The sequence below is a fragment of the Pseudoalteromonas sp. AWM4_233 genome (assembly GCF_056158285.1).
The window spans coordinates 2,131,565-2,592,937 of record NZ_JBSWSZ010000001.1; the positions used below are offsets into that span (position 1 = coordinate 2,131,565).

Sequence of the window (461,373 nt, forward strand, 5' to 3'; positions counted from 1 at the left end):
TTCAGCTTCAATAACTTTCAATGCATTAGATTCTGACTCAGTCACTATGCCATCAGCCTGTGCTAGTTGAGTGGTTAATCTTAAAGCCAGCTCCTTTATGGGTGCATCAACGATGTGTTTCATTCTATGGTGAATAAAATGCTCTGCATCACCTTTTGCAATCACGTCTTTACAATGGGTTATCATATTAGAGATATAAAGATCTGATTCTATCTCACTATTCCAACATAGCTTCTCTATCCACTGATTTAAAACTGATAACTCTTTTTCACATACCTCGCCATCAATTGAAATAAGCAATACGGCTAAATCTACCACAGACTCAGTTTGTAATTGATCAACACAAACGCCTGAATCAAGATGATTAAGTAACTGTTCGAATTTCATAAAGTCCCCTTTTATAGCGCTCGATAAACACGATTTTCAATGTTTTAAATAACATCAACTTAACAAGATAGTGAACTAGTTTGCTCTTGTCACTTTAATTTATCTCAACTTATACGATACTTAACTCAAATACAGACCAATGAATCATGTTTATGAAATGGGTATGTCTATTTTTATGCTTTTTTACAGCTTTAAGTAGCAAGGCAAAAATTCCGATTTCGATTGAAACCGACATTTATAATTACGCACAACAAGTGCTCGGCGAAGAAAGCATAGAGTCTATCGAGCATTTCAAGCACCCAAGTTGCCTTAGGGATGTTGTCGAATTTATCCTAGTACAAAAAGCAATAAAACTCGGAGGCCTTAACCTGGAGTATGATTTTGTACTAGGTGATTATGATGCGAGAAATATTCGTCTTATCCAACACGGGCTACTCTTGATCAGTTTTGACTCAATTTGGCTTAATGAAGCATCCCAATACGAAAACGATGTATTCATATCTGATCCTGTGATCCGTGATGGAGAGTTTTACGCAGGTATATATGTCGCACCTAATAAAATAACTGAGCTAACGCCAAAGCTTAAGAATGGCATTTCAGACCTTAGCTTTGTGACCAGCGAAGCCTGGCACACTGATGTAAAAACACTCACTGCGCTGAAACCCAAAAATTTAGTCATTGAAGCTGACTGGTTAGTTATGGCTAAAATGGTAAGCAGTGGCTGGGTCGATGCCATGCTGGCCCCTTTTAAACCAGCTCTGCCTTTTGAGTACACAGGAAAAAACTACAAAATTCGAGCAATAGATGGCGTTAAAGTCGCGCTTCAAGACAGCAGACACTTTGTAGTATCAAAAAAGCATCCTCTCGGAAACAAAACATTTAAAGCACTACAAAAAGGTTTAAAACTACTCAGACAATCAGGATACATTGAGCGTGCTTATAAGGAATGCGGTTTTCTCAACCCACTCGTTGAAGACTGGCAAGAAATAAATGCAGAGGTGGATTAATTTAAGCTTTAAGTATTAACTCCATATTTTATTCATTTTCTTACATTAACTTGCACGCCTACAAAAAAGGTACGTAGGAGTTAAGAAATGTACGAAATTAAATCTTCAATCAATTTTGGTTTTTATATTCTTGCCGCGAGCGTTATTGCGCTTCTTGTGTCAATTGGCACGATTTTTAACTTTACTGCTTGGTTAGAAACATTAGAAATCATGCTTATATTCACCCTAAGCTTATTTGTGATTGTCACACTAATTCAAACCTTGATGGGACGAAGAAGGTCATCTTGGTGTGTGAATGGGTTGAGCTACTATAACTTTTTAGGCGCTCAAAAGTATGTCCCTGTTGAACAAATTCAACAAATTAAAGTTCATACCATTATTTGTTGTAAAGTCACACATGTACAACTTGAGCAGAGAAGTATTTTTTTATTTAGCTGCAAATTAACGTCGCAGCAAAAAAGTCGACTTGCTCAACTTGGTTACTTTGCAAAATAAACAGCTGCAATAGTGTTCATATGGTGTGCAATTAGATTTAATTACTTTACTGACCCCGGCTTTATCACTAGGATGGCAAAAAACTTTCACCGAGGACGATTATGACAACCGCATACCCAATTGGCACGCCGGGTACCCCATGGCAAGAAGCAGAAAAAAAACAGTGGCTTGCAGCACAAGTAATTAAGCGTAGTTACCAACAAGAAGTAGAAACTAAAATACTTGCGCTCGCTGACGAGTATGACGTTGAGCAATATGGTGAACTTAATTACGGTGAGCATAAGTATAAATTGCATGCAATAAAGTCTCGTGACTTTTCTGACAGTAAGCCTACTGTTTTAGTGACAGGTGGTGTGCATGGTTATGAAACCAGTGGTGTACATGGTGCGATTGAGTTCATAAAATCACAGGGCAAACATTACCAAGCTGATTTCAATCTAGTGGTACTTCCATGTGTTAGTCCTTGGGGTTATGAAACAATCAATCGTTGGAACCCAGAGGCGATTGATCCAAACCGCTCATTTTATGCTGACAGTCCAGCAGCTGAGTCAAAACAAGCTATGGCTTATGTCGCTCAGTTCGATGATTTACTTTGTCATGTCGATTTACATGAAACCACAGACACCGATAATTCAGAGTTTCGACCAGCGCTCGCAGCGCGTGATGGTGTAAGTCATGATAATTGGAATATTCCTGATGGTTTTTACTTAGTTGGTCATACTCAAAAGCCGCAATACTCGTTCCAAACTGCGATTATCAAAGAAGTAGAAAAAGTCACCCACATCGCCCCAGCTGATGAAGATGGTAAGTTAATTGGTGTGCCAATTGAGCAATTCGGTGTGATCAACTATGACGGTACTAAACTCGGTCTTTGTATGGGTATGACAGATGCAGAGTACGTAACGACAACCGAAGTTTACCCTGATAGCCCAACTGCAAATGATGAAATTTGTGTACAAGGCCAAGTAGCTTCTGTCGTTGGTGCTTTAAACTACATAAAATCAATCGAAGATTAATAGACAAAAAAGTAGCGCGATTTAACATTGCGCTACTTGCCCCTTTGTATTGTGATATCTAAATAACCAATTGAATAGCTGACTGTTTAGAAAAAACCGAGTGGACTTTCACTATAGCTAACTAATAGGTTTTTAGTTTGCTGATAATGGTCTAACGCTTTTTTATGCGTCTCTCTACCCACACCTGACTTTTTATAACCACCAAATGCCGCATGCGCTGGATACATGTGGTAGCAGTTTGTCCATACACGTCCGGCTTCAATCTTGCGACCAAAATGATAGGCGCGATTCATGTTCCGAGTCCAAACACCCGCACCTAAGCCAAATTCAGAGCTATTCGCCAGCTCTAATGCTTCAGCTTCATCTTTAAACGTACACAGTGAAATAACTGGACCAAAAATCTCTTCTTGGAATACTCGCATTGAATTATTGCCCTTAAGCAAGGTTGGTTGAATGTAATAACCCGAATCAAACTCTTCAGATAATTGCTCAACTTCACCACCAAACAGTACTTCCGCACCTTCTTGTTTACCTATTTCGATATAACTTAAGATTTTATCGAACTGTTGCTGAGAGGCTTGCGCGCCCACCATGGTTTCTGTATCGAGCGGATTACCACGCTTAATTTGCGCAGTACGCGCTTTCACACGCTCAATAAACTCATCATATATATCTTCTTGAACAAATAATCGCGATGGACAAGTACATACTTCACCTTGGTTGAAATAAGCCAATACCGCGCCTTCAATACACTTACTTAGATAATCATCGTCTTTTTCTAATACATCACTGAAAAAGATATTTGGTGATTTACCGCCCAGTTCAACGGTTGATGGAATGATATTATCGGCAGCGCATTTCAAAATGTGCGAACCAACCGGAGTAGAACCCGTAAAAGCAATCTTAGCAATTCGTGTGCTGGTTGCTAAAGCTTCACCTGCTTCTTTACCAAAACCATTCACCACGTTTAAAGCACCCGCAGGTAATAAATCACCGATCAGTTCAACTAATAACATTATCGAGGTGGGAGTTTGCTCCGCAGGTTTTAGTACAACACAGTTGCCCGCCGCAAGGGCTGGGGCTAATTTCCAAGCGGCCATTAAGAGCGGGAAGTTCCAAGGTATAATTTGCCCAACTACACCTAGCGGCTCATGAAAATGGTAGGCCACGGTGTGCTCATCAATTTCGCCAATACTGCCCTCTTGTGCACGAATACAACCAGCAAAATATCTAAAATGATCTGCTGCTAACGGAATATCAGCGGCAAGGGTTTCACGTACGGCTTTACCGTTGTCCCAAGTTTCAGCAACGGCCAAATACTCTTTGTTATCTTCAATAACTTGAGCAATTTTCAGTAAAATATTACTGCGCTCAGTGACACTGGTTGTGCCCCACGCCTCTTTTGCTTCATGTGCTTTGTCGAGTGCCAACTCGATATCTGCTGCTTTAGAGCGTGCCACTTGGCAAAACACCTTTCCATTCACAGGGCTTTTGTTTTCAAAATATTCACCATCTAAGGGAGCAACCCACTCACCACCGATGTAATTGTCATACTTGTCTTTAAAATGAACGACGGCGCCTTGGGTATTCGGGTTTGAATAAATCATAGTGTCCTCTTCTATCAACTTGTTGCCCGGCTCATACTTCAGTTATGTGTTTATTTTTGAGCCGATTGAATTGACATTAAGCGAAAGGAGGCTTAAAAAATTAACTCTAGGTATTTTTTGCTTAACTCTCAGTCTTGATATTCATAAGGAACAGATATGCGCTTTGATTTGCAAGCTAGGCACCAACACATTGATAAATTGGTAGAGAATAAGCTCAGCTTTGATTCAGGTGACGCGCAATTGAGTATTTATGACACTTATGAAAGGGCATTTAATGTGCCCTTATCATCAAGCAATGTATTGTTTTGCGGTATGCTACAAGGCAAAAAAGTGATGCATGTAGAAACATGTGATTACCACCATGATTTTTTGCCTAATGAAAGCTTTGTACTCGCACCAAACCAAACCGTCCAGATAGATTTTCCCGATGCATCACAATCTTCGCCTACAACTTGTTTAGCCATCGAAATTAGTACCGAAAAATTGGCTGATATTGCACAGAGGTTGAACATAGAAAACCAAAGTAACCATGAACATGAAGTAAGTTATCAAAATGAACTCGTCCATGTTGAGCACAATTGGCAAACCCAGGCGTTACTCGATCGTATGGTGCATTTATTTACTGAAAATGGAGAACAACGCGGATTTTTAATTGATTTAGCACTGAATGAATTGGTGACACGATTGCTCACTCAGCAAACTCGCGAACTTATTTTAAAGTGCGCAGGCTCGCATAATCATCAAGACCCAATTACAGAAGTCGTTCAATACATAGAGCATAATTTGAGCGAGCCTCTAGATATCGATACTTTGTGTAAAATTGCTTGTATGAGTCGCAGTAAATTTTTTAATTACTTTAAGTCATGCTTAAACATGACCCCACAACAGTGGCTGCAAACACGGCGACTGTCGAAGGCCAAAGAGCTGCTTAAAAAAGGTAAAAGTATTACCCAAATAGGATTTGATTTAGGCTTTAATCATACCAGTCAGTTTAGCCGTACATTCAAAAATGCCTTTGGTATTTCTCCAAAGGCATTTCAAAAGAACTAAATTATTTTTCACTATTCAATAGGCCGTTTTCGCCTACCACTTTGCGTCTTGTAATTTAGTCCAAAGCATATTTGTCGCACTTGCCACTGCTTGACTCACGCCAAGTCCTAGCTTTTCTGGTAAAGATTTTTTGCTGGTATATTTAACCGTGTAGATTTGATGGCTTTCTAATAACGATAAAATATGATCATCACTGGTGTTTAGCTCATCGACTAAACCCAATTTTAGTGCATCAGTTGCAAACCAATACTCACCTGTTGCCACTTGTTCAAGTTCTATATCTTGTCTATGAGTTTGCACAAACTCTTTAAACAAGCCATGTGTTGATTCAACTTCTTGTTGAAATTTATCACGCCCCTTATCGGTATTCTCACCAAATAGTGTCAACGTGCGTTTAAATTCGCCAGAAGTGATCATTTCAAAATCAATGTCATTCTTTTTCAAAAGCTTATTGAAATTGGGGATTTGTGCAATGACGCCAATGGAGCCAATAATTGAAAACGGAGCCGCGACAATTTTATTTGCCACACAAGCCATCATATAGCCGCCGCTTGCAGCAATTTTATCAACACATACGGTTAAAGGGAGTTCTGCGCTAGTAAGACGCTTTAACTGTGAAGCACCTAATCCGTAGCCATGAACCACACCGCCGCCACTATTGATATTTACAATCACTGAATCCTTTTCTTTATCAGCAATTTGTAACACAGCTGTTATTTCTTCACGTAAATTATTCACTTCATGGGCATCTGAACTACCATCGAAATTAATCACAAATGCCTTTGCAGCAAGCTTATCTTCTTGCTCTTTCTTTTGCGCTTTTTTGTAAGTCTTAAGCTCTTTTTTATCTAGAGTCTGCTCGATAAAGTCTTGCTTATTTCGCTTAAGCTTTTTAGATAAGTCTTTAAGCTCGACTTCACCTGCGCTTGCCTTAGGCTTTTGACTCGCGCCTACAGCCAAAATGATGATGATCCCAATCGATAACACAACAGTGACTGCTTTAGCTAAAAATAAACCGTATTCAAATAAGAACGTCAAACTAGTCTCCTCGTTGTTCTTATAATTCAAAAGTAATGTTCTAAAAATAAAAAAGCCGCTTAATGCGGCTTTTTCATCATCTCGTACTAGAGATTAATTAGCAATAACTGCCGGGTTAGAAATTGGCAGCATCATGCCTTTGCTCTTCAAGAAAGCCGCCAGTTGAGTTTGCATTTCAACTGTAGTCATAGCATGACCTTGCGCTGTACCACCTACGGCTTCATTAAATGAAGTCGTTGCAATTGATGAGTGATGACCTTGAGAGAACTTAACAACATAGTTCTTTGGCTCACCCATTTGTGTTTCAGTCACTGGTGTCATACCGAATAACTGCGCCATAGGCATAGTACCAGACAGTGGTAATGCCGTTGTTGGCGGAATAACTGCATCTGGTTGGTTACCATCAACCCCACCTGTCACTACACTTAAGTAGGTTGGTGTACCAAGTGCTTGCACTGCTGCTGCGTAGTTAACTGGATCTGCACTGTCTAACGCTGTTTGAGCAACAGTCACGAACTGGCTAATCACAGATTGAATACCAGCAAGTGCCGCTGTATTGCCAGCTTCAACAAGTTGCTTTTCGTATAGTGCATAAGAACAAGGGATCTTAGTCTCAGCAGGACAAGCTGCTGTTGCTTCACTTGCGACGAATTCTAAGAATGCTTTAGACGACAAATTACCCGCTGCAGATAATACAGAACCTTTAACAAACGAACCAAATGAACCAGACTCAGTTAAGAAGTTAGCAATACCTGCACCACCACTAGCTAGACCAACTGTATTCACCTTAAATAAGTTATCAACCGTTTCGTTACCGATAGGCTTATTTGTATGCGCGATAAAGTTAGGTGCAACAATTGAACCTAGAGAGTGACCAAAGAAGCTCACATCTGTAGGGTTAATACCAAGTGTTGGGTCAATGAAATTCAAGCCAAGTCTAAGTGCAAGTAGGTCAGCTGAAGACTGTCTTAGGTTATCACGTGCGACGAGTAGTGACGTCAAGTTCATGTATGAAAGTACTGAACCCTGACCACTTGTTGCATTGAAGTCATCTTTGCCGTCTAAATCGATATCAAGACCACGAGCACCGTGCATTGGGTGATCAATTGCTACAGTTGCAAAACCAGCGTTACTTAATGCAAGTGTTAACCCTAATAGGCTTTCTTTGTTAGCAGTAATGCCGTGTTGTAAAATCACTACTGGCCAACCTGTTGCTGGCATTTCAATACCAAGCAATTCTGCACGTGGCTTAGTAATTTGTACAGGTACGTTTGCAATCCATTCAATAGAAGGGATGCTGTTAAATTTAGTTAAGAAGCGGCTTTGATCTAAGCCAAAGTCTCTAAGTACACCACCAGACGCTGCGTTACAATACGCGTCATTTTCACCTGGTGTTAAACCAGATAAATCAACACCAGCAGCAACTGCACCGGCAAGTGTTGCGGCACTATCACAGCGAGCTTTCCAGTATGTACCCGCTAAGTCTTCAATCTCTGTACCTTCAGGTTTCTTTGAGTACATAGGCAACATAATGCTACCTTGCATGTATTGAACAGCCTGAAAAGGTGCACGAGTTTCAGCATCTGGGATAACTGCTGCTAGCGCATCTGATACAGTGATCATCGGTTGCTCAGGAACTGAGATTCTAGGGTTAGTTTGTGTTTGTAGGCTTTGCGCTAAACCTAGCTTAATGTTATTCATTACCGCACCCACTGACTGAATCGTCATTGCTGCGGTATAAATCACATCTTCTTTTGCCACCTGGCCAGAGATAACATTTTCATATTGTTGTACAACAGCCTGAAGGCTTCTTTGTGAGTCGGTCACTAAAGGCGCTTCCGCTTTCACTAAACTATATGAAGATGATGGCTCAAGTGGACGGCCATCAGCCATTACAATACTTTTTGTTAGTGCAGTAATATACGATGCACCAGACTTAAGTGGTTTAAGCGGCACTACCATGATGCCTTTACCTGAATCAGTCAGCTTAGCGATGTAATCAACACCAAACGTCAACTCACCCACATATTTACAAGCAATACCCGCAGGCACTTTATCACTCGCGCAGTCAGGATCTGTAATACTCGCGCCCATGACAACTTCAAAAATGCGAACAGCATCAGGTGTGGCAACAGACTCAGCATTAATGCTAACTTCGCTTGGCACATCTAAATCGATGACGTAAGGCATATTAGTAGACCAACCGTCCAAACCGCCCATTGCTAGACTTGGATTAGCGTAAGCTGCTGCTGGTAAAGGTTGGCCTTGATCGTCAAATTCACCTGGTAAGTTTAAAGTACCATCTTTAGTACCGCTTAAAAGTAAATCATTCGGAATTGATATCACACCATTTGATGGATCGAATTTCACTGAAGCTGAAGGCAGTACAGGGGTCGTTTCTTGTTTTACATCTTGTAGTGTTTCACCGCCGCCACAGCCGACCAAAGCCGTAGAAATTGCGAGTGAGAGAAGCATTTTTTTCATTGAATGGGCTCCGACAAATTTTATTATTCTTATGCAATTAACGCGTTAATATAATGTAATTCTGTTTTTATTGAGACATTAGACCAGTTAAACTTAACCCAATATGTAAAGTTTCGCCACCCAAATTTACAATAATTTAGATAACTTACCCTAATGCTGTGATAAAATGCGCAAAACGTTCAAATAGAGATCTACAATGCATAATTATCAAGCAGCAGACAACGCACTAGAAAATAAAACCATTTTAATCACAGGTGCTGGCGATGGAATTGGCCGTGTTGCGGCATTAACATATGCGAAACACGGTGCAACTGTAATCCTACTTGGTAAAACAACTAAAAAGCTTGAATGCGTATACGATGAAATCGTGAATGCAGGCTATCCACAACCGGCTATCGTTCCTATGGATATGCGCGGTGCAACAAAACAAAACTACCGTGACCTTGCAGCAACCATAGAGCAGCAGTTTGGTAAATTAGACGGCCTACTTAACAATGCGTCAATTTTAGGCTCGCTTGGTCCACTAGAACACTTCTGTGTATCTACGTTTGAAAATATCATGAAAGTAAACGTCACTGCACAAGCAATGATCACAAAATATATGTTCCCACTACTTCGTAAATCACCGTGTGCATCTGTGATTTTCACTTCATCAGGTGTAGGCCGTGAAGGTCGTGAATTTTGGGGCCCTTATGCAATCTCAAAATTTGCAACTGAAGGTATGATGCAAACTTGGTCTAAAGAAGTGGGTAAGACAAACATTCGTATCAACTGTATTAACCCTGGTGCCACACGAACTAGCATGCGTGCCTCTGCTTTCCCAGGTGAAGATAAAGAAAAGCTTAAAACTGCTGAAGAACTCATGCCGACGTATTTATACCTAATGGCAGATGATTCTAAAGACGTTAACGGTGAATCAATTAACGCACAGTAACTTATCGTTCTGACACCATTAAAAAAAGGCACTCAATCGAGTGCCTTTTTTGGTATTTATTCAATTAGAAAGTTAATTTGACAAAGTTACTTTCTCTTTGGTTTTGGCTTTTGTGCACGTTGGTTGTGCTTTTTCACAGCCTTTCTAATCTGATTGATCTTAGCACGCTTGTCTTTGCGCTTTTCTGGCATCACAGACAGCTTAGTTTGCGTTTCAGGGCGCATTTTCACAGATTTACGTAAATAATTTACGTCTTCTAATTTAAGCTCTTCCCAGCCACCTTGAGGTAGACGTTTGTTAAGCTCTAATTTACCGTAACGGATACGAATTAGACGAGATACTTCTACATCTTGCGATTGCCATAAACGACGTACTTCGCGATTACGACCTTCAGTTAGGGTAACGTTGAACCACTTGTTAATGCCCTCACCGCCCATAGGCTTAATTTTTAAGAATTTAGCTGGGCCATCCTCTAACTCAACCCCTTTGGTTAAAGTACTCAATGTTTGATTTGTTACTTCACCGAATACACGTGCAGAATACTCACGCTCTACTTCATATTTAGGGTGCATTAAACGATTCGCTAACTCACCGTCATTGGTAAATAACAATAAACCTGAAGTATTGATATCTAAACGACCAATTGCAATCCAACGGTCGCCCTCTAAACGAGGTAGTCTATCGAAAACCGTTCGGCGACCTTCCGGATCTTTACGCGTACATAGTTCGCCTTCAGGCTTGTGATACATTAAAACACGACAAACACGTTCTTCTTGTTGCTCAATTTTAACAACATGACCGTCAACACGAATAACCGCATTTTCTTCAACACGATCACCTAAACGTGCCACTTTACCGTTAACGCTGACACGATTAGAGTCAATGTATTTTTCCATTTCGCGGCGTGAACCCACACCAGCACGGGCCAATACTTTTTGTAACTTTTCACTCATTAGGATGGTTCTCTCACAGAAGGATCACTCAATATCTGCTCTAGTTTTACATCTTGTTGCTCAGGTAAATTAGGCAGCTGTTCTAAACCAGATAAAGAAAAATAATCTAAAAATTGTTTGGTAGTTGCATACAGCGCAGGTTTACCAGGCACGTCTTTTTGTCCAACAACCGTTATCCATTCACGCTCTAATAAACTTTTCATTATATTGCTACTTACAGCAACCCCTCTCACCTGCTCTATCTCACCCCGGGTAATAGGTTGACGATAGGCTATCAAGGCAAGGGTTTCTATGGTCGCTCGAGAGTATTTCACCACTTTTTCAGGCCATAATTTACTTAATGGCTCAGCCAAAGAAGGTCCTGCTTGGAAGCGATAACCAGACGCCACTTCAACCAACTGAACACCTCTTGTTGAATAGTGCTCAACAAGTAAGTCTATGGCTTGGTTTAATCTTTTAGCAGAAATATTGAAATCTTGCAGAACGGTTTCTTGCAGACGACGCTTGCTTAATGGCTTCTCAGAAACAAAAATCGCTGCTTCGACTAGCTCAACGAGTTGTTCATCACTAAGACGCTTAAAAGCCATATTAATCTACAATTGCAAACACAAGGCAATATTATGACAGAGGTTCGGTTACTCTTGTAGTTTTAAAGATAAATAAATCTCTGATTGCGGGGTAATTTGGGTAAAAGTGACTAATTGCTCTTTGATCAGTTCAAGCATTGCGATAAATGTCACCACCACGCCTTGGCGCCCTTCAGTAAAATCAAACAAAGTGACGAAAGCACACGGACCGTTATTTTCTGAAAGGTGCCTTAGAATTCTCGACATACGCTCACGAGTAGACAAAACTTCACTTGATATTTGATGGTGAGCAAGCGTTTTTACCCGAGCCATCACATTACCAAATGCAAGCACTAAGTCTTTTAAACTTAAATCGGGTAACTTCTCTTCATCAAGTGCAGTATCGATATACTCTGCATTTGCTATGAAGAAGTCTTTTCCGACATGAGGCTGCTCTTTTAATGTTTCTGCCGCAGTTTTAAACTGTTCATATTCTTGCAAACGCTTGACTAATTCAGCACGCGGATCAGCTTCTTCTTCAAGCTCTTCATGGGTCGGTAACAACATGCGCGACTTAATTTGCGCCAATAACGCTGCCATCACTAAGTATTCCCCTGCCAATTCAAGCTGTAAGTCTTTCATCAGCTCGACATAGCTTACATATTGTTTAGTAATGCTATGGATCGGCAGTTGCAGGATATCGAGTTTATGGCGCTTAATGAGATATAAAAGCAGATCGAGCGGACCCTCAAAGCTTTCTAATATCACTTTAAGGGCATCGGGCGGTATGTATAAGTCTTCTGGCTTTTCTAAAACGGCTTCACCGTGAAGAAAGGCCAATGGCGCAGAGTTACTCATTTAATGACTATTTTGCTAGCTATTGAAACGGCGTAACATCACCGCATCCTTCGCGAAGAATGACAATATCATCGTCAGAGAAGTCAATCACTGTAGTGGCTTGTTCAATTAAATAGCCACCATGAATAATAAGATCGACCTGTTTTTCTAGGCTCATACGAATATCATCAGGGTCTGATTCGGTAAATTGCTCACCAGGTAAAATCAAGGAACATGACATCAGTGGCTCATTGAGCTCTTCGAGTAACGCTGCGGCAATTGGGTTATCCGTTACACGCATACCAATGGTTTTTTTCTTCTCGTTTAATAGACGCTTAGGTACTTCTTTGGTGCCTTTAAAAATAAAAGTGTAAGGCCCTGGTGTATTGTTTTTTATTAAACGAAAAATTTGATTATCGACACGGGCATACGTTGCTAGCTCTGATAAGTCTCGGCAGACAAGTGTAAAGTTATGGTGTTTTTCAATACCGCGAATACGTTCAATTCGCTCTTTCGCCTGCTTGTTACCAATACTGCAGCCAAGTGCATAGCCTGAGTCGGTCGGGTAGACTATCACCCCACCCTTATGAATAATTTCGACCGCTTGTTTAATTAAGCGTGCCTGCGGGTTTTCTGGGTGAATATGAAAAAATTGGCTCATTAGTTACACTCCTGTGCGTCTTGCCAAAACTGCCAAACAGCTTGGCAATCTTTTGGTAAGTATAGGTTTTTTCCGAGATCTGACCAAGGCATAGGATAATGGAAATCTGAACCTTGACTCGCGAGTAGATCAAACTCTTGGCTTAATTGCCCTAAAAATTGTCTTTCGCTCGGTGCTTGTTGTGGTAAAGCGACTTCCATTGCCTGCCCACCAGCGAGTTTAAATTCATTAAGTAATTTACGTAGCCACTTATTAGACATTTGATATCGACCAGGATGCGCTAGCACGGAAACGCCACCAGCAGCCTGAATCGCAGCAATGGCAGTTGCCATATCACACCAGTTGCTTGGTACATAGCCCGTTTTGCCTCTGGCTAAGAACTTTTTAAACACACCTTGGATATTCTTAGCCACACCACGATCGACCAAAGCTTGCGCAAAATGCGCTCGGGTGATTTCAGCATCTTTTGCCAATGCTTTGGCCTGTTCATAAATATCTTCATAGCCTTTTTTCGCTAAGCGTCGACCAATCTCTTGAGCACGAGCTTCACGTTTGTTTTGCTGCTCAGTCAATAAATTAAGAAGATGAGTATTTTCAGTATCTATAGAAAGACCGACAATATGAATTTCAAAGCTCTCCCATTTTGTCGAAATTTCAACCCCTGCCACTAGCTCTAAATTTAAATCTCGGTCAGCTATAAATTGCTTTGCAGTTTCAACACCCGCAACGGTATCGTGATCGGTGAGGGCTAAAACATCAACGCCCTTTTCTGTTGCTCGCTCAAGTAATGCGCCCACGCTTAAACGACCATCAGAAAAGGTGCTATGACTGTGTAAATCATATTTTATCAATTTTATTTCTCTTCATTATTATTCATGCTCGTGTCAACGGGTCGGATTATATCACTAATACGCCTTATTAAATTTTGTATACTTTATATTTTTAATGTTTTTGCAACTTTTTAGCTTGACTCGCTCGTTCCGATAAGGTTTACTGTGTACATAAATTGATTCGACATATACCTGATATGAAAACATTAACTAAAAACAAAATCTGGTGGTGGCACTCGTAACATTGCGGGCGCTTTGTCGTATCTATACGATTTCAAAACCCGCACACAAATGCGGGTTTTTTTATATCTAAATTTTTTGGAATACAAACATGATTAACAACAATATCAACACACATTCTTGGTGGTGGCGCCTGAACTAGCGGGACGGCATTGTTGTATCTGTTACACAACCCCCGCAAGTTAACACTGGCGGGGGTTTTTTATTATGGGGAATGAGGTTTTGATTTTTAGTCATATTACGACAACACCAGGGGAAGTGACGAGTATAAGACAACGGCGCGATTACATCAGCAGCCCACTGTCTTTATATGCGGCACTTGATAAAACAAATTCACTATTACTAGAGTCAGCAGAAATTGACTCTAAAGATAATGTTAAAAGCATTATTTTAGTCGATGCAGCACTTCGTATTGAGTGCAGAGGCAAAACCGTGATTGCCAAAGCACTGTCTAACAATGGACAGCAAGTGCTAAGTTACTTGGCCGAACAAGTTGAAAACTGTACTGCGGTTGTAGAAGGCGATGTATTAACACTTGAATACGCACCGTTTGAAGCTGAGCTCGATGAATACAGTAAGCTTAAAGCAGATAATGCATTCAGTGCCTTACGTACTTGTATAAATAAAATCAAACGTAACTCAGATACCCCTTTTGCACTATTTTTGGGCGGTGTATTTGCTTACGACATGGTGGCGAACTTTGAAACACTGCCTGACGTCCCAGATGGTGATAATGACTGTCCGGACTATGTGTTTTATTTAGCAGAAACCCTCGTATTAATCGATCATCAAGCCCAAACAACTGAGTTAATTGGTAATGTTTTCAATGGACCAGAAGTTCATGCAAACTGTTTTGAAGTTGGTAAACAGCTAGAAGAGCTGAATACGCGTTGTGATAATTTGACGCCGTATTTAGCAGCGCCAAATGAAGGCCAGTCTGAAGTAACAGTAAACATTGACGATGAAACTTACTGTCAGCAAGTCAAAACTTTAAGGCAAAACATTATCGATGGTGATATTTTCCAAGTTGTGCCTTCTCGTACATTCTCTTTACCTTGTTCTCAGCCGCTAGCTGCTTATCAACAACTTAAAAAGCAAAATCCAAGTCCGTATATGTTTTATATGCGAGATGAGTCTTTTGTTTTGTTTGGTGCCTCACCTGAATCGGCATTGAAATATTGCGTCAACAGCAATCAAGTTGAAGTTTACCCTATTGCAGGCACACGCCCTCGCGGTAAGTTTGCAGATGGCAGTATTAATCCAGATCTAGACAGCCGCATTGAACTTGAGCTTCGCAACGATCAAAAAGAGCGTGCAGAGCACCTAATGCTGGTAGATTTAGCACGAAATGACGTAGCGCGAATTAGCGTTGCGGGCACACGCCACGCAAAAGAGCTGCTAAAAGTTGACCGCTATTCACAGGTCATGCACTTAGTATCACGGGTTGTAGGTCAATTAAAACCAGATCTAGACGCACTGCATGCCTATCAAGCTTGTATGAACATGGGCACACTAGTAGGTGCACCTAAAGTAAAAGCTGCGGAGTTAGTCAGACATACTGAAAAGCAGCGTCGTGGTAGCTATGGTGGTGCAGTTGGATACTTAACGGGCGATGGTGCAATGGACTCTTGTATCGTTATCCGCTCTGCATTTGTAAAAAATGGTACCGCATATGTGCAAGCAGGTGCCGGCGTTGTATATGACTCAGATCCACAATCAGAAGCAGATGAAACACGTGCTAAAGCACAAGCCGTCATAAAAGCCGTGCAATCTACGTATCAAGGAGCCTGCTAATGTCTAATAGTACAAAAGTATATTTTTTAGATAACTTTGATTCATTCAGCTACAACCTTGTTGATGAACTGACGCTACTAGGCCTAGATTTAGTGGTTTACCGTAACAATATCTCCGCTGAAAAGATCTTCGCCAAGATGCAGCAAGAAACTGTACCGGTAATTTTAGTGTTATCGCCAGGCCCAGGTAACCCAGCTCAAGCAGGCTGCTTATTAGAGCTAATTGAACTCGCTAAAGGCCAATTCCCTATGCTGGGAATTTGTTTAGGCCAACAAGCTTTAACACAAAGCTATGGCGGAACTGTTGGTCATGCAGGTGAAACAGTTCATGGTAAGTCTTCAATTATTGAAGCCGACGACCACCCTGTATTTGCAGGTATTGGTAAACGCTTCCCGGTTGCGCGTTACCACTCTTTAATGGCAACTCATGTTCCTGAGTGCTTAAAAGTGATTGCCAAATACGACACTATTCCGATGGCCATTTACCATCCTGAAGATAAGGTGATCGGCTATCAATTTCATCCTGAGTCTATTCTTACCCCAGACGGTGCTCAGTTATTAAAACAAAGTATCGACTACTTAACACAATAGGAGCCAACATGGACAGTTTAAATCTATTACTTGAACAACAAGACTTAACATTCGAGCAAGCAAATAGCTTCTTCGATCTAGTCATGCAGGGGGAAGTGTCTGAAATTGAACTCACCGCCGCACTGATTGCATTAAAAATTAAAAAAGAAACGGCACAAGAGATTGCTGGTGCAGCTAAAGCCATGCGCGATCATGCCACAAAGTTCAACGCACATAACCTTGTTTGTGCTGATAGCTGTGGCACTGGTGGCGATGGTTCAAATACTATTAATGTTAGTACCACAGCAGCAATTGTGGCTGCGGCATGTGGTATCAATTTAGTGAAACACGGCAATCGCAGTGTATCGAGTAAATCAGGCTCTGCGGATTTACTTAGAACACTGGGCATTAATATCGAAATGACGCCTGAGCAAGCCAGTGTATGTTTAAAAGAAACCGGCTTCACCTTCTTATTCGCCCCGCTTTACCACTTAGGTGTTAAACACGCGATGCCAGTGCGTACCACGTTAAAAACCCGCACGATTTTTAATATTTTAGGTCCACTGACTAACCCAGCAGCCCCACAAGTACAGTTACTGGGTGTATATGATAAAAATTTATGCCGTCCGATGGCTGAGACTTTAAAGACACTCGGTACTGAGCGAGCAATGATAGTGCACGGTGAAGGCACAGATGAAATTGCCCTACATGGCACAACCCATGTGGCTGAGTTGGTTGATGGTGAAATTAAAGAATACACCTTAACCGTTGACGACTTTGGCGTTGAACATTATTCATTAGACCAAATCGCTGGGGATACGCCAGAATACAATGCCAAAGCCAGTATTGAGATTTTAAATGGCACAGCACCTGATGCACACAATGCCGCCATTGCGGTAAACGTCGCTGCATTATTAGTAATGCATAATTTGGCCGCTGATTTTAAAGCCGCCACACAGCAAGTATTAGCAGTTTTAAAGTCTGGACAAGCCGCAGACAAACTGAAAGAAATCGTTGAGGTAAGCAATGGCTAACGTATTAGAAAAAATCGTTGCAGATAAGCAGCAAGAAGTCGCTCTAAGAAAACAACAAAAGCCACTAGACTCTTTTATTAACGAACTTGTGCCAAGTGACAGAAATTTTCAAGCGGCACTGACAGCATCAGGCACACAGTTTATTTTAGAGTGTAAGAAGGCATCTCCTTCTAAGGGCCTGATTAGAGATAATTTTAATCTTGATGAAATTACTGGCGTATATGGCAAATATGCCACGTGCATCAGTGTGTTAACCGACGAAAAATACTTTCAGGGTAGTTTTGATTACCTGACGTATGTCAGCAAAAAAGTTGACCAACCGCTTATTTGTAAAGACTTCTTCATTGACGAGTATCAGGTTTATCTAGCGCGCTTACATGGTGGTAACGCTATTTTGCTTATGCTGTCAGTACTTGATGATGCGCAATATGTACACCTTGCCAATGTGGCAAAGTCACTGAATATGTCTATCTTAACCGAGGTCAGTAACGAAGAAGAAGTACACCGCGCACTTGATCTGAATGCTGAGATTATCGGTATTAATAATCGCAACTTACGAGACTTAAGCACGGATTTAGCAACAACCGAGAAGCTCAGAAAGCTAATTCCTGATGGCAAAGTTGTGATCTCTGAATCAGGTATTTACACCCATCAAGATGTAAAGCGTCTAGCACCACTTTGTAATGGTTTCTTAGTGGGCAGCTCTATTATGGCTGAGCAAGACTTAGAAGTTGCTTGCCGTCGTCTTATTCTGGGTGAAAATAAAGTTTGTGGTTTAACACGCTCTCAGGATGCCCAAGCGGCTTTTAACGCAGGGGCTATTTACGGCGGCTTGATCTTCGCCCCTAAATCGCCCCGCTACGTCGACATTGACTGCGCAAAAGCCGTCATCGATAGCGCACCCTTAAAATATGTTGGTGTATTCGTAAACGAAGACCTAGAACAAGTCAGTGAAATTGCGCAAACATTAAAACTTGCAGCCGTGCAGTTACACGGCAATGAAGATAAAACGTATATTGAAGCGCTGCGCGCAAAGTTACCTTTAACTTGCCAAATATGGAAAGCACAAGGTGTGACTGATGTGCTGCCTGAGCCAATCTCAGGAGTAGATAAACATTTATACGATACTAAAACCTCTGCAGGATTTGGCGGCACAGGTGAAGTATTTGATTGGTCATTACTGGCTGAAAAGACCGCAAACAGCTTTATGTTAGCTGGCGGTTTAAACGCAGAAAATGTACTTGATGCAGCTTATACAGGCGCACAAGGACTAGATTTGAATTCAGGGGTTGAACTTAGCCCTGGTAAAAAGTGTTCGCAAAAAATTGCAGATGCTTTTAAAAACATAAGAGGTTATTGAGGTGGAAATGAATAACGCAGCATATTTTGGCGATTTCGGTGGCATGTTTGTACCCGAACTACTCGTCCCTGCACTAAAGCAGCTTGAAGGTGAATTTAATAAATCACAAAAAGATCCTGAATTTCAGGCTGAGTTTACAAAATTATTAAACGAGTACGCGGGCCGTCCAACGCCACTAACGCTTACACGTAATTTAGTTACAAACCCAAAAGTAAAACTGTATTTAAAGCGTGAAGATTTACTCCACGGTGGTGCACATAAAACCAACCAAGTACTTGGCCAAGCATTGCTGACTAAGCGCATGGGTAAAAAAGAAGTAATCGCCGAAACAGGTGCAGGTCAACATGGTGTGGCAACAGCCCTTGCCTGTGCCCTACTTGGCTTGAAATGCCGTGTTTACATGGGTGCAAAAGACGTTGAGCGTCAACAGCCAAATGTATTCAGAATGCGTTTAATGGGTGCCGAAGTGATCCCTGTGACTGCAGGCTCTGGCACGTTAAAAGATGCTGTAAACGAAGCCATGCGTGACTGGTCTGCAAACTATAAAACAGCCCACTACCTTTTAGGTACGGCTGCTGGTCCACACCCATTCCCGACCATCGTACGTGAATTCCAAAAAATGATCGGTGAAGAAGCAAAACAACAAGTGTTAGACACTGAAGGTCGTTTACCTGACGCTGTGATTGCCTGTGTTGGTGGTGGTTCAAACGCCATTGGTATGTTCAGTGACTTTATCGGTGATGAAAGTGTGAAACTCATTGGTGTAGAACCTGCGGGTAAAGGACTTGATACTGAAGAGCACGGCGCTGCGCTGTGTAAAGGAACTAAAGGTATTTTACACGGTGCTTATACTTATATTATGCAAAACAATGATGGTCAAATTGAAGAATCTTATTCTGTATCTGCAGGCCTTGATTACCCTGCTGTTGGCCCTCAGCATGCATTTTTGCATGAAACAGGTCGCGCTCAGTATGTAGGTATTTCTGATAAAGAAGCACTTGATGCTTTCCAAGCCCTTGCTAAACATGAAGGTATTATTCCTGCGCTTGAATCAAGTCATGCCCTTGCGTACGCATTAAAATATGCCGAAGAGCAAACTGAAGAGACAATTTTAGTGGTGAACTTAAGTGGTCGAGGTGATAAAGACTTAGCACACGTTCACCAAGTACTAGCAGAACAAGGAGCGCTATAATGAGCCGTTATGCACAATCTTTTGCTGCGCTTGCAGAAAAAAATCAGGGTGCGTTTGTTCCCTTCGTGACAATTGGCGATCCAAACAAAGAACTGAGTTTTGAGATCATTAAAAGCTTGATTGACGGTGGTGCCGATGCGTTAGAGCTAGGTATTCCATTTTCAGATCCGATTGCGGATGGCCCAGTGATTCAAGCTGCCAACATTCGCGCCCTAAATCAAAATATTAATACCCAAGACTGCTTTGATATCATTAAGCAAGTTCGTGAATACAATCAAGATATTCCGATTGGCCTATTGCTATATTCAAACCTTATTTTTGCACGTGGTATTGATAATTTTTATCGTGAAGCAAAGGAAGTCGGCGTAGATTCAATTTTAGTGGCTGATGTGCCGCTTCATGAATCTAAAATGTTTAGAAACGCTGCAAAAGCTGCAGACATTGAGCCTATCTTCATTTCAACACCAAACGCAGATGATGATACTGTTCGTACTTGTGCAAGCTACGGCCGTGGTTACACCTACCTGCTTTCGCGCGCTGGGGTAACTGGCACAGAAACAAAAGCGCAAATGCCAGCTGACTCTATGATTTCTAAATTAAAAGAATATCATGCAGCGCCTGCACTGTTAGGCTTTGGTATTTCAACGCCTGACGATGTAAAAGCGGCACTGAACTCTGGTGCTGCAGGTGCAATCTCGGGCTCTGCTGTAGTTAAAATTATCGAGCAAAACGTGAACGAGACAAGCGCAATGCTAGACTCGTTACAAAGCTTTGTTGCGACGATGAAAGCCGCAACCCAAAAATAGTTTCTTCGTTTACTTGAAGCTGCAGCGGTGTTGGCTAAGCTCGTTAACCCAACTTACATAGAAAACCTATGTTCATTGGGATTAACTCACTTGCCGCCTAGCTGCAATTCCAAGTAGTTTGACGAAACTTTGATGCTTAGTTCGCTAAGGCGTCTTTCAGCGCCTTAGCAACTTTAAATTGCACCTTGTTTGCTCCTTCAATCATGATCTCTTCACCCGTTTGTGGATTTCTGCCCATCTTAGCCGGATGATAACTCAGCGCAAACGTACCAAAACCAGAGATAGGCACCTGATCGCCCTCAGATAAGCGCTTTTTTATGATCGCCAAAATACTATTCAAAGCTGCCTGAGAATCCTTCTTCGTTAATTCACTGTGTGCCGCCATGGCCGATACTAATTCTGACTTGTTCATATATATACTGGTTTATTACTGCTAGAGGGTGGCAGAGCCTAAAAATATTTTTTGTGAATGTCAACTTGCAGTCTTACTCAAATATTGTTAATACTTTGTTGTAGGACGTTATTTAAGAGAGGTATCTATGGCTGCATTATTTGAATACTTACCCCTTATCCTATTTTTCTTAGTCTACAAATTGGTCGATATATTCTGGGCGACTGCGGTATTGGTCGGTATATCGTTACTGCAAATTGCATATCAATATTTCACTAAGGGTAAAATCTCTACCAAAACTTGGGTTTTCTGTGTAATTGCTTTATTCCTAGGCGGTATGACAATCATATTCCAAGATGAACAGTACATTATGTGGAAAACGACGGCTATTTATGGCTTGCTTGCGGCTGCCTTAGTCATTTCTCGATTTATATTTAACAAAAACCTCGTGAAAACGGCACTACTCAGTATGTTAAAGACTGCTGCCGAGAAACAGGGTGAAAAAGAACTTAAAATTGATGTTCCAAAACCTGTGTATGAAAAACTCAATACGATTTGGTTTATATTCTTAATCAGTATTGCTGTCTTAAACCTCTACGTTGCCTATAACTTCTCACTCGACTTTTGGGTTAATTTCAAAGTCTTCGGTCTCGCAATCGCCACATTTATAGCTGTATTGCTCACTGTTTTTCGGATTTTTGAATACTTACCTGATGGGTTTCAAGAACAAGAAAACAAAAAATAATCCCGCAAATTTAATAAAACTGTCGCTTTTTTAGTCTAGGGGCAACCTATACTTTTTTTAGTTCTGTTTAAGTATGGAGTTGCCTTTGACTGCTTCGCAATATCGTTGGTTTGAGCTCTGTGGCGTTTTTTTCTGCTTGCCGTTATTTACTTATTTATTTAAAGATTACCTGTCTAGTTGGTTGTTCCCTGCTTTACTCATCCTTATGATTGTTTGTACCTTTCTATTACTCACTGACCCGCACTTTAAGCGCTTTCGTTTAACTTCTTTAGGACAATTTTCACAAGTCAAACATCGACTTTTTACTGGCTTCTTCATTGGCGCATTGTTTAGTGCCATGTTATTTGGCTTGGCCAATCAAACGCTTTGGTTTGCTATGCCAAAGAATGAAACCACTCAATGGTTAATATTATTGATTGCATATCCACTGCTTTCTGTTTTGCCTCAGGAGCTCATTTTTAGGAGCTATTTCTTCCATCGTTATAAACATATTCTGCCAAGTAAAAACGTGCGTATCTTTTTAAGTGCACTCAGCTTTGCCCTCGCCCATTGCGTCTACGATAATTGGATTGCAATTGCGCTTTCATTCGCAGGCGGGCTGTTATTTTCTTACACCTATGCGCACAGTCGCTCCTTAATGGTGTGTGTACTAGAACATAGTTTGTGGGGTTTATGGATGTTTACTATTGGGGTTGGTAACTATTTAGATTCTGGTATGCGAATAACCACGGGGTAAAAATTAATACCAACACTCAATAATACTTAATCATTTTAAGGGATTAAAACTGACGCTAGCTTCGTTAAAAATTTCTCATTTAGAGCAACTAAATAGCAAAATTTTCGCCTCGCTATCGACAAGTTTTTCTTGCCTCAAAATAGATCACTTAATTAAAAGGGTTGGTATAAAAAAGGCCGAATAATCGGCCTTTTTTAGTTTTAATTTTGTGAGAGTTAAAAGCCAAATAGGCTTACTGCAAAAAACTTAGTGGCGACAGTATTTACAAAGATAAGTAGCAAGATCACAGGTATGAAAGTAGACAGTGAGAAATTCACATATTTTTCCATAAAACTACCTGAATAACTGTCACAACCTTGAGACAGTTCTTCAGAAAGTTTGGCTTTCTTCCAGCGATAAGTAACAAATAAACAAACCATTAAACCATTCAGCGGTAAAATTGTGTCGTAAAAAACATCGTAAACGATATCAAACATACTTTTATCAGCACCGCCATAACTAACAAACTGAGTTAGCCAATCAACCATACCAAATGACATAGTACACAGCACTGTCAGTAGACCTGTGGCACCCGCTAAAATTAATAGTGCAACTTGACGACTTACGCCTTTTTCTTCAATCAATGCTGCTGTTGGAACTTCAACAATAGATACAAGAGAGGTAATTGCCGCAAAAAATACCAGTAAGAAGAAGACAAACGCCACGATTGACGCACCGGTATAACCAATGTCAGTTTGCAGTGCTAAAAGAATTTTAGGTAGATAAACGAAAATCATTGAAACCGATGAATCTGATAGCTCTTCTGGATTCGTCGCTGGATTGAAGCTGAAGATAGCAGGCAGAACCATAAGGCCAGCAATAAATGCCACTAACGAGTCAGTGATGGCGACCATTTTTGCGCCACCTACAATGTCATCTTTTTTAGAGATATAAGACGCATAAGTCATTAAGATACCCATACCTAAAGATAATGAGAAAAATGCTTGAGACAAAGCGCCATTTAGAACACTGGCATCCATCTTAGAAAAGTCTGGGACAATGTAATACTCAACACCAGCCATGGCGTTATCTAGCGTGAGTACATACGCTACTAAACCAATTAGTAGTACAAATAGTGCGGGCATTAGAAACTTAGCTGCTTTTTCAATGCCTTCTTTAACACCACCCACTAGAATTAAGTTCACAATGATTGCAACTACAACCATGTAACCAAAAACCGTGTTTTGATTAATGAACTGACCAAAATGATCTGGATTAGCCAGCATATCCAAGTTACCTAATGCAGTTTGCGCTAGATAACCAAATATCCAAACTGTAATTACCATATAAAATACAGCAATCATAAAAGGAGTTAGTACAGCGAGGCCGCCCGCAAAAGACCACTTTTTGTCATTACCAGATAAAGATTTATATGCACCGTATGGGTCTTTCTGCGCTTTTCGACCCATTGCCATTTCAGCCATCATCACAGGCAAACAGATAAAAGCCACAAATAATGCATAAACTAATAGAAAGGCTCCACCACCATTTTTTGTTGCAGAGACGGGAAAACCAACTAAGTTACCTATACCGACTGCAGAGCCTGCAGCAGCTAAAATAAAGCCTAGTTTTGAACTAAAATGCTCTCTGTTCGCACTCATTAAAACGTCATCCTGTTGTTATTGTTTTTTTACTTCCGCCCGACTCTACCGTCATAGGATACTGTTATCAAGTTTTTAACGTGAAACACTGCGTCTCATAGTATTGCCATTTACAAAGGGCGTATAGAAAGCTTACCATTGCATACAATTTCATACAGACCCGAATAAAGTGAATTTTATGTTGTATATGATCTACTCTACTGATGTAGAGAATTCTTTAGAAAAACGTTTAGCGACTCGCCCTGCTCATTTAGAAAGACTCATGGCTTTAAAAGAACAAAATCGTCTATTCGCAGCGGGTCCTCTTCCTGCAATTGATACTGAAGAACCAGGTTCAGCTGGTTTTACAGGCTCACTAGTTGTCGCAGAGTTTGAGTCTCTTGAAGCTGCCCAGCAGTGGGCTGATGCAGATCCATATATTGCTGCTGGCGTATATGCTCACAGTGTTGTTAAACCATATAAAAAGGTTTTGCCTTAACAACAAGTTCAGCTTTGGTTAATTCGTTAACTTATATTCTGAACACAATTGTTAAGCAGCCCTGTAACTGGAGCTCAAAATGCGTCTAACACTAGTTGGTTTTGTTGTTAGTTTAAGCTTGTCACTGATGTCAGCGACAGTCATTGCCAATAACAAAGCCAATATCGACAAAAAACAAGCTATTACGCTGGCCCTAGCAGAATATGCAGGAAAAACGTTAAAAGTATCAGAAGAAAACACCTATTTTGTCGTGAGGATCTTGCAAAAGGACGGACGCATTGTTGACCTCAAAGTAGATAAAACAACAGGCAAAGTGAAAAAGGATTAGTATGCGAATTTTAGTGATCGAAGATGATATTCAACTGGCTGAGAATTTACGCTCAGCACTAGAAAAAGAAAAATACAGTATCGATTTATGCCATGATGGTGAATCTGGTTTATTTCACTTACAAGAATACCCGCTTGATTTAGCGGTAGTTGATTTGGGTCTACCTAAATTAGACGGTATCGAACTGATTAAACGCGCCAGGAAGGCGGGGGTGACTATCCCCATTTTAATTCTAACTGCCCGTGAACGTTGGCAGGATAAAGTAGAAGGCCTAGATGCTGGTGCTGATGACTACTTAACAAAGCCATTCCATGTTGAGGAGCTTGTTGCTCGTTGTAACGCGTTAATTCGTCGTAGTGCAGGCCAAGCAAATCCAGAAATTAATATTGGTCCTGTTAAAATTCACACTCGTTCACAACAAGTGTGGGTCAATGAAAAAGAATTAACGCTCACTGCATACGAATACAAAGTGCTTGAATACTTAATGGTCAACCCGCAAAAGGTGATTTCGAAATCTGAACTTACTGAGCATATTTATGATCAAGACTTCGATTTAGATTCTAATGTAATTGAAGTGTTTGTGCTTAGGCTACGTAAAAAACTCGACCCTGAAGGCGTACTTAACCCAGTCGAGACTTTAAGAGGCAGAGGCTACAGGTTTAAGAGTCAGTGGTAAATTCTACACAGGTTCCATTAAAAATAAGACAAGGCTTCGTCCTTGTCTTTGTGCTTATAATCGCCCTTCCCGTATTGTTTTACTCTGTAAGCAGCGCCTATTATGCGTCCCTTGTTGATGCCACCGAAAAAAACTTAGAAGCGCACTTATATTCACTCATTTCAGAAGTCGAGTTTATTGATGAATCGGTAAAAATGCCCAATACCATATTGGCACCCGAATTAAATCGCATTGACTCCGATACTTTCGCTCTTATCTACCAGAACAATGATTTGGTTTGGTATTCGGAGTCTGCTGTCTCACTAGAGTTTAACCCTGATTCAATAGACTCTGAGACTGGCGCATCTGAATTCAAACAAGTTCATTATCAAGGCAATGCATACTGGCAACTCAGCCTCACTGTTATCTTGGGTAATGCCGAACAATCTCAACAAGCTGTGTTTATCCTGCTGCGAGATGATAATGCTTTAGAAGATATATTGTCCGAGTTTACAGACACATTAATGACTTGGATGTTAATTCTCGGTGCCATCATGACACTTTTAATGAGTTTAGGTTTTATCTGGAATATGCGACCTCTACAACGTTTAGACAAAGAGATAAAAGCGATTGAATCTGGCAAAAAGGAACGCTTATCACATACTTATCCTGTTGAGCTCCAAGCTATTACAGAAGATCTAAATTTACTCCTAGAGTCTCAACGCCGGCAAAAAGAACGATATAGAGCGTCATTAAGCGACTTAGCACATGCACTGAAAACGCCTTTAGCTATCTTAAAATCTAGTCCTATGGCAAATGATAATGATGCACAAGAGCAACTCGATAGGATCAACAGTATGATAGAACATCAGTTAAAGCGTGCTGCGACTGGTGGTACCGATACTTGGAAGAAAACCACCTCTGTTGCACCTGTACTTGAATCGATTTTAAATGCGATGAAAAAAGTATATCATGAGAAAGCAATTGATTTTCAATCGAATTGTGCTGATAAAACTAAGTTTTTAGGCGATAAAACAGATTTGATGGAAATACTGGGCAACCTAATCGACAATGCCTGTAAAGCCTGTGTAAGCACTGTCCATGTTAATGTCACAAATGATGAAAAGACCCTGAGAATTGAAATTTGTGATGATGGCCCAGGCATTGAAGTCAGTGCTCGTAAAAAACTGTTACAACGCGGCACCCGCTTAGATACTTATGAATCGGGTCATGGCGTTGGACTCGCAATTGTGGCAGATTTGGTGAATGATTATCAAGGAAACATAGAGATAGGCTCTGCTTCATTAGGCGGTGCGTTGTTTATTGTTGAGTTTAAATATGACTAAATTTTTTAGATTACTTTTTTGCGCAGGATTACCACTAATAACACTTTCAGCACACGCCTATGAGCTCAGAGAGTGTAAGCCAATACAAAGTAACTCCCCTGCTGAGGCTAGACAGTTTATAAAATGCCTTGATAGCAATATTGAGACATTAGACAGGGAAAGAACTATCTGGATTAAAAAGTTGGTGATGGATATGGAAGAGCTTGAGCAAGACAGCGGCAATACTCAACTGTTACCGATTATAAGACGAAGTTTAAAACATCAAGACAACTACATTGAAGATAGCTGTAGATGGCGCTACCTTCATAAAATGCCAAATTCAACCAAAGCTGCTGTTGCATATAAAGAATGCAAGATACGTTTATATACACGCCATATTGAAGATTTGAAACTTAGTTATTAATCAACAATAAAAACGGCGCTTTTTCAGCGCCGTTTTCAATAATTAACTTAGCTTTGATTCTGTTTCTTCACCACTACCTAGCATAGTCGCTAGCCACTGCCCTTGTTCGCTATTTTCTAAGGCAATTTTCACCACCATGGTTAATGGTACTGATAACAGCATTCCCACAGTCCCAAACAGCCAGCCCCAGAAGATTAAAGAAAGGAACACAACTAAAGTAGATAAGCCAAGCCCTTTACCCATATATCTAGGCTCTATAACGTTCCCCATAACCGTATTTATCGCCACATAACCAAGTGCAACAAAGCCACTGACAAGAGGACCTTGGGTGATAAGTGCAATTAAAACCGCAGGCACTGCGGCAATAATAGAGCCGATATTAGGAATATAATTTAATAAGAACGCGACAACGCCCCATAAAACAAAGTAGTCAACATCTAATATCCAAAGTAACAACGCAGCACAAAAACCAGTTGCTAAAGACACCAAAGTTTTAATGGCCAAATAAGAGTTAATAGATTCTAGAAATTTATCGATTTGTTTTTGCCGCATTTCAGGGTCATCTAGGGCCAAATGTACTTTTTTATTGATCATCGGTGCTTCGAATAACATAAACACCACTGTTAAGATGATTAAAAAAATATTGGCCATGGCAGCACCAAACCCAGTCAGCATATTGGTAGCCATATCAATCATTTTACCCGGATCAAACAAGGCAATGAGCTGTTGTTTGTCGATCAAAATATTGTATTGTGCAGCAGTATCTACTAACCAGACAAAACGGGTCTGTAAATCTTCTCTGTATTGTGGCAATTGCTTAGAGAAATCATTCAGAGATTGACCTACTAGGCCTGCTAAACTAGAGCCAACAGCCACTATCATTAACATGATGAGTAAAATAGCAATGCCTTTAGGTACTTTATAGCGGGCAAAGAATCTCAGTAATGGATTACAGATGATGGCAATAAATGCAGCCAGTATAAAAGGCACAATGATATCTGTGGCCAGTTTTAGGCCTGCCAGCACGATAAACAGTGATGCGATAATCACCAAGCTTTTACTTAAACCTTGAAGAGACGACACATAAATTCCTTCGAAAACAAGTTTACATTTATTCTACTTCAACAATACTTAATTGATCCATCAATGATTTTTAACGTATCAAAACTAAATATAAGCGCTAAGGTTGTAGGATGAAAATACTGATAACAGGTGCAACGGGATTAATTGGCTCCGCACTTTGTAAAATGCTCGCTGACAAGCACGAACTGATAGCTTTAACGAGAAACATAAACAAAGCTAAAAACACATTACCAAAGTCAATCGACGTACTAGATAATCTTGAAGATTTAAATTTTGATGATTTAGATGCGGTGATTAATCTTGCTGGAGAGCCCATCGCAGACAAACGATGGAGCGCTCAACAAAAGCAAAGAATTTTTCAAAGCCGTTTAGGTATTACCGAGCAGATCGTCACTAAAATAAATGCCAGTGACGCTCCGCCTAAAGTGTTTATTTCTGGAAGTGCTATTGGGTTTTATGGTCGTCAACCTGCAGAGAATGTCATCACTGAGTCATACTCGTCAACCTACCCTGAATTTAGCCATCAGCTATGTAAACAATGGGAGGAACTCGCATTACAGGCACAGTCACCTGATGTGAGAGTTTGCCTGCTACGAACAGGTATTGTGCTGAGTAAACAAGGTGGTGCTTTGGACAAAATGCTGCCCCCTTTTAAGTTAGGATTGGGTGGCAAAATGGCATCAGGAAAACAAATGATGTCCTGGATCCATATCGATGACATGATAAACGCCATCGTATTCTTACTTGACGAGTCAAATGCCCATGGTGCGTTTAACCTGACAGCCCCAGAGCCTGTTAGTAATACTAATTTTACTCAAATACTCGCAAAAACCTTAAACCGCCCTGCTTTGTTTCCTATGCCAGAATTTGTTTTGAAACTGCTCTTTGGCGAAATGTCTGACTTATTAATATATGGCCAAAATGTCATCCCTGAAAAGCTCGAACAGCAGGGTTTTAAATTCAAGTTTAAAACACTTGATACTGCCCTGAATAAGGTTTTGAATTGACCTCAATCTGTGACCTAGTTTTTTCTAGACATGATTGTGAAAGTATATAAAACAAAAAAACCACGCAATTGCGTGGTTTTTTATTATAAGAATTACTTGGTTCTAAAGAAGTTTAAGCAATCTTTCTGACTGTAATTCAGCTGTAGGCGTATTTGATAAATATGCAGATAAATAATGGTCAAAATCTACTTTTTGACCTTGCAATTTATCATCTAACATAGCTACTTGTTCTGCCATACGCTCTGGGCTTGAGCTCTCATCGTTCATTTTCTCAGATAAGATTTCAAGGCGTAAAATTAGCTGCTCACTAGACAAATTCACATCCATTTTGCTAATAAACTCAGCTGGGATCGAACCACTATTTTCAAGCGCCACCTTTAACGCATCAAATCGAGCTGTATTGGCACGCTGCTCAAGCTCAACTAACTGCTGCTGCAATTCAGAAATAAACTTTTGAGCTTGCTTTTTGACTGCTGGCAGAAAGTCAATTTCAGATAATTGAGAAATCAACTTTTTGATTTCAGCTTCGCTAGCGTTTTCAGAGAGCTGTGACTTAATTTCATCAAATTGTTGCTGCTGCTCTGAGTTCAATGCATCTTTCTCTGCTTTTTTAGATTCAAATTCCGCACTGCGTTTCGCAAACACGGCATCGTTATGCTCTCTGAAAGCTTGCCATAACTGATTTTCTTTCTTGTTACCTGCAAAACCGATTGTTTGCCACTGCTTTTGTAACGATTTCAATACGTCGCACGCTTGTGCTAAATCCTCAGCAGCAATTTGCTCAGCTGCTGTATCAACTAGACCTTGCTTTAACTGAGCATTATGCTCATGTTGTGAACGGATCGCATCACCAATGAGTTTGGCTTGCGTTTTGAATGAGTTATTTAGTGATTTGTATACGTCACTGTCAACACTGCCTGCTGCACGCCACTGTTTATTTAGCTTATTAAACTGGCTTTCATATTCACGCCAGTTAAACCCTTCTACTGATGTGTCTGTTGCGGCGAGTTCTGACATTTGTTTAATCAAAGCTTCACGCGCTTGCTTTGCTTTTTCACGTTGTTGCTCTTGTTCAGCAAAGAAGGCACGACAAGGTGCAAATAGCAGCTCTAGTTTTTCATCGAACTGCTTCGCTTGTAGCTTCTCTTCGTCAGTATCAACTCGGCCTAATTCATGCCATTGTGCACGTAGCTTCTTAACTAACTCAGCGCGTTGTTTAGGCGCTAAATCACAGCTTTCAATATGCTCATCTAACACAGTTAAAAGCGCTACACGCTTTGGTGCTGACGCGTACTTTTGCCAATCACGAATATCATCTAACTGCGTAGCAATTTGCTCTCGAAGCGGTTCAAGCTGTGCTTGGTTTGCTGCAGTTAAACGCTCGAAGTGCTCGTTGAATCCTTTAAACACGCCAAATGCCACTTTACTTCGGCCTTGCTCAAGCAGTCGTTGAACATCTTTGGCTTTACGCCTAGCTTGTTTAAGCTCATTTTGTTGCGCATCAAGTTGTTCAGCCATGGCTGATTTAAATTGCTTGCTTAACACACTGAGCTTTACTTTTGCTGGTTTTTTTAATGTGTTAGGTAACTGTTCAATAATACTTTTCGCATTATTGTAAGCCGACTTTTGTGAATTTAAAGTGTCATCAAGCTCACTCAACTCTGTTGATGGCGTGATATTAGCAAGTGCGTCAAGTGCAGTTTGGGCGGCTTGGTTTGCCACAACTAGCTCAGGTAATTGCTTTAATTGACTTTCAAAGTCTGCAAGTAAGTCTAAATATTTACCAAGTTCACTGCTGTATGCACTAGATGTTATTTTACTACGTACCTGACTAAGCTGAGTCTCTAACTCCGTCTGTTTTGAGACATCTAGTTGTTCTAGTGCATTTAATAACGCTTGTTCAGCTAGATTCAATTGTGACTCAACTTCTGTCAGAAACGCCTCTTTTTCTCGTTTCGCTTGCTCAGCTTTTTCAGCCGCTTCAAACTCAGTTTGTAAAGCTGTCAAATGTGAAGAAATACGCGTTTCTATTGCACTGTATTTTTGTTGATTTTCTTTAACCGCTTCCTCATCTAACCAAGACAGCTCTAAACCTTCCCATTGCTCAGTTAAAATTCCGAATTGGTTGTTTACTTCTTTGTAATCGTGCTTGTCTCTAAGCGCATTAAGCTTAGCTAAAATCATTTTGACTTGTGCAAGTACTTCAGCCGGTTTTTCTTTTGCCAGTTTTTGTTGCTCAAGAGCTTGCTTAAGTGCCGCTTTTGCTTGGCCCTTCGCTGATTTCAATAACTGCTTTTGTAAGCCGTATTGCTCGACCAAAGGTAAAAGCAGCGACTGTAGTTGTTCATCGTCTTGCTTAAAGCTTTGCTCTATCAGTTTAGGCTGAGCAAGGCGTTTTAGTAATTTTACGCGAACTTCTAGGCTTGATTCAGAGAAAGCTAACTTTTCTAGCACTCGTTTCGATGCATATCGATCTACATATTCTTGGCGAATAGTACCGTCAAGTTCGCTTTTGCCGTTTAATACTGCGCTGCTAATATGTTGTTCTGCAAGGTCTTTAAGGGCTTGGTCTTGTTTATAAGCTTGCCACCAAAGACTCAAACTATTTAATTTATTTAAGGCTTTTTGTCTGATTTCAGTCGAATTATCTTCTAGTGCCATCGTCTTTAAAACATCGGCATCCTTGTCTTGCTCTAGCTTATTAAGCGCCTGAAGTCTTACTTCAGTTTTTGGGTGTTTCCATTTTGGTGTAAATAGGTGTTTAAAGATCATTTTCACTGAACCTAGCTATCTCATTTTCTTTTTTAAATTCTTGTTGTAGTTCTCTTTTGGACTTCTGAACCATTTCACCTTCTTCGTTGATGGTGAATTGCTCATTGGTCTTGGCTACTTTCGCCTGATAAAGCATAACGAGTTGTACTGTTTGCTCTTTTTGAGCTTCTGTCAGAGGAGTGCCATCAGGCCACTTACCTGTTGAGGCCCCATACTGCAAACGCTCAAATAATTCGGGTGTTAAATTATTTACTAAGCTGTCTATGTTCATGTCACTTTTTCTTTTTTAAATACACTAAAATAATTCTGTTTACTAAATACCAAAAACAACCAATAGCAATAGCGCCTCTGGTTAACCACATTTCAATTGAATCAGGTACTGGTTGGCGTGAATAAAGATATAAGAAACCACCGAGGAAAAGGATCAATGCAAGGAAAGAGTGATTCATAAACATCTGTTGTTTTTTAACTCTTTTACGTGCAGCGATACGCGCTAATTGCTCTTCGCTGACTTCTCCGAGCTGAAGGTCACAGTGTGGACAAACCTTGTTTTTACTTGAAATAGACTCGTTACAACTTGGACAAGAAACTATTGCCATATTTATGACTCCTGCTGATACAAAAAAGGCGTCTCGAGGACGCCATTTTACTCGTTTTTGTACCAAAAGTCTTTTACTAAGGTACGTTCAAAAACGATTTATTTTTCGTTTGGATGCTCTTTATTGAACTTATCCCAGTATTCAGTAACTGACTCTTTCATTTCTTTACGAAGTAAGAAAATACCGAATAAGTTTGGTAAGGTCATCACAACAATTGCAACTGCTGCTAGTTTCCAAACTAAAGTCGTGTCTGCAAATGATGCCCAGAAGAAGCCTGCAACATAAAATACTCTGTAAGGCATCACTGATTTACTACCAAGTAGATAAATCATTGCACGGTCGCCATAATAAGACCACGCAATTGCTGTCGAGAATGCAAATAATAATAAGCCGATTGATACGATATATTTACCATTTTCACCAAAGAAACCTCGGCTAAATGCTTTAGTTGTTAGCTCAGCAGAATGTACTAAAGATTTACCTGTGATCATAATGTCTTTGTCTACAGGCATACCATCTTTAATCTCAATCGTGCCGGTATAAACATGCTTTTCAGTTAAACCAAAGCGCACATCTTCAGCAATTGAACGAGAGTGAATAATGGTAAAGTCTTTTTCTACAGCCTTACCCTGAATTGAATGAAGTTCACCATTATAAAGCTTAACACCATGGTCTTTTTCATCATTTAGGTAATTGTAGAGCGCTAGACGATCTTGTTCGTTATCTTCAGAATACTGACCTTGTAAAATGACCATTGACGAACGTTCAAATTGTGTTTCAAATTTTTCCGTCCACACACCTGAAGAAAGGATTACTAAGCCGGTTAAAGTACAGATGATGATGGTATCGATGAAAGGTTCAAGAATTGACACCATGCCCTCAGATACTGGCTCATCTGCTTTTGCAGATGCGTGTGCAATTGGTGCAGAACCTTGACCTGCTTCGTTCGAGAATAAACCACGGTTTACACCACGGTTGAAGGCGTAAGCAAATGATGCCCCTAAGAAACCACCCGCTGCGGCAGAGCCTGAAAATGCGTCTGTGAACACAGCTGCAAATGAAGGTGCAATGTTTTCAATGTTGTAGAAGATTACAGCCAATGCACCAATGATATAAACCGCTGCCATTAATGGTACGACACGAGAAGTGATTGCGGCAATACGCTTGATGCCACCTAAAATCACAAGTGCAAGTAAGATAGATAGCACACCACCGGTATGCCAAGGCTCAAAACCAAAGGTAGACTCCATACCCTGAGCAATATTATTAATTTGCGGCAGGCTACCTGTACCAAAAGAACTAATTACAGTGGCAACAGCAAATAATACAGCTAACCACTTCATATTCAAACGACGATCCATGTAATACATTGGACCACCAGCCATCGTGCCATCATCGGTTTTAACACGATACTTGTGAGATAGGGTCACCTCAACAAATTTAGTCGTCATACCGAAGAATGCAGTCATCCACATCCAAAATAGCGCTGCAGGACCACCAATTGAAATTGCCAGTGCCACACCACCTATATTACCAGTACCTACGGTGCCTGAAAGCGCAGTCGCAAGCGCTTGGAAGTGCGTTGTGTCACCTTCATGGCTTTTTTTATCAAACTTGCCGGTTACCACCTTACAAGCATGTTTGAAATATCTGATCTGTGGGAATTTAAGATAAATGGTGAAGAATAAACCCACACCTAGTAATACGTATGGGAACCAAGCTGCTCCCCCCAACATGCCATCTAGAGAATCTAGAAACTGCCCAAATGCATCCATGGAACATCCTCATTATTGTTATACATAAAAGGTAGCACCGTGGTGCTACCTTTTGATTTTACTGTTGATTATTATCTTAGTTTGTCTACAACCGATACAATTGCAGCAAGCGTATCTTGACCGAATTGATATGAACGTCTGTCAGACCAACCATAATATGGGTCTGGTAGATTTGCATTATCTTTAAACGGCATTTCAATCGTGTAAGCCAACGCTTTAAACGCCTCACCCACAGCACAAGATGCAACCGTTAAGTTAGCTTCACCTGGCGCATCTTTTGGATAGCCAAACTCATCTTGGAACTCAGGTGTAATAGTAAGCAGTGCTGCTTTAAAATCGTTTTCTAATGATTCTAAACGCGCGTCATAACTTGGAATGCCTTCACTACCAGCAACAAAGTTATAAGGCAATGCTTCATCACCATGAATATCTAAATACATATCAAGGCCTGCGTCATGCATCTTATTTAACACATGGAAAACCTCTGGTGATTTTTCAAGACTCGGTTCAGCCCACTCGCGGTTAAGGTTAACACCCACTGCGTTTGTACGAAGGTGACCACGAACACTGCCATCAGGGTTCATATTTGGGACTACATAGAAAACAGCTTTTGAAAGTAATGCTGCTGCATGTGGGTCTTCGTCATCTAGAAGCTTGTGAAGTAAGCCCTCTACAAACCACTCTGCCATTGTCTCACCCGGGTGCTGACGGGCAGTGATCCAAATTTTCTTTTTACCTTCTTCAGGTTCGCCAATCGTAAGCAAACTGATATCACGACCGTCTAGCGTTTCGCCAAGAGTTTCAATTTCACATGCATCATGGCTTTGCGCCCAATAGAGTAAGTCTAAATGACGCTCATAACTATAAGGAGCGAAATAAGCAAAATAGGTATGGCTCTGCTCAGGTTCGAAATCAATAGTAAGAGTACCGTTTTCGTATGCTGTAGGAACACGGAACCAAGTTTGGCGATCATATGATGCCACCGCTTGATAGTCATCCCACCCTTCTGGATAAGCTGATTTTTCGAGACCACCAATTTGCATTTTATGTTGTAAAAATGGTGTGCTTTCTAAACGAAAATGAAACCACTGAAAAAATTCAGATTCATTATCGTTGTTGATAGCTAGTTGAATATCGAGTGGCTCGTTGCTCGCAAGCACCTTGATATTACCACTGTCAAAATTACTGGTGATTTTCATCCGTAACCTTCTTTTTATAAATTAACGACGCAATAGTCGCAGACAAACATTAACTTTTTGTCTTTATCGTTTAGGAAGTGTAATTCACTTGTAAAAATAATTTTTAAAGAGTATCACACCGATTTAAGTTCAAAAACTAAAAAAGCCAGCAAAAGCTGGCTTTTTATTACTTTTCGCTATTAGCGAGGTAAGCTTGGGTATTCAACCTCAGCCATATCGTGCATAACACGAATAACCTGGCAGCTGTAACCAAACTCGTTATCGTACCATACGTATAGTACAACACGGTTACCATCAACAATTGTTGCTTGAGAATCAACAACACCTGCGTAACGGCTACCTACTAGGTCAGTAGAAACGATTTCAGTTGACGCTGTGTAATCAATTTGATCACGAAGGTCAGAGTACAGTGATGTTTCACGTAAGTACTCATTTAGCTCTTCAACCGTTGTCTCTTTTTCAAGGTTTAGGTTAAGAATTGCCATTGAAACATTTGGCGTAGGAACACGGATAGCATTACCAGTTAACTTACCTTCAAGTTCAGGTAGTGCTTTAGAAACAGCTTTAGCCGCGCCCGTTGACGTGATAACCATGTTCAGTGCTGCTGCACGACCACGACGCTCTGCTTTGTGGTAGTTATCAATCAGGTTCTGGTCGTTAGTGTAAGAGTGAACTGTTTCAACGTGACCATTCTGGATACCAAACTTATCATTAAGTGCTTTAAGTGTTGGTGTGATTGCATTCGTTGTACAGCTCGCCGCTGAAACGATTGAATCTTCAGAAAGGATGTCTTTATTGTTAACACCATAAACCACGTTTTTGATGTCACCTTTTGCAGGCGCTGTTAGAAGCACTTTAGCAGCACCATTTGACTTAAGGTGAAGGCCTAAGCCATCTCTGTCTTTCCAAATACCTGTATTATCAACGATAAGTGCATTGTTGATACCGTATTCATTGTAATCAATTTCATCTGGAGAGTTAGCATAGATAACCTGGATATAGTTACCGTTAGCTTTGATTGCGTTACGCTCGTTATCAACTGTGATTGAACCATTGAAAGGACCATGGATTGAATCACGACGTAACAGACTTGCACGCTTTTCAAGGTCACCGTCACGGCCACCACGAACAACGATTGCACGTAAGCGTAGATCAGTGTGAGAGCCACCACGCTCGATAAGTAGACGTGCTAATAAACGACCGATACGGCCAAAACCGTAAAGAACAACATCGCGAGGCTCTTGATTGTCGCCTTTGTTTACGATGTCTGATAATTCAGCGTTTAGGTATTCTTCAATTGAACGACCTTCGCCTGCATTTTTATGAACATAACCATAAGCTAATTTGCCTAGGTCAATACGTGCAGGTGCTAAATCCATTTTGCTAATAGCTTCTAGGAATGGGAAGCTTTCACGTAAGCGTAATTTGCTTTCTTCGAAACGTGCCACAGTCTTGTGAGCTTTGATCACGTCGATTGTGCTTGTATTTACAAGTGGACGACCGTAAACAGCGATTTCAACACCCTTGTTACGGTACAAACGACCAATGATTGGTTGCATGTTTTCAGCATAATCTTGGCGTTCTTGCCAGCTATTTTGATATTCTTGCTCGTGAGATAAGGTCATTTTTTCTGCCTAATTAAACAATTTTTTTGAACGGATAGCCCCTTAGGGCAACGCTATTCTAATTTAAACTGCTACGATTCTCCACTGTTACTGTCTAATTCATTAGGCTAAACTAGGCAGAGTTATTTTTTTATGCGGTTTTTTAGTGTAAAAACAAGTAAAACTCATAAAAACATGTATATCAGGCTTATCAAATAACAAAGCAAACATAGCCTGGCACTATTAAAGCAATGAAGAGGAAGCAAGATGGCACTGCGGACGCTGCTCGCATTAAGTATTTTTACCCTTGTAGGTTGTGAGCAATCCCTGACCTTAAGTAAAGTGTGCGAAGAAACACCGGGGTTTTGTGAAGATTTAAATAAAGATAGTCACTGTAAAGATCTGCGCTCTGATCTTATATTTGCCAGATATCACGAATACAAATCACCTACTGATGACAACAAATATGACTTACTAAAAAAGTTAGAGTCATATGACTCTTGTGTATCTCTGGCTGCAAAAATTGAGCATATAAAGTTAAAAGAAAAAACCACATCACGTGTTGAAGGTCACTTGACTAGCCTTAAAGAGATGAACCGTATTTTTCAAGATACAAAACAAACTGATCATCCAGGTTTGCTCTACTACCATTGGTCCAGAAATAACAGTCGTTTTGCAATGAACAAGCTGTTGAATATGCAAGACCAAGACAATGTTAAAAATGATGCTGAAATACAATTATTTTTAGCAACCTATTACGCTAAATTTGATGATGAGAAAACTGTAGATTTACTTTATCGAGTACTGGAATTAAACGAAGCGGGTCAACAGCCAAAATTAGAGGTATACAGCAGCCTCGTCAGTATTTTTTTCAAACAAAAGAAATACAAACATGCTTATACGTTTGCAAAAATAGCGCAAATGTCTGGATTTGAAGACATTGATATTTTACCTGTAACACATGAAATCACCAGTCGAGGTCGCTCACTTGACCCATTAGATGAACTTGCTATGCAAACCTATGAAGAAATTCAAGCAGGCACATTTGTTTCACCTCGTGACTTTTAACTTAAAAAACTCAGCGAATAAAAAACCCTAACAAATGTTAGGGTTTTTTGTGTCTTGACTATTCCTGTAAAAGTTTACTTAACACCGAGTTCTTCAAGGCGCTCTTGTAAGTAACTATCAGCAGTGTAACGCTCAGATAATACAACTTCAGGTTTTGGATGTAAGAATAGTGGTAGAGAAATACGTGAATTCTTAGACGCTTTACCTGATGGATTGATAACACGGTGAATCGTTGATGGGAAGTAGCCACCTGATGCTTCTTGAAGCATGTCACCGATATTAATTATTAAGTTACCAAAATCACATGGTACGTCTAACCAGCCACCATCTTGTGTTTGAACCTGCAAACCTGGCTCATTTGAAGCTGGAAGTACAGTAAGTAAATTGATATCACCATGTGCCGCTGCACGAATAGCACCTGGTTCTTCATCACCTGTCATTGGCGGATAGTGAAGCACGCGAAGTAAAGTTTGCTCAGAATCTTTGATCATATCTTTTAAATCAATTGAAAACTTCGCTTTAACTTCTTCTGGTGCTTGTGCTTGAACCCAGCTTAATAGCTCAGCGGCAAACTCATTCGCAATACGGTAGTACTCACGGATCTCTGCGTCTAATTGTGCAGGAACACGGCCTTTTGGATATACATGGAAGTATTCTTTGATGTCTTTAACAGTAAAGCCTTTTGCAACTTCTGAAACTTCTGGTGGGAAGTAACCATCTTGATTTTCTTTATCGAATAAGAAGTTGTGTTTCTCTTCTGTATAGAAGAACTCTTGCCAATTTTTATAAATTGATTCAACTAATTCTTGTGGGATTGGGTGGTTCTTTAAAACGCCGAATCCTGTATTACGAAGAGATTCAACGAATTGCGCAGCTGCGTCATCTGCGCGGTAATCTACCGTAGGTAATTGTTGCATAATGGTCCACTCAGTTGTGTTTAGTTAAAACAGCTTTTTGATAAGTGTAGCCAATTATTTACTAGCCTTATCAAATAGTGTTGACCCTTGACATAAGAGTGCGGCGAGCATAAGAAAATAGACCGAGCTACATAAGGACTTATGTCCGCATTTTGCGTAAGTGTTAAACTAATTTGAGATAGATCAATTAATCTAAATACATAAAAAAGGCTGCATAAATGCAACCTTTTCTCTTTATTTGCACTCAGGTTTTAGCCCTTTTTGCCATGCTGAACGCTTTAATGTCTCAGCTTCAGACATTTTACTATTCAAAGTTTGCATACGTGTGTCTGGCGCTGGGTGAGTTGATAAAAACTCTGCTGGGCGCTCACCACTGAGTTTATTCATATTTTCCCAAAGTTTCACTGAACCAGTTGGTTCGAATCCCGCTTTTGCCATTAGATCTAAACCAATTACATCGGCTTCACTTTCATGAGAGCGACTGAAAGGTAAAGCAACTCCCACTTGAGCACCGACACCTAAACCTTGCATAATCGCTTGGCGGTATTCCACATTACCCATTTGCAATGCCACATCACTTGCCTGCAAGCCAAACTGCAACAAGCTATTTTGAGAAACTCGCTCATTGGCGTGCTCGGCGATAACGTGACCCACTTCATGGCCCATAACCGCAGCAAGTTGGTGTTGATCCTTAGCGACCTTTAATAGCCCTGTGTGCACACCAATCTTTCCACCTGGCAAGGCAAAGGCGTTGGCGCTGTCTTCTTTAAAAACGACAACCTCCCAGGCTTGATTTGCATATTGCGTGGGTAACTGTGCTATTAGCTTATCTGCAATACAGCGCACATAAGCATTGGTGTTTTTATCTGTTTCTATGGCTTGCTGCTCTTTCATTTGAGCAAAACTTGCAACCCCCATCTCATTCATCTTTTGTGGTGAGTAAAGCGCAATTTGTGTTCGCCCTGTTGGAGAGGTTTTACAACCTGCAGCCAATAAAGATAAGGCAAATATGCCGATCAGTTTTTTCATAGCGATTCCTTTAAAGGAAGTTTTAAGTGTATATGATTATTTTAAAATAAAAATTTACGTAAACAATATAATTCAGGCAACAAAAAACGGGCTAAATGAGCCCGTTTCAATTCAAAAAGCAGAAGCTGATTATTCAACTGCTTTAGATACCATTACCATCGCAGGGCGAAGTAAGCGGCCGTTTAAAGTATAACCTTTTTGCATCACAGCTAGCACTGTGTTTGGTGCTACATCATTGCTAGGTTGAATTGACATTGCCTGATGGAAATCTGGATTGAACACTTCACCTTGTGGATTTACCGTTTCAACACCAAATTTAGCGACAGCATCTTCAAAGCTCTTAAGCGTCATTTCAACACCTTCAAGTACTGGCTTAAGTGTTTCATTCTCTTTGTCAGAAAACTCAATGGCACGGTGAAGGTTATCGATCACAGGTAAAAGCTCATTAGCGAACTTTTCAAGTGCAAATTTATGTGCTTTTTCTACATCTTGTGCAGCACGGCGACGAATGTTCTCTACATCAGCTGCGGCACGAACAACACTGTCCTTTTGATCTGCAATAGTCTGTTTGGCTGCTTCAAGCTCTGCGTATAAACCAGCAATTTCTTCTTCTGGGCTTAGTTCAGTTTGTACTTCTTCTTGAGCTTGCTCTTGTTCTACTTCTACTTGCTCAACAGGCTCTACCGCTTCTTGCTCAGGGGCATTATTTTGCTCAGACATATTTTTCTCCAAAATCTTACAACTGCGGACATTATGGGGATGGAAAAATCAGTTTCAAGTACTCGCCAACGAAAATTCTTCAATAATTGCTTCGATTGGTGCACAAGTTGAGCAAATCACACAAAATCGGCTCTGATATTCACCATTTTCAAAATACGGTAGGCTTAAAATCACTGTTTCGCCCAATTGATAACTCGATAACTCATTTCCCATGATGAGTGATAAACCATTTTTAAAAGCCAATTTATCTTCAATATCGTGAAGAAACCCAACTCCAAGGTTGAGCTCTTTATCTGACTCTATGGCGTTATATAAATGCCTTTCTCCAAGTAAAATACAGTTATCAGAACCTAGTTGCTGATGAAGCTGAGCAGTCCATTGTGTTAATTGAGCTGTACAAGTTTTAGGAGCGCTATTTGCCATCGCAAACATGCGTTGTAGGCCTTCTTTCAAAGGCTGCTGACTAAAAACTGTATTCATCCAAGAGGCAAATTGATAACGCTGTGCGTCGGTTTCAAAGTCAGGTTTATCAATCAAAATATTCTGTGATTGCCCTGCTCTGTCAATTAACAGTACTAACCATGAACTACTATCAAAATCAAGCACTTCTACCCTAAAAATGATTTGTGAACTTGCCTGTGGTAAACCAACACAACAACACACTTGATATTTTTGACTCAGAGAATGCGCCAATTCGACGAGTTTAGACTGCTCAGGTTGCCAGTAGTGGCCAATGTCAGATAAATTTAAATATTCACTTAGCCAGAACTTAAAACCGGCATCGGTGGGCATTCTTCCTGCTGAAGTGTAAGGAGAGCAGAGCAAGCCAATCTTCTCTAGCCGAGCCATTGCGTTTCTGACTGTAGCAGAGCACACAGCCATACCTTTTTGCTTGGCTATTTTACTCGACGGCACAGGCTGACCTTCGCCATTGCAATACATACTCATCACAGCAGTAAAAATTTGCTGATCTCTGGGACTTAATTTCATACTTTATCCACAGGCCATCAAAAAAGTTTTCTCTTAAATGTTTTTCGGTTAGTCTTGCGCTAACTTAATCAAGGAAAATAATCATGACAAGCCCTTTTAAAACCATAGGCTTAATCGGTAAACCTAATCACAAAGGTGCGGCATTGACATTACACCGCCTTTATACCTTTTTGCAAGCATTAGGATACGAGGTACTTGTAGAAGAACGTGTTGGCGCACAAGTTCAAGAAATAGCCCCTGAAGGACTCATTGAATTAGTTGAACTGGGAAAACGCTGTGATCTGGCCATTGTTATTGGCGGTGATGGCAATATGCTCGGTGCCGCTAGGGTACTAGCGCGATTTGATGTCGCCGTTATTGGTGTTAACCGGGGTAATCTAGGCTTTTTAACCGACCTTAACCCTGATGGCTTTGAGCCTGCGCTTGAAGAAGTGCTAAGAGGTGAATTCATTGCTGAATCACGCTTCTTATTAGAAGTCGAAGTCTATCGTCATGATGAATTAAAAAGTGCCAATTCCGCCATGAACGAAGCAGTATTACATGCCGATAAAGTCGCACATATGATTGAGTTTGAAGCATTTATTGATAATCAGTTTGTGTTCTCGCAGCGTTCAGATGGTTTAATCGTCTCAACACCGACAGGCTCAACAGCCTATTCTCTTTCTGGTGGAGGCCCTATTCTTACACCAGAATTAAATGCCATGGCGCTTGTCCCTATGTTTCCCCACACTTTATCAAGTAGGCCGTTAGTTGTAGATGGCGATAAAGAAGTCAGGTTAAAACTCAGCTTGGAAAATACAGATAGCTTACAAGTGAGTTGTGACAGCCATGTGGTCCTAGCTGTTTTACCAGGTGATGAAGTGGTTATAAAAAAAGCAGAAAAATCTTTACGCTTGATTCATCCGAAAAGCTATTCATACTATGATGTCCTAAGACAAAAATTGAATTGGGGCAGTAGACTTTACTAAACCCATTAAAACATTCAAAATCGGTACATAGCTATTAGGAAGTACACACGTTATGAATTACATTATTATCGCCACAATCGTGCTACTAATCACACTTTTAGGCGTTTATCTTGTTATCGAAAATAATAGAAAAAAAGCAAAAAATGCTGAGAAGCAGGTTTTTAACCAAAGACACAATGAAGTAACACTGCATTTTAAAACTAAAACCTCTGAATTTGTTGCAGCCGGCGCTATACCCTCAAAATACAGTGGCACGATTAACACCATCGTTAATAACTTTTTTGTTGTGCAAGCACATACAGAAGACAATTTAAATCAACTCGAGCGCATAGTTGAGTTGTTTATTTTAACTGTGGGTGAAGAAGTGCATAAGCATCGTGAAAAGGACACCATGGATACTTTAAAAGATACCATGTCTGCTTTTGCAAAAGAACTTCCGACAAATGGTGTCGCGTATAACAAAGATTTCTACTATGAATCACTGCCTGCCATGATCACTTTATTAAAAACCGCTGACGTAGCAGATGTTGAAAGCCAAGATAAAGATGAAACAGATACAGACACTGACTCAGATCAGCACAATCAAACTGAAGTGAATAAACTCGCTACAGCACAAATTTAATTTCACGCTTGATTTATTGTTAACTACTGTATAAATTGACAGTGTAAATACTGTTTGGATATACAGATATGTTGATAAGCCTTGAAATTAGTAACTTCGCAATTGTAAATGATTTAAATATTGAATGGCGTGATGGCATGACAGCCATCACGGGCGAAACTGGTGCAGGTAAATCTATTGCCATAGATGCCCTATCACTTTGCTTAGGTGAAAGAGCGGACGCAGGTGCGATAAGACCGAGTGCTGATCGCGCTCAGATCGTGGCACAATTCAATATTCAGCAACTCCCTAAGGCTCAGCAATTTCTTAAGGAACATATGCTAAATAACGATGAGCATGATTGTATTTTACGTCGTGTCATTAGCCGAAGTGGTCGCAGTAAAAGTTACATAAATGGCGTTTCAGTGACTGCCAGTCAACTTAAAGAGTTAGGCGAATATTTAATTGCTATTCACGGCCAACATGCTCACCAATTACTACTAAAAACTGAACATCAACTACATCTAATTGATGCTTATGCAGGCCACACTCACCTACAAACTGCTGTAAAAAATCAATTTCAACATTACCAGCAATTACAGCGAGAGTATTCAACACTTTTGAAAGAGCAGCAGGCTAAAGCCGCACAACAGCAGCTACTAGAATATCAAGTTGCTGAATTAGATGAGTTTTCGCTTGAAGCTGATGAGTTCAAGCAAATTGAAGAAGAGCAGTATCGGCTGAGCCACAGCCAAACCATTATTAACACCTGTCAACAGGAGTTAATGGCTTTGTATGAGCAAGATGGGACCACAGTGTTAAGCCAACTACAGCATAGTGCACAACAGTTCAATAGTTTAACCAGTGTTGATAGTAGTCTCGCTAACATCGCTCAGTTGCTAGAAGAAGCCGTTGTACAAGTCGAAGAAGCAAGCCGAGAAATTCGAGACTATGCTGACCAAATTGATCAAGACCCACTCAGATTGCAAGAAGTCGAAGAGCGATTATCTAGAATCATGGATCTATCTCGTAAACATCATGTGAGACCTGAAGAACTTTATGAGCATCATCAATCGTTAAAAGCGCAGCTTGATAATATAAGCTCTGATAACGCCCGTATAGATATTCTAGAGCAAGAAATCGCTCAAACACTGTCAGCTTACCAACAAGCTGCGATGGCGCTAAGTGATAGCCGAAGCCAGTCGGCGAAAAAACTACAAAAGCTTATTAGTGCGAGCATGGATGATTTAGCCATGAAACACTGTAAGTTTGCAATTGAATTGCAGCCAAAACCAGAACTTAGACCTAATAGTGAGGGTTTTGATGCCATAGAGTTTTTAGTTTCAACGAACCCAGGTCAACCTTTGCAAGCTTTAGCAAAAGTCGCTTCGGGTGGTGAACTCTCTCGTATCAGTTTGGCTATTCAAGTGATTATCGCTGAAAAAGTGACGACGCCAACACTTATTTTCGATGAAGTCGACGTGGGTATTTCTGGCCCAACCGCCTCTCAGGTTGGTAAATTACTTCGTAAGCTTGGAAAGTCGACGCAAGTCATATGTGTCACCCATTTACCTCAAGTCGCGTGTAGTGGGCATCAACAGTTTTTTGTTAGTAAGAAAGTCATCAAAGGAGAAACTTTTACTTCGATGAAGCCATTAGAAGATGCGCATCGTGTTGACGAAATTGCCCGTCTTATTGGTGGTGAATCGATTAGTGAAACCACCCGAGCCAGCGCAAAAGAGCTATTGGCTATTCAAGCAGCATAAGCGAGAAGCGAGAAGCGAGAAGCGAGAAGCGAGAAGCGAGAAGCGAGAAGCGAGAAGCGAGAAGAAGATAACAAAAAACCCAGTTTGAAAACTGGGTTTTTTGTGGGTAAAGATATTTAATATTGGACTTTAAACTTCTAGATAATCCAAAATACCTTCGGCAGCATTACGACCCTCAAAAATAGCTGTTACAACCAAGTCTGAACCTCGAACTGCATCGCCGCCGGCAAAGATCTTAGGGTTACTTGTTTGGTGCGTGTAGGCGCCCTGCTCAGGCGCAACAATGCCACCCCAACGATTAATTTCAACATCGTATTGTGCTAGCCAATCAAGATTGTGTGGTTTAAAACCAAACGCCATGATCACCGCATCAGCGTCAAGCACATGCTCTGTGCCTGGTACTTCTTCTGCACGTTGACGACCTGCCGCATCGGGGTCGCCTAAGCGGGTTTCGACCATCTTCACACCAACAACTTTGCCTTCGGCATTTAATTCAATGCCTTTTGGTTGAACATTAAACTTAAAGTTTACGCCTTCTTCTCTGGCATTTTTTACTTCACGAACTGAGCCTGGCATATTTGATTCGTCACGGCGATACGCACAGGTAACATGCGCTGCGTTTTGACGGATAGATGTTCGTACACAGTCCATCGCTGTATCACCACCACCTAACACCACAACCTTTTGATTCGCCATGCTGATATAAGGTTGTTGAGCTTCATCGTACCCCATCACTCGGTTTGTATTACCAATCAAGAATGGTAACGCGTCATATACGCCCTCAGCATCTTCGTTCTCAAGGTTACCGCGCATACTTTGATATGTGCCCACGCCGATGAATACTGCATCATATTCAGCAATGATTTCATCAAGACTGATATCTTTGCCAACTTCTGTATTTAACTTAAACTCAACGCCCATCTCAGTGAAAATTTCACGTCGATTTTCCATCACTGATTTTTCAAGCTTGAAAGATGGAATACCAAACGTCAGTAGACCACCAATTTCTGGGTTTCGGTCGAAAACAACCGGTTTAACACCATTGCGGACTAGAATATCTGCACAGCCTAAACCGGCAGGACCCGCACCTATGATGGCGACTTTCTTGTCAGTCCATACAACATACGACATGTCCGGCTTCCAGCCTTGGGCAAAGGCTGTATCTGTGATGTATTTTTCGATATTACCGATTGTTACCGCACCAAACTCTTCATTGAGCGTGCATGCCCCCTCACACAAACGGTCTTGAGGACACACTCGTCCGCATACCTCAGGCAAGCTGTTGGTGCGATGTGACAGCTCTGCAGCCTCTAAAATACGACCATTTCGGATCAACTTTAGCCACTGTGGAATATAGTTATGAACCGGGCACTTCCATTCACAATATGGGTTACCACAATCTAAACAACGGTCTGACTGAGAATTCACTTGGTTTTGTGAAAATGGCTCATAAATCTCTACAAATGATTGCTTACGTGATGAAATTGGTTTTTTTCTTGGATCAACACGTTGCACATCGATAAATTGGTAAACATTTTCGCTCATACTCTTCCCCTTACTGCGCCTGTACTCTTAATTCAGCGCTACTGCGAGCACGATGACCTAATAGGCTCTTTACATCACTTGAAATTGGTTTAACTAGTTTGAATTTAGGTAAATACAACTCAAATTCAGCTAGGATCTGTTCTGCTCTAGCAGAGCCCGTAAGCTCTAAATGCTCAGCAATCAAACCACGTAAGTGCTCTTGATGTGCATTAAGCTCTGACAGCTCAACAATTTCAACCAACTCTGGATTTATGCGCTTTTCGAAGTCTGCTTTTTCATCTAACACATAAGCAAATCCACCTGTCATGCCTGCACCGAAGTTGATGCCTACATTACCAAGAACGCAGACAACGCCGCCGGTCATATATTCACAGCCATTGTCACCTAAGCCTTCAACTACTGCCGTCACACCTGAGTTTCGAACAGCAAATCGCTCACCTGCCTTACCTGCTGCGAACAACTTACCGCCTGTCGCACCGTATAAGCAGGTATTACCGACAATACTTGCTTGATATGACTCAAAGCTTGAACCAACTGGCGGACGAATTACTAGTTTACCGCCAGCCATGCCCTTACCGACATAATCGTTAGCATCACCGACTAAAGTCATTTCAAGGCCACCTGCATTCCAAACACCGAATGATTGACCTGCAGTGCCGTGAAGTTCAATCGCAACAGGGTCAGCCGCCATGCCTTGGTTGCCATGTAAATTGGCTATGTAACCAGACAGCATCGCGCCTACCGAACGGTCGGTGTTGCTAATACGATTCACCAATGAAATACCTGATTTGCTCTCAATTGCTGCTTGTGCTTTTGATAGCAGTAGTTCATTTAGCTCCCCCTTATAATGAGAGGTATTCGCTGCTGAGCAGTATAAAGTCTCATTAGTTGGGTTATTCGGCTTGGCTAACAGGTCTGATAAATCTAGCTTGCTTTGCTTGCTCGTCTTGCCTTCGATCATTTCTAGTAAATCAGTGCGACCAATTAAATCGACTAAACGAGTTACGCCTAGTAACGCCATGATTTCACGGGCTTCTTGGGCAATAAACTTGAAGTAGTTCATCGCCATCTCAGGTAAACCATGATAGTGCTTCTGACGAAGTGTATCGTCTTGAGTAGCAACACCTGTTGCACAGTTATTTAAGTGACAAATACGTAGATATTTACAGCCAAGCGCGACCATAGGGCCAGTGCCAAAACCAAAGCTTTCTGCACCTAATATAGCTGCTTTGATGATGTCTAAACCTGTTTTTAGGCCGCCATCTGTTTGTAGACGAATGCGATGACGAAGACCATTTTCGACCAAGGCTTGTTGAGTTTCAGCAAGTCCCAGCTCCCAAGGGCTTCCAGCATATTTAACCGATGTCAGTGGGCTTGCTCCTGTACCACCGTCATAACCTGCAATCGTAATTAAATCAGCATACGCTTTGGCAACACCCGTTGCGATTGTGCCGACACCTGGCTCTGATACCAACTTAACTGAGATCATCGCCTCTGGATTAACCTGCTTTAAGTCGAAAATAAGCTGGGCTAAATCTTCAATTGAATAAATATCATGATGTGGTGGTGGCGAAATGAGCGTCACACCCGGTACCGAGTAACGTAATTTAGCAATGTAAGGCGTTACCTTTTCACCTGGCAGTTGACCACCTTCACCAGGTTTTGCACCCTGTGCAACTTTGATCTGAATAACATCGGCATTTCTTAAATAATGCGGTGTGACACCGAAACGGCCTGATGCAACTTGTTTAATGCGAGAGTTTTTCTCAGTGCCAAAGCGTAACTTATCTTCACCGCCCTCACCAGAGTTCGAACACCCACCTAAGCGGTTCATAGCAATAGCCAGCGCTTCATGGGCTTCTGGTGATAATGCACCAATACTCATGGCCGCTGAGTCAAAGCGCTTGTATAGCTCTGTAGCTGGCTCTACATCATCAAGGCTGACAGGAGATGTATCTGGTTTAAGTGCTAATAAGTCTCGTAAGTTTGTCACTGGACGGTTATTAACAAGATCCGCGTATTTTAGGTAATCTTGATATTCACCAGATTTAACCGCAACTTGCAGTGTTTGTACCACATCAGGGTTATAAGCGTGGTACTCGCCTCCGTGAACAAATTTTAATAAACCACCATGAGACAACAGCTTACGCTTACTAAAGGCAAGCTTATGTAGTTGCGCTTGTTCGTAAGCAAAATCTTCAAAATCTGCGCCCTTGATACGGTTCGCAACGCCTTTAAAACACATTTTAACAATGTCATCTGATAGGCCAACAGCTTCAAATAGCATAGAGCAACGATATGACGCGACCGTACTGATCCCCATCTTAGACATGATCTTGAATAGACCCTTATTGATGGCATTACGATAAGCCAGCGTCACCTCGCGGTAGGTTTTATCAATCACTTTACTGTCACACATGGCGACCAGTGTTTCGTATGTCAAATATGGGTAGATCGCCGTCGCACCAAAACCTAATAACACGGCAAACTGATGCGGATCTCTGGCACTACCAGTTTCAACTATGATGTTGGCATCACAGCGTAAATTAGTATTTACCAAACGCTGTTGTACTGCGCCCACAGCCATAGCTGCAGGAATTGGTAACATATCTTTACTGATATTTCTGTCACTCAAAACCAGCATGACACAGCCAGAACGCGCTTTTTGTTCAGCCTCGTCACACACTCGCTCTAGCGCTGACTTTAAAGACTCAGTTTTGTCATAGTTCAACTGAATTTTACAAGCACAGTAGTGTTCATCATCCGCATTTACTAACTGCTGCATATCAGAGAATGTGAGCACTGGGGAAGCAAACTGAAGACGTTTAGCATGACCTGTGGTTTCATTGAATACGTTTTGCTCACGACCGATACAAGTCGCTAATGACATTACGTGATTTTCACGAAGTGGGTCGATCGGTGGATTTGTTACCTGCGCGAATTTTTGACGGAAGTAATCGTACAAAGAGCGGTGCCCTTCAGACAAAACAGCAAATGGGGTGTCGTCACCCATTGAGCCCGTTGCCTCTTGGCCATTTTGTCCCATTACTCGAATAACGTTGTCTAATTCTTCATTACTATATCCGAATAGCTTTTGATAAGTCAGCAATAATTCGTCGTCAAAATCGCGTACACCCGCATCCTCTTCTGACAAATCTTCAAAAGGCGTAAGACGTTTTACGTTTTGCTCAAGCCAAGTTTTGTAAGGATGACGTGATTTTAAATCTTGATCGATTTCATCAGACTGCCAAATTTTGCCATGAAGGGTATCGATAACCAGCAATTCACCTGGACCAACACGACCTTTTTCAACCACTTCATCGGCTGTGTAATCCCAGATACCGACTTCAGATGCAAGCGTGATAAACCCATCTTGGGTTATCACGTAACGCGCTGGACGTAGACCATTTCTATCTAGGTTACATGCAGCAAATCGACCATCTGACATAACGATACCTGCTGGGCCATCCCAGGGTTCCATATGCATAGAGTTAAAATCGTAAAAGGCGCGTAAATCATCGTCCATAGCTCTGTTTTTTTGCCATGCAGGCGGCACAAGCATGCGCATAGCACGGAAAATATCCATACCACCGGCAAGGAATAATTCAAGAATGTTATCTAGGCTTGATGAATCTGAACCTTCTTCATTTACAAATGGCGCGGCCGTTTGTAAATCTGGCAACAATGGTGAAGAAAACTTATAAGCTCGTGCTCTTGCCCACTGACGGTTACCAGCAATGGTATTAATTTCACCATTGTGCGCCAAATATCTAAATGGCTGGGCTAACGGCCAACGCGGCTGCGTGTTCGTAGAAAAGCGTTGGTGAAAAACACAGATAGCACTTTTCATACGCATATCTGCTAAATCTAAATAAAAGTTTGGTAGGTCCACAGGCATCATTAAGCCTTTGTAAACTGTTACCAGACCTGAAAGACTCGAAATATAGAACTGGTCATCTTCAACTAAGCGCTTCTCTATTCGACGTCTTGCGATATACAAGCGACGCTCTAGATCTTTCGGGCGCCAGCCTTCAGGTGCTGATACAAACACCTGTTCAAATTTAGGTAGTTGCTTTAAGGCAATAGGCCCCAGCATGCCTGGTTCAGTTGGCACGACTCGCCAGCCAACGAGCGTTAACGTTTCTTTTTCTAATTCTTCGTTAATCACTTTTCGGGCTTGAGATGCAAGCGTTTCGTCAGCATTCAAAAACAACATACCGACAGCGTAATTTTTACCTAAGTGCCAACCGTTTTCAGTGGCAATGGCTCTAAAGAAGCTGTCTGGTTTTTGCAGTAATAAACCACAGCCATCACCTGTTTTGCCATCTGATGCAATACCACCACGGTGTTGCATTCGGTCTAACCCTGTAATTGCATTGCGGATTAGTTTATGACTTGCTTGCCCGTTTATCTGAGCAATTAAACCAAAACCACAATTATCTTTTTCTAACTTAGAGTCATATAGCATGCACCCCTCCCCCTGCTACATCTATGGTCGGAAATGAACAAGACGATTGTTCCGACAGATATTCAAAACTAGCTTTGTTTTAAAATGGAGTCAACAAAATTATGAATAGATATTCATTAACTTGAATATTTCTCATTGGTCTGACAAATTCACCAAGTGAACTTAAAAACAACAGAAATGTTAAAATATGACAAGCAAAAAACAAATGACACCGGTGACAATTTAAAAAAAAATTAATAACAGCTGTATTTGCTCACTATAATCGCCAGCTTTACGTTTACGTAAACTGAAAATTTATAGAATAAATATTCACAATAAGCAGCATTAATAGATGTTTATGAAAAGGTAAAGATTTGCTGGTAAAACTAAATCAAATCTAGATTTATATCGCTTTCGATTAAAGCATCAGGCTTATGGGAAATTATTAATACTGGTTAGATTAATACAGACAATAAAAAAGCCTTACATTTGTAAGGCTTTTTTTATTTGTTTAACACTAAGTTGCTAGAAGCGATACGATAATCCGAGCTGAAGATCTGAGACAGACTCAGGCTCTAAATTAAAGTGACTATAATCAAGTTGAACGCTGAGAGAGTCAGTCAATGCATAACTCATCCCAATACCATAATATAAGTCTGTGCCATTCATCTCACTTTTAATAAGTTGGTTGTTTCTTACGCTTTCTACTTTGTATTGCCATTTATAAGCACCTAAGAAAGCGCCTACTCGAGCATGACCAAACGTTAAGAAATTATATTTGGCTTGAAGTGCAAACCCTTCAGAAAAACTCGGCACTTGTTCAGCGACGCTCTGGTGGACTGAATCCGGCGTTAGAGACACCCCTTTAAAAGAGACTCTTCCTTGCCCTAAATCGATATAGCGTAATGAAGTAGACCAATCGGAAGTAAGTTGATAATAGACGCCAGCTGACCAACTATTACTGCTGTCATCAACCATGACTTCTGTGACGCCATCTACGTTTGTCATTGAGTAATCAGCTTTCGCTTGCCCGACCCCAGCTTCTACCCCCCAATCAGATGCCATCGTTTCAGAACTAATTAAACAACTAGATGTAATTAACGCAAAGCTTGGAAGCAATGCCTTCCTTCTTCTCATTAATAAAATTGAAATCATTATGATAACTACCCCTCCTAGGCTACCTGATGATTTATTTTCAATGGCGACACTTTGGTGGGCTGCGACAGTAACGCGCGCCTCACCTTGAGAAACTGCGCCTTTACTGTCTTTTAAGGTGTACTTGATAACATCAATACCATTAAAACCAATTTTTGGTACATACGTAAGTGTACCGTTGAGGTTGATCTGTGCTTCACCATGCTGAGCATTTGCACTGACAAGCGTTAACTCATCTCCATCTTTATCTGTGTCATTTGCTAAAACATCTATAGTGATGCTTGCTTTATCATTTGTACTTGCAATATCAAGCACTGCGGTGGGTGCATTATTGACAATCAAGTTCACTGTCGCTGTGCTATTAGAAGTACCACCTTTACCATCTGAAATACTGTATTGGATAATTGCTTGACCAATCAAATCAGTTGGTGGCGTGTAAACCAGCTTATTATCTTCAATAATCACAGAGCCGAAATCGACGCTCGCTCCAGTAATTGTTAGCGCATCATTATCAGCATCACTGTCATTATTCAATACATCAATGATAATTGCTTCACCTGAACGAATTGTTACTTCATCAGACTGAGCTTGTGGTAAGTTATTGCTGGTTTTAGGTACTGCAATACCACCAGGATCAACCACAGCTCTGTTAGCAATACCGTCATCATCGTTTGGTCCACCGTCAACAATCTGCAATTGCACACACCAGTCACCTTCAGTTAACCCCTCAGTCCATTCATTACTACCTGGAGGAGGACAGTAACCCGGTTCCCCTGTTGCTGAGAGAATTTGGTTGCCATTGCCACTGACAAAATCAATCCATCCATCTGCTTTTAATTTACGGTAAACAGCATTGAGTGGTATTGGTCTTCTTTGCGGAATTACAATGCTGTACGTATCACCTGCTTGCGGTAAGCCAGTTGCAATAAAGTCAAATAAGCCACCTATATTGATTGCACTTTCATCACTTGGTAGTTCATTTTCTAGCAGTTGTACACCGCCTGTACTGTTTTGAGCAACGGTTGCACCTTTACGTAAACAAACTCCCGGTTCACCTTCTACTAAGAATTGGTTTGACTCTGTCGCCTGCTCTTGCATCACATTACAGTCAGCAATAGCATCTTGGAAATCAGGAATACCATCACCATCCGAGTCAACATAACCTTCTTGATCGTCTGGTATAAGGTCTCCATCAGTATCTTCCTGAGTCAGTGACTGAAGTTCAGCCACAACCTCGAGATAAACCTCACTCACTGAAGAAAGGCTTGGATCAGCATCATCTGTTGCTGTCACTGTTAATTGATAGATACCTTCAGCCAATTCAGACGTGCTGAAAACAAAGGTATTTTGCTCTGTGCTCAGGTTAGTAAGCTCACTGCCTTCTACATTCCACGCAAGAGAAACATTATCTTGTGGATTTGCATCTTTAGCAGTCGCTGTCACGGTCACCAAATCATCATTAATTGTTAACAATGAACGGACTTCACCGGCTTGAACAACTTCAGTTATGACGGTCGGTGCAACATTCTCCTCGACTATGGTCACTGTAGTAGATGATTTAGCCCCTTTATTTAACGCATCGCCAAGCGTAATAATAATACTTTCATTACCTTCAACCTCACTGTCAGCGAACACGTTAAAACTAATTTGCGCTGAAGTACCTGACTCTATCGATATTTGACCATCAACCAAGTCATGATCTGAACTATTTGCGGTACCAGAAACAGTATATGGCACTGTCACAGGGTAACTCGGTGCGGGACCATTGAGGAAGACACTCACAGTGTGATTCTGATCTTCAGCCACATCACTGTTTTTCTCTAATGAAACAAGCGGATTCACAAACACATTTTGAGTCGCGATTGATTGTAGCCCTTGACTGTCTGTTGCCTGCCAGTAAACAAAGTGAGCTCCAGGCGCGAATAGTGTTGTCCCATCAACCAAAGATACTGCGATACTGTTCCCATTGCTGTCTGAGGCTGTGGCTGTTCCTAATGCAACTTTTGTGAATAAACCAGTCGCATTGGCTGTTACATCAGCCGGTACTGAAACCACAGGTAGTGTATTGACCGGTGCTGAATTTATTTGCAATTGAGCAGTAGCTTTACTGCGTGCTTTTTGGCTGTCCTCAATTAAGTAATCAATCACGATTAAGCCTTGCGTCTCAGCTTCAGCTTGATATGACAGCTCGCTATCAACAATAGAAACCGCCCCCACCGAAGCTTTAGCACCAATTATCGTTAGCAAATCACCTTCATCAGCATCCGTGTCATTGGCCAATACATCAAGCGTATACGTGTTATTAGCCTGCGACTCGAAGATAAAGCTATCATTCACTGCAAGTGGCAAATCATTCACTGCATTAACTGTGATATTCACTACGCCTGCCGAAGAGTCTAAGCTACCGTCATTCGCGATATAGCTGAAGCTATCTAAGCCGTTGAAGTTACTAAATGGTGTATACGTAAATATGCTGCCTTGAAGCACCAATGTACCGCTTACAGGCTGACGTGATATCGATATAGTCACCGTATCACCATCCTCATCGGATGTATCAGCCGTGAAACTAGTTGTACCATCTTCATTCACCGATATCGCCATGTCATTGGCTACTGGCTGATTATTCACAAACTGAACTTCAATATCGAAGGAATTTAATGCAGCTTGAGCGTCACCATCACTGACACTTATTACAATGTTGCTGTAAACTCCTTCATCTTCTCTGCTTGGTGTACCTGACAATGTACCTGTTGCGGTATCAAATTCAGCCCAAGTAGGTTGATTGCTGATTGAAAATGTAAGTGTGTCATTTTCTACATCTGTTGCTTGTGGCGTAAAGCTGTATAAATTATTGTGAACGACTGTGGTTTCTGGTGAGCCAGAGATGACAGGCGTATCATTCACAGCATTTATCGTTAGCGTGACCGTTGCAATATTTGAGTCTAAAGTTCCATCATTTGCCATAAAGCTGAAACTATCTGAGCCGTTGAAGTTTGCATTTGGTGTGTAAAGCCAAGTGGTCTCTGTTTGTTGCTCTAACGTTCCCGAACTCACATCCGATACAATACTGTAGGTTAGCGTATCAGCATCAATGTCTGTTCCGCTGAGTGTAACTAACAGAGTTTCATCTTCATTGAGTGTTAATGCTTGCGCCGCAACTTCAGGGGCATCATTAATAGGTGTGACGCTCAATAAAACTGTCGCTTCGTTTGATACTGCACCAGCTTGGTCTTTTACCGTATAATTGAAGCTATCATCGCCGAAATAATTGGTATTCGCAGTATAAATGATAGTTCCTTCAGCTGTGACTTCTGCCTGACCGTTTTGGGGAGCACTGACAACTGTCACGCTACTTACATCAAAACTGTCTCCTTCATCCACATCCGTGTCATTACCCAGAACATTGATTTCGAAAGTACCTTCTTCTTGCAATTCAACGCTGTTATCCACGGCAATAGGTGCATCATTGACTGGAGTTAGTGTTACAGAGACTGTTGCAGGCAACGAAGTTAGACCTTCGCTATCTGTCAGTGTGTAAGTGAAACTAAAGGTCCCCGTTTGATCTTGGTTTGGTACTATTTCTAATGTGCCATCAGCCAAAGCTGAAACACTGGCTTTAGAATATATACCTGAACCATTACCCTGATCTTCCAAGGTAATATTTGCACCATTGAAGCCCTGATCTTCCACGTCAGAGTCATTCGAAAGAATATTTAAAGTAACAGTCACATCTTCATCAGTCGTGACTGAATCATCACCTACCACTGGACGGTCATTGATTGCGCCAATGTTTACGCTTACCGTTGCAGGAGAAGAAACTAACCCTTCATTATCCGCAATCGTATAAGTGAAGCTATCTTCACCGACCTCGTTAGAGTTTGGCGTATAAACCACTGTGCCAGCATCTTGGTCAAACACAACTGAGCCAATATTTGGCTCACTCACTAACGTTATAGTCCCTGTCGGTATGCCCTCTTCAACATCTGTGGCTGCTGCTCGAATATCAAGTGCAGTAGAAGTTGTATCTTCATCAGTGCTTATGGTCAGATTTGCAGCCACTGGTGCATCATTGACAGGTGTTATCATCACAACAACTGTTGCCTGTTCAGATACATTTAATCCTGTGTCAGCGACCGTATATGTAAAGCTATCCTGTCCATTTTCATTGCTAGAAGGCGTATAAGTCGCAATACCATTAACAATACTCACTGTGCCTTTAGTTGGTTTAGTGACAACGACCGTCGATGCCGCGTTCATATCACCTTCGGCATCGCTATCATTTTCCAGTAAATCTATCTGAACAGCAGTATCTTCATTGGTCGTGGCACTGTCATCCTGAGTAATTGGGGCATCTGCAACCGGATTAATAGACAATGAAACCGTATGGGCACCTGAACTCGCATTTTGTGCGTCAGTCACTTCGAAGGTAAAGCTATCACTGGTGCTTTCACCGCCATCATGTTGATAGCTAAAGCTTCCGTCAGTATTCAGTGTTAATTGACCATGCTTTGGTTGAGTAATCGCTGTTACTGAAAGACTATCGTTACTGTCTAAGTCATCATCATTTGCGGTACTTAATAAGCCCAAAATTTCGGTAACGGTTAACAACTGGCCTTCATCAAGGCTAAACGTGTAGTCTTGAGCTGTTGGCGCATCATTGGTATTTATCACCTCAAGGTTAAAGGTATTCAATGATTGGGAAACCGTGCCATCACTTACGGTGATCACTATCTGCTCTTGCGACCCCACATTGGCATCTGTAGGAGTACCAGATAAAACGCCCGTTGTAGGATCAAAGTTAGCCCAACTCGGTTTATTGTTGATAGAGAAAGTTAGCACATCACCTACATCTACGTCTGATGCAGAAGGTGTAAAGCTGTAAAGCGAATCCTCATTCACACTTGTTGCAGGTGTTCCGCTTATAACAGGCGCGTCATTGGTGTTGATTACGCTTAAAGAGAAAGCATCTAACGAAACCGATATTGCACCATCGCTTACTGAAATGACGATATCATTACTACTACCCACATCTGCGTTGACAGGTGTACCTGATAGTGTGCCTGTTTGTTCATCAAAACTTGCCCAATTAGGCTTATTCGAAATGCTGAATGTTAGGCTATCGCCATCAATATCTGATGCCGAAGGTGTGAAACTGTATGCACTGTCTTCATTTACAGAAGTGCTTGGCGTCCCAGCAATTACCGGTGCGTCATTGACATTAACCACGGTAACGTTAAATGCATCGAGACTAACTTCTTCTGTCCCATCGCTAACGCTTATCACAATACCTTGATAAACACCCACATCACTATTACCCGGCGTCCCACTGATAGCTCCCGTTGAGGTTGAGAAACTAGCCCATGAAGGTAAGTTTGTTACACTGAAAGTGAGGGTGTCTCCCACATCCACATCAGATGCAGTTGGCACAAAACTATAAGCTGTATCTTCATCGATACTGCTCGATGGTATGCCTGATATCACTGGCGTATCATTAGTATTAACCACCGTGATAGAGAATGGTGTAAGTTCAGTGGTTTCTGTACCATCGTTAACACTAATAGTAATGTCTGAAGCCGTGCCTACATGATCGTTTTCAGGCGTACCAGAAAGCGTACCTGTTTGAGAATCGAAGTTTGCCCAACTAGGTTGATTCGTAATACTGAATGTCAGTGTATCCTCAGAATCAACATCGTTTGCTACAGGCGTGAAACTGTACGTGGTGTCTTCATCAACACTGCTTGCAGGTGTGCCCGATATCGTTGGTGCATCATTGGTGTTAACCACTGTGATATCAAACGACGTCAAGCTGGCAGTTTCAGTGCCATCAGTAACACTGATCTCAACGCCTTGATAAGTTCCGACATCATCATTAGATGGCGTGCCTGATAAAGTACCAGTACTGGTATCAAAACTTGCCCATTGAGGCATATTTTGAATACTAAATGTGAGGGTGTCGCCGTCTACATCACTAGCTGTTGGCGTAAAGCTATAAGTGCTATCTTCATCTACTGTCGTAGCCGGTGAACCAGAAATAACCGGTGTGTCATTCACCGGAGTGACTGTCATAGTAACAGTGGCTTCATTAGACACCGCCCCCGCCGCATCCGACACTGTATAAGTAAATGTGTCTTCACCTGCGAAGTTTTCATTTGGTGTATAAACAATCGCACCTGCTGAAGTGATCTGAGTTTGACCACTGCTTGGAGCTTGAACAACCGTTACACTTGAGACATCAAAACTATCGTTTTCATCAACATCAGTATCATTACCTAATACGTTGACTTCAAACGAGCCTTCTTCAGCCACTTCTGCAGTGTTTGCGACTGCCACTGGCGCATCATTGACTGGTGTCAAACTAACTGTAACTGTTGCAGGATCAGACGTTAAACCTTCACTGTCAGTTAAGGTATAAGTGAAGCTAAACGATCCATTTTCATCTTGCTTAGGTGAAATCTGCAGACGACCGTCTGTTAGAATACTGACATCCGCTTTGGTATAAGTTCCAGCACCGTTACCTTGATCTTCAAGAGTGATATTTGCACCATTAAAGCCCTGATCCTCAACATCAGAATCATTATCAAGAACAGATAAAGTTACATTCACATCTTCATCTGTGGTAACACTGTCATTGGCAACAATCGGTTTGTCATTCACTGCGCCTATTGTTACTGACACAGTGGCTGGCTCTGAAGTGCTGCCCTCACTGTCTGTAATTGTATAAGTAAAAGTATCTGAGCCAGTTTCATTTGCATTAGGTGTATAAACCAAAGTGCCTGCATTTTGATCAATCGCCACACTGCCTTTCGATGGTTGAGAAGCGAGGGCAATATCGCCTGAAGGTGTGCCGTCTTCAACATCACTTGAGCCAGCGCGAACCGCAATTGCATCACTAACGTTGTCTTCATCAATTGAAGTCGTAAAGTTTTGCACTGTGGGTTGGTCGTTGACCGCCGTAATTGTAATGTTCACGGTAGCTTCGGCCGATGTATTCAACGCTGCATCTTTCACCGTATAAGTGAAAGAGTCTTGCCCATTTTCATTTGCATTAGGTGTATAAGTTACTACACCATTTACAATACTGACCGAGCCTTTACTTGGTTGAGTTGCAATTGCCGCAGATGAGGCCACCATATCATTTTCAGGATCGCTGTCGTTACTTAACACATTAAAAGTAACAGCCTCATCTTCATTGGTTGTTTGCGTATCGTTCACCGTTGTAGGTGCATCAGCTACCGGGGTGATCGTTAACGTTACAGTTTGAGTGGATGATGTAGCATTACTGCTATCAACAACTTGATAAGTAAAGCTATCGCTGTGATTTTCACTGCCATCATGAATATAAGTGAAGCTACCATCTGTGTTCAATGTTAGTTGGCCATACTGGGGCTGGTTTACAGCATTCGCTGTTAAGGTGTCTCCGCTATCTTTATCGTCATCAGAAGCCGTACTTAAAACACCACTAGCCGCTGTCACGGTCAATGTCGCCTCTTCATTCAACGTAAAAGTATAGTCCTGCCCAACCGGAGCATCATTAGTGTTTATAACTTCAATACTAAATGCCGTAAGATCTGCCGAGTCTGTGCCATCGTTTACCGTTATAGTGATGTCAGATGAGGTACCAACATCAGAATCCGAAGGTGTACCAGATAGTTTACCCGTTTGACTGTCAAATAACGCCCAACTCGGTTTGTTTGTAATACTAAATGTATGAGTATCGTTAGAATCAGAATCAGTGAGTGTTGGAGTAAAATTGTATTCAGAGTCTTCGTTTACCGATGTAGCAGGAGAACCCGATAACACTGGGGCAACGTTATACTTTTTAGTTACCGTATCTGTTATTGCTTGCGCACTATTGCCCGCAGAGTCAGTGACAGTAACAGAAAGGGTTAATGTACCTTCATTTAAATTAGTGACATCTAAGTTGTCTAAAGATGCTGTTGAAGCTGTTATATTAGTTGAGCTTTGACTCGATACAGTGCTTACATCATCGGTAATTGAGTAAGTGAATGAACCAGAACCTTCTAAGCCGCTTAGGCTAAAACTCAATGCAGATTCATTGCTCTTATTAATAACACTTTGGTCAATTGAGACAGATTGCCCGGAAGGAGCTTTTGTATCAATTGTAATTGAAAGCTGATTAGAAGCTGAGTTTGAGTTTCCTGCTGCATCTGTAAATGCTCCAGCATTAACATTAAGCAAAGCAGAGCCTTCTATATCGCTTGAGGGAGTGAAAGTTGCCGAGTAAGAAGATCCACTGCCTGAAAAATCAGATAAATTACCATTTGTTGCTGCTATATCTTGAATCGTAAAATCAGAGCTAGACTCACTCAAAACAATTGTGACTTGAGAAGTTTCACCTGATTTTAAAGACAGTGATGATGCATTAAATGTTGTTACAGATGGGACTACACTATCTACGAGTACACTTGATGTTGCGCCTACGCTATTCAGCGTCAGTGTTAAATCATTACCGGCTGCATCTTTAAGCGTGCCGCTATTTGTGCTCAGCGCACCAACTGAAATACCATCGCTATCGACTAGACCGCTTTCAACTGTGTATCTGAATGTCAGTGCACTACTGCCACTACCGCTGACATAGGTCGCATTTTTTGTACTACTGCCCACGGTAATCGCAATGCTTGGTGTGCCATTAGTGGTATCGACCGTCACATTCTCACTGGTATTGACGGTAAATTCTAGGTTTTCTCCTGCAATATACGTGTCATTACTAGGCACACTCACGCTTGAAACGGTGGGTGCAATACTATCTACCAGTACGCTTGATGTGGCGCCTACGCTATTCAGCGTCAGTGTTAAATCATTACCTGCTGCATCTTTAAGCGTGCCGCTATTTGTGCTCAACGCACCAACTGAAATACCGTCACTATCAACTAGACCACTTTCAACTGTATATCTGAACGTGAGTGCACTACTGCCACTACCGCTGACATAGGTCGCATTTTTTGTAGTACTACCCACGGTAATAGCAATGCTTGGTGTACCTCCAGTGGTATTGACCGTCACATTCTCACTGGTGTTGACCGTGAACTCTAGGTTTTCTCCTGCAATATACGTGTCATTACTAGGCACACTCACGCTTGAAACGGTGGGTGCAATACTATCTACCAGTACGCTTGATGTTGCGCCTACGCTATTCAGCGTCAGTGTTAAATCATTACCTGCTGCATCTTTAAGCGTGCCGCTATTTGTGCTCAGCGCACCAACTGAAATACCATCGCTATCAACTAGACCACTTTCAACTGTATATCTGAACGTGAGTGCACTACTGCCACTACCACCGACATACGTCGCATTTTTTGTAGTACTGCCCACGGTAATGGCAATACTCGGGGTGCCACTGGTAGTGTCGACCGTCACATTCTCACTGGTGTTGACCGTGAACTCTAGGTTTTCTCCTGCAATATACGTGTCATTACTAGGCACACTCACGCTTGAAACGGTGGGTGCAATACTATCTACCAGTACGCTTGATGTTGCGCCTACGCTATTCAGCGTCAGTGTTAAATCATTACCTGCTGTATCTTTAAGCGTGCCGCTATTTGTGCTCAGCGCACCAACTGAAATACCATCACTATCGACTAGACCACTTTCAACTGTATATCTGAATGTCAGTGCACTGCTGCCACTGCCGCTGACATAGGTGGCATTTTTTGTACTACCGCCCACGGTAATGGCAATACTCGGTGTGCCACTGGTGGTGTCGACCGTCACATTTTCGCTGGTATTGACCGTGAACTCTAGGTTTTCTCCTGCAATATACGTGTCATTACTAGGCACACTCACGCTTGAAACGGTGGGTGCAATACTATCTACCAGTACGCTTGATGTTGCGCCTACGCTATTCAGCGTCAGTGTTAAATCATTACCGGCTGCATCTTTAAGCGTGCCGCTATTTGTGCTCAGCGCACCAACTGAAATACCATCGCTATCAACTAGACCACTTTCAACTGTATATCTGAATGTGAGTGCACTGCTGCCACTGCCGCTGACATAGGTCGCATTTTTTGTAGTACTGCCCACGGTAATGGCAATACTCGGTGTGCCACTGGTGGTGTCGACCGTCACATTTTCGCTGGTATTGACCGTGAACTCTAGGTTTTCTCCTGCAATATACGTGTCATTACTAGGCACACTCACGCTTGAAACGGTGGGTGCAATACTATCTACCAGTACGTTTGATGTTGCGCCTACGCTATTCAGCGTCAGTGTTAAATCATTACCTGCTGCATCTTTAAGCGTGCCGCTATTTGTGCTCAACGCACCAACTGAAATACCGTCACTATCAACTAGACCACTTTCAACTGTATATCTGAACGTGAGTGCACTACTGCCACTACCGCTGACATAGGTCGCATTTTTTGTGGTACTGCCCACGGTAATGGCAATGCTTGGTGTGCCTCCAGTGGTATTGACCGTCACATTTTCACTGGTATTAACGGTGAATTCTAGGTTTTCTCCGGCAACATATGTGTCATTACTTGGCACACTCACGCTTGACACTGTCGGAACTACAGCATCAATAATTAAGGCTTTATTCGCACCCAATGAGTTAGCTGCACCAGGCGTTGCTAAGGTTAAGGTTGCGGCATTACCTGCTGTATCATTGATTGTGCCACTATTTAAGGATAAGGAACTCGTGGCGGTATAATCTAAATCCGCACTTTCATCTCCTGATTGTACGGTGTAAGTAAAGCTGAGCGTATCAGTACCAGAGCCTGATGCATAACTTGCGGCCCTATCTGTGACACCTGTTTCTAATAACAAAGATGGCGTGCCTGTAACATTGACTGATTCAGACAAGGTGACTGATAATGTGATTGTGTCTCCTGCTTTATATGACCCATCTGCGTTGCTTGAGGTCACATTGGTGATCGTTGGCACTGCGCTATCAACCAAAATGTTGCTCGTTGCGCCGACACTATTTAGCGTTAATGTTAAGTTATTTCCTACAGAATCCTTGAGCGTGCCACTATTTGTGCTCAGCGCACCAACTGAAATACCATCACTATCGACTAGACCACTTTCAACTGTATATCTGAATGTCAGTGCACTGCTGCCACTGCCGCTGACATAGGTGGCATTTTTTGTACTACCGCCCACGGTAATGGCAATACTCGGTGTGCCACTGGTGGTGTCGACCGTCACATTTTCGCTGGTATTGACCGTGAACTCTAGGTTTTCTCCTGCAATATACGTGTCATTACTAGGCACACTCACGCTTGAAACGGTGGGTGCAATACTATCTACCAGTACGCTTGATGTTGCGCCTACGCTATTCAGCGTCAGTGTTAAATCATTACCGGCTGCATCTTTAAGCGTGCCGCTATTTGTGCTCAGCGCACCAACTGAAATACCATCGCTATCAACTAGACCACTTTCAACTGTATATCTGAATGTGAGTGCACTGCTGCCACTGCCGCTGACATAGGTCGCATTTTTTGTAGTACTGCCCACGGTAATGGCAATACTCGGTGTGCCACTGGTGGTGTCGACCGTCACATTCTCACTGGTATTGACGGTAAATTCGAGATTTTCTCCTGCAATATACGTGTCATTACTAGGCACACTCACGCTTGAAACGGTGGGTGCAATACTATCTACCAGTACGTTTGATGTTGCGCCTACGCTATTCAGCGTCAGTGTTAAATCATTACCTGCTGCATCTTTAAGCGTGCCGCTATTTGTGCTCAGCGCACCAACTGAAATACCGTCACTATCAACTAGACCACTTTCAACTGTATATCTGAACGTGAGTGCACTACTGCCACTACCGCTGACATAGGTCGCATTTTTTGTGGTACTGCCCACGGTAATGGCAATGCTTGGTGTGCCTCCAGTGGTATTGACCGTCACATTTTCACTGGTATTAACGGTGAATTCTAGGTTTTCTCCGGCAACATATGTGTCATTACTTGGCACACTCACGCTTGACACTGTCGGAACTACAGCATCAATAATTAAGGCTTTATTCGCACCCAATGAGTTAGCTGCACCAGGCGTTGCTAAGGTTAAGGTTGCGGCATTACCTGCTGTATCATTGATTGTGCCACTATTTAAGGATAAGGAACTCGTGGCGGTATAATCTAAATCCGCACTTTCATCTCCTGATTGTACGGTGTAAGTAAAGCTGAGCGTATCAGTACCAGAGCCTGATGCATAACTTGCGGCCCTATCTGTGACACCTGTTTCTAATAACAAAGATGGCGTGCCTGTAACATTGACTGATTCAGACAAGGTGACTGATAATGTGATTGTGTCTCCTGCTTTATATGACCCATCTGCGTTGCTTGAGGTCACATTGGTGATCGTTGGCACTGCGCTATCAACCAAAATGTTGCTCGTTGCGCCGACACTATTTAGCGTTAATGTTAAGTTATTTCCTACAGAATCCTTGAGCGTGCCACTATTTGTGCTCAGCGCACCAACTGAAATACCATCACTATCGACTAGACCACTTTCAACTGTATATCTGAATGTGAGTGCACTGCTGCCACTGCCGCTAACATAAGTCGCATTTTTTGTACTACCGCCCACGGTAATGGCAATACTCGGTGTGCCACTGGTGGTGTCGACCGTCACATTTTCGCTGGTGTTGACCGTGAACTCTAGGTTTTCTCCTGCAATATACGTGTCATTACTAGGCACACTCACGCTTGAAACGGTGGGTGCAATACTATCTATCAGTACGCTTGATGTTGCGCCTACGCTATTCAGCGTCAGTGTTAAATCATTACCTGCTGCATCTTTAAGCGTGCCGCTATTTGTGCTCAGCGCACCAACTGAAATACCATCGCTATCGACTAGACCGCTTTCAACTGTGTATCTGAATGTCAGTGCACTACTGCCACTACCGCTGACATAGGTCGCATTTTTTGTAGTACTGCCCACGGTAATCGCAATGCTTGGTGTGCCATTAGTGGTATCGACCGTCACATTCTCACTGGTATTGACGGTAAATTCGAGATTTTCTCCTGCAATATACGTGTCATTACTAGGCACACTCACGCTTGAAACGGTGGGTGCAATACTATCTACCAGTACGTTTGATGTTGCGCCTACGCTATTCAGCGTCAGTGTTAAATCATTACCTGCTGCATCTTTAAGCGTGCCGCTATTTGTGCTCAACGCACCAACTGAAATACCATCGCTATCAGCTAGACCACTTTCAACTGTATATCTGAACGTGAGTGCATTACTGCCACTACCGCTGACGTAGGTCGCATTTTTTGTGGTACTACCCACGGTAATAGCAATGCTTGGTGTGCCTCCAGTGGTATTGACCGTCACATTTTCGCTAGTGTTGACCGTGAACTCAAGGTTTTCACCTGCAATATACGTGTCGTTACTTGGCACACTCACGCTTGACACTGTTGGTGCTACAGCATCAATGATGATGGCTTTATTTGCCCCCAATGAGTTAGTTGCTCCTGGCATTGCTAGAGTTAATGTTGCGGCATTACCTGCAGCATCATTGATTGTGCCGCTATTTAAAGATAAGGAGGTCGAGGATTTATAATCTAAATCAGCACTTTCATCACCTGACTGCACGGTATAAGTAAAGCTGAGCGTATCAGTACCAGAACCAGATACATAACTTGCTTCTCTATCGGTTACCCCAGTTTCTAATGATAAAGACGGCGTGCCAGTAACATTGACTGACTCAGAAAAAGCAACTGACAATGTTATGGTGTCACCTGCATTATATGAGCCATCTGCATTGCTTGAGCTAACATTGCTGATCGTTGGCAATGCGCTATCAACCAAAATGTTGCTCGTTGCGCCGACACTATTTAGCGTTAATGTTAAGCTATTTCCTACAGAATCCTTGAGCGTGCCGCTATTTGTACTCAGCGCACCAACTGAAATACCATCACTATCGACTAGACCACTTTCAACTGTATATCTGAACGTGAGTGCACTGCTGCCACTGCCGCTGACATAGGTGGCATTTTTTGTACTACCGCCCACGGTAATGGCAATACTCGGTGTGCCACTGGTAGTGTCGACCGTCACATTTTCGCTGGTGTTGACCGTGAACTCTAGGTTTTCTCCTGCAATATACGTGTCATTACTAGGCACACTCACGCTTGAAACGGTGGGTGCAATACTATCGACCAGTACGCTTGATGTTGCGCCTACGCTATTCAGCGTCAGTGTTAAATCATTACCGGCTGCATCTTTAAGCGTACCGCTATTTGTGCTCAGCGCACCAACTGAAATACCATCGCTATCGACTAGACCGCTTTCAACTGTGTATCTGAATGTCAGTGCACTACTGCCACTACCGCTGACATAGGTCGCATTTTTTGTAGTACTGCCCACGGTAATCGCAATGCTTGGTGTGCCATTAGTGGTATCGACCGTCACATTCTCACTGGTATTGACCGTGAACTCTAGGTTTTCTCCTGCGATATACGTGTCATTACTAGGCACACTCACGCTTGAAACGGTGGGTGCAATACTATCTACCAGTACGTTTGATGTTGCGCCTACGCTATTCAGCGTCAGTGTTAAATCATTACCTGCTGCATCTTTAAGCGTGCCGCTATTTGTGCTCAACGCACCAACTGAAATACCATCGCTATCAGCTAGACCACTTTCAACTGTATATCTGAACGTGAGTGCATTACTGCCACTACCGCTGACGTAGGTCGCATTTTTTGTAGTACTGCCCACGGTAATGGCAATACTCGGTGTGCCACTGGTAGTGTCGACCGTCACATTTTCACTGGTATTAACGGTGAATTCTAGGTTTTCTCCGGCAACATACGTGTCATTACTTGGCACTCCTACGCTAGAGACGGTTGGTGCAGTCGTATCAACGCCTGTACCATTAAGGTTTATTGTGTAAGTGCCTTCGTCACTATCTGTATTGTTAATTGTAGCAGTGCCTGATTTACTTCCAGTGCTCACTGGGGAAAAAGCAACTACAAATGTACAACTGCTCGTATTGTTTTTGTTTAAGGTTTGACTAGGTGATGAACATCCTCTTGAAGATAAAGTGAAACCATCACTAGATGTCACTGCAATAGAATTAACCGTTAAATCTGCCCCGCCCGTCTCTTCTATGGTAAAGGTTTTAGTTGAAGAAGCGCCAACTTCAATATTACCAAAATTAATAGTCCCACTATTACTAACATCGCTACCGCCCTCTTTTATATTAATCTCAGGACTGCTTAGACTAGGACATGTTGCAGCATTGTAATACTGACCGTTGAACGTCGAAGTACACTCAGTACGAGATATAGATGTAGTACACTGATTATTATCTCCACGGCGACATGATCCGAGAGCAAACCGCTTATTGGTGCCCTTGGCTAGAATCGTCTCAGTTTTTTGAACCGACTTATTGGTTAGCAACCCCTGTTGTTGTAAAAACTTTAGCGTGTCTTGTTTTGTTTTTTGTCTGACGAGGTGGTTAAAGTCAACGTCAACCTTTTGATCTGGTTTTTTAGGTATTTTTACTGTCACCAGTGAAGCTGCAATACTATTTGTTTTTTCTGCGGCTGTGGTTTTTTTTATACTCTCAGAGGAGCTTTGTTGAATCGCACTTTCAACATTTGCATACGTAGGTGCGCCCACAATAACCGCAGGGATAACCGTTGCGAGTAGCGTTTTATTAACGGGTATATCAAAGAGCATGAGCTAATTCCTCAGAGAAATAAAATAAATGGCTAGCGATAGCTTGAGCGCTTTCAACTAAATACGGTGAGCCATAGGGGATCACCGCAATGTCATAAATTTGTGTCACTTCACCATCAAAATGTAGGTGGGCTATCTGTTCACCGGTGGCCTTGTTTAAAATCCAGATCCCACAAATAGAATTTTCAGCGCCAATACTTTTATCGATGGGCAACTGATAGTCTGTTGCTGGTAACTGACGTTTTACCTCGGATTTTCTGATTGCACTGGTTCCGACTATGAGTAAATCATCTAGCACTTTTATGGCTCGTGTAAAACCAGGTAGCGTGGCTATCACTTCATTATTTCTTGTTTGCAAATTAAAACGATTAATGCTGCCGTGACCCGAATCGCAGAAGTAAACATAACCGTCGTCATATTTTGGCGAATGGGGTAAGGTAAGCTTATCGAGTAGAATTTCATTACTCCTAGTATCTATCAAAGTACCAGTTGCACCATCACGCCATGACTCTTTCGAATCATCTTTACCAAAGGTTGTGACAAACCGAGGGACACCATCTTTCATTGCCATACCATTTAAATGGCAACGATTTTCTGGGGCTATTTTACTGATGAACTCAGGTTTCCAACGAGCGACAAAGCCAAATGTCGCATCAATCGTTGATAAGCAAGAAAAAGAAGAGTTAACAGCCCAAAGGCCCTGATTACCCCAAGCAATATCATGAACATTTATGACCCCAGTTACCAAACTGAATCGCTCACAATATAAGGCGTCGCTTCGTTTAATTGCCTGTACTTGAGCAATGACATCTTGCTGTAATGCCTCATCTATTTGCAATTTTTTAGGCAAGCGCTCTGTTGAGTCTAAATAACCGTTGTCAATGCTATTTTTTGCAGGCTCATTGAGAATAAAATCATGTACACCATTGTAGCTAGAAAGTGTGATCCTTTGAGCATCGGCATAGAGCCCCATCGGTTTATTAACTGACTTCACCTCGCAGTGTAACTGCCCATTACTACCGGAGAGAAGAAAGACTGCATTACTCTGATAGCTACTCACTAAAAGAGAAATATTGAGTGCAGACAAAATGCCCGCAAAATTGTCTGATGCTTTACTAGAGTAGTCTAGGTACAAATCATTTTCAGATAATTTATTCTCATTTACTGCCATTGAAAATACATCCTTATTTTGAGCGCTCTATTTAGTTTATGTGATTATTAAAAAGTTGCTGTCGTAACTCTGACTTTTGTAAACCGCATTGCAGGCTTTTTGCTAAAAAGCCTGTAAAAAATGCTGCCGAGGCTGAAGTGCTAGATGCTGTAATGTATCCAGTTTCATGAATCGACATATGACTAGAAGGAACAAATAAATCTACACAGGGGCCGTAGTTACTGAAAGTACTTAGTTTTTTTTCGCTATTAATGGACCCTATTGTCAGTACTTCGGGTATGAGACTTAACTTATTAGCTAAACAAGCATCTTTAGACCCGTTACCAGCAGCTGTTACAATAAAAACAGTGTTTTTTTGAGCGTGCCAATCTTTTATAAAAGATACGAGTAAGTCACTTTTAAACTCCATTAACCAACTACAATTTACAATGTCTGCATGCATCATTCTGGCGACTGAAAAGCCTAAAATCACAGAAGAAAGTTTACTGCTTGCTTGTTCTATGGCGATAATTTCACTATCAGGCGCGATACCTTCTTCGCCAGTTGAAAAATTTTTAGCAAGGATCACTCCGGCCATTGCCGTACCATGCCCTATGCGTTTATTTGGAATATCACCAATTTCAATCAAGTTATCAGCATCATAATGCAGTAAAACATGTGTATCTCTAAAAGCTTCATGTCTAAAGTCAAAACCATTATCTATCAGAGCGACTCTTACGGAATGAAGTGGCTCTTGGCACTGATTTGGAGAAGGTAAATCGAGCATTGGTAAAGCATTATTTTGTGTGCTTGAGGCTGGCTTGTTAACTTGGCCGAATTCCTTTTTTATGTAATGGTCAGGCTGGACTTGGTCGACGCCTTCAATCGCTTCAAGTTGATTGATCATTTCCTGTAAATTATTAGAAGATGTCTTGATTAAAACTATCTCGTTATTGCTCATTGTGGCAATTGTATTGAATGAATCAACACCTATAACTTGGCTCAGCTGTGTCTTGGCAAAAGGCTTAACAAGAGCAAGCAAGTCACCAGTTAAAATGAAGTTGAGTCCTATATTACTTGCATAAAGGCCTGGTTGGCTTCTAATTGCATATAGTCGGACTTCACTATTAGAATTAGCAAAGGTTATAGTTTGAGCCTTTGGAATTTCGACTAATTGACATGCTGTCAAAAAGAAGACTAAAAAACAGCAAATTAATAAACGCATAAACTGGCTAAACATAATCCTTTATAAATAATTTAACTTACTTAAATAATATGACATTAAAAATAATGTTCTAGAACGACTCATATCAATTAAATATAACAAGCTCCTATAAACATAGGAGCCTGTAAATTAATTTCGAGATGGGTAGATACCAGACAACGCAATGCAAAAGTTAAGTGTCAAGTATGGTTGTGTATTATTATGAGGCATACTTGAACCTGTACTCGAAATAGCATGTTCACTCATTGAAAAATTTGCTGGTGTCGAAGGAGTTGAGCTAAACGTATTTTGCCTACTTATTGTCCCATCACCATCTGAGTCACTCCTGTAAAGGCCGCCAAGCGTTTGCGAAGACCCCTCAGCAGAGTCACCTGGTGCAGAAACGTATACTTGACCATGACTGTGACTAGGCAGTTGGTCAACTGTTAATGACACTTCACTCGAGCCATCTCTCTCTCCAATGTAGTGATAACTTAACCCTGGGCCACTCTCTTGACCTCCCCCTACATGAAGTGGTGCTCGGCCTGATAGGTTTGGAACCGCAAAAGTATTTCTTCCGTCTCCACCATGATAATTTGAAAGAATACTATAGAGCGCCTGATATTGGTAAATCTGTAATAATGCTCCGGTACAACGCGCCCATTCTCTCGGTGCAAAATAAAACCCAAAGCCTTGAATTTGTCCTATGAAAGGATTCGCCATAATCTTTTCCTTAATAAGGGTTGAATATTAATTAATTGATTAATTTCTAGATGGATAAATACCAGTCAAGCAAATTTGAAAGTTCACAGCTGAATAAGGCATCATATTTGGGTGAGATTCATTTTTCCCAGTTGACCCCACCTGACCACTCGCCATAGCAAACACATTATTAAATGGCTGTGTCTCATAAAAAGTGCCGTTCTCATTAGACACATTCGCAAGTATAGAGTTAACAGGAGAGGTACTATTAGCTTGACCACTTGAAGCCTGTAGACAATGAGTATGCACGGGCATATCTACTTCTCTCAATGGGACAGACTCGGAGCCTATTTGCATTCCTATTTGTCGATTTGATAAACCGGGCCCTTGACCTCTTCCCATAGGAATACGTCCCCTCATTTCTGGCAACGCAAAAGTATTAATACCATTCCCTCCATAAGTAGTCCCAAGGAGAGAAAAGAGAGCTTGCTGGTCCGCAATTCCTATAATTTGCCCGTTACATAACGCCCAATTATGAATTGAGAAAGTCCCACCAAACATAATAATTTCACCAGTAAAGTTTTCAGACATAGTGATTCTCCTTAATTTCTAGCTGGATACTCGCCAATTAATGCTATGGCAAAATTAATAACCATACTTGGCTGAATATTAGGATGAGCTTGATTACCACCTGATGATGTTGGTAACCCATTTTCGTTAAGCATTCTCAATTCATTAGTCGATAGATTAGATCTATATAGTGGTGAAGCAGCTTCTGATAAATTTCTAGATTTAATCTGAGCGAAAGTATTGTTATCTCCACGAGGTTTGTCTGCGTCCAAATTGTCACAACCTAACGTATGACTATGAGACGGCATTTGCTGAATAGTAAGAACAACACTTTCGTGCCCTCCAAACTGACCCATTTGAAAATTTGTTTGACCGTAAGGGTCGTGAAGTTCGCCTTGTGAAACCGGCGCTCTTCCCCTAAGATCAGGTACATTAAACTGTTCGTTACCGTCACCGCCAAATTGAACGCCTAACAATGAAAATAATGCATTGTTGCTATTAATTGGAAGAACCTGTCCATCACATAATGCATAGTTAACGGGTGCCCAGCCAAAGCCAAATTGAACTATTTGACCTAAAAATGGGTTTGCCATATGTATTTTCCTTATAAAAATTGCATCTTAAATTAAGAAGTTTTCAATGCTTTCTCTTCAGCTCTTAACTTTTTATCAAAGTTAAAGCAAAATTCGAGCTCTGTTTCACTATTAGGACTGCTAAATAGATCATAAATACCCAGCTCGTTGAAATTAACTCTGTAATAACCTTGAGTTAAAACAACATCTTGTTTGGGACAAACATCTAAGTAAATTACAAATGACTCCCAGCGCTTGCCCTCTGTTTTACCAATAACAACCTCATCAATTTGTGCTTTAAATGACTGATTGTTTGTCAACGACGTGATTTCAATCGTCTTCCCTTCCATTGGCTTAAGTGACTCTAAACTTAACTTAATTAAGCTTTGTGCGAAGTTTATATCACCAATTTCTTGCTGTTCGTTTTCAGACATGATTTATCCTTAATTTTTAAGCGCTTTAATAATCATTCTTAAGTGTTTCGATAACATAATTTAAGCTTGCACAGCAATTTAACAATTACAAATATATAATTGCAGATTAGTTAGAAAACTTGAATATTTAATACATTACACCGCATTACACGACATTCCATACAACCACCATTTTCAGAGTCTGCATTTAACAAAAACACAAATGAGGGAGTGAAGAAGAAAACAAAGCTAAAGCACTGATTTTAAATAACTAAACAAAAATAAAACTAGTAAAAACCCGTTGTTTTTTAGACTCTATTTATAAGCTTAAAAAGTAATTTAAGGGCTTTTTTTTAGCAAAATCCTATGTATTGCTATTACCTGAAAAGCAGACTAGCATATAAAAACTTCAATAATTAATCGGTCTTAAAGTGAATAGTTAAGGAAAATATTTATGCTCAATAACTCCATGCAAGGTGGGTTAGTTATCCGCCCATCTAATGATAGAGACAAGCCTTTTCTAATGAATTTGTACAATAGTACCCGTGACGACCTTAAACACGTGGACGCGAGTCATGATTTCATTGAAGAATTGATTGAGATGCAATTTAAAGCACAATTCGAAGGCTACGGGGAGCAATTTCCTAATGCATTTTATTTTGTCATTGAGAGACAACAAGAAAAGATTGGCAGAATAGCGGTTGATTTTGGCCATAATGAAGTTCGGATCATAGATATTTCGTTTATTAAAGCAGCCCAAAATAAAGGCTACGGCAGCGTCGTCATTAATGCATTAAAATCAGCTGCAGAACAAAACAAAGTCCCCCTCACTCTAACCGTGCTTCATTCGAATGTTCCAGCAATAAACCTATACCAGAAACTTGGCTTTAAGATTGTTGATAATAAATTACCACACGCGTTAATGATGTGGTTACCAGAGTCAAAAACTGCCAGATTTACAGTAAATTCATCACACTTCGAATTATCAAATTGATGTAAAAATACTAAAAAGGAATATATTCATGACAGCATCAAGTAGACGACAATTCCTAAAAGCAGCTGCAGCAGCAAGCGCTTTAACAACACTTTCACATGCAAGCGCAAATACAATTATTTCGCCAACGACCCGCTTTGTAAGCCAAGAGAACGATTACCATACTCCCCCGAAAGACAAGCGCGTGACCCCTGTGATTATTTTTGCTCGTTTCACGCCTGAAACTACAAATCCAACCTTTGGACATGAGCGTAAAAGTGAAATCACCTGGCAATTTTCTACTGAAAATGACTTTAGCGAAGTTGTATCTGAAGGTTCTATGATCCATTTAGGAGAAAAATCATTTTCACTAGATGTTAGTTTAGAGCAGGTCCCTTCTGGAACGACAATTTATGCAAGATTTTTATATAAAGGGTGTTTTTTAGAGTCTCAAACTGAACTACCGAGTACCGATTACAGCTACTCTCTAAAGCCTAATAAAACCATCAAGACCTCACTGATAAACCTCAGAAAAAAGAAAACTGACGTCATCTTAGAAACTAATTTAAAAGCACAATCAATGGCTTAAATCTATTGTATGTTTTAAAAAGAAAGCCCTAATTTATAGGTGCTTTCTTTGAGTTTAACGATTTTCACCTCGATATCTTACTTATGAGTTTATTAATCAAAGGTTTGCTATGCCTGCTATTTCTTATGCCTTCTTAGGAATAAAATTTAATCCTACAAAATTAAAACAAGATCTTTCAAAAATGTTGGATGAACAGTTTTGGGTCGAACATGTCAATTCAAACGCCCATAAAGGCGGTTGGCAAGTCAGGCCATTAAGGTGCAAATCTCAATTAATTAACACATCACCAATACTTCAAGCCTTTAGCCTTGAGGGCACTGAGGCATATCAAAACTTACCAGCTTTGGATTCAGCAGTTGAATTTAAAAATGCATTATCTCAACTCAAATGCAAAATTAAGTCAGTTAGGCTTATGCGTTTAGACCCTGGCTGCCACATAACACCACATAGAGATAAAGGCTTGAGCTTGGAGCAAGGAGAGGCCCGTATTCATATTCCAATTCAAACTTCTGAAAATCTCAAGTTCCTTGTAGACGGACAAATTGTTCCAATGTCTGCTGGTGAGTATTGGTATATTAATGCTGATCAGATCCACGAAGTACAAAATTTAGGGTCCGAGAGTCGAATTAACATTGTTATTGACTGCGAGGTATCTGACTGGTTAAGAGATAAAGTTTATAAACACAGCTTCGAAAATATTAACGAAAAATTAGATTTTAAAACCCAAACAGAACAGCTCATTAAAAAAGTACTGAAAGTTGAAAGAAACAGAATGTATCAATATGCTTCTGAGATTCAGTCTTGGGTTAAGCAAATAAGCAATTTAACAGGATTGGGAGAGCCTGTTGAATCTGGTTGTGATAAAGGGACTCTCACCAAATACGGTAAAGCTTGTTCGACCATTACTGCTATGCGATGTGCACAAGAGTTTATGCGCACAATGCAATTTTGGCGCGGAACATATGAAGCTATTAGCTATCAACTTCAAAACCATAAGATAATAAACATACTATATGCAGGTACAGGCCCATTTGGCACGATTTTATTGCCTATCTTACATTTATTTCCAGACAGTCGGGTAAGGGTGCACTTACTGGATATTCACCAAGAATCTATTTCATATCTCAAAAAAGTAATTGAATACCTAAATCTAGGCAAATTCATTGAGACTATAGAGTGCGTAGATGCAACGAAATGGTCATCAACATTAAAATTTGATGTATTAATATCCGAGACAATGAAAGCAATGCTAGAACAAGAGCCACAGGTAGAAATATTTACGCACCTGGAGCCATTATTAAATCATGAAGGTAGTTTAATCCCTCAAGAAATCGTACTTAGTGCCTCATTGACCCAAAGTAAAAATTTTAGTGAAAATTATTATTTAGGTGAAATCGCCACCTTGAATAGAGAGTCAGTAAAAAGAATCCAGTCAGAAGGTGTGGATGCTTTATCTCGCAGAATAAGAATGCCCGAGACAAGTGAACGCTTTAAAGCCCTTGAGCTAAATACAGTTGTAAAGATATTCGGCAAACATAGCTTGGATAAAAATGAATGCAGTCTAAATTTACCTAAACTTCATTATCTAAAAGCCAGGGCAAACACGTTTATGACTTTTAAATATCATAAAATAGCCTATCCAAAATTCGATTTTGAATATGTAGCAGTGCAAAGTGACTCTGAACTACCTCTTATTAGTAGAGAAGATTCTAAGGTAATGAATACGCCTGGCTTGGCAAGATATTGGCACAAACAGTTTAAGGCTTGTTCTGGAAAGACGGTCAAAGAACTTGAAACTGAATTTGATGAAGATAGACAATTATTCGAACAGCTAGGTATAAATATTTTCTCTGCGCTCGCTTTTATTCAGGGTAACAAAGCGAGCTTAGAAGAATTTGAAAACTGGTTAGATGAACAACTTGCTGTGAATAATTAAAAACACCTAGCTATCAAACTCGGTTGTTTTATCTATTCTTTAGGCACCAAATCAAAATGCAGATAAGCCGCATTTGACGCAATACGCCCTCTTGGCGTGCGCTGAATAAAGCCTTGTTGAATTAAGAAAGGTTCGATGACATCTTCAATGGTTTCACGCTCTTCACCGATGGCCGCCGCGATATTATCTAGGCCGACAGGGCCACCAGCAAATTTTTCAATAAGTGCAAGTAGATACTTTCTGTCCATGTAGTCGAAGCCACATTTATCGACATCGACCATATCTAGGGCTTGCTTGGCAATATCTTGGCTGACTTTACCGTCGCCTTTCACTTGGGCAAAATCTCTTACTCGGCGCAGTAAGCGGTTGGCGATACGTGGTGTGCCGCGTGAACGACGTGCCACCTCATCGGCACCTTCTGGGCTAATAGCTAGGTCTAGATAGTATGCCGAACGAGAAATAATAGTTGCTAAATCTGCAGCTGAGTAAAACTCTAAGCGCTGCACAATACCAAAACGGTCACGCAGCGGTGAAGTTAAAGAACCTGCGCGCGTGGTGGCACCGATCAGTGTGAATGGTGGCAGATCGAGTTTAATCGAACGGGCAGCAGGCCCCTCGCCTATCATGATATCAAGCTGATAGTCTTCCATTGCAGGGTAAAGAATTTCTTCCACCTGTGGACTCAAACGGTGAATTTCGTCAATAAACAGCACGTCACCTTCTTCTAAATTGGTAAGCAATGCTGCTAAGTCGCCGGCTTTTTCAAGTACAGGACCCGACGTAGTCTTAATATTCACTTCAAGCTCGTTAGCAACAATATTGGCAAGAGTTGTTTTACCAAGACCAGGTGGGCCAAAAATCAGAAGATGATCAAGTGCTTCTTGACGTGTTCGAGCAGCCTCAATGAAAATTTCCATCTGTTTTTTTACATGGGGCTGGCCTGTGTAATCATCTAATAACTTTGGACGAATGGCTCTGTCTATTACTTCTTCGTTGCCTTGAACACTTGGCTCAATCAGTCTATCAGCTTCAATCATAAGGTTAATTACATCATTGATTTAAGCGCTTCTTTAATCAGCGCTTCGGTATTCATATCTGGCTGGCTTACTGCCTTCACCGCTTTTTGTGCTTGCGCTAGTTTATAGCCTAATGCGAGTAATGCAGCAACTGCATCATCGGCTGGATTATTAGCAACCGTCGGATCTTCTTGTGGCGCAATAACTGCGTTATCGCTAAATGGCGTAAGTAAATCATTGCCGAAGTCTTTTAAACGATCTTTCATTTCTAGCACTAAACGTTCAGCCGTTTTCTTACCTACACCCGGAATTTTCACCAAAGTGGTGGCATCTTCGTTATTCACACAGTGGATGAATTGCTCAGCTGACATACCCGATAAAATCGCTAAACCGAGTTTTGGACCTACACCATTGGCTTTTATGAGCTCTCGAAATAAAGCGCGTTCTTTTTTATGATTAAAACCAAATAACAACTGGGCGTCTTCTCGTACCACAAAATGCGTGTAAATCGCTGCTTGCTCGCCAACATTAGGTAACTCATAGAAACAGGTCATTGGCATTTGAACTTCGTAACCTACCCCATTTACATCAAGTAAAATCTCCGGTGGTTGTTTTTCTAATAGTGTGCCGCTTAGTCTTCCAATCATGTTTATTACCTTAATCTTCGACGAACCGTTTTACTGGCGTTACCAGCTAAACGAATTAAATTTTGCTCAGAATGTGCATGACAAATGGCAATGGCTAATGCATCTGCGGCATCGGCTTGCGGTGTGCCAGGTAACTTCAAGATACGTTTCACCATTTCTTGAACTTGCTCTTTTTTAGCGCCACCTGTGCCTACAACCGCTTGTTTAACTTGCCTAGCGGAGTATTCATAGACAGGAATATCTTGCATAGTCGCGGCAACAATTGCAGCGCCTCGGGCTTGCCCTAGTTTTAATGCAGAGTCTGGATTATGTGCCATAAACACTTGCTCTATGCCAAAGCTTTGCGGGTTAAATTGCTCCACCAGCTGGGTGACACCTTGGAAGATCATTTTTAATCGGGTCGGAAAATCATGCTCACCCACTTTAATACAACCACTGCCTAGGTAGGTAAACTTACTTCCTTGATGATCAATCACGCCGTACCCAGTAAACCTTGAACCGGGATCTATGCCTAAAATTACTGCCAAAGCACATTCTCATTTATTTTTTTGGCATAATGCCAAAATACTGTATGAATTACCAGTTATTCATTATCTCTTTGCAACGCTGGCAAAGTTACGGTTGCGATTGCACCTTGATCAAGGTGATTCTCTAATTGTAATTGTCCGTCATGGTTAAGCATTATTTGCCGACTTAATGCTAAGCCTAAGCCAGTGCCTTGCTGTTTAGTGGTATAAAAAGGCACAAATAAATTATCAAAATTGGCGATCCCCTGCCCAAAATCTCGGATGCTAATTTTCAACATGTCATCACTTGCTTCAAGGTTTAACTCAATGCCTTGCTGGTTATTTGCTGCATTGGTTTCAATGGCATTTTTTATCAGGTTGATAAGCACTTGCTGAAGTTGTTTTTTATCAACATTCAGCACTAACTGTGAGGCAGCTTTTGGCCAATTTTCGCTATAAGTAAATTCACAATCGAATAAAGGTAGAATAGGATCAAATAAACTTTGTACGGTGACAGCTGATTTACTCGGCTTTGGCAATTGAGCCAATTCTCGGTAACTGGTAATAAAAGCCTGCAAAGAACTTGCCCGCTCGGAAATTATCTCAAGTCCTTGCTGAAACTGAGGTTGTTTAGGAAATTCACATTGTTGAATTTTCTTATTAAGGCTACGACTGATTGTCGCTATTGGCGTGAGTGAATTATTGAGTTCGTGACTTAACACGCGTAATAGGTCTTGCCATGCTTGTTGCTTGCGCTCATCTAGTATTTGTTCGGCTTTTATTAGTAGTAGCAGCGTATGTGGGGTGCCTGCGCTTAAATACTTATCTTTAAATACAAAATACTCGCCTTGAAGCTGTGAAGTTTTTAACGTCACAACAGCTGAATTTTTCTCAGTGAGTGATTTCATCCAATGGAAATCATGAAGTGAACAAACTTCTAACGCTTGACCTAAAAATAACTGGGTATGTGCGGCATGATTTGCCATCACGATATTTTGCTCATTGTCGTAAGCAAAACACATAGCTTGAACCTGATCTAAAATTTTATCGATCAGGATCTGCTTTTCAGATACTTGGCGACTCTTTTTTTGTAAGTTATCTGCGAGCGTGTTGATTAGTTTCAACAGTGGCGCGACGGCGGCATCTTGCTGTAAGTTTCCACGTATTGTGTAATCTTCTTCAATCAAAGCCGCCAATAAGTTACTAATAAGCTGTTGTTGTTTGTCTATGTTATTTCGTGTGGCGTAGACCACATAAAATAACCCTAACAAGGCGATGATGCTGAAGAATGCCAACAAATAGGTGTTGAGCCCTATGTAAAGTAAACTAAAAAACGCCACTAAAATGGCAGGCATCGACAAACCCAATATTAACCGAGTCTGTTGCTGTTTATGATCAACCGCCTTCGTTTTTGAGCGCTTAAATAATTTCATGCTATTGCGCTTCGTATTTTGCTAAACGACGGTAATAACCACTGCGACTGAGACCCAAAGATTTAGCTGTTTCGGTGACATTCCCTGCAAAGTGTTTAAGTCTTTGCTCCATTGCCTGAAACTCTATTTCATCTAGCGTTAAATTGGCTTGGCTGGTAATACTGTCTTCTGGCATCGATGTCAGTGCATTTTGCTGAGTGAGATTACTGGTTACATTGAGATTCAGGCTCTCAGCTGTGATATTTGTGTCACTTAAAAACAGTGCACGCTCTATACAATGACTTAACTCTCTTAAATTGCCCGGCCAGTGATATGCGAGCAATGCAGCTTTAGCACACTCAGACAAACAAACATCGTTTTTGCCATAATGCTTACTGTGCTTTGCAACAAAGTAATTTGCCAATGGTACTATGTCGTCTTTGCGCGCTTTTAACGCAGGCATGTGCAAGGTAACCGTGTTTAAGCGATAAAATAAATCTTGTCGAAATGACCCTGCTTGAATCGCAGATTCAAGATCGGTATTGGTCGCCGACACTAATCTTACATCTGCACATTGGGTTTTGCTTGAACCCACAGGCTCAAATTGCTTTTCTTCTAATACGCGCAGCAATTTTGCCTGCTGAGCAAGTGGGATATTACCTATTTCATCTAAAAATAATGTGCCCTGCTGCGCCATTTGAAAGCGCCCAGCGCGGTTTTGTTTGGCATCTGTAAACGCGCCCTTTACGTGACCAAATAGCTCACTTTCAAATAAACTTTCTACAATCGCGCCCATATTCGCACTACAAAAGGGCCCTGAAGCTCGCTTTGAAAACTGATGAATTTTACTTGCAAGTAAACTTTTACCTGTGCCGTTTTCACCTGTGATCAAAATGTTCATATCACTTTTTGCTAAACTTTGTGCCTGTTTGAGCAGTTGCTGCATGACTGCTGACTCTGCAATGAGATCGTCATGTTGAAGATATAGGTCTTGTTTCAGTTGACTATTTTCGTCTTGCGCAAGTTCCAGCTGTTGCTCTCGCTCGGCCAGTTTAATTTGGGTTTGAATGGTATTAATGAGCGCGTCGTCTTGCCACGGCTTTTGCACAAAGTCTTTTGCACCGGCCTTCAATGCTGCAACCGCGATATCTATGGTCGCCCAGCCTGTCATGGCAATAATCGGCGGCAATTTATCGGCCAATAACTCATTCATTTGCTGAATAAATTCAATACCTTCACTGCCTGATGTGGTATCACGATGGAAATTCATATCCAACATGACGAGATCAAAGTTATGTTGCGTTAATTGGGTTTTAGCTGCTTCCAGAGACGTTACCCCTTGCACATCAAAACCATGATCATCGAGTAAAAACTGTAGGCTGGCGATGATATTAATATCATCGTCAGCCACTAAAATGTTTGCCATTATTATTGTTATTCCTTACTCAAAGCGAAGTACCTGGCTTGGCTCCAATACTACCGCATTTCTGGTTGGAAAATAAATGGCAAGTAACACCGCGCTGGCAACTAGCACTGTTACGACGCACGCAAGTATCGGATAAATGTAAGCCGGTACTAGCTGCTCTGTAAAATTATGAAACAAATAAGCAATCAAGACAAAAAGTAGTAAGGCTAAGCCACTCCCCAGTACCAACAATTTACTACCTTGTTTTACGAATAAACTGACTATCGCTCTATCTGTCGCACCGACAGCGCGGCGAACGCCAATTTCGTTGTAGCGCTGGAAAACTGTACCCGCACTCAAGCCATAAATACCTGTTAATGCTAAAAACAACGCGAAGAAAGCACATCCAAAAGTAATATAGAACGCTGTTTTGGCCATTTTGTACAGCATGCCAAAGTCATCTTCTTTCGATCTGAAATAGCCAGGATCAGACGCTGGATCTAAACGATAAAATACATGATAAAAATCGGTCTGTGCTTGTTGGCTATCTCCAAAGTGCTTTAATGTCACTCTTAAAGGCACGACTTCACCTTGTAACGCCGATGTATAAATTTCGTCTTCTTTATCAAGTGCAGCAAATAAAGACGATGCATTCATTCTATTCGTCACAACTCCCACAATGGTGTGCGTCTCTTTTCCTGATTTAAGCTCAACGTCTATTTGCTCCCCAAGCGGGCTGGTATTCGGCCAGTATCGTTTTGCCATTGAATCTGAGATCACGGCTGTTCGCATGGCATTACGATGATCTTGTTCTTCAAGGTGACGACCCTCTAGCAAATACGGACCGTAGCTTTGTGTGTTTCCAATCAGCTCAATCACATCTACATGTGGTTTGTCCTGATCTCTTTCAATGATTTGACCCGCAGGATAGACAGGCTTTTTACCCAAGTAGGCACTGAGAGAGACATCGCTGATACTATCTTGCTGTTCAAGTTCAGCTTTTAGTAATTGATAATAAGTAAGTTTTTGTTCTGCAGAGGTATAGCGCTTTTCATCTAACGTTAAATTCACATCTAGACTATTCTTGAAGTCGACGCCCATATCCATATTAATAATAGTTTGGGATAAAAACGCAGATAACCCGCCAATCAGCATTAGGGTAGAAATTAAAAATATTTGTGCGGTCAATAATACTTTAGAAAGTCGACCCGCTTTTTTACCTTGAGCTCCTCGTGTACCATCTCGTAGAGTGGCATTCACATCTTGTGTTGCTGCTTTATACGCAGGTAAGAAACAAGCAAAGAAAAGCGTCACTATTGAAAACACTAAGGCTGCAAATAAGGTGTCAGTATCCATTCCCCAATGCCACCAGAATGCAAGGTTATCAGCCATATGACTTTGTAAAACGATTTCTGTATAACTCAGGGCAGCTCCTGCTAATAAGACCGCTAACACAGAACCAAGAATAGTTAAAATACTCCCCTCCCACATTAACTGAGAAATTAACCGTTTTGTGGGGGCACCTAACGCAGCACGGATCGCCGTCTCTTTATTTTTCTCTAACGCTCTAGCAAGCAATAAGTTACCAACATTGATACAAGCGAGTAATAATATGCATAGTGCAACACCATTGATAAAGGTAAAAACAATACCACCCGCCCCATTTACTTGCGCACTCGGAAACGATGTAATCGCAACTGTTCTTGGCTCATAGTCACGGCCCAGAGCTTGCTGCTTCTGAGCATAAAACCCTTTTAACAAGCTAGATAATTCCGTTTCGGCTTGCTCTACAGACGTACCTTTATTTAAACGACCGTAGGCACTAAGCCACTCATCGTTGCTCATTTGTGGCTGCCTATATTGCAAAGATAAAGGCTGCCAAGCTCTACCTGCGACTGGAAACGCAAAACCTTCAGGCATAACGCCTATAACCGTCGTTAATTGATTGTTGAGATTAATAATTTGACCAACTATGTCTTGCTGACCATTAAAGGTGCTCTGCCAAATAACATAACTTAACACCACCACAGGCTCTGCACCGGCTTGGTAGTCTTCAGCTTGTAGTGTACGCCCCATTAATGGTTGAACTTTTGCAAACTCAAAGAAGTTACTATCCACTTTTTCTAAACTAAGTCGTTTAGATGTTTGTTCAAATAATATATGCCCAAATGTTGATACATAACGACCTATCTGCGCGAAACTGGTTTGTGATTCGATTAGATTCGCGGTTTCCCAAGCCGGCATAGGATCTAGGTCTGCATCTTCTTGTGATTGAGAAGATATATGTAAAATGGTATCGCCTTCGGGTAAAGGTAAATCTTTGTATAGCACTGAATTCAAGAATGAAAAACTATACAAGCTGACAAATAGCCCGCCAATAAGCACCAGCAGCGTCAAGGCTGAGAATTTAGGCGACTGAAGTAATTGTCTGAGTGCATACTTAATATCAAGCCACATACTGTGCTCCTTACGCTGGTACTTTTTCGACGGAATGAAGCATGACATCATTGACTAATGTGCCATCAAGAATACTAACTTGTCGCTGCGCCATCTGAGCACTGCGAGGGTCATGCGTCACCATGCAAATCGTGCTGCCATCTCGATGCAACTGGTCAAATAACGCCATCACTTTTTCTGCATTTTGACTGTCTAAGTTACCTGTTGGCTCATCGGCAAAGATAATTTTAGGATCGTTCACCAAAGCTCTTGCAACGGCCACTCTTTGCTGTTGACCACCAGACAGCTGAGAAGGAAAGTGATTCGCACGATGTTGCATACCAACACGTTCCAATACTTCATCCACCTTACTTTGCATCAAGCTCTTAGAGACATCATTTTGGTAAGTCAGCGGCAACATGATGTTTTCACTGATTGTGAGACTAGAAATTAAATTAAAAGACTGAAAAACAAAGCCGATGTCATAACAACGGATCTTAGCCCGTTTATCTCGACTAAAACCCGTGACATCCTGACCATTAAATAAATATTGTCCGCTAGTTGCGGTGTCTAGTAAGCCTAAAATAGACAACAAAGTAGATTTACCGCAGCCAGAAGGGCCAGATAGGGAAACATACTCACCTTGTGCTATTTCAAGATTAATATTACTTAACGCATGGGTTTCAATGTCTTCAGTTAAAAATGATTTATTGATGTTACTTAAACTTAATAATGACATGAGAGATCCTTTTTAAACCTATTGATATTATTGTATTTTGACACTGCTATGAGATGCCCATGCGCTGGTGTCAGAGATAATAATTTGATCGCCTGGGTTAAGACCAGAGAGAATTTGAATATATTTGGCAGTACTGGTGCCAAGTTTGACTTCATGTTTTTGTGCAAACGCACCGTTACTGGTCGTTTTGAACAGATCTACCGTACGATTTTTTGGTGCAAATGCAGGGCGTTTTACATAAAGCGTGTTTTTGATGTTTGTCACTTCAATGTAACCATCAATATTGAGATCTGAGCGCGCTTCCTTAGGCAGTTCAGAGGTAATTCCCACCTCCACTGCCACTAGACCATTTTCAGATAGCGGTGAAATACGCTGCACTTCACCAGAGAGTTTATTAAAGCGGGTATCAATGGTAACGGGTTGACCCATCACAACGTCTTTGACTTGTATTTCTTGAATGTTTATCTCAGCAAATAGTGAAGCTGGATCTATTACTAAGGCTGCATTTTCACCGCTATTAAGTTGCTGACCAAGTTCAATCGGCAGCTTTTGAACTATGCCAGAGATACCCGCTGTGATCGTTAAGCCACTTACCTGCTGCTGTGCTTTTCTGAGGTTATTTTCAACCTGCTCAAGACGTGCTTGTCTTGCTAATTCGCTGGCTTGATAGTTTTGTAGCATTTTATCAGCACGTTTTATTTGTGCCTGCCAGCGGGCATACTGTTGCGTGACCGCAAGTTGAGTGCGTTTAAAATCTAATGCAGACAATGAGCCTTTACCTTGATCTAGTAACGATTGCTCTGCATCAAGTTTTAGTTTTGAGCTTTTGTAATTAAACTCAGCTTCCATAACGGCATTTTCAAGATCAAGTTGTTGAGCTTGTTGTGCAACAGCAGCGGCATTATTTTCAGCCTTAATGGCTTTAAGTTCCCATTGAATTTTCTCTAGTTCACTCAGCAGTTCGACATTTTCTAACTCCGCAATTTTCTGACCTTGCACTACACTGTCTCCAGGCTTTGCAAGTAACTGTTGAACTCTGCCTCTAGATTGCGCTGCACTCCATTGCAGTGATTTTGGCTTTAAAACCCCAGAGCCCCTTACTTCAATTTTGAAGTCTCCGTGCTGTACGTTAGCCATTTGTAATTTATCTCGTGCGACAAAATAAGAAGCATCACCTAAAAACTGCTTTGATATGTAAATGGCTAGGGCGATCAAACATATAACTGGTAAGTACCAATATCGCTTAATTGCAGGTTTTGGTTGTGAGGTTCTCTTCGTATCCATAGCTGACTCCAATAGTTGAACTGGGTAACTTAAATCAACTATCGAGCCAAGATTTAATCTATTGTTATTTAAAGATTTTTATATTTTCAGGTTGGAAATAATATATATTGTGTCGAAACTGAAACAGCTTACAAAATAAAAGTGTCTCAATTTTGAGACACTTTTATATCATTTAAGCTGTGACTTCTTGGTGATCATGAATAATTTCGAAGATTTCTTTAAATGAATGCGCTGTCTGAAGAATATTAACTGGAATATGTAACGCCCTAGCAATGTCACTGGCTGAGATCATGCCTCTTAAGCTACCTTTTTCATCAACCAATAAAATGTGTTGATGACCTAACCCTCTAAGCGTTTCGAGTACATCGCCTATTTTAGAGTTTTCTACCATTGAGTAAGGCATCGCACGTAGATCTGATTTTTTTGTCATTAAATCTTCAACAGTCAGATCATTGCGAGACTGGTTGCGTTTTTGCGCCACAGTCAGCACTTTTCTACCCGTTAAATCACGAGAATCAATAACTCCTAAAAAAGTATCGTCATGGTCTATTACTAACTTAGACCTAACATGACCATTCACCATCATGAATAAGGCATGATCAACATCTACATCTTTTAAAATCACTTGCGGCGTTCGTCGGGTAAAATCGGTCACTATCTTAAGGGCACTACTCTTAAGATCTAGTTTTTCAGAGTCGAAATGATCGCAGAATTGATACACTCCTTTTAACTCAACTGTGTCTATTTTTTTAAATTCACCCATCTTATTACCTCTCAGAACCACTTTTTACTTCATTGCAATAATAAAAATATGGTTCAGTAAGCTCGAATGTGCAAGGTGGTGTAAGTGACTGTAATCGCATATTACAAAAAAAAGGCTTAGACTTGATTTGGGTTAATACAATTTGAACTTTTCAAAATTCATTATTCGTTCAATGTGTGCATTAACAAGTTAAATCATATTGTGCTGATCAACTGGACAGTTTAGTATCAGCCGATTGTTTCAACGGAAAATTTTTGGTTTTAATTAAGAAAAGGAAGCATATATGGCTTATCTCATTGATGAACAAAAGCTTGAAAAGGTCTACCTAAAAAGCTATCACACCATTGGGCGATTTAAGTATAACGTTGATACGCTTATCAATTCGCCTGAAATCTCACGTCATCACGCAATTATCGAACATACCCAAGGTAACTGGTTAATTCGAGATGTGAGCACCAATGGTATTTGGATCAATGATAAGAAAATAAGCAAAAACCTTCCTTATCAATTATGTCTAAACGATAAAATTGATTTTGCGTCACCTGGTCGCAGTTCTTTTGTTGTCGGCGACCTAAGCACTGATTGTCAATTCTTAGTGTCTCAATCTGACAGCAATAAAGTGATCGAAATAAAAGATCAGTTATTATTGCCAAACGAGCAAGAGGCTACGCATATTGCATACTTTGATAGCATGCTTAATTACTGGTTTTTAGAAGATTTATTCACAAATGACAGGCAAGTTTTGATTGATGGAGGACTGATCAGTATTTTTAATGATCAGTGGCAATTTTACTGCTCAAGCCCGTCGACCATTACCAAGCAACTTAAGAGCGAAATAGCACAAAATATTGAATATGCCTTATCTTTTAACGTGAGCTTAGATGAAGAAAACACGCAGCTTACATTAAATGTTGCGAGCAAAACATTCGATTTAGGCACACGTTCACATCATTACCTGTTATTACTACTAGCACGCACCCGTATTCTTGATAAACAAGCAGGTTTAGAGCCTGAATTACAAGGTTGGATGTATAGAGAAGAGCTTGCTAAAGCGCTAGGCATCCAAATGAATCATATGAACATCATGGTTCACCGAGCCAAAAAACAGTTAGCAGATGCTTGTATGGAAGTCTGTCCTGAATTTGCTTATATGCTTGAGTCAGAAAATGGTAAGGTCAGACTGAATTGTAATGACATTACCATTGTTAAAGGCAGTAAACTTGAGACCCGCATTTCTATCTAGAGCAAGTCTCACAGTTTCATCAAATTGCTAATTTCTGTAGGGGCCTGCATATTCAATTATGCGGGCTTCTAAGCTTTTAAGTAGGCCAAGTTTAAATAGTAACTCAACAACGACGAATAATGGCCCTACTAGTAAGCCAATTAAATCATCAACAAATGCCGGTTTTTTGCCTTCATAATAGTGCCCGATGAATTGAATTATCCAACCTACAACAAACAGCCCCGCAAATAAGCCATAGAAACTCGCTGTTTGCGCGCTCATGCTTTCAAAAATACTGTCTACCCCCCAAAGCCCTAATAAATATAAGCCACTCATGAGTAGGCCAAGTTTAATATCTAAAGCTAAGTAAAACAGCATGGCGAGTATCGCAATAATCAATGCTGGGGTGATCAGAAGACTGTTGACTGACGTTAAAGGAAAATACAATAGGCCTATTACCGCAAATACAATCAGCGGCACGCCCACAAAATGGGTTAAAATATTGCGCTCATCGCGATGGTAGAGCGCATATTTGATTAAGTGTTGGTCTAATTTTTTCATTTTAGTTCTACTTATAAATAGAGTTATAACACTAAATTAAAACCACACTTTTCGCCTCATTGTCAATTTATACCAATCCTTTTAATTAAGCTACCTATTTTGAGGCAAGGAAAACTTGTCGGTAACGTGGCGGAAATTTTGCTATTTAGTTGTTCTCGGCAATTGCTCCTGCATTGCTCTACCTTCTGCATCCATGCAGTCGTAAATAAGAAATTTCTAACAAAGTTAGCGTCAGTTTTAGTCCCTCAAAATGATTGAGTATTATTGAGGGTTGGTATTAAAAGGCTAACTTGTCTGCAATCTCTGCCTTAAGCCTGAACAACGTTGTAACTGTCTAGACATTGAAAGAGTTAAAACCGACATTTGTGCCACCAGCTCAAATTTTTGTTTTGCTCGGGTGATCCCGGTGTAAACCAACTGTCTGTTAATACCTGAATGTGCCCTTTGCATTGGCGGCAACAACATGGCGGTATGCGCAAACTCAGAGCCCTGAGATTTGTGTATGGTCATAGCATAGACTTTCTCGTGCCTAGGTAACCTATTCGGATAGAAATCTCGAACATGACCTTGCTCATCAACAAACACGGCTTTTAAACTCGCCGATGCAGAACTATTTGATTGATAATTCACTAAAACCCCAATATCACCATTAAATAAATTAAGCTGATAGTCGTTTTGGGTGATCATAATTGGCAAGCCCGCATATTGGCGCTGGGTTAAATCAATTAAACCACTTTGATGCAGCCTCTGCTCAATACGTTGGTTCAGTGCATTTACTCCGTAAGGGCCTTCTTTCACCGCTGCAAGTAACTGGTACTGGCTAAAAGCATGATGCACTGCTTGCACATCTTCGGCATTCAAAATTGTTTTACTTTGAATGAGGCGTAAGAAGTTTTGGTAATGCCCTGCCGCTCTTTCGATTAACGCATGATAGGCATCATTACTGAAGTCATACAATTCTAAATCTTCAAAGCCATACTGAATTGTCTGCTGTAAATGCCTCTGATCGTTATTGTTCACCGCTTGTGCCAATTGACCAATACCACTTTGGGCATTAAATCTATGGCTCTGCTGTAAAAATGCGATGTTGTCGCAAAGCAAAAAATGACTCGGTTTTTCGTGTAATTTTGTCGCATTATTAAAACAAATTTGATTGAGTGCATTTACACAGTTTTGTGAGTAATGGGGCTGCTCGCCCAACTTTAGATGCTCACATAAATCCCCGAGCACATTACCGGTATCGACTGAGGCCAATTGGTCTTTGTCACCAAGTAAAACTAAGCGTGCATGAGATGGTAACGCTTTGACTAATTTGCTTAACAAGGGTAAATCTATCATCGACGCTTCATCGACAATAAGTAGGTCTAAGTGCAGCGGATTGTGCTCGTTATGCCTAAAGTGATGAGTATGTGGCACAACCCCAAGTAAGCGATGAATGGTTTGCGCTTGCTCTGGCAACAAATCAAACAGCTCGTCATCAATCATGCCGCTTTCGATTAACTTTTTCTTCGCGCCTATCATAGATTCAGTTAGGCGAGCAGCAGCTTTACCGGTTGGCGCAACCAGCTTAATACTCAGTGGTGCACTGCGATACAATGACTGTAAAATTGCCAACAACTTAGTGACTGTAGTGGTTTTACCTGTGCCTGGGCCGCCAGTGATCACACAAAAACGATTTAATGCGGCCATCGCACACGCCACTTTTTGCCAATCAATGTCATCTTGAGCGTCAAAGAAGTGATTGAGTAACTCCGTGAGTGTATTTAAGTTCAAGGTCACTTTGTTGTTGTTTAACGCTTGGAATGCTTCAGCAAGGCTTGCTTCGTATTCAAAGTAACGGGCCAAATATAAGTTATTGTTCAATAACCTCATTGGTTTATCGTCACCCACAGCTGCGTGTGACGCTAACGCTTTTATCGCAGCTTGTTTGTCATCAGACCAAGGCGCGGTTAACACATTTTCGCCTTGTAATTTTACTGGTAGCGAAAATGGGTTTTGCCAGTCAATCTGCTTTAACTCCAAGCAGCTGTGTTGCTGTCTTTGCGCTCTCAGTAATAACAAGATTAGATAAAATGCGTCATCAATTTTGGACGCATTGAGTAATGTCGCCAGCGCGATATCGCTGTGCAGCAGTTTTTCTTGCTCGATTAAAAGCCCGATAAAGCTTTGATGTTCAAAAGGAGCAGTGAATGCAGGTTGAGCAAATAAGTCGGTTTGTTCCATTATGCTACTCCTTGTAAAAATAAGGCATCTAACTGTTCAAGTTGACTGAGTGATAGTTGTTTAAAGAACACCCCTTCTCCGTCACCCATGGCGCGTAAGAAAACATAATAGACGCCACCTAAATGGTGCTCTGGCTGATAGTTAGGTAAGCGTGCTTTAAGTAAGCGATGTAATGCCACGGTATAAATCATATATTGCAGATGATATTGGTGTGCATTCATGGCTTGCACTAGGTTATCGCTGGCATAGTCGCTCGGTGCATCCCCTAAGTAGTTCGATTTGTAATCAAGAATATAATACTTGCCCTGATGCTCGAAGATTAAATCTATAAAGCCTTTAAGTAGCCCTTTGACATTATCAAATTTAAGGTTACTCGGATGCTGGGTGATATTTGAGACAATATTATTCAGCGTCACTTGATCTAATGGCGCAAGAGGTAAATTAAACTCCATCTCCACTAAACGCTGCGCAGGCGTTATGTCTTTAAGCGCTAAATGACTATCAAGTTTGCATGCCAGACACGCTGATACCCATTGCTTGACCGGTGCTTGCCATTTCTCTTCAAAACCAAATTTATCCAGCGTCTGCTTTACTGCTTCTTCTAGTGTCAGGTTAGGTGCCTGCGGCGTTTCTGGCTCACTAAAGTCAATTAGCTCAAAAATTTCGTGTAAACAGCTACCCGCTTTGGCTCCTTTTGGAAAGGTGTAAGCATTTAAAGTTTCTTGGCTTTCTGCCAATGGCAGGTCAAGCAAGTGGTTTTCATCTATTGCCCCTAATGGTCTGTCATCATGATCTTGATGATAGGTTAACTGGCTAAAGCTGGTTGCTCGCCAATCTCGTTCTATATTCGCTGACACCGCTTTTACAGCGCAATCAATCGTCTGCGCTTGTTGAGCTGGTGTGTAACTTTCGCTTGGCAAACCATTAATATCAAAATAAGCGACCTGTAAATTCGCATCACTTGTACAAAGTGCGTCAAGTCGCGCGTGCCACTGTTCTGCAGAGGTCATAATATCTGGAGCAAAAAGCACGTAGCCTAGGGCTGTGCGAGTAATACCCGGCTTTTTACTTCGCCCTTCGGCTAGGTTATACATGCCTACATCACAGTGGTGTACAGCGCGTGTCAATGCCACATACAACAGACGAATATCTTCAGCTAAACGCTCTTTTTCAGCTAGTTGCATAGCGCCATCAGATTTAGATAAGTCATACACCAGTGTGTCGTCTTTATGATAAATCGCTTCGCTCGCTTCACGATAGCCGCTGGCAAACGGTAGATACACTATTGGATATTCCAATCCTTTTGAAGCGTGCATGGTGATGATTTTAACTAGGTTCTCATCACTTTCTAAACGTACCTGTGCAGTATCGCTTAACGACTCGGTATATTGTTTTTCATACCAACGCAAAACCCGCTGCGTGCCTTCTAGTTCAATTTGCTTATGTTGTAAGAGCTCTGCAAGGTGGCGATAATCCGTTAACCAACGTTCTACATGATGGCCTTTTTGTTGCCAAAGCAAAGGGAGGTCATTCTCAACCAACAATTGCTCAAGCATGGCCATCACGCCCTTTTTGTACCACAAAGCTTTTAGCTTAGAAAACTGTAATAAATACTCCTGCCAGGTTTTATGTGTTACATGATTTTGAGCTGCTTTAAGGTTGTCTGATTCGTTCTGCAATGCAAAAATTTGCTGGTAATTCAAACCAAATAAATCACTGGCCAAAACTCCTCTTAATAGAGCTTCGTCGTATGGACCATGAAGCACCATCAAAAATTGCATCAAGGCTTGGCTAACTGGCTGCTGGAAGACACTTTCTCTGGCAAGATACACACTGTCGATGCCTTTATTGGTAAGAGCACGTTTTATCAAAGCCGCTTCATTTCTATCTCGTACTAAGAAGCAAATATCTCCTGCCGCCACAGGTGTGCCTGCGATTGTAGCAGCCCCCTGCTGCGCTTGATTCAAAAGCGTTGCAGTTTTACTCGCATAAAGCTCTGCCAACGCTGGATGCGCCACCCCCTTACTGGTGACCTCAGAGGCATCTTTTAAAACGCTAAAACACAATGGTGCTGCAGGCTCATTGCTTAGCTCAAAGCCTTCGCCGGGCTTTTTGCCATTTGCAGCCACGGCTTCAAACGGAATGTCTTTGTTATAGATAAAGCTATTTTCATTTTGTTTGAAAATACTGTTAACTGCATCCACCACGCCTTTTGCAGAGCGGAAGTTAGTTGCAAGGGTATATTGATGTGAGTCTTGCACCTGCTTTTTGGCATGGATATAGGTGAAAATATCTGCGCCCCTAAACCCATAAATCGCCTGCTTTGGATCGCCGATCATGGTCAAAGTAGTCGTTTCGCGCGTGCCGTAAATCGATTGAAAAATACCGTATTGAATGGGATCCGTATCTTGGAATTCATCGATCATCGCCATTGGGAAAAGCGTGGCAATTTTCTCAGCTAATAGCTCGCCTTGTTCAGCAGTGAGTGCAGCATGCAACTGAGTAAGCAAATCATCAGGCGTTAAAACACCCTGCTTTCGTTTTTGTTTTTCTAATAAGGATGCAACTTGCTTTGACGCTTGTTGCACTATGGCCAGCGGTAACCCTTCTTGTAACTTTTGGTGCAGTGCAAACATTTCAGTAAACGATTTAAGCAAGGGATGCGACATCGGCGCTTGCCCTTTCTTGTAATACTGGCTGTCTGACAGCGATTCTTCACTCCACAAGTTGAATGAATGCTTTGCAGAACCAAATTCAAAATACCAATTATCCGATTGGCAGTAGTCAATTAAAGCCGCAATATTCGCTACTCGCCCAGGCGCTTTGTTTTTCGCAAGGCCCGAATTATCCAATGCAGTAAAGAAGTCGCTTGCTAACAGCGCATTTTTAAATGTTTGTGCTTGTTGCTGGTATTGCGCTTTAGTGGCCAGCACATCATCTAAGTCATAACTTGGTGTTATGGTGATATTACCCTTACTCAGCAGTTTACTTACTTTACTATTCAGAGATTGCGGGTTTGGCACATGCTCTAAAATAGTCTGAGTGGTATCGGTATCGAGCAGGTAAATAAAACTGCGCCAATAGTCTTTTACTGCTTGGTCGATTAAATCTGCACTGTCGAGTACAAACGTTTGGTTAAAACCCATGTTCGATTCAAAAGCATGCTGTTTCAGCATTTTTTGGCAGAAACCATGAATGGTGTAAATCGCGGCTTCATCCATTGATTTGGCCGCAGCATCGAGTAACGTAAAAGCCTGTTTTTTGTCTTTGACGTCTTTTAACACTCGAAGAATGAGGTCGTCTTTTGATTCTTTGCCGAGTAACACATCGCGCGCTTCGACAATGCGTTTTCTTACTCGGTCTCTGATCTCAGCCGTTGCCGCATCAGTAAATGTTACCACTAAGATTTGCTCAACGTTTAAAGGCGTACTCTCTTGCTCAGGTAAAGTTAAACCCAGTAAACAACGTAAATACAAGCCCGTAATGGTATAGGTTTTACCCGTCCCTGCACTGGCTTCAATTAGGTTTTGCCCAACCAAAGGCATGACTGTTGGATCAAGCATTTGCATATTTTTCTTCCTTCGCAAGGTCAATCAGTTTGCCAAATAACGATTTACTTAAGCTGACAAATTCAGCTTCAAAATCAAATAGATTTTTAAAATCGAGCGCCACGTAAGGGTTTTCGCTGTCGCCCATGCCGATATATTGGCCACCGTTAAATTTATTGGCCGCTTTATTGATGTCTTCAGTGAGCGCATATTCATAACTAGATGCAACGAAGAAAGGTTGCGGACTGCTCATAAGCGAAATGTAAAAATTGACCCATTTCTGTAGCTCGGTTTTTGCCTCTTCTGCCTCTAACGGCGCAAAGCTAACTTGCTCGTCTAAACCATAAACAGAAGTCGTGACCGATTGCCCCATACAATTCGCTGCACAGTGGTAAATAAACGCTCTAACTTTGTCTTTGGCCTTAATACTGGCTGGGCGATAAAAGATTTGTTGCGACGTAAAGAGTTTATCGAGCCACCCTTGTAGTTTTATTACACCGCAGTCGATATCAATTTCAACCGGCTCTGTAGGTGATGTGAGTGTTGTTTTTAAACGCTCAGCCAGGGGTGTGATCCTTTGCTGTAATTGACCAAGTTGCACTTTACCCACTTCGGCTTGTGGCAAGTCGCCTCGTTGTAAAAGTTGCTCAGGCGCTTTTTCTGAATCATTCAGAGAGTCTGTTAGTAATTCATCTAGATATTGATAGCGAGACAAAGCATCGAGTGCAAATGGCTCATCGTCGTCAATCACTTCTTCTGCATTATATAAACGCACACCCACACGTTGTTGATAAAACGCTGCTTGTGGATTTAAAACGGCTCGGATTAACTGATTGATATCTACTTCATGATCTGTTGTATCAAACAGGCTTGGCAGGCCTTCGTTAAAACTCGTGTTGTTTCCATTGCTCGAAGGCTCTTTAGTAGCCTTTGTAATCAACCAAGTGGGATTAAAGCTTTGTTGATCGCTCTCAATATAATTTAACGTAGAGAATGGCTGCAGTGTGGCTTGGTTTAATAGGTGCGTAGAAGGTTTACACGCTTTGCCTTCGATATAAAAACAACGGTCAATGTAGTCAATAAGTTCACTGACCAAAATTGACGGAACTTGCGGCTCGTTGTTGTAGCATGAGCGCCCAACGTAACTGAGTAAGAGTTGTTTTCGCGCACTCAATAATGCTTCTAAAAATAGATACCTGTCATCGAGTTTACGTGAACGGTCACCTTTTTTACGCTGACTTTGCGATACAAGGTCAAAGCCTATCGGCTGAACACTTCGCGGATAGTCACCGTCGTTCAAGCCAAGTAGACAAACGACTTTGAACGGCACAGCACGCATTGGCATTAGTGTACAGAAGTTAACAGCGCCCACAAGAAAACGTTGCCCGACCCCTTTCTGTGCGACCCCTTGTTTGACCCAATAACTGATGATTTCGGGGCTTACCGCTTCAAGCATATCTTTATTGTCAAAGTGGGTCTGTAAAGTTTCAATCACTTTATTGAGCACTTGCAGGTCCCAGCTTTGATCTGAATCTGGATGATAAAAAGTCTTTATCAGTGATTTGAGCTGTTCAGCTTTAACATCAAGGGAGCTTTGTTCACTCAAAATATTTTTGTGACTGATCAAATCATCAATAAAGTGGATCAGTTTATTGAGCGACTCAGTGGCCATGCCCTCAACTTGATCGCTTGGGAAAATGCCTTCGAATGCCAACGACTCATCGCTCATAGCAATGCCAAGCAACAAACGATTTAAGCCCTGTTGCCAAGTATTAAGCTGCATTTTAGGTAATTCATGCTCAGCTTTATGATCTGCGTTAATGCCCCAGCGTACTCCAACTTCTTCAAGCCAAAATCTGAACTGCTCAAATTCATCTTCACTACACTGATATTGTTTCGCAATTGGCTCAACAGCAAATAAATCTAAGATATCTGATACGCCAAAGCGGCTAAAAGGTAAATCCACCAAAGACAAAAATGAATTGATCACCGGCTTTTCTTGATCAATGGCTAAATCTGCCAACGAGTAAGGTATATAGCGCTCTGCAGTTGCCCCGCCAAATACTGCCTCAATATAAGGACTGTATTTCGCCACGTCCGGCATCATAACAATAAAGTCTTTCGGCGTAAGGCTTGGGTCTTCATGCATCAGTGCCAAGATATGGTCGTGTAAGCGCTCGATTTCACGAAGTGGCGTATGGCAGTCTTGAAACACAATGGAGTTATCATATTCTTTGATGGACAATTGACCCTCTTGGTTTATAAACCATTGCGTGTCTTCAACTAGGGTTTCGCCTTTAAAAGATAAATCAAAAATTTCTTTTTGTACTTTGCCCAGTAAGTTATCGCTAAAATCTTCGACAAATCCATCTATCCATGAGGCATCCAATTGCAGCAGCTGTTCAAAGTAATCTCGACCTAACTTACCCCATGCCGATAGAAGAGGATTACCGATTTGGAAATACTCCCCTGATTGCGCTTCTAATTCTGGATATTTAACAAATTTAGCAGCTATTTTAGCCTGTGTTTTTTCGTCAACCACATCGCCCCAATAGTGTTCACTGGGATTAAACAAGAACAGCAACACATTGGTTTTCTGCGCTAGCGCTTGGAAAATCTCAAGCTGACTACTTGGAATGGCAGACAGACCAAATAAACTTATTCTCTGGGGTAACTGCTCTGCAGAGGCTTCAGCTAAGGCTTCGAGTAACATGCTATGCATGTTGGCACGGTGGTAAGGACTTTGCCCTAAATCTTCAGTTAATGAAACAAGCTTTCGCCATAAGTCAGGTTGCCAAGGCGCAATAGAAACGTCTACATCCGGCAATTCATTCATGCCTGACTCCCATGTGTCTAACCACTCAGGACGATACATTAAATATTGGTCGAATACATCCGCAACTTTTTCACATAAAGCAAAACGCTTTTTACCAGCTTCATCATCTTCTAAATAGCGCTTTAAGGGCTCATATACAGGTAATACGAGTTGCTCTGGCAACAACGTCATCAGCTTCCAGGTTAAGTTCGCTTTGTTAAAAGGCGACTCTTTTGGTACTTGCGGTAGAAAGGTTTGAAACAGCTGCCAAATAAAGCTGGAAGGCAATGGAAAATCAAGTTGCGCAGCCAAGCCTGAATGTTGGCTCACCCCCAGCTTTAACCATTGCGACATACCAGGTGACTGAACAAGAATAATTTCTTTACTAAAAATACTGTCTAAAGGCGCGGTGTCTAATACTTTATGAAGTTGCGCTTGCAACGCCTCCATGCGATTTGACTGAATGATATGTAACATGATGACAAGCCTCTGCGTTCCAGTGCATGTTAATTACAGGACGTAAAAAATAACTTTTTGTAGTGTAATTTATTTAATAAAAACAATATATAGCCAATAAACTGCAAAGCTATATTGGTAGTAACTTTAAAAAAATAGTATTAGAGAATTGAGGCTGGTAGGAAATAACAAGCGCAGCGTAAGTTCGCTGCGCGTTGATTGATTATGCAGAATTAGAAAAGATCTATGTCGTTACTTTCATCGCTCTGTTGAGAAATAAGCTCCTGTTCTATAAGCTCCTCGTAGAAACATAACTTGTCTCGACCATTCTCTTTCGCAAAATAAAGCGCTTTATCTGCTTGCTCGAGCACAGTAATTGGAAAATCATACGGACTAATACGCGACATACCTATACTAACAGACATAGTCTTTACAAATGGGAAATGCGTACTTCTGACTAAATCCATAAACTTTTCAATTTTCGCTTTAATAGATTCATAGTCGCAAGGCTCAAATACTAAAACAAACTCTTCTCCACCGAAACGGAAAATCAAATCACTAGAGCGGAAGTATTGTCGCATCTTTTGCGCCAATAACAGCAAGACTTCATCACCACAAACATGCCCATAACTGTCATTGATTTTTTTAAAGTGATCAATATCGACCATAGCTAGCCAGGAGGTCGCGCCCATTCCTCTTTTGCGATTATCATTTGGAAATGAAGATTTATGATGATCAATTAATTGCTTTTCAAGGAGCTGTTTGAGCTTTTTCTCAAATGTTTGTCGGTTTAAAAGACCGGTTAATTTATCGCGCTCATTTTCATGCAGAATACTCAAATAATTCTCAAAGATCCGACAAAATGCATTGAGTAAAACTTGATCTGGGCTGCTAAGCCCTTTGCTCACTATTGCTATAGCGCCAATTGGTTTCTCTTGTAATGTAATAGGTAACCAACGTCGCTCAGTGCCATCCGCAGATTGAACGGTTATTATGCAAGCCGATTGCAAACAAGATACAAGCTCTGGGGGTGGCTCTTTGACAACATCTCTGTCTTCCCAAAGAAAATCATCATGGGGTAAAACCTTCAAGCACAAACTTCTTTCAATAACTAATTGGCCTTGTACTTGTAAATCCTTATAAATACCAATTTCTTGGCAGCCAATAAACTCCTGTATTGTCGATATCAAACTGTATTCTAAAGAGTCAACATCACGAGTTTTTGTAATTTTGATGACCGAGTTAAGTAGCTCTTCTTGCATAATACTTCCAATCAATAAATGATAGTTCGAACTAAATCACCATTCATTCGCTTACCTTGAGCAGCAAAAACACAGTTAAAGTCCAATTTCTTTGACGGAAGACAATTCTAATCGAATAGGATTAAGATAGGAATAAAGAATTTCTCATATGTCCCTGTTAAAGGGAGAAATATGGAGATAATATGAAAAAAAATGGAAATGGCGGAGAGGGAGGGATTCGAACCCTCGATAGGGGTTAGCCTATACACGAGTTCCAGTCGTGCGCCTTCAGCCACTCAGCCACCTCTCCACTGCGCCTAAGCGCGAAGCTATACTAAGTAAAGCACCACACTTAAGCAAGCTTTTTTGCCAATATGCTGAGCTAACTGCTTAACATATCGGCAAATTTGATTACTTCTTCAAGTTCGAAGAGAAATCTAACATACGATTTAGAGAGCGTAACGCCCCTTCCCGTAAGTCCATATCAACAAACACTTCTTTACCTTCAGGGCTCACAAGTGCCTCTTCGATTGCTTTAAGGCCGTTCATCGCCATCCAAGGACAGTGAGCACAGCTTTTACACGTTGCACCTTCACCGGCTGTTGGCGCCTCAAAGAACTCTTTCTCAGGACATAGCTGCTGCATTTTGTAGAAAATACCGCGATCAGTTGCAACGATGAACTTTTGATTATCCATTTCTTGTGCTGCTTTAATTAGCTGGCTTGTTGAGCCTACAGCATCAGCAAGGTCTACGATTTCTGCTGGTGATTCAGGATGAACTAACACAGCCGCATCTGGATGAAGCGCTTTCATATCTTTTAGTGCTTTCGTTTTAAACTCATCGTGAACGATACATGCGCCATTCCACATGATCATATCAGCACCCGTTTTCTTCTGAATGTAAGAACCTAGATGCTTATCAGGACCCCAAATGATTTTTTCACCTTCAGAGTCTAGGTGTTCAACTATTTCTAAAGCACAAGATGACGTTACAATCCAATCTGCACGAGCTTTTACGGCTGTTGATGTATTCGCGTAAACCACAACTTTTCGATCAGGGTGTTGATCACAAAACTTTGAGAACTCATCAATTGGACAACCCACATCTAGAGAGCAAGTTGCGGCAAGTGTTGGCATAACCACGGTTTTGTTTGGCGTTAAGATCTTAGCTGTTTCGCCCATGAAGCGAACACCCGCTACGATGATAATATCTTTATCTTCTTGATTTGCTCCAAAACGTGCCATCTCTAAAGAATCAGCAACACAGCCGCCCGTTTCTTCAGCTAATGCTTGGATCTCAGGATCAGTATAATAATGCGCAACTAATACGGCATTTTTATCAATTAGAAGTTGTTTAATACGTGCTTTATATTCAGCTTTTTCGGCGTCGTTAAGTGGCGCCGGCTTTGGAGGAAAGATGTAATCCTCTGGCATGATTTGTTCTGCTAAACTCATTTCTCGACCATCAGTGCACATTGCAAAATTGAGGCGAATTATACGTAATTGCGGAGCAGAATCCTAGTCTGTGACGCGAATAGTAAGGGAATATTAAAGTTTAATGAATTAAGGAGATTAAGTGTATGGTGGGTCATGATGGACTTGAACCATCGACCAATGGATTAAAAGTCCACTGCTCTACCAACTGAGCTAATGACCCATACAGGGATGAAGAATTTTGAGATGGTGGGTCATGATGGACTTGAACCATCGACCAATGGATTAAAAGTCCACTGCTCTACCAACTGAGCTAATGACCCGCTCAAAGGATATCGATATTTAAAGTAAGTGGTGGGTCATGATGGACTTGAACCATCGACCAATGGATTAAAAGTCCACTGCTCTACCAACTGAGCTAATGACCCGCTTAAGGTTTCTCGACACTTAAAAGAAAGTGGTGGGTCATGATGGACTTGAACCATCGACCAATGGATTAAAAGTCCACTGCTCTACCAACTGAGCTAATGACCCGCTCGAGGATATCAGATACTTTAAATAGTGGTGGGTCATGATGGACTTGAACCATCGACCAATGGATTAAAAGTCCACTGCTCTACCACTGAGCTAATGACCCGCTCTGGATATCATACTTATTAAGAAGTGGTGGGTCATGATGGACTTGAACCATCGACCAATGGATTAAAAGTCCACTGCTCTACCAACTGAGCTAATGACCCGCTCATACGATATCAGTCTAATTAAGAAGTGGTGGGTCATGATGGACTTGAACCATCGACCAATGGATTAAAAGTCCACTGCTCTACCAACTGAGCTAATGACCCGCTCGAGGATATCTTACACTTATTTGAAAAGTGGTGGGTCATGATGGACTTGAACCATCGACCAATGGATTAAAAGTCCACTGCTCTACCAACTGAGCTAATGACCCGCTCGGATATCTGTTCTTAATTAAGTATTGGTGGGTCATGATGGACTTGAACCATCGACCAATGGATTAAAAGTCCACTGCTCTACCAACTGAGCTAATGACCCGCTCGGATATCAAAACTTAATAAGTGGTGGGTCATGATGGACTTGAACCATCGACCAATGGATTAAAAGTCCACTGCTCTACCAACTGAGCTAATGACCCACTTAGTGCAACAAGTGATTTGAATCAATCGCCTGCTGCGGGCGCTTATAATACTTATTTAAAAAATGAGTGCAACTGAAATGCGTAGTTTTTTTCAGTTTTTACGTCTAAGCGCCTAATTTTAAACCATACTGGCAAAATATTATGCCATTACATCTTACCAAGACGTTCTGTGGCCAATTTTGCAGCAGTCGTACTTGGGTATTCTTTAATTAGAGTATTTAACAACTCTTTGGCTTTTTCAAAGTTGTTTTCTTTTTGGAAGATAATACCTAGCTTTAATAAAGCATCAGGACGTTTATTTGAATTCGGATAATTACTCACAACATCTTGGAAGTGAATCCGCGCTTGTGCGTCGTTATTCTTGATAGAAAATAACTGTCCTAACCAATAATGCGCATTTGGCATATATACAGAATTAGGGAAAGCGGTTAAAAAGTTTTGTAATTCTGGAATAGCAGCATCATAACGCTTGTCCTTCATGATCAAAGCAACTGCTCGGTCATAGGCTTCGTTTTCTGATAAATCGCTGCTGATCGCTTGTGAGTTATCAACCACAACATCGGAAGATGTCGTTGCACTAGATTGCTCATAAACTTTAGACACGCGATTTTCAATTTCTTGATACAGCTCTCGTTGTCTTTGTAATACTTTTTCAAGTTTATAACTTTGCTCCTCTGTCACCCCCCTTACTTGAGATACTTCATCTTGCAGCAAATTAAGTTGCTGCTGGAGTTCGACTTGCAACAAGTTACGCGTTTTCATCATGCTTTCTAGCTGAGCTAAACGCTGTTCAATTGTTTGGGTTGAATTTGCAGCCTCAGATACAGGAGCGGGAGCAGCCCATACATGGGTGCTCCCGCTCATCATTATGGCTGCCAAAATATATTTCGGCTTCATAATCACTCTTTCAAATTAGTAAACTAAAACCGCACGACGGTTTTTAGCAAAAGCTTCTTCAGTGCGAGACTTAACCATTGGCTTCTCTTCACCGTAGCTCACTACAGAGATTTGGCTGTCAGAAACACCTAGGCTTTGTAGGTATTTAGCAACTGACTTACCACGGCTCTCACCTAGTGCAATGTTGTACTCAGGTGTACCACGCTCATCAGCATGACCTTCGATTAGTACTTTAACGCTTGGGTTTTTTACTAAGAAATCAGCGTGTGCTTGAAGTAACTCAGCATACTGACCGCGGATACTTGATTTATCGAAGTCGAAGTATACGATTTGCTCTTGACGAAGCGCTTCATATTTCTGTTGTAGTTTCTCAGCTGCAGCTTGCTCTGGTGTTAAAGTGTTAACTTCTACATTGCTACCAGATTGTGATGCGTTAGCACCATTATTTTGATTTGCAGCACTTTCGTCAACGCTTGAAGATGAGCTACATGCTGCAAGTGTCATTACTGGTAAAGCGACCAATAAAGCTTTTAAGGTTTTGTTAAGTTGCATCGAGTATATTCCTATATCAAAAATTTATACCAGTAAAACTACTGTAAAAAAGGTGACCATGCTGGTGCCTTAACCTGTCCATCAGTAACAGGTAGACGTGCTTTGAATCTGCCGTCCATCGAAACCAGAGCTAATACCTGCTTGTTATTGTACAAGGTACTATACATAATCATAGAGCCATTCGGCGCAATACTTGGTGACTCGTCTAAACGAGTACGCGTTAGCACCTGGAATAACCCTGAATTTAATTCTTTTTTCGCAATATGGTACTTTCCTAATGTTCTATTCACCATAACAAGTTGCTTGCCATCTGGTGTAATTGAACCCGCTAAGTTCATATCGCCATCAAAGGTAGCACGCTTAGATCTACCAGTTTGTAAATTTAACTTATATATCTGAGCATTACCACCCCTTTCCGATGTATAGACAATTTCTTTGCCATTCGGGTGCCAAGACGGTTCAGTATCTATACTTCTGTGCTTTGTTAAGCGCGTTTCTTTTCGCGTTTTTAAGTCTAATAGGTAAACCTCAGTTGCACCACCTGCGTCTTTAGAAAGAACAATAAGTAACTTTGTACCATCAGGAGAAAACTGTGGCGCACCATTTATACCCGGATAGCTAGTTATGATATCTCGCTTACCCGTATATAGGTCTTGCATAACGATTTGAGATTGACGGTTTTCAAAAGTGACATAAGCCAGTTTGGTACCATCTGGTGACCAAGCTGGTGACATTAATGGCTCATTTGAACGAAGCAATACTTGCTCGTTATAGCCGTCATAATCCGCTACAACCAGTTGGTAAGGCTTATCTGTATTTTCTCGTACAATGACATAAGCAATTTTAGTTCTAAACGCCCCTTTTTCACCTGTTAGTGATTCATAAACTACATCACTGATTTGGTGCGCATAACTTCTAAAACCCGCTTCATTAATGATCGACTGGCGAGACTCTTGAATATGATCCTGACTTTTCATTAACTGACCATTGGTCATCATACGCGTTTCGCCACCGGTGATTTGCGCTCTGATCACATCAATTAACTCATACTTAACCAAGTAACGACCACCCGGTTGTTGAGTGATAGAACCGACTAAGACTGCTTCAACGCCTTTAGATACCCATGCATCGTAGTCAATGTCTTCATCTGTAGAAGGCAATTGAGGCAAATCTGCAAATGAAAGAGGTTTAAATTTACCACTTCTTGTTAAGTCAGCTGCAATAACATCGCTTAATTGCATAGGTAACTCACCTACACCTTCGAATTTAAACGGAACGATGGCAATAGGTCTTGCACTGTCTACCCCTTCGGTAATGACAATTTCAAGAGCCGCAAAAGCATAATTTTGAATAGATAAAACTAAGCAAACTAATAATACTTTGAATCGCTTGAGCATAGTTTTCCTTATAGTTCTGGTTTAATTGTTAAGTTGATATTCTTGAGTTGTTCAAACACATCTTTATCTTTGGAAACAGGTAAAGTATCCGCTAAACGAATAGCCCTAAGTGCAGCATCACAAACAAGTTTGTCCCCCCCTAGAGGTTTTACACTTGTTACTAAGCCATTAAAAGCAAGTCGAATATTTACACGACACTCTTTACCTCTCATCGCTTCATCGGTCAATAAATTTGACTGAATGCGTTGAGAGATTAGTGCCTGAAATTTTTCAACTTCGCCCATCACTTGCTGCTTTCTTAGTTTATTTCGAGCAGCTTGTTCTTGTGCTAGTTGCTCTTGAAGTAGTTGCTCTTCAAGAGCCTTCAAACGTGCTTTTTCAGCTTCTTCTGCTCTGCGCTTTTCATCTTCTTCACGTTTTTTACGTGCAATTTCAGCTTTGCGCAATGCATCTTCTTCGGCTTTTCGCTTATCTGAAGCAGCCTTCGCGGCTTTTTCTGCAGCGAGCTTTTCAGCGCGAGCTTTTTCAGCATCCGCTCTTTGCTTCTCTTCAATCTTTTTGGCTTTCTTTGCTTGAGCTTCAGCTTTACGCTTTTCTTCTAGCTTAGCTAACCTTTGCTGCTCCAATTTTTTGATTCGACGCGCTTCAGCTTCTCGCTCTTTTCTGGCTTGTTGCGCACGTTTTTCGAGATCTCTGATACGTTTTTCTTCAGCACGTTTTTTATTGTCTTCTTGCTGCTTTAGTTCAGCAATCTTTTGCTCTACTAGTTTCTGGTCAACTGATACAGCAGAGACCACTTTTTCTTCTTGTTCCTCAACAACTGGATTTAGCTGAACCTGCATGACTGTAGGTGTCGGCATTTCAAAATTTGCCGTAGCAAACAAAAAACCACCTAAGGCAATATGAAGTAGAAACGACTTAACAAATCCGCTGGTTAATGATTCCATCACTACTCCTCAAACGACTTGGTCATTAACCCTACTGACGGCACGCCTGCATTTTTCAAGAAATCCATTAATAGAAGCACTTCTTGATAAGACACACGACCCGAGCCTTTTATTAAAACAGGGGTTTCAGGATTTTGCTGAAGCTTAAGTTTGATCACAGCAGCAACCTCAACTGCATCCATAGGTGCCTCAGGATCAGTGCCTACACTCACGTAATAGCGACCCTCTGCATCAATACTGGCTATAATAGGTGGTGCTTCTTTTGTTTCCACCAAATCAGACTCTGACATCTTAGGCAAGTCGACTTTTACACCATGAGTAATCAGTGGCGCTGTCGCCATAAAAATAATGAGAAGTACCAACATAACATCGATGTACGGTACCACGTTTATTTCTGCAACCGGACGTCGTTTTTTACGTAAGTACATATTACTTGGCCTCTACCGAATTTGCAGCTTGGCGATGAAGAATATTCGCAAACTCTTCCATAAAGTTAATGTAATGACTTTCAAGCTTTTCTACATTCTTTGCAAAACGGTTATACGCCATAACAGCAGGAATCGCAGCGAATAAGCCAATAGCTGTTGCAATAAGTGCTTCAGCAATACCTGGCGCAACCATTTGTAGTGTTGCTTGCTGCACTTCACCCAATGCAATAAAGGCATTCATAATACCCCACACTGTACCGAATAAGCCGATGTAAGGGCTAATTGAACCTACTGTTGCCAAAAATGAAAGACTTGATTCTAGTTTCTCTACTTCTCTTGAAAGTGCCACGCGCATTGAGCGGTGAGTACCCTCAATGACAAGGCCCGTGCTTTGATTCGAACTTTTCTTTTGTCTTGCAAACTCTTTAAAGCCTGACACAAATAATGCTTCTAAACCTGCTGGACTACCTGTGCGTGCACTAATTTCGTTATACAACTTACTAAGTTCCATGCCTGACCAAAATTTTTGTTCGAACTTTTTAGTATCATGCATGGCTTTTGAAATAATTGACTTGCGCTGAAAAATAATTGCCCAAGAAGCTATCGACATACCCACTAACGTCAACATAACCAGTTGAACCAATAAACTTGCTTTTAATATAAGATCAATGAAATTTAGACCCGATTCCACGTTGTAATACTCCTAAAATAGTTGTGTTTGGGCATTCAGCGCCATTAGCTTATTCATCGACAATGCCACAAGCCAATAGTTCATTTAGTTTACCCAGACATTGCAGCGCTGACAATCTGATTACTACGAATTGAAGTGATTTAACGACAAACTGTTTAAATAGCATTCTTATCTTACTAACCTACTGGTTTCCTTTCTCAAATTTGATGCTTACTGTTCAAAAACCACTTTAGAATTTACCTTTATGTTGTCGTCAAAGTTTTATTTCAGTGTAAGTAATAGTTATCCAACCGAAATAAAAGTTCCATAATAAAATAGCAAAATGAATAGGCGCTTATTTATGAGAAGATAATGCATAAATCAAAGCTCTTATTCAAAATAAATGAATAAACCCTCAAAAACCCATTGGTAATACCAATTTCCAACAATAAAACTAATTACAAAAAACTTGTTCAAAATATATCATTTACTTTTAAATCATACACATAACAAACAACAGGTAGGTTTAAGATAGTGTGAAAAACAAATAAAAACCCTGTCACATTAGATTTTTTTATCTGAAATCTATAAATTTTCTAGTTTGATAACAAATCATAGAACTCGTATTATATATCCCGTTCCAGTAAGACAACTTACCGAAACAGTTTTTAGCAATATGATTCCTGATTTGTCGTATTGCTTAGTTAGATACAACTTTATGTATTTAATGTTCCCTTATTACTTCCTTCAACTTGTTGTTTTGCCCGCTTTTTTAGCGGGCTTTTTTTTTGCCCATTTTTTATTTAAGTAAAATTCAGACAAAAAAAAGCCCGAACATCAGTTCGAGCTCTTGGTATTGAATAAATTAGATTAAGCCTCTTCGCTTTCATCTCTATATTTGTCAGCAGTTTCTTTAATTAACGGCTGTAACTCACCCTTTTGGAACATTTCTAAAATAATGTCACAACCACCGATTAACTCACCTTCAACCCAAAGTTGAGGGAAAGTCGGCCAGTTCGCATAGTGAGGTAACTCAGCACGAATATCTGGGTTTAAAAGAATATCAACATAAGCAAACTGTTCACCACAAGCCATTAATGCCTGAGATGCTTGTGAAGAAAAACCACAGTTAGGCAATTTAGGTGAGCCTTTCATATATAGAATGATTGGGTTTTCAGAAATTTGTTGCTTAATTTTATCAATGGTTTCCATTTATTAACCTCTATGTGACGATGCGTAGCCATGAAAAATCGAATTCGTTGCGTGGTAAAACACGCATTTTTGGCAAATAAAACAAATAGTCTCTAACTACGCCATTGCTGTTTGCCTAAACTTGAGTAAAATACTCAGGAATTATAGTATCACTATAAAGTTAATTCGTATAGAAATCTGGACCTCAGTAGTCTATGTTTCAGTCGTAATTAGCAAAATACATAACAAATGGAGATAACCATGGCTTTTGAACTACCGTCATTACCTTATGCAATCGATGCGCTAGAACCACATATTTCTAAAGAGACTTTAGAATTTCACCACGGTAAGCACCACAACACTTATGTAGTGAAATTAAATGGTTTAGTTGAAGGTACTGACTTTGCAGAGAAAACTCTTGAAGAAGTAGTATGCAGCTCTGAAGGCGGCGTTTTCAATAACGCAGCACAAATCTGGAACCACACTTTCTACTGGCACAGCCTTGCACCAAATGCAGGTGGCGAGCCAACTGGTAAAGTTGCTGAACTAATTAATGCGAAATGGGGCTCATTCGCAGCATTCCAAGAAGCTTTCAACGATAAAGCAGTAAACAACTTCGGTTCAAGCTGGACTTGGTTAGTACAACTAGCTGACGGTTCACTAGATATCGTAAATACTTCAAATGCAGCGACTCCTTTAACAGAAGAAGGTGTAACGCCTATCCTAACTGTTGACCTTTGGGAACACGCTTATTATATCGATTACCGCAATGTTCGTCCTGAATACCTAAAAGGTTTCTGGGCACTAGTTAACTGGGAATTTGCTAACAGCAACCTGGCTTAACATCTCTTTCATTGCAGATAACTGAATAAAGGCGTCTATGGACGCCTTTTTTTATACTTCCCTCTTTGCCATTCATCAATTAAATATCTGGATTTTTTAGGCAATTTCCTAATTTCATGTCTAAGCTTTAGTTATACCTTTTACTATTAAATAGTTTCTCATTCTAAAGCTCACACAGGTTATTTGGAGGTCGTTATGACAATATTCGAACATTATCAAGCCAGATATGAAGCTTCCCAAGAAGAAGAATATTCAATCGCTGAATTTCTAGAAATCTGTAAGAACGATAAATCAGCGTATGCAAGTGCAGCAGAACGATTACTCATGGCTATTGGTGAGCCTGAGATGGTTGATACTTCAACAGATGCAAGGTTGAGCCGGTTATTTTCAAACCGTGTAATTGCTCGCTATCCAGCTTTTAGCGAATTTTATGGTATGGAAGAGGCCATTGAACAAATCGTTTCATATTTAAAACATGCTGCGCAAGGTTTAGAAGAATGTAAACAAGTACTTTATCTTCTCGGCCCGGTTGGCGGTGGTAAATCGTCGATTGCAGAAAAATTGAAATATCTAATGCAGCAAGTTCCTATTTATGCCATCAAAGGGTCTCCAGTTAACGACCACCCCCTTTCTTTGTTTAATCCTGTAGAGGATGCAAACTTACTAGAGAAAGAATATGGTATTAAGCCTCGTTATTTAAAAACAATCATGTCTCCTTGGGCGACTAAGCGCTTACATGAGTTTGGTGGAGACATCACTCAATTCAAAGTCGTTAAACGCTATCCGTCTATTTTAGATCAGGTTGGGATTGCGAAAACTGAACCTGGTGATGAAAACAATCAAGATATTTCTGCTCTGGTTGGTAAGGTAGATATTCGAAAACTTGAACATTACGCACAAAATGATCCAGATGCTTATGCATATTCAGGCTCACTGTGTTTGGCAAACCAAGGCCTTATGGAGTTTGTTGAAATGTTCAAAGCACCGATTAAAGTGCTTCACCCTTTGTTAACTGCAACTCAAGAAGGCAACTACAACGGTACAGAAGGCATTTCAGCGCTTCCATACAACGGCATGATATTGGCGCACTCCAATGAGTCTGAATGGCAAAGTTTTAAAAACAATAAAAATAATGAGGCATTCTTAGATCGTGTATACATCGTAAAAGTGCCGTATTGCTTGAGAGTGTCTGAAGAAGTCAAAATTTATCAAAAGCTTTTAGATAATAGCGAACTCTCTTCCGCGCCCTGTGCACCAGGCACCCTAGAAACCCTTGCAAAATTCGTGTCGCTCTCAAGATTGCAAGAGCCTGAAAACTCCAGCATTTATTCTAAAATGCGAGTGTATGATGGTGAGAGCTTAAAAGATACAGATCCAAAAGCTAAGTCCTACCAGGAATATCGCGATTATGCGGGCGTCGATGAAGGTATGACGGGGTTATCTACTCGCTTTGCATTCAAAATTCTATCTCGTGTGTTTAATTTCGATCATGCTGAGGTTGCGGCCAACCCTGTTCATTTATTCTATGTACTAGAACAACAAATTGAGCGTGAGCAATTTAATGCAGAAGTACAAGAGCGTTACTTAAGCCACCTAAAAGGCTACTTAATTCCTCAGTATGTTGAGTTTATTGGCAAAGAGTTGCAAACCGCTTATTTAGAGTCGTACTCAGAGTACGGTCAAAATATATTCGACCGCTATGTGACTTATGCTGACTTCTGGATCCAAGATCAAGAATACCGCGACCCTGATACAGGTCAGCTATTCGATAGAGCGGCTTTAAATGCAGAACTTGAGAAAATAGAAAAACCTGCCGGCATTTCGAATCCGAAAGATTTCAGAAATGAAATAGTTAACTTCGTATTAAGAGCTAGAGCGCACCATAACGGTGAAAATCCTGTTTGGACAAGTTATGAAAAATTACGCACTGTCATAGAGAAGAAAATGTTCTCTAACACAGAAGATCTTCTGCCTGTGATTTCATTTAATGCCAAAACGTCTGCCGAGGATCAGAAGAAACACGAAGACTTCGTAAATCGTATGGTTGAAAAAGGTTACACAGAGAAACAAGTTCGCTTGTTATCTGAATGGTATTTAAGAGTTAGAAAGTCTCAGTAAAGCGTGAGTTCTTGGAGGGTGATTTATGGCACATTTTATAGACCGTCGCCTGAATGGGAAGAATAAAAGTACGTTGAATCGTCAGCGCTTCATTAGACGGTATAAGAAGCAAATAAAAGAAGCAGTATCAGATGCAATTAATAAGAGAAGCGTCACAGATATAAGCAGTGGTGAAAGTATTTCAATACCACAGCGTGATATCAGTGAACCTGTTTTTCATCAAGGAAAAGGGGGGGATCGTGATATGATCCACCCTGGTAATGATCAATTCAGTACTGGCGATAAAATACAACGCCCCCCTTCTGGTCAAGGAGGAGGTGGCGGCGAAGGTGAAGCTAGTGATCAAGGTGAAGGTCAAGATGACTTTGTTTTTTCAATCTCGAAAGATGAGTATCTTGACCTGTTGTTTGAAGACTTAGAACTGCCTAACCTTCAACAAAGTCAACTTGATAAATTAGTGCAAATGAAAACCCACAGAGCAGGCTTTTGTAATGATGGCATGCCAAGCAATCTAGATATTGTTCGTTCCCTGCAAGGTTCATTATCTAGAAGAGTGGCTATGTCTGCTGGGAAAAAACGTCGATTAAAAGAGGCTGAAGAAGAGCTTGAGGCATTATTAAATGAGAGCGTGCCTCCAGAACATCAAATTAATAATCTTAAGTTAGAAATAGACGAGCTTAAACGTAAGATCGCAGCCGTACCTTTTATAGATAATTACGATTTGCGTTTTCGTAATTACGAAAAGCGCCCTCACCCAACAAGCAAAGCTGTTATGTTTTGTTTAATGGATGTCTCTGGTTCAATGGATCAGGCTACGAAGGATATGGCAAAGCGTTTTTATATTTTACTTTACCAGTTTCTAACTCGTACCTATAAAGATATTGAAGTCGTTTATATTAGGCATCATACCCAAGCAAAAGAAGTCGATGAACAAGAGTTTTTTTATTCTCAAGAAACGGGTGGCACCATTGTCTCTAGCGCACTTAAACTCATGGATGAAATAGTTAAAGAGCGTTATTCGCAAGGTGATTGGAATATCTATGCAGCGCAGGCTTCTGACGGAGACAACTGGGCTGATGATTCACCACATTGTACAGATATTCTTACCAATAAACTGCTTAAAACGGTTCGTTATTACGCTTATATAGAAATAACAACTCGCGCTCACCAAAGCCTTTGGCGTGAATATCAGGGCATTGCGCAAACGCATAGCAACTTTGCCATGCAGCATATTCGAAGTGTTGAAGATATTTATCCAATCTTCAGAGAGTTATTTAAAAAGAACCAAAAACAACACCAAGGCGCTGCTTAGTCTTAAGGAGGGGTTATGACATATAATCCGATCAACGATGGTCCTGACTGGACATTTGAACTACTTGAAGAGTACCAAGCTGAAATTGCTCGTGTAGCAGAGTTTTACCGTTTAGACACCTATCCTAATCAAATTGAAGTGATCACTGCTGAGCAGATGATGGACGCATACTCAAGTGTTGGTATGCCCATTGGTTATAGTCATTGGTCTTACGGTAAAAAGTTTATTCAAACTGAGCAAAATTATCGCCGAGGTCAAATGGGCCTAGCGTATGAGATTGTTATTAACTCTAACCCTTGCATTGCCTATTTAATGGAAGAGAATACTTTGCCCATGCAAGCGCTGGTAATGGCGCATGCATGTTACGGACATAACTCTTTTTTCAAAGGCAACTACTTATTTAAGACCTGGACTGATGCATCTTCTATCATAGATTATCTACTATTCGCCAAGAATTACATTTCTGAGTGCGAACAAAAATATGGTATTGATGAAGTAGAAAACCTAATTGATTCTTGCCATGCGTTGATGAACTACGGTGTTGATAGATATAAACGACCCCAGCAGATTTCAATGTATGAAGAACAAAAGCGTCAAAAGGAGCGGGAAGACTACTTACAATCTCAGGTAAATGAGCTTTGGCGTACCATTCCTAAAAACCAACAAGAAGAAACGATAGATCAGCCAAGATTCCCTTCTGAGCCACAAGAGAATATTCTATATTTTATTGAGAAAAATGCACCATTACTGGAGTCATGGCAACGGGAAGTTATCAGAATAGTTCGAAAAATATCGCAATATTTTTATCCGCAAAAACAAACTCAGGTGATGAATGAGGGATGGGCGACATTCTGGCATTACACCATCCTAAATCATTTATATGATGAAGGAAAATTATCTGACGCGTTTATGCTAGAGTTTTTGCAAAGCCACACTAATGTTGTTTTTCAACCGCCTTACAATAGCAAATTCTACTCCGGTATAAACCCCTATGCGCTTGGTTTTAATATGATGACAGATATTAGGCGTATTTGCGAAAACCCAACTGAAGAAGATAAACGTTGGTTTCCGGAGTTTGCCGGTGCAGATTGGCTTGATACACTGCATTTTGCTATGCAGAACTTTAAAGATGAAAGCTTTATTAGCCAGTTTTTATCCCCGAAACTAATTAGAGACTTCAAACTCTTTACCATTATCGACAAACAAAAAGCGCCACATTTAGAGGTCGGTGCTATTCATAATGAAGAAGGTTATCAAAAGGTTCGCTCTGCTCTTTCCGCACAGTACAATTTGAGTAACCATGAGCCCAATATACAAGTCTATAACGTTGATGTGAGAGGTGATAGATCTCTCACACTTCGCTACGTGCCACAAAATGGTATTCCACTTCATGACTCAAAAGCAGAAGTGATTAAACACCTTTATAGACTTTGGGGTTTTACTGTTCGACTTGAACAAGTGAATGAATCGGATATGGTTGAAACAATTGCACAATGCCCTAAAGAAGAAGATGTAAAAAAAGTAAGCTGAACTTAATCAGCTTACTCTTTCATTTTTTTACTAAAACAAGCAACGCGGTTACGCCCTGTTTCTTTAGCGTGGTATAAAGCAATATCAGCCGCTTCAATCCATTCCTCATGTTTTTGGAAATCGCTTGAAAAAGTAGCGACTCCAATACTGACAGTGACTTTAATAACTTTATCATCATAAAAAATGGATGATTTTTCGATTAAAGAACGCAGTCTATCAGCGAAAACCACTGCCCCCTCTTGAGGGTTATCGACTAAAGTAACTGCAAACTCTTCGCCACCATAACGACCAGCAGTATCCGATTCTCTTAACGTTTTCTTGAGCAGGTCAGAAATATGCCTAATTGCTTCATCACCGCCACCATGACCATACTCATCATTGATTTTCTTAAAGAAATCAATATCAAACATTAACAAGCTACTGGCGCCTTGGCTTCTTTGTAATCTTAGAAACTCTTTTTTAAGTTGATCTTCCCAGTAACCTCGGTTTGATAGCTTAGTTAAGCTATCTGTTCGGCTCATTTTTTCAAGCTGACGGTTAGCAAGTTCAAGGTCTTGCTTGTTCACCGCCTCATCCGTCACATCGTATATTATTAGGCAAATATGGCTCACTTCACCTGTAAGCGTGGTCAGTGGTATTATGGTTGAGTTCTGATACATGTGATCAGCTTTACCTGTGATCGGGCGGTAATTTTTAAACCTAAAAATATAAGGTTGCTGCTCCCAAATAGTGAAAGAGCGATTTTTTAAAACAAAAACAGGCTCTGTTTTACTTCTAAACCACTTCTCATCAAGGCTTGGAAATAAATCAAATATATCTTTGTCTTTTACCGCGCTCGGTAATAGCCCTGAATGGTTTTCCATAAAACCATTCCATACACAGACCTGATAATTTCTGTCTAACACAACTAGACCGACGTCAACTGTGTTGAACATATCCATCAGCCAGTGAACTTCATTCATGTCAAAATCTGCAGCAGGCATATGATTATTCTTCTAGTAAATAAGCAACTTTATATTTGAGGGTCTTAATTGAATCCTCAGTAAATAACAGCATCAGGTCACACTTAATATCGTGATCTTCAATACCGTAGCTAATCTCAATCGCTAATGTTCTTTGCCAACGACCTTTATTAGCTTTAACCAGATCTGACACTTCACAATGTTGACCCAATACAACCGGGTGTCCTTGACTAAATGGCATATCTAGCTGGCGAGACAGTCCTGACAAAATAGCACCAATTAGTATGTTACTAATATCCATCAAAAGCTCTAACTCAACCTTATTATTTAATTCCCCTGAGTAATTCATTAAAGAGGCGATTTCTTTAAAGCTGGAGTCATTTAATAATAGCAAGGCTTCACCAGACACGCCGCCGCCGATAAACCCCTGACATACGCCAGATGTCGATGCATTTGCATCAATGGCTTGAAGCGCCATGTGAAGTTCGCTCACTTCCAAGACATTAACATTTGGTATTGGTAATTCAACAAACACATTTAGTAATCGTGCAAGTAAATCACCTGCTTGACCCATTGCTACGTTGGTTAATTCTTGATAAATGTCTCGTAATTCAGAGTCTACTTGTTCACCTAATTTATGAACTAAGCTTTCACGAATTGCTCTATCCCGAATACCATGCTGCTCTATGATTTCTATCAGCTTTTCTTTATCACAGGGTTTTCGAATAAAATCAATTGCACCTAAAGACATCACACGTTCATGGGCATTTGGCTGAATATCACCAGAAACAACCACTGTAAGCACATTTAATTGCTGCTCATTGATAGCTTGAAGTACTTCATAGCCGTCCATATGTGGCATGTTTAAATCTAGGAAAAGTATTTCTGGAGAGAACTGTTTGATTTTTTCAAGGCAGTCTAAACCGTGCTCTGCAAATTCAACTTTGATATCCCAGTCTTCTGGTAACGAACGGGCCAATTGCCGACGCGCAAGTTTGGAATCATCACAAATTAATACCAATGTTGACATAAAAGCTCTCTTCACTGTTGAACTACAAGTTACCGTAATTCACTTTTGATTATAATTATTTGAAGTGCAGAACGATTGCAAATGTTAATAAATTTGGCTTAGATTTACAACGCAATTATTCTTAGTAACATATCGTTTGATTATAAGTATAATACAGTTGAAACAATTAAGTTAACCCAATAAGGAATACTTTATGCTGAAAAAAATCATACTGGCATTGAGTTTAGCTTCATCAGCCACTCTTGCTCTAGAAATTGAAGAGAATCAAATCGATAAAGGTAAAGTATTTGCACAAGGTAAAGAGGTTACTTTGTTGGGTAAAGGCGTAACAATTGGACAGCAAGCGCCAAATTTCAAAGTAGTTGATGCTCAGTTCAAAGCGGTTACATTAAATGATTTTTCAGGCAAAGCGGTATTAATAAGCATAGTGCCTAGCCTTGATACCGGTGTATGTAGTTTACAAACTAAATTCTTTAATCAAGAAGTCGCAGACAAATACAACAACATAGAAATGCTCACCATCAGTGCTGACCTACCATTCGCACAAAAACGCTTCTGTGCAGTTGAAGGCATAGATAAAATCCAAACGCTATCCGACTCAGTTTGGCGAGATTTCGGTAAGCAATATGGGCTTTATATTAAGGACATGGGCCTTTTGAGCAGGGCTATTCTGGTTTTAGACAAAGAGCACAAAGTGACATATAAACAACTAGTGTCAAACCTTGCCACAGAGCCAAATTACGAAGAGGTTATCACACACCTCAATCAGCTATCTGGGAAAACGACAGAGCTCAAAACTGACACAGAATAAAACTTAAAAAGCCGCGAATGCGGCTTTTTTAATTACTGGCTAATAATCTAGGAAATTAACCTAGTAATTCACCTAGCTGAGCGCTTACCGCTTCTACAGCCTGAGTACCATCTAAACGGTGGTACTGAGTATTGCCCTGCTCCGCTTCTGCTTGGTAGTAATCAACTAGTGGTTTTGTTTGGTCGTGGTAGATGCCTAAACGCTTACGCACTGTTTCTTCAACGTCATCATCACGAATGATAAGGTCTTCACCCGTTACATCATCTTTACCTTCCACTTTAGGTGGATTGTAAACTACATGGTAAACACGACCTGAACCAGGGTGAACTCGACGACCGCCCATACGCTCAACAATGATCTCATCTGCAACGTCAAATTCAATAACGTGGTCAATAGCAATGCCATTGTCTTTCATTGCATCCGCTTGAGGGATAGTGCGTGGGAACCCATCTAGTAAGAAACCATTTTCGCAATCAGCTTTAGCAATACGCTCTTTCACTAGACCAATGATGATTTCATCAGAAACTAGCTGACCTGCGTCCATTACTTTCTTAGCTTCAAGACCCAGAGGCGTGCCCTCTTTGATTGCAGCACGAAGCATATCACCTGTTGAGATCTGTGGAATGCCGTATTTGTCCATTAAAAATTGAGCTTGAGTGCCTTTACCTGCACCCGGCGCGCCTAGAAGGATGATGCGCATAGTGTGTTCCTCTTATTCGGGAGTTTATTTGAAGTTGTTGGGATTTTTTCACAAGCTGCATGTTATCTCAAGCAACTTATACCAATTGCTGATTAACTGCACAAAAAAAGGGGCCAAAGTGATACTTTGGCCCCTTTAATATTCAATTAAACGGCTACTTGCTTAAATCAAGCATTAGCTTGTTAAGTTTCGCTACGAATGCAGCAGGATCTTTTAAGCTACCGCGCTCTGCTAACAAGGCTTGGTCTAGTAATACATCAGACCATTGTGCAAATTTATCTTCATCTTGCTCAACGTTTAAGTGTTTCACAAGTTGATGTTCAGGGTTTAGTTCAAAGATTGGCTTTGCTTCTGGTACTGCTTGACCCACTGATTCCATCAGCTTTTGCATTTGCGAACTCATGTCGTTGTCATCGACAACCACACAGGCCGGAGAATCAGTCAAACGGTGTGTGAAGCGCACTTCTTTTACTTTGTCGCCTAATACTGTTTTAATGCGCTCAACTAAGCCTTCAATTTCTTTTTCACTTTCTTCTTGCGCTTTCTTTGTTTCTTCGTCGTCTAAATCACCTAGGTCTAAGTCACCGCGAGTAATTGATGCAAACTGCTTTTCGTTGAATTCCGTTAAGTGACTCATCATCCACTCGTCAACGCGATCAGCCATCAATAGTACTTCGATGCCTTTTTTGCGGAAGATTTCTAAATGAGGAGAGCTCTTTGCTGCTTCGAAGCTATCTGCAACAACATAGTAAATCTTATCTTGGCCTTCTTTCATACGCTCAATATATTGCTCTAAAGACACATTTTCAGTGCTTTCGTCAGTATGTGTTGAGCTGAAACGAAGTAGTTTCGCAATGGCTTCTTTATTTGAAATATCTTCAGCAGGACCTTCTTTTAATACCTTACCGAATTCATTCCAGAATGTTTGGTACTCTTCTGGTTTATTCTTGCCCATGCGGTCAAGCATCTTAAGTACTCGAGATGTACAACCTTTGCGGATCGCTTGAGTGATCTTGTTATCTTGAAGAATTTCACGCGATACGTTTAGTGGTAAATCGTTTGAATCTAGTAGACCTTTCACAAAACGAAGATAGCTTGGCATAAACTGCTCAGCATCATCCATAATGAATACGCGTTGCACGTAAAGTTTCAAACCACTTTGATGGTCACGGTTCCATAAATCGAATGGTGCTTTTTTAGGAATATAAAGCAAGCTCGTATACTCAGTCTTGCCTTCTACTTTGTTGTGAGCCCACGTTAGAGGCTCTTCCCAGTCATGACCTACGTGCTTATAGAACTCTTTGTATTCTTCGTCAGACACTTCTGATTTGTCACGCGTCCAAAGCGCTGTCGCACGGTTGATTGCTTCCCACTCGCCTGGTTGCGCCGGGATTTTCTCACCGTCAGGACCTTCAGACTCTTCAACTGGTTGCTTATACATTTCAACAGGAATTGAAATATGATCTGAATACTTAGTTACAATGCTACGTAAACGGTACTCTTCTAAAAACTCTGTTTCGTCTTCACGTAAATGAAGGATAATCTCTGTACCGCGCGATGCTTTCTCAACTTCAGCCAGTGTGAATTCACCTTCGCCTTTTGAGTGCCACTCTACAGCTTTTTCTTCACCTGCTTTACGTGTTACAACCGTTACTGCATCAGCAACAATAAATGCTGAATAGAAACCAACACCAAACTGACCTATTAATTGTGAGTCTTTTGCTTGGTCACCAGATAAGTTTTGGAAAAATTCGGCAGTACCCGACTTTGCAATCGTACCCAATGAGTTGATCACTTCTTCGCGGGTCATGCCAATACCGTTATCTGAGATAGTCACGGTTTTTGCGTCTTTATCGGCACTAATACGAACGCGTAAGTTTGCATCACCCTCGTAAAGGTCACCGTTTTGCAGCGCTAAAAAGCGAAGCTTGTCAGCAGCATCCGATGCGTTTGAAACCAATTCACGTAAAAAGATCTCTTTGTTTGAATATAAAGAGTGGATCATTAGGTTTAGTAATTGTTTGACTTCTGTTTGAAAGCCTAATGTTTCTTTTTGAGCTGTGGTCATCTTTATCTCCGATTAAACCAGTATTTGCACAGTGTTATGAGATATATGGGGCGAGGAAAAATAACTTCAAGAGGAAATTTGAAATTTTTTGCGCTGCAAAGACTACAGCGCAAAAAAAGCATGTTTAGTTTTGAACTTGGGGCTTCCAACTATCTGACCAAGCATTGAACAATGCTTTCACAAGCGATGCCATTGGGATTGCAAAAAATACCCCCCAAAAGCCCCACAAACCGCCAAAGAATAGCACTGCAACAATAATAAATACTGGGTTAAGGTCTACCGCTTCAGAGAATAAAAGTGGAACTAAAACATTACCGTCTAAGGCTTGAATGATCCCATACACAATCAAGATGGTCCAAAATTGCGTATCTAATCCGAATTGGAACATAGCCACCGCCGCTACCGGAATAGTCACTAACGCTGCTCCTACAAATGGAATAAGCACTGAGAAACCAACTAATGCTCCTAGTAGCGCCGCATAGCGTAAATCTAGAATCCAGAACGCGACAAATGTGGCAGTACCAATAATGAGAATTTCTAGCACCTTACCACGAATGTAGTTCATGATCTGATGATCCATTTCATTCCAAACTTGCTGAATAAGACGTCTGTCTTTAGGCACCAATACAGACATACTTTTAGTAAGTACATCTTTGTCTTTTAACATAAAGAAAACTAATAACGGCACTAAGATTAAATATATCATCCAAGCGACAATATCTTTAATGGAGGTTAATGAGAACGATAAGATTACTTGGCCTGCTTCAAGAATTTTATTCTCTGTACTGGCAACTAATGCTTTTACTTGTTCACTTGAGATAAGCGTGGGATATTGATCTGGAAGATGTAAAAGTAAGTCTTTGCCCTCTTCTAACATCACTGGCGCTTCTTGTAATAAATTACTTAGCTGTTGCCATAATACTGGTATAAGCCCCAATGCCATGGTCAGCAACACGCTAGAAAAAAGTAAAATAATAAAACTTGTTGCTAACACACGGCTTTTTATAACATTTTCAATTTTAGCAACTGGCCACTCTAATAAATATGCAATAACCAAAGCCACCAATACAGGAAGAATAAATGGGCCAAATAAATAGAGCGAAACAGCCAGCCCTAACACAATAAACAGAAGCGTGACGGAATTTGGATCAGAAAATTTATTCTTATACCACTTTGAAACAAGTTCAAACATATTAAAAATTCACCTCTATATATGGATAGGGTTTAGCATCATGATACTGAGTGAAGCTAAACTTTTTTGTTTCTAAAAAAACTAAAATGTCATTTATCAGTTGCGCTTGTTCATAAATAAAACACACAGATTGTTTCTTTACTTGTGCTTGCTTTAACTGAAGTTTAAATTGAACAAATAATTGTGGGCACTGATAAGTACTTAAATCAATTCTTAAACACATAACTGCTTTACCAAGTTTCACCCGCGATAGTGTAACACTAAAAAATTAAACATAACCATCTACAAAGTAGATAGCTCTGTAACAATCGTTTATTCTATAAGTAGTTTTATTTTTCTATACGCGTATTTATGGCAAGAGTTAACAACAAAGCAAAGCTACCTGATAACCCGACATTAAAAGACATCAACTGGTACAAAAAGCAGCTTAATTGGGGTGAGCTACCACCTTTCTATCATTTAGTTGCTTCATCTGTAAGTGAGAGTGACGGGCTTTTCCAACATGGGTTTGATAATGCAGTGACTCGCCTAGTTGATAAACGTAACTGGAATTTAACGATACTCGATGGTGAAGAAGATGATAATGGCAACATCTTTTGTGAAAATAAACCTAGAATAGCCATAGACCAAGTGTTTACTGACCGTGGGTTTGAGTTATGGGCACTTCCATACGCAAAAGATAAACCCTTAGAAACTGATATGTTAATTAAAGACAATAAGTTTCTAGAATTTAATACTTGGGACCCTCACTCGATGAAGACGTTACTGCGCTTCAATCAACTTCATAAATTTATTGCATTCTATTTCGAGCGTGGCGATGTTGCAGACAAAGCCCTTATCCTTCATTCTCACAAAGTAGTACATAAAATTATTACGTATCTAAAAAAAGAAATGAACGTTGTTACAGTTAAAGGGGTCTCAATAAAAGAATTCTATCAACTGTGCGAAAAAGACAGCCGCATGTGTAGTGATGAAATTGACTTAGCTCAGATCATGCTCGGACTTAGCGGCAATAAGGAATAACATGCTCAAAAGCTTATTGCTGAGTGGTTTGCTCAGCACTATGCTACTGTTTTCAAGTAGTTCAAACGCCCAAACAGACTTTAAATTGCCCGACTTAGGGTCATCAGCTTTAGAAGTGCTCCCCATAGATAAAGAAAAAGCCTTGGGTAAAGTCATGATGATGCAGATAAGAGGCGGGTCACCACTCGTCCAAGACCCTGTTTTGGATGAATACATATCTTCTCTTGGCAATAAGCTGGTTGCAAATGCCAACAATGTGCGTTTTCCTTTCACATTCTTTATGATCAACAATCAAGCTATTAATGCATTTGCTTTTTATGGTGGTCATGTTGGTATTCATACCGGCTTAATTGCGCAATCAGATAACGAAAGTCAACTTGCCTCGGTGCTAGGTCACGAAATTGCTCATGTTACTCAAAGACACCTAGCGAGACGTTTACAACATCAAAAAGATAATTCAGCAATGACTGTCGCAGGTATTGTCACTGGCATACTTGCAACGATAATTGCGCCTGATGCTGGCATGGCAATCCTGTCGGCAAGTACTACTCAGGCGGGTTTAAGTCAATTGTCTCACAGTCGAAAAGCTGAGCAAGAAGCAGATCGCTTTGGAATGCAAACCTTATATAACGCAGGATTCGATCCCTCTCAAGCTGGTGCCTTTTTAACAAAATTGTCAAACCAAGTACGTTTTCAAACCAAACCGCCTGCATTTTTACTGACTCACCCACTGCCTGATTCTCGGGTTTCAGATGTGAGATTAAGAGCGCAACAATATCAACCAAGGCAAATACAGCCAAGTCAAGACTTTAACTTAGCTAAAAGCCGTGTCATTGCAAGATATCAATTAGACAGCAAAGATGCTCAAGCTTTTTTTGAGAATGAAATTCGGAAATCAACTTCACTAGATAAAAAGCATCTAGAATACGGTCTTGCCATCAGCTTACTAGACCAAAAACAAGCTAAAGAAGCTGAAAAAATATTGCTGCCCCTACTTGATGACGAGCCTAACAACTTATTTTATTTAGATGTTTATACCGATATTTTAATTAGCCTTGGGCAATCGGAACAGGCGGTAGAAGTATTAACCAAACATAATAATTTACGACCAAATAATCAGGTATTGGCTTTAAATTACGCCAACTCAGCAATTAAAGCAAAGCAGTATGATATTGCTGAGCAAACCCTAAAATTGTTTTTACTCGATGAGCCAGAACACATACTTGCAAAAGAGTTGCTCGCTGAGCTCTATAAGAATAATGGCGATCAGGCTGCCTATTACGAAGCCAAAGCAAGTGTGCTCGCTTCTTACGGTGCTTTCCTCAAAGCCGCTGATGAGGTACAACGTGCACTAAATCATGTTGATACTTTAGAAACCGTCAAGAAAACCAGACTCAAAGCGCTTTTAAAACAATATAGACAGATGCAGAAAGAGCTTGCCAAACTTTAAGTCTTTGCCTCGTTCACTTAAAATACGCAAAATTTAATTTAGGAAATGAATATGTCTGTAACCATTTATCATAACCCGCGTTGTTCAAAATCACGAGAAACGCTCGCTTTACTAGAAACGAATGGTGTGACACCAGAAATCGTTGAATATTTAAAAACGCCCGTTGATTTAACCACTTTAAATACTTTACTTGCTCAGTTAGGTTTTGAATCAGCGCATCAACTTGTCCGCAGTAAAGAAACACTTTACAAAGAATTGGGTCTGAATAAAGACACAGATGAGGCCGCCCTTAAACAAGCAATGTTAGAGCACCCTAAACTGATTGAGCGCCCTATCGTAGTGAAAGGCGATAAAGCAGCAATTGGTCGTCCACCTGAGTCTGTGCTGGCTATTCTTTAATGTCCACATTATTGGTTTTGTTTCATTCTAGCCACGGCTCTGTAAGAGCCATGGCCAATGAAATTGCAGAAGCTGCAGAGGCACAAGGCGCAACCGTGTTGCTTCGCACTTTCGAACAACGAGAAGCTCATGACATCGTCGTCTCAAAAGACGACCTGTTGCGTTGTGATGCACTTGCATTTGGCACACCAACTCGGTTTGGCATGATGGCAGCACAAGCTAAACTATTCTGGGAAACAACCAGTGATATATGGTTAAAAGGTCAGCTAATTGACAAGCCGGCTTGCGTATTTACTTCTTCAAGTAGTATGCATGGTGGTAATGAAGTAACATTACTTAACTTGTCGCTACCATTGCTACATCATGGCATGATGTTATTAGGTGTACCCTATGATGTGCCTGAATTATCTCAAACTACCACTGGTGGCACACCTTACGGTGCCAGTCATGTTGCAGGCACTGCAAATACATCAATGCTCAGTGAGACAGAAACGAGAATCTGTCGCTCTGTTGGAAAACGTCTCATTACAATTGCTGAAAAATTAAAATGACATCTGTAGAAAAAAAGCCGCTAACTAAGCGCTTTCAAAATATGGCTTTAACAGGCTACGTAGGCTTGCTGATTTTAATGCCACTGTGGTTATTTGTACTTTCTCCTAGAGAAGCTCACAGTCTTGGGTTTATGTTTACGGTATATATTCTTCCGCTACTGTTACCCTTAAGAGGATTCATAAAAGATAACCCTTACACATACGCATGGGCAAACTTTATCGTATTGATTTACTTCTTGCATGGATTCACCTTATTGTGGATTGCAACTGATGAACTACTTTGGGTGCTGTTAGAACTACTCTTTGCAAGTTTGATGTTTGTTGGCTGTACTTATTACGCGAAACATAGAGGCCAAGAACTGGGGTTAAGAATTCGTAAGCTTAAACAAGATCTCGCTGATGAAAAAGCAGCACACGAGCATACTGAAGATCGTGATTGATACCAATCCTTTATATTCAGTTTAAATATAGAAAAAGAGCACCAACTGGTGCTCTTCTTATTTGTAGTCTGCATTGTAAAACAGAAGATAAATTAACTTGTTAAGACGGTAAATAGCACAAGCAGTGATAACATGATTTGTAAACTCGTACTCAAATAGGCTTTTCCGTAAAGAAGCTTTAAAGACCATGGGTGACGTTTAACCGGATACAAGGCCCCTTTTTTGATTTTCCGAGATAGAGAAATAAGCGCAATACTTAAGATAGAAAAAAGCCACACACTTTCACTTTTATAATCAAAAGTATCACTAAAGAATAACGATAGCTGAAGTGGAAATGCAAAACATACTATTGCCAAAAAAATGTGCACTAGTCTGATTTTATTATATTGCTCCCCTTCTGACAGCTCTTTAATACCATGCTGTTCAAGCGTCTTCTTCGCGATAAATGCACCATGCTTCAATGCTAAACGGTAAGGTGTTTGCCCTAACTCATTAACAACTTTTGCCTTACAACCATGCTTGAAGAGTAAAGAAATCATGGCTGAAGAATTAGACAGAACCGCGAAGTGCATTAACCCATTCCCCTGCTCGTCTTTTTGGCTAAGATTTTGTGAATCAATAAGTTGTTCGACAATACTCACAAAGCCCTGCTCGATAGCATACATAAATGCGTTTTTGCCATGCTCGTCAACTAATGTCGCTCTTGCACCTTGCTTTATATATTCAATCAGTTCTGCTTGTTTTACATGCTCTGAGGTGATCAAATTGAGCAGAGCTTGTTCTAAAAGGTTTTTAACTTCATCTTCATCAATTAAGTGGCTCAGTAAATCAAAAACAGGTTCATCTGAATTAGCTTGAGTAAGTAAATATTGTGTCGTTTCATCCAAGCTTTGCAAACAATCAGGAAGAAGTGCTATCAGAGGCTCTTTTAAAACATCTTGTCGCCAACAGGTGAGTAGTTGTTTTGGTGGCAAGTTTATACCATTTTGTATCGTCCAAAGTATGACATCAGCCATAGCTTTATCAGACAACAACTCAAAAAAATCAGGGTATGAAACACAGTTAAGCTGGGCGTTAATTTGACTGTATTGCGCTAGACGCTGAATAAGCATTAAAACGATTGCTTGATGATCGAGCCCTGCCTGATTGAAATGAGAAACCAGCATTTCCGTATACGTGCGGTGTTCTTCTTCATATTCATCGATATGTTGAAAATGACACGCTTCAAATGGATCTAGCGGCTTAAGCCAAATCAAATAGAAAACTGGCGGTAAAATGGTACTTTCAACGCCTTGCTCATCGGTTAAGGTCTGACATTCAGGCCAAGCTTCTAGTGCATCGAGAATGAATGCGCCATTTTGCTCCGCAAGCCCTTTAAGAAGTAATGGATATTGTGCAGGCCAAATTAAAACTTTTTCCATCAATTACTCACAAAGTTTGAAGCTATCTGTATTAATCTTAAATGCGCAGATCATAGCAGCTCATATATATAAAATCTTATTTTTTCAGCTGAATTCAAGGTATCTTAATGAAACTTTCGAAATTATAATGACAATATAATTTTAAACCGATTTAAGGGCCCTATCATGGCATCAACTAAATTCGAGACTTGGCAAGTCATCCTTATCATTATTGGTGTTCTAGGTATTATTTGGAGTAATATCGCGCTGCTTAAGTACTCAGCTAAATATGATATAAAGAAGAAAATTGATAAGCAGATAAAACCAGATAATGAAAAAGAAGAGTAAAGCTTACATCCTTTACTCTTCCTGAATACCTTACACTAACCAATGCGCCATTAAAGCAATCACAGGTAATGTTACTAACGTTCTTAGAATAAAAATTGTGAATAATTCTAGGATGTTAACCGGGATTTTACTACCCAGAAGTAAAGCGCCAACCTCAGACATATAGATAAGCTGTGTCACACTCATCGCTGCAACAATAAAGCGCGTTACATCACTTTCAATGCTGCTTGCAGCAAGAATTGAAGGAATAAACATATCAGCAAAGCCAACAACGATAGTTTGTGCTGCTTGGGCCGCTTCTGGCACTTGTAACAATTCAAGGTATGGAACGAATGGCATCCCTAAATATTGAAAAACAGGCGTATATTCAGCAATGATCAGTGCAAACGTACCTACAGCCATCACCACTGGAAGCACAGCAAACACCATATCTAGTGCGTTGGTCATCCCTTCTTTCAATGTCCCTTTAACACCCGGTGCTTTTTCAGCTTTCTCTAGTGCTACAGATAACGCATGTTGAAACAAGGTTTTACCTTCGGGTACTGCTTCTGCATCGTGCGCAGGTTCAGTGCCATCAATATAGGTTGACTTTTTAAAGCTTAAAGGCGGTAATCGAGGTACGACAATCGCAGCAACAAAACCTGCTAAACATACGGTTAAATAGAAAGGGGCAAATAAATGTTCAAGCTTTACTTGGCCAATTACTACTAAGCAAAAAGTAATCGAAACAGCAGAGAAGGTCGTTCCAATAATGGCAGCTTCTTTTTGTGTATAGTATTTTTCTTCATATTGACGGGCTGTCATTAAAATACCCACACTACCGTCACCTAACCAAGAAGCCACACAGTTAACCGCACTTCTACCAGGCACTCCGAACAGTGGACGCATTACTTTTGTAAGCAAAGTACCCACCAGTTCTAATAAACCGAAATTAAGTAATAAAGGTAACAATAATCCCGCAAGTACAAACACAGAAAAGAGCACAGGTAACAGGTCGTTCAGTACCAAGGCACCGGTATGCTCAGCATGGATAAAAGCAGGACCTACTTTTAAAAAAGTCATTAATATAAATGCTGCACCCAATAAACGGGTCACTAACCAAACCCAACTCACATCAAACAAATGTTTAAACAGCGCGAACTGCATCAAGGCTTTTGGCTTCAACAGTTTGGCGACTAAACTTAAAACAGCCGTAACACAGACAACCCCTACAATCATAGCGTGAATAAAAGGAGCAACAAATGCTTGCAGTTTTTTAGCTAGTACAGCAATGGGAATAGTCATTGCTTCTCCAACTGAGACCGGTGTCATAAACAAAAATACACCGATTAAAGACGGTACAATAAACGCAAACAAAGTACGCCAGTGCACTTTATCTTGCTGATAAGGTTGAGTTGTCATTGTTATTTACCTATAAAACGCAGAAAAGAGCCGCAGCTCTTTTCTGTTCTTTAAATATTACTTGTTTAGATTGATAAGCCTTTGCTACCAATTGCTTTATTTAGCTTCTGTTGTAATTCACTTAACAACTCAGCGGTTAAAGCTTCACCATCATTGTTGCGCCATGTCACTGATGACTCTTTATCTGATAACGAAGATATTTTGATACGATAATCACCTTCTTCAATTGGTAGAATAGTCACTTCATCACCCCAAATAGAGTCCCATACGCTATCTTCAGGCTTTTCATATCTAACATGTAATTCGTCTTTTTCACCATCAACACTGATAATAGTAAAATTAAGACGCTCTAAAACATTGGCTAGATTTGCAATGACAACAATAAGTGGTTGTGCTGCAACCATAGCAGCATTGCCTTTCGGGTCAAAACCCATATCTAATGCCAGTTGCCCTTGCTGTTTACGAAGTTCAACAAGTAATACACGGTATTGATAATCGAACTCAGCAACAACTTGATTAAGCGCACGCACTTCTAATTGCTGTTTAAGTAAATCAGTTAATTCAACTTTATCACTTTGGTAGTCGACAAGTTCAGCACTTAACGACGCGGTTCTTTGATGTTCACTTTGAGAAACCGTGAATTTATATTTTTGTTTAGACGGCGTAGTCTCTTCTTGCCAAAACCATTTTGAAGAAGGCGTGATCACTGAATACCAATCGCTAAGTGCTTCACCTTGATTTTTGTTCATGCTTTCAAAACCAGTTTGGTTTTCAGCAATGACAGAATCAACGGCTTGCCAGATAAATGAAGTTAAATCTTCAATGCCATCGTTTTTATCAAAAAATACTCTAGCGAGTTTGTCATTTTGTTCAACCCAAGAGCCAGCAGCAAGTGTGAGTACTTGTTGAGGCGGGCGCACTGCAAGTGCCTCAGTATCATTATTGTACTGTGCTTCTTGCATAACATACGTTGGATCTTTGTAAGGCTGTTTTAGATCACCCGGAACTTGAACTGCTTTATTAATACGGTAATTTCTTTTGTGGTGGGTGTCATTTGTGAAAACACTACATCCAGATAAACCAAGGATCACGCCTAACGCGACCGTTTTTGGGATCCAATACTGCACTGATTATTCTCCTTAGCAGACCCTGTTATTTAGTTATATGAGTCGGGTATGCTTAGTTTGGTTCACTGTAAAAGCGAAAATTATTATTGTGACTAAACTTTCTTATAAATTTTAATCACTTAGAATCTTTTACTTAAAAAATTCTCAATATGTTACTTGTCTATCCACACAAACACAAGAAACGCCAGCCTATTAAAAGTTGATAAGCACAGTTACTGTGCGTTATTAAGCGTATTGTGATACACTCTCGCGCGGCTTTTTCATTGGAAAAGGTTTGTTCATGTTCAATACATTAACAAACACATTGTCTGAATGCTCAGATGGCTTTTGCTCAGCGCAATGCAAAAAGTAAATTATCGAATATTTTAAAATTCGACAAGCATGATGAACTTGCGCTAGCTCAAAGCATGTAATGTTCTGTTGTGTCGAAATAAAGCATTAAGAAAACGCATTTACTTAGAGAAGCAGCGTTGCTGTTTTCGTTTAGATGCATACGAAACAAATAAATTAATTTGGCGACTTAATGACCGCATTTACAAACCAACAATTAGTACTAACTGCAATCGGCGAAGATCGTTCTGGTATTGTTAGTGAACTCACTCAACTCGTCAGTGACTGCCATTGCAATATCATTGATAGTCGTATCGCCATTCTAGGGCGAGAGTTTACCTTCATAATGCTTCTTAGTGGCGATATGGCCGCCATCAGCCGTGTTGAACACACCTTACCTGTTAAAGGCATGGAGCTCGGTTTGCTTACAATGATGAAGCGTACCAGTTCTCATACTGAAGACGATTATATTGGTGCTTATAATTTAGAATACACGGGCATAGACGCGCCAGGCACACTCAGCAAAGTGACACGTTTTATCGCAGAGCATAATGTCAGTATCGCATCATTAAAATCTGACACGTATGAACAAGACAATGAATTACATATGCGCTGTGAGTTAGAATTAAATTTACCTGCACAGATCGATCTTGACGATTTCAAAGTACAATTCGAAGCACTTTCAAGTACACTCAATGTAGATTACATTTTAAGACGTATTCGCTAAGGATATATATGAACACATTAAAAGCAGGTGACAACGCACCTTTATTCTCGTTACAAAACCAAAATGACGAAACAGTCGAGCTAAAAGCCTTATTAGAATCAAACCAAGTTTTAGTTTACTTCTACCCTAAAGCGTCAACGCCGGGTTGTACGGTACAGGCAGAAAACCTGCGTAACGAAAAGGCACAACTTGCCGAACTTAATACTATTGCGGTTGGTATTAGCCCAGATCCAATCAAGCGTTTAAAGAACTTCGAAACTAAGAAAGTGTTAAACTTTGACCTATTATCTGACGAAGATCATGCCATTGCAGATGCTTTTGGTGTGTGGGGGTTAAAGAAGTTTATGGGTAAAGAGTACGACGGTATTCACAGAATTAGTTTCTTAGTGTCTCAAGATGGTAAAATCAAACATGTGTTTAATAAATTTAAGACTAAAGACCATCACGAAGTCGTTATTAACTTCCTGAAAGAAAACGCATAATCTTATTCTTCTAAAAGTAAAAAGGTATGCTAAACGCATACCTTTTTTGTTTTACGCCCAACCTAAATTACTTCTTGTTGTGAATCGCATCTAAGCGTGCTAATAGGCTCGATGTATCAAAACGACCACCACCAAGAGCTTGAACGTCAGCATAATATTGATCAACCATTGCGGTCAGTGGAATACTTGCGCCGTTGTTTCGCGCTTCATCAAGGGCAATGCCCAAATCTTTACGCATCCAATCCACCGCAAAGCCAAACTCATATTCACCCGCTAACATGGTTTTATAACGGTTTTCCATTTGCCATGAACCAGCAGCGCCCTTTGAAATTGTCTCAATGACTTTTTCACCATCAAGGCCCGCTTGCTTAGCAAAATGAAGTCCCTCTGCTAATCCTTGTACTACACCTGCAATACAAATTTGATTAACCATTTTACAGGTTTGACCTGCACCAATAGGCCCTAATAACTGGCTAAAACGACTAAAAGAAGCCATAACAGGTTGCACTTTATCAAATACTGACTTTTCACCACCGACCATAACAGTCAACACGCCATTTTCTGCTCCTGCCTGACCACCTGATACGGGCGCATCAAGAAATGCAACTGATTGCTCTATCGCCTTTTGAGCCACTTCTTTCGCCACTTTTGCTGATGTGGTTGTATGGTCGACTAAGATAGAACCTGACTTCATACCCGCAAGCACGCCATCTTCACCATACACAACCGAGCGTAAGTCATCGTCATTACCAACGCACATAAATACAATTTCAGCCTGCTCAGCTGCCAATTTTGGCGTAATTGCAAAATCACCGCCATGCTCTCTAGCCCAAGCTTCAGCTTTAGCTGTAGTGCGATTAAACACGGTTACCTGATAACCCGCTTTCTGTAAATGTCCAGCCATTGGAAAGCCCATGACACCTAAACCGATAAACGCCACTTTCATTGACATAAAATTGTCCTATTTCTTTGTTAGGGTATGAAGATTGGAGCTTTTATACCCAAGACGCTTGGGTATGGCAAATGAAATAGACACATGCGGATTAAAAATAAAAAGCAATCTACTCGCTTTGGATGTATTAATTATGGATAACATTTATAGATACAGTATTGATTTACTTAATGGCAAAAAACTTCCAATGAGTACCTTTGAAGGTAAAACCTTGCTCATCGTAAACATTGCCAGTAAATGCAGCTTTGCAAACCAAGTTGCCGGATTAGAATCTCTCTATAGAGAATACAAGAAAGATGGTTTTGAAATATTAGCAGTACCCTGCGATCAATTTGGTCATAGCGAGCCTTTATCAGGTGAGCCTTTACTCGACTCTTATAATAAGTACTTCACTGCCAGTTTTTATATTTCTCAAAAGCATCATGTGCTTGGCCCTGATGCTCACCCTATTTTCAACTATTTGAAAACGCATACCCGTGGCATAGTGCAAAATCGGGCAATTAAATGGAATTTCACTAAGTTTTTAGTAAACTCAAAAGGTGAACTCGTCGCACGTTATGCGCCTAGAACCAAACCAGAATCACTAAAAACCGCTATTGAGAGTCAGCTTTATGATGAAAGTCGCCTTGTTCAGCTCGCAAAGGTATGAACAACCCTATTTCGAACACGCATTATCAACTACCAGCAATATTAGCGTCTCGCATTTTAGCGAAGCATTAAATGTTCAAACTGCGCCGCTATGTTCGGGCTTTCAAGCTGTCTGCGTCTTTGTAAACGATGACTTATCAAGCCCTGTATTAGAATTGTTAGCTGAGCAGGGCATACGCTGTATCGCACTAAGATGCGCAGGCTTTAATAATGTCGATATGGCATGCGCTAAAAAACTCGGGATCACCGTGGTTCGTGTACCGGCCTACAGCCCTGAAGCCGTAGCAGAGCATTGTATTGCCTTAATGCTAACGCTCAGTCGTAAAACCCATAAAGCTTATAACCGAGTGAGAGAAGATAATTTCGACCTAAATGGCTTGCTCGGTTTTAATCTACATAAAAAAACGGTCGGTATTGTTGGTGCGGGGAAGATTGGCCAAGCCTTGATCCGAATTCTCAATGGCTTTGGTGCGGAAGTTTTAGTCTTTGACCCTAATGTTGGTGAAGGTTCTTATACTCAAGTTAGCCTTGATATGTTACTTGCCCAAAGTGATATCATTTCGTTGCACTGCCCTTTAAATGAAGCCACTCATCATATCATTGATGAAGCCGCATTTAATAAAATGCAAGAAGGAGTCATGCTCATTAATACTAGCCGCGGTGCGCTAATAGATACTAAAGCCTGTATTCAAGCACTTAAATCAAGAAAATTAGGTTACTTGGGATTAGATGTCTATGAACAAGAGTCTGAACTGTTCTTCAAAAATCGCAGTGAAGAAATTTTGCAAGATGACTTATTCGCTCGCTTAGTGAGTTTCCCTAATGTACTTATTACAGGTCACCAGGGGTTCTTCACAGAAGAAGCACTGGAGCAAATTGCTGATGTGACAATTGGTAACTTGAGCGACTTTAGTCAAAACAAACCACTATTGAATGAAGTGAGCTAACTTAAACTAAGTTCGTGTAGCCACGCAAAATTGTCGGTTTTCATCAAGCTTGATATGCAAGTCGCTACGCACACTCAAGCTTTCAATACCCCAACGCGTTAATCGCTCGAAATATTGAATAAAGGCAGTGACTTCTTTGTCACTCATGCCAGTTCCGGCTCGATTTATCAGCTGGTGTTCTTGCTGCAAACGCCAACTGTACACACGCTCGAAGCTTTGCGCATTCAAAAAGACCAATTTATCGAAAAGTGCAAACAAGGTTTGATACTCATCCGATAAGAATTGGTTTACTCGATCACGATACATCCCATTTGAGTCTTTCGTTGCTTCAAGATTATTCACCGGGCTATTTAACTGTGCTGCACTTTGAGGCATTAGCCCAAGGCACCAACCTTCAAAAATAAGCACCTTGGGCTTATTTGTGCATTTTAACCAGTTAGCACTGCTATATGGCTCATCGGTCGCCTTATTAAAATGAGGCAGGATAAAATCCTCAGTATTTTTAAATCGTTTTACTTGCTCAATGGCAAAAGCAGTATCGTGCGTACCTGGCACGCCTCGTACTTTGAAAAGTGGATGGTATTGAATAGCTCGCTCTGCTCTTTGCGATTTTGATAAATAAAAGTCGTCTAAAGAAACAATTTCAGTGGTAATACCTTGGCTCTCTAAGTAACTCTTTATATAAGCTGATAATGTTGATTTACCACTGCCCTGAGCACCATTAATGGCTAAACAAAATGGGCTCTTTTGATGTGATAATACTGGCTCTAACCAGTCGATCACACACTGCACATTTTCTGGGTAACTTTTTAAAAGAGTATGCTTCTCTAAAAACTCTGTTTGCCAACGCATATTGACCTCTTATAAATGAAACACATATAGAAAAGGCCGCAAGGGCGGCCTTTTTGAGTACGTGTAAGCTTATTAAGCTTGTCTTGCTTCTAACATGATACGTTTCATATCACGCACGGCTTTTTCAAGGCCGTCAATCGCTGCGCGAGCAATGATAGCGTGACCAATGTTTAGCTCATAGATTTCAGGCATTTCAGCAATCGGCTTTACATTGTGGTAATGCAGACCATGACCCGCATTCACTATGATCCCTAGCCCGTGCGCATATTTCACACCTTCGCGAATACGTTCAAGCTCTTGGGTCATTTGTTTGTCTGTTTCGGCATCGGCATAAGCACCTGTGTGGATCTCGATATAAGGTGCTCCCGTTGCTTTTGCAGCATCAATTTGTGCTTTATCTGCATCAATGAATAACGATACTTTAATACCCGCAGCTTCTAGTTTGCTTACTGCGTCGCTGATTGCTGCTTGATGTGAAATAACATCAAGGCCACCTTCAGTGGTTAATTCTTCACGCTTTTCAGGTACTAGGCACACATATGCAGGCTTCACTTCAAGCGCAATATTGATCATTTCTTCAGTCAGCGCGATTTCAAGATTCATACGAGTTTGAATGGTTTTTGCCATTACATAGACATCTCGGTCTTGAATATGACGTCTGTCTTCACGTAAATGTATGGTAATACCATCAGCACCTGCATGCTCAGCAACCGCTGCCGCATGCGCAGGGTCTGGATAACTTGTACCACGAGCTTGTCTTAGCGTTGCAATATGGTCGACGTTAACGCCTAATAAAATATCTTTCATTGCCTTACCTTGATAAAAATAATTCTCGACTCTTTAAAGCCTTGTTTCCTAAAAGTGGTTTTAATAAATACCGACTTAAATACTTTGCTGGTTTGCGCACCTCAGGTTCTGCAAACTCCCCACTTGCCATAAGGTTAAGTACTTTACCATTAAACCCCATTTGCGGATTGTCGGTAACAACAAAACCTAATTCTGGAATATACTGGTAATAGTATTTATCTTTTATCTCATCACCATCGGCATCCATGTCAAACTCAACCCCAAACCCTAAAGCTTCAAGTAACTGATACTCATACGAACGTAATACGGGTTCGAAGTCATTACAGTCTACTAATTGTTTTAGGTGTTTTTGATATAGCTCGTAAATATATTCTTGTGGCTCACTGGCTGGGATCACTCTATAGCTGAGCTCATTCAAATAAAACGCACAATATAGCGGCTTGCCTTTTAAAGGAAGTGGGTTTTGTACTAACTCGAATTGGTTTAAGTATTTTAGGTCGTAGTTGCCAGCATAACGGCACAAAATTGGGGTGAATGGTTGAAGTTGAGCACTGTGTTTAACCGACTGTTTACCTTTTAGCCTGGCCAACATGGTTAGATGGCCGACACCTTCAACAAGCATACTTAGCATTGCCTGAGAGTCACTGTACGGACGTCTATGCAGTAAGTAAGCTTGTCGAAAGTCGTTATGCAATCAGTCTTCTCCGTAGCCTAGAGAGCGAAGTGCACGCTCATCGTCAGCCCAGCCAGACTTCACTTTTACCCAAAGTTCAAGAAATACTTTGTTATCAAGCATATCTTCAAGGTCTTTGCGCGCTTCGCGACCGATAACTTTAAGCTTTTCGCCTTTATTACCAATAACCATACGCTTTTGTGATTGACGCTCGACTAAGATCAAGCCATTGATCTGCCAAACACCGTTGTCTTGCCATTTAAACTGTTCGATTTCTACAGTAACAGAGTAAGGGAGTTCGTCACCCATGAAACGCATGAGCTTTTCACGAATGATTTCGGCCGCTAAGAATCGCATTGAGCGATCGGTCACGTAATCTTCTGGGAAGTAAAACTCACATGCAGGAAGGCGTTTGCGAACCTCATCTTTTACCATATCGATATTCTTACCATTCTTGGCAGAAATTGGTACGATGCCAACAAAGTCACCCTGCTCACTCAACCACTGCATGTGTGGAAGCACGGCTTCTTTGTCTTTTACATTATCCGTTTTGTTCATAACGATAAGCACCGGACGACCACTATCTTGGACTTTTTTTAGTACCATTTCATCGTCTTTCGTCCACAGCGTACCTTCAACCACAAAAATGATCAATTCAACATCACCAATTGAGCTTGATGCTGCACGATTCATTAAACGGTTAATCGCACGCTTTTCTTCAATATGAAGACCTGGCGTGTCGACATAAACGGCTTGATAGTTGTCTTCAGTATGGATACCCATGATACGGTGACGGGTAGTTTGCGGTTTACGCGAGGTGATACTGACTTTTTGTTCAACAATTTTATTTAGTAACGTCGATTTACCCACATTAGGGCGTCCAACGATTGCGATCATGCCGCAGTGCGTATTAGGCGTCATTCTTTAAAATCTTCAATGCTTGCTCTGCTGCTTTTTGTTCCGCCTTTCGACGTGAACTGCCCACAGAAATAATGCTTTCCATCCCTTCCACTTCACATTCAACCGTGAATGTCTGGTTATGTGCCTGACCTTTCGTGTCGATCACTGTGTAATTTGGTAAAGGCAGTTTTCGAGCCTGAAGAAACTCTTGCAGTAATGTTTTAGGATCTTTTTGATTGTGACCCGGAGAAATTGCCGCTAAACGAGATTCATACCATGTCAAAATAAGCTTAGTACAAGAATCGATATCTGAATCTAAGAAAACTGCACCAATGATCGCCTCAACAGCGTCAGCAAGTGTCGATTCGCGTCTAAAACCACCGCTTTTTAGTTCGCCAGGCCCTAAACGAAGGTAATCACCTAAATTAAACTCAACACCAAATTCAGCTAAAGTTTGACCGCGTACAAGCGTCGAACGCATGCGACTTAGATCGCCTTCACGTGCTTTAGGAAACTTTTTGTATAACGCATCGGCGATCACGTAGCTCAAGATAGAATCGCCCAGAAACTCCAAACGTTCATTATGTTGGCCTTTGTGACTACGGTGAGTCATGGCTTGTTCAAGCAATGACTCGTCACTAAATTCATAGCCTATTTTTTTATATAATTCTGCTACACTTCTTTTCATTTTATTGAATATTACCTAGGCGTTCAAAACGAACACCGGTTGGAACCCACCCTGGTAACAGGCTATCTGGGCCATTATCAAAATCAAAACTCATCCAAATAAATACAGCTTTGCCCACTAAGTTTTCTTTAGGAACAAACCCCCACATACGACCATCTTGACTGTTATTACGGTTATCACCCATTACAAAATAACTGTCTTTTGGTACAACCCACTCATCTTTACGAGTACCAGTTTGCTGGTAATAGCGATCAGTAGATTCTAAAGCCTGTGGATTTATTAGAATGTCATGTTGTGCACCTGGTAAGTCTTCAGTCAGTCTTACCAAAGGCATTGGTCCTTGCATAAATTCATCACGGTTTACAATATCAAGGCCTATTTTATTGTATTCACCACACACTAAGTTGTCAGCGCGCTCTTTACCTGCTTGACAATTAGGCTTGATAAAAAGTTGGCGATTACGATACACAATACTGTCTCCCGGTAGGCCAATGACGCGTTTGATAAAGTCAATTCGCTCATCCAGTGGGAATTTAAATACCGTAATATCACCGCGCTCAGGTTCACCGACTTCAATCATCTGTGAACGCCAAACCGGATCTTTAATGCCATACGCATATTTTTGAACCAAAATAAAATCACCATCTAATAGCGTTGGCATCATGGAGCCTGATGGTATTTGAAATGGTTCAAAAATAAACGAACGGAAGATGGTGATTGCAGCAATCATCGGAAAAATCGACTTCGCCCCCTCTACAATGGCAGGCTCAGGGGCAATCTGCGCAATCACATCATCATCAAGAGGAGTTTGCGTGGCGCCTTGTGCCAACGCAATTCGTTCTTTTCGCTTTGGTGCGAACATGTAATGGTCAATCAACCAAATCAAGCCTGACCCAAGAGTCAAAAGCACCAAGAATACAGAAAAATAGCCTGCCATTAATAAATCCTGTTATTTACCTACTTTAAGGATTGCTAAGAATGCATCTTGAGGAACTTCAACGTTACCCAGTTGCTTCATTCGCTTTTTACCTTCTTTTTGTTTTTGAAGTAGCTTTTTCTTACGACTCACGTCGCCACCGTAACATTTCGCGATTACGTTCTTACGTAACTGCTTAACTGTTGTACGCGCAATAACATGCGTACCGATAGCTGCTTGGATCGCAATATCGAACATTTGACGAGGAATAAGCTCTTTCAACGCATCTGCCAATTGACGGCCACGCTGCTGCGAGCCTTCACGGTGCGCGATAATCGCCAATGCATCGACACGGTCGCCGTTAATTAGAATATCAACCCTAACCATATCAGAAGCTTGGAAGCGCTTAAAGTTATAATCTAGTGACGCAAAACCACGGCTCGTTGACTTAAGCTTATCAAAGAAATCCATCACAACTTCCGCCATTGGTAGCTCATACGTCACAGCAACTTGGTTGCCGTGGTAAGCCATCTTGGTTTGAACACCACGCTTCTCGATACATAGTGTAATTACATTACCAAGGTATTCTTGCGGAACAAGGATATTCGCTTCCACTATCGGCTCACGAATTTCGATGATGTCATTAACTGGAGGTAACTCTGACGGGTTATCGATTTGAATAACGCCATCTTTTGTTTCTACCTCATACACTACCGTTGGCGCAGTAGTGATAAGGTCCATATTATATTCACGCTCAAGACGTTCTTGAATAATTTCCATGTGTAGCATACCTAAGAAGCCAACACGGAAACCAAAGCCAAGTGCCGTTGAGTTTTCAGGCTCGAAGAATAATGACGCATCATTTAGGCTTAGTTTATTAAGCGCATCACGGAAAGCGTCATATTCGTCTGAAGCAATCGGGAACATACCCGCGTAAACCTGTGGCTTAACGCGTTGGAAACCAGGTAGACGTTCAGGCGCTGCATTTTGTGTCAAAGTAATTGTGTCACCTACAGGTGCACCATGGATATCTTTAATACCCGCAATCACAAAGCCTACTTCACCGGTTTTCAACACTCCTGTGTTTGTCTGCTTAGGTGTAAAAATACCAACATGATCAGCAATATGTGTTTGATCTGTTGACATAATCTTGATTTTATCGCCTTTACGTAATTCACCATGCTTAATACGTACCAGTGATACAACACCTTGGTATGGGTCAAACCATGAATCGATAATGAGTGCTTGAAGAGGTGCTTCAGAATCGCCTACTGGCGGTGGTACATCGCGTACAATGTTTTCTAATACGTCTTTAATACCAATACCTGTTTTTGCTGAACATTGAACGGCTTCTAACGCGTCAATACCGACGATTTCTTCAATTTCTTCAGCAACGCGAAGTGGATCGGCCTGAGGCAAGTCAATTTTGTTTAAAATTGGAATGACTTCTAAGTCCATTTCGATGGCTGTGTAGCAGTTTGCAAGGGTTTGTGCTTCTACACCTTGACCCGCATCTACAACTAATAGTGCACCTTCACACGCAGCAAGTGAACGTGATACTTCATAGGTGAAGTCAACGTGTCCTGGCGTATCAATGAAGTTAAGCTGGTAAGTTTCACCGTCATCAGCCGTGTAGTTTAACGTTACACTCTGTGCTTTGATTGTGATACCACGCTCACGTTCGATGTCCATCGAATCCAGAACTTGCTGCTGCATTTCACGATCTGTTAAACCACCACAGACTTGGATTAAGCGGTCAGACAAAGTTGATTTGCCATGGTCGATATGGGCGATAATAGAAAAGTTACGGATATGCTTCATATTTCTGGATTCTAAACTTCTTAAGTCATTAAATTAGATATTAGGGTGGGATTTTACATTTTATTTGCGCTAATCACCATCTATTTGCTTCACAGAGAAACTAATTGGGTAAATTTTTACCACTTTTACTTGGTGTTTAATGCGACTAACTCGATAACGTGCTAATAAAAACCCCAACACACCACCCATTAACGCAAACAAAATCTGTAATGGTTCAGATAAATTTAACAACAGCGCGCCAATGAACATCATCATAAATGCGCCCATTAACGGTGCCATATAAACCCACGCGCCATGATTTACTAGCTGACTGTCATCAAGAGAGAGTTTTATTTTTTGACCAACTTCAACTGATTCATTTAGGTCAATGGGAAAGAGTTTCTTATGTGTACCAAAAAGGCGGCTAAATATTTGTGAACCACATTTGCCATTACATCCTTCACAGGCTGGTTTTGGTTCAGCTTGAAGATAAGCAGTTGTGCCGCGAATTTTCGCGACACTCAAGGTTTGTTCTATCATAGAGCTCGTTTTACAGACTCAGCAATGCTCTTCGCTGTTTGCGGTGGAATTTTACCTACCACAGATACATCAAAAGCACCTGAGTTGTGAACATAAACAGTTGTTGCACCTGATGATAACGCGCCACTCGGTCTTTTACCAGCCAGCGGTCTTTGCACAAACACTGAAAACTCAACTAATCCGTCTGAAAATAAATAATAATCTGCAAGCTCATTATTTAAATCTAATTTATGTCTATCGGCTTTTAACAAGGTAAATCCTTGCGGTAACCAATCGATCTGCCAATTAGACTGAGATTGTGGGCTTATCACATTTTCGCTAACAAGAGTTGGTTCAGGGAACTCTCTGTTTAAGAGCTCGACAAGCTGTTGTGCAGGCTCAGGTGTAACACTAATATGAGTAAGCTGAAGTTGTTCAAGCAGTTCACCCGCCTGATTCACATAAGCCGCTTTTAATAACAGGGATGATTCGGTATCAATCCACAGCCAATAATTGTATTTTCCACTGTCTTTTGATTCTAAACGTACAAGCTGAGCAGGACGTCCTGCGATCCGCCCTTTTCCGCCAAGAACAAAATCATAATCTTGTTCTAACACTGCTATGTCTTTAAAAAGCACTTCAGGGATTGGCCCAGCAATTGTGTCTGTTTTAATTGAGTAAGGTGTCGATTGTGGCTCAAAGTAAGTGACCTTGTCATCAACACGGACAATTTCAAGGCCAGCACCATTAAGCAAGCTTAACAGCTCTAATTCTTGATTTTGATGTTGTGCATGTAACCAACGATATGGCTCCATGCCCTTTTCTTTCATCACTACAAAAGAAGCATCAAAATTTCTTTGATGCACAGCAGTTGCCATATTTTGTAGTAACTGTTTTGCGGAAAGTAGCTCAGATGCCTGAACTACTATAGAAAAACATAAACTAATAAGAAAAATAAACGGCTTCATTAATTAGATTCTTTACTCTCTTCTACTTTTTCAGTTTTTGCCTGATGTAAAGCATGGGCCATTCTAGATTGACGTTGATGTTCAAGAACAAGTGCGCCAATGCGTTGCTGCTGAAGCTCTCTTACTCCTTGCTGGGCACTTTGTAATGCGGAACCCTCAGATGAGAAACTCACCGGAGCAACACCACCCGCCACAGGAATGGACTGTAGTACAGGTAAATCATCACCAACAACAGGTGTCTGCTGCATGGTGTTTACACCTAATACCGCAACTAATGCAACGCTCGCCGCTATCGCGATTTGAGAAAACGGCTTTTTCCAACTACTGATACTGACAACATTAGATTGCGCAGGTTGATGAGCGACTTCTTCAATGCCTTTTACATTGTGGCAAGGTTCATCTGCCAATGCTGCTGCAACGCTTGCAGTAATGTCAATCGTTATTGCATTGTCGCTTTTAGCTCTCAATGCATCACCAATCATGGCATAACGCGAAAACTTTTCAGAGTCTAATTGACTTAAACTTGCATCATCTAGGATGCGCTCACCGTCAAAGATCTCTGAAGTGCTTACTTGTTCATTCTCAGCTTTATTAGCTTGGGCCATATTTAAGACTCACTAATCATTGGGTTTAAATTATTATCAATTGCTTCTCGCGCTCTGAAAATTCGCGATCTGACTGTTCCAACCGGACAGTCCATAATCACTGCAATTTCCTCATAGCTCATCCCCTCTATTTCTCGAAGGGTAATAGCTGTTTTTAAGTCATCAGGCAAGCCATCTATGGTTTTATAAATAACTGCTTTAACTTCATCACTCAGCAATAAATTCTCGGGTGATGCATTTGAACGAAGAGAATCTGCGTTGTCGTAGAGTTCAGCTTCTTCAGCATCAATATCGTTGGCTGGCGGTTTACGACCTTGAGCCACCAAATAATTTTTAGAACAGTTAACCGCAATACGGTACAGCCAAGTATAAAATGCACTCTCACCTCTAAAATTAGGCAGAGCACGATACGCTTTTATAAACGCTTCTTGTGCTACGTCAGCTATATCGCTTTGATTTGATACATATCGAGAGATAAGACCTGCGATTCTGTTTTGATATTTGGCAACTAAGAGGTTGAAGGCGTTTTTATCTCCTTGCTGTACCCGCTTGACCAATGCTAAATCCAATTCCTGCTCGCTCATTCGAGCCGGTACTCCTCTTTTTTATAATTGTAACTAAATGTGAGTTGCCATCTTTCACAGCAATTGAGACACACTAATAAATAAAAAGTTCTGTTTTTTTGAAATTTTTTTTAAAATATCGTTCAAACGCCTAAAATAACCTCTTTTTGAAAGTCTATTTTGGCCAAACGTTCGTACTTTTACGATCATAGTACACTTGTTAATGTACATCACATAGAAAAACGAAGATTCGAATATGAAACAAATCAATAACCATGAAACTGACGTGGTTGTCATTGGTAGTGGTGCTGCCGGATTGAGCCTTGCACTTTCACTTGCTGAGCACTGTAGCGTTACGGTGATCAGTAAAGGGTCTTTAAAAGAAGGGTCTACACTTTATGCTCAAGGTGGCATAGCAGCTGTTTTTGATAAAAAAAATGACAGTATTGAATCGCACGTTGAAGACACGTTAGCAGCCGGCGGCGGTTTATGTGACAGGGATGCTGTGCACTACACGGCAAGTAATGCAAAAGCTTGTTTAAAATGGTTAATTGAACAAGGTGTTCCTTTCGACATGGAGTTTGATAGCAAAGGTAAAGAGCGCTATCACTTAACACGTGAAGGTGGACATAGCCACAGACGTATTCTGCATGCCGCGGATGCAACAGGTAAGGCCGTTCAAACTACCTTAGTTAGCCAAGTACAATCTCATAACAATATTAAGCTGCTTGAAAACTACAATGCCATTGATTTGGTAAAAGATACTGAGTGTGACATTCAACCTGTAAAAGGTGTCTATGTTTATAATCGCCTTGCCGACAAAGTAGAAACGATTTCTGCTAAGTTTGTTGCCCTTGCCACCGGTGGCGCGAGTAAAGTCTATCTTTATACTTCTAACCCTGATGTGTCTAGCGGTGACGGTATCGCAATGGCGTGGCGCGCTGGTTGTCGTGTTGCGAATATGGAATTTAATCAATTCCACCCTACTAGCCTTTATCACCCCGAGTTGCAAAACTTTTTGATAACAGAAGCAATGCGCGGTGAAGGTGCCCACTTAAAGCGCCCAGATGGCACGCGATTTATGCCTGATTTTGACGAGCGCGAAGAACTCGCACCGCGTGATATTGTTGCCAGAGCGATCGATTTCGAGATGAAGCGTTTAGGCGCCAATTGTGTTTATTTAGACATCTCACACAAAGACAAAGACTTTATCATTGAGCACTTTCCTACCATTTACGCAAAATGTTTGAGTGTAGGGCTAGATATTACAAAAGAACCAATTCCTGTTGTACCAGCTGCACATTATACCTGTGGCGGTGTAATGACAGATTTTAATGGTCAGACTGACTTGCAAAATCTATATGCGATTGGAGAAGTCGCTTATACAGGTCTACACGGCGCGAACCGTATGGCGAGTAACTCATTACTCGAGTGCATTGTGTTCGCGCATGCTGCAGCCAAAGATATTTTATCTAAACTCGAAAAATCACAAGCCCCTGATGGAATCAATCAATGGGATGAAAGCCAAGTAGGCAATTCAGACGAAGAAGTCGTGATCACTCATAATTGGCATGAGCTAAGATTGTTTATGTGGGATTATGTCGGCATAGTTCGATCGACAAAACGCTTGGAGCGTGCCTTAAGGCGTGTCGAACTCTTACAACAAGAGATCCAAGAATATTATGCCAACTTCAGAGTTAGTAATAACTTGTTAGAACTTAGAAACCTAGTACAAGTTGCTGAATTAATTATTCGTAGTGCGTTGGAGCGTAAAGAGAGTCGTGGCTTACACTACACACTCGACTACCCTGAGCAGAGTGATAACCCCACACCCACAGTTTTAAAACCATAGACAAAAAGCGGGTCTCGCTCTTCAAAACCGATCCTCTTAAATGTTCAAATCATTTTTGAGGATTGGATCTTTTTCATTCAAAGCGAATCGGCATATTCTTCGCCAATCTTTTTCACTCATCGAAGAAGCCAGAAATTGTATGGTTTCTGATTTTTCTTGGGGGGTTCTGATTTTTAAAGATAAGACGGAAAACTTTAGTTGTGCTGAAATAATATGCCCAGATACCGCCCTTTCACTATGCACTTCGATATAATTATCTTCACAGTCAAGTAACAGTGTTCCACTAAGTGGCGTCGTATCTTGGGTAATTTTATAAAAAAGTAAAAACGCTAAAACTGCCGCGATGCAAATAAACAAGAAAGAAATCAGATGTGCAGAAACGAGAAAGGTGGCAAAGCTTAAAACCGACAAGAACAGCACTATGACCCTGAAGTCTTGCCGGTTATCTGCAAATATGATTTTATACTTTGACGCGGCCAAGTATAAACTGAACCATTTTGTTTAGCTCTGGATCTGGACACTTTTCATGGCCCATAAACCAAGCAAATAAATCAGGATCTTCCACTTCGAGTAAACGTTGAAAAATTAGTTTTTCAGGGTCAGGCAACTCGTCAAAAGCTTCATCAACAAACGGTCCAAGCAGTACATCTAGTTCTAGCATTCCCCTTCTACAGGCCCATTTTAGTCGTGATTTTGGAAAAAGCTGAGTCATCTATAACCTCAAAGTAATTAGAATAATCTAGAGTGGTGAGTATATAAAATCAGGTAACACATTAAAATGCTACACAGCCGAAAAGTTGATATTAAGCAATGTATATCAGTAATCTTTGAGTAACTCGATAGGTAATTTGAGTTTTACAGTAATACCTGCACCTAATGTAGAGTTACACTTGATTTCCCCTTTTAAAAGCTGCGTAATCAGGTTATAGACTATATGCATACCCAAACCACATCCGCCTTGATTCCGCTTAGTGGTTACAAAAGGGTCAAACACTGTTTTAAGCATTTCAGCACTCATTCCCTTACCATTTTCGTCATAGCTCAGATGCCAAAACTCTCCGTCTTGGTGGATAGAAACTTTGATATTGCCAAAATCAACGCCTTCAAAGCCATGGATCATCGAATTGTTCAATAAATTAGTCATTACTTGATATATTGCGCCAGGGTAAGTGTGCAATTCAAAATCTTCTCCTTCTATGTCTATCTCTATTTGCTTTCCCTTTGTTAAGGGGACCAATGAATCAAATACTTCTTTTAGATAAGATTTTATAAAGATGTTTCTTGCTTGTTCGCTTGATTGGTCAACAGCAACTTGCTTGAAATTACTAATTAAGCTTTGCGCCCTATCTAAGTTTCTTAAAATCAGTCCATAACCTTGGTTTTGTTCATTGATTGCATTATCTAAATCTTGCTGCCTCAGTGACTTGTTCTCAAGCTTATACTCTATCGCAGCCAAACTTTCTTGGTTGTAAGTAAGTGCCGTCAATGCAACACCTAAAGGCGTGTTTATTTCGTGAGCAACCCCTGCAACTAAACTACCTAATGAAGCCATTTTTTCACTTTCGATCAATTCTTGTTGTGTATGTTGCAACTCCATCATCGCCTGCTCAAGTTTCTGATTCTTTTTATAAAGCTCATCGGTTCGCATAGCGACGTTGATCTCTAATTGTTCATTTAGCTTCTGGAGTGCTTCTTGATTTTTCTTTAGTTCTGCAATGTCCTTTAGTGCCCCTGCTATACGTGTTGCTTTGCCACTCTGGTCACGCTTAACAACTTTTCCTCTATCAAGTACCCAAGTCCATTGCTCAAACAAATCTTTAACCCGTATTGCTATTTCGTAGCTGTCTGTTTTACCTTCTATACATTCACGAACTTTCTCTTCAATCAATATACAATCTTTTGGATGGACGAATTGATCAAAATCGTCAATGGTCATCACTGTGCCTGCATCACCATAATCAACTTTCGAAGACACTGTGTGACGATATATTTGGTTGCTATTCACATGCCAGTCCCAAAGCTCGTCACCACTGGCCCACAGTGACCACTCTAAGCGCTGCCTCAACTCTGACATTTTAATATTGTCACGAACAACTTTTTTGTATCTCTGTTGACGGGCATAAACAACAGAGGCTATGAGGGTTAATACTAAAAAGATATAAAAGCTTTTAGAGCCATTATTCCACCACCAAGGCGCTGCAATACTGAGTGAAAACTGATGAACTGGTGAAGCGACATTAAATCGATTAATGGTATAAGCTTCAACTATGTAGCTTCCTGGTTTGAGTTTTAATAAACTAACTTGTCTTACCCCATTTGCAAGTTTTAACCATTGCTCGCTCAACCCTATAACACGGTAATAAAACTGGTTTTGCTCTGCGCCATAGTCCAAGCTGGAATAGTTCAAAGAAATAATGTCTTGGTTATGTTTTAGACTTAGTCCCTCAGCCAGTTCAGGGGCAACCGACAATACAGAGCCCTCTGCAGGCTTAAGTGACTCGCCCAATAGCTCAATTTCGCTTACTAATAATGGCCTTGCAGAGTTATCTACATCGAGTTTTTGCGGGTAAAATTGATTGAACCCTTTCGCGCCACCAACAAACAACCGCCCGTCAGGTGCCAACCAGGCTGCATTATAATTAAATTCATTATCTTGAATACCATCTGTAGGCGAAAAGTTGTGCACATTAAAGTTACTAATATCAATACGGCTGAGCCCACCACTTGTTCCAGCCCAAACGTGCCCAACACCGTCATAAATCAGACCCCAAATTGCTGTATTACTTAGCCCTTCATTTTGTGTGAAAGTACGGTCGATACTAAAGTCGCTATGGATCAGCGTGATCCCTTGCTCACTGGCGACCCATACTCTGCCATAGGCATCTTGAACAAGCATGAAAACCAAATTAGACAGTAGTCCATCTGACGTATTAATTTGTTGAAGTTCATCCCCTTTATAGCGGAATAACCCATTGCCAATACTGCCAAACCAGAGCTCTTCTTTTACAACAAGCAATGAAGAAACATGAGAAGGTGCATCGAGTGAAATTGCAAAATACGGCATTAACTTACTCGTATTTTCATTAAAAAACATCAAACCCATTGTTCTTGAAGAGAGTAATAACACACCGTCATAAAGAGTAATATCGTTAAAACTTAACTCCGGCCCATTACCAAAATCGGGCTTAAAATGGTCAAGGTTCTCTGTGTCAAATGAGAACCGAAAGACACCATTACCTCGTGTTGTTATCCATAAATCGCTGCCATGCATAAATAACTTAGTTATAAAACTGCCTTGTACAGCAACTAACGCCTTATAAATAAATTGAGACTCGATGAACCCTTGCCCATTAAAAACATAAACACCAGCAGAGGTGCCTACCCAAACTCTATCTAGTTTATCGATGGCAAAACTGCGAGTGTCTGGCGTGGCCAAAGGTGAATCTGGATAATTATCAGTACTGACATGTCCAAACGATTCGCTCAGTTGGCTAAAAAAATGTAAACCTCGGGTTTCTGTACCAATCCAGATGCCTTTATTGTCGTCTCTCATAACGGACAAAATATTATTATCTTGAAGGCCATTTGCTTGCTGACGCTTGTACCAATGATTTAACAAGGTGCCATCGAAATGGAATAGATAAACACCGTTATTTGTCGCGAGCAATATTTCATTGGTCGAAAGATACAAGTTATTCAGGGTGATGTTCGAGACTTCAGCAAACGTTTTCGACCACAAAACTCTGCTGTATAACAGATCATAAACTATCAGCTCTTCACTTTTCGTCAGCAGGAATACTCTTTGCCCCCTAACCTTGAGCATTTTGAACTCACCTTCGAATAGCAATAGCGACTGTTGCTGCTCGTTAATTCTCATTAAACCTTTGTCGGTAAGATAATAAATATTATTATTTTGTGTCTCTGGTGAGCGAATGAAATTGCCAACAACGGGAGAGCGGCTTACTTCTAATGTACTTTTGTTAATTTGATAACTTTCACCGTTGGCGGTCGACACCAATACATGCGCGCTTTGACAAGTTAAATCATTCACTCTGTCAGAGGTTATCGCGTCATAGTCACTTGCCAAAAAAGAATGAAACCGGCCATTTTGCGTATTGTATCGACTTAACCCTGTGTGTGTACCTATCCAGACATCTTGATCACTGATACAAATGTCGGTGATGAAACCACCAGAGAGGCTATTTTTATCTTGCTGCTTTGGTTGAAACTGTTTGAATTCATGGCCATCGAATCTATTCAAGCCCGCTTGGGTGCCCACCCAAATATAACCAAACTGATCTTGAGCTAGCGCTGTAATAGAGCTTTGCGTAAGGCCTGCACTATAATCGTAAGAACGCATGATCTGAGCCGTATCAGTAAACTGCGGCACAGCCAGTACCAATTGACTAGAAAAAAGCAGAAATAGAAAAGATAGAATTGTCGCTCTCATACCCTGCCATCAAACACACCAAAGTGTTTTAAATATAGCAAAGCTATTAAAACTCACTAAAAAATAAACAAGTTTTTAGAGTTCGAAATCGCTTTTTGACCCGTCAGCATGCAACAGGTAGTAGCCTGCGAGTTTGTTATTTTCAAGCTCAATAAGACTGATTGCAGCGTGAGATAAAAGATAAGGTGAGCGCAAATGCTCAGAGCGACAAAGATGTTTGGTCACTTTCATTTGCCAACGTTTAGTAAAAAAGTTGAGCGGGCTCCATCTCGCGTATAAAAATGAGTCTAAATGATCAAAACACTTCAACAGGGTTTTAGGGAATTCATTTTTAATCCCTGATGCAGTTAATTGCCAAATACGGTTATCGTGTTGACCAAAGCGTGCTTGCACAGAAAAACAAAACGAATAATGTACGTCGCCCGATAAAATAATAGTTTCTATCGGCGTATCACTTCGCCTAAAAATATCCATTAGCTTTCTTGCCGCGCCTTCATGGGCCATCCAGTTCTCAACATCGACAACCAAAGGGTGACCACAGGCGTTAAAAATGGCTTGCACCGCTTCAATGGCTTTTACCCCAAATACTGGTGCAGGAGACACTATAATTGTTTCTTTTTGATGCTGAAGCTGAGTTTGCAGAAACATCAGCATTTCCCAGTCCATTAAGCCACTGGGCTCATTAAAGTTTTGCTCATTACGCCAACGGTGAGTTCTTGTATCTAATACAACTAGCTTCGGCGTTGTTTCAAGACAGTAATGCCAGTTATCGAACTGATGAATGTGCGTATCAAATTCTGTCAGATGCCACTCACTTGACTTTAGACTAGAGCTGAAGTGAGTTAAAAGTGATTTAGACATTGAACCTGCGTCATTACCAAGCCCTTGGAAGAGCCAATAAGACAACAAACCATTGCTGATAATTCGTTGACTGGCAGGGTTAGACGAAATGTTTTGTTCCCATTGAGCGGTTAAATTCCAATCGTCGGTAACATCATGATCGTCAAACATCATTAAAGTTGAGATGTTAGCAAATAACCTTGCAACCTTTGGTAAACTCTTTACAAACCCCTTTAGGCTGTTTTTTTGTAATTCATATAACTCTGTTTGTTTGGCGTTGGTAGTTTTAAAATGTGCTTTTTCAAAATCAAATAACCGCCAGCACGCTTCACTATGCGCCAATAAATAATAAGCAACAAACTCTTCTAAATAAACAAGGTGATTGGCTGCATGCGCGCTGGTGAAGTGTGGGTCATCTTTGCGAAGCCAATATCCTAAACTGCGTTTTGAACGCTCTTGCCATGGTGTTTTTGGTAAGTACGGCGTTCTTGCAAATAATTGCTCTGATAAATTATCAGGTAAATTTATATATTCAGTTCGGGCTTCTTTGAACAAACCGAGTTGCTCAATAACAGCATAGATGGCTTGAAGCATTGACCCAGCCACATCATCGGCATAGATTTGATCGCCAGAAAGCAATAATAATGTTGGTGCTGTTGTTTCATTGAGTCTCGCCTGAGAAAGCGTTTCATCTGCACTCGCCAGCGAATCTTCAACAGGATAATGCGGGTTACGACAAGAGCCGTGTAATACCTGCTTTAAAACATTTGGGATCACAAACTCAGGTATATTGGCATGAGGGTAACAATAAGCTGACAAATCCGTTTTAATCTCATCGAGATACAACGTATAGCCTATTGCTGTATCGGCAATAAGCTCACCACTATTTGGTTTCACATTCACTATGTAGAAAAAACAATGCTTACCAAGTGGTATTTCGAGTACTTCGTTTTCAACCTCAGTGCCTTTAAACTCAAAGCGCACGGCCCGAGGCATTGAAGTGACAAGTTGCAAACACACATTATTAATTTCGGCCCGACGAACCATCGGGCCAAGTAAAAGTTCTGGAAGATGTGTATTTACAACTGACATGACGATTATTTGCGCTTTGCTAAGCTAAAAAGATCATAAAAGTTGTTAGTTGTTGCCGTTGCGAGCTCTTTGTATGTGATGCCCTTTAAGTCAGCAATATAATAGGCAACATCTTGCACATAAGCTGGCTGATTGGTTTTGCCACGATAAGGCACTGGCGCTAGGTAAGGTGAGTCAGTTTCGATGAGTAATCTATCTAGTGGTATTTGTTTCACCACCTCTTTTAATTCAACCGCATTTTTAAAGGTCACAATACCTGAGATCGAAATATAAAAACCTAAATCTAGTGCTTGCTTTGCCATGCTCCAATCTTCAGTAAAACAATGCAAAACACCACCGCATTTATCGGCACTATGGGCTTTCATTAGATCTATGGTATCAGTTCGGGCATCTCGGGTATGAATGATCAGCGGCTTTTGTAGTTCATTGGCCACCTCAATATGTCCAACAAAACTCTCTTGTTGTACAGAATGCGTGTCTTTTGAGTAGTAATAATCTAGGCCCGTTTCGCCAATCGCAACCACTTTATCATGTTGCGCCAATGACAATAACTGCCTTTTATCCAAGGCTTGATCTTGGTTTAAGGGGTGCACACCACATGAGACTGAAATATCATCAAATGCTCGTACCTTGTCTAGCATACTCGGGAATTGTTCAAGTGTGACGCTCACACATAAAAAGTGCTCGACTTGCTTTTGTCTTGCTGCATCTAAAGCTTCTGGGAGTGATAAACCAAGTTTATCAAAATCTAATCTATCTAAATGGCAGTGCGAATCTACAATCATAACTACTCTTACATGGTGTAGGTGGGTTTTTCTGAATTAAGTGCTGTCCCCAGCAACTTTATGATTTTATCGTTGACTGTTTCATTCCCCTCAGAAAAGCCAACGCCCACGCCTGGTGGATTTGAATTTTGCGCGCCTTGCGGTGTTATCCATACTACTTTGCCTTCAATGACATCTTCTTCTAATGCATCTGGCAAAGTCACGCGCAGCGATAAAGGCTGCCCCATATCAAAACGAGAGTTAGTTTTAACAAACAAGCCGCCGTGCTTTAATGCGGGCATATAACAACGATATAACTCGTCAAAATCTTCAAAATCTAGAAGTAAAACTTGCATAGTGCTCCCCTACTGCAAAGCCTGTTTTAGCGCTGTAAATAACTTAAGCAAGGCTAATTGTAAATTCAAGCCTGGGATCTGTTGATGATCCTTTATGAAGTCAGCCAAAGCCTGTTGTGCGACTGTTATTTTCGAGAAGTCAGCACCATTGTATAAACCTTGCTTTATTCGCCCTTGAACAAAGCGCCCCATTTCATTTACCAATTCTGGCGATTTTACCAATAATTCAACACATTGCGAAACATCCGTCGTATGATTGAGTGTTTCAATACTATGGAATAATTGACTAATTTGTTCAACTTGACCCGTTTCAAACCAATGCTTAATTTTCAAAGGTTGTGATATAAACAAGTTAATACATGGCTGTTCACCGTAATCACCTAATTGCTGCGTCAACCAAGCCCTAACTTGCTGCTCGGATTGAAACGCTATATTGCTCTTTGCACAACGACTTACAATCGTCGCTGGCAATTGCGCAACATCATCACAAGTTAAAATCAAAAAGCGTTTTGCATTTGGCTCTTCAAGGGTTTTTAGTAGTGCATTGGCCGCTGAATGCGTCATTTTATGCGCTTGGTGAACAATAACTACTTTGTTGCCACCTTGCTGCGCCGAATGATAGATGAAATCGGCGATTGCTCTTATTTCATCGACACCTATGGTCGCCCCCTCTGAGCTAACAAGCAGTTTATCAGGGTGAGTTTGTGCTGCAATTAAGCCACAACTTTTACACTGACCACATGCCAAAAGCTCTGAAGTATTTTCACACAAGATGGCATCAGCTAGCCCCTGTGCTAATGCTAACTTGCCTACTCCTTGCAACCCAGCAAGCAGTTGAGCATGATGAAAGCGACCCGCTTTAAAACTCGTATTGAGCTGTTGCCAAGGACGCTCTAACCAAGGCATCATCAGAGATTAACCTGCTGATAAAAATTTTCTAAGGCAGCCAGAATGTCAGCGTGCACTTTATCCATCGCTTGCTCTGCGTTTATGACCACGCAGTTTTCATCCGATTCTGCTAATGCTAAATAACGAGCGCGAGTTTTTTCGAAAAACTCAATCGCCTCTAACTCAATTCTATCGAGCTCTCCACGCCCACGTGCGCGTGATAAACCCACCTCTGGTGAAATATCTAGATATAAGGTGAGATCGGGTTTTAAACCTTGTAACACAATATCAGAAAGACTATTCAATGTTGCTTGAGATAAACCTCTGCCACCACCCTGGTAAGCTTGTGAAGACATGTCATGTCTGTCACCCAGTACCCACTTGTTGGCAGCAAGACTAGGTCTGATCACATTATGCAGTAACTGCGCACGTGCAGCGTACATAATCAGTAGCTCAGTTTCACCTGCCACTTCTTCTTCATACTGGTTTTTAACAAGCGTTCGAAGTGCTTCAGCCATTGGCGTGCCACCCGGCTCTCGGGTGTTAATAAAATCAATTTGCTTGTCTGCAAGAAACTGTTGGCAAATTTGCATTGCTGTTGATTTACCAGCCCCTTCAAGGCCTTCAATCACAATAAATTTAGCTGTCATTACTTCTCTTTAAAATATACTGTCTTACGGCCTTATTATGATCCGTTAAGTTTTTAGAAAACTGATGCTGGCCATTGCCCTTGGCAACAAAATAATAGTAATCAGTTGTATCGGGTTGAGTCGCCGCTATGATTGCCTCTTTTGATGGCATGGCAATGGGTGTTGGCGGCAAACCATTTATTCTGTATGTATTATAAGGCGTATGCTCTTTTAAATCTTTGCGTTTAATATCGCCATCAAATCGTTCTCCCAATCCATAAATTACCGTAGGATCAGTTTGCAAACGCATTTTCTTATTGAGTCGATTAATAAACACTGAAGCGATTTTTTTGCGCTCCCCAGCATAACCCGTTTCTTTCTCTATGATCGATGCCAATATAAGCGCTTCATAGGCATTTTGCAGCGGCAAATTGGCCATTCTATTTTCCCACACTTGCGCGAGTTCTGCTTTCATAGCCTCATGTGCGCGTGTCACAATCGACAATGCGCTATCGTTTGCATGATAAAAATAAGTTTCGGGTAGTAACCAGCCTTCCGCATAGTTAGTCACTTCTAATTGCTCTGAAAGCTTTGCCTCGTCAATATTGTATTGTATGAAAGCGGCTGATTTGAGCTTGTTGAGGACCATTTTTAAAGTGTCACCTTCGATCACAGTAAAACTAAACTGTTTTTGCTGACCTTTGTGAATTTTGTCAATGGCCTCTAACACGGTTAAATTTTGTAACTCATATAAGCCTGGTTTTAGCGAAGTATTTGCAGGATATAACTTGGCATATACTTGCAGTGCAAAACACGAATCAATATTACCTTCCGCTAACCATTCATTACAAAGTCGATGAACACCTGTACCACGTTTCACTTCGAACAACTCAGGGGGGGTTGTCAGTTGTAACTGCTTAAAGTGTGTTATTTGCTGTTGAATAAATACTGCAGCGATTAACATCAAGAGCACAAAGGCTGCGGTTATCTTCTTAAGCATGTAAGGAACTCATTAAACTCTGTTTGACGATTAAAGCTGATTCAAGCTCAAACTGTTTTGTATCTAATTGAATAATTGGCACTATCTCCATCAAACTATTACAAGTAAACAACACATCCATATCAGTCCAAAAACCGATACTTTCTTCAACTTCAGCAATGGTATTTACTTGCTGTAATGCACTTAGGTAAATACCTTTTATTCCTGCTTTTGACAGTTTTGGCGTAAAAAACTCACCATTTTTAAAACCAATCAAGTTTCCTGCTGATGTTTCAATCACTTGATTATGAATGTCTAACACTATCACATCATGGCTATCAGTAAACTGCTTGGCATCTTGTTTGATCAACACTTGTTCAAGTCTATTTAACGTTTTTAAGCCCGCCAGCAATGGCTGATGACCAAGCTTTACGTTTGAAGTACTTACTTTGATCCCCTGAGCCTGCCAATCAGCATAATGTGTGGGAAAAGGAAGTACGGAGACAATCGCATTGAGGCTTGGCTCGTCAGGCGCTTGGTAACCACGCCCTCCCTCACCTCTGGTGATAACCACTTTTAATACGGCTAATTGATGATCTGCCGCATGCTTTTCACACTCGAGTTGCAACTGTTGCCAATCAATTTTTGGAAAATATAGTGCTTTGGCACATGATTGTAGGCGTTTGAGATGTAAATCCCAGTGTTGGACTTTGCCTGATTTAATGGCTGCAGTGGTAAAAAAGCCATCGCCATATTGAAAGCCGCGGTCTTGAGGTGTGATTGTGGTTGTTATTTTTAAGCTCATTTTAATCACAAAAAAGCCCGGCATCGCCAGGCTTTCTTTAATAGTTTGTCGCCATATTTAAGGATTATACCTTTTTAAATAGCAACGAGCCATTGGTTCCACCAAAACCAAATGAGTTACATAATGCATACTCAAGTTTTGCGTCACGACCTGTGTGAGCAATATAATCTAGATCACACCCTTCATCTGGGTTATCTAGGTTAATAGTCGGTGATACTTTTTGATCATGTAACGATAGCGCTGTGATAATTGACTCAACAGACCCTGCAGCACCTAGTAGGTGACCCATCATTGATTTAGATGAACCAACCATCACTTTATCAGCAGCGGCACCGAAAATAGACTTAACCGCTTGCGTTTCAGCTTTGTCACCTGCATGCGTTGAAGTACCGTGTGCGTTGATATAACCCACTTCTTCAGCGTTTACACACGCATCTTTAAGGGCATTTTCCATTGCAAGTGCCGCGCCTGAACCATCTTCAGGTGGTGACGTCATGTGGAATGCATCGCCACTCATACCGAAGCCAACTAGCTCAGCATAAATTTTTGCACCACGTGCTTTTGCATGTTCGTACTCTTCAAGTACCATCACGCCCGCACCATCAGCAAGTACAAAACCATCACGGTCTTTGTCCCAAGGACGAGAAGCAGCTTGTGGATCATCATTGCGTGTTGAAAGTGCACGTGCCGCACTGAAACCACCCATACCAATTGGCGTAGATGCTTTTTCCGCACCGCCTGCAACCATCGCATCTGCATCACCATAGGCAATCATGCGCGCAGCATGGCCGATGTTATGCAAACCAGTTGTACAAGCAGTAACGATTGAAATATTTGGACCTCTCAAGCCATGCATGATAGACAAGTGACCAGAGATCATATTGATAATTGTCGAAGGCACATAAAACGGTGACAGCTTACGTGGGCCACTATTAAGTAGTTTTACATGGTTTTCTTCGATTAATGTTAAACCACCGATACCTGAACCTACAGCTACACCTACACGTGCTGCATTTTCGTCAGTGATTTCAAGACCTGAGTCTTTTAAAGCTTGAACCCCTGCTGCAACACCATATTGGATAAACAAGTCCATTTTTTTGGCTTCTTTCTTCGGCATGTACTCAGTGACATCAAAGTCATTGATCAGACCTGCGAATTTAGTTCCAAAATTTGTGGTATCAAAGTGCGTGATGTTAGAAATGCCACTTTGGCCTTCTAGTAAGCCTTGCCAGGTTGATGCAACATCATTACCTAGCGGCGTCAACATACCTAAGCCAGTTACTACGACTCGACGTTTAGCCACGGTTTCCTCCAAAAGGGATTGATTATTTTTATGAGGGGGTAGAAAAGACTAAGGGCAGCGAATGCTGCCCCAAGTGATACGTTTGATTACTCAGCGTGAGCAGTAACGTAGTCGATCGCTGCTTGAACAGTAGTAATTTTCTCTGCTTCTTCGTCAGGGATCTCAGTGTCGAACTCTTCTTCTAAAGCCATTACTAGCTCAACAGTGTCTAGAGAGTCAGCACCTAAGTCGTCAACGAAAGACGCTTCGTTTTTAACTTCTTCTTCTTTAACACCTAGTTGCTCAACAATGATTTTCGTTACGCGTTCTTGGATATCGCTCATTCTTCTTTCCTTTATTAAAACGCATTTGCGTTATTTTCAGATTGCGGCGTAGTGTACGGCGCATAATTCTGGGTTTCAAGGATTTGCTCAGATATTTTGATCTGGTCAAACCTGTTATAAATTAATTTATACTTTTATCGCTTATTTTAATAGCAATTTCAAGTAAGATTGCAGCAAGATCACAAAAAATTAATTGAATCTTTTTTATGATCTATAGCAATTAAACCATGTACATCGCACCATTTACATGCAAAGTCTCACCTGATACGTACGCAGCCGCATCAGACGCTAAATAACATACAGCAGCTGCAATTTCTTCAGGCTGACCTAAACGACCTGCAGGCACGTTAGCAAGCGTTGCTGCTTTTTGCTCATCAGTTAGCTCGTCAGTCATGTCTGTTTGAATGAAACCTGGCGCGATAACGTTCACTGTAATACCACGAGAAGCGACTTCACGTGCTAGAGATTTAGAAAAACCAATTACACCCGCTTTTGCAGCTGCATAGTTTGCTTGACCTGCATTACCCATTGTGCCCACAACAGAACCAATGTTAATGATACGACCAGCTTTTTTCTTCATCATAGGACGAAGAACCGCTTTAGAAAGACGGTAGATAGAGCTTAAGTTGGTATCGATAATATCGTTCCACTCATCGTCTTTCATACGCATAAGTAGGTTATCACGTGTGATACCTGCGTTATTAACTAGCACGTCAATATCGCCAAAATCAGCTTTAATTGCCGCTAACGTTGCTGTGATTGAATCAGCATCCGTCACGTTTAGCGCGTAACCTTTACCGTTTTCGCCTAAATATTCGCTAATTTTTTCAGCGCCAGATTCGCTCGTCGCAGTACCTGCAACAATCGCACCTTGTGCAACTAATGCATTAGCAACAGATTTACCGATACCACGGCTTGCACCTGTTACTAAAACAATTTTACCTTCTAATGAAAATAGATTGCTCATTTTTTATCTCTTCTTATTTAGCAGATTCAATTGCTGCTGCATCACTTACTGATGCACAAGAAATTGATCTATCAATACGCTTAACTAGGCCACTCAGTACTTTACCTGGACCGAATTCATAACTTTGTGTAATACCAATCTTTGCAAGTTCTTGAACTGTTTCAGTCCAACGCACAGGGCTGTAGAGCTGACGTACTAGCGCATTTTTAATCGCAGCAGCTTCTGTTTCAATAGCAACATCAACGTTGTTGATCACGCTCGATTTCGGTGCATTGAATGCTAAAGCTTCTAAATCAGCTGCCAGTTTTTCTGCTGCAGGCTTCATTAGTTCACAGTGAGAAGGCACGCTTACAGCTAGTGGTAGTGCGCGTTTTGCGCCAGCTTCTTTACAAGCCTCAGACGCTTTTTCTACCGCTTCCTTGTGACCCGCAATAACAACTTGACCAGGAGAATTGTAGTTAACAGGCGCAACCACTTGCTCACCCGAAAGCTCAGCACAAATTGCTTGGATTTTGTCATCATCAAGACCGATAATCGCAGCCATTGAACCTACACCAGCTGGTACGGCTTGCTGCATATAAAGACCACGGTTCTCAACCAATTTTACGGCTTCAGCAAGGCTTAATACACCAGCACATACCAATGCTGAGTACTCACCTAAGCTATGACCAGCTAGAACGGTCTCAACTTCTGAATTGTTTGCTACCCATTCACGGTAAACAGCAACGCTGGCAGTTAGTAATGCAGGTTGTGTACGATGAGTTTGATTTAGTTCTTCAGCAGGACCATTTACAACTAAATTCGCTAAGTCATAACCAAGCGCTTCTGAAGCTTCTGCAAATGTTGCTTTTACAATTTCTGATGATTCAAGTAACTCAGCAAGCATACCAACTGCTTGTGAGCCTTGACCTGGGAATAAAAGTGCAATTTTCTGTGACATATAATGCTCTTTATAATAATAGTTATGCCACCCTCACCCCAAGTTAATTATTTTCGAGGGACGATGGCGAGTGTTCTTTATCTAATGCAATTTGTTCGAAGGTCGCTTCTATTTTTTCAGGAACCTGTTTTTCAACTTCTCTGATAGCTTCTTCGATTGCAGCAAGAAACGCCTTGTTCGAAGCATTTCCGTGACTTTTCACAACAATACCACGCAATCCTACCAGACTTGCACCGTTATACTGGTCGGGGTTCACCCTTCTGTAGAGTTTTTTTATGATTGGGCTGAGTAATACGGCTAATAATCGGTAGAAAAAACGTTTTTTCAACGCTTTTGTAAACTTATGCATAATAAGTTTAGCAATACCTTCACATGTTTTTAGAGCGACATTACCCACAAACCCTTCACAAACAACAACATCAGCTTTACCTGAAAACATATCACTGCCTTCACAAAACCCTGTGTAGTTAAGATAAGGCGTTGCCTTCATCAAACTTGCGGCTTCTTTAATTGTGTCATTGCCTTTAATGTCTTCTGAGCCAATATTAAGTAAACAGACTTTTGGCTTGTCACCTTTGCAGGTTTCACCAGCAACAATACTGCCCATAATGCCAAACTGAAACAATGTCTGTGCATCACAATGCACGTTTGCACCAAGGTCAAGTAAATAAACAGGTTGTTTTTTTTCTGTAGGTACAGCAGAAATGAGTGCAGGTCGTTTGATGCCAGGAAGCATTTTTAACACAAAGTGTGCAATCAGTAACAGTGCACCTGTATTACCTGAACTAACGCAAGCTTGTGCTTGTTTGTTTTTAACTAAATCTAAAGCAACACGCATTGAAGAGTCTTTCTTGTTACGAAGTGCCTGAGCAGGTTCGCAATTATTAGAAACAACTTCACTACAGTGCTTAATGATCAATCTAGGGTGTGTGTCTGCTTTATGTTTTATTAAAGCATCAGAAATGCATTTTTCATCGCCACAAAGGAGCAATGTAAGATTGGGGTATTTATTTACCGCAGAAATGGCGGCTGGAATAGATGAACGGGGGCCGTAATCGCCCCCCATCATATCTAACGCAATGGTTAGATGAGTCAGCATAAAAGCAATCTCTTATTTAGAAATTACTTTTTCGCCTTTGTAGTAACCATCAGCAGTCACGTGGTGACGAAGATGAGTCTCACCAGAAACCTGATCTACAGTTAGAGCTGGTCCACTGATTGCGTCGTGTGAACGGCGCATGCCACGTCTTGCGCGAGACTTTTTGCTTTTTTGTACAGCCATTAGCCTTCTCCTAAGAATCTTTCTTAAGTTGTTTTAAAATTTCAAATGGATTTGGTTTGCTCTCTGTTGCGACTACTTCACCAAAGCTCGCAGGCTCTTCGGAATAAGCGCAAGATGCTTCGTCGTGAGTTGGTACTATAGGAATCGCTAAAATAAGCTCGTCTTCTATAAGTTGACGAAGATTTATTTCACCTTCTTCATCCAGTTCAACCACATCGTAGCAATCAGGAAGATGGTCCGACTCATCACCCGCTTTAACCGGTGAATAAGCAAAGTCATGTTCCAAATCCAACCCTAAATCTCCATTACAACGTTGACAAATAACGGTCAGATGTGCACGGAAAGAACCGCGAATTACAACCAACCCTTGTTCATCATTACTGCAATGAATGTCTACCGCTATTTCACCAGTTTGATCTTGCACAACTTGCTCTAAGCGAGAAAGTTCTTCAAGCTGAACAACGCCGTCATAACTGAGTCTGCGTTGAGCTGCTCTGCAAGGATCAAGAGTGATGGGAATTTTCACCTTTTGCATAGGGGCTGCATCATATAGATAGTTAATGTTTTAGTCAAAATAAAAATCAAAGTTTCCTTTGTTTTTCGCTCTATTGCGCTCTATTCTAGCGCCATTGGTATTTTGACAACTAAGTGTTTATGAAAACTCCTCTTATTTTAGCGTCAAGCTCGCCATTTAGGCAGCAAATTTTAAAAAAATTGAACCTACCTTTTTCATCGTTTTCACCTGATGTAGATGAAAGTCATTTAAGTAATGAAACACCAGAAGATCTAGTAGCCAGATTAAGTGTGTTAAAAGCAAAAGCAGCCAATAACAAATTCAAAGATGGTTTGGTGATTGGCTCTGATCAAGTGGCTGTTTACGACGGTAAAATACTCGGCAAACCTCATACAAAAGTAAATGCCATCAAACAGCTGCAAAGCTTCAGTGGCAATAAAGTGAGATTTTTAACTGGATTGTGCTTGTACGATATAGCAACTGACCGACAAGAAGTCATTGTTGAACCGTTCAACGTTCATTTTAAGAAATTAACCCTCGAACAAATCGAGGCATATTGTGAGGCTGAAACACCTTATCAATGTGCTGGCAGCTTTAAAAGTGAAGGTTTGGGGATTTGTTTGTTTGAGAAATTGGAAGGCAGCGATCCAAATTCATTGATTGGGCTGCCTCTAATTAGATTAACCGAGCTATTAGCTGGCTTTAACGTTGATGTGCTGCTCAGCCAACAGAAAAATATGTAAGTCAGTTAGGCTGTCTAGTACTGTCAGCGCTTGCGTTTTTTCAAGCGCTGCTCGAGTTGCGGCGCCATGGGTCAATCCAACCGCTGCAATACCCGCTTGCTTGGCCATTTCGATATCTAATAATGAATCACCTATCATAATGGCATCTTCAGCAGCCACACCTGTCATTGCTAGAATTTGATTTAACATATCAGGATTTGGCTTAGACTGCGCTTCATCAGCTGTTTTAGTGGTAACAAAGTATTCTTCTGTCGATGTTTCAGCCATTAAACGGTTTAACCCTGTACGAGATTTACCGGTCGCAACGGCCAGTTGCACCTGACTCGCAGCTAAAGCATCTAATAAGTCATTTGCTCCTGTAAATAACGGAGTAGGCGTATCATCCCCTTCTTTATAAACCGTTTTATAAGCTTGAGCTAACGCTTCCCACTTATCTTCATCGTTTGGAAACAGCTTTGCAACCGCGGTCGGTAAAGATAAACCGATAATAGCTTTAGCAGCATCATCGGTCGGAATTAACGCATCACATTGCTTGGCTGCAAGTTTTAAAACATTCACAATTTTTGGCACTGAATCCATTAAAGTGCCATCCCAATCAAAAATAACAAGTTTGTACTGCATTACTTGGCTCTTAATGTTTTTAAAGCATTATTTAGTGCCTTATCTAGCGGCGCCTCAACATGCATGGTTGTTTCATGTTTTGGGTGTAAAAAGCGAAGATCATGGGCGTGTAAGAATAAACGGCTTAACCCCATTTCTCTCATACGGCTATCAAAAACTTGGTCGCCGTACTTATCATCACACGCAATAGGATGACCTTTACATTGAGTGTGAACACGAATTTGGTGAGTACGACCTGTCACTGGCGATGCTTGTACCAACGTGCAACCATCAAAACGCTCAAGCACTCTAAAGCGAGTATGTGATGCCTTACCTTGTTCTTCATCTACTCGCACAACGCGCTCACCTGACTGTAAGGTGTTTTTTCGAAGTGGTTCGGTGACATTTTTGATTTTTGCCGCCCACTCTCCGACCACTAATGCCCAGTAGTTTTTCTCCATGGTTTTTTCACGGAGCTGCTCGTGGAGTCCTTTTAAAATAGAACGTTTCTTTGAAATCAGAAGACAACCTGATGTGTCTCTATCTAAACGGTGCACAAGCTCTAGGTTTTTTTCTTGCGGTCTTAAAACACGCAACGCTTCAATTAAGCCATAACTCAAACCACTGCCGCCATGTACAGCCATACCTGAAGGTTTATTGATCACAATGAGATATTGATCTTCAAATAAAATTGCATCTTCTAAGGCAGATATTTTATCTAGATTTTTTGGAACAAACTCTTCTCGCTCAGCCACTTTAATGGGCGGAATACGAATTAGGTCGTCCATTTGCAATTTATAAACTGGCTTAACGCGTTTTTTATTAACTCTTACCTCTCCCTTACGAAGAATTTTATAAATTGCACTCTTAGGCACCCCCTTCAAATGGGTCACTAAGAAGTTATCAATTCTCTGACCTTGCTGATCTTCAGTTACGGTTACAAAGCTGACTTTTAAAGGAGATTTTTCTGACATTGCCTAATCACTGATTTGAGTAATAATTTAGTTGCTATCACGACGTTATTAATGGGATAATCGACGCGCAATTTTTTTGCGAAACTGCTTTTTATCGCAAAGACAATAATCGTGATGCACATCATGGGTGACGATCATACAGATAGCGGCTTGGATTTCCAAAGCTTTTGTCACCCGAATAACACGTGCCTTTAGCTCACTTCGATGCGCGTAACAGATCGCAGTGAAGGCTAAGCATGATTAAAAAAGAAAGCAAAAATAGAAATAAATGTCTGATTGCGTAAGTAAAAGCCAAAAACGAGATAAAACTTATTCACTAAGAAGCGCCCTTACCGTGCGAATAAACTGGTAGTGATAACCGTCACCGTGTGCTTAAAAAATAAGTTGTAAGAACATTCCATTGACCCCAGTCGTGAGACTGCATCATTAAATATGGGGCACTCGTCAGGTCCAAGCTTTGCACATCAGACTCGACTTAATTTGAAAGTAGAGTTAACAATATGAAACGTATGCTGATCAATGCTACGCAGCAAGAAGAAATGCGCGTCGCACTGGTTGACGGTCAGAAATTATATGACTTAGATATCGAAAGTCCTGGCCACGAACAGAAAAAAGCCAATATTTACAAAGGTAAAATCACTCGAATCGAACCATCTCTAGAAGCTGCATTTGTTGATTACGGTGCTGAGAGACACGGTTTCCTTCCTCTTAAAGAAATCGCTAAAACTTACTTCCCAGAAGGTTACACATTCAATGGCCGCCCTAACATCAAAGATGTGATCAAAGAAGGCCAAGAAGTTATCGTTCAAGTTGATAAAGAAGAGCGAGGCCAAAAAGGGGCTGCTTTAACAACATTCATCAGTGTTGCAGGTAGTTACTTAGTCCTAATGCCGAACAACCCTCGTGCCGGTGGCATTTCTCGCCGTATTGAAGGTGACGAGCGAATTCAACTCAAAGAAGCGCTAAGCCGATTAGATCTACCAAAAGGCATGGGACTGATTGTTCGTACTGCGGGTGTTGGTAAATCATTTGAAGAACTAGAGTACGATTTAAAAGCTCTTCTTGTTCATTGGGATGCAATCCAACAAGCTGCTGACAGTGGTAAAGCACCATTCTTGATCCACCAAGAAAGTAATGTAATTTTCCGCGCGATCCGTGATTATTTACGTCGTGATATCGGCGAAATTTTAATTGATAAAGCCCGTGTTTTTGAAGAAGCTAAAGCACATATCGAGCGCTTCCGTCCTGACTTCATCAACCGCGTTAAACTATATCAAAACGACGTACCACTATTCACGCATTACCAAATCGAAAGCCAAATCGAATCTGCTTTCCAACGTGAAGTGCGCTTACCTTCTGGTGGTTCAATTGTCATTGACCCAACAGAAGCACTAACATCAATTGACATCAACTCTTCAAAGGCGACTAAAGGTGGCGACATTGAAGAAACCGCGTTAAATACTAACCTCGAAGCGGCTGATGAGATTGCACGTCAATTACGTTTGCGTGATTTAGGTGGTCTAATTGTTATCGATTTCATCGATATGACTCCACCACGTCATCAACGTGAAGTTGAAAACCGTCTAAAAGATGCTGTACGTCCGGACCGAGCGCGTGTACAAATTGGTAAGATTTCACGCTTTGGTTTACTTGAGATGTCACGTCAACGTCTTCGTCCTTCATTAGGTGAAGCAAGCCAGCATTCATGCCCGCGTTGTAGCGGCCAAGGTACAATTCGCTCAAACGAATCTATCGCCCTTTCTATCTTACGTTTAATCGAAGAAGAAGCGATTAAAGAGAATACTGCACAAGTCAATGCGCAAGTACCTGTAGCTGTTGCAGCTTATCTTCTAAATGAAAAGCGCAAGTCTGTTCATCGTATCGAGAAACGTCATAACTGTAATGTATTCGTCATTCCAAACCAGCATTTAGAAACACCTCACTATGAAGTGGTTCGTTTGCGCAAGGATGAAACACCAGAGACGGCAAGTTACGAACAAATTGTTACACCGGAGCCGGAAGTAATCGAAGTTGCTGTAAACACAACTCCTAAAGAAGAGCCGGTACTTAAAGGTGTTGTTATGCCTTCTGCACCAGCGCCCGCCCCTCAACCTGCAGCAGTTGCTCCTAAAACAGAAGAGGTTAAGTCTGAAGGGTTATTAACGCGCATAGGTAATTGGTTAAAAGGTCTGTTTTCATCAGAGGAAGAACCTGAAAAGAAAGAAACAGAGAACAAAAACCAAGAACGTAAACCACGTCGCAATAATGATAATCGCCGTCGTAATCAGCAGAAGCGTCGCAATCACAAAAAACGTGATGATGCCCAAGCTAAAGATAATTCTGAAAGCAAAGATCAGAATGAGAAGAAAGAAGGTCAGGAAAATCGCAATAAGCGCCGTCGTCAAAATACGCGTCGTCGTCCTGATAATCGCTCTAATAAAGAAGCTGATGAAAAGCAACAAACTAATACCGAAGAAACTGCAAATGCTGAAGTTCGCGTAAAACCAAGACGCCAACGTCGCAACCTTCGCAAAAAAGTACGTATTGCTGATCAAGAAGCTGCTATTGAAAATCTAGATAGTAACAATACAGCTGAAGGTTCTGAGTCTGAAAATGCGACTATTTCTCAAGAGCAAAGCCAAGTTAAAGCTCAGGGTGAGGAAAAAGCCGCACGTTCTGAAACAAAGCGCGCTGAGAAGCCTAAAAAAGCAGTTCAAGCTGAAGATAAACCTGTAGAGGCTGTTTCTGAAGAAGCAACTCCGGTAACGGAAGTGACTACTGAATCTGTCGAGCAAGGTGAAGAAGCACCGAGAACACGTTCTCGTCGCTCTCCTCGTCACCTTCGTGCAGCCGGTCAGCGTAGAAGAAAACCTGAATCTGCAGAAAAAGAGCAAGAACCTGCATTCATTCCTGTTGCAGACCAAGCTGCTGCTGAATACGAAGCAGAGCTTAAAGCTAAGCAAGTAACAGAAGAGATTGTTGAAGTAGCTGAAACGCCTAAAGCAGAAGAAGCTATTGCAGTAGCCGAAGCGCCTCAAGCAGAAGAAGTTGTTACAGTAGCTGAAACACCTCAAGCAGAAGAAGCTGTTGCAGTAGCTGAAGCACCTAAAGCAGAAGAAACTGTTGAAGTAGCTGAAGCACCTAAAGCAGAAGAAACTGTTGAAGTAGCTGAAGCGCCTAAAGCAGAAGAAGCTGTTGAAGTAGCTGAAGCACCTCAAGCAGAAGAAGCTGTTGCAGTAGTAGAAGCACCTCTAGCAGAAGAAACTGTTGAAGTGGTTGAAACGCCTAAAGCAGAAGAAGCTGTTGAAGTGGTTGAAACGCCTAAAGCAGAAGAAACTGTTGAAGTGGTTGAAACGCCTAAGGCTGAGGAAACTGTGAAAGTAGTTGAAGCCCCTAAAGCTGTTAACGCTTTGTCAGCACTACCTCGTGTTCGTTTCCATGCCAATGCATCAGCGCCAATGACGAAAGCACAAAGCAGTGATGAGATTGATGCATTTGAAATGCCATCTGCGATGCCTTTAGAACAACGTACACCTACGCATAACTCAGGTATGTCTGCGGGTTCTAAAGCACCAACGGCGAGAGCAAGTGCCGACATGGCCTCTCCTGCTCAAGTTGACTAAATATCACTACTGACTAAAAAAGGCTGCAAATGCAGCCTTTTTTGTTTTTTGTTTTGTAAAAAACTAGAGTTTATACCAATCCTCTTAATTAAGTGATCTATTTTGAGGCAAGTAAAACTTGTCGGTAGCGAGGCGTAAATTTTGCCATTTAGTTGTTCTAAATAAGAAATTTTCAACGAAGCTAACGTCAGTTTTAGTCCCTCAAAATGATTAAGTATTATTGAGGATTGGTATTATCAACTACGTATAGCTTCTCTTTCTCAAGCACTTTATGAATGTACTTTCTAGTTTCGTCATAAGGTAAATTTACGCTCAATACTTCTAAAACACGCTCAGGAGACATAGAGTTAATGACTTTGCTGGCATTACGAATACTTCTAGAGCCATCGCTGTTAAAAGCCCTCGCTACATTCCCAGCTCCTGTATTGTAAGCCGCTATCATGCAGTACTTTCTGCTTAAAGGATCTGAAATATGTTTTAAGTAGCGTTTATCTAGTAAATGCAAGTAAGCCGAACCCGCTTCTATATTATTATCAGAAACGTATAAATATGGCGCTGACATTGGCGCGTCAATATCATACAAGAAACGATTCACATCAATACCCGCACTTGTTGGCACAACTTGCATTAAACCAAAAGCAGGAATATGCGACTTCGCCATTGGATTAAAATGACTTTCGGTATGCATCACAGCCAGTATCGTTGCAGGAGGTAACTCAAATCGTGCACTTTGCTTTTTTATCGGCGCAAGGTATTTCTCTGCACGCTGTGATACCTGATTGCTTTTAGGTAAGGTAATTACAAATTCAGTAATCAGCGTGTTCTTTGGTGCCTCAGAGATAATTTCAGGCACACTCTTTTTAAGAGTAAGCATACGCTTTTGTTCTAACTGCTTTAAAGCTGCTTTATCTTTTTCTAAAGATTTGAGCGATTGCTTATCGACGCTTTCCTTTACAAGCTGTTCGTCATATTTTTTATCAAGCGCTTGTTGTTGAAGACGCGTTTGTTTCTTTATCTCATTTAAAGCCTTCTTCAATGCCTTCGCTTGAGATTTTTTATCGATCTTTGTGGTGTCTGCTTGTTTAAAATCTCGCTCATCTAAAGATGGCGGTTCATGGTTATAAAACTCTTTCAGTAGTGCTTGTTCAGAACGAAGGAATTGCTGAAATAACGCCTCTACTTCGTGTTTTTTTGGTGCGCTCCCAGCTTTATGCTTAACACTCAAAGTGAGCATATTATTCTCAAAATCAACATTCAGCCTGGCTGAATCATCCTCAGAATAACTCACAAACTGATTTTGGTTTGTTACTTGCGCATCACCCCAAGATTTTAACAGCTGATCCCTGAATTTATCATACTCCGCCATTTGCGTTTCAACATAGCGGTTAAAATCTTTTAAGTGCTGCTGTTTAAACGCCTCAAATTCAGATAAGTTGTTTTCTTGAAAGGGCTTTTGCTCTGCCTGCCATGACTGCATGGCTTTATCGAGTTCAGAATAAAGCGTAGAAGGCGTAGCTTGCACCTGCAGTGCTAAAATGGGGGATGCAGCTAATAGCATTAATTGACGTTTCATTTGCTTGTCCTCAATGACAAAAAAAGCGCATCGAATGATGCGCTTAGAATTGCTTTAGTTTGTTAATCTAGCAATTTCCTTTTCTAAATCTTGTTCTGCTTTGAACGCTTTAAATTCCTGATATAAAAACTGCTCATCTTGAGGATCGATTTTAAGCTTTGTTTCTTTTACTAGGTCTTGAAACAGTGTTTTGGTCAGCTCTGGAGATAAAGTTGTTAATGCACAAAAGTAATCTTTGCCAGCAATATCGACAATGTCTGCTTTAACTACTCGAGAGCCTCGTAAAGTTTGTTTAGTTAACTGCTTTGAGACAGAACTAAAAGTTGAGCCCACAGTCGTTTTATCATTTGCATCAACACGGTTAGCAAAAGTTTTGTCTAAACCTTCAATACGTGTCTCAATTTGTTGCGCCAATGCCAAACGTGCATTTGCAACGGCCATTTTTTGATCTATCGAGATATTACCTGAGTACTTAATACAATCAGCAGCAGCAATACCATTTTCAACAACAGGGTTTAAAACCCAATCAGGTACATTTACACGAGAGCTTGATGCCGTGCTGTCTGAGGTTGAACTACACGCTGATAGCATACCTGCCATGAACACTGATGCAATTAGTGGTTTAACTTTCATCTTGGTTTCCTTTATAGCCTTAAGCAATGTTAGATTTACTGTAGCAAAGTTAATCAAGCTAAACAGTAATAAAGTGTAAAAACACCTTTTAACAATTTTACACTTTCAAATGTTACTATTTTTATTTAACTTACTTGGTTATAAGTTACTATATTCTTTATTTATTTTCAGTGCAAAGGATGTGTCTTTGAAGGTATTTCATTTTTTCCCATTAAAACAACTTTTTGTTTGCTGCCTAACGCTTATATTTCTATCGGGTTGTAATACCCTTCATGCTAACAAAAGCGCCATCTTGCAAATAGAACAAGGGCAATTTACTCAAGCAAAGCAGACTATAAAGCAAAACTATTCGTCTGTGGGTCGAGACAGGCTGCTGTTTGAACTAGAGTTAGCAACCATTCTTCATCTAGAAAAAGACTACTTACAAAGTAATCAGCATTTAGAGAGAGCTAAATCACACATCGAATCGTTTTACACGATTAGTGTATCTGAACAAGCCTTAGCAATGTTGAGCGGGCCTAGTTTTGCCAACTATGAAGGCAAAAACTATTATTTACCCCTAATACATTATCTGAAAGCGTTGAACTTTAACTCACTCGCTCAACTTAACCCGACTATGCGCGAAACCTACCTAGATTCGAGCCAAGTTGAAATGCGACAGCTTGATGTTTACATGGAAAATTTAAAGTCTGAAACGGGTGGCTACAAAAAATCTGAACAAGAAGATGAAGGCTCTCTTACCGATATTGTATATGACATTTTAAAACCAATCGCTGCGCCTGAAGCACTTTTAGAAAACGTTGAATATAAAGATGATGCTTTCATTCATTTATTCAGTGGTCTACTAAGTGAGCAAAATAAAGATTTAGATGCTGCTCGATTGCAGTATCAGAGGGCCGCTCACGCATATGCAAATGGCTTTACTAAGCAATATGGTTTAACTGATACCACCGAAAAACTTGCACTGAAAAACTTGGCGCGGACGATGAAATTAGCAGGTGGATATAGCTCAGAGCTGCAAACCCTGCTAAGTAAACATAGTTCTATTGAAGTTCCCAAGGGTAAACAAGTTACGATTATCCAAAACCTAGGGATTGCACCAGAAAAAAAACAGTTAAACTTTATGCTAAGAGCCGAAGCGCGCTCTAAAGCCTTGGTGATGTACCCTATTTTTATTGGCTCAGAGCAAGAAAAGCGTGAGCAGCGACTTTGGTTTCAAATGCTTTATGCTGATACTAGCTTATTTGACCTGATGCAAAATTACATACTCGGTGATGTAAGCGATGTACTGTTAGGGACCATGACTAAGCGGATCCCATTAGGCTCTTTATGGGGTGAAGCTGAAGATATCGGGCTAATTGATGCCCTCGAATATGGGGGTAGGATCTCAGTAAGTTATTTAGCTCCACCCAAATTACCGGTCCGTAAGACTGAAATTTGGCAAGGCAATAAAAAATTAGCTGATCTTGAGCAATTTCATTCAATAAGCCAATTAGCCTTACAAAAGGCCTTGATTGATGCACAATCTGAAATCCGTATCGCATTTACGCGAGAAATCGTCAAAGCCTTAACCGCTCGCAAAGCGATGCAGGTAGCCGGCGCAGATCAAAACAACCTATTAGGAAGCTTTGTGAAAATTGCTTCAACCGCCGTAAATGCAATTACCGCATCGGCTGACACCAGGCAATGGCAATCACTCCCAGCACAAATCAGGCTAGCTCAACTTTCCCTCGAGCCTGGGCTACAAAATTTAACAATAAAAACCACCCTAAACTCGGGACGAGTGATACAACAATCGGCTAACATAGACGTACAAGGTTCAATGACGGTTTGGCATACGCGTACCTTTTTAAATGCTGTGCCAACAGTTAATGCTCTATAAATGGAAAACACAATGCAGAGAACAAAAAACTTTTTAACCTACTCTGGTCTTTTACTTTCAGGCACTTTATTCCTATCAGGCTGCCAAAGTACAAAGATTGAACGCGTAGACAGCAATCAAGAGATTGCTCTTTCTGACAATTGGAATGCTAAGGATTCGCAACTTGTCGCCGAAGCTATGGTCAATGATATGCTTACCTTTCCATGGGTTAGCGACCACTTAAAGTATCACAGCAGCAAACCTGCGATAATCATTCAGAGTGTTCGTAACAAATCTCATCAACATATTGCGGTTGATACTTTTTTAAATGATTTAAAACGTGCCATTCTAAGAACGGGTCAGGCTGATTTCGTGGCGAACAGCAGTATTCGTAATGAGATCCGTGAAGAACGGAAAGACCAAGAACTTAATGCCTCTATCGAAACGCAAAATGAGATGGGACAAGAGCTAGGTGCTGATTATGCCCTCTCTGGAAGTATCAACTCATTTGTAGATGAACAAGGTGGACAAAGAGTGACGTTTTACCAAGTAGACTTAAGATTAATCGACATGACAAGCAACCGTGAGGTATGGAATGGCCAGAAGAAAATTCAAAAACATCAAAAACGTTCGCGCTTTGGTTTCTAAAGCCCCTATAGCTGCGTGCTTATCTTTGCTGATGTTATCGGGTTGTCAGTCTACCTCTTCAAGAAGTGAGCCTGTCATCCCTGCTTGGATCACACAAACTCCAAGTGCACCGAATGTGGTATACGGCGTTGGTCAGGCGCAGAATTATGGCGATTTACAGCAAGCTAAAAATACAGCGATTGAATCCGCCCGTGTTGCTTTAGCAAAACAACTTAATGTCGTGATCACTGCCGATACCCGTATTGTGCAACAAGCCAGTAATGGCAGTAGTAAGTTTAAACTTAACGAATTAATTCGTTCACAAGTGCCTGACTTAAAGTTACAAGGGTTACGCATTAGTGAAGAGTTTCAACAAGGCAATACCATTTATGCGCTGGCTGAGTTCAATAAAACTAATGCAATTATGCAAACTGAACTCGAGATTTCAGGTATTGATAGTCAAATTACCGGTGTTAGCTTAACCCAGCCGACTAAAACACAACGTTTGAAATCGGCATTGAGAGTTAAGAAGCTCTTAGCTGAACGTATTCAAAAGAATGAGTTTTTGTCTATGCTACAAAGCCAGCAAGTGATCTTAAGTGAGTCAGTATTTTATAAAGCCAAACAAGCTGAAGAAGTGATTGCTGATTTAAGCTTTAATCTTGAGGTAACTTCTGAGAAAGAATCAAATTTAAGAGATCACCTAGCTAAAGCGCTCACAGATCAAGGCTTAAAAGTTTCGACATTTAAACCGGACTTTACCATCAAGATCAGAACTGATTGGCAAAACATCAACCAAGACAGCACTCATTATAGCGTTGCGCAGACCTTTGTTTCTATCGTTGAGAATGGGGAAGAAAGAGCACACTTCAACAGTAAAGTAAAAGCGGCTTCTTCTTATCAAAGTATGGCAAAAAATAAAGCCATGGATAAGATTGCAGATAACCTAGCTGCACAAATCGCTGAGTTTATTTCTTCATCTTATATGTAAGTACACACTTACAGTTAAGCCAATCTTAACTTTATCGCTTGGTTACGGCCAAGCGTTTTTGTTTCATTTAAGGCTGTATCAGCCAAAGCTAGTAGATCTGTGTAATTATGTGCTTTATTTGCTAAGGTCGTCGCAATACCAATAGAGACAGTCACAAAGTCATTGCCATCATCTTTGTTATAACAGATTTTGCGAGATAAAATATTATTCTGAATGCGGTTTGCTATTTTTAGTAATTCTTTTTCTGGGGTATTGTGTAAAATCATCACAAATTCTTCACCAGAAAAGCGCCCTACTATATCTTCGCTTCTGCCTGCAGATAATACATTCGCAATGCCCATAAGTGCTTCGTCGCCTGCCGCATAACCATATTTAAGGTTATATTTTTTTAAGTCATCTACATCAATCAAAAATACGGTTAATTCTGTACTATAACGGCAAGCTGTTTGCCAACTGCGTTGTAAAACACGTTCAATTTCACGACGATTATAAAACCCGGTTAATGCATCATGAGTTGCATAACCACTAATAATATCTAATTGATGTTTAGTACGAATATGCATGGCTAATCTACCAAGTAAGCTCTCTTTTTGTCTGCTTACATCAAGCATGTCAGATACGCCAACGGCAAAACCTTGTGTCTCGACTCCATCGGTTAACTTATCGCTATAATAAATAACAGGGGTTGTACTTTGCGACATTGCAAGAAACTGTTTACAGAACTTAAAGTCAGGATCCGCTTGGTGTTCAACGAGTATCAAAGCACAGTTCTGTTTCAGCGCTTTACTTAATAAAGCATCTTGCGACTCAAGTTTATAAAAATCATATTCTGCATGAGACAAATAACTTGAAACTACTTGAGATGATAATGAGTCTCCAAGCATAAACACTTTTTCATTAAATTTAAGATTGCAGGCACTGTACTGATCAACTTGTTGCACGGCTTCATTTTTAAAAAAAGACCGTAAAGTACTTTCGTTTTGTAAACCTGTAATAGAATCTCCGGCTCCGTTTGCCAAAACAGGTACTTTATGCCCAAAATCACCTTTTTCCCAGTCCGATTGCCATTGCAACAGCTGTACTTGCTGCTGTTCACTAAACTCAAATTCATCTACACCATATTTAACAAGTAAAGAATCTAAAATTGTAGGATCTGATATATCTAAATTCTCTATCCATAGTGCTCGGTATAAAGCATCTCTAAACTCAAGGGCTTTATCTGGATAACAGCCTGACACCGCATTGAGCGTTTCATTCAGCATTGAAGTATTAACCATAAATTTTGGATTATGGATCTCAATGTCAGGGGCTTTATCTATTACGGCTTTAAATTCGGCATTGAGAATATCAATATACTTTAACTCTTGAACAGTTGCAGAGGGTGCATGCTCTACTAACCGCCACTCTATTTCGTTAATTAAATCGAGATTTTTTAACCGCTCGTGTAGTACAAAACAAAACGGGCAATTTATATCAGCATAAACAAACGGTCTTTGATTCATAATAATCAGGCACAATGAAGTATATTATTAAATATAGACAAGACTTTACCTTAGAGTAAGCCAATAAAAAAAGAGCCGAGGCTCTTTTTTTGGAATTATCATAATTTACTGCTATTCGTTTTCTTCATAAAAGCGTTGTAACTGCTCTTTTAGATTTGGTGGTATACCTTTAATTGTAAGCGTGTCATTTTGAGCATCATACAATACCCGCTCACCTAGGTGTTTACGCTCAAAACCCACACTTACACCACCGCCTAGACCTGAAAATTTCACCATAGTTGTTAACGTCTTCTTATCAACTGGGAAAGATTCAGCTAAGTCATAGCTTTGATCTTTATAAAAGTCTTCAAATTGAGTCTCTGAAGATTTTGACAGTGTTTCAGATAAGTCAGCTATATTGGCGTCTTCACCTGTTGTGATGCAGTCGTTACAGTAATCAAAGACTTCTTTCCTTAAGTCGTCTTTTTCTTCCTTATTAAACTGCTGTTCACTCAAATAATCTTCCACAGCTGCCAACATCACATTCGACTGCTGTTTAGCATCAATGCCTTCTTCACAGCCTAAAAAGTCTAAGAAAAAGTCAGCCACTTTTCGACCTGCTCGTCCTTTAATGAAGGAGATGTAACGCGCATCTTCAGGTTGCGTATCCCAAGCAGACAAATCAATTCTTGCTGCAAGCTGCATGCGAGAAATATCTAAATGGCGCGAAGCAGATAAATCTAGCTCTGAAGTAATCGAGTAATGCTCTTTAATGTTTATTAATGCGATTAGTACATATTCTGTTGCCACATATTGGTAGTGGCAAAATACCAAGTACCCTGTTTCGTTAAAGGCGTATTTATTCAGCTCTTCTTTTAATACCTGCGTCGCTTGTTCGGTCACATTATAAAAATTGAGTTCATTATTGCGATAACTCTGCATCGCCGATGCAACTTGGCTATTTTTATCTGGGCTAAACGCACAGTATCCCTTGCCTGGTTTACTGGTGTAAGCATGATGTAATTGTTCAATAAATACATTCACTCGGTCGTTAATCGACATCTCATCATTGCGTAAATGGATTTGGGTATCTTCGTCCTGTTTGTCGACATAATGGACAACCAGTTTATTCACCTCAATGCTCATCTTTGTTTTTCGCGCCTCTGGTGTTAAAATAAAAAATTATTATTTATTGATTTTGAACCAACTGATGCCTATCCAATCTAAATATTCCAACAAACAAGTAGAACAAATTGTCGACCAGCTTATCGATGTGTTAACTCAACAACAGGCACCTGTTGATTTAAGTCTAATGTGTTTAGGAAATTCTATCACGCATATTCTAAAAGAACATGTGCCAGAAAATAAAAGACAAGCTGTTGCCGACAATTTCGCTAAAGCGCTCGTGCAATCGGTAAAATAACTGAATGAATCTCACCCCTGACAACCAGTTTTCTTCGAAAGCCAGCCAACTTTTGAGTTGGGGACACTGGTTTACTTTCGCTAATATTGGCTTAGTACTGCTGATCAGTACGATTTATTTATTTGCCGATAGCCAACCGAGCACACCGCTTGGTTGGTTCTATATGCTGATAACTTGGGTGAGTCATACCAGCTTTATTACGTTTTGTGCCTTTGTCTTAACCATATTTCCACTGAGTTTAGTATTCCCTTATCCTAGGCACATACGGGGCATGGCTGCGGCCATTGCAACGATTGGTGTTTCAACTTTATGCTTAGATGCATTCGTATACTACAGCCTCGGCTACCATATTAACATTCAGTCGCTACCTGAGATAATTAGCTTACTTTGGTCAACACTCACAAGCTCACCAGCCATAACGACTGTCATTGCTGGTTCTATTATTATTATTATTTTGGGACTGGAATTGATTGCCAGTAACCATGCATGGCGACACCTAGATAGACTGAAAAACCTAAAATTTGCCCGTTACGCTACGAGTGTACTGGTTACTTGCTTTGCCTTAAGTCATAGTATTCACATATGGGCCGATGCAAACAACTATTTCGATATTACAAAACAAGATAACGTATTGCCGCTCTCTTACCCTACAACGGCAAAGACCTTATTAGCACGTCACGATTTACTTGATATTGAAAAATATCAACAGGCGAGAAGTGTACAATTAGAAGGCTCAAAGGGTGAATTTGTACTTAAGTCTTCATTGCCAAATTGTGAAGCTGAAACACAAATCGTCAATGTTGTCGTATTTGAAAATAGTGAACAATTGAATGCTTTTGTTACTGAGCGTTCGAATTTTTCTGTGCTCGACAATGTTTTACAGCCAGGTAATCGCCAAGATGCACTGTTTAACCTTATTTATGGGCTACCTGCATATTACAATTCTGAAAAGCTACGAGGCTCTTTACCCGCTTGGTCACAGAAAAATGCGCTACTGGGCCTATCTGGCTTTGCAGATTCAGGCTTCAAAGATACTGATGGTGAGCACCCAGTCAACATCATCTTAGCAGATAAACTTGAAGGTCTTCCTACTGAAAATTTGATTGCACTTTCTCTTGCTGACGACAATGGCAAAGAGCTAATTACCACCTCACAGGCATATGTGTCAGATTCTATTCAAATAAAAAATAGTGACAGTTTTAAACAGCTTAACGACATAGTCTATTCTGTGATATCAGAGCAACTCAATTGCCCTACACTTGCAGAAGCTACCATGTTAGGTAGAAACCTAAATCAAGACTTCCGCCAAGAGGGCGTGAACTACTCTAACGGTGTATTGATTACGTTCAAGAAAGACCGAATTACTTTAGTTAACCCAGATGGCAGTTATAAACAAATGTCAGGTTCAGAGGGTTTCCTATTAGAGCAAAGTTTAGATATCCCTTTCCTTATCCACAGTATCAAAGAGTTACAGAAGTTCACTCACAGTAGTGGTGGCAATTAACTTGCATCTCCTTTTAGCTTTACTATATTTCTATAATCCTACTGAGGGTCATGGAGAAAACTAAAAGGAGCTGTTTATGCGAAGAACATATGCCATTATTCTTATACTACTATCTATGGGTGTGTCTGCTGAAAAGGTCTCTGTCAGTTACTATAAGTGCGTTACAGATAGAGGCACTATTTTTAGTCAGCACCCTTGTGGTAAAAATGGCACTATTCACACATTAACGCATTCCAACCCTGAAGCAAAAATACCTGCTGAACAGCATTTCAAAACACTCAATAACCTTGAGAAGCAACAAATAGTTCGAAATTTAAAGCGAGAGATCCGTGCTAAGCGTCAGAAATCTGCTATTTTGAGTCGTGACAGAGACAGAGACTCTAGAGAGCAACAAGCTCGCTTGAATCGCGTTATGGATGACCGAAAAAAACAACAAACTATCCGAGATGTTAAAAAGCAGCTCAAATCTATCAATAAGCAATATTTAAAAGATATTAAAGACATTGATAAACAAATAGCGAAATTAGAGAAGCAACTAGCCCGCTATTAATAAGGCTTAGCACAAGTTAAGCAAATCATAATCATCTGTAGACTATTGTGGGATAGCCAAACACCCCATTTTCATTATATAGTGTTAGCAAGATAATGCGTTTTTGGTAATTTTACCTCTATTTTGGCGGCAAATTACCTAAATATCGAGGATGATGATGCACGCTTTCAGTCTAGCCCAATTGATACTTTCTGGCTTTGCTAAGCACTATCAATTATTTCAAGAGATAACAGGGCAAGCCCCTATCGCTTTTGCCACACAAGACTGGGGGAAAATCCAGCAAATCAGCAAAGCACGTATCCATCATTATGATGCTCGAGTCAACGAAACCATCAATGACGTAAAAGAACTATTAAACTGCGATGTGCTTGATGAATCTTTTTGGTATCAAGTGAAACAGCACTATCTAGACTTATTAACCTTTCATCCTCAAGCTGAACTGGCTGAAACCTTTTATAACTCAGTATTTTGTCGTTTATTCGACAGGCAGTATTTCAATAATGATTTTATTTTCGTCGAAACAACTTTGAAAGATGCCCCTGCGATTGCTGTTGAAACCGAATATCGTAGTTATTTTCCAGTTGTTAAAGGGTTAAAGCCCACTATCAAACAGATTATCAATGAGTTTGACTTTAAGTGCGAATTTGCCAATTTAGAGCAAGATATTAGATTATTAGTAAAAGCATTTATTCAACAAGCACCCGATACGCACCACCAGCACCATCAAATGCGTTTTGATATGCTGCCCTCCCCATTTTATCGCAATAAAGGCGCGTACATCATAGGTCGGGTTGTGTCCCAGAGTGGTATTCAACCCTTTATTATTTCTGTGTTGCATAATGAGAATGGTAAGCTGTGCATAGATGCTTTACTTACCAACTCTTCACAGATGCGGGTCATTTTTGGCTTTGCGCGCGCGTATTTTTTGGTTTCGACTAATACCCCATCAGCTATGGTGCATTTCTTAAATCAGTTAATGCCGAATAAAACGCCCGCAGAGCTCTACAATGCCATAGGCTTTCATAAACAAGGCAAAACCGAGTTTTATCGTGAGTTTTTACATCATCTAGATAACAGTAATGATAAGTTTGTGATCGCTCCAGGAACCCCAGGCATGGTGATGATGGTATTTACGCTCCCAAACTTTCCCTATGTTTTTAAAATCATTAAAGATAAATTCTCTGAAAGTAAGCTTTTTGGTCGCGATACAGTATTAGCTCGATATCAATTGGTCAAAAATCACGACCGTGTTGGTCGAATGGCTGACACCATTGAATACTCAGATGTTGTACTGCCGCTAAATAGATTCTGCCCTGAATTACTAAAGCAATTACAAGCAACCATTGCTGGCAGTATCAAGATAGAGAATGATCATTTAGTCATTAAACATTTATACATCGAGAGACGAATGAATCCGCTCAACCTTTTTATTGAGCAAGCTTCTGACGAACAAAGTTTTAAAGTGATTGACGATTATGGATTAGCCATCAAAGAGATGTTGCAGGCTAATATCTTCCCTGGAGATATGTTGCTGAAAAACTTTGGTGTCAGTAAACACCACAGGGTGATATTTTATGATTACGATGAAGTGCAATACCTAACAGAAATGAATTTTAGAGCCTTACCGAAGCCAAGTTTAGATGACTTATACTCAGGGGCTGATTTATATTCAGTTGCACCACAAGATGTATTTCCTGAGCAGTTATTAACTTTTGTGATGACGAACCCTAAATTGAAAACATTCTTTGAGCAGACGCATCCCGAATTATTAACCGTTGAGTATTGGCAAAATGCACAAGCCGATATCGTCAATAAAATAAGTAAGCATATTTACCCATACCCGCCAGAGCAAAGATTTAACCACATTGCGAAACAAAAGAGATTAATGTGAATATCAGTAAAATAGATTTAAATTTATTAGTATATCTCGACACTTTATTACGAGAATGCAATGTTACTCGAGCTGCAAACCAGCTTAGTATTACGCAACCAGCCATGAGTAATGGCCTAAAGAGACTGCGTAACTTATTCAATGATCCTATTTTGGTTCGAACCAGTGATGGCATGGTGCCTACAGAGCGTGCCTTAGAGTTACAGCCCGTTATCCGTGGTATTTTAATGACGCTTGAAGAAACCCTTGCACCAAATCGAGAATTTGAAGCAAGTCAAAGTAAGCGTGTATTTAGGATCATGGCAAGTGACTACGCCGCAAGTACGCTTGCGCCAAAGTTATTAACTAAGTTACATGAAGAAGCACCTGACACCACACTAGATATATTAACGCCAAGTGACGTCACCTTTCATGATGTAGAAAATGGTAAGGTAGATATGGCCATCAACCGTTTTGAAAATCTACCTCAATCTTTCCACCATAAACGTATCTGGAAAGACAGTTTCTGCTGTTTAATTAAGTCTGATAACCCAATCATAGATAAATTTAACCTCGATGCATATTTAAAAGCACGACATATCTGGGTAAGTAAAACTGGCTTTGGTGTGGGTGTTGGTATGGACCCAGAAGATGTGCAAAAACTGGGTTGGGTTGATGAAGCGCTCGCGCATTTTGGTAAACACAGAAACATAGCTACCTTTACCCGTAACTATCATGTCGCTATTCATCTGGCTAAAGAGCAAAACTTGATTGCTACACTGCCATCAAAAGCTGCCAATATTTATAAAGATGATCCACAGTTAGCTATTTTAGAGCCGCCGTTCCCTATTCCACCTTTCGAGTTGGATATGATCTGGAGCCCTCTCCTTCACCGCGACGCGAGCCATATTTGGCTGCGACAGAAAGTGGCAGAAGTCGCCGAAGAGTTAAAATAAACCTAACCTTATGAAATTAATAACGAATACCTGCTTATGCAGGTATTTTTTTGTTCAAAATACACACGTCGTTACATTTAAAATGGCAAATAAAGCTAACTCGAAGTAAAAAATTTTTGACCCAACTGCTATTTTGACGTAATTTTGTTCATGTTAAAAATATTTAACCTAAAGTAAAATGGAGCGAACATGACTAGACAACAGAAATTTAAAGAATGGCTTGATAGCTGTAGCTTTCGAGAAGTGACATTACTCGTTGACTTGCTGATTTGTGGCTACATCTTGTTTTATTATTTACGAGCTGTGTTATTAGCAAGTACTGAGCAATTGAGTGATATTACTTGGTTATCTGAGCTACTTGGTAACGTGATCATTTATAGTATTGTGCTGATGATAGCTAGTTATATTCTTTTAGCCCTTGCGAGTGAAAAAGAGCTTGAACAGCCCATGGATGTGCGTGAAAAGCAAATCAACTTAATCGGCTACAAATACTCAGCCTGGATCTTACAAATAGGTTTGGGTATAGGCATTTTCCAATATCAGATTGAAGCTAACCCGTTTTTTGCAGATAAAATCAGTATACCATTTTTACCACTACATATTATGGTCATCGCCTTTATCTTAGCTGAAATCGTTTTTTATGGTGTACAACTCATTAAAGGCCGTACAGGAGCGATTTATGACTGATCGCGTTATCACAAATTCGATTAGAACGTTGAGATTTTTAAACAATGAGATGACGCAAAAGCAACTTGCTGAAGCCATCGGGGTGACTCGTCAAACAGTGATGGCAATAGAAGCCAATAAATACTCGCCAAGTTTAGAAGTGGCTTTCAAAATTGCTGAGGTCTTCTCTTTACCACTTGAAGAAGTATTTCAATATAAAGAAGCTGAGTAAAGCCAAAGGGTTGGCTTTACTCTCTTTGAAAAGGGTTAGAGATTATTAGTTTCAACCTGCTTTTCACTTTCAGCTTGTTCTAATTTACGCTGAAGTTCTGCTTCCTCATAGCCCAAAAAAATACTTGTTTGAAATATTGCTAGCACACCCATCAACACCAAGGATACCAAACTCACACAACTAGATTTAATAAAGGCTTTAATTTTACTACCTGTAAAGAAGGTCGTGAATGCATATAAAGGAAAAACGATTCCAATAGTGGCAGAGATAACTTGCCCTATTTGGGAGTTTATCAGCCCTAGAATAAGTAAGAGTGAAGTAAACCAAGAGACATGTGCAGAAGGCAATAAAGCAAGTAAATACAATTCAGTCAGATTATAGCCTGATTTTCTAAACATCAATTTCAGCATGGCTGCAAACAAAACAGAATTTAGAAAGGTCAAAAATAATAGAGAGCTCTCAACCACTCTCCCCATATTTTTTGCAAACTCACTGTTGTAAGAGGAGGTTGAGAAGCTATAGTGCTCAGCCAAAGATTGATCGGTAAATGCGGTTAAAAATACCAGAAATGTAATACTCCAAAACGCATATTTTATTGGATTAAAATATCTAGCTCTTTTACCTTCAATGTAATCCTTACAAACTACAGCAGGCTGAACGGTCATTTTAATGAAAGTATGTAGAAAAGGAGATTCAAACTCTAACAGCGCTCTTTGAGCTGTCTTAAATAGCTCTTTTAGAGTAATGCGTTTTGCTTTCTCTTGACCACATTCGCCACAAAAGCGCGTTGTTAATTTTGCACCACAGTTTAAGCAATTTACTTGCTCGTCAAAGTTTACCACGTGATTTATCCCTATCGAAAACGACTAAAAATAGAGTGTTAAATACTATTCTTGGAATTAAATTGTCCCTAACCTGATACTTTCTGTCAAAGGTTTATTTACATTTCCGATATCAATGCATTGAAGAAAGCATCTGTTTTTACGGTATTTATTACTATTCGTGGAAAATAAAAAAGCTAATCATGTTATATGATTAGCTTTTCTATATTCTTAAGAGGTCAGAGTGTACTTTAGGTAATAGCTTTTCGCCCTGAAAACGCATGCATTAGCGTCATACCATCGACCAAATCAAGCTCCCCGCCCACTGGCATGCCATGAGCAATTCGAGAAGCAAGTACATCATATTTTTGACAAAGCTCAGAGATAAAATGTGCAGTTGCTTCACCTTCTACGGTTGGGTTAGTAGCGAGAATCACCTCATCGATATTACCTTCTGATAAACGACGCTCTAACAAATCTAAACCAATTTCATTTGGGCCTATGCCATCTAACGGTGATAAATGCCCCATTAATACAAAGTACAAGCCTGTGTATTGACCTGTTTGCTCAATGGCAAGTACATCAGTTGGTGATTCAACTACACAAAGTAAGCGACTATCTTGACGTTTGATGTTTTGACAAAGCGAACATTCTGGCTCTTCACAAAACGTGCGACAAGTTTGGCAGTGCCCAATAACTTGCATCGCTTTAGTTAGGCTTTGCCCTAACTGGCTGCCGCCTTCTCTATCTCTTTCAAGCAGGTGAAAAGCAATACGCTGAGCCGATTTAGGGCCAATGCCTGGTAAACAGCGCAAGGCTTCGATGAGTTGTGATAAGGTTCCAGATAGTTGCATAACGCTTCTTTTTTATTTAAAACTCAACACTTATACAAACCCTCTTTATTAAGTGATCTATTTTGAGGCAAATGAAATTTGTCGATAACAAGGCGAAAAATTTTCTATTTAGTTGTTCTAAATAAGATGTTTTCAACGAAGTTAGCGTCAGTTTTAGCCCCTCAAAATGATTAAATATTACTAAGGGTTAGTATTGTGTACTAAGTATGTCTTGTTAGATTGATGTGATTATAAAAGTGCGACAAACCAGTCACAAGCATAATTGAATGACTTATAAAAAAATCATAGATAAGTGTCGTTTCGTGCCAGCTTAATATTTCCAGCTATACTGAAATGATGAAGATAAATCGACGCTTGTTTATCAAAGGGGCATTGAGTGTTGGTGTCCTTAACTACTGCGCCCCGCTTTTGTGCCTTCCAATTGAGACTGTTCAAATGGAATATGACCTAATGGAAGAGCGAGATAAACGAAGTAGAGCTGACTACATTCTCAACTTTGCTTCTCCTTATAAAACCAGCCAATACAAAACGACCCCTCACCTTCACCAACAATTAAAATTTTATTTAGAGTCATTATCTGAAGGTAAAATATACGTATCACTGTTTGACAATGGCCAGCTTGGTGTCGGTACAGAGTTAATGGCTGCAATTAGCCATAAACGAATAGATGCTGCATTAATTTCAGTGTCTAACTTATCTCGTGCTTTGCCATTACTCGACATCTTAAACATCCCTTTTTGGGCTAGTGGCAACCAAGCTTACTTAAATTTAATCAGCTCTAAACAATGGCACGATTTGGTACTCACCCCCATCAAGGAGCAGGGTAAATTTCAAATTCTTTTACACCATATTATAGGCTCTCGCACTTTAACGACGGTAAAACGGTCAAATAAACGCGTCATAATGCCTGAAGACTTGAAAGGTGTGAATTTACGCGTACCCGCATCGAAAGTACTCAATCACTTTTATACCCTGACGCAGGCGAACATTATCGAGGTGCCATGGAGTAAAACCGCTAAAATGGCACGCCTAGGCCTAATACACGCACTTGATCCTAGTATAGTTGGACTTCATTCAGGTCCTGACGGCTTAAAAAGTTACTTAAAACATGTTACTAAAATCGACAGTGTCCCGGATGCATGGGTAACCGTTATCAGCCAAGCTTGGCTAAAGCAGTTACCAGCCTCTTTAAAAGAGGTAGTTACCATTGCCGCTGAAAAGACATTTGAGCATCACGTCAGTAATTTTAATTCTATTCATACCGAATGTATAAAAGGACTCTCAAAATATGGCACCGCTATTTACGAACCAAGCAACGAAGAGCAATCAGGATGGATAAGGCAGTTTGGTCATCACCAACCTGCCTGGCGGGAAATAAAAAAAGATTTATTAGGTGATCTCAAGACCTTTGATAAATTACTAGATGCGACCAATGAAACCAGCCGCTTTCAGCTTTCTTAGTATTGTGAACACCCGTATGAGTTAATTAATCTCCATCAACAAGTTTTCAATTTTCATACTTTGGCCTAATTCTTCGCACCGAGTTAGTCCAAGCTTTCTAAATATAAGCTCCTTATTTTTTATGCCTTGCTCTTTGTTAATCAAACTTGATACGTCATCAGCACAAAATGCTTGTAACCTTTCTCGTATTGAAGAGTCAGAGATCAAATCAACTGAATACTCAACTCGCCCTTTTACTTTACCATCAGCTAAATTTTCCACATTTGGATGCAACTCCAACTCACTACCAGTAGGGTAAAAATTATATAAAAATGACTGTTCTGAAAGCCTTTCGAGTAAAACAACACCTTGTTTTCCGAGCACAGAGAATTTATTTACTGCTGTTTCAACTTTAAGTGCCGTGGTTTCATCCACACCAAAACCCCATCTTTGGTCAGTTTCAGCTAATAATACCGCTAGCCTTGGTGTACGCCCTCTTTCACTAAAGTGGGTATCTAGAATACCGAAATGAAAGCTGCCTAACCCACCTCGATTGTCATACGTCAACGTATCATGCGGTAAAGCGTCACATCCACCATGTTGCTGACAGTTCTGCTTAGGTGGCGCTTTCGCAAATGCCCCTGACTCAAGCGCACCTAAGCTGGTGCCATTGGTAATCATGGGCACTTGTCCATATGCATTTTTGCCACCTGACTGCACCGCCGTACCTGCACTGGTGCCAATCAACACTGGGCGATTTTGTATCGCCTCAAACCAAGAAAAAGCCTTGCCTGTTTGCGCTTCAACCATGACCTGTTTTGTAAGAGACTGATCGCCGCCATTAAACATCATGCCACCAGCGCTTTTAATTTCTTGAGTAAGGTTGTCGATGCCCCTTTCACACAAAGCCCGCTCTTGCGATGTTAAGTCGGGATAAACCAATTCACGATTAAACACGTTATTCAGCTTGTTTCGGTAAATATCTAGGTTGTCACAATCGTTATTACTTATTGCTTTGGCTAAAGCTGGGGTCAATGCGAACCAGGTTGCCTCTATACCATAAGCGCTAAAAAGGCCCTGATAGAAATCAGCTGATTCGTAGGGGTCGCGAGAAGAAGCTGTACTCAGGAGTAATTTTGCATTATTTTGCTGTTTTAGCGTTTTTACAATGTCATTTAAGATTTCAGTGCTGGCAGGTTCATTATTAAACTGCGTTAATACCTGCTCTTTTGCTCTACTTTGTTCATACAAAACAGGCACTTCTAACATATCAAAAACAAAGTAATATTCTTCATTACTCCAACGCTTATACAAGTAGCTATCTTGTTGCTTAATTGCCGCTATCAGCGCTGATTTTGAATACAACGTCTTCGATTTAATTGCATTAAGCAACTTTCTAGTTCGATGTTTGTGTTGTGTGTTATGAGTTGGCCATTTTTCATTCACTGCATTGAGTGTCAGGTCATGAACTAAAAATAATTGTTGGCGCTTAGCAGCACTTTCAAAATTGACTTTTTTTGAACAATTTTGAGTGCTTTGACTTGAGCAAGTTTTAAGCGAACCGCCAATAAGATAAAGGGTTTGCGCTAAAGATGACGCGCTAAAAAGTAACAAATAGCCCAGACTGACACTGGACAGAAAACGAGCAAAGTTCATACGGACTTTTCCATAAATTTAAAAAATCAGACTTGTCATCACAAAAAAAGCTGTGATATAACTTTTATGAACATTGCAGGAAGCAAGCTAGCACAAGCCAGTTTGCATTGTCAAAAACGAAGAGATGAAGCTATGTATAAAAAAGCGTTTAAGCTTGTTTGCTACTTCTACTCACCTCACTACCTTTCGGAGTGGTTCGACGAGTAGACACACGGTATCAAAACCGTGGCGTTGTCTATTGGTATGCAACCCACCTCAAAAAATCATAAAAAATACATTCTAGCTGTCGAAGGCTTTGATCATCTTGCGAGCTTTACGCTGATTAATGCCATTTACAGGATAGTTATGTCTTTTGCCTGATCTCTTAATACAGTTAAATGTTTTTGAGGATGGTGAGACTCCTACCTGTTTACCCAAATTGCATCGGCAGCTAACCAAAAGTTAGGTGAAACATGTACAACAAGTTATTTCTTGGTGTTGCTGCTGCGCTGCTGAACAGTGGCTACACTCATGCACAACAATCAGAACAAGCAAGTTTAGAAAAAGTCGAACGTATTGAAGTCACAGGCTCTCGCATTAAAGGCGTTGACCTTGAAGGTACTCAACCCGTAACCATTATCTCTTCAGAAGACATTAGCCGCTCTGGTGCAACCTCTGTCATTGAGCTTTTACAAGATTTACCACAACTCAAAGGTGGTGCGGGCACCTTTACAACCAGTGAAAGTGGTAGTACATCGACTTCAACCCCTGCAGGTCAAGCAGCTGCCAGCCTTCGTGGTATGGGGCCTTCAGCTACATTGACACTCATCAATGGGCGAAGAATTGCACCAAGCTCTTTTGCAGCAGGTACACAAAACTTTGTCGATGTGAACGCCATTCCACTGGCTGCCATTGAGCGTGTTGAAATTTTAGCGACCGGGGCTTCTGCGATTTATGGCGCAGATGCGGTTGCAGGCGTTATCAACTACATTCTTAAAAAAGACTTCACCGGTGCAGAGCTGGATGTGTCATTTTCAGATAGCTTTGAAGACACTGATGAGAGCAAAAAACAACTTAACCTGATCTGGGGTAGCGAAATTGAAGGTGGCAATGTCACCGTATTTGCTGATTACTTCGATAAAAACCAGTTTAATGCCTCAGATCGTGAGTACACAGCTAATCCGTCTTTGATTAACAGTTACTCTTACCTGCCGAAGCTCGAAAATACCCCCAACATTTACTACTACAGCAGCCAAAATGGTAATGAAATAGGCGCGCCAGGCTGTAAAACTGAGCTTGTCACAACGGAATATGGGGAAGAAATTTGTGCCTATTATGGTAATCAAGATGACGTATTGAGCGCACCATTTGAAAGCTTATCTGCAGGCTTTATGGTTAATAAAGCATTTAGTGACCTAATCTGGAACACTGAGTTTTTTTACAGCACCACTAAATCAACCGCCTATTCAACACCCGCAGCCATTAATCAGCTTGATGATGCTGAAGGTCCTTGGGTAAAAGAAGATGCGTTATTTATATTTGATGATGCCCAAGGCAATAACGCCCTCTTAGATGCTTTGTATATCGACCCATTCGATACTTTTTTAGGCCAAGAACAATGGGGCTTCCGGTTTGATGCGCGATTTAACGACCCAAGAACCATTGAGGTAGAATCTAAAAACTTCCGCCTAGTTTCTAGTCTTGAAGGTCAACTTGGAGAGTGGGATTGGCAATCAGGTGTGCTGATCTCTGAGTCTCGCTCAGAGCAGCAGGCAATAAAGGGCGTGTATAACCGTTACCAATTCCATGCAGCATTGGCAGGCGAACTCTGCTCTGATGGTTCAATTGGCTCTCTAGGTGATAACGGTGTCACTTGTAACAGTGGACAGTTGCTTGATTTCTACAATCCATTTTTAGTTGATGATGCAAACAATGATGCAATTCTTGCACTCACACAAGCTATGCCAACACGCGAAGGCAAAAGTAGAGTCTATGGTATCGACCTCACTTTCTCGGGCGAGTTATTCACGCTCGGTGATATTGATGTGCAGTCTTCATTTGGATTTGAAGCCCGTAAGGAAGAGCTTTCCGATATTCCATCTGCAAATGCAGTGGCAAAAGCTGAAAACGAGTATTTGGTCGATGTATTTGGCTACGGCTCGAGTATAGCTGAAGCAGAGCGAACGCAATATGGTGCTTTTGCCGAGCTTTATGTTCCACTCACTGAGCAAGTCGAGATGCAATTAGCAGGGCGTTACGATCACTTTGATGATTTTGGCTCAACGTTTAACCCAAAAGTCAGTATCAGTTATCGACCTACTGACACTATCTTGCTTCGCGCGGGTTGGGCAACATCTTTTAGAGCCCCCTCTTTAACACAAGCCGGTGTTAAGCTTCGTACTACTACTTCATCTTTTGATTGCGGTGCAAACCAAGCAATTGCAGACCTATATTGTGAAGGCGACGGCACACTTGTCAGCGTAAACAGCTTAGAGTTAGGTAATGAAAACTTAAACGCCGAAGAGTCTGATTCACTTTCAATTGGCTTTGCATGGAGTCCTTCTAGGCAGACCACAGTGATGATCGATTATTGGCAGTTTGATTACAAAGAAGTCATTGATACCAACATGACTGCAGTGTTAGATCGCGCTATTTCAGACGCCTCACTTCGCCACTGTGGCATCGTACCGCAAAATCAAATGGGCATATCATATGGTGAAGATGTTTGTAGTGTCACCGATAATGCTGGGCTTAAAATTGATGAATCTGGCGCGAACTTATCAGAAATATTAGGTGCTTATATCTCAGAGTTTGATCCTCGTTCACAATCACTTCAGCTATATCGCGATCATGTAATCCAACTTGAAAATACTGGCACTCAGGATATTCGCGGGTTAGATATTAAGTTCGATCACAGATTCGAACTGGGTTTTGCCGATTTAAAACTGGCGTTAGATGCGACGCACTATCTTGAATATGACCGCAATAAGCCAGGCTCAGATCAAATTGAATCTCTTGTCGGCACATTTAGATATCCTGAAAATGTCGGGCGCCTGTCAGTCACATTAGATACTGATAGCTACTACATCTCGTTGTCTGCCAACTATACTGACAGTTACCTTGATGATATTGAAGGTTTAAAAGGCCGTGAAATTGATGAGCTTGACGAACTAGGCTTACTCGATGCACAACAGCAACACACAGTAGATAGCTGGACTGTTATGGATCTCAATGCAGGTCTGGAGTTGAGTGAAAACCTGTTTATTAGAGCCAGTATCAAAAATTTATTTGATAAAGCACCACCCGCAGTCTTTGGTTCAAAACGTGGCTTTGATTCGATTAACCATGATGCGTTTGGTACAACTTATCAAATTGGCTTATCAGCTAAGTTCTAATGGAGGAATGGGGGCAACCCCATTCTAAATTAACATGCATCAAAAATATAAAATGCCAGATGCCTTCGTCATCTTAATGATGATGGTCGTACTATGTTATCTGGCCTCTTTTTTTGTACTGCCCGGTTTTTTTAATACGCCGGAGCAAACAAGTACGGTCATGCTGTCGCAGTTTAGTCAAATTGCATCACCTGCCCCGATGGCATTGTTTGGCGAAGGTGGGACTCTCGGCTTCTTTAACGTCTTATTTGAAGGGCTAGTCAGTGGTGACAAAAATGGCGCGGCTATCGGCGTTATCGCATTCATTTTAATCACTGGCGGGGCATTTGGCGTGCTTATGCAAACCAAAGCCATCGATAATGGCGTGATGTCACTAATAAATAACACACAGAAAATTGATTGGTTATTTATCCCCAGTTTATTTGTTGCCTTTAGCCTAGGTGGGGCCATTTTTGGGATGGGGGAAGAAGCCATTGCGTTTTGTATTGTGCTCTACCCTATTATGCAAAAGCTTGGATATAACGCTTATGTAACCGTGTTAGTCACCTATGTTGCCACACAAATTGGCTTTGCCACCTCACCGATGAATCCATTTAGTATTGCCATCGCACAAAGCATTGCTGGGCTTGAGGTGTTCTCAGGTGCAGAGCTTCGTGTTGCTTTAACCGCTATTTTTATTATGGTTGGCATGGTGTTTACCATGCGCTACGCCAAGCAATCTCGTATAAGTGTGGACTGCTCAACACCAGAGTCACATACTCAACTCGACGCGGTCGATAAAGTACTGCTCATTGCGTTTTTAGCTGTGATTATATGGGTGATTTATGGCGTTACTGCAAAAAGCTATTACATTCCTGAGCTTGCTGCACAATTCTTTGTTTTAGGCTTAATTGTGACCACTATTGCCAAGCTTGGTAAACGTCAAAGCATATCTGAGTCAGTCGACGCATTTAAACATGGTAGTGCCGCATTGTTACCGGCTGCTATGTTGGTTGGCTTAGCAAAAGGGCTGGTTTTATTACTAGGTGGCAGTGAATTAAACTCACCGTCTATGCTTAACACCTTGCTATATCATTGTGCCAGTGTGATATCACATATACCCGATGTGATAGCTGCATGGTCGATGTATGTCTTCCAGTCTGTATTCAATTTTTTTGTTTCTTCAGGCTCAGGGCAAGCAGCTATAACCATGCCAATCATGGCGCCTTTGGCTGACTTAGTCGGCGTTTCTAGGCAAACGGCAGTGCTCGCATTTCAACTCGGTGACGGCCTCACCAATATCATCATTCCAACCTCTGCGAGTCTTATTGGCTGCTTAGGGGTGGTTAACTTATCTTGGGGCGATTGGGCAAAGTTCATTTGGCGCTTTATGTTGGTGCTTTTTGGTCTTTCTACACTTGCCATGGTTTTCGCTCAACTCATAAATTATCAATAAATTATGCTTACACTTATAAAAGATGCTGAGGTATTTGCTCCACACTACCTTGGTAAAAAAGACGTGCTCTTCGGCGGTGAAAAAATCATTGCCATCGAAGAAAATATTACGCTTCATCATGACACACTCGTCAATCTAGTTGACGGTAATGGCTTTATCCTAGTGCCAGGGTTTGTTGACGCTTTGGTGCATTTCATTGGTGGCGGAGGTGAAGCCGGATTTGCCAGTCGTACACCAGAAATGCACCTCACTGATGCAACGTTAAACGGTATAACCACTGTCGTCGGCGCGCTTGGTACTGACGATATTAGCCGAACACATGCAGATTTGGTTGCCAAAGCAAAAGGGTTAAAACAAGAAGGCCTAAATGCTTTTTGCCATACAGGCTCTTATCATTTGCCTATAAAGACGCTCACTGATTCGATCAGTAAAGACATCATGTTTATCGATGAAATAATTGGTGTCGGTGAAGTTGCCATCGCAGATCACCGCGGACGCCAAATCACCGCCCAACAACTTGCCGAAGTCACCGCTGAATCACGCACTGCAGGATTACTCAGCGGCAAAAGAGGCACAGTCTCAATTCATGTTGGTAGTGGCGATACTCAACTCACTCTATTGCATGAAGTCGCTCAAACAACTGAGCTACCTTTAGATATGTTTTACCCAACGCATATGAATCGTAATTCAGAGTTGCTGATGGCTGGTATTGAGTTTTGCATAGCGGGTGGCACCATAGACTTTACAACCAGTACCACAGACTATGATTTAGCACATGGGGAGCTCGCTGCCGCAGAAGCCCTTGCCTACTGCCTTGAAAAAGGTGTTGCTGACAGTCAACTTACAATGAGCTCAGACGGGCATGCAAGCCTACCTATATATGATGCACACAATAACTTGATTGGCTTTGAAGTGGGCCAAGAGTCATCGCTTTTACATGCATTTCAACAAGCTGTATTAGAGTTTAACGTTCCACTTGAACAGGCGTTAATGGCTATCACCCAAAACCCTGCGCATATACTTGGCTTAGCTAAAGGGCAGATAAAAGTCGCAGGTGATGCCGATTTAGTTTTATTAAGAAAAGAAGACCTATCAGTTAATAGTGTTTGGAGTAATGGTCAAGTCATGGTGTTAGACCGTCAAATCATTCAAAAAGGTTTTTTTAGTTAACCATTTTAGTAAGTAAGCCCACTAGCTTTGTGGGCTTGCTTCTTTGACATCTGCTTCATTTGCTAATTTATGATTACCACTGGCATAAAATGTCAGGTTACTTAAAATCTCAGGCAAAAATAACTCACTATTGAACTCATGTATTTTCATTGTTTGTTTAGCATGAAACTGTAGCTCGATACTTGCAAGATTATTATCAGCCCATGTCTCTAACGAATCCGATTTAATAAACTTATCTGGCGTTGCTTCTTTATCCTCTAGCAACTGCTGCCAAATCTCTTTCTGTATTTGAGCGGGTGTATCTTGAACCTCATCTAGCGCATCATTTATCCAACCTAGTCCAAATTCATTATGTGCTGTTAGAATGTTTTCATACAAATTTCTTCTATCAGACTCGCTGGCAATATCATCTTGCTGCACTACAAAATCGCCCTTGTCTGTTTGATAATATTGTCTATGGGCTTGATAGTTAACTTGTTGCCCTAGATAAGAAAAAATATTCTGCGCATTATCTTTATCAGCTTCATCCAACATAGATAACATATCATCAAGCATATGCTTACTCACTAAACCAGCCATATCGACAATGCCTCGGCTTTGTTCAAAACTACTTTGTGAAATATGGTGATTCATTTCAACCAGTTGTTCTGAATTAAGCTTGTTATCTGTCAGGAGTTTAGCGAAATTTTTTGCCAGCTTATTTCCTGCATTGTTCCCATAATATCCAGCTTTTAACTCCATGCCATCTTGATACGAAAACAATACGGCATTCTCTCTACCATATTTATCAGCTCCAACCGGTGAAGCTGTTTTTTGATAACCTTCCCCTTGAGAAAGTATTGAAGACATCGCTTCAATAGAGCTACTCAACTCATCTTCAGACATTGCATTGAGGGCTGTTATCAACTCATCTGGAACAGTGCTCTTTTGTGTTTGGAAAAACTCTACACCAGAAATCTCTACCATAAACTCAGCAAACTGAGCCAACTCCTCATCTGACATTTTTTCTGCTAATGACAGCAGCTCTTTCGTCGGCTTAAGGTGCTCAAACATTATTTTATGCTCCCCCTCTAAGCGCTCAAGCTGGTCAAGAAAGGCATTAATGTCTTCTACATCGGTTAATTCACCGTATTGGTAAGTTCTTTCTTTGTGTGGGTCCCTCATATCAATTGCACTACTCGTTATTTTGTAATGTCGCATGCCAAAATAACTAGGCAACTCTAGATTAGACGTGTGGCGCCCTTTGAATGGATCTTCATAAGGAATGACCGGCGCATTTTCCATTCCTTTATATTTTTCGAGATCAGGGTTTAAATTTTCTTTAAACTCATCAATCGCTTTATTAAACTTTTCTGCCACAGGTGCAGAAACTGATCCTGATAGAGTAATGTTTGCTAGTGGGAGGTTGGGTATTTTCATCGCTAATCCTTTGAACGACTATTAGGCTTTGATTACTTTATCGACACTCATTGCTATTAACTTAGCGATTTGTTCCTAAGTTTATTTTTACTCTGTCTAAAGATGTAAGCCCCCAATAAACCACTTATAAAACCAAAAATATGATTAGAACTGCTGGTTTGAGCAGAAAAGTCTAATAATGTCGCCAAAAAAGCAAAATCTAAGTAATAGGTAACGGCAACTAGCACCGTAAAACTAATTGCACCAACTAAGTTTCGATTAAACACAGCCGTGCCAAATAAAAAGCCATAATAACCCATCACAATACCCGATGCGCCAATATGGTTACCATATTCGCCAAATACCCAAACTAGTACGCCCGTCATAACCATGATAAAAACGGTGACACGTTTAAACCCAGTCTGCAGACTTGCTAAATATCCGCTAATAAATAGACCAATGCTATTCCCGGTTAAGTGACCCCAACTCGCATGGATGAAAGGTGCTGTAAAAATACCGTATAAACGCTCGGGGAGCTGAGGCACTAACCCAAAATTAGAAATAATAGGAGGATAAAACGATGCCACTACCATAAGCACATGCATGAGCAGCATGGCTAACAGTAATAATCTGAAGTTGTATGGGAAAAGCTTTGTGCGCTTTTTTTCATTCATCTATTTAGCATCTTTCATTATTTGCAAAAACTTGTAGCTAGACACCTTCATCTAATTTACGTCATTTTTAGAGAAAATTAACACGAACTTTCACTATTCAACGGCATTTTACCCTCATTTACCTAAAAAACTTGCCCTTCACTGTTTGTGGACTGACAATGGGTTTATTCCTCAATTGTTGTTTAATGAGGAACATTTCTTACTTAAAACATAGATTGAGATTTTACTCAATTAAAAAGAGAAGATAACAATGAAAAGAACTGTTATTGCGACAGCCTTAGCCGCTGTCTTTTTAGCTGGCTGTTCTGAGTCAGAACCAAAAGTTGAAAAAGTACAACAAGTAGAACAAACAGCTGGCAAAGCTGAACTTGGCACATTCGGTGTTGACCTAACTGCACGTGATGAAAGCGTTAAACCAGGTGACGACTTCTTCATGTATGCAAGTGGCACTTGGTATAAAAACTACGAAATGCCAGCTGACAAAACGCGTTACGGCGCATTCACATCACTTGCTGAGCGCAGTGAAAAACAAGTTAATGCCATCATCGAAGACATTATTTCTCGCGATAACTTAAATGCAGAAGAGCAATTGATTGCTGATTTCTACAACGCATTTATGGATGTTGAAACCCTTAACAAATTAGGGATCACACCAATTCAAGGCCTACTTGATGAGATCAAAGCCATTGATAATACAGACGCCCTAACAAAAGCGTTTGGTCAGTCTTGGCTAACAGGCGTAAACTCACCGATTGGCGGTGGCATGTGGTTTAACCGCCTTGATCCAAACAAATATGAAATGTCTATGGGTGCGGGCGGTCTAGGTTTACCGGATCGTTCATACTATTTAGAAGAAGCAGAGCGTTTTGAGAAGACACGCGCAGAATATGTTGCTCATATCGCAAACATGCTTAAATTTGCAGGCTTAGAGAATACAACTGAGCGCGCCCAAGCGATCCTTGCGCTAGAAACTAAAATGGCTGAAGGCCATTGGCCACGTGAAAAGCGCCGTAACCGCGACCTGACACTAAACCAAATCAAACGCGAAGATTTAGCTAAAGAGTACCCTGGTTTCAATTGGGATCTTTACTTTGCACAAACAGGTTACAAAGTGCCTCAGCTAAATATGTCTCAGCCTGAGCCAATCAAAGCAATGATTGACCTTGTGAATAAAGAAGACCTTGCTGTTTGGAAAGATTACCTGACTTTCCACGCTATCAGTGGCAATGCAAGCCTGCTTTCAGAAGATATCTTCAACGCATCTTTCGAGTTCTACGGTAAGCACCTAAGTGGTCAGCAAGAACCTCGTCCTCGTTGGAAGCGTGCTGTGAGCCAAATGTCTGGTACACAATCTTTAGGCTTTGCGATTGGTAAAGTGTACGTTGATAAGCACTTCCCTGAGTCATCGAAAGAGCAAATGTCTGAACTCGTTGAAAACCTGCGTAAAGCCCTTGGCGAGCGCATTGAAGGTCTAGACTGGATGGGCGAAGAAACAAAAGTAAATGCTCAGGCTAAACTCGCTGCATTCGTGCCTAAAATTGGTTATCCAGATGTACGGCAGTCATTTGATGGCCTAGCACTTAAAAACAATGACCTAATGGGCAATGTTAAAAATCTGCGTCAATTCTTCAGAGATGACAGCGCATCAAAAGAGCTTGAGAAAACTGACCGTAACCGTTGGGGTATGACACCTCAGCGAGTAAACGCATACTACAACAGCTCATTCAATGAGATTGTATTCCCTGCAGCGATTTTACAACCACCATTCTTCGATCCAAATGCTGACGCAGCGGTAAACTACGGTGGCATCGGCGCTGTTATCGGTCACGAAATGGGTCACGGTTTTGACGACCAAGGCTCTAAGTCTGATGCTGAAGGTATCCAACGTAACTGGTGGACTGACTCAGATCGCGCAGCATTCGAAGCAAAAGCTGACAAACTTGCAGCTCAGTACAGCCAGTATGAGCCAATCGAAGGTAACTTCGTAAACGGCCGTAACAGCCTTGGTGAAAACATTGGTGACGTAGGTGGCTTAGCAATGGCTTACCACGCGTACAAGCTGAGCTTAAATGGTAAAGAAGCACCAGTTATCGATGGTCTGACTGGCGACCAACGTTTCTTCTTAGCTTGGGCACAAGTTTGGAAAGAGAAGCGTACTGAACAAAGCATGCTTAATCAGCTTCGCGCAGGTACACACGCACCAGGTCGCTTCCGTGCCCTTGCACCACGTAACCATGACGCATGGTACAAAGCGTTCGACGTAAAACCAGGTGATAAGTTATATCTTAAACCTGAAGATCGCGTACGCATCTGGTAAAAAGCAACAAGCTTAATACTTAAAAAGCCCAGCATTTTTGCTGGGCTTTATATTTACGCTTACTGCTAAACCGCTTTATTCCTTTTAAAATACATTTCAATAGCAATTATCCCACCTACATAATTCTTCTAGTGCACCAATAATATAGATATATCAATAGCTGTGTTTACAACCCAAGTTCCAAACACTCACACAGCTTTAATGCAAGATTCATTTATCGTGTATCCAAGGTGAGCACATGTTGCCACATAAGTATATTAATAGACCGAATGAGGCATTTGGACTTTTATCGCGAATTTAGTCACAGGGATTACAGAGGCTAAGATTGTTAAATAACAATTATATTCAGCCTCATTTATGTTGAATATGTATTAAACCTACATTTACTGAATATTTTTCATACTAAATAATTTACAAATAAAATCCGGATTATGAAATCGTAACCGAATTAAAAGTGATACGTTATAAACATGTCTGTACCGCAGGATCACTCATATCAAAGTGCGGGTATAATTTTGCCCTACGCAATGCAAGTGACTTACTAAAATCTTTTAAATTACATGAAAACTAATATAAATATAATTGCACTAAAGTCTAAGACCGTATTGGTTATATTTAAGTCAATTTAACTCTCTTAAAATTCACTTGCCCCACTCTTTTTCTTTAACTTACGATGAATATTGTTATGCAAAAAATTTGCACAAAGGATTTGTGAATTCTCAAAAGGAAATGGAAGCGACACTTACTTCCATCAAACAACCAATGGGTTACAAGCTGCCCATTAATAAGTTCAAGAAAGGAAACTAAACATGCTGATTGATTGCACTCTAATATTATTATACGTAAGCTCAATTGTGGTGTTCTTAGGTACCCCAGGGCCTGTTGCAGTGTTGGTCGCCAATAGCAGCGTAAATGGCGGAATATCAGCGGGGATGAAGACAATCATTGGGACTAACTTAGCGTCTATTATTTTAATTTCAGTATCATTTTTGATGATCAATGGTATATTTTCAGCCAATGACTATGCACTCTCCTTTCTAACATTTTTTGGTGCGCTGTATCTTATCTACTTCTCTATAGACACTCTCAAATCAAAAGTTAATTTATCGAAAGAAAGTTTAGACAAGAACAAAAGCAAGTCTTGGTTACGAAGCGGCTTTTTAATTGGTATTTCAAATCCAAAAGATATCTTATTTTTTATTGCTTTCTTTCCGACATTTTTTAATGTCACAGACAATAAAACCGCCTCAATGTTTGTGTTACTGACGATTTGGGTAGTATTAGATTACGCACTGTTATTTTTACTGTCTTTTTTCTTCACTAAAGTATCAAAAGAAAACACTGCAAATAAAATAAACAAATGTTCTGGGTCGATCTTATTACTGATCGCCTGTTTCGCTTTATATACTTCAGCACCAGAAGTATTTCAGGTACTGGCTTAACAACTAAAAATAAACTGTATTATTAGGCTGATTGTTACAAATCCGTTTAAACACCTCCTAAATACAAAAAAGCTCAGGCAATTTATTACCTGAGCTTTCATTAGTTTTTGTCCCCTATTTTTTCCTTGCGGGGATAAATAGAATACAAACCTTTTAATTCAAAGCATTAAGCTTAGAATGGCATTTTGAAGCCTGGAGGCATCTGCATACCGCCAGTAACATCAGACATACGTTTAGCTGACTCTTCACCTACACGACGCACTGCATCGTTTACAGCCGCAGCTAGTAAGTCTTCAATCATGTCTTTGTCGTCTTCCATTAAGCTTTCGTCAATCTCAACGCGCTTAACGTTGTGGCTACCTAGCATAGTGACTTTAACTAGGCCTGCACCTGCTTCGCCTGTTACTTCTAGGCTTTTGATCTCTTCTTGGGCTTTTTCCATGCGCTCTTGCATCTGCTGAGCTTGCTTCATGATATTGCCCATTCCACCTTTAAACATAATACGCTCTCTTACATATATTTTATTTGGCTAAAAGATAAGGTCTATTGTACTCGATTACAATGCCTGTATGGTATTTTCATCGACCTCGGCACTAAATTGCTCGATAAGTTGTAATACAATAGGATCTTGATTAATCGTTTCTATCGCTTGCTGATGCCTATGTGCATCTATTTTTTGTTGAATTAGATACGGTGAGTCTATCACCCCTTCTGCAAATTCAACGATAAGCTCAACCTCAGAGTTGTACATTTCATTCAGTGCAGCTTGCAGTTTTTGTCTTAAAATAGCACTGTCTAAATGACGCTGACTAATATCAACTTGAATGTTGGCTTGATTGTTCTCGTAGTGATAAATCGAATGCAGCGCAAATTGGCGCATACGACCACCCAGTGCCATTTTCTCAATCAACTTCGCCCAGTCATCTTGCTGATGGGCAAAACGAATTTCACTGATTGGGCTCGCAAACCCTTCAGGCACAGGCACAGCTTCTTCTTTAGGCGTTTCTTGCGCTTGAGAAGTTTGCGGTGCAATTTGCTCTAACAACTCAGGCGCTAGTTTACTTTCGTCCGCTTTGTGCCTTTCGCTAAATGGTACTGGTTTTTTCTTCGGTATTACTGGCGCCACACTTGAGTCTGGCGCGTTTTGCGCCTCAGACTTTTTTGGCTCATCTCCTCGAGCAGATAATAACTGCCCTGCCCCTGAGATATTTCGGTTTTGCAAAATACGTGCAATGGCAGATTGTGCCTGCCCTTGTTGAGCTTGTAAGCGTGCAGAAGCTGACTCTGAGTTTTGAGAGCTAGCTTCTTGCTGCGCTTGTTGTGTAGCCTGAGGTTCATAAGCAGGCGTATAGCCTTGCTCTTGTGCATCTTGCATCACTTGCTCATATTGCGCGGCTAATTCTTGCTCTTGATGCGCTGGTACTTGCGGATTTTGCTGAGCTTGCTGATTAAACGCATTGCTTTCAACATTCAGTTGATTGTGTGGTTGCTCAATAGAATGCTCTTGTGAACTTTGTGCAACCGATTGAGTTAATTCTGAATGCTGATTAGTAACATTATGTTCTACCACTGACTGTTGGCTAGATTCGGCCTGAATAGGTTCGGCCTGAATAGGTTCGGCCTGAATAGGTTCGGCCTGAATAGGTTCGGCCTGAATAGGTTCGGCCTGCTTAGGCTGAGCTTGAACAGCTTCTGCTTCAATCTGAGGCGTTGCTGATTGTACAGGTATCTCATATGTAGCATGAGTTTGCTGAGTAGTATTCCCACCTACTGACGCATTATTTTGCTTTAAGCGAGCGCGAATATCTTGCAAGCCTTGTCTTGGTGACGCAGATGGTGCAGGCTGAGCTTCAACAGAGCTGTTTAATGCAGGTTGGATATTAGACGTTGCAGAAGATTGACTATCTGCATGCTCAAACGCAATTAAACGCAGCAACACCATTTCAAAGCCAAGTTTTTGCTCTGGTGCCCACTGAAGGTCTTTTTTACCATTTAACAGCAGTTGATAAAACAGCTGAACTTGCTGCGGATTAATCTGCTCACTCAGTGTTGCAATATCAGATTCTGAAAATACCGATATTTTTGCTGCCTGCGGCACCAATTGTGTGAGCTGAATGGCATGTAGAAGTGCGATTAAATCGTCTAAAATGGCAAGATAATTACCATTTTTAACTGCAATTTGTGCAACTTCATCCAACACTGCCGGTGCATCTTGGCAAAGTACTGAAGCCAAAATACTCACGGCATGACTTACATCCATCAGACCAAGCATTTCTTGCACAGCAGCTAAAGTAAGCTGAGCATTGGTTTGAGCTATGGCTTGATCAGTCAAACTCAGCGCATCACGCATACTACCATCAGCGGCTTTCGCCAGTGCTTTTAAAGCAGGCTCTTCAAACTGAATTTGCTCTTGCGGCAGAATATGAGTCAGCTGCGATACAATTTGCGACTGCGACATCGCATTCAAATTAAACTGTAAGCAACGTGACAAAATAGTAATCGGTAGTTTTTGTGGATCTGTCGTCGCCAATAAAAATTTTACATGCTCTGGCGGCTCTTCAAGTGTTTTTAAAAGCGCGTTAAAACTGTGCTTTGACAACATGTGCACTTCATCGATGAGGTACACTTTATAGCGACCGCGAGTCGGCGCATATTGAACGTTGTCGAGGATCTCTCGCGTATCTTCAACTTTCGTTCTGGAAGCAGCATCGATTTCTATTAAATCAATAAATTTACCCGCTTCAATATCTAAACAGCTTTGGCACTTGCCACAAGGATTTGAAGTGATCCCTTCATCGCAGTTTAGACTTTTTGCGAATATACGGGCGATGGTGGTTTTACCAACGCCCCGAGTCCCAGTGAAAAGATAAGCGTGGTGCAACCTTTGCTCATTGAGGGCATTTACGAGCGCCTGTTTGACATGCTCTTGCCCGACAAGTTGGTGAAAGGTTTGCGGACGCCACTTCCGTGCTAGGACTTGATAACTCATATTATTCGCCTTCGAACTCAACTAACTTAAGAATATTAATACCTAAGTCTGCAACACGTTGCTCACCGCCTAGCTCCGGTAGCGATACAACAAAAGCTGCGTCTGTTGCATTACCGCCAAGCTTTTGCACAAGCTTAGCTGTTGCTTCAATGGTGCCACCTGTTGCAAGTAAGTCGTCAACTAACAATACTTTGTCACCTTCAACAATTGCATCAGTGTGTAACTCAAGCACATCTTCGCCATACTCTAACTGGTAAGACTGGCTTATCACTTCACGAGGTAATTTACCTGGCTTGCGCACTGGAATAAAAGGAATACCTAAAGCATAAGATAAAGGTGCGCCAAAAATGAAACCGCGCGACTCTGTACCAATAATTTTAGTGAAGCCTTGATCTTTGTATGCTGTAATGAATGCATCAATCGTTTCTTTAAACGCTTTAGGATCAGCAAGTAAAGTGGTTACGTCACGGAACATAATACCTTCTTTAGGGTAGTTAGGTACCGTAGCAATACTGTCTTTGATCAGCGTGAGATTAGCTTGTGTCATAATGAAGCTTTCTATTTTGTAAAGAAAGTGATTATAACAAGAATGAGAAAAGTTGAAACTTTGAGAAATCACAAAGCCATGTTTTTAGCTTGTTTGCGCAATAAAACGGCAAAAGGCTACATAACGTAGCCTTTAGTTAAGACAAAATGTCTTTATTTTCTTTGATGATTAAGCTGTAAAAGCCGTTGCTAAACCAAGAATTGCATTTAGACAGCCAATACCTACAAAAACAGCTAAGAAAGCAATGAAGTATTTAGCATTAAACGGATCTTTAAAATCACCCTTTGACATAGTACACCTATAAATTTTTAAGCACGAAAAACGGCGCTCATAATAGACGATCCGAGCTATGCGTTAAAGTGAGAAGTGCAAAAATTCGCTAAGCTGGTTACACAAAAAGGTTATTTGGTGACTACAATACCCAACTCTGCCAAAGCGTTTAGTGTTTGTGTTGCACCACCTATTAGCTGCTCCTCACTAAATTGTGGAATAATTTCATGCACTTTTGACACAAGCTCTAACAAGCTAATACCCGGATTATTCTCTAGTTGCTCTAACAAAATCGCGGTCATAGGGTTTGAAGCGATGAAGCCTACATCATCCTCTTCGTCACGATACACAACAAAATAATGAGGTTGTTCACTGGGCTCAGTTGGTTGAAAGTCTTCACTAATTTGATGAACTGGGTATTGATAAGACAGGTTACGCGCGGTGTTTGACAGATACAAAGGCTGATTATCTAAGTTGGTAAGCTGTTTTTGCATTTCATCTTCAAAACAAACTGACACATCCAACTCAACCCACTCATAATGTGCAAGCTCTAACATAAATATGGGGTCACTTCCTTGCATGACATATTCATGCTGCAGAAAAGCTAAAAACTCTGCACTGATGTCCAAAAAGTACGGAGATGAGCAATCATGGCTAATGAAAAAGGTGCGAACAAGTGTCTGCCAATGTGATTCACAATATAAGCTTTTAAGAACCGGAAAGGCGGAGCTGACAAACCCTTCGACGTTGTTAAAAAACAGCTCTTTATAAACTGTCATTCTTTCTTCAGTTACATCATGAGGCTTTTCAACATTATCGGGATCACGAATATGAGCCATAAATGCATTTTGAACATCGATGAATGACACTAGGCAACTCCTTTACTTTTAGCTAAAAACTCAGACTGAAGTTTTTTAATTATGTCTACTTCGCTCAGCACTTCTGGCATGCTCGGAATATTAAAGTCACGTTCGAGTAAAGTAGGAAACAAACCGTGATAATCATAGGCTTTTGCGAGTAAATCCCACACAGGATCACATACATCCGCACCATGGGTATCCACTAATAAAGAAGTACTTTCTTCATAATGCCCAGCGACATGACCATATACAATACGTTCACTTGGCATGGCTTGTAAAAACCCGGTTGCATCGTAACCGTGGTTGACACTATTTACATAAATATTATTTACATCAAGTAGTAAGTCACAGTCGGCTTGCTTTAAAACTTCGAGCGTAAATTCTTGCTCTGACATTTCTTGACCGGGTGCGGCATAATAAGAAACATTTTCGACAGCGATCCGCTGCTCTAAAATATCTTGTACTTGTTTAATTCGACCAGCTACGTGTTTAATTGCATCTTCAGTAAATGGAATTGGCATCAGATCATACATATGACCTGTACCCGAGCAGTAGCTCAAATGCTCACTATAGAGTTTAATATTGTGAGTATTGAAGAAGCTTTTAAGAGACTTTACAAATTCTATATCAAGTGGCTCTGGAGAGCCTAATGAGAGCGATAAGCCGTGGCAAATAAATGTATGCTTATCGGTAAGTTGCTTAAACTGCTTACCAAATTTCCCGCCCATTTTTAACCAATTTTCGGGCGCCACTTCTAGAAAATCGACTTGACTCGGTGGAGACTCAAGAAAGTCATCCAACATTTCTCGTCTGAGGCCTAGACCGACCATGCCTATGTCATTAACTACCATATTAATACCTTTGAGTTCATGGCTTGTATTTAACCTGAGTTCTGGATAATAAAATAAGAGGAAATTTTGCTAAGAAGTTTGAGGCAGATAACCTGCCTCAAAGAAGAACATTAAGAATTAGTGAGCGCCACCACATTTACCTTCGCCACACTTGCCTTCTTTTTTAGCTTTGCCGCCGCATTTACCTTCGCCGCACTTGCCTTCTTTTTTAGCTTTACCGCCACATTTACCTTCGCCGCACTTGCCTTCTTTTTTAGCTTTGCCGCCACATTTACCTTCGCCGCACTTGCCTTCTTTTTTAGCTTTGCCGCCACATTTACCTTCGCCGCACTTGCCTTCTTTCTTAGCTTTGCCGCCACACTTACCTTCGCCGCACTTGCCTTCGCCGCACTTGCCTTCTTTCTTAGCTTTGCCGCCACATTTACCTTCGCCGCACTTACCTTCTTTCTTAGCTTTGCCGCCACATTTACCTTCGCCGCACTTACCTTCTTTTTCGGCTTTGCCACCACATTTGCCTTCACCGCACTTGCCTTCTGCAGCATCTAATTGATAACCAGAAGACATGGTAGTAAATGCAAATGGGTTAGCGTTTACTTCTGCTGATGCAGCTAAACTTGCTGTGCCGACAACTACAGCACCTAACGTAGCAGCGATTGATTTAGTTTTTAAATTTTTCATACTCGACCCTTTGGGATATTTCGTTCAATTCACTTAGTAGACCCTACTACAAAAAAGAATATTTCATTAAATCTAAAAAAATTCAATTTTAACTTAGCAACACTCTTCCTCTCGTTTAAAATGAGCGCCCTTTAAGTAGTATAGAGCAAGTTATGAAATTAATTTTGGCACCAATGGAAGGCGTTGTAGATTTTAAAATGCGCCAACTTTTAACCAACCTTGGTGGCTTTGATTTATGTGTAACTGAGTTTATTCGTGTTGTCGATCTAACCTTTCCACGTAGAGTGTTTATAAAAACTTGCCCTGAACTATTAAATAATGGCTATACCGAGTCTGGCACCCCTGTTCGCATTCAGCTTCTGGGTCAAGTTCCCCATGCGCTGGCTGCAAATGCGCGTAAAGCCGTCATGCTTGGCTCACATGGAATCGACCTTAACTTTGGCTGCCCTGCGAAAACAGTGAATAAAAGTAAAGGTGGTGCGGTTCTGTTAAAAGAGCCTGAACTCATGTATCAAATTATTAAAGCGGTAAGAGAAGCGGTGCCAACCGAGCATGAAGTCAGCGCCAAGATACGTTTGGGCTTTGATGATGACAGTAATACTGCCGAAATTGTCGATGCTGTTCAAAGTGCGGGGGCTTCAAGCTTGGCAATTCATGCGAGAACCAAGCGAGATGGCTATAAACCGCCTGCATACTGGGAGAAAATAAAACCTCTTCTAGATCGAGTGACAATGCCCATCGTCGCAAACGGTGAGATTTGGCAAGTCGAAGACGCTTATCGCTGTCAAGAGCGCAGTGGTTGCTCAGATCTAATGCTTGGCCGCGGTGCATTAGCAACTCCAGACCTAGCTGCCAAGATTAAAGCACATAGAGAAAATCAGCCTTACACACCTTTATCTTGGGAAAATGTGATTTACCATATTTTGCATTCGTCTATGCACCAAGACCCTTCTTTAAGTGAAAAGTATTTTTCATCACGAACTAAGCAATGGCTTGGCTATCTTAAGCTTCAATATCCACAAGCCAATGATCTTTTTGACGAAATTAGAAAACTTAAAAATAAAGACGAGGTTGTCGCTGTGCTAGAGAAATATGCAAAGTGTCCTAGCATTGATTCAAATCATAACGAATTCGACTAGAAGTACCATAATGATTGCTCATAGGAGAGCGATCATGAATGCAAATCAAACTAAAGACTTTCAAAGCAAGCTAAAAATTGAATTAGACTCTGTTCGATGTGAGTTTTTAAATGAGCTTAAAGACGCACAACATGAGTTTACTGGCGAATTAGCTTCAATGTTAGAAAACTCAACACCAGGAGAGTGGATTGACTTAGCGGTCACTAAAATTAACCCAAATCAGTTTCCCCGCTTTCAGCGGCTTATGGAGCTAGAAGCTGCTTTATGCCAAATAGATATTGGCCAATTTGGATATTGCTGTGATTGTGAAACAAAACTTGATCTTCTGGTGCTTTCAAAAGATCCGGCCAAACAACGTTGCCCGGTTTGTGAAGAGAGAAAGCAAAAAAAAGTACATAACTGATTGAAAAGGCCTTAGTAAGAAAAGGCCTTTTTATTATCCATCACTCACAGTTGCACTCTAAAAATAAATTCTAGCTAAAGATAAAACTGCTGAAGGTTTCATGACGATATAATCTAAGAAGTCCATTGCTTGCTCTGGTTGCAGTGATAACTTTTGATTTAATACCACCATGGCTTGTTGTTCTGACCAAGCCTGAAAATGAATGCCCAAATCTATCTCAGCCAATACTAATATTAACTGTTTATAGGCTACTAGCTTCTGTTTTTCACACTGTTTGAAAGTCTCATGTAAGTTAACAAACTCATGTTCCCAGTTTAAACCTCCAACAATAGAACAATGCTTTTTTGCAATCTCAACTAAGCTTAGTGCTTCTAAATGGTTTTCATGATTATCATACTCATTTGTTAAAGCTTGAATATTCGCTAAAACAACCTGAGGGTTTTCTACATTACCTAAATAGTGATTCACTTTGCTTTGATACCACTCTTTACCGTTAGGTAGTTGGTAAATGCCTAAACGGCTTCTTGGCTTGTATGTTTTAAAATAGTCAGTTAGACCCGTTAATGATGCAGATTCAGAGTACGTTTTTAATTTTTTCAGTTCATACCTGTTATAAACTATCTTGCTTTTTTTCGCATCTTCTAACCTAGTAAGAACCAGGTTTTGCCATTTCTTTCTTTGTGCTTCACTAAGATTCTTTGCAACATTAATTGCTGCTGGCCAGGGTAAATATCTCTCGGGGTAACGTTCTTGAATTATCAAATATTGTAGTTCATTAACTTGATACTCAGTGAGTGACTGAGGGTCAGCAGAGTTTAAAGCTATGTGCCTTTGCTTTAAATAGGCCTCACTGAAAGGTAATACTTCTGATAGTTCATTTTTGCTCTCGGTCAATAAAGCAGTATTGATATTTTTAAGCTGTGATTGCACTTCTTCAAAAGAACTAAGTTTCTGCTGTTCAGTGCACGCTGATAACAAAAACAGAATGGGGAGTATGATTAAAAGAAATTTATTATTCACCTTCACTTCCAACTATAAAAAAAGCCCCTTTCGGGGCTTTTTATTTATAAGCTTATGCCTTTACGTTGTGCTTTGTCCTTAATGAACGTTGCCCAACCTCTAGCAAACTTACGTGTTCGTGGGTCTTCTTGTGCTTTGACAATCGCTCTATAAGCTTGCTTATACTTCTCTTGGTATAAGTAAGCTTCAGCTAAGTCAGAGTAAGTCGAACCCTTCTTGTCAGTACCTAACTCAAGCGCTTTATTTAAACGCTCAACTGCAGCACTGTACTTTTGCTCAGTAAGTAATAAGTTACCTGCCTTTCTAAAAAGATCTGCGTCGTTATCAAACTTAGCTGCTTCTTCATAGTATTTAGCTGCAGTTACAAGATGCTTCGCTTGGTGGAAGTAACTCGCAACAGCTGTAACGTTTTGCTTAGTACGCTTAACTTTATCTTCCTTTAAAGCTTTTTCCATAACAATGGCTGCTTTATAAGGAATATCGTTTAGCGAGTAATAGCTGCTTAAAATTTTGTAGTGGTTCTCTTTCTCGAAATAGCCTTTTCTGTAAGCTACTTCCATAATTGTCTGACCTTTAGTGAACTGCTCGGTAGACATGTAGAAAGAACCTAGACGAGTCCAGTTTTGTTTGTCATCAGGGAACAACTTAACTAGAGTCTCACCAACTTCTACAACTTTATTAAACTGCTTAAGTTCAAAGTATGAACCGACCTTCAGCATGAAGTAATTTTTATTTGGCTCTTTTGCCAATTTAATTGCTTTGTCTGCTGGTTCGATAACTTTGCTAAATTGCTTTAACTCAAAGTAAGCCTGAGCAATTTTCGCATATACCTTGTCATCTTCTTCGCCAGTAAAGTCCATCCAGTCGTTGTAGGCTTTAACACCCTCAACATACTTTTGCTGGCCAAAGTAAAGGTCTGCAACAAATTTTAGGGTATCAGCCTGATCTTTGAAGTTTAGAACATCTTTTTCTACAGCACGCTTAACGAAATCAAGGGCCTTAGTATAATCTTCTTTTTGAGCATAGAAGTTACCTAAGTACCTATCTACAGTTGCTTTGTCGAAATCATTAGACGGGTCTAACTCTTCCATTAAAGCAATTGCTTCATCAAGTTGGTCGTTGTTGTAAAATTCAAATGCTTTAACAACTTTCTTACCAGTACGCTCGCCCATGATCTTTGTCTTAGCTTTTTTACGAGCTTCGATTTTAGCTGGGTCAGGTGCAGCAACAGCGTTGCTGCATACACCTGTAAGCGTCATAAGTAGCGCAAGAGCTGTTGCTTTATGTAATTGCTTCATTTCTTCGCTCCTTATTAATCTTGGTTAAGTTTAAAGTCTAACTGTACAGTAAGACCAGGTTGTTTTTGCGGTTTGCCATCGATGATTTTCGGGCGATATTTCCACTTACGTAATGCTCTCATCGCTTCACGGTTGAAAATACGCTTTGGTTCAGCATCAATAACTTTTACATCTTCAACACCACCAAGTTCGTTAATAGTGAATGAAAGTTGTACCCAACCTTCTTTACCATCTCGTGCGGCTTGAGTCGGATATTTCGGCTCAATACGTACGATTGGTGTTGCATCACCATCACGACCAAATTCACCAGGCCCACTCAGGCCACCTGCAGTGCCACCAATATCGATGCTAGGCATGTTAAAGCCAATAGCGCCCGGGTTTGGGTTAGCATTGTCAGGCTGCGGCGGCTGCGGTTTAGGCGGCTGCTGCGGCGGCGGCGGAGGTGGAGGCGGAACACGTCTGCGCTCTTGAACCTCAGATTCAGGTGGATTCGTCAAAATTTCGACTACAATTTCTTCTTTTTTATTTTCAGCTCTATCTGCTCCGCCAGAGATCAGAAATGCCATAAAATAAAATAAGCCGAAAGTAACTGCCCCACCTGTTACAAGTGAAAACAGAAAACGAATCATTACTTAGCTCCAGCGATTGAGATTTTTAATTGATCGTCAGTCGCCTTGATTTGGTCCATAACTTTAACAACCACACCATGCTTCGCGCCTTTATCAGCTTGAATAATGATAGTTTCTGTTGGTTGCTCAGCTAGGATGCTCTCAAGGTTTGCACTAACACGCTCAACGTCAACAGCACGCTTATCCATCCAGATCTCACCATTTTCTTTAATAGCGATAAAGACGTTAGCATTCTTTTTAGTTTGAGCTTGTGCAGCCTTTGGCTTTTGTACTTCAATACCAGCTTCTTTCACGAAAGAAGTTGTTACGATGAAGAAGATAAGCATGATGAATACGATGTCTAGCATCGGTGTCATGTCTACTGCTGCTTCTTCTTCCTCACGAAAACGTTGTTTACGTGCCATATTAATATCTCTCTTTAGTGATGAGGCAAACTATCTACTAGCTTTTCTTTAGCCATTTTCGCTCTAGCTTCTAGGCGAGTGCTGAAGAATACACCAGATAGTGCCGCAACCATTCCTGCCATTGTTGGTATCGTTGCCATTGAAATACCCGATGCCATTAGACGAGCGTTACCAGTACCTTGAGTAGCCATCGTTTCGAAAACGCTGATCATACCCGTTACAGTACCTAGTAGGCCGATTAATGGACACATGGCTACCAATGTTTTGATAATCAACATGCGCGCTTCTAATTTTTCAGACGCTTCAGAAATCCATGCATCGCGGATTCTGTGTGCGTACCAAGACGTAGTGTCTTGGCGGGCGTCCCACTTCGCTACGATATCCGCTTTCATTTTCGGATACTCGGCGAGTAGGAACCAATAGCGCTCAATCATTAATACCCACATTAGAAAGAGTGCTATCGCGACCACGTATAATACCTGGCCGCCTGTGCCAACAAAATCCCTGATAGATTCCCAAATCTCCATCAGGACTAGCATTAGGCTTTCTCCTTCTCCGCATGTGCAGCAACAATACCTGCACTCTGCTCGTCTAGGATATGTAGAACTGCTTTACTACGACCTGAAACGATTGCGTGTAATAGGATTAGTGGTAGTGCAGCAATCAGACCTAGAGCTGTTGTTACAAGCGCTAGAGAGATGTTACCTGCCATGATCTTCGGATCACCAGTACCGAATAATGTGATTGATTCGAACGTTAAGATCATACCAACAACTGTACCAAGTAGACCTAGTAGCGGTGCGATAGCAGCTAAGATCTTGATGATGTTGATACCAGCTTCGATACGAGGCGTTTCACGTAGAATTGCTTCGTCTAACTTAAGCTCAAGGTTTTCAACGTCTTGGTTTTTGTTGTCATGGTAAACTTTAAGAATACGACCAAGTGGGTTGTTTTCGTTAGGCGTGTTGATGTTCTTAACCTGTGCTTTGATTTTAGCACTAACCATAAGTAGGTCTAGGAAACGAACTAACGCTAGTAACGCACCAATTGCAAGTAATGCAGTGATGATGTAACCAACTGTGTCACCCTGGTGCCAACGTTCTTCAACAGTTGCACGCTGAGTGTTTAGACGTAGGATACCGCCACGCGCAGGGTCAACATAGAACTTAGTGTATGAACCAGCTTGTGTATTTAGAAGATCAGCAACAGTGTTGAAGATGTGACCATCTGGCTGCTTACCTAGTGGAACGATAGCTTTGTTAGCTGCATCGTATACTACGTAGCCGTCTTTTGTGATTAGGTTGAAGTTACCAATACGAGTAACCTGCTTAGTATTGATTTCACCACTTAGCTCAGCAACTTGTGCTTCGAAAGTAGATACTTTTGCAGATTCAGTCATTTCAGTTTGGAATGCAATCCAAAGCTCTTCTAGTTCGCGAGTAGTCGGTAGTTCTTTAGCAGCTGCTAGTGAACGAAGAACTTCTGCACGTCCTGGCTTTTCAGCACTTACTAGTGATGCTTCGATTGAACCAATCGCTTCAGAAGCTGAACGACGAACAACACCGAACATCTCACCTAAAGTACCAGTTGCGTTTTGAAGCTCAACTTCTTTTTCAGCAAGTGTGATTTCGTTTTGTTTAAACTGGTTGTTTAAACGCTCACCACGTGCCTTCTCGTTAGCTAAATCACGCTTAGCTTTGTTTAGAAGTGCTTGCTTGTCAGCACGAGCAGAAAGGAACTCTTGCTCACGTTGCTTGTTGATTTTACCTTCAGAAATACGGTTTTGTTTAACTTCTTGAAGGATTTTGTCTAGAGTTTCAGTGTTTGCGTGCGCGTTTAGAGCTGCACCAGCTGAAACAGATAGAGCAGCCGCTACTGCAAAACCTTTAAATAATTTCTTCATTATTTATTACTCCGCGCCAAAGATTGGAAGTGCTAGTAGTTCAGGTGCAGCCTGACCACGTGCGATACGGATGAAAGTTTTAACTGGCTTGATGTACTCTTCGCCTAGCTCATCCCACTGTTTTGCGCTGTTGTTCCAAACCCAAGCGTGCTTAAGGTCGAATGATTGAGCAACAAATGCAACACGGCCAATACGTGCGAAGTCAACGTTGATGTTTTTACCGTTGATTTCTAGTGAGCCTTGAGATGCAACCATTGTTGAGCTGTAATCAGTCTCAATTGTGTATGCTTCAAGAACCTGACGGAACTTCTCTGAAGTCGTTACTTTAGAGTTAGAAAGAAGATCACGTAATTTTTCAACACGACCTAAACGAGTTTCAGTGTCAAACGGAACGTCCGCTTTGATGAATTGCTCAAGCGTATCGATCATGCGATACATCAGAGGCACAACGTCCTGTTTAGTTTTCTCAATCGTACCAATCTGACGATTAAGTGACTCGATGCTAGCATTTTGGTCAGCTACCAAACGTGCTACGTGGTCGTTATAAACTTTTAATAATTCTGTTTCATCAACAACACTGCGGTACTCACCGATCATCTCTTGAGTTTGACCATAAATGTTATCAATTTTTTCTTGTGATTTTTTTGCAGCCGTTTGAGTTTGCTGACCTACTTTTTGTATGTCATTCAAAGGATCTGCAATCACGTTGCTGCTTGCGAAAGCTGTTGCACCTAGAAGTGCTGTAGCTACAAGACTCTTTCTGATTTTAACAGACATAGTTCCCAACCAATTAAGTAATGTTACTTTTATAATTTTTTGCTCTTTATAGTAGAGCTACCCTGATATCTTTCTACAGATATCAACTTTCCAATAATGCTAAATGCAAGGCCATGTGTCAACTTCATAGGCAAAACTAATTTTTTGAAAATGGATTAATATTTTTTATATAAAACATAATATTAACATCACAAATCATTCACCAAAGCATTCCGCCTATGAAAAACGGACAAAGCACACATTGTTTTTACATTTTGTTACAGGGTAAAAACATCCTGTAACTGAAGTTTTAAAATACCGAACTTTAATTTTAAGTGGTTGTTTTAAAATCACTTTTATTAATCCTTGTTTTTTTGTGTTTTTTTTACTTGTGATAGCAAAACTACACTTAAACGGCTCAGTTTTATGTACAAATTTCTGCGACGACTTGATTAAAAACATCGATGAACTGCGATATATGTAATCCATCCATTAATGCATGATGTACTTCAATTGAGACGGGTATTATTCCTTGCTCTTTTTGATATTGTCCAAATACAATTTTCGGAATGCCCGAAGCAATAGGCGTATGCTCAGCGTGTTTAAAACATGAGAATTTAAACCATGGCAAGATTGAAATATACATTTGTGTAATTTTATCGGCACCTTCAATAAACGAAGGATTTAACAATGGTTTATCTAAAAAAGTATGTTTTTGCTGTGTGTAATGTTCACAAAATGCTAATAATGAATTTTGTGTTTCTAATGGAACGAACCTAAAACTCTCATCTGAGCGCAAAAATACAGTACTCAAGGTAATATCTGTTACTTCAACAGGTTCATTATCAACTATTCGATACCTTATTGGTGCATAACGCGCTACCGCTTCTTGCAAGCAATATAAGTAGCAAGCTGTGAAACTCAATTGCTGTGATTTTGCAAACTTAAACAGCGCTTTCATTTCAAGGTCAATAACTACATTAAAGAAGGGTTGTGAGAAAGGTAAGAAGAACTTGAAGTGCTCGGCTCTCGGCCAAGTGTCGAGATCAATTTTTTTCATAAAAAAAGGGATGTTTGATTACATCCCTCTATTAGAACAATTACATTATTTAAAGCAAAGGAATTATAGACCGTTCGCGATAATTTCTTGTGCTAGTTCATCAGCAATTATATGTGTCGACTTTTGCTCTTCTTCAGAACGCTTGAAGATTTCAGCTAGTGTGTCATAAATGCCTTCCACATGCTTAGTGGCATCTGCTTCATTATAACCAGCCGGCTTAGTTTCGTAGTAAACGTTAATAATACCACCAGCATTAATCACATAATCTGGTGCGTATAAAACGCCTTTTTCTCGTAAAATTTCACCGTGGCGAGACTCTGCTAGCTGATTATTCGCACAACCAGCAATGATTTGTGCTTTCAAACGAGGAATTGTTTCGTCATTTACCGTTGCACCAAGTGCACACGGCGCATATACATCAACGTCTAGGTCGTAAATCTCGTCGATATTCACTGCTGTAGCGCCAAAATCGTTTACAACTCTTTCTACAGATTCTTGATTAATATCAGTAACGAATAACTGTGCGCCCGCTTCATGCAAATATTTACATAATGTATAAGCTACTGCCCCTAAACCTTGAACAGATACTTTAACGCCATTTAGATCTTCATGGCCGTGCTTGTGTTTAAAAGCAGCTTTAATACCAAGGAAAGTACCAAGGGCTGTAAACGGCGAAGGGTTACCACTTTTACCTTCTAAGCCCATTACGTAATTAGTTTCTTTGTGCATCGTCATTACATCACCTGTTGTGATGTTCACGTCTTCTGCTGAATAATAAGTGCCACCTAAACGCTCAAGTTGCTTACCAAATGCTCTGAATAAAGCTTCTGATTTAATTGATTTCGCATCACCAATGATCACAGACTTGCCACCGCCAAATGGCAAACGAGCAACTGCATTTTTATAAGTCATGCCCTTAGAAAGACGCAATACATCATAAACAGCATCTTCATCTTTTGCATAATCCCACATTCGGCAGCCACCCACTGCAGGACCTAACTTTGTGCTATGTACAGCAATAATTGCTTTTAAGCCTGATTCTTTATCAGAGCAAAACACCACTTGTTCATGGTTATCAAATTCAACTTGGTTAAATACAGCCACTTTATAGTTCTCCGAAATTTTTACCCAATAATCGGGCATAGCGCTGAAACTGCATCGACTCTATCACTATATTTTTAAATTCTCTATAAATTGAGGCAATCATCCCCTACAATTATCTTAATTGACAATTTTAATTCAAAAAATGTAAATTTACCGGTAATTATAGTTAAATTAAAACCAGTAAATATTTGCTTAAGTTAAAAATAGTTACTCAAGCGGCATAAAGAGCTTACGTTAACGTAAAGGTTATGCTGAGTGTAAAATTTTTAATACAAAAAACCGCCATTTGGCGGTTTTTTGTTTGATAAGTACTGTATTGTGATAAATGCTCAGATTCTATAAAACAGGCCCTTCATCTCGAAGGATATGTAAAAAGTGCATATGTTTTTGATATTGATTTATCACATCATTGATCACTGCAGTTTCTGACCACCCCATAATGTCGTAATCTTGTCCACCTTCAAGTAAGTGCACCTCTGCACGATAATAACTTTCATAACCTTCATCTTGGTCATGACTAAAGCTTGGTTGCACGTGTTCTTTTTTATACACGCCATATATAAAGTCATGCTCTTCACCGTGGTTCACGACGAGAGAAATACTCTTTTCTGAAGTTTTAATTTTTACCTCAATATCATTTAACTCAAACTGTGCTTTTAACGCTTTGAACGCACGTTTCACTTCTTTATTAAGAAACTGATTGATGTCTTTTTTATCTGGCGTTGAGACTATGTTATTCAGTTTTTCTTTCCAATCTGCGGTTTCTTCTCCACTCATATTTATCACAGCATGATGCTGCAAGCTCTCACGCTTTGCGCTTTCTACTTCAAGAGCTTTCACTAACCCGAAACATGAAAACAGGAGCACAAGTGAGAATGGTAAAGCACTGGCAATAGTCATGGTTTGCAGGGCCTCTAAACCACCAACTAAACTGAGCACAGCTGCAACAACACCAACACTGATTGCCCAGAACAAACGCTGCCAGACTGGTGTATCATTTTCACCATTTGAACACAGCATATCGATTACCATAGCTCCTGAATCACAAGATGTAACAAAGAAAATCACAATCATGGCCACCGACAAAAGCGTTAATATTGTTGACCACGGAAATTGCTCTAAGAACACAAATAAAGCCACAGAAGAGTTTTCGCTCACCATATTTGCAACTTGCTGAGCGCCCTGCTCAACCACCATATAAATTGCACTATTTCCAAAAACAGTCATCCAAAGCAGTGTAAATGCGGTTGGCACCACCATCACGCCTAATACGAACTCCCTAATGGTTCTGCCTTTTGAAATACGTGCAATAAATAAACCGACAAAAGGTGCCCAAGCTAACCACCAACCCCAATAGAAAATGGTCCAACCGCCAATCCAACTTTTCTTCTCATATGCAAATAAGTTGAATGTATTCGAGACAATTTCTGAGAGATAAGCGCCAACGTTTTGTACATAGGCTTGAAGTAAGAACACACTGGGCCCTAAAATGAAAATAAACACAAGTAAAGCTATCGCCAATAGCATATTGGCTTCTGAGAGTATTTTAATGCCTTTATCTAACCCTGTTGCCACCGACACTGAGGCCAATGCAGTGATGACCACCATGATAATGACTTGATTAGTTTGACTGACGTCAAATTCGAATAAATAATTCAGCCCGGCATTTACTTGACTGGCACCTAGACCCAATGATGTTGCCACACCGAAAACCGTACTCACAACCGCAAAAATATCGACTAAGTGACCTTGCCAACCATAAATTTTATCGCCAATGATTGGATGAAGCGCAGAGCGTAATGTTAAAGGTAGCTTATGACGATAGCTAAAATAAGCCAATACCAAAGCAACGATGGCGTAAATGGCCCAAGCATGAAAACCCCAATGAAAAAAGGTAATTTTCATGGCTTCTTTGATAGCTTCTAAAGAGCCCTGCTCTGCCGTAGGCGGAGACAAATAGTGCATAATAGGTTCTGCTACGCCAAAAAACATCAAGCCAATTCCCATACCTGCTGCGAAAAGCATGGAGATCCAGGTGCCTAATGAGTAATCAGGGGTAGCATGGTCAGGCCCTAGTTTTACCGAGCCAAATCGAGATAAGCTAAGATACAATACAAAGCCCAAAATGATGGCGACGGTAAGTACATAAAACCAACTGCCATTTACCGTAATAGCACTTTGAATATCTGCAAATAATGACTTTGCCATATTTGGGGCTGAAACAGTGACTATCATCAGTAGCAGGATAACTAGAGAAGCGGGGTAAAACACCGCTTTGTTGAATTTTGCTTGTTGTCCGAGCATGTAACACCTTTTTCGCTAAAAAAAGCTTTCATCTATAAATAAAAATACCAATTAAAGTTGCACGCTTTAAAATGAAAAAATAAAGAAATAGATGACAACTTCATGAATAATTAATTTCATCTCTAACTAATTATATGAAGTTTTCGTATAAAAGTAATCTCGCTTCCAAGTAAAAGCTCTACAGGAAAATGATGTATAAAAAAGCACTTATATACATAAGTGCTTTTAGAGTGATTTGATTTTAAGCTGAATGCCTATTCTGGCTCATAACCAAGGTTTGGTGACAACCAGCGCTCTGCCTCTTCAAGGCTCATATTGGTTCGCTGCGCATAGTCTTCAACCTGATCCTTTTGGATTTGCGCCACCGCATAATATTTAGAATCAGGGTGAGAGAAATACCAGCCCGATACAGCAGCACCTGGCCACATTGCATATGAGCTTGTAAGTTGCATACCGATACGATCTTCAGTTTGCAGTAACGACCAGATTTTTTTCTTCTCTGTGTGCTCAGGGCATGCAGGATACCCTGGAGCAGGACGAATACCTTGATAGTTTTCGCGAATAAGCTCCTCATTACTGAGGTTTTCATCAGCTGCATAACCCCAGTACTCTTTACGAACTTGCTCATGAAGATATTCAGCAAACGCTTCGGCTAAACGGTCAGCAACCGCCTTAACCATGATCTTGTTGTAGTCATCTTGCTGTGCATCGAACGCTTCAGCTAAGTCGTCTTCTTCAAGACCGCCAGTTACCGCAAATGCACCAAAGTAGTCAGGCGTGCCTTTAGGAGCAACATAGTCTGCTAAACAGTAGTTAGGGAAATCAGTTTTCTCCGTTTGCTGACGTAAATGACAACTTAACTCTAATACTTCAGAACGAGTTTCATCTGTATAGATTTCAATGTCATCACCTACACGGTTTGCTGGGAATAAACCAATCACGCCAAGTGGTTTCAGCGCTTGTGATTTTTCAAACTCATCAAGCATCGCATTAGCATCGTGATAAAGCTTTTTCGCCTCTTCACCAACAATTTCGTCGTCGAGAATACGAGGGAATTTACCAGCCAATGACCAAGTCATAAAGTAAGGTGTCCAGTCGATGTATTCACGCAATGTTTTGATGCTGACATCTCTAAACTCTGTAACACCCAGCTTTTTCGGCACAGGTGGCGTGTAGCTATCCCAATCAAGCTTTGCGGCATTATCACGGGCACGCTGGATATTAACCGGTTTACTACGTGGCTTTTTACGCGCTTGTTGCTCACGCACTTTTTCGTATTCAGCAGTGGTTTTTGCTAAAAATTCCGGTTTTTGCGTTTTACTTAATAGGCTTGATACCACACCTACCGCACGGCTGGCATTATTCACATACACTACGCCTTTGTCGTACTGAGGCTCAATTTTAACCGCAGTGTGAGCTTTAGAAGTCGTTGCACCACCAATTAATAATGGAATATCAAAACCACGACGGGTCATTTCTTTCGCAACATGTACCATTTCATCAAGCGATGGCGTAATAAGGCCTGACAAACCAATGGCATCGGCTTTTTCATCAATGGCAGTTTGCAAAATTTTCTCAGCAGGTACCATCACACCTAAATCGACTACTTCATAGTTATTACATTGCAGTACTACGCCCACAATGTTTTTACCAATGTCGTGTACGTCGCCTTTAACCGTTGCCATGATAATTTTACCATTGGTGGCGCCCTCTTCTTTCTCCGCTTCGATATACGGGTCTAGGTAAGCAACGGCACGTTTCATTACACGGGCTGATTTTACAACCTGAGGTAAGAACATTTTACCAGCACCGAATAAATCACCCACCACGTTCATGCCGTCCATCAATGGACCTTCAATCACTTGAATTGGTTTATCCATCGAAGCGCGGCACTCTTCGGTATCTTCTTCAATATATTCGGTAATGCCTTTAACAAGTGCATGCTCTAAACGTTTTTCGACTGACCAAGTACGCCACTCTAGGTCTTCCACTTTTTCTGCTTGCGCCAAACCTGAATACTTAGGTGCCAACTCAACCAGACGCTCACCTGCGCCAGGATCAGTATTTAATACAACATCTTCAACGGCTTTTCTCAGCTCAAGGGGAATATCATCATAAACTGCAAGCTGACCGGCGTTTACAATGCCCATATCCATACCCGCTTGAATGGCGTGGTATAAGAACACTGAGTGAATGGCTTCACGTACTGGGTTATTGCCACGGAACGAGAATGACACGTTAGATACACCGCCCGACACTTTACAGTGTGGCAGGTTTTGTTTAATGCGACGTGTGCCTTCGATAAAGTCAACCGCGTAGTTATCGTGCTCTTCAATACCTGTTGCAACTGCAAAGATATTCGGGTCAAAGATAATATCTTCGGGTGGGAAGCCTAGTTGGTCCACTAAAATACGGTAAGAGCGTTCACAAATTTCAAATTTGCGGTCGGCTGTTTCAGCTTGCCCTGTTTCATCAAACGCCATGACAACGGCTGCAGCGCCGAATCGTTTAATGATTTTAGCCTGGCGGATAAACGGCTCTTCACCCTCTTTTAGTGAAATCGAGTTAACGATCGCCTTACCTTGAATACATTTTAGGCCCGCTTCAATGACTTCCCATTTAGACGAGTCAACCATGATAGGGACGCGAGAAATGTCTGGCTCAGAAGCAATCAGGTTTAAGAATTTTGTCATCGCCGCTTTCGAATCTAACATGGCTTCATCCATGTTGATGTCGATAACTTGTGCGCCGTTCTCTACTTGCTCACGCGCGACATCAAGGGCTGTTTCGTAATCTTCTTCTAAAATTAGGCGTTTGAATTTTGCAGAACCAGTAACATTGGTACGCTCACCAACGTTGGTAAAAATTGCGGTATTTTGTTGCGTCATCTGATACTTCCTAATTCAAGTTACACGCTTCAAGGCCCGCTAAGCGCATACGCACTTCTAGCTCAGGCAGAGATCTTGGTTTAATTTGCGCAAGGCCATTAGCAAATGCCTTAATATGTTCAGGTGTTGTACCACAACAGCCACCGACGATATTGATGAAGCCTTCTTTGCCCCAGTCGATGATTTCTACTGACATTTCATCGGCTTCTAGGTCGTACTCACCAAATTCATTCGGTAAACCCGCATTAGGATGCACTGAAGTAAAGGTTTCACACACGCGCGACAGCTCTTCAACATAAGGACGTAATAAGTCTGGGCCTAAAGCACAGTTCAAACCAATTGAAATAGGTTTAATGTGTCGAATAGAATTATAGAATGCTTCTGTTGTTTGACCTGACAATGTCCGACCTGAAGCATCGGTAATAGTACCTGAGATCATAACTGGCAGCGTAATACCCGCTTGTTCAAACGCTTCTTCTACGGCAAATGACGCAGCTTTGGCATTTAAGGTGTCGAAAATCGTCTCAATCAAAATTAAATCTGCACCACCTTCAATCAAAGCAAGCGTAGACTCAATATAGGCCTCAACCAGCGCATCGAAGGTTATATTACGATAACCTGGGTCGTTCACATCTGGTGAGATTGAACACGTTTTAGAAGTTGGACCTAATACACCTGCAACATAGCGCGGTTTGTGCGGCTCTTTCTCAGTGAACTCATCACAAATTTTACGTGCTAATTTAGCCGACTCAAGGTTGATTTCACGACTCAAACTACCCATTTCGTAGTCTTCCATCGAAATAGTGGTCGCGTTAAAAGTATTTGTTTCAATGATATCAGCACCAGCTGCTAGATATTTACGATGAATATCTGCAATGACATCAGGTTGAGTTAGGCTTAATAAATCGTTATTGCCTTTCACTAACACATGCCAATCTTTAAAGCGCTCGCCGCGATAATCTTCTTCTTCAAATTTATATTCTTGGATCATGGTACCCATGGCGCCATCTAAAATAAGAATACGTTGTTTTAAAGCCTCTTTTAAGGCTGCACTTTTATTCGGCATAGTTGTTAGTCCTTACATCTTGGCTAACTAGGTTAATATCGTATGGAGTTGTTTGGTAAACGTAATAATTCAGCCAATTTGAGAATAACAAAAAGGCATGACTTTGCCATGTTTTACTCGGTTTTTGCTCAGCATCGTTATTCGGGAAATACCCTTCTGGCTTAGGCGCATCAGGGCTTTTGGCTAGGTCGCGTAAATATTCTTTTTGTAAAGTATCAGCATCGTATTCAGGGTGACCAGTTAAAAACACCTGACTGCCAGACTGGTTTTTAATTAAATACGCACCCACTTTTTCAGAGCCTGCCAACACCGCAAGTTCAGGCGTATTTTGTATTTTAGCCAGGTCAATGTGACCATAGCGAGAATGAGGTACTAAAAACTCATCGTCAAAACCACGAGTTAGCGCACCATGCTCAAACAAACAACGGTGCTTAAATACGCCGCATAATTTATCATCACGAAGTTCACGCTTTAAACCATAATGATGGTACAAACCCGCATGAGCTGCCCAACAAGAAAATAATGTTGAGGTCACATGGTTTTCAGCCCAATCAAATAGCTCTTTGAGTTCTTGCCAGTAAATGACATCGTCATATTCCAGATGAGCCAGCGGCGCACCTGTGATGATCATGGCATCGTAGTTTTCATCTTTTACATCAGAAAAATAGCGATAGAACATATCTAAGTGTTGCTCAGAATTTTCTGAACTACGGTGCGTATCTAAACGTAATAAATCGACGTTAACCTGAAGCGGCGTATTCGCAAGTAAACGAATAAACTGCACTTCGGTTTCAACTTTGTTGGGCATTAGGTTGAGAATCGCCAAGCGCATTGGACGGATCTCCTGCGTTCTTGCACGTGATTTCGGCATCACGAAGACATTTTCATGTCTGAGTGTAGCAATAGCAGGTAGCTCATCTTTTACGGTGATCGGCATACAATTCTCCCCAACTTAATTTATGGGTGTCATTATGAACGTAAAGTCGAAAAATTCAACCTCTAGATGTTTAGATGTCTAAAATCTCAACTCATTTGTTTGCAACTAGAAGAAGAACCTTGATAATCCACTCGCCTGAAAAGAATAGAGTAAGAGAATATAATGGGGATCGGTGAACTTGCCGCAATCAGCGCAGCCATAGTCTGGGCGTCATCAACAATTTTATACAAACGATTTAGCCATCATTTATCGCCTTTGCAATTGAACATCAGTAAAGGTGTGATCGCTTGTGCGCTCATGTTATTAATTTTACTAGTGATGCCTGCCAGTCCTCTGCCACAATTAGCCAGCTCTTGGGCTTGGCTTATTGTCAGCGGCATTTTGGGTATTGCTATTGGCGATAGCGCTTATTTTGCTGCACTTAGAAATATTGGCCCAGCACGTACACTTGTCATTGAATCACTCGCGCCGGCCATTGCAGGTGTACTAAATATTGTATTGCTCGGCGTATGGCTCAGTGGTCTTGCATGGCTTGGTATTGTTATCACAACTTTAGGCGTTTTGTTGGCAATTAAACCTAAAAGTCCATTACCTCAAGTTGAGCACAGCATTTACATCAAAGGCGTTGGTTTTGCCTTACTTGCAGCCACTTGCCAAGCGGCAGGTATGGTGATGTCAAAAGGTGCTATGAACGCTGAACAAATTGGTAGTTTGTGGGCCGCCTTTATTCGTTTATTTTCAGGCACACTGGCTGTCGCTTGCGTTGTCGCATGCCTAAAAGAACAAAATCTCAAACAAGCCATTACCTTGAATGGCATAAGTCAAAAGCAATGGCTTTTTGTCGCGGTGTTTTTTGGCACTTTTATTGGCCTTTGGTTGCAGCTTATTTCAGTCAAACATACCGATCCGGCTATCGCACAAACTATTTTCGCAACCGCCCCGCTGATGGTGATGACTATTGGCGCCATGCGAAAAGAACCCATGACAAAAAATATGATATTGGGTGGGATAATTGCTTTTTCTGGTGTAGCACTATTGGTTTTGAGTTAATTTCATGAGTTTAAAAAAGAGATAACCTGCTGTTTGATTGACGAAATCGCTAGGTAAACTCTACAATATGCAAGTTAATTTTGAACATGAAAGGTTTCATCTATGGCATTGCCAGATAAGTTTATTTATTCAATGCACCGCGTTAGCAAAGTGGTGCCACCTAAACGTACGATTTTAAAAGATATTTCATTATCTTTCTTCCCTGGTGCGAAAATTGGTGTACTAGGTCTAAACGGCGCAGGTAAATCGACTCTTTTACGCATCATGGCCGGTGTTGATAAAGAGTTTGAAGGTGAGGCGAATGCACTTGCTGGTACTAAAATCGGCTATCTTCCTCAGGAACCTCAATTAGACGAAAACAAAACAGTTCGTGAAACTGTCGAAGAAGCTGTAAGCGAAGTTAAAAACGCCCTTGCGCGTCTTGATGAAGTCTATGCTGAATATGCAATGGATGGCGCTGATTTTGACGCCCTAGCAAAAGAGCAAGGTCAATTAGAAGCAATTATTCAAGCGCATGATGGCCACAACCTAGATAACGCTTTAGAGCGCGCCGCTGATGCACTTCGCCTACCTGAGTGGGATGCAAAAATTGAACACTTATCGGGTGGTGAGCGTCGCCGTGTTGCTATCTGTCGTTTGCTTTTAGAAAAGCCAGATATGCTTCTACTAGACGAACCAACCAACCACTTAGATGCTGAGTCTGTTGCATGGTTAGAGCGCTTCTTACACGACTATGAAGGAACTGTTGTGGCTATTACCCACGACCGTTACTTCTTAGATAACGTTGCTGGTTGGATCTTAGAACTTGACCGTGGCCATGGTATTCCGTGGGAAGGTAACTACTCTTCTTGGCTTGAACAAAAAGATGCACGTCTTAAACAAGAAGAAAAAGCTGAAAAAGCACGTCAAAAGTCGATTGCTCAAGAGCTTGAATGGGTGCGTTCAAACCCGAAGGGTCGCCAAGCTAAATCTAAAGCACGTATGGCGCAGTTCTCTGAACTACAGCAAAGTGATTACCAAAAACGTAACGAAACAAATGAGCTATTCATTCCACCTGGTCCTCGCCTAGGTGATAAAGTAATTGAAGTAAATGGCCTAACTAAAGGCTATGGTGACCGTGTACTTATCGACAACCTAAGCTTCAGTGTACCAAAAGGTGCAATCGTTGGTATTATCGGTGCTAACGGTGCAGGTAAATCAACGTTATTCAAAATGATCTCAGGCCAAGAGCAAGCAGATGCTGGTACTGTTGATGTTGGTGAAACTGTAGAACTCGCTGCGGTTGATCAGTTCCGTGACAACATGGACGACAGCAACACTGTTTTCCAAGAAATCTCAAACGGTCAAGACGTACTTAAAATTGGTAACTTTGAGATCCCAAGCCGCGCCTATGTTGGCCGCTTTAACTTCAAAGGTAACGACCAGCAAAAGTTTGTAAAAGAGCTTTCTGGTGGTGAGCGCAACCGTCTTCACCTAGCTAAGCTGTTAAAAGCTGGCGGCAACGTATTACTTCTGGATGAGCCAACCAACGACCTAGACGTTGAAACGCTTCGTGCCCTTGAGAATGCGATTTTAGAATTCCCAGGCTGTGTAATGTGTATCTCGCACGACCGTTGGTTCTTAGACCGTATCGCTACACACATTCTTGATTACCGCGACGAAGGCCAAGTGAACTTCTTTGACGGTAACTATACTGAGTATGAAGCGTGGTTGAAAAAGACTTACGGTGCACAAGCTGCCGAGCCTAAGCGTATTAAGTACAAAAAAATTGGCTAAATAATCCACGCATTAGCTAATTTTTGCAAATCATTGATATTAAAAGCCCTGTTTATGCAGGGCTTTTTTTACACTGGAGCCTAAGTGTATTACTATCTATGCTTAGATAATCTAGAATATTGAGAGAATGATGATGGAAGAACGCAGACGTTTTACGCGTATTTTGTTTTCAAACCCGGCGACCTTAATGACTGCCAGTGGTGATTACAATTGCCAAGTACTCGACCTTTCATTAAAAGGCGCATTGATCACCTTGCCTGTGGGTTATGTACCCCTTCAAGGTGAAGCCGCTAACCTAAAGTTTCATCTACCAGACAGTGATGTACTGATTTCAATGGAAGTCGAAGTAAGACATGTCGAAAGTGAATATTTAGGCCTTCACTGTAATCAAATCGACCTTGAGAGTGTGACGCACCTGAAACGCTTGATTGAACTCAATGTGGGCGACGATGCTGTACTGCATCGAGAAATCGAACAACTTGCCTTTAAAAACGCTTAAATAAATTTAAAACTAACTATCAAATATAAGAAGAGATAAAAAATGATTTTGGAATCTTTACAAGGATTTTTGCCTTTTATTAGTTATTTCGTAATTGGCTATGCAATTACTCTGTGCTTTTTGTTTGTATACACCTACATAACGCCACACTGTGAATGGCGTTTAATGAAAGAAAACAACCCTGCTGCTGCGGTCGCTTTCTGCGGTACATTAATTGGTTTTATTTTACCTATCGCTAGTGCAGCGGTGAATGCTGTGTCACTTATAGATTTTGCTGTTTGGGGTGTGATTGCCGGGGTTATGCAGCTAGTTACATTCTTTGCCGTTCGCTTATATATGCCAAAGCTGTCTGAAAAAATTGAAGCACAACATTTGAGTGCTGGTTTATTTTTGGGTGCAGCCTCACTGGCTACGGGAGTTTTAAACGCCGCCTGTATGACTTACTAGGAGGCCTGATGAAACGTAGCAAGCACATTAAACTGACTTTACTCATGGGCGCCACAGGCTCATTAGCCGGCTGTGGTGATAGTGAAGAGTCCGCTTTATTATTCCAAGATACGATGGAATGTAATTCTTTTGGTATTGAATTAGAAACCTGCCAAGCTGAGTATCAACAAGCACTTGAACAACATTTAAATGAAGCACCGCGTTACGCCACCGAGCAATTGTGTGAAGGTGATTTCGGCTTCGATAGATGTGAATCAAATGGCGGGATTTGGCAGCCTTTAATGGCTGGCTTTATGATAGGTTTAGTCGCTGAAGCCGTTGATGAAGGACTTGATGCCCTAAAGAAAAAACGTAAACATAAGCGTGCCATGTTAGGCGGCAAATACTATTCAGGTGCCAAACCTCTATACCGTAGCCGTGACGATTTCTTTAGCTATCGTAATTCAAACAATGACTATGTGGCCAGTGCGAGTAGCAGCGGTTCTACGCTCGTCAAATCAAGTAAAGTGAACTACAAAGCAAAACGAAAGCCCGTTACTCGTAAACGCGGTGGTTTTGGTCGTAGTGCTTCAAGAAGTAGCTGGGGAGGTTAAGCGAAAGCTTAACCTCTAGTTTCACATTATGTTCAGAAGATCATCCCAACCTCGCCCACATTGGCAACAGCTCGCCAAAGAAACCGGCTTTAACTTTCATACCATGCATGGTGAAACTTATTGGGATGAAAGTGTCTATTACCAATTTACTCTAAAACAAATAGAGCAAGACATAGAAGACCCGAGTGTCGAACTCAATCAAATGCTCTTAGAGTTGGTTTCTAAAGTCTGTGACGATGATGAGCTCATGCAGTTATTTGCCATCCCCGAACAGCAGTGGGATTTAATCCGTCGTTCTTGGTTTAGACGGGATCCGCATTTATACGGCCGCTTTGATTTTAGTTACAACGGCAATGGCCCTGCCAAATTACTCGAGGCAAATTTTGATACACCTACTTCATTATTTGAAGCTGGCTATTTTCAATGGCGTTGGCTTGAAGATATGGTCGATTCTGGACAACTGCCAAGGCAAAGCGACCAGTGTAATGCCTTACAAGAAGCTCTGATAAAGCATTTTCGACAACTACATAGGTTTCATCGCGCTCAACGTTTATATTTCTCGTGCTGTAAAGACACAGAAGAAGACCTAGGCACAGTCGAATACATGCGTAGCTGTGCCATGGAGGCGGGTTTAAAAACGGGCTTTTGTTTTGTAGAAGACATTGGGCTCAATGACGCCAATCAATTAACCGACCTGAACAATAACCCCATAAGTTGGATGTTTAAACTCTATCCTTGGGAGTTTATGTTTACCGATGAGTTCGCACCTGTTTTATCGAATTTAAAGATGCAGTGGTTAGAGCCTGCTTGGAAAGCCATCATTTCAAATAAGGCGATTTTGCCTTTACTTTGGCAAATGTACAAAGGCCACCCAAACCTGTTACCAGCTTATTTTTCGAAAGATAAACACAAACTCGATACGGCCGCTGGTATCGTTAAGAAGCCGCTTTTTTCTCGTGAAGGGGCAAATATAGAAATTTCCAAAGCTGGTAAAACGCTGGCAAGCTCTGGCGGCGACTATGGTGATGAAGGTTTTATTTATCAAGCTTTTCATGCTTTACCAAACTTTGATGGCAACTATCCTTTAATTGGGAGCTGGATGGTAAAAGATGAAGCTGTGGCTCTGAGTATTCGAGAAGACAGCTCTTTGATCACACAAGATCTAAGCCGCTTCATACCACATATAATCTTGGGCTAATTTGCAGCTTTTAAGTTATAGCCATTTAAGCATATTCTCAAATGCGCTACCATTAACACAAATCATTTCATAGGGATGAATACTATGTCGCACACACGTGCTTTTCCTTTGAACCAACATCTCATTTCAGTCTCAGGTCAAGATCAGCTTAACTATTTACATGGCCAACTGACACAAGATTTGAATTTAATCAACGAACAACAATTCCTATGGGCAGGTCATTGCTCACCTAAGGGCAAGCTCTGGGGTGCATTTAAGCTATTTAAGCATCAATCAAAGTTTTATTTATTAGGTAGCCCTGCTGAATGTGAAGCTTCAGCGAGAGAGCTTAAGAAATATGGTGTTTTCGCTAAAGTTGAAATAGAGCTTCACGAAAGTCCAAAACTTTTCGGGCTTTTAACCAACGACTTTTCAGCAACCTGTGCGCAATTTGAGATCTCATTCTCAGATGAACACAATAGTTGTGAGTTTGCAGGCGGTATTGCCCTGAAACTCGATGAAACTCGTTTGATTGTTTTATTAAATGATGACGCAAAATTGCCAAATGACATTACGCTTGAAGATGATGCAACTGAGTTTGCAGAAGCAGCCATTTTAGCCGGAGAGCCTGCTCTGAGCAGTGACTACATTGAAGAGTTTGTACCACAAATGATCAACCTTCAAGCAATCGGTGGTATTAGCTTTAAAAAAGGCTGCTACACAGGTCAAGAAACCGTTGCACGTATGCGTTATTTAGGTAAAAACAAACGCGCTATGTACATAGTACAAGGCGATGCTTCTCTAGCAGTTGAAGACTCAGATTTAGAAATTCAACTTGAAGACAATTGGCGTCGTGCAGGCAAAATCATTTGCCAAGTTTTCAATCGTAACTCAAACACCTACTCTGCACTGGCTGTATTACCAAATGATACACAATCAGATGCTACACTTAGGTTAAAACAATCTCCAGAGCAGTTGGTTTCAATCCAACCGCTTCCTTATTCTCTTGAAGATCAATAATTGGATCCTATTATGAAAATCACTAAAGACGCCGTTGTAAAAATGCATTTCTCTGTAATGGATGACGAGCAAAATACCATAGATAACACTTACGACGGCGAACCGCTTGAGATCATCTCAGGTCATGGTTACTTAGTACCGGGCTTAGAAGCGGCTATTGCAGACAAACAAGCTGGGGACACTTTCTCTGTGACTATTGAGCCAGAACAAGGCTATGGTGAGCGTCACGATAACCTAACGCAGGTTGTTGAGAAATCAATGTTCGAAGGCATGGACATTGATGTGGGTATGCAATTCAGAGCGACCACAGACGAAGGTGAGCACACGGTGATCATCATTGGTATTGAAGGTGATGAAGTAGTGATCGATGGTAATCACCCGCTATCAGGTTTAACACTTACTTTTGATGTTGAAATCGTTGATGTGCGTGAAGCAACCGCTGAAGAGCTTGAGCACGGTCATGTACATACAGAAGGCGGTTGTGGTCACGACCACTAATGTAATTGTAAGCTGTGAGCTGTAAGCTGTAAGCTGTATGCTGTAAGCTGTAAGCTGTAAGCTGTAAGCTGTAAGCTGTAAGCAAAAAATAGCGCCACTGTTATGTTCGGCGCTATTTTTTTATTTAGACTAAATGAGCTAACTATGTCTAACTAAAATCAAATGGATCTTTACGCTTTTTAACTGGCTCATGTTCCTCGTCATCTTCATCAACGTCTGCTTGTTCAGGTGTGTTAATCACTTCAGGAACATGCTTTAGCACTTCAGGAAAACTTGCAAGTAAGGTTTCTTGATCATTTGTACCAATTCGATATTTAGTGCCATCCTTTAGTAGAATTTCGATCGCAGAGAAACCAGCAGCAGCATAAACCCAACCATCATGGCTGATGCGCATTCCGACACCATGACGTAACGAGTTGCGAACCGCTCTCACAGACTCTATATCATCAAAATTTAGTGTTTTCTTACCAACACCTGGGCCAAACCAAAAACTAACTGAGTGGCTGTTTGGGTTCACTTCAACAGTCAGGCCATAAAAAGCAATGGCAACCAAAACGAGTAATACAGCAAACCCAATGATACCCGCATTAAACCCTATTAATTGCGCAGCAACGGCTAAAAAACTACTGATCCACAATAAAATAGCCCATATCACCCATGCTAATTGTGTATGTTTGTACATAAACTCTCTTTAATTAATCTTCAATTTTAACTGGGGTTGGACGCGAGAAGTCTTGCAGTCCACCACTAAAGCTATAAATCAATGTTGCACTGATTTCGCTGTCTTTTTTAAGCTTGTTCTCTTCAGGTTGTGAGTTGTGTCTATAGGTATACGCCACTTTAAAACCAATTCCACCTAATACTTGGGTAACCAATGCAGTCTCACTCAAAACTCGGGTATTCAAACCTGACAGTGAACGCTCAATACTGATATCTTGGTTAAACCGTGTTCTCTCTGACACTTTACGCTCCCACTGTATTGCCAAGCGTACTAATTGACCCTGCTGAACACGATCTGCCCCCTCTAACACATCAATTTCATCACTGGTTCGGGTTATTGATAGACCTGGACCTATATCTAAATCAACGGTGTTCTTTCTACCCTCAAATAAACGTGTGCCATATCCGAGTGCAAAGGTGGCGGTATATTCTTTACCGTTAAATTCGTCGTCTTCGTAGTCCGCGTATAAGAAAAATGATTCATTATCTTCACCAATTTTATAGTTACCTTGCATTGACACAAAGTAACGCTCTGCAGAAACTGTTTCATCCCCAGTTTCTGCATCAGTGTCTTCACGGTAAAGACCATCAAACTTAAAGTGATTTCGCCAATGGGTGAAATCTTGATACAAATTGCCCTTTAATTTGAAAGCGGTGTTTTCAGCGTTACCTTTGTTGATAATCAAACCAAACTCAGTATCGCCATATAGAAACTCCCCCTTGTGAAGTTCATGTATTTCTTCATCTGATAGCTCTCCGTATTCATGGAAATCTTCAAATGGGTCTACCGCATAAGTAGGGTTGCTGAAAGTAGCAAAGCAGAGACCGGCTATGAGTGCCGGTATTTTTATTTTTTTTATTAACATGCTTAATTATTGAATGTTTTCTTCGGCTTCTTGCTTCCATAACACATGGCAGAACGGCGCATCCAAGTCGCGACTGATAAGAATTTTAGCAAGTACTTCATCACCATCTTCGTATTCAATGCCCACTAAAACTTGTACAAAATCTTCAAGATCACTTTCTAGTGAAACAAATTCTTGCCAGCTATCATCAGGTTCACTGTCTTCGATAAAACCAAACTCTTCATGATGTTGGTTAAATTCAGCAATATCTAACTCTGATAAATTTTGTGGTGCTAACTCTTGAAAAATTTCATAAGCTTGATGTGTTGCTTCTTCAATACTACAAAGACGTGCTGGCATAGAAAGTCTCACTAACAAATATTGTGGTTATCATACAAAACCGTCAATTACTTGGCTACGGTCTTGAGTCGAATTGATGAATTTACATGGCAAACAAAGCCATATAGAGTGTTAACTCTAAAATATAACAAAAACAGGTTCCCTATGGTTTCACTCGAAATAATAAACAATATTGCTTACGTCACCCTGAACCGCCCTGATAAACAAAACGCATTAAGTGTTGAAATGTTTATTCAGCTTGATAAATGCATTAAACAAATCAAAAAACAGCGTAAAATTCGCGCTGTTGTTATTCGCGGAGAAGGCGCGCATTTTAGCTCAGGGCTAGATGTGAAATCTGTTATGGCTAAACCGCTGAATATCATTAAGTTACTTTTTAAATGGCTGCCTGGAAACGCTAACCTTGTGCAAAGAGTCGTACTTGGCTGGCACACAATCCCTGTACCTGTAATTGCCCTTATGCAAGGCAATAGTTTTGGTGGAGGCCTTCATATTGCGCTAGGTGCCGATATGCGCATCGCCAAAAGCAGCACACAAGTTGCCATTATGGAATCACGTTGGGGCTTGTGCCCTGACATGGGCAGCGCACCTTTATTACTTGGCTTAACGCAATACGACAAAGCTTTATTGCTGAGTAGCCAAGGAGAGCCAATTGATGCTAAACAGGCCTTTAAACTTGGATTGATCACTGAAATAGTAGAAGACCCTGAAAAGCGCAGTGATGAGATCATAGAACAGCTCAAAACGCGCTCTCCAGATGCACTCGCTGCAATTAAACGGGTGAACCAAGCAAGTTTTCATTTCAACCGCAGACGCATTCTAGCAAAAGAAACTTGGTCGCAAATCAAACTGTTATTGAGTAAAAATACCCGTATCGCCATGCACAATGCGACTAAGAACGAAGACAAACCATATAATCAAAGAGGAAAATGGTAAGAAGGTCGCATCGACATGCTTACGCACTTTTTTATACTGGGGCTATGAAAAATACTAAAACATATCTTTTAGCTTGGTTTAAATTCAGCGCCAGTTTGATGCTACTTATTGGCTTTTTGTTTATCTCAAAGCTAACTACCTCATATTTTCAAATTGCTTTTCCTAGCGCGTTATTGGCTATGTTGATTGTGTTTGTATTATTAATGACGGATATCGTGAAAGAATCTTGGCTTGCACCTGCTTGCCAGCCTATTTTGAAATATATGGCGTTGTTTTTTATACCTGCAGGTGTTGGGTTAGTTGAGCATATAAACGTCTTTGCGGCTCATTGGTCATTATTGTTACTGGTATTGCTGCTGGTTCCTTTGATAGGGCTTGTCTTGGTTTCATTCATTGCTAGTTTGAGAGGTAAGCATGCTAAGTGACTTGCTTATCACAATGTTTGTTTGTGCACTCATTACTGGGCTATTTTTAGTTACAAGAAAGCTGAATAGTCAGTTTCCTTCTCCTCTACTTAACCCTCTACTGCTTTGTATTGTGATGCTGAGTGCAGTACTGATTTTTGCAGATATTAATTATAAAGACTTTTCCAAAGCCAGTTATCCCATTCATTTCTTTCTAGAAGTGGCAGTTGTCGCACTCGCCTACCCACTCTATAAACAAATGCATGAAATTAAGCGCAGCTTGGGCTTGCTATTACTAAGTGGTTTTATAGGTGTCACCAGTGCCACATTAATTGCCTTCATACTATGCAAACTCTTTGCTGTACCTAATGAACTGTTAAACTCTTTAATGGCGCTCTCAGTGACCACTCCAATAACACTCATTATCACTGACGGATTAAACGGCATTTCAGCTATCGCCGCCTTTATGGTTATCTTGATAGGCATGTTTGGTGCTGTTTTTGGCTTGTCTTTGTTGCATCTATTCAAGGTTAAAGATCAAAGAGTAAAAGGCCTTGCTCTTGGGGTGGTATGCCACGGTATCGGCACCGCAGCTGCAATTGAGCACCACCCTCAGGCTGGTGCTTTTGCATCGGCTGCCATGATAATCAGTGCATTGATCACCGCAATTTGGGTGCCCACGCTTTATGCTATATTGACGCAACTAAGTGGTGGTTGATTTATTTAACGAATAAAGCAACTCATAAGTATTATAAAACAATGGGTTATTTTATTTCTTATGCTAACCTCTGATTAACTCCATTATTTGTTTTAAATTTATTAGGTATTGACCGTGATCCAACAAGAAATAGAACAAGTTGAACGTTACTACACCATTATTAAAGACTATTTAGTCAACTACAGCATGCAAGTGGCTGCTGCAATCTTAATCCTCATAATAGGTTTGTGGGTTTCTAAGAAGCTCTCTAAAACGGTGGAGCGTTTATTACTAAAGCATAACATTGATATTGCATTAACCAACTTTATTGCCAATGTGGTGAAAGTACTGCTTATTGTGATGTTTGTGGTGATTGCTCTCGGAAAACTCGGGATCAGTATAACACCGTTTGTTGCTGCCATAGGTGCAGCCTCACTAGGTGCGGGCTTGGCTTTGCAAGGAATGCTTTCAAACTATGGGTCGGGCCTTGCGATAATTGCTACCCGCCCATTTGTTGTCGGTGATACGATTTCTGTAAAGGGTGAGTCAGGTCAGGTTAAAATGATAGAGCTGGGCCATACCATTTTAATTAATGAAGAAAACGTCGAGATCACTATCCCAAACAAGCACATCGTTGGCGAAGTACTGCATAACTCATTTAATAATTCATTGGTGATGGGAGAAATCCGCATTGCCTACAACGCTGACAGCGATAAAGCCATTAACGTTATTAAAAATATTCTCTCATCTCATGACAAAGTCGCCAACGAGCCGCACGCTAAAATTGGCATAGAGCGCTTCGATGATAGCGCGGTGATTATTAGTTATCGCTACTGGGCACCTACAACTGAGCTGATTGATACTAAATTAGACATTAACCAACAAATCTATGCGCAGATTAAAGCCGCTGATATTGAAATACCGTTCCCGCAGCGTGTGGTGACGATAAAGAATAACGACTAGATTGAGCATCTATTTGTTGATTAATAAATGGTTAAAAAATAAAAAAAGCCGTTCGAATTGAACGGTTTTTATATTTTTCTTTAGAACGACTTAAGTTATGGCTTAAGTGGTTCTACTGGTGCAATTGGGCCCGTTACTAAGCTTGAATTTAATAAGTTAGTATCAACGCTTTGCGACTGTGCTTTCTTTGGTAAGTCAGGACTTCCAGCACCACCTCCATTACCACCTCCTAACACAAGGCTTAAAAATTCTGAATTTAATTCCATATTAGATACCTTTATAAAATGAAAAACTAGAGACTTTCCGGTGAATTAGGCTCTCGGTTATTTAACGTTTTAATTGCAAATGAAAGATAAACAAGAGAAGTAAAAACAATAGTAATTTTCTGTAGTAAATCTCTTACATAAGTTTTGTAATAAGCTTGATCAAGCCAGTCTATCCAATACAAATAAACTTCAACTAAAGTAACAAAATTGCTGATAATACATACAAGACTGATAATAACTAAGCAAGCTTCTTGCGATGTATATTTATGATGTTCATATGCATCAGAGAAAAACTTTATTCTCTCAAATTTATAGGCCCAATATCTTCTCCCAAAAACAAAGACAAGAAATAAGGCGTGCATAGACATAGACCAAGCGTAAAAGCCGATTGGTTTGGTCATAGCCCAATTTAAAGTTGCCAAACAAATTACAGAAGCCAATAAATAGCAAATACTCATATAACGAGCATTAATATCCTTCCAAGACAAAATTAGAGTAATCAAACAAGTTACTGGAACTAGAAAATCTAAGTAATGAAAACTCATTCTTTCACCTCTTCAACATCTTTATTATTCTTATTTTCTTTGTCATTTTTCTTACCGAAAATATCAAAGTATGAGGCAGGATCGCGACCACTGATCAACAGTATGTCGATAAATTTGCTGAGAGGGATTTCGTTTTTACCGCTTTCCCAATTTGAAATGGTTGATTGGTCGCACTCCGATATCATACGCTTAGCAAGCTCAGCTTGGCTTAAGCCTAACTCTTGCCTAATTTGACGAATGAATCGCTGTGCTTCAACCTTAAAGCTAAAAGTCTTCCTTTTGCGCTCGGTTGCTTTCATTATTTCCTTTCCAAGAAAAGCTATATCCTTAGCTTTTTCAATAAAAGAGTTTTACTAAGTTGAGCCATTTAAGACTAAAAATTTACAGCATGATAACAGAGCAGTTTCATAAGTGAAACACTCTTTTGGATTCTTTAGTAAGCAAGATTTGTGATACTAAGAAAAAGCCTGTTCGACTTAACTAAGAGGTAAACATAAAAAAAGGCCCGATAGTTCAACATCGAGCCTCTACTTTAATTTTTAACTTAAAGCTTATTTATGCTTTGCGCCACGTTGTTTTACCTGCGCTGTCTTCTAGTACTACACCCATCGCCGTTAACGCATCACGCGCTGCATCCGCAGCAGCCCAATCTTTATTCGCACGCGCTGTTAAACGCTGCTCAATTAACGCTTCAATCTTAGCGACTTCGTCATCGTCTTGGTCGCCTTGTAAGAATTGCTCTGGCTGTTGCTGTGCAATACCTAGCACTTCAGCTAACTTAACAAGAATAAACGCATGCTCGCCCGCCGATTTTGCATCCTTTTCTTTTAGCAAGTTCACTTCTTTTGCTAATTCAAAGATGACTGGCAGCGCTTCTGGTGTATTGAAGTCGTCGTTCATCGCTGTTTCAAAACGCTTGGCAAATTCTGTTTGCTTGTAATCAACTTCAACTAGCTCAACATCACGTAACGCTGTATAAATACGCTCAAGAGAAGAACGCGCTTGATCTAGGTTCTCTTGTGAGTAGTTAAGCTGGCTGCGATAGTGACCGTTAATTAAAAAGTAACGTACTGTTTCGCGGTCGTATTGCTTTAATACTTCACGCACTGTAAAGAAGTTACCCAAAGATTTAGACATCTTCTCTTTGTTTACTTGCACCATACCTGTGTGGATCCAAGTATTTACGTAGTTACCGTTATTCGCGCAGCATGACTGGGCAATTTCATTCTCATGGTGCGGAAACTGTAAGTCTGAACCACCACCATGAATATCGAAGTGCTCACCTAAATGTTTTTGGCTCATTGCACTACATTCGATGTGCCAGCCAGGACGACCTTCGCCCCAAGGTGATGACCAAGAAGGTTCGCCTGCTTTGGCTTTTTTCCAAAGTACGAAATCTAGTGGATCATCTTTGCCTTCAGCCACTTCAACACGCGCACCCGCTTGCAGCATATCTAAATCTTGCTGAGACAATTGACCGTATTGTTCAAATGTAGACACATCAAATAGTACGTCACCGTTTTGTGCAACATAGGCGTGTTTCTTCTCAACAAGGCGTTCGATCATGTCAATGATTTCATTCATGTGACCCGTTACCGTAGGCTCGATATCAGCTGGCAACATGTTCAATGCTTCAAAGTCTTCGTGCATTGCTTTGGTCATACGAACCGTTAAATCGTTGATCTCTTCGTTGTTTTCAGCAGCACGCTTAATAATTTTGTCGTCTACATCGGTGATGTTACGTACATATGTCACATCAAACCCTAAATAGCGAAGGTAGCGATTCATTACATCAAATGAAACATAAGTACGCGCGTGACCAACGTGGCAGAAATCATAAATGGTGATACCACACACATACATGTCGACTTTGCCTTCGACGAGAGGTTTAAACGGCGCTTTTTCACGAGTAAGTGTGTTGTATATCTGCAACATTGAGTCTGTTTCCTAATCCAATAATAGACATAAGCCGCAATCATAACACTTGAATTCGCCCTGCTCTATACCCGATTGCAGCTATTTCCCGATAAATACGCCATTAACACAAAGCTTTAACCGATTTATATTCTGCTATAAAATACATTCCTTTAATAAACACATATCGAATAGGTAACCACAATGGTTGTACTTCAAACAAACTTTGGTGAAATCAAAGTAAACCTTTTTGCAGAAGAAGCACCTGCTACAGTTGAAAACTTTTTAAACTACGCAAAGTCTGGTTTTTATGACGGCACTATCTTCCACCGCGTAATCGACGGTTTCATGGTTCAAGGTGGTGGTTTCGCTCAAGGTATGGAACAAAAGTCTGTTCAAGCACCAATTCAAAATGAAGCAAACAACGGTCTGAGCAACAAGACTGGTACGCTTGCTATGGCACGTACACCAGATCCTCACTCAGCAACAGCTCAGTTCTTCATCAACGTAAACGACAATGACTTCTTAAACTTCTCAAGCGAAACTTCGCAGGGTTGGGGTTACTGTGTATTCGGTGAAGTTGTAGAAGGCATGGACATCGTAAACAAGATCAAATCTGTTGCTACAGGTTCTGCTGGCTTCCACCAAGACGTTCCACTTGAAGATGTGATCATCGAGAAAGTGACGGTTGCTTAAATCTTAATGTTAAGCAACTAAGGCTAGGTGTGCACCTAGCCTTGCCTTTTTCATTACTCACTATTCATTTTCTTTCTAGGCTTTTTGAATGGCATCTCGCAAAACCTACTTCATCTCTGACTTACATTTAACCGAAGACCGTCCTGACATCACCAATGCATTCAAGCTATTTCTTGAAACGCACATGATTGATGACGTCGATGCTTTGTATATTCTTGGAGACTTTTTTGAAGTATGGATCGGCGATGACGGTCATACAGCACTGACCGACGAAATTGCCTCGCTGTTAAAATCTGTATCAAATAGAGGCATTCAAGTATTTTTTACCCATGGTAATCGAGATTTTTTGCTTGGGAGCAAATATGCTAAGCAAGCAGGCATGACGCTACTACCTGAACAAAAAGTCATTGATTTATACGGTACACCTACTGTCATTCTCCACGGCGACGAAATGTGCACTCAAGACATTGCCTATCAAAAGTTTCGCAAGAAGAGTCGAGGCTGGTGGTGGCCAAAACTGATGCTCGCCATGCCACTCAGTTATAGAAGAAAGGTCGCCAAACAAGCGCGCCAAAAAAGTATCGAAAGCCAAAAAGGCAAACCATTAGATATTCTAGATGTCACTGCTGACGCTGTGTTAACTATGTTTGCAAAGCATAATATAAAACACATGATCCACGGTCATACACACAGACCAAATGTGCACACAATTGAAAAAGACGGAGACTCATTAACTAGAACGGTACTCGGTGATTGGTATTCGCAAAGCTCTTATTTAGTGGTCACTGAAAACGAACAAACGCTGCACCAAGGCAAACCATTTACCGGATAATTTCTTAGTAAAAGATTGAATATAGCAACCGTGATTGGTTTCCTCTATATGACCTAATTTATTGAGTTTTTGTTTCAATATCGGCCAACAGCTTATCTATATTTTCAGCTTCTCTTTGTAGCGCCCTTACTTCATGTGCTAATAACTTTTCTAGTTCATGTTCACAAACAGGCGTTGGCGCTTCGACACATTCAAGCAAAAGTTCAGGACAAAGACGATTAAAGATGTACTTTGCTCTTTTCATATGAAAACTCGAAGTGATCAATACAACTTCAGAAATAGCAGCCTGTTTTAAAATTGGCTTTGTAAGTAAAGCATCTTCTAGTGTAAAACGGCTTTCGGCGATGGGCAAAAATTGAGTATCGGGAACACCCAACACTTTTAAATAAGCTTTTACATAATCTGCATGAGCATGTTCAGTCACATTGAAATGCGCACCAAACCCACCGGTACAAAGGATCTTTAACTCTGGATAATTTAAATGGTATTCGAAAGTTGTCTGACATCGTGATTTGACAATTTCAGACAACTCCCCTTGGGCATTATTTGGTCCGCCCAGTAAAACAATCGCTTTTGACATTTAATCCCTTTAATCTGTCTTTTAAATTTTCTAAGCTAGCGTCGGCGCACCTGAATGGAACTTAAAGTCTTCATCTGGAGAGGCTATTAATTCAGCTTCTACTTCTCCAAAAAATGCGACGCGCTCAGAGATGTCTTTACCTGCAATTTCTTCTGCCAGTGTCAGGTAGTCCTGATAATGACGCGCTTCAGAGCGTAATAACGACACATAAAAATCACCAAGCTTTTTATCTACATGTGGTGCTAGCTTTGCAAATCGCTCACAAGAGCGGGCTTCGATATAAGCGCCACAGATCAGTTTATCAATGAGTTTTTCTGGCTCATATGTGCGAACATGTTTAAGTAGCCCACTTGCGTAACGACTTGATGCACAATATTCGTATTCAACACCACAGTCATGCATGATCTCTAATACTTGATAAAAGTGATGTAACTCTTCTTTGATAAGCAAGACCATTTTATCAATTAAATCTTGGCCATAAGCAGTCTGTGCTTTAGGCACCATTGATTTATTCAGCTTATTGCAATCTGCTAGCTCTTGCCAACTGCCAATTTTGCGATAAGTAAAATCTTCGTAAGGCTTAAGCCACTCTAGAAGCGCTGTGCCACTGTCTTTATCTACTGCGTATTTACGAATTAAATACATAGCAGATTGCGCTGCTTTTAGCTCGCAGACCATATGGTCAATTAAAATGACGGGTAGGTTTTTAGGGTCTTTTGCTGCTTCAATCCAACTAGTTGGGGTTTCGCATTGCAAGAATTGATTTATTGGCTCTAAAAGCTTATCCAAGGCTGACTCTCAAAGTGACTCAAATAAAAATTAGCGCGGATTGTATCATAAAACTGGCTCAGGCTAATGCATTGGATCAAAGGAAGATTATTGCGTTCAAAGAATTCAAAACTTTTCAATTAGACGAAAGTTTAACCATTTCTTGACAAAGAAATGCTTCTTACGCATAAATAACTATGAAAGATGTATAAAAAACACACACCCTTTGCCAAATTCTGATAAGGAGGCCTTATGATTTTAAATCATTTATGGGGCTTGTACGCTCACCCACTCGAAGAGTGGCAAACCATAGATAACCGTCATGAGAGCATGAAGTATAGTTTATCTCATATCGCGCTTATCGCATTAATCCCAAGTATTATGGGTTACATTTCTTCTGTACACATTGGCTGGCGCATCGGCACATCAGACGTTGCATTTCTGACACATGAAAGTGCCCTATTGATTGGTGTCGCTATGTATTTTGCTCTGATTATGGGGGTATTTGCTCTAGCCTATTTAGCACATTGGATGGCGGTTACATTCGGAGCTAAGCCAACGTATACACAAACTTTAGAACTTGCAGCTTATACAGCTACGCCGTTATTTATGTCAGCTGTTTCTGCTGTTTTTCCTGAGTTGTGGTTTGTAGTGACTGTCGGTATGGCCGCACTGGCTTACTCTGTTTATTTACTTTATACCGGTGTGCCTATTTTAATGCACATCCCTGAGGAGCGAGGCTTTATCTATGCCAGCTCTGTAGTGACTTGTGGATTGGTCTTAATTGTAATTATTATGGCTGGAACGGCTATTTTATGGACTAATGGCATAATTAGCCCTACCTTTAGTTAGGGTGCTCTGTTGAGTCCCTAAATTTTTGCTTTTATCCAAAAGTTAAAAGGAGCGAATAATCGCTCCTTTTTATATGTCTTATAGAAGTGAATAATTAAAATTTATTCGCCTTCTGACTCTTCTTGGTTATGTAACTCAAGTGAAGCTGACATTGCCTGCTCACGTGTTGATTTTGCAGAGTCATTACGTAACGCATCAATACGATTTAGGTATTCTTGATCGATATCACCTGTGATGTACTGACCATCAAATACTGATGTTTCGAACTCTGTTACTTCAGGGTTTTCTTGACGAACTGCAGCAATAAGATCTTCAATAGATTGATAGATTAAGCCGTCTGAGCCAATGCTCTGGTTGATATCATCTACTTCACGACCGTGTGCAATTAGCTCTGCAGCTGATGGCATATCGATACCATATACGTTCGGGAAACGAACTTCTGGTGCAGCTGAAGCAAAGTATACGTTTTTCGCACCTGCTTCACGTGCCATCTCAACGATCTGAGCTGACGTTGTACCACGTACAATTGAGTCATCTACAAGTAACACGTTTTTACCTTCGAATTCTCTGTCGATCGCATTTAATTTACGACGTACAGATTTCTTACGCATTTCTTGACCCGGCATAATAAATGTTCGACCGATATAGCGGTTTTTAACGAAGCCTTGACGGTATGGCTTGTCTAAAACCGTTGCAATTTCTAGCGCAACATCACATGACGTTTCAGGGATTGGAATAACCACATCGATATCTTTATCAGCCCATTCGCGTGCAATCTTCTCACCTAGCTTTGTACCCATATTCACACGTGTCGCGTAAACTGACATGTTATCGATTACAGAGTCAGGACGTGCGAAGTATACAAACTCAAAAATACACGGTGCATGTTGTGTATTAACAGCACACATTTGTGAGAATAGTTGACCATCTTCAGTTACGTAAATTGCTTCACCAGGCGCTACGTCGCGCACAAATTCAAAGCCGTCCGCTTTAAGTGCAACGCTTTCTGAAGCAAACATGTATTCAGTACCGCTTTCAGTTTCACGCTTACCATATACAAGTGGACGAATACCTTTCGGATCACGGAAAGCCACGATACCGTGGCCAATGATCATCGCAATACTTGCGTAACCACCAACAACTAGCTCATTCACATTTGAAATTGCACTGAACATATCTTCAGCTTCAAGCTTTAACTTACCTGATTTGCAAAGTTGATGCGCTAAGATGTTTAAAAGAATTTCAGAATCTGAAGTGGTGTTTACATGACGGCGAGCTTGGCTAAATAATAACTCTTTAAGCGCTTCTGCGTTTGTTAGGTTACCATTGTGCGCTAAGGCAATACCAAATGGAGAGTTTACATAAAATGGCTGTGCTTCTGCAGAACTTGAAGAGCCTGCAGTTGGGTAACGCACATGGCCGATACCAATATTGCCTTGAAGGCGCTTCATATGGCGGGTATGAAACACATCTTTAACAAGACCGTTTGCTTTTCTTAAGCTAAACGTATTGTTATCGATAGTGATGATGCCTGCTGCATCTTGCCCACGGTGTTGCAAAACAGTTAAGCCGTCATACAAAGCCTGATTAACAGGAGATGTTGCGACTATACCAACGATACCACACATTAAATTTTTCCTCGCCGATTAACGGTTTCCGATTAACGGTTCACTGAATTTAAAAAGCTAGAGTTGTCTTCTAAGTAAGAGAAAAACCACTCAATAACAAAACTAAATTCAGGGATCAAAGTTGATGCTGTCCACCAAGGTGCATCGGGTGCACCGGTAAACGCATCCAGAAAAAACAGTAAGGCGCTCACGACTAATACACCTCGAAGTGCACCAAACACAATACCTATGATACGGTCGGTGCCTGACAGACCTGTACGTTGTACAAGTTCTGACAGAATATAATTAACAAGCCCACCCAACAGTATGGTCGCAAAAAATAATATGGCAATTGCGGCCGCATTTCTTAAAAGGGGTTCTGAAATGGATGTAAGGAAGGTTGCTAGATATTGATAGAATAAACTAGAAATGAAGAATGCGCTGATCCAGACAACCAATGACATTGCTTCTTTTACAAAGCCTCGCATTAGTCCGAATAAGGTGGAAAGACCAACTATACCGAGAATCGCGTAATCAACCCAGTTCATAATAACCAACAAGTCGTTAATTTGGGGCGCATTCTATAAGAGCCAAGGGTCAATTACCAGATCATTTTGTTATATCGAATTGGGTTAGTCGGCCTTTTAGTTTTGTAAGCTTTTCTAACTCTGGCAATTTTTGTTCTAAATCGGTCTTATCTAACTGAGGGCCAACGAATACTTTAGTTAATTCCCCATTGCGCGTTTTAATAGGTCGTGTAAATGCAGTAAAACCAGCATTTTTTAGTTTTTTCATCAATGCTTGAACATTGGCTTTATGAGAAAAACTGCCCAGCTGTATGACGTACGCCATGCTGGTTAAGTTAGATGTTTCTGAACGTTGCAAAGGCGCTATTTCAGCCTCTACCACTTGCTGTTGCGGTTTTACAACTTCAACCTCTGGTTTTGCCTCTTCAACAACTTGTATTGGTTGTGAGCTTGAATCGTTTGCCGCTGTGTTAACAACGTCTTTTATTTCTGAGCTGTCAGCTTTTTCTGTAGATACTGGCTCAGCGTCAAGTGCAATTTCATCAAGCAAGGATTCGGGTTTAATCTCAGGAGCAAGCTCAGCTTTTGCGTCAATCTCTTGCTGAATTTCAATTGTAGTGAACTCAGGACGTTCAGGAATAGTTTTAAAACCATCTTTGAAGTGAACCTTTTCACCATCAAGAATATTCGGTATAAAAATGATGGCAGCGACCACCACAATACTAGTACCCACTAAACGGTTTAAAAATCCTGAGTTCACAGCTTATCTCTCTATTTTTGCCAATACTGAATTGCTTCTGCAACAGTAAAGAAGGAGCCAAATACAATCATTGCAGTCTGGTCATCAAGTCGCGATAACTGACTATCGAGTGCTATATGGACCGAATCGAACATTTTTGCGCTTTGCTGTTGCTCTTGCGGTAGCAAAGGTAACAAGTTCGACGCTTGTTCTGCACGTGGGCCATCTAAAGACGCTAATGACCAAAAATCAATTAGTTCAGACACTTCATTGATTACACTGGCTTTATCTTTATCAGCAAGCATAGCGATTAATGCATGGATTTTAAACCCTTGCTGCTTCAACTCTACTAATTTTTGCTTTAGGTAGCGTGCTGATTCAGGGTTATGTGCAACATCAGTAAATACTTTTGGTGAGTCACTTAGTTTTTGAAAGCGGCCTTCGACTTTTAAATCAGCTAAACATTTTTCAATTACTGATAACTCAGGAAGCAACTCTAAACGTGCCAGTAATGTCAAAGCTGTGGCGACATTTTGTGCTGGAATACTTGGCTTTTCAAACTCAAACTCGTTCGATTTATAACGCCAAACAAACGATGACTGTTTTGGTTCAAAGAAAAAGTCTCGCTTAGAAAGTATCAGCTCAGCTGAAATCTCATCACCATACTCAGTGACCGTATGTGGAATATTTAAGTCTCCCACTATCGCCGGTTTATCAGCACGGAAAATACCCGCTTTATCATAGCCAACTAATTCACGGGTATCGCCTAAGTACTCTTTATGGTCAAGGTCGATAGTTGTAATAACGCTTGCAATCGGCTCAACAATGTTTGTGGCATCAAATCGACCGCCCAAACCTACTTCAAGTAAGACATAATCGACTTCACAGCGTTTAAAAATCGCCAGAGCGCCTAACGTACCAAATTCAAAATAAGTTAGTGGCGTTTCGCCCCTGCCCTTTTCTAACAAGTCAAAAGCATCAATATGATATTGATCGTCTAATTCTTTACCATTAACACGAACTCGCTCGTTGTAACGAATTAAATGTGGTGAAGCATACGTGCCCACAGAGTAACCCTGAGCGAGTAACAAGCTTTCTAAGCAACGTGCTGTGGTACCTTTACCGTTAGTACCGGCAATCATGATGATTTTTGAAGAAGAATTGAGAAGATTAACCGAATCGGCAACTTGTTTGATGCGCTCCAAGCCCATTTCGATATTGGCAGGATGCACACGCTCTAAATAACAAAGCCAATCATCAAGGCTTGATGATTGGCAAGGTATATTTTGTGACATAAAAACAGCTTAAATTAAAAAATTTACGCTACTCTATGCTCTTGTTCAGTAGATGGCAAGTCCATAAACTTCGCTAAGTTACGTGCTAGAGTGTCACGCATTTCACGACGGTCAACAATCATGTCGATTGCACCGTGTTCAAGCAAGAATTCTGAACGTTGGAAACCTTCAGGTAATGTTTCACGAACAGTCTGTTCGATAACACGCGGACCTGCGAAACCAATAAGTGCTTTTGGCTCGGCAACATTGATATCACCAAGCATTGCCAGTGAAGCTGATACACCACCCATTGTAGGATCGGTCATTACTGAGATAAATGGTAAGCCTTTTTCACTCATTTTAGCCAATGCTGCACTTGTTTTAGCCATTTGCATCAATGACATAAGTGCTTCTTGCATACGCGCACCGCCTGATGCAGAGAAACATACTAATGGCATGTTGTGCTCTAAACATTCGTTTACAGCATCAACAAAACGCGCACCTACCACTGATGCCATTGAACCACCCATGAATGAGAATTCAAAAGCAACAGCAGCAACCGGCATACCTTTAAGACGACCCGTCATCGCAACAAGTGCATCTTTTTCGCCACTTACTTTTTGCGCTGCTGTAATTCTGTCTGAATATTTTTTAGAGTCTTTAAATTTAAGCACATCTTGTGGCTCGTGCTCGATGCCAATCTCTTTACGATCAGCATCGTCTAAAAACATTTCAAGGCGCTGACGTGCGCTAATACGCATGTGGTGGTCACACTTAGGACATACGTTGTGTGACTTTTCTAATTCTGCTTTATACAAAATTGCATCACATGATGAACATTTTGCCCAAACACCTTCTGGGACTTCTTTTTTGTTATTACCTGATGATTTGGTGGTTCTAGGTAAGATTTTTTCTAACCAACTCATTTGCAATTCTCTTATGCTAATTCTGTGTTGTGGCGTCTGTATTCATTCAGACAAACTGAACTCATTAAACCATGATTTATTAGACAAAGGTATAAAAAACTGGTCGTATAAGTCTTAAATAAGCCGCCATAATTCATTAACTAACCCAAGCTTTCGCTTTAAAATTACTCAATCTCAGTATCTGGTAAGAATAAAGGACCAAGTGGTGTCGACGGTATTTGCCATTGCTCTGGGTAATCAACATCGACTAAATATAATCCATTTGGCTTTGCTGTGGCACTTGCTTGAGTTCTATCTTTGAGTGCCAATAATTCTGCCATCCATTCAGGTGGATATTTACCCGTACCAATATCTAGCAGAGTGCCTGTGATGTTTCTCACCATATGATGTAAAAATGCATTGGCTTTCACGTCAATGATGACAAAGTTACCTACTCGCTCGACACTTAAGTGCAGCATTTTTCGAAATGGCGTGTTTGACTGGCAATGCACAGCACGAAATGAAGTAAAGTCTTGTTCACCTAACATAACAGGACAAGCCGCTTGCATCAGTTTTTCATCAAGCGGATGATGGTAATGCGTCACACCGCTTCTTAAAATACCTGGTCGATAAGGATTATTGTAAATCACGTAACGGTAACGGCGTGCTGTCGCGCTGAAACGAGCATGAAATTCATCATCGACCACTTGCGCAAACTGGATCGCAATATCGTCAGGCAGTTGCGAGTTAGCACCTAAGGTAAATGCGCTCATATCTCGCTCTGAGTGAGTATCAAAATGCACCACCTGACCAGTAGCATGAACACCTGCATCTGTTCGACCTGCACACACCACTTCGACTTCATGGTTACAAATGCGAGACAGAACAGTTTCTAACTCTTGTTGAATACTGTTTACATGAGACTGTCTTTGCCAACCACTGTATTGAGCGCCGTTATATTCGATACCAAGTGCTACACGCATGAATTTATTACCTCTGTCTAGACTAGCGCAGCATTCTAAGCCATCGCGACTTTGAATTAAAGAGAGAACTGAGCGCTAGAAAAAATAAAGGAGGCTAACGCCTCCTCTATTACTGGTTGTTTAAATGACCAAAACTAAGCATATACATTAAGACTGTATTTTTTCTCTTAGTGAACTTGCTTCAGCTTGGACTGATTCAGGACCTGCATTTATAACTTCTTCGATAATGGCGAGTGCACTCTCACTGTCATCAATTTCTATATATGCTCTGGCTAAATCTAGTTTTGCAGAAAAACCGTCGGCTTCTAAATCAACATCAGGGGCATTCTCGCCTGCAAGCAAATCATCAAAATCACCTAAACCAACATCCATATTCGCTTCTTGATAAGGCTCTTCTTCTGTTTCAAAGTCGTCACTCTCTGCGAGTAAGTCGTCAATTTCTAGATATTCTTCAACGTCTTGCTGAGAAGCCTCATCATCGCTTTCAATTGCAACATCTAATGTGCCAAGATCTTTATTTAACTCTTCACTTAAGAGCGCATCGAAATTGAGCTCAACGTCATCTAATGATGACGTATCAATTGGTTCTGGTTCAGCTAAATCATTCAGCAATGCATCAAAGTCAGTATCAGAAATCTCTGACATAAACTGATCTTCAATCGCCGATTCATCAATAGCTAGTTCAACAGGTTGTTCAACTTCCTCGTTGTTAGCAAGATCATCAAGTTCGTTTAAAAACGCCTCTGGTGATATTGCTTCAAGATCCGTTAAAGCTTGCTCCGTTTGAATATCACCTTCAAGCTCTTCATCGGTGCCATCAGCAATTAACGAATTGTCACTAGATAGCTCAGAACCTTCCGCTTGAACGGCTTCTTGTTGGGCTAGTGTATCTTGAATCTCTAGAGCTTGTTCTTCAGTTGCGGCTTCTACTGCAGCATCTTCATCAAATTCAGGGTAGCCTTCAATTTCCAACTCATCTTCAGAAGGCGACTCAACTACTTCTTGAAGTGCCTCTTCTTGAGCTGGTGTATCTTGAATTTCTAAAGCTTGTTCTTCGGTTGCAGCTTCTAGCGCGGCGTCTTCGTCAAACTCCGGAAAATCTTCGATTTCAAGCTCATCTTCGATGCTGTCAGCAGGTAACTTATTCCCAGAAGGCAACTCAACTTCTTCCTTAAGTACCTCTTCTTGAGCTGGTGTATCATGAATTTCAAGTGCTTGCTCTTCCGTTGCAGCCTCTAGCGCGGCATCTTCGTCAAACTCTGGGAAATCTTCGATTTGAAGCTCATCTTCGATTGATGGTGCACTTTCTTCCTGAATAGTTTCCTCTTCAGGTGGTGTATCTTGAATTTCTAAAGCCTGTTCTTCCGTTGCAGCTTCTAGCGCATCCTCTTCGTCAAACTCCGGGAAGTCTTCAATTTCCAACTCATCGTCGATGCTGTCTGCATGTAACTCATCCTCAAAAGGTAACTCAACTTCTTCCTGAAGCGCTTCTTCTTGAGCTGATGTGTCTTGAATTTCTATAGCTTGTTCTTCTGTTGCAGCCTCTAGTGCGGCATCTTCGTCAAACTCTGGAAGGTCTTCGATTTCCAGCTCATCTTCGATGCTGTCAACTAGTAACTCATTCTCAGAAGGCAACTCAACTTCTTTCTGATGTGCTTCTTCTTGAGCTGGTGTATCTTGAATTTCTAGAGCTTGCTCTTCTGTTGCAGCTTCTAGCGCGGCGTCTTCGTCAAACTCCGGGAAGTCTTCATTTTCAAGCACATCTTCGATGCTGTCAGCAGGTAACTCATCCTCAGAAGGCAACTCAACTTCTTCCTGAATTGCTTCTTCTTGAGCTGGTGTATCTTGAATTTCTTGAGCTTGTTCTTCTGTTGCAGCTTCTAGCGCATCATCTTCGTCAAACTCAGGAAAGTCTTCAACTTCTTGCTCATTATCATCTTCTAACAAATCATCAAAAGAAAGTTCATCATCTGTGAGTAAATCATCGTCAAGTGTGCTATTTGATGTTACACCTGCTTCTAATGCTTGCGATAATTCCTGCTCAGTTTCACTGATATTTAGAACATCCTCATCCAGTTCTTCATCTAAATCTAATTCTGGATAACTTTCTAATTCAGCACTTGGTGTAACCGTATCAATTTCTGGCAACTCTTCTTCAGATGATAAATCAATATCATCTGACAGCGGATCATCACCAAGCTCCACTTCTCCGTCATACTCAGCATTATTTTGCCACTCAGCTTCAGACTCTAGCTCCTCCAGCATTTCATCAACGCTTTTCAAAGGAGCTTGTGGTGTTTGAGCTTCTGGTTCCGTCGGTATGTCTTCATCAACATCAGTTGAAGTATGTTGATTCATCGCATTTAGCTCATCAACAATACTCTGCTCAATAGATTTAGGCTCTAATATTTCATTTTCAGAAGTTGCAGATTCTTCGATTTGGTTTTCTTCACTTAACTCTTCTTCAAAGTCTGGCTCGTCGATTAATTCGTCTAGCACTGCATCAAACTCGTTTTCATCTGTTGATGCAGGTTCTGTTAACAAATCATCTTCAAGAAGGCCATCCAACTCATCGATTGCGATGTCATCTTCTACGCTTTCAACTTCTTCAGTCGGTTCTAGTTCACTTACTTCTTGGGTTTCTTCACTTAATTCTTCTTCAAAGTCTGGCTCGTCGACTAAGTCATCAATGACAGCATCAAGCTCGCTTTCATCTGTTGGTGCAAGTTCTGTTAATACATCATCTTCAAGGAGGTCATCTAAATCATCGAGTGCGATGTCGTCTTCTGCGCTTTCAACTTCTTCAGTCGGTTCTAGCTCACTTACTTCTTGGGTTTCTTCAAAGATTTCTTCACTTAACTCTTCTTCAAAGTCTGGCTCGTCGACTAAGTCATCAATGACAGCATCAAGCTCGCTTTCATCTGTTGGTGCAAGTTCTGTTAATACATCATCTTCAAGGAGGTCATCTAAATCATCGAGTGCGATGTCGTCTTCTGCGCTTTCAACTTCTTCAGTCGGTTCTAGCTCACTTACTTCTTGGGTTTCTTCAAAGATTTCTTCACTTAACTCTTCTTCAAAGTCTGGCTCGTCGACTAAGTCATCAATGACAGCATCAAGCTCGCTTTCATCTGTTGGTGCCGATTCTGTTAATACATCATCTTCAAGGAGGTCATCTAAATCATCGAGTGCGATGTCGTCTTCTGCGCTTTCAACTTCCTCTGTTGTTTCAGGTGATGCTGTCTCTGGAACTTCATCAACGGTTTCTTCAATTAATCCTTCTTCAAAGTCAGGCTCGTCGATTAATTCGTCTAGCGCTGCATCAAGCTCGCTTTCATCTGTTGATGCTGGTTCTGTTAATACATCATCTTCAAGGAGGTCATCTAAATCATCGAGTGCGATGTCGTCTTCTGCGCTTTCAACTTCCTCTGTTGTTTCAGGTGATGCTGTCTCTGGAACTTCATCAACGGTTTCTTCACTTAATTCTTCTTCAAAGTCAGGCTCGTCGATTAATTCGTCTAGCGCTGCATCAAGCTCGCTTTCATCTGTTGATGCCGGTTCTGTTAATAAATCATCTTCGAGGAGGTCACCTAAATCATCAAGCGCGATGTCATCTTCTGAAGTTACAACTTCCTCTGTTGTTTCAGGTGTAGATGTATCTTGAACATCTTCAAGGAGGTCATCTAGATCATCGAGTTCGATGTCGTCTTCTACGCTTTCAACTTCTTCAGTCGCCTCTAGTACACTTACTTCTTGGGCTTCTTCAAAGTCTGGATCATCGACTAGGTCATAAATGTCTAGATCCAAGTCATCTGCTTCTAGCGGATCTTCATTACTCGATAACTTATTTTGATTTGACTCATCTATTAAAGAATCAATGTCATCTAAATCAACATCAGCTTCTTCAGTTTGCGCTATATCAGGTTCATCTTCACCTTGAGTTTCATCTAGTAGCGCGTCTATGTCATCGATATCAAGATCATCTGAAGTAACATCATCAAGCAAACTGTCAACATCATCGGCATCTACTAATTGTGAATCACCATGTTCTGAATCTGAACTTTCTTCTACTGCACCACCGACTTCGTCTAAAAGATCATCGATATTATCAATATCAAAATCTTCTTCATCGTTGATCTCAACAGCAGGCTCATCAGTTTGCGCAACTTCATCTAGTAAATTGTCGATATCATGCAGATCAAAGTCTTCATCTGCTCCTTCAGAACTTTCATCCTTTGGGGGCTGGTCTGCAACCTCATCAATTAAGCTGTCAATATCATCTAGATCAAAGTTATCTTCAGTATTTTCTGGCTCTTCTGTCGCAGCCTCATCTAAAATTGAATCTATATCGACATCTTCTTGCTGTTCAGTGGCTAGTTCTTCACTTAACGCTGCCAAAGCATCATCACTCACGTCTAATTCATCATCAGATGAGTCGTCGGTTTCATTAAATAGATCATCAAGGTCATCAGAACTTAAAATATCGTCGCTGCTTGAACTACCGCCATCTAAGTCAACCATATCATCGAGCGAGTCGTCTGCATCGAAGTTTTGCTGTAAGAAGTCGTCTAAATCATCACCTTCAGAGCCATCATCGAAAGCTACATCGTCCCCTAACAAGCTATCTAGCTCGTCTTGATCAAGCGTGTCATTACCTGCTTCAAAGCTATCATCTTCCAAAGAATCAAACATCATGTCGTCGTCTTCAGGCAAGATGTCATCGTCTAGCTGCACGCTATCTTCAACTGGTACGTTACTATCTAACGGCGGTACATCTAAATCTAGTGGATCAGCCGCAGCTGCACCTGCGACTCCCGCGGCTGCGGCGGCACCTGCTGCCTGGGGTAGGAAATCATCTTCATCATCTGTGCTATTAGCATTCTTACGTTTACGTAAGAACATCACTAAACCACCAATGACTAATAAGGCAGGTAAAGTTGCAAGCACCCCAATCATCACGGGGTTTGAAAGTAAATCAGCACTTTGTTCTTCTTGTTGCTGTGCTCTTTGACGCTCTATCAAGGCGTTTTGAAGTTCGATGACAGACTGAAGCTGTTGCTGAATTTCAGAATCTTGCCCAAGTTGATTGCGAACATTTTGCAGCTCTTCAGAAATGTTTGTTAGCTGGCCTTTTAGCTTGTTGTTTTCTTCTAGTATTTCTTCGACACTGCGAACCGAGTTCTTAAATTGTGATTGTAGCTCTTGTAACTTAGCATCTTGCTCCATTTGTAATGACTTAAGCTGCGAAGTGAGTTGCTGTTGTGCATTATCAACATCGATTTTTCGCGCTTGAGTAACTTTTTTTTGTGCTTCTTCAATGGTTTGGTTGTCGAGCATGCCGCTCTTTTTTAGCTCCCACAAGTCATCGTCTTGATCGGAGCGCTGCTTTGCTATGGCTGGGTTTTCACGACGCATTTCTGCAATGGTCGGTATTTTAAGGTACGCGCCATCGCGCATGTGATTTAGGTTTTGATCTAAAAAAGCATTGGGGTTTTTACGGTAAAGAGCACTCATTACCTGATAAACAGTAACAGAGCCGTCATCAGGCCTAATTTTTTGCGCAATTCGCCACAAAGTGTCCGAGGGCTTTATTGGGCCAATAGAGCGACCCATTTGACCATAATCGGCATTCTTAGGGCCCTTTAAAATGGTACCGTCTTGTGTGTAGGCTGGTATGGTTATCAATGCAAATGCAAAGAAACAAATAAACACTAAACCGCGCATGTTGATCCTTTAGATATCATGTCCAACATCGTGCTAAACATTAAAATATTGCTAATGGTGGCTTTTGCAAGCTCTATTCCAACTGCAAACTATAAACCAGTTACATTGGAATATCTATGGCAAAGCTTTGATAAATAGTGCCTAGAGCGTACTAAAGTATGAGAAGATGTGAACAAAGAATATTGTTTATAGTCAATATATTGGCTGGTTTTTGAACTGGCAGCTATAAAAAGCGGCAAAACCCTGCCGAAGCGGGGTTTTACCATTGCGAATTAGAGGTAGTTATTTATTAACTCTTCAGCTATTTGCACGCTGTTAGTCGCTGCACCCTTGCGAGTGTTATCTGAAACCACCCATAGGTTTAAACCATGAGGGTGAGATATATCAGCGCGTAAACGACCAACATACACAGTATCATTACCGCTAGCGTCTGACACTGGCGTCGGGTAATCGTTTTCGTCTTCAATGAGTTCAACACCAGGGGCATCGTTAAGTAACTGCTTAACCTGCTCTAGGTCATATGGCATACGCGTTTCTAAATGAATGGCTTCAGCATGACCAAAGAACACTGGCACACGTACTGCTGTTGGATTCACCATTACCGAGCTGTCACCTAAGATCTTTTGCGTCTCCCACACCATTTTCATTTCTTCTTTGGTATAGCCATTTTCTTGGAAAGCATCGATTTGCGGGATCACGTTAAACGCAATTTGCTTAGGGAAAATGTCGTTTTCCATCGGACGTGCATTCATTAGGTTAGCTGTTTGCTTTGCCAGCTCATCGACCGCTTCTTTACCAGCACCAGAAACCGCTTGGTATGTAGATACGTTAATTCGGTCAATCCCATAAGCATCGTAAATTGGCTTAAGCGCCACTAGCATTTGAATCGTAGAACAGTTTGGGTTAGCAATAATGTTGCGATTTCTAAAGTCTGCTAAGTTATGTGCATTTACCTCAGGCACAATCAGAGGAACGTCATAGTCGTATCTGAAATGTGAGGTATTGTCGATCACAACACAGCCCGCTTCTGCGGCGATGGGTGCATATTTTTCAGATACGCTGCCACCTGCAGAGAATAAACCAATATGTGCGTTCGAAAAGTCAAACTCTTCTACATCTAAAACCGTCACTTTTTCGCCGTTAAAGTCAATTTCTTCACCCGCACTTCTGCTGCTTGCAAGCGGGAAAAGCTGATCAACTGGAAACTTACGTTCTGCTAATGTTTCAATGATTTGACGACCAACAAGGCCTGTTGCGCCAAGCACGGCGACATTAAATTTCTGAGACATTTGACCTCATCCTATTCTGAAACTGTAAAGCCAAGTGTTGCGAGTTGTTCCGCAAACTGACTACCATTATTTTTTACTGTCACTGTGCTGAATTCTCGTCTTACTGGATAAGACTTACGAAGGTGATCAAAACCCTTCTCTGACAGTGACTTTCTTAAAATGCCATCATCTCGTCTAAGATCGTAAACCAGATGAACAAGTCGACCTAAATCGCCTTGGGTAAAATTATCTTGTACTGTGACTTCTGTGATCACAGGTTTTGGTAAAAAGTCACTTAACTGTTTCTCTGCTGGGATGCCTAATAACTCGCATACCTTTTGATAAAGCATTTGCGTACCACGAGCTTTGCCTTCAAGGGTGTGTCCTGCGATGTGCACACTGCTATAACGTACAAAAGGTAATAAGTCAGTTAAGATATTTGGTTCGTTTTCCCATACATCTAACACCAGTTCTAACTGCTTTCCAGCTTGCAAAGCTTCAAGTAATGCTTGGTTGTTAATGACTTCGCCACGGCATGCATTGATCACCAACATATTTTCTTTTAATTTTGCAATACGCGCTGCATCAATTAAATGCAGGGTTTTATGCTTACCTGTTCTAACTAATGGCACGTGAAATGACACTATGTCAGATTGCGCTAATAGGTCGTCTAACTCAATATGCTCTTCAAGTTCACCATTTTCAAACTTAATTGGGTCACACAACAACAAATTGATGCCACTGCCTTGCAGTTTTTCACGTAAACACTGACCAATGTTGCCCACACCGACAATACCTAACGTTTTACCTTGCAAGCTTGTTGATGTTTCTTGGGCATAGGCATAAAGTGCACTTATCACATACTCTGCAACAGCAATGGCATTACAGCCAGGTGCGCTACTAAATGCTATTTCTTTGTCGTTAAGTAATTCAGTATCAATATGATCGATACCTATTGTTGCAGTACCCACAAATTTTAGTTTTTTAGCATACTGTAATAGCTCTGCGTTAACTTTTGTTACCGAGCGAGTCAGTAAGATATCAACGTCTTCGATTTGTTCAGACTTGGCATTGCGCCCATCAAATCGCATTACACTGCCTAAATCAGCAAAATACTCCTCAACTAAAGGCATATTTTGATCTGCCAAAATTTTCATCTATTTTTTCCGTGGTAACTGCAAAAGCGCATTGTAACCGCGGTATCAATAAATTGCGACTCAGTGACTTTGATTAGACAGTTTTTATTGGCCAGATAACTGGACAAAACTGTTAAATCGTGCAAATTTCAAACTCATCAGATGACTTGCAATCATTAGCAGTTAGAGCTAGTCTAAAGCTTAGTGGTCAGACCACCATAACAAGGAAAACAATATGACTCTGATTTTTGTATTAATTTTAATCGCGCTACTCAGTGTCGCTAGCTATCACAGAGCTAGCTGGCATAGCTGCGTAGCGGTAGCTGGGGCAACCTTGCTAGTCGGTACTATTGCGGGTGCATTTGGTGCTTTATCTTGGCTAATTTTCTTAGCCATCGTATTGCCTTTATCACTAAGCAATATTCGTCAACAGTACATCAGTGGCCCGCTTTTCAAAGCATTTAAAAAGGTCACACCAACTATGTCAGAAACCGAGAAGTCTGCAATCGATGCGGGTACTACTTGGTGGGAAGCAGATCTATTCTGTGGCAACCCAGACTGGCGTAAACTTCACCAATATCCTAAGCCACGTTTAACGCCTGAAGAACAAGCTTTCTTAGACGGTCCGGTTGAAGAAGTGTGTGCCATGCTTGACGATTGGAAAGCAACGCATGAATTAACTGATCTACCAGAAAACGTTTGGCAATATTTAAAAGACAACAAATTCTTCGCGATGATTATCAAGAAGCAATATGGCGGTCTTGAATTTTCAGCTTATGCGCAATCTTGTGTGCTACAAAAGCTAACCAGTAAATCGACTCTTCTATCTTCAATCGTTGGTGTACCAAACTCGTTAGGTCCGGGTGAGCTACTACAGCACTATGGTACGCAAGAGCAGAAAGACCATTATCTACCCCGCCTTGCCAAAGGTGATGAAATTCCATGTTTCGCATTAACGTCTCCTGAAGCAGGTTCTGACGCCTCTTCAATTCCTGATTTCGGTGTGGTTTGTAAAGGCGAATGGAACGGCGAAGAAACGCTAGGTATTCGTTTAACTTGGAATAAGCGTTACATCACGCTTGCCCCTGTTGCGACTGTATTAGGTCTAGCGTTTAAACTACGTGACCCTGATGGTTTATTAGGTGATGACAAAGAACCTGGTATTACGTGTGCGCTGATCCCAACTAACACACCAGGTGTTAAAATTGGTCGTCGCCACTTCCCACTAAACGTGCCATTCCAAAATGGTCCAACGCAAGGTGAAGATATTTTCGTGCCTATCGACTACATCATTGGTGGCGCAAAAATGGCTGGTCAGGGCTGGCGCATGCTGGTTGAATGTTTATCTGTGGGACGAGTTATCACACTGCCTTCAAACTCTACAGGTGGTATCAAGTCGTTGGCACTTGCAAGTGGTGCATATAGCCGTATTCGTCGCCAGTTCAAATTACCAATCGGTAAGATGGAAGGTATCGAAGAAGCATTGGCTAAATTAGGTGGTTATGCGTACAGCACTGACGCTGCAGTTACAATGTCGACAGGAGCTGTAGACTTAGGTGAAAAGCCATCTGTTGTTTCAGCTATTCTTAAATACCATTTAACTGAGCAGATGCGTGACTCTACCAAGCATGCGATGGACATACATGGTGGTAAAGGTATTTGTTTAGGTCCAAATAACTATTTAGGCCGTGGCTACCAAGGCGCACCCATTGCGATTACCGTTGAAGGTGCAAATATTCTTACTCGTAATATGATCATTTATGGTCAAGGTGCTATTCGCTGTCACCCATTTGTACTTGCTGAGCTAAATGCGGTATCAATGGAAGACAAACGCGAAGCGCTTAACAGCTTTGATAAGTCGCTAATGGGCCATATTGGTTTCACTATTTCGAACCTTGTGCGAACTAAGTGGCTTGCATTAACTGGTGCGCGTTTTACGAAAGTACCTTTCAATGACGAAACGGCTGATTACTATCGTAACGCAGCACGCTTCAGTGCGGCTTTAGCCTTTATGTCTGACATCTGCATGGCGGTATTTGGTGGCTCACTAAAACGCAAAGAACGTATTTCTGCACGTTTGGGTGACTTACTCAGCTATCTATACCTAGTGTCTGCGACGCTTAAGCGCTATAACGATGAAGGCCGTCAAATCGAAGATCTTCCGTTTGTACAGTGGAGCTGTCAAGAACACCTATATCTATGTCAACGTGCATTGGCAGATCTAATCAACAATATGCCATTTGCACCATTGCGTTTCGCGCTTAAATTAATGCTATTCCCATTCGGTCGCCCTGTTCGCAAGCCAACCGATAAACTAGAGCAAAAAGTAGCGCGTTTACTACAAACGCCTAATAACGCACGTAGCCGATTAGCAGCACATATCTACACAACAGATGAGCCGCTAAACCTTATTGGCAAGCAAGAGCAAACGCTTAAAGATATCTTAGATATTGAGCCACTGTTCGATAAAATTTGCCGCGCAAAAGGTCAGAAAATCCCATTCATGCAGTTAGACAAAGTAGCTGCAGATGCACTTGAAGCCGGCATTATCTCTAAAGATGAAGCTGACAAGCTTGCTGCTGTTGAAGCAAAACGTCTTGACGTCATTAACGTAGATGACTTTGACCCAGCTGATTTATTAGCAGGCAAAGCGCGCGTGACTGAAACAAGCTCAAGCGCAGCATAAGTTTACTACTCAAATGAAAACGCCAGCTAATGCTGGCGTTTTTTATGTAATTCTTAGCTCGCTAGAGTAGCTAGATATTTAATAAAACTAGTATTAATGACACTTACCAGTTTGGCACGCATTAAAGTTTTTATAATGACTAAAAGCGACTATTAAGCTGCCAAAAATAGTCAACAACTTCTCGCCTTCAGCAGGCATTAAATCGTGTGCAAAAAAAGCAGCAAATAGAAGTACAGCAATACCGAAAGAGCCGTAACCAAATAGCTGCCACTGCTTATGCTTTTTGCACCCTAAAGTCAGCCCGCCTAAGCTAGTCAGTAAAACTCCCACAAGCAACCATCGATGAAACGACTCATCACTGAAGAACATCGCGCCAACAGCCGGTAAAAGTGCCGTAATTAGAGGTAATAGTAAGCAATGCACCACACACAGAGCTGAAAAGCTGATTGCAAACTTGTCTAACTTACTGGTTAAGTCTCTCATTTTTATATTGCCTTATTCTATTTTTTTAAAGCGATACCTAGCGACTGAGTTTGCACTGGGTACCGCTGTCGATAGTTTGCTTAGAAAACGCCTCTGATACCAAGCGCAATACTTCTGCCTGGTCGTGGGGCTAACTCTTTCAAGAATGAGCTATGTACTCTCGCTTCTGTGTCTGTCAGGTTGTGACCTTTTGCATAGAAAGTAACTTCATGCTCGCCAACAGGTAAATGGTAGGCAATAGACGCATCAACCATAGTGTATCCATCTGTCGCTGTTTCAAGGTATGCAATCTTGTCTTGCTTTTGATAACGAATAACGTCTAGGTTTGCACTGAAGTGGCCAGTCTGATAATTAAATTTGGTACCAAAACGCAGTGGAGGGATCATAGGTAAATCACCACCTTTGTCTAAACTCGCATTCACATAGTCTGTAAAGAACTCAGTCTTTAGTTCACTCGTTACTTGCCAAGCAAATTGTGCTTCGAAGCCATATAGGGTGACATCATCTGTTTTAAACACATACACAGGTAATTCATCAGAATGCTCATCATGACCTTCATGATCGCCGTGGTCGTGGCTATCATGGTCGTGCTCACCATGATCATGATGCTCATGACCACTTGGCGCGAACACTTCTGTCGGTGTCTGGTAATAATAGTTATCAACTTGGTTATAGAACACATTGACTACAACACCAAAGTCCCCTTCAAGCTTTCTAAAAGTCAGATCAATGTTGTTCGCCGTTTCTAGTTCCACATCCTGCTTAGTATCAAAATCAAAGTGCACATTGTCTGTTTCGTGCAAATCAAACATTGCACCCACTTCAAAGGTGCGTGTGCCAATGTGAGGCCCAAATGAGAACAGCTCAGCAGCTGAAGGGGCTCGTTGAGAGCGAGAAACAGACACGCCTAAGTTATAGCCCGGTGTAAAGTCCCACACTAAGCCAGCTGAAAGGCTAACTGGGTTGAACTCTTGGTCGACTGCGAATACGCGACCTTCCGCGCCGTGGTCATGGTCATGGTCATGGTCATGGTCATGGTCATGGTCATGGTCGTGGTCGTGGTCGTGGTCGTGGTCGTGGTCGTGGTCGTGGTCGTGGTCATCATGCACATGAAGCTCAACTTCAGGCAACATGACTTTTGGTGCATCGATAGTGACACGTTCAACTCGTGCACCTAATTGTAATAAAACATCGTCAAAATGACGCTCTTCCATCCAAGCAAATGCCAAAGTTTCAGTTTCTGATGGCGGTGTAAATGCTTCAGCACCCTGTGCTGAGAAATCACTACGTTTATAATGAAGACTAAAACCACCTCGCCAGCCATTCATGTCACGATGGAGTGCATCAAACTTTGCTTCAACTGTTTCGTTCGCGAAAATAGTCCCCACTACTCCATGCTCTATCTCAGCATGTTCATAATCAGTGTAAGCAACACGTGTGTGTAAGCTATCAATAAGACTATCTGTAAATTGCAGCTCACTTAATAACTGAATACGGTCTTGCTCAAGTTCAGCAAAAACAGGCACTTCTTCATCACCATGGCTATGACCAGGAATACCATATTCACGTTCTAATTTACCTACAGATACGCCCACATAGCCATTATCTAAGATATAACTTGCACCTGCTGTAGCGCCCTTAGATTCTTCACCGCTGTTGGCAATTTTATCACTACCATGCTCATCTGTTACTGGTACTTTGTAGTCATCAGATTCTCTATAAAAACCATCAAAGTGCACTGCGATATTATCGCTGCCAGTGTTAATATTTACTGATGCCAATTTCTGGTTATCTACTGAGTCATGCTCTACTAGCCATTCTCCAGATTGCTCGACTTCTCTTGGGACGCGTTTATCAACGACGTTAACAACACCACCAATTGCACCACTACCGTAAAACAAGGTTGCAGGACCTCGAAGTACTTCAATTTGCTCAGCCGTTGATGCTTCTGATGACACTGAGTGATCAGGGCCAACACGTGATGCATCACTTACATCTAAGCCATTTTGGGTAATCAAAACACGAGGACCACTTAAACCGCGTATAATTGGAGTACTCGCCACGCCAGCATGAAAATTAGTATGTACACCCACCTCTTTAGCTAAACTGTCACCTAAAGTTGCTGACTGTTGATTACGCAGCGCATCGCCTGATAAAACACTCACAGGTGTTGCTGATTCCATATTTGACGCATGAAATGGGCTTGCAACCACATCAATAACTTCAATGGCTGAAGGCGTTAAAGATACTTTTACATCTTGTAAGCCTGACTCAGTTAAATCGTAGCTCGAGTTAAAATGTGCAAAACCAGAAGCTGCTGCATGCAACTCTACTTTTCCAGGCTTAATGCCTGATATAACAAACTCACCTTTTGAATTGGTTTCAACAGTTTGCAGACTGCCCATAATAGAGACTTTAGCATTAGCAACTGGTTGATTATTTTTATCTAAAACAGTGCCTGAAACTTGGTTTGCAATTGCAGAAAAAGGAAGTGCTGCTGAGAGTAGCAACATTACGGGAGATAACTTAAACATCAGTGCCTCAAGAAAGATTCAAATTGATACAATATAACATATCTAAAATACACTATTTCTTACGCTGCTAAAACCCGTTTTAAGAATTATTATTATTTAAAAACAATAAAGGCCCTTTCGGGCCTTTAATTCAATTGTGTTAATTCATATTAAAAAATAACCATTAGCATGATGAAACTAATAGCCAATGAAGCCCAGACCACAGCCATAAATTGCGGCCTATTCTTACAAAGAATCAGTACAAGTGGCGTGATCAATAAGCTCATCCACATACTCACATGCGATGAAAAAAGGCAAAGCATTGGCAAAGTGAACATGCTCGATAACGCAATCAAATACACATACTGAGACCGTTTTATTTGCGAGAACTGATTTAAGCTTCTCCAAAATAGCTGATGCTTTCGAACATACTGATTCGTTTCTATAAATAAACTTGACCACCATAGCTGGTTTATTAACGCACCACCTAATGCATACCAATGCACAAGATCAGAACGCTCAGTCACTATTATAAAGACCGCCCAAAACACTAGGCCGCTCATAGTAAAGCGCCAAGTGAGTGACCAAATGTTGTCTTTAAAATAGCTCAGCCAAAATGTCCAAGGTGTAATAGTTATCTGATAAGAACAATTGAGCCGTTTCGGTAAATATAACGATATTAATAGCAATAAGTTTAGCGCTAAAAAAAACATCAAGGTTGATTCAAAAAAGAATAATCCAAAAAATGCCAAAGTACTTGTCCAAATGACTGCCGCAGGTCGATACATTAATACAAGAGCGAAACTAAGCTGTGTAAAAGCAAACGCAAGATAGTGCGGTGCACGGCTTAGCTTGTCTGCCCCCATTGATATCATTAAGAACACACTTAAGCCAAACAACAGATGGCACATCATTAAAGCTGTAATATCGCTGAGTATTTGCGGTAACTTATTTTTAAGTAATGTGGTATGGAAGGAGCGATGTTTTAGGTCTAAAATCGCAGGCTTTAACACCGTGAGTAACAAAGATTGAAAAATTAAATATGCCAAACCGACTTGCATACTGATCACTGCACTGCTGCTTTGTACAATTTTACCTAAGCCAAAAAATAAGCCAGCAATAAGTCCAGGTAAAAATACATAAAACATCGTCATGAGCATAAGCACGAATTGCTGAAGCTGTTTGAATAGCTCATTGATGGCGAGGCTAAACGCCTGATGCCGATATGAAAAGTAATGTTTCATAACGCTTACTCTGCAAACAATGGCTGTTTATCGAAGCCAATTTCAACGAAGGGCTCTGGCTCATGACAACTAATTATTAATTGCCCTTTATATTGCTCAATCCATGCAAGTAACGCTTTTACACTATCGGCATCAAGCGCTGCGCTCGGCTCATCTAAAATTAAATAATCACAGTGACGCATCATGGCATTAATTAATTGCAATTTCTTTTGGTTACCTGATGACAGCTCACCCACTTTAGTATCGAGAAACTGCTTGAAATGTAACATCTCACATAGCTGCTCTGGCCATTCACATTGCCAACTAGATTGTGTGAGCGTTAATATTTGTTTCGCTGTTAAAAATGTAGGAAAAGGGATTTTATCTGAGGCTATAGCAACCTGATTCTGTAATTGCGTAACCTTTTCGCCATCTAATAAAATGTCACCACTGTAATGCGGGTCGAGGCCAGCAATAATGGTAAATAATGTTGTTTTCCCCAAACCATTTTCGGCTTCAATACACAGCTTATTTGCATTAAAAGCGCTTGAGTAATTTTGAAAAACGATTTTATTTGCAAAGCTCTTGGTAAGATTTTTTACTTCAATCACACGGTACTCCTTTTTGAAGAGCATGACTGTAGCATATTTCGGGATAAAGATACGGGAAGAATAAAAGAAGTTTACTGGCAGCCTCTACAGGAATCGAACCTGTAACTCCCCCTTAGGAGAGAATTGTAAAAATAAAAAAACCACATAAAAACAAAGCACTAAAAAACCATGAATGGTAACAAAGAACCACTAAAAAGGTTTCTTACATATTTTTCAATTTATAAAAGAAACCACGCAAGTCACATGCCATAGGAACTTGAATGTACTATGGCAAGTTTATACGCAACTGTTTCAGCATAAGTTGCATGAAAAAGAAAAAATCAATTAGCTTTAATGAAAACGTCTAAACGCTTTTACTTGATGGAAAAGTAAAGTCGCATTAATTGCTCTTAATAAGATATCCAACAAATAAAACTGAGAGTTAACTTCAACATTAGTATTCTTAGCAAACGAATAGTGATCAATAAGATGAACAGGGTTTAGCATCACTGCAAAATCTTTGATTTGTAAATCGGCCCCATTTATTAGATCTGTTTTAAGAAAAAAGAACGTTAGATTTATTATAACTAGCCACAACAAAGGTTTGAGCCAGTTTGTTCCATGACTAGAAAGTAATGAACTTAAACTTAACAGAATTTTATCTGTGAAGTTTGTATACTTTGATAATTCATTCAAATACAACTTATTGAACTCTTGCGATTCGTAACTATCAAAATCTTCCAGAGAATTCCTCACTTGCGAATAATAAAATCCACACAACTTAGCATGTTCTTTTTTATTATCATCTGGATCTCTACGTAATTTTTTACTCCAAACCACATTATTTGCATACAAATCATTTGTGTTATTGCTTACAAAGCGAAAGTTAGAGAAAGTTGAAAAGTCACAATTCTCTAACTTGCATGTGCCAAAATCAGAATACCTCACACTAAAGGAACCACCATTCTCAAGACACCTCAAACCATAAAGTTCAATGTCACCTTTATTTCTAATTTCTTCAATTCTTACTTTTTTTACTTGATCATGTATATATAGACCTATAAAACCTTCATTAACTAAATGCGAAAGTTGAAGATAGTTCACACCTTCTAGGTGCATAATGACTTGGTTAGATAAGTTAACAGAAGTCAAATAAAGTGAGGATACTTGTGAGGCTCCCCAAAAATTTAACTCTTTTGGAAATTTACTATTGCTATTTGCAATAAACTCAACCACCACTGTTTCTGAAAAAGTAACTTCCTGAAATCCAGAACAGTCACTCAGTACTACAGTTGTTAAAGTACAATCTTTAAACACTACATCTGGTAACTTAGCTTTGTTTTCTGATGCATCATCCGACCAAATCTGACCAAGGGTTAGCTCTGTTTTGAATGTGCATTTTTCGAAATGCAAGCTTTGCTCTAAGTTACTCGGCAAGAAATGAAAATTATCTAAAAAGCATACATTCTCAAATACATAATCACACTCAACAAAAAACTCTTCTAATTCACTTGCTGGAGTTCTTAAGTTTTGCCCCAAAACCCTCAAAATTATATCCTTAAATTTAAACTTTAGATTTTACTAAATTGTAAACTGTATCATATATTATCAAACATATAACTTTGAATAACATAAAGAAAAACCGCTACTCAGCGGCTTTCTTCTATCTATTTAGCGCTTCATCCAATGCGCTGACCAATTCATCATCGAGCTTGTTTGTTGTCTTGGCTGCCAAGTGTTTGGCTGTAGCAACAACAATTTTGGTGTTCATTTATTACTAAAAAAACTTAAAATTCGTTCTTTAATACTCGTTGGTGCTGTCGGTTCAACCTCTTTAGGGGCGTAAGCTTGTTTTAATCTTTCCAGCTTGTCACGATCCCATGAGTCTAATTTATCCTCAGCATACAAACATTCAAGAAGTTCATAAGTGGGCTTGCTCTTGGAGTAAGTAACTTCGTATTCTTTCAGCGACTCTAAATAAGAAGTTATAAAGCTGACCTTCTCATCTTCTTTTAAATGTTCGGGCACAAATACTAGCGATTCAGGTTCATCTTCTTCTTGATGAAAACTCCAAACACAACGTTTATTTGAATAGCTAGTTGCAATATAAATTTTATTTAAAACGTCACCTTCATTACCTTTAACATTCGAATTAACTCTCATTTTAGCAATAATGTTGTTTTCAGAATCTTCGAAATAGTAATCTAGATGCTGTACTTGCTTCAGTTCTTCTTCAGTAAATACAACCTCACCACCTAGGCGATTGATAAGTACAGCCAAATAAGGGTCATGCATAAAATGCATTCCATTCATTTGCTCTTTTTCTACACGGTAGCCACTTTTACTTTCTTTTGTGTTATATATTGAAATCATAATGTTCCTTATTCTCTCTCTTTTCATCAATTAACTAAATTTCATTACATGTACCGCTATAAACAACATTGAAGTGATGGTAAAACATGAAACCTTTAGCGGAAGCATCTAAATGCTGGTTTATCACTAAATAACTAATCTTTTTCATTGGTCCATATAAAGAAATTGATTTGAAAGCGCTGTCATTGCTACCAGGATCTAACACAGTTATTTTAATAGCATTTGAATTGTTAAATGCTTTGCTAATAACTTCACCAGTTTTTCTATTAACAATAAAACTCTTTCCTATCATTGGAGAAAAGAAAGACTTCATTTTTATTAATTTACCTGTATCACTATCAAGCTGTTTACCATCTTTAACCTCACACTTATAAGAAGATGCAAAGCAATTTCCAGATACTAATAAAATAATAAACAAACATAAAAGTCTAAACACAAGAAGAGCCTCATACTTTCCAATTTGATAAGGTATATTTTGCAAAAAATACCATTTGTTCTAACACATTAAACTTTCTTTTCATACAGGAGGCAATTCTGTTTTTATATGCCATGTCTATTCTTATTTTTAAATTCATAATTCTAGATTCGGAGTAGGTTGAAACAATACAAAATCATTATTGGCATTTTAACTACAAATAATTCCCTTGAATTTTATAAGATTCTTTGTTCTTATCATTTACTGTTGGCTTATAAAGGATAAGAATCATGCCAAGGAAAAATAAGAAAAACAGAGAAGTTAGCCTTTTTGAAAGGTATGGACTCTTAAGTGGTATTGGAGGGGCTTTAATAGCTGGTGCAGTTGGATTGTTCATACATATAAATAAAGGCGATGGTAGCCCAAATTCTCAAACCTGCACAGGCGATAATTGTGTTCAAATTAACGACAACAAAGGCACTGTGAATATTGGTAGGTCTGACAAAGAATCTAAGGAAGATTAAATATGAAGCTAATTTTTGGTGTAATAGCTGCTTTGTATATTCTTCCTTTGGCAGCGGTTGAAATAAACCAAACATGCATCAAAGATTGTGTTCAAGTCAACACTAACCAAGGCACAATCTACATTGAAGGGCGTACCCTGCAAATAGGTATAAACAAAGGGGTTGTTAATATTATTGGTAGCCCAGAAGATGAAGCGGCGATTAATAATTACAAAGTTAAAGTTGCCAATTTACAGTCGCAAATTTCTCGTCATTTAGACAAACAGCAAGCATTAGAAAAACGGCATTTTAGTGATAAGGAAAAACTTAGCAGTGCTTTAACATATGCAAAAGATTTACTGGCTCAAATAGCCAAACTGGAAAAACGGATTGCTTCCCTTGATAATTATCATGTCATCACACAACGTATTTTAAAGGCAAAAGAACAATTTGATGTGCCTTTAATTAAAGCGCTTTTGAGAGAAAAACAAGCACTCGATGAACTTCAACTCGCTGACATTGCAGCAACATCCTTCGAATTGGCAGGCTTAGAAGAGCTGGATTTAGAATATGATTCAGCCAAATTAAATTTTGAAAAAGCAGCCAAGCTTCAACCTAACAATACCTTATATCAAAACCAAGCTGGAGTTATTAATAACCTGCTAGGCGAGTACGATAAAGCCATTGGCTATTTTGAATTAGCGCTTAAAAGTGACCTTAACACCTTGGGTGAAGACCATCCTACTGTTGCCAGAAGCCACAATAACCTAGGCTCAGCTTGGCATGACAAAGGCAAATACGATAAGGCCATTGGCTATTTTGAATTAGCGCTTAAAAGTGATCTTAACACCTTTGGTGAAGACCATCCTACTGTTGCCATTGACCACAACAACCTTGGGTTAGCTTGGCATGCCAAAGGCAAATACGATAAGGCCATTGGCTATTTTGAATTAGCGCTTAAAAGTAACCTTAACACCTTTGGAGAAGACCATCCGAGTGTTGCCAGACGTCGCGGTAACCTAGGTTCAGCTTGGCATGCCAAAGGCAGATACGATAAGGCCATTGGCTATTTTGAATTAGCGCTTAAAAGTGACCTTAACACCTTTGGTGAAGACCACCCCAGTGTTGCCAAAAGCCGCAATAACCTAGGTACAGCTTGGCATGACAAAGGCAAATACGATAAGGCCATTGGCTATTTTGAATTAGCGCTTAAAAGTGACCTTAACACCTTTGGTGAAGGCCATCCTACTGTTGCCATACGCCTTATTAACCTTGGCTTAGCTTGGCATGAAAAGGCCAAATACGATAAAGCCATTGGCTATTTTAAATTAGCGCTTAAAAGTAACCTTAACACCTTTGGTGAAGACCATCCTACTGTTGCCAAAAGCCGCGGTAACCTAGGTTCAGCTTGGCAAGCCAAAGGCGATTTCGATAAAGCCATTGGCTATTTTGAATTAGCGCTTAAAAGTGACCTTAACACCTTTGGTGAAGACCACCCCAGTGTTGCCATACGCCGCAATAACCTAGGTTCAGCTTGGCAAGCCAAAGGCGATTTCGATAAAGCCATTGGCTATTTTGAATTAGCGCTTAAAAGTGGCCTTAACACTTTTGGTGAAGACCATCCTACTGTTGCCATACGACTCAGTAACCTAGGCTCAGCTTGGCATGAAAAAGGTGATTACGATAAAGCCATTGGCTATTTTGAATTAGCGCTTAAAAGTGACCTTAACACCTTTGGTGAAGGCCATCCTGCTGTTGCCAGAAGTCGCGGTAACCTAGGTGCAGTTTGGCTAGCCAAAGGCGAGTACGATAAAGCCATTGGCTATTTTGAATTAGCGCTTAAAAGTGACCTTAACACCTTTGGTGAAGACCACCCCAGTGTTGCCATACGCCGCAATAACCTAGGTTCAGCTTGGCAAGCCAAAGGCGATTTCGATAAAGCCATTGGCTATTTTGAATTAGCGCTTAAAAGTGACCTCAACACCTTTGGTGAAGACCATCCTACTATTGCCATACGCCTCAGTAACCTAGGCTCAGCTTGGCATGAAAAAGGTGATTACGATAAAGCCATTGGCTATTTTGAATTAGCGCTTAAAAGTGACCTTAACACCTTTGGTGAAGGCCATCCTACTGTTGCCATACGCCTCAGTAAACTAGGCTTAGCTTGGCATGATAAAGGCGATATCGATAAGGCCATTGGCTATTTTAAATTAGCGCTTAAAAGTGAAAAGTGACCTTAACACCTTTGGTGAAGACCATCCTACTGTTGCCATACGCCTCAGTAACCTAGGCTCAGCATGGCAAGCAAAAGGCGAGTACGATAAAGCCATTGGGCATTTCGAATTAGCGCTTAAAGGCAATCTTAACACCTTTAGTGAAGACCATCCCCATGTTGCAATAACACGCCATAGCCTAGCCTTAGCTTGGCAAGCCAAAGGAGGTTATGATAAAGCCATTGGGTATTATGAATTAGCCCTTAAAAGCAGCCTTTACAACTTTGGTGAGAAACATCCGAAAATTGCCACAATATGGAATAACCTAGGTGGAGCTTGGAAAGACAAAGGAAATATTGATAAAGCCATTGGCTACTATGAATTAGCTCTTAAGAATAACCTTTACACTTTTGGTGAAGACCATCTTAAGGTTGCCATAACCCGAAACAACCTAGGCGGCGCTTGGCAAGATAAACGCGATTATGATAAAGCCATTGGGTATTATGAATTAGCTCTTAAAAGTCTTTTTAAAACATTACATGAAAATCATTACTATACCAAGGTAGTGGCGGATAATTTGCAAAAAGCAAAAGATGCGAAAAAAATCATTAAGACTTTTTAGTTAACGCGATTATTAATTATCTCTAAACCCTACAAACCAACATTGGAAACTTAATATTAGCGAACAGGTCAAAATAATTTAGACTTAAAACATTCACGCTGTCTGAACAAACGAATGGAAGAAGTCACGTCTCCTTCACAACTAAATACATCACAGTCTTTGATTATGACTGGTTTGTATTGGTCTGATGCTGATATTAAGCGGCCGTTTTTGTAATCAAGGATTTTGCACACAAACTCGCCGTTAAGATTGGCAACGATCACATCACCGTCTTTAATATCTACAGCTCTATCTACAATGATTAAATCTCCATCAAATAGGCCTATATCTTTCATTGAATCACCAGAAGCTAAGCCGATAAAGGTAGCTACTCTGTTTGGCATAAAGAGTTGATCTAATGTTTTGCCGAGCTCGGGGTAAGTTGACGCAAGTGTTTCAACACCGTTATTGAAACCGCAGCTTGCTTTAATTGGAATGACTTTCATAATACACACAACGGTTACTGTATATATAAACAGTACATTTAATTTTGGTATTTGATCAACTATGCACAGCTTTCAAACAAAATCTGTGCATAAGTCATTCAACAACGGGCTCAAGGGTACTTTTTAAATCATTGGCTGTGTTTTTATGATTGGTAAAGTCGGGTTTTTAAACGCTTCAATCAAAGACAATAAAATAGCTGGTTAAAATTAGTGGTAAAGAAGAATAACCAACTGTTTTTACCCTTTTAAATTGACTTGTTAGTTCGATCTCTCAAACGCCTTAATAGCTTGACCTAATTTGCCACTAATACTTTCTTTATACACATTCTCTACTACTAAACGAGTTGCATGAGCGGCTAACAAAGAAAGGACATAAATAGCTTCTTTCAAAAACTCTCTCTCAATAATAACTTTTTTACCTATTTCGGCATCAGAATCAGCTTCTCTAATATACTTGCGATCTATGCGACCATTATTGTGAGCAACTATATTTCTCATCGCCACAACTTTCTTGTATGTCTTTAATTCGTCAGAGTGATTATCTTTAAAGTAATTTCCAAATTCTAACTTTGCTTTATCTTTCTCAAAAACATCGAGAGGATTGCCGTAGAAGATACTTCGTATTTTTTCTTCTACTAATTTATCGATAATTTCCTGTTTATCAGTTGAATTAAGAACGAGTTTTAATAGCTTTTGATAACCAGATATGTTGCTGCCATCATCGTTAACAGCTGAGAGCTTCCCTGGTATATCTAGATATACGGATTGAATTATGTCTGTTATATAGTCTTCAAATGTTAAGACTGTTTCTAAGAGAGTTCTTCTGTAATTTCCTTTTATTGATAATGAGTGAAGTGCACCATAAATATCATTTTTCTGTACTACCTTATTTGAATTATCCCATATTCGATCTAAGGTCAATTGAGGAAATACATCTTCTTTAACCGCCTCTTTAATTTTGGGTGAATAAAAATCAATTAAACAGAATGACTCCCAAATATCTCTTTGTGCTTTTTGGAATCGTTTATATCTAACGTGAATTTTTGGAATACTTTTCGATTTATCCATGTTTTCCCTGTCGAGCTAACGCCGCAAATAAACGGCAAAAATAGTTGGCTAAAATTTGTGAGGTGCGAACAAAGCCAACTGTTTTTGTCCGCACTTTTTTTGATTTGTCTTGTTAGGTATACCTCTCCATAATAGTGAGATCCATACCAAGCTAATTGTTTTTTTAAAGCTCAACTAAATAAGCTAGCAGCCTGCTCTGACATCTCTTTGTTTAGATGCGACTCAACTTTATTCTCCAAAGCACTCGGGTCGCTCTTAACTTCTTCAAGTATATTCTGCCAACGTTCTAACCATTGTTTTTTTAAACTATACAAATCGTTAAATTCGTAGTGCTTGTCTACACCTTCGACAATGACTTGATTTCGGATTGCCTTTCTTGCGGCTATTGGCGCATTTCTTTCCTGCAAATGGGTAGATATGGTTTTTCGCATCATGCGCGGTGTAATGTAAATCCAATCATGAAAAGCACTGAACCATTTTGATAATCGACTTGAACCTAATTGCTTATATGGATCATTGTCATGCAGTAAAAACATTTCAGGGTCTAGCTTTCCGTATTTTGTTTTTAACCCGTTTAGATAGTCGAGTAACATTTTCATTACAGGCTCGGGTAAATGAGTCCAAGCGCGATACCTGTTTTTCATCGCACTTGCTGGGTGTTCTATTCGCATAGAATCAAAGTTAATCCATCCGATTTTAACTCGCGTCCATTCTTCTGAACGCACACCACAAAACAACATAATTTTAGCGGCAAAAATCACCGGTGCTTTTACCTGTAGAGTATCGACTTCATTTAAGAATTTATGCAACTGGATAGAGTTTAGGTGGTCGGTCACTGCATTAAGACGCGTATTATCTAAAACCGTTTTGCGTCCTAATAAAGGGTTATATTGTATAATGCCCTTTTCTACTGCGTAACTAAACAAACGGCGCATTGCTTTATGCGCATCGAATGCCAAACCTTTTTTATTTTGTACGTTTGATAAGTACAAAATAAATTCATCCCATTCTTGAGCGCTAATACCTTTAATATTTCGACCGTTGAACTCAGGAAAGATAACTTTTGAAAACGTGCGCGTGTAATTTTGTAAGGTGCGCTGGCTTTTGCCATACAAAGGCCAATCATTTTTGAGTGATGCCCAAACGCTATTTATTGAAGAAGGCGAAGAAACACCATCAATAAGAGCTTGCTCATTGATAGCCCTTATTTTGTTTTCGAGCTTTTTAATTTGTGGGTCGATACCATTTTTTAATTGTTCTAAGCACTGATTGTATTGCGCTTGAATATCGCTTAATGATTTGTCGGGGTAATTACCAAGGCTGACTAAGGTGCGGCTTTTAGTGCCAGGCTTAAAATAACGGTATCTAAAATCGTAAGTTGTATTAAGTTGTTTAACTGTATCGGGCTGATTGATTGGGTCGAAGCTTGCCGATGAATATCGAGCAATTAATTGGAGGTTTGGAGACCGTTGAATGAGAATGTAGCACTACGTTTATCTTTGGGAATTGCGATCTTTAAAAGTGCTTTTTCGGTTAATTCAACTCTCATCTTTAAGGCTCAATCCGCTCGATTTATAAGGGGGGTAGTCTAGTCCATGTGTTGTTACCATTCAATGGTAAAAGAGTCATTTTTGTAGCTGATTTGGGAAACGAAAAAGACTAATGGAAAACTTTAAAAGATTGTTTTTATTATGTTTACTGGCAGCCTCTACAGGAATCGAACCTGTAACTACCCCTTAGGAGGGGGTCGTTATATCCATTTAACTAAGAGGCCAAGCCATTGATATTTATCATATATAGCTAATCGTTCAGATTCAAGCCCACAGGGCTTACTAAACTAAATTTTAAGCGACGAGAATTCAAATTAGATTATCGTGAAGACACTAAAATGTTTTCAGACCTTAGCACATACCAAGGGATCATTTTACTTGATGTTGCGATGACTTTCTTACTTTCAAGCGACATAACACGCGCATTCACTAGCACTCCTTTCTCACGATAAAGCATAGTGCCTGACAGCACGTATTCAGCATCATCAGAGTTAAACTTTGTTTTAGACTTTCGGCTGAATACGTAATCACCCGTACGAGAAATATGTCCGTTATCCATTAGTTTAGTATCGACAACTTGGTAGCCGAAGCGATGTAGTTGATGCATAAATGTTTCAGCAAGTTGGTTTCCTAACTGATCACTGGTTTGCAATGTTCCATCTAAACGTACAAATGAAGCCACAGCGAGCTCTGTCGACATATTCTGTGTTTCACTCAGTAAATCAGATAACTCAATGGCCATCTGCTCCACATAATTGTCGAGTTTTACAAAATGGTTCATCGGCACATAATCGGGCTTGGTTTGCTGCATTTCTTCGAGTTCAGGCTCAGGCTGCATTTGAGCAGTCATCTCATCAATGGCCATTGACTGCTCATTCATCACAACCACTGATTGGCTCATGGTTGGCTGTCCCATTAATAAACTGCAGCCAGATAACATAAGTGATGCAATTGGCACTGAAAGCAAAATGAGAGATTTCATAAGGGTCCCCTATCGCGCGCTCGATTTCAGCATAATACCGTCAGTGCGCTCGCTACTTCCTAGCGCATCTAATACGGCTTGAGGAATTAAACCTTGGGCTGAACCCACAACAGCTTTACTTTGCAAACCAACCACACGGACGTTAACTAATACACCCCCTTTGTGATTGACTAAAGTGCCAGCTATCACATACTGGAAGTTTTGCTCTTCATCTAGTTCGAGATAATCACGACTGAATACGAAATCGCCTTTTGGCGTGACGCGCATGTAGCCAGTTGTTTTGAAGTCGATAACAGGAATGCCGTATTGATAAAGTTCATGCATAAAGCTTTCTGAGATCTGGTTACCCAGTAGCGTACCCTCGTCGTACTTATCATCCAAAAATACAAAACTGGCAACAGCCAATGGCGTGTTTTGATTTACATATTTTAAGTTCGACGCTAAGTCTTGCATCATACCGCGAACATAATGGTTAATATTTTTCTTAGGACCATTGTGGGCACCAAACATTTGCTTTTGATCCGGTGCTTCTGCTTGGAAAAACTGATTGGTATTGAGGGGTGACTGAATACTACGCGTTACTTTGCTCGAATGGATAGTTTGCGCATTACTTTCATAACTCTCTTGCATTGCAGCGCAGCCCACAACAGATAATGCTAATAATGATGTTAACAGTGCTTTCATGTTCTGCTCCTAATTAATACTCTGCTCGGTATAGTTTGTCGTTGCGCATTTGTACTTTTTCGTCTGTCCACATGACATTAATCGGCACCTCGGTGAAAGCTGCTGATATCACTTGCCCGTTAAGCACGTTAACCAAGCGTGCATTAATCATGTTTGCATGCTCTTGTCGTGTGATCGTACCAAGGATCACGTAGTCAATGTTTTGACGAGCTCGAAGGCTATTGAGATCTCGAGTCAGCATATCTTCATAATGTTCACTGACAGTGATTGAATTACTCAGTCTATGCTCAACCATGCTGTAACCCAATTGCGTCATTTGGGTTATCAGACTTTCTTGAATTTGCTGGCTCAGGCCACTGCTTTGTTGAACGGCAGTTTTTTGCCCCAACTCAGTTGCCATAGTGAAGCTCATTACGGCAATGCTGGCATTTCTCAATCTGCCCGCCTCACCTCGATATAACTGCGAAGCGAGGTTACTGGTGTATTGATGAAGTGAGAAACTAGACATGCCCTTTACCTCCATAGGTAAAGACCCCTCTACTCCTTTGGGGTTAGCAAGTTCTTCTTCTCGTTTAATCTCATTTAATAACTGGCAGCCACTTAATAACGTGATCAGGGCTAATATACACAGGCGCATGACAACTCCGCATAACTCTTTTCTTTGTAACAGCAAGAATCACGCCACAAGAAACTACAGCCAATCTCTTTGATTAAGGCCGCCAAACTGTGAAACAAAACAACTCACTTGATATTTCTGCCATTGCGAACAGACTGCTTGCGCTTGTTCTTTTGTTGCAAACGCACCAAATTTGAGTCGATAAAATTGTTGCTGACCAATTTGTTTAGGCTCAAGTCTCGCTTCTTGTATTTCTTGGTCAGAATTCGCTAGCTTAACACTCAATGTTTTATACACTTGCTTTGCTTTTTTTCTGCTTTTTACCGACGCAACCTGCACAGAATATTTTGCAGTTAATAAGTTACTACTCGGTTCCTGAGTCGCAACTGTATCCAAAGCAGGCTGAGCGGAAGCCACTGCATGTTCTTGAACCGGTTTATCTGCCTTAAAGAGAGAAATAACAACCTCTTCTTTTTTGTCTTTACGTGGCACAGGCACTTGCGAAATAAGTGTGTTACTAGGCTTATCCGCTGACTCTTCATTTTTACCTTGCTTATGTTGGTTGTTATCGGCCAAAGTGAAGTTTGCTTTATCATTATTTGCAACAAGACGATTTAAATCACGCACTAACACACCCAAAGTTTGCTCATAGGCGAGTAAGCGATCTATGCCAGCCTTGTTTTCTTGCCATTGACGAGCCATTTCTTTTAACTGCTGATACTCCTGCAGAGTGAAAGTGACTGTTTGACCGTTTAAGCTTGCTTGCTGCTCTTTGGACATTGAAGCACAGCCATTAAGCGTAATTGCACACACTATAAGAAAGAAGCATGCCTTTATTTGTGATTTATTATTGTGTGAACTGAACATATTTAACCTCACAAGGTAACCCTTTACTTACTGCATCTACGCACAGTGCAGTGATTTTATCTTTATCATCATGATCATATGAAACAGACAACAACCATGCACCATCGTTTTGTTTTATAAAGAACGGCGAAACACCCAGAATGTTGCGCCATTTATTTTTCACAAGCTGCCAGTACGCCTTCAAAATATCTAAATTATTGAACTGACCAACGACTGCAACATAACCTGAATAGCGCTGTAAATTTTTGAGCTGAATATTAACGTCAGAAAGAACATCACCACGAGGTGACAATGTCACTTTTGCTTGCGTGTTATACCCTAGCTGCTTTGTTTCTAACTTATGTTCATCAACAAAGATGTCGTACTCTCCTGGCCTAAGATCTGTAAACAAGTAATAGCCATCAAACTCAGATATCGTTTCAGCCACGACTGTTTTGTGCTTATCTTTTAATTGCAGCTTAGTGTGCACAATCGGTTTGCCATTCTCATGGTATAGAACACCTTCAATTTCACCGGAATAAACGACAGGAATATCTAATGACTCCATTGCCCCAGCCCTGGGTGTAAGTGAATAACCTTCATTAGCTGGCAACATGAAAGGATCTGAAAAACTGGTTTCGACGACTTCAATATCAGTGCGACGATTTGCCATAACACCAGCTAAAACAGCCACGCCTCGCTCATCTGTTTTTGCTTTTCGATACGACTGTATGGCTCTTACAGTAACATTTTCTAAAGGCGCTTCTGTGCTATCAAAAATGCCATTGTCATTTTCATCGAAGAAGACTCTTACAATAATGGTGCCTTTATTTGAGAGTCTTTGCTTAGAACCAAAAAACTGTTCATTCATTTGGTTATAACCAAAGCTAAACCTAGTTGAAAGTTGTAGTTGCCAATCGTCATCACTGTCGTATTGCGCTGACGTGTTTAAAATAAAATCATCAAAAGAGAAGTTAAGCCCAAGTTCGGTACTTTCGAGGCCCGAATCAAGGGCACGCTTAAACCTGAGTTGCCCTCTTAAGGTATTATTAAAGCTACGGATAAAATCAGCTGAGTAATCACTTACTTTCAGCTCTGGGTGAATATAATAACCAAGGTTAAACCTGACATATGACCGCCTTAAATTAGCTTTAAAGTTTAAGCTCCCAGAGCCATACTCATCTGTACCTTGCCAATACCAGTCAAATTGATTGCCCAAAGCGTATTTTGAAAAGCGATAGTTAAGATCATGACTCAACCGAGATGCGCGTATTCCATTCGTATTTGTCACTTCAAGACTAGTTAAATAGTTTAATCGTGTGCGCTGTTTTTTATAAATATCACCAGCCAGAGTTGCTTTAAGCGTATTCACAGCGACTTCAGAAAAACGCTCTCTGCTTAATGCGAATCTAAGGCGTTGCTCTGATACTAACAACCTCGCGGTGGCTTCACTCAAATAATTTTCAGAGTTACGACCTTGATGTGACAAATTAAACAGCACCTTTCCATTTGGCTTATAACTTAACCCCGACGCAAATTCCTGAGTTGCTTTTGCCTCTTCGGTAAATTTTGAAGCCCCGACATAGGCACTTAATTGATGAGAGAAAACATGTTCGAAACGACCTGAGAGTCTAACTTCTCCGGCATCAAAAGTACTTTGTGTATCACTTAAGACGCGCTTGCCGTCTCTATTGATTGAAATAGCGTAGGTGCTTTGCCCTACCTCTTCTACACCCTCACTGAAATAGCGCTCAGTGTATTTTTCAATTTGACCTTCAGTACCATACTTAACGACTTCAAAAATATTTTCACCGAACAAAAGTTCAATATTGTCGAAAAAGAACACACCAGCTTGAATATCGAGTTTTTGATCTATCAAGATGCCATTCTGATATAGCTCTATGTCCCAGCCATCGTCTGCAACTCCATTAATTGACACACGCCCTGAGCTCGTTTTAGCTAGCAGCGGAGCATTAGTTAAGCTCACCCCTTGCGATAAACTACCAATTGCGCGCTCGCCAAATAAAATAGGTTGAATATCACCAAACTTAATCTCACTGGCATTCAAGCCAAAAAGTGCACCTTGGGGAGATTGACGACTAAAGGTAAGCCTTGAGTCTTGAAGTAGATCGCCACTTTCCCCAGATAAGAAGTATTCCGACCGTAAGTAAGCTAATTCGTTTGAACCTGTCAGTGCATAACTTAATAAGTGATCATTATCAGAATATCGATAACGTGTATTTAAATCGAATAAAGGAGTTGATAAGGCTTGGTAACTGCTATCAATCTCTGGAAATAAAGCACCACCTTGCGAAGACGTAGTGTTAATTTGCTGAGCTTGTCTGGCTAGTGCTTGTTCAACAGGAAAATAGCCTTTACCTTGGATTGTTAAAGACTGCTGAACATAGTCTGTGTTTAATTCAAAATCAAACCATGTTTGCAACTGGCGAATATCAACATAAAGTGACCCATCCTCAAACAACAGTGCGGTCTGCCCAAGCTCTTGCTTTTCGCTATTAAGCACTAACTGATATGATTCAGCGTCAAGTAAAAAACGATTATCAGGATCTTTAAACCAGCCTTCCGCTTTATTGTTTGTATAAGATATTGGCAGAGAAAATAAATCTATAAAGCTCTCTAGCTCAACATAATACGCATGCGGGTTTTTAATCGCCGTTAGCTCGCCAATATAGTTTTGGTTTAAATTTGCTGATAAAAACAGCACCTCACCGACAGGGATATGCTCACCTGATTGGGCATCTATTTGTTTACTTAGCTTCGTATTCTTTGCATCCGATAAGGTATTTTGTATAGAGCTCAGTACCTTGATCACAGCGCGCACATCAGTCGAGGCCTCAACTGTGAAAACAGAAGCAACCAATAACAGGATACTGAGATAAGGCAAATAAAAGCGCACGAAAGAAATAATGATTAGTTAATATCGATTTGCTGCTCGAAAAATACCTCTCCCTGATATTCTTTTTGTCCTGAGTACTTAAGCGTAAGTTTGCCAGTACCAGATAAACGATATCCATCAAGGAGTGTCATTGGTAATAAAGCCCGCTCAAGCTCTGAATGAATACTGTAATTTTCAATGATACCAATTCGCTGTTTTTCAGCTTTTCCACTTGGTGTAAAAAAAGCCTCAACCCGTCCAAAACTGCTAAATTGACCTTGCTTTGCCATTGAAATTTTAAGTGTATCGTTTTCGGCTGCTCGCTTCAGGTCAAGCCCTGTCAATGAAACAACAGGTGTTTTTCTTTCGACTCGCAAAATGATTGGCAATGAATAGTTTACTTGTATATCTATGTTAATGCCTTTTCCACTCGAAGATGTCTGCTCCAGAGGTAAGGCACTCAATAATAAGTGAGAGCGGTACTCTCCCGGAGCGAGAGCTTTAGTGCGTCGTACTGAGAGTTTAATGATTTGTTTTTGGCCTGGTGCTAAGCGTATTTGGCTTGGGCTCATTCTCACCATTGAACTTAAAGATTTATCATGGATGCCTTCTAGGTTTTTGTACCCGCCCTCAGGCAATGCAGCCCTTTCTTGCCAAGATAATCGATAGCTCTGCACTTTATCGGAGTTATTCACCACAATTAATCGCTCTGCTCTTTGTCTTTCTTCAAAAGCAACTCTCGTGGGTGAAATCAAAATATTTGCACTCGCAGCAAACGAAGATGAAAGGCATGCTAAAAATATAAATAAAACAGAAAGGTATCTAAACAAGGTGGTAGCCTTAAAATCGAGAAAATTAGTATGAGAGTTCAATACTGACAGAGCCTTGATACTCTCCATCATTATATACGGCACCGTCTCCGGAGGTTTGTAAAATTGCGCCGATCACCAGTTCAATCTCACCATATGCGTTAGTCTGAGCTGTTGGATTGAAAAGAAGTTGGTTAATCGTAAATGAAGCTGAATTATCACTTAACTCAACATTTAAACTTGAGCTACTAAAATTAATTAAAGTATTAACCGGGAGTGCCTCAAAGAAGAGCTTAGCAGGATGCCCTCTTTCCATAATATGTATGTCGTTAGTTGATGACATAGCACTGTTTGTCGGCAGTTTAAGGGTGCTCACCCTGTCATTACTTGCGACAACTATGGTGCCAAAATCAAGTGATTCAAGCACATCAGCGAATACAGATGTGCTAACTAAAGAAAGTACTAATATACTTCTAATCAATGACTGACCCTAGTTTAGTAACTTACCGTAACAGCAACTGTGCCTGTGTAGTCACCGTCTACGTATTCGCCATCGATATCATCAGTCGTCAGCGTCGCACCTAAGTTAAACTCTGCGTTACCAGAACCATCTGTGGTGATTGTGCCTTGGTTTGTTGTTATTGCGATGTCTTGGTTAGCGTTTTGGCCCACTGTGGCATAAAGTGTAAATGCAGTGATCTTAAACACTGGTGTAGTACCAGGTCCCGTTGTCGCAAGTTCTACTGGTGTCGTACCAACATCTGGCAATTCAATCGTTAATGGCGTGTATTTAGTGGCTTCTGCGATTGTAAGCTGAGCAGGTTGTGCCGTGGCAGAATCTAAAATATCCATAATAGCCGGATCAGACCCGCCAGCTGCCGTTGTTGATATTTGCAAATTAGGATTTGCAGGAATACTCAGTGCCGCAGTAGTTGACGCTTTAGAGACTGCTCTCACTGTACCGAAGTCTAACGTCTGCTTTACTTCAAGCTTAAAGGTGTTTTGAACAGTTACTTTTGCATCAACATTTTGCGTTTGCGAGCTCGCCAAAGAAGATAAGGTAAAAGTAGATAAAGCTATCCCTAGAGATAAAATAAGTAGATTTTTTGTCATAACAGTGTCCTTAATAAAATGCGAGCGACTTCAGGTATCAACTTTAAATCATTTAATAGTTTATTATCCCAAATAATTCCTAATCATCATACAGAATCAAGGTTATTGTTTGAGACATATCAATAATTTGAAATCTGTACTTTCATTTAAAGCTAATACTTTTGTTTATTATCTATTTTCTTCAACTGTACACAATACGCCAATGTTATTAATAAAGGCACACAGCTTATTGGCATCATCTCTATTTTTTACAGTCTTTAATGTAGGCACAAATCTACTTTGTAACCGATGAGTTTGTTCTAATATTAAGCTTGACAAAAGAGTCTCTAATTTAGGTAGATGTGTATAAACCTTGTTGAGCTGAGCCTGGGCACTGCTTTCACTGAATACAGGCTGTAAGCTTAGCTTGAACCCATGCGCTTTTTTTGTTTGAGAAGTTTTCAGATGAAGACTTTTATCTATCTTGTGTTGTTCAATTTTTGGTTTAGTACGCAAAGAAGCCGGAAGGTTTTGTAAATCACTTTGTTCAGATAACGCAGCAATCAAAACTTTAAGATCTTGTTCCATAGAAACTAAACGCTTTAGTTCTTCTTTGTTGTTCTGAAGCTCTATTAAAAAGGTATCATCAGCAGTCTTTTTATTTGATTGAGTTATTGAAACAGGTGAGTTGTGAGGGCTTGTACAAGCAACTAACACACAAAAAATAACAAGTAACGCAATGTGTTTCAGCATAAAACCTCTTAAGATCAGACAACATACAAGTAAATCTTTAGACATTTTACAATGGCAAAGCGTCTGATTCTACAGATCGTGTTAAGCGGAATATAACTTCAACAGCTAAGTCATATTAAAATAGGAATGAAAATGTGCCAACCTAAACAGGGGTATGGCACACTAAATTTCACTTATTCTTTGATTAACTAAAGTAATTAGTTACTCGATCAAAAATACTCGCTGCACCAACCAACATAAATGGTAATGTAACTATAAATTTAACTTTTTTGTTTTTTATCGAAATAATTAAAACCAAGACGACTAGAGAAAATAAAAAAGGATAAATAATATAGTTCTCCGCTCTAAAAACTCATCATATCAGCAAACACTTAAAAACCTTCTAAAAAGTCAAGCATCATTACTATCAACTTTTTCCAACTTGTAATAAATTCCAATAAACCGGGTAAATATGAAATAAAAAAACAATGAGAATATGGACATAAACAATACAAGATATGTAGTACCCACCCCTCTACTAGCACCGTAAACACCAACTAAACCACCAATTGTTGCCATAATAAAAGGTATACTCTTCCTATAAACCCTTAAATAAGCAAAACAATCTCTACACAAAATAACTTCTTGTTTCTTTAACATATCAATTTGTTTTTGGCTTATTTCTGCGTTACATTTCGGGCAATATTTTTTCACATTAAATACCCACATACCTAGCAATAACATTTAAATATTAATTTCAATCAACTTATCAAAGAGTATAATTCAAACAAAAACATTAACGCGCAAATAGAGATAGGTAAAAATAAATATATTTTACTCTTAGCTTGAGGAATAAGCTCGTCTAACTCTTTTACACTTTTACACAAAAACAATCCTGGATTATCCATCATAAATAATGAAAAAACACTTCCCGAAAATAATACTATTGATAAATTATAATTAACTGAGTATAGATAAAATCCTAAGAAAAGATTTAAAAGTGACGTAAAGCAAGCGATCCTAACAAGTGTTTTTGGTTTCATATTACAAACTCCTATGAGTGGGCTGCTTAATAAAGCAGCCCATTTTTAAATTTACCTAATTATGTGTGTATATATTGCCGAACCAATGCCCCAACCTAAGCCAAAAGAAAAACCCAAAGCTCCCCCTATAACGCCGCCTCGAGTTGCACCAATTGATGATCCAGTTAGTGCTGCACCTCCAACAGTCCCTAAAGCAACCCCCCAATTAAAACCTTCTAGTGCATCTCCACCTTTTACTTGTTCAACTTCTTTCATGTTTAATTCACGCATAGTATATACTCCATATATCCGAACTTTCTGACAAGCTCGGAACAGTTAAGTGCTATCCTTATTTAATAGCGTTTAATTTGGCTAGTTTTAGTTTCATTCTACGCTGACTAAAACTAGCCTCCCTTCTCCTAGACTCGCAAAAATATAACGAGTAAAGAAAATCCATTTTTAAAAAACAACTACTTTCCTCAAAAGTAATAAATAACTAGAAGAGCAAGAATGAAGTTACACTATAAAAAGCCACTTCTTGAATAATTAAAAGGTAGGATGCTGTAACAAAAACGTCAAATTAGCATTTAAACAAAACCTTTAAAAAAACATACAAAATGCAAATGCGAGCAGTAAGCCGATGAAATAAATAAACTTTAAAACACTATGAAATATTTACAAGACGGCAATTTAAAAATAAAAACCAGGCATTTAAGATAAAAAATTATTTCGTAATTTTTAACAAATAAAAATACAGATTAATTAAACAAAATCATTATTGCCATTAATTAAAAATAAGCGTTTTAAATTCTAAGGGACATGTTTCTTTGAAATAGATAATTAAGAAGTTTTTTAGATTTTACTTTGAGGTTTTTTATGGTTTTAATAATAAAGCTAGGGTATTTTAACCCTAGCTTTGTTATTTTAAATAGAAACGGGTGCTTTGATATGCGGGTGAGCTTGGTAATCAACAAGCTCGAAGTCATCAAACTTGAAGCCGAAAATGTCTTTCACTTCCGAGTTTATTTTCATTGTCGGTTTAGGGAAAGGCGTACGGCTTAATTGCTCATCAACCTGCTCTAAATGATTAAGATATAAGTGTGCATCACCGAAAGTATGAATAAAGTCACCAACTTCTAAGTCACACACCTGAGCAATCATCATAGTTAACAGCGCATAGCTTGCGATATTAAATGGCACTCCTAAGAAAATATCAGCGCTGCGTTGATAAAGCTGGCAAGACAGCTTGCCGTCTAATACGTAAAATTGGAATAGTGTATGGCATGGCGGCAGTGCTTGCTTACCCATAGCCGCATTTTCACTTGGTGAGTACTGAGTATCAGGCAGTAACGCTGGATTCCAAGCACTTACGATTAAACGACGCGAATCTGGGTTTGTTTTAATTTGCTCTATCAGCTCTTTAATCTGGTCAACTACTTCACCATTTGGGCCAGTCCATGAACGCCATTGAGCACCATACACAGGGCCAAGCTCGCCCTCTTCCGTCGCCCAACCATCCCAAATGCTTACGCCATTGTCTTTTAAGTATTGGATATTTGTTTCACCATTCAAAAACCAAAGTAACTCATGGATAATTGAGCGTAAGTGGCACTTTTTAGTGGTGACTAACGGAAAGCCTTCTTGAAGATTAAAACGCATCTGATAGCCAAACACACTGATTGTGCCTGTGCCTGTTCTATCTTCTTTTTTAGTGCCATTCTCTTTGACATGGCGCATTAACTCTAAATATTGTTTCATAGCGTTTTATAACTCTTACTTTTGTGCAACGGGTTGGGTTTTATATGCCCAAATCATAATACCAAGGCCAGCAATGATCATTGGCATTGATAGAATTTGGCCTTGTGAAATCAGGCCGCCATATAAACCAATGTGGGCGTCAGGTTCGCGGAAATATTCGATACAGAATCTAAAAAAACCGTAACCGAATAAGAATAGGCCAGCGACACTGCCCGTAGGACGAGGCTTTTTAGCAAACCAAATGAGCATAATAAATAAAACTAGGCCTTCGAAGAAAGCTTCATATAATTGCGATGGATGACGCGGTAATGGCCCACCAGTTGGGAATACCATCGCCCAAGGCACGTCTGACGTACGGCCCCATAATTCACCATTGATAAAGTTACCAATACGGCCTGCCAATAAGCCAACAGGAACCAATGGCACTACAAAGTCGCCAACAGCAAAAGGTGAACGTTTAGTACGCCAAGCGAAAATGAAAATGGCAATAATTACGCCCAAGGCGCCACCATGGAATGACATGCCACCTTCCCAGATTTTGAAAAGGTAAAGTGGGTTTTCTAATAAATAGGAGAATTGATAGAAAAGCACATAACCAACTCGACCACCTAAGATCACACCTATCATGCCGTAGAATAATAAATCATCAACTTCTTCTGTTTTCCAACCTGAGTTTGGTTTTGCCGCTTGACGCTTACCAAACCACATTGCAAACGCAAAGCCGATTAAATACATGAGTCCGTACCAACGGACACTTAAAGGCCCAATCGAAAAAATGATGGGATCAATTTGTGGAAACTCCATAGCCTTTCCTTAATTAACAATCATGTTAGCAGCGATAACTATGAGCAGCGCTGCAAAGATTTTTTTTATTGTTGAAACAGGTAAATATTGCGTCGACTTTGCGCCTATTGGCGCCATAAACCAAGAGGTTGAGACAATGCCTACGAGAGCCGGTAAATAAACAAACCCAGCAAAGCCTTGTGTCAATTCAAAGTGCTTACTTCCTGCACTGATATAACCAAGCGACCCAAATAAAGCGATTACGATACCACAAGCGGATGCACAGCCGATGGCTTTTTTCATATCCATTGAGAAAAACGTCAACAAGGGTACAAGTAACGCGCCCCCTCCGATACCAATCATCGCAGAAAGGCCGCCTGTAATACTGGTAAAAAAAGTTAAAATAGGGCCATTTGGTAAAGTTCTCGAAGACTGTGTCGCTGTTTTCCTGCTGCTGTAGAGCATTTTTAAAGCAATTAAAACCACGCAAACAGAGAAAATAATCCTAACCACCGCCTCTGGGAGAAAAGAGGCCATAAAGCCACTCACTAAAGCCCCTAATGCCACACCTGACATGATCCAAGGTGCGACTTGCCACGGTACATTACCATTTTTATGATGAGCTAAAGCTGAAGACGTCGAGGTAAATAGAATAGAAGCCAAAGAAGTAGCAATCGCTGCAATCACTACTTGTTCCGCTGGAAGAACATCAAAATGCAACAAAATAGCGCTTAATACAGGTACGATGATAAGGCCACCACCTATCCCTAATAATCCGGCTAAAAAGCCTACACCACTGCCCAAAATGGCACAGTAGAGGACAAGTAGTAACAAGTCATTCATGAACGCATTCTCTTATTATAATTTGCGCGCTATTTTACCCGATTTGAAATTGATTAAACACCGGAAATAAACCTTAACAAACAGTTAGTGTTTAGATTGGTAGAGCAGTTCACTAAAATCATTCTCAATCATAAAACTCTTAAGTAAACGGTGAACTTGTTTCGTGGTCGATTGCTTTAAGCACTCACTTAAAAGCGCTTCCATGTCAGCGACTTTTAAACGCCTAAGTACCCACTTCACCTTACTCATCGTCGAAATGTTCATACTTAAACGTCGATAACCCATTGCTATCAATAAAATAGCGCCTTCAGGTTCACCGCCTAACTCACCACATAAGCTGAAAGGTAGTTCTAGATTTTGACATTGTGAGGCAACTTGATTGAGCACACGTAATACACTCGGATGGAATGGATCAAAAAGATCAGCTACTTGCGCATTATTTCTATCAACCGCAAGTAGATATTGGGTTAAATCATTACTACCGACCGAGCAAAAGTCGACTTTGTCAGCCCACTCAGGCAATAAATAAATGCTAGAAGGCACTTCAAGCATAACGCCGATTTCTGGTTTCTCGATTTGAATAAATTGATCAGCCCACTCTTCTTGCAATTCAAAGTAAGCTTGCTCGAGTAATTTAAGCGCTTCATCCACTTCTTCGGTATGGCTGACCATAGGTAGCATAATTTTTAGGTTACCTAAGCCCGTATTGGCCTTTAACATGGCTTTAAGCTGATCTAACAACAGCTCTGGATGATCTAGAGAAATCCTGATGCCGCGCCAACCCAGAAATGGGTTTTCTTCGGTAAAATTGAAATAGTCGAGTACTTTATCACCGCCAATGTCGAGGGTTCTCATAACCACATTTTCTGGATGATAGCGTGTTAATACTGCTCTGTACCATTGCTCTTGCTCAGCTTGTGTCGGAAATTGGCCTTTTTGCATAAACCAAGCTTCAGTTCGGTATAGGCCAACCCCATCACAATACTTGGCAATTTCTTGCTCAGTCGATAAATCCAAACCTGCATTCACTAACAAGCTAATATGCTCACCATCTAGTGTTACAGCTTCTAAATGATGTTCAGCTTCAAACTTATCGTGTAGTTTACTTTCTTGAAGATGTAACTGTTTATATTCTTTTTTAAGCGCAGGCGTGGGCGAAATATAAACTCGGCCAGCATAAGCATCTAGAATGATGTCTTTGTTTTCAAATTGTAATAGCGGAATGTCTTCAATACCCCAAACAGCTGGAATACCCATGGCTCTGGTAAGTATAGAAGCGTGTGAATTTGCAGAGCCATTCACACTGATCACTCCTTTTAAGCGCTCTTTTGACACTTCAGCCAACATGGTCGGAGTCAATGTGTGCGTAATTAAAATAGTATCTTTTGGATAGGATTTAACAGCTTGCTCTGTACTCATAAGGTGATGCAAAACACGTAACCCTATTTCTTTTACGTCTATTGCCCGCTCTTTTATATAAGGGTCAGACATAGCATTAAATTGGCTCACCAAACTTTCAATGACATATTTTAGTGCGCTTTTTGCACTCCAGCCTTGCTCAAGCTGTGCTTCGACCTGTCGCCCTAAGCTCCGGGCATCCAATAATTGCTGATACACTTCAAAAACCGCGACGGCTTCCTTAGGCATAGAATCACTAAATGTTGAAGCCATAATATGAAAATCTTGCCGTGTCGCAGAAACCGCTTGTGCAAAAAGCTTTTTCTGTTGCTCCACATTATCACTTTTTTGCATATCTATGCTTTCAAAATCAAGCTTTGGGATCACAACAAAACCTTGCCCTAAAGCAATGCCTGGAGAGCCAGATACCCCTTTTAAAACAGAGGTTTTTTTTGCAGTTGTTTCAACAGACAAAATTGATTTTGCTTCGGTGTTAGCAAGTTGAGATGCTAGTTGAGCTGATAAAGTAATCAGAAAAGATTCTTCGTCGTTGCTGAATGAACGCGCTTGCTTTTGCTGTACAACAATAACGCCAATGACTTTTCTTTGATGAACTAGTGGCACCGATAAAAAAGCATTGTAGCCTTCTTCATGTACTTCAGGAGAGAGTTTGAATCTTGGGTGAGACTGCGCATGGGCAATATTGATAGGCTCTTCGCGTTGTGCAACTAACCCAACCAAGCCCTCTGTAAAGCCAATTCTAAAATTACCGATTGCCTGAGGGTTGAGTCCATCACTGGCCATCAAGATAAAGTTATCTTGGCTGTAATCAGCAAAATAAATAGAGCAGCACTCTGTAGCGAGTGCTTCTTTGACCATGACGACAAAACGATTAAGTGCTTCAGTTAATGTGGGCTGTTGCGCCACCTCTTCAACAATGGCTCGTAATGTCGCAAGCACAATCTTCTCCTTAATTTAACGGCGATGTCGCCAATGATTTTGCTCTTTTGGTGTATGCTCTTTCCGATTAAAAGGCATCGCAAATGGCGCAAACTCTTTCATCACTCGGCGATATACATCACGCTTAAAAGACACCACTTGACGAACCGGATACCAATAACTCACCCAACGCCAATCATCAAACTCGGGATGGTGCGTATGTAGTAAGTCTACATCTTCATCTTTACAACGGAGTTTCAATAAAAACCATTTTTGTTTTTGACCGATACAAACTGGGCTTGAATCTTTACGGATCAAGCGCTTAGGCAGCTTGTACCTTAACCAATGTTTAGAGCTCGCAACAATCTCAACATCTTCTGGTTTTAACCCAACTTCTTCATGTAACTCTCGGTACATGGTTTGTTCTGGGGTTTCACCATCGTCTACTCCACCTTGTGGAAACTGCCATGAATGTTGTCCATAGCGTCGTGCCCAAAAAACCTGACCTTGATTATTACAGATCACAATTCCGACATTGGCACGAAATCCTTCGGCATCAATCACCTTAGTGCCTCATTTCTTAAGTCGATATTTTTTGATTGTTCCATAACTTAATGCCTACAGCAAATATAATTCCAGCTTTCTCCCACCTTATCCACAGGTTAACCTTAAAATTGAACAACTTTTATTTTTAATAAATTAAATCCACAAAAATACTGTATAAAACTCACTTTCTCCACAGATTCTGTGGATAACTGTGTTCATATTACTGTATTTATCCAAAGGCACGAGTTAAAGCAACTCAACAAGAAAAAAATAACTTTAAAAAAAGTGTTATATTTCATGCAATTAGAATGAACCACTGTATAAATAAGCGGGTTTTTATTGAGCAAAAATCAAAAAAATAATGCTTTTAAAGTCCTGCTCGCTTTTTAGACAAAAATATAATGGGACATAAAAATTAAGGCTTTCAGTCTGTTGTGGTCGCTTGGTAGCCATAATAAACGTGAAAAGTACGCGGTTTATTTAAACGTTTGCTTTCGATGCATAGACTTTATTGAATTAGGAGGCTGGAAGTGTAATTAAAGCAATGGGCAAGAAAATATAAGCCTGTTTTTACCAAACAGGCCTATTGAGTAGTCAACAAATCTGGGGTACTAAAGAATCTATTAAACTCTCTCAGTATTGCTATTTATTTAGCTTTCTCCAAACTTCCGTTTCTTCAGTACCAGCTACCATTCCTTTGTGATGCCAATAAATTACTTTTTGCCCGTGCTCTTGCTTTTCCTCAAGCCAACCTTGGAAAGTAAATACTTTACCAGCGTGCTCTCCTGGTCCACTTTGCTTTACATGCTTTTTTATATGCTCTTTATAGCTATCACCTTCAACTGTGAACGTACCCGATAAATAGCCTAGAAATTCTCCTTGCTGCATATTGTTGAAAGCAAATTTACTACCTTTTATTGTTTTGATCGCCACCAGCGTTGAGTTATCAGCATAAAGTACCTCACCACTCGCTGTTTTATATTCACCTTTTATAAATTGCCAATCACCTTCGAACTGGTGAGCAGATAAGTTAGTAGACATGAGTGCAATAAAAAGAATTGAGATGAGTCGTAATATCATGTTGCTTTCCTTGTTTATTTTTTACAAACCAAATGTCACATACAACACCATGAGTTTAATAGACTAAAAATATTAAATTTTATTAAAGCATCTTAGAAATTATTAAACCAACCACCACAGAGCAACAAAAAGGTAAAACCTTTCTCAATAAATGAGAAAGGTTTTTTATATTGATGCTCAGTTAAGCTTCTAATTCTTTGCGAACAATTTCAGCACCTTTCGCTAGCGCTGTTAGCTTACCTCGTGCTACTTTTCTAGCAAGTGGCGCTAAACCACAGTTTGTACTGGGGTAAAGTTTGTCGGCATCTACGTAACGCAACGCTTCACGTAATGTGTTGGCCACTTCTTCTGGCGTCTCAATGGTATTGGTTGCCACATCAATAGCGCCAACCATGACTTTTTTACCGCGGATCAAAGAAAGCAGTTCTATTGGTACACGAGAGTTATGACATTCAAGAGAGATAATATCTATGTTTGATTGCTGAAGCTTTGGAAATACCTCTTCATATTGACGCCATTCTGAACCCAGAGTTTTCTTCCAATCAGTGTTGGCTTTAATGCCATAGCCATAACAAATATGTACTGCCGTTTCACAGTTTAAGCCTTCAATGGCACGTTCAAGGCATTTAATGCCCCACTCATTTACTTCTTCAAAGAAAACATTAAACGCAGGCTCATCAAATTGGATAATATCAACACCAGCCGCTTCAAGCTCTTTGGCCTCTTGGTTAAGGATCACAGCAAATTCCCAAGCCAATTTTTCGCGACTTTTATAATGGTCATCAAATAAAGTATCAACCATGGTCATAGGGCCCGGTAAAGCCCATTTAATCGGCTTATTTGTTTGCGCACGTAAGAACTTTGCGTCTTCAACAAATACAGGCTTTTGGCGTGAAACAGGACCATAAACAGTGGGAACACTGGCATCATAGCGGTCACGGATTTTAACTGTGCGGCGATTTTCGAAATCAACACCATCAAGATGCTCAATAAAGGTCGTGACAAAGTGTTGTCTAGTTTGTTCACCATCACTGACAATGTCTAAGCCAGTTTGATACTGCTCTTGTAATGACACACGTAATGCATCGTGTTTGCCATCAATTAATTCTTGCCCTGATAACTTCCATGGTGACCAAAGTACTTCTGGTTGCGCCAACCAAGATGGTTTTGGCAAACTGCCTGCTGTTGATGTTGGTAATAATGTTTTCATTTTACTAATTCTTTTCTAGGGTGATTAAGCACTCGACCTTACGTAAATGTAAGGCCGTTTTTTTGGCAAAAGATGATTAAGCGAAGTTTGCCGACCACTGAGCCAAAATATTTTGGTAAGGCTTTATAAAATACTCTTCAGCAAACTTACCTTGCTCTTTGGCTAAACGACTGCGCTCTTCACGGTCATAGATGATTTGTGTAAGCGAATGATCAAGGTTTTTCAGGTTTGGTTTATAAACCTTGCCAGCAACCGCGTTGGCGTTATAAATCTCTGGGCGATAAATCTTCTGAAACGTTTCCATGGTGCTAATGGTGCTTATAAGCTCTAAGTTGCTATAGTCGTTCAATAAATCACCAAAGAAGTAAAATGCAAAAGGCGCAACGCTGTTTGGTGGCATAAAGTAGCGCACTTGTAATCCCATCTTTTGGAAGTACTGCTCAGTCAATGACGATTCATTCGGTAAATATTCAAAACCTAGCACTGGGTGCTGGTTTTCTGTACGACGATAGGTTTTATTATCTGAGACTGATAAACAGATCACTGGTGGCTTTTTGAAGTTATTTTTATAAGTCTGTGAATTTACAAAATACTGAAATAACTTACCGTGCAGGTCGCCAAAGTCTTCAGGAATACTAAACTGCGGCTTATCTTTATTATGATTTAGAAGCAACACGCTAAAGTCGTAATCACGTACATAAGACGAAAAGTTGTTGCCCACTATGCCTTCAATGCGCTCATTCGTTTGCTTATCTAAAATGTAAGTTTTAAGCACCTCAATCGACGGGAATGCTTCGTCACTCCCCGTAATATCCATATCTACTGATACAATTTCTAACTCAACTGCATAACGGTCGGCATTGGGGTTATCCCAATGGGCAAGGGCGTTAAAGCGGCTGTCGATCATAGTTAAGGCATTACGTAAATTTGCCTGACGACTCTCTCCACGAGCTAAATTTGCAAAGTTGGTGGTGATACGTGTGCTGGTTGATGGCTCGTAGTTTTCATCAAGGCGCTGCGTTTTAATGCTGAAGTTAAAATCGTGACTCATGTGTTCTGTATCCTTTTTACTGAGATAAATAGTAAATTGCTGCTCCCTTCACTTACCTAGCCTTTACTGAATATCTAAGTAAATCATGTTTATCTTGTACAGACTTACTAAGGAATACTTAAATTCGTTTGGTCTTGCGTTCGGAGCCCTATTAGTTATACGTATTCTGCAACTTGAAGAAAAACGGTTTAATTTCACCTAAAACATGAGTTTGATTCACGTTACAGGGGTCATACTTACCCATGTAGAACAATGCAAAGCCAAATTATTTAGAAAACCACAACAGAAATCTAGACGTCTAAAGGTGGTTTTCTCTTGTATCTATTTCCTTCATACAAAACATGAGGATTTTTCAAAGCTTATCTCTCATTTAAGAAAAACAAGCCATTAAGATGTTGATATACTCGCGAGAAGTCTGGATGTCTATTTATCAATCACATCTAAGCAATGGTTAACTTTAATAAGAGAAAATGGAATGAGTGAATTAATACTATTGGTGTTGTACTGCGCATTACTTGGTAGTGTTGTGGGCTTTTTAGCGGGATTATTAGGTATTGGTGGCGGTTTAGTTATCGTGCCAATATTGAGTATTATCTTACTGCATTTTGAGGTGTTGCCTGCTGAACAAGTGGTTGTTGCAGCCATTGCGACTTCTTTGGCTTCAATCTTGTTCACCTCGACTTCTTCGGCTATTGCACATCATAAAAATGGTAACGTGCCATGGGAATTAGCTCCTTGGATCATGACAGGTGTGGCTCTTGGCGCCCTAATAAGCGGCTTTATGGCTGCACTTTTACCTGAGCACATTGTAAGAATTGTATTTGCAGTGAGTGTTGTGCTTATTGCACTAAAAATGTTTTTAAGCAGTAAAACCGACACCCCAAGCGAGCGTACTTTACCAAACAAAGGTGTATTAACTATATTAACTACCATTACTGGGGGCCTTTCTGCCATGATAGGTATTGGCGGCGGTGCCCTTTTAGTACCACTTTTGAGCTTTTTTTCGGTCGATATGAAAAAGGCCATTGGCTGCGCATCAGCTTGCGGCATCGTAATCGCCCTATTTGGTTCAATTGGTTATATCAGCTCAGGCAGTAGCCATTTTGCAATGACTGATGGCTTTGCCGGGTTTGTATATTTACCTGCGCTACTTGGTATTGTTTGCACATCTTGGTTTACCGCTCCCCTTGGTGCCAAGGCTACACAGAGCTTACCGGTATCTACCATTAAAAAAGCGTTCTCAGGCCTGCTAGTCATAATGGCTGTAAACATGGTCGTTTAATCATTTTTAGGGGCTTAAAAGCCCCTTATTACAGCAACATCACAAAACCAGTCATTGCTAAAGCTAGAGTTCTTCTGGCTATAAATCGAGCTCAAATTTATCACCAATTAAAAGTTGTTCGAAAAACAAACAAATTACTGCTATACGTTAAACAATCTCTGAAAAGTGTAGAGTTAATATGAAACTAACAGTATCACTTCGAATATTTGGTGGTTTTGCAATATTACTTTTGCTCTCCATAGTTATTTATCTAGTTGCCTTAATGGGAATACGCTCTATCGGTTCCGGGGTTGAACAAATGAGTGAAAAAAGCGTACCTACACTTATTGCAGGCGCAGATCTGGCACAAAACATACTAATCACTGAGTTATCACTGATAGAGCTTTCCACGACTGAAAATGAGCAAGAAGCTACTCGATTACGTGATTTAATAAAGCAAGCAAATGTAAATAATGACTTAGCAATTCAATCACTCAGTCAATTTATTGAACCGAATAGTGACTCATACGCTTTATTAGAAGAAACTAAAACATTAAACACTACCTTTCTTAAAGCGAGTGATCAGGTTATTACCGATTACTTTAAATTACTTACGTTACTCTCTATTACTCAAGAACGCGCTCGAGAGTTTGGAGATATGGGTGATGAAAGCTTAAGCCTTGCATATGATTTAGAGGGGTTAAGTGAAAATGAAAGCACCAATGATTCTATCACTGAGTTTGTCACCCTTATAGAAAGCAGTGTAGATGAAGCGAACGCTGCTTTAACTTCAAATATCACTTTTGAAATACTCAGTATCGAATCTGCTTTAAAAGACTCTAAGGAGGAGTTAAAAGGTTTATTTAATAAATTTTCACAATCGTCAGAACTCAAAGACGATGAGTCTGTTTCTTTGATGGTTGACAATTTAGAGCGATTTTTAGCTGCACTTGTCGGTGACAAAAGTGCTATCAAAGCAAGATTGGATAGCCTAAATCGCAAAAAAGAAGTGTCAGAGCAGCTTAAACAAGCTAAGCATCAGGGCAATAACGCCAGAGAAATACTGATTAGGTTAAACGACAAGATTAAAGTAACCTCCAACGAAATTAAGAATGATGCACTTGAGTCGGTGAATCAAAATCAGTTAATTACCACAATCTTAACGCTGATCACCCTATGCTTGTCTGCATCTGTCGCCTACTTTGTAACTAACTCCATCAAAAAGCCTCTGCATCATGCAGTAACACAAATAAAACAAGCCGCGACTGGAGACATGACCGTTCACTTCACTAAAATGCGTGATGATGAGTTAGGTGAACTCGCTGATAATATGCAAAGCTTGGTTAATTCCTTAAGACACACCTTAAAAGAAATAGCCCATAATTCTAATAGCCTAGCGACCACAGCAGAAGAAACAAATACCATCGCCAAGCAGAGTTTTGACAGTGCCTCTTCTCAAAACGACAAAATGCAGGTGATGACCCACTCTATTGCGGAGATGACTGACACTGTGCAGTCAGTGTCTAACAGTATTCATCACACTTTAGAACAAGTTGAAAAGTCAAATAATGATGCTGAACAAGGGCAAATATTACTCAACCAAAACATAGACAACATTCACTTGCTTGCTGATGCCATTAAGCAATCAGCGACAGTGATAGAAACCCTGAACGATGACACGAATAACATCAGCTCTGTATTAGACATTATTCGAGGCGTCGCCGAACAAACCAACTTATTGGCTTTAAATGCAGCCATTGAAGCAGCTAGGGCTGGAGAACAAGGTCGAGGCTTTGCGGTTGTTGCCGATGAGGTGAGAACCTTGGCGAGTAAAGCCCATGATGCCACTCAAGAAATTCAACAAGCGATAGAGAACCTGCAACAAGGTGCAAAGCAAGCTGTTGCAACCATGTCTAAATCACAGCAAGAAACTCAGCAATGCGTCGATGGCATTCAAAATGTAGATGAGATGCTTGGCTCAATTTTAAGCGGCATCACTAACATTAAAGATATGAGTCAACAAATCGCGACCGCCGCTGAACAACAGAGTATTGCCGCTGTCACGCAAAATGAAAATATGAAAGAGATGCAACACATCACGGAGCTTTCTGCTTCTCATGCTGAAGAAAATAATCAAGCAAGTCAGCAGTTAGCTTCTATGGCCGAAACCCAAAGAGAACTTTTGAGTAAATTCAAAACCTAGGAGCAACCCATGCGATTATTTTTATTATGCTTAATAATTGTCGTCCCTTCTTTTACCTTCAGTGGTGCAACACAGGCTGGTACTTGCGAAATAAAGTACACGCGAACGGCTTGCCCTGGGAAAGAGAAAATTAGTTACAAGAAATGTAAAGGGAAACAAAAATGTTCAAAATTCAAAGAAGCCGCAACTGCAGCTGAGTGTGGCACAATGGCTGTTAAATCATGTCGAAATAAACGCCTAACGGTGACTAAATCTAAAGTCATCAATGCACTGTTTGATGGACAGCAAATTAAAGCAAGTAATGGCAGTGATGACTTTTGTACGGTTTATGAAAAAGCCAACGAGGAATTTAATAAATGTGATGGGTAATAAGATACCTAAAACTTTTGTTCGCTTTTTAAAACGACTTTTCGAGTTGCCATGATGCTTGAATGAATCTAGTCAATCTGGCCCGTGTTTGTCTTTGAAGTTTGAACACAATTCAAAGACAAACACGCCTTAGTATTATTTATTTCAATAAAATTTAAATTAGCTGCTTGTATTAGCATTAGTTACAATAGCGTTGTTATAACTCAGAGATATTTCAATGCTAAAACCTTCTCCGCCACTCACCATTAATGAACTCATGCAACGCGTTGAACAAATTGCAGGGCTAACCTTAGGCGAGATTGCGGCTGACTTTAACTTTAAAACCCCAGAACATTTATTACGTGAAAAAGGCTGGCAAGGTCAATTATTAGAATATGTACTGGGTGCCACCGCAGGCTCAAAACCAGTTCCTGACTTTGAGCACTTAGGCATCGAGCTTAAAACCATACCTATAGGCTTTAATGGCAAACCACTTGAAACGACTTATGTATCGGTTGTTCCGCTCACTAACCTCACTGGGATAACTTGGCAATCGAGTACCGTAAAGAAAAAGCTCACCCATGTTTTATGGCTGCCCATTTTAGCTGAAAAAACCATTCAACCCATAGATAGAACTATAGGCTCTGGTTTTTTATGGCAACCAAGCTTGGCACAAGAGCAGCAATTACAAAGAGACTGGGAAGAACAAATGGAGTTGATTGCACTTGGCCGCATAGATGAAATATCAGGCCATTTAGGTGAGGTGATGCAAATTAGGCCAAAAGCCGCGAACAGCAAAGCGTTAACTGATGTCATTGGGCCAAACGGAACAATGACGCAAACTTTGCCACGCGGCTATTATTTAAAAATTCCGTTTACTACACAGATCCTAGCGAAACAGTTTGGGCTTTAAGCTCAGCTAGGTTATTTCCTGATTCAAGAATACAGCCGCGCCTAACAAGCCCGGTTGTGGCTCTGTGATCACAAACACAGGTGTCTGCTCCGCAATATGAGAAAGGCGCCCTTTTGCAATAAAACGTTCGCCAAAGTCACCTTGTTTTAAAAATTCGATGAACCTAGGCACAATACCTCCAGCGATATAGATCCCACCAAAGCTACTATTAAGTAATGCAAGATTACCTGCAAAGCTGCCTAGCGCTTTACAAAATTGTTGAAGTGCCAAACGACATAAACCACAATTTACTGTAATAGCATTATGCGAAATCTCAGCCGCGCTCAAACTGGTTTTGTGTACCGCAGCATGACTCCCCTCTATAGTGTTTTGGTAATCTACAATCGCACTATAGATCTGCTCTAACCCATAGCCTGATAATAGTTGCTCATAAGAGATCCGTGGTTTTCTGCTATCGAGGTAGTTGAAAATGATCAAGTCCAGCTCATCTACCGGCGCAAAATCAATATGCCCGCCCTCTGAGTTAATACAATGCCAGAAATGATTGCCTTGCATTGTAACCGGTGTGAGGGTCGCAACCCCAAGCCCAGTACCTGGCCCACAAATCGAAATGGTGCTATTAGCTCTGCCCTGCTGTGGCCCTCGAATATGACACTTTTGCTCATCATTTAAAAAAGGTACTGACATCGCGATGGCTTTGTAGTCATTAATTAAATACAAGCTTTGTAAGCCCAACTCTGCCTTAAGCGCAGTTTGCGAAAACGCCCATGGCAAGTTTGTCATTGAGATCCAATCTTCATCGGTCGGACAGGCAATCGCAAGACAAGCATGTAAAGCCTTATCTGCGATTTCTTGTTCAGCAATATACAACTTAAGCACATCTGACAGTTCAGCAAAGTCAGCACATTTATACGTGCTGACATGCGATAACTGGTTGTCTTTCGTTGCTTGCGCAATGCGGATATTGGTACCACCAATATCCGCAACAAGTCTAATTTCAGTTACATTATCCATAATCACTCACACTGAATGCTTGCGGACTTACCTTGCTCAGGCGCAAAGTGAATGTCACTGATAGATAGATTTGCCTTACCGCTTGTAGAAATTGCAAATGGCATAATCACTTGGCTATATTTCAAACCTTGCTTAGCAAAGCAATTTAAGTCAATTGATAAATTCTGCCATTGCGTGTCTGGTAATCTATTCAGCTGCTCTGTGATGTCTACCTGTGCTCGACAGCTACCAGGTTTATCGCCTTCGCTTTCACAATGACTCGAAATGATCACAGGCTGCTCTGCAAGGCCATCACGCATGATCTCAATCACTAACGCGGCATTGCTAGCTTGCATCATAGATAAGTCTTCTCTAAACCAACTTTTGCTGACAAACTCCATACCCGCATTTTCAAGGCCTGTCCAAACCAGTTTGAATGCATCTTCTTGGATATGTTTATCGATTGTGCGGTACTCAAGGCCTTTTAGAGCGATACTGCTCGACATCACAGCTTGATTGTTTGCCTCTGAGAACAAACGCATTTGCCAAGGCGCGAAAATCTTCCCTTTGAATACATAGCTGTTTGCATCTGTACCGTTATCAAGCTCAACTTTTTCACTCAAGCTATTTGATAACACAGACTTATCACCGTACTGCAAACCAAAGCCATAAGGCAGTAATGGTGCATAATCGGTGTCAAAGCGATTTACCGGCTTACTTGGGTGACTAGGCCAAGAGAATGACAATTTACCTTTAAAGTCATTTTGCACCTTACCCGCTTTATCTGTCAGCAGCACATCTGCAACTGCATCGCCTTCAGAGCCCGGTAGCCAAGCAGCGACAAAAGCATCACTGCTATTCAACTCTGGATTGACCCAAAGTGGACGGCCACTGATAAACACTGAAATGACCGGTATACCTTGCGCTTTTAACTTTTGTAATAAGGCTAAATCACGTTTATCACCTTGTTGATATACGAGATTTTCTTTATCACCATGGCCTTCCGCGTATGGCTCTTCACCAAACACCACAATGGCAACATCAGGTTTGTTTTCAAAACTACCATCTTCGCTAAGCGTAACCTTGCCACCAGCAGCTTTGATTTGTTCGGCAAGACCGTCGTAGATTGAAGAGCCACCAGGAAAGTCGGCGTTTTCATTGTTGGTGCCTTGCCAAGTAATTGTCCAGCCACCTGATTGCTTACCAATATTGTTCGCCGCATCGCCCGCAATCAGAATATTCTGCTTAGGTGAAAGTGGCAGCAAACTATCGTTATTTTTGAGTAATACCAAAGATTCTCGTACCGCTTGCTTTGCAACTTCACGGTGCTCAGTATGACCGATCAACTCTGTTTTATTGGCATATGGACGATTTGCAGGACTTGCTTTATCGAATAAGCCTGCACGGAATTTCACACGTAAAATACGCGTTACCGCATCGTCAATGCGTGACATTGGAATAACTCCAGCACGCACTTGCTTGATGGTGTTTTCCATCAAGGGTTTCCATGCATCCGTTGGTACCATGTACACATCAAGACCTGCATTCACCGCTTGCGGACAGTCATGGTTGCTACACCCTTTGATCTGACCATGGCCGTTCCAGTCACCAACCACAAAGCCATCAAAACCCATTTTGTCTTTTAAGACATCGGTAAGCAGGTACTTATTACCGTGAATTTTCTCACCATTCCAGCTATTGAAAGACGCCATTACAGACTGTGCACCCGCAGTCAAACCGCCCACATACCCTTGCGAGTGAATGTTAAATAAATCCAACTCTGAGTCGATGTTATTACCTTGGTCGTCGCCTTTTACCGTACCGCCGTCACCCACAAAGTGCTTAACCGTGCTAATAACACGATCGTCACCTAAGAAATTATCGCCTTGTGTACCCTGTAACCCATGAACAATCGCTGCAGCATACTCTTTCACTATTTCAGGATCTTCAGAGTAACCCTCATAAGTTCGACCCCATCTATCATCGCGAACTGTTGCAACAGTAGGCGCGAACACCCAATCGATACCGGTTGCCATCACTTCTTTTGCGGTCACTTCGGCAATTTTTACAATCAAGTCTGGATTATTTGCCGCACCTAAACCTATGTTGTGCGGGAACAGCGTCGCGCCAATCACATTGTTGTGGCCGTGCACTGCATCTGTACCCCACATGGTTGGAATGTTGATGCCATCAAGCGAGTCATCAACCGATGCCTGATACATCGCCTCTGCTAAATCAACCCAATCTTTCACACTGGAATGTTTATTGTTATTTGGAAATGCACCACCACCATTGAGGTATGAACCAAAGCCATAGCGACGCATATCTTCTACGGTGATGTCGCGGATCTCAGGTTGGATCATTTGCGCTATTTTTTGCTCTAACGTCATTTTTACTAGTAGTTCAGCAACTTTACGCTCAATCTCTGGGTCTTTTTTAACTTCAGAGTTAATTGTCGGCCAAATATCTAAACCAGACTTTTCTACTTCAACAGTGTCATTTTGTTTTGCACATGATGCCAACAAACCTGTGACCATCACTGCAACTAATGATTTCTTTAAACGCTTCATTTTATTACCTCTCAGAAGAGCTATTTACAGGTTTATGGCCTTTTAAGCCGAAGTAGCCAATGAACACATAACACAGTGCTGGCAATAAGAAAGACAGTTGAACACCGACGACATCGGCAAGCATGCCTTGGAATAATGGCACGATTGCACCACCAACAATGGCAAGACAAAGTAAGCCTGCGCCATGACTCGCTGCATCGCCTAATTTATTGATTGCTAAACTGAAGATGGTTGGGAACATGATTGAATTGAATAAACCGACAGCCAAAATTGACCACTTCGCCACAGCGCCGTCTGACATCACTGCAACCACAAGCAAGACAATGGCCATCACAGCATTGAATGCCAGTACTTTACCCGCTGCGATTTTTTGCATCACAACAGCACCGATAAAGCGACCAATCATGGCACCGCCCCAGTAGTAGGCGATTAACTTAGCGGCTTGCGCTTCATTCAAACCAGCAATATTTGGGTCGTGTAAAAAGTTAACTAAAAAACTACCAATGGCGACTTCCGCACCTACATATAAAAAGATGCCAATTGCGCCGAGTTTAAGGTGGGTATATTTCAGTGCGGTTTGAATTGACGGAGTTGATTGTTCACTTTTACCCAGCTCAGGCAACTTAATAAATGCAAATACCACTGCCAAAGCCAATAGCGTCAGTGCTAAAAATAAGTAAGGGATCTGAACCGCTGTCGCATCAGTTTGCGCAGCTGCATTGGTCTCTGAGAAAATCAGCCAAGCACCAAAAAATGGCGCGACGGTTGTACCTAAAGAGTTAAACGCTTGCGTCATAGTCAAACGTGAAGAAGCGGTTTTTGCAGGCCCAAGTGCACTGACAAAAGGGTTAGCAGACACTTGTAATACCGTGATTCCCGCGGCAAGTACAAATAGCGCCCCTAAGAATAAGGCATACACGCCCAAAGCCGCGGCAGGATAAAATAAAAAGCACCCAAGACTGGCTATTGCAAGGCCCGTTATTATGCCCTTTTTAAAGCCAATTTTACTCACTAAAGTGCCTGCAGGGATCGACACGATAAAATAAGCGCCAAAGAAGCAAAATTGCACTAGCATGGCTTGAGTGTAAGTGAGGGAGAAAGCGTTTTTTAAATAAGGAATTAAAATGTCATTTAGACAGGTAATAAACCCCCACATAAAAAACAAAGTGGTTAAGGTGATCAACGCAAAAGTATTATTCTGCGGTTGTTCAACCTGATTGTTTGTATCAAAAGTACCTATAGAGCTTGCCATAGTCATATTCCAGCATGCCAAACCCGAGCGCTCGCATATAGAGGTTGCTAGCACCTGAGTTTTAATTAATCTTGAATGGCTTACCTCAAAAATGAGGTAAGCACTTGTTATGAGTTATATTGAATTAATTGAACGAATAACGAACACCTACCGCATAACGAGGGCCATATTCTCTTGCAAATAAGAACTGACGCTCGTAACGTCCATAGCCTTGCTCTGTTTCGTTATTCAAGTTGATGCCTTCAAAGAACACCGTCACTTGGTCGTTCAGATCATAGTTCACACTCATATCCCACTGTCCAAATGCCTTAGCAAATTGTGGTGGGTTATCTGAAGAGCCCTGATCTTGACCAACACCAATCAAGTATTCATCACGCCATGCATAAGTTAACTTGATTGATAGCCCGTCTTTTTCATAGAAAGCTTGGAAGTTTGCTGAATCGCTCAAACCCGTTAATGGGGTTTGCTGGTCTAAACTGTTTACATCGAATTCAACATCACCGTTTACGAAAGTCGCATTCACGCCTACGCCAAAACCTGTCTCACCTATTAGGTGCTGAACAGCAACTTCAATACCATCTACTGACTTAGTATCTGGCGCATTAAATGGACGAGTGATGTCCCATACCATCAAAGGATCATCCGCGTTTGGTGTGATATAGCCTTGCTCGTTTAATGTTGAACCATTCGCTTGCATTTGAGCAAAAATAGCATCATTGGTAGCTTGCTCTCCTCGACCTTCAATATCAGCAACTGCTTGGTTCCAACGAGGGCCTTTGTAAATGTCATTAAAGCCTTCAATAGTAGTAGACACAATTTGGCTACCAATGAAGTTTTTAACCGATTTATCAAAATAACCAATCGCCGCGTAGCTGCCTTCTGCGTAATAGTACTCTAAGCTTAAGTCAAAATTTGTAGACTCAAATGGTAACAAGTTAGTGTTACCTTCACTCGCGTTGCGCGAGCCAATTTTTGGACTACCAGATAGGCTACGACCGCCTGCTAAATCGCCTAAAGGCGCACGCGAAATGGTTTTACCCCAAGAAACACGTGACACTAAGTCGTCGGTTAACTCCACTTTAATATCAAGCATAGGCAAAAACACATCATGTTCACCAGTTAGCGTGAGTGTGTTGTTTTCACCTGGGAGGTATTGAGTATGCCATTCACTGCCGCCTTTCCACCAAACTGAAGTTGGAACTGGTTGGAATACATCACTGGTTACGTCTGTTTCTTCGTAACGTACACCTGCATTTAACTGCACAGGAAAATCTGCAACTTCAAACTCCCAGAAACTTGATAAATAAATACTGGTGGTTTCTTCTGTAACCGAGCCCTTCGAGAAAGTACCCAAATCGTGATATGCGGTTGTTGCGAAGTAATCGTCACCACCTAACAATTCATTGGTTAAAAACGCTTCAGAGCGTGCTACAACTTCATCAAAGTCGAAGGTGTAATAATAATGCGGATTTAAATCACTGCCACCACCAGCAAAGGCATCTAAGAAATCGCTGGTATCGTGTTTAGTGAACATGCCATCTGGGAACATTTCAGGCCAAGAAGGGTTAAACAAAAAGCCACCAATTAAGCCACTCCAAGCATTAGAACCACTCATTTCCTGTTCGGTACGTGCAACACCAAATTGAATATTTACTAAGCCAATATCGTCATAGTAAACATCCCAAACACCGTCTAATTGAATCTGATCAACAGTTGCTTTACCAGGAGAATGAATAAATTGACTAAAGTGTGAATCCATTTCACTGGCTAGCAATTCGTTTGTACCATTTTTCCAAAGGATATTCGCGTGAGGTACTTCACCGGTACGATAGTCGTACATTTTTGTAATAAGCTGGTCTGATCCTAAAACTAATGAACCATGGCTGCCTAAGCCTTTGTCTGCACCATTATCTGTCTCGCTTTGAGAATCATGGTAGTCCAAGGTCAGCTTCAAAGAATCTGTCACTTGCCAATCAAAGTTAAAGCCTAAAGAGCGCTCTTCTACTTCTGTTGTCGCACGAGAGGCTGTAAAAGAACCATCATTACCGCCGATATCTGCATAAATAACGGTGCCATTTTCATCTAGCTCATACGCATTGATATTGCCACCATAGTCGTTCCACATACCCCAACCGATAGAGTTCATACCTGTTACAGCTTTGGTACCAACATAGTCTAATGTGAATACCATGTCATCAACTGGTGCATATTGGAAAACTACATGCCCATTGGTGCGCTCTCGTTGAAAATCGGCAATACCATAGTTCATATCTCGCGGGAAGAAGTGGTTACCAACACGGTTGCCATCAGCGTCTAGAGGACGAGGATCGACTACTTTATCTTCATCTAAATTGCTAGGTAAATCGACATTTGCTTGCCAACCTTGAATATTAGCCCCTTGCTGTTGAAAATCACGACGATGATGGTTAAAAGAAATGGCAAAGCCCACTGTATCATCTAGATATGTGTTTGAATAAAGTGCTGAGAACTCAGGGGTGACATCCTCACCCGCTTCATTTGATGAATCATGAATAGCCTTAGCCGAAACCGAAAACTTCTCTGTTGCGCTGTTAAGAGGTTTTGCAGTCACAATGTTGACCGTTGCACCCAAACCACCTGTTGGGTTGTCAGCTCGCGCTGTTTTATAGACTTCTAATGCAGACACACCGCTTGAAGATAAATTTTCAAAGCTATAAGAGCGAGTATTACCCGTACCAGGCATTTGACGACCATTTAAAGTTACTAGGTTAAAGTCAGGACCGAAACCACGTACCGTGATTTGGCTACCTTCACCATTACTTCGGCTAACTGCAACACCCGTAATACGTTGTAGTGACTCAGCCAAGTTAGTATCTGGAAACTTACCCATTTCTTCAGCTGAAATAGCATCAACAACACCCGACATATCACGCTTTACATTCATCGAGCGGATCAAACTGCCTTTGATGCCTCGTACTTCAATGACTTCTACGTCTTTTTCTTTATCTGCTTCGTTCGCAAACACGTTGGCTGTAAAGCCTGTGCTTAATGCCGCACATACATAAAGTGCGATTTTTGATTGTTGGAATTTGAATGTGTTCATAATTACCCTACTAAAATCTTGCTCAGTGAGGAGCGTGAACAAGCACGCTCGACCTTATCGGTTAGTGTTAAAGTGCTTTGATCATCACGTTATCTACGCGATAAACCGCACCCTCTCCCGCTCCCCAAGCAGGGAAGAACATTAAGATATCGATGGCACTGATATCTAAACCAGCATCTGATAAATCTTTTAATGAATAGGTGTATGTTTGCCATTCACCGACCACAGGTGCTTTGCCTTCTTGGCTGCTGCTTAAAGGTAATTCAGCAAAGCTGCTCGCACCCAGTGATTCAATTTTAAATAACCAAGCTGCGTCTGCATTATTTGGTGCTGTTACTACTTTTAGCTCAAATTGTACAACGCCAGTTTCAAACAACGCTGATGCATCAATAAAGTGTTCATCTTCAGCAAATAAGCCAAGAACGGTAGGCTCTGCACCCACTTTAAACTCAGCTGTCATACCATGTGCTGTATCGTCGTTTTCGAGCGTTGGCGTAGAACCGCCGCAGCAATCCCAAAGCGACCACTTTTCTTTCACATCATCAGCAAATAATACATGTCCCATGAATGCATCAGACGCATTTGGATCGTATATTTTCACATTATCAACACGGTAAATCGCACCGGCACCTTGACCCCATGCAGGGAAAATCATTAACACATCAATTGCGCTTACATCTAAACCTGCATTCGCTAAGTCAGATAATTTAAATGTATACTTTTGCCACTCACCCACAACAGGTGCGGCTTGCTCCACACTGGTTGATAAATCTACTTCAGCAAATGATGCAGCATCCACTGACTCAACTTTAAATAACCAAGGAGCCTCGGCATTATCAGGTGCATTAGTGATTTTCATTTCAAATTCGATCACACCGTTTGACAGAATTGATGTCGCATCGAACGGGCTCACTGAACCACCATCAAGTATATTGTCAGCACGAGAAATAAAGCCCATTACCGTCGGTGAATCACCAATTTTAAATTCAGCTACATTGCCATGCGAATCATCATCCAGCTCAACTGTAGGTGTTGAACCACCACAACAGTCCCATAACGGCCAGCTTGGATTTTGATCATTTTCAAAAATTGTTAGCTTAGGTGAAGCAGCAGTGCCTGAATCCTCAATTTTTAAATTAGCTATACGATACTGTGCCCCTTCGCCGGTGCCCCAAGCAGGAAAAATCATAACAACATCAATGGCACTTAGATCAAGACCACCATCTGCTAGTGCTTGAAGAGAAAACTCAAAGGTTTGCCACTGTCCAACTACAGGCTCAGTACCTGATATATTTTGTGAAAGAGGGATTTCAATCGCTGTTGTGCCTTCTGAGCTTTCTAACTTAAGCATCCAAGTCGAATCTGCATTATTCGGTGCAGTTACTATCTTCATGTCGAAACTAAGCTTGCCTGTTTCAATCATTGGCGATGCATCAAATGGCGATGGTTTGCCCGCTTCGTCAGTAATAAATGCCTCTCGTGTGATAAAACCATTTACTGTTGGCTCTGCACCGACAACAAACTCAACCACATTGCCTTTCATTTCATCTTCAACAACTTGTGGTGTTGAGCCGCCACAACAATCCCATGCTGGCCAGTTAGGATTAAACGAACCATCAAAAATTGTTAAATTTTGAGCAACGCCAGTTGATGGCGGTGATGGAATGGGTGCTTTACCTTCTACTAGAGCATCGTCTATTGAATCATAGCCTGCACGAACCGTTTCACATCCTTTACCTGTATCAACATTCTGCTGACATTGATAAACACGTACAAAGTCGATTTCGAATGTTTGACCATTCTCAAACGCGCTTGCATCAACACCTGTCTCGTTGACGTTTTCAGGCCAATTTCCACCTACTGCAAAGTTCAATAACATATGGAATTCTTGGTCATATGGCGCATTACTATAATGAGTCGTTAACTCGCCGCTTACTTGGTCAAAATATTCAGCAAACCAACCACGGTGTTTTAGACCAACCGTTTCGCCTTTTGAGTTAGTACGAATTTCAGAGCGTCGCTGTGTTGCATATAGATAATCATCCACATACCAACGGATCTCACCTTCTTGCCACTCAATTGCATACGTATGGAAATCATCAGCTGGGTTAGCAGCATCTGGTAATTTGTACGCTTTGCCCGAATTCACATTATCAGGCCAATCTTTACCATAATGCAGTGTGCCATATACGTGGCTCTCTGGGTTGCCATCGGCATCTTTGGCTTTTAAATTTACCGCTTCAACAATGTCGATTTCACCAGATTTTGGCCAACCACCATACAATTCATCAGTCGGAAGTAACCAAAATGCAGGCCAACTACCTTGACCACTTGGTAGCTTTGCACGGATCTCAAAGCGGCCATATTTAAAATCAGCTTTATTTTTGGTAACCATTCTTGCTGAGGTATAAGGCTGTTGTGCACCTTCAGCGGCAGGTAACGCAACGATTTTCAGCGTACCGTCACTGACAAAAGAGTTTGCTTCATCTTCTGTGTAGCACTGTTTCTCGGCGTTACCACCGCCTAAACAATTAACCTCATGAGTCCATTTTTGACCATCGATTGATGTGCCGTCAAACTCATCACTCCAAACTAACTTCCAATCACTCACTGGTGCTTGAGGATTGATTGTTGTTGGATCTGTTTTCGTCTCAGCACCACCGCCGCATCCCACTAAGGTAGATACTGCGATTAAGGCACCAACATGTGAAAAATGCTTTGCAACTTTTATCATAATGTGTGTTCCAAATATGCGACTTTGTTGTCATAACAATTCATGAGGTAAGTTTTAATATCTTATTATTGATGATTTCTCATAAATTGCGCATGGTGTGCAGTAAACAGACAAGCATGTAAACTGCGCCTGACTTTATCCTGTTCCATTAACCTCATTGTTACAATGCAGATTCGTTATCATGAAATAGAGCTGAGACGCCCGTGACATGCGTCAAAATAGTGCGCGACAAAACGAAACAAAATTACGACGAAACGTGTAAGCCTTTTGTTGCTTGGGTTAATGAAGTGTTTTTATATTAGGGTCGTGCGCCATATTGGCGCACTTATTTGATGAGTTGCTTTGAACTGATGCAGTTCAAGTATTATATGTTAGGTGAGTGTGAAATCAGGCTTAGTTTATAACTGGCTTTTCCGCAATAAAATTTTGCAAAACTGGGCTGTAATTTCGGCTGACTTTTAGCTCAATATCGTCATTCAAAGTAACAATACTCTCGTTATTTCGAAGCGGCTTGATGCTTATAACGTGATTTAAATTAATTATGGTCGATTTATGAATTCGTGCGAACTGTTTTTCATCTAATAATGACTGTAATTTCTTCATGGTGATCCGTAATACATGGGTGTCTTTTTCGGTGTGGACACACATATAATCACCCGCCGCATCCACCCATTTTATTTCTTTAACTGGAACGAGCACTTTTTCATTATCGCTGTTCTTTATCACTATCTCTTGATTGATAGAGATAGGAAGGGGCTCATCGGTTTCTAGCCACTCTTCTAATTCACTTACTTCGATGCCTGAGGTTTCTCCTAATGCATTAAGCAGTTTAAATTTTTCTTTTTCGGCTTGATGGGGGTTTTGTCGCTCAAGTATTCTCGATACCGTTTTTTGCAAGCGACCTAAATTGGCAGGCTTAAGCACATAATCAATGGCATTAAGCTCAAATGCTTCAATAGCATACTCACTATAAGCACTGACAAACACTATCATAGGCAAGGTATCAGACTGCATTGCCTGAACTACTTCAATGCCATTCAACCCGGGCAACTGTAAGTCTAAAAATAACACGTCAGGCTCTAAAGTTTGACAAAGCTTGATGGCTTCGTCGCCATTTTCAGCCTGACCAATTACTTTTATTTCAGGAATTTTCGCCAGACGAAGACATAGTCCCTCGAGGGCTAATGGTTCATCATCAACAATTACAGCCGTTAACTGTTTAGTCATTATTCACCTCATAAGGCATCGTCATCGTCACTGTGCTTCCTCTTTCCTGATTAGGTGTCAAAGTCACCTCACACTCGCCATTGAACATCACATCTAATCTAGAGCGGGTATTTTGCAAACCTATTCCAAACCCTTTACTGTGTAATTCTTTTACAGCTTGACCTGTATCCATTATTTTAATTATTAAACTCTCGTCGCTTTTATATGCCTTAAAAGTGATCTCAGCACCTTCTTTGCTTGGCTCTACCGCATACTTAACCGCGTTTTCGATAATGGGCTGACAAAGCATATTGGGCAGTACACAATGCTTTACGTCTTTATCTACGTCAAAGTTTACTTTAAGGCGTTTACCAAACCGGACCTTTTCAATCGACAAATAAAGTTTTAATAACTCCAATTCGTCTTTCATTGAACTGTTACTCTGTTTTGTCGCTTCTAAAGAATGTCGGAAAAAGTCACATAATTTGTCTAACATCTCTGACGCTGTGTCGTTTTCTTCTTTTAAGATCAGCGTCGAAATCGCATTCATTGTGTTAAACATAAAATGCGGATTGAGCTGATAACGTAACATTTCGAGTTGCGCGTCTTTAGCCAAAGTCTGCGCTCTTAATAATTGTTCATGCTCTCTTTGTAACTTGCTGTTGTAAAGCATAATGAAGAAGATTGACGTCCACACAAACATGGTTGCTAAAGAGAACAATAACCAACCACCGAATTCAAGCATATTCCATGCTTCATTCCACTGCTGGCTATGTACTATTACTTTGTAACTACCTAGCTTAATAATGTTATACAGTAAACCAAGCACTGCAGCCGATGAAAAACTCATTATTAAAGTTTGCTTCAAAGTATTGTGAATAACTCTTTGAATAAACAACCACTGCAATAAGGAAAGACAAAAACCACTGAGTGTTTCGACAATTAAGTTAATTATCTGACCAACTAGGTTAAAATCGGGAGAATCAAATTGCGGACGAATAATGGCAATAAAAACCACAAGCATGTAACCAAGCCAGCCACCTATCTGTAAGCTCCAAAATTGCTTAGACAACCTTTTAAAAGCGGAAGATTCTAATTCTAGCGGATTGCTGTCTGTAAGATGGGCTTTATTGAAAACGTTCAAAACGTGCTCTATTTATCATTCTTCTTTAATTACTTTATTCAATAGAAATAAATAGGCAAGCAGAAAAGCGAAATGTATAAAACACAGGCACAAAAAAGCCGCCTTTTTAGGCGGCTTTTATAAAATCAGTTAAAAATTACTGACCTTTGATTTCGCTACGACCGTTGTAAACAGCTTTGTCACCTAACGCCTCTTCGATACGAAGAAGTTGGTTGTACTTAGCTACACGGTCTGAACGACATAGTGAACCAGTCTTGATCTGGCCTGCAGAAGTTGCAACTGCTAAATCAGCAATAGTCGCATCTTCAGTTTCACCTGAGCGGTGAGAGATAACCGCAGTGAAGCCAGCTTCATGTGCCATTGCAATTGCTTCAAGTGTTTCTGTAAGTGAACCAATTTGGTTAAACTTGATAAGGATTGAGTTACCGATGTTCTCATCGATACCACGCTTAAGGATCTTAGTGTTCGTTACGAATAAATCGTCACCAACTAGTTGAACCTTGTCACCAATCTTATCAGTTAATACTTTCCAACCAGCCCAGTCACTTTCGTCAAGACCGTCTTCGATTGAAACGATTGGGTAACGAGCAGCTAGATCTGCTAAGAAGTCAGCAAAACCTGCAGAGTCGAATGCTTTACCTTCACCTTTCAGGTCATATTTGCCGTCAACATAGAACTCAGACGCCGCACAGTCTAGTGCAAGTGTGATGTCTTTGTTTAGCTCGTAACCTGCAGCTGCAACAGCTTCAGCGATTACTTCTAGTGCTTCTTCGTTTGACTTAAGGTCAGGTGCAAAACCACCTTCATCACCTACTGCCGTGTTAAGACCACGTGCATTAAGTACTTTCTTAAGGCTGTGGAAGATTTCTGCACCCATGCGAAGTGCTTCACGGAAGCTAGACGCGCCAACAGGCTGGATCATGAATTCTTGAATATCAACGTTGTTATCAGCGTGCTCACCACCGTTGATGATATTCATCATAGGTACTGGCATTGAGTACTTACCTGAAGTACCGTTGATGTCAGCGATGTGCTCGTATAACGCAACACCTTTATCTTCTGCAGCTGCTTTAGCTACTGCTAAAGATACAGCTAGAATAGCGTTTGCACCTAATTTTTCTTTGTTTTCAGTGCCGTCTAAGTCAATCATGATTTGATCGATTACGCGCTGCTCTGTCGCGTCTTTACCAGCTAGTGCTGATGCGATGTCGTTATTGATGTAGTTAACAGCAGTAAGTACGCCTTTACCTAGGTAGCGTGACTTATCACCATCACGTAATTCAAGTGCTTCGCGAGTACCTGTAGACGCACCTGATGGTGCACACGCACGGCCCCAAGCGCCTGACTCTAAATGTACATCAGCTTCAACGGTTGGGTTACCGCGAGAGTCCATAACCTCACGACCAATCACTTTAACGATTTTTGACATCTTGATTCCTCTTATTCCCATAGTGGTGATAATGTTTTATTGATAGCTATTTTCCTGTATAGGATTAAATAACCTTGTTACCTAACCCCATAATAACCATTGGTCTGCATTGTTTAAATTGAATAAAAATAACGCTGCACAGCAATGTTTATTACACACCAACTATTATTAAAAAATACGTAGCTGGTTTAGAGACAAAAAAGCCGTGCAAACGCACGGCTTCTCCAGATTATTTTTCAGCTTTCTGGTGAGCAAATGCTGCACCCACAAAACCTTCAAATAACGGGTGACCATCACGAGGTGTCGAGGTGAACTCAGGGTGGAACTGAGCTGCAATGAACCAAGGGTGATCTTTATTTTCGATAATTTCAACGAGCTTCTTATCTTCAGACAAGCCTGTGAAGTGTAGGCCCGCTTTTTCAAGACGCTCAATATAATTGTTGTTCACCTCATAACGGTGACGGTGACGTTCTGTGATTTCAGCATTGCCGTACACTTCACGAACTTTTGAACCTTCTTTTAAGTGACAAAGCTGTGCACCTAGACGCATTGTGCCACCTAAATCAGACGCTTCATCACGTACTTCTACGTTACCTTCTGAATCTAACCACTCAGTGATTAGACCAACAACTGGATGCGCTGATTCTGCATCGAACTCTGTTGAGTTTGCACCTTCAAGACCTGCAACGTTACGCGCATATTCAATTAGCGCAACCTGCATACCTAAACAGATACCAAGGTAAGGTACTTTGTTCTCACGTGCATATTTAGCCGCTAAGATTTTACCTTCAACACCACGGCCGCCGAAACCACCTGGTACTAAGATAGCGTCTAAGTCTTGTAATAACTCAACACCTTTGCTTTCGATATCTTGTGAATCAACGTATTGAATGTTGACTGTTACACGGTTTTTAAGACCCGCGTGCTTTAACGCTTCATTTACTGACTTGTATGCATCTGGTAGTTCAATGTACTTACCAACCATACCAATTGTCACTTCACCAGTTGGGTTAGACTCTTGATAAAGAACCTGTTCCCACTCAGCTAAATCAGCTTCTGGTGCTTCAATGTAGAAACGACGACACACTAGGTTATCAAGATCTTGTGATTTTAATAACGCTGGGATCTTATAAATGCTGTCTACGTCTTGAAGTGAAATAACCGCTTTTTCTTCTACGTTAGTGAAAAGTGCGATCTTTGCACGTTCGTTAGCTGGCAGCTTACAGTTAGAACGACAAACTAGAATATCTGGTTGAATACCAATAGAACGAAGTTCTTTTACTGAGTGCTGAGTTGGCTTAGTTTTAACTTCACCAGCAGCACCAAGGAATGGTACTAACGTTAAGTGCATGAATAATGCGTGTTCACGACCAAGTTCTGTACCAAGCTGACGAATCGCTTCTAAGAACGGTTGTGACTCGATATCACCTACAGTACCGCCAATCTCAACGATCGCGATGTCATAACCTTCTGCACCTTCAATTACGCGGCGCTTGATGTCATTAGTGATATGTGGAATTACCTGAATTGTCGCGCCTAGGTATTCACCTTTACGCTCACGACGAAGCACGTCTTCAAAAACACGACCTTGCGTGAAGTTGTTGCGCTTTGTCATTTTGGTGCGAATGAAACGCTCGTAGTGACCTAAATCTAGGTCAGTTTCAGCACCGTCTTCAGTTACATAAACTTCACCGTGCTGAATTGGGCTCATTGTACCCGGATCCACATTGATATAAGGATCCAGCTTAAGAATAGTTACGTTTAAGCCACGGGCTTCTAATATTGCTGCCAACGATGCTGCGGCAATACCTTTACCCAAAGACGAAACAACCCCGCCCGTTACGAAGATAAATTTTGTACTCATGCGAACCCTAGAATATCAGGAAAATGGAATTTTAAATAAGAATCAAGACGGGGCGATAGTATAGCAAAGCACTTAGCATCAATCCACAAAAATTTAGTGTTAGCGCTTTAAATAATGACAAGTAAGACCTCAAAAAATCGTCTTCATTATTTACCTAATGCCCTCTTATTCTTTTGCGCTTTTCTTCACAAGCTCCCAAGCCTCATCCATTTCTTCAAGGCTTGACGACTCTAGCCTTTTCCCTTGTTGTTTAAGTACGGCTTCAACTTGGGCAAATCTGCCTACAAATTTATCAGTCGCGTTTCTCAGTATTTGTTCGGGGTCGTGTTTAGCATGGCGGGCCACATTAACTGTCGCAAACAGTAGATCACCTATTTCTTCAGCTGAGTGATCGGACTGAGGGTTTTCTGCAAGTGCTTCGCTCACTTCAGCCACTTCTTCAGATACTTTTTCAAGTGCCCCATGGTAATCTGGCCAATCAAAACCGAGGTTTGCAGCGCGCTTTTGTACTTTTTTGGCACGCGTTAATGCAGGGAGTACTTTTGGAATGTCATGCCATAGAGGTTGCTCAGATGAACTCTGCTTTGCGGCTTTTTCTTGATCTTTAATCGCCTGCCATTGTTGCTCGAGCTCTTCATCAGTTAATGTTTTTTGCTCTGAAAATACATGTGGGTGCCTGCGAACTAGCTTATTGTTTAAACCTTCAACCACCTCGTTGAAATCAAACAGCCCTTGCTCTTTGGCCATTTGCGCATAAAAAATAACTTGGAACAATAAATCACCCAACTCATCTTTGAGGTCCATCATATTGTCGCGCTCTATGGCATCAGCCACTTCATAGGCTTCTTCTAAAGTATGCGGCACAATGGTTTTAAATGTTTGGGCTTTATCCCAATCGCATCCTTTTTTAGGATCACGAAGTGTTTGCATGATATTGAGCAATTTATCGATTTCAGTTTGATTCATTTTTTAAACACTTATTTTTAAAACAATAAAGTCGGCAAATGCCGACTTTATTAAATTGATATTTTTTGCGGTTAATGCTGTCGCTTTGCTTCAAATACGCCATCAATTTGAACCAACTTAGTGATCAAGCGATTCATTGAAGACAGATTAGAAACCTCTATTTGCATCAGGAACACTGCAATATTTTGCTCATAGTTAGTTTGCAAGTTCATGTTTAATACATTCACTTTTTCATTGGCCAATACTGAGCTAATATCACGAATAAGCCCTTGCCTGTCCTGCGCCTCAATGCGTAAGTTCAACGCATAAGATGACTTAATATCATCTGACCAACTGACAGCTATCTCACGCTCAGGATGTTGCTCGCAAATGTGTGCAAACGACTCACAATCACTACGATGCACTGCAATGCCACGGCCTTGGGTGATATAACCTACAATTTCATCGCCTGGTACTGGCTGACAACATTTGGCCACATGGCTCAATAGGCTACCCACCCCATCGACCACAATACCGTTTTTATCGCCTTTCACCTTTTTGCGAGCAGTGATCTTTAACGTATCTTCAGGCTCAGGCTTAGCTTGGATAAAGTTTAAGAATTGGTTGATGCGAACATCACCCGCCCCCAATGCCACCATTAAGTCGTCAAGCTCTCTAAAATTAAAACGCTCAACCGCAGGCTCTAAGTCTTTATAGGTAAGATCTAGTTTCGATAAATGCGAATCTAGCATCTCTTTACCCGCTTGTAAGTTTTTATCTCTGTCTTGCTGCTTAAACCAGTGATGGATTTTACTGCGAGCACGAGACGAGAAAATATAACCTAGGCTTGGGCTTAACCAATCACGACTTGGCGCTGGATTTTTCTGGGTTAAAATTTCAACCTGATCGCCGGTTTTTAGCTTATAAGTAAACGGAACTATTTTACCAAACACTTTAGCACCCACGCAGCGGTGGCCGACATTAGAGTGAATATAATAAGCAAAATCGAGTGGCGTCGCACCTAGTGGCAAGTCAAAAATATCGCCTTTAGGAGTGAACACGTAAACCCTGTCTTCAACCACTTGGTTTTTCAGCTCATCGGCTAAGTCACTGCCATCAACCACTTCTTCTTGCCATTGAAGTAGCTTACGCAACCAACTGATTTTCTGCTCATAACCTGAGCCTCGCCCAGGTAAAGCACCTTCTTTATACATCCAGTGGGCTGCAACGCCAAGCTCAGCATCTTGGTGCATTTCTTCAGTACGAATTTGGATCTCGACTGTTTTACCTTCAGGACCAAACACCACAGTATGGATAGACTGGTAACCGTTTTGTTTTGGTGTGGCAACGTAGTCGTCGAACTCTTTTGGCAGATGACGCCAACTGGTATGTACTATACCAAGCGCTGCATAACAGTCTTGAATTTCATCAACCACGATGCGCATCGCTCGAATATCGAAAAGCTGGTCAAATTCATAGTTCTTTTGCGACATCTTCTTATAGATGCTGTAAATGTGCTTCGGGCGACCATAAACCTGCGCTTTGACGCCTGCTTCGGCTAGTTTACTAGAGACCAGATTCACCATGTTTTCCATATAGGATTCACGGTCTAAGCGCTTATCAGATAGCTGCTTTGCAATACGCTTATAAGTTTCTGGGTGAAGATAGCGGAATGATAAGTCCTCAAGCTCCCACTTAAGCTGACCTATACCTAAACGGTTAGCTAATGGTGCAAAGATATTCGCAGTGGCTTTTGCTGTCACGACACGCTCTTCTTCATCCGCGTTTTTTACTTCACGTAAATGACAAATTTGTTCAGCTAATTTAATAACTACCGCTCGTACATCTTCAACCATCGCCAATAACATACGGCGAATGTTATCAATCTGTACATTGCCTTTCCCCTGATGCGCTAAGATGCTGATTGTCGCCATTTGCTCAACGCCCTGCAACAGCAAAGCAACGTTGTCGCCGAGTTCTTCTTTTACATCATCAAAACTGATTAACCCTTCAAGAAAATAAGGCGTTAAATAAGCGGATGCCAAAGACTCAGGATCAAAATTCAACTCCGCAAGGATTTCCACCATCTCAACGGCTTTATTCAAGGTCGTTGCATTCACATCAGAAGGACATAAAGCATGGGCTCGGTCTAAATATGAGAGTTTATCGTCTGACAGGTTCAGAAGATCTAGCCGAGCCGAAAAATCGGCTGGTAAATGAGTTTGATGTGATTGGCGGGTTGCAACCATCTGCATTACCTCCTTTGGAACAACGCCATTGTCTCTATATGCCCCGTGTGAGGAAACATATTCATAAGTCCCACTTTACTGATTGTGAAGCCAGCTTCAAGTACTAAAGCACTATCTCTCGCTAAAGTAACTGGATCGCACGATACATAGAGGATTTTTTCGAACTGCTTAAGTGGTAATTGCTTCAATACCTCATAAGCACCAGTACGAGATGGGTCTAAAATCAATACATTCGCTTGTTTATCGAACCACGTGGCACTTGAGATATCATCCGTCAGGTCAAAACATTCAAAAGAGACATTTTCAAGCTGATTTTGTGCTGCATTTGACTTGGCTCTTTGTACTGAGCTATCAACCCCTTCAACACCTACAACGTGCTTAGCATGTTTGGCTGCAAGCAAAGAAAAGTTACCAATACCGCAAAACAAATCTAATACGATGTCTTGTTCATTGAGTGCCAACCAATCTAATGATTGCATCAGCATTTTTTCATTCACTTCACCATTGACTTGAATGAAGTTATTCAGTTGGAAGCCAAATTCAACCCCATCAACTTGATAATTTGGAATCTGTGCGTATGCAATAGGTGCTTTTCCATCATCCCATAAAACCTGTACACCTAAGTCGCTTAACGCTGTCATTAATGTCTGTTTCGTATTGTCATCAATGGCTTTGGTATGCCTTATCAGTACAAACACACCGTTATCCGCTTCACAAAGCTGCACATGACTAATTGAATGAAGTTTTACATTGTCTGTGATAGCAAGTCTGAGTTGCGCAAATACTTCTTTAAAAGCAACATTTAAAACTGGGCAACTATCGACTTCAACTATTTGCTTACTTTTTTGCGCTCTAAAACCCAGTTTGAATTGCTTGTTTTTTTTATCTGTAATACAAGCTATTCGGGCTGAGCGACGGTAATGTTTATCATCACTGGTGATAGCTTGTTGCCAAGCTAGATGCGTTTCTTTTGCAAACTTTTCAAATAGTTTACTAACGGCTTGTTGTTTATGAGCGATTTGACTGTTCACTTCTAGGTGCTGTAACTGACATCCACCGCACACACCATAATGTTGGCAAAAAGGCTCGATACGCTCTTCACTTGGTGTAAGCACTTTAACTTGTCTGGCTTCAATGAGCTTTGATTTTTCATCGAGAATTTGTGCTTTTACTTGTTCGTTTGGTAATGCACCATCAATGAAGCACACCTTACCATTGTGATTTGCAACACCTCGACCTTGATGATCAAGTGACTTTACATCCAAAGTCAGTACTTTGCCTTTATTTGACGTTTTTTTAGCACGAAATATCTGTGCCATACGAATGCCCCTTAATGTTTGCCAACCCGTGTCTAAGTCGATACTCTTAAAGCTAGAATATTAATAAGAAATAATTCATTCATGACCAGATTAGGCCTGCGCGATAGCATTCTCGTTCTAACTTTAATCCCTACCATGCTGATTGGTTTAATTCTTGGAGGGTATTTTACAGTAAATCGTTATGTTGAGCTTGAAGAAATTCTCTTCCAACGTGGAAGTAGCATTTCAGAGCCATTGGCAATCGCTTTAGAGCAACCCGTTTTGCGTGAAGATAGAGCACAACTTAAGCGCATAGTCAGTACTGCACACAACAAACATTCTCCGCTTATTAAAACTATTGCTGTTTTTGATGTTGAAAAAGAACTACTACTGACGAGCAATTATCATGAGCATTTTGGTAATTTAAACTTCACTAGCGACATTAAAGCGCTTCACCATACTGATATGGTGAAAAGAGACGATACATTTATATTTTTCACCCCTGTTAAATTTAATTCTCAACCTTCAGAGCAATGGCAAGATGCCCATGCCGCGCCGCTAGCGTTATTAGTTATTGAAGTGAGCAAAGATAAAGCGATTATTGCACAGCAACAAACGCTTATTATGAGTATTAGTATCATTGTAATTGCATTAATTTTGAGTGGTATTTTGTCGTTGCGGATCAGTAAAGTATTAGTTTCTCCACTGTCAAAGTTATTGTTAGCAACAGACAAACTGGTCGAAGGTAAACAAGACATTGGTCTTCAAGCACCGATGCAAGGTGAGTTTGAACTGCTTCGTCAAGGGTTGCACACCATCAATGGTGCCATGGCAAACCAACGTGACGAAATGCAAAAACATATTGATCAAGCCACCAGTGATTACCGAGAGACACTAGAGCAGTACGAAACACAGAATATCCAGCTTAATATTGCCAAAAAAGAAGCCCAAGATGCCAACCGAGTTAAATCTGACTTCTTAGCGAAAATGAGTCATGAATTACGAACACCTTTAAACGGTGTGATTGGTTTTACAAGACAGCTTTATAAAACCCCGCTAAATAAACACCAAAAAGAATACTTAGACACTATTGAGCTTTCTGCCAATAGCCTCATGACCATTATCAGCGACATCTTGGATTTCTCTAAACTAGAAGCTGGAGCGATGGAATTAGAAAGTATCCACTTTCAGTTACGAGAAGTTATCAGTGAAGTCATGACATTGCTAGCGCCAAGCGCTTATGAGAAAAAACTTGAACTGTCTATTTCTATTCACCCGCATGTACCTGAGAATTTAGTCGGAGACCCAACCCGATTAAAGCAAGTACTCATTAATTTGATAAGTAATGCCATTAAATTCACAGAAAAAGGCGCGGTTAAAATTGATATCACTCACCGTGTAATCAAACAAACCAATGCCTCTTTGCTAGTGTCTGTAAGTGATACTGGTGTGGGCATTGCAGCAGAAAAGCAAGATGCGCTTTTCACACCGTTTGGCCAAGCTGACTCAAGCATTACCCGTAAATTTGGTGGCACCGGTCTTGGCCTCATTATTACTAAGCATATAGTTGAGGCCATGCGTGGTAGCATTAGTTTAAACTCTGCACCTGGCCAAGGTACTTGTTTTACCTTTAATGCCATCTTTGAGCTACCTCGGCGAGCATTTAACAACGACTTACCGACTTATAGCCTTGAGAATAAGCGTATTTTATTCTTTGAGCCTCAAGAGCACACTCACTATGCAATATTAGCCCAATTGCATGAGTGGAAAATGCAAGTAACACCTTGTTTGACTGAGGAGACTTTTTACCAAGCCCTTGAAAAAGATTTCAGCTATGACATTTGTTTAATTGGTAATACCGCTGACGTTGAACAGATGCCAGTGCTTAAGAATTACATCTCCCAAGCACGTCCACTGGCTGATTATTTATACCTCATGGTCAGTACCATTTCGCATAATATGCGAGAATCATTAGTAGGGAGTGGCGCAGATGCCTGTGCGAGTAAACCGTTGCATTACCGTAAACTTTGCGAAATGTTAGCGGCTCCATACCGCTTAGATCATCCAGATGTCTCAACCGATGAACATGACCAGACAATATTGCCTTTGAAAGCACTCATCGCTGATGATAATGATGCCAACTTAAAACTACTTTCTACACTTTTATCAGAGCAAATCGAAGGCATAGATACTGCACATAATGGCGCTCAAGCTGTGGCACTGTGTAAAACACATAAATATGATTTGATCTTTATGGACATTCAAATGCCCATTATGGACGGCATCACGGCATGTAAAACTATCTTGGATTCATCTCTCAACGAAGATACGCCTATTATCGCCGTCACCGCACACGCATTAAGTGGCGAAAAAGATCAGTTACTTAAAGATGGATTTAGTGGTTATTTAACTAAACCTATCGATGAAGATATGCTGAAACAAACGATTTGTGATTACAGCAGTTCAGCGGTGAGCTCGACAACAAAGGTCAAATCAGAAGAAGTTGAGCCAAGCCCAGCCCCTTTTGAAAGCCATTTACTCGACTGGCCTTTAGCACTTCGTCATGCAGGCGGCAAACCCGATTTGGCCATTGAAATGTTGAATATGCTATTAGATAGCCTAAACGACACGCATCAACAGATAAATCAAGCACTTGAAAATGAAGATTTCGCACTCCTGCTTTCTGTCATTCATAAGTTTCATGGCGCTTGTTGCTACACCGGTGTGCCTAAGCTAAAACAGTTATCAGAAACCATTGAAACCGGTCTTAAGCGCCATCAAAACATTTCTGGTGTTGAGCCTGAGGTGCTCGAGTTACTTGATGAGCTAGAAAATTTTAAACAAGTCTCTCAAGCTAGTTAAGTTTAGGTTCGCCAAAATTAACATGAAAATGCAAGTGCTTACTATCTTGGTAATCACCAAGATTGGTAAGCACGCGTGCTGCACCATATTCTTTTTCAACTTTACCTGCCAGCTCTTGTACAACCATCATAAGGTGAAACAGTTGTTCTGAACTATGACCTCCTAAGTCAGTAAATGAAGGAAGATGTTGTTTAGGGATAACCACAATATGTACAGGCCAATGAGGCTGAGTATGATGAAAAGCGAGTACATGTTGATCCTCAAATACAACATCGAGCTCTACTTTGCCGCTTAATGCTAGATCACAGTAAAAGTCATTACCTTTATAACTTGTCATACAACCTCCAAAATAAATCACTAAAAGCGTCAAAGGCTTTATAAGAAAAGATTCTTAGCTTTCATATTCAAAGTGTAGCAATGAATTAAAAAACGAGGGTGTATGAAACAAAAAAGCGGCTTATCTAAATAAGCCGCTGATTGGGAGACGTTAAAATGAATTGAATGGTTTATGCGCTTTTTAGCAGCTCTTGCTTAGCGTCATTTATTGCAATAGTGCGAGGCTTATCTGCTTCAGGGACCTCACGCTCTAAGGCAATATTTAATAAACCATTCTCTAAAGATGCACCACGTACTTTTACATGGTCACCCAATTGGAATTTGTGTTCGAAATTTCTTTCAGCGATACCCTGATGAATAAAGGTACGCTCTCCATCAACCGATTTGCTTTCTTTTACCCCTTTCACTGTTAAGGTATTTTTCTCGGTTTCAATCTGTAGTTCTGATTCTACAAACCCTGCCACAGCCATAGTGATTTGATATTTGTCTTCACCTAAAAGTTCTATGTTGTATGGAGGAAAGCTTGATTGCTTTGCATTACGACTAGCGTTATCCATAAGTTGAGCTAAATGATCAAAACCAATGAATGAACGATATAATGGTGATAAATCTACTGTACGCATAATAATATCCTCTTAGAGCGATAAGTTCTCGGCACCTCCTCTTATGAGCAAGAATACCTTTATAATTCATAGTATTAAGTTATAGAAAACCCTGTAAGGCGTCTTCACAATAAGAGATAAGGTCTGATAAACAGTTTTCAAGAGAAAAAATTAAAAAGATTTAAATTTAATTTTTAGGGATTCATAAATTTGCACTCAACTTACTGATATTTGAGATTTTATACAATTCTTACCAAAAGCTATTTTTTATTAAATCGATGCCTGAACCATAATATAAATAGCGAAATTGACAGAAACTCTGATTGAACTCTCAGAAGTGAGTTAAATAGAAAAAGCCTGAGCATTTACCCAGGCTTTGTTTACTTACTGTTGGTTGGAATCTATTTTAATATTTAAAGCGTTTACTACGTAGAGAAGAATTTGTTGCTTTAGAATCGTATTTATCTGAAAAATATGAGGCTGGAGATAGCAATAAAACAAACGAATCTGTTTTTGTGTCTGATCGCTCACCTAACTCTTCATTTTCGCTTTTTGGTAATTTAAAACTCATCAAGAGTACAGCTGATAGAGCAACAACGATCCAGACAGAATATCGCCAATCACCTGATTGCACAGAACCCGCTATCGCTAAAAACACACCAATTAACAATATCACTCTAAATCCATGTAACATTTTTTAATCCCTTAAACTAAACAATCTATTTGTTAAAGTTAATTGCAAAATATTTACAAATCAAGATCAAGGTTAAGAAAATGTTTAAATATTAATAAAAATGCACTCTATTTTTGAATATTATGAAAAAACTCATACGGCGATACCAACAGCCCAATTATCAACTTAATAACAACAAAAAAACCATCAAGTATAAAACTCTTCGGAAAACTGGAAGTTTTTAAGCATTAATCTAGATTTAAGTTAATAGTGTTGATGTTTAACTACACAAAAATTACACGCCCACTTTTTACTACATGTTTTTGGGGTCATAGATGAAAAAACGGTTTATTCCTTCAGAGCAGATAGGCTCAATACCAAGAAATGCTGAGCTGATAAGTGCGTATAAATCGTTTCAAAATGGCGAGCTTAGTTATGCTGCACTCTGCGATATCGCCGAATCAGAAACAGTCCAAGTCATGAAAGATTTAGAGGCTTTAGGCTGTGAAGTGATCAGTGATGGCGAACAACGAAAGTTTGATGGCTTTGCGCATTACTGTTTACACAACTCTTGTTGCTATGAATCCGAAGGTTTATTAGTTGATTTTTCGGATGGCCATTCTCGCGTATTTGCGCCACACCTCAAAACTGCACCATTTAAATACGAGCATACCGCAGATGAGTTTTTACAGTTTGCAATAAAACACGCAAATGTCCCTGTCAAACAGGCTGTGATCTCTCCTTCAATGCTAAGTTTAGTCTATCCAAATACGGGCTTAAAAGATTACAACCATCAACAATTCATAGAAGACTTAGTTCAGCAACATGTAGAAGAAGTGAAACGCTGTTTAGAGCTTGGGGCGCACAAAGTACAAATTGACTTCACAGAAGCAAGGTTATCTTTGAAGTTAGATCCCTCTGGTGAGCTACTTAATTCATTTGTTGATTTAATCAACAAGTGCCTTTCACATTTCAATCAAGAAGAAATTGCTCGTATCGGTATTCACACTTGCCCCGGTGCAGATATCGATTCAACACACAGTGCCGAGGTGGACTACAAATATTTACTGCCCACATTATTTGAAATCAATGCGGGTAACTTTTATGTGGCAATAAGCGGTGAAAAAGAGCCAGAAAAAGCGCTCTATTTACTTGGAAATGTCATCAAACCAGAGCAAAGAGTTTTTATAGGCGTGACCAACCCTATTAGCAAAGAAATAGAAACTCCTGAATCGGTGTGTGAATTATTACTCACCGCTGCTAAATATATACCTGTGGAGCAGTTAGGCTCTACAGATGACTGTGGCTTTTCTCCTTTCGCAGACGATATATCAACTGCCCGAGAAGTCGCATATCAGAAGATAAAAGCTAGATTAGAAGGAACCAAACTGGCTGAGATGACGCTTGGATTAAGTTAAAGAAGTAAACATGACGAGTATTGAGCCAAGTTTAAACCTGCATCAACTCAATCTTGAGATGGAGAATCACCAACTCAAAAAAGACCTCAGAGAAAGGCAGTTTGAGCAATTTACTTTATCTAAGATACAGCAAGTCGCAAAAGTAGGCACTTGGAAGCTCAATCACCTCACCTATGACGTATGCCTCTCTCCTGAACTGCTTACCATGCTAGGGTTGACACAAGCATCTTGCAAGCTTAAATGGAATCAATTTGTTAGTCTTATCGATCCTTCGCAACACTTAGCGCTTGAAACGAAATTAATTCAACTCGAAGACGTTGAGCACCCAGCGATCATTCATGCATTTTTAGACGATACACAAATAAAACGCCACTTTAAGCATTTTAGTCATACCTTTACAAATAGTATTGGACAACCGCTACGAACAGTCGGTCTTATTCAAGATATTACTGAAGAGTTTAACCAAGCAAAAGAATTAGAACGACAAGCAATCACTGATGAGTTAACTAAATTATATAATCGAAGAAAAATTAATGCCTCTTTACGCGAATTGATAAATGACACAGCAAATACTGGTTTGCCTTTCTCAATTATGCTGTTCGATTTAGATCATTTTAAAAGAGTCAATGACGCATTTGGGCATAACTATGGTGACGAAATACTTATGGCAACAGCGGATGCCATGAGGAAGTTTTTACCTAGTTACGCACAATATGGTCGCTGGGGAGGTGAAGAGTTTCTTATAGTCGTCAATAACGTATCATTGACCGACGCTTGCAACATCGCTCAACACATCAAAAATGCATTAAATACCATTATATTTCCAAACAAAAAATCCCTTTCTGCCAGTTTTGGTGTAACACAATTTAAGAGAGACGATAACTTTACAACCTTGCTCACTCGAGTTGACCAGTTAATGTATAAGGCAAAACAATCTGGCCGTAATTTGGTTGTGTGTGGTTAAATTGAAACCAACCTAACCACACCATATCGAACTGCCCTACTTTTTATATTTCTCAAACCAAGCAAGAGTATGCTCGATTTTACTCACCATTCGCGATGGCTTACCTGCGATACCATGAGGCGCACCAGGAATTTTCACCAGAACTGTATCGATTTCACGAAGTTTAAGTGCTTGATAATATTGCTCTGTTTCAGCCATTGGCGTGCGTAAGTCTTCTTCGCCAGTCATTAACATGGTTGGGGTTGTTACATTGCCGACTAACGATAGCGGAGAGCGTTGCCAATAATGTTCAACATGCTCCCAAGGCATACCCGGAAATTGCGTTGGTATTTGTACTAACCCACTATCCGCAGTGAGCACTTTACTGAGCCAGTTAATTACTGGTTTCACGACAACAGCTGCATTAAATCTGTCTGTTAGGCCAATCGCATAAGCCGTAGCAATCCCCCCTGCCGACCCACCAGCAATAAATAGATTGTCTTTATCGATAAAACCTTTCGCTATCATGGCATCGACTCCCGAATTGTGATCGGCAAAATCTTCTTTCGAGCTGTACTTATACTTTAACAACATAGCGAAACGCTCGCCATAAGAGCTGCTGCCTCGGTGGTTATCGTAAAACACCACATACCCTTGTGCGGCATAGCGCTGTAACTCAGCCGAAAAGTGTGGGCCATAAGCTAAGTGAGGGCCGCCATGAATTTCAATCAATAGCGGATACTTTTTCTTAGGGTCAAAATTCGGTGGCGTGATGTACCAACCTTGGATTTTTTCACCATCAAATGAAGACTTGTAGTTAACTTCATGCACCTCACCCAAAGTTTTATGAGCAAGTAAATCTTCGTTTAACGTAGTTAGCTGTTTGGTATTGCCTTTAGTCGATGCAATTGCTACATCTGCGGGCCTTTGCGCTGTGCCATGGGTAAAGGCGACTTTACCAGAGTAGTTAGCACTAAATTGACCGCTAATATAAGGCCTACCCAGTGTTGTGCCCGATAAGCTGTCGGCTAGGTCTTTGATATTGCCACTTAAAGAAATCGCTGCAAGTTTTCTTTTACCGAAGTCATCGTAGGCAATTGCCAATCTTGAATTGCTTATCCAAGTTGGATTTTGAATAGAGCGGTCAAAATCTTTGCCCACCATTTCAAACTCTTTATCTGACCAATCCATGATATTCAGTTTGTGATTACGATAAGGATTCAACTCACCAGATGCGCTTAAGAAAGCGAGTTTTTTACCGTCTCTTGAAAAGCTCGGAGAATGCTCTCGACCAGGTTGAGTAGTGAGCTGAGTTAGCTTGCCCTTTAAATCTACACTGAATAAATCACCTTCTAAACGCTTATATTCCCAATCTTTAATTCTATTCGCTGAGAATACAATTTCTTCTGAGTTACTATGCCAAGTAAGCTGTCCACCATGGTGAAAATTGCCTGAAGTTAGTTGACGCGGTGTGCCGCCATCACTTGGTAAAATAAAAATTTGGCGGTAGCCAGGTTTAACTAACCCTCTGCCATCAGCTTGGTAATAAGCTTTATCAATAACAATTGCAGGCTCTGACCAGGTCGCACCTTTTGGCTTGGCTGGCATTTTCGCAATCACTGACGGCTTTTCGTTAATTTGCTGACTAAAGGCAAGCCACTTGCCATCGGGCGACCAGGTTAAATTACTCACACTTGATTGAAGCTGGCTCAATAGAGCTGTGCGATTTTTCTCTAGGTAATGCACATGCACTTGGTAGCTACCAGAAGCATTACTGATGAAAGCAATTTTCTTTCCATCAGGTGACCATCTAGGGTGAAGATATTGGTTTTCATCTGAAAATAACGGCGTTTGTTCGCCACTTTTTACATCTACTAACCACAAATTACGGCGTGTACTGTCTTTCATTATGTCATTTGAATTTCTGACATAAACAACCTGCTTGCCGTTTGGCGAAATTTGTGGGTCATTGGCATACTCTAATGCAAATATATCATTGGCATTAAATGTGGTAGTTGCTTGAGCAAAAATAGGCAACAATGCCAGTGCTGAAAGTGTTTTTCTGATCCCAATATCCATAGTGATCCCTAATCAATAAATTTAGGTTATGAATACTAAAGTCAGCAAGAAATGTCATGAATTTAGCGATGAAGTGAGTAAAAGTGATGCCCACTAACAGGGCATCATGAAAAGCTTAAGTTTTATTTAATACTCGTAATTACATTCTTTACTGACCTTATAGCGTTCAATCATTTCATCCATATCGATTGCTGAGCCCGCTATATTGGTTGCCGCTTTGGCTATTTCTTCTGCCCCAGCAACGTTTTCAGTGGCCTTTTGATAAATATCAACGATATTCTTACTTACCTCTTCAATCGCATTGCTTTGCTGCTGAGTGTTTGAAGAAACTGCTTCTGTCACCGCTTCAACTTGTTTTGCCTGTTCAACGATCGTCGCTAAAGCCAGTTTAATCTCTTCTGCTCGATTAGCAGCTTCTAATGCATTGTCTTTACCTTGGGTAATAATACTTGACGCTTCTTTTGAGCTTGTTTGAAGCTCTGCCACCAAAGAGGATATTTCTTCGGTCGATTTTTGCGTTCGACTAGCTAGACTTCTAACTTCATCAGCCACAACCGCAAAGCCTCTCCCTTGCTCACCCGCTCTGGCTGCCTCAATGGCCGCATTAAGCGCCAATAAATTTGTTTGCTCTGCAATTTCTCGGATCATATCTACCATGCTAGAGATACTGCCTACGCGCTCGTTTAAGGTATCAACCGATTGCGCTGAACGGGCCATATCATCAGATGCACTTTGAATGACTTCTACAGCTTCACTGACTACCTTTTGACCATTTAAAGATTCATTGGCAACGGTTTTAGCAGCGTGTGAATTATCAGACATGGAGCTTGCGATAACTTGAATATTCGCGCTCATTTGCTCTGATGCTGAGGCAATAGTTTGGATCCCCATTTGTTGTTCAACCAAATTTTCTTGACTTTGACTAATGGCCACAGCTGTTTCATGAATTGATACTGTGATTTTTTTAGACACTAAGCCAAGCTCAATTAAGTCCTCTTCAAACTGCTTAGTCAGTGCATTGATTTTATCTGCAGACTCGCCGAGTTCATCTGAGCTTAATACTTCAATCTCATCAGCCATGTCGCGCTCTTTAATTGCAACTTCAATGCCTCTAGCTATTAATTCTGATTGTTGGTGCCTTAATCGAATTGATAAAAACAGCGCAGCAGTAATGAGCAAACCAACAATAAATATGACTGCTTCTACAATGACTACTACTACGGCGTCTTGTTGAATTCGAATTGCCGTTTTATCAACAATTGTTAAAGCTTTTTCTTCTGCATCTTTCAAAGCATCTATTCTTCTTGTTGCTGCATCAAACCATACTTCCGGATTAAGGTTAAAATCAGAGCTTTTTTGTTCCACTAGACTTCTAAAACGTTCTACTTCAGCAAATGAACTTTGATTTAATGCTGATTGCAAAACCGAATTTATTGCTTTAGGCGCGACTTCAAGCGCTTCATTAATATATACTTTTTGTTGTGTCAATAACTCTACGTGACGTGCTTTTTGAGCAAAGTTCATTTCATTATTGGCAAAAACATTTGCCAATATCGCTCGCTCAATTCCCGAAGACTCTTTTGCACTCGAAAAGTTATATATAGCTGTTAACTCTTTAGCGATAATCGGATCTTCACTTAGACGAGCGGCTTTTATAACAATATGAAGACCTTTCGAATTAATTGAGGTGTAGTATTTTAATAAATCAGGTACTGATGCAGATAAGTTATCTATTTTTCCGCGCATTGACTCTAGTTCAATGAAAAGTGCTTCAAACTCTTTAAGCTCTTTGTGCATTTCTTTGGACAGCGCCCAGTCTTTTTGCGTACTTCTTAATTTTTTTAATTTAGCATTTGTATTTGATCGCTGTGTTCTCAAAGGTTGGCCAAACTTAGCGCCATTTGACCCCACAAACCCCGCCGAAGCACCACGTTCTTTTTGCGTCTCATGAACAATACTCAAAACTGCGTGACTGAGGAAGGCATTGTACTCAGCGTCATAGGCATTATTCATTTTCTTGAACGCCATACTCATGTCATAAGTAATTATCGCACCAAGTAAAATGCAGGGTAAAAGAACAACTAATGTGAGGTGACTGGATATCTTTTTGGCTACAGCTACAAACATAGAGACAACTTATTTTTTTATAAAAAGTTAACTGCTTTAAAATATAGAGCCTAAACACACAATTTAGAAGCAATTATTCCTAATGAAATAATATTAGTATTTAGTCGAGTAAAGAGTAAAGCCTTTTACTTCATAAACTTAAAAAGGGTAGAAAAACTGACTCTGTTTGAATGATTTATAAACAAAAAATACAAAGATGCTAAATTTAGATAGGCCACTCAACTTCACGGAAAGTCAGTGGCCAAAGTTCTGTTTTTTTGAGAATTGTTTACTAATGATTATGAGTTTTACTGTTAATGTAATCAGTAATTGAAAATAATACGCCTGATATGACGAACGTTAAGTGAATGCCCACTTTCCAAGCAAGTTCTTCATTACTTAGAGACTCTGAACTAATAAAGACTTTTAATAGCTCTACAGCTGAGATAGCGACAATGGCACTGATCAACTTGATTTTTAGACCTGAGAAGCCAACTTTACCCATCCAAGCAGGTCTATCTCTATGGTTATCAATATCGAGTTTAGACACAAAATTCTCGTAACCGCTAAAAATGATGATCAATAACAGTCCTGCCAATAGAGCGGTATCGACTAAAGTTAAAATACCAACAAGCAAGTCATTATTAGCTGTATTGAATGCAGTGAGTGTCATTGTATAAAGTTGTTTAAAGAATTTGATAAGCAGCAAAATCACAGCAAACAATAAACCTAAAAAGAAAGGCGCCAGTAGCCAGCGACCTTTAAAAAGGGTTGACTCTAAAACATGCTCCAGTTTGTTACCAAACGACTTCGGTTCGTTCATTGTGTTACCTATCAAAGAATTTTCGGCATTCTAGTCTAACCACAACACCTGTTTCAAATAGTTAGACAAATAACTTATGTATTTAACTGTTTACTGCTTTGTTCACTAAGACCTGTGTCAGCCTCTTTCAAACCGTCATCTAAACTATCATCAACCTTTTCTTCTCCATCACTTTCTACAACTAACAATTGCTCGTGGGCAATTTCTTCTTCGATCCGCGGGTCCATCGCTGCTGCAAGCGGCGAGCTAGTGACATCTGAATTACCCACCACATAATCACTGGCTTCTGGCTGTTCAGCTTTTTGACGCGCGTTTATGAAAGTTAGTACACCAAACATCAATACGGTGAGTACTGCAATTGATGCATATAAAGCCTTAGGACCGAAAAAGGTCATAGATTTTGAAATGATCGCTGAACCAAAAGCGGCGCCTGCACCAAAAACCATAAGGAGTGCAGATGATACGCCAACTCGGTCTTCATCACTGACTCGTGAGTTTGCCAGAGCTGATGAAAGCGGATAAAGCGTAAACGCAAACAAACCAAAAGCAAAACTACAGGCCATCAACACTGTCGGCTCAGATGGTAATAGGCAAATTGCCAAACTAATGAGGCATAAAGCAATCGCATTACTTCTTAATAAAATACTTCTTGGTACTTTGTCGGAAATCACACCCATTGGCCACTGCGCTAACAAGCCTGCAAATATGGTAAAAGACATAAATTTTGCGATGTCTGCAGAGCTGAAGCCTATACCACTGCCAAAAGTGGGGGCTAGTCCATAAAAGCTACCGTTAATAATGCCAGCAAAAAGCACAGCGGTAAGTGCCTGAGGCACTTTCTTAAAGTAATCAAACAAACTCACTTGAATAGGCTTGATAGGTTTAGGGTGAATACGTCGTGTGATTGCAATGGGAATAATACCCGCAGCAACCGCCATACAAACCAAGAATAAAGGTGCATATCCCAATTCAGAAAAACTTGATAATGCAAACTGACCAAGCACCATGCCCATATATGAGGTGATCATATAAAATGAAAACACTTTCCCCCGTGACTCAGGTTCTGCTTGTTCATTAAGCCAGCTCTCTAAAACCATATAATTGGCCATCATGCCCAAACCAACACACAAGCGAAGAAATAGCCATAAATAAACGTTATCACTGACGCCATGCGCGGCAACACAGGCAACAACTGCAGCAGTGCTCGCTGCGAAAGTACGAATATGACCAACCGATTTAATAAAGTGATAACCAAGCTTTGAGCCTAATAATAGACCCAAGTAGTAACATGAGGTAAGTAAGCCAATCCAAAAGGTCGAAACGTCTTTTTGACCTAAATAGAGTGCTAAATAAGTGGTGAGTAAGCCAGTGCCACTAATTAAAAATAGATTAGTGAAATATAAAGAGATAAATAATTTCATTAAAAAAGTTTACAGGCTTTTTTGTGATACTAGAGCAACTAATCTGCTTTGCCAAGCTCTGCTATGAAATTATCTATTGAAGAGAAAGTAGCCGAACTACTACTTGTTAAGTTCGGCTTAAGAGGGGAAGTTAAACTTTAAACTTTGATACATGTGCTTTTAAGTCAACAGCCAAGGCTTTAAGCTCTGAGCCCGCCAAAGCAATGTCTTTTGTTGCATCAACAGTGGAAGAGGTATGGTCACTTACTGTGATGATGCTACGATTAATTTCTTCAGCGACTGCAGACTGCTCTTCCGAAGCTGTTGCTATTTGCGTACTCATTTCATTAATAACCGCAATGTCTTCTACAATTTCTTTTAATGCATGATCCGCATTTTGTGCTTGTTCAACAGTGCGCTCTGCATAAACCTGACCTTCTTCCATCACCACAACCGCATCGTGAGAATACTTTTGCAGCTCTTCAATCATGCCTTGAATACTTTCTGTTGATTCTTTGGTTCTTTGTGCAAGTGCCCTAACTTCATCAGCAACGACCGCAAAGCCTCGACCTTGCTCACCTGCTCTTGCAGCTTCAATTGCGGCATTAAGTGCGAGTAAATTCGTTTGCTCTGCAATGGCATTAATGACCGTGGTGACATTGCCAATTTCTTCACTCACAGAACCCAGTTTATGAATCACCGCAGCCGCTTTTTCTACTTCATTTGCTAAACCGCTAATGGCCTCAATCGCAATATTTAAAAGCGTCATGCCCTCACCCGCTTCTTTATGGGCTTTATGCGCGGCATTGGCCGTATTTACCACATTATGCGCCACTTCAGAGACTGTCGCCGTCATCTCGTTCATGGCTGTGGCGGCTTGTTCAATTTCTATTTGCTGATTGGCCATCGCTTGCTTTGTGTCGTTGGCCACGCTTTCTAGGCTATGAGTAGAAACATTCAATTGCTCAACAGAGGCATTACTACTAAACGCAATATCCCTAAAGCTAGACACCATGTTGTTCAACCCCACGGCTATTTGAGTGAGCTCATCTTTACCTTGGGTATCCACCGCGAGCGTTAGGTCACCGGTCTCTTCAAGACGCTGAATGGTGCTACCTATTCTGTCTAATGGGTTGATAATACTGCGTAATACATTGACGGTGATAATGATTGATACGATGGCTATGATGACAATGAGCGCCACCATGGTCGACACTTCTTGCCAGAATGTCGCTTGTACGTCATCAATATAAATACCTGTTGCAATCACCCAGCCCCATGGAGAAAACTGTTTTGCATAAGAGATCTTATCAATTGGCGTCGAATTCGGTGTTTTTGGCCACATGTATTGCACAGAGCCTTCACCAAAGCGCGTCGCTGCACTCACAATTTCTCGAATAAAGTACACACCATTGGGATCTTTCAAGCTCGCAGAGTTAGTACCATTTAAACTAGGTTTTATCGGGTGCATCAGCATGGTGTGCTGCGCATCTAAAATAAACAAGTACTCGTCATCAGCGTAACGCATTGCTTCAATAACTTGCTTGGCTTCAGTTTGCGCTTGCTCAAGCGTCATCTTTGAACTTGCCACTTGCTCTGCATAAAAGCTCACTATGCCATGAGCAGTTTCAACAATGTGTTGTGTTTCAAGCTGTTTAGACTGCTTTAATTCACTGTACAACGAATTAAGCATTAAGAAAGTAATGACAAGAATAACGGTAAAACAAGCGCTAACTTGCGCCCACAGTCGCGTTTTAACAGAGAACTGTCGCAATGTTGTTTCCATGATTTTCCTTAAGCATTAATCCCTGGGCCCAATATGGCTCTAGAGGCATGTTTTTCGACACGAAAACTAAATTAACAGCTCTTGGATTGTTCCGACAAGGGAGATCAACCCATCTTTTGACTTATGACAAATTTTGCCTGTTGTTGACTGTAATTGAACCCGATAAGTAATGCACTGCCTGCCCTCGTAGCTTCACTCTGTCGTCTTCAATCACACACAATAACTCACCGCCTCGTTTCGATGCCTGATAAGCTTTTAACTCAGTTTTATTAAGCCTTTGAGACCAGTAAGGTGCTAAACCCGTGTGAATAGAGCCCGTTACCGGATCTTCATCGCCGCCGTTCGCCGGCCAAAAATAACGTGACACAAAATCATGTTTTTCGCCTGGAGCAGTCACAACCACATCCAACGGTGCCAATTGTTTAAGCTGCTCAGAACTTTGTTCTAGCGTTCTAACTTCGTGCTCAGTGTTATAAACAGCAAAATAGGCTTGCTGATTTTTTAGTACTTTTTGAGGCTTTATCGATAAACCAGCAATGAGCGCTTCTGGTATATCTTGAATAGCTTCTGGCGCAAAACTCGGAAAATCCATTTCAATATAACCATTATCTAACTTGTTGATAAGCATAGAGCCTACCGCTGGTGCGCTCAGTGTTACCTGATGAAAAGCTGGGTTTTTATTAAACAGAACAAACGCGGATGCTAAAGTTGCATGACCACAAAATGCAATTTCGGTCAGTGGGGAAAACCAACGAATATCATAAACGTCCGTTTCAACAGGCACTAAAAATGCAGTTTCTGATAAGTTATTTTCTGCAGCGATGGCCTGCATTAATTTTTCGGTTAACCAAGTTTCTGTGATGATCACTGCCGCTGAATTGCCACCAAACTGAGTGGATGTAAAAGCATCCACAATGTCGATATTTAACTTCATAATTCCATTCACTTTATCTTTAATTATCTAGAAACTAACTGAGATTAAAAAACAAGTGAAGTGATTAAGTGTTATGCATACAATTTCTAGCAAATAAGTCTAATGCAGGTTTAAAAGAAAAATAAGCGGGCAAAACTGCGAAGGGGTGCAATTAAAGGGGACTGCCCGCTTGAAGAGCGTTGTTAAATAACAACTATGGAACTAAGTACGTTAATATTCATTTAGTTACTAAGGTTATTAGTAACTGGCTTAATGAGCGGTAACTGACTCTGTAAAATCAACTTCAATATACTCACTTATTTCTGACTGCAAACTGAATTAGCTCTTAGCAATCAATTCATTAGTTACTTTATCTATACCCACTTCACTAATACGAGACACAATTTCTTTTTGCTTTGCATTCAACAGTGAAATACTTTCAGCAACTAGGTCGTAAACTTGCCATTCGCCTTTCTTGTTTTTTCTGAACTTAAATACAATGTCGATACTCGGGGCGCCTGGCTCTACAATCTCAGACTTAACTGAGGCAAACTTACTTTTGCTGTCTAAAACTGGTTCAATAAAGCGTACTTCTTGGCCTTTGTAACTCATTAACACATTGGCATACGTGCCCGTCAGATATTGTTCAACCGCATCTATAAAACTCACCGCTTGCTCACGTTTTACTTCTCTGACGTGCTTGCCAAGCAACTTAAAAGAAACAAATTTAATGTCGATATGCGGCATCAGCTGCGCACTCACTAGCTTTTTAAGTTCAGTACGTTTTGTGTCTTCGTCTAAATCTTTCAACTTACCAATATCGATAAACAGCTGATCACCTACTGATTTAATTAATGTGTATGGTGTCTCGGTATTTGCTTGTTTAGAACCCGCGCCAGCACTGTATGCACTAAATAAAATTAATACTGAAAAGAATAAATACTGTATTGCAGTTTTCATAATGTGTCCCCGTTAAGTTAGTGAGTGCATGATACGAGTTTGTTTAATGATAAAAAAGACACACTTTTGCACTCTTTTGTTGCCAAAAATGCACACTAATAAAAAGTCTATATATTTCAATTAGTTTTTCATTTGTTTCGAATTCAGCATCAATATCGTGCACATTTGTTTGCATATAAACACAAATAGCTTTGTGAAAATACACTCATTGAAATGATGAGGTTCACATTAACTATGAATTTACTGCGTTTATTGGCGCTCGCCTTCTTATTAACATTTACTTCAACAGCATTTGCAGATAACAAACACGGTTATGCTATTCACTATATTCATGGCGAAGGAGACGTAGATGGGATCAAACTGGCTTATCAGTATCACCCTGAAAATTTACTGCCTGATGCTTGGAAAAACTTTGACTTACATTTTGAGACCAGCATTAACTTTTGGAATTATTCAGCTGCTGGCAGAGGTTCAAAAAGCAACCACGATACTAACTTTGTATTGGCTCTAACCCCTGTATTCAAATACCCGCTATCAACTTGGTATGAAAAACCCCTTTATTTAGAGCTGGGTATTGGACTTGCACTGCTAGACGACACGCATTTTGCTGGTAAAAACGTCAGCACCCATTACCAATTTGAAGACAGACTCGGACTGGTTTATGACTTGGGAGATGCCAAAGTGGCCGTGAGGTATATGCATTACTCAAACGCGGGGTTCAAAAGCCCAAATCCAGGACTCGATTTTATTTCGCTCTCGTATTCCAGCTTTTTTTGATTTTGTTTCCCCAAAAGCTGTTAAAGGGTTGTGTGGCTTGGCCGCTCAACCCTTTTTTATCATGACCTAAACTTATCTAATTTTAATAATAGGTCGCTTAGTACAAGTTTGAGTTAACAACATAGACAGGGCGTCGCGCACTGCGGCCACCTCGAAATCAATAATATTTAGTTCAGGCGCCTGAATGCGTTTTTGTGCTACGTCTTGTAATAGCTGCTCACCCATAAAACGCAAATGTTGCTGTGCACATAAACTATTTGAAAGCCAAGCGCCTGACACTGAGACCACCCCGATATTCGGCGCTTTTTCAAAAAGTAGCTGTTCTGGAATAGTGCTAAAACCATTCAAGCACGCAATACGGCCACAAAAACGTAGATGTTGTAAATCTTCTAAGAAAGTTTCACCGCCTTGGGTATTAATAATGCAATCAAACCCTGCATTGCCAATTTCTCTTTTAATTTGCTCACAAACACCGTCTTGCTCACAATCAAACGCTAAATCAGCACCGAGTTTTTCAAGGCGCTTCTGATGAGGCTTTTGAGCAAATGCATACACTTGCGCGCCTTGCTGTTTGGCATATTGAATCGCGAAGTGGGCAACCGCGCCTTGTGCACTGTTGATCAGTAAAGATTCACCTGATTGCAACTGCAGTTTGTTTAATGCGATAAGTGCTGCCATACCAGCATTGGGCAAAGATACTGCAACGTCGCTAGGTACTTCATCAGGGATAACCGAAACACTGTGGCTGGGCACCACTGCGTATTCTTTTAACATACCCTGTTGAGATAGACAGGCGTTAAATAACACGCGCGAACCCTTATTTGGAAAAACGCCCTTTGGCGCGTCAATCACAGTACCTACGGCATCAAGTCCCAACACATGAGGGTACTGCCATTGTGAAAAGCCAGTCTGAGCTAATCGCGCGTCAACATGGTTCAAAGCAACATAATCTATGGCCACCAGCAATTCATTCGCACCCAACTGTGGTACTTGATGTTCAGCACATTGCAAGTCGAAAGCCTCTCCGGCCTGAACGAGTTCTATGACTTTCATTGAATTGTTAACTGCAGACATACATTTCCTGTCATTAAAAGAATCAGTTTGTGATATTAAAACACGCCAATTATTGCAAAATAATTGCTAATTTGTCGCTTTTTGCTATTAAAACACGTCAATTCAAGTTCAACAACCTCACTGCGACAATTGTCAACATAAGGTAATGAAACCATTAAATTTATAATTTATGCTTTATTTGTAGATTATTTATCTAGTTTTACGCTTTCATTGGTGCCAAACTATCATCAATATTGATTTTTGGGATCGCATAGTGGATACAACCAGTCGTTTGATCATGTTACTTGAAGTTGTTGAGCAAGGTTCATTTTCAAAAGCTGCCGAGCTTAGAAACATTGATCGCTCTGTTATTTCAAAGCAAGTGAGTAAATTAGAAGAAGATTTGGGTGTTCGCCTACTCAACCGAACAACTCGCTCTTTCTCTTTGACTGCTGCCGGCGCTGAAATGGTAAAAAAAGCCGCTGAACTTAGGTTATTATTACAAGATACAGTGCAACTGGCCGAAAACTACCACCAAGAGCCTCGCGGTTTGCTACGCATTACGGCGTCGAGTTACATTGGTAAGTTTTATCTCATGCCTGTGATCAATGACTTTCAAAAGCGCTTTCCGCAAGTCACCATAGATTTAAGACACGACGATAGAGTCGTAGACATGGTGTCTGAAGGCTTTGATTTGGCGTTTCGAATTGGTGAGCCTCGCGACTCTTCGCTTATAGCACGGAAAATTGCTCGTAATCGTATGCTAATCTTAGCCACTAAGCAGTTTTTAGAAATTTATGGTGAGCCAAAAACCATGGCTGACCTAGAAGAGCTACCTGCTGCGGCCTATTCGAGTTCACATATCCGCTTTGAATCTATCAGTTACATAGATGAAAAAGGCGAACCTCAAGAGCAACCCATAAATCCAGTATTTAAATCAAACGACGGTGAGGCATTAGTTGAAAAAGTGCTTTCACATAATGCCTTTATGACTGCTCCCGCTTTCTTTTTTGCAAAACCCATGGAAGAAAGTGATTTAGTGCCAATTTTGACCGATGTGAATTTACCTGATTACAGTGCCATGTATGCCGTGTATCCGCATCGTGACTTACCAGTTAGAACACGATTATTTTTAGACGCTGCAAGACATTATATTGGTGATAAAACACCTATTTGGGAAAGAAACATTCCAAATATCGAGCGTCTTTATCAACAAAAATAAGCTCAAAATTTACTATTTAATCGATAGCTTTTGTTGATACATGGCTTTGTCTGCGTCGATTAAAACTCGCTCTAGCGTGTTCTCCTGGTTTAGATCTACGGCAACTACCCCAGAAGAAAAACCGATGGTGTGCGCTGGGTAACCTTGATGAACAAATTCGTTGATCCTTGCTATTAACTGCTTTGAATTAATTTCTTTATCACTATTAAATAAAACAACAAACTCATCGCCACCCCATCGACAAACCAGATCTGTAGACCGCGTTACTTCTGTCAGGGCTTGAGCAAAAATTTGTAGCAACTTATCGCCCATTTCATGACCTAAATTGTCATTCACTTTTTTAAAGTCATCTAAATCGATAAAACACAGTTTGGCCTTGCGCCCAAGGCGCTGAGATAATCTGCGATATTGTTCATAGGCCTCTTCAAACCCCCTTCGGTTAAGTATACCTGTCAGGGGATCGATCCGACTCTCTACTCGTAATTGGCTTTCTGTATATAAATGTGCCAAGTCACTATTCAGCACTTCACTCATGAGCTCTAATGTATTAACAAGTTGATCGGCATAATCACTTGTTTGTGTATCCATCACACATAAAGTGCCAAAAGACGTACCATCAGGCCAAAAGATTGGATAGCCTAAATAAGAAACATAATTGTCTTCGGTATACTCAGGGTTTGAATGCCACTCGGGATGTTGTTCGGCATTTTTTACATACAAGGGCAAATTGTTTTGCACGACATAATGGCAATAAACATTTTCGTCCATACCTGCAGCGCCCCCTGGTGAATAGTGGGTTGTGGGCAACTCAGATGCAACAAGCACTTCAATGCCTTTATTGCTTGCTTGAGTCACGAATGCCGCAGGCGCCGCGAATAAATTGGCAACCGTGTTCACTAATTTTTGCCAGCGCTGCCAATCTATTTCTTCTACCGATAATTCATGAAAAGATTTATAAGGATAACCGCTCATTTCGCTACTTAAAGACAGTAAACTTTTTATAAAGATAGTAGAAGAAAGTGATTTAGACCTAGTCTGCTTTTATGATGGCCATGATCTAACTTCATTATCAATTTTTTATTGAAAGTGTTTCATGTATATAAGCAATTATCATTTTTAAAGCTCAAGTTAAAATAATCGCCAATAACCCATTCAACCGAATTGGAGACACTATGTCACAGCAGATTATTGAAGATTTAAACCGCCGCTATACCGTTAAAAAATACGATGCAACTAAGAAAGTTTCAAACGATGATTTAAATATTATTCTAGAAGCACTTCGCTTATCTGCATCATCTATAAACTCTCAGCCTTGGAAATTTGTCGTCATTGAAAGCGACGCAGCAAAGCAAAGATTGCATGATAGTTTTGCCAACAAGCATCAGTTTAATCAGCTTCACGCCAAAGAAGCTTCGCATACTATTTTATTGGCTTACGACCCTCAATTTACGAAAGACAAATTCAGTAAACGTGTCGATGCCGAGGTGAGTTCTGGTCATTTACCTGCTGAAATGTATGACACTTTTATGGGCGCTTATGCTTTTGCAGAAATGAACACTGATGAGACAGGTTACAACGGCGCTTGGACAAAAGCGCAAGTGTATTTAGCTCTGGGTAATTTACTGCATGTGCTTGCCAGAATGGGGATTGCCTCTACCCCAATGGAAGGCGTTGACTCTGAGCTATTGGGCGAATTATTTAAAGAAGAGCTAAACGGACATATCTGTGAAGTGGCCCTTGCAATCGGTTATCACAAAGACGGTGAAGACTGGAATCATGGCTTGCCTAAAGCGCGTTTGCCTCGTGAAGCGGTCATCAGCGTGATTTAAATTTTATAGGTAGTTGCTAATTAGGCAACTACCACTTTATTTCTGCCGTTTTGCTTCGCCTTGTAAAGTGCTTTGTCAGCGGATAAAAACACATCGTCCGCATCATTATGATTGGCACAAACTTCTGCCACACCAAAGGAGCAAGTCACTTTAATGTTTATTTGCTCGCCTTCAATGGCTGTATTCTCTATTGATAGGCGCATGCGCTCTGCAACGTTCACCGCTTGCATTGCATCCGTATTAGGTAACACAACGGCGTATTCTTCGCCGCCAAGTCGACCTACTAAGTCGTATTCTCGCACTTCTTTTTGTAACACATCGGCTACCTGACTTATCACCCTATCACCCACTGGGTGGCCATAGGTGTCATTTACTTTTTTGAAAAAATCGATATCTAGAATGAGTAAAGATAAGGGCGTATGCAAACGCCTCGCTCTATTAAATTCTATCGTCGCTTTATCAAATAAAGCTCTGCGATTACTCAGCCCTGTGAGTTCATCGGTTGTGGCCTGCTCATGTAACACCTCATTCATTTGAGTTAATTGCTGTTTAGCCACTTCTAATTCGGTGATATCCATACCCAGTACAACATGACCGCCATCTGAAAGAGTCATTCGCTGCATTTTGAAAAAGCGCCCGTCTACGGTGTCTGTTATAAATTGCCGCTCAGGTGTGCTTGCCTGCATTCGCTCGACATTTTCTAACCAAGCTTTTAAGTCATCTGAGTCTATTTTCACACCCACTGACTTTTCATACATCTCGCTTATCACTTCAGACTGTTTGCGCCCTAAGATTGACTCGACTGGTAATCCAAGTAGCTCTGCCATTTTATTGTTGCAGTATTGATATACAAAATGTTTGTCCATCATGCCGACAGCAACGGCAGTTTCATCCATGATCTCTTCAAAAGGAATTTGGATCTCTGCCATTAAACACGCACCTTGAGTTCGAACAATACATTTAATTATAGACAAGCTTTATCAGACTCAAGGTTCAATGCGCATAATATTTCAAACAGGCAAGTGACCCACTTTGACTAAAATAATGGTTTCTTGCTCTACAAAGGGGTGATGTTCACTCATGTGAGGACTACGTAACCATGTGCCTTCAGGGTACCTTCCTTGATCATCAATAAACTCACCACTTAACACTAGTATTTCTTCACCACCAAAATGTTTGTGGGGCACAAATTGCTCGCCCGCAGGCCACTTCACTAATGCAGTGTGTTCATGAACATAGCTATGTAACGGCATGACTTGCAAGTTACCCTGTCCTTGTTGCCAATCGGTATCGAAGGTATTAACTCTAACAGTCTCTATGTCTTGTTCGTCAAACTGATTGAGCTTAACGAAGATAACGCAGCCCTCTTTACTAAATGGCGCATGAACGCTGTTTGGCGGATTACGGATATAGGTCCCTGCTGGGTAATCGCCAAACTCGTCAGAAAACACGCCCTCTAGAACAAAGATTTCCTCACCCATAGGGTGAGGATGTGGCTTAAAAGCAGAACCCGCGTTATATTTCACAATACTTGTGGTATGTCCTGATTCTTTGTCTTCGCGCTCTAAAGGTTTACGCCACACACCTTGAGCAGGGCTAGACTGCCAAGACATGTCGGCTGTTTCTATGACTAAACGTTCTAGAAAATTCATATTCAACATATTTATCTCCCACAAAGCAAAAGATGCCAAGTGTATTAATTTCTACCCGCCATCACACCGCCGTCCACATCTAAAATGCTGCCTGTGATCCAACTTGCATCATCTGATAATAAAAAGACGATACTGTTAGCAATATCATTTGGCTCACCCACTCGCCCTATTGGGTGAAATGCATTAAAACTGTTTAGGGTAGAGTCTATGTCTTCAGACGCAATAAAAGAGCCATAAATCGGGGTTTTAACCACAGCCGGAGACACGGCATTAACGCGAATTTTGTCGTCAGCGAGTTCCATAGCCAAGTGCTGAGTAAAAGCATGCAAGCCCGCTTTTGCCATTGAATACGCCGACGAAGGCGTAGCTTTGATGGCTTGCTTTGCCCACATAGACCCTATGTTCACAATGCTACCGCTACCCGCTTTTTGCATATTATTGACAACAGCTTGAGTCAGTAAAAACGTTGCTTTATTTAAATCATGGTATTGATTGTAATCAGCTAAAGTGTGCTCAACAAAAGCCATCGGTGAAAAATAACCAGCCGCATTCACTAAGTAACCATAGTGTGTAGACGATGCTGTAATTTTGCTTGCAAGTGCCTGTACAGCATCCATGTCATATAAATCGATTTGTGTGCCAGTGACTTGACCTAAACGGCTCAGCTCACTAACGGCTTTATCGAGTTTTTCTGCATTATTCGCTAATATTTCAACATTAAGTCCAAGTTCTAATAGTGTCTTTGCCGTCGCGAAGCCCATGCCACTTGAACCGCCAATAATCATCACTGTGCCTGCATTTGAAAATTTCATAATCACATCTCTTGTTTGTAAAAGTCGTGATAATATTAATTTTACGAAAAGCCTCTGAATAGTAAGCACAATTTGGTTAGGTAGGTACTTTTTGGTACATCTTTATGACAGCAAACGAAAAAATATTTCCAAGAAAATTAGCGCCTCAATCTAGCGCCCGTATGGTCGAAACCATTTATGGCTGTAAATGGTCTTTAACTGTGTATCAATTATTAGATGAAGGCATAAATCGCCCCGGTGAAATGGTACGTCAAGTTGAGGGGCTAACTACTAAAGTACTGAATCAATGTCTCAAACGTAATGTCGAGTTTGGTATTTTAGAAAAGCAAATATTCAACGAACTGCCTCCTCGCGTTGAATATCAAGTGACCCCGTTTGGCGAAAAGTTTTTAGCCATTCTTGAACAGTTGGAAAACTTACAATCTGAGATAGATTTATACCAATCCTCTTAATTAAGCATTCTATTTTGAGGCAAGGAAAACTTGTCGATAACGAGGAGAGTATTTTGCTATTTAGTTATTCTAAATAAAAAATTTTCAACGAAGTTAGCGTCAGTTTTAACCCCTCAAAATGATTGAGCATTATTGAGGATTGGTATTATTTAAAAGGCGAGTAAAATCATAGTTTAAAGATACGTATAAGCATTGAAGTGATGAGTTGAACAAATCGCAACTAGAAATTGATACCCTATAACATTACAATTAAAACTACCGTCACTTAAATTTTAAATAAACATGGCTTACTCAAATACCGCCGAGCAGCTTGAAGTAGCATCAAGCGTCTCTGTGTCTGACGAGTTTCAAATACTCACGGACATCTACAACGAACACGTCAATATTGCGATTTGGCAACACACTTTATCCTCTGACATATTAAAAGAGTCGCAAAACATTATAGAAAATGCGCCAAGCCTTCAAGAAGCGATTGCTGCTGAACCTGAACATGCATTTGAACAAATAAGCAGTAGCCATCGTGCATTGAAAGCAAGCCCGGCTTTATGTGATCACATCGCAGTTCTAGTCGATATGTTTTGTACTTTGTTTGAAGCCAAACGCGCCGGTGTGCGTTTGTCTGTTTTAGACAAAGCAATGTGCCCTAAATTTCATGTCGACAAAATCCCTTGTCGCTTAGTCACCACTTTCGAAGGCGTGGCCACAGAATGGCTCCTTAACGAACATGTTGATCGCTCAAAGCTCGGTGCGGGCAGTCAAGGTCTTGATGACGAGCACTCAGGTATTATGACTGTGCAAAATGCCATTCAAACACTTGAAGCCGGCGATGTTGCCTTGCTAAAAGGTGAAGGTTGGGCTGGTAATGAAGGTAAAGGTTTAGTTCACCGCTCTCCAAAATTGGCCGAAGGTAAAAAGCGATTATTACTCACTCTTGACCTGATTGATTAATCTCACTTTTACTTTCTAAAAACCTTTTAATCTGAGCTTTGCAGCCATTCAAATTGCAAAGCTCTAATTTATCTATTCATTCTATTTTACCCACATTTAAATTTAACTAGGCTTTTCATAGATTTATTAAAATTTATTATTTGCTGTCGTATAAATTGCGGGTATTCTTCGTTGAGTATTCGTAATCAATTTCACGTTTTTAAGTGATTCTATTAGCGTACATTCACAAAGGTCTACAACGTTATGAAAGTAAATGCCGATTTAATTATTGAGCTCAGGCAAAAACAGTGTTGGTCTCAAGATGAGCTAGCCATTGCAGCAGGGTTAAACTTACGAACAATTCAAAGAATTGAAAAAGAGTATACGGCCTCATTGCAATCTAAAAAGGCCATCGCGTCGGCGTTAAACATTAACTTTGCAGATCTGGACTACGAGGAAACGTCCATGAAAAAACAATACGAATATAAAACACTCGAAATAGAAAATAACGAAGGCTTTTTAGCTGGCTTCAAAAAAGCAAAGCTACCTGATTTACAGTCAATATTAAATCAAGAAGGACAAGATGGGTGGTTGCTCGTTCAAATACTCACGCCTGAACTCGCACAAAATGCATTAGTTGGAAAAACCGGAAACTTACTTGCTATCTTCCAGCGAGAAATAACTCACTGATAAAATAACTGAGGCGCAAAGAAGCGCCTCATGAGCTTAACTAACTCTCAGCTTTATCAGAAGTAATAACCCACGTTAATATTCAGCCTTCTCTCAAAATCATCACTGTTGCCAGCAATCGAACCTCCAACAAAGGGCTGGTTTTTCGCATGAACTAAGTCAACATACGTAAACAACGCCCCTGCTGATATCGACATACCTGTAATATTCATCCACGTATTGGCAGTATCATCTGACTTGTTGTAAATGGTGCCAAAATCGTTGTAGAAACTCAGTTGGGAAATAGGCCCAATATCTACCGATAAATCATAAGAAACTGCAAGGTTAGTGCTGGTCGCCTCACTGGCGATGGTGTCATACATAGAGTTAGCACCTACAACGATTTGTGTCACATTGTCTATATGATATTGATACTGAGTATGCTGTAAATGCACGCGCCATTGACCAATATGCGCCGAAGCATGCAGCGCCCAAGCAGTATGGTCGCCTATACGACTCACGCCATCATGCAAACCGCCATCAAGCGCTGAAAAACCAACATGGGTTGTGCCAAATTGATGTTCAAGTTGGTAAGTATAGCGACCCACTAGCGTGTTATATTCGGCTAAAGTTGATGTTGGGGCATCATAGATGTTTTCACCATTTAATCTGATCCCTAATGCATCAACAGAATAGCGATCTTTACGCTCTTCTGCACCACCATCAACGCCACCATGTTCGTCGTTTTTGAAAAATGCGATGTCTAATACGCTGTTTTCGGTTGCCTTATGTTTGAGTACCAGTCCTAAATCGTAATCTTCTTGCAAGCCAATGAAGTAATTAGGGCTCATAAAGTAACTATGAAAGCCACTATGTGGTGCATTGCCAAATGGCACAGGTGCCAAACCCAGTTGGCCATGCCAGTCATCACTGAGGTCGTAATCTAGATACGCAAATTTAACCACACGCATATAATCTAAAAAGCGGATCTCTGCATTTACACCAATATCGGCAATGTCACCAGAGAAATTCAAGCGCACTAAATCAAAGTCGATGTCGCCACCACGCTTTTCGTTGTCATCATCATACGACACCATGTTGTAGTTAAAACGAATAGCACCACCGACATGAATATCTGGGGCAGCATTTACCACCACCTCTTTGCTGTTCTGCGCTTTCATCTGTTTTACTTGCTGCTCTAGCACAGCGATTTGTTGCTCTAACTTTTCAAGCTCAGTATTAGCTGTATTGCCTGCAGCCTCAACACAAGTTGATATGAAAAATGACGACATCATAGTGGCGCTAAGAAGTGCCAGCGTACAAACCGAAAAACGAGGTGAAAAAAGAGACATAAAAGCGAATTTCCGAGGTGAGAGTAATAAAATTCGCGCAAGCCTAGCCTACTCTTTTTGCGTATTCAAATTAGGGAAAATTGCAAAACTGCTAGTGATGTAAGCGAAGAATTTAAAGGCTGTTTAAACTCGTAAACAATGTAAATGATAAGAAAATCAGTGCTATTTAGAACCGCTACACAAGAAGGTAAGAAAGCAAGGTTATACAATTAAAAACGCTAAAAATCATGGGCTTGATATCTTCTTTTACGTAATCGATCATAAACCGTAAATTCTCTGTAACTTTCACCGCTCTGAATGCTTTATTTTCAACCACTTAAATCCAAATTGACTGTTTGCTCAAGGTTTAATCAAAAACAAAAAAGAGCGCCGCAGCGCTCTTAAGTGTACTCAGTTTTATGAATTAGAAAGCATACGTTACTTTTAATTTCACATTGCGCTCGTCCCCTGGCATACCGCCTAAGAACATAGCCTTGTTGTAATACACTTTGTCGAATAAATTGTAGATATTCGCTTGGACTTTCCAGTTGTCGTTGCTGTAACTAACACCGGCATCAAATACGCTATAGCTTGGCACATATCCGTCAGGAATGCCGAATGAAGTCGAGTGCGTGCTGCGGTTATCCACATACTTGTGACCTAAACTGAAGTTAATTGGCTCAGCGAGATCAAACAGTTCTTTTGAATAAGTAACCCAACTACCTACCGTCACATAAGGCACCCCTTTTTGACGTGTGTCGAATGAATCGCGGTTTGGATCTTTCTTATCACGTGCATCTTGATAAACTGCATTAAAGTTAAGCTTCCACTCATCAGTTAATACTGCATTTAGGTCAAGTTCTACACCCTTAGTTTGCTCTTTCCCATCAAAGAAGCTCTTTGGTACGCTCGCGGCAGACACTCCCTCTTCATAATCAGGGTTTGCATACTCTAGGTTAGTACGACTGCTATCAAAAACGATGAATGAAGCCACTAGTTGATCATCAAATGCTTTAACACGTAAGCCAATATCGTTTGAGATTGACTCTGAATCTTCACGGTCCTTTTCATTGCCATAAATGGTTCCCAGTACGCTATATGCCGTGCGACCTTTAGCATGGTTAACAAACATCGATACATCATCAGTGAACTTATAGCTCGCACCTAAATTAAACGTTAAGCCGCTATCTGAAGTATCTTGCTCTGGCGTTGGCTCTGCAGCACTTGCACGGTATCTTGCATCTACACCAAAGTGCTCGTAACTTTGTTTGATACGGTTGTACGCCACACCCACTCGCGTTGTAATGCCATTTTCAAAGTAGGCAACATGTTGTGCGCCTAAACCCCACGCATTCACTGTTTTATTGTAATCACTGGTTTTTAACGGATCGTGATCTTCAAAGCTGCCAGTTGCCCAGTTCGGATTACGGATATCGAATATGTAAGGTAATTTACCTTGGTAAATCACGTCACCCTCTTTGTTTTTTATGACTTTATCTGCATCATAGATTGAATATTGCTTAAAGCGGATATCGCGATCTTCGTAGTTTGCGTTGACTAAAAACTCATTATCAACATTGCCTAAAATAAAGTCATAGCGTAGATCAGCAAAGTACTGCCAAGATTGCTCTTCTGCTTCTACTTTACGATATTCCTGACGACGGGCAGCATAAGGATAAAGTACATCATCAACCACTAAAGGCGCACGCGGATCAGCATTGATGGTGCCACGACGATTCCAGTATACATAGTTATACGCACCGGTTTGGCGGGCAAAGCCAGAATCATAGTTACGGAATTGCAGTTGATGGTTTAAGGTCAAATCATCATTGAAAGCAATATTGTGAGTCAGCTTTACACGTAACTCTTCGCCTTCATTGTCTTTTGCCATTGGCGAAATAATACCGTTATGGCCAAATGTATAAGGCGTTAAGCCATCATTCGCTGCCAATGAGTTTGCAAGCTGTTGACGCTGGGCATCCGATAACTGCACGCCTTTGCCAGCAGGATCATTAATTAAATCTTGCCAGCTCGCTTCACCTGCAGTTTTGCCATCAACAGATTCAGCATTATAGATTCGAATTGGGTGACCAATTGAGTCTACAGCGATGGCATCTTTGATATATGCCGTTGAAAGCATGATGTCTTGCGCATCACTAAGCACATACTTGAAACTGACATACGCTTCATCTCTGTCATTGCTTAAATCACGATAGCCATCACTGCGCTCCGTTTTAACCAGCACACGGTAAGCTAGATCGTCAGTAATACCAGCTGTTGAGTCCATTTCTACAGAATATGTATTCCACTGACCAAGCTCAGCGGTTAAGGCATGCTGCTCTTCAAATTCTGGCTTTTTCTCTATCAGGTTGATCACACCACCGGCACTACCCATACCATACAAGCCTGTTGCAGGGCCTTTTAAGACTTCGATTGACTCAACGTTGGTCAAAGAGCGCGTAGGGTTAAAGGTATTTCCTAAACCTGCACCGCCATACATACCATCATAGGTATAATTGGCACCTAAGCCACGCACCACTAAGTTATCACCAATACCATAGTTGTTGCCTGCTTGCGTTACACCACTGATATTGCGTACAAGATCTTGAAGATTTGAAACGCCTTGTGCGTTGATAAGTTCACTGTCGACAATCACAACCGCCGCAGGTGTTTCCATCAGTGACATGTCTGACTTAGTGGCTAGGCCCGAGTTCATAACAACTTGGTTTTGGCGTCCATACACGCTGATCACTTCAATGTCAGAGTTATCGGTTGCCGAGCTATTATTTGCATCTGCTTTTGCTTGCGCATAAGTAAGAGGTGAGACCGCACAAGCGGCTGCGATAAGAGATAAGCTAAATTTTTTCATGTTGGAATATGTACTCTAGTTTCAAATCACGGAGAAGGCTAAATGAAAACAATTATCATTGCAAATGATAGTTTATTAATGATTGTTATTTGCATTAATAGTGAGCAGCACATGAATATAGTGTTAAAATATATAATGTAAAGCTATGAAAAAATTAGCATTTGAACCCGTAACAGGGTCAATTATTTAAATCGAAAATAGTCCGATTAATTTAATAAAAAGAGTAAAAATCAGGTTCAATAAAGTAATTAGAGCTTTTAAACACTATTTTTAAGGATTTAAGCTTTAGAGTTAATTCAAGGCTAAAAATTACATTCAATGGCTTTTTTTAGCCAAGGTCGCGCTTCGATGGACAATGATTTTGTTTCTAAGGTTTCTTCAGGGATGAGCACGACTTCTATCTCGAGCGGCTTAGCAATATACTTTTGTAAAAGCCTTTGCAGTCCTGCCTCATCAATACTTTCAAATTTTTGCTTTAAGACACCTTTTTGCACTGTAGTATGCTTATACCCACTGAGTTGAACTTCGCTGAAAGCATTTACCCATGAAAAATAGGCATTTTTGGCATCACTATTGTATTTGTCGACTAATTCTTTCACTCTAGGCAATGCGCGGTTATACATGTCTTGATCTTCTAAAAGAGCAAAAGTAAACAATAAATTTATACCCGAATTTAACTCGCCACTTTCATATTGGCTGATCTGAAAATTACGATATGCCGCTTTAAAAAACCGATTTGCCTTTGTAACTTCATCGAATTCAAGTGCCATGACCCCCAAATTATTATTTATGATCGCAATAGCCTTTTTATTATTAACTAGTTCAGCCAGTTCGAGCGTGCGTTGAAAATAATCTTGTGCTTGACTGTTTTTCGCATAATGGCGAGCTATACCTCCTAAGCTATTGAGTGTTTTCATTTTGTCTGTCGCATTATTCGCACTCCTCAATGCACAAAGTAGCGCTCCCTCAGATTGGGAATAAAAACCACCTCTTCTCAACCATACTCCAAGGTTATAGAGAATATTGAAACGCCTTTCTTGGAATGCATTATCATCTACATGACTAAAAAGGGATGCAAAAGCAGGCTCAGACGATTGGTGTTCATGCAGCAATAAAGACGCGAGAATCTTTAAATGATGATACTCGATAATTAAGTCATCACTTTTTAGTTTTTCCGGATCAATTTTTTTAAGTAAAAGTGATGTTTTTTGAGGGTTCGAATTAAGAAAATAAGCAGCCTCATTTATTCGATATTCATCATCTTGAACTGCTTTTTCTGCAAAAACAGGTGAAATAAAGACACTTAAAAACAGAATTAAAACAAAGCGGATGATAGTCATAATAATATCTTGCTAAGGTGAACCATCTCTATCATAAATAACTTTATGATGACTTTAGCAGTTAAATTGTAAACATATGTTAAATTTAGAATTTATATTCAACACTCTTTTTGTTTACTCAAAATTTTTTATATTGAAAAGAGATCCTTAATAAAAATTTCAACAACATATCAAGTAGCAATGCGTACACCATCAAGTTCAAATCACTCTTCATTAAATGAAATAATCAGAACTATTCATCGTACTTACTCAAGTTAACCACTAAAAATTGTGTTGCAAATTTAACCACTTAATTCTATTGTCATTAATGCATTATTTTTGTTTTTAGATAGAAAGGAATAAGTATGAAAAAAGCAGCAATAATTTTAGCAACATTACTCACTTCAGCATGTGCCTCTCAGCCTTGGTCAGAAGTATCAGGTAACTTAGATCAAACAGCCAAGAAAAACCTATATAGTGCTAACATCATTGGAGTGAATGGCGAGTCAAACGTAAGCAAGCTTAATAGACGAACTGTTGAACCGGGTAAAGTTCAATTGCGCTTATCTACAACTAAGCCGAGCCTAACAGTCGGTAATGCAATTGCACAATATAACAACAAAACTGTCGAATTAACGCTTGAACCTTGTGTTCGATATTACGTAGTCGCCGAGCACACAAATAGCTCAAGTTTCAACAAGAAAGAGTGGCAACCGCTAGTTTTAAAAAAGCAGCCAATTAAAAGTTGTCAAAAACTGTTAAACAAAGAGCCTCAAATTCTGACACCTGACTCAAAACTTTCTATCTAATGATTTTGGCCCCGAGACAGTTTTACGGGGCTAAAAGCCATTTTAGATATTATCTTTTATCAACCTCAATTTCGCCGTCTTTCACGACAAAGCTCACTTGCTCCATCACTGAAATATTCTCTAACGGGTTACCTTTAACGGCAATAAAATCAGCATACTTGCCAACATCTAACGAACCAAGCTTTTGTTCTTGTTTTAATAAAGTTGCTGGCGTGATGGTCGCCGCTTGTAAAGCTTGCAGCTCGGTCATACCAAATTTCACCATACGGCTAAACTGTTTACCGTTGTCGCCATGTGGATAAACGCCCGCGTCTGAGCCAAACACCATTTTTACGCCCGCTCTAACTGCTTTACCAAAACTCGCACGCTGCCTAGCACCTACAACACGCTCTTTGTTTAAGCTTTCCTCTAAAATACCGGCTTTCTCGCCTTCACCTAAAATATACTCGGTGTTGTAAATATCCATTGAGAAATAAGTGCCATGCTTTTTCGCAAGCTTGATGGCTTCGTCATCTAAAAAGCTCACGTGCTCTACCGAGTCTACGCCCGCTTTGATGGCTGATTTTATGCCCTCAGTACCATGAGCATGGGCTGCAACGGTCAAACCACGTAAATGTGCCTCAGAAACAATCGCATCCATTTCTTCTTGGGTATATTGCTGAGCACCCACTTTAGTGCCTTTAGAAAGTACCCCACCAGTCGCACAATACTTAATCACATCGGCACCAAATTTAATGTTTTCACGTACTTTGACACGCACCGCCCAAGGGCCATCTGCAACCCCTTTTGCTGTTACAGCATGTTCATGGGTCAATAAATTGTTATCACAATGCCCACCAGTCACACCCAGCGACGGGCCCGAGGCAAAAATGCGTGGTCCTGGCACATCACCCTCATAAATTGCTTGCTTTAACGCGATATCTGAATAACCCACAGCACCTAAGTTACGTACTGAGGTAAAGCCAGCTTCTAAAGTACGTTTTGCGTTACGTACACCCGTAATAGCGGCACGTTGTGAAGTACGTTGTAAGCGTTTATAACCATGAACTTGAGAATCACTGGTTAAGTGCACATGCATATCGAATAACCCTGGTAACAATGTATGCCCTGGTAATTCAATGATTTTATAATCACCCGATACTTTTGAGTGACCGCGTTTAATTTCTGAGATTTTGTTGTCATCGACAACCAACGTGACGGGTTTAATCAGTTTGCCAGTTTTAACATCGAGTGCCGCATCGGCATGAATAATTAAGTCTTCGGCTAATGCAGACATACTCGCTGTTATAGAGAATATGCTTAGTGCAATTGAGGTAAGTTTCATCAGGGGCCCTTGTTGTTTTAAGTGTTTTTTGTTTTCACAAAACCTATTAATTCATAAAGTATTTGTTAATGCGAGCTTTTGCGACTTTTATAAAACCATTAACTTATATTAAAAAAAGGTACGGAAATTTCTAATTAAACCAATAACTCAGCTTAATTATTTAACCAAACTCTCACTTTTGAGAATAAAATCTAATTTATCATTGCAGAATTATTACACTTTCCCCTATAATGCCCGCCCAACCGAATAGCAGCATGATGCTGACCTTCATTTTATAAAAACCACTTGTCATGGAAGCGATCGCCCTTAAAGGTGATGGCGTTTTTGTGCGCGTGTGTTTTATAAATTAAAATCTCATTTCTCTGCTATTCCACTAGGTTGGCGAGTCACCTCGCAAGAAACCAACACACACACGAGATTTAAAACACAGTTTCTTGAGGAATAAATATGAGCACCCCTGTACGCAATTTATCTCCTATCGCTGCGGCGATGGCCTTTGCACTGACCAGCTTCTCTTCAACTTCGGTAATGGCTGACGAAGCTAAAGCTGAAGACAAAAAAATCGAAGCAATTACAGTAACAGCAACAAAACGTTCGCAAGTTATTTATGAAGTGCCAATTGCGATGAGTGCATTCTCAGGTGATGACCTTGATTCACAAGGTATTTCTGACATCACTGATGTAGGCAAGTTTGTTCCTAACTTAAATATCACTGGCTTCTCAGCAGGCCACAACTCATCTGCGAACCCGTTCATCCGTGGTATTGGTCTGCAAGATCACCTTATCACTACAGATCCAGGCGTAAGTGTTTACGTTGATGGCGTTTACTTAGGTCGCCAAGTAGGTCAAAACTGGAACCTAGCAAACATCGAGCGTATCGAAGTACTTCGTGGTCCTCAGGGCACACTTTACGGACGTAACTCAATCGGTGGTGCAATCAACATCATCACTAAACAGCCAGATCAAGCTGCAGTTACTAAAGTAAGTGCTGAAGTGGGTACTCGTGGTCGCTTAAAAGGCAGCATCTTCACTAACCAAGCAGTGACTGAAGACTTAGCGTTTAACTTCAACATGGGCTTTAACCGTCGCGGTGGTTTAGGTGAGTTCATCAACTTGCCAAATGCTGAATACGATGTGGGCGAAAACCAAGAATTCCACGGTCGTCTTTCTGTAAAATACAATGCAAGCGAAGACTTACGTTTGGTATTCACAGCTGATGCAAACGATGGTGAAGGCGGTACGCGTCCATTCACAACATTAATTGACGAACTACCAAACGGTCGTTTAGCGCAAAGCGGTTTAACAAACGCCGACGTTGCAGCTGACCCATATGACAATGCAACCAGCACCATTGAAACTGCAACCGTTTCAAACAAAGCAAACGGCATTTCTTTAACGGCTGAATACGATATCAACGCTGATCTTGGTACTAAATTCATCTTCTCTAAGCGTTCATCAGAATACAAAGCAGGTCTTGATGACGACGGTACGGCAGTAAAACTAGACCACTACCCAGAGCGTGGTACAGCAGATCAAACCTCTGTTGAACTACAATTAACAGGTTATTTAGGCTCTGTTGACTTCGTAACGGGTGTTTACTGGTTTAACGAAGAAGGTAGCAACCGTCAAAGCGACACTGAAGCACAGTTCAATGGCGGCCCAACAAAACTTGAGCTTGACCAAGAAACGACAAGCCGCGCTGTATTCGTAAACGTGGGTTACGATGCAACTGATGAGTTACGTCTATCTGGTGGTGTGCGTTACACAGAAGATGAAAAGTCAGCTTCAACAAACGTATTTGACCCAGTTGGTACTATTCACTCAAGCCGTGAATGGGACGAAGTGTCTTATGAAGTCGCTGCAAACTACACGTTTGAAAACGGTCTAAACTGGTACGGTACAGTACAAACTGGTTACCAATCAGGTCAGTACCCTGCGCGCCCTTACTTCTTAATCGGTCAATTCTTCGGTGCAGGTGGTTTTGATAACCCTGAAGCTACTGCAATTGTCCGTGCAAACAACGCATTTATGGCGAGTGATAACATCAGTGCAATCAACTACGAAACAGGTTTCAAAGGCCAGTTAACAGATGATTTCAGCATGAGTGTGGCATTTTTCAACACCGAGTATGACGACCTACCTTACCAAGTAAACACGTCAACAGAGACTGGTTTTGATACCAATAACCTGATCGTCGAGCAAACGTCTCGCGGCGTTGAATTTGAAAGCACCTATTACGTAACTGATAACTTCACGCTTCACTCAAGCTTTGGCTTTATGGACGTAGACGTTGAAGAACAAAATGGCGTTAAGCCAGTTGCGCCGCTTACACCAGAGTGGACTGCATCACTTAGCCCGTCATATTCGTTTGAACTTGAAAACAACGCGACAATAACAAGCCGCTTTGACGTATCTTTCCGTGACAGCATGTACGGTGAGCCAAGCTCAGATCCACTTCGCATGACGCAAGTTGATAGCCGCACAACAGTGAACTTCGATATCTCTTACGCGCCTGCAAATGCAAACTGGGACGTATCACTATACGGTCGTAACGTCTTTGATGAGCGTTATGATGATGCACGCTTAAATACTGGTGATTACCTACTTGTGATCAAGAGCAATGATGCAAGCGAATTTGGTGTACGCTACCGCGCAACATTCTAATTCGCTATTAAGCTAATACTAAAACGGGGCCATTTGCCCCGTTTTGTTTTTTAGCCTCTAAAGTGACCCGACATAAAGTCGGTGCTACCGATAATTAAGGTTTTACTCTCCCCCTAATTAGCTTGGCAACAGGTCTTTCGAACAGCTGATAACTGAGCGTCGCCGCCAAAACAGATAAACCAATAAAAACCCACAACTGCATTAATACTGATACCTCTAACTTAACTACTTGCGTCAATATTGGCATGTGCAGCAAGTATAAAGAGAACGAAATCTTGCCAAGAAAGTCGCCTAGTTTGTTTTCTAAAATCACATTTTTATCGGGCACTAAATACACCAACGCAAAGAAAATAGTCGACATCATCAGTAACACTTCATAACTGAGCCACATACGATACACACTATTAAATCGTACAGAGCTTAGATCAGGGTATAGCAAGACAATGCCGCCGAGCATCAAAACGAAGCCATGGCTTTTTAAATAATCAGGAATGTGAGCTTTATCGTAATGTAAGCCAAATAGCCCCCCCACTAAAAAGTACGGCAGGCTTCTAAAAATATGCAGGTCATAAGCAAGTTCAAATAATTGCCCTATTGGCCTTGGAAAGTTAGATAAAAATAGTCCGAGCAAACAAATAAATACCAGTAAATGTATGTAGCCAAAACGCCATCGTGCAATGCCCCAAAGCAACACAAAAAGTAGATAAAAATGAATTTCAGGGGCAATAGTCCAAAGCACACTGTCGCCTTTTAAAAACAACAAATGTGAGAGCAAGGCACTGCTATCAGGTATGTCATATAAGCTTTGAAACCCAAGCTGTAGCGTGCCAAATGACACCAGCACCACTAACAAATACAAAGGTAAAACCCGGGCAATACGCGCCATTAAATAAGTTTTAACCTTGACCGGATTAAATGGCTTGTCGGCATACAAGTACGCCATTAAAAACCCACTTAACATAAAAAACAGCATGACGCCGTACTGCCCTGCTCGCCCTCCTAAAATGCCACCCAACCAGTCGGTTTTATCACTAAAGTGAGTAATTAGAACAATGATGGCCGCAAGCGCGCGTATAGTGTTAAGTCTTCTGATCTGCAAACTAATATTCTTATTTTTATAAAGTTTCAGCTAAAAACCCTAACGAAATTAGCTGCCTTTGTCATTTTTATTATTAGGGCTCAGACGCTTCTTCTTTTTGAAAAGTGAAATAAGCTTTTGAGACTGGGATGGCGATTTGCGAAAACAGTGCACTGCCCCATAACAAATTACCAATTAAAGAAGGCACAAATGGCACAACAACCAAAGTGATCATCGCTAAAAAAACGCCTAAGAATCGAATTTTGGCTGTCGCAAATCGATGTGCGACACGATATTCAATATTCTTTTGTATCCAAAATAAGCTGAGCAAATAAACAGCCAGACCGATACACCCGATCGTTGCATACTTAAGTGGGTAAGGCTCCCAAAACCCTACTTTAACTTCTCCTGATAAGGCTACACCTATCATTACGGCAGCCAACATAACCAATAAGTGGGCCAGCCACCAGCTTACGAGCGTCCATTTTTTTGTATTTTTTGGCTTGCCATTACCTACAAAATCAAAATATATCCAACATAAAACAAATACAGAGATCCCACCAAAAATGAAGTTAACTAAAACATCAGGGCTTACTTTATAAATGCCTTTCTCAGATAAGGTGATCACCAACTTAAAAAAGCCTTCACCCAGCACAATTAACACAAGTAACGCGAATCGCTCTGACATATGACCAAGGCGGGGTAAAAACCGACTGCATTCTAAAACACCTATTTTTGGTAGCATGTACAAAAGTTGAATGCTGATTATGCCAAGAGCAAATAAAAGGTAGTTGTAAGGGGCAGGAATAAACGCACTAACTGCAAAAATAACCGCCAAAGCCGCAAAATTTTTACTGACTTTATTTGCCAATACGGTTTCTTCAATCCCCAACCTATCAGTTCGATAATATAAATAGGCAGTTATAAAGCGGTTCGCTGAGTAGGCAAGAGCAAAGTACATCCACCCCTTATCATGAATATGGGGAATAGAAGCCGCCATAACCATAGCAGTGACAATTTGGCTGCTCATAATAAAACGGTGTTTGATATCGGTACTGACATAGAGGGAGTTGAAGACACTGGAATCTGCCCAAGCAAACCAGATTGCAATAAATACCCCAGTAAAAATTGCAAAACCAATGGGGTTTAAATGGTCACTCAAGTAATTACCGAGCAAGAATATAATGACCACATGGATTAAGTCATAAAATAATTCAATCCAATGAACATGATCATGTTGATGGTCACTGTCCATATGATGCTGTGGTGCTTTCCACATTGGGTGTTTGTCTAAAGCCATTTTTTATACCTGTTATTGCTTTAAACTAATTTTAGATTGACTGTTTAATTTAACAACTAGTCTCTTTTTAGTAACCTAATCTTCTCTCAAGATTATACTAACCAACAAAACCGGCAGCCCTATTCGTAAATGCCAGCAAAGGTTGGATCAAGCTCAAAACACGCCATAAAGGCATCAACCACATAGGGGTCGTACACAGTGCCTCGCCCCTCTTTAAGCACTTTAATAGCCGCTTGCGCTCCTCGGGCCTTGCGATAAGGTCTATCATTTGCCATTGCATCAAAAGTATCGGCCACTGCGATAATTTTTGCTTCTAAGCAAATTTGATTTTCAATTAGGCCTTGAGGGTAACCGCTGCCATCAAGTCGTTCATGATGCTGACCTATCATTTCTTGAATAGGCCAAGGGAAATGACACTCTTTAAATATTTCAAGTCCACTGGCTGGATGGGTTCTTAACAACGCCAGTTCTTCGGGCATTAGTTTTGAAGGCTTGGTTAAGATCATTGTGGGAATATTTGATTTGCCGATATCATGAATTAGCGCGCCAATATACAAACCCATTTTCTGTTTCTCAGGCAGAGCGAGTTTTGCAGCGATTTCTGAGCAAATATATGCCACATGCTTTTGATGATCTGCGGTATATGGGTCTCGCATCTCTAAACTATGAGAAATCGCCTTAAGCATTTCGAGTAATACTTGATGAGAGCTGTATTTAGCAAACTCTTCTTCTAACAGCTTTTCTCGTTTAACAATATCACCCACCTTCTTACAAACAATGTCCCACAATGCATCAACCTGTTTTTCAATCTGAGCAACCTGTTGATTTGTATAGTCTGTACTTTTATTTCCAATACCAAGTACTGCTACGATTTTGTTTTCTAAGCGAATAGGAAACGCAACATGGTTCTCTAGTGGAAAATGGCCTTCAGGTAACTGATTTTTCGTTTTTAGAGATGGATACGCATTATGGATGACCGCTTGGTTTTGTCGAATTGCATCTCCCCATATGCCAGCCTCAGATAAAGGGTAATGGGATTCATTCACTGCTGAGCAATAAGTCAGTACACTCTTAGACCAGATATTCAGTTGCAGCGTTTGGGTGTCATCATCGTATAAATGGAAATAGCCAATTGTACTTTCACTTATTTCGACAACTAGCTCTAAGAAGTCTTGATACACGCCGCGAACAGTAAAATATTCTCTAGTTGCTAATGTCTGCCTTAAGTTCACTTCCATATAACCTCCATATACTCACCTAAAGCATACGTCATTCATGCTCTATTCTCCAAGATTTGGACAAACATCTCCTTTACACGTTACACCAGCATCTAACTTTATATTCTCAGCTTTAAGCTGTGTATTATTACTTAAGTCAATTTCGGTTAAGTTATTACTCTCTAGATATAACTTTTCTAGAGCAACATTGCTCGATAAGTCTATTTCTGACAACTGATTATTGGTCAATAAAAGTTCCGTGAGCAGACTGTGTGAAGACAAATCTAAGGAATCGATGGCATTATTCTCTGAGTTTAAAACCTTTAATGCTGTCAACTCGGTGAGGTTAAGTTGAGTTAAATTGTTGCTCTTCAGGTTTAAGCTTTCAAGGTCAATATTATTGCTTAAATCTACAGTGTTTAGGTTATTGAAATTTAAGTTCAGCTCTTTAAGTTTTTCATGCTTTGCAAGGTCAATCTCAGTGAGCTCCATACTGTAGAGTTTTAATGACTCCAGCTCAGCATTCGCGCTTAAGTCTAAGTTAGGTAAGTTCTTGTTACCGCCCAAACTCAAGGTTATTAATTTGGTGTTATTAGCCAAATTGAGCTCTTTTAAATCATTAGGCGTGCTACTGCTGCTTGATGAATACAAACTAAGCTCTGTTAACAATGTGTTTTTTGACACATCAATACTGGTTAAATTAGTCTCATAAAGGTTTAACTCTTCAAGTAAAACATGCTTTGAAACATCAATATTGCCTAAGTCATTTCCACCTAAATTGAGTGCTTTTAGAACAAGGTTGTTAGAAATATCAATGTTACTTAGGCCTGTTTCATACAAACTCAGTTCTTCTAGATCAGTATGCTTAGAGACATCAATTGAACCTAATGTATTTCCGCCCAAATTCAGCGTTTTTAAAGCAAGATTATTCGCAATATCAACTTGAGAAAAGTTATTTCTATACAATTTAAGAGACACTAATTTCGCATGCTGACTGATATCAATATCACTCAGTTGATTGCTGCCCACACTTAGCTCAGTTAGATTTAAATTATTAGCAATATCAAGTTCTTTTAGCTGATTCTCATACAAGCTTAAACGCGTCAGCTGAGTATTTTTTGAGATATCAAGTGCCGTCAGCTGATTCCCAAACAACCTTAAATCCGTTAACGCCAGATTCTTTGATACATCTATTGTTGAGATTAAGTTTCTTCCTAGGCTTAAAACTGACAATGCAGAGTTTACTCTCGTATCAATTGTTTGAAGCTGATTGTTTGATGCTCTTAATGCTTCAAGTGCAAGATTGCTTGAGATATCTAAAACTGAGAGATTATTATTGTCGACTCGTAAATCTTGCAGCAGAGGTGCATTACTCATATCGAGGTTAGTAAGTTGGTTTTCTTCCACTCTTAGTTCAAGGAGCTGTGGGTTATTTGAGATATCTAGCTCTGTGAGCTGATTCGTCGTTAGCGCCACCTTATTCAATGCGGAGTTATTGGTCACATCAATGTTGTTCAGTGATGTATTAATTACCGTCAGCTCACTCATGACTAAATTAGCGCTAATATTGATTTGTGAAAGTGGGCTATTTTCGATGTGGAGGGCTGTGAGCTGCGTGTTCGCTTGTAAATCTAAGTTTGTAATTCGTGTATTAACAAGTGAAATGCTTGTTAGGGCTGGATTTTTTGAAACATCAAGTTGCTGAACTTGGCTATTTACAAGCCTCAAAGTTGTCAGTTTTGGCAGTGATGGTAATACATCTAACGATGTCACCTCACTATCACAAGCAAGTTCGGCAATATCGGTTGCATACTTATAACCTGAGGCCTGTGTACATGCCAATAAAGCCGGATCTTGTATTATCTCTGCAAGCACCAGTTTTGGCTTGAACACCACTTTAACCTCACAGTTTTCAGTCACGGGCGCAGTAACATATACATTATTATCTCTTAATTCACCGCCACAACCACTGACCGACTCAACTAGCTGATCTTCATTAGGAGAAACTTGAAAGCTTTGAATTCTATTTTGAATAACTTCGGCAAAGCTGGGGGAGATAGTGCCCCCCTCTGCTACGTTCGTCGAAACCAGTAAAGGTTTTAGTTTAAAACTGACTTTTACGACACAGTTTTCATTAATTGCACCAGTTGTATATGTGGTGCCCGATAAACTTCCGCCGCAGCCAGAAACAGCATCAATCACTAACCCATCATCGGGGGTAATTTCAAAGGTTACTGTCTCACCCACTTTCACTTGCGCTGAATTTTTATCTATGCTGCCATTACTATTTATATCAACAGAGACAGAATAAGTCTGAATTGAGCCAGTCGAAGTATCACCTTCTGAGCCTGAGCCACCTCCACACCCAGATAAAGAGAATATTGCTAATAAAAATATGCTCAGATAAGACCGCTTCATAACTATTATCGTCTATGTAGATTTAAGAGCCGTTATTGTAACGTGAACATCATAAAAAAGCTTCCAGCAACAAGCGCCCTGAAGATCTCAGGGCACTATATTTCTTACAGGTGTTGATTAAACCATTTTGTCGCTTCGTTAATTGATTCATTAACCTCTTCAACTTGATCATAGAAGCTAAATTGGTGATAAGGCGATTCCAATTCAGTGTCTATCCAATGTAGCTTCTTGTCACTTGCCGCAATATTTTCAAAATATTGCTTTGTATAGTGAGGTAACACTGCCCCATCTGAATGAACCATTAAGGTTGGTGTTGTCAGTGCTTTTGCACTCGGCATAGGATCAAGTGTTAGCCAATCTTCCCATGTCATGACCGCAAATTTATCATCGCTCCACTGAGGTATCGCCCCTCTTTCAGAATTCAAATAATAGTCATAAGGGCCATACATGGCAGCAGATTCGTCTGTAGTCGAAATACTTGGAATGTACTCAATTTCTCCCGTTAATTGGTATTTTTTCTTTGCTTGCTGGGCTTGCGTTACTTTTGCTTTCACGCCTGCTTCACCGCCATAAAACATTTTTACTGCCTCTGCATCATGCAACCATGACGCAGCTGTTACCACTGATTTTATTCGACTATCTTCAGACGCAGCCATTAAGGTGTACATTGCACCTGCACAGATCCCTAGTGCACCAACTTTATCTTTGTCTACCACAGGTAAAGTTTGAACAAAGCTTACTGCATGCTTAATATCAATCACCTTTTGTTTTGGGTTCTCGTAAAAGCGCGTCTCTCCCTCACTTTCTCCAAAGTTTCTAAAATCGAAAGCCAATGCAATAAAACCTTGTTGAGATAACTTTTCAGCATATAAGCCCGCCATTTGCTCTTTAACCGTTGTCCAACTGCCTGACACAATAATCGCCGGATATGATTTATTAGCATCGAAATCTTTGGGTAAATACAGGTCGCCCACCACTTTTTCGCCTTCACTTAAAAACGATACTTTTTGCACTAATGACTTTGCATCATTACCTGAATTGTCAGCTTGCTGCATTTGACTCACCTCTTGAAGAAAATTTAAGTTACCTTTTTGACCATGTGTGAGTAAGGTCATATCTGTTATCAGCCACTGTTCATCGACTTTTTGTAATTTATGAAAATAGCGACCATAAATATCCCAGTAAGGAATATTCTGGGCCGTGTGGCTAGCATAAACATGTGAATACATTTGTGCGTTATTGCCATCAACTTGAATATCAAAATTGCTCAAAAGATGATGTGTCTCGACTTGAGCTAATAAGCTTTGCCAACCGCCCACCAAGTCTGTAGCTGCGACTTCACTGCCTGCTTGCCCTGTCATACTTGAATAATCCACAAATACCTTATCAGCAAAGTGACTTTGTGCTTTTGACCACTGCTTGCTGTCAATTGCATTGACCATTTCAACAACCACTTGCTTCACCTGCTGCTGAGTTTCTAATTGCTCAAGACGATGTATTTGTGACTGAGATAATGTATTTGCTTGGGTTTCATGAAATGAAAACAAGCTCAGTAGACATACTGAAATAACACTGAGTTTATTAATGGGGGTTTTCATATGCTCACTCCTAATTAAACCTAAATAGCAAACTCAAATGAGTTTGCTTTGAATTGGGTTTAGATTATCAACAGAGTGAAATCAGAGATTGCACAATACTGCTCGACGTTTAGAACAATATTGCTCGGCGTTTATTTGTTTACTTCTTTAATATATTGGCCGGGAGTATTACCGAAATGAGATTTAAATACACGCGTAAAATGTGACTGGTCATTAAAACCTAACAAACCGGTTATTTCCGCGATATTTGGGTTACTGTTCATCAGCAATTGTCTCGCAAGACTCATACGATAATTTAATAAGTACTGGTATGGGGTGACATTCATGAGCTTCTTAAATTCTCTAAGAAAATAGAACTTACTACAATTAAGTAAATCAGCTAAATCATCAACATGTATGGTTTCGCTCACATGGTTTTCAATGTATCTATCTATTTTTTCTATATGATGCTGAGTTAACTTTGATTGATTAACCCGCTCTTCTTGCAAGTCTTTAAAGTTCGAGTAATGCGTAATGTAATGATTCGCTAATAGAGCAATCAGATTATGAAGGAAAACCCGCCCATTTCTGCCTTTATTTTTTGCCTCTAAAACAAAGAGTTCCATGATCCCTTTAATTGTTTCATCTTCTACATTGTAATTGTTTAAGAATTGTAACTGCTTACCTTTTAAATCAAGCGGGCAATGCTGCAAAAAGGTCTGCTCATCAATCGCTAAAATCAAAAAGAAACAAGGTTCTGAAATATTATGAGTGAAAGGCGTTTTTGGTGGGTTAATCCATATATTGCCCGGTGTTGTCTTTAGCGCCGTCACCCCTTCATCTGTCGACACCTGCCAACTCAAATCTTTTTCTAGCGCCAAAGCAAAATAAAAATAAGGGGTATAAACATTACTCGGGTAAAAATGTGGCGACGAGCCTTTTTCAAGTACCACTTCAGCACAGTTCAAAGCAGCGCCGGAAAACTCGATGTCTAGCACGTCACCACAATCAGACAAATGATGATTTTCAAAATCATAGAACTTAAGCTCAGAACGCATTGCTATTTACTCCAAGGCTACTAATTCAATCAGCATAACTTAAATTCACCCACTTTGGCTTCAACTCGCAGCATTGAGGCTATCACTTCGTTACTATTATTTTGCAGGTGCAAGCTACCCTGTGCTGTGTCATCAGCAATACTCACAATACTGCTTAAGAACTGATTAACATGGTTAATGGCTTTATCTTGTTGCTTAGTATGTTCGCTCACTACATCACTGGTAGACTTAATATCCCCAGCTCGGTTTAGTATTTGTTCAAGTGCAACTGCCAGCTGCTGGTTTTTGTCAGCACATACCCTTGCTTCTTCTCTACCTTGCTCCATCATGTCTTTTGCCGTAGCAGCTTGCTGCTGGATTTTAGAGACAGTCTTTTGAATATTCAGTGTAGACTCTTGCGTTTTCATTGCTAAGTTACGAACTTCATCAGCAACCACTGAGAATCCTCGCCCCGCCTCGCCTGCTCGTGCGGCTTCAATGGCTGCATTCAGAGCTAATAAATTGGTTTGCTCTGCAATCGTCTCTATGACTTCTAATACACTCCCTATCTCACTACTTGAATGGCTTAACTCAAAAATGACATCACTGGCTTGCTCTACTTTATTTGCCAGTCCTAACATATCTTGATGGGTTTGATTGATTAAGCAGACGCCTTGTTCGGTATCTTGATAGATATTGCCTGCTTGCTGCTGTGCTTGTAGGCTGGAATCGCTGACTGATGATACAGACAGAATAACCTGCTCCATGGCAGTGCTTATGCTTTCTATTTTATTTTTTTGCTCAGAGGTACCTTCTTGAGTTTGTTGAGAAATAGCTGAAAACTCATGTACTTTCTGTTGAGTTTGAGAGACCGACTCGCTGATAGCTAAAACTGATTGATGTACTTTTTCTATGAAAAGGTTAAATTCCGATGACAATTGACCGACTTCATCTTGCCTCTGGATCGTTAAACGACGAGTGAGGTCGCCATCACCACGCGCTAATTCAACTACGGCATCTTTCAAATTGAGTAAAGGCTTAAGCAAACTCGACGTTAAAAAGAACACAGAAACTATCGCCACTAACGCGATCACCGACAATAATATAAACACACTCAACATCTGCGCATCTATATCACTTGTCACTTGCTCTGCAAGCTGCTGCGCAGAAGCTTGCGTCTCGTTTGCAAGCTTAGTTAAGCGAGTTTGGATATCTGTTTCAAGAGAGTTTAACACCCTTAAATCTAGGAGTGCGCTCTGCGCACCACCTGAAAGGTGATGCTTTGTTTGCGCAAACCATTGCTCTGATAAAGTTAAAATTTCAGAGCTTAGTTCCATCGCGCTCTCTGTTAAGCTGCTTGCTTTGGCCTGACTTAGATGCGATTCAAACTCAGATTGAAAATGGGTAAATTCAGCTGCAACTTGCTCACTATTTCTAGGTGTTTTAAAAGCCAGTACATCTGCAGAAAAATTGCTTGCCTGTCTAAAAATATTGGCAGCTGCGCTTGAGCTATTAACGGCATTTAAAGGCTGATTAAACGCAAATATGGTTTGCTCACCTTGCTTGTGTAATGCATACGTTAAATACAAACATAATGCAGAAAATACCACGAGCAAGGTTATAAAGCTGGCTAGAAGTTTATGTCGTATTGTCATCTTGCTCTCCTAAAGCGGTAAAATGGGTAGGCTAACCGCTGCATCTCGACCGGTTAAGGTCATCAGAAATGCCTCGAGATCATCGAGTTCAGAAAGCGTCAGCGGGACTGGCTTCATCAGCTCAGAGAGGCTATCACGACGGATCCCCCCAGATATGTAGTGCACTAAAACACTTCTCAAATCTTTGAATTGACCTTGATGCATATAGGGTGCGCGCTGACTGATATTCCTAAGACTTGGCGTTTTAAATGCAAATGCATCTTTCGCTAAACCTGTCAGCTTGCCTTTGCCTTTATCGGCAGTCTGTAAGCCAATATCGTGAAACTTATTGTCGGTAAAATTCCAACCACTATGGCAGCTTGCACATTCAGCTTTACCATTAAACAATGCAAAACCACGCTTTGCCGATTCTGATATGGCACTCTCATCCCCTTCGACCCAAAGATCAAACGGGGCTTGCCCTGAAACTATGGTTCGCTCAAAAGTCGCAATCGCTTTACGAATATTTTTACTATTAATCCCCTCTTGAGGAAACACTCGCTGAAACCACGCTTGATAACTTTGTACCTCAGATAAGCGGCGCACCGCTTCGTCTATAGGTAAGTTCATTTCCACCGCGCTCTCAATCGGCCCCAAAGCTTGTTCTTCAAGCGTACGCGCGCGACCATCCCAAAAAAAAGAAGACCCCCAAGCCATATTAATAATGGTCGGTGAGTGTCTATCTAAATGAGAGTTTTGCGCACCAATAGAGGTCGCCGTCGCATCCTCCCAGCCAAAACTTGGATTATGACAAGTGGCACACGTCATATTGTGATTTTTGCTCAGCCTTGGATCAAAGAATAACATTTTTCCTAAAGCCGCTTTTTCAACCGAATATGGGTTATCAGCAGGAAATGGAATAGAAGATGGCCTTTTATATTCTGCTTTTAAAGAACTTGCATTCGCCAATAACCCCACACTTAATAGCATCAAAAAACTTATCCCTTTCAATGCTGTATATTTGATATTACCCATATTTCTTGTCCATTTAGAATTGCATAGGGTAAAAGACAGGACAAAACGAGAATAAATTTCATCAAAACAAAATAAGATCACATGTTCTTAACAAAAATGCCTATCTCAAACATGCGCAAAAGGGCAAACAATTACGTATGCCCTTTTGAAGTTAACGTGTCTCAAACCAGTAGCATTTATCTAACGGTTAGACCAAACATTTTTCGGCGCGGTTATCTAAATAACCTGAGAAACGAGTTAGTGCGAGTGCCAACACCACAATTGCTGCGCCTATCCAAGCTGTATCTGTTAAAGCCATGTCTTCAACAATGACACCACCCACAACAGAACCAAATGCGATGCCAACATTAAATGCGGCGATATTGAGTCCTGATGCAACATCCACAGCGTTTGGGGTGTGCTTCTCTGCCAGTTGCACCACATAAACTTGCAGGCCTGGCACATTACCAAACGCAAATGCGCCCCAAATTAAGACGGTCAACACTGCGCCTATTTGGCTTTGCGCTGTGAAAGTAAAGACCATTAAAACCAATGCCAGAGCAGAAAATATAAGTTGCAATGCTTTGACAGGACCCATTTTGTCAGCAAGCTTACCACCCCAAATGTTACCCACTGCCACTGAAACGCCATACACCAGCATGATCAAACCAATTGAACTTGAGGCGAAACCAGATACTTGCTCTAAAATTGGCGCTAAGTAAGTGAATGCCACAAATGTGCCGCCATATCCAACTGCTGTCATCGCATACACAAGTAGTAGCCTTGGTTGTGTTAACACTTTTAATTGTTCCGTTATTTTCGCAGGCGCAGACTGTTTGAGGTTTTTTGGTACCAAAATAGCACTACCGATCAACGCAATAAAGCCAAGTACTGATACCACTAAAAACGTTGCTCGCCAGCCCAGCTCTTGCCCTATCCAAGTGCCCAGCGGCACACCCGTTACAAGCGCAACCGTTAAACCTGTAAACATAATGGCAATGGCGCTGGCTTCTTTGTCTTTGCTCACTAGGCTTGTTGCTATGGTTGAGCCAATTGAGAAAAATACCCCATGGGCTAAGCCTGTGAGAATACGCGCTGTGATTAAAGACTCATAGCTAGGTGCTTGCCAAGCTAACAAATTGCCCGCCACAAACAGCGCCATTAATGTCAGCAACACCAACTTGCGATCCCACCTTCCTGTCAGTGCAGTTAATACGGGTGCACCAACCGCAACACCCAGCGCATATAAACTCACCAATAAACCCGCGGAAGGTAAAGACACGCCCAAGTCTGCAGCTATGGTCGGCACCAAACCGACAATCACAAACTCAGTGGTGCCAATTGCAAAAGCACTGAGGGTCAGCGCGAATAAAGCCAAAGGCATAATTAGATTCCTCACATAATTAAAGTGAGGGTATTTTGGAGAAAATTTAAATTGACAAAAACAGCAATAATCTCAAAATACTTTTGTGATTATTGTAAAAGTGAACATATAAAATGGCGCAACCAAAGACTGAAGATTTAGAAATATTTGTGACTGTGGCCGAGTCTCAGAGCTTTACCCTTGCTGCCAACTTTCATAATACGCAAGTCGCCAAGATCTCCCGCGCAATTGCCCGATTAGAAAGCATATTAAATGTCACGCTGTTTAACAGAACCACCAGAAAAATTGATTTAACCGAAGATGGGCAAACATTTTTAACTTTTGCAAAACAAAGCCTCGCCATTTTATCAGAAGGCACAGCGGCACTCAGTGTAAATAAGCGATCCCCCAGTGGCCCACTTAGAGTGGATGCGGCTAGCCCTTTTATGTTCCATCAAATAATCCCTTGGGTTAAAGTATTTAAACAAGCATATCCTCAGATCCAGCTAGAGCTGATCACCCATGAGAATATTGTTGATCTCATTGAGAAAAAGACTGATGTGGCTATTCGCATTGGTCGACTGTCTGATTCAAACCTGTATGCGAAAAAGCTAGGAGCCAGCCCATTACGCATTGTTGCAAGTCCTGAATACCTTGTTGAATGCGGAACACCTAAAAACAGCCATGAACTCTCGGCGCATACCCTTATCGGTTTTGCAGAAGCACCTAAACTCAATAACTGGCCTTTGAAAGAGCCTGCACGCATAAAACCAAGTTTATTTGCCAGTAACGGCGAATCTGTAAGACAGCTGACCCTAGCTGGTAATGGTCTGTCTCTGCTTTCAAACTTTATGGTGCACGACGACCTAAGATCAGGGCGTTTAGTTGAAGTGCTCCCTAGTGCGTTGCAAACTCCGAATCCAAGAGAAGAAATCCATGCGGTGTATTATAAGAACTCCAGCGTCTCGGCGCGTATAAACGCTTTTATCGACTTTTTCTCACCGAGGCTCACTCTATAATTAAACCGAGCTTAAATTAGACAGAGCTTAGCAAAATACTGGTTTCTGAATTCAATACCCCATCAATGGCTCTCACTTCTCGAAGCACTAAATCAAATTCTTGTAGGTTCGAAGTCTGAATTTCTGCGATGAGATCCCACGCGCCATTGGTGGTGTGCATTTTTAACAGCTGCGGGATACCCCGTAACTTTTGAATAACTTGAGTTGTCGATTTGCCTACGACTTCGATCATCATCACCGCTTTAATGGCATCTGTTTCGATTTGCTCATGCGCGCGAATGGTGAAGCCTAAAATTGCCCCACTACTTACCAGCCTATCTAAGCGGTTTTGTACTGTACCACGCGATACGCCGAGTATTTTTGCAAGTTTTGCCACAGGCGCTCTGGCGTCACTTTTTAAAATGGCGACCAGCTCTTTATCGATGGCATCAAACAGATAAGGTTTTCGATTATCCAAAATTACTCTCCATTACATTAGCCCTTTACTCAGCCGTTGAAATATCACTTTGCTTATAAAGAACTGGCAAAATGCCAAAAATTAATACAAAAAGTATCATATTTTGACATTTAGTTTAGCTCAACTCATTTCTATTATTTGCTTAAGTTCAAAGTCCACGTTTAACTAGGTAGTAAAAATGCACACAGAAACCCCGTTCAAAACACACTTTAACGCTGAACAAGCAGGCTTAGAGTCATTAAATATCAAGTCTTCAAATATCACTTTTGTGAGTGTCTCAGATATGTTGGCACTGATTAATCAATATGGTGTAGAGCAGTTGATGCTTGGCATGGTTGAGTATCTTGAAGCTGATTTTAAACGCTGGCTTGATTTTGATAAGTCACCCCGTTTTGCAGCACACTCTGCGGAGGGCGTAATCGAGCTGATGCCCGTTGCTGACCACCAGCAATTCAGCTTTAAATATGTGAACGGTCACCCAAAAAACACCAAAATCGGCCTACAGACCGTTACCGCATTTGGCGTACTGAGCGATGTAGCCAGTGGTTACCCGCTGATGCTCAGCGAAATGACCATACTGACAGCACTCAGAACAGCTGCAACATCGGCCATGATGGCTAAATATCTTGCGCCAAAACAGAGTAAAACGCTGGCGATGATTGGCTGTGGTGCGCAATCTGAGTTTCAGGTACTCGCATTCAAAGCCATATTAGGCGTCACCCATGTTCGCCTTTATGACATAGAGCCTAATGCAACCAAGAAGTGCTTTAATAACTTAGAAAGTTATAGCAAAGAAAACGACCTCAATATTGAAATATGCCACTCAGCCGAAGAGGTCATTAAAGGGGCTGACATCATCACTACCTGCACCGCGGATAAACGCAATGCCACCATTTTAAACAGTGACATGGTAGGTGAAGGCATTCACATCAATGCCATTGGCGGCGACTGCCCGGGTAAAACTGAACTCGATGCCGCCCTGCTCAATCGCGCAGACGTTTTCGTCGAGTACGAACCACAAACGCGTATTGAAGGCGACATTCAGCAACTACCAAGCGACAGTAAAGTGACCGAGATGTACCAAGTTATTTTGGGTGAAAAATCAGGTCGCACCTATGATGCACAACTGACCATTTTTGACGGTGTTGGTTTTGCACTTGAAGATTATTCGGCATTGCGATTTATTTTTGAGCTGGTAAAACAGAATCAAGAAGCGCAGCAGATTGAGTTATTAGCAAGCCCTGAAGACCCAAGAAACTTATTTGGCTTAACGCAAACTCACAGCGCTCCAAGCGCATAGATGCTGAGTTATATAAAAATAAGAGACCACTATGAGTTTATTTCCCCAAGCACCTAATGCGGTGGTGATGATAAGACCGCATCATTTTAGCCCAAACGAGCAAACTGCGGGTGATAACAGCTTTCAGTCAAGCAGCAAATTCGACCACGCTGAGGTAAGTCGTTTAGCCTATGAGCAAGTTACTAGAGCCGCTGAAACCTTGCGCAGTCATGGTATTAATGTACATATTTTTGAAGACGAAAGCACCGAAACTCCAGACTCGGTATTTCCTAATAATTGGTTTTCGACCCATCTTGGTGGGCAAATTGCCATTTACCCTATGTACGCACCAAATAGACGCAAAGAGCGTCGCAGTGATGTCATCGAATTTTTAAAAGCCCATTATCGCGTACAAGATGTGATTGATTATTCTGGCCTTGAGTACGACAACCTGTTTTTAGAGGGTACGGGGGCCATGGTGTTAGATCACATTGAACGAGTCGCTTATGCCGCTCGCTCAAACCGCACCGACTCTCATGTATTAGAGCGTTTTTGTTCGCACTTTAATTTTGAACCTATGGTGTTTGACGCTCAAGATAAGCACGGCAAAGCGGTTTACCATACCAATATCTTGATGTGTATTGGCAGCGACTTTGTTATAGCTGGGTTTGAAATGATGACAGATACCAAACGCCGCGATGAAATCATTCGACGTTTTGAATTTGCTGGCAAAAAAGTGATTCATTTAACGGAAGCGCAAATAGGCGCATTTTGCGGTAATGCACTAGAGTTACACGCAGGTTCTAAACGTTTATTGGCATTGTCGAGCACCGCATTTGCAGCGCTCAGCCAATCGCAAAAAGCATTGCTTGAGCAAAGTGTCACGTTAGTACCACTCGATGTTTCGGCCATTGAACTAGCTGGCGGCTCAGTTCGCTGCATGCTAGCGGGCATACATCTGTCAAAACGCTAACACTGCTAAATCAAGGGTTTTATACCAATCTTCTTAATTAAGGTAGCTATTTTGAGGATTGGTATTAATTGGTATAGAAAAGAGAGCATATAACAATGATAAATAGCGCAATTAGTACCATCAACAATTTACTGTGGGGCCAAGGCCAAATACTCATTTATTTGCTGTTATTTGCAGGCTTCTGGTTTTCATTCAAGCTCAAGTTTGTACAGTTTCGCCACTTTAGATACATGTTCAAAGTGATGAAAGACAGCACTCAAGGCGATAAATCAGGTATCAGCTCGTTTCAGGCTTTATGTACCGGTTTATCGGCTCGGGTCGGCACGGGTAACTTGGCTGGCGTTGCCATTGCCATCTCATTAGGGGGCAGTGGCGCGGTATTTTGGATGTGGTTAATTGCGCTATTAGGTATGGCGACTGGGTTCGCTGAAAGCGTACTCGGTCAGCTTTATAAAATTCGTGACGGCAACAATGAATTTCGTGGCGGCCCTGCCTACTATATTCGTAAAGGTCTAAACAAACCTTGGCTCGCGGTACTGTTCGCGCTGTGTTTGTTTTTAGGTTATGGGGTGAGCTTTAGTGCAATGCAAGCCAATACCATTGCTGATGCACTGAACAATACTTTTGCTATCGACCCAACTTATTCAGGGGCGGTGATTGCCGTTATCGCAGGTTTCATTGTGGTAGGCGGTCTTCGCAGTATTGCCCGTTTTGCCGAGCTCATAGTGCCATTTATGGGACTGGCCTTTGTGGCCGTTGCGCTTGTAATTACTGCAATGAATATTCATCATCTCCCTGCTATGTTTGCAGATATGTTTGCCTCGGCATTTGGCTTAACAGAAGCTGGTGCCGGCGCACTCGGTGCTGCCATTAAAAATGGTATTCAACGGGGGTTATATTCGAATGAAGCTGGCGCAGGTAGCGTGCCCCATGCTGCAGCTGGTGCGTCTCCAGTGCCAAATCACCCTGTTGCGCAAGGTTATGTGCAAATGCTTGGAGTATTTGTCGATACCATTGTTTTATGTAGCTGTACCGCCGTGGTCATTTTACTGTCTGACATTACCATCAGTGGCGAAATGGAAGGCATTGGCATGACACAAAACGCCATGAGCAGTCACTTTGGTGAATTTGGTCATTATTTTGTTGCCGCGGCCATCACCCTATTTGCCTTCACTTCCGTGGTTGCAAACTACGCCTACGCAGAGAGTAACCTTCACTTGTTCAAACTCGACAATAAACTGGGTCGCGCTGCCTATACGGCCTTATATTTATTTATGGTGTTTTGGGGAGCAACGGCATCACTCAAAGAGGTATGGAGCATGGCCGACGCCGCCCTTGGTTTAATGACCTTAGTGAACGTTTACGCCATTGTGCTGCTCACCCCAACCATTGTTAGTATTACCAAAGACTATCAAAGTCAGCTAAAAGCCAATAAAACTCCAGAGTTTAAATTAGACAATGTTGAAATTCAGGGCAAAACAGAAAAAGGCGTATGGGAGTAACAGCCAAAAGAGCGTGTTTAAACACGCTCTTTAAATTGTCTCATAAATTAAGCAGGCAAAATACTCTGCCCATGATTAAAGACATTGTTTGGGTCGTACTGACTTTTTACAGTCTGAAGTGTTAGATAATGCTCACCGTAATAAGCCTGTTGCCAGTCAGTAATTAAAGGGTCGATATAATTTACGTATGCACCACCCGTGCTCCATGGTGCCATAACTTGCCTAAAGCCGTTTTGCTTAGCTTGTGCGGTATCTATCTGTGCGTTGCTGGCACTTGGGTGAAGGGGTAAATAATATTCGGCACTTACAATGGCTTTACGATGAGGATATGCGGTTTCATCCTCACCTATTTCATCGATTTTGCCACCGAGCAAATTCATGATGATCATGCCGTTATGACCATCGCTATTTTGCTGCTCAATTTCAGCTTTTAATGCTTTTACACCCGCTGGTGGAATGAGAGAGTTAAAAAAGTCAGAGCTGGCGCCAAACGCACTGCGCTGCATCGTTCCTCCCTCAAATTGCGTGCTTAGATGACAAGATGCAACATTACTTTCACAAGTACCTAGCATCACACTGCGATAGCTACTTGTATTATGGATGTTAGAACTCGGTGTAGCCCCTGTTTCGGCAATAAAGGTTTGCCAGAGAGTTTCTGCTTCTGCAGCAGGGTTTAAACAAAATGCCCGAACATTAACTCTCGGGCCACCAAATACCCAAGTTGGTAGACACTGCGACCACATCTCATTGGGCCACTGCTCTGCAAGAGTTTGCCAAACCGCGAACACGTCTTCAAAATCATCAAAACTAAAATTCGCTTCAAATACGGTGATGTCGTTGGCGGCGTGTGTTTTGAATTTAAATTGCGTCACAATACCAAAATTACCACCGCCACCACCTCTAAGCGCCCAGAATAAGTCACTGTGATTGTTCGCATCACAGCTAATTATCTCGGCGTCGGCAGTGACTATCTCAACCGCTTGAAGCGTGTCGCACGTTAGGCCGTGTGCTCTATCAACTACGCCGAAACCACCGCCCATGGTTAACCCTGCAATGCCCACACTTAAACAACTACCTGCAGGAATAGACACGCCCTGCTGTGTTAATTGATCATACACATCTGTAAGTCTTGCGCCTGAGCCTATAGTGGCGATGTCACCTTGTAATGAAATGTCATTCAAGTCTGTTACGTCTATTATCATACCTTCGGTTGTCGAATAACCACCATAACTATGGCTACCAGAACGCGGCGCTATATGAAGTTCATGCTCTTTTGCAAAGCGGATCGCTGACTGAACGTCTTGTGCATTCGCGCATTTCACTACGACTTGCGGATAAATATGATCAAACCGTGTACTAAAACTTAAACGTGCTAACGAATATGGTTGCTCGTCAGTTGGGAGAATAACCCGACCTGAGACATTATCTTTCAGCGTCTGCCATTGCGCGTTTGTGAGTTTGCTCACCACACCTGTATCTGGGCGATTATCTATGAGTGGCAGTGTGACTTCTGGGGCAGAGCCTTCGCCTCCACCACATGCAGTTAAAAATAGAGAAGCGGCTGAAAAGCTGAGAAACTGTCGACGGTCCATAACGATCCCTTGCTGTATTGATATTGTTGTTTTTATCACCTACTGAATTGACTACACTATGCTAAAGCTCTGTATTTAAACAGGGTAAATACAAGCTATTTAATTGATTATTAATAATTTTCACCTTTCTTTAAAAATCAGAGTGATATTTGAATCACGGTCCCGCACACGCTAGACTCAACTATCACTTTTTTGAAAGATCAATAACAACAAAATGACTAATAAAATAATCGACCTACGTAGTGATACTGTCACCCAACCTTGTAAAGCCATGCGTGATGCAATGGCCAATGCGCCTGTTGGCGACGACGTGTTTGGTGATGATCCAACCGTGAATGCACTACAACAAAAAGCCGCAGAGCTAACCGGCCATGAAGCGGCATTATTTGCCCCAAGTGGCACACAAAGCAACTTGCTTGCCCTACTCGCCCATTGTCAGCGCGGTGACGAATATATTGTTGGTCAAGACGCCCATACTTATAAATACGAAGGCGGTGGCGCAGCAGTATTGGGCAGTATTCAACCTCAGCCAATAGAGTTTGCAGCAAACGGATCTATTCCACTCGATATCGCGAAAAAGAAAATCAAACCTAACGACCATCACTTTGCACGCACCCGTTTGTTATCAATCGAAAATACCGTAGGCGGGCAAGCTTTACCTATGTCTTACTTAGATGATGCGCGCGCGTTCTGTAACGACACAGGACTTGGTTTACACCTTGACGGTGCACGGGTATTCAATGCTGCGGTGCATCACAATGTGCCTGTATCGGCAATTACTTCGCAGATGAATTCGGTTTCTATTTGTTTATCGAAAGGCTTAGGCACGCCACTTGGCAGTATTTTATGTGGCCCGAAAGACTTTATTCATGAAGCTCACAAGTGGCGCAAAATGCTCGGTGGTGGTATGCGCCAAGCTGGTATTGTCGCAGCAGCCGGTATATTCGCATTGGACAACAACATCGAAAGACTGATTGAAGATCACCACAATGCTGAGTTTCTAGCCACAGAACTTACCGAAATAGATGAACTAACAGTCACAAAGCAATTCACCAATATGTTGTTTGTTGAATATCAAGGCTCGCTTTCCCCCTCTGAGCTTGCAGACAAGCTGCTAGAAAAAGGCATCAAAGTTTGTGCAGGTGAACAAATGCGCTTTGTGCTGCATAAAGATGTGAGCCACGCAGATTGTAAACGCGTTGTAGAAGGGTTTAAGGATATTTTTAGTTAGTAAGCGATAAGTTTTTAGCTGGAAGTAATTTAGTTGAAAGTGAGGGGGGTCAGATTTGCTTGATAAGACTCGTGTAAATCTGACTATTCATCTATCTATACATACCTGCTAGCTAATCAATTTTATTTTCTGTTTGCTCATGAACATCATTAAATAACAGCATTTCTTTAAGCTGCAGCTCTTTGCTTTCATCGAACCCACACTTGTCGCATACATCTGAGTTTTTAGGGTTTACATAAGTGCCAAAAAGCATATCAAACCACACAATATCGCAATAATTAGACCTATGTTTATTGTACTCATGATGCATACGGTGCATTTGTGGTGTCTGTATGATGAAACCAAGCCATCTAGGAGCTCTAATGTTCGAGTGAAGAAAATAGCCCATCACACCCAAGTAAAGCGTAAACCATGCTGATGCAAGTGAATTAAAACCCAACAACACATAACAGGTCATTGCACCTATTATTAAACTACTAACAGCATCCAGTGGATGCAAATAATTAGAGGTTAAAGCTTCTATTCTTTGTGGGCTATGATGCACTTGATGAAACATCCGCCATAAGTATCGATTACTGTGCTTTAAACGGTGCCACCAATAGAACACAAAATTAAAAAAGACATAACAAATTAACCCCTGCACTGGTGCAGACATATTTATTAAAGGGTCACTTACCTCAATAGATTGAAAGAAAGGCTCCCAAGTCAATGAGCCGAAGTAGAAAGTTAAAAGCGTTATTATGTTTAAAAGTACTGCGCGCCGATACCAGGCTTTAGATTTTACAAATGGTTTGTGGCTTATCAGCCTCTCTAGCACAAATAGAAATAACGCGATGGCAGCAATGTAGATAGTCATTCTAATCCTTGAAAAACTTATTCCTTTTTAATCACAAATAATTATTTCTTCGCCTAAGTGATAAATGTTATTTAAAGCAACATAAACGCCTGATACCACTCCGGTAATTGGAAGTAGGATTATCCCGCTAATTGAATAGTAGGTATTAGACTCTTTTGCTAGATCAATTACCTTTAAAGTTTTTTTATCACTCGATATTTCACATTTACTAACATGGTGGTCATCTTTAATAGGCACAACAACACAGCTTGATAAGAGAAATAAAAAAGGCGTTAAATACTTCATGAGGTTCATCCTTGTTTTCAATTAAACCATAACTTATCTGTAGACAAGCGCTTCGTCAAAGTACCGAGAAGCACTATAAACATGCTTTAAACCCAAAGTAGTTAGAGAGAAGAATTATGAAATAATCTTCATTATTTCAAAAACAGCACCCGCTTTATCAAACCATCTTCAACTTCGTAGGTGGCGATCGCTTTAAACTTGTTTTCGTGCTCTTTACCTTGATACATAAACTTTGCAGTTACTTCTTCTGTATCGACAACAAAGCGGCCTTGAATTTCGCGGTGTGTAATTGCAGCATTTAAATAACTGACTCTGCTGAACATCAGCTCATATTCTTCTTTCAGTTTATCAATACCTTTGTATTTAAGACCTTCTGGAAAATAGTGGATCTCTACGTCTTTGTGGTAGGTTGCTAAAAACGCGTCAATGTCTCGGTTGTTGTAGGCTTTAAGCTGAATATCGACAATGTCTGTGACATTATTTGTTGCTTCTGAAGTGCTTGAAGCTGCAAAAGCTGACGTTGAGAACAACATCGCCACAGAAAAAATTATACTTACGATTTTCATAGATTCTAGGTCCTTTTAAAAGTTAAATATTATATTTCAGAGCAAATAAGCAACAATTATTAATAGTTAACTTAACATCAAAAATAACTGCAAATTGCCACGTCCCCCAGTTAGATACTAACATAACAAACCTAGGCGGCACGCCCTTATTTAATCAAACTAAAACAACGTAATAGCTGAAGTGATAATGAATGCTGCTAAGTAAGCGGAGAAAAATAGGCTCATAAAAATCCACGGTACAAAGATAAGTCCTTTTAACCAACTCCAACCATAAAAAACTTTTGCAGACTGATAAAATACGGTTAAGCCAATAGCACTTTCTACCAATCTTCTATACTCCGAAAAGTAATCTAAGCTAAAGGCTTTAAAAACTGCCACCATAACAATGCCATACAAACAATAGAGTGTGCTGGTATATAACAGCATAATTAAAGTTGAAATATAGTTATAACCCGATTTATAAAAAGAAAATCTGATCACTAAGGCCGCGAATGGTAAAGCACCAAGGTAAATTAAAATTCGATGGTTTATATAGAGTTCTTGCCAAGTCTGTGCGAACTCACTGATACCTGCTTGCTGTTGATGCGCTGCATATTCATTTAGAGCAGCAATACCCCCTGTTAGAGCTAACAATGCCAAGTACAATCCGATAATAACAAAACATAATCGCAACGGGTTGACGTATTGCTTACGTTTTCCTGAGGTATATTGTTTTGCGACATGCCCTGGCCGAATAAACAAATCTTTAAATGTTCTAAAAATACGTGTATCAGTATTGGTCAACGTATCAATAAAAGTATTAATAAAAAAGCCAATTGTGAGTTCACCTGCAATGTGCTTTTGTCCGCAATGTGAGCAATACTCGCCCGAAATAGGAGTACTGCAATTCATACACTTAGATGATGTTGCTGTATGTTGAGCAGTCATTTTTCTTATAGTTTCCTTTGAGTGCGTCAATTACTTTTGAAGTATATATGTATATTGCAGCAATGACATTTGTCATGCAACGACGTGACAAACCTCACTGATAAACACCCTACCTTCTAGCCATACTTACTCCATCAACAGACGGAGATTGCCATGAACACCATTAACCTAGAAACACATTTACAAAACTATAAAAACCGCCGCTTTTTGGCTGTACCACTGGCCGGCATGATTGTGTGGAGCTTGCTGATCTTTACCGGTATGACTTTGTCGTTACATATGCAAACTTGGGCGATTTATATTGGTACAGGTTCAATTGTGTATTTGGGGTTAGGTCTCGCGAAGTTAACTGGTGAAGACGTACAGTTTAAAAAAGGCGCTGAGCGTAACCCGTTCGATACTATCTTTTTAGCCGCGGTTGCGATGACATTTTTGACCTTTTCAATCAGCATTACCTTTGCAATGCAAAATCCTTACGCCCTGCCATTTGCGATTGCTGTACAGTCGGGCTTAATGTGGTTAGTACATGGTGCAATTTGTAAGATTAAGGTATGTATAGCGCACGCAGTTGTCAGAACAGTTTTATGTACCGCTGCTTTTATCATAAGTCCTGAGAACAGCTTTGTATTACAACCGATTATTGTGGTGCTGTGTTACTTATTTACTATCTTAGTACTTGAAAAGAGATGGGCAAACTTGCAAATGCAAAAAGCGTTAAAACCTCAAGCAGCTTGAATACCAGCTCTCTAAACAAAAAAATTCTCAATAAAAAAGCGCAGCATGATGCTGCGCTTGTTTGTTCTCAACTGAGTTAGCAACTTTATTTAAACTAAGCTTTATTTAGGTCTCGCCATTGCAAAAGGGCTGGTAATACCCGAATATTCCCCACCGCCTAAACGCGCCAGCGGGGCGACTTTGTCGGCATGAATTTTTAAACGCTGCTTCGCATCCAAAGAAATGACTTCATCGTTCACATATAAGGTTTTTACCTTAACAAACACCAATGACTGCGGCGCTTCGCCCATTTGTTGCACCTCATATAACTCACAACCATAAGCGATATGGCAGTTTTTAATGCGAGGTAGATCAAAGCCTGCGAACTCCACTAGCTCAATGTCGTTGGCGGTGATTTCAGACTCGCCATGCTCGAGTGTTGCAGCCGAAGCGGTGACTAAATCAGCGTCTTGCTCTGAGGCAATGTGAATAACGCACTGTTTGGTATTAATCACATTTTTAACTGTGTCTTTAATCTCGCCTGTTGGTTTTTTACCAGCCGAAAACATCATCAGAGGCGGCGCACTCGACACCGCTGTGAAATAAGAAAATGGCGCGAGATTGTAGCTTTGCTCGCCCGAGTCAGTTAACACCCAAGCAATAGGACGCGGAATAATGGTTTGCGTCATTAAGTGATAGATTTGATTGCCAGAAAAGTCAGAGAAATTCAGTTCCATTTGTCTTTACCACTTTGAAAAATAAGGCCAACATGATTGCATAAACCAAGGTGTAAAAAAACCTGTAGGTACAGATAATAATCTCAACTATTACCTAATACGTATATCAGTTAAAATTATCGCAATTTAAACTAAGCACCGCCTTTAATGCTCTCAAATCACAGCCCGCTCAACACCCGTTTACCGCTTGTTTATCATCCAAATTACTCGTTTAGTTTTGATCCGAAACACCGCTTTGTGATGAGTAAATTCGCTAATTTATTTAATGAAGTAAAAAGCATGGGCTTAATTGGTGACAACCTAGTTCAACCAGAACTTGGCTCACCTACGCCACTCGAGCTGGTGCATTGCGAAGACTATATTTGGGATCTATGGCGTAACCAGCTCGATGACAAAGCGATGCGACGGATTGGCTTACCTTGGTCTGAGCAATTAATGGCGCGTACTTTTACCGCCCCCCTTGGCACATTAAAAACCGCAGAACTAGCCCTCGAACATGGGGTTGCCTGTCACCTTGCCGGTGGCACCCATCACGCCCATTATGATTTTGGATCAGGCTATTGCATGGTGAATGACCTTGCATTTACATCGACAACGCTTATTCAGCAAGGCAAAGTGAATAATGTACTGATTTTTGATTTAGACGTGCACCAAGGCGATGGCACCGCAGCCATGTTAAAACACAATCCGTATGTGTTTACCTGCTCTATTCATTGCGAGAAGAACTTTCCGTTTAGAAAACACGACAGTGATTTAGATATCGGTCTTGAAAATCATTTAGAAGACACTGCATATTTAAATATTGTGCAAGAAACCTTAACGGGCTTAATTGAAGATCTAAACCCCGATTTGGTGCTGTACGATGCAGGCGTTGATGTATGGGAGCAAGATACCCTAGGTAAGCTCAATATTTCATGGCAAGGATTAGAAAAGCGTGATGCGTTAGTGCTTAAAACCTGCCAAAATAAAGGTGTGCCAGTGGCAACGGTGATCGGCGGCGGTTACGATAAAGATCATTTACGATTGGCAAAACGCCACGCGATAGTAGTGAGACAAGCGGCGATGTTATAGTAAGGTTGTTTAGAAGATTTAGAAGCGTAGGATAAACCAACATCCACTGTCTTATTGTAAACCTTATACACTTGTACAACCTTATTCATATCAGTGCTGTTCAGTGCAATAGAACCCTACATACTTTAGCGAACCCTCATTAGTACAAATACACTACCTACCACTTTTAACGTGTGTTAAAACTCTCCATCAGTTATTGTATTTATTGACTATAATGGAATAAATTAACTTCAAGTGGTGTTTATGAAGTACTTACTCTCGCTGTTTATTTTATTGTTGATATCATTTAGCGCTGAGGCTGATAAGGTCACATTGTTAAGTGATGATGCAAACGATCTCGAGCTATTTTATAAAGATGGCCGTAACGATATTGCCAGTGACTCATACCGTTTGTTATTTGAAAACTTAAAGAACGTTAAATTTGAGCTAAAAATCGCCCCCACAGCACGTATTGATGCGCTTCTTAAGCAAGAGAAAACCATCTGTGCAGTAAACCGTATCAAAACCGAAGAACGCCAACTCTATAACCTATATTCACATCCTGTGCACTTGTATCCCAGTCATCGCCTTTACTATTTTAAAGACCGCACACCTTTACTAAAAAATATGTTAACCGAAAGCGGCGAGCTGGTTAGTTTAAATAAATTATTTAATCACTACACGATGGCAAGCCTTGCCATCGAAACAGGAAGGTCATACGGAAAAGGATTGGATAAGCAAATAAAACTGCTAAAGAATGAAAACCTACTCGCTCGTGCAGGCAGTGATGCATACGATGCCATGATCAAATTGTTTGCGCGACATCGCGTTGATTTCTTAATTTCATACCCCACTATTTTTAAACAATATTACGCTGAAGATGACACTGATATTGCTTCGGTTACTGTTAACAATCATCCCAAATTTATTGCTGGGCATATTGCCTGTAGTAGCACGCCAAGATCTAAAAAAATAATAGCTGAGATAAATAAGACCCTACTCATGCTTTATCCCACAGAGCCTTATTTATCGATGCATTTACATCATGTGCCAAATACCGAGCAAAGCTTGTTAACTCGCAGGATCAGCGACTTGTTTTTGAAATATAAACTACTCAGTGATTGAGTTTTTTGATAAGTGTTATATGACGCTAGACACATATTGATTACTAAAAACTAATGTAGCCGATAAAGACAAAGTGACTATTGCAGGCAAAGCATCTTTTATTGTGTCAAAACGTAGGTGAAAGAAAATTGCACCTATTGATGTTAATAGAATGCCAATTGCACCTAACGCATTGAGTAAGCTGTTGTCTATTAATACTGATAACAGCAAATTCAACGCTGATGCGCTTTCTATCAACCCAATTAAGAACATATGGGTACGACTCAAGCCATAGTTTTTGAAAAAGCCTAACTGGATCTGAAAAATCTTCTTTTGCCATCCCGTTAATTTGATTGAACTTGCAAATGAAAAGAACACAAATAACACCAATGAAATAATCGTCATGTTTAAACTCCGTATTTGAGAATGGTGTTATTTAAGCATTCCTAAAAAATGCGATAAATGCTATTAATTACATAGCTAATATTCCCAATAGGAATACACAATGGATAAACTCACATGTCTTTCGGTGTTTGCCACCGCAGCGCGTTTGGGTAGTTTTACTGCAACCGCAAACGAACTAAACATGACTCAAGGCGCTGTCAGTAAACGTATTGCCTGGCTTGAACAAGACTTGGGTTTTACTTTATTTAACCGAACGCCAAGAAAAATCACGCTTACAGATGCAGGGAGAGATTATTTAGCTTGTAGCCAAGAAGTGCTTGAAAAGCTATCGTTAACTGAGCACCAAATCCGCAACGAGCAATCAAAAGTCGTCGGCAACCTAAGAATTTCAGCACCCTCAGCGTTTGCAACAAAGCGGCTCGCTGAGCCCTTGAAATACTTTATGGCACTCCACCCCGAGCTCGAACTTGATATATCAGTGAATGATCAACACGCTGATTTATTCAAAGACAATATTGATATTGCGATCAGGGCCGCTCACCTTGAAGATTCAAACTTAAAAGCGAAAAAATTAATCGAGCATTCCTTATGTTACTTCGCTTCTCCTGGTTACTTAGCTGAAAATGGCATACCTCAAAATCCGTCTCAATTACGCAATCATCAATGCATTACCTACTCTTTAATGCGTCCCTCTAATATCTGGACTTTTGAAGCCAGTAAAGTACAAGTAAACGAAGTAATAAAAAGCGATAGCCCAGACATGATAGTGAAAATGGCACGGTTAGGGGCTGGCATAGCTGCTATGCCCAAATGGATGGTCACAGAGTATTTTGAAAATGGTGAACTTGTTGAAATTTTACCTCAAAAGCATGCTTTTTCACTGCCAATGTATACAGTTTATAAAAATAGTAATTACATTCCTTATAAAATCAGCGCTTTTATTAAATTCTTAAGTGACTATTTCACAAAACACCAATAAGCACTTTAGCTATGCACATTTATAAAAACTAATAAATTTGCATATTCGACTATGCTTAAATTATATCTGCTTGAAAAGAAGCTACTCTATGGACAAAATTATTTTATCCGTGCTTCTGTGTATAGCCAGCTGTTGCACATATGCGCAATCAAACGCTCGATTTTCTTTCGATGTTGCCTCCCGTATGGTTTATAACCATAACCTAGACAATATTGGGTCTATGACCCCCATAGGTTTTGACTACCATAACGTGATCAGTGGTGAGTCTGGAGATGTTGGCACATTAATCATGCAGCTTTACGCTACAAAAATCGATAATCTCACCCCGCACCCTGGCTTTTTCTCAGACGAAAACGATATCGAAATTGTTACTCGTATTTTTAACTTCAATTACACAGGCCTGGGCCGTAATTTACCAAATATAAAAGTAGGTCATATAGAGCTGCCTTATGGCTCCGAATATCGCATTGATACCAACGGTACACTCAAACAGTACAACCACGGTATTAATTTAGGCCCAAAAGCGGACTGGGGGGTAAGTCTCAATAAACAATATGAACACTATGAGTATGAGTTTGCATTAACAACTGGCGGTGGCCAAGATTTTACCAATCAAAAGAATTCTTATGTATTTACAGGGTATTTAGGCGTTCCCTCACACCATAATTTTCAATACGGCATTTCTCTAAATAAAAGTAAAATTAACTTACTAGAGCGCCAGAGCATAGCTTTTGATATTGCTTATTATTATCAGCTTTGGGGGATGCTTTTTGAACTACAATCAGAGGAGCGCCAACAACAGCATTATTCGCAAGCGTTCGTAGAATTTAATCGAACCAACTCAAGCAATACTTTAGAGCTTTACACGCAACTTCGATATCAAGAGAGTAAAAAAGTCACTCGGCAAGATTTCATCATAGGCACAGACTACGCAATTACACCTAAAATCAGTGTAAGTGCTCAATTCACACGTTTATTAAAGCAGCATAACAGCCAATTCATGGCGCAGTTCAGGTGGCGCTTTTAGGAGAAGGTATGCGTATTCTTATATTTATGATTTTATTGCTATCAAGTCCATATCTTCGGGCCGAAGCATACTGTGGCTTAAGAGATCCAGTTGCAATGATAAGTAAACTGTACCCAAACTATAAAAGCTACCGCTCGATTGTAAGAACCATAGACGCTCATACTCGTATCAAAGTATCTGAGCGTCTACCGGGCATGCCCTTACATTTTGGTGAATTGGGTAGACACACCTTATATGTCATCGAAGCAAAAGGAATGACCCAAGGTTTTGTGCACGTCCGCTCTGAGCAAACTCGGTGGGGGTTAGTCGAAATAGCATGGGCCATAGATCTAGATATGAAAATAATTGATTTCCAATTTCAACGTTGCCGCCATAGCGATAGAAAGCATTTAGAAACATCTATTGCTAAGAGTGTTTTTCAAGGCAAATCTTTAAACGACTTAATGCTGTTCTACGACTTTAACAACAACAAACCACACTCTAGTTATTATGAACAAGTAAAGCACCAAGGAGATCTCAGTGACAGTGTCTTAAAATGCGCAATGAAAACTCTGTTAGTCACACAAATTGTTTGGCAAAAAGAATTAGATTCCATTAATCAATCTTTAGTAAACGAGGCGCCATGAAAATAGCGGTTCAAAGCCAAATGTTAGTTATGAGCTGCTTTATTATCAGCCTGCTATCTTTTTGTGTTTTGGGTTTACAGTTCTACCAGAGCTCACAAACACAAACTGAGCTGAGTCAAATAGAGATAGAGAAAGGTCAAATTAATCACTTAGAGAGTATGTTAGGCCAATGGCTCACTACAGTAGATTTGTTTTTTAACAACCGCCAAAGCTACTTGGTTATGGGGATTGAACGTCAGGGCATACAAATCAAGGAGAAGCTCAAAAATTTAGAATTCAGTCAAATACATATTGCTAAGCCTGTGACTAAATTAAAGAACCATATGAATAATGCGCTTCCTTTAGTCAATCAAGCTGCGATTATCGGTCCAGAAAAAACAGAAGAATGGCTCTCTTTACTAGAAGAGATTGACGGCAAAACCATTAGCCTAATTCAAGAATATGAGCTTCTTAAACAGCAAATAAAATTATTATCCGATAGAAAACGAAATGATTTTGAGGCACAAAAACAGCAATTAATTCTTAGCTTTGTTATCGTTATTATGTTCACAGTGGCTATCTTAACTTTACTTGGTATTTGGAATAGCAGAAGCATAATTCAACCCCTGATACAGCTTTCTTGTCTGTCAGACAGTTCTGCGTCCTCTCTGTCGTTTGATAATGCCCCCTTAGAGTTCAAGACAATTTCGCAAAAGCTCACTAGCTCTTTTGTTAATTTGGCAAAAGAGAAGAGACAAGCTGAATTAGCCAACCAAAAGATTGAACAACAAAACTCTCAATTACAAGACACCATAGTGCGACTTGAAGAAACACGGGTACAGTTAGTTGAAAATGAGAAATTGGCTTCAATAGGACAATTAGCTGCCGGCGTTGCGCATGAGATTAATAACCCTATCGGTTATGTAATGTCTAACTTAGAAACCTTAGAAGACTACATTAGTGATATGAAGGCATTTATTGAGCATGCCAATAAGCTTAAAAATGAGATGCCACAATTAAAAGTATATTCAGAGAAGTATGATATAGACTTTATTCTCAGTGACTTACCTGAATTACTTAAAAGCTCCCATTCTGGACTAAAGCGAGTAAAAACCATAGTCAAAGATTTACGGGCCTTTAGCCATGATATGCCCAATCATATTGAAGAAATAGTCGTAAAAGAGCTAATAGAACAAGCGACCAATTTAGTACGTCCAAGTTTGCCGAGCAATGTGTCAATTCACTTAAACTTAAACACAGAGCAAACATTAAATGGGTCAGCCACTAAGCTTGCACAAGTTTTAGTGAACCTAATGCTCAATGCCGCTGATGCTATTACAAAGCAAGGCACCATTAACGTCACATTATTATCTGAAAATAGCATTATCAAAATTCTAATTGAAGATGATGGCTGTGGTATGGATGATGAAACTCAAAACAACATATTCAATCCGTTTTTTACCACTAAACCTGTTGGCAAAGGAACCGGTTTAGGCTTACATATTTGCCTGACAATTATTAAAAGCCATGGCGGCGACATATCAGTTTCGAGTGAAATTGACAAAGGCACGTGTTTTACAATCAGTTTACCAGTCTTGAGAAATAATGATTACTAACAAGGCACTATGTCTTCTTGCCAAAGCTCAGCGACAAAATCGATAAAAGCGCGCACAACAGGCGATTGATAACTTCTCGACAAGTACACCGCCCAAAGTTGGCTACTTTCAATATGATAATCTTGCAGAATAGGTACGAGCTTTTTATCAGTTATGTAGCTGCGTGCAATATCATACGGCAGCCACGCGATCCCAGTGCCATTCATTGCAGCTTGCAAGAGTGTAGGTACATCATTGCAAACTAGTGGCCCGCTGACTTTCACCTCAACAATTTGCTCTGCTTTTATGAATCGCCATTTATCATGTGACAAATGAACTAAACAGGGGTGCTCTGAAAGCGCTTCAGGTTTTTCGGGTGCTCTATGCTTGTCTAAATACTCTGGAGATACACAAACACATGCGCCTATCACCATCAGTCGTCTGGCAATTAAGTTTTCATCGGGTGTATTGGTATATCTGAGCGCAATATCTATGCGCTGTTCAACTAAATTCGAAAAACTATCGCTGGCATGAATATCAATTTTAACGTTTGGATGTTGCGCTATAAATTGACTGACAGCATTGACCAACATATTTTGGGCAAAACCGATAGGACTCGAAATGCGAACCGTACCCGATAATGTTTGCCTGCCTTCGGTACTCTCAGCGATCAAAGCACTGGTTTCATCTAAAATTCGCTCAAATCTTTGTAGAGCTTGCTCTCCATGCTGCGTTAAGCTCACCCTTCTGGTGGTACGATGCAATAACCTTTGTTCTAGCCATTGCTCTAACTCTTGCACATGACGTGTCACTTGAAGACGACTTAAGTCAAGACGTTCAGCAGCTTTAGTAAAGCTAGATAAATGTGCCACTTCAACAAAGCTTTTAATGGCAGTAATACGATCCATATTAAAAATTCAGCCTATCATTAGATAGCAAATGAGAAACAATCTATTTCAATTTCGCTCGATTATTTCATCTTAGTTTTCTTCTAATCTAGACACAACCCAAAACATTTACCCAAGAGGAAAATATTATGAAACTAATCGTATTAGGTGCATCAGGTTGGATAGGCTCTCATATCGTGGCAGAAGCAAAATCAAGAGGTCATGAGATCACAGCGCTAGTTCGAGCACATGATAAATACGACGTACCTAATGTCACCGTAAAATCATTCGACTTAAATAACGAATCCGACAACTTAAGCGCTTTAATCAGTGATGAAACGGTGTTTGTTGCAGCCATTGGCGGTCGAGCTTTGGGCAATCACGAGATTGTAAGAAATACCGCAGAGCGATTACTGAATGAATTACCAAACACCAACATTGAGCGTTTGCTATGGGTCGGTGGTGCAGGCTCGCTAGAAGTGGCACCAAACTTAAAGTTAATCGATACCCCTGAATTTCCTGCTGAATATAAAGATGAAGCCATTGCGCAAGGTGAAGCACTAGACGTGTTTAAACACTCTAGTAGCCCGTTAAACTGGACGTTTATTAGCCCTGCAGCTGAGATTTTCCCGGGTGACAAACTAAACCAATATCGTACAAGTGCTGATCAACTTATTACCGATGAGCAAGGTAATAGTCGTATTTCAGTCGCCGACTATGCAGTCGCATTCGTAGATGAAATTGAAAAAGCATCACATATCAACACAAGAATGGGTGTGGCTTACTAAGAAAAAAGCCTTGATGTTCAGAGAATATCAAGGCTTTAAATACTCACGCTTGCTAGCTTTACTCAGCTTAATGCTTACTATTATAACTCTTTTTGTTTTAAGGCTTGAACCGTACGTTCCAACTCTTCGACTCTTTTTTCAAGCGCTTCAATTTTTGTATTTGAGCCTTTCATCGACTTCAAGTCTTCAATTATCTTCTGCGGTTCGAACATATAATTAATAATGAACATGAAGACCGCAAGACCTAACATAAATGACACCAGCTCCCACATACCGTTTCCTTATTATTTTTATCAAATTAATATTTAAGCACGTACCCCATTTAGCCGTACTTTTAATTTAATAACAAATCTTAATTGAAGCTAGAACATCGTATTATTATTTTTGGAAGTTTCGGGTACTCGTTGGCTTACCCCCCAATGCTCTGCAAATTTGCCATTTTCCATGCGAAACACATGCATAACTGCTGAGCCAAGTGAATCAGGCGTGCGTTTTACATGAAGATGCAACCAAACTAAATCGCCCTCTGATGCGGCACGCTTTACTGACATTGATAACTGCGGAAATTTTTTATATCGCTTAGCAAAAATGGCTAATAATGCTTCTCGACCATCTGGCACATGGGGCGAGTGTTGAATATAGTTTTCAACAATACAATCTACTTTCAAAATCTCAAGGCGTTTAGCGGGCTTGAGACCATTTCGGTTCTCAAGTATCTCCATACAATATAGAGCTTTATCTAAATTTTTTTGCTCTAGCTCTGTTCGTGTCACTTCAGTTACGAGTGCACTTGTAGCAAAAGCGCTCGAAACAAAAGTACATACAAATAAAGTAAAAATCAGTTTTAAGACTGTCATTTAAGTTCCTTTTATAAAATCAACTGTTACTTGTTTATGGCTAAGCCATACCTTTAGATATAAAATGAGACTGCTAATCCAATCATGACCGCCAGCAAAATGCCCGGCCCAACCTGCCTCTGTTGAAACTCAAAAACGTCCGCGCAAGAACACACATTGAAATCGCATACTTACGCTTATTGCCTTTCTTAACTCTGAATGCTCAGCATTTCTACAAACCCACAACAGTATAACTAAACCTAAAAACAGTATTGCCATTCTTCGACCGAAAAAAGTGCAGAGTTGCTTTGTTCAATACCACATAAACTAAAGAGGTGTTCATGGTAAAGTAAAAATGCAGCAAACAAAGAACATGCTATTGAAGCTGTAAAAGTACTAATTTTTGAAGCTAAACATGATTGTCCTTATCTAAATAACTTGACAGTTGATGTAGATAAATAAGCCATATCAACAGTACCTATATTTATACTTCAGGATAGTCTAATAAACAACCACTTAAATGCTCACAAATCGCTTTGTCAGCACATCTTTGTGCATGATGTCGAAATACAAAAAGATAAAAATGACCTCATTAAAAGTAGCCTTCATTAAAGTCGATAGCATGATCAAGGTGACCTGGAAAGTAAAACCGCCAGCCTTGTTGTTGTTTTTCGTCTAGTCGTATTTTCAGTAATTTAACACTTAAACAATAAGCTTGAAGTGCGTCGACACCATATGCAAACTCATCGATATTCAGAGCTTGAATGCGCACCTTACAGCGAAAATCGCCTCCGGGTAAAGGGTCAAGCTCAGGAGCGCGGACTTCAATATTCAGTTTAATTCTCTCGCCCGAAGCGTTAATGGCATCATATTCAGCGTTTATCATTATTAATCCAATCTCGATTTAATTTGCTTTTATCATTTCTTGAACGCCTTCTATGACTTTAATGTCATAGCCTTCATGAATCTCAAAAGCAATACTTGGAGAGTCCGGCGTATGATCCATAAATACATAGCACAGGTACTGCTGCTTGCCTTTTTCAAACTTAAAAGAATAACCCCCACCACTGCCTTCCATGTTCATTTCTCCGGCTCCAAGCACTAAAGAAGGTGCATCTTTTTGCGTTTTATCTAGCGCCCATAACGCAAGTCTATAACTACCATCGTCGAGTTCATCAATTCGCAAAATTCTGTTTTCGGTTTTACCGGCCAGTACTGGTTTTTTGTATCCTTGGAGACTAGCGTGCACTTTTGGTTTAGAGCGATTGATTAACTCCTTTTTCATCGCTGCCTCTGTTGCTGATTGGTGATTTATAGCTGATATAAACCCTGAAGCATCAATCCAAACAACGCCATGTGACAGCATGATGCCTCTCCACCCCATCTGACTCCAGTCTTTTTCAGTATCTGAGTTAATAATTAAGTTTATAAGTGCGTCATCAAAAACTTCTTTGTATCGTTTGATAAATTCAGCTTCGTTTTTGATTGCTGGGATCGGGTGTTCTCTATTGAGGGGATAAGCGACCAACTTAGAGATTGCTTCAACATCGTTTTGTTGAAAAGCATTTTTTACAACTTGAATTTGTGCTTGCAGCGCTTTATCTAGCGCAAGTGCATTAAAACTAAGGGTAAGAAAGGCGAGAAAAACCGCTTTTAGGGCATTCATAAAGTAATTCAATCCATTCATTGATTAATAACGGTTTATGCACCGTCAAAGTACCCATTACAATAACAGACACCCATTACTTATTGTCACTACTTAGAATGAATAAATGCTGAAGCAGTCCATTCAAATAAAAACGTGCGAGACAAACAATGTAACGCACGCTTTAAAAATTAACTGACTGCGATTTAACCGAATGAACGCGCTTTCAAATACGCTTCACGACTTTGTACGTTTGTAAGATAACGGGCAATATTTTCACGGCCTTCTAGCAAGTTTAGACTACCTGCAATTTCAAGTGTAATAGTCATCATAATGTCGGCCGCTGAGAACTCATCGCCGGCAAAGTAGGTTTGCTGAGCAAGTACCGAATCTATATATGAGAAGTCTAGGTTTAGTTCTTTGGCAATATACCCGTCCATCGGGTTTGTGCCACTGCGCTCTTCCATTTGCATCAGCAAACTTGTGATCACCGGTAAGCCCAAAGAGCCTTCTGCAAAGTGCGACCACTCAACATATTGATAGTAGGCCTTGCTGCCTTTTTCTGGGCGTAAACGCTGCTCTGTGTCTTGGTCAAGAATGTACTCCATAATTGCACCTGATTCACAGATCACCATGTCATTGTGCTCAATGATCGGCGCTTTATTTAATGGATGTACTTTACCTAGACTTGCTGGCGCTAAACGCGTGGTTGCATCACGCTCGTGTTTCTCAACCTCATATGGCAAACCTAGTTCTTCTAGTAGCCATAACACGCGGGTTGAACGCGATTGGTTAAGATGATGTACTTTAATCATAAATCATTCCTTATTTAAAAGATGTTACTAGCCAATTACTCAGCTAACAATTTCACCAAAAACTCACCTACCGCATGGGCACTTGCTGGGTTTTGACCTGTCACTAAACGGTCGTCTTGAATTACAAATTCATTCCAAGGTTGCACCTTGCTATATTGAGCCGCTTTTCGCGTTAACGCTTCTTCTAATAAGAAAGGAATATCATTGATGGTGCCAAAGTCGACTTCTTCTTCTCGGGTGAATGCAGTGACTTCTTTGTCCGCAATTAACAATTCGCCATTGCTGAGTGTAATTGGCAATAATGCAGCTGGGCCGTGGCACACTGCCGCAATGATCCCACCCGCTTCATAATGCTTGGCTGCCATTGCTGCGACTTCTTCATTGCTTGCTAAATCTGACAGTAAGCCAAAGCCACCTGGGTAGAAAATAGCATCATAGTCGTCTACGTTGACCTGAGAGACAGGCACGGTATTGTTGATCTGCGTTTGGAATGACGCGTCACCTAATACCTTATTATTTACCTCGTCACCCTCAATATCGGTGCCATACAGTGGCGCTTTACCACCTTGAATAGAGACAATATCAAACCCAATGTTATTCGCATTTAATACATCAACAACATGCGTCAGCTCTGGTGCATAGGTACCATTAGCTTGATTTGTACAGCCTAGTGTGGCGTGATTAGTGACTGGAATAAGTACTTTTTTCATGATGATTACCTTAACTCAGTGTTGTCATAAAGTTGTTTGATGCCTTTGTGCAAACTGCTAAAAAGACGATAAGGACACTGTATATTGTTCCCCAATGAATGATAATTACCTAAATCAGTGAAACTCTTTTGCCGTTTAGCAATAATAGATACACTCTTAAAACATATGTTAGTACGCAAAATAAGAGTGATAGATCTATATGGACAGTTTTGAAGGCATTTTTGAGTTTGTGGCTGTTGCTGAAAGCGGTGGCTTTTCGGCGGCAGCAAAAAAGTTAAACTGCTCCACCAGCCATGTCAGCCGACAAGTTTCTCGTTTAGAAGAACGCTTAGGCTCTCGTCTTTTAGCACGTACTACTCGCCAAATTAGCCTGACTGAAAATGGCGAGTTTTACTACCAACAGTGCAAGCAACTCGTCACTGGCTTACAACAAGCCAACGAACAATTAAGCCAGCAGCAATATCAGTTATCTGGCACGCTTAGAGTCAGTGCTGCAGGTGGGTTTGCCGAAAGTTACATCGCCCCTGCTCTGATGGAATTTGCCAAACAGCACCCCGAGCTCAATATTGAAATAGACTTCAATTCTCGACTGGTTAATTTTGTTGAAGACGGTATCGACTTTGCTATTCGCTATGGCGAATTGAATGATTCAAACCTCATCGCCCGTAAGTTAATTAGCCGCTCTATGATGGTGGTTGCCAGCCCTGACTACCTCAAAACCTATGGCACACCAAACCACCCCAACCAATTAAAAAGCCATCGCTGTATTATCGCTAATAACGACCACTGGGCGTTTAATATCGACGGAACCAAACAAAGTGTGAAAGTCACTGGTAACTGGCGTAGCAATAACGCCAATGTGGTACGAGAAGCCTGCGAGCAAGGTCTGGGTATCGCCTATATGCCCGAAAGCACCTTCACAGAATTAATCGCACAGCAAAAGCTGGTACCGCTTTTAGACTCATATTGCATTAAAGGCGCAACCAGCTGGATTGTTTATCAAAACAAGCAATTTATGCCGCTCAGGGCACGCCTAGCCATAGACTTTTTATTGGAGCGGTTTGCAAAGTGGTAAATTAAAGCTGCATTCAGATTAGGTGTTTAAACTATTAGTACGTTTTCAAACAACGACATACAAATGGATTTATACACTCTCTTTATACCTGCTTTATATAAGCTCAAAACGCTATCAGTATGCTCTATTTTTCTCTTGAGCACCTTTTCGTCTTTGGCCAGTTCAAGCGTTTGCTATGGCACGACATCAAACGGTAGTTTACAAAATGGTGTTCAGCTACCAAAAGAAGGCAGTAACTTTGTTGGTTATAGTGAAATAGCAAGATTAGCTGGGCGCACATACGTGCACTCAAAAGTCAAAGATATCATCCTTGATGCTTATTCTCGTTTAGAAAAATCCGAACCTGACAAAGTATTTAAGTATGCAGAAACAGGTTTTGTTGACGGTGGAAAGTTTCGACCTCATAAAACACATCAAAATGGTTCATCTGTAGATTTCATGACTCCTGTATTAAATAAGAGTGGTGAATCTGTTCACCTTCCTACACACCCTTTTAACAAATTTGGTTATAACATTGAGTTTGATAATGTAGGTCAATTTGATGAATATCGAATTGATTATGACGCGCTTTCAGCCCATCTAGTTGCATTACACAAGTCGTCAAAAGAACTTGGTGTGGATTTATGGCGAGTTATTTTTGATCCAAAATTACAACCCTATCTATTTAAAACCAAATATGGGGATTACCTGAAAACACACATACAGTTTTCAAAGAAGCGCTCATGGGTGAGGCATGATGAACACTACCATGTGGATTTTGCAGTGCCTTGCCACAATTAAAAAAGTAAATAAGCGAGCATACATTCATGCATATGCTCGCCAAACCAATATTTAACCTTTAAATGCAACTAAAAATACTTAACCCAGCGCGCTGATGTTTTACGTTTATAACCCGCAAACCATCTACATAATGGGTATAAAAGAACACTTAAGCAGATCGCAAACAGCCACACTTGCCAGACATGATAAAAGCCAAAATATGCGGTCTGCTCACTGCCATAATGCATATTAGTGCCAAATAGCCACTGTGCCACTATGCTAGCAACAAGCAATGCGTATAAGTGCGTGATATAGAAAAACATAGGGGCAGAACCCAATATTCTTACAGGCTCTAACACCTTAAATACGCTCGTTTCTAACACCGCTAACACAAAGGCGCCAACTCCCAATGTTAGTAGAATAAAATCAAGAGACGGTGGATACTTGGTGAAATTAAAGAAGTCCATCACCGTCAAAAGCAGGGTTGTCTGTTGAGACCAACCAAGGGCTTCGCCGTAAATGTTTAACCCTCTTAACATTAATAACCCTAATAAAAGCGCGGCGCCACTTTGCAACAATATCGTTTTTCGCTTTTTCGAAGGTATCGAGCTTGAAAATAAAGGCCCCACCGCATAGCCACACAAAATAACCCCGACCCAAGGTAAAACTGGGTAAGAGGCTTTTACCTTAATAAAAGCATCTGTGACTAAATATCCTCGGTCATGCAAAATCGTCCATAGCGAATACCCCACTTCATTTGGCATAAATTCAATGGGCGATAATAAGTTATGACCTGCGACTATGCTTATACCTAATATGGCGATAATGCTTCGAGGTAAAGTGACCACAACGGCTAAAGCCACCATGCTCACCCCTATGGCCCAGATGACTTGCAAGTACAATGTTTGATAAGCGCCAAACCAAGAGAAATTGACCAATGTCATTTCAAGCAAGATTAAAAATAAGCCACGTTTTAGCAAAAATGATTGAGCTGAACGCTTTGCACCGTTTGCAGGGTTTTCATATAACCACGCTGATAGACCGGTCAAAAACACAAAAATTGGCGCACAAAAGTGGGCACTTAAACGGGTAAAATAAAGATCAGGACTCGTCGTTTGAATGTCCATTGGATCAAGCACTTGAGCATGTAAGAAAAAACGCTCTCTGACATGATCAACCAGCATGAATAACATCACGATGCCACGAAGTATATCGATAGATGGCAAGCGCGTTTTACTGTTTTGAAGATGATTCATTACACTCTTTCTCGTGTTAAAAACGAAAAAACAGCCAAAATAACCTGAGCTCTGGATAATAAATCTATCTCCAGCGGCTACTTTCAACGTTAACTGCGTTGAATTTACTCGCAATAAGCTAGCTATTGACGCATAAATTCGCCTAGTTATCGCCAAAAGTCTCCGGCTGCAGACTTGAAAAAACAACTATCACATCAATATCAAGACGTTAGTAAATCTCTTAACCAAAGCTCAGGTTAAATAATCTCTTACCCCGACTTTAGGTTAGGTGCGATTACTCAGACTGCTATTTTCAATTACTAATATGACTTAGAACACACTAAGACATTAACTCACAGTTAAGATCAGAACTGATATTTAATCGTTGCACTGTAAGTTGTCGGTGAGCCCGGCATAGTCCAAAGTTTATGGTAAGAATTTTCAAAGTAAGCCTTATCAAACAGATTGTTGATATCGAACTTCATACTTACCTTGTCATTTACTTCAATCGACGCTGACAAGTTAACAAGCGTGTATGATGGCAAAATAAAGTTTGCATCTGTTGTTTCGCCTAATCGATCACCCACATAATTCACGGTTGCACCAAGGTAAGACGCTTTACCTAACAGTGTGGTGTAATGCTTTAGTGAAACATGGCCGATATGATCAGCAATATTAATTAAGCGCGAGCCTTTTGGAATTGGTACACCCCAATCAGCATTAATCACATCATTTGCTGTTTTTGCATCTGTGTAAGCGTAAGCAAGTTCAAGTACTGTGTTATCTGTCAGCTCAGTGGTTAGTTGAAAATCAATACCTTGGCTTTCAACTTCGCCTAACGTTGCTGATAACCCCGTATCTGGCTCAGCAGTGAGCATATTGGTTTTTTGCGCATCAAAAAGGGCTATGCTACCTGAGAAACGCCCCGCAATATCTTGCCACTTTGCGCCAATTTCGAATGACTTAGTTTCTTCTGGCTCGAACGCATTGCGGTTTGAATCAAGACCCGGATTTGGCCTAAAACCTTCGGCATAACTCGTATAAAGATTAACTTGATCATTCGCACTATAAATAAAGCCTAAACGCGGGGTAAATTCGGTTTGCTCTTGGCTTTGCGCTTCATCGCTGCGTAAGTTAAGAATGTCTTGTTCAAATTTATCAACACGCACACCCACTAATACTTTTGACTTTTCAGTCAGTTCAATCAGATTCTGGGCATATAGACCTAAACCTTTTTGATTCTCTTCAGTCAGCGTTTTTTGTACTGGCTCAGGTTGAGCTTGAGTGTAGTCTGGATTATTAGGGTCAATGGTATAAGTCGTATCGCCTGAGCCCCATGCTGTGCGCCATACTTTGTAGTCGGTATCAATATCAAAATTATAGTGATCCACACCAATTAAAATATTATGCGTAAGACTGCCCAGCTCAACTTCACCACTTAATTCAAAGCGGGTCGATATATCAAGCGCTTGATAATCACGAGCACGACGTTGGCGAGACAGTAAGTTTTCATCGGTATACACCAGCTGTCTACCACCAGATAATTCAGTATCCGAAGACATACCTTTAAACGAAGAATCTCGGTAAGCAAAGCCTGTCAGTAAATGCCAATCGTCGTTTAACTTATGATTTAACACTAGCTGATGACCGAGCGCTTCAACTTGATGCGCGCCATCACGGATATCCCCGTAAAAAGCATCCCCTTTCACACCGTCAAAGTCATTATTCAGAATGTATACACCTCTATCTAACGGCTTTTTCTGATCTAATACTTCCATTTCGTAGCTCAGGCTGGTGTCATCAGAAATGCTCCACAATACCGATGGCGATAAATGTAAGCTTTCGATTGAAACATGGTCTCTATGTGTATCTGAGTCTTCATACGAACCATTTAGTCGATATGCGGCCTCTTTATTCAGTGCGTTGGTGTAATCAAATTCAAACTGCTTTTTACTGTAATTACCAAGCGTTGCTTGAACATAACCTTGTTCATCAAACTGTGGCTTTTTGGTGATGATATTAATAGTACCACCCGGCTCACCTTGCCCATAAAGTGCAGATCCTGGGCCTTTCATCACTTCAATGCTCTCGATGTTAGCGGTATTTCTATTGCCGTTATAACCGCGAGAATTAAAGCCGTTCACAAGATAACCCGATGGGTTATTTTCGTCTCCCGAGAAACCACGAATAGCAAAACTATCAAACATACCGCCTGAGTTATTCTGCCTAACTATACTCGGTGAAAGCTCAAGCGCTTCCATAAAGCGGGTGATGCTTTCGCTTTCAAGGACATCAGCACTAATCGTGTCGACTGCTTGCGGAGTTTGAACTAAAGGAACATTTCCACGGTAAGGTTGCCAAACACGCTTAACTTCAATGTGTTCTATGTCTTCGTTTGATTTAACAGCATCTTGCGCAATGACACCATTCGATGCCACCAAAAGTGAGAGTAGTAATTTCTTTTTCACACAAATCTCTATTTTTAGGAATATTCAATTTGATACACTATAACATATCAAACTGTACTGTTGTTATTTCCTAAAAAGTGAGTCAACTCTATTTTTATGCGTTTAATCGGAAATTTTAGAGTATTTAAAGTTGCTATAAGTAGCTGTAGGTACATGATTTGTTTATTTGAATAAACATGGCTGTTTTCAGTCACCAAAACAGCCATCATTAAAATCCACAAATTACACGATTTGAATTAAGCGTGACTATTTAACCACTCTAGCGGAATATCCCACAAAACATTGGCTTTGCGACTGAAGAATTTCATATGTCCAATCTCTTTTAAACCATGATGTTTGGGGTCTAGAGTTAGTGTTTTCGCCTGAATATTTGGGCTCACAGACATCATGTCTCGCACATTTTTATCATTTGCAATGAAGTCATCCACAGCGTTAACCCACATTGTAGGAAATGTAAGTTCATCGAAATAATGCTTTTCAATGGTTTTGCCAAATGCTGTTTTTACATAACCACCGCCGTTACACCATGTTTGCCATTGCTTTGCCACTGCTTTTGGTAATGGCTCTCCCATACCTAGCCAATGTGATTTAGTGTAGCCAAACACGCTATTAGAGATCGGTATAAAAAGGTTCATAAAAAAGTGAGACTTAAATTGATCTCTTATTTTCATATTTAATAATCGCCCTGATGAACTCGCAAAATTAAACATGGATGTTAACGCTTTGGCGTTGTGCGCAAGTCCAAATAGCTGTCCACCAGCACTGTGACCGACTAAGTGATAACTTGTATTTGGGAATTGCGCCATGAGTTCAGCAATCGCAGCTGGTTGATCAAGTAACCCCCAACATTGCAAACTAGCAGAGTGCTTTTTAATGTCTCCATGCAATGACCCGCCAATCCCACGATTATCATAACTAAGTACAGCAAAATCATTCTCAGCTAAAAACTCTGCAAATGGCTTATAGAATTGACGCTTTATCCCTGTTGCAGGGCCAATTAATACGGCGCCTTTAATTTGACCTGAAGGCGAGAATATTGAACCCGCAAGCTTATACCCATCTTCGCAGATTATGGTTATTTCTTTACAGTTAACTCTAGACATATGATTTGCAACTTAGTAGTCCGATTTGAACAGCTTACAAATGCCGAGTAAATATCGCAACAGCAAATGTTAAGTTTTAGAGTTAAAACTCAAAACCAAAAACTCATGCGCATTTTCATGAATGAATATGCTAGCTTAATAAGCTATGTAAATAGCTTCTTCATCAGACAGCAAAATCAAATTATAAGAAAAATACAGGACCGTCCGTGAACAAACTCTTGCTAACATTATTTTGGTTGATCACCTTACTCATTATGTTTTTTATTGGTAAGAACATGGGGGCTGGGGGTGTTTCAATAACAAAAGAAGCACAACTTGATGTGATTCAAAATATTGAGAGTAACCCTACTAAGCTTGAGACTTTTAACAAAAAAGAATGTCAACCGGCGGCTGAATTAAGCAACAGTTCGCTTCCTTCATCTGGACTAACAAACAAAAATCAAACAGCTCAAAATAGCCATACGCACGATAAGCAAACCCTTATAAACGAACTAGCTGACGTGAAAAGGCAACTTGCAGACGCTGAATCTCAGTTGGAATCTTTAAACGCATCAAAGCCAAACATGCCTAGAGAAGATCTGCCATCACAAGCGACTGAAGAAGAAGTTAACCAACACTTATCAGCGCCTTTTGACTCTGTTGTTCTCGATGCAAGAGGCTCTATGGTTGATAAATTTAGGCAGCTTCATGAAGAGCCACAAGATCAAGAGTGGTCTATTGTTATAGAGCAACATATCTCTGACTTCTTTGTTACTCATGACTTAGCCGATAAGGTGACACTAGATGCTGTTACCTGTAAGCAGACTATTTGCGAAATTCGTGGGTTTGAGCTAGAGAATGAAGCTTGGGGTCGAATCATGTCAGATATGAGGGCCCAACCATGGTGGAATTTTGCCAGCTCCCATTCAACTACTCAAAATAATAAAAAATTTGGCATGTTTTTCTATTCCCTAGTCTCAAAAAATGTCATTTAACTCACTTATTAACTTACTAAACTATTGAAAATAATCAGGTCATACCCAAATCAATGTTTTAATCACTTAGGAGTAGTCGATGATCGTCGCCATTGACGTGCAATACAGTAACGATAAAGCATTTGTTGCTTGTGTGGCCTTTGATAATTGGCATGCGGAGTCTCCACTCAAGGAATACACAACGGTTGTAAACCATGTCGAAGAGTACGAACCCGGCGCTTTTTACAAAAGAGAGTTGCCTTGCATCCTAAAAGTGCTGTCTGACCATGCTCTTAAACCAGATACCATTGTTGTTGACGGGTATGTTTATTTAGATGATCATCAAAAGCCCGGCTTAGGTAAGCATGTGTTTGATGCCCTTCATGGTGAATCGTCTGTTGTAGGAGTCGCGAAAAAGCCCTTTTCAGGTATAGGTGATGAACATGCGATATATCGAGGAGAAAGTATTAAACCCCTCTATGTGACCAGCACTGACTCAACACAAGTAGCAAAACAGCATATTTTACATATGCATGGTAAACACCGAATTCCAACGTTATTGAAACGTGCTGATCAACTTTGTCGTGAATTTGCAAAAAGTAGCCAGAATTTTAGCGAAGAGTTTAATATATGAATAAAGCCATTTTCAGACTTGCAGTAATTGATGATGCAGAAGAGATAAACTCTGTATCAACACATCTAGGGTATCAAAGATTATCTGGAAATCAGGCCTCAGAAAAGTTGCTGTCACTACTGAATTCTGAAGCTGATCAGATTTTTGTCGCCGAACTAAAAGGTAAAATAATCGGTTGGATACATCTATTCTATGCACGCCGACTAGCATCTAATGACTTTTATGAAATTGGTGGATTAGTCGTAAATCCTGAGTATAGAGGTCAGGGCATTGGAAAAAACCTAGTTAAGTTTGCGACATCTCAAGTCACTGAGGAAGTTCGTGTTCGGTGCAATGAAACTCGACTAAAAAGCCACCTTTTTTATGAACAGCAAGGCTTTAAAAGTACTAAGTCTCAGCGTGTATTTGTAAAATAAAAACTCGGCTTAGCGCTAAACAGTAGCTAAAAACCTATTGCTTAGTTTTTGCTGTTATCCAAAGTTATTTATTTACAAAATATATTGGCCTAATACATTTATTAAATTTTCTAGAATAATTGCAGTTTAAAAATCCATCAGATACCATCGAATAAATACCTAAAAGGAATACATTCATGATAAAAAACTGCATGGTCGTGCTGTCTTTATTAATTTCAACCTCAGCGCTATCACAACCAAAAGACTTTTCTGAGCTGACAATTAACCAGCTTCATCAAGGGGTAAAAGCAGGTCAGTTTACTTTTGCCGATGTTACCCAGTATTACTTAAGCAACATACAAAAACATAACCCTCAACTAAACGCAGTGATAACTGTCAATCCCGACGCCTACCAGCAAGCTTTGAACAAAGACAAACGCTACAAAGAAAATGGTAAACAAGGCATTTTATTTGGTGTACCCGTTTTACTAAAAGACAACATAGATACCAAGTTAATGGCAACCACTGCCGGTGCGCTCGCATTGCGAAATCATTACCCAAGCAAAAATGCACCTATTGTTGAGAAGTTGCTTTCAGAAGGCGCAATCATTTTAGGAAAAGCAAATTTAAGTGAATGGGCAAACTTTAAATCTTCACCTAGCTCGAGTGGTTATAGCCATGTCGGTGGTCAAGTAAAGAATCCTTACGACCTAACTATGACTCCTTGCGGCTCTAGCTCTGGCTCTGCTGTGGCAGTCTCTAGTAACCTAGCATTGGTCAGTATTGGTACTGAAACCGATGGTTCAATTCACTGCCCAAGCGCGCTCAATGGCGTTGTTGGTTTTAAGCCGAGTATTCATCATATTTCCCAAACAGGGATTATTCCCATCGCGCATTCTCAAGATACAGCAGGCCCTATTACAAGAACTGTGACTGATGCTCAGCTTACTTATTTAGCAATCTCGGAGTATGCTCACAAAGAGTCACCTTCAACTCATTCATTGCAGGGTAAACGCATTGGAGTTATTCCAGGCATAAACCAGTTTAATCAATCTTATAAAGCTGAATTTGAAGACACCTTAAAACGCTTGGGTTCAGCGGGTGCAACTATCATTAACGATATCCAGTTAAACCATTTGGATAAAATATTTCCTGCTGAATTTGATGTACTGTTGTACGAGTTTAATCATGGCATCACAGCTTATTTAGCAAACACAGGTGATGGTGTCAGTGTTAAATCACTACCTGAACTAATTGAATACAACAAGAAATTGAACGATCAGCAACAAGAGCTCTTACTTGCCTCACTTCAAGCAAATGATGAAGCTAAATACAAACAAGCTGTCGCTGCGATAAACAAATACGCTAAGCAACAATTAAAGGAAATATTCAAACAACATAAACTCGATGCCATCATTGCACCGAGTGTTGGCTCTGCATGGAAAATAGATCCGATCAATGGAGACAAATTTACAGGTAGCAGCTCAACACTTGCCGCCGTAACAGGCTCACCAAGCATCACTGTCCCTATGGGATTAAAAGAGGGTATGCCCTTTGCTGTAAGTATTATTGGTGACTTAGATCAAGATATGAAAGTGCTTGAAATCGCAAAGCTGCTTGAGCAATTAACTCAGGGGCGAGTCGCACCTAAGCTATAAAATGGTAAAGCATAGTGCTAAGCAAGAATCTTAAAAAATTTTTTAAATTAACTGATCTTTTCTGATAGCGGCTGCGTTTAACATATTGAAGGGTCGAAACGGTGTTGCATTCACCAGTAACTAGTCCTTGCATTTAGTAAACCCCTTCACCATTCGCAGAAATTAAGCGCACTACCCTACAGTGCGCTTTTTCTGTTTTAAGGCTCATCAAAACCATACATTTTATTGAAGCCTGGAATTCTACTTTCCCAAACCGGTGTTGCCGCTCCAACAATATCAGTGAGTATATCTAGAAATAGCTGAGTCTTTAATGCCAAATCTCTATGTGGATAAACAGCAAAGAAGTTACCGTAATTACTGAGCTTTATACCTGTCATTATTGGGATCAGTTCACCGTTTTTAACTTCGTTCCCGAGCATTTGCGCGGTTGCTGCTGTCAGCATACGACCATTCAAAGCTGTTTTAATCAGTAACTCGGCTTCATTCACTTTATAAGCCGTATTCAAATGAAGAAACGCTTGTTTACCGCTTTCATCTATATACTTAATTTTATCTATGACTAAACCGGGGGCGCAATAAACCACTGCGGGCAGTTGTTCTAATTCTGCAATACTTTCTGGCTCACCGAATTTTGCTAGGTACGTGGGAGAAGCCAACAGCAGTAAGCGATTTCGTGCAATTTTTCTAGCGATCAGATTTGACTCTAAAGGCTCTCCCATCCTAATACCCAAATCAAACCCTTCACCGATCACATCAACTAGCCTGTCTTCAAGCAAAAGCTCAATCGTGACATCAGGATATTTCTCTTGGTAAATCGTTACAGCTTGCTGAACATATTGGCGACCAAACAAGGTTGGGCTGGCAATTTTTAACTCCCCTCTTGGCTCGGTATGATAATTCTGCGCTAAACGTTTAGAGTTACTTAATACAGTGCGAAGTTGCTTCGCTTGATTTAGCATCTCAACCCCTGCAGCGGTAAAAGAAATAGCCCTTGTTGAGCGATTTAATAGGTGTACCTCAAGCTCTTCTTCAAGCTTCGTTATTTGCTTTGAAATCGCGGAACGATTGACATTACGGTATTCCGCGACTTTAGCAAAACTGCCCAACTCAGACACTTCCAACAGTAATAATAATCGACTTGCCAGATCCATAACCCATCCAATTGGTTCCTATTTGGAATCATTATAATTCAATTTAGCTTGTTTTTAGATAACAAATTAAACCTTAAAGTGTGCTCAACAACACGGCAAATTGCCACTTAATACACGTAAAAGGGTCATCTCATGTCTAACCTCGCAATTACAAAACAAGCTGGTGTCGCAACTGTTTTAATTCAGAATCCGCCAATCAATATATTAACCAGTGATTTAATAAACGAAATCAATGCATTCGTACTGTCATTAAAAGATGACAGAGATACCAAAGTGGTGGTTTTTAAGTCTTTTCATGACACTTTTTTTATCGCCCATTTAGATTTACATGTCATTAATGGCACGCAAGGTGGCCAAGCGGCATCAATCGAATTTAATCATATGATTGAAAACATCAAAGCGATGAAACAATTGTCTATTGCAGTGGTTGACGGCGTGGCTAGAGGGGGTGGCAATGAGTTTGTAATGGCCTGTGACTTGGCCTATGGCACTGAAAATGCGGCATTTGCGCAACCAGAGCTTTACATTAACATACCTACAGGTGGTCAAGGTGCGGTTCAATTCGCAAGACGTTTAGGTAAAGGCAAAGCACTGCAAGCGTTACTCACAGGTACTGATTTTACTGCTCAACAAGCGGAAACGCTGAACATCATTACTCAATTTGTACCAAAGTGTGATCTCGATGAATTTTTAGCACCTTTACTCGCACTAGTTAGTCACTGGGAGTTGCGAGATATTGCCATGTATAAAGACATCATCAACACGTCAATCATTGATGAAAATGCGGGTGCAGAATTAGAATTGAGATACTTTTTAGACCGCGCCAAAGAACAAAAAACGCAAACTATCATCAAAGCATTTTTAAAGCATGGTGGCCAAACTGAACGCGAAGCACATGACATTCAGGGGATCTTTCAAGATACAGCGGCAGAATTAAGTTAGTAAATGCATAGAGGCTAATCGAGGTTAGCCTCTTAATTCACTAGCCTATTCATTGGCTGATGTTCTGTCGTAAATCAAGATTATTCACCTGAACGACTGATCGCTTCTTTACCGTTATAAACTAAGCGTGTCGACCAAGGAATAGGATTTCGAAGCGCAAAGTGTGCCATACAGCCATTTTCAGCTTCATCCAATAGATCTTTGATTTTCTCTTCAGGCTCAGGGCTTTCGATGATCACATGAGTCTCGACTACATCACAGCCGCCATCTGTCATGTAACCATGCTCACGCATGTGGCCCAAGTTTGTACGAAATACAATGCGCTGCTCTAACTTTAAGCTATCTACCTGAATTTTTCGTGCCGTCAAAATATCGGTTAAATGCGTCATCAAGCAAAAACCAATGCCTGCCGAGAAAAATGCCAGTGGCGGCGGCGCAGTATCTTCACCTACAGGAGGTTGTTCGTCACAATATAATTTCACTGGGCTAAAGCCCGGAATATTCACCGAAACCACACCAGTTTTACTTTGCATATTGCCTGCTTCTGCACTTAAGTTGACTTCAAAGCGGTACGGCTCTGGGTGCTTTGCTTTAGCAAATTTTGAAGGTTGGTATTGAGTTGTTGCAGGTTGCTCAGTGCTTCTCTCACCTACGTGATAAAACTTTTGTTCTGTCATGATGCTCTCTTTAAACGTGTTTTTGTTTAAAAATAGCTTATGCCATTTTGTCTGCAGGGTGCCGTCAAAATAGCCTAAAATTGAATCTAGTTTGGTGCTATTCTTCACCTTAAAGGTAAAATATGATGGAAACCACCATGCTTGAGAAGCAAGACAAAAATATCCTTTCACAGCTACAGAGTAACGGCCGCATGTCTATGGTTGATTTGGCCAAAGAAACCCATATGTCTGAATCGACTTGTTTACGTCGCACCAAAGCGCTTGAAGAAAAAGGCGTCATTAGAGGCTACAGTGCCGTACTCGATGCAGAAGAAGCGGGGTTTGGGGTGTTGGCATTTGTGCAGGTGAGCATTGACCAGAAAAATGAAGCGGCATTTGATAAATTCAAACTGGCTGTGATTGAGCACCCATTTATTTTAGAATGCTATTCGCTCTCTGGTGCCTATGACCACTTAATGAAAGTCGTTGCGCGGTCAAACAAAGAGCTATCTCGTTTTATACTCAAAGAATTAAGAAGCTTTCCTGAAATTAAAGAAGCACAAACCCTGTTTGTACTCGATCAGGTTAAACACACTTCTGCCTTACCTGTAGAGTTGGATTAATGTTCACCATTAAAGAAAAAAGCTCGGCTTGACGACGAGCTTTGGTGGAGAATGTACTTATTAAAGCCAATGCCCTGTTAATCTATAGTGAATAACAGGTCTGTACGGATAATGTACTTTACGCCTTGAGTAATTGCCTCTGAGCTATGTAAGCAATGCAAAGGGTGTGTGCCATGCGGAAAACATAACACGCCACCTGCGGGTGTTCTGACATTTATGATTTTTGCAGGCTCTCCATTTTTTGCAGGCCTTGAGTCATCTTGTGCATTCACCCAAAATTGAGTGTGACCGCCTTTAAAGTCATCTGACAATAAAATCAAAAATGTCATCTGACTCCATCTGTCATCGTATGCATTCGTAATATTTTGTTCATTAATGATCTTGCTGCCCGGCCAAGCGCCATCAATATGTGGTTTAAAGAAGTCCCCTTCTCCATATTTATAAAAACGGCATCGAGCATTGATACCAACAGGTACTTGGCCTGAAATGGCGTCAATGCCTTGAGATAATAAAGGTGCGCATCGCTCCCAGATTAATGACTCTGTTAGCTCGTCGATCACCCAAGTGAGGTTTGAGTTATGTCTCACTGAGCGAGGAAGAGACACAGCGGCATCTAGATTGAAACTCAGCGATTCTGCAATCTCAATAAGTCTTTGGCATTCGGCTTGAGACAAAACATTCAATAACTGAAATGCGCCTGGCACCTCTTCAATTGGGTTTAATTCAACATGCCCCTCATGCGTAAGCGCCAATTGAGCAGGGTTTTCCCCTCTATTTGCCCAAAGTGGAATATCACTGCGTTCAGCACCTTGTTCACGTGCAACAACATAAAAATCATCATAGTTCATTACTTAACTCACCACTGTCATCTGTGCAAATTGGCGATGCCCTTGCACACTGCCATGAAAACCAAAACCGCTTTGTTTTGCACCAATCCAAGGGCTATCGCCATTACCACCAGGCCCTTTATTAATGCCAATCATGCCTGCTTCTAATTGTGCAGCAACATGTTGCGCGTCCTGTTTGCCAAACACCACAGCACCTAAACCATAGGTAGAATCATTGGCTCGTGCTATCGCCTCACTCACTGTTTGAAAAGTAGATATTGCGACAACAGGACCAAATGTCTCTTGTTGCTCCATGACCATTTCACGAGTGATCCCGCTGATCACAGTTGGTTCGATATACCGGTCTTGAATTGCATGGCCTCCGAGCAATAAATGCGCGCCTTTTCTTAATGCATCATCAATATGCGACTGAATCTTTCGCACTTGCTTGGCATTGATTATCGGTCCAATATCAGCATGTGTTTCATTCCAACTGCCAAGCCTATATTGCGAAGCCAACGCTGTGACTTCTTGTATAAATTCATTTGAAATTGACTCTGCCACGTAAATACGCTCTGTCGATGTACACATTTGACCCGCATTTTCAAAACTGCTCGCAACAGCAAATTGCGCTGCAGCTTTGATATTGGCATCTTCAAGCACAATCATGGGGTCGTTGCCTCCGAGCTCCATGATCAATCTCTTAAGTGAAGATGCCGCTGATGCCATAATCTGCTTGCCAACGGCTTGTGAACCTGTGAAGGCAATGAGATCAATACTTTCGTGAGCAACTATCCTACTTCCCTCCTCTCCATCGCCATGCAGAATGTTTAAAATACCCTCAGGCAAATATTGATTTAGTAGACGAGTAAAACGCTCCGCAATTAATGGGGTTTCTTCTGAGGGCTTAAACACCACCGTATTACCAGCGACTAGAGCTGGTACGAATAAATTCACAGCCATTGCTAGTGGATAATTCCAAGGTGAGATCACTGCGCAAACGCCCAGAGGTCGATATTGCACACCACTGCCGTCAGTGTGAGGTGCTAATGCTTTTGCTGCTTCAGCCGCATAATAGCTTCCCGAAAATAGCGCACCTCGTACCTCGCCAGTTCCTCTATCCAGGCTTTTTCCCATCTCTTTGCAAAGTAACTCAGCCAGCTCATCTTGAAATGGGATCAAGGCTTTAAACGCCTGACTAATAATGCGACTTCTTTCATGTATAGGCGTTTGCCGCCAACTTAACTGTTGTAACTTTGCATGGGCTATCGTTGCATTTATCTTATCTTGATCTGCTACTGACACTTCACCTAATACAAGGCCATTACTTGGGTCATACGAAATCAATGTCATGTCTCACCTAACGAATGCTATCTTTTCAAATGATGATTTCATGTTAAGACACAAGTGATACAATTAGAAACAAGAATAATGCGTATGAGATACAAGCATGAGCGGTATAGCAAATCTAGACATCAAACAGCTGAGAGTGTTGCACTTCTTGCTCATTGAACACAATGTCTCAAAAGTCGCGGCTCAAATGGGCATAAGTCAGCAAGCCGTGAGCGATCAATTAAAAAAGCTAAGGCACACTTTCAACGACAGGTTATTTGTCAGAAAAAGCAATGGGCTCATCCCAACCCCCTACGCATTATCACTCCAAAATGACGTTGCCAACATTATTGCTCAAGTTGAAAAACTAGTGGCACCCATCGATTTTGATCCCAGCTCAACCAGTGGGGTATTTACCATCTGTGCAACTGATTATGCTCAATCAGTCATCTTACCCAATCTGCTGGCAAAACTAAGAAGCCAAGCACCTAACTTGAAAGTGATTGTGCGAGATATTGAAATAGATAACTTAAGTCAGTTACTAGATAGTGCTGAAATTGACCTAGTATTGTCATTTCCAAGCTTTGTGCCTAGTAAGTATCCTAAACACGTTTTATATACCGAAACACACCAATGTGTTGTCAGTAAAACACACCCAAAAGCAGAGCACCTTTGGACAATAGAAGAAATCGCTTCTCACCCACAACTTATCATTTCACCAAAACGTGCAAATTTGGTTGGCTCAGCAGATACGTTTTTTAAATCTCATGGCTTAAAAAGAAACATAGTCATGACAGTGCCTTTCTTTGCGGCTGCCGCAGAATGTATCGCATCAACAGATGTGATAGCACTGCTACCGAGCAAACTATTACCCAACGATAATTTAAAAGTTTTAAACTGCCAGCTAAATCTACCCACTTTTGATGTCATCACAGTTTGGCACCAACGTTCAGACCAAGATCCATTAAACCGCTGGATAAGAAAGCAAGTGAACGCGCTTTATGATCCCGAAAATAAGTCAACTTAATTCTATTTTGACCTACATAAGAACTCGAGAAGCTAGTCGCTAATTCAATTCAATATCATGCGACTCAGACCACTGTCGCAATGCTTCTAAAATACTCAACGCTGAGCGCCCAAATTCTGTGAGCTCATAGGTCACAGCAACAGGGCGTTCACTGATGACTTTACGCAACACCATACCTTCTTGCTCTAACTCTTTGAGCCGTTGGTCGACCATTTTCTTGGTGGCGCCGCCTAACATACGCGACAAATCATTAAATCTCACAGGCTCATCTTTTAAGTGATAAATAATCGAGCCCTTCCACTTACCACCAATTAAACGCATGCCTTTTTCTATGGCACAAGGTTCAATACAGGCATCTAAAACTTTTTTTCTGCCTTTACTATCTGTTTCTACTCGACTTTTCATTTTTTGACGCTCATTTTTATTAGGTTACTAAAAGTATACTAATTGATTAAGGTGAATAGGTTCCTAAAATATACCACAAGTCAATTGCAAACACACTGGAGCAAACCATGAGCAATATTTTAATCATTAACGGCCATCAGTATTACCCGTTCTCTGAAGGTAAGTTAAACGCAACCTTGGTAGACAAAGCTGTCAGCATTTTTCAAAGCAAGGGTCATTCAACTCGCGTTGTGACGATGCAAGACAACATCGACGTCGAAAAAGAGCTTGAAAATCACCAATGGGCTGACTATGTATTCTTACAAACTCCGGTCAATTGGATGGGCGTAACTTGGTCTTTCAAAAAGTATATGGATGAAGTCTACACAGCTGGTATGGGCGGCGCACTGTGCTTAGGTGACGGTCGAAATGAACAAGCACCTAAAGCCAACTATGGCAAAGGCGGCACAATGACAGGCACTAAATACATGCTTTCGCTGACATTCAATGCCCCTGAAGAATCATTTAACGATTCTAATGACTTTTTTGAAGGTAAGTCAGTTGATGACTTAATGTTCCCTATGCATATGAATTTTAAATTTTTCGATATGCAACCTATGGCCACATTTGCCTGCTTTGATGTGATGAAAAACGCCGATATTGAGAACGACTTAAAACGCTTTGAAGCACATTTAAACGCACATTTTTAGAATTCACCCTAAGGAAATTAAATGAACTCAGATTACACAACCAAACTTCATGCTGGCACTGTTTTTCCTGACATCAAAGCGACTTTACTCAGTGGTGAGTCAGTCAATCTTGCAAAGCCAAAGGCCGGTTTTGATTGGAAACTTGTGCTGGTATATCGTGGTAAACATTGCCCTTTATGTACACGCTATCTCAACCAGCTAGAGCAGTTTAAAGATGCCCTTGCCGACATTGGCGTCGACATCATTGCCGTCTCTGGTGATAGTAAAGCGCAGCTTGAGGCACATAATGAGCAATTAGAGATAAGCTATGACATAAGTTATGGATTAAGCGTTGAGCAAATGAAAACGCTTGGGTTATACATCTCTGATCCACGCTCAGAACAAGAAACGGATCACCCATTTGCAGAGCCTGGCCTGTTCGTAATAAACGCTGAAGGTCATATTCAAGTGGTCGACATTTCAAATAACCCGTTTGTGCGTCCTGAACTACAAGCACTCGTAAATGGCTTAGCTTGGATCAGAAACCCAGACAATAACTACCCTATTCGTGGTATGCACAGGTAAGTTTATGTTTAATAAATTAACCGGATTTTGCTTTCTTTGTTTATTGTTGGTGTTCAATGTACAAGCCAAGCCTGTTTATGAACATGCGCATCTTGCTTCACCTGAGCACTACAGCGTTTTGCTTGAAAACGAACAGGTACTGGTACTCAAAATGGTACTTAAACCCGGTGAGAGTGACCGTTTTCATAAGCACAATGCCGAAACCGTGTATTTTCAACAAGGAGGCCGTGCTGTTATAAAAACTGAAAAAGCATCACTCAACATAGATATCCCTGATGGCCACACTATGTGGCACGATCAGTGGGTACATCAAGTGAGTAATGTTGGCGACACCGAAATTATTGCGATTATTGTGGAGTCAAAGCAGACTAACTAAGATGTGATTTTAGGCAACAAATTGAATACCATAACAAAAACGCCTTTTAGTATATTAACTAAAAGGTGTTTTTAATATTTGTTAGCTTAAACTTCGTAGTAGGCCAAGAAGAAGTCGATTGTATCTTCAGCCAATTTAGTGATCTCTTGCTCAGTCAATGGCTCTGCTTGATGCAAAATTTGCGGCCAAAATGCTTGGCCTTTTAATAAGCTCACCAACTGCTCATGCGCTAAACGTGGCTCAGCCTCTTTTATTTTGCCATCCTGCATGGCCGACTTTAACCATCGAATTGTTGTCGTTTCTTGTTCGAAAAACTCACCAATGTTATCGACAAATTTGTCTGGGTTGAATAAGCACACCCCCATTGCAACGCGAATAAGCTCATGCATCTTTTTGTCATTCATGAACTGAATTTCTTTCACCACCAGCTCATGAAGTTGCGCTTTTACAGGGGTTGTCGCGTCGTAAGGAAAGTCGTGGTTTACGAAGTTTTGACTCCAAATATCTTTAATTATTTCAGTAACTAAAGTTTCTTTATTTTGGAAATGATTGTACACGGTACGCTTCGACACGCCTGCAGTTTCGGCCACTTTATCCATGCTGGTATCGCTCACACCATATTTTTGAAACGCTTCAACTGCGCCATTCACTATGGCTTCGCGCTTAAGCTCACTTCGTGTTTTTTTAACTTCGCTCATAACTCACTCTCAGATATCTGATTGAGTTATTTTTACACTAATTAGTTTACTTTTCAAATTTCACCAGTAAACTACACCGTACAGTTTACTTGCAACTTTGCTGTTTCTGCTTGAGATCCAGCAACAAGCAAGTCGGAAAAATTAATTTAACTTATTGGCGAGCCTATACAGTATGAAACTTAATGCTTTAGTTAATCTAACGACTCTCAAAGTCACGACTGCATTTATTATGACAATCGCTATGTCGTCTGCCCTCACCGCTTGCGCGCCTGCCAACGAGCAGCAAACAGACACGCAGGTTGTTCAAACGGTAAAACTTGCACCTGTTATGACCAACGCGAAGCAATATACCCGCACTTTTCCTGCTGAAGTTGCGGCAGTTAAAACCATAGATTTAAGTTTTGAAGTGTCAGGTCGTCTTATTAATACCAAGCTGCAAACTGGATCTGTGGCGAATGAAGGTGAGATTTTGGCACAAATCGACCCAACTCTTTTCAAACAAAGAGTACAAGAAGCCCAAACGCGATTGAAGCAAGCCGCAAGAGATTTAAAACGTATTGAAGCGACAGCTAAAAATGGTTTGGCCTCACAAAGTCAATTAGACAATGCGAAAACTAACTTTGAATTAGCAGAAATCGCCCTGAGTAAAGCCGAGCAAGACTTGAGTTACACTTCACTTTCAGCGCCATTTAATGCACAAGTATCTGAACGCTTAGTCGAAAACGGTAACTATGTAAAAGCTGGCGACATCATCGCCAAGTTGCAAGATGTTTCGCTATTTTACTTCAACGTGAATGTGCCTGAGCGCCTGCTTAGTAGCTACCAACAAGGTAGTTTAGTCAAAACTGAAGCCCATATTATTTCTACTCCAGAAAAGAAGTATGAACTTACTTACATAGAGCATGCCACACAGCCCGATCCCATCACACAAACATACAAAGTCGTATTTGCTGCACAGGTCAGCGACAACAGTTTAACACCCGGTGCTCGCGCCATTGTTAAAGTCAGCCTCGAAGACAATGCAAACAATGATGTAATGTTAGTGCCTTTTAATGCTCTGCAAGGTAGTAACGCTGACGGCTTTCATGTTTGGGCATACGACAAAGCCAATTCAACAGTGCAAAAACGCAACGTCGAGGTACTTAAAGTTGATAACAATATGGCAGCCATTGCTCAAGGTTTAAATAAAGATGATTTAGTGGTTGCAGCCGGCGCACCGAAAATGCGTGAAGGTTTAGCGGTAAAACCGTATAAAGCGGAGCTATAACCATGGATATCGCACGTTATGCCATAAAAAATCCAGTCAACATCTGGTTGCTGGTGATCGTATTTTTAGTCGGTGGTGCCGTTGCCCTTGGTAAAATTGGTCGCTTAGAAGATCCTGCCTTTACCATTAAGCAAGTGCAAGTCGTCACGCAGTTCCCCGGTGCCAGTGCCGAAAAAGTAGAGCGCGAGATCACCGAGCCTTTAGAAATTGCATTACAGCAAATGCCGCAATTAAAGCGGTTAACCTCAATTTCTAAGCCAGGCATTTCTGAAATTTCAGTCGAAGTGCAATCACATTTTGATTCTGATGTACTCCCCCAAATATGGGATGAACTCAGAAAGCGCTTAAGAGATGCATCAAAACAATTGCCTACCGGCAGCCACGCCCCCAATGTGTATGACGACTTTGGTGATGTATACGGCATGTATTACGCACTCAGTGCCCCTGATTTTTCGCTTCACGAATTACGTGAATTTGCCCGCGTTATTCGCCGCGAACTGTTAGTAACTGAAGGCGTTGCAAAAGTGCAAGTGAGCGGTGTGCAGCAAGAGCAGTTAGTGGCTTATATCAACCCTTTTCAATTATCGGGTTTAGGGATCTCTTTTCCTGATCTAACCAGATTATTACAAGAAAACCTGCAGCCATTTAACGGCGGGCGTGTTGAAGTGCAAGGTCGTCAACTTCGTTTAGTTGTTGAAAACCCGGTTGACCATATTGAAGAAATTTATAACCTCACCTTAGTCGTACCAGGGACGAATCAGTCAATTAAAGTTCGTGACATCGCCACTTTAAAGTTTGAGCCAGTCGACATTCAACCTGTGCTTATTCGTTATCAAGGTCACGATGCCATTACTCTGGCTGTGTCGGCCATTAATGATGTGAACATTGTTGAAGTGGGCCAACGTGTAAACGATAAAGCCAATGAATTACTAACAAAATTACCCGCAGGGATCACCCTCACGCCTATTTATGATCAAGCAGCCATCGTCGATGAGTCAGTAAAAGGCTTTATTAATAACTTGGTGCTATCGGTAGTGGTTGTAACATTAACCTTGATGCTATTTATGGGCTGGCGCTCAGGCGTAGTGGTTGGCTCTGTGCTATTAGTGACCGTGATGGGCACTGTGTTAATTATGTGGTTAATGGGATTACAGTTGGAGCGTATTTCGTTAGGCGCGATGGTTATCGCGATGGGTATGCTGGTTGACAATGCCATCGTGGTTGCCGAAGGTATGATGCTGCGCATGAAGCAAGGTAAAAAAGCTGCTGAAGCTGCAAGCTTTATTGTCAAGAGAACACAATGGCCATTGCTGGGTGCAACCATTATAGGGATCGCGGCTTTTTCTGGTATTGGTTTGTCTGACGATGCAACAGGTGAATTTCTGTATTCTTTATTCGCCGTTGTTTTGGTGTCTTTAATGCTGAGCTGGGTGCTCGCCATCACAGTCGTGCCGTTGTTTGGTAAGTACTTTTACAAAGTTGAACAAAACCAAGCTGACCAACAACAGCATAGTGCATTTTACCGTGGCTATGAAAAAGTACTTCGTGGTGCGCTTAAGTTCCGCTGGCTCACCGTCGCTGGCTTATTCGTAATCACAGTTGTGGCATATGGCAGTTTTGGCTTAGTCAAACAAGGTTTCTTTCCGCCATCAAATGCGCCATTGTTCTTTGTGCATTATTGGGGCCCGCAAGGCCAAGATATTCGCGAGACAACCCGTAAAGTTGCGCTTACCGAAGCACTGATTTTAGAGCATGAAGAAGTCGAGTCTGTCACGAGTTTTGTTGGTCGAGGGGCAGATAGATTCACCCTAACTTATGCACCGCAGCAACCAAATGAAAGCTACGGCTACTTCTTAGTACGCACGCACAATCGCGATGAAATCGATGGTCTGATCCAAAAGCTCAATAGCAGTATGCCTGCGCTCGATTTAAACGCCGATTTTTATACTGAGCGTATGCAATTTGGCCCGGGAGGCAGCGCAAAGCTGGCGGTTAGATTCTCAGGCCCAGATGCCGAAATACTGCGAGAACTTGCCGAACAAGCCGAGTTGCTGATGATAAATGACGGGCAAATTCGAGATATTCGTCATAACTGGCGTGAAAAAGGGCTTGTGCTGAATGCCCACTATGACTCTGTCAGCGCAGGTATTGCTGCTGTATCTCGTAACGATTTCGCACAAGCCATTCAATATGCCTCAAATGGACTTGAGTTAGGTAAGTTACAAAATGGTGATTACAGCTACTCAATCAAAGCCAAAGTGTCAGGAGTTGAACAAAACGATATCGAAGCCATTGAGAACAGCCAAGTTTGGAGTTCATCACAGCGCACTTATATTCCCTTTAAACAGGTTTCAAAGGGGGTTGAATTAGAAAATGAAGAAACTCTTATTCATCGTCGAGATCGTGTTAGAACCATTACCATTTCGGCAGAGCCTGGCTTTAACGAAACCGCAGGTAAAGCGTTTGCCCGCATTAAGCCACAAATTGAAGCCCTACCACTACCTGATGGCTACAAAATTGAATGGGGTGGCGAGTACGAATCATCAAGAGACGCGCAAGAAGCCCTAGGCACAGGCCTGCCAGCAGGTTTCTTAGTGATGTTACTCGTGTCTATTTTGCTATTTGGTCGCGTACGTCAGCCGCTCATTATCTGGCTTGTGGTGCCAATGGCCGCAGTAGGTGTGGTAACAGGCCTGCTCGTCACTGATATGCCGTTTGGCTTTATGTCACTGCTCGGGTTTTTAAGTCTATTTGGCATGTTGATCAAGAATGCCATAGTCTTACTCGAAGAAATTGACCTGCAAATTGCCGAAGGCACCGAACCTAGAGAAGCGATTGTTTCAGCAAGTAGTTCGCGTTTACGCCCTGTTGCACTGGCTGCTATCACCACCATTTTAGGTATGGCCCCACTATTGAGCGATGCGTTTTTTGCGGATATGTCAGTGACCATCATGGGCGGTTTAGCATTTGCAACCATTTTGACCTTGATTGCAGTCCCTGTGTTTTACAGTCTGTTTTATCGATTAAGTTATCGTAAAACCGTGTCTTAATAGCCGTTTATTTCCCAACAAAAAGGAGAGCATCACATTCGCTCTCCTTTTTTTAGTCGATAAAAACAATTAAAGGGTAACCACCACGCGCCCTCTCACTTTGCCTTCTAATAGTTTAGAAGCGGTTTCAACGACTTCGTTTAAACCAATATCAGCCGCAACGGCCTCAAACATGTCTGGTTCAATGATATCGCCTAAACGTGACCAAGCTTCTATTCTGTCTTCAAGCGGACGCATTACACTGTCGATACCTGCAAGCGTCACACCTCTTAAAATGAAAGGTGCCACAGTTGCAGGAAACTCCATGCTTTGCGCCAAACCACATGCGGCCACAACGCCACCATATTTTATACCCGCACACACATTCGCTAGAGTATGACCACCAACAGAATCAATTGCCGCAGCCCATCGCTCTTTACCAAGTGGCCTACCCGGCTCAGATAACGTATTGCGATCAATCACGTCACTTGCGCCTAATTTGGTCAAGTAATCTGATTCATCCAAGCGACCCGTTGAAGCAACCACCTTATAGCCCAACTTAGCTAATATGGCGATAGCAAAACTGCCAACACCACCATTTGCTCCTGTAACAAGAATATCGCCTTTTTCAGGCGTAATGCCCTGCTTTTCAAGTGCCAAAACACATAACATAGCAGTGTAACCCGCAGTGCCAATTGCCATAGCTTGTTTCGCAGATAAAGACTCAGGCAAAGGGATCAACCACTCACTTTTTAGTCGAGCTTTTTCAGCTAACCCACCGCAGTGTGCTTCACCAACACCAAAGCCATTTAATAATACTTTGTCACCGATTTTGAATTTATCAGAATCAGACTGCTCAACCTCACCAACTAAATCGATACCAGGGATCATCGGAAAAGTACGAACGACGGGCGCTTTACCTGTTATTGCCAATGCATCTTTGTAGTTCAACGTACTATGAGACACCCTTACTGTCACATCACCGTCAGGTAAAACCTTGTCATCAATATCAGTAACTGACGCCTGATAACCTTGTTCATCTTTATTGACCAAAATACCTTTAAACATCGTTCGCTCCTAATTTAGACCGGTCGTCTAATAATGGTTAAATTTTTTTAAAACTTACTTATGTGAGGACTATGAAATCCCCATTACAAAACACTTAAAATAATTATCGAGTGGTTTGGCCGAAGCCTCTAAACGAGCGCGGCTTACAGCGCCTTCCCAACCAATCCAAAAATACTCAGCAAGCAGCGCGCAATCTGCGTTTTGGCTCACTTGCCCTTGTTTTTTGGCCTCTTCTAAACACGCCGCGACTTCACATTGCCAAGTTTCAAATATTGCCACCAGCTCTTTTCTGAAACTTATAGGCAATAAATCAACTTCTTGCCCCAAATTACCGACCAAGCAACCGCGTTTAAAATTATGCTTTTGCATACCTGACTTAGCATCTTCGACGAAGTTACTCAGCCTTGACAGAGGCGCTTCATCACTTTGCGCTAAATGCCTGCTTAGCTTTTTCAAAAAATACGCTGCATAACTTTCAAGTACGGCCAAACCAAAGGCCTCTTTGCTACTGAAATAATGATAAAACGAGCCCTTTGGTACACCCACTCGTTTTAATATTTGTTCAATACCTGAAGCGGCAAAGCCTGATTCTGTTAACTGCTCAAGCCCAGCTCGAATTAGCTCGGCTCTTGTATCTTGATTTTCACGCGCCACTTTGGGTGGGCGACCTCGTCGAGGTTTTGCTGTTTTTTCGATCATGAAACGATATTAGACCGACTGTCTAATAAAAGCAATTCTCATTTTTTAATTGCCAAAACTTTAAATGAGAATTATTTAATGTTAGTTTTGTTATATTGTATCAATCAAATAAAATTAACATGAGTCATAACACTGCGGCCCCACTTGAATACTCTGAACTAAACCAAACAGCTAGTTGCCAAATAAGCGCCTCTGCGGATGTTTTAAGCAATATTTACAATAAGGAAGTCACACTGACTTGCTTCTCAAAGAAATCTAGTTGGGCTATATCACATGCAGCACAGTTATTTGCCAAGCAAAATCTAGGTACTGTGATCCAATATCAGGGTGAGATAAATAAAGACTTATTTGAAGAGATTCTATTTAAGCTTGAGGGCAGTACGCATGCATCGTTATTAGCACAACATATTGAACTCATGCTAGAAATGTTTGAGGTGTTATTTGAGCCCAAAGAAATCGGGCTAAGACTGATTGCCTGCGATACCTCTTTAAGCCCTCATTTCCATCAACCGCAAAACCTTGTAAGAATGGCTTCTACATTAGGTGGCCTAGGTGAGAGGTGGATTGCTCCTGATGAAGTGAAGTTTTTACCATTAGCGCCAAACCAATTAAAGCCCGAAATCAAAGTGCCTTTACCTCATCATATCTCTCAATTACAAGATGGTGACATTGCACTTATGAAAGGCGCTCAATGGGTTGATCATGAACAAAGTGCAATTACTTGTGCCTCTCCTGAATTTTGTAATAACGAGTTTAAACTTTGTATATACATTGATTTTATTGAATAAAACCTGTGCAAACTCTGCTGGAATTTTGATTATTGAGAAAAGACTTTTAATGAATACGTATGCATAACATTTCATTAACTTAGTTTATATGTGAGTTTTATGTTTCCTATTTCAACACGCAAGGAATGCGATAAAAGGTAAACACATGACAACACATATGAAATCAAATAAACAACTTAAAATTGCAGCGCTTGTACTTGGTGCTGTCAGCTTCCAAAGCAGCGCAGATGTTATTTTGCATGCATTTAATTGGCGCTATGATGACGTTGCGAGCAAGGCTCAAGAAATCGCTGAACTTGGGTATAAAAAAGTACTCGTCTCTCCTGCTTATAAATCGACTGGAGATGCATGGTGGTCTCGTTACCAGCCACAAGATCTTCGTGTCATCGATAACCCTTTGGGCGATACCAATGATTTTAAAGCCATGGTGCAAGCGCTTAAAGCGCAAGGTGTAGAGACATATGCCGACATTGTTTTTAATCATATGGCAAACGAGCAATGGAAACGTGCTGATCTTAACTATCCGGGAAGCGAAGTTTTAGCCGATTACGCCGCTGATATTAACTATTACAACGACATTACACTATTCGGTGATGTTAAAGATGGTTTATTCGGCGCGGGTGATTTTCACGGTACATACGACCAAGGTGGTCCAAAATGCATCAGTAATTACAATGACGTTGGCGATGTACAATACAACCGACTGTGTGGCGCTGCCCCCGATCCTGGCCTCCCCGATTTAGACCCTAACAATTGGGTTATCACTCAACAAAAAGCGTATTTAAATGCGTTAAAACAAATTGGCGTAACGGGCTTTAGAGTTGATGCCGCAAAACACATGACCAACTACCATATTAATGCCGTGTTCGATGCCAACATTAAAAAAGATACGCATGTATTTGGTGAAATTATAACGACAGGTGGTTCAGGTAGCGGTGATTATGATAACTTTTTAGTGCCTTACTTGGCACAAACAGGCCACTCAGCTTATGACTTTCCCCTGTTTGCACAGATCAGAGGCGCATTTAGTTTTGGCGGTTCAATGAGTCAACTTGTTGACCCAGCGGCCTATGGTCAAGCATTGGCCGGTAACAAAGCTATTACGTTTAGCGTTACTCATGATATCCCATTGAATGATGGCTTTAGATATCAAATTATGGATGCCACCGACGAAAAACTTGCGAACGCATTTGTTTTGGGCAGAGATGGTGGTGTACCACTAGTGTATTCGGATAATAACGAAAGTGGTGATAACCGCTGGAATGATCTCTATCGTCGTGAAGACATTAAAGGCATGCTCAAATTCCACAATGCCACCCAAGGCAGTAGCATGCAGGTGCTAAGCCACAATAGCTGTATTTTATTATTCAAACGCGAGCACAAAGGCGTGGTTGGTATCAATAAGTGTGGTACAAGCCAAGATATCTGGGTAGATACACAAGCCGATAATTTATGGTGGCACCGCAACTACCGAGATACATTAAGCAACGATGTGCAAAATATCTCGAGTCAGTGGCATAAGTTTTACCTACCAGCGAGAACAGCAAGAATGTGGTTGATGGAATAACCCTCAAACTCTATTGCTTTCAGATTAACTCCCTAGAAGTAACCTAAGGTCGCATTTATGCGGCCTTTTTTACGCTTTCATTTTAAAAGATCAAACAATAAATCGATACCATTAATTCTATCTGCGGTATCTAGAACACGAATATCTTTCGCATCTCTGAAATTATGTAAGAAACCTTTTAACTCACCTTGCTTAAACCAAGCACCAAAGCAGCTATGACAGTAACTAAAATGACTATTTTCGAAAAAATGACGATGCAATTGACCACAGCCAGATGGGCAAGTTAATTCTGTCGTTTCTTTCACTTGGCTTTGAACTTGCCCGACAAATGCCATGTAATCGAACTCTTTAACGGTGCCGATTGCTTTTAGAAATTTCGCTGGTAACCAAGCTCCATGACATTCTGAGCAGCCATAACCTGTGTGAATTTCGGTTAAGTCATATTCAAGTTTTACATTACATTGGTAACACTGCATACGTTACTTCCTTATAAACTTTCGGAAAACCAATTTGATAATACATAAAACCTAAAAAGGTACAAACATAAAAAATGTCATAACACTGATCTAAAATGATTTTTCATCCATACTGATAGTCTGACAACAAAAGGACCTCAAAATGTTCAGAATTATAAAAGCCTTAGCCCTTGCTTCATTACCCGTAATTTTTTCTTCAAATGTCTCTGCTGATGAACGAGGTGATGTACGTGCTCAGCTTGAACCAAAAGGTTACTTATATGGCATTGGTCTTGGCTTAAGCCAAGAGATTTATAAAGGTTATGGTAATCGAGTAACACCTTTGCCTATTTTAGGCTATCGTGGTGACAAATTATCGGTATATGGCCCTTTTGTAAGTTACGAACTTTTAGAATTAGGTGATATCGAATTCGAAGTGCAAGCTTCTCCTCGCTTTCAAGGCTTTGACGAATCAGACAGTGATGTCTTTATCGGCATGGAAGAAAGAGACTTTTCAATGGATTTAGGCGCAAACTTTAAATACGAACGAGATAACTGGAAATTAAGCATTGGCTTTTTACACGATATCTTCAATAAATCTGACGGCTATGAAGTAAAAGCCAAAATTGGAAAAGCGTATCGATTTGGCCCTGTCTTCTTTGAACCAAATTTATCAATAAACCATTTAGATAAAAACCATGTCGATTATTACTATGGTGTAAGAGACTTTGAAGTCACTCAAAACAGAGCATTCTATAAGGGTGATAGTGCGATAAACCAATCAATCGGCTTTTCAGTATCGACCCCAATATTCTTTGGCGGTTTCACGCAGCTAGCCATTGATTACACTATGTATGACAGTAGTATCACTGACAGCCCGTTAGTTGATCGCGATAATAATTTAAGTATGAGATTGTTATTTAGTAAGTTTTTTTAGTCGAATAAATACTTGCAACAATAAAGCAGTAGATTAACTTACTGCTTTTTTGTTTTAGGCATAAAATACTGCTCTAGTTTTACGTTTCGAACTGCATGCTCGACTTGTTGACGCTCACTTTCTGACAACACTTTATATCCTCGCGGATATGGCCAACCATAGCCCCAGCGAAAAGGCGTTGGTAAGTATGGACTGCCACCGACTCTAACACCTGCCAACATCATGCTAGCGATAGTAGGCTCGCCAACCTCTTTAACACATTGCTTTAAACGCGCGTCAGATTTTTCTCGTTGCATTGCTGTACCACCCTGCCAATAATCAAAGTCATGGGCTACACAACAAGCTAACCATAATTTTTGCTGTTTAAAGGTACCGTCGGGAAACAAACTACATCCATCACTTTTAAATGGCTTTAATTCATTTGCATTTAAAGACATAGCACAGAAAGAAAGTGTTAAATATAAAAGCCCTTTATTTAGCATAATATTACGAAGTTAGAATAAAACAGGAAGGAGTTTAAATGAATTGACGCCATTAGTCTCATAACAGACACTTCCTTGGCGAAGATTAAAAAGATAGTTAGACTGAACCGCATTTATCCTTTGAAGTGGCTATAAGCAGCACCCACAGTAAAATGACCGCTTTCCAATCGTTTTACTAATTGTTGTGCTTCAAGTTCACTAAGTACTTGGTATAAACCATCACCATAGGTGTTGATACTATCTGCAGACAGTAAATCTACCGGTTCAGGAAAATGTTGGCTTACATCACTTAACACCATTCGAACCATTAGTTTCTCTACTCTATCCATATACTTACCCTCGATTAAAAAGATAATGTGTTTAAAGTAAAAATTATTTACTAACCGAAACGCAACAAAGCGCTATGGTTTAAGTTATGTCAACTTAGCGAAGAACGTTTAAAAAAGGAAGAAAAAATAGACAGCTTTTTACAATAAATAAGCACAACAAGTGCCCTTTTTATAACCAAATGAATATGTGTTATTGGCGACATCTAAAATGATAACACGCTGTAAAACAAACTAAATTAGGGTCGCCGGACTGCTACATTGTGGATTTTATACTTAAAGTGAAACATCAAAACTATAGTTCGTTATCTCTTTTAGTGCTTTATTGCATTGCAGTTTGCAAATCCACGTTAATTGAAAATTTCTAAGTTGATTAAGCCACTGTAAGTATTGAAAATAAAAAAATGAATTTTCGGTTTGATTTTTGCATGGTTTATAATGAATTAATCAGGATAATCATTATGACTTTAAGATCTTTGTTCAAAACCAATAAACTTATTGCTTTAGCATTCACTTTAACTTCCTCTTACGTTAGTGCAAATGATGCTTGTTTAGAAGGGTTATTTGCGGTCGACAGATACGCAGAACAAGGAAAAAATGCGCTATATCACATAGATTTAGCAAATAAATCTTATAGCAAAATGTCAGGTACTTCTCTTCCTGCTAGCAACCTGGCAGCAACAAACAATCAATTGATTATGATGCAGCGATTAAATAAAGAAACGAATGCGTCAAAAATTTATCAGTACGACTTATCTTCTGGCGAGACGACTGAAATCGCAGATACAACAAGTTATCCAATAAAACGTTCTGTTGTTTCACCTGATGGCAGTTTTTTACTCGCCACCAGCCAAACTTATATGTATCAATTTGACTTAGAAACGGGCGATAAAACCGTACTAGGTAAAATGCAAACAAACGACGCGAGTTGGGATGATTTCGCCCATGGTGACATCACTTATTCAATTGATGGTAATACCGTCTATGTTCTAAATGCCAAGTCACTTTACATCCTTGATGAAAGCAACATGCAACTAGATAAAATTGGTGAACATAACTTAAATTGGCCATCTGGCATTGCGACAGCAAACGATGGTCAGCTATACGTTTCTGCAAGAAATAGTGGTGAAAACGCCAAAATCTACAAAATAGACCCACAAACTGCTGAAGCAGAGCTTATTATGGAAGGGCCAGAGCATATTGCGGATCTAACTTATGTGTCTGAATGCGGCAACCCACTGCTTACTATTGCCGATGAGTTTCAACAAGAAGTGGATGCAGCTAAAGCATTCTGGGAAGAGCAAAATATTGGCGGTGCGGCTGCAAACGTCACCTCATTTAAGGACGGCTCGTTTAACTTTAACGAAAGTGGCTATTTAGTTGAGAGTAAAGATAAGCTAAACAAGCACAACAAAAATACCAAAAAGCCGAATTCAAACCGCTGTGCCAGACTTTGGAATAACTTGCTAGATCATAAATATACTCTAAACCGCTCTGGCGCAGGCCGTAAGAAGTCTAATGGCGATACTAAATGGTATCACTCTACTGCAGATGGCGCTTTCAAGGTATCTAAAGCCAAAAAAGGGGTATGTACTTATACTCTGAATGACAACGACAGCCTTAAATTAAACTATGATTCTAATACTGGCCTAGTGAGCATAGCTAAATAAATTTATTGCATTAAAGTCCCAAAGTTAACGCGATAGTTTTCGCTCAACTTTGGGGTTTTAAAACTGAAGCATGGCTATCAGTTTTTATAAGGGCCCTATTTAATGGGTTACTTTCGATATAAGTGCCCTACTCTTCAACGCTTAAATATTCACATCTAGATTAAATTCAATTAAAGTAGCGCTGTCTAATCATTGAGAACTGTATGTTTAAGCCACTTTCAAAAGTCTTCGTGACACTTGTTATTTTGATTGCCTTTGTTGGGCAAGCATCGGCTTATAGCTTTATGCCCTCATTTGAGATCTCATCAACACATTCAGCACAAACACAATCAAGCAATTCAATTGATAGCGTCTCGAATTTATCTTCAAGCTCAAACAGTGACGCTGAAGATGATTGCTGCGAAGTGGAGTGCTGCGAATCCGAATGTATTTGCCCTGCAAATGCCTGTGCTGCCTTTATCTTTGTCAGTAGCCTTGGCTACTCACAGCCAATGATGCGTTTTACAGAGTCTATTGTGAACTCGCATTTAAATATGCCAAATAATATTGTCGAGTCGTTATACCGCCCCCCCATTTTTACCTCTTAGGGCAGATCCGCCCAAAACACTCCAATTCAGAATAAATTAAAAAACAATTTATCAATGACAGCTGAATATACTGTCATGTGTACACTTTGAGGTAAAAATGCAATTTAAACTTTCTAAACTGGCTTTGTCTGTATTTCTATTTGCCCCCCTTTCTTCATATGCTGGCGGGCATGAAGAACATGAGCACGACCATCATGGTCATGAAAAAAAAGCCATAGAAAAAATTCAGGTCACTGCATCAAGACTAGGTCGCATAGTCACAGAGTCGGCAACTCGTACCGAAGTCATTATTGGTGAAGAAGTTCAAGAAAAGGCTTTAATGCGCCCTGGTAATATTTCTATGCTCGTTGCTGAAACAGGTGGTGTACGAGTACAAAATACCTCTCCAGCACTGGGCAGTGCTAACATTCGCTTGCAAGGTTTATATGGTCGTTATACTCAGTTACTGAGTGATGGCCTGCCACTGTATGGCGGACAAACAGCTTCTATCGGGCTACTGCAGATCCCCCCGACCGACTTAGCCAGTGTTGAGATTATCAAAGGTTCTGCATCGTCTATGTATGGCGGTTCAGCACTTGGTGGTGTGATTAATCTGATCTCTCGTACGCCTTCGGATGAATTCGAGGGCGAAGTATTATTAAATGCCACATCAAAAAATGGTCAAGATGTCACCGCTTATTTGGCCGCGCCTGTTTCTGACTCAATGGGTGCTTCAATTACCGCAGGTGCACACCATCAAGAAGAACAAGACTTAGACGATGACGGCTGGCTCGATATGGCCTATTACGAAAGAGCAACAGTGCGACCACGTATATATTGGTCAGGTGAAAATGGCGCTAATTTGTATATGACCATGGGCGCCATGAAAGAGCGCAGAAATGGGGGTACCGCTGAAGGAGCACTCATGCCAGACGGTCAACCATTTGTGCAAAATCAGGACTCTTTACGCCTCGATGGCGGTTTGATATTCGAACAACCTTTAAATGACACTCTGAGCTTAAATGTCCGTGGTTCATTGATGCAACAAGAGCATGAACACCAATATGGACGTGTGTTGGAAGATGACAAACATAACAGCTACTTAGTTGAATCTTCAGTCACAGGCTTCACCAACAAGACAGCTTGGATTGTGGGTGTTGCGTATCAACAAGAGCAATTCGAGTCAGAACAGTACAATGAATTCGATTATACATTCGAAGTGCCCGGCTTATTCTCACAGCTTGATTATGACGCAACTGACGAATTAGCCCTGTCTCTAAGCGCCAGAACAGATTGGCACAGCGAATATGGCACTCAATTTAGCCCGAGAGTCTCAGCACTATATAAACCAGAAAATTGGTCCGTGCGTGGCTCTTTCGGTAAAGGTTACTATGCGCCAACGCCTTTCATCGAGGATATTGAAGACGCAGGTCTGTCACGATTAGCACCACTAGACAACCTAGAAGAAGAAACTGCCACCACTGCGTCTGTCGATTTTAGCTATACCGTCGATAGCATTGAAACAAGCCTGACACTGTTTGCGTCTGACATAGATAATGTGACTGAGTTAGAAGAAATGAACTGTATCGGCTGTGACAAAACAGTGCGCATTGTCAACGCAGCTGGCCAAAGTGAGATAAGAGGTGCCGAACTACTTCTTCGTTTCCGTTGGCATGATATTAAATTCACTACTAGCTATTTATACACAGATGCGAGTACACAAGATGATACAACCGGTTCAATCTCACCTATCGCGCTTACACCCAGACATTCTGCGGGCGCAGTGATCATGTGGGAAGAACATGGTAGTCATCTACTTGGTTTTGAAGCTTACTACACGGGCACGCAACAACTCGAAAACAACCCATACCGAACTCAAAGTGATGCTTATTGGCATTTAGGGCTGTTAGGACAGATTACATTTGGCAATGTAAGCTGGTTTGTAAATGCTGAGAACCTGCTGAATGTTCGTCAAACAAAAGACGACACTTTGGTTTTACCTGAACAATCAGCAAGTGGACGCTGGACAACCGATATTTGGTCTCGAAATGATGGCTTTACCGTCAATGCCGGTGTACGAATTCAATTTGGGCATTAATACCAATTTTCACTAATGCTTAATCAAAAGGCTTAGTCAAAAGTCTAGGTAACGCATTACTCGATATAAAGTCAATTCGGGTAATGCGTTCATTTGTACCATGCAAACATGGTTGAGTATCGATTCAAAATTTTAACGTCTAACTGCTCATCAGCAGCTGAGTTTGCTAACCCATAACACACATGCAGTGGCATCAAATGCTCTTCTCGAGGATGACAAAACCTTGCATGGGGTGCACTTGCCCAATCTAAGAGTTGGCTTGCTCGCATACTTTCATCAAGTGCTTTATTACTTACTGTGTCTCTGAGCCAAGTCTCAAATGCCAGGTTTTTTTCATCAACTTCTCTGTCACCTTGCGAGAAAAAAGCACGCATATTATGAAAAGAGAACCCAGAACCAATCACTAGTAAATTGTCATACGCTAGTGACTGTATGGCTTTACCAATATTGAGGTGTAAGCTCGGCTCTAAACTTTTCGCCAATGATAGCTGCACACACGGAATGTCAGCCTCCGGAAACATGATTTTCAAGGGAATAAACATGCCATGGTCAAAGCCGCGTTGCGCATCGAGTTGATGTTCAATGCCCGCTTGCGCTAGCGCCTTTGCCACTTCAGATGCTAACTTAGGCGAGCCAGCACATGGATACTGAATGTTATATGCCGCTTCAGGAAAACCATAATAGTCATAAATGAGCTCTGGTAACTCTGAAGAGGTAATTGTCGGCACAGCCTCTTCCCAGTGGGCGCTTATCAACAAAATAGCACTTGGCTTTTCAATACTTTTCGCCAATTTCTCTAGTGCATTGACCATTTCTGTATGGCTGGGGTCGCCCAATAAAGGCATCGGCCCCCCGCCGTGAGAGATAAAAAATACATTATGTTTTGTTGTCATAGCACACCACAAAGATTAATAGCTAAGCACTAACAGTAAAGTGCGTATTACTTTCTAATACCTTCAACATGCAAGTCGAGCATCACCGTTGTTGGACCTAGCACTTCTTTCATACCATAGTCTGCTAAACGAATTTCAGTGGTACCTGAGAAACCAGCTCGGTAACCGCCCCAAGGATCTTTACCTTCACCAATTTTTTGCGCATCAATGACAATATTCTTAGTCGTTCCATGTAGTGTGAAAGCGCCCTGCACTTCTAGTTTGCCATTACCTTTGTCGATAATTTTGCTGCTTACAAACTTCGCAGTTGGAAATTTCCCAACATTTAAAAAGTCGCCACCACGAAGGTGCTTATCACGCTCTGCATGATTTGAATCGATACTCGTAGTATCAATATTCACTTCAATTTGTGCGTTGTCATAACTTTTACCATCGTAGTTAAAAGAACCTTCAAATGTGTTAAAACGACCCGTTAACCAAGACACACCTAAATGCGATGTTTTAAAGTTAATAAAGGCATGTGCTCCTTTGGTATCAATCACGTATTCAGCAGCACTTGCCGTTGTTGATAACGCACCTAGAAACGCTGCAGTTAAAATAAGCTTTTTCATTGTAATCTCCTGTTTAGAAGCCAAAATATTTAATAAGTTAAGGTGAAGGCACCTACTTGTTTTAAAACACTTACCTTTATGAAGTGTCTTAAAGCATGCGCTTCAATGTATTGTCTTTATCTATGAAATGATGTTTGAGTGCAGCTAGTGCGTGTAAAAAAACTAACCCCATCAAACCATAAGCACTGAATTTATGAATGAGCCCTGCGGTGTCGGCTTGTTGTGAAAAAAGCTCCCCAAAGCTTGGCAACACAAACCAGTTAAACACTTCAATACCACGACCATCGGCCGTTGAAATTAAGTAGCCACTGACACAAATCACAACGATCAGCAGGTATAAAACGGTATGCGCAGCTTTTGCCATAAATTGCTCAAATGCGTTACCCACAGCATCTGGACTCATGTTATTTGCCTTCCAACATAATCTGGCAACAGTTAATAGCAGCAACAGTAAACCGACACTTTTATGAATAAATGGTGCGGTTCTGTACCAATCACTGTAATATTTCAGCTCTACCATCCACCAGCCGGACGCAAACATGCCTATGACGACCACTGCTGACACCCAGTGCAGGCTTTTCGCCACCCAGCCATAGTTCTGTGTTGTGTTTTTCATAAAAACCTCATGCGTTTGTTAACTTAATCAACAAACCTCTCTTTCAATGCTCGCTATATTACTATTACGATTTTTTATGATTAAGTAGAGCTATGTTGTATTATTTACAACGTTTCGTTGATAGTGGGTTATTAATTGAGGGTTGTGATAATGATTAAAATTGAATTGCTCAAAGTGTTTTTAAGTGTTGCTGATGAAGGCAGTTTTACCAAAGCGGCTGAAAAATTAGAGATGTCGAATCAACTGGTTAGTAAATACATTTCGCAACTAGAGACTCATCTTAATGCCCGCCTGTTCAATCGCACGACCCGTAAAGTAAGCCTCACGGAAGCGGGCGAAAAGTGCCGCCAACACGCAAAACAAATACTAGAAAGTGTAGATAACTTAGAAGCACAATTTGGTGAGCTGCAAACAACGGTCACAGGTACTTTGAATATCAGTGCGCCCGTTTCATTTTCAACTTTACATCTATCGAAGTTCATCAGTGTATTTAGAAAAAAGTACCCTGAGATAGAGCTCAACATTCAGCTTAACGACCGTAAAGTCGATGTGATCGAAGAAGGTTTTGACGTTGCGCTACGAATTGGTCAATTGCAAAGCTCTTCTTTGGTTGCGAAGAAAATAGCGCCTGTACGTTTGGTCTTATGCGCTTCTCCTGAATACTTAATACATAACGGCACGCCCTCACACCCGAGCGAGCTCAACCCTAAGCACTTTTTGCATTACAGTTATTCTAGTTATGACAAAACCGACAACCTACTGTTGAACACCCTAAAATCAATAAGCCAAAATAAACACCCCACTATTATCTCGAATAACGGTGAGCTGCTGATGGCCGCCGCCATCGCTGGGGAAGGCTATTTGGTGCAGCCCACATTCATTGCAGGTCATGCGCTCAGAAAAGGAGATTTGCAAATATTCTTAGAAGACTATGAACCTGAGCCCATTGCGTTATATGCAGTTTATCCGCACCGTAAACTGCTCTCTTCAAAAGTAAGGGTCTTTATTGACGAACTCAGTGAGTTTTTTGGTGAAAAACCTTATTGGGACGAGTTTTAAAACATTAATGCACTTAGCTGCTTGCTAAGTGGATTTTTGCAATACTTCTTTGATAAACGGCCACTTTTCTCTTGTGTAACTTTCTCTGTCTTGATGATGAGCTTCTGCGAGCTTAAACTTTAACGCTTGGTAGGCTTTTGCGATGTCAGGGTTATTTCGCAAACTATCTCGAAATTGAATACGCTCTTTCCAAAGAGGGCTTTGATATGGGATCAAATGTAAGTGATGAGTGCGCACTTCGGGCGTAGGTTTGCAAAACCAATGCATCACATCTGCTTTATAAGGGTAATAGCAATAACCAGATTGCTCTAATTCTTTTATCGCCGGCTGCGAAGCGTCTAACGATGTAACTCCAACCATAATATCAATAATGGGTTTAGCCGCTAACCCTTCAACAGACGTGCTACCAACATGCTCTATTGAGCCATGTAGCCAAGGTGAAATAACTGATTGTAACAACGCTTTTTCAGCTTCAAACATCTCGAACCAGTGTGGACTAAACTCAACTATCTCTATTTTTGCATCAGCCATCTTTATTCTTAATCATATTCTGTTGAAAAACTAACTTACTTAATCTTGGCTTGCTTCAAACATAAGCTTCAACCATCTTATGTCTTCAGGTCCAAGCTCTGCTTGTTTATGTAAATGTGGTGCCGCCACAACCTCTTTGTAAACATGCGTAATGGCAACTTGAGTGAGTTCACGCCAATGCTCATTCTTTAAAGCTGGGATCGATAAGGTCGATAAGTCAAAATCTAAAAGAGGATCATGCTCACTTTCAGTTGTCTCAAGCGCAAGTTCCAGCTCTTGCAAAATAGGGTTAATAACTTGAATTGCACTCGATTCTTCAAATTGTTTAATCACATTTTTTTGCGCTTCTTCAATCTCTTTATTTAGTTGATAAGCCGATAATTTTTCACCCGTTAAACGTAATCCATATTTGCTTAGCAGCCCTGTCACGCTAGGTAGCATTGCTTTGGCAGCAATACCAGCGCCAACAAGTGGATTCACTAAAGCAGCAAGCCCACCAACCAATAACATGCCATAAGTTAGCTTTTTGTCTAACGCATCAATTTCATTTGCAAGAGACTCTAAAGAATGCGGGGTTTCTAAGCTGCGCTCTCGAACAATATCACCTACACTGCTTAACATATATTCACGTAACTGATGCTCTGCATGTTCATTTGGAAAGTGAAATACCCGCCTTTTTGGTAAATTATTCACTTCAGGCACACCCTTCGGTAAACATCTCATGGTGTGAAGTGCAAACTGATGCTCTGACAATTTAAATGGAATAACAAAATAGTGCTTTTCGTCGTAATCAACATGAACATCACTGTCTGTTCTTTCTAATGAGACCCAAATCGGCAGACCATTAATTTTGTCTTTAACTATCGAAAAACCTGAAGCTATGTCATCTGAAATTTTTGCAGAGGCGGACTTAAGCGTTTCTAATCCTTTATTTAAAACATCTTTCATACTGTTATTATTCTTACTGTCGGGTTCGTTAAATTGAACAGATAATCTCAAAGCACAATAGATGTATTTCATTGTAATTGAAATACATAAAAAAGAACCTGCGCATAATTACATATGGTAAATGCAAAGCCCAATTTAAATGACTTTTAGAAGCTCTACCAACTTGCTCACACATAAATTAAGCATTATAAAGGTCATCTAACTTGCGAAAAAAGGATAACCCGTGGCTACTTTTAAATTCTTAAAATTCACCTTTTGTGATCAAAGCTACCAGTTACGCCACTCAGGTAAACCCATTAATATCCGACCTAAGACAGCGCAAGCAATAGAGCTGTTTGTTAATAACCCTCAGACTCTAATCACCAAAGATGAATTGCACACTGCTCTATGGGGCACTCCACAACACCAAGATTATCGCCTTTTTCAGGTGATCAGTGAGATACGCAAGCTTGCGCCCAATAACGATCTTATTCGCACTCAGCCAAACCGCGGCTATTACTGGCTAGCTCCTACTGACAAATTAGCAGTAAAAAAGTCAAACAAAGTGACACACTATGCCATTGCTGCATGCCTAGCCATTAGTTGTATCACTGCAGCAAGCTTGTTAATTAAAGAAAACAATACGTTTGAGCCTGCTTTACCACCCACTTTTAGCAGCTATACAAATGCAGTAGATGCTTATCGTTCACAAGACTATGCGACAGCTCAAAAATGGCTGGAATTCAGCCTAAAAGAAAACCCATATTCTCAAGAAGCCAAGTTGCTGTTAGCTGAAATAAAATTCAGTCAACAACAGCTAGCCCATGCTAAGCAATTAGCACATGAACTCGTGCTAGAAAATGAATCACAAAGCTATTATCGAGGACAAGCGTTTTCGTTGTTGAGTAGGATCGCCGCAATTCAGAATAACTTTAATGATGCGCTAGATTTTGCAATCCAAGGCAAAGAATCCGCTGAAGCTGGTTTTGCAAGCTGCAGTGCACACATGTTCGAACAGCAAATCGCCGCCTTAGTCAATAAACAACAAGATACACCGCTTAACTCAAAGGCACGACTGCAAATCGACGGTGAACAGGTACTTTCAAATAGCTCAGAAAACAAAATAGAAAAAAGCGAACATGCGCAACTTTGTAAAGAACTAAGAGACTCTGTGACGTCAAAACGCGAGTGTGAAAATGTTGAATATACAGCCCAATTAATAGGCTTTAGGCAATTCACAACCTAGACATAAGTTAATGATAATAAAGTTAATATATATAATTATAGAAACTTAGAGGCATTTATACTGACATAAAATGCGCAGCTCACTTTATAAAGGAATTCACTTATCTAATTCTGTGAGCAGCCAATGAAAGCATTTAATAAATTATCAATTTTAGCAATTGCCACTTTATCCTTTATCAGCCATAACGCCCTATCTGAAGAGGTACCTGCCAATCAATCACCCAGTTATTCAAACTCAGTTCTAAGTGCGAAACTACATCGATTGCTTGGTCCTAAAGCAAGCTTTGAAATCACATCATTTAATGACTATTTCGAGCGCGTCACAATCGACAATCAAATCTTACTTGCTAGCAAAGATGGGCAGCATTTGTTTTGGGGTAAAGTGATCGACACCTCTACAAGCCAAGACCTAATTGAACAAGCAAACCAACAACATAGACAAACATTATTCAAATCTATTCCTCGAGAGAAACTACTCACCTACTCAGCAAAAGAAGAAAGACATCAAATAACTATTTTTACCGATATTGACTGCCCATTTTGCAGAAAACTCCACACTCAAATAAAAGATTTAAACCAACTAGGTATCAGTGTCAATTATGTCATGTTGCCGAGAGGAAATGCTGGTAGCAAAGCGTTCAATAAAACCGTGAATGCGCTTTGCGCCACAAATCCGCAAACCGCGATGGACTCTGCAATGCACAGGGGATATTTTGAAACGAACAATCAAGCCACTTCAGAATGCATAAACAACCTCAACATTCAAAAAGCTTTGGCACAAAAATTTGGTTTTAGTGCTACCCCGACTATTTTATTTGCCAACGGAGAAACAGTACCTGGCTTTATAAGTACAGAAGATATTTCGAAAATCATTCAGAAAATAGAATCTATTTAAGAAGGTTACTTTGCTGTACAGAGAGTAAATATATACGCCCGAAAGCACAGCATTAACTTTCGGGTATTATAGAAATTACACTTCTAAATCGTAATATCTACTTTCTTTTGTGCATTTAGCAATGAAAAAGCTTTTTCTTTGTAGGTATTCAAACTCTCATCAGATGTAAATTTCTCAAAAATATCAATTAACTTCTTCGAATGTGCCGACCTAGTTTGATAGGTATCGCGTTCAGGGTGAGCAACTGCAGATTTTTCTAATTTATCTGATCTTTCATTAAAGTACTCTACAAGGTTAATCTTTTCATTTGGGTCTACGTCCCCTTCACCATAAGAAAGAATTTCAAGTGTTATCATTAAATCGAGCATATCAGGTCTTTGCTCTGATATTATCTGGTTTCCAGATTTCCCATATCTAACCTCTTCTTTATCAGAAAACTCTTGCGAATATTCCCTATCCAGTTCGTTAAATTTCTTTACAAGATCATAAAGTTCATTAATGCTCATTTCAGAAAAGTTATGACCATTTTCACTGAAAAGATCTTTATACTTACCCTCTTCAATCAGAGTTGGGTCAAATGCTTCATATTCACCAGCAAATGAAATTAAAGTCTTTGATTCGATACCCTGACTCTTTTGGTTAGTATCTAAATGACTGTTACCTTCATTTACGCTTTTTTTACCGAAATGACCTTCAACATTAGGTGAGTTAATACCGAGCGAGTTGTGTATTTTCATAGAATTCCATTCTCATCATACGACATGCTTTGTTATCGGCAAATATTGATAATCATATAGTTAAGATTTTGCAATGATGCTCTACAGCTTTCAATGTTCAACTACAATGCGTAGAAAAGCGGAACTGAGCCAAGCTTTAGCAGTACCGTTTGAAGAGGTTGTTAGGCATTAAATACCATTTCAAATTCGCTGCTATTAGAATCTATAACAGTAAAACCTAGTCGGTCATAGAGTCGTTTTGCAGGATTACTTTTTAAGACACTTAAGCCGACAGAAGAATTATCTTTTAGCGCTTGTTCACACAGATTAATGATTAACTTCCTTCCAATACCTAAACCTTGGTAATCAGGGTGTATCTGAATTTGATAGATGTACCATTGAGAATTTTGGGCTGTGTAGCTTGCCTTAAATAAACCCGCCTCAACGCCATCAACTAGTATGATCTTGGCATCATCAAAGTTGTATTTGATGCGAAAAGTATGCTCTTTATCACTAATATCGAGGCCATTCTGTAATAGATAATCGTCCATAGTTAAACGGCGTAATTGCAATAAATAATCGAAGTCACTTTCTTGAGCTTTACGAAACGTGTAATCCATAATAATACTCTACCTCCTTGCTAGATTAGATACCCAAGTGCCCTGTTAACGAGCTGATAAACGTTTAAACTAAATATGCTGCAAAGCAGCACTGAACTAACTGTTACAAATCCGCTTTTAATACTTTCTTATATAACTTTTAACGCATTTGCCCAATCTTTCCATGAAATGCACCTGCCAGGGAATGCGACTTTAGAAAATGGCCAATCTTGCTGAAGCCAAGTTAAAACTGTTTGGTAAAGAGTCTCATCCAAACTGATACTATCATCCCTAACCCACAAATAGACCTCACAGTCATAGTTGTGTGATTGGCTTGGATCTATGTAAACAGAACCAAGACATTTATCTTTTGAGTTCGTAAATACTGAATAAGCAAACGCCTCACGTAATTCAAACTCTCGTCTATGAATCTTCAAACTTCTTATATTTTCTTCTAGAGTCATATCAATTTTAGGCCAATCCGACTCTGGACCAAAAATTCCTTGCAGTCTTTTTTGGCTAGACATCACAGCTTCAAAGTCTAATTCTGCAACTGAATCTTCTAGAACTCTAAAATGAAAGTGTTCACTATCAAAAAGCGTAGGTGCTTTAAATGTTTCAGGAATAAAAGGATTGGGCATATTCAGGGCTATCCATAGTTATATGACGCCTCAGTTAAAAGGCAAAATTAGGTTGGCTATAATGTAAAGCGGCGTGAAACCAGCCAACTGATTGTTGTCCGCACTTTTTGATTTGCCTTGTCATAGTGCCATAACTAGATCTTATTAGGTCTAACATCTTCTTTTAGTAGCAGCGTGCCAGCTTTAAACACTTCAATAGTGCCTGATGGAGATTCAGAGTTCCCGATGACACTAACGTAACAGCGGTACTCATAATGACCATTTTTAAACACATAGTAATGATTCCCACCACCTCCATCAAACACGATTTCTCCATTCGTTAATATTAGGTTTGGCTTTTCATTAGTACTTTTATCAATAGACCAAGAGGCATATCGATAATTATATTCGCCTAGATCATCAATTCGTATGTGAAAACTGTCTGTTTGCCATTCTAAAATCGGTTTTTCAAATTGATTTATACTAGGGTGCAGTTTATTTTTTTGGCCATTGATGAGCTTTATTCTTGTTTCCTTCTCAATTTCCGACTCATAGTTGACTGACCAAATAGTGCCATCAATATCTAACCACACTGTACCGCTTTTAAACATTATTCCTCGCCACCCCATTTCACTCCAATCCGTCATGGGGTTTGATGAAACAATGATCTCAATGAGATTTGAATCGAATAATTCATCGTAGCGATCAATGAATTCAAGTTGATTTCTAATAGGAGGCAAAGGTTTCTTCCTAGCAAGAGGAAACCGAACTTTTTGAGCGATGGCTTTTCTATCATTGGATTTAAATAATTCAATTAGGGAAGAAACGAGCTCCTCTTTATCTTTCTCGATAGCCGTACTTGCCCCAGACCACAGTAGGAGTGAAATAAAAAGTAAAGTAATGGAAGTAAGCTTCTTCAAAGGGAACTGCTCCTTTATGGCAGTGTAACGCCTATTGTAAACGGCACAAAATAACAGGCTAAAATTAGCGGCTAAGGGGCACAAACTTACTGATTTGTGTCCTTGGTTTTACGGCCTTGTTAGGTGCTTGAGATTCCATTAACCAAAGCCTCGACATTCTTTATTTCGTTTGCATCAATTTTATCAAAGTCGGTGTTATAAGTTATGAATATTAAAGAGCGGTCTATGATTATGAACCAATACATCCAATAAACTCCCTGTGAAGTAAATACTGATTTATAGCCCCTCTTACTGTCATCGGATATATCCGTTAACTCATCTGAACTATTAATTTGTGATTGAGCGATTTCGAGCAGTTGTTGATCTAGTATTGGGGTTTGACTAACCATTGAGCTTAGCTGCAAAGCTCCTTTAGCATTCTCTTTATAGAAGTTATGAACTCCATCTACTTTTCGCATGTAGTAATCATGTGTGATGGGTAACACCCAAGACTGAGTTCTAATTTCTATGCTTTCGTTTTCATTTCGTTGCGGTAAAGATGAGCAAGAAGCTAGAAGCAATAGAGAAATGATCATGAATATTTTGATTTTCAAGTTAATAGTACCCTTTTCAATTATGCGAGCCTTTCTTGTACCTAACGCCGTTGTAACCGTGAATGATAGTTGGCTAAATTCGTAAGGCCCGAACAAAGCCAACTGTTATTTTTCTGCGTTTACAAGTTTGTTATGCATTTTCTAATTTGGTCATGAGTGAATTTTGCACCGCTCGCCAAGCTTTGTTTTCCCCATTTTCTTCCCAGAGTTCTTGCAACTCGGAGTTAGCAGTGATTTTTTTCACAGCCTCTAGTGCTTGCTTAGCGTGAAGAGCCTTTATTTTTGGTTTACTTCCAAAGATAAGACCTTGTTTCTTACTTAACCAATTTTTTGCTTCTTCGGGAATACGTGAATAGTCGCCTGAAACAGAAGCAGCAATAATTTCAGAAGCCGCCAGTGCCTCAGAACAAATAGGACTTTCCAAGTAATCATCTTCGGCTATTACCAATTTAATGGGGGCTAAAAGAGTATCTAAACCTTTAGACTTTTCTAAATCCCAAATCCAATCTCCGGCATCATCGTTGCCAAAATTGTCTTCACTCCATGCTCCCATGGAAACTCTCCTTTATGTGCATAACACTTGCTTAGCAGACTAAAATTAGTGACGAAGGAGTACAAACCTACTGTTTTTCGCCTTTTGGTTTAGGTTCTTGTTTGAAGGAATCAGTCACCGGAGCCACCATCTGAATATGACCCTGCATCATAATCCCCTGCATTAAGCTCTGCGCCTGAATCACTCAACGAATCAAAGTAATCATTTATACATTTTGCTCTTGCTGCTTTAGCTAATTCGGAGCAAGCTGACGTTTTCTCTTCTCCGACGTCACCAGCTTCATCGGCTAAAGCCTCCGAGCTAATGTCTTTCCCAAGCAACCTTGCTACTTTGTTGAATCGTTCTGGATAGTTTTCTCGATCGATGTTTTCAAAAACATCCAAAAGGTCCTCATATGAATAACTATCGTAGTCAGGTTCAAATGACATTTTAAACTCCTTCTAACGCCGTGCTAAACTGCACAAAATGCTCGGCTACAGTTTGCGAGGAACGAACACAGCCAAGCTTTTTATGTCCGCCCTTTAGGCACTTTGTTATGCGTAATTAAAACAAACTATATCTCTTTGGTTTTCTTCAAAATAATCAAGTAACTCATCATAACCATTTTTCAATTTAACGTTATATTCATTCGCGGAAAGCGGTATAACTAAATGAAGCCTTATTGTTCTGCCGTCGATTTCCAGAGTGTTTGGTAAGTCTTCATAGGCAATAGCAGGAATAGTTATTAAATGTGATACCCAACCTGAATCATTAAAGTACTTATTTTTAGTTGGTACCGTATGTCCAACACAAAGATGAGCTTTAGTTTCGTTAAACTCTTGTATTGACGCTATTTCTTTAGTTATTTCCGAAACATCGCCATCTGTAAAAGTAAAATAGCAATCGTCATTCTTCAAGGGAAAGGAAAAGACTAAGTTTATAGGATCGTCGTCAGAACCAACCACAAAATATCCAGCTCTAATTCCCGTTTCATATTCAGATGCTCTAAGTGAGCATTCAGACTCCATTATTTTTGCTAGCTGAAAATATAGTGAACTCTCAAACTTTGAAAATTGCATCGGACTCCTTTGCACATAACGCTCGATTAACGGGTTAAAAATAGTGGGCTAAAATTGAGCGAAGCGAAGAGCCCGCTGTTTTTAATCCCTCTTGAATTGCTTGTTAGCACTACTTTGACTCTAAATAATCGAATAATTTCTTTCTTTGAGCAGATGAAAACAAATAATAGCTAAACTTTATATCGTTACTTTTCGAGCTTTTTAGAACTATTAACCTAGGTAAGCTATTAACAATTTTAAAGCCTTCAAAATGCTTCCACTCCAAAGTGACTTTAACGCCAAAATCAATGAATGTTATCCCTTGTTCATTAAGCTCTAAGCCGTATTCAATAACCTTACTTCTACCAGAGTTAAAAACGAATAACCAGATGGTGAAAAGCACTATGGAGATTATCAAAATGAAAAAAAGCAAAACCATGTCTTTCGGATAAATTCCTGTGAACATGGCAAAGATTAACCCTACTGCAATGAACCAAAAGTATTGAATGGACATTGTATACAATCTATTGAGTAAACCTTGTACGCGTGTCTGAATTATCAACATAATTGCTAAACTGTCCTTGTAGTGCTAACGCTTGCCTTACCGGCGCAAAATAGCAGGCTAAACTTAGCGAAGAATGAGCGCAAGCCTGCTGTTTTGCGTCCATTGTTTAATTAATTTGTTATGTTTTAAAGTACACAAAGGAATAACCAAGGGCTTTCATCTTTAATTTTGAAAATTACTTTCCCATTTAGATGATACAAGCTTAAAGATAAAATTTCGTCTAGCTCTTCTTGTTTGCAATTGAAGCCCTTAACTTGAAATGCCTTAAATGGAAATTCCGAATAAAGTGACTTTAACTTAGCTGCTTTAGAACGCGTATGTTCAGATAAATCCTCGTTTGCCCATGACCACAGAAAAGAATTGAACTCAGTGGAATATGAACCAACCGGAATGACATTAAACCTTTTTGTATTGTCTTCGCTTGTTAACTCGATAAACAAATCATCAAGATCATAGTACCAGTTAGTATATTCTCCTACCTCAGTAGAAAAATTTGAAAAAGCCTTGCAGTAATCCGCTTTAATTTGTCCAATTTTTTCTTCGATACTCACTTAGTTCCCTTAAAACATAAAGCTTTTTCAAAGGAAAAATGCCTGATTTTATCTGAAAAAAATCGGGAATCTTTCCTGTTAATTTCGTTAACCTTACATCGCTAATCTATAAGAATCAATACCTTGTAGACTCCACTTGAAATAGACAGGCTTTGTAAATATCGAAAATCAGGAGTAGTAAAAACTTTGATTTTCGTCAAAGCTCCATTTTACTGAAGCTTTGAACTGTTAAGACCATACGTAATACTCTAGCCTTATCTACACGAGTAAATATTTGTCTAGGATTTGGGCAATTCAACGAGTAGGCTATATCAGTTTTTAAGGGTTTTATTACCAATGATGTTTGAAGCAAAAAGTGACTTATTTAAGAGGCTTTCTCTGAATTTACATCATGTCAGAAGCGGAAATTGATGGTTATAAGCGCTGAATTAGTGTTTTACTTTAAGCGCAACCTTCAAACTTTCATTCAAACACTAATTTAAACCTTTTTTGAGCAACTTGCGTCTCAGAGAGCATATTATAAAAAATTGTATTTTTTTATAGTAAGATCAGTTTGATATACAATATCACGTGCTAAATTTTGATATTAGGGACAATTTTGATGCTCACTCGTTTTTCGTGTTTTTTTGCCACCCTATCCATAATTACCGCCTCTTTTTCGACATTCGCTTCAGATGTTTTACAGTGTGTTATTGAAAGATATAGTCAGCCAAATAGTTCGTTTACAGGTTTACCTAATCCTGCTGAACTGGGCGAACATAAATACAAAGTAATGAACTATGGCGAACAACCTTTTTTATTTGCTATCTCAAAACCTGATGTCATTGCTCCAAATGTGAGCTTGCCGAGCTTTCTTGCCGACTATTCTCGCAACCAAGGATATGAAAACAATGCTTACCACGAATTTAAAAGTGGTAATTTACCTTTGCAGGCTAAAGTTTGGCTTCCGTTAGCTTCCCAACCACTGCCGTTAGTATTATTAGTCCATGGAAATTCTGCGCCTGGGTTTGATTATCTGGGTGAGTTACTCGCCAGCCGTGGGCATTTTGTGGTGCAAGTAGATCAAACGTATTTGAATGGCTTGTGGGGAGAAAATGGTGCACGCGGTTGGATACTACTTGAACATATCAAACTGCTAAAAAAATGGAATACTGAGCAAGACCATGCTTTTTATAACAAGCTAGATTTAGAGAATATCGCTTTAATAGGCATGTCTAGAGGGGGTGAGGCTGTTGCTTTAGCTGCATCATTTAATCAATGGAAAACTTTACCAAATAGTACTGAATCAACAGGGTTTGGTTTTAACATTAAATCCGTTGTCGCATTAGCCCCAATGGACGGGCAATATCAACATGCCGATGGCAGAAATATCCTGAAAAATGTTAACTATTTAGTGTTACAAGGCGGCCATGATGCAGATGTTTATCAGTTTCTTGGTAGCCAACAATGGCATCGCACTCACTTCGATGCTGATAAAGACCTCTTAAAGCAGTCCATTTATATTTATCGTGCTAACCACATAAACTTTAATCAAGACATGTCTGATGATTACCATTGGGGAAGCAGCAAAGATTTTTATTCAAAGCTATTAACCGCCAAACAACAAGAGAAGTTAACTAAAGTGTATGTTTCTGCTTTTTTAGAAGCTACATTGGCGAACAAAAAAGCGTATCGAAAAATTTTTAGACAACCTGTGACTAATGAGTTTGGTCTTCCAGATGATATTTATATCAGTCGCCATATGACATCTGACTTCAAAACTATAGAAGATTTTGAGGGTGACGCTGAAAAAGAAAATACCGTTAAAGCCCTATCCGATAAAACAGTAGAAGAACTGCCGATTAGCATAGACTCAGAGCGTTTAAGAAACGGCACTAAAACCTCTAATAATGTATTGAAGGTTCAACTTAAGAAACAAGTTGAAACACGGGTGAGCATTAAGTTCACAGGTGCTGAGTTGTCTCAGCAAAATCGCAAAGAAAAACCCTACCTAAGTTTCTCACTGGCTAGAGCTGATTCAGGAGAAGGCGAAGAATGTGGATCATACAATTTGTTATCTGATACCAAGGTAGAGCTACTTAATAAGTCTGATGTAATATTTAAAAAAAGCTTGGCCGTATCTGGCAGTGTCTCGCCTTTATTAATTTCTGACTTCTCTGAATTGGAAAAAGGTAGTGTGAGATATGCGCCAACAGAGCCAGTTTTGCAAACCTTCACACTCCCTATTGAATTGAATAAGCCAATCAATGCTGAAAGCGAATTAGAGCTTGTCTTTATTTTTGCACCAACTAGAGATGTAACTATCATCTTGGATGATATTGGAATAACGACTGCGATATAGCTAATCAGCTTTATTTTGAACAAGCGAGTCATTAACGCATTAAAAAAGCGAGCTTACCTTTAGGAAAGGTATAGAATCGTTTTTAACGGCAGCGATTACAGCAAAACTACCATTAGTCTCTAACACGTTTTATCCAAAATAGTGTTAGAGCGACTCACCACTATTTTCCCTTTTCGAGGCTCAGCTAAATAGTAAATAAGGACATTGGTTTAATTTAAGAATGAATATAAACGGCTTCGATTAGCTAAGGAAAGAAAAGTGTATTATTTTTTGGGAGTATAAATTTGAAATCTTAGAAGGATTGGGTGGTAGTCTTACCAGCCACATCCCGGCACACAAGTCATTCGCTGTGGCTGCTTCCTTCCGGACCTGACCAGGTTCACGAACTATTGTTGCGAGAGGACCAATAAGACCACCATAGTGGGCCTTGTTAGGCGCGGGAAGGATTATCTCTATTATGTGCTTTAGATTCAAGGAAAAACTGAATTAATTAAACCGATTGCCTAATGCTTAAACAATCGGTTTAAAAATATGGCGAGATTAATTTGCTAAAGACTTCTTCACAGCTTCAAGCTTAGTCTTAACACGTTTCATGTTTGCAGGACCCATACGTAAGAACTGCTTTTGCGCATCCGATAACTTTTCCCATTCTGGATATGCATAGCTATAAGTCACTGAATCTTTAATCAGCGGCAAGCTTGTTTCAGGAATTGGCGTGTCTAAAAGTTCAGTGATTGCTTCATTTAATGTGTAATTAAAGTCTTCGCCCTCATAACCTATTTCTTCATAGGCTTCAAAAATAAGTGGCTGAAACTTTTTATACACACGTACGATTTGCGCATTGCTCATTTGCGTTAGCATATCGACATAAGGAGTATAACGCTCAAAGCTATTTGGATCTGTAATGATGATGTCTGACTCAAGCGCCATAAACTTATCAACCGGAGCACTCACAGGTGCATGCTTTTTTGCAAGCTTGCCTTGCGCTAAGTTATCAACAAAAACCACGGTTCTGCGCACCATATCTTCAGTCACTAACAAACCTAAAGATTGCTCAGTGAGGTATTCACCTAAGCTTTGTTTCACTTCTGCATCACTCTCATCCAACGATGGAAGCTGAGGCTCAGCAGGTTTTGCTTCAACGATTCGCTCTTCAACAGGCTCAGGGGCCGGCTCTGGCTGCGGCTCAGGTTCATATGTTTCTACAACCTCAGGTTCTGGCTCAGGCTCTGGTTGATTTTGCGCCGTATTGACAGGTTTTACCGGTTCTGCGGCAGGCACGACGACGTCTTGCTTAAACTTTTCATTTTCTACTGGCTGTTCAGATTTGCTTGAAAGAATAAAAACAGCAACGACGATTAACGCCATAACAACAACGGCTGCAAATAGCAGCTGGGTTTGGGAAGGCTTTGAAGAAGGTTGTTCTGACATGTTTGCTCCGGTTAATGGCTGAACACAATATTCCGTTGAATATTCTATAATTAGTTATAAAGTAAAGATATATCACTGAGTGATTGTTGCAAGTGATATACGGTAACTGATGGCATTCGCAGCAAAAAGTTCATAATAATTAAGGGCGAATATGGAAAAAAAACCGCAAAATACTCAGCATTCAAAAATGGCATTACTACTGACCGGTGGTGGCGCAAGAGCTGCTTACCAAGTCGGAGTATTAAAAGCATTGGCTTTGAGTATGCCTCGCAATGCCAAAATTCCTTTTCAAATTATTAATGGTACCTCTGCGGGCGCAATTAACTCAGCTGCGATGGCGTGTTACGCCTCATGTATGCACTTGGCGGTACGCAAAATAGAATGGGTATGGCGCCAGTTTCATACTCATATGGTCTATAAGAGCTCTTTTACTGGCGCGTCGAGTTATATTCTTGGCAATATGATGCGAAGCTTTCAATCTGACTATTTAAATCATCCCCCCGCCAGCCTACTAGACAACTCGCCGCTTCGAGCATTGCTCAATGATGTTTTAGATTTATCACGCATTGATAGAAACTTACATAGAAAATACTTAGAGGCAGTGTCTGTTACGGTATCAAGTTATTCAACCGGAAAATCAGTGGCAGTCTTTCAGTCGAATAATGCCACCCCTTGGCAACGTGCTAAACGTGAAGGCGTTGCAGGGCAAATTACTTTAGACTTACTCATGGCCTCAAGTGCCATTCCTATGGTGTTTCCAAGTGTCAGAGTAAAACACCACTACTATGGTGATGGCTCAATACACCAACTTTCACCGCTTAGCCCATCAATTCATTTAGGTGCCGATAAAATATTCATCATCGGTGTTGAGCAGCCAAAACGTCAACGCGCCATAGGTTACGAACCTCATTTCCCTGGTGTATCAACGGTTGCTGGCCACTTGCTAGATAGCGTCTTTGCTGACACGCTGCAATCAGATTTGGAACGTTTAGAACGAGTTAACCGAACCATAGGTTTACTGCCTTCTAACTCAAAGAATAAACACAAAGAGCTAAAACAAGTTTCAACACTCGTCATTAACCCAACGCAAAACTTTAATGAAATAGCGACCGAATGCTATGAACATATGCCACTGGCAGTCAGAATGCTATTACGTTCGATTGGTATCAAAAAGCACTCGGAGTCGAGCTTAGCGAGTTACTTAATGTTTGAGAAAGCCTATACCCGAAGGCTCATTGAGTTTGGTTATCAAGATGGGCTAGACAGGCTAGATGAAATTAGAGATTTTCTTGAACTGAATTAGGCCTGCACTCAGCTCAATTGACGCTTTAGAAAGCATCGGCAAACTTCGCTTTATGACAACCCCTCTAACAAGAATTGCTCTGCTCGCTCTACGCGTCTAGGCTTGCCTTTTAACAATAGAATGTCGTTTGCTTGCAATATGACGTCGTCATCAGGAGATTCTATTTCTTGCCCATCTCTTCTTAATGCGGTGATCACGACTCGCTGTTTATTTAAATTCAACTGCGCTATTTGTTTATCAATGGCATAAGCGGACTCTGGCAAAGCAATAGCATGCAGATACTCTAAACGCTCTAATGGCTCGCTATTTTGCTCCACGGAGCCGTCGGTAAAAAAGCCATGGAGAAACTCGTAACGATTTTCACGCTCTTGGCTTACTCGGCGAAATATACGGCGCATCGGCACGCCAGACATATGCAATACGTGAGAAATAAGCATTAAACTTGCCTCAAGTGCTTCAGGCACAACTTCTGTCACCCCCATCTTTTTAAAGTCTTCAAGATGTATATCATCTGTGGCGCGAACAATAATGGAGACACCCGGCGCGACTCTTTTTATCGCATCTATCACGGGTTGATTTTGTTCAAAGTCAGACATAGTGACTATCACCAACTTAGCTTGTTCAACTTTGGCTGATTTTAAAATGGTATTTTGCGCAGCATGCCCAAATAAAACAGGTTCTCCCGCGTTTTGTGCCTCTTGTACAAGCAGTGGGTTTCGCTCAATTGCAACATAGGGGATTGCCTCAGGTTTTAAAAAGCGCGTAATGGTTTGCCCTACCCGTCCATACCCAAGAATTAGAACATGACCATTTAAATTATGACTGCCGAACGTTTTTTGAAATTGTTCGTTACCCTGTTCACTATCAATGTTTAACACACCCAAAATACGGTCTGTTTGACTGATTAAATAAGGCGTGAGGGCCATTGAAAACACACCCAGCGCGATTAAAAATGATGCGGTTGTAGAAGCCATTAATTGATGTGTTGAAGCCAACGCGATGAGCACAAAACCAAACTCCCCCATCTGCCAAAGTAAAATACCTGATGCAATGGCATCTTTTTTACGCTCACCAATTAATTGCGCGCAGCCCCAGATGAGCAATAACTTCAAGACAAATAAAACAACTAACGCAGCGCAGATATACCAAAACATTTCAATAACAAAGCCGACATTGAGCTGCATCCCAACAGTGACAAAAAATAGCCCCATTAGTATGTCTCTAAAGGGCCGGATCTCAGCTTCTAATTGATGTCGATACTGACTTTCACCTAACATCATGCCTGCTAAAAACGCGCCAAGTGCCATAGACAAACCAAATAAGTAAGTCAGACCAGCCGCGCACAAAGCGACCACTAAAGTAGACAGTACAAATAATTCATCAGTTCTGACTTGTGCGACTTCATTAAAGACAAATGGCAACAGCCATTTACCAATAGCCCACAGCAAAATACAGACAAACGCCCCTTTCGCTAATGCTATCGCCAAAGTGCTTGCTAACATCTGGTTGTCTGCCTGCGCGAATAACGGAATACTGATAAGTAAAGGTACGACAGCGATATCTTGAAACAATAAGATTCCGACCGAAAGCTGGCCTCGCCGCTGATTGAGCGCGCCATTTTCTTTTAATATTTTAACGACAACGGCAGTTGAAGAAAGCGCCATAATACTGGCTATGGTAAATGCACTTAGCCAACCATAATCAAAGAAACGGACTATCGGCATAGCTACCAAGATAGTTAAGATAACTTGCAAGCCACCAAGCCCAAATACCAAGTTACGCATTGCCATTAACTTAGGTACTGAGAACTCTAAACCGAGACTAAACAGTAAAAAGACGATGCCGAGCTCAGCAATAAAGTGCATCTCATCGCTCATACTCATCCAGCCAATACTCGGACTACTCGCCAGTACCCCTGTGACTAAATAAGCTAAAATTGCCGGCAAGCCAATGCGCTTGAACAACCAAACTAGAATCATTGCGGCAAGCAATAAGGCAAAAACTTGACTATAAATGCTCTGCAAATGGCCTCCAGAGAGTCAATTTTATTGATGTTTATAATTCGACTTTAATTAACTATAGCAAGCGATTGTTTTTCAGCCAGTTTAAAAATTTGGCACAAAATTAGCTTGTTTGAACTCAGTTATGATAATTAGGGGTTCTAACTAATGGAAAACGTCCATATTCTGACGCAAAGGCTCACAACGCGTGGCGACTATTTGCCGTTTAATACTGAGCAATATATTAACCAAGAGCCAATGTTTGCTCATCGTCTAGTTGAAAAGCTGCAAACAACACTTGATATCGAAGAGCTTTTAGCCATTTATGCAGAGCATGCCGAACGTATCATCAAATTGTCAGGACTACAGTTTCACACTGCATTAGGCGCTTTTCAGTTAAAAGACAGTGATAAACAGTACACACCTTTTAGTTTCGATTTAGACCTAAATGGAGAGCATTTAGGTAAACTGGTGTATTTTTGCCAATACCAGTTAAGCACAGCTATTAAAAGCAAGTTGCAATCTATACACCAAGTTTTAGTTTACCCATTGCGAAACGCATTGATGTATCAACGTGTTTTACAACTGGCAACGAAAGATTCATTAACTGGTTTATATAACCGCAGCCAATTTAATGACAACCTCGTTCAGAAGATTGAAAATGGCCGCCGTCATCAACGTAAATTTAGTTTGATGCTGCTTGATTTAGACAACTTTAAACAAGTAAACGATAACTTTGGCCACAAAGCGGGTGATGATGTACTCATTGAATTTTCAAATATTTTAAAAGCCTCAATTAGAGCAACTGACAGTGTATATCGTTTCGGCGGAGATGAATTTGCAATTCTGATTGATGATCCAGAGTTTGTTACTAATAAGTTGATTGCAGAACGTATTATGGCATCTGTCGAGCACTGTGAACAGATGGCTAAATATGCAGTAACCACCAGTATTGGCTTCACGTTAGCCGAAAGTTCAGACTGCGAAGATAATATCTTTGCAAGAGCCGATAAAGGCTTATATAAAGCGAAAGCAGCAGGCAGAAACTGCGCACGCGCTATCTAAACATTTCGCCAAAGTAAGCCCCTAACTTACTTTGGCACTTACCCTTTTTATTGCTTCGACTTGCTCCATAGCAAATAAGCAAACAAACAAGCAGAAGCACCAAAGAAAAAAGCGTTAATTAACCACGCCAGAGCAACAAAACTAGGTAACTCCGCCATCACCACCAAAACCAATGGCATTAAAAGCGCAAAAATAAAAAAGCTGCCACCTTTACCGTGCCAATAGCTCAATAATAAAATCACGGTGATCATACCAAGTGCTATTGCTGAGATTAAATTACCAAGTATTAGTTCGCTATTTACAGCCAAAGGAATAAAAAGCAGTAAGGTGAATACCATGCCGATGGGGGATTTTTGCGCCAATGATTGACCAATTTGTCTCTGTTGCATATTAGGTTAACTCCCAAGAAATACCGCTATCCTCACTGATATGATCAGCAGATACAAAATGGCCCACAACCTGTACAAGGTTGTCGTCGTAAAACACTAAGGGGATATTATCTCGCTGCCAAGTGGGGACTTTTAATTCTTTAAGCCAATATTTTAACGTATTACTACGTACTTTCTTATATGGTTTTATTTGTGACTTTAACAGCCCAAAACGGATAGAAACGCGCTCATGCTCAAAAGGCAGTCTTAGTAATCCACCAGACTCGCGTTTTAATGTCGTTTTATCATTTAAAATTAGCGTCATGCTTTCGATGTTTTCAACGTTATTTGGAGTGGCGTCCTGCGTATCAAAATACAACTTGTCTCTGTAACGTCTAATCGCCCCTTTCGATAACTGCACCTGCATTTGTGCATCTTCACGACTTTCTAGGCTTTGCGTTAAAATCTGTGACATTTGCGCTTTCGAGGGCATAACTACCCCTAAATCGCTTAACCATGCTCTCACCACATTGCTCTGTCTAAGTTCGCTAAACTGCTTTAACTCATTGAGCTTTAGTGTAGAAGGCACATCGTTTTTATCTGCACAGAGCAATAAGTCCGCTTGGCTTATTTCGTCAATTAAGGCTTGCTGCTGCTGTAACAACTCAATACTGCGAAGCGTACTTTTTAAAAAACCATTAAAGCGTTTTTTAAGCGGCGGAATGATTTGGTTGCGTAAAAAATTGCGATCGAACATATCATCTTGATTCGACTCATCTTCGATATGCGCTAAAGAAAAAATGCGAGCAAATGCTTCAATGTCTTCTCGTGAGATGTTCAAAAGAGGCCTAATACACTGCCGCCCAGATGATAAACGAACTTCGTCATGCATTGCACTGAGCCCTGTAAGGCCAGAGCCGCGCTTGAGTCGCAATAAGAAGGTTTCTAACTGATCGTCCGCATGCTGACCTAATAAAATTAGATTGTCCTGCTCTGCTAGCTCATCAAGCGCCTGATAGCGCGCATCTCGTGCAAGCGCCTCAAGAGATTGTCTCGCTTTTGGCTGAACATTAACGCACTTGGTTTTAAAAGGAATATTCAGAGATAGACAAAGCTGCTCACAAAACTGCTGCCAGTCTTGAGCATTTTCAGATAAACCATGGTTAACATAAATAGCTTCGACTGAAATAGACTGATTTGAATCTAGACTCTCAAGGTAGGTCTTACACAAATGTAATAACACGACAGAGTCGACACCACCCGAAAGTGCCACCGTTAGGCCTGAGCCTAAATGTAATTTGGGCTCTAATGCTGTTTTAAACTGTTTAAATAAAGTGGTTTGTATCATAACTCTAAAACGCAAAAAAGCCGCATAATGCGGCTTTTTTCAAAAGCTTAAGTTTAGCAGTAACCAAACGACATTAGTCGCTTGTAACGCTGCTCAAGCATGTCTTCTGTGCTTAATGCTGTTAACTCAGCAAGGTCACGGTTAAGTTGAGCTTTTAAGTTTTTCGCCATCTCATCGTAGTTACGATGCGCGCCACCTAGTGGCTCGTCGATGATGTTGTTGATTAGGTCTAACTCTTTTACTCGCGTTGCCGATACACCCATGGCTTCTGCAGCAAGTGGCGCTTTTTCAGCACTCTTCCAAAGGATTGACGCACACCCTTCAGGAGAGATAACAGAGTACGTACTGTACTGAAGCATGTTTACACGGTCACCGACACCAATGGCAAGTGCACCACCTGAACCACCTTCACCGATAACCGTACAAATTGTTGGTACTTTTAACGCAGCCATCACTTTTAGGTTACGTGCGATTGCTTCACTTTGACCACGCTCTTCAGCGCCAACACCTGGGTATGCCCCCGGCGTGTCAATGAATGTGATGATTGGCATTTTAAAACGCTCAGCCATTTCCATTAAACGAAGGGCTTTACGGTAACCTTCTGGCTTTGGCATACCAAAGTTACGTTTAATTTTTTCTGCTGTATCACGACCTTTTTGCTGACCGATAACCATAACAGGCTTACCGTCTAAACGTGCTACACCACCTAAAATTGCAGGGTCATTTGCGAAAGTACGGTCACCCGCAAATTCGTCAAACTCAGTAAAAATGCGCTCGATGTAATCACGTGCATATGGACGTAACGGGTGACGTGCAAGTTGAGAAACCTGCCATGCACCTAATTCAGAGAATACTTTTTCAGTTAGCTCAACGTTCTTTTCTTTTAAACGAGAAATTTCTTCTTCTAAGCTCAGGTCTAAACTGCCTGAACGGCTAACATTTTGTAATTCTTTAATTTTTGCTTCTAATTCAGCAATTGGAAGCTCAAAATCAAGATAATTGAGGCTCATGCTCTACAACCTAATTAATTAAATTCTAATTCTATATCTTGTGCCGCCAACTGAGATAATCGCGTTATTAGATCATCTGTTGGCGTCACACACCATTCTGTACCTAACGTTAGTTCTGCTAACGCATCAGGACGCTGATATTGAACCTTAACTTCGCAAGTACCGAATTTATAAGGTTCTAAGACTTTTCGTAAATTATCGAAGAAGTTCGCGTCAATTTGCACCATATTTAGAGTCATTTTTATTGCTCTGATGCGTTTTTCACGCGCCTGAGCTATGGTACACACGTCTCTGGCTGTCATTGTAATGCCACCAGAGAAGTTATCAAAGCTGACCTGTCCAGATATTACCAAGATTTGGTTAATTTGCAGCAATTCTTGATAAGTTTCGTACTGTTCAGGAAATAAGCGTACATCAATTCGGGCACTTTTGTCATCTAAAGTTATTAAACCCCAACGTTGATTTCGTTTATTAATCAGCGTTCTTGCATTAATCACCAAACCGGCGGCCGTAGCGCTAACATCACGGTTAGTCGGCTGTAAGTCAACCAGTTTACCCGACGTATAGTGTTTTAACTCTTTACGATACTGATTGATTGGGTGACCCGTTAAATATAAGCCTAAGGTTTCTTTCTCACCGTTTAGCCACTCTTTATCTGGCATAGGAAGAGCAGACTCAAACGCTTGCTCCACTTCATCTGGCTCTGTCGCAAGCAAACCAAACAAGTCACTTTGACCAATCGCTTCTGCTTTATGATGCTGCTCAGCAGCTTTCATTGCAGCAGGTAGACTAGCGATTAGGATTGAACGACCAGCTTGATTTTGCTCAGGTCCCAGTTTGTCTAAAGCACCTGCATAAATCAGTTTTTCAACCACACGCTTGTTTAAACGTTTTAAATCAACACGAGCACAGAAGTCGAATAAGTCTTTAAACTCACCACCCTGCTCACGTGCTTCGAGAATGGCTTCAACCGGGCCTTCACCTACCCCTTTAATCGCACCGATACCGTAAACAATTTCGCCTTTTAAGTTTACAGTAAACTTATATAAGCCTTCATTGACGTTAGGCGGTAATAAGGCCAGCTTCATGTTTTCACATTCATCAACCAGGGTGACGATTTTATCAGTGTTATCCATATCCGCCGACATTACCGCAGCCATGAACTCGGCTGGATAATGGGTTTTCATCCAAAGCGTTTGATACGAAACCAGTGCATAGGCTGCTGAGTGAGATTTGTTAAAGCCGTAACCTGCAAATTTTTCTACCAAGTCGAAGATCTTCATGGCGAGTTCGCCATCGACCCCGTTATTCACGGCACCCTCTTCGAAGGTTGAACGCTGCTTCGCCATTTCTTCAGGCTTTTTCTTACCCATCGCACGACGAAGCATGTCAGCGCCACCTAGCGTATAACCTGCTAACACCTGCGCGATCTGCATTACCTGCTCCTGATAGAGGATGATCCCGTAGGTTGGCTCTAGAATAGGTTGCAAACTGTCATGCTGATACTGTGCATCAGGGTATGAAATGTCTTCTCGGCCGTGCTTACGGTCGATGAAGTTATCTACCATGCCCGATTGCAGTGGACCCGGTCGGAATAGGGCTACCAGTGCGATCATATCTTCGAAGCAGTCGGGCTTAAGACGACGAATCAGATCTTTCATACCACGTGATTCAAGCTGGAACACCGCGGTGGTTTCGGCGCGAAGCAATAGCTCAATACTAGCTTTGTCATCAAGTGGAATAGCATTAATATCTACAGGCTCTTTACCTTCTCGAGCTAAACGCTCGTTGGTCATATCTAGCGCCCACTGCAAGATTGTCAGTGTTCTTAGACCTAAGAAGTCGAACTTAACCAAGCCCGCAGTTTCAACGTCGTTCTTATCAAATTGTGTAACCGGGAACTTACCTTCTTCATCGCAATACAGCGCCGCAAAGTCAGTAATGGTCGTTGGCGAGATAACAACACCACCGGCGTGCTTACCAGCGTTACGTGTACAGCCTTCAAGTATGCGACACATGTCGATAAGCTCTTTTACTTCTTCATCGCCATCGTAAGCTTCTGGTAAACGGGGCTCGACATCAAAAGCTTTAGCTAGGGTCATACCCGGATCTGGCGGTACTAACTTTGATATGCGGTCAACGAAGCCATACGGGTGACCGAGTACACGACCTACGTCACGTATTACTGCTTTTGCGGCCATAGTACCGAAAGTGATGATCTGAGATACCGCGTCCCGCCCATATAACTTAGCTACGTGGTCGATTACCTCGTCTCGTCTATCCATACAGAAGTCGACGTCGAAGTCGGGCATTGAGATACGTTCAGGGTTTAGGAATCGCTCGAATAGTAAGTCGAATTCAAGAGGATCAAGGTCTGTGATCTTCAGGGCATAAGCTACTAATGAACCCGCACCCGAACCACGCCCTGGCCCTACTGGAATATTGTTATCTTTACTCCACTGGATGAACTCCATTACGATCAAGAAGTAACCTGGGAATCCCATTTGGTTGATAACGTCGAGTTCGATTTTAAGACGTTCATCATACTCAACGCGTTTTTCTTTACGCTCATCTTCGTCAGGGAATAAGAACTGCAAACGCTCTTCAAGACCGTCTTCGGATACCTTAACCAAGAAGTCTTCAATTTTTAAATCACCCGTCGGATAATCTGGTAAGAAGTAAGTTCCAAGCTGAACGGTCACATTACAGCGTTTTGCAATTTCAACACTGTTCTCAAGCGCTTCTGGAATATCGCAGAACAACTCAATCATTTGCTCAGGCGTTTTTAAATACTGCTCTTTTGAGAAACGTTTAGGACGGCGTTTGTCTTCAAGTGTGTAACCATCGTGAATAGCCACACGAATTTCGTGCGCATCAAAGTCATGTTCATGTAAAAACACCACTTCATTGGTAGCAACAACTGGCAAATCTCGTTGCTCAGCCAGTTTCACCGCTTCATGTAAGTAATCTTCTTCGTCAGCACGACCAGTTCGGATCAGCTCGAGATAGAAATGATCTTTGAAGTGTTCTTCATAGAAAGCAACCGTATCTAATACCAATTGATGGTTATGCTTTAGAAGCGCCTTACCCACATCGCCGTCTTTACCACCCGAAAGTAAAATTAAGCCTTCTTTGTGCTCAGCAAGCCACTGTTTATCTACCACAGGACGATGGAAGACATGACCACGCTGATAGGCTCTCGAAATAAGTAAAGTCAGGTTTTTGTAGCCATCGTTATTTTTAGCAAGTACCACCAAACGGCATGGCTCTTCAGGAAACTCATCACTTTTAAGCCAGATATCCGCCCCGACGATTGGCTTAATACCTGCACCATGCGCCCCGCCATAGAAACGTACAAGGCCACATAAGTTCATTTGATCAGTAATAGCAAAGGCAGGAAGCGCTAACTCTTGTGCTCGCGCAACAATCGGCTTGGTCTTTGCCAAGCCATCAACCATAGAGAAGTCACTGTGAACGCGTAAATGAACAAACTGCGGTGCTGGCATTACTGCTCCTTACTTTGCAAAATTCGCTGTACAGGCTTAAATGACGTGCGGTGGTGTGGCGTTGCACCGTATTGCTCTAATGCCGCAAAATGCGCTTTCGTTGGATAGCCTTTATGACCTGCAAAGCCATATTCTGGGTATTGTGCATCAAGCTCTAGCATTTCTTGGTCACGTGCAACTTTTGCTAAAATTGACGCTGCACTGATCTCTTCGACTAAACTATCGCCTTTAACCACACTCTGCGCTGCCATGCTTAGTTTTGGTAAGCGGTTGCCATCTACAAATACAAATTCAGGCTGAATAGTCAGACCTTCGACAGCACGAGTCATAGCAAGCATGGTCGCATGTAAAATATTCAGCTCGTCAATTTCAGCCACACTGGCACGAGCAATGTGATAGCAAAGTGCTTTTTCTTTTATTTCTGCAGCGAGTGCATTACGCTTTTTTTCTGAAAGCTTTTTAGAATCAGCAAGGCCTTCAATGGGCTGACTCGGATCTAAAATAACCGCAGCGGTGACAACATCACCTACTAGTGGGCCACGGCCAACTTCGTCTACACCGGCAATATATTTAACATTTGGTCGTTCAATTTGCATTTATAAGCTCCTTAACTGCTAGAGCCGCTTGTTTGCTGGCATCAAGTCGAATGTTGTTGTGAATATCGTAAAATTTATCAATCAATGCTTGGCTATCGCCTTTTAGCATAGGAAAAAGCGCATCGGCTAGCGCATCGCTATTACATTCATCTTGTAAAAATTCAGGCACCAAGGGCGCATCAGCCAATAAATTAGGAAGAGAGAAATACTTAATATTAAAAGTAAAAAAGTTTTTGAAGATCCAATAACTCACAGGCTTAAACTTATACCCGACCACCATAGGCTTTTTATATAGCATGGCTTCAAGTGTCGCAGTACCAGAGGCAAGTAATACAGCGTTTGCCGCGGTCATCGCTTCACTAGATTGACCGTCCAAAAGCTGAACTTTTAGATTTGGTGCGGCTTTTTCTTTTATCTCAGTGAATTGCGCTCTGCGTTTATCGTTTACTAAAGGCACGATAACTTTTAATTCAGGAATACGCTCTTGAAGTTTTTGAGCTGTTTGCAGATACGTCTCACTTAATAAGCCAACCTCAGAGCCACGACTGCCCGGAAGAAGCGCTAAAACGGTATCTTCAGCAGAAAGGTTTAACTTCGTTCTCGCCGCATTGGTATCGGTTTCAAGTGGAATGTCATCCGCTAAGGTGTGGCCGACAAACGTACATGGTACTTCATGTTTGTCATAAAAAGCTTTTTCAAATGGCAATAACGACAAAACCAAGCTGGTTGCTTCAGCAATATTAAAAATACGTTTTTGACGCCAAGCCCACACTGAAGGGCTCACGTATTGCACTGTTTTAATACCAGCCGCTTTTAATGGCTTTTCTACACGAAGGTTAAAGTCTGGCGCATCAATACCCACATAAACATCAGGTGGGTTGTCTATAAAGTGCTGGACTAGCTGTTTTCTGATTTTCAGTAAACGTGGCAGTCGGCCTAAAACTTCGACTAACCCCATCACTGAGAGCTCTTCCATATCGAATAAGCTCTCACAGCCCTCAGCCTGCATTTTAGGGCCTGCAATGCCGATAAAACGTGCATTTGGATAATGTACTTTCAACGCTTTGATTAAGCCTGCACCCAAAATATCGCCGGACAACTCGCCTGCGACAACACCAATCGTGATTGGCTGTGTATTTGTCGTCATGTTCTAATTCTTTTTAAATAAAAACGCCATACACGTTAAATTGTATGGCGTTTGTACATGCTTTAAATAAACCGTCGAGGCTAGCGAATAATGCCGCGCTCAGACGTGTCTAAGAAATCAATCATGCTTTGCACTGCTGCAAACTGTTTCGCATCGTCAGCCAGAGAAGCCACGGCCTCGTCTAGTGTTAAGCCCTTTCTGTAAAGTGCTTTATACGCTCTACGAACCGCCATAATTTCATCGCTTTCAAACCCACGGCGCTTCATACCCTCGGTATTCACTGCTGCAGGTTTTGCTGGCATACCTGTCGTTGTAACAAAAGGTGGAACGTCTTTACTCACACCTGAGTACATACCAATAAATGCGTGCGCACCAATTTTACAGAACTGATGTACACCAGTATTACCAGCTAGAATAGCCCAATCACCTACATGTACGTGACCAGCTACACTTGCGCCATTTGAAAAAATGACATTATTACCAATCACTGCATCATGAGCAATGTGCGTGTAAGCCATAAATAAGTTGTTACTACCTATTTTAGTCACGCCTTGATCTTGAATGGTACCACGGTGTATCGTCGCGCATTCTCGAACAATATTGTTGTCGCCCATGATTAGTTGAGTTGGTTCATCCTTGTACTTTTTGTCTTGGCAGGCTTCTCCAATAGACGCAAACTGATAAAAGTGATTACCTTTACCAATCGTCGAAGGCCCTTTAACAACTACATGAGATTCAATAATCGTGTTATCTCCGATAACAACATCATTACCAATGTAGCTGTAAGGCCCTACTTTAACGTTTTCGCCAAGTTTGGCGCCTGGTTCAATAACTGCAGTAGGATGAATTAACATTAAAACTCTCTTCTTGCACACATAAGGTCTGCACTACACACAACCTTACCATCTACTTTTGCTTCTGCTGAAAAACGCCAAATATTACGACGCTCTTTTTCAAACTTAACGTGAATATGCATTTGATCGCCAGGTACTACAGGCTGTTTAAAACGTGCATTATCAACGCCTGCAAACAAGTATAGCTCGTTGTCGCCAGTATTTTGCACTGTTTTAAAACCTAATAAGCCAGTTGCTTGTGCCATAGCTTCTAAAATAAGTACACCTGGGAAGATTTTTTGGTCAGGAAAGTGACCTGTAAAAATTGGCTCATTCACGGTAACATTTTTTACCGCATGCAAGTAATCACCCGGCTGAAAATCGACCACTTTATCTACCAAAAGCATAGGGTAACGGTGTGGTAATAAACGCATGATTTCTTGAACATCAAAATTGTTTAATTCGTTAGCCAAAATAGTATCCTTATTCATCAACTGTTTTTTGAGATGAGCGCGTTTCTAACTCTTTAATACGCTCTTTAAAATCAGATAAATTTCTTAAATGCGCCATGTTACGACGCCATTCTTTGTTAGTAGTGTGCGGCATACCTGAAGAATATGCACCGGGCTCAGTGATTGACTTCGTCACCATGGTCATACCGGTCAGCATTACACCATCACAAATATCAATATGCCCGTTGATGCCCACAAGACCTGCAATTTGGCAATATTTACCAACGGTTGTACTGCCTGCAATAACTGAACAAGCAGCCATTGCACTACCTTGACCAATTTCAACATTGTGTGCGATTTGAATTTGGTTATCTAAGATCACATCGTCATGGATAATGGTGTCATCTAAAGCGCCACGGTCGATAGTTGTGCTCGCACCAATCTCAACGCGGTCGCCAATAACCACTCTGCCTAGCTGTGGAATTTTCACCCATTTACCAGCCTCATTGGCATAACCAAAACCATCGCTGCCAATGACCGCACCAGATTGGAATAAACAATGTTCTCCAATCTCAACATCATGATAAACACTGACATTAGCCCAAAGCTTTGTGCCCTGTCCTATTTTAGTATTTTCACCAACAAAGCACCCTGCGCCAATTTGTACATTATCACCAAGCACAACACCCGCTGAAATAATCGCATTTGCAGCTACGCTGACGTTTTCACCGAGCTGCGCATTTTCATCTATAACGGCACTAGGGTGAATACCATTGGCACATGCCGGCGTAGTGTCCATCATTTGCGCGAGTTTTGCGTAAGCGATATAAGCGTCTTTTACGATTACTTTATTGCCTGAGAACAATGCGGCTTCTTTTTCAGAAATAATCACTGCGCCCGCTTTTGTTTCATCAAGCTGAGCACGGTACTTTTTATTTGCCAAAAAAGCGATATCTGTTTCTTTAGCATTCGCTAAAGTTGCTATCTTCTCAATACAATGAGACGCATCCCCGTCAAGGGATGCGTCTAGAAATTCGCTGATTTGAGCGAGGGTATATTGTTTTGTCATTACTTTTTGCTAACTGCTTCAACAACCTTGCTAGAAAGGTCGGTTACTTTATCAGGGTTAAAGTAAATTGTCGTATCTTTTACTTTAACTTCATCAAACTTACCGTTTTTAGCTACAGTTTGAATGGTTTCAATGATTAGCTTTTGTACTTTTGCTAATTCTTGGTTTTGACGCGCTTTAATTTCTTGCTCTAAAGGACGACCTTTTTCTGCAAGTTGCTTTTGCATACCTTGAATTTTGTCGCGAAGCGCTGTTTTTTGCTCATCGCTCATTGTGGCACTTTCACGCTGAAATTTTTCCATCTCAAAACGCACATCACCTTGAAGCTTTTCTAGCTCTTGACGGCGCTCAGCAAATTCCGTTTGAAGCTGTTGCTCGATTTTAGCCATTTGCGGGATTTGCTGGTAGATAGATTGCATATCTACAATACCTACTTTGTGTGCTAATGCACTTGCAGAAGTACCCATCATTAATGCTGCTAGAATGCTTAATGCCGTTGTTTTTATAATCGTTTTCACAAAAAACTCCTTAGAATGTATTCGTTATATTAAAGCTGATAGTTTTAGTTTCGTCTTTGTCTTCTTTCTTCAATGGATAAGCAAAACTAATCAGCATTGGTCCCATAGGGGAAATCCATTGCAATGACAGACCTGTCGATACTCTGAAGCGACCTGGGTCTGCATAGTCACGTAATTTATTAACCTGATCTTCCGCTAGGTCTGAGTAGCGGTCAATATCAAACTCGGTGTCCCAAACGTTAGCAGCATCAACGAAGAAACTCGTTCTAACAGAACTTGTTTTATCTTCATCTAAGAATGGGGTTGGAACAATTAGCTCCATCCCTGCCACTGCTTTGGCATTACCACCAATTCGGCCTGATACAGTAAGCTGGTCAAACTCTGACGCCGAACCAATTGTACCTGTGGTACTACCATCAGGTAAAACAGAACCTGTGATTGGTTTAGTTACTCTTCTGATTGCCTCTGGCAGAATTGTATTTCTGTCAAAGCCGCGTAATTCTTCTTCCGTGATCCTGAAATACTCTTGGAACGGTAATATTTGATCAAACCCGTTCGTTGAACCATACCCGTTACCATATGCAAATGCTGCTCTGGTCGAGAACACCCAACGGTGATCATTACTGATTGGCCAATAGAAACGAGAATTGTAGTTAATCTTGAAGAAGTTAAGATCTGAATTTGGGGTCGTCGCATTCAAAGTTAATGACTGACGAGAACCCGCTGTTGGGAACATACCACGGTTAACCGTGATGCGGGACCAACCAAGACTTAACTCATATTTAGTAAATTCATACGCGGCATCTGGGTCTTCAGGATTAAAGAATGCCAAACGCATAATACGCGTTTGCTCATAGTCTGCAATGTCAGATAAGCTCTCTTCAATCCAGCGACCTCCGAAGTTAATACGGTTCACCGCATCGATTGGGAAGCCGAAGTTTGAACCAATACCATAACTCTTAGATTTATAAGGCACTAGACTAAAAGCAGATGAATCGTAATTACTATAGAAAATGCTGGTACCTTGCGATACACCATCTGGTGTAAAGTAAGGATCAGTGTATGAAATACTATAGCGGTCAGAACCTTTCGACGTATTGATATTAAACGCTAATTGGTTACCAGTACCTAAGAAGTTTGATTCACTGACACCTATATTGAACTGCAGACCAGCATAAGAACCATATGCAACCCCCGCTTGGAAGCTACCTGCAGGTTGCTCTTTAACGGTGAAGTCAACATCAACTTGGTCATCAATGCCTGCTATCGGTTTTACTTCAAACTCAACGTTTTCCATATAAGGTAGACGTTGAATCTGCAGTTTTGAACGCTCAAGACTCTGGTTAGATAGCCATGCGCCTTCAAGTTGCGTCATTTCTCGACGCACAACTTCATCTGCGGTTATTTGGTTACCATTCACCATAATACGGCGAACATAAATGCGATTACCTGGATTTACTGACAGTGTTAGTTTTACTTCTTTATTTTCGTCATCAATTTCAGGGATAGTACGAACTTCGGCATTTGCATAACCAAATCGTGCTAAATAGCTTTTAATGTATTCTTCTGAAGCAGTTACCACTGAACCATTGTAAAGCTCGCCCGATTTAAGCGGGATAATGCTCTTAAGAAGTTCTTCACGGCCTAATAAATCACCTATAAAGTCAAAACCTTTAACCGTGTACTTTTCGCCTTCTGTAATATTTGCAGTGACATACACAGACTCACGTTCAGGGCTCACTGACACTTGTGTTGAGTCGATGTTAAAACGCAGATAGCCTTTATCAAGATAAAAACTTCTGATTTTTTCCAAATCGCCTTCAATCGTCTGTTTTTGGTAGCGGTCATTTGACAAGAACTTCCACCAAGGCAAATCTTGTTGTGATTCAACAAGGTTTAATAGCTCTTCGTCAGAAAACAGTTCATTACCAACTAAGTTAATTTGTCTAACTGAGGCTGCGTCACCTTCTTCAAACTCAAGATTTAAACGCACACGGTTACGTGGCAGCTCGGTGATGCTCACTTCGATCTTGGCATTATATTTACCAATACTATGGAAGAAGTCGATCAAGCCTTTCTCAATGTTCGATAAAACAGTTCGATCTAAAGGCTCACCAGCACGGATATTCTGCTGCTCTAAACTTTCGTTTAATTGCTCATCTTTGATGTCTTTATTGCCATCAAATTCAATAGAGGCAATTGTTGGTCTTTCTCTTACTTTGAAGATGAGAAGTTCATCATCACGGTAAACTGAAATGTCTTCAAAGTGGCCTGATTTGTATAGCGCTTTGACTGTTTGAGAAATCGTATATTCATCAATGTTATCACCCACATTAATTGGAATATGGGTCAGTGCTGCACCTAGTGCAACACGCTGTAAACCTTCAACTTTCAAATCTTCTACGATAAAGGAGCTTTGCCCAGCTGCCGCAAAGCTTGCGCCAAGTAAACTGGTTACTGCGAGATGTTTTTTTATCGGCATTTTATTATCTTTATCCTTTACAACTATTAGCGTACATAGCGCTTTGTGGCTTTAAATGACATTTTGGCTTATAACCTTGAAACATCATTAAGCAATGCAAAACAGGTTAGGCCTAGAAGCAACATAGCCCCAATTTTATAACCTAACTCTTGTGTCTTTTCAGAGACTGGTTTTTTGCGAATAAGTTCAATTATGTAATACATTAAATGCCCACCATCTAAAACTGGCAGCGGCAATAAATTAAAAACTCCAAGATTGACACTTATTAACGCTAAGAAACTGAGAAAAGCCACCAACCCATAACTGACACTGGTGCCCGCGCCTACTGCAATTCCTACTGGACCACTCAAATTATTGACTGACACTTTGCCGGTAATTAAGTTACCAATCATGTCAAAACTCAACGTGATCAATGCGTAGGTCTTTTGTACGCCAAGCACAATACTATCCAATGGCCCATAATGTCTAGTTTCAATGTACCCAGGCGGCCAACTTTCTAACTGAGGAACAACACCTAAAAAGCCTTGTTGGATGCCATTTGGTCCAGTTCTCGCTTCTGGGGTTACTGATAATATTTGTCGATAACCATTTCTCATCACCTCAAGCTGAATGGCTTTACTAGGTGAAGCTTGTACAAGACTGACCAGAGATTGCCATTGTTCGATTTCTTGACCATCTGCAGTAAGAAGCTTATCCCCTACTTGTAAACCCGCTTGGCTTGCTGCTGAGCCTTTTGCAACATGACCAATAGTGAGTGTTAAAGCTGGTCTGTATGGCATGATACCAATCGCATCAAGTGGCGGTTGATCTTTTTTATCTAGCTTCCAACCAGTTAAGTCGATGGTACGAATCTGAATTTGCTGCTGTGCATCTTGCACTTTGATGTCGACTGATTGCTCACCTAAGTGAGACATCAAACTGAAGGTGACTTCTTGCCAAGAAAATACATCTTGACCACCCATGGCTAAAATATGATCGCCCGACTGTAATTGTGCCGATGCTGCTCGGCTTTGTACATGCACATCACCCACAATAGGTTTGGCATTTTGCACACCAATCATATACATGAGTGCCAGCGCGAAAATAGCAAAAATAAAGTTGGCTAGTGGGCCTGCGATTACAATGGCAATGCGAGACCAGACTGATTTGTTATTGAAAGAAAGATGCGCTTCGCTAGGGTCGACGGCTTCGACACGCTCGTCGAGCATCTTCACATAACCACCAAGCGGGATCATGGCAATCACATACTCAGTGCCAAGTTTGTCATACCAACGACACAAAGGCTTTCCAAAGCCTACTGAAAACCTTAAAACTTTTACGCCCGCTTTTCGTGCAACCCAAAAGTGTCCATATTCATGCACAGTTACTAAAATACCCAATGCAACAATAAACGACCCTAAGTGCCAGAAAAACTCAAACATAATCACTCCATGGTTTTAAGTATGTTTTTAGCTAAAACTCTTGCTTCATTATCTTGAGCAAGTACATCATCAATACTTGAAAGGTTTGTAATCGCGATGCGATTGAGCACATCAGCATTCACTTTGTAAATATCAGTAAAACCAATTTGTTTATTCAAGAATGCTGCAACCGCTATTTCATTTGCTGCATTCACAGCAGTCGTAGCGGCTTGCCCCGTTTTACAGGCTTCAATCGCTAATGCTAAATTTGGGTAACGATGATAATCCGGTTTTGTGAAAGTAAAATCACAAATTTGTGAGAAGTCTAAAGGTGCAACACCTGCATCAATTCGCTCAGGATAAGACAAGCCATATGCAATTGGTGTACGCATATCAGGTTGACCCATTTGAGCAATCACAGAGCCATCTTGATACTGTACCATAGAGTGGATCATACTTTGCGGGTGGATAACCACTTCAATATCATCTGCACTACAGTTGAATAGCCATTTTGCCTCAATAAACTCTAAGCCTTTATTCATCATGGTCGCCGAGTCGACTGAGATTTTCTGACCCATAGACCAATTTGGATGAGCAACGGCTTCTTCAACGGTTACATCAGCTAAGGTATCAATATCACGATTTAAGAAAGGTCCACCTGAGCCAGTTAAAAGTATTTTACGAATACCGAACTGATTTAATTTAGGATCTGAGTGCTGCTGGAAAGCACTTGGTAAGCTTTGATAGATAGCATTATGTTCGCTATCTATCGGCAACAAGGTCGCACCATGTTGCTTTACTTTATCCATAAAGATTTGGCCTGACATCACCAAAGATTCTTTATTTGCTAAAAGTACTTTTTTGCTGTGCTCGACCGCACTGATTGTCGGCAACAAACCTGCAGCACCAACAATCGCAGACATCACAATATCAACATCACTGTGAGAAACCACATCTTGCATCGCTTGAACGCCTGTCAGAACCTGAACCTCTGATCCTGCTAAGTCATCCTTCAGTTGTTTTGCCGCTTGCTCACATTGCATCACCGCAAATTTTGGTTTAAATGTCTGGCACTGCTGACGCATTACCTCAACATTACGACCTGCAACTAAGGCGAATACCGAAAATTTATCAGCATTGCGGGCTATTACATCTAAAGTAGAAACACCAATTGACCCTGTTGAGCCAAGGATTGCTACCTGTTGAATGCTCATAACGCTACCGTCCACGCATAACAAAGAGCGAATATTGGTGCTGCTGCTGTAAGACTATCAATACGGTCTAAGATACCGCCATGACCTGGTAAACAACTACCTGAGTCTTTCAAACCCGCTTCACGCTTAAACATACTTTCTAGTAAATCACCTACGGCTGAAAACAGTGCGATAAACACAGTTAATAAGGCATAAACTGGCCACATCGCTTGTTCGACGTCTGCACACGCACAGAAGATAACAACAAAAATAACCGCAGTAAGTAAACCACCTACTAACCCTTCAATGGTTTTGTTTGGGCTTACTTTTGGCATTAACTTATGTTTACCTAGGTTTTTACCTGCAAAATAAGCACCTATATCAGCACTCCAAACGATGCCTAATACCACCATAATTAGGGTTGAACCGAATAGCTCAGACTGTTGATATTCAGCACTACGCAAGACATTGAGTGCAAGCCAAAGCGGCACGAGTGTCAATAAGCCAGCCACCGCTTTCATTACTAGACCTTCTGACCAAGCACGAGACATGCTTGGATATTTAACAACAAGAAAAGTAGCAACAAGCCACCAGGCAAATGCAAGCGTGAAAACATAGTTAGCATCAGACAGTAATTGCCCGTTTTGCCATAGAGATTCTATGGGCCAATGCAGGTGAAGTGCGCCAAGAATAGCGGCGACTAAAGCCACGAATGTGCCTCTTTGCGCCATTTTTTTCAGGCCCATCAATGAAGACCATTCCCAAGCACCTAACAGGGTAATCGCACCAGCTATGAAACTAAATAGTGATAGGGGTGTATAAAACACCAAAAGCATAGCCAGTGGCGCTAGTACCACTGACGTTAAAATACGTAATTTAAGCAAATTAATAACCTTTAACTTGTTGTTTTGGACTCGGCAAGTAATTGTTTTATTTGTTCGCCGGTACAGCCAAAGCGTCGCTCTCGAGATACAAAACAGGCAATTGCCTCAGAAAAAGCCTCTTCATTAAAATCAGGCCAAAGTGTATCTGTAAAATAGAGCTCAGCATAAGCTGCCTGCCAAAGTAAAAAGTTGCTGATGCGGCAATCTCCGCCAGTCCTTATCAACAAGTCTAATTCACTTTGATCTGCCATACTTAATTGTGCTGACAAAGCGTCTTCTGTGATATCTCTCACAGTAAGTTGGCCATCTTGTACTTGCTTCGCCATAGATTGAGCGGCTTGTACAATATCCCAACGGCCACCGTAATTTGCCGCAACATTTAATTTCAGACCTGTATTATTAGCGGTTAATTCATGTGCCGCTTTTACCCTATCTTGTAAAGATTCAGGAAAACGTGAAATATCGCCAATAATAGTCAGTTTTACATTATTCTTATGTAATTTTTTAACTTCTTTAGATAAGACGAATAAAAACAGTTCCATTAAGGTACTGACTTCATCTTCAGGTCGTCGCCAATTTTCACTGCTAAAAGCAAAAAGCGTCAACGATTCAATACCCAGTTTTGTACAAAACTGAACAGCCGAACGAACGGAATCTACACCCTTTTTGTGTCCGTATGTACGAGGACGATTGCGGCTTTGCGCCCAACGTCCATTCCCGTCCATGATAATAGCAACATGTTTAGGCAAAGACTGCTTTGAAACTGTTTCAGTACTTAAAACCATAATTCCGATTTAGGTAAAAAAAAACGCCGCCTAGTATACCCTAGACGGCGTTTCAAAACTAATAAATTTGAGCTGGTTAGATTTCCATCAATTCAGCTTCTTTCGCGCTTAACTGAGTATCCATTTCTTTAACATACTTGTCTGTTAACTTTTGGATCTCGTCTTCGCCTTGACGTGCTTCATCTTCAGAGATGTCTTTGTCTTTTAGTAGCGATTTGATGTCACCATTGGCATCACGACGGATGTTACGAATAGCAACACGGCCACCTTCAACTTCACCACGTACAATTTTGATAAGATCTTTACGACGCTCTTCTGTTAATGGAGGAAGTGGTACGCGGATCACAGTACCTGCAGACATAGGGTTTAGACCTAAATCTGATGACATGATCGCTTTTTCAACAGCTTGCGCTAAAGACTTATCGAATACATTGATTGCTAATGTACGAGAATCTTCAGTCGTTACGTTTGCTACTTGGTTTAGAGGCGTGTCTGCGCCATAGTAAGACACAGTGATGCCGTCTAATAATGCAGGGTGTGCACGACCAGTGCGGATTTTAGATAGCTGGCTAGCAAGTGCTGCCACGCTTTTTTTCATGCGCTCTTCAGCGTCTTTTTTAATATCGTTAATCACAATTCAATCCTAGTC

The 461,373-nt window shown here is 40.7% G+C and carries 405 protein-coding genes, 12 tRNA genes, 1 other RNA gene and 1 pseudogene (1 of these 419 running past the window's edge); 136 read left to right on the forward strand and 283 right to left on the reverse strand.

Annotation, left to right across the window (positions count from 1 at the left end):
* A protein-coding gene (locus tag ACXAC4_RS09490) for a tellurite resistance TerB family protein (protein WP_475160900.1) crosses the window boundary here: on the reverse strand, window positions 1–387 show its 5' portion. It extends 6 nt beyond the left edge of the window; only the first 387 of its 393 coding nucleotides appear in the window; the start codon lies at window positions 385–387; the stop codon falls past the left edge of the window.
* 152 nt (window positions 388–539) lie between these two features.
* Between ACXAC4_RS09490 and ACXAC4_RS09495 the strand changes: the two genes are divergently transcribed.
* From ACXAC4_RS09495 to ACXAC4_RS09505, 3 genes are all read left to right on the forward strand, one after another.
* The gene (locus tag ACXAC4_RS09495; RefSeq protein WP_475160903.1) at window positions 540–1,394 is read left to right on the forward strand and encodes a hypothetical protein; all 855 of its coding nucleotides are present in this window, start codon (window positions 540–542) and stop codon (window positions 1,392–1,394) included.
* 87 nt (window positions 1,395–1,481) lie between these two features.
* Entirely contained in the window at window positions 1,482–1,889 is a 408-nt protein-coding gene (locus ACXAC4_RS09500) for a hypothetical protein (protein WP_475160905.1), read from the forward strand.
* Between the two features lie 101 nt (window positions 1,890–1,990).
* A complete protein-coding gene (locus ACXAC4_RS09505; protein WP_475160908.1) occupies window positions 1,991–2,905 on the forward strand; it encodes a M14 family metallopeptidase in 915 nt (304 codons plus the stop codon).
* Window positions 2,906–2,991: 86 nt separating this feature from the next.
* Here ACXAC4_RS09505 and exaC read toward each other — a convergent pair whose 3' ends face one another.
* Complete coding sequence (gene exaC, locus ACXAC4_RS09510) at window positions 2,992–4,512, reverse strand: acetaldehyde dehydrogenase ExaC (RefSeq protein ID WP_475160909.1); 1,521 nt, start codon at window positions 4,510–4,512, stop codon at window positions 2,992–2,994.
* A gap of 156 nt (window positions 4,513–4,668) precedes the next feature.
* Here exaC and ACXAC4_RS09515 point away from each other — a divergent pair, with 156 nt between their 5' ends.
* Window positions 4,669–5,562 carry a helix-turn-helix transcriptional regulator gene (locus ACXAC4_RS09515; RefSeq protein ID WP_475160912.1) on the forward strand — a complete coding sequence of 298 codons (894 nt, stop codon included), beginning with the start codon at window positions 4,669–4,671 and terminating at the stop codon, window positions 5,560–5,562.
* A gap of 33 nt (window positions 5,563–5,595) precedes the next feature.
* Here ACXAC4_RS09515 and sohB read toward each other — a convergent pair whose 3' ends face one another.
* Together sohB and ACXAC4_RS09525 are read right to left on the reverse strand one after the other, a co-directional pair.
* Window positions 5,596–6,600 carry a protease SohB gene (gene sohB / locus ACXAC4_RS09520; RefSeq protein WP_475160916.1) on the reverse strand — a complete coding sequence of 335 codons (1,005 nt, stop codon included), beginning with the start codon at window positions 6,598–6,600 and terminating at the stop codon, window positions 5,596–5,598.
* A 93-nt stretch (window positions 6,601–6,693) separates the two neighbouring features.
* Window positions 6,694–9,084 (reverse strand): VolA/Pla-1 family phospholipase, encoded by a 2,391-nt coding sequence (locus ACXAC4_RS09525; protein ID WP_475160917.1) that lies wholly within the window; start codon window positions 9,082–9,084, stop codon window positions 6,694–6,696.
* 196 nt (window positions 9,085–9,280) lie between these two features.
* On the opposite strand from ACXAC4_RS09525, the gene ACXAC4_RS09530 reads away from it, so the two are divergent.
* Window positions 9,281–10,018 carry a YciK family oxidoreductase gene (locus tag ACXAC4_RS09530; protein ID WP_058030016.1) on the forward strand — a complete coding sequence of 246 codons (738 nt, stop codon included), beginning with the start codon at window positions 9,281–9,283 and terminating at the stop codon, window positions 10,016–10,018.
* 86 nt (window positions 10,019–10,104) lie between these two features.
* Here the strand turns inward: ACXAC4_RS09530 and rluB are convergent, their stop codons facing one another.
* From rluB to rnm, 5 genes are read right to left on the reverse strand one after another with little or no spacing between them, the layout of a single operon-like run.
* Window positions 10,105–10,971 (reverse strand): 23S rRNA pseudouridine(2605) synthase RluB, encoded by an 867-nt coding sequence (gene rluB, locus ACXAC4_RS09535; protein WP_138568770.1) that lies wholly within the window; start codon window positions 10,969–10,971, stop codon window positions 10,105–10,107.
* Window positions 10,971–11,558, reverse strand: coding sequence for an SMC-Scp complex subunit ScpB (scpB, locus tag ACXAC4_RS09540; protein ID WP_475160920.1), 588 nt, complete (start codon window positions 11,556–11,558; stop codon window positions 10,971–10,973). The genes rluB and scpB overlap by 1 nt, the downstream gene beginning before the upstream one ends.
* 48 nt (window positions 11,559–11,606) lie before the next feature.
* Window positions 11,607–12,395 carry a segregation and condensation protein A gene (locus ACXAC4_RS09545; protein ID WP_475160921.1) on the reverse strand — a complete coding sequence of 263 codons (789 nt, stop codon included), beginning with the start codon at window positions 12,393–12,395 and terminating at the stop codon, window positions 11,607–11,609.
* Window positions 12,396–12,414: 19 nt separating this feature from the next.
* Complete coding sequence (locus ACXAC4_RS09550) at window positions 12,415–13,035, reverse strand: L-threonylcarbamoyladenylate synthase (RefSeq protein WP_058030020.1); 621 nt, start codon at window positions 13,033–13,035, stop codon at window positions 12,415–12,417.
* On the reverse strand, window positions 13,035–13,886 hold the full coding sequence (gene rnm, locus ACXAC4_RS09555; RefSeq protein WP_475160924.1) for an RNase RNM: 852 nt from the start codon (window positions 13,884–13,886) through the stop codon (window positions 13,035–13,037). Before rnm ends, ACXAC4_RS09550 begins: the two co-directional genes overlap by 1 nt.
* A 441-nt stretch (window positions 13,887–14,327) precedes the next feature.
* Between rnm and ACXAC4_RS09560 the strand changes: the two genes are divergently transcribed.
* Genes ACXAC4_RS09560 through trpA form a run of 6 tightly spaced genes read left to right on the forward strand, consistent with a single transcriptional unit; the run spans window position 14,328 to window position 20,860 of the window.
* On the forward strand, window positions 14,328–15,899 hold the full coding sequence (locus ACXAC4_RS09560; RefSeq protein WP_475164090.1) for an anthranilate synthase component 1: 1,572 nt from the start codon (window positions 14,328–14,330) through the stop codon (window positions 15,897–15,899).
* A complete protein-coding gene (locus ACXAC4_RS09565) occupies window positions 15,899–16,489 on the forward strand; it encodes an aminodeoxychorismate/anthranilate synthase component II (protein ID WP_475160926.1) in 591 nt (196 codons plus the stop codon). Before ACXAC4_RS09560 ends, ACXAC4_RS09565 begins: the two co-directional genes overlap by 1 nt.
* Before the next feature lie 8 nt (window positions 16,490–16,497).
* A complete protein-coding gene (trpD, locus tag ACXAC4_RS09570; protein WP_475160929.1) occupies window positions 16,498–17,502 on the forward strand; it encodes an anthranilate phosphoribosyltransferase in 1,005 nt (334 codons plus the stop codon).
* On the forward strand, window positions 17,495–18,862 hold the full coding sequence (gene trpCF / locus ACXAC4_RS09575) for a bifunctional indole-3-glycerol-phosphate synthase TrpC/phosphoribosylanthranilate isomerase TrpF (RefSeq protein ID WP_475160930.1): 1,368 nt from the start codon (window positions 17,495–17,497) through the stop codon (window positions 18,860–18,862). The genes trpD and trpCF overlap by 8 nt, the downstream gene beginning before the upstream one ends.
* A gap of 7 nt (window positions 18,863–18,869) precedes the next feature.
* Window positions 18,870–20,054 (forward strand): tryptophan synthase subunit beta, encoded by a 1,185-nt coding sequence (trpB, locus tag ACXAC4_RS09580; RefSeq protein WP_138484564.1) that lies wholly within the window; start codon window positions 18,870–18,872, stop codon window positions 20,052–20,054.
* Entirely contained in the window at window positions 20,054–20,860 is an 807-nt protein-coding gene (gene trpA / locus ACXAC4_RS09585; protein ID WP_475160931.1) for a tryptophan synthase subunit alpha, read from the forward strand. The genes trpB and trpA overlap by 1 nt, the downstream gene beginning before the upstream one ends.
* A 136-nt stretch (window positions 20,861–20,996) precedes the next feature.
* Here the strand turns inward: trpA and ACXAC4_RS09590 are convergent, their stop codons facing one another.
* Window positions 20,997–21,272, reverse strand: a complete 276-nt coding sequence (locus ACXAC4_RS09590) for an HU family DNA-binding protein (RefSeq protein WP_058030026.1) — start codon at window positions 21,270–21,272, stop codon at window positions 20,997–20,999.
* A gap of 127 nt (window positions 21,273–21,399) precedes the next feature.
* Here ACXAC4_RS09590 and ACXAC4_RS09595 point away from each other — a divergent pair, with 127 nt between their 5' ends.
* Both ACXAC4_RS09595 and ACXAC4_RS09600 read left to right on the forward strand, forming a co-directional pair.
* Entirely contained in the window at window positions 21,400–21,996 is a 597-nt protein-coding gene (locus tag ACXAC4_RS09595) for an inner membrane-spanning protein YciB (protein WP_349287810.1), read from the forward strand.
* Window positions 21,997–22,081: 85 nt separating this feature from the next.
* On the forward strand, window positions 22,082–22,732 hold the full coding sequence (locus tag ACXAC4_RS09600) for a CPBP family intramembrane glutamic endopeptidase (protein WP_475160933.1): 651 nt from the start codon (window positions 22,082–22,084) through the stop codon (window positions 22,730–22,732).
* Window positions 22,733–22,947: 215 nt separating this feature from the next.
* On the opposite strand, the gene ACXAC4_RS09605 is transcribed toward ACXAC4_RS09600, so the two are convergent.
* The gene (locus tag ACXAC4_RS09605) at window positions 22,948–24,372 is read right to left on the reverse strand and encodes a sodium-dependent transporter (RefSeq protein WP_475160935.1); all 1,425 of its coding nucleotides are present in this window, start codon (window positions 24,370–24,372) and stop codon (window positions 22,948–22,950) included.
* A gap of 178 nt (window positions 24,373–24,550) precedes the next feature.
* Here ACXAC4_RS09605 and ACXAC4_RS09610 point away from each other — a divergent pair, with 178 nt between their 5' ends.
* The 5 genes from ACXAC4_RS09610 to ACXAC4_RS09630 all read left to right on the forward strand — a co-directional run bounded on the left by ACXAC4_RS09610 (window position 24,551) and on the right by ACXAC4_RS09630 (window position 27,582).
* A complete protein-coding gene (locus ACXAC4_RS09610) occupies window positions 24,551–24,850 on the forward strand; it encodes a YciI family protein (protein WP_475160937.1) in 300 nt (99 codons plus the stop codon).
* A 79-nt stretch (window positions 24,851–24,929) separates the two neighbouring features.
* On the forward strand, window positions 24,930–25,178 hold the full coding sequence (locus ACXAC4_RS09615) for a PepSY domain-containing protein (protein ID WP_475160938.1): 249 nt from the start codon (window positions 24,930–24,932) through the stop codon (window positions 25,176–25,178).
* A 1-nt stretch (window position 25,179) separates the two neighbouring features.
* A complete protein-coding gene (locus tag ACXAC4_RS09620) occupies window positions 25,180–25,854 on the forward strand; it encodes a response regulator transcription factor (protein ID WP_138484580.1) in 675 nt (224 codons plus the stop codon).
* Window positions 25,848–27,179, forward strand: coding sequence for an ATP-binding protein (locus tag ACXAC4_RS09625; protein ID WP_475160940.1), 1,332 nt, complete (start codon window positions 25,848–25,850; stop codon window positions 27,177–27,179). The genes ACXAC4_RS09620 and ACXAC4_RS09625 overlap by 7 nt, the downstream gene beginning before the upstream one ends.
* On the forward strand, window positions 27,172–27,582 hold the full coding sequence (locus ACXAC4_RS09630) for a hypothetical protein (protein WP_475160943.1): 411 nt from the start codon (window positions 27,172–27,174) through the stop codon (window positions 27,580–27,582). Before ACXAC4_RS09625 ends, ACXAC4_RS09630 begins: the two co-directional genes overlap by 8 nt.
* A gap of 42 nt (window positions 27,583–27,624) precedes the next feature.
* Here the strand turns inward: ACXAC4_RS09630 and ACXAC4_RS09635 are convergent, their stop codons facing one another.
* Window positions 27,625–28,665, reverse strand: a complete 1,041-nt coding sequence (locus ACXAC4_RS09635; RefSeq protein ID WP_349287816.1) for an AI-2E family transporter — start codon at window positions 28,663–28,665, stop codon at window positions 27,625–27,627.
* A gap of 110 nt (window positions 28,666–28,775) precedes the next feature.
* Here ACXAC4_RS09635 and ACXAC4_RS09640 point away from each other — a divergent pair, with 110 nt between their 5' ends.
* Window positions 28,776–29,672, forward strand: a complete 897-nt coding sequence (locus ACXAC4_RS09640) for a TIGR01777 family oxidoreductase (RefSeq protein ID WP_475160944.1) — start codon at window positions 28,776–28,778, stop codon at window positions 29,670–29,672.
* A gap of 102 nt (window positions 29,673–29,774) precedes the next feature.
* Here the strand turns inward: ACXAC4_RS09640 and ACXAC4_RS09645 are convergent, their stop codons facing one another.
* The 6 genes from ACXAC4_RS09645 to ACXAC4_RS09670 form a co-directional block, all read right to left on the reverse strand.
* Entirely contained in the window at window positions 29,775–32,444 is a 2,670-nt protein-coding gene (locus tag ACXAC4_RS09645; RefSeq protein WP_475160946.1) for a DUF349 domain-containing protein, read from the reverse strand.
* Window positions 32,434–32,715 (reverse strand): YeaC family protein, encoded by a 282-nt coding sequence (locus tag ACXAC4_RS09650; RefSeq protein WP_475160948.1) that lies wholly within the window; start codon window positions 32,713–32,715, stop codon window positions 32,434–32,436. The genes ACXAC4_RS09645 and ACXAC4_RS09650 overlap by 11 nt, the downstream gene beginning before the upstream one ends.
* Before the next feature lies 1 nt (window position 32,716).
* Entirely contained in the window at window positions 32,717–33,043 is a 327-nt protein-coding gene (locus ACXAC4_RS09655; RefSeq protein ID WP_421962796.1) for a hypothetical protein, read from the reverse strand.
* 98 nt (window positions 33,044–33,141) lie between these two features.
* Window positions 33,142–34,818 carry an alanine/glycine:cation symporter family protein gene (locus tag ACXAC4_RS09660; protein ID WP_475160950.1) on the reverse strand — a complete coding sequence of 559 codons (1,677 nt, stop codon included), beginning with the start codon at window positions 34,816–34,818 and terminating at the stop codon, window positions 33,142–33,144.
* A gap of 71 nt (window positions 34,819–34,889) precedes the next feature.
* Window positions 34,890–36,017, reverse strand: a complete 1,128-nt coding sequence (locus ACXAC4_RS09665) for a M14 family metallopeptidase (protein WP_421962798.1) — start codon at window positions 36,015–36,017, stop codon at window positions 34,890–34,892.
* A gap of 179 nt (window positions 36,018–36,196) precedes the next feature.
* Window positions 36,197–37,642: a glyceraldehyde-3-phosphate dehydrogenase gene (locus tag ACXAC4_RS09670; RefSeq protein WP_475160952.1), complete on the reverse strand. Its 1,446-nt coding sequence runs from the start codon at window positions 37,640–37,642 to the stop codon at window positions 36,197–36,199.
* 246 nt (window positions 37,643–37,888) lie between these two features.
* Here ACXAC4_RS09670 and ACXAC4_RS09675 point away from each other — a divergent pair, with 246 nt between their 5' ends.
* Window positions 37,889–38,689, forward strand: a complete 801-nt coding sequence (locus tag ACXAC4_RS09675) for a DUF2989 domain-containing protein (RefSeq protein ID WP_475160955.1) — start codon at window positions 37,889–37,891, stop codon at window positions 38,687–38,689.
* Between the two features lie 74 nt (window positions 38,690–38,763).
* Here ACXAC4_RS09675 and ACXAC4_RS09680 read toward each other — a convergent pair whose 3' ends face one another.
* From ACXAC4_RS09680 to ACXAC4_RS09695, 4 genes are all read right to left on the reverse strand, one after another.
* Window positions 38,764–39,606, reverse strand: a complete 843-nt coding sequence (locus ACXAC4_RS09680; protein ID WP_475160959.1) for an isopenicillin N synthase family dioxygenase — start codon at window positions 39,604–39,606, stop codon at window positions 38,764–38,766.
* A 234-nt stretch (window positions 39,607–39,840) separates the two neighbouring features.
* On the reverse strand, window positions 39,841–40,635 hold the full coding sequence (locus ACXAC4_RS09685) for a M48 family metallopeptidase (protein ID WP_475160961.1): 795 nt from the start codon (window positions 40,633–40,635) through the stop codon (window positions 39,841–39,843).
* Window positions 40,636–40,764: 129 nt separating this feature from the next.
* Window positions 40,765–41,355 (reverse strand): nucleotide exchange factor GrpE, encoded by a 591-nt coding sequence (gene grpE, locus ACXAC4_RS09690; protein WP_475160962.1) that lies wholly within the window; start codon window positions 41,353–41,355, stop codon window positions 40,765–40,767.
* Window positions 41,356–41,409: 54 nt separating this feature from the next.
* Entirely contained in the window at window positions 41,410–42,345 is a 936-nt protein-coding gene (locus ACXAC4_RS09695; protein WP_475160965.1) for an HrcA family transcriptional regulator, read from the reverse strand.
* Between the two features lie 83 nt (window positions 42,346–42,428).
* Here ACXAC4_RS09695 and nadK point away from each other — a divergent pair, with 83 nt between their 5' ends.
* The 3 genes from nadK (at window position 42,429) to recN (ending at window position 45,680) form a co-directional block, all read left to right on the forward strand.
* Complete coding sequence (gene nadK / locus ACXAC4_RS09700) at window positions 42,429–43,313, forward strand: NAD(+) kinase (RefSeq protein ID WP_138480122.1); 885 nt, start codon at window positions 42,429–42,431, stop codon at window positions 43,311–43,313.
* A 52-nt stretch (window positions 43,314–43,365) separates the two neighbouring features.
* Window positions 43,366–43,935 (forward strand): hypothetical protein, encoded by a 570-nt coding sequence (locus ACXAC4_RS09705; protein ID WP_475160967.1) that lies wholly within the window; start codon window positions 43,366–43,368, stop codon window positions 43,933–43,935.
* Between the two features lie 68 nt (window positions 43,936–44,003).
* Complete coding sequence (recN, locus tag ACXAC4_RS09710; protein WP_475160969.1) at window positions 44,004–45,680, forward strand: DNA repair protein RecN; 1,677 nt, start codon at window positions 44,004–44,006, stop codon at window positions 45,678–45,680.
* 129 nt (window positions 45,681–45,809) lie between these two features.
* Here the strand turns inward: recN and ACXAC4_RS09715 are convergent, their stop codons facing one another.
* From ACXAC4_RS09715 to ACXAC4_RS09755, 9 genes are all read right to left on the reverse strand, one after another.
* Entirely contained in the window at window positions 45,810–47,225 is a 1,416-nt protein-coding gene (locus ACXAC4_RS09715) for an FAD-dependent oxidoreductase (RefSeq protein WP_475160970.1), read from the reverse strand.
* Between the two features lie 10 nt (window positions 47,226–47,235).
* Window positions 47,236–51,693 (reverse strand): glutamate synthase large subunit, encoded by a 4,458-nt coding sequence (gene gltB / locus ACXAC4_RS09720; protein WP_475160972.1) that lies wholly within the window; start codon window positions 51,691–51,693, stop codon window positions 47,236–47,238.
* Between the two features lie 504 nt (window positions 51,694–52,197).
* Window positions 52,198–68,490 carry a tandem-95 repeat protein gene (locus tag ACXAC4_RS09725; RefSeq protein WP_475160974.1) on the reverse strand — a complete coding sequence of 5,431 codons (16,293 nt, stop codon included), beginning with the start codon at window positions 68,488–68,490 and terminating at the stop codon, window positions 52,198–52,200.
* Window positions 68,480–69,661, reverse strand: a complete 1,182-nt coding sequence (locus ACXAC4_RS09730) for a TIGR03032 family protein (RefSeq protein ID WP_475160976.1) — start codon at window positions 69,659–69,661, stop codon at window positions 68,480–68,482. Before ACXAC4_RS09730 ends, ACXAC4_RS09725 begins: the two co-directional genes overlap by 11 nt.
* A 31-nt stretch (window positions 69,662–69,692) precedes the next feature.
* Entirely contained in the window at window positions 69,693–70,865 is a 1,173-nt protein-coding gene (locus tag ACXAC4_RS09735; RefSeq protein WP_475160978.1) for a S8 family peptidase, read from the reverse strand.
* A gap of 129 nt (window positions 70,866–70,994) precedes the next feature.
* Window positions 70,995–71,567, reverse strand: a complete 573-nt coding sequence (locus ACXAC4_RS09740) for a phage tail protein (protein ID WP_475160980.1) — start codon at window positions 71,565–71,567, stop codon at window positions 70,995–70,997.
* A gap of 39 nt (window positions 71,568–71,606) precedes the next feature.
* Complete coding sequence (locus ACXAC4_RS09745) at window positions 71,607–72,137, reverse strand: phage tail protein (RefSeq protein ID WP_475160983.1); 531 nt, start codon at window positions 72,135–72,137, stop codon at window positions 71,607–71,609.
* An 11-nt stretch (window positions 72,138–72,148) separates the two neighbouring features.
* Window positions 72,149–72,709 carry a phage tail protein gene (locus ACXAC4_RS09750; RefSeq protein ID WP_475160985.1) on the reverse strand — a complete coding sequence of 187 codons (561 nt, stop codon included), beginning with the start codon at window positions 72,707–72,709 and terminating at the stop codon, window positions 72,149–72,151.
* Between the two features lie 32 nt (window positions 72,710–72,741).
* Complete coding sequence (locus ACXAC4_RS09755) at window positions 72,742–73,122, reverse strand: DUF6916 family protein (RefSeq protein WP_475160987.1); 381 nt, start codon at window positions 73,120–73,122, stop codon at window positions 72,742–72,744.
* Between the two features lie 433 nt (window positions 73,123–73,555).
* Between ACXAC4_RS09755 and ACXAC4_RS09760 the strand changes: the two genes are divergently transcribed.
* The 3 genes from ACXAC4_RS09760 (at window position 73,556) to ACXAC4_RS09770 (ending at window position 76,599) form a co-directional block, all read left to right on the forward strand.
* Entirely contained in the window at window positions 73,556–74,095 is a 540-nt protein-coding gene (locus ACXAC4_RS09760; protein ID WP_475160990.1) for a GNAT family N-acetyltransferase, read from the forward strand.
* A 28-nt stretch (window positions 74,096–74,123) separates the two neighbouring features.
* Complete coding sequence (locus ACXAC4_RS09765; RefSeq protein WP_475160991.1) at window positions 74,124–74,663, forward strand: PhoD-like phosphatase N-terminal domain-containing protein; 540 nt, start codon at window positions 74,124–74,126, stop codon at window positions 74,661–74,663.
* A 109-nt stretch (window positions 74,664–74,772) separates the two neighbouring features.
* Entirely contained in the window at window positions 74,773–76,599 is a 1,827-nt protein-coding gene (locus ACXAC4_RS09770) for an aspartyl/asparaginyl beta-hydroxylase domain-containing protein (RefSeq protein ID WP_475160994.1), read from the forward strand.
* Between the two features lie 32 nt (window positions 76,600–76,631).
* Here ACXAC4_RS09770 and ruvB read toward each other — a convergent pair whose 3' ends face one another.
* The 9 genes from ruvB to ACXAC4_RS09815 form a co-directional block, all read right to left on the reverse strand.
* The gene (gene ruvB, locus ACXAC4_RS09775) at window positions 76,632–77,636 is read right to left on the reverse strand and encodes a Holliday junction branch migration DNA helicase RuvB (protein ID WP_475160997.1); all 1,005 of its coding nucleotides are present in this window, start codon (window positions 77,634–77,636) and stop codon (window positions 76,632–76,634) included.
* Between the two features lie 8 nt (window positions 77,637–77,644).
* On the reverse strand, window positions 77,645–78,262 hold the full coding sequence (gene ruvA / locus ACXAC4_RS09780) for a Holliday junction branch migration protein RuvA (protein ID WP_058030063.1): 618 nt from the start codon (window positions 78,260–78,262) through the stop codon (window positions 77,645–77,647).
* Window positions 78,263–78,267: 5 nt separating this feature from the next.
* Entirely contained in the window at window positions 78,268–78,789 is a 522-nt protein-coding gene (ruvC, locus tag ACXAC4_RS09785) for a crossover junction endodeoxyribonuclease RuvC (RefSeq protein ID WP_475160999.1), read from the reverse strand.
* A gap of 56 nt (window positions 78,790–78,845) precedes the next feature.
* Window positions 78,846–80,201 (reverse strand): sensor histidine kinase, encoded by a 1,356-nt coding sequence (locus tag ACXAC4_RS09790; protein ID WP_475161003.1) that lies wholly within the window; start codon window positions 80,199–80,201, stop codon window positions 78,846–78,848.
* A gap of 1 nt (window position 80,202) precedes the next feature.
* Window positions 80,203–81,606: a sigma-54-dependent transcriptional regulator gene (locus tag ACXAC4_RS09795; protein ID WP_475161004.1), complete on the reverse strand. Its 1,404-nt coding sequence runs from the start codon at window positions 81,604–81,606 to the stop codon at window positions 80,203–80,205.
* 15 nt (window positions 81,607–81,621) lie between these two features.
* Window positions 81,622–84,042, reverse strand: coding sequence for an ABC transporter permease (locus tag ACXAC4_RS09800; RefSeq protein WP_475161008.1), 2,421 nt, complete (start codon window positions 84,040–84,042; stop codon window positions 81,622–81,624).
* Between the two features lie 10 nt (window positions 84,043–84,052).
* A complete protein-coding gene (locus ACXAC4_RS09805) occupies window positions 84,053–84,760 on the reverse strand; it encodes an ABC transporter ATP-binding protein (protein WP_475161009.1) in 708 nt (235 codons plus the stop codon).
* A gap of 27 nt (window positions 84,761–84,787) precedes the next feature.
* On the reverse strand, window positions 84,788–86,044 hold the full coding sequence (locus tag ACXAC4_RS09810; protein WP_475161012.1) for an HlyD family secretion protein: 1,257 nt from the start codon (window positions 86,042–86,044) through the stop codon (window positions 84,788–84,790).
* Window positions 86,045–86,216: 172 nt separating this feature from the next.
* Window positions 86,217–86,807 carry a CBS domain-containing protein gene (locus ACXAC4_RS09815; protein ID WP_475161014.1) on the reverse strand — a complete coding sequence of 197 codons (591 nt, stop codon included), beginning with the start codon at window positions 86,805–86,807 and terminating at the stop codon, window positions 86,217–86,219.
* Window positions 86,808–87,090: 283 nt separating this feature from the next.
* On the opposite strand from ACXAC4_RS09815, the gene ACXAC4_RS09820 reads away from it, so the two are divergent.
* Window positions 87,091–88,050, forward strand: coding sequence for an FHA domain-containing protein (locus ACXAC4_RS09820; RefSeq protein ID WP_475161015.1), 960 nt, complete (start codon window positions 87,091–87,093; stop codon window positions 88,048–88,050).
* Between the two features lie 27 nt (window positions 88,051–88,077).
* On the opposite strand, the gene ACXAC4_RS09825 is transcribed toward ACXAC4_RS09820, so the two are convergent.
* The 24 genes from ACXAC4_RS09825 to ACXAC4_RS09940 all read right to left on the reverse strand — a co-directional run bounded on the left by ACXAC4_RS09825 (window position 88,078) and on the right by ACXAC4_RS09940 (window position 107,569).
* The gene (locus ACXAC4_RS09825; RefSeq protein ID WP_475161017.1) at window positions 88,078–88,590 is read right to left on the reverse strand and encodes an Mpo1 family 2-hydroxy fatty acid dioxygenase; all 513 of its coding nucleotides are present in this window, start codon (window positions 88,588–88,590) and stop codon (window positions 88,078–88,080) included.
* Window positions 88,591–88,875: 285 nt separating this feature from the next.
* Window positions 88,876–90,813 (reverse strand): exodeoxyribonuclease V subunit alpha, encoded by a 1,938-nt coding sequence (gene recD, locus ACXAC4_RS09830; RefSeq protein WP_475161018.1) that lies wholly within the window; start codon window positions 90,811–90,813, stop codon window positions 88,876–88,878.
* Complete coding sequence (recB, locus tag ACXAC4_RS09835; RefSeq protein WP_475161020.1) at window positions 90,813–94,382, reverse strand: exodeoxyribonuclease V subunit beta; 3,570 nt, start codon at window positions 94,380–94,382, stop codon at window positions 90,813–90,815. The genes recD and recB overlap by 1 nt, the downstream gene beginning before the upstream one ends.
* Window positions 94,369–97,653 (reverse strand): exodeoxyribonuclease V subunit gamma, encoded by a 3,285-nt coding sequence (gene recC, locus ACXAC4_RS09840; RefSeq protein WP_475161023.1) that lies wholly within the window; start codon window positions 97,651–97,653, stop codon window positions 94,369–94,371. Before recC ends, recB begins: the two co-directional genes overlap by 14 nt.
* 212 nt (window positions 97,654–97,865) lie before the next feature.
* Entirely contained in the window at window positions 97,866–98,894 is a 1,029-nt protein-coding gene (locus ACXAC4_RS09845; protein WP_475161026.1) for a GGDEF domain-containing protein, read from the reverse strand.
* 199 nt (window positions 98,895–99,093) lie between these two features.
* A tRNA-Ser gene (locus tag ACXAC4_RS09850) sits at window positions 99,094–99,183 on the reverse strand.
* A gap of 101 nt (window positions 99,184–99,284) precedes the next feature.
* Entirely contained in the window at window positions 99,285–100,328 is a 1,044-nt protein-coding gene (gene nadA / locus ACXAC4_RS09855) for a quinolinate synthase NadA (protein WP_138630579.1), read from the reverse strand.
* A gap of 126 nt (window positions 100,329–100,454) precedes the next feature.
* A tRNA-Lys gene (locus ACXAC4_RS09860) sits at window positions 100,455–100,530 on the reverse strand.
* Window positions 100,531–100,554: 24 nt separating this feature from the next.
* Window positions 100,555–100,630: transfer RNA gene (locus ACXAC4_RS09865), tRNA-Lys, on the reverse strand.
* A 29-nt stretch (window positions 100,631–100,659) separates the two neighbouring features.
* Window positions 100,660–100,735 (reverse strand) — tRNA-Lys (locus tag ACXAC4_RS09870).
* A 30-nt stretch (window positions 100,736–100,765) separates the two neighbouring features.
* Window positions 100,766–100,841, reverse strand: a tRNA-Lys gene (locus ACXAC4_RS09875).
* A 28-nt stretch (window positions 100,842–100,869) separates the two neighbouring features.
* A tRNA-Lys gene (locus tag ACXAC4_RS09880) sits at window positions 100,870–100,944 on the reverse strand.
* A gap of 27 nt (window positions 100,945–100,971) precedes the next feature.
* A tRNA-Lys gene (locus tag ACXAC4_RS09885) sits at window positions 100,972–101,047 on the reverse strand.
* A 29-nt stretch (window positions 101,048–101,076) separates the two neighbouring features.
* Window positions 101,077–101,152 (reverse strand) — tRNA-Lys (locus tag ACXAC4_RS09890).
* Window positions 101,153–101,183: 31 nt separating this feature from the next.
* Window positions 101,184–101,259 (reverse strand) — tRNA-Lys (locus ACXAC4_RS09895).
* A gap of 28 nt (window positions 101,260–101,287) precedes the next feature.
* Window positions 101,288–101,363: transfer RNA gene (locus ACXAC4_RS09900), tRNA-Lys, on the reverse strand.
* Window positions 101,364–101,387: 24 nt separating this feature from the next.
* Window positions 101,388–101,463, reverse strand: a tRNA-Lys gene (locus tag ACXAC4_RS09905).
* A gap of 150 nt (window positions 101,464–101,613) precedes the next feature.
* Window positions 101,614–102,363: a tol-pal system protein YbgF gene (gene ybgF / locus ACXAC4_RS09910; protein ID WP_349286133.1), complete on the reverse strand. Its 750-nt coding sequence runs from the start codon at window positions 102,361–102,363 to the stop codon at window positions 101,614–101,616.
* A 15-nt stretch (window positions 102,364–102,378) separates the two neighbouring features.
* Window positions 102,379–102,915 (reverse strand): peptidoglycan-associated lipoprotein Pal, encoded by a 537-nt coding sequence (pal, locus tag ACXAC4_RS09915; RefSeq protein ID WP_138482044.1) that lies wholly within the window; start codon window positions 102,913–102,915, stop codon window positions 102,379–102,381.
* Window positions 102,916–102,953: 38 nt separating this feature from the next.
* The gene (tolB, locus tag ACXAC4_RS09920) at window positions 102,954–104,312 is read right to left on the reverse strand and encodes a Tol-Pal system beta propeller repeat protein TolB (protein WP_390440781.1); all 1,359 of its coding nucleotides are present in this window, start codon (window positions 104,310–104,312) and stop codon (window positions 102,954–102,956) included.
* A gap of 8 nt (window positions 104,313–104,320) precedes the next feature.
* A complete protein-coding gene (gene tolA / locus ACXAC4_RS09925; protein ID WP_390440783.1) occupies window positions 104,321–105,259 on the reverse strand; it encodes a cell envelope integrity protein TolA in 939 nt (312 codons plus the stop codon).
* 2 nt (window positions 105,260–105,261) lie between these two features.
* Window positions 105,262–105,687, reverse strand: coding sequence for a protein TolR (gene tolR, locus ACXAC4_RS09930; RefSeq protein ID WP_058030082.1), 426 nt, complete (start codon window positions 105,685–105,687; stop codon window positions 105,262–105,264).
* 1 nt (window position 105,688) lies between these two features.
* Entirely contained in the window at window positions 105,689–106,378 is a 690-nt protein-coding gene (tolQ, locus tag ACXAC4_RS09935; RefSeq protein WP_421962834.1) for a protein TolQ, read from the reverse strand.
* 849 nt (window positions 106,379–107,227) lie between these two features.
* On the reverse strand, window positions 107,228–107,569 hold the full coding sequence (locus tag ACXAC4_RS09940; protein ID WP_058030084.1) for a Grx4 family monothiol glutaredoxin: 342 nt from the start codon (window positions 107,567–107,569) through the stop codon (window positions 107,228–107,230).
* Between the two features lie 240 nt (window positions 107,570–107,809).
* On the opposite strand from ACXAC4_RS09940, the gene ACXAC4_RS09945 reads away from it, so the two are divergent.
* From ACXAC4_RS09945 to ACXAC4_RS09960, 4 genes are all read left to right on the forward strand, one after another.
* Window positions 107,810–108,391 carry a Fe-Mn family superoxide dismutase gene (locus ACXAC4_RS09945; RefSeq protein WP_349286137.1) on the forward strand — a complete coding sequence of 194 codons (582 nt, stop codon included), beginning with the start codon at window positions 107,810–107,812 and terminating at the stop codon, window positions 108,389–108,391.
* A gap of 195 nt (window positions 108,392–108,586) precedes the next feature.
* A complete protein-coding gene (locus tag ACXAC4_RS09950) occupies window positions 108,587–110,509 on the forward strand; it encodes a PrkA family serine protein kinase (RefSeq protein WP_349286138.1) in 1,923 nt (640 codons plus the stop codon).
* 25 nt (window positions 110,510–110,534) lie between these two features.
* Window positions 110,535–111,821: a YeaH/YhbH family protein gene (locus ACXAC4_RS09955; RefSeq protein ID WP_475161038.1), complete on the forward strand. Its 1,287-nt coding sequence runs from the start codon at window positions 110,535–110,537 to the stop codon at window positions 111,819–111,821.
* 15 nt (window positions 111,822–111,836) lie between these two features.
* Window positions 111,837–113,351 carry a SpoVR family protein gene (locus tag ACXAC4_RS09960; protein ID WP_138482057.1) on the forward strand — a complete coding sequence of 505 codons (1,515 nt, stop codon included), beginning with the start codon at window positions 111,837–111,839 and terminating at the stop codon, window positions 113,349–113,351.
* An 11-nt stretch (window positions 113,352–113,362) separates the two neighbouring features.
* Here ACXAC4_RS09960 and ACXAC4_RS09965 read toward each other — a convergent pair whose 3' ends face one another.
* Both ACXAC4_RS09965 and ACXAC4_RS09970 read right to left on the reverse strand, forming a co-directional pair.
* Window positions 113,363–114,334, reverse strand: coding sequence for a sensor domain-containing diguanylate cyclase (locus tag ACXAC4_RS09965; RefSeq protein WP_475161043.1), 972 nt, complete (start codon window positions 114,332–114,334; stop codon window positions 113,363–113,365).
* Window positions 114,335–114,338: 4 nt separating this feature from the next.
* A complete protein-coding gene (locus ACXAC4_RS09970) occupies window positions 114,339–115,343 on the reverse strand; it encodes a response regulator (RefSeq protein ID WP_349286142.1) in 1,005 nt (334 codons plus the stop codon).
* Window positions 115,344–115,536: 193 nt separating this feature from the next.
* On the opposite strand from ACXAC4_RS09970, the gene tpx reads away from it, so the two are divergent.
* Window positions 115,537–116,154, forward strand: a complete 618-nt coding sequence (gene tpx / locus ACXAC4_RS09975; RefSeq protein WP_475161047.1) for a thiol peroxidase — start codon at window positions 115,537–115,539, stop codon at window positions 116,152–116,154.
* A 55-nt stretch (window positions 116,155–116,209) separates the two neighbouring features.
* Here the strand turns inward: tpx and adk are convergent, their stop codons facing one another.
* From adk to ACXAC4_RS09990, 3 genes are all read right to left on the reverse strand, one after another.
* Window positions 116,210–116,854: an adenylate kinase gene (adk, locus tag ACXAC4_RS09980; protein WP_138482065.1), complete on the reverse strand. Its 645-nt coding sequence runs from the start codon at window positions 116,852–116,854 to the stop codon at window positions 116,210–116,212.
* Window positions 116,855–117,008: 154 nt separating this feature from the next.
* Entirely contained in the window at window positions 117,009–118,922 is a 1,914-nt protein-coding gene (gene htpG, locus ACXAC4_RS09985) for a molecular chaperone HtpG (protein ID WP_475161049.1), read from the reverse strand.
* Between the two features lie 124 nt (window positions 118,923–119,046).
* Window positions 119,047–120,114: an AI-2E family transporter gene (locus tag ACXAC4_RS09990; RefSeq protein ID WP_475161051.1), complete on the reverse strand. Its 1,068-nt coding sequence runs from the start codon at window positions 120,112–120,114 to the stop codon at window positions 119,047–119,049.
* A 351-nt stretch (window positions 120,115–120,465) separates the two neighbouring features.
* Between ACXAC4_RS09990 and ACXAC4_RS09995 the strand changes: the two genes are divergently transcribed.
* From ACXAC4_RS09995 to ACXAC4_RS10015, 5 genes are read left to right on the forward strand one after another with little or no spacing between them, the layout of a single operon-like run.
* Entirely contained in the window at window positions 120,466–121,137 is a 672-nt protein-coding gene (locus ACXAC4_RS09995; protein WP_349286146.1) for a hypothetical protein, read from the forward strand.
* 1 nt (window position 121,138) lies between these two features.
* Complete coding sequence (gene bepA, locus ACXAC4_RS10000) at window positions 121,139–122,587, forward strand: beta-barrel assembly-enhancing protease (RefSeq protein WP_475161054.1); 1,449 nt, start codon at window positions 121,139–121,141, stop codon at window positions 122,585–122,587.
* Window positions 122,588–122,638: 51 nt separating this feature from the next.
* Window positions 122,639–122,986 carry an arsenate reductase (glutaredoxin) gene (arsC, locus tag ACXAC4_RS10005; RefSeq protein ID WP_349286147.1) on the forward strand — a complete coding sequence of 116 codons (348 nt, stop codon included), beginning with the start codon at window positions 122,639–122,641 and terminating at the stop codon, window positions 122,984–122,986.
* Window positions 122,986–123,537, forward strand: coding sequence for an NAD(P)H:quinone oxidoreductase (wrbA, locus tag ACXAC4_RS10010; RefSeq protein WP_475161056.1), 552 nt, complete (start codon window positions 122,986–122,988; stop codon window positions 123,535–123,537). Before arsC ends, wrbA begins: the two co-directional genes overlap by 1 nt.
* Window positions 123,534–123,977 carry a DUF2069 domain-containing protein gene (locus ACXAC4_RS10015; protein ID WP_349286149.1) on the forward strand — a complete coding sequence of 148 codons (444 nt, stop codon included), beginning with the start codon at window positions 123,534–123,536 and terminating at the stop codon, window positions 123,975–123,977. The genes wrbA and ACXAC4_RS10015 overlap by 4 nt, the downstream gene beginning before the upstream one ends.
* Before the next feature lie 92 nt (window positions 123,978–124,069).
* Here the strand turns inward: ACXAC4_RS10015 and ACXAC4_RS10020 are convergent, their stop codons facing one another.
* Window positions 124,070–125,398 carry an ankyrin repeat domain-containing protein gene (locus ACXAC4_RS10020; RefSeq protein ID WP_475161058.1) on the reverse strand — a complete coding sequence of 443 codons (1,329 nt, stop codon included), beginning with the start codon at window positions 125,396–125,398 and terminating at the stop codon, window positions 124,070–124,072.
* A 165-nt stretch (window positions 125,399–125,563) separates the two neighbouring features.
* On the opposite strand from ACXAC4_RS10020, the gene ACXAC4_RS10025 reads away from it, so the two are divergent.
* Complete coding sequence (locus ACXAC4_RS10025) at window positions 125,564–125,725, forward strand: DUF2897 family protein (protein WP_349286151.1); 162 nt, start codon at window positions 125,564–125,566, stop codon at window positions 125,723–125,725.
* Between the two features lie 30 nt (window positions 125,726–125,755).
* Here the strand turns inward: ACXAC4_RS10025 and ACXAC4_RS10030 are convergent, their stop codons facing one another.
* Entirely contained in the window at window positions 125,756–127,126 is a 1,371-nt protein-coding gene (locus tag ACXAC4_RS10030; protein ID WP_475161062.1) for a YjiH family protein, read from the reverse strand.
* 65 nt (window positions 127,127–127,191) lie between these two features.
* Entirely contained in the window at window positions 127,192–128,253 is a 1,062-nt protein-coding gene (bamC, locus tag ACXAC4_RS10035; protein ID WP_475161064.1) for an outer membrane protein assembly factor BamC, read from the reverse strand.
* Between the two features lie 523 nt (window positions 128,254–128,776).
* On the opposite strand from bamC, the gene ACXAC4_RS10040 reads away from it, so the two are divergent.
* Both ACXAC4_RS10040 and bcp read left to right on the forward strand, forming a co-directional pair.
* Entirely contained in the window at window positions 128,777–129,310 is a 534-nt protein-coding gene (locus ACXAC4_RS10040) for a glycine cleavage system transcriptional repressor (protein ID WP_138482089.1), read from the forward strand.
* A gap of 8 nt (window positions 129,311–129,318) precedes the next feature.
* On the forward strand, window positions 129,319–129,792 hold the full coding sequence (gene bcp / locus ACXAC4_RS10045) for a thioredoxin-dependent thiol peroxidase (RefSeq protein ID WP_475161066.1): 474 nt from the start codon (window positions 129,319–129,321) through the stop codon (window positions 129,790–129,792).
* Between the two features lie 67 nt (window positions 129,793–129,859).
* On the opposite strand, the gene ACXAC4_RS10050 is transcribed toward bcp, so the two are convergent.
* Window positions 129,860–130,744, reverse strand: coding sequence for an NAD(P)-dependent oxidoreductase (locus ACXAC4_RS10050; RefSeq protein ID WP_475161069.1), 885 nt, complete (start codon window positions 130,742–130,744; stop codon window positions 129,860–129,862).
* A gap of 64 nt (window positions 130,745–130,808) precedes the next feature.
* Here ACXAC4_RS10050 and ACXAC4_RS10055 point away from each other — a divergent pair, with 64 nt between their 5' ends.
* On the forward strand, window positions 130,809–131,393 hold the full coding sequence (locus ACXAC4_RS10055; protein ID WP_432760890.1) for a glutathione peroxidase: 585 nt from the start codon (window positions 130,809–130,811) through the stop codon (window positions 131,391–131,393).
* A complete protein-coding gene (locus ACXAC4_RS10060; RefSeq protein ID WP_475164092.1) occupies window positions 131,359–132,339 on the forward strand; it encodes a 2-hydroxyacid dehydrogenase in 981 nt (326 codons plus the stop codon). The genes ACXAC4_RS10055 and ACXAC4_RS10060 overlap by 35 nt, the downstream gene beginning before the upstream one ends.
* A 6-nt stretch (window positions 132,340–132,345) precedes the next feature.
* Here ACXAC4_RS10060 and ACXAC4_RS10065 read toward each other — a convergent pair whose 3' ends face one another.
* The 11 genes from ACXAC4_RS10065 to rpoE form a co-directional block, all read right to left on the reverse strand.
* Entirely contained in the window at window positions 132,346–133,191 is an 846-nt protein-coding gene (locus ACXAC4_RS10065; protein WP_475161071.1) for a P-loop NTPase fold protein, read from the reverse strand.
* A gap of 72 nt (window positions 133,192–133,263) precedes the next feature.
* Window positions 133,264–133,998: a pyridoxine 5'-phosphate synthase gene (gene pdxJ, locus ACXAC4_RS10070; protein ID WP_475161074.1), complete on the reverse strand. Its 735-nt coding sequence runs from the start codon at window positions 133,996–133,998 to the stop codon at window positions 133,264–133,266.
* Between the two features lie 4 nt (window positions 133,999–134,002).
* Window positions 134,003–134,692: a DNA repair protein RecO gene (gene recO, locus ACXAC4_RS10075; RefSeq protein ID WP_475161076.1), complete on the reverse strand. Its 690-nt coding sequence runs from the start codon at window positions 134,690–134,692 to the stop codon at window positions 134,003–134,005.
* Window positions 134,693–135,592, reverse strand: a complete 900-nt coding sequence (gene era / locus ACXAC4_RS10080) for a GTPase Era (protein WP_349286160.1) — start codon at window positions 135,590–135,592, stop codon at window positions 134,693–134,695. It lies immediately after the preceding gene.
* On the reverse strand, window positions 135,582–136,259 hold the full coding sequence (rnc, locus tag ACXAC4_RS10085) for a ribonuclease III (RefSeq protein ID WP_138482104.1): 678 nt from the start codon (window positions 136,257–136,259) through the stop codon (window positions 135,582–135,584). The genes era and rnc overlap by 11 nt, the downstream gene beginning before the upstream one ends.
* 1 nt (window position 136,260) lies before the next feature.
* The gene (lepB, locus tag ACXAC4_RS10090; RefSeq protein ID WP_475161079.1) at window positions 136,261–137,196 is read right to left on the reverse strand and encodes a signal peptidase I; all 936 of its coding nucleotides are present in this window, start codon (window positions 137,194–137,196) and stop codon (window positions 136,261–136,263) included.
* 12 nt (window positions 137,197–137,208) lie between these two features.
* Window positions 137,209–138,996, reverse strand: a complete 1,788-nt coding sequence (lepA, locus tag ACXAC4_RS10095) for a translation elongation factor 4 (protein ID WP_058030113.1) — start codon at window positions 138,994–138,996, stop codon at window positions 137,209–137,211.
* 69 nt (window positions 138,997–139,065) lie between these two features.
* On the reverse strand, window positions 139,066–139,515 hold the full coding sequence (locus ACXAC4_RS10100; RefSeq protein ID WP_475161084.1) for a SoxR reducing system RseC family protein: 450 nt from the start codon (window positions 139,513–139,515) through the stop codon (window positions 139,066–139,068).
* Entirely contained in the window at window positions 139,512–140,462 is a 951-nt protein-coding gene (locus ACXAC4_RS10105; protein ID WP_349286162.1) for a MucB/RseB C-terminal domain-containing protein, read from the reverse strand. The genes ACXAC4_RS10100 and ACXAC4_RS10105 overlap by 4 nt, the downstream gene beginning before the upstream one ends.
* On the reverse strand, window positions 140,462–141,067 hold the full coding sequence (locus tag ACXAC4_RS10110; protein ID WP_349286163.1) for a sigma-E factor negative regulatory protein: 606 nt from the start codon (window positions 141,065–141,067) through the stop codon (window positions 140,462–140,464). Before ACXAC4_RS10110 ends, ACXAC4_RS10105 begins: the two co-directional genes overlap by 1 nt.
* 2 nt (window positions 141,068–141,069) lie before the next feature.
* The gene (rpoE, locus tag ACXAC4_RS10115; RefSeq protein WP_058030117.1) at window positions 141,070–141,651 is read right to left on the reverse strand and encodes an RNA polymerase sigma factor RpoE; all 582 of its coding nucleotides are present in this window, start codon (window positions 141,649–141,651) and stop codon (window positions 141,070–141,072) included.
* A gap of 235 nt (window positions 141,652–141,886) precedes the next feature.
* Here rpoE and nadB point away from each other — a divergent pair, with 235 nt between their 5' ends.
* Complete coding sequence (gene nadB, locus ACXAC4_RS10120; RefSeq protein ID WP_475161088.1) at window positions 141,887–143,482, forward strand: L-aspartate oxidase; 1,596 nt, start codon at window positions 141,887–141,889, stop codon at window positions 143,480–143,482.
* Between the two features lie 36 nt (window positions 143,483–143,518).
* Here the strand turns inward: nadB and ACXAC4_RS10125 are convergent, their stop codons facing one another.
* From ACXAC4_RS10125 to yceD, 17 genes are all read right to left on the reverse strand, one after another.
* Window positions 143,519–143,893 carry a hypothetical protein gene (locus ACXAC4_RS10125; RefSeq protein ID WP_475161089.1) on the reverse strand — a complete coding sequence of 125 codons (375 nt, stop codon included), beginning with the start codon at window positions 143,891–143,893 and terminating at the stop codon, window positions 143,519–143,521.
* A gap of 49 nt (window positions 143,894–143,942) precedes the next feature.
* Window positions 143,943–144,194 carry an FAD assembly factor SdhE gene (locus tag ACXAC4_RS10130; protein ID WP_138482119.1) on the reverse strand — a complete coding sequence of 84 codons (252 nt, stop codon included), beginning with the start codon at window positions 144,192–144,194 and terminating at the stop codon, window positions 143,943–143,945.
* Between the two features lie 105 nt (window positions 144,195–144,299).
* Window positions 144,300–147,932 (reverse strand): sensor histidine kinase, encoded by a 3,633-nt coding sequence (locus ACXAC4_RS10135; RefSeq protein WP_475161092.1) that lies wholly within the window; start codon window positions 147,930–147,932, stop codon window positions 144,300–144,302.
* 75 nt (window positions 147,933–148,007) lie between these two features.
* Entirely contained in the window at window positions 148,008–149,864 is a 1,857-nt protein-coding gene (locus ACXAC4_RS10140; protein WP_475161094.1) for a metallophosphoesterase family protein, read from the reverse strand.
* 5 nt (window positions 149,865–149,869) lie between these two features.
* A complete protein-coding gene (locus ACXAC4_RS10145; protein ID WP_475161096.1) occupies window positions 149,870–150,649 on the reverse strand; it encodes a TatD family hydrolase in 780 nt (259 codons plus the stop codon).
* A gap of 8 nt (window positions 150,650–150,657) precedes the next feature.
* The gene (locus ACXAC4_RS10150) at window positions 150,658–150,984 is read right to left on the reverse strand and encodes a PilZ domain-containing protein (protein ID WP_058030124.1); all 327 of its coding nucleotides are present in this window, start codon (window positions 150,982–150,984) and stop codon (window positions 150,658–150,660) included.
* Between the two features lie 9 nt (window positions 150,985–150,993).
* A complete protein-coding gene (gene holB, locus ACXAC4_RS10155; protein ID WP_475161098.1) occupies window positions 150,994–151,893 on the reverse strand; it encodes a DNA polymerase III subunit delta' in 900 nt (299 codons plus the stop codon).
* Window positions 151,893–152,522, reverse strand: a complete 630-nt coding sequence (gene tmk, locus ACXAC4_RS10160; RefSeq protein WP_349286171.1) for a dTMP kinase — start codon at window positions 152,520–152,522, stop codon at window positions 151,893–151,895. The genes holB and tmk overlap by 1 nt, the downstream gene beginning before the upstream one ends.
* Complete coding sequence (gene mltG / locus ACXAC4_RS10165; protein WP_475161101.1) at window positions 152,512–153,501, reverse strand: endolytic transglycosylase MltG; 990 nt, start codon at window positions 153,499–153,501, stop codon at window positions 152,512–152,514. The genes tmk and mltG overlap by 11 nt, the downstream gene beginning before the upstream one ends.
* Window positions 153,494–154,285, reverse strand: a complete 792-nt coding sequence (gene pabC, locus ACXAC4_RS10170; RefSeq protein WP_475161103.1) for an aminodeoxychorismate lyase — start codon at window positions 154,283–154,285, stop codon at window positions 153,494–153,496. The genes mltG and pabC overlap by 8 nt, the downstream gene beginning before the upstream one ends.
* A 64-nt stretch (window positions 154,286–154,349) precedes the next feature.
* Window positions 154,350–155,588, reverse strand: coding sequence for a beta-ketoacyl-ACP synthase II (fabF, locus tag ACXAC4_RS10175; protein ID WP_475161104.1), 1,239 nt, complete (start codon window positions 155,586–155,588; stop codon window positions 154,350–154,352).
* A gap of 86 nt (window positions 155,589–155,674) precedes the next feature.
* A complete protein-coding gene (gene acpP / locus ACXAC4_RS10180; RefSeq protein WP_058030130.1) occupies window positions 155,675–155,911 on the reverse strand; it encodes an acyl carrier protein in 237 nt (78 codons plus the stop codon).
* 220 nt (window positions 155,912–156,131) lie between these two features.
* On the reverse strand, window positions 156,132–156,878 hold the full coding sequence (gene fabG / locus ACXAC4_RS10185; protein WP_058030131.1) for a 3-oxoacyl-ACP reductase FabG: 747 nt from the start codon (window positions 156,876–156,878) through the stop codon (window positions 156,132–156,134).
* A gap of 13 nt (window positions 156,879–156,891) precedes the next feature.
* Window positions 156,892–157,818 carry an ACP S-malonyltransferase gene (gene fabD, locus ACXAC4_RS10190; RefSeq protein WP_475161106.1) on the reverse strand — a complete coding sequence of 309 codons (927 nt, stop codon included), beginning with the start codon at window positions 157,816–157,818 and terminating at the stop codon, window positions 156,892–156,894.
* 43 nt (window positions 157,819–157,861) lie between these two features.
* Window positions 157,862–158,917: a phosphate acyltransferase PlsX gene (gene plsX / locus ACXAC4_RS10195; RefSeq protein WP_475161109.1), complete on the reverse strand. Its 1,056-nt coding sequence runs from the start codon at window positions 158,915–158,917 to the stop codon at window positions 157,862–157,864.
* A 12-nt stretch (window positions 158,918–158,929) separates the two neighbouring features.
* Window positions 158,930–159,100, reverse strand: a complete 171-nt coding sequence (rpmF, locus tag ACXAC4_RS10200; RefSeq protein ID WP_058030134.1) for a 50S ribosomal protein L32 — start codon at window positions 159,098–159,100, stop codon at window positions 158,930–158,932.
* A 10-nt stretch (window positions 159,101–159,110) separates the two neighbouring features.
* A complete protein-coding gene (gene yceD, locus ACXAC4_RS10205) occupies window positions 159,111–159,635 on the reverse strand; it encodes a 23S rRNA accumulation protein YceD (protein ID WP_058030135.1) in 525 nt (174 codons plus the stop codon).
* Between the two features lie 119 nt (window positions 159,636–159,754).
* Between yceD and ACXAC4_RS10210 the strand changes: the two genes are divergently transcribed.
* Window positions 159,755–160,357, forward strand: a complete 603-nt coding sequence (locus ACXAC4_RS10210; RefSeq protein ID WP_475161111.1) for a Maf family protein — start codon at window positions 159,755–159,757, stop codon at window positions 160,355–160,357.
* On the opposite strand, the gene ACXAC4_RS10215 is transcribed toward ACXAC4_RS10210, so the two are convergent.
* Window positions 160,307–160,978: an HAD-IA family hydrolase gene (locus ACXAC4_RS10215; protein WP_475161112.1), complete on the reverse strand. Its 672-nt coding sequence runs from the start codon at window positions 160,976–160,978 to the stop codon at window positions 160,307–160,309. The genes ACXAC4_RS10210 and ACXAC4_RS10215 overlap by 51 nt on opposite strands.
* Window positions 160,978–161,931 carry a 23S rRNA pseudouridine(955/2504/2580) synthase RluC gene (gene rluC / locus ACXAC4_RS10220; RefSeq protein WP_404390223.1) on the reverse strand — a complete coding sequence of 318 codons (954 nt, stop codon included), beginning with the start codon at window positions 161,929–161,931 and terminating at the stop codon, window positions 160,978–160,980. Before rluC ends, ACXAC4_RS10215 begins: the two co-directional genes overlap by 1 nt.
* A 500-nt stretch (window positions 161,932–162,431) precedes the next feature.
* On the opposite strand from rluC, the gene rne reads away from it, so the two are divergent.
* The gene (rne, locus tag ACXAC4_RS10225; RefSeq protein ID WP_475161115.1) at window positions 162,432–165,554 is read left to right on the forward strand and encodes a ribonuclease E; all 3,123 of its coding nucleotides are present in this window, start codon (window positions 162,432–162,434) and stop codon (window positions 165,552–165,554) included.
* 217 nt (window positions 165,555–165,771) lie between these two features.
* Here rne and ACXAC4_RS10230 read toward each other — a convergent pair whose 3' ends face one another.
* On the reverse strand, window positions 165,772–167,127 hold the full coding sequence (locus ACXAC4_RS10230) for a transglycosylase SLT domain-containing protein (protein WP_475161117.1): 1,356 nt from the start codon (window positions 167,125–167,127) through the stop codon (window positions 165,772–165,774).
* Between the two features lie 54 nt (window positions 167,128–167,181).
* On the reverse strand, window positions 167,182–167,760 hold the full coding sequence (locus tag ACXAC4_RS10235; RefSeq protein WP_404390229.1) for an LPP20 family lipoprotein: 579 nt from the start codon (window positions 167,758–167,760) through the stop codon (window positions 167,182–167,184).
* A 292-nt stretch (window positions 167,761–168,052) separates the two neighbouring features.
* Here ACXAC4_RS10235 and ACXAC4_RS10240 point away from each other — a divergent pair, with 292 nt between their 5' ends.
* The 3 genes from ACXAC4_RS10240 to ACXAC4_RS10250 are packed head-to-tail and all read left to right on the forward strand — an operon-like array spanning window position 168,053 to window position 171,239.
* Complete coding sequence (locus ACXAC4_RS10240; protein WP_475161119.1) at window positions 168,053–169,642, forward strand: COG3014 family protein; 1,590 nt, start codon at window positions 168,053–168,055, stop codon at window positions 169,640–169,642.
* A 12-nt stretch (window positions 169,643–169,654) separates the two neighbouring features.
* Window positions 169,655–170,269, forward strand: coding sequence for a penicillin-binding protein activator LpoB (locus ACXAC4_RS10245; RefSeq protein ID WP_475161121.1), 615 nt, complete (start codon window positions 169,655–169,657; stop codon window positions 170,267–170,269).
* Entirely contained in the window at window positions 170,217–171,239 is a 1,023-nt protein-coding gene (locus ACXAC4_RS10250) for a hypothetical protein (protein WP_475161123.1), read from the forward strand. The genes ACXAC4_RS10245 and ACXAC4_RS10250 overlap by 53 nt, the downstream gene beginning before the upstream one ends.
* A gap of 14 nt (window positions 171,240–171,253) precedes the next feature.
* Here the strand turns inward: ACXAC4_RS10250 and ACXAC4_RS10255 are convergent, their stop codons facing one another.
* Window positions 171,254–172,741 carry a diguanylate cyclase gene (locus ACXAC4_RS10255; RefSeq protein WP_475161124.1) on the reverse strand — a complete coding sequence of 496 codons (1,488 nt, stop codon included), beginning with the start codon at window positions 172,739–172,741 and terminating at the stop codon, window positions 171,254–171,256.
* Between the two features lie 111 nt (window positions 172,742–172,852).
* On the reverse strand, window positions 172,853–173,866 hold the full coding sequence (yejK, locus tag ACXAC4_RS10260) for a nucleoid-associated protein YejK (protein ID WP_475161125.1): 1,014 nt from the start codon (window positions 173,864–173,866) through the stop codon (window positions 172,853–172,855).
* Between the two features lie 64 nt (window positions 173,867–173,930).
* On the opposite strand from yejK, the gene ACXAC4_RS10265 reads away from it, so the two are divergent.
* From ACXAC4_RS10265 to ACXAC4_RS10295, 7 genes are all read left to right on the forward strand, one after another.
* The gene (locus ACXAC4_RS10265; protein WP_138482174.1) at window positions 173,931–174,143 is read left to right on the forward strand and encodes a YejL family protein; all 213 of its coding nucleotides are present in this window, start codon (window positions 173,931–173,933) and stop codon (window positions 174,141–174,143) included.
* Window positions 174,144–174,147: 4 nt separating this feature from the next.
* Complete coding sequence (locus tag ACXAC4_RS10270) at window positions 174,148–175,647, forward strand: DUF3413 domain-containing protein (RefSeq protein ID WP_475161128.1); 1,500 nt, start codon at window positions 174,148–174,150, stop codon at window positions 175,645–175,647.
* 76 nt (window positions 175,648–175,723) lie between these two features.
* On the forward strand, window positions 175,724–176,197 hold the full coding sequence (locus tag ACXAC4_RS10275; RefSeq protein WP_475161131.1) for a DUF4124 domain-containing protein: 474 nt from the start codon (window positions 175,724–175,726) through the stop codon (window positions 176,195–176,197).
* A gap of 157 nt (window positions 176,198–176,354) precedes the next feature.
* On the forward strand, window positions 176,355–178,088 hold the full coding sequence (gene aceK, locus ACXAC4_RS10280) for a bifunctional isocitrate dehydrogenase kinase/phosphatase (protein ID WP_475164097.1): 1,734 nt from the start codon (window positions 176,355–176,357) through the stop codon (window positions 178,086–178,088).
* Window positions 178,085–179,023, forward strand: coding sequence for a LysR family transcriptional regulator (locus ACXAC4_RS10285; RefSeq protein ID WP_130255821.1), 939 nt, complete (start codon window positions 178,085–178,087; stop codon window positions 179,021–179,023). Before aceK ends, ACXAC4_RS10285 begins: the two co-directional genes overlap by 4 nt.
* Window positions 179,024–179,212: 189 nt before the next feature.
* Window positions 179,213–179,710: a hypothetical protein gene (locus ACXAC4_RS10290; RefSeq protein ID WP_475161132.1), complete on the forward strand. Its 498-nt coding sequence runs from the start codon at window positions 179,213–179,215 to the stop codon at window positions 179,708–179,710.
* Window positions 179,703–179,921, forward strand: coding sequence for a helix-turn-helix transcriptional regulator (locus ACXAC4_RS10295; protein ID WP_058030153.1), 219 nt, complete (start codon window positions 179,703–179,705; stop codon window positions 179,919–179,921). The genes ACXAC4_RS10290 and ACXAC4_RS10295 overlap by 8 nt, the downstream gene beginning before the upstream one ends.
* A gap of 35 nt (window positions 179,922–179,956) precedes the next feature.
* On the opposite strand, the gene ACXAC4_RS10300 is transcribed toward ACXAC4_RS10295, so the two are convergent.
* The gene (locus tag ACXAC4_RS10300) at window positions 179,957–180,763 is read right to left on the reverse strand and encodes a DUF3667 domain-containing protein (protein ID WP_475161135.1); all 807 of its coding nucleotides are present in this window, start codon (window positions 180,761–180,763) and stop codon (window positions 179,957–179,959) included.
* Window positions 180,764–180,993: 230 nt separating this feature from the next.
* Entirely contained in the window at window positions 180,994–181,596 is a 603-nt protein-coding gene (recR, locus tag ACXAC4_RS10305; protein ID WP_475161136.1) for a recombination mediator RecR, read from the reverse strand.
* A gap of 333 nt (window positions 181,597–181,929) precedes the next feature.
* Here recR and ACXAC4_RS10310 point away from each other — a divergent pair, with 333 nt between their 5' ends.
* On the forward strand, window positions 181,930–183,057 hold the full coding sequence (locus tag ACXAC4_RS10310; RefSeq protein ID WP_475161139.1) for a TRAP transporter substrate-binding protein: 1,128 nt from the start codon (window positions 181,930–181,932) through the stop codon (window positions 183,055–183,057).
* Between the two features lie 21 nt (window positions 183,058–183,078).
* Here ACXAC4_RS10310 and ACXAC4_RS10315 read toward each other — a convergent pair whose 3' ends face one another.
* The gene (locus tag ACXAC4_RS10315; RefSeq protein WP_475161142.1) at window positions 183,079–184,692 is read right to left on the reverse strand and encodes a cyanophycinase; all 1,614 of its coding nucleotides are present in this window, start codon (window positions 184,690–184,692) and stop codon (window positions 183,079–183,081) included.
* 452 nt (window positions 184,693–185,144) lie between these two features.
* Between ACXAC4_RS10315 and ACXAC4_RS10320 the strand changes: the two genes are divergently transcribed.
* From ACXAC4_RS10320 to iadA, 3 genes are read left to right on the forward strand one after another with little or no spacing between them, the layout of a single operon-like run.
* Window positions 185,145–188,066 (forward strand): TonB-dependent receptor domain-containing protein, encoded by a 2,922-nt coding sequence (locus ACXAC4_RS10320; protein WP_475161143.1) that lies wholly within the window; start codon window positions 185,145–185,147, stop codon window positions 188,064–188,066.
* A 52-nt stretch (window positions 188,067–188,118) separates the two neighbouring features.
* Window positions 188,119–189,501, forward strand: coding sequence for a putative basic amino acid antiporter YfcC (gene yfcC, locus ACXAC4_RS10325; protein ID WP_475161146.1), 1,383 nt, complete (start codon window positions 188,119–188,121; stop codon window positions 189,499–189,501).
* A gap of 3 nt (window positions 189,502–189,504) precedes the next feature.
* Window positions 189,505–190,671 (forward strand): beta-aspartyl-peptidase, encoded by a 1,167-nt coding sequence (gene iadA / locus ACXAC4_RS10330; protein ID WP_475161150.1) that lies wholly within the window; start codon window positions 189,505–189,507, stop codon window positions 190,669–190,671.
* 21 nt (window positions 190,672–190,692) lie between these two features.
* On the opposite strand, the gene ACXAC4_RS10335 is transcribed toward iadA, so the two are convergent.
* Together ACXAC4_RS10335 and ACXAC4_RS10340 are read right to left on the reverse strand one after the other, a co-directional pair.
* Window positions 190,693–192,090 carry a hypothetical protein gene (locus ACXAC4_RS10335; protein ID WP_475161153.1) on the reverse strand — a complete coding sequence of 466 codons (1,398 nt, stop codon included), beginning with the start codon at window positions 192,088–192,090 and terminating at the stop codon, window positions 190,693–190,695.
* Between the two features lie 56 nt (window positions 192,091–192,146).
* Window positions 192,147–192,743, reverse strand: a complete 597-nt coding sequence (locus tag ACXAC4_RS10340; protein ID WP_475161157.1) for a rhomboid family intramembrane serine protease — start codon at window positions 192,741–192,743, stop codon at window positions 192,147–192,149.
* Between the two features lie 250 nt (window positions 192,744–192,993).
* Here ACXAC4_RS10340 and ACXAC4_RS10345 point away from each other — a divergent pair, with 250 nt between their 5' ends.
* Both ACXAC4_RS10345 and ACXAC4_RS10350 read left to right on the forward strand, forming a co-directional pair.
* A complete protein-coding gene (locus ACXAC4_RS10345) occupies window positions 192,994–195,060 on the forward strand; it encodes a M13 family metallopeptidase (RefSeq protein ID WP_475161159.1) in 2,067 nt (688 codons plus the stop codon).
* A gap of 809 nt (window positions 195,061–195,869) precedes the next feature.
* A complete protein-coding gene (locus tag ACXAC4_RS10350) occupies window positions 195,870–196,502 on the forward strand; it encodes a LysE family translocator (RefSeq protein WP_475161161.1) in 633 nt (210 codons plus the stop codon).
* 172 nt (window positions 196,503–196,674) lie between these two features.
* Here ACXAC4_RS10350 and ACXAC4_RS10355 read toward each other — a convergent pair whose 3' ends face one another.
* The 7 genes from ACXAC4_RS10355 to ACXAC4_RS10385 form a co-directional block, all read right to left on the reverse strand.
* On the reverse strand, window positions 196,675–197,001 hold the full coding sequence (locus tag ACXAC4_RS10355) for a YbaB/EbfC family nucleoid-associated protein (protein ID WP_058030182.1): 327 nt from the start codon (window positions 196,999–197,001) through the stop codon (window positions 196,675–196,677).
* Between the two features lie 57 nt (window positions 197,002–197,058).
* Entirely contained in the window at window positions 197,059–199,491 is a 2,433-nt protein-coding gene (dnaX, locus tag ACXAC4_RS10360; RefSeq protein WP_475161166.1) for a DNA polymerase III subunit gamma/tau, read from the reverse strand.
* Window position 199,492: 1 nt separating this feature from the next.
* Window positions 199,493–200,038, reverse strand: coding sequence for an adenine phosphoribosyltransferase (apt, locus tag ACXAC4_RS10365; protein WP_138562170.1), 546 nt, complete (start codon window positions 200,036–200,038; stop codon window positions 199,493–199,495).
* A gap of 168 nt (window positions 200,039–200,206) precedes the next feature.
* Window positions 200,207–200,329, reverse strand: a complete 123-nt coding sequence (locus tag ACXAC4_RS10370; protein ID WP_257720514.1) for a hypothetical protein — start codon at window positions 200,327–200,329, stop codon at window positions 200,207–200,209.
* A gap of 110 nt (window positions 200,330–200,439) precedes the next feature.
* Window positions 200,440–201,177 (reverse strand): HvfC family RiPP maturation protein, encoded by a 738-nt coding sequence (locus tag ACXAC4_RS10375; protein ID WP_475161168.1) that lies wholly within the window; start codon window positions 201,175–201,177, stop codon window positions 200,440–200,442.
* The gene (locus ACXAC4_RS10380) at window positions 201,177–202,019 is read right to left on the reverse strand and encodes an HvfB family MNIO-type RiPP peptide maturase (RefSeq protein WP_475161172.1); all 843 of its coding nucleotides are present in this window, start codon (window positions 202,017–202,019) and stop codon (window positions 201,177–201,179) included. The genes ACXAC4_RS10375 and ACXAC4_RS10380 overlap by 1 nt, the downstream gene beginning before the upstream one ends.
* Window positions 202,020–202,136: 117 nt before the next feature.
* Complete coding sequence (locus ACXAC4_RS10385; RefSeq protein ID WP_475161177.1) at window positions 202,137–202,697, reverse strand: HvfA family oxazolone/thioamide-modified RiPP metallophore; 561 nt, start codon at window positions 202,695–202,697, stop codon at window positions 202,137–202,139.
* A gap of 152 nt (window positions 202,698–202,849) precedes the next feature.
* Between ACXAC4_RS10385 and ACXAC4_RS10390 the strand changes: the two genes are divergently transcribed.
* A complete protein-coding gene (locus ACXAC4_RS10390) occupies window positions 202,850–203,836 on the forward strand; it encodes a tRNA-dihydrouridine synthase (RefSeq protein ID WP_475161181.1) in 987 nt (328 codons plus the stop codon).
* A gap of 34 nt (window positions 203,837–203,870) precedes the next feature.
* On the forward strand, window positions 203,871–204,239 hold the full coding sequence (locus ACXAC4_RS10395; RefSeq protein WP_475161184.1) for a conjugal transfer protein TraR: 369 nt from the start codon (window positions 203,871–203,873) through the stop codon (window positions 204,237–204,239).
* A 57-nt stretch (window positions 204,240–204,296) separates the two neighbouring features.
* On the opposite strand, the gene ACXAC4_RS10400 is transcribed toward ACXAC4_RS10395, so the two are convergent.
* From ACXAC4_RS10400 to ACXAC4_RS10460, 13 genes are all read right to left on the reverse strand, one after another.
* On the reverse strand, window positions 204,297–205,259 hold the full coding sequence (locus ACXAC4_RS10400) for a hypothetical protein (protein ID WP_475161188.1): 963 nt from the start codon (window positions 205,257–205,259) through the stop codon (window positions 204,297–204,299).
* Between the two features lie 44 nt (window positions 205,260–205,303).
* The gene (locus tag ACXAC4_RS10405; RefSeq protein ID WP_475161191.1) at window positions 205,304–206,557 is read right to left on the reverse strand and encodes a tetratricopeptide repeat protein; all 1,254 of its coding nucleotides are present in this window, start codon (window positions 206,555–206,557) and stop codon (window positions 205,304–205,306) included.
* 14 nt (window positions 206,558–206,571) lie between these two features.
* Window positions 206,572–207,186 (reverse strand): energy transducer TonB, encoded by a 615-nt coding sequence (locus ACXAC4_RS10410; protein ID WP_058030191.1) that lies wholly within the window; start codon window positions 207,184–207,186, stop codon window positions 206,572–206,574.
* On the reverse strand, window positions 207,186–207,590 hold the full coding sequence (locus tag ACXAC4_RS10415) for an ExbD/TolR family protein (protein WP_390440977.1): 405 nt from the start codon (window positions 207,588–207,590) through the stop codon (window positions 207,186–207,188). The genes ACXAC4_RS10410 and ACXAC4_RS10415 overlap by 1 nt, the downstream gene beginning before the upstream one ends.
* A 14-nt stretch (window positions 207,591–207,604) precedes the next feature.
* Complete coding sequence (locus ACXAC4_RS10420) at window positions 207,605–208,129, reverse strand: MotA/TolQ/ExbB proton channel family protein (RefSeq protein WP_058030193.1); 525 nt, start codon at window positions 208,127–208,129, stop codon at window positions 207,605–207,607.
* Window positions 208,129–209,493 carry a MotA/TolQ/ExbB proton channel family protein gene (locus ACXAC4_RS10425; protein ID WP_475161197.1) on the reverse strand — a complete coding sequence of 455 codons (1,365 nt, stop codon included), beginning with the start codon at window positions 209,491–209,493 and terminating at the stop codon, window positions 208,129–208,131. Before ACXAC4_RS10425 ends, ACXAC4_RS10420 begins: the two co-directional genes overlap by 1 nt.
* A 6-nt stretch (window positions 209,494–209,499) precedes the next feature.
* Window positions 209,500–210,270: a DUF3450 domain-containing protein gene (locus tag ACXAC4_RS10430; protein ID WP_058030195.1), complete on the reverse strand. Its 771-nt coding sequence runs from the start codon at window positions 210,268–210,270 to the stop codon at window positions 209,500–209,502.
* Between the two features lie 403 nt (window positions 210,271–210,673).
* Complete coding sequence (locus ACXAC4_RS10435) at window positions 210,674–211,309, reverse strand: CatA-like O-acetyltransferase (RefSeq protein ID WP_475161201.1); 636 nt, start codon at window positions 211,307–211,309, stop codon at window positions 210,674–210,676.
* A gap of 63 nt (window positions 211,310–211,372) precedes the next feature.
* Window positions 211,373–212,413, reverse strand: coding sequence for a Leu/Phe/Val dehydrogenase (locus ACXAC4_RS10440; protein ID WP_349286466.1), 1,041 nt, complete (start codon window positions 212,411–212,413; stop codon window positions 211,373–211,375).
* 336 nt (window positions 212,414–212,749) lie between these two features.
* The gene (locus ACXAC4_RS10445) at window positions 212,750–214,717 is read right to left on the reverse strand and encodes a BCCT family transporter (protein WP_475161205.1); all 1,968 of its coding nucleotides are present in this window, start codon (window positions 214,715–214,717) and stop codon (window positions 212,750–212,752) included.
* A 254-nt stretch (window positions 214,718–214,971) separates the two neighbouring features.
* Complete coding sequence (gene metH / locus ACXAC4_RS10450; RefSeq protein WP_475161208.1) at window positions 214,972–217,605, reverse strand: methionine synthase; 2,634 nt, start codon at window positions 217,603–217,605, stop codon at window positions 214,972–214,974.
* 10 nt (window positions 217,606–217,615) lie between these two features.
* Window positions 217,616–218,671, reverse strand: a complete 1,056-nt coding sequence (locus ACXAC4_RS10455; RefSeq protein WP_475161212.1) for a homocysteine S-methyltransferase family protein — start codon at window positions 218,669–218,671, stop codon at window positions 217,616–217,618.
* Window positions 218,661–219,608, reverse strand: coding sequence for a homoserine O-succinyltransferase (locus ACXAC4_RS10460; protein ID WP_390440993.1), 948 nt, complete (start codon window positions 219,606–219,608; stop codon window positions 218,661–218,663). Before ACXAC4_RS10460 ends, ACXAC4_RS10455 begins: the two co-directional genes overlap by 11 nt.
* 162 nt (window positions 219,609–219,770) lie before the next feature.
* On the opposite strand from ACXAC4_RS10460, the gene ACXAC4_RS10465 reads away from it, so the two are divergent.
* From ACXAC4_RS10465 to ACXAC4_RS10500, 8 genes are all read left to right on the forward strand, one after another.
* Window positions 219,771–220,658, forward strand: a complete 888-nt coding sequence (locus tag ACXAC4_RS10465; protein ID WP_475161217.1) for a DMT family transporter — start codon at window positions 219,771–219,773, stop codon at window positions 220,656–220,658.
* A gap of 102 nt (window positions 220,659–220,760) precedes the next feature.
* Window positions 220,761–222,434 carry an energy-dependent translational throttle protein EttA gene (ettA, locus tag ACXAC4_RS10470; protein ID WP_058030209.1) on the forward strand — a complete coding sequence of 558 codons (1,674 nt, stop codon included), beginning with the start codon at window positions 220,761–220,763 and terminating at the stop codon, window positions 222,432–222,434.
* A gap of 127 nt (window positions 222,435–222,561) precedes the next feature.
* Window positions 222,562–222,933 (forward strand): PilZ domain-containing protein, encoded by a 372-nt coding sequence (locus ACXAC4_RS10475; protein ID WP_390440999.1) that lies wholly within the window; start codon window positions 222,562–222,564, stop codon window positions 222,931–222,933.
* Between the two features lie 42 nt (window positions 222,934–222,975).
* Window positions 222,976–223,380 carry a DUF350 domain-containing protein gene (locus ACXAC4_RS10480; RefSeq protein ID WP_475161227.1) on the forward strand — a complete coding sequence of 135 codons (405 nt, stop codon included), beginning with the start codon at window positions 222,976–222,978 and terminating at the stop codon, window positions 223,378–223,380.
* A gap of 8 nt (window positions 223,381–223,388) precedes the next feature.
* A complete protein-coding gene (locus ACXAC4_RS10485; protein ID WP_058030214.1) occupies window positions 223,389–223,973 on the forward strand; it encodes a DUF1190 domain-containing protein in 585 nt (194 codons plus the stop codon).
* A 28-nt stretch (window positions 223,974–224,001) separates the two neighbouring features.
* Entirely contained in the window at window positions 224,002–225,171 is a 1,170-nt protein-coding gene (locus ACXAC4_RS10490; protein ID WP_475161230.1) for a glutathionylspermidine synthase family protein, read from the forward strand.
* 84 nt (window positions 225,172–225,255) lie between these two features.
* On the forward strand, window positions 225,256–226,170 hold the full coding sequence (ygfZ, locus tag ACXAC4_RS10495) for a CAF17-like 4Fe-4S cluster assembly/insertion protein YgfZ (protein WP_475161234.1): 915 nt from the start codon (window positions 225,256–225,258) through the stop codon (window positions 226,168–226,170).
* A 12-nt stretch (window positions 226,171–226,182) separates the two neighbouring features.
* Window positions 226,183–226,668 carry an FKBP-type peptidyl-prolyl cis-trans isomerase gene (locus ACXAC4_RS10500; RefSeq protein WP_349286219.1) on the forward strand — a complete coding sequence of 162 codons (486 nt, stop codon included), beginning with the start codon at window positions 226,183–226,185 and terminating at the stop codon, window positions 226,666–226,668.
* A 148-nt stretch (window positions 226,669–226,816) separates the two neighbouring features.
* Here ACXAC4_RS10500 and ACXAC4_RS10505 read toward each other — a convergent pair whose 3' ends face one another.
* Genes ACXAC4_RS10505 through ACXAC4_RS10515 form a run of 3 tightly spaced genes read right to left on the reverse strand, consistent with a single transcriptional unit; the run spans window position 226,817 to window position 228,593 of the window.
* Window positions 226,817–227,350, reverse strand: coding sequence for a hypothetical protein (locus ACXAC4_RS10505; RefSeq protein ID WP_475161239.1), 534 nt, complete (start codon window positions 227,348–227,350; stop codon window positions 226,817–226,819).
* A gap of 13 nt (window positions 227,351–227,363) precedes the next feature.
* A complete protein-coding gene (locus ACXAC4_RS10510) occupies window positions 227,364–228,254 on the reverse strand; it encodes a DUF481 domain-containing protein (RefSeq protein ID WP_475161244.1) in 891 nt (296 codons plus the stop codon).
* A 6-nt stretch (window positions 228,255–228,260) separates the two neighbouring features.
* Complete coding sequence (locus ACXAC4_RS10515; protein ID WP_349286222.1) at window positions 228,261–228,593, reverse strand: DUF440 family protein; 333 nt, start codon at window positions 228,591–228,593, stop codon at window positions 228,261–228,263.
* 144 nt (window positions 228,594–228,737) lie between these two features.
* Between ACXAC4_RS10515 and ACXAC4_RS10520 the strand changes: the two genes are divergently transcribed.
* From ACXAC4_RS10520 to ACXAC4_RS10535, 4 genes are all read left to right on the forward strand, one after another.
* The gene (locus tag ACXAC4_RS10520) at window positions 228,738–229,529 is read left to right on the forward strand and encodes a crotonase/enoyl-CoA hydratase family protein (RefSeq protein ID WP_475161247.1); all 792 of its coding nucleotides are present in this window, start codon (window positions 228,738–228,740) and stop codon (window positions 229,527–229,529) included.
* Window positions 229,530–229,573: 44 nt separating this feature from the next.
* The gene (locus tag ACXAC4_RS10525) at window positions 229,574–229,954 is read left to right on the forward strand and encodes a CidA/LrgA family protein (RefSeq protein ID WP_475161249.1); all 381 of its coding nucleotides are present in this window, start codon (window positions 229,574–229,576) and stop codon (window positions 229,952–229,954) included.
* Entirely contained in the window at window positions 229,944–230,651 is a 708-nt protein-coding gene (locus ACXAC4_RS10530) for an LrgB family protein (RefSeq protein WP_475161251.1), read from the forward strand. Before ACXAC4_RS10525 ends, ACXAC4_RS10530 begins: the two co-directional genes overlap by 11 nt.
* 114 nt (window positions 230,652–230,765) lie before the next feature.
* The gene (locus tag ACXAC4_RS10535) at window positions 230,766–231,593 is read left to right on the forward strand and encodes a mechanosensitive ion channel family protein (RefSeq protein ID WP_475161252.1); all 828 of its coding nucleotides are present in this window, start codon (window positions 230,766–230,768) and stop codon (window positions 231,591–231,593) included.
* 95 nt (window positions 231,594–231,688) lie between these two features.
* Here ACXAC4_RS10535 and ACXAC4_RS10540 read toward each other — a convergent pair whose 3' ends face one another.
* The 4 genes from ACXAC4_RS10540 to cysS all read right to left on the reverse strand — a co-directional run bounded on the left by ACXAC4_RS10540 (window position 231,689) and on the right by cysS (window position 234,339).
* Window positions 231,689–231,859, reverse strand: a complete 171-nt coding sequence (locus tag ACXAC4_RS10540; RefSeq protein WP_475161255.1) for a hypothetical protein — start codon at window positions 231,857–231,859, stop codon at window positions 231,689–231,691.
* 26 nt (window positions 231,860–231,885) lie between these two features.
* Complete coding sequence (locus tag ACXAC4_RS10545; protein ID WP_475161257.1) at window positions 231,886–232,404, reverse strand: hypothetical protein; 519 nt, start codon at window positions 232,402–232,404, stop codon at window positions 231,886–231,888.
* Window positions 232,401–232,703 carry a helix-turn-helix domain-containing protein gene (locus ACXAC4_RS10550; protein ID WP_138480905.1) on the reverse strand — a complete coding sequence of 101 codons (303 nt, stop codon included), beginning with the start codon at window positions 232,701–232,703 and terminating at the stop codon, window positions 232,401–232,403. The genes ACXAC4_RS10545 and ACXAC4_RS10550 overlap by 4 nt, the downstream gene beginning before the upstream one ends.
* Before the next feature lie 256 nt (window positions 232,704–232,959).
* Window positions 232,960–234,339: a cysteine--tRNA ligase gene (cysS, locus tag ACXAC4_RS10555; RefSeq protein ID WP_475161260.1), complete on the reverse strand. Its 1,380-nt coding sequence runs from the start codon at window positions 234,337–234,339 to the stop codon at window positions 232,960–232,962.
* A gap of 183 nt (window positions 234,340–234,522) precedes the next feature.
* Here cysS and ACXAC4_RS10560 point away from each other — a divergent pair, with 183 nt between their 5' ends.
* Window positions 234,523–235,014: a peptidylprolyl isomerase gene (locus tag ACXAC4_RS10560; protein WP_058030227.1), complete on the forward strand. Its 492-nt coding sequence runs from the start codon at window positions 234,523–234,525 to the stop codon at window positions 235,012–235,014.
* 88 nt (window positions 235,015–235,102) lie between these two features.
* On the forward strand, window positions 235,103–235,846 hold the full coding sequence (locus tag ACXAC4_RS10565) for a UDP-2,3-diacylglucosamine diphosphatase (RefSeq protein WP_475161262.1): 744 nt from the start codon (window positions 235,103–235,105) through the stop codon (window positions 235,844–235,846).
* Between the two features lie 58 nt (window positions 235,847–235,904).
* Here the strand turns inward: ACXAC4_RS10565 and ACXAC4_RS10570 are convergent, their stop codons facing one another.
* Both ACXAC4_RS10570 and miaE read right to left on the reverse strand, forming a co-directional pair.
* Window positions 235,905–236,426, reverse strand: a complete 522-nt coding sequence (locus ACXAC4_RS10570) for a YdcF family protein (RefSeq protein ID WP_475161266.1) — start codon at window positions 236,424–236,426, stop codon at window positions 235,905–235,907.
* A 30-nt stretch (window positions 236,427–236,456) separates the two neighbouring features.
* Window positions 236,457–237,215 carry a tRNA isopentenyl-2-thiomethyl-A-37 hydroxylase MiaE gene (gene miaE / locus ACXAC4_RS10575; protein ID WP_421962919.1) on the reverse strand — a complete coding sequence of 253 codons (759 nt, stop codon included), beginning with the start codon at window positions 237,213–237,215 and terminating at the stop codon, window positions 236,457–236,459.
* A 231-nt stretch (window positions 237,216–237,446) separates the two neighbouring features.
* On the opposite strand from miaE, the gene ACXAC4_RS10580 reads away from it, so the two are divergent.
* Window positions 237,447–238,046, forward strand: a complete 600-nt coding sequence (locus ACXAC4_RS10580) for a Yip1 family protein (protein WP_349286235.1) — start codon at window positions 237,447–237,449, stop codon at window positions 238,044–238,046.
* Between the two features lie 101 nt (window positions 238,047–238,147).
* Here the strand turns inward: ACXAC4_RS10580 and purF are convergent, their stop codons facing one another.
* The 9 genes from purF to ACXAC4_RS10625 all read right to left on the reverse strand — a co-directional run bounded on the left by purF (window position 238,148) and on the right by ACXAC4_RS10625 (window position 252,227).
* Window positions 238,148–239,674, reverse strand: a complete 1,527-nt coding sequence (purF, locus tag ACXAC4_RS10585) for an amidophosphoribosyltransferase (RefSeq protein ID WP_058030235.1) — start codon at window positions 239,672–239,674, stop codon at window positions 238,148–238,150.
* A gap of 32 nt (window positions 239,675–239,706) precedes the next feature.
* On the reverse strand, window positions 239,707–240,201 hold the full coding sequence (locus ACXAC4_RS10590; RefSeq protein ID WP_058030237.1) for a CvpA family protein: 495 nt from the start codon (window positions 240,199–240,201) through the stop codon (window positions 239,707–239,709).
* 61 nt (window positions 240,202–240,262) lie between these two features.
* Entirely contained in the window at window positions 240,263–240,940 is a 678-nt protein-coding gene (locus ACXAC4_RS10595; protein WP_475161276.1) for an SPOR domain-containing protein, read from the reverse strand.
* Window positions 240,941–240,951: 11 nt separating this feature from the next.
* A complete protein-coding gene (gene folC, locus ACXAC4_RS10600; RefSeq protein WP_475161279.1) occupies window positions 240,952–242,214 on the reverse strand; it encodes a bifunctional tetrahydrofolate synthase/dihydrofolate synthase in 1,263 nt (420 codons plus the stop codon).
* Window positions 242,215–242,237: 23 nt separating this feature from the next.
* Window positions 242,238–243,119, reverse strand: a complete 882-nt coding sequence (accD, locus tag ACXAC4_RS10605; protein WP_138480922.1) for an acetyl-CoA carboxylase, carboxyltransferase subunit beta — start codon at window positions 243,117–243,119, stop codon at window positions 242,238–242,240.
* A 164-nt stretch (window positions 243,120–243,283) separates the two neighbouring features.
* On the reverse strand, window positions 243,284–244,081 hold the full coding sequence (gene truA / locus ACXAC4_RS10610; protein ID WP_138480924.1) for a tRNA pseudouridine(38-40) synthase TruA: 798 nt from the start codon (window positions 244,079–244,081) through the stop codon (window positions 243,284–243,286).
* Between the two features lie 147 nt (window positions 244,082–244,228).
* Complete coding sequence (locus tag ACXAC4_RS10615; RefSeq protein ID WP_475161287.1) at window positions 244,229–249,802, reverse strand: FimV/HubP family polar landmark protein; 5,574 nt, start codon at window positions 249,800–249,802, stop codon at window positions 244,229–244,231.
* Window positions 249,803–250,074: 272 nt separating this feature from the next.
* Complete coding sequence (locus ACXAC4_RS10620; RefSeq protein WP_138480928.1) at window positions 250,075–251,091, reverse strand: aspartate-semialdehyde dehydrogenase; 1,017 nt, start codon at window positions 251,089–251,091, stop codon at window positions 250,075–250,077.
* Window positions 251,092–251,102: 11 nt separating this feature from the next.
* Window positions 251,103–252,227 (reverse strand): 4-phosphoerythronate dehydrogenase, encoded by a 1,125-nt coding sequence (locus ACXAC4_RS10625; protein WP_475161291.1) that lies wholly within the window; start codon window positions 252,225–252,227, stop codon window positions 251,103–251,105.
* A gap of 214 nt (window positions 252,228–252,441) precedes the next feature.
* Here ACXAC4_RS10625 and fadE point away from each other — a divergent pair, with 214 nt between their 5' ends.
* Window positions 252,442–254,892 carry an acyl-CoA dehydrogenase FadE gene (gene fadE, locus ACXAC4_RS10630; RefSeq protein WP_475161293.1) on the forward strand — a complete coding sequence of 817 codons (2,451 nt, stop codon included), beginning with the start codon at window positions 252,442–252,444 and terminating at the stop codon, window positions 254,890–254,892.
* 93 nt (window positions 254,893–254,985) lie between these two features.
* On the opposite strand, the gene ACXAC4_RS10635 is transcribed toward fadE, so the two are convergent.
* The 7 genes from ACXAC4_RS10635 to ACXAC4_RS10665 form a co-directional block, all read right to left on the reverse strand.
* A complete protein-coding gene (locus tag ACXAC4_RS10635) occupies window positions 254,986–255,375 on the reverse strand; it encodes a MerC domain-containing protein (protein ID WP_475161295.1) in 390 nt (129 codons plus the stop codon).
* An 80-nt stretch (window positions 255,376–255,455) separates the two neighbouring features.
* A complete protein-coding gene (locus tag ACXAC4_RS10640) occupies window positions 255,456–257,909 on the reverse strand; it encodes a TonB-dependent receptor (RefSeq protein WP_475161299.1) in 2,454 nt (817 codons plus the stop codon).
* Window positions 257,910–258,058: 149 nt separating this feature from the next.
* Window positions 258,059–259,132 (reverse strand): DUF6136 family protein, encoded by a 1,074-nt coding sequence (locus ACXAC4_RS10645; protein WP_475161300.1) that lies wholly within the window; start codon window positions 259,130–259,132, stop codon window positions 258,059–258,061.
* Window positions 259,133–259,137: 5 nt separating this feature from the next.
* Window positions 259,138–259,722: an ABC transporter ATP-binding protein gene (locus ACXAC4_RS10650; RefSeq protein ID WP_475161303.1), complete on the reverse strand. Its 585-nt coding sequence runs from the start codon at window positions 259,720–259,722 to the stop codon at window positions 259,138–259,140.
* 330 nt (window positions 259,723–260,052) lie between these two features.
* A complete protein-coding gene (locus ACXAC4_RS10655) occupies window positions 260,053–261,249 on the reverse strand; it encodes a hypothetical protein (RefSeq protein ID WP_475161306.1) in 1,197 nt (398 codons plus the stop codon).
* Window positions 261,250–261,468: 219 nt separating this feature from the next.
* Window positions 261,469–262,074: a hypothetical protein gene (locus ACXAC4_RS10660; RefSeq protein ID WP_475161308.1), complete on the reverse strand. Its 606-nt coding sequence runs from the start codon at window positions 262,072–262,074 to the stop codon at window positions 261,469–261,471.
* A gap of 34 nt (window positions 262,075–262,108) precedes the next feature.
* Window positions 262,109–262,555 (reverse strand): hypothetical protein, encoded by a 447-nt coding sequence (locus ACXAC4_RS10665; protein WP_475161309.1) that lies wholly within the window; start codon window positions 262,553–262,555, stop codon window positions 262,109–262,111.
* Between the two features lie 224 nt (window positions 262,556–262,779).
* Between ACXAC4_RS10665 and ACXAC4_RS10670 the strand changes: the two genes are divergently transcribed.
* Genes ACXAC4_RS10670 through ACXAC4_RS10680 form a run of 3 tightly spaced genes read left to right on the forward strand, consistent with a single transcriptional unit; the run spans window position 262,780 to window position 265,827 of the window.
* Window positions 262,780–263,013: a hypothetical protein gene (locus ACXAC4_RS10670; RefSeq protein ID WP_475161310.1), complete on the forward strand. Its 234-nt coding sequence runs from the start codon at window positions 262,780–262,782 to the stop codon at window positions 263,011–263,013.
* A 2-nt stretch (window positions 263,014–263,015) separates the two neighbouring features.
* The gene (locus tag ACXAC4_RS10675) at window positions 263,016–265,226 is read left to right on the forward strand and encodes a tetratricopeptide repeat protein (RefSeq protein WP_475161313.1); all 2,211 of its coding nucleotides are present in this window, start codon (window positions 263,016–263,018) and stop codon (window positions 265,224–265,226) included.
* Complete coding sequence (locus ACXAC4_RS10680; protein ID WP_475161315.1) at window positions 265,216–265,827, forward strand: tetratricopeptide repeat protein; 612 nt, start codon at window positions 265,216–265,218, stop codon at window positions 265,825–265,827. The genes ACXAC4_RS10675 and ACXAC4_RS10680 overlap by 11 nt, the downstream gene beginning before the upstream one ends.
* Window positions 265,828–265,895: 68 nt before the next feature.
* Here the strand turns inward: ACXAC4_RS10680 and ACXAC4_RS10685 are convergent, their stop codons facing one another.
* The 24 genes and pseudogenes from ACXAC4_RS10685 to ACXAC4_RS10800 form a co-directional block, all read right to left on the reverse strand.
* Window positions 265,896–266,312 (reverse strand): LexA family protein, encoded by a 417-nt coding sequence (locus ACXAC4_RS10685; protein WP_475161318.1) that lies wholly within the window; start codon window positions 266,310–266,312, stop codon window positions 265,896–265,898.
* Between the two features lie 258 nt (window positions 266,313–266,570).
* Window positions 266,571–267,380: a hypothetical protein gene (locus ACXAC4_RS10690; protein WP_475161322.1), complete on the reverse strand. Its 810-nt coding sequence runs from the start codon at window positions 267,378–267,380 to the stop codon at window positions 266,571–266,573.
* A gap of 170 nt (window positions 267,381–267,550) precedes the next feature.
* Complete coding sequence (locus ACXAC4_RS10695; protein WP_475161323.1) at window positions 267,551–268,495, reverse strand: hypothetical protein; 945 nt, start codon at window positions 268,493–268,495, stop codon at window positions 267,551–267,553.
* Between the two features lie 117 nt (window positions 268,496–268,612).
* Window positions 268,613–268,861: pseudogene (locus tag ACXAC4_RS10700) on the reverse strand (Arm DNA-binding domain-containing protein); the annotation flags it as partial.
* Between the two features lie 218 nt (window positions 268,862–269,079).
* A tRNA-Arg gene (locus ACXAC4_RS10705) sits at window positions 269,080–269,154 on the reverse strand.
* Window positions 269,155–269,249: 95 nt separating this feature from the next.
* Window positions 269,250–269,912, reverse strand: coding sequence for a FlgO family outer membrane protein (locus ACXAC4_RS10710; RefSeq protein ID WP_475161325.1), 663 nt, complete (start codon window positions 269,910–269,912; stop codon window positions 269,250–269,252).
* 9 nt (window positions 269,913–269,921) lie between these two features.
* Complete coding sequence (locus ACXAC4_RS10715; RefSeq protein WP_475161329.1) at window positions 269,922–270,596, reverse strand: FlgO family outer membrane protein; 675 nt, start codon at window positions 270,594–270,596, stop codon at window positions 269,922–269,924.
* A 13-nt stretch (window positions 270,597–270,609) separates the two neighbouring features.
* Window positions 270,610–271,233, reverse strand: coding sequence for a FlgO family outer membrane protein (locus ACXAC4_RS10720; protein ID WP_475161330.1), 624 nt, complete (start codon window positions 271,231–271,233; stop codon window positions 270,610–270,612).
* 54 nt (window positions 271,234–271,287) lie between these two features.
* Entirely contained in the window at window positions 271,288–271,992 is a 705-nt protein-coding gene (locus ACXAC4_RS10725; protein ID WP_475161332.1) for an SPOR domain-containing protein, read from the reverse strand.
* A 67-nt stretch (window positions 271,993–272,059) separates the two neighbouring features.
* A complete protein-coding gene (locus ACXAC4_RS10730) occupies window positions 272,060–274,963 on the reverse strand; it encodes a carboxypeptidase-like regulatory domain-containing protein (protein ID WP_475161334.1) in 2,904 nt (967 codons plus the stop codon).
* A gap of 26 nt (window positions 274,964–274,989) precedes the next feature.
* Window positions 274,990–275,709: a fimbrial biogenesis chaperone gene (locus tag ACXAC4_RS10735; protein WP_475161336.1), complete on the reverse strand. Its 720-nt coding sequence runs from the start codon at window positions 275,707–275,709 to the stop codon at window positions 274,990–274,992.
* A 100-nt stretch (window positions 275,710–275,809) separates the two neighbouring features.
* Window positions 275,810–276,244, reverse strand: a complete 435-nt coding sequence (locus ACXAC4_RS10740) for a DUF4402 domain-containing protein (protein ID WP_475161338.1) — start codon at window positions 276,242–276,244, stop codon at window positions 275,810–275,812.
* Window positions 276,245–276,258: 14 nt separating this feature from the next.
* Entirely contained in the window at window positions 276,259–276,876 is a 618-nt protein-coding gene (locus tag ACXAC4_RS10745; RefSeq protein ID WP_475161340.1) for a hypothetical protein, read from the reverse strand.
* 168 nt (window positions 276,877–277,044) lie between these two features.
* Window positions 277,045–277,608: a hypothetical protein gene (locus ACXAC4_RS10750; protein ID WP_475161343.1), complete on the reverse strand. Its 564-nt coding sequence runs from the start codon at window positions 277,606–277,608 to the stop codon at window positions 277,045–277,047.
* Window positions 277,609–277,998: 390 nt separating this feature from the next.
* On the reverse strand, window positions 277,999–278,301 hold the full coding sequence (locus ACXAC4_RS10755) for a hypothetical protein (protein ID WP_475161346.1): 303 nt from the start codon (window positions 278,299–278,301) through the stop codon (window positions 277,999–278,001).
* A 380-nt stretch (window positions 278,302–278,681) separates the two neighbouring features.
* Window positions 278,682–278,900 (reverse strand): hypothetical protein, encoded by a 219-nt coding sequence (locus ACXAC4_RS10760; protein ID WP_421962939.1) that lies wholly within the window; start codon window positions 278,898–278,900, stop codon window positions 278,682–278,684.
* 633 nt (window positions 278,901–279,533) lie between these two features.
* A complete protein-coding gene (locus tag ACXAC4_RS10765) occupies window positions 279,534–280,367 on the reverse strand; it encodes a thymidylate synthase (RefSeq protein WP_475161349.1) in 834 nt (277 codons plus the stop codon).
* Between the two features lie 15 nt (window positions 280,368–280,382).
* A complete protein-coding gene (gene lgt / locus ACXAC4_RS10770; protein ID WP_475161351.1) occupies window positions 280,383–281,171 on the reverse strand; it encodes a prolipoprotein diacylglyceryl transferase in 789 nt (262 codons plus the stop codon).
* A 9-nt stretch (window positions 281,172–281,180) separates the two neighbouring features.
* Window positions 281,181–281,993 (reverse strand): sulfite exporter TauE/SafE family protein, encoded by an 813-nt coding sequence (locus ACXAC4_RS10775; protein ID WP_475161352.1) that lies wholly within the window; start codon window positions 281,991–281,993, stop codon window positions 281,181–281,183.
* 84 nt (window positions 281,994–282,077) lie between these two features.
* Window positions 282,078–284,351, reverse strand: coding sequence for a phosphoenolpyruvate--protein phosphotransferase (ptsP, locus tag ACXAC4_RS10780; RefSeq protein WP_475161355.1), 2,274 nt, complete (start codon window positions 284,349–284,351; stop codon window positions 282,078–282,080).
* Window positions 284,352–284,366: 15 nt separating this feature from the next.
* The gene (gene rppH, locus ACXAC4_RS10785; protein ID WP_138480969.1) at window positions 284,367–284,894 is read right to left on the reverse strand and encodes an RNA pyrophosphohydrolase; all 528 of its coding nucleotides are present in this window, start codon (window positions 284,892–284,894) and stop codon (window positions 284,367–284,369) included.
* A gap of 624 nt (window positions 284,895–285,518) precedes the next feature.
* A complete protein-coding gene (locus ACXAC4_RS10790; RefSeq protein WP_475161360.1) occupies window positions 285,519–285,956 on the reverse strand; it encodes a hypothetical protein in 438 nt (145 codons plus the stop codon).
* Window positions 285,957–286,137: 181 nt separating this feature from the next.
* Entirely contained in the window at window positions 286,138–287,166 is a 1,029-nt protein-coding gene (locus ACXAC4_RS10795; RefSeq protein ID WP_475161364.1) for a methionine synthase, read from the reverse strand.
* 76 nt (window positions 287,167–287,242) lie between these two features.
* Window positions 287,243–288,217 carry a DUF1852 domain-containing protein gene (locus ACXAC4_RS10800; RefSeq protein WP_475161367.1) on the reverse strand — a complete coding sequence of 325 codons (975 nt, stop codon included), beginning with the start codon at window positions 288,215–288,217 and terminating at the stop codon, window positions 287,243–287,245.
* Window positions 288,218–288,692: 475 nt separating this feature from the next.
* Here ACXAC4_RS10800 and ACXAC4_RS10805 point away from each other — a divergent pair, with 475 nt between their 5' ends.
* The 4 genes from ACXAC4_RS10805 to mutH all read left to right on the forward strand — a co-directional run bounded on the left by ACXAC4_RS10805 (window position 288,693) and on the right by mutH (window position 292,942).
* On the forward strand, window positions 288,693–289,499 hold the full coding sequence (locus ACXAC4_RS10805; protein WP_475161368.1) for a sulfite exporter TauE/SafE family protein: 807 nt from the start codon (window positions 288,693–288,695) through the stop codon (window positions 289,497–289,499).
* Between the two features lie 178 nt (window positions 289,500–289,677).
* Window positions 289,678–291,681: a HAMP domain-containing methyl-accepting chemotaxis protein gene (locus ACXAC4_RS10810; RefSeq protein ID WP_475161370.1), complete on the forward strand. Its 2,004-nt coding sequence runs from the start codon at window positions 289,678–289,680 to the stop codon at window positions 291,679–291,681.
* A 9-nt stretch (window positions 291,682–291,690) separates the two neighbouring features.
* Window positions 291,691–292,050 (forward strand): hypothetical protein, encoded by a 360-nt coding sequence (locus tag ACXAC4_RS10815; protein WP_349286268.1) that lies wholly within the window; start codon window positions 291,691–291,693, stop codon window positions 292,048–292,050.
* Window positions 292,051–292,267: 217 nt separating this feature from the next.
* Window positions 292,268–292,942 carry a DNA mismatch repair endonuclease MutH gene (gene mutH, locus ACXAC4_RS10820; protein WP_475161375.1) on the forward strand — a complete coding sequence of 225 codons (675 nt, stop codon included), beginning with the start codon at window positions 292,268–292,270 and terminating at the stop codon, window positions 292,940–292,942.
* Window positions 292,943–292,948: 6 nt separating this feature from the next.
* Here the strand turns inward: mutH and ACXAC4_RS10825 are convergent, their stop codons facing one another.
* The 12 genes from ACXAC4_RS10825 to rlmD form a co-directional block, all read right to left on the reverse strand.
* Window positions 292,949–293,956, reverse strand: a complete 1,008-nt coding sequence (locus ACXAC4_RS10825; RefSeq protein WP_475161376.1) for a glucokinase — start codon at window positions 293,954–293,956, stop codon at window positions 292,949–292,951.
* A 2-nt stretch (window positions 293,957–293,958) separates the two neighbouring features.
* A complete protein-coding gene (locus ACXAC4_RS10830) occupies window positions 293,959–296,505 on the reverse strand; it encodes a glycoside hydrolase family 3 protein (RefSeq protein WP_475161378.1) in 2,547 nt (848 codons plus the stop codon).
* A 4-nt stretch (window positions 296,506–296,509) separates the two neighbouring features.
* Window positions 296,510–297,757, reverse strand: coding sequence for a sugar MFS transporter (locus tag ACXAC4_RS10835; protein ID WP_475161380.1), 1,248 nt, complete (start codon window positions 297,755–297,757; stop codon window positions 296,510–296,512).
* Window positions 297,758–297,881: 124 nt separating this feature from the next.
* Entirely contained in the window at window positions 297,882–300,839 is a 2,958-nt protein-coding gene (locus tag ACXAC4_RS10840) for a TonB-dependent receptor (RefSeq protein ID WP_475161386.1), read from the reverse strand.
* Between the two features lie 67 nt (window positions 300,840–300,906).
* Complete coding sequence (locus tag ACXAC4_RS10845; protein WP_475161391.1) at window positions 300,907–303,573, reverse strand: family 16 glycosylhydrolase; 2,667 nt, start codon at window positions 303,571–303,573, stop codon at window positions 300,907–300,909.
* A gap of 393 nt (window positions 303,574–303,966) precedes the next feature.
* Window positions 303,967–304,800, reverse strand: a complete 834-nt coding sequence (locus ACXAC4_RS10850) for a LytR/AlgR family response regulator transcription factor (protein ID WP_475161395.1) — start codon at window positions 304,798–304,800, stop codon at window positions 303,967–303,969.
* Window positions 304,793–305,923 carry a sensor histidine kinase gene (locus ACXAC4_RS10855; protein WP_475161396.1) on the reverse strand — a complete coding sequence of 377 codons (1,131 nt, stop codon included), beginning with the start codon at window positions 305,921–305,923 and terminating at the stop codon, window positions 304,793–304,795. Before ACXAC4_RS10855 ends, ACXAC4_RS10850 begins: the two co-directional genes overlap by 8 nt.
* Window positions 305,924–306,059: 136 nt before the next feature.
* Window positions 306,060–307,352, reverse strand: a complete 1,293-nt coding sequence (gene eno, locus ACXAC4_RS10860) for a phosphopyruvate hydratase (protein ID WP_349286277.1) — start codon at window positions 307,350–307,352, stop codon at window positions 306,060–306,062.
* Between the two features lie 229 nt (window positions 307,353–307,581).
* Entirely contained in the window at window positions 307,582–309,216 is a 1,635-nt protein-coding gene (locus ACXAC4_RS10865) for a CTP synthase (RefSeq protein ID WP_058030295.1), read from the reverse strand.
* A 165-nt stretch (window positions 309,217–309,381) separates the two neighbouring features.
* On the reverse strand, window positions 309,382–310,182 hold the full coding sequence (gene mazG, locus ACXAC4_RS10870; RefSeq protein ID WP_475161403.1) for a nucleoside triphosphate pyrophosphohydrolase: 801 nt from the start codon (window positions 310,180–310,182) through the stop codon (window positions 309,382–309,384).
* A 71-nt stretch (window positions 310,183–310,253) separates the two neighbouring features.
* Window positions 310,254–312,410: a GTP diphosphokinase gene (gene relA, locus ACXAC4_RS10875; RefSeq protein WP_475161406.1), complete on the reverse strand. Its 2,157-nt coding sequence runs from the start codon at window positions 312,408–312,410 to the stop codon at window positions 310,254–310,256.
* Window positions 312,411–312,415: 5 nt separating this feature from the next.
* Window positions 312,416–313,729 carry a 23S rRNA (uracil(1939)-C(5))-methyltransferase RlmD gene (gene rlmD / locus ACXAC4_RS10880; protein ID WP_475161408.1) on the reverse strand — a complete coding sequence of 438 codons (1,314 nt, stop codon included), beginning with the start codon at window positions 313,727–313,729 and terminating at the stop codon, window positions 312,416–312,418.
* A gap of 81 nt (window positions 313,730–313,810) precedes the next feature.
* On the opposite strand from rlmD, the gene barA reads away from it, so the two are divergent.
* The gene (barA, locus tag ACXAC4_RS10885; RefSeq protein ID WP_475161411.1) at window positions 313,811–316,570 is read left to right on the forward strand and encodes a two-component sensor histidine kinase BarA; all 2,760 of its coding nucleotides are present in this window, start codon (window positions 313,811–313,813) and stop codon (window positions 316,568–316,570) included.
* Here the strand turns inward: barA and ACXAC4_RS10890 are convergent.
* From ACXAC4_RS10890 to ACXAC4_RS10900, 3 genes are all read right to left on the reverse strand, one after another.
* On the reverse strand, window positions 316,563–316,907 hold the full coding sequence (locus ACXAC4_RS10890; protein ID WP_475161414.1) for an HIT family protein: 345 nt from the start codon (window positions 316,905–316,907) through the stop codon (window positions 316,563–316,565). The two genes, barA and ACXAC4_RS10890, sit on opposite strands and share 8 nt — an antisense overlap.
* Before the next feature lie 169 nt (window positions 316,908–317,076).
* A complete protein-coding gene (locus tag ACXAC4_RS10895) occupies window positions 317,077–317,529 on the reverse strand; it encodes an Hsp20 family protein (protein WP_475161418.1) in 453 nt (150 codons plus the stop codon).
* A gap of 385 nt (window positions 317,530–317,914) precedes the next feature.
* On the reverse strand, window positions 317,915–318,202 hold the full coding sequence (locus ACXAC4_RS10900; RefSeq protein ID WP_390441151.1) for a hypothetical protein: 288 nt from the start codon (window positions 318,200–318,202) through the stop codon (window positions 317,915–317,917).
* Window positions 318,203–318,516: 314 nt separating this feature from the next.
* Between ACXAC4_RS10900 and ACXAC4_RS10905 the strand changes: the two genes are divergently transcribed.
* Entirely contained in the window at window positions 318,517–319,599 is a 1,083-nt protein-coding gene (locus tag ACXAC4_RS10905; protein WP_475161421.1) for a uroporphyrinogen decarboxylase/cobalamine-independent methonine synthase family protein, read from the forward strand.
* Window positions 319,600–319,609: 10 nt separating this feature from the next.
* Window positions 319,610–320,563: a GGDEF domain-containing protein gene (locus ACXAC4_RS10910; protein WP_475161422.1), complete on the forward strand. Its 954-nt coding sequence runs from the start codon at window positions 319,610–319,612 to the stop codon at window positions 320,561–320,563.
* 36 nt (window positions 320,564–320,599) lie between these two features.
* On the opposite strand, the gene ACXAC4_RS10915 is transcribed toward ACXAC4_RS10910, so the two are convergent.
* From ACXAC4_RS10915 to ACXAC4_RS10945, 7 genes are all read right to left on the reverse strand, one after another.
* Complete coding sequence (locus ACXAC4_RS10915; protein ID WP_475161423.1) at window positions 320,600–322,621, reverse strand: S9 family peptidase; 2,022 nt, start codon at window positions 322,619–322,621, stop codon at window positions 320,600–320,602.
* Between the two features lie 126 nt (window positions 322,622–322,747).
* Window positions 322,748–324,748, reverse strand: a complete 2,001-nt coding sequence (locus ACXAC4_RS10920) for a methyl-accepting chemotaxis protein (protein WP_475161426.1) — start codon at window positions 324,746–324,748, stop codon at window positions 322,748–322,750.
* A gap of 271 nt (window positions 324,749–325,019) precedes the next feature.
* A complete protein-coding gene (locus ACXAC4_RS10925; protein ID WP_404394229.1) occupies window positions 325,020–325,550 on the reverse strand; it encodes a TIGR00645 family protein in 531 nt (176 codons plus the stop codon).
* A 74-nt stretch (window positions 325,551–325,624) separates the two neighbouring features.
* Window positions 325,625–326,971, reverse strand: a complete 1,347-nt coding sequence (locus ACXAC4_RS10930; protein WP_475161431.1) for an MFS transporter — start codon at window positions 326,969–326,971, stop codon at window positions 325,625–325,627.
* A gap of 130 nt (window positions 326,972–327,101) precedes the next feature.
* Window positions 327,102–328,736: a methyl-accepting chemotaxis protein gene (locus ACXAC4_RS10935; RefSeq protein ID WP_475161435.1), complete on the reverse strand. Its 1,635-nt coding sequence runs from the start codon at window positions 328,734–328,736 to the stop codon at window positions 327,102–327,104.
* A gap of 121 nt (window positions 328,737–328,857) precedes the next feature.
* On the reverse strand, window positions 328,858–329,670 hold the full coding sequence (locus ACXAC4_RS10940) for a PhzF family phenazine biosynthesis protein (protein WP_475161437.1): 813 nt from the start codon (window positions 329,668–329,670) through the stop codon (window positions 328,858–328,860).
* A 318-nt stretch (window positions 329,671–329,988) separates the two neighbouring features.
* On the reverse strand, window positions 329,989–330,609 hold the full coding sequence (locus tag ACXAC4_RS10945; RefSeq protein ID WP_404394218.1) for an MlaC/ttg2D family ABC transporter substrate-binding protein: 621 nt from the start codon (window positions 330,607–330,609) through the stop codon (window positions 329,989–329,991).
* A 234-nt stretch (window positions 330,610–330,843) separates the two neighbouring features.
* Between ACXAC4_RS10945 and ACXAC4_RS10950 the strand changes: the two genes are divergently transcribed.
* Window positions 330,844–331,386: an acyloxyacyl hydrolase gene (locus ACXAC4_RS10950; protein WP_475161441.1), complete on the forward strand. Its 543-nt coding sequence runs from the start codon at window positions 330,844–330,846 to the stop codon at window positions 331,384–331,386.
* 72 nt (window positions 331,387–331,458) lie between these two features.
* On the opposite strand, the gene ACXAC4_RS10955 is transcribed toward ACXAC4_RS10950, so the two are convergent.
* The gene (locus tag ACXAC4_RS10955) at window positions 331,459–332,460 is read right to left on the reverse strand and encodes a zinc-binding dehydrogenase (RefSeq protein WP_475161443.1); all 1,002 of its coding nucleotides are present in this window, start codon (window positions 332,458–332,460) and stop codon (window positions 331,459–331,461) included.
* 253 nt (window positions 332,461–332,713) lie between these two features.
* Here ACXAC4_RS10955 and ACXAC4_RS10960 point away from each other — a divergent pair, with 253 nt between their 5' ends.
* On the forward strand, window positions 332,714–333,661 hold the full coding sequence (locus ACXAC4_RS10960) for a LysR family transcriptional regulator (protein WP_404394210.1): 948 nt from the start codon (window positions 332,714–332,716) through the stop codon (window positions 333,659–333,661).
* Window positions 333,662–333,673: 12 nt separating this feature from the next.
* Here the strand turns inward: ACXAC4_RS10960 and ACXAC4_RS10965 are convergent, their stop codons facing one another.
* Window positions 333,674–334,633, reverse strand: a complete 960-nt coding sequence (locus ACXAC4_RS10965; RefSeq protein WP_475161445.1) for a sensor domain-containing diguanylate cyclase — start codon at window positions 334,631–334,633, stop codon at window positions 333,674–333,676.
* Window positions 334,634–334,833: 200 nt separating this feature from the next.
* Between ACXAC4_RS10965 and ACXAC4_RS10970 the strand changes: the two genes are divergently transcribed.
* Window positions 334,834–335,490 (forward strand): NAD(P)H-dependent oxidoreductase, encoded by a 657-nt coding sequence (locus ACXAC4_RS10970; RefSeq protein WP_475161449.1) that lies wholly within the window; start codon window positions 334,834–334,836, stop codon window positions 335,488–335,490.
* Between the two features lie 20 nt (window positions 335,491–335,510).
* On the opposite strand, the gene ACXAC4_RS10975 is transcribed toward ACXAC4_RS10970, so the two are convergent.
* The 3 genes from ACXAC4_RS10975 to ACXAC4_RS10985 form a co-directional block, all read right to left on the reverse strand.
* Window positions 335,511–336,419, reverse strand: a complete 909-nt coding sequence (locus ACXAC4_RS10975; protein ID WP_475161450.1) for a sensor domain-containing diguanylate cyclase — start codon at window positions 336,417–336,419, stop codon at window positions 335,511–335,513.
* 81 nt (window positions 336,420–336,500) lie between these two features.
* Window positions 336,501–337,151 carry a cupin domain-containing protein gene (locus tag ACXAC4_RS10980; RefSeq protein ID WP_475161451.1) on the reverse strand — a complete coding sequence of 217 codons (651 nt, stop codon included), beginning with the start codon at window positions 337,149–337,151 and terminating at the stop codon, window positions 336,501–336,503.
* 35 nt (window positions 337,152–337,186) lie between these two features.
* Window positions 337,187–337,954 carry an SDR family NAD(P)-dependent oxidoreductase gene (locus tag ACXAC4_RS10985; protein WP_475161454.1) on the reverse strand — a complete coding sequence of 256 codons (768 nt, stop codon included), beginning with the start codon at window positions 337,952–337,954 and terminating at the stop codon, window positions 337,187–337,189.
* 104 nt (window positions 337,955–338,058) lie between these two features.
* On the opposite strand from ACXAC4_RS10985, the gene ACXAC4_RS10990 reads away from it, so the two are divergent.
* The 3 genes from ACXAC4_RS10990 to ACXAC4_RS11000 all read left to right on the forward strand — a co-directional run bounded on the left by ACXAC4_RS10990 (window position 338,059) and on the right by ACXAC4_RS11000 (window position 340,023).
* Complete coding sequence (locus ACXAC4_RS10990) at window positions 338,059–338,406, forward strand: winged helix-turn-helix transcriptional regulator (protein WP_058030329.1); 348 nt, start codon at window positions 338,059–338,061, stop codon at window positions 338,404–338,406.
* A 282-nt stretch (window positions 338,407–338,688) separates the two neighbouring features.
* A complete protein-coding gene (locus ACXAC4_RS10995) occupies window positions 338,689–339,354 on the forward strand; it encodes a DUF1826 domain-containing protein (RefSeq protein WP_475161455.1) in 666 nt (221 codons plus the stop codon).
* Window positions 339,355–339,597: 243 nt separating this feature from the next.
* Window positions 339,598–340,023 (forward strand): DUF4177 domain-containing protein, encoded by a 426-nt coding sequence (locus tag ACXAC4_RS11000; RefSeq protein ID WP_475161458.1) that lies wholly within the window; start codon window positions 339,598–339,600, stop codon window positions 340,021–340,023.
* Window positions 340,024–340,079: 56 nt separating this feature from the next.
* Here ACXAC4_RS11000 and ACXAC4_RS11005 read toward each other — a convergent pair whose 3' ends face one another.
* From ACXAC4_RS11005 to ACXAC4_RS11015, 3 genes are all read right to left on the reverse strand, one after another.
* Window positions 340,080–341,354 (reverse strand): carbohydrate porin, encoded by a 1,275-nt coding sequence (locus ACXAC4_RS11005; RefSeq protein ID WP_475161462.1) that lies wholly within the window; start codon window positions 341,352–341,354, stop codon window positions 340,080–340,082.
* A gap of 403 nt (window positions 341,355–341,757) precedes the next feature.
* Window positions 341,758–344,202 carry a TonB-dependent receptor gene (locus tag ACXAC4_RS11010; RefSeq protein WP_475161466.1) on the reverse strand — a complete coding sequence of 815 codons (2,445 nt, stop codon included), beginning with the start codon at window positions 344,200–344,202 and terminating at the stop codon, window positions 341,758–341,760.
* Window positions 344,203–344,504: 302 nt separating this feature from the next.
* Window positions 344,505–345,542 carry a tetratricopeptide repeat protein gene (locus ACXAC4_RS11015; RefSeq protein ID WP_475161468.1) on the reverse strand — a complete coding sequence of 346 codons (1,038 nt, stop codon included), beginning with the start codon at window positions 345,540–345,542 and terminating at the stop codon, window positions 344,505–344,507.
* Between the two features lie 344 nt (window positions 345,543–345,886).
* Here ACXAC4_RS11015 and ACXAC4_RS11020 point away from each other — a divergent pair, with 344 nt between their 5' ends.
* Window positions 345,887–346,330 (forward strand): hypothetical protein, encoded by a 444-nt coding sequence (locus ACXAC4_RS11020; protein ID WP_475161472.1) that lies wholly within the window; start codon window positions 345,887–345,889, stop codon window positions 346,328–346,330.
* Window positions 346,331–346,379: 49 nt separating this feature from the next.
* Here the strand turns inward: ACXAC4_RS11020 and ACXAC4_RS11025 are convergent, their stop codons facing one another.
* Window positions 346,380–347,606, reverse strand: a complete 1,227-nt coding sequence (locus tag ACXAC4_RS11025; RefSeq protein WP_475164100.1) for a Xaa-Pro dipeptidase — start codon at window positions 347,604–347,606, stop codon at window positions 346,380–346,382.
* A gap of 495 nt (window positions 347,607–348,101) precedes the next feature.
* Here ACXAC4_RS11025 and ACXAC4_RS11030 point away from each other — a divergent pair, with 495 nt between their 5' ends.
* A complete protein-coding gene (locus tag ACXAC4_RS11030; RefSeq protein WP_475161476.1) occupies window positions 348,102–350,318 on the forward strand; it encodes a TonB-dependent receptor in 2,217 nt (738 codons plus the stop codon).
* A gap of 94 nt (window positions 350,319–350,412) precedes the next feature.
* Here ACXAC4_RS11030 and ACXAC4_RS11035 read toward each other — a convergent pair whose 3' ends face one another.
* The 9 genes from ACXAC4_RS11035 to ACXAC4_RS11075 all read right to left on the reverse strand — a co-directional run bounded on the left by ACXAC4_RS11035 (window position 350,413) and on the right by ACXAC4_RS11075 (window position 362,977).
* Window positions 350,413–351,417, reverse strand: coding sequence for an acyltransferase family protein (locus tag ACXAC4_RS11035; RefSeq protein ID WP_475161479.1), 1,005 nt, complete (start codon window positions 351,415–351,417; stop codon window positions 350,413–350,415).
* A 73-nt stretch (window positions 351,418–351,490) separates the two neighbouring features.
* The gene (locus ACXAC4_RS11040) at window positions 351,491–352,696 is read right to left on the reverse strand and encodes a low temperature requirement protein A (protein ID WP_475161481.1); all 1,206 of its coding nucleotides are present in this window, start codon (window positions 352,694–352,696) and stop codon (window positions 351,491–351,493) included.
* A gap of 119 nt (window positions 352,697–352,815) precedes the next feature.
* Entirely contained in the window at window positions 352,816–353,934 is a 1,119-nt protein-coding gene (locus ACXAC4_RS11045) for an HD domain-containing phosphohydrolase (RefSeq protein ID WP_475161482.1), read from the reverse strand.
* A gap of 42 nt (window positions 353,935–353,976) precedes the next feature.
* On the reverse strand, window positions 353,977–356,331 hold the full coding sequence (locus ACXAC4_RS11050; RefSeq protein WP_475161485.1) for a leucine-rich repeat domain-containing protein: 2,355 nt from the start codon (window positions 356,329–356,331) through the stop codon (window positions 353,977–353,979).
* Window positions 356,332–356,435: 104 nt separating this feature from the next.
* Window positions 356,436–357,929: an alpha/beta fold hydrolase gene (locus ACXAC4_RS11055; protein WP_475161487.1), complete on the reverse strand. Its 1,494-nt coding sequence runs from the start codon at window positions 357,927–357,929 to the stop codon at window positions 356,436–356,438.
* A gap of 131 nt (window positions 357,930–358,060) precedes the next feature.
* Complete coding sequence (locus tag ACXAC4_RS11060; protein WP_475161489.1) at window positions 358,061–358,966, reverse strand: helix-turn-helix transcriptional regulator; 906 nt, start codon at window positions 358,964–358,966, stop codon at window positions 358,061–358,063.
* A 29-nt stretch (window positions 358,967–358,995) separates the two neighbouring features.
* Complete coding sequence (locus ACXAC4_RS11065) at window positions 358,996–360,600, reverse strand: methyl-accepting chemotaxis protein (protein ID WP_475161491.1); 1,605 nt, start codon at window positions 360,598–360,600, stop codon at window positions 358,996–358,998.
* Window positions 360,601–360,609: 9 nt separating this feature from the next.
* Entirely contained in the window at window positions 360,610–361,614 is a 1,005-nt protein-coding gene (locus ACXAC4_RS11070) for a cytochrome-c peroxidase (protein ID WP_475161494.1), read from the reverse strand.
* Window positions 361,615–361,801: 187 nt separating this feature from the next.
* The gene (locus ACXAC4_RS11075) at window positions 361,802–362,977 is read right to left on the reverse strand and encodes an MFS transporter (protein WP_475161496.1); all 1,176 of its coding nucleotides are present in this window, start codon (window positions 362,975–362,977) and stop codon (window positions 361,802–361,804) included.
* 113 nt (window positions 362,978–363,090) lie between these two features.
* Between ACXAC4_RS11075 and ACXAC4_RS11080 the strand changes: the two genes are divergently transcribed.
* Window positions 363,091–363,975, forward strand: coding sequence for a LysR substrate-binding domain-containing protein (locus tag ACXAC4_RS11080; protein ID WP_475161501.1), 885 nt, complete (start codon window positions 363,091–363,093; stop codon window positions 363,973–363,975).
* Window positions 363,976–363,991: 16 nt separating this feature from the next.
* On the opposite strand, the gene ACXAC4_RS11085 is transcribed toward ACXAC4_RS11080, so the two are convergent.
* Window positions 363,992–364,432: an Lrp/AsnC family transcriptional regulator gene (locus ACXAC4_RS11085; RefSeq protein WP_058030352.1), complete on the reverse strand. Its 441-nt coding sequence runs from the start codon at window positions 364,430–364,432 to the stop codon at window positions 363,992–363,994.
* 178 nt (window positions 364,433–364,610) lie between these two features.
* On the opposite strand from ACXAC4_RS11085, the gene ACXAC4_RS11090 reads away from it, so the two are divergent.
* The 3 genes from ACXAC4_RS11090 to ACXAC4_RS11100 all read left to right on the forward strand — a co-directional run bounded on the left by ACXAC4_RS11090 (window position 364,611) and on the right by ACXAC4_RS11100 (window position 368,186).
* Window positions 364,611–365,732, forward strand: coding sequence for an ornithine cyclodeaminase (locus tag ACXAC4_RS11090; RefSeq protein ID WP_475161507.1), 1,122 nt, complete (start codon window positions 364,611–364,613; stop codon window positions 365,730–365,732).
* A gap of 31 nt (window positions 365,733–365,763) precedes the next feature.
* Window positions 365,764–366,684: a citrulline utilization hydrolase CtlX gene (gene ctlX / locus ACXAC4_RS11095; RefSeq protein ID WP_475161511.1), complete on the forward strand. Its 921-nt coding sequence runs from the start codon at window positions 365,764–365,766 to the stop codon at window positions 366,682–366,684.
* Between the two features lie 95 nt (window positions 366,685–366,779).
* Window positions 366,780–368,186, forward strand: coding sequence for an alanine/glycine:cation symporter family protein (locus ACXAC4_RS11100; RefSeq protein ID WP_475161514.1), 1,407 nt, complete (start codon window positions 366,780–366,782; stop codon window positions 368,184–368,186).
* A gap of 47 nt (window positions 368,187–368,233) precedes the next feature.
* On the opposite strand, the gene ACXAC4_RS11105 is transcribed toward ACXAC4_RS11100, so the two are convergent.
* Window positions 368,234–369,778 (reverse strand): FAD-binding oxidoreductase, encoded by a 1,545-nt coding sequence (locus ACXAC4_RS11105; protein WP_475161517.1) that lies wholly within the window; start codon window positions 369,776–369,778, stop codon window positions 368,234–368,236.
* A 226-nt stretch (window positions 369,779–370,004) separates the two neighbouring features.
* On the opposite strand from ACXAC4_RS11105, the gene ltaE reads away from it, so the two are divergent.
* The gene (gene ltaE / locus ACXAC4_RS11110) at window positions 370,005–371,009 is read left to right on the forward strand and encodes a low-specificity L-threonine aldolase (protein WP_475164102.1); all 1,005 of its coding nucleotides are present in this window, start codon (window positions 370,005–370,007) and stop codon (window positions 371,007–371,009) included.
* Between the two features lie 112 nt (window positions 371,010–371,121).
* Here ltaE and ACXAC4_RS11115 read toward each other — a convergent pair whose 3' ends face one another.
* From ACXAC4_RS11115 to ACXAC4_RS11130, 4 genes are all read right to left on the reverse strand, one after another.
* Window positions 371,122–371,865 (reverse strand): sterol desaturase family protein, encoded by a 744-nt coding sequence (locus ACXAC4_RS11115; RefSeq protein WP_475161521.1) that lies wholly within the window; start codon window positions 371,863–371,865, stop codon window positions 371,122–371,124.
* A gap of 27 nt (window positions 371,866–371,892) precedes the next feature.
* Window positions 371,893–372,150 (reverse strand): hypothetical protein, encoded by a 258-nt coding sequence (locus ACXAC4_RS11120; RefSeq protein WP_475161524.1) that lies wholly within the window; start codon window positions 372,148–372,150, stop codon window positions 371,893–371,895.
* A 131-nt stretch (window positions 372,151–372,281) separates the two neighbouring features.
* Window positions 372,282–372,716, reverse strand: coding sequence for a nuclear transport factor 2 family protein (locus ACXAC4_RS11125; RefSeq protein WP_475161528.1), 435 nt, complete (start codon window positions 372,714–372,716; stop codon window positions 372,282–372,284).
* Between the two features lie 159 nt (window positions 372,717–372,875).
* Window positions 372,876–373,643, reverse strand: coding sequence for a DUF3667 domain-containing protein (locus ACXAC4_RS11130; RefSeq protein WP_475161532.1), 768 nt, complete (start codon window positions 373,641–373,643; stop codon window positions 372,876–372,878).
* A 153-nt stretch (window positions 373,644–373,796) separates the two neighbouring features.
* Between ACXAC4_RS11130 and ACXAC4_RS11135 the strand changes: the two genes are divergently transcribed.
* Complete coding sequence (locus ACXAC4_RS11135; protein WP_475161535.1) at window positions 373,797–374,378, forward strand: DUF7010 family protein; 582 nt, start codon at window positions 373,797–373,799, stop codon at window positions 374,376–374,378.
* A gap of 101 nt (window positions 374,379–374,479) precedes the next feature.
* Here the strand turns inward: ACXAC4_RS11135 and ACXAC4_RS11140 are convergent, their stop codons facing one another.
* Complete coding sequence (locus tag ACXAC4_RS11140) at window positions 374,480–375,094, reverse strand: flavin reductase family protein (protein ID WP_475161537.1); 615 nt, start codon at window positions 375,092–375,094, stop codon at window positions 374,480–374,482.
* 147 nt (window positions 375,095–375,241) lie between these two features.
* On the opposite strand from ACXAC4_RS11140, the gene ACXAC4_RS11145 reads away from it, so the two are divergent.
* Window positions 375,242–376,165 carry a histone deacetylase family protein gene (locus ACXAC4_RS11145; RefSeq protein ID WP_475161541.1) on the forward strand — a complete coding sequence of 308 codons (924 nt, stop codon included), beginning with the start codon at window positions 375,242–375,244 and terminating at the stop codon, window positions 376,163–376,165.
* A 243-nt stretch (window positions 376,166–376,408) separates the two neighbouring features.
* The gene (locus ACXAC4_RS11150) at window positions 376,409–377,269 is read left to right on the forward strand and encodes a hypothetical protein (RefSeq protein WP_475161547.1); all 861 of its coding nucleotides are present in this window, start codon (window positions 376,409–376,411) and stop codon (window positions 377,267–377,269) included.
* A 15-nt stretch (window positions 377,270–377,284) separates the two neighbouring features.
* Here the strand turns inward: ACXAC4_RS11150 and ACXAC4_RS11155 are convergent, their stop codons facing one another.
* Entirely contained in the window at window positions 377,285–377,653 is a 369-nt protein-coding gene (locus ACXAC4_RS11155) for a DoxX family protein (protein ID WP_475161551.1), read from the reverse strand.
* Window positions 377,654–377,753: 100 nt separating this feature from the next.
* Between ACXAC4_RS11155 and ACXAC4_RS11160 the strand changes: the two genes are divergently transcribed.
* The 4 genes from ACXAC4_RS11160 (at window position 377,754) to ACXAC4_RS11175 (ending at window position 381,880) form a co-directional block, all read left to right on the forward strand.
* A complete protein-coding gene (locus ACXAC4_RS11160; protein WP_475161556.1) occupies window positions 377,754–378,632 on the forward strand; it encodes a LysR family transcriptional regulator in 879 nt (292 codons plus the stop codon).
* Between the two features lie 88 nt (window positions 378,633–378,720).
* Window positions 378,721–379,659, forward strand: a complete 939-nt coding sequence (locus ACXAC4_RS11165; protein ID WP_475161559.1) for a hypothetical protein — start codon at window positions 378,721–378,723, stop codon at window positions 379,657–379,659.
* 8 nt (window positions 379,660–379,667) lie between these two features.
* On the forward strand, window positions 379,668–380,285 hold the full coding sequence (locus ACXAC4_RS11170) for a hypothetical protein (protein WP_475161561.1): 618 nt from the start codon (window positions 379,668–379,670) through the stop codon (window positions 380,283–380,285).
* Entirely contained in the window at window positions 380,282–381,880 is a 1,599-nt protein-coding gene (locus tag ACXAC4_RS11175) for a sensor histidine kinase (protein WP_475161564.1), read from the forward strand. The genes ACXAC4_RS11170 and ACXAC4_RS11175 overlap by 4 nt, the downstream gene beginning before the upstream one ends.
* Here the strand turns inward: ACXAC4_RS11175 and ACXAC4_RS11180 are convergent.
* Complete coding sequence (locus ACXAC4_RS11180) at window positions 381,877–382,767, reverse strand: LysR family transcriptional regulator (protein WP_475161567.1); 891 nt, start codon at window positions 382,765–382,767, stop codon at window positions 381,877–381,879. The two genes, ACXAC4_RS11175 and ACXAC4_RS11180, sit on opposite strands and share 4 nt — an antisense overlap.
* Window positions 382,768–382,895: 128 nt before the next feature.
* Here ACXAC4_RS11180 and ACXAC4_RS11185 point away from each other — a divergent pair, with 128 nt between their 5' ends.
* Window positions 382,896–383,534, forward strand: coding sequence for an NAD(P)-dependent oxidoreductase (locus ACXAC4_RS11185; RefSeq protein ID WP_475161570.1), 639 nt, complete (start codon window positions 382,896–382,898; stop codon window positions 383,532–383,534).
* A gap of 80 nt (window positions 383,535–383,614) precedes the next feature.
* Here the strand turns inward: ACXAC4_RS11185 and ACXAC4_RS11190 are convergent, their stop codons facing one another.
* From ACXAC4_RS11190 to ACXAC4_RS11215, 6 genes are all read right to left on the reverse strand, one after another.
* Window positions 383,615–383,806: a hypothetical protein gene (locus ACXAC4_RS11190; protein WP_138481103.1), complete on the reverse strand. Its 192-nt coding sequence runs from the start codon at window positions 383,804–383,806 to the stop codon at window positions 383,615–383,617.
* 90 nt (window positions 383,807–383,896) lie between these two features.
* Window positions 383,897–384,391: a nuclear transport factor 2 family protein gene (locus tag ACXAC4_RS11195; protein WP_475161574.1), complete on the reverse strand. Its 495-nt coding sequence runs from the start codon at window positions 384,389–384,391 to the stop codon at window positions 383,897–383,899.
* 571 nt (window positions 384,392–384,962) lie between these two features.
* On the reverse strand, window positions 384,963–385,256 hold the full coding sequence (locus tag ACXAC4_RS11200) for a DUF6968 family protein (RefSeq protein ID WP_475161577.1): 294 nt from the start codon (window positions 385,254–385,256) through the stop codon (window positions 384,963–384,965).
* 18 nt (window positions 385,257–385,274) lie between these two features.
* Window positions 385,275–386,036 (reverse strand): hypothetical protein, encoded by a 762-nt coding sequence (locus ACXAC4_RS11205; RefSeq protein ID WP_475161580.1) that lies wholly within the window; start codon window positions 386,034–386,036, stop codon window positions 385,275–385,277.
* A gap of 185 nt (window positions 386,037–386,221) precedes the next feature.
* Window positions 386,222–386,830: a glutathione S-transferase family protein gene (locus ACXAC4_RS11210; RefSeq protein ID WP_475161582.1), complete on the reverse strand. Its 609-nt coding sequence runs from the start codon at window positions 386,828–386,830 to the stop codon at window positions 386,222–386,224.
* A gap of 35 nt (window positions 386,831–386,865) precedes the next feature.
* Complete coding sequence (locus ACXAC4_RS11215) at window positions 386,866–387,540, reverse strand: type 1 glutamine amidotransferase domain-containing protein (RefSeq protein WP_475161586.1); 675 nt, start codon at window positions 387,538–387,540, stop codon at window positions 386,866–386,868.
* Window positions 387,541–387,739: 199 nt separating this feature from the next.
* Here ACXAC4_RS11215 and ACXAC4_RS11220 point away from each other — a divergent pair, with 199 nt between their 5' ends.
* Window positions 387,740–388,615, forward strand: coding sequence for a LysR family transcriptional regulator (locus ACXAC4_RS11220; RefSeq protein ID WP_475161589.1), 876 nt, complete (start codon window positions 387,740–387,742; stop codon window positions 388,613–388,615).
* A 63-nt stretch (window positions 388,616–388,678) separates the two neighbouring features.
* A complete protein-coding gene (locus ACXAC4_RS11225; protein WP_475161591.1) occupies window positions 388,679–389,395 on the forward strand; it encodes a penicillin-insensitive murein endopeptidase in 717 nt (238 codons plus the stop codon).
* 68 nt (window positions 389,396–389,463) lie between these two features.
* Here ACXAC4_RS11225 and ACXAC4_RS11230 read toward each other — a convergent pair whose 3' ends face one another.
* The 3 genes from ACXAC4_RS11230 to ACXAC4_RS11240 all read right to left on the reverse strand — a co-directional run bounded on the left by ACXAC4_RS11230 (window position 389,464) and on the right by ACXAC4_RS11240 (window position 394,180).
* Window positions 389,464–390,630: an acetyltransferase domain-containing protein gene (locus ACXAC4_RS11230; RefSeq protein WP_475161594.1), complete on the reverse strand. Its 1,167-nt coding sequence runs from the start codon at window positions 390,628–390,630 to the stop codon at window positions 389,464–389,466.
* 344 nt (window positions 390,631–390,974) lie between these two features.
* Window positions 390,975–393,077: a TonB-dependent siderophore receptor gene (locus tag ACXAC4_RS11235; protein ID WP_475161598.1), complete on the reverse strand. Its 2,103-nt coding sequence runs from the start codon at window positions 393,075–393,077 to the stop codon at window positions 390,975–390,977.
* A 236-nt stretch (window positions 393,078–393,313) separates the two neighbouring features.
* Window positions 393,314–394,180: an alpha/beta hydrolase family protein gene (locus tag ACXAC4_RS11240; RefSeq protein ID WP_475161603.1), complete on the reverse strand. Its 867-nt coding sequence runs from the start codon at window positions 394,178–394,180 to the stop codon at window positions 393,314–393,316.
* Window positions 394,181–394,386: 206 nt separating this feature from the next.
* Between ACXAC4_RS11240 and ACXAC4_RS11245 the strand changes: the two genes are divergently transcribed.
* From ACXAC4_RS11245 to ACXAC4_RS11260, 4 genes are all read left to right on the forward strand, one after another.
* A complete protein-coding gene (locus ACXAC4_RS11245) occupies window positions 394,387–395,154 on the forward strand; it encodes a hypothetical protein (protein ID WP_475161606.1) in 768 nt (255 codons plus the stop codon).
* 79 nt (window positions 395,155–395,233) lie between these two features.
* On the forward strand, window positions 395,234–395,767 hold the full coding sequence (locus ACXAC4_RS11250; RefSeq protein WP_475161608.1) for an endonuclease V: 534 nt from the start codon (window positions 395,234–395,236) through the stop codon (window positions 395,765–395,767).
* On the forward strand, window positions 395,764–396,183 hold the full coding sequence (locus tag ACXAC4_RS11255) for a GNAT family N-acetyltransferase (protein ID WP_475161611.1): 420 nt from the start codon (window positions 395,764–395,766) through the stop codon (window positions 396,181–396,183). Before ACXAC4_RS11250 ends, ACXAC4_RS11255 begins: the two co-directional genes overlap by 4 nt.
* 176 nt (window positions 396,184–396,359) lie before the next feature.
* Window positions 396,360–397,820, forward strand: a complete 1,461-nt coding sequence (locus ACXAC4_RS11260; RefSeq protein ID WP_475161612.1) for an amidase family protein — start codon at window positions 396,360–396,362, stop codon at window positions 397,818–397,820.
* A 197-nt stretch (window positions 397,821–398,017) separates the two neighbouring features.
* On the opposite strand, the gene ACXAC4_RS11265 is transcribed toward ACXAC4_RS11260, so the two are convergent.
* Window positions 398,018–398,971 (reverse strand): LysR family transcriptional regulator, encoded by a 954-nt coding sequence (locus tag ACXAC4_RS11265; RefSeq protein WP_475161615.1) that lies wholly within the window; start codon window positions 398,969–398,971, stop codon window positions 398,018–398,020.
* 132 nt (window positions 398,972–399,103) lie between these two features.
* Here ACXAC4_RS11265 and ACXAC4_RS11270 point away from each other — a divergent pair, with 132 nt between their 5' ends.
* On the forward strand, window positions 399,104–399,913 hold the full coding sequence (locus ACXAC4_RS11270) for an enoyl-CoA hydratase/isomerase family protein (protein WP_475161617.1): 810 nt from the start codon (window positions 399,104–399,106) through the stop codon (window positions 399,911–399,913).
* Between the two features lie 80 nt (window positions 399,914–399,993).
* Here ACXAC4_RS11270 and ACXAC4_RS11275 read toward each other — a convergent pair whose 3' ends face one another.
* Window positions 399,994–400,590: an OsmC family protein gene (locus tag ACXAC4_RS11275; RefSeq protein ID WP_058031619.1), complete on the reverse strand. Its 597-nt coding sequence runs from the start codon at window positions 400,588–400,590 to the stop codon at window positions 399,994–399,996.
* A 122-nt stretch (window positions 400,591–400,712) separates the two neighbouring features.
* On the opposite strand from ACXAC4_RS11275, the gene ACXAC4_RS11280 reads away from it, so the two are divergent.
* Complete coding sequence (locus ACXAC4_RS11280) at window positions 400,713–401,192, forward strand: Lrp/AsnC family transcriptional regulator (RefSeq protein ID WP_475161619.1); 480 nt, start codon at window positions 400,713–400,715, stop codon at window positions 401,190–401,192.
* A gap of 77 nt (window positions 401,193–401,269) precedes the next feature.
* Here the strand turns inward: ACXAC4_RS11280 and ACXAC4_RS11285 are convergent, their stop codons facing one another.
* Together ACXAC4_RS11285 and ACXAC4_RS11290 are read right to left on the reverse strand one after the other, a co-directional pair.
* Window positions 401,270–402,040: a 2OG-Fe(II) oxygenase family protein gene (locus tag ACXAC4_RS11285; protein WP_475161620.1), complete on the reverse strand. Its 771-nt coding sequence runs from the start codon at window positions 402,038–402,040 to the stop codon at window positions 401,270–401,272.
* Window positions 402,041–402,043: 3 nt separating this feature from the next.
* Entirely contained in the window at window positions 402,044–403,372 is a 1,329-nt protein-coding gene (locus ACXAC4_RS11290) for an aldehyde dehydrogenase family protein (RefSeq protein ID WP_475161622.1), read from the reverse strand.
* A 97-nt stretch (window positions 403,373–403,469) separates the two neighbouring features.
* On the opposite strand from ACXAC4_RS11290, the gene ACXAC4_RS11295 reads away from it, so the two are divergent.
* The gene (locus ACXAC4_RS11295; protein ID WP_475161624.1) at window positions 403,470–404,378 is read left to right on the forward strand and encodes a LysR family transcriptional regulator; all 909 of its coding nucleotides are present in this window, start codon (window positions 403,470–403,472) and stop codon (window positions 404,376–404,378) included.
* 39 nt (window positions 404,379–404,417) lie between these two features.
* Here the strand turns inward: ACXAC4_RS11295 and ACXAC4_RS11300 are convergent, their stop codons facing one another.
* A complete protein-coding gene (locus ACXAC4_RS11300; protein WP_475161626.1) occupies window positions 404,418–404,783 on the reverse strand; it encodes a winged helix-turn-helix transcriptional regulator in 366 nt (121 codons plus the stop codon).
* A gap of 107 nt (window positions 404,784–404,890) precedes the next feature.
* Here ACXAC4_RS11300 and ACXAC4_RS11305 point away from each other — a divergent pair, with 107 nt between their 5' ends.
* Genes ACXAC4_RS11305 through ACXAC4_RS11315 form a run of 3 tightly spaced genes read left to right on the forward strand, consistent with a single transcriptional unit; the run spans window position 404,891 to window position 406,412 of the window.
* Window positions 404,891–405,472 (forward strand): NAD(P)H-dependent oxidoreductase, encoded by a 582-nt coding sequence (locus ACXAC4_RS11305; RefSeq protein WP_475161629.1) that lies wholly within the window; start codon window positions 404,891–404,893, stop codon window positions 405,470–405,472.
* Between the two features lie 21 nt (window positions 405,473–405,493).
* Window positions 405,494–406,036, forward strand: coding sequence for a redoxin domain-containing protein (locus tag ACXAC4_RS11310; RefSeq protein WP_475161630.1), 543 nt, complete (start codon window positions 405,494–405,496; stop codon window positions 406,034–406,036).
* A 4-nt stretch (window positions 406,037–406,040) separates the two neighbouring features.
* Entirely contained in the window at window positions 406,041–406,412 is a 372-nt protein-coding gene (locus tag ACXAC4_RS11315) for a cupin domain-containing protein (RefSeq protein ID WP_475161633.1), read from the forward strand.
* Between the two features lie 86 nt (window positions 406,413–406,498).
* On the opposite strand, the gene ACXAC4_RS11320 is transcribed toward ACXAC4_RS11315, so the two are convergent.
* Window positions 406,499–407,110 (reverse strand): TetR/AcrR family transcriptional regulator, encoded by a 612-nt coding sequence (locus ACXAC4_RS11320; RefSeq protein ID WP_475161634.1) that lies wholly within the window; start codon window positions 407,108–407,110, stop codon window positions 406,499–406,501.
* A gap of 172 nt (window positions 407,111–407,282) precedes the next feature.
* Here ACXAC4_RS11320 and ACXAC4_RS11325 point away from each other — a divergent pair, with 172 nt between their 5' ends.
* Window positions 407,283–408,377 (forward strand): efflux RND transporter periplasmic adaptor subunit, encoded by a 1,095-nt coding sequence (locus ACXAC4_RS11325; protein ID WP_475161636.1) that lies wholly within the window; start codon window positions 407,283–407,285, stop codon window positions 408,375–408,377.
* Window positions 408,378–408,379: 2 nt separating this feature from the next.
* Window positions 408,380–411,427 (forward strand): efflux RND transporter permease subunit, encoded by a 3,048-nt coding sequence (locus ACXAC4_RS11330; protein ID WP_475161638.1) that lies wholly within the window; start codon window positions 408,380–408,382, stop codon window positions 411,425–411,427.
* A gap of 69 nt (window positions 411,428–411,496) precedes the next feature.
* On the opposite strand, the gene acuI is transcribed toward ACXAC4_RS11330, so the two are convergent.
* Window positions 411,497–412,474 (reverse strand): acrylyl-CoA reductase (NADPH), encoded by a 978-nt coding sequence (acuI, locus tag ACXAC4_RS11335; protein ID WP_475161639.1) that lies wholly within the window; start codon window positions 412,472–412,474, stop codon window positions 411,497–411,499.
* Window positions 412,475–412,543: 69 nt separating this feature from the next.
* Entirely contained in the window at window positions 412,544–413,173 is a 630-nt protein-coding gene (gene acuR / locus ACXAC4_RS11340; protein ID WP_475161643.1) for an acrylate utilization transcriptional regulator AcuR, read from the reverse strand.
* 119 nt (window positions 413,174–413,292) lie between these two features.
* On the opposite strand from acuR, the gene ACXAC4_RS11345 reads away from it, so the two are divergent.
* Together ACXAC4_RS11345 and ACXAC4_RS11350 are read left to right on the forward strand one after the other, a co-directional pair.
* Window positions 413,293–413,961, forward strand: a complete 669-nt coding sequence (locus ACXAC4_RS11345; protein ID WP_475161644.1) for a DUF1826 domain-containing protein — start codon at window positions 413,293–413,295, stop codon at window positions 413,959–413,961.
* A gap of 145 nt (window positions 413,962–414,106) precedes the next feature.
* Window positions 414,107–415,528, forward strand: a complete 1,422-nt coding sequence (locus tag ACXAC4_RS11350; protein ID WP_475161647.1) for an alpha-amylase family protein — start codon at window positions 414,107–414,109, stop codon at window positions 415,526–415,528.
* A 77-nt stretch (window positions 415,529–415,605) separates the two neighbouring features.
* Here the strand turns inward: ACXAC4_RS11350 and ACXAC4_RS11355 are convergent, their stop codons facing one another.
* A complete protein-coding gene (locus tag ACXAC4_RS11355) occupies window positions 415,606–416,004 on the reverse strand; it encodes a hypothetical protein (protein ID WP_475161648.1) in 399 nt (132 codons plus the stop codon).
* A gap of 142 nt (window positions 416,005–416,146) precedes the next feature.
* On the opposite strand from ACXAC4_RS11355, the gene ACXAC4_RS11360 reads away from it, so the two are divergent.
* A complete protein-coding gene (locus ACXAC4_RS11360) occupies window positions 416,147–416,920 on the forward strand; it encodes a MipA/OmpV family protein (RefSeq protein WP_475161650.1) in 774 nt (257 codons plus the stop codon).
* Window positions 416,921–416,958: 38 nt separating this feature from the next.
* On the opposite strand, the gene ACXAC4_RS11365 is transcribed toward ACXAC4_RS11360, so the two are convergent.
* Together ACXAC4_RS11365 and ACXAC4_RS11370 are read right to left on the reverse strand one after the other, a co-directional pair.
* Window positions 416,959–417,402, reverse strand: a complete 444-nt coding sequence (locus tag ACXAC4_RS11365) for a hypothetical protein (protein WP_475161651.1) — start codon at window positions 417,400–417,402, stop codon at window positions 416,959–416,961.
* A 113-nt stretch (window positions 417,403–417,515) separates the two neighbouring features.
* Window positions 417,516–417,731: a hypothetical protein gene (locus tag ACXAC4_RS11370; RefSeq protein ID WP_058030433.1), complete on the reverse strand. Its 216-nt coding sequence runs from the start codon at window positions 417,729–417,731 to the stop codon at window positions 417,516–417,518.
* A gap of 458 nt (window positions 417,732–418,189) precedes the next feature.
* Between ACXAC4_RS11370 and ACXAC4_RS11375 the strand changes: the two genes are divergently transcribed.
* The 3 genes from ACXAC4_RS11375 (at window position 418,190) to ACXAC4_RS11385 (ending at window position 422,062) form a co-directional block, all read left to right on the forward strand.
* A complete protein-coding gene (locus tag ACXAC4_RS11375) occupies window positions 418,190–419,398 on the forward strand; it encodes a YncE family protein (protein WP_475161654.1) in 1,209 nt (402 codons plus the stop codon).
* A 203-nt stretch (window positions 419,399–419,601) separates the two neighbouring features.
* Window positions 419,602–419,985 (forward strand): hypothetical protein, encoded by a 384-nt coding sequence (locus tag ACXAC4_RS11380; RefSeq protein WP_475161656.1) that lies wholly within the window; start codon window positions 419,602–419,604, stop codon window positions 419,983–419,985.
* A gap of 97 nt (window positions 419,986–420,082) precedes the next feature.
* Entirely contained in the window at window positions 420,083–422,062 is a 1,980-nt protein-coding gene (locus ACXAC4_RS11385) for a TonB-dependent receptor plug domain-containing protein (protein WP_475161658.1), read from the forward strand.
* Between the two features lie 89 nt (window positions 422,063–422,151).
* Here the strand turns inward: ACXAC4_RS11385 and ACXAC4_RS11390 are convergent, their stop codons facing one another.
* The 3 genes from ACXAC4_RS11390 to ACXAC4_RS11400 all read right to left on the reverse strand — a co-directional run bounded on the left by ACXAC4_RS11390 (window position 422,152) and on the right by ACXAC4_RS11400 (window position 424,182).
* Window positions 422,152–422,955, reverse strand: a complete 804-nt coding sequence (locus tag ACXAC4_RS11390) for a DODA-type extradiol aromatic ring-opening family dioxygenase (protein WP_475161660.1) — start codon at window positions 422,953–422,955, stop codon at window positions 422,152–422,154.
* A gap of 47 nt (window positions 422,956–423,002) precedes the next feature.
* Complete coding sequence (locus ACXAC4_RS11395) at window positions 423,003–423,566, reverse strand: YceI family protein (RefSeq protein WP_475161662.1); 564 nt, start codon at window positions 423,564–423,566, stop codon at window positions 423,003–423,005.
* Window positions 423,567–423,654: 88 nt separating this feature from the next.
* Window positions 423,655–424,182 (reverse strand): cytochrome b, encoded by a 528-nt coding sequence (locus tag ACXAC4_RS11400; RefSeq protein ID WP_475161665.1) that lies wholly within the window; start codon window positions 424,180–424,182, stop codon window positions 423,655–423,657.
* A 150-nt stretch (window positions 424,183–424,332) separates the two neighbouring features.
* Here ACXAC4_RS11400 and ACXAC4_RS11405 point away from each other — a divergent pair, with 150 nt between their 5' ends.
* Window positions 424,333–425,241 (forward strand): LysR family transcriptional regulator, encoded by a 909-nt coding sequence (locus ACXAC4_RS11405; RefSeq protein ID WP_475161667.1) that lies wholly within the window; start codon window positions 424,333–424,335, stop codon window positions 425,239–425,241.
* Window positions 425,242–425,265: 24 nt separating this feature from the next.
* On the opposite strand, the gene ACXAC4_RS11410 is transcribed toward ACXAC4_RS11405, so the two are convergent.
* Both ACXAC4_RS11410 and ACXAC4_RS11415 read right to left on the reverse strand, forming a co-directional pair.
* Window positions 425,266–425,772: a GrpB family protein gene (locus ACXAC4_RS11410; RefSeq protein ID WP_475161669.1), complete on the reverse strand. Its 507-nt coding sequence runs from the start codon at window positions 425,770–425,772 to the stop codon at window positions 425,266–425,268.
* 39 nt (window positions 425,773–425,811) lie between these two features.
* On the reverse strand, window positions 425,812–426,720 hold the full coding sequence (locus ACXAC4_RS11415) for a hypothetical protein (RefSeq protein ID WP_475161672.1): 909 nt from the start codon (window positions 426,718–426,720) through the stop codon (window positions 425,812–425,814).
* A gap of 223 nt (window positions 426,721–426,943) precedes the next feature.
* Between ACXAC4_RS11415 and ACXAC4_RS11420 the strand changes: the two genes are divergently transcribed.
* Window positions 426,944–427,945 (forward strand): winged helix-turn-helix domain-containing protein, encoded by a 1,002-nt coding sequence (locus tag ACXAC4_RS11420; protein ID WP_475161673.1) that lies wholly within the window; start codon window positions 426,944–426,946, stop codon window positions 427,943–427,945.
* 123 nt (window positions 427,946–428,068) lie between these two features.
* A complete protein-coding gene (locus ACXAC4_RS11425; RefSeq protein WP_475161676.1) occupies window positions 428,069–428,839 on the forward strand; it encodes a DsbC family protein in 771 nt (256 codons plus the stop codon).
* Window positions 428,840–428,922: 83 nt separating this feature from the next.
* Here ACXAC4_RS11425 and ACXAC4_RS11430 read toward each other — a convergent pair whose 3' ends face one another.
* The 9 genes from ACXAC4_RS11430 to ACXAC4_RS11470 form a co-directional block, all read right to left on the reverse strand.
* Window positions 428,923–429,576 (reverse strand): hypothetical protein, encoded by a 654-nt coding sequence (locus tag ACXAC4_RS11430; protein ID WP_475161678.1) that lies wholly within the window; start codon window positions 429,574–429,576, stop codon window positions 428,923–428,925.
* Between the two features lie 161 nt (window positions 429,577–429,737).
* The gene (locus ACXAC4_RS11435; RefSeq protein WP_475161679.1) at window positions 429,738–430,175 is read right to left on the reverse strand and encodes a GNAT family N-acetyltransferase; all 438 of its coding nucleotides are present in this window, start codon (window positions 430,173–430,175) and stop codon (window positions 429,738–429,740) included.
* 128 nt (window positions 430,176–430,303) lie between these two features.
* Window positions 430,304–430,795, reverse strand: a complete 492-nt coding sequence (locus ACXAC4_RS11440; protein WP_475161681.1) for a hypothetical protein — start codon at window positions 430,793–430,795, stop codon at window positions 430,304–430,306.
* 134 nt (window positions 430,796–430,929) lie between these two features.
* On the reverse strand, window positions 430,930–431,694 hold the full coding sequence (locus ACXAC4_RS11445) for a hypothetical protein (RefSeq protein WP_475161683.1): 765 nt from the start codon (window positions 431,692–431,694) through the stop codon (window positions 430,930–430,932).
* Window positions 431,695–431,813: 119 nt separating this feature from the next.
* Entirely contained in the window at window positions 431,814–432,287 is a 474-nt protein-coding gene (locus tag ACXAC4_RS11450; protein WP_475161685.1) for a hypothetical protein, read from the reverse strand.
* Between the two features lie 130 nt (window positions 432,288–432,417).
* The gene (locus ACXAC4_RS11455; protein ID WP_475161686.1) at window positions 432,418–432,840 is read right to left on the reverse strand and encodes a DUF4259 domain-containing protein; all 423 of its coding nucleotides are present in this window, start codon (window positions 432,838–432,840) and stop codon (window positions 432,418–432,420) included.
* A gap of 110 nt (window positions 432,841–432,950) precedes the next feature.
* Window positions 432,951–433,268, reverse strand: coding sequence for a hypothetical protein (locus tag ACXAC4_RS11460; protein WP_475161688.1), 318 nt, complete (start codon window positions 433,266–433,268; stop codon window positions 432,951–432,953).
* A 105-nt stretch (window positions 433,269–433,373) separates the two neighbouring features.
* Window positions 433,374–433,898 (reverse strand): suppressor of fused domain protein, encoded by a 525-nt coding sequence (locus ACXAC4_RS11465; RefSeq protein WP_475161689.1) that lies wholly within the window; start codon window positions 433,896–433,898, stop codon window positions 433,374–433,376.
* Window positions 433,899–434,567: 669 nt separating this feature from the next.
* Entirely contained in the window at window positions 434,568–434,993 is a 426-nt protein-coding gene (locus ACXAC4_RS11470) for a DUF6882 domain-containing protein (protein ID WP_475161690.1), read from the reverse strand.
* 601 nt (window positions 434,994–435,594) lie between these two features.
* Here ACXAC4_RS11470 and ACXAC4_RS11475 point away from each other — a divergent pair.
* Complete coding sequence (locus ACXAC4_RS11475) at window positions 435,595–437,334, forward strand: alpha/beta hydrolase family protein (RefSeq protein WP_475161693.1); 1,740 nt, start codon at window positions 435,595–435,597, stop codon at window positions 437,332–437,334.
* Window positions 437,335–437,646: 312 nt separating this feature from the next.
* On the opposite strand, the gene ffs is transcribed toward ACXAC4_RS11475, so the two are convergent.
* Window positions 437,647–437,743: signal recognition particle sRNA small type (gene ffs, locus ACXAC4_RS11480), an RNA gene on the reverse strand.
* A gap of 131 nt (window positions 437,744–437,874) precedes the next feature.
* Window positions 437,875–438,765 (reverse strand): DUF3014 domain-containing protein, encoded by an 891-nt coding sequence (locus tag ACXAC4_RS11485; RefSeq protein WP_475161694.1) that lies wholly within the window; start codon window positions 438,763–438,765, stop codon window positions 437,875–437,877.
* 151 nt (window positions 438,766–438,916) lie between these two features.
* Here ACXAC4_RS11485 and ACXAC4_RS11490 point away from each other — a divergent pair, with 151 nt between their 5' ends.
* The gene (locus tag ACXAC4_RS11490; RefSeq protein WP_475161697.1) at window positions 438,917–440,068 is read left to right on the forward strand and encodes a patatin-like phospholipase family protein; all 1,152 of its coding nucleotides are present in this window, start codon (window positions 438,917–438,919) and stop codon (window positions 440,066–440,068) included.
* Between the two features lie 50 nt (window positions 440,069–440,118).
* Here the strand turns inward: ACXAC4_RS11490 and ACXAC4_RS11495 are convergent, their stop codons facing one another.
* On the reverse strand, window positions 440,119–442,092 hold the full coding sequence (locus ACXAC4_RS11495) for a monovalent cation:proton antiporter family protein (protein WP_475161698.1): 1,974 nt from the start codon (window positions 442,090–442,092) through the stop codon (window positions 440,119–440,121).
* Window positions 442,093–442,236: 144 nt separating this feature from the next.
* Between ACXAC4_RS11495 and ACXAC4_RS11500 the strand changes: the two genes are divergently transcribed.
* A complete protein-coding gene (locus tag ACXAC4_RS11500) occupies window positions 442,237–443,133 on the forward strand; it encodes a GGDEF domain-containing protein (protein WP_475161700.1) in 897 nt (298 codons plus the stop codon).
* A 47-nt stretch (window positions 443,134–443,180) separates the two neighbouring features.
* On the opposite strand, the gene ACXAC4_RS11505 is transcribed toward ACXAC4_RS11500, so the two are convergent.
* The 16 genes from ACXAC4_RS11505 to frr form a co-directional block, all read right to left on the reverse strand.
* On the reverse strand, window positions 443,181–443,522 hold the full coding sequence (locus tag ACXAC4_RS11505) for a hypothetical protein (RefSeq protein WP_475161704.1): 342 nt from the start codon (window positions 443,520–443,522) through the stop codon (window positions 443,181–443,183).
* A 1-nt stretch (window position 443,523) separates the two neighbouring features.
* A complete protein-coding gene (tilS, locus tag ACXAC4_RS11510; protein WP_475161706.1) occupies window positions 443,524–444,849 on the reverse strand; it encodes a tRNA lysidine(34) synthetase TilS in 1,326 nt (441 codons plus the stop codon).
* Between the two features lie 53 nt (window positions 444,850–444,902).
* Window positions 444,903–445,859, reverse strand: a complete 957-nt coding sequence (gene accA, locus ACXAC4_RS11515; protein WP_130257115.1) for an acetyl-CoA carboxylase carboxyl transferase subunit alpha — start codon at window positions 445,857–445,859, stop codon at window positions 444,903–444,905.
* Window positions 445,860–445,873: 14 nt separating this feature from the next.
* Complete coding sequence (gene dnaE, locus ACXAC4_RS11520) at window positions 445,874–449,365, reverse strand: DNA polymerase III subunit alpha (RefSeq protein ID WP_475161710.1); 3,492 nt, start codon at window positions 449,363–449,365, stop codon at window positions 445,874–445,876.
* Window positions 449,365–449,961 (reverse strand): ribonuclease HII, encoded by a 597-nt coding sequence (gene rnhB / locus ACXAC4_RS11525; RefSeq protein ID WP_058030509.1) that lies wholly within the window; start codon window positions 449,959–449,961, stop codon window positions 449,365–449,367. The genes dnaE and rnhB overlap by 1 nt, the downstream gene beginning before the upstream one ends.
* Window positions 449,951–451,108, reverse strand: coding sequence for a lipid-A-disaccharide synthase (lpxB, locus tag ACXAC4_RS11530; protein WP_475161712.1), 1,158 nt, complete (start codon window positions 451,106–451,108; stop codon window positions 449,951–449,953). Before lpxB ends, rnhB begins: the two co-directional genes overlap by 11 nt.
* A gap of 80 nt (window positions 451,109–451,188) precedes the next feature.
* Entirely contained in the window at window positions 451,189–451,962 is a 774-nt protein-coding gene (gene lpxA / locus ACXAC4_RS11535; protein WP_475161713.1) for an acyl-ACP--UDP-N-acetylglucosamine O-acyltransferase, read from the reverse strand.
* Window positions 451,962–452,414, reverse strand: a complete 453-nt coding sequence (fabZ, locus tag ACXAC4_RS11540; RefSeq protein WP_475161714.1) for a 3-hydroxyacyl-ACP dehydratase FabZ — start codon at window positions 452,412–452,414, stop codon at window positions 451,962–451,964. The genes lpxA and fabZ overlap by 1 nt, the downstream gene beginning before the upstream one ends.
* A gap of 10 nt (window positions 452,415–452,424) precedes the next feature.
* Window positions 452,425–453,462: a UDP-3-O-(3-hydroxymyristoyl)glucosamine N-acyltransferase gene (gene lpxD, locus ACXAC4_RS11545; protein WP_475161716.1), complete on the reverse strand. Its 1,038-nt coding sequence runs from the start codon at window positions 453,460–453,462 to the stop codon at window positions 452,425–452,427.
* Window positions 453,462–453,932, reverse strand: a complete 471-nt coding sequence (locus ACXAC4_RS11550; protein WP_475164105.1) for an OmpH/Skp family outer membrane protein — start codon at window positions 453,930–453,932, stop codon at window positions 453,462–453,464. Before ACXAC4_RS11550 ends, lpxD begins: the two co-directional genes overlap by 1 nt.
* Window positions 453,933–453,990: 58 nt before the next feature.
* Window positions 453,991–456,462, reverse strand: coding sequence for an outer membrane protein assembly factor BamA (bamA, locus tag ACXAC4_RS11555; RefSeq protein WP_475161719.1), 2,472 nt, complete (start codon window positions 456,460–456,462; stop codon window positions 453,991–453,993).
* 68 nt (window positions 456,463–456,530) lie between these two features.
* Window positions 456,531–457,883: a sigma E protease regulator RseP gene (gene rseP / locus ACXAC4_RS11560; RefSeq protein ID WP_475161722.1), complete on the reverse strand. Its 1,353-nt coding sequence runs from the start codon at window positions 457,881–457,883 to the stop codon at window positions 456,531–456,533.
* A gap of 2 nt (window positions 457,884–457,885) precedes the next feature.
* Entirely contained in the window at window positions 457,886–459,076 is a 1,191-nt protein-coding gene (gene ispC, locus ACXAC4_RS11565; RefSeq protein WP_475161725.1) for a 1-deoxy-D-xylulose-5-phosphate reductoisomerase, read from the reverse strand.
* A complete protein-coding gene (locus ACXAC4_RS11570; RefSeq protein WP_138481228.1) occupies window positions 459,073–459,939 on the reverse strand; it encodes a phosphatidate cytidylyltransferase in 867 nt (288 codons plus the stop codon). Before ACXAC4_RS11570 ends, ispC begins: the two co-directional genes overlap by 4 nt.
* An 11-nt stretch (window positions 459,940–459,950) precedes the next feature.
* Window positions 459,951–460,724 (reverse strand): isoprenyl transferase, encoded by a 774-nt coding sequence (locus ACXAC4_RS11575; protein ID WP_475161727.1) that lies wholly within the window; start codon window positions 460,722–460,724, stop codon window positions 459,951–459,953.
* 76 nt (window positions 460,725–460,800) lie between these two features.
* A complete protein-coding gene (frr, locus tag ACXAC4_RS11580) occupies window positions 460,801–461,358 on the reverse strand; it encodes a ribosome recycling factor (RefSeq protein WP_130257128.1) in 558 nt (185 codons plus the stop codon).
* Window positions 461,359–461,373: the final 15 nt, after the last annotated feature.

What these genes read in the sequence shown, in the direction of transcription:
- ACXAC4_RS09495 (WP_475160903.1), top strand. Translation starts at nt 540, where the DNA reads ATGAAATGGGTATGTCTATTTTTATGCTTTTTTACAGCTTTAAGTAGC.
- ACXAC4_RS09500 (WP_475160905.1), top strand. Translation starts at nt 1,482, where the DNA reads ATGTACGAAATTAAATCTTCAATCAATTTTGGTTTTTATATTCTTGCC.
- ACXAC4_RS09505 (WP_475160908.1), top strand. Translation starts at nt 1,991, where the DNA reads ATGACAACCGCATACCCAATTGGCACGCCGGGTACCCCATGGCAAGAA.
- exaC (WP_475160909.1), bottom strand. Translation starts at nt 4,512, where the DNA reads ATGATTTATTCAAACCCGAATACCCAAGGCGCCGTCGTTCATTTTAAA.
- ACXAC4_RS09515 (WP_475160912.1), top strand. Translation starts at nt 4,669, where the DNA reads ATGCGCTTTGATTTGCAAGCTAGGCACCAACACATTGATAAATTGGTA.
- ACXAC4_RS09525 (WP_475160917.1), bottom strand. Translation starts at nt 9,084, where the DNA reads ATGAAAAAAATGCTTCTCTCACTCGCAATTTCTACGGCTTTGGTCGGC.
- ACXAC4_RS09530 (WP_058030016.1), top strand. Translation starts at nt 9,281, where the DNA reads ATGCATAATTATCAAGCAGCAGACAACGCACTAGAAAATAAAACCATT.
- rluB (WP_138568770.1), bottom strand. Translation starts at nt 10,971, where the DNA reads ATGAGTGAAAAGTTACAAAAAGTATTGGCCCGTGCTGGTGTGGGTTCA.
- scpB (WP_475160920.1), bottom strand. Translation starts at nt 11,558, where the DNA reads ATGGCTTTTAAGCGTCTTAGTGATGAACAACTCGTTGAGCTAGTCGAA.
- ACXAC4_RS09545 (WP_475160921.1), bottom strand. Translation starts at nt 12,395, where the DNA reads ATGAGTAACTCTGCGCCATTGGCCTTTCTTCACGGTGAAGCCGTTTTA.
- ACXAC4_RS09550 (WP_058030020.1), bottom strand. Translation starts at nt 13,035, where the DNA reads ATGAGCCAATTTTTTCATATTCACCCAGAAAACCCGCAGGCACGCTTA.
- ACXAC4_RS09565 (WP_475160926.1), top strand. Translation starts at nt 15,899, where the DNA reads ATGTCTAATAGTACAAAAGTATATTTTTTAGATAACTTTGATTCATTC.
- trpD (WP_475160929.1), top strand. Translation starts at nt 16,498, where the DNA reads ATGGACAGTTTAAATCTATTACTTGAACAACAAGACTTAACATTCGAG.
- trpCF (WP_475160930.1), top strand. Translation starts at nt 17,495, where the DNA reads ATGGCTAACGTATTAGAAAAAATCGTTGCAGATAAGCAGCAAGAAGTC.
- trpB (WP_138484564.1), top strand. Translation starts at nt 18,870, where the DNA reads ATGAATAACGCAGCATATTTTGGCGATTTCGGTGGCATGTTTGTACCC.
- trpA (WP_475160931.1), top strand. Translation starts at nt 20,054, where the DNA reads ATGAGCCGTTATGCACAATCTTTTGCTGCGCTTGCAGAAAAAAATCAG.
- ACXAC4_RS09590 (WP_058030026.1), bottom strand. Translation starts at nt 21,272, where the DNA reads ATGAACAAGTCAGAATTAGTATCGGCCATGGCGGCACACAGTGAATTA.
- ACXAC4_RS09595 (WP_349287810.1), top strand. Translation starts at nt 21,400, where the DNA reads ATGGCTGCATTATTTGAATACTTACCCCTTATCCTATTTTTCTTAGTC.
- ACXAC4_RS09605 (WP_475160935.1), bottom strand. Translation starts at nt 24,372, where the DNA reads ATGAGTGCGAACAGAGAGCATTTTAGTTCAAAACTAGGCTTTATTTTA.
- ACXAC4_RS09610 (WP_475160937.1), top strand. Translation starts at nt 24,551, where the DNA reads ATGTTGTATATGATCTACTCTACTGATGTAGAGAATTCTTTAGAAAAA.
- ACXAC4_RS09615 (WP_475160938.1), top strand. Translation starts at nt 24,930, where the DNA reads ATGCGTCTAACACTAGTTGGTTTTGTTGTTAGTTTAAGCTTGTCACTG.
- ACXAC4_RS09620 (WP_138484580.1), top strand. Translation starts at nt 25,180, where the DNA reads ATGCGAATTTTAGTGATCGAAGATGATATTCAACTGGCTGAGAATTTA.
- ACXAC4_RS09630 (WP_475160943.1), top strand. Translation starts at nt 27,172, where the DNA reads ATGACTAAATTTTTTAGATTACTTTTTTGCGCAGGATTACCACTAATA.
- ACXAC4_RS09640 (WP_475160944.1), top strand. Translation starts at nt 28,776, where the DNA reads ATGAAAATACTGATAACAGGTGCAACGGGATTAATTGGCTCCGCACTT.
- ACXAC4_RS09645 (WP_475160946.1), bottom strand. Translation starts at nt 32,444, where the DNA reads ATGATCTTTAAACACCTATTTACACCAAAATGGAAACACCCAAAAACT.
- ACXAC4_RS09650 (WP_475160948.1), bottom strand. Translation starts at nt 32,715, where the DNA reads ATGAACATAGACAGCTTAGTAAATAATTTAACACCCGAATTATTTGAG.
- ACXAC4_RS09655 (WP_421962796.1), bottom strand. Translation starts at nt 33,043, where the DNA reads ATGGCAATAGTTTCTTGTCCAAGTTGTAACGAGTCTATTTCAAGTAAA.
- ACXAC4_RS09660 (WP_475160950.1), bottom strand. Translation starts at nt 34,818, where the DNA reads ATGGATGCATTTGGGCAGTTTCTAGATTCTCTAGATGGCATGTTGGGG.
- ACXAC4_RS09665 (WP_421962798.1), bottom strand. Translation starts at nt 36,017, where the DNA reads ATGAAAATCACCAGTAATTTTGACAGTGGTAATATCAAGGTGCTTGCG.
- ACXAC4_RS09670 (WP_475160952.1), bottom strand. Translation starts at nt 37,642, where the DNA reads ATGACCTTATCTCACGAGCAAGAATATCAAAATAGCTGGCAAGAACGC.
- ACXAC4_RS09675 (WP_475160955.1), top strand. Translation starts at nt 37,889, where the DNA reads ATGGCACTGCGGACGCTGCTCGCATTAAGTATTTTTACCCTTGTAGGT.
- ACXAC4_RS09680 (WP_475160959.1), bottom strand. Translation starts at nt 39,606, where the DNA reads ATGCAACAATTACCTACGGTAGATTACCGCGCAGATGACGCAGCTGCG.
- ACXAC4_RS09685 (WP_475160961.1), bottom strand. Translation starts at nt 40,635, where the DNA reads ATGAAAAAACTGATCGGCATATTTGCCTTATCTTTATTGGCTGCAGGT.
- grpE (WP_475160962.1), bottom strand. Translation starts at nt 41,355, where the DNA reads ATGTCTGAGCAAAATAATGCCCCTGAGCAAGAAGCGGTAGAGCCTGTT.
- ACXAC4_RS09695 (WP_475160965.1), bottom strand. Translation starts at nt 42,345, where the DNA reads ATGAAATTAAGTCCCAGAGATCAGCAAATTTTTACTGCTGTGATGAGT.
- nadK (WP_138480122.1), top strand. Translation starts at nt 42,429, where the DNA reads ATGACAAGCCCTTTTAAAACCATAGGCTTAATCGGTAAACCTAATCAC.
- ACXAC4_RS09705 (WP_475160967.1), top strand. Translation starts at nt 43,366, where the DNA reads ATGAATTACATTATTATCGCCACAATCGTGCTACTAATCACACTTTTA.
- recN (WP_475160969.1), top strand. Translation starts at nt 44,004, where the DNA reads ATGTTGATAAGCCTTGAAATTAGTAACTTCGCAATTGTAAATGATTTA.
- ACXAC4_RS09715 (WP_475160970.1), bottom strand. Translation starts at nt 47,225, where the DNA reads ATGAGCGAAAATGTTTACCAATTTATCGATGTGCAACGTGTTGATCCA.
- gltB (WP_475160972.1), bottom strand. Translation starts at nt 51,693, where the DNA reads ATGCTATATGACTCTAAGTTAGAAAAAGATAATTGTGGTTTTGGTTTA.
- ACXAC4_RS09725 (WP_475160974.1), bottom strand. Translation starts at nt 68,490, where the DNA reads ATGCTCTTTGATATACCCGTTAATAAAACGCTACTCGCAACGGTTATC.
- ACXAC4_RS09730 (WP_475160976.1), bottom strand. Translation starts at nt 69,661, where the DNA reads ATGGCAGTAAATGAGAATAAATTATCTGAAAATGATTTGTACCTAGAC.
- ACXAC4_RS09735 (WP_475160978.1), bottom strand. Translation starts at nt 70,865, where the DNA reads ATGCGTTTATTAATTTGCTGTTTTTTAGTCTTCTTTTTGACAGCATGT.
- ACXAC4_RS09740 (WP_475160980.1), bottom strand. Translation starts at nt 71,567, where the DNA reads ATGGCGAATCCTTTCATAGGACAAATTCAAGGCTTTGGGTTTTATTTT.
- ACXAC4_RS09745 (WP_475160983.1), bottom strand. Translation starts at nt 72,137, where the DNA reads ATGTCTGAAAACTTTACTGGTGAAATTATTATGTTTGGTGGGACTTTC.
- ACXAC4_RS09750 (WP_475160985.1), bottom strand. Translation starts at nt 72,709, where the DNA reads ATGGCAAACCCATTTTTAGGTCAAATAGTTCAATTTGGCTTTGGCTGG.
- ACXAC4_RS09755 (WP_475160987.1), bottom strand. Translation starts at nt 73,122, where the DNA reads ATGTCTGAAAACGAACAGCAAGAAATTGGTGATATAAACTTCGCACAA.
- ACXAC4_RS09760 (WP_475160990.1), top strand. Translation starts at nt 73,556, where the DNA reads ATGCTCAATAACTCCATGCAAGGTGGGTTAGTTATCCGCCCATCTAAT.
- ACXAC4_RS09765 (WP_475160991.1), top strand. Translation starts at nt 74,124, where the DNA reads ATGACAGCATCAAGTAGACGACAATTCCTAAAAGCAGCTGCAGCAGCA.
- ACXAC4_RS09770 (WP_475160994.1), top strand. Translation starts at nt 74,773, where the DNA reads ATGCCTGCTATTTCTTATGCCTTCTTAGGAATAAAATTTAATCCTACA.
- ruvB (WP_475160997.1), bottom strand. Translation starts at nt 77,636, where the DNA reads ATGATTGAAGCTGATAGACTGATTGAGCCAAGTGTTCAAGGCAACGAA.
- ruvA (WP_058030063.1), bottom strand. Translation starts at nt 78,262, where the DNA reads ATGATTGGAAGACTAAGCGGCACACTATTAGAAAAACAACCACCGGAG.
- ACXAC4_RS09790 (WP_475161003.1), bottom strand. Translation starts at nt 80,201, where the DNA reads ATGAAATTATTTAAGCGCTCAAAAACGAAGGCGGTTGATCATAAACAG.
- ACXAC4_RS09795 (WP_475161004.1), bottom strand. Translation starts at nt 81,606, where the DNA reads ATGGCAAACATTTTAGTGGCTGACGATGATATTAATATCATCGCCAGC.
- ACXAC4_RS09800 (WP_475161008.1), bottom strand. Translation starts at nt 84,042, where the DNA reads ATGTGGCTTGATATTAAGTATGCACTCAGACAATTACTTCAGTCGCCT.
- ACXAC4_RS09805 (WP_475161009.1), bottom strand. Translation starts at nt 84,760, where the DNA reads ATGTCATTATTAAGTTTAAGTAACATCAATAAATCATTTTTAACTGAA.
- ACXAC4_RS09810 (WP_475161012.1), bottom strand. Translation starts at nt 86,044, where the DNA reads ATGGATACGAAGAGAACCTCACAACCAAAACCTGCAATTAAGCGATAT.
- ACXAC4_RS09815 (WP_475161014.1), bottom strand. Translation starts at nt 86,807, where the DNA reads ATGGGTGAATTTAAAAAAATAGACACAGTTGAGTTAAAAGGAGTGTAT.
- ACXAC4_RS09820 (WP_475161015.1), top strand. Translation starts at nt 87,091, where the DNA reads ATGGCTTATCTCATTGATGAACAAAAGCTTGAAAAGGTCTACCTAAAA.
- ACXAC4_RS09825 (WP_475161017.1), bottom strand. Translation starts at nt 88,590, where the DNA reads ATGAAAAAATTAGACCAACACTTAATCAAATATGCGCTCTACCATCGC.
- recD (WP_475161018.1), bottom strand. Translation starts at nt 90,813, where the DNA reads ATGGAACAAACCGACTTATTTGCTCAACCTGCATTCACTGCTCCTTTT.
- recB (WP_475161020.1), bottom strand. Translation starts at nt 94,382, where the DNA reads ATGCAAATGCTTGATCCAACAGTCATGCCTTTGGTTGGGCAAAACCTA.
- recC (WP_475161023.1), bottom strand. Translation starts at nt 97,653, where the DNA reads ATGTTACATATCATTCAGTCAAATCGCATGGAGGCGTTGCAAGCGCAA.
- ACXAC4_RS09845 (WP_475161026.1), bottom strand. Translation starts at nt 98,894, where the DNA reads ATGCAAGAAGAGCTACTTAACTCGGTCATCAAAATTACAAAAACTCGT.
- nadA (WP_138630579.1), bottom strand. Translation starts at nt 100,328, where the DNA reads ATGAGTTTAGCAGAACAAATCATGCCAGAGGATTACATCTTTCCTCCA.
- ybgF (WP_349286133.1), bottom strand. Translation starts at nt 102,363, where the DNA reads ATGAAGCCGAAATATATTTTGGCAGCCATAATGATGAGCGGGAGCACC.
- pal (WP_138482044.1), bottom strand. Translation starts at nt 102,915, where the DNA reads ATGCAACTTAACAAAACCTTAAAAGCTTTATTGGTCGCTTTACCAGTA.
- tolB (WP_390440781.1), bottom strand. Translation starts at nt 104,312, where the DNA reads ATGCTCAAGCGATTCAAAGTATTATTAGTTTGCTTAGTTTTATCTATT.
- tolA (WP_390440783.1), bottom strand. Translation starts at nt 105,259, where the DNA reads ATGGAATCATTAACCAGCGGATTTGTTAAGTCGTTTCTACTTCATATT.
- tolR (WP_058030082.1), bottom strand. Translation starts at nt 105,687, where the DNA reads ATGTACTTACGTAAAAAACGACGTCCGGTTGCAGAAATAAACGTGGTA.
- ACXAC4_RS09940 (WP_058030084.1), bottom strand. Translation starts at nt 107,569, where the DNA reads ATGGAAACCATTGATAAAATTAAGCAACAAATTTCTGAAAACCCAATC.
- ACXAC4_RS09945 (WP_349286137.1), top strand. Translation starts at nt 107,810, where the DNA reads ATGGCTTTTGAACTACCGTCATTACCTTATGCAATCGATGCGCTAGAA.
- ACXAC4_RS09950 (WP_349286138.1), top strand. Translation starts at nt 108,587, where the DNA reads ATGACAATATTCGAACATTATCAAGCCAGATATGAAGCTTCCCAAGAA.
- ACXAC4_RS09955 (WP_475161038.1), top strand. Translation starts at nt 110,535, where the DNA reads ATGGCACATTTTATAGACCGTCGCCTGAATGGGAAGAATAAAAGTACG.
- ACXAC4_RS09960 (WP_138482057.1), top strand. Translation starts at nt 111,837, where the DNA reads ATGACATATAATCCGATCAACGATGGTCCTGACTGGACATTTGAACTA.
- ACXAC4_RS09965 (WP_475161043.1), bottom strand. Translation starts at nt 114,334, where the DNA reads ATGCCTGCTGCAGATTTTGACATGAATGAAGTTCACTGGCTGATGGAT.
- ACXAC4_RS09970 (WP_349286142.1), bottom strand. Translation starts at nt 115,343, where the DNA reads ATGTCAACATTGGTATTAATTTGTGATGATTCCAAACTTGCGCGTCGG.
- tpx (WP_475161047.1), top strand. Translation starts at nt 115,537, where the DNA reads ATGCTGAAAAAAATCATACTGGCATTGAGTTTAGCTTCATCAGCCACT.
- adk (WP_138482065.1), bottom strand. Translation starts at nt 116,854, where the DNA reads ATGCGCATCATCCTTCTAGGCGCGCCGGGTGCAGGTAAAGGCACTCAA.
- htpG (WP_475161049.1), bottom strand. Translation starts at nt 118,922, where the DNA reads ATGACCACAGCTCAAAAAGAAACATTAGGCTTTCAAACAGAAGTCAAA.
- ACXAC4_RS09990 (WP_475161051.1), bottom strand. Translation starts at nt 120,114, where the DNA reads ATGTTTGAACTTGTTTCAAAGTGGTATAAGAATAAATTTTCTGATCCA.
- ACXAC4_RS09995 (WP_349286146.1), top strand. Translation starts at nt 120,466, where the DNA reads ATGGCAAGAGTTAACAACAAAGCAAAGCTACCTGATAACCCGACATTA.
- bepA (WP_475161054.1), top strand. Translation starts at nt 121,139, where the DNA reads ATGCTCAAAAGCTTATTGCTGAGTGGTTTGCTCAGCACTATGCTACTG.
- arsC (WP_349286147.1), top strand. Translation starts at nt 122,639, where the DNA reads ATGTCTGTAACCATTTATCATAACCCGCGTTGTTCAAAATCACGAGAA.
- wrbA (WP_475161056.1), top strand. Translation starts at nt 122,986, where the DNA reads ATGTCCACATTATTGGTTTTGTTTCATTCTAGCCACGGCTCTGTAAGA.
- ACXAC4_RS10015 (WP_349286149.1), top strand. Translation starts at nt 123,534, where the DNA reads ATGACATCTGTAGAAAAAAAGCCGCTAACTAAGCGCTTTCAAAATATG.
- ACXAC4_RS10020 (WP_475161058.1), bottom strand. Translation starts at nt 125,398, where the DNA reads ATGGAAAAAGTTTTAATTTGGCCTGCACAATATCCATTACTTCTTAAA.
- ACXAC4_RS10025 (WP_349286151.1), top strand. Translation starts at nt 125,564, where the DNA reads ATGGCATCAACTAAATTCGAGACTTGGCAAGTCATCCTTATCATTATT.
- ACXAC4_RS10030 (WP_475161062.1), bottom strand. Translation starts at nt 127,126, where the DNA reads ATGACAACTCAACCTTATCAGCAAGATAAAGTGCACTGGCGTACTTTG.
- ACXAC4_RS10040 (WP_138482089.1), top strand. Translation starts at nt 128,777, where the DNA reads ATGACCGCATTTACAAACCAACAATTAGTACTAACTGCAATCGGCGAA.
- bcp (WP_475161066.1), top strand. Translation starts at nt 129,319, where the DNA reads ATGAACACATTAAAAGCAGGTGACAACGCACCTTTATTCTCGTTACAA.
- ACXAC4_RS10050 (WP_475161069.1), bottom strand. Translation starts at nt 130,744, where the DNA reads ATGTCAATGAAAGTGGCGTTTATCGGTTTAGGTGTCATGGGCTTTCCA.
- ACXAC4_RS10055 (WP_432760890.1), top strand. Translation starts at nt 130,809, where the DNA reads ATGGCAAATGAAATAGACACATGCGGATTAAAAATAAAAAGCAATCTA.
- ACXAC4_RS10060 (WP_475164092.1), top strand. Translation starts at nt 131,359, where the DNA reads ATGAAAGTCGCCTTGTTCAGCTCGCAAAGGTATGAACAACCCTATTTC.
- ACXAC4_RS10065 (WP_475161071.1), bottom strand. Translation starts at nt 133,191, where the DNA reads ATGCGTTGGCAAACAGAGTTTTTAGAGAAGCATACTCTTTTAAAAAGT.
- pdxJ (WP_475161074.1), bottom strand. Translation starts at nt 133,998, where the DNA reads ATGAAAGATATTTTATTAGGCGTTAACGTCGACCATATTGCAACGCTA.
- era (WP_349286160.1), bottom strand. Translation starts at nt 135,592, where the DNA reads ATGACGCCTAATACGCACTGCGGCATGATCGCAATCGTTGGACGCCCT.
- rnc (WP_138482104.1), bottom strand. Translation starts at nt 136,259, where the DNA reads ATGAAAAGAAGTGTAGCAGAATTATATAAAAAAATAGGCTATGAATTT.
- lepB (WP_475161079.1), bottom strand. Translation starts at nt 137,196, where the DNA reads ATGGCAGGCTATTTTTCTGTATTCTTGGTGCTTTTGACTCTTGGGTCA.
- lepA (WP_058030113.1), bottom strand. Translation starts at nt 138,996, where the DNA reads ATGAAGCATATCCGTAACTTTTCTATTATCGCCCATATCGACCATGGC.
- ACXAC4_RS10100 (WP_475161084.1), bottom strand. Translation starts at nt 139,515, where the DNA reads ATGATAGAACAAACCTTGAGTGTCGCGAAAATTCGCGGCACAACTGCT.
- ACXAC4_RS10105 (WP_349286162.1), bottom strand. Translation starts at nt 140,462, where the DNA reads ATGAAGCCGTTTATTTTTCTTATTAGTTTATGTTTTTCTATAGTAGTT.
- ACXAC4_RS10110 (WP_349286163.1), bottom strand. Translation starts at nt 141,067, where the DNA reads ATGGCCCAAGCTAATAAAGCTGAGAATGAACAAGTAAGCACTTCAGAG.
- rpoE (WP_058030117.1), bottom strand. Translation starts at nt 141,651, where the DNA reads ATGAGCGAGCAGGAATTGGATTTAGCATTGGTCAAGCGGGTACAGCAA.
- nadB (WP_475161088.1), top strand. Translation starts at nt 141,887, where the DNA reads ATGAAACAAATCAATAACCATGAAACTGACGTGGTTGTCATTGGTAGT.
- ACXAC4_RS10130 (WP_138482119.1), bottom strand. Translation starts at nt 144,194, where the DNA reads ATGACTCAGCTTTTTCCAAAATCACGACTAAAATGGGCCTGTAGAAGG.
- ACXAC4_RS10135 (WP_475161092.1), bottom strand. Translation starts at nt 147,932, where the DNA reads ATGAGAGCGACAATTCTATCTTTTCTATTTCTGCTTTTTTCTAGTCAA.
- ACXAC4_RS10140 (WP_475161094.1), bottom strand. Translation starts at nt 149,864, where the DNA reads ATGTCAGTTGTAAATACACATCTTCCAGAACTTTTACTTGGCCCGATG.
- ACXAC4_RS10145 (WP_475161096.1), bottom strand. Translation starts at nt 150,649, where the DNA reads ATGATTGTAGATTCGCACTGCCATTTAGATAGATTAGATTTTGATAAA.
- ACXAC4_RS10150 (WP_058030124.1), bottom strand. Translation starts at nt 150,984, where the DNA reads ATGCAAGTTTTACTTCTAGATTTTGAAGATTTTGACGAGTTATATCGT.
- holB (WP_475161098.1), bottom strand. Translation starts at nt 151,893, where the DNA reads ATGATGCCTTGGTTAGAGCGTCCTTGGCAACAGCTCAATACGAGTTTT.
- tmk (WP_349286171.1), bottom strand. Translation starts at nt 152,522, where the DNA reads ATGACAGCTAAATTTATTGTGATTGAAGGCCTTGAAGGGGCTGGTAAA.
- mltG (WP_475161101.1), bottom strand. Translation starts at nt 153,501, where the DNA reads ATGCTTAAGAAGATAACCGCAGCCTTTGTGCTCTTGATGTTAATCGCT.
- pabC (WP_475161103.1), bottom strand. Translation starts at nt 154,285, where the DNA reads ATGAGCTTAAAAATAACAACCACAATCACACCTCAAGACCGCGGCTTT.
- acpP (WP_058030130.1), bottom strand. Translation starts at nt 155,911, where the DNA reads ATGAGCGATATCCAAGAACGCGTAACGAAAATCATTGTTGAGCAACTA.
- fabG (WP_058030131.1), bottom strand. Translation starts at nt 156,878, where the DNA reads ATGAGCAATCTATTTTCATTAGAAGGTAAAATTGTTTTAGTAACAGGT.
- fabD (WP_475161106.1), bottom strand. Translation starts at nt 157,818, where the DNA reads ATGTCACAGAAAATTGCACTTTTATTCCCAGGTCAAGGCTCACAAGCA.
- plsX (WP_475161109.1), bottom strand. Translation starts at nt 158,917, where the DNA reads ATGCTGACTCATCTAACCATTGCGTTAGATATGATGGGGGGCGATTAC.
- rpmF (WP_058030134.1), bottom strand. Translation starts at nt 159,100, where the DNA reads ATGGCTGTACAAAAAAGCAAAAAGTCTCGCGCAAGACGTGGCATGCGC.
- yceD (WP_058030135.1), bottom strand. Translation starts at nt 159,635, where the DNA reads ATGCAAAAGGTGAAAATTCCCATCACTCTTGATCCTTGCAGAGCAGCT.
- ACXAC4_RS10210 (WP_475161111.1), top strand. Translation starts at nt 159,755, where the DNA reads ATGAAAACTCCTCTTATTTTAGCGTCAAGCTCGCCATTTAGGCAGCAA.
- ACXAC4_RS10215 (WP_475161112.1), bottom strand. Translation starts at nt 160,978, where the DNA reads ATGCAGTACAAACTTGTTATTTTTGATTGGGATGGCACTTTAATGGAT.
- rluC (WP_404390223.1), bottom strand. Translation starts at nt 161,931, where the DNA reads ATGTCAGAAAAATCTCCTTTAAAAGTCAGCTTTGTAACCGTAACTGAA.
- rne (WP_475161115.1), top strand. Translation starts at nt 162,432, where the DNA reads ATGAAACGTATGCTGATCAATGCTACGCAGCAAGAAGAAATGCGCGTC.
- ACXAC4_RS10230 (WP_475161117.1), bottom strand. Translation starts at nt 167,127, where the DNA reads ATGAAACGTCAATTAATGCTATTAGCTGCATCCCCCATTTTAGCACTG.
- ACXAC4_RS10235 (WP_404390229.1), bottom strand. Translation starts at nt 167,760, where the DNA reads ATGAAAGTTAAACCACTAATTGCATCAGTGTTCATGGCAGGTATGCTA.
- ACXAC4_RS10245 (WP_475161121.1), top strand. Translation starts at nt 169,655, where the DNA reads ATGCAGAGAACAAAAAACTTTTTAACCTACTCTGGTCTTTTACTTTCA.
- ACXAC4_RS10250 (WP_475161123.1), top strand. Translation starts at nt 170,217, where the DNA reads ATGGCCAGAAGAAAATTCAAAAACATCAAAAACGTTCGCGCTTTGGTT.
- ACXAC4_RS10255 (WP_475161124.1), bottom strand. Translation starts at nt 172,741, where the DNA reads ATGAATCAAAGACCGTTTGTTTATGCTGATATAAATTGCCCGTTTTGT.
- yejK (WP_475161125.1), bottom strand. Translation starts at nt 173,866, where the DNA reads ATGAGCATTGAGGTGAATAAACTGGTTGTCCATTATGTCGACAAACAG.
- ACXAC4_RS10265 (WP_138482174.1), top strand. Translation starts at nt 173,931, where the DNA reads ATGCCTATCCAATCTAAATATTCCAACAAACAAGTAGAACAAATTGTC.
- ACXAC4_RS10270 (WP_475161128.1), top strand. Translation starts at nt 174,148, where the DNA reads ATGAATCTCACCCCTGACAACCAGTTTTCTTCGAAAGCCAGCCAACTT.
- ACXAC4_RS10275 (WP_475161131.1), top strand. Translation starts at nt 175,724, where the DNA reads ATGCGAAGAACATATGCCATTATTCTTATACTACTATCTATGGGTGTG.
- aceK (WP_475164097.1), top strand. Translation starts at nt 176,355, where the DNA reads ATGCACGCTTTCAGTCTAGCCCAATTGATACTTTCTGGCTTTGCTAAG.
- ACXAC4_RS10290 (WP_475161132.1), top strand. Translation starts at nt 179,213, where the DNA reads ATGACTAGACAACAGAAATTTAAAGAATGGCTTGATAGCTGTAGCTTT.
- ACXAC4_RS10295 (WP_058030153.1), top strand. Translation starts at nt 179,703, where the DNA reads ATGACTGATCGCGTTATCACAAATTCGATTAGAACGTTGAGATTTTTA.
- recR (WP_475161136.1), bottom strand. Translation starts at nt 181,596, where the DNA reads ATGCAACTATCTGGAACCTTATCACAACTCATCGAAGCCTTGCGCTGT.
- ACXAC4_RS10310 (WP_475161139.1), top strand. Translation starts at nt 181,930, where the DNA reads ATGATGAAGATAAATCGACGCTTGTTTATCAAAGGGGCATTGAGTGTT.
- ACXAC4_RS10315 (WP_475161142.1), bottom strand. Translation starts at nt 184,692, where the DNA reads ATGAACTTTGCTCGTTTTCTGTCCAGTGTCAGTCTGGGCTATTTGTTA.
- ACXAC4_RS10320 (WP_475161143.1), top strand. Translation starts at nt 185,145, where the DNA reads ATGTACAACAAGTTATTTCTTGGTGTTGCTGCTGCGCTGCTGAACAGT.
- yfcC (WP_475161146.1), top strand. Translation starts at nt 188,119, where the DNA reads ATGCCAGATGCCTTCGTCATCTTAATGATGATGGTCGTACTATGTTAT.
- iadA (WP_475161150.1), top strand. Translation starts at nt 189,505, where the DNA reads ATGCTTACACTTATAAAAGATGCTGAGGTATTTGCTCCACACTACCTT.
- ACXAC4_RS10335 (WP_475161153.1), bottom strand. Translation starts at nt 192,090, where the DNA reads ATGAAAATACCCAACCTCCCACTAGCAAACATTACTCTATCAGGATCA.
- ACXAC4_RS10340 (WP_475161157.1), bottom strand. Translation starts at nt 192,743, where the DNA reads ATGAATGAAAAAAAGCGCACAAAGCTTTTCCCATACAACTTCAGATTA.
- ACXAC4_RS10345 (WP_475161159.1), top strand. Translation starts at nt 192,994, where the DNA reads ATGAAAAGAACTGTTATTGCGACAGCCTTAGCCGCTGTCTTTTTAGCT.
- ACXAC4_RS10350 (WP_475161161.1), top strand. Translation starts at nt 195,870, where the DNA reads ATGCTGATTGATTGCACTCTAATATTATTATACGTAAGCTCAATTGTG.
- ACXAC4_RS10355 (WP_058030182.1), bottom strand. Translation starts at nt 197,001, where the DNA reads ATGTTTAAAGGTGGAATGGGCAATATCATGAAGCAAGCTCAGCAGATG.
- dnaX (WP_475161166.1), bottom strand. Translation starts at nt 199,491, where the DNA reads ATGAGTTATCAAGTCCTAGCACGGAAGTGGCGTCCGCAAACCTTTCAC.
- apt (WP_138562170.1), bottom strand. Translation starts at nt 200,038, where the DNA reads ATGACACAAGCTAATCTCACGCTGATCAAAGACAGTATTGCTACGGTA.
- ACXAC4_RS10370 (WP_257720514.1), bottom strand. Translation starts at nt 200,329, where the DNA reads ATGTCAAAGGGTGATTTTAAAGATCCGTTTAATGCTAAATACTTCATT.
- ACXAC4_RS10380 (WP_475161172.1), bottom strand. Translation starts at nt 202,019, where the DNA reads ATGGTAGTTAATGACATAGGCATGGTCGGTCTAGGCCTCAGACGAGAA.
- ACXAC4_RS10385 (WP_475161177.1), bottom strand. Translation starts at nt 202,697, where the DNA reads ATGAAAAATTTAAAAACTAAATCAATCGCTGCTACGTTAGGTGCTGTA.
- ACXAC4_RS10390 (WP_475161181.1), top strand. Translation starts at nt 202,850, where the DNA reads ATGAAATTAATTTTGGCACCAATGGAAGGCGTTGTAGATTTTAAAATG.
- ACXAC4_RS10395 (WP_475161184.1), top strand. Translation starts at nt 203,871, where the DNA reads ATGAATGCAAATCAAACTAAAGACTTTCAAAGCAAGCTAAAAATTGAA.
- ACXAC4_RS10405 (WP_475161191.1), bottom strand. Translation starts at nt 206,557, where the DNA reads ATGAAGCAATTACATAAAGCAACAGCTCTTGCGCTACTTATGACGCTT.
- ACXAC4_RS10410 (WP_058030191.1), bottom strand. Translation starts at nt 207,186, where the DNA reads ATGATTCGTTTTCTGTTTTCACTTGTAACAGGTGGGGCAGTTACTTTC.
- ACXAC4_RS10415 (WP_390440977.1), bottom strand. Translation starts at nt 207,590, where the DNA reads ATGGCACGTAAACAACGTTTTCGTGAGGAAGAAGAAGCAGCAGTAGAC.
- ACXAC4_RS10420 (WP_058030193.1), bottom strand. Translation starts at nt 208,129, where the DNA reads ATGCTAGTCCTGATGGAGATTTGGGAATCTATCAGGGATTTTGTTGGC.
- ACXAC4_RS10425 (WP_475161197.1), bottom strand. Translation starts at nt 209,493, where the DNA reads ATGAAGAAATTATTTAAAGGTTTTGCAGTAGCGGCTGCTCTATCTGTT.
- ACXAC4_RS10430 (WP_058030195.1), bottom strand. Translation starts at nt 210,270, where the DNA reads ATGTCTGTTAAAATCAGAAAGAGTCTTGTAGCTACAGCACTTCTAGGT.
- ACXAC4_RS10435 (WP_475161201.1), bottom strand. Translation starts at nt 211,309, where the DNA reads ATGAAAAAAATTGATCTCGACACTTGGCCGAGAGCCGAGCACTTCAAG.
- ACXAC4_RS10445 (WP_475161205.1), bottom strand. Translation starts at nt 214,717, where the DNA reads ATGCTCGGACAACAAGCAAAATTCAACAAAGCGGTGTTTTACCCCGCT.
- metH (WP_475161208.1), bottom strand. Translation starts at nt 217,605, where the DNA reads ATGACGCAACAAAATACCGCAATTTTTACCAACGTTGGTGAGCGTACC.
- ACXAC4_RS10455 (WP_475161212.1), bottom strand. Translation starts at nt 218,671, where the DNA reads ATGCCGAATAAAAGTGCAGCCTTAAAAGAGGCTTTAAAACAACGTATT.
- ACXAC4_RS10460 (WP_390440993.1), bottom strand. Translation starts at nt 219,608, where the DNA reads ATGCCGATCACCGTAAAAGATGAGCTACCTGCTATTGCTACACTCAGA.
- ACXAC4_RS10465 (WP_475161217.1), top strand. Translation starts at nt 219,771, where the DNA reads ATGGGGATCGGTGAACTTGCCGCAATCAGCGCAGCCATAGTCTGGGCG.
- ettA (WP_058030209.1), top strand. Translation starts at nt 220,761, where the DNA reads ATGGCATTGCCAGATAAGTTTATTTATTCAATGCACCGCGTTAGCAAA.
- ACXAC4_RS10475 (WP_390440999.1), top strand. Translation starts at nt 222,562, where the DNA reads ATGATGATGGAAGAACGCAGACGTTTTACGCGTATTTTGTTTTCAAAC.
- ACXAC4_RS10480 (WP_475161227.1), top strand. Translation starts at nt 222,976, where the DNA reads ATGATTTTGGAATCTTTACAAGGATTTTTGCCTTTTATTAGTTATTTC.
- ACXAC4_RS10485 (WP_058030214.1), top strand. Translation starts at nt 223,389, where the DNA reads ATGAAACGTAGCAAGCACATTAAACTGACTTTACTCATGGGCGCCACA.
- ACXAC4_RS10490 (WP_475161230.1), top strand. Translation starts at nt 224,002, where the DNA reads ATGTTCAGAAGATCATCCCAACCTCGCCCACATTGGCAACAGCTCGCC.
- ygfZ (WP_475161234.1), top strand. Translation starts at nt 225,256, where the DNA reads ATGTCGCACACACGTGCTTTTCCTTTGAACCAACATCTCATTTCAGTC.
- ACXAC4_RS10500 (WP_349286219.1), top strand. Translation starts at nt 226,183, where the DNA reads ATGAAAATCACTAAAGACGCCGTTGTAAAAATGCATTTCTCTGTAATG.
- ACXAC4_RS10505 (WP_475161239.1), bottom strand. Translation starts at nt 227,350, where the DNA reads ATGTACAAACATACACAATTAGCATGGGTGATATGGGCTATTTTATTG.
- ACXAC4_RS10510 (WP_475161244.1), bottom strand. Translation starts at nt 228,254, where the DNA reads ATGTTAATAAAAAAAATAAAAATACCGGCACTCATAGCCGGTCTCTGC.
- ACXAC4_RS10515 (WP_349286222.1), bottom strand. Translation starts at nt 228,593, where the DNA reads ATGCCAGCACGTCTTTGTAGTATTGAAGAAGCAACACATCAAGCTTAT.
- ACXAC4_RS10520 (WP_475161247.1), top strand. Translation starts at nt 228,738, where the DNA reads ATGGTTTCACTCGAAATAATAAACAATATTGCTTACGTCACCCTGAAC.
- ACXAC4_RS10525 (WP_475161249.1), top strand. Translation starts at nt 229,574, where the DNA reads ATGAAAAATACTAAAACATATCTTTTAGCTTGGTTTAAATTCAGCGCC.
- ACXAC4_RS10530 (WP_475161251.1), top strand. Translation starts at nt 229,944, where the DNA reads ATGCTAAGTGACTTGCTTATCACAATGTTTGTTTGTGCACTCATTACT.
- ACXAC4_RS10540 (WP_475161255.1), bottom strand. Translation starts at nt 231,859, where the DNA reads ATGGAATTAAATTCAGAATTTTTAAGCCTTGTGTTAGGAGGTGGTAAT.
- ACXAC4_RS10545 (WP_475161257.1), bottom strand. Translation starts at nt 232,404, where the DNA reads ATGAGTTTTCATTACTTAGATTTTCTAGTTCCAGTAACTTGTTTGATT.
- ACXAC4_RS10550 (WP_138480905.1), bottom strand. Translation starts at nt 232,703, where the DNA reads ATGAAAGCAACCGAGCGCAAAAGGAAGACTTTTAGCTTTAAGGTTGAA.
- cysS (WP_475161260.1), bottom strand. Translation starts at nt 234,339, where the DNA reads ATGTTGCAGATATACAACACACTTACTCGTGAAAAAGCGCCGTTTAAA.
- ACXAC4_RS10560 (WP_058030227.1), top strand. Translation starts at nt 234,523, where the DNA reads ATGGTTGTACTTCAAACAAACTTTGGTGAAATCAAAGTAAACCTTTTT.
- ACXAC4_RS10565 (WP_475161262.1), top strand. Translation starts at nt 235,103, where the DNA reads ATGGCATCTCGCAAAACCTACTTCATCTCTGACTTACATTTAACCGAA.
- ACXAC4_RS10570 (WP_475161266.1), bottom strand. Translation starts at nt 236,426, where the DNA reads ATGTCAAAAGCGATTGTTTTACTGGGCGGACCAAATAATGCCCAAGGG.
- ACXAC4_RS10580 (WP_349286235.1), top strand. Translation starts at nt 237,447, where the DNA reads ATGATTTTAAATCATTTATGGGGCTTGTACGCTCACCCACTCGAAGAG.
- purF (WP_058030235.1), bottom strand. Translation starts at nt 239,674, where the DNA reads ATGTGTGGTATCGTTGGTATAGTCGCAACATCTCCTGTTAATCAGGCT.
- ACXAC4_RS10590 (WP_058030237.1), bottom strand. Translation starts at nt 240,201, where the DNA reads ATGAACTGGGTTGATTACGCGATTCTCGGTATAGTTGGTCTTTCCACC.
- folC (WP_475161279.1), bottom strand. Translation starts at nt 242,214, where the DNA reads ATGTCACAAAATATACCTTGCCAATCATCAAGCCTTGATGATTGGCTT.
- accD (WP_138480922.1), bottom strand. Translation starts at nt 243,119, where the DNA reads ATGAGTTGGTTAGAAAAAATCTTACCTAGAACCACCAAATCATCAGGT.
- truA (WP_138480924.1), bottom strand. Translation starts at nt 244,081, where the DNA reads ATGCGTGTAGCACTTGGTATCGAATATAACGGCGCTCAATACAGTGGT.
- ACXAC4_RS10615 (WP_475161287.1), bottom strand. Translation starts at nt 249,802, where the DNA reads ATGCGCGGTTTAGTGTTTATTTGTTTCTTTGCATTTGCATTGATAACC.
- ACXAC4_RS10620 (WP_138480928.1), bottom strand. Translation starts at nt 251,091, where the DNA reads ATGTCTCAGAAATTTAATGTCGCCGTGCTTGGCGCAACAGGCCTTGTT.
- ACXAC4_RS10625 (WP_475161291.1), bottom strand. Translation starts at nt 252,227, where the DNA reads ATGAAAATTTTGGCAGATCAAAATATGCCTTTAGTTGAGGAGTATTTT.
- fadE (WP_475161293.1), top strand. Translation starts at nt 252,442, where the DNA reads ATGACTCTGATTTTTGTATTAATTTTAATCGCGCTACTCAGTGTCGCT.
- ACXAC4_RS10635 (WP_475161295.1), bottom strand. Translation starts at nt 255,375, where the DNA reads ATGAGAGACTTAACCAGTAAGTTAGACAAGTTTGCAATCAGCTTTTCA.
- ACXAC4_RS10640 (WP_475161299.1), bottom strand. Translation starts at nt 257,909, where the DNA reads ATGTTTAAGTTATCTCCCGTAATGTTGCTACTCTCAGCAGCACTTCCT.
- ACXAC4_RS10645 (WP_475161300.1), bottom strand. Translation starts at nt 259,132, where the DNA reads ATGAAACATTACTTTTCATATCGGCATCAGGCGTTTAGCCTCGCCATC.
- ACXAC4_RS10660 (WP_475161308.1), bottom strand. Translation starts at nt 262,074, where the DNA reads ATGATTTCAATATATAACACAAAAGAAAGTAAAAGTGGCTACCGTGTA.
- ACXAC4_RS10670 (WP_475161310.1), top strand. Translation starts at nt 262,780, where the DNA reads ATGCCAAGGAAAAATAAGAAAAACAGAGAAGTTAGCCTTTTTGAAAGG.
- ACXAC4_RS10675 (WP_475161313.1), top strand. Translation starts at nt 263,016, where the DNA reads ATGAAGCTAATTTTTGGTGTAATAGCTGCTTTGTATATTCTTCCTTTG.
- ACXAC4_RS10685 (WP_475161318.1), bottom strand. Translation starts at nt 266,312, where the DNA reads ATGAAAGTCATTCCAATTAAAGCAAGCTGCGGTTTCAATAACGGTGTT.
- ACXAC4_RS10690 (WP_475161322.1), bottom strand. Translation starts at nt 267,380, where the DNA reads ATGGATAAATCGAAAAGTATTCCAAAAATTCACGTTAGATATAAACGA.
- ACXAC4_RS10710 (WP_475161325.1), bottom strand. Translation starts at nt 269,912, where the DNA reads ATGAAATCTCTCATTTTGCTTTCAGTGCCAATTGCATCACTTATGTTA.
- ACXAC4_RS10715 (WP_475161329.1), bottom strand. Translation starts at nt 270,596, where the DNA reads ATGAAAGCACTGTTAACATCATTATTAGCATTATCTGTTGTGGGCTGC.
- ACXAC4_RS10720 (WP_475161330.1), bottom strand. Translation starts at nt 271,233, where the DNA reads ATGCGCCTGTGTATATTAGCCCTGATCACGTTATTAAGTGGCTGCCAG.
- ACXAC4_RS10725 (WP_475161332.1), bottom strand. Translation starts at nt 271,992, where the DNA reads ATGTCCAAAGAGCAGCAAGCAAGCTTAAACGGTCAAACAGTCACTTTC.
- ACXAC4_RS10745 (WP_475161340.1), bottom strand. Translation starts at nt 276,876, where the DNA reads ATGACAAAAAATCTACTTATTTTATCTCTAGGGATAGCTTTATCTACT.
- ACXAC4_RS10750 (WP_475161343.1), bottom strand. Translation starts at nt 277,608, where the DNA reads ATGCTGAAACACATTGCGTTACTTGTTATTTTTTGTGTGTTAGTTGCT.
- ACXAC4_RS10760 (WP_421962939.1), bottom strand. Translation starts at nt 278,900, where the DNA reads ATGCGTGAATTAAACATGAAAGAAGTTGAACAAGTAAAAGGTGGAGAT.
- ACXAC4_RS10765 (WP_475161349.1), bottom strand. Translation starts at nt 280,367, where the DNA reads ATGAAACAATATTTAGAGTTAATGCGCCATGTCAAAGAGAATGGCACT.
- lgt (WP_475161351.1), bottom strand. Translation starts at nt 281,171, where the DNA reads ATGGAGTTTCCACAAATTGATCCCATCATTTTTTCGATTGGGCCTTTA.
- ACXAC4_RS10775 (WP_475161352.1), bottom strand. Translation starts at nt 281,993, where the DNA reads ATGAATGACTTGTTACTACTTGTCCTCTACTGTGCCATTTTGGGCAGT.
- ACXAC4_RS10790 (WP_475161360.1), bottom strand. Translation starts at nt 285,956, where the DNA reads ATGATATTACGACTCATCTCAATTCTTTTTATTGCACTCATGTCTACT.
- ACXAC4_RS10795 (WP_475161364.1), bottom strand. Translation starts at nt 287,166, where the DNA reads ATGAAAACATTATTACCAACATCAACAGCAGGCAGTTTGCCAAAACCA.
- ACXAC4_RS10800 (WP_475161367.1), bottom strand. Translation starts at nt 288,217, where the DNA reads ATGAGTCACGATTTTAACTTCAGCATTAAAACGCAGCGCCTTGATGAA.
- ACXAC4_RS10805 (WP_475161368.1), top strand. Translation starts at nt 288,693, where the DNA reads ATGAGTGAATTAATACTATTGGTGTTGTACTGCGCATTACTTGGTAGT.
- ACXAC4_RS10810 (WP_475161370.1), top strand. Translation starts at nt 289,678, where the DNA reads ATGAAACTAACAGTATCACTTCGAATATTTGGTGGTTTTGCAATATTA.
- ACXAC4_RS10815 (WP_349286268.1), top strand. Translation starts at nt 291,691, where the DNA reads ATGCGATTATTTTTATTATGCTTAATAATTGTCGTCCCTTCTTTTACC.
- mutH (WP_475161375.1), top strand. Translation starts at nt 292,268, where the DNA reads ATGCTAAAACCTTCTCCGCCACTCACCATTAATGAACTCATGCAACGC.
- ACXAC4_RS10825 (WP_475161376.1), bottom strand. Translation starts at nt 293,956, where the DNA reads ATGGATAATGTAACTGAAATTAGACTTGTTGCGGATATTGGTGGTACC.
- ACXAC4_RS10830 (WP_475161378.1), bottom strand. Translation starts at nt 296,505, where the DNA reads ATGAAGCGTTTAAAGAAATCATTAGTTGCAGTGATGGTCACAGGTTTG.
- ACXAC4_RS10835 (WP_475161380.1), bottom strand. Translation starts at nt 297,757, where the DNA reads ATGGCAAGCTCTATAGGTACTTTTGATACAAACAATCAGGTTGAACAA.
- ACXAC4_RS10840 (WP_475161386.1), bottom strand. Translation starts at nt 300,839, where the DNA reads ATGAACACATTCAAATTCCAACAATCAAAAATCGCACTTTATGTATGT.
- ACXAC4_RS10845 (WP_475161391.1), bottom strand. Translation starts at nt 303,573, where the DNA reads ATGATAAAAGTTGCAAAGCATTTTTCACATGTTGGTGCCTTAATCGCA.
- ACXAC4_RS10850 (WP_475161395.1), bottom strand. Translation starts at nt 304,800, where the DNA reads ATGACTAAACAGTTAACGGCTGTAATTGTTGATGATGAACCATTAGCC.
- eno (WP_349286277.1), bottom strand. Translation starts at nt 307,352, where the DNA reads ATGTCAAAAATCGTTAAAGTGATTGGTCGTGAGGTTATGGACTCTCGC.
- ACXAC4_RS10865 (WP_058030295.1), bottom strand. Translation starts at nt 309,216, where the DNA reads ATGAGTACAAAATTTATCTTCGTAACGGGCGGGGTTGTTTCGTCTTTG.
- mazG (WP_475161403.1), bottom strand. Translation starts at nt 310,182, where the DNA reads ATGAATCAAACTGAAATCGATAAATTGCTCAATATCATGCAAACACTT.
- relA (WP_475161406.1), bottom strand. Translation starts at nt 312,410, where the DNA reads ATGGTTGCAACCCGCCAATCACATCAAACTCATTTACCAGCCGATTTT.
- rlmD (WP_475161408.1), bottom strand. Translation starts at nt 313,729, where the DNA reads ATGGCACAGATATTTCGTGCTAAAAAAACGTCAAATAAAGGCAAAGTA.
- barA (WP_475161411.1), top strand. Translation starts at nt 313,811, where the DNA reads ATGACCAGATTAGGCCTGCGCGATAGCATTCTCGTTCTAACTTTAATC.
- ACXAC4_RS10890 (WP_475161414.1), bottom strand. Translation starts at nt 316,907, where the DNA reads ATGACAAGTTATAAAGGTAATGACTTTTACTGTGATCTAGCATTAAGC.
- ACXAC4_RS10895 (WP_475161418.1), bottom strand. Translation starts at nt 317,529, where the DNA reads ATGCGTACAGTAGATTTATCACCATTATATCGTTCATTCATTGGTTTT.
- ACXAC4_RS10900 (WP_390441151.1), bottom strand. Translation starts at nt 318,202, where the DNA reads ATGTTACATGGATTTAGAGTGATATTGTTAATTGGTGTGTTTTTAGCG.
- ACXAC4_RS10905 (WP_475161421.1), top strand. Translation starts at nt 318,517, where the DNA reads ATGAAAAAACGGTTTATTCCTTCAGAGCAGATAGGCTCAATACCAAGA.
- ACXAC4_RS10910 (WP_475161422.1), top strand. Translation starts at nt 319,610, where the DNA reads ATGACGAGTATTGAGCCAAGTTTAAACCTGCATCAACTCAATCTTGAG.
- ACXAC4_RS10915 (WP_475161423.1), bottom strand. Translation starts at nt 322,621, where the DNA reads ATGGATATTGGGATCAGAAAAACACTTTCAGCACTGGCATTGTTGCCT.
- ACXAC4_RS10920 (WP_475161426.1), bottom strand. Translation starts at nt 324,748, where the DNA reads ATGTTTGTAGCTGTAGCCAAAAAGATATCCAGTCACCTCACATTAGTT.
- ACXAC4_RS10925 (WP_404394229.1), bottom strand. Translation starts at nt 325,550, where the DNA reads ATGAACGAACCGAAGTCGTTTGGTAACAAACTGGAGCATGTTTTAGAG.
- ACXAC4_RS10930 (WP_475161431.1), bottom strand. Translation starts at nt 326,971, where the DNA reads ATGAAATTATTTATCTCTTTATATTTCACTAATCTATTTTTAATTAGT.
- ACXAC4_RS10935 (WP_475161435.1), bottom strand. Translation starts at nt 328,736, where the DNA reads ATGGAAACAACATTGCGACAGTTCTCTGTTAAAACGCGACTGTGGGCG.
- ACXAC4_RS10940 (WP_475161437.1), bottom strand. Translation starts at nt 329,670, where the DNA reads ATGAAGTTAAATATCGACATTGTGGATGCTTTTACATCCACTCAGTTT.
- ACXAC4_RS10945 (WP_404394218.1), bottom strand. Translation starts at nt 330,609, where the DNA reads ATGAAAACTGCAATACAGTATTTATTCTTTTCAGTATTAATTTTATTT.
- ACXAC4_RS10950 (WP_475161441.1), top strand. Translation starts at nt 330,844, where the DNA reads ATGAATTTACTGCGTTTATTGGCGCTCGCCTTCTTATTAACATTTACT.
- ACXAC4_RS10955 (WP_475161443.1), bottom strand. Translation starts at nt 332,460, where the DNA reads ATGTCTGCAGTTAACAATTCAATGAAAGTCATAGAACTCGTTCAGGCC.
- ACXAC4_RS10965 (WP_475161445.1), bottom strand. Translation starts at nt 334,633, where the DNA reads ATGAGCGGTTATCCTTATAAATCTTTTCATGAATTATCGGTAGAAGAA.
- ACXAC4_RS10970 (WP_475161449.1), top strand. Translation starts at nt 334,834, where the DNA reads ATGTCACAGCAGATTATTGAAGATTTAAACCGCCGCTATACCGTTAAA.
- ACXAC4_RS10975 (WP_475161450.1), bottom strand. Translation starts at nt 336,419, where the DNA reads ATGGCAGAGATCCAAATTCCTTTTGAAGAGATCATGGATGAAACTGCC.
- ACXAC4_RS10980 (WP_475161451.1), bottom strand. Translation starts at nt 337,151, where the DNA reads ATGTTGAATATGAATTTTCTAGAACGTTTAGTCATAGAAACAGCCGAC.
- ACXAC4_RS10985 (WP_475161454.1), bottom strand. Translation starts at nt 337,954, where the DNA reads ATGAAATTTTCAAATGCAGGCACAGTGATGATTATTGGCGGTTCAAGT.
- ACXAC4_RS10990 (WP_058030329.1), top strand. Translation starts at nt 338,059, where the DNA reads ATGACAGCAAACGAAAAAATATTTCCAAGAAAATTAGCGCCTCAATCT.
- ACXAC4_RS10995 (WP_475161455.1), top strand. Translation starts at nt 338,689, where the DNA reads ATGGCTTACTCAAATACCGCCGAGCAGCTTGAAGTAGCATCAAGCGTC.
- ACXAC4_RS11000 (WP_475161458.1), top strand. Translation starts at nt 339,598, where the DNA reads ATGAAAGTAAATGCCGATTTAATTATTGAGCTCAGGCAAAAACAGTGT.
- ACXAC4_RS11005 (WP_475161462.1), bottom strand. Translation starts at nt 341,354, where the DNA reads ATGTCTCTTTTTTCACCTCGTTTTTCGGTTTGTACGCTGGCACTTCTT.
- ACXAC4_RS11010 (WP_475161466.1), bottom strand. Translation starts at nt 344,202, where the DNA reads ATGAAAAAATTTAGCTTATCTCTTATCGCAGCCGCTTGTGCGGTCTCA.
- ACXAC4_RS11015 (WP_475161468.1), bottom strand. Translation starts at nt 345,542, where the DNA reads ATGACTATCATCCGCTTTGTTTTAATTCTGTTTTTAAGTGTCTTTATT.
- ACXAC4_RS11020 (WP_475161472.1), top strand. Translation starts at nt 345,887, where the DNA reads ATGAAAAAAGCAGCAATAATTTTAGCAACATTACTCACTTCAGCATGT.
- ACXAC4_RS11025 (WP_475164100.1), bottom strand. Translation starts at nt 347,606, where the DNA reads ATGTCTGCATTAGCCGAAGACTTAATTATTCATGCCGATGCGGCACTC.
- ACXAC4_RS11030 (WP_475161476.1), top strand. Translation starts at nt 348,102, where the DNA reads ATGAGCACCCCTGTACGCAATTTATCTCCTATCGCTGCGGCGATGGCC.
- ACXAC4_RS11040 (WP_475161481.1), bottom strand. Translation starts at nt 352,696, where the DNA reads ATGGCTTTAGACAAACACCCAATGTGGAAAGCACCACAGCATCATATG.
- ACXAC4_RS11045 (WP_475161482.1), bottom strand. Translation starts at nt 353,934, where the DNA reads ATGGAAGTGAACTTAAGGCAGACATTAGCAACTAGAGAATATTTTACT.
- ACXAC4_RS11050 (WP_475161485.1), bottom strand. Translation starts at nt 356,331, where the DNA reads ATGAAGCGGTCTTATCTGAGCATATTTTTATTAGCAATATTCTCTTTA.
- ACXAC4_RS11055 (WP_475161487.1), bottom strand. Translation starts at nt 357,929, where the DNA reads ATGAAAACCCCCATTAATAAACTCAGTGTTATTTCAGTATGTCTACTG.
- ACXAC4_RS11060 (WP_475161489.1), bottom strand. Translation starts at nt 358,966, where the DNA reads ATGCGTTCTGAGCTTAAGTTCTATGATTTTGAAAATCATCATTTGTCT.
- ACXAC4_RS11065 (WP_475161491.1), bottom strand. Translation starts at nt 360,600, where the DNA reads ATGACAATACGACATAAACTTCTAGCCAGCTTTATAACCTTGCTCGTG.
- ACXAC4_RS11070 (WP_475161494.1), bottom strand. Translation starts at nt 361,614, where the DNA reads ATGGGTAATATCAAATATACAGCATTGAAAGGGATAAGTTTTTTGATG.
- ACXAC4_RS11075 (WP_475161496.1), bottom strand. Translation starts at nt 362,977, where the DNA reads ATGCCTTTGGCTTTATTCGCGCTGACCCTCAGTGCTTTTGCAATTGGC.
- ACXAC4_RS11080 (WP_475161501.1), top strand. Translation starts at nt 363,091, where the DNA reads ATGGCGCAACCAAAGACTGAAGATTTAGAAATATTTGTGACTGTGGCC.
- ACXAC4_RS11090 (WP_475161507.1), top strand. Translation starts at nt 364,611, where the DNA reads ATGCACACAGAAACCCCGTTCAAAACACACTTTAACGCTGAACAAGCA.
- ctlX (WP_475161511.1), top strand. Translation starts at nt 365,764, where the DNA reads ATGAGTTTATTTCCCCAAGCACCTAATGCGGTGGTGATGATAAGACCG.
- ACXAC4_RS11100 (WP_475161514.1), top strand. Translation starts at nt 366,780, where the DNA reads ATGATAAATAGCGCAATTAGTACCATCAACAATTTACTGTGGGGCCAA.
- ACXAC4_RS11105 (WP_475161517.1), bottom strand. Translation starts at nt 369,778, where the DNA reads ATGGACCGTCGACAGTTTCTCAGCTTTTCAGCCGCTTCTCTATTTTTA.
- ACXAC4_RS11115 (WP_475161521.1), bottom strand. Translation starts at nt 371,865, where the DNA reads ATGACTATCTACATTGCTGCCATCGCGTTATTTCTATTTGTGCTAGAG.
- ACXAC4_RS11120 (WP_475161524.1), bottom strand. Translation starts at nt 372,150, where the DNA reads ATGAAGTATTTAACGCCTTTTTTATTTCTCTTATCAAGCTGTGTTGTT.
- ACXAC4_RS11125 (WP_475161528.1), bottom strand. Translation starts at nt 372,716, where the DNA reads ATGAAAATCGTAAGTATAATTTTTTCTGTGGCGATGTTGTTCTCAACG.
- ACXAC4_RS11130 (WP_475161532.1), bottom strand. Translation starts at nt 373,643, where the DNA reads ATGACTGCTCAACATACAGCAACATCATCTAAGTGTATGAATTGCAGT.
- ACXAC4_RS11135 (WP_475161535.1), top strand. Translation starts at nt 373,797, where the DNA reads ATGAACACCATTAACCTAGAAACACATTTACAAAACTATAAAAACCGC.
- ACXAC4_RS11140 (WP_475161537.1), bottom strand. Translation starts at nt 375,094, where the DNA reads ATGGAACTGAATTTCTCTGACTTTTCTGGCAATCAAATCTATCACTTA.
- ACXAC4_RS11145 (WP_475161541.1), top strand. Translation starts at nt 375,242, where the DNA reads ATGCTCTCAAATCACAGCCCGCTCAACACCCGTTTACCGCTTGTTTAT.
- ACXAC4_RS11150 (WP_475161547.1), top strand. Translation starts at nt 376,409, where the DNA reads ATGAAGTACTTACTCTCGCTGTTTATTTTATTGTTGATATCATTTAGC.
- ACXAC4_RS11155 (WP_475161551.1), bottom strand. Translation starts at nt 377,653, where the DNA reads ATGACGATTATTTCATTGGTGTTATTTGTGTTCTTTTCATTTGCAAGT.
- ACXAC4_RS11160 (WP_475161556.1), top strand. Translation starts at nt 377,754, where the DNA reads ATGGATAAACTCACATGTCTTTCGGTGTTTGCCACCGCAGCGCGTTTG.
- ACXAC4_RS11165 (WP_475161559.1), top strand. Translation starts at nt 378,721, where the DNA reads ATGGACAAAATTATTTTATCCGTGCTTCTGTGTATAGCCAGCTGTTGC.
- ACXAC4_RS11170 (WP_475161561.1), top strand. Translation starts at nt 379,668, where the DNA reads ATGCGTATTCTTATATTTATGATTTTATTGCTATCAAGTCCATATCTT.
- ACXAC4_RS11175 (WP_475161564.1), top strand. Translation starts at nt 380,282, where the DNA reads ATGAAAATAGCGGTTCAAAGCCAAATGTTAGTTATGAGCTGCTTTATT.
- ACXAC4_RS11180 (WP_475161567.1), bottom strand. Translation starts at nt 382,767, where the DNA reads ATGGATCGTATTACTGCCATTAAAAGCTTTGTTGAAGTGGCACATTTA.
- ACXAC4_RS11185 (WP_475161570.1), top strand. Translation starts at nt 382,896, where the DNA reads ATGAAACTAATCGTATTAGGTGCATCAGGTTGGATAGGCTCTCATATC.
- ACXAC4_RS11190 (WP_138481103.1), bottom strand. Translation starts at nt 383,806, where the DNA reads ATGTGGGAGCTGGTGTCATTTATGTTAGGTCTTGCGGTCTTCATGTTC.
- ACXAC4_RS11195 (WP_475161574.1), bottom strand. Translation starts at nt 384,391, where the DNA reads ATGACAGTCTTAAAACTGATTTTTACTTTATTTGTATGTACTTTTGTT.
- ACXAC4_RS11200 (WP_475161577.1), bottom strand. Translation starts at nt 385,256, where the DNA reads ATGATAAACGCTGAATATGATGCCATTAACGCTTCGGGCGAGAGAATT.
- ACXAC4_RS11205 (WP_475161580.1), bottom strand. Translation starts at nt 386,036, where the DNA reads ATGAATGCCCTAAAAGCGGTTTTTCTCGCCTTTCTTACCCTTAGTTTT.
- ACXAC4_RS11210 (WP_475161582.1), bottom strand. Translation starts at nt 386,830, where the DNA reads ATGATTAAAGTACATCATCTTAACCAATCGCGTTCAACCCGCGTGTTA.
- ACXAC4_RS11215 (WP_475161586.1), bottom strand. Translation starts at nt 387,540, where the DNA reads ATGAAAAAAGTACTTATTCCAGTCACTAATCACGCCACACTAGGCTGT.
- ACXAC4_RS11220 (WP_475161589.1), top strand. Translation starts at nt 387,740, where the DNA reads ATGGACAGTTTTGAAGGCATTTTTGAGTTTGTGGCTGTTGCTGAAAGC.
- ACXAC4_RS11225 (WP_475161591.1), top strand. Translation starts at nt 388,679, where the DNA reads ATGGATTTATACACTCTCTTTATACCTGCTTTATATAAGCTCAAAACG.
- ACXAC4_RS11230 (WP_475161594.1), bottom strand. Translation starts at nt 390,630, where the DNA reads ATGAATCATCTTCAAAACAGTAAAACGCGCTTGCCATCTATCGATATA.
- ACXAC4_RS11240 (WP_475161603.1), bottom strand. Translation starts at nt 394,180, where the DNA reads ATGTCTAGAGTTAACTGTAAAGAAATAACCATAATCTGCGAAGATGGG.
- ACXAC4_RS11250 (WP_475161608.1), top strand. Translation starts at nt 395,234, where the DNA reads ATGATCGTCGCCATTGACGTGCAATACAGTAACGATAAAGCATTTGTT.
- ACXAC4_RS11255 (WP_475161611.1), top strand. Translation starts at nt 395,764, where the DNA reads ATGAATAAAGCCATTTTCAGACTTGCAGTAATTGATGATGCAGAAGAG.
- ACXAC4_RS11260 (WP_475161612.1), top strand. Translation starts at nt 396,360, where the DNA reads ATGATAAAAAACTGCATGGTCGTGCTGTCTTTATTAATTTCAACCTCA.
- ACXAC4_RS11265 (WP_475161615.1), bottom strand. Translation starts at nt 398,971, where the DNA reads ATGGATCTGGCAAGTCGATTATTATTACTGTTGGAAGTGTCTGAGTTG.
- ACXAC4_RS11270 (WP_475161617.1), top strand. Translation starts at nt 399,104, where the DNA reads ATGTCTAACCTCGCAATTACAAAACAAGCTGGTGTCGCAACTGTTTTA.
- ACXAC4_RS11275 (WP_058031619.1), bottom strand. Translation starts at nt 400,590, where the DNA reads ATGACAGAACAAAAGTTTTATCACGTAGGTGAGAGAAGCACTGAGCAA.
- ACXAC4_RS11280 (WP_475161619.1), top strand. Translation starts at nt 400,713, where the DNA reads ATGATGGAAACCACCATGCTTGAGAAGCAAGACAAAAATATCCTTTCA.
- ACXAC4_RS11285 (WP_475161620.1), bottom strand. Translation starts at nt 402,040, where the DNA reads ATGAACTATGATGATTTTTATGTTGTTGCACGTGAACAAGGTGCTGAA.
- ACXAC4_RS11290 (WP_475161622.1), bottom strand. Translation starts at nt 403,372, where the DNA reads ATGACATTGATTTCGTATGACCCAAGTAATGGCCTTGTATTAGGTGAA.
- ACXAC4_RS11295 (WP_475161624.1), top strand. Translation starts at nt 403,470, where the DNA reads ATGAGCGGTATAGCAAATCTAGACATCAAACAGCTGAGAGTGTTGCAC.
- ACXAC4_RS11300 (WP_475161626.1), bottom strand. Translation starts at nt 404,783, where the DNA reads ATGAAAAGTCGAGTAGAAACAGATAGTAAAGGCAGAAAAAAAGTTTTA.
- ACXAC4_RS11305 (WP_475161629.1), top strand. Translation starts at nt 404,891, where the DNA reads ATGAGCAATATTTTAATCATTAACGGCCATCAGTATTACCCGTTCTCT.
- ACXAC4_RS11310 (WP_475161630.1), top strand. Translation starts at nt 405,494, where the DNA reads ATGAACTCAGATTACACAACCAAACTTCATGCTGGCACTGTTTTTCCT.
- ACXAC4_RS11315 (WP_475161633.1), top strand. Translation starts at nt 406,041, where the DNA reads ATGTTTAATAAATTAACCGGATTTTGCTTTCTTTGTTTATTGTTGGTG.
- ACXAC4_RS11320 (WP_475161634.1), bottom strand. Translation starts at nt 407,110, where the DNA reads ATGAGCGAAGTTAAAAAAACACGAAGTGAGCTTAAGCGCGAAGCCATA.
- ACXAC4_RS11325 (WP_475161636.1), top strand. Translation starts at nt 407,283, where the DNA reads ATGAAACTTAATGCTTTAGTTAATCTAACGACTCTCAAAGTCACGACT.
- ACXAC4_RS11330 (WP_475161638.1), top strand. Translation starts at nt 408,380, where the DNA reads ATGGATATCGCACGTTATGCCATAAAAAATCCAGTCAACATCTGGTTG.
- acuI (WP_475161639.1), bottom strand. Translation starts at nt 412,474, where the DNA reads ATGTTTAAAGGTATTTTGGTCAATAAAGATGAACAAGGTTATCAGGCG.
- acuR (WP_475161643.1), bottom strand. Translation starts at nt 413,173, where the DNA reads ATGATCGAAAAAACAGCAAAACCTCGACGAGGTCGCCCACCCAAAGTG.
- ACXAC4_RS11345 (WP_475161644.1), top strand. Translation starts at nt 413,293, where the DNA reads ATGAGTCATAACACTGCGGCCCCACTTGAATACTCTGAACTAAACCAA.
- ACXAC4_RS11350 (WP_475161647.1), top strand. Translation starts at nt 414,107, where the DNA reads ATGACAACACATATGAAATCAAATAAACAACTTAAAATTGCAGCGCTT.
- ACXAC4_RS11355 (WP_475161648.1), bottom strand. Translation starts at nt 416,004, where the DNA reads ATGCAGTGTTACCAATGTAATGTAAAACTTGAATATGACTTAACCGAA.
- ACXAC4_RS11360 (WP_475161650.1), top strand. Translation starts at nt 416,147, where the DNA reads ATGTTCAGAATTATAAAAGCCTTAGCCCTTGCTTCATTACCCGTAATT.
- ACXAC4_RS11365 (WP_475161651.1), bottom strand. Translation starts at nt 417,402, where the DNA reads ATGCTAAATAAAGGGCTTTTATATTTAACACTTTCTTTCTGTGCTATG.
- ACXAC4_RS11370 (WP_058030433.1), bottom strand. Translation starts at nt 417,731, where the DNA reads ATGGATAGAGTAGAGAAACTAATGGTTCGAATGGTGTTAAGTGATGTA.
- ACXAC4_RS11375 (WP_475161654.1), top strand. Translation starts at nt 418,190, where the DNA reads ATGACTTTAAGATCTTTGTTCAAAACCAATAAACTTATTGCTTTAGCA.
- ACXAC4_RS11380 (WP_475161656.1), top strand. Translation starts at nt 419,602, where the DNA reads ATGTTTAAGCCACTTTCAAAAGTCTTCGTGACACTTGTTATTTTGATT.
- ACXAC4_RS11385 (WP_475161658.1), top strand. Translation starts at nt 420,083, where the DNA reads ATGCAATTTAAACTTTCTAAACTGGCTTTGTCTGTATTTCTATTTGCC.
- ACXAC4_RS11390 (WP_475161660.1), bottom strand. Translation starts at nt 422,955, where the DNA reads ATGACAACAAAACATAATGTATTTTTTATCTCTCACGGCGGGGGGCCG.
- ACXAC4_RS11395 (WP_475161662.1), bottom strand. Translation starts at nt 423,566, where the DNA reads ATGAAAAAGCTTATTTTAACTGCAGCGTTTCTAGGTGCGTTATCAACA.
- ACXAC4_RS11400 (WP_475161665.1), bottom strand. Translation starts at nt 424,182, where the DNA reads ATGAAAAACACAACACAGAACTATGGCTGGGTGGCGAAAAGCCTGCAC.
- ACXAC4_RS11405 (WP_475161667.1), top strand. Translation starts at nt 424,333, where the DNA reads ATGATTAAAATTGAATTGCTCAAAGTGTTTTTAAGTGTTGCTGATGAA.
- ACXAC4_RS11410 (WP_475161669.1), bottom strand. Translation starts at nt 425,772, where the DNA reads ATGGCTGATGCAAAAATAGAGATAGTTGAGTTTAGTCCACACTGGTTC.
- ACXAC4_RS11415 (WP_475161672.1), bottom strand. Translation starts at nt 426,720, where the DNA reads ATGAAAGATGTTTTAAATAAAGGATTAGAAACGCTTAAGTCCGCCTCT.
- ACXAC4_RS11425 (WP_475161676.1), top strand. Translation starts at nt 428,069, where the DNA reads ATGAAAGCATTTAATAAATTATCAATTTTAGCAATTGCCACTTTATCC.
- ACXAC4_RS11430 (WP_475161678.1), bottom strand. Translation starts at nt 429,576, where the DNA reads ATGAAAATACACAACTCGCTCGGTATTAACTCACCTAATGTTGAAGGT.
- ACXAC4_RS11435 (WP_475161679.1), bottom strand. Translation starts at nt 430,175, where the DNA reads ATGGATTACACGTTTCGTAAAGCTCAAGAAAGTGACTTCGATTATTTA.
- ACXAC4_RS11440 (WP_475161681.1), bottom strand. Translation starts at nt 430,795, where the DNA reads ATGCCCAATCCTTTTATTCCTGAAACATTTAAAGCACCTACGCTTTTT.
- ACXAC4_RS11455 (WP_475161686.1), bottom strand. Translation starts at nt 432,840, where the DNA reads ATGGGAGCATGGAGTGAAGACAATTTTGGCAACGATGATGCCGGAGAT.
- ACXAC4_RS11460 (WP_475161688.1), bottom strand. Translation starts at nt 433,268, where the DNA reads ATGTCATTTGAACCTGACTACGATAGTTATTCATATGAGGACCTTTTG.
- ACXAC4_RS11465 (WP_475161689.1), bottom strand. Translation starts at nt 433,898, where the DNA reads ATGCAATTTTCAAAGTTTGAGAGTTCACTATATTTTCAGCTAGCAAAA.
- ACXAC4_RS11475 (WP_475161693.1), top strand. Translation starts at nt 435,595, where the DNA reads ATGCTCACTCGTTTTTCGTGTTTTTTTGCCACCCTATCCATAATTACC.
- ACXAC4_RS11485 (WP_475161694.1), bottom strand. Translation starts at nt 438,765, where the DNA reads ATGTCAGAACAACCTTCTTCAAAGCCTTCCCAAACCCAGCTGCTATTT.
- ACXAC4_RS11490 (WP_475161697.1), top strand. Translation starts at nt 438,917, where the DNA reads ATGGAAAAAAAACCGCAAAATACTCAGCATTCAAAAATGGCATTACTA.
- ACXAC4_RS11500 (WP_475161700.1), top strand. Translation starts at nt 442,237, where the DNA reads ATGGAAAACGTCCATATTCTGACGCAAAGGCTCACAACGCGTGGCGAC.
- ACXAC4_RS11505 (WP_475161704.1), bottom strand. Translation starts at nt 443,522, where the DNA reads ATGCAACAGAGACAAATTGGTCAATCATTGGCGCAAAAATCCCCCATC.
- tilS (WP_475161706.1), bottom strand. Translation starts at nt 444,849, where the DNA reads ATGATACAAACCACTTTATTTAAACAGTTTAAAACAGCATTAGAGCCC.
- accA (WP_130257115.1), bottom strand. Translation starts at nt 445,859, where the DNA reads ATGAGCCTCAATTATCTTGATTTTGAGCTTCCAATTGCTGAATTAGAA.
- dnaE (WP_475161710.1), bottom strand. Translation starts at nt 449,365, where the DNA reads ATGCCAGCACCGCAGTTTGTTCATTTACGCGTTCACAGTGACTTCTCT.
- rnhB (WP_058030509.1), bottom strand. Translation starts at nt 449,961, where the DNA reads ATGCAAATTGAACGACCAAATGTTAAATATATTGCCGGTGTAGACGAA.
- lpxB (WP_475161712.1), bottom strand. Translation starts at nt 451,108, where the DNA reads ATGACGACAAATACACAGCCAATCACGATTGGTGTTGTCGCAGGCGAG.
- lpxA (WP_475161713.1), bottom strand. Translation starts at nt 451,962, where the DNA reads ATGTTAATTCATCCTACTGCAGTTATTGAACCAGGCGCCAAACTTGGC.
- lpxD (WP_475161716.1), bottom strand. Translation starts at nt 453,462, where the DNA reads ATGACAAAACAATATACCCTCGCTCAAATCAGCGAATTTCTAGACGCA.
- ACXAC4_RS11550 (WP_475164105.1), bottom strand. Translation starts at nt 453,932, where the DNA reads ATGATGGGTACTTCTGCAAGTGCATTAGCACACAAAGTAGGTATTGTA.
- bamA (WP_475161719.1), bottom strand. Translation starts at nt 456,462, where the DNA reads ATGCCGATAAAAAAACATCTCGCAGTAACCAGTTTACTTGGCGCAAGC.
- rseP (WP_475161722.1), bottom strand. Translation starts at nt 457,883, where the DNA reads ATGTTTGAGTTTTTCTGGCACTTAGGGTCGTTTATTGTTGCATTGGGT.
- ispC (WP_475161725.1), bottom strand. Translation starts at nt 459,076, where the DNA reads ATGAGCATTCAACAGGTAGCAATCCTTGGCTCAACAGGGTCAATTGGT.
- ACXAC4_RS11575 (WP_475161727.1), bottom strand. Translation starts at nt 460,724, where the DNA reads ATGGTTTTAAGTACTGAAACAGTTTCAAAGCAGTCTTTGCCTAAACAT.